Raw genomic sequence first — 454,918 nt, 5'->3', positions numbered from 1 at the left:
GCAATAACCCCAGGCTCACGTAGCGCAAACAGATTGCAGGGGGCATGGCAGTAGTCCTCATGGTGTGTGGCAACGAGCAGGTGCGGTTTCGAAATACACCGTGGGGTCGGCTTTTGCCGGCAGTTGGTAGCGCAATTCACAGCGTTTGCCTTGCGAGGTGGTGATCCACAGCGCTCCTTGGTCCAGCACATTGGGCAGGAACACCTGGCTGGCGTCCTGCACCAAGGTGATGAACTCACCTGTGTTCGTCGTAACGGACGCTCCCACGGGCATGGGGTTTCCATGATCGTCGCTGACGGTGAGCAGCATGCGGCGGGTCAGGCCCACGCCGAACTCGACCCGATCGACAGCGCCACGCCCGGCCGAGATCATGGCCAGGCCATTGTTGATATCGGCGTTGCGCGGTAGAGAGCGGGTCTGCACTTCCACTGGGCTGCGCCCGTAGGCGGCCACCTGCGACACCACGGCCTGGCCTTGCCAGTCGGTCCAGACCGGGCCACTGGGGGTGCTGAGTTTGATGCCGCTCATGTCGCCGACGGAAACCAGAGCGAAGGTGTCGCGCACCGGGTAGGGGGTAAATGTCATACCGTCGCCATGCACGACTACACCGCCGCGGGCGCCGCCCTGGTAGCTCGAACGCTCGGCATCGGAGCGGCTGTAGCTCAAGTCGAGTTGGGTATAGCGTGGCAATGCCGAAATGCCCACGCTGGTTTCCACCTCATGGTCACTGCTGTCGTGTTCGGCGCTGACGCGGTAGCTCAATTGGTCGTCAAGCTGTTCGGTCAGGCCCAGACCGGTACGGTTTTGGCCGCCGGAGTTGCGCACCCAACTGCGCACCCGGCGGCTTTCGCCCAACGGCACGCTGACAGTGAGGTAGACCGCGTTGTCCTGTTGCTGGCGTCCGCCCATCTGCCACTCGGCGCTGGCCGATAACGAGACTGCGCCAATGCTCGTGCCCCACGCTGCGAGCGCGCGGCTGCTGCTGTTGCCCTCGAAGGTACTCGAACGTGAAACGCCGGCGCTGAATGCGCCCAACTGCGGATGTGACCACCCCAGGTTGATACTTTGTTGATCGCGATAGCGTGAGTTGCGCTGGCTGCCGTCGCGCTCGTAGGTGCTTTCCTCCAGTTCGCGGTAGCCGCTGCTGCGCCAGGAGTTGGCGGCGCTGAACGACCATCGCTCGCTCAGGCGCTGTGACCAGGAAAGATCAGTCTGCACGCCCGAGACTTTTTCCCACGACTGGGTGTTGGACAATTGGGCGGACACCTGGATCTGACTGTCCAGCCACGGCAGCCAGCCCAGGCTGGCGCCCGCCGAGCGATACTCGCCGGTCGCCAGCACGCCACTGCCCAGGGTCAGTTGCGGATGCAAGTTCCCGGTCCAACCGGCGCTGACCACCCACGGCGCCTCTGCCTCGGCCCCGCCGACGTTACGTACGCGCCCCGCTGCGACCGAATAGCCGGGTGCAGGCAGGCCGAGACCGAGCATGGCGGCGGGTACGGTGAAACGTCGTTCCCCGCCGACACTTTCCTTGACCGTGACTTCGACGTCCGAGCGCGTATTCAGGCGACGTACATCGTTCAGCACAAACGGCCCGGCAGGCACCACGGTGGAGTGAATCAGCGCGCCGTTCTGGCGCACTTCTACCTGTGCCGGGCTGTTGGCGATCCCCTGGATTTGCGCGCTCTGGCCTTGCTCCTGAAGGGCGTGCTCGGTCAGCACCTGGACGCCGGTGATCTGTGCGCCAGACAACACCGGGTTATAGAGGTTGATCTGCCCGGCCTGCAGCACTGCCTGATGGCTGGCGAAGGTCCGTTGCGCATAGGCCTCCAAGTGGGTGCTGCGCGATAAGCCATCCTGCCAGGTCTGCACTTGGCGGCTGCGCACGATCCAGTCGCCGGCGTTGAAGCCGACTTCGGTGTTGGCTGAACCAAACCGGCTGGCGTCTTCGCCAAAGCGGTTGTAGAACCCGCTCAGGTCGTAGTTGAGCATCCCGGCAAACCCGCCGGTCTGGTAGCCCGAGATGTCCTGTTGCACGGGGCGCAGTGCTTCGGTGGGCACGACCAGTGCCAACGTCAGTGTCGACGGGTCCGGTTCCACCAGGCTTTGCGGATACCGCAGAAGAAAATCCTGACAACCCACGGGGTCAGCGGGTATCACCAGGTTGGCGGCGTCCAGCAACGCACGGTCCAGGCAGGGGTTGCCCTGTTGATCGAAACTGACCTCCAGGCGTCCCCGGCGCAGGCCATTGACCCGCAGGTTGACGTTATGACGGCCGGCGGCAAAGCGCGGTGTTGCCAGCAGCAGGCTGGCCAACTGTGGATCGATGCCGCGCTGATGCAAGGTCTGGGCGTCGAAGCCTGCGGGGCTGGTGTCGTCGGCCCACGCCTTGTCCGGCATAAGCGCATACAGCAGCAACACCAGCGGCAAGGCTGGGCGAATGGGCACGGCTTCGCCGTCACGGTAACTCAATACTGTTTTCACGCAAGGTACTCGCTTAGTGAACGCACAGCCCTCATTGGGTTCGGGGCTTTGGGCGTTCTGGTGACGGTCGATAAGCCGTCACTTCGTTATCCAGGCGGCGGTCTTGGCGACGCCTGTGGTTTTCTGTCAGAGGGTGATGGGGGCGTCGTAGGCCTTGACCGCAAACCCGTACACAGTGGCCGGTTGCAGCCTGACCGTCTTGGCTTGGCCACCGCTGGCAGGCACGCTCAAGGCTTCACCTGGCAGCACGTAGGTGCGCGGCAGCATCGCCTTGCCGTCACCGGGCAACAGCCGCAGCTCCTGGGCCAGGCGCACCACATAGGGCGTGTCATTACGCACCTGCAATTGGCCGTCGCGCAGGGTCCATGTCAGGCCGGTCCAGGGGCTGCGATTGGGTGCCAGGCCCTTGGGATGCACAATCACCGGCAGGTTCTGGCGCACGGTCACGCCCACGCGGGCATGACCGGCGGCAGTGGCTGCGCGGCCCTGGGGCATGCCTTCGAACACGGCGCGTTTGAGCCGCTGGGTGAGCAACGGTTTTTGGTTTTGCAGAATAAAGCGCACCAACTGGGATTTGGACGCTTCGACTCGAGACAGCGGCGGCGTCACCACCAGCAGGGGTTCGGTATCTTCCGGAATATCCTGCAAGGTCACATGCAACAACGAGAGCTGGCTGTCGGAGTTGGTCACCGAAACGGAAGCTTCACCATCGGCCTCGTGGACGATCACCACGGATGTGTCCGGGACCATGCCGTCAGCCTTTGCTTGGTTGCCGAATATCAGCAGCAGGGCAATAAGGCCGAACGCGGTGTTTGAGCATGTCATCGTCATGATGGGTTTTCCATTAGGCGAAATGAGTGGGTCAGAGGTAACGCAAATCCAGAACGATGGAGCCGTCGAGGGGCACTTCCTGATTCAGGGTCAGGTACTGCGAAAAGTTGATGGCGGTGTCCACTTGAAGCTGGACCCTCAACTGGCTGATGAAGTCGGGTTGACGGTCGCCCGTCGGGGCAAAGGCCATATAGGATCGCGGGTAGCCATTGGGCTCGGGCGTCCAGCTTTCGCCGCTGTTGGTGGAGGCCAAGACCTGCATGGCCTGTGAGTCTCCCACCGGGTTGCGGTACGACAACGCCACGGAGCCGAGGCGTTCGTCCGGTGCATGGATGTTTCTGCCCAGCCCATAGAAAAAATCCGGTGCCAGGGAAGACTCCGCACGATTGTCGATACCCACCAGCGCAAACAGCATGGGCCTGGCGCATTGCACCTGCAGCTCGAGTTGCCGGCTGGGCAGCACGGTGAATTCGTCGACAAGGAGGGTGTGTGCGGGGATCTTTCCGTGGTCGACAAAACCTTCATCCGACAGCTCGATATAGCAGGCATCCGGTGTCACACGACCGGTTACCGTAAGCTCGGCAGCGGCGCCCGCACTGACCTTGGCCGCAGCGCCCAGGGATAACCACAACACGGCAAGGAAACGGGTGAACATAGTCATCGATTCATCACTGGCACGGGTGAACACAGCCCACGGCGAAGCCCATGCCCGTCAAGGATGAGGGCATGGGGCGCCATGGGTCAGAGGTACTTCACTTCAAGGGTGGCGGAGCCGTCGATGGTTACTTCGTTGCTCAGGTCCATGCCATCGGCGCGGTTGATAGCGGTGTACACGTTCAGGTCGACGGTCAAATCCTTAACTGCCAGGGGCTGGGTGTGGTCATCCATCGAGGCCACCGACATGTACAGGCCTGCGTCCCACTCAGGCCATCTCATCCAATTCTGAAGGTCAGTGGAGGAAATCGTCTGCACTACCACGCCTTCATCGGCGACCGGGTTGCTCATGCGGATGTAGTAATAACCCAGTTGCTGGGTCTCGTTGATAAAGCCCAGCCCATAATATCCTGAGCCTGGCGGGCTTGAAGTTGCACGGTTATCCACCGAGTGCAGGGCAAACTGAATCGGGGCGTCACAATTGACTGTCATTGCCAGGGTCTGTCTACCGAGAAATGTCTGCCTGTCTGTATTCAAGTCCTTGGCGGAAATCTTGCCATGGTCGATCACGCCACCGCCGGACAAGCTGGGTGTGCAAGCGCTGGGCACGATCAGGCCTTTGACGGCCAGGTCCACGCTGGAGGCAGCGAAGGTGGTGGCCGAGCCGAGCAGCAATACGCCGGCGGCCAGGGTGGTCAATCGGGTTTTCATCGTAGGGACTCCTTAAAGGTAATTGACTTGTACGGTGGCGTGACCGTCGATAGGGACTTCGTCGGTCAACGTCAGGTTGTTGGCAGGTGCGATGTGGGTGATCAGGCGGATCTCGGCGTCCAGTTCCTGAACTGCAATCGGTATCACGTCGTCGCTGTGGGCGATCGCCGTCAGCAAGGTATGGCTGAGCATCACCGAAGGCATCCAGGTCACGCCGCCATCCCTTGAGGTGATGGTGCGCACGGAGACGCCGTCGGCCACGGGCAAATAGAGACCCAGCCCGGCATCGCCGACTTTTTCATCGTTGGGTGTGGTGCCCAGCCCATGCCAGCTGAAGTGGCTGGCGGCGGTGCCTGAACGGTTGTCGATGGTGTTGAGGGTGAAGTACGTCGGCCCGTCGCAGCGCACACTCAACAGCATGGTTTCTCTGGGCAGATCGGTGTAGGTGTCGGTGTTGAGGTCCTTGACCGACACCTTGCCGAAGTCCACAGTCCCGCCGCCGGAGATGACTGGTGAGCAAGCGCTGGGGGTGATGCTGCCGCGCACGAGCAAGTCTGTGTTGCTGGCGGCGAATGCTGTCGGGCTGAGGAGCAAGGCGCCTATCAGGCCGGATGCAAAAACATTCATGTCAGTGAATCTCCTTGGGCATGGGGCAGAGGCGTTATAGGTATTTGACTTCAAGCGTGGCGGACCCGTTGATTGGAACCTCTGTGGTCAGATCCATTCCTGCTGTCGGCGCGATGATGGTTGCCACCATGAGGTCTGCCAACACCTGCTGGACCGGGGTGGGTGCCCACCTGCCGGTGATGTTGTCGCCAAACGAAGCGAGGTAGGAGGCTGGCCACATGTCACCCGGGAAACTTGCCCGCCAGGTGAGGCCGTTATCCGAGGACTCAATCATGGAGATCGCTGCGCCATCGGCGATCGGATTGCTTAAGGTCAGGGAGAAACTGCCTAATTTTTTTCCGCTGACCAAGCCCAGGCCATAGCTGTTCCTCGGGTCGTGGGCGTCACCAACGTTATCAATGCCCTGCAGGGCTAGCAGGGTTGGCGCATCGCACGTGATGCCCAGTTGCAGGTTGTGACTTTTAAGCACGGTCCATCCCTCCGGCCTCAAATCCTTGGCCGAAATTTTTCCGTGGTCGACAATCCCGCCGCTTGAAAGGCTAGGTGCACAGGCGCTGGGTGTGATCAGCCCTTTGACGGCCAGCTCCACGCTGCTGGCTGCGAATACCGATGAACTCATGGCGAGCAGCAGGGCACTGCTCAGTAGGGCTACAGGGCTCTTCATTTTTCTGTTTTTTCCATTGCAGGCTGGCAGATAGAGGTGCGTGCAACGCAACGCCCGCTTCGGTGCCGGCGGGTGGTTGTCGGTGCGACGGTCTCGATATTTTTTGCAGCTGCCGGGGAGTGGCAAGCCGTCCCTCTTTTGGGGTGGGGCACAATTTAGCGAGAGGTGTGCGCGGGGGAAATACAACTAATACGACATTGGCAGGGTGGATCGAATAGGGTGAGTTCGCGTTTTTTCGTAGTTGTTGTATCGGCTTTAAGCCATTCAAAAGGTTATTGGTTTTGTGTCGATAGCATTCAAAGGAATGTGGCGATCGTTGCTGCCTGAGTAGGCCTCTATGGCTATTGCGCCAGTGCCGAAGGTTGCTGCCGTATCAATAGCTACGAAGAGGTACTGATGGGTTCGCTGTCAGGTTCAACCGCAGGCGCGAGCCGCAAATCGAGATCGCCTGTTACTCCCCCGCCTCACTGGCGGCAGTTGCATGTCCTGGTGGCGGAGGATCATTCAGCCCACCGTCTATTGCTGGGTTGCTTGCTGCGAAAACTCGGGTTGGACCATGAACTGGTCGCCGACGGGTATCTCGGGCGAGTGGCTTATGCTCGTCGGCCCTTTGACCTGGTGATCACTGATTGCCAGATGCCCGTCATGGACGGTTACAGCATGGCCCGCGCCATTCGCCAATATGAGCACCACGTCGGCTTGAGGCGAGTGCCGATCATCGCGTTGACCGCCGACCTGCAAAACGACAGCCCCCAGCGCTGCCGCGACGCGGGCATGGATGCCTGGCTGCTCAAGCCTCTGACCCTGGAACAATTAAGTGCCGTTTTGGCGCGATGGCTCCCGGGTGCCGATCACATGCCTATCGGTGCGGAGCCTGTTGCGAAGGTTATGGGGTGGCCCGCCCGCGCGAGCCTGGTCGCGACGTTTGGCAGTGAACAGGTGGTCAATCAACTGTTGGAAAATCTGCTGGTCGAGGCTTGGCAAGATCACGACCTGTTGGGCCGTGCCTGTGCCGCATTGAACGCATCATTGACCGCCGAACGCCTGCATCGATTGACGGGTAGCCTGGTATTTATAGGAGGAACAGGGCTTGAGTCCTGTGCCGTGAGGTTGATCGAGCAGGTTCAGCGCGATGGCGTGTCTGCGCACCAGGCGGAGTTGACATCGTTCCAGGCACGCTTGCGCACCTATCTGGATTATCTGTCCACTCTGTGAAAGGTGTTTACAGAGGGTTTAAGTTATTTGGAAGTCTAGTTTTTGCTGTAGGTGGTTTCCTATTATGTTGTAGTCCAAAAAATAGCCGCTACTAAACATTGGCTTCGGCTGCAAGTGGGTCTTTGTTAGTAGTTGTTGATGAGCGCTGACAGAGGTATTTTGCGCGGATTCAAGTTGCCACCATTCGTAGGTATCTATGCTTCGAGTAATTATTGCTGACGATCACCCTATTGTTCGAGTCGGGCAGAGAGTCGTGATTGAGGCGAATGGCAAGTGCAAGGTGGTCGGCGAAGCCGACGGCCCCGATCAATTGCTCGGGGTGTTGAGTACTACGGCATGTGATGTGCTGGTCACCGATTTTGCCATGCCGGGCGGTCAGCAAGCTGATGGCTACAGCCTGTTGAGCCTGTTGCGTCGTCAGTACCCGAACGTGCCGGTAATCCTGGTGACGATGTTCGCCAATGTTGCCACCTTGCGTGCCTCCTTCGCCCATGGTGCCAAGGCAGTGGTCGCCAAAAGTGCCTCTGCCAAGGAGTTGCCCCTGGCGATCAAAGCCGTGTGCGCGGGCCAGACCTTCGCCAGTGAATGCCTGCGGGTGCAACTGGTGGAGGCGGGGACAGGCAATCAGTCCCATGAGCCGCAGTTGTCCGGCAAGGAGAGCGAGGTGGTGCGTATGTTGGCCAGCGGCATGACGGTCAGCCAGATCGCGGCCAAGGTCCACCGGAGTATTTCCACCATCAGCAAACAGAAAAGTACAGCGATGCAGCGGCTGAGTATCTCTACAGATGTTGAACTGTTCGCCTATGCGCGTGCATCGGGAATGGTGCCTTAGAAAGTTGCAGTTTTATGACAGTGGTTTAACTAAAGGCCAAATTCAGGATTCGTATTAGTTGTATGGGGCTGGTGCGCTAAGTGCTCTAACTTGTTGTTAGCGCCTGCTGGCATTAGTTGAGGGTTGTTTAAATTCCCGGTCAAATTAGTTGAGACGAAATACCCATTGTGCGATGTACTTGCTTGTGCCCGCGTAACCGCTGGTTAATCGACCGTAAGTGATGCGACCCTGACGGAGGTCAGTTGCAACGCGCCTGCATTGATAGCCGTCAAGGCCGCGCGGCTAGTGTTCAAGTCCGCACTGCCGACCGCTGAAGAGATCCAGATCGACGGCAGCGCTATTTTTGTCATGAATGCCCATGGTCTTCGCGGCCTGTGCGGATTATCGTGCAGGCCTGACAATAATTGCTGCGGAACCTGCCCATGAGTGCTGCTCACGATGCTCTGATCCACCGCTTCTATGAGGCCTTTCAGCGCCTTGACGCCGAGGCCATGGCCGCTTGCTACACCGACGATGTGGTCTTCAGCGACCCGGCTTTCGGCGAACTGCGCGGGCGAGACGCCGGTGATATGTGGCGCATGCTTACCACGCGGGCCAAGGATTTTTCCCTGACGTTCGACCATGTGCGCAGCGATGACAGTACCGGCAGTGCCCATTGGGTGGCGACGTATTTGTTCAGCGCCACCGGCAATACCGTGGTCAACGATATCGGTGCGCGGTTCGTGTTCCGTGACGGCAAGATCTGTGAACACCACGACCACTTCGACCTGTGGCGTTGGTCGCGCCAGGCGTTGGGCCTCAAGAGCCTGTTGCTGGGTTGGTCGCCCGCGCTGAAAAGCGCGGTACGTGCCCAGGCGCTCAAAGGCTTGAAGGCATTTCAGGCCGGGCGTTGATAAGCTTGGCGCTCTTCTGGTTTGCCGACATCGACTTGTGACTGATCCCTCTGAACCCAAACCCTGGTTCGTCTATCTGGTGCGGGCCGCCAATGGCTCGCTGTACTGCGGTATCAGCAATGACCCCGTGCGCCGGTTTGCCTCGCACCAAAGCGGCAAGGGCGCACGGTTTTTTCTGTCCAGCCCTGCCGTGGCCTTGGTCTATACCGAGCAATGTGCGAGCAAGGGCGAGGCGCTGCGTCAGGAGCGCTTGATCAAGAAATTGAAGAAGAGTGCCAAGGAGTGCCTGGCCGCGAGTGGCCTCGAGAGCGGCATACACAAAAATAGTTGCGAACCCATGTGAGGTAAACCTGCGCCCCATCCGTGTAGTGCTTGAAACTGCGATCTATTCGCATTAACAGCGTTTTCAACACGGGTTCTCAGAGCATGAAGTCGACGGCGGGCGGTTGGGTAAAACAGTGGCTGGGAGCTTCGGTCTTGGCAGTGTCGGGGCTGGCGTTGCTGCCCTTGAGCGTTGCGCGTGCGCAGGAGCAGCACAGCGCCCAGTTCAATTTTGCCCTGGCAGCCAAACCACTGCCCCAGGCCCTGAGCGAGTTCAGCCGGGTCACCGGCATCAGCGTGATCTATACCGATGAAGCGCCCTACGGCCTCAATGCCCCGGCAGTCAGCGGGCCGATGACGGCTCAGCAGGCGCTGCAACGCCTGCTGAGCCGATCCGGCTTCACGTTCCGCCAGATCGATGCCCGCACCCTGGCGCTGGAGCCGGTGCCAACCGACGGCGCGGTCAACCTCGGCGCTACCACCATCAGCGGCGCCAACCTCACCCAGGACAGCACCAGCTACCAACCGCCGCCGACCAGCTCGGTAATGCGCTCCCATGGGTTGCTGTTGGAAACCCCACAAACCGTCAACGTAGTGCCTGCTCAAGTGCTGCGCGACCAGCAACCGCGCAACCTGGATGACGCGCTGGGCAATATCAGCGGTATCACCCAGACAAACACCCTCGGCAGCACCCAGGACGCGGTGATGTTGCGCGGCTTTGGCGACAACCGTAACGGCTCGATCATGAAGGACGGTATGCCGATGGTGCAGGGCCGTGCCTTGAACGCGACAGCCGAGCGCGTCGAAGTGCTCAAGGGCCCGTCGTCGCTGTTGTATGGCATCCAGGACCCAGGCGGTGTAGTCAATATCGTCAGCAAAAAGCCTGAGCTGGTGCAGTCCACTTCCCTGACCGCACGCGGTTCGACCTTCGGCAGCGGCAAGAACGGCAGCGGCGGTAACCTCGACACCACCGGGCCCCTGGGTGACAGCGGCCTGGCTTATCGCCTGATCGTCGACCATGAAGACGAAGATTACTGGCGCAACTACGGCACCCACCGCGAAACCCTGGTGGCGCCGTCCCTGGCCTGGTATGGCGACACCACCCAAGTGCTGCTGGCTTATGAGCACCGCGAATTTCTCGCGCCGTTCGACCGTGGCACCGCCATCGACCCCAAGACCAACCATCCGTTGAACATCCCCGCCACCCGCCGTCTGGATGAACCGTTCAACAATATGGAAGGCCGCTCCGACCTGTATCGCCTGACTGTCGATCATGATCTGAACGACGACTGGAAAGCCCATTTCGGTTACAGCTGGAACCGCGAGACCTACGACGCCAGCCAGGTGCGCGTGGTCAAGGTCAACACCAACGGCACCCTGACCCGCAGCATGGACGGCACTCAGGGCGCACTGACCACCGACCGCTTCGCCACCGCCAGCCTTGAAGGCAAAGTAGATGTTGCAGGTATGCAGCACGACCTGGTGTTCGGCCTGGACGATGAGTACCGCAAGATCTACCGCGCCGACCTGATCCGCCAGGCACCGCGGGGCACCTTTGATTACACCAACCCGGTGTACGGCAACGAAGTCGCCGGTTCCAAGGTGAGCGCGCCGGACAGCAACCAGACCGACCTTTTGCGCAGCGATTCGCTGTTCTTCCAGGATGCCATCCACCTCAACGATCAATGGATTCTGGTCGGCGGTGCGCGCTACCAGATGTACGACCAATACGCCGGTAAAGGCGTGCCGTTCACCGCCAACACCGACGGCAATGGCCAGAAGTGGGTGCCTCGGGCCGGGTTGGTGTATCGCTACAGTGACGAATTGTCGTTCTACGGCAGCTACACCGAGTCGTTCAAACCCAACTCCACCATCGCGCCATTGGCCAATAAAACCGTGTTGGACGGCAGCTTGCAGCCGGAAGAATCCAAAGCCTGGGAGCTGGGTACCAAATTCGACTTGCCGGGGCGTATCACCGCCAGCGCAGCGTTGTTCACCATCGATAAACGCAACGTGTTGGTGCAGGTAGGCGAAGGCCTGGCCTCGGAGTACAGCATGGCCGGTAAAGTGCGCTCCCGTGGTCTGGAGCTGGATGCCAGCGGCCAGCTGACGGACAAGTGGAGCCTGATCGGCAGCTATGCCTACACCGATGCCGAGGTCACCGAAGACCCCAAGCTCAAAGGCAACCGCCTGCAGAACGTGGCAAAAAGCACCGGCTCGCTGTCAGCGGTGTATGACTTCGGCAGCATCCTGGGCGGTGATCAACTGCGCGTCGGCGCCGGGGCGCGTTATGTCGGCGAGCGGGCAGGGGACGCGGCCAACAGTTTCGAGCTGCCCAGCTACACCGTGGCTGATGTGTTCGCCAGCTACGACACCAAGCTTGAGGGGCAAAAGGTCAAGTTCCAGCTCAACGTGAAAAACCTGTTCGACCGTACCTACTACACGTCCTCGGTGAATACGCAGTTTGTGTCCATGGGCGATGCGCGGCAGGTGTCGGTGTCCAGCACGCTTACCTTCTAACGCCATCCCTTTGTAGGAGCGAGCTTGCTCGCGAAAAACGTCAACGCTCACGCGGGCTGCCTGGTTCAGCGCGGTGACTGCGCGTTCTTCGCGAGCAAGCTCGCTCCTACAGTGTTAGCGTTGCCGTTATTGTTGATTTTGCGGGAACGGCACACTGATGCACTTTGGAAAATGGATACACACCGGCACTCTGCTGGTCGGCTTAAGCTTCTTGCTGGGCGGCTGCGCCAGCGTTTCACCGACTTCCACCCCGGCAACCCTGGATAAGTTGTTAAGCGACCCGGCGCTGCACGGCGCTACCGTCTCGCTGATGGTGCGCGATGCCCGCAGTGGCGCCACGCTCTATCAGCACAACCCTCGTACCCGGCTGGTGCCGGCGTCCAATCTCAAATTGCTGACCACTGCCGCAGCGATGGATGTACTGGGACCGCAATACCGCTTCGCCACCCAACTGCTGAGCAATGGCATACGCCAGGGCGACCGCCTGACCGGCAACCTGTACCTGCGTGGCCTGGGCGACCCGAGCATTCAGTTTGCCGACTACCAGGCGTTGGCCGCGCAATTGGCCAGCCAGGGCGTGCGCCAGGTGCAGGGTGATCTGGTGTTCGATGACACCTGGTTCGATGCCGAGCGATTGGGGGTGGATTGGTCCCATGACGATGAAACCACCTACTACGGCGCGCAGATCTCGGCGCTGACCGTGGCGCCCAATGCGGATTTTGATGCGGGCAGCGTACTGGTTACGGCCAAGGCGCCATTGCGGAACGGCTCGCCGGTGAGTGTCGATATTTTCCCGCCTACTGATTACCTGCAACTGAGCAACCGTGCCATGAGCGGACCGGGCAACAGCTATGGAATCAATCGCCGTCACGGCACCAACCTGTTGCAACTCAGCGGCGCAGTAGCGCCGGGAAAGCAGAGCCAGCAATTGGTCAGCGTCTGGGAGCCAACGCAACTGGTCGCGAATCTGTTTGAACAAGCCCTGGCGCAACAGGGCATTACCGTACTGGGGCGTCGGGTGATGGGCGGGGCAAGCCCGGCGGCGGTAACGGTGCTGGCCGAGCACCAATCGGCGCCGTTACAGGCGTTGATCACACCGCTGCTCAAGCTTTCGAACAACAATATGTCTGAAGCCTTGCTCAAGGCCATGGGGCGCAAGACGGCCAATAGCGGCACGGCAGCGGCGGGTGCTCTGGCGGTGGCCGGGTTCCTCAAGCGCCAGGGGCTGGAAACCGCCACATTCAGTCAGGTCGACGGCTCAGGCCTGTCGCGGCGCAACCTGGTGTCGTCGCAAACCCTCACCGACCTGCTGCTGGCCGCCAGCAAACAGCCGTGGTTCGACGCCTGGTACAACGCGCTGCCGATTGCCGGCAACACCGACCGCATGACCGGCGGCAGCCTACGCTATCGCTTGCGCGACACGCAGGCGCAAAACAACCTGCACGCCAAGACCGGCTCCATGGGCGGCGTGTCGTCATTGAGTGGGTACATCTCCGATGCCGGCGGGCGCAAGCTGGTGTTCTCGATGCTGACCAACAACTACGTGGTGGCCGGCGCGCAGGTCAAGGCGTTGGAGGATCGCGTGGCCGTGGCGCTGGCGCGCAGCGACGAGTGATTCAGGGCTGATAGCCCATCCGCCAACTCACGGCCCGGGTCGCCGCCAGCAAGCGCTGCGCCGCCGGGCCATCTTCATCGGCATGGAACAGCGAGGTTGGGCCGACCACGGTCATCACCGCCGCGACTTGCCCGACCGCATTGAACACCGGCGCCGACAACGCATCCACGCCGGGCATCAGCAGGCCATGTACAAAGTGCAGGCCGCGGCTGCGGATTTGCTCGCACACGCTGGCATAGGCCTGATCGTCCGCCAAGGTGTGAGCGGTGCTGGCTTGAACCTCGCGTTCGCGCAGCTCCACGGTTTCCCGCGACGGCAAGTAGGCGCTGAACACCAACCCGGTGGACGAACTGAGCAGCGGCAACACCGAGCCCAACTGCGTCACCACGGTGACGGCGCGCACGGCCGGCTCAATCTGCACCACGGTCGCGCCCTGGTTGCCCCACACCGCCAGAAAGCAGGTTTCATTCAACTCATCGCGCAGTTCGGCCAAGGGCATGGCGCCGACTTTCAACACATCCATGCTGCCCAGCGCCGCCAGCCCCACGCGCAACGCTTCGCGGCCCAGGCCGTAATGGTTGGTGGCGCTGTTCTGTTCGGCAAAACCCGAGGCGATCAGCGCCTGCAAATAGCGGTGGACCTTGCTCGCTGGCATCTGCACATGCTCGGCCAGGCGTGACAGCGAGGTGGCCGGGGACAGTTCGGCCAGGGCCTTGAGAATATCGGTGCCGACTTCCGCCGAGCGGACTTTCTGTTTACCGGTGTCGCGGGGCTTTTCCATGGAAGGGCGAGAATCCGAGAGATGAATGGGCGTCTTTATAGCTTGACGGTCGACAGTGATCAAATTACGTTATGCGTAACTGGATTACGATAAAAACAACTTCTGTATAGAGGAAGATCCATGGACCTCGAATACCTTTCGGGTTTCGGCAACGAATTCGCCAGCGAAGCCTTGCCTGGCGCGCTGCCGGTCGGCCAGAACTCGCCGCAAAAAGCCCCCTACGGGCTCTACACCGAACTGTTTTCCGGCACTGCCTTCACCATGGCGCGTAGCGAAGCCCGGCGCACCTGGCTGTACCGCATCCAGCCGTCCGCCAATCACCCGGCGTTCGTCAAACTTGCGCGGCAATTGGCCGGTGGCCCGCTGGGGGCGGTGACGCCCAACCGCCTGCGCTGGAACCCGCTGGATATTCCGAGTGAACCCACGGACTTTATCGATGGACTGGTCGGCATGGTTGCCAACTCGGGGTCGGAAAAACCTTCGGGCATCAGCATTTATAACTACCGCGCCAATCGTTCCATGGAGCGCGTGTTCTTCAACGCCGACGGCGAGTTGCTGATCGTGCCGGAGCAGGGCCGCTTGCGCATCGCCACCGAACTGGGCGTGCTGGATGTCGAGCCGCTGGAAATCGTGGTGCTGCCCCGTGGCCTCAAGTTCCGTATCGAACTGCTGGACGCGCAAGCCCGCGGCTACATCGCTGAAAACCATGGCGCCCCGCTGCGCCTGCCTGACCTGGGGCCGATTGGCAGCAACGGCCTGGCTAACCCGCGCGATTTCCTCACGCCCGTCGCCCGTTACGAAGACCTCAAGCAACCGACCACGCTGGTACAGAAATTCCTCGGCGAACTGTGGGCCTGCGAGCTGGATCACTCACCACTCAACGTGGTCGCCTGGCACGGCAACAATGTGCCGTACAAATACGACCTGCGTCGCTTCAACACCATTGGCACGGTGAGTTTCGATCATCCGGACCCGTCGATCTTCACCGTGCTGACCTCGCCCACCAGCGTGCATGGCCTGGCCAACCTCGACTTCGTGATCTTCCCGCCGCGCTGGATGGTGGCCGAGAACACCTTCCGGCCGCCGTGGTTCCATCGCAACCTGATGAACGAATACATGGGCCTTATCCAGGGTGCCTACGATGCCAAGGCCGAAGGCTTTCTGCCGGGCGGCGCATCGCTGCACAGTTGCATGAGCGCCCACGGCCCGGATGGCGAGACCTGCACCAAGGCCATCAACGTGGACCTGGCGCCGCACAAGATCGATAACACCATGGCCTTCATGTTCGAGACCAGCCAAGTGCTGCGTCCGACCCAGTTCGCCCTGGAGTGCCCCCAACTGCAACCTGCTTACGACGCGTGCTGGGCCTCGCTGCCCGCCACCTTCAACCCGAACCGGAGATAACCCATGACTCAACCAACGCAGACCCGCAGCTGGGTGGCCTCGGCCAATGGTCACGCGGATTTCCCTCTGCAGAACTTGCCCCTGGGCGTGTTCAGCATCAACGGCTCGGCACCGCGCAGTGGCGTGGCGATTGGCGACATGATCCTCGACCTGCACGCCGCGCTGGATGAGTTTGACGGTGATGCCCGGCGCGCCGTCGAAGCCACTGCGGGCGGGCAGTTGAACGCGTTTTTCGAACTGGGCCGTGGGCCTCGCGTTGCCCTGCGCCAGCGCCTGCTGGAACTGCTGGCCGAAGGCAGCAAGCTGCAAACCCGCGAGGCGCAAGTGCTGCACCGTGCCGCCGATTGCCAGATGCACCTGCCGGCCAAGATCAATGACTACACCGACTTCTATGTCGGCATCGAGCACGCGCAGAACGTCGGCAAACTGTTCCGTCCCGATAACCCCCTGTTGCCCAACTACAAGTACGTGCCGATTGGTTACCACGGCCGTGCCTCGACCATTCGTCCCTCGGGTACAGAGGTGCGACGCCCTAAGGGCCAGACCTTGCCAGCCGGGCAGTCCGCGCCGACCTTTGGCCCATGCGCGCGCCTGGACTATGAGTTGGAGCTGGGCATCTGGATCGGCCAGGGCAATGCCATGGGCGATGCGATTGCCATTGGTGATGCCGCCGAGCATATCGCCGGTTTCTGCCTGCTCAACGACTGGTCGGCGCGGGATATCCAGGCCTGGGAGTACCAGCCGCTGGGGCCGTTCTTGTCGAAAAGCTTTATCACCAGCGTCTCGCCGTGGGTGGTGACTGCCGAAGCCTTGGAGCCTTTCCGCAAAGCCCAGCCGCCGCGCCCTGAAGGTGATCCGCAACCGCTGCCTTACCTGCTGGATAAGCGCGATCAGAACGCGGGCGCTTTTGATATCGAACTGGAAGTGCTGCTCACCACGGCCTCGATGCGTGAGCAAAACCTGCCCGCCCATCGCCTGACCCTGAGCAACACCGAGCACATGTACTGGACCGTGGCGCAAATGGTGGCGCACCACAGCGTCAATGGCTGCCAGTTGCAGGCGGGTGACCTGTTTGGTTCGGGCACGTTGTCTGGCCCGCAGCCGGGGCAGTTCGGCAGCCTGTTGGAAATTACCGAAGGCGGCAAGAAGCCGATTGAATTGGCCTCCGGCGAGGTACGTAAATTCCTTGAAGACGGCGACGAAATCATTCTGCGTGCCCGTTGCAGCCGAGAGGGCTTTGCCTCCATCGGCTTCGGCGAATGCCGCGGTACCGTGGTTGCGGCGCGCTGAGAGGGCAGGGCCATGGAACTCTATACTTACTACCGTTCTACCGCGTCGTATCGAGTACGTATTGCCCTGGCTCTCAAAGGCCTGGATTTCACCGCGCTGCCGGTCAACCTGCTGGTGCCGACAGGCGGCGCCAACCGCCAGCCTGAATACCTGGCGATCAACCCCCAAGGGCGCGTGCCGGCGTTGCGTACCGATGAAGGGGCGTTGTTGATCCAGTCACAGGCGATCATCGAGTACCTGGAGGAGCGTTATCCACAGGTGCCGATGTTCTCCAGGGATTTGCTCGTCAGGGCTCATGAGCGGGCGGTGGCGTCGATCATCGCCTGTGATATCCACCCGTTGCATAACTCCAGCACCCAGAACTTGCTGCGCAAGTGGGGGCACGATGAGGCGCAATTACTGGAGTGGATCGGGCACTGGATCAGCCAGGGCCTGGGCGCTGTGGAGCAGTTGATTGGCGACACAGGGTTTTGCTTTGGCGAGCAGCCGGGCTTGGCCGATGCGTTTCTGATCCCGCAGTTGTATGCGGCCGAGCGCTTCAAGGTGCCCTTGGCGGCATACCCACGCATTGGGCGGGTGGCGGCGTTGGCGGCCCAACATCCAGCCTTCGTGCAGGCCCACCCCGCCAATCAACCTGACACCCCCTGAACCCCCTGTAATGATCGTTCCTACGCTCAGCGTGGGAACGCCTCATGTGGCGCTCTGCGTCACGGCTCTAAAAACGGACGCGGAGCGTCCAGGGCTGTATTCCCACGCAGAGCGTGGGAACAATCATAAAAAAACAGGTACCTTGCGATGCACAATCAGATTGCCAGCTTTCGTGCGGCACTCGACGCCCGCCCGGTGTCGCGCTACCAATGGTTGATTCTCCTGCTGCTGGCACTGTTACTGGTCACCGATGGCTATGACGCCCAGGTGCTGGGCTATGTAGTGCCGGCGCTGGCCCAGGATTGGGGCCTGGAAAAGTCCGCGTTTGGCCCCGTGTTCAGCGCCAACCTGCTGGGCCTCACCCTGGGCTCGCTGTTGGTGACACCGCTGGCGGATCGGTTCGGCGTGCGACGTATCCTGCTGGCATGCGTGCTGATCTACGCCAGCCTCACGGTATTGATGGTGTTCGCCAATTCGCTGACCACGTTGATGGCGGCGCGGTTTATCTGCGGCATTGGCATGGGCGGCGCGATGCCCAGTGCCATGGCATTGATGTCTGAATACTCGCCGCCGCGGATGCGTACCTTGATGGTGACCCTGGCGGCCTGCGGCTTCTCGTTCGGCGGTGCAGCAGGCGGCTTTGTGGCGGCCGGGTTTATCGATGGTTTTGGTTGGCAGGCGGTGTTCCTGGCGGGTGGTGTGACGCCGCTGCTGCTGTTCCCGTTCCTGGTGTGGCTGTTGCCCGAATCCTTGCCACGCCTGTTGCGCGATGCACCGCCGTATCTGCGTTTGCGCAAAGTCACGGCGCGGATGCTGCCCGATTGGCAACCGCCACCGGCGACCGAAGCTGAAAACTTGCAGGAGCAGGGCAGCAAACTGACGGTGGTGGAGCTGTTTCGCAACGGCTACGCGCGCCCGACGCTGCTGATCTGGGCGACCTTTTTTGTCAGCCTCATCCTGCTGTATTTCATGATCAGTTGGTTGCCGTCGCTATTGCTCGAAAGCGGCCTGGCATTGAACGAAGCCAACCTGGTCACCTCCATGTTCCTGTTCGCCGGCACCTTGGGCGCCATCCTCATGGCCTGGTTTGCCGACCGTCTGAAAAGCAAAGTGCGGTTGCTGTCCGGCGTGCTGGCGGCGGCAGCGCTGTGCACCATTCTGCTGGGCTTGAACCACGACAACCCACGCTACCTGGTGGCCTGCGTGTTTGCAGCAGGGTTCTGCATCATCGGCGGGCAACTGACCCTCAATGCCTTCGCGAGCAACTTCTACCCGGCGCACGTGCGCGCCACCGGCACGGGTTGGGCGTTGGGTGTGGGGCGATTCGGATCGATTCTGGGACCGCTGTTTGGCAGCCTGCTGCTGGCGATGCATATACCGGTCGAGCAGATTTTCTTCTTCTGCGCGATTCCGGCGGTGATTGCAGCGTTGTTGATTATTCAGGTGCGCTCGCCGGGACCCACTACACCGAACACGCCATTGCCTGGCGATATTCTCAATCGCTAACTGTAGGAGCGAGCTTGCTCGCGAAAAACGTTAACGATAACGCGGGCATCATGGTTAAAAGGGGTGGCCTGGGTTTTTTCGCGAGCAAGCTCGCTCCTACAGTTGGGAGTTGGGTCAATGCACCACTGAGTTGGGCGGCAGATGCCCCAGCCGCTCGGTCAGGCGCAGGCGCTGGATCGGGTCGTCGCTGAGCAGCAGGGCGTGTTCCAGGTCGAAGCGTTCGGCGCTGGGGCAGTCCAGGCGTTGATACAGGCTGGCCCGCGCCAGGTAGTCGGAGGCGCTGGCGTTGCCCAGTTCCAGTACCCGCTCGGCGTCCACCAGGGCGGCCAGTGGCTCGTCGTTGGCAAGGTAGAGTTGGCGCAGGTTGCGCGACAGCCGTTGCAGGATGGCCCGTGGCTCGGCGGTCAGCAGGTGATCGGCCTGCAATTTCAGCTTCGCCCCGTACTGGCGCGCCAGCAACTCGCGACAGTCGTTGGGGTACAGGCGCCGGCCGCCGCAAGGGTCCAACAGGTGATCGGCTCCCGGTACCCGAAGCAGGAAGTGCCCAGGGAAGTTCACGCCGACCAGGGGGATATCCAGGCGCCGTGCCATCTCCAGTGCGATCAGGCCCATGGCCAAGGGTTGCCCGCGTTTGCGTTGCAGCACTTTGTCCAGCAGCGCGGCGGCGGGGCGCAACGGCGTGTGGTCATCCTGGGCAAACCCCAGGTCATTCATGCGCCGCAGCAGCGCCTGGCCGAGTTCATCCGCCGGTAGCAGGGGCATGCCCAGGCTGACCTGTTGTCGTAGCGCGCCAAGGTCGTGCAGGATCAACGCCGGCTGCACGCTGGCGTCATGCTCGGCAGCAATCCACAGCGCGGCCTCAAACAGCGCGGGGGGTGAACGGTCCAGGCAGGCGAAAAAGGCGGTGCGGGGATTCATTGAGTTCTCCGGCATATGCCCCCGTTTTAGCCTTGCTGCGAATTTTCGTCCAGCATCTTGAGAGATATCCCACGCTCTTATGTCGTAGATCCCACGAAAACGCGCGGCTTATTCCAGCGCAATCCAGCAGTTTTCTGCCGCAAGCCTATACTTGGCCCACTACCAGAAGTGATTCGGGAGCCCATTGATGTTTGCGCTCATGCACAGCACCCGCCTTGAATCGCTGCACCTGAGCGTTGATCCGGTGACCGGCTTGAAGGCGATCATCGCCATCCACAACAGTCGCCTGGGCCCAGCGTTGGGTGGCTGTCGCTACCTGGCTTACCCTAATGATGAAACCGCCGTGGCCGATGCCGCGCGCCTGGCGCAAGGCATGAGCTACAAAGCCGCGCTGGCCGGACTGCCGGTGGGCGGCGGCACGGCGGTGATCATCCGCCCCGTGCACGTGGAAAGCCGTGCGGCGCTGTTCGAGGCGTTTGGCCGTTGTGTGGAAAAACTCGACGGCCGCTTCATCACCTCGATCGACAGCGGTACCTCGGTCGCCGACATGGACTGCATTGCCCAGAACACTCGCTTTGTCACCAGCACCACCGCCGCCGGAGACCCTGCACCTCATGCTGCCATGGGGGTGTTTGCCGGTATCCGCACTACCGCCATGGCGCGCCTGGGCAGCGACAACCTCGAGGGCCTGCGCGTCGCGGTGCAAGGCCTGGGGAATGTCGGTTATGCCCTGGCCGAACAATTGCACGCCGCCGGTGCCGAGCTGCTGGTCAGCGACATCGACCACGGCAAGGTGCAACTGGCCATGGAGCAACTGGGTGCCCACCCGATTGCCAACGACGCCTTGCTCAGCACGCCCTGCGACATCCTCGCACCGTGCGGCGTGGGCGCCGTATTCAACCGTAACAGCGTCGGCCAGTTGCGTTGCGCCGCCGTGGCGGGTTCGGCCAGCGCTCAACTGACCAACCTGGACATCGCCGACCAATTGGAAGGCCGCGGCATCCTCTACGCACCGGACTATGTGATCAACTCTGGCGGGCTGATCTACGTCGCCCTCAAACACGCCGGTACCGACCTGCCAGGCATCACCGCGCACCTGTCGAACATCGGCAGCCGCCTGACCGAAATCTTTGCCCACGCCCAAGCCGAAAAACGCTCCCCCGCGCGGGTGGCCGATGAACTGGCCGAACGCTTGCTGTACAAATAGGCCAGGCATTAAAAAGGCCCTGAATCCATGATTCAGGGCCTGTTCAATTCGGGCTTTACTCCGCCGCCGGGTTCAGCAACTCGGACAATGCGTCCGGTTGGCTCTTGAACGCCTTGGCAAATACATCACGGTTCTTCGCCATGTAGATCCCGGCTTCTTCCACCTGCTGCTCGCTCAACGACGGCACGGCTTTTTGCAACACCTCTGCCAGCAACTCAGCGAGTTCAAGCATCTTGTCATGACGGTCAGCTTCGGCTTTATCCATGAACAAACGCTCCAGATCTCGGCTGCTGCGGTATACCACTTCGACGGCCATTCACCACCTCACATGCCTTCACGATAGTTGTCTTTTGCGACTACTGTATTTATATACAGCGAAAAGGATAAGCCAAACGTCGGGGTTTGGGTAGTAGGTTTTTAATGTAGCTGGGAAATAGGGGGCTGAACCGGAAATTTCGCACGGCACGCTGAGGTCGATGGTCGATCGTTCCCACGCGGAGCGTGGGAACGATCGGGGGGTAATTTAAGTGCCTCGTGTCACACGGCCACCATCTTATTCCCCAGCCCTGGCCTTTTTTCTGCATGCAGAACAACCGTCACGTCCACCCCGCATTATCCGGTCGAGCCGACCTAAGGAAGCATCATCGTGAAAATCAATTGGGCCGAAAGGCTGCGTCAGCAAGTACACGGGCTGGCCGAGTCGCTGGGTAATCTGTTTGTCGAGTCGTTCCATTACCTGGCGCTGTTCGCCATTGGTGCGGTGACCGCCTGGGCGGCGGTGATGGAATTTCTGGGGATGCTGGAGAACGGCCATATCAAGATCGATGACATCTTGCTGCTGTTCATCTACCTGGAATTGGGTGCCATGGTCGGGATTTACTTCAAGACCAACCACATGCCGGTGCGCTTCCTGATCTACGTGGCGATCACTGCGCTCACGCGTTTGCTGATCTCCAACGTGTCGCACCACAACCCGCCGGACGTGGGCATCATCTACCTGTGCGGCGGCATTTTGCTGTTGGCGTTTGCGATCCTGGTGGTGCGCTACGCATCGTCGGCCTTCCCTTCGGTGAAGGTCGAAAGCCCGCGTCGCAAGGGCGAGGCGAGCCTGGAGACCGAGAAGGGCGAGCTTTAAAGCCCGACGCTGAAGGGCAGGGTACGGGCGGGCGGTCGCTGCAGGAGTTTGTGGCTGTCGCCGTCCGTCATCAGCTCCAGAATTTCCACGGCGCTGTGGCCCTGTTCGATGGCGATGCCGAACTGGATGCTTTGCACCAGGCGCCTGAGGCGCTGCGGGTCGTTGCGTTGTTCGGCGCTGATCATGCGCTTGGCCACCACGCCAGTCTCGTCAGACAGGGTGAGCATGATGCTGCCGTCCAGCCTTTGGATGCTCAGGTTGACGCGGTATTGGGGGCTGAACGTGTCGGTGATGATCTGAAAAGGATTGTCCATGGTGCGTTACCGCCTGATAAGAACATGCAGTCATTGACGGCCGGTGTCGGGATTAGTTCGCATTGCCTGACCACTGGCCAAATTCCGTTTTCCTCAAAAGTTCTACAGCAAAGGGCGTGCCGTACAGCGATTTACCCGACATAGATATTCAAATGTGGGAGCGGGCTTGCCCGCGATTGCGGTGTATCAGCCAACAAGTACTTGGCTGAAGGACCGCAATCGCGAGCAAGCCCGCTCCCACATTTTTTGTGCTGTTTTTGGAGATCAGTGAGCTAATTCAGGGCATCACGGAAAAAACGATCGCAGACAGCGCAATCAGCCCGATCACCACCACAAATACATTGGATGCCTGGCCTGAATACTGGCGCAAAGATGGCACTCGGCGGATGGCGTACATCGGCATCAGGAACAGCAGGCACGCGATGATCGGCCCGCCCATGGTTTCGATCATGCCCAGGATGCTCGGGTTGAAGGTAGCCACGGCCCAGCAGGTCAGCACCATGAACAACGCGGTGCAGCGTTCCAGCCATTTGGACGACATCGAACGGTTGCGCCCACGCAGGGATTTGACGATCAGCCCCTGGAAGCCTTCGCTGGCACCAATGTAGTGACCCAGGAAGGACTTGGTAATCGCCACCAGCGCGATCAACGGTGCGGCGTAGGCAATCACCGGCGTCTGGAAGTGGTTGGCCAGGTACGACAGGATCGAAATGTTCTGCGCCTTGGCAGCGGCCAGGTCAGCCGGTGACAGCGCCAGCACGCAGCTGAAGCAGAAGAACATCACGGTCAGCACCATCATGCCGTGGGCGGTGGCCAGGATGCCGCTGCTTTTGCGCTCGGCCTGGGCGCCGTAGACGCGCTTCTGGTCCACGGCAAAGGCGGAGATGATCGGCGAATGGTTGAACGAGAACACCATCACCGGGATCGCCAACCACAGCGTTTTGAAGAACAGCGGCAGCGGCATGCCTTCGCTGGCCGAGGCGAAGAACGCGCCGTTCCAGTTGGGAATCAGGCTGAATGCCAGCAGCAGCAAGGCGGCAACGAAGGGGTACACCAGCACGCTCATGGCCTTGACGATTACGCGCTGTCCACACCGCACGATGGCCATCAGGCCGAGGATCAGCACCAGCGACAGAATCGCCCGTGGCGGCGGCGCCATGTGCAATTGGTGCTCCATGAAACTGCCCAGGGTGTTGGTCAGCGCCACGCTGTACACCAGCAGGATCGGGAAGATCGCAAAGAAATACAGCAGGGTGATCAGCTTACCGGCGCCGACACCAAAGTGTTCCTCGACCACTTCGGTGATGTCGCCGGATTTGCCCGACAGCACAAAGCGCGTCAGCCCACGGTGGGCGAAGAAGGTCATCGGAAAGGCCAGCAGCGCCAGCACGATCAGCGGCCAGAAACCGCCGACGCCGGCATTGATCGGCAGGAACAGGGTGCCCGCGCCGATGGCAGTGCCGTAGAGGCCGAGCATCCAGGTGGTGTCGTGTTTGGTCCAACCGGTGGTTACTGTGTTTTCTCTGACATCGGGATTTTCGGCAGCAGGTGTACGTACATCAGTCATCGGTATTGCCTCGTTATTATTTTTGCGCGGGCTCACGTTGGGGCGGGTAGCAGTGCTCCGATCAGCACTCCACCCAGCTGACCGCCAGGCCGCCCCGTGAAGTTTCTTTGTATTTGTCATGCATATCGGCGCCGGTATCGCGCATGGTGCGGATGACCCGGTCGAGGGAGATGAAGTGTTTGCCGTCGCCGCGCAGGGCCATCTGCGTGGCGTTGATCGCCTTGACCGCTGCAATGGCATTGCGCTCGATGCACGGCACCTGCACCAGGCCACCGACCGGGTCGCAGGTCAGGCCGAGGTTGTGTTCCAGGCCGATTTCGGCGGCGTTTTCCAGTTGCTCCGGGGTGGCGCCGAGGATATCGGCCAGGCCTGCGGCGGCCATGGCACAGGCCGAGCCCACTTCGCCCTGGCAGCCGACTTCGGCGCCTGAGATGGAGGCGTTTTTCTTGCAGAGGATGCCGACGGCAGCGGCGGCCAGGAAGAAATTGACCACGTCGTCGTCAGACGCGTCGGCGTTGAATTTCATGTAGTAATGCAGCACTGCCGGGATAATTCCGGCCGCGCCATTGGTCGGGGCGGTGACCATGCGCCCGCCAGCGGCGTTTTCTTCGTTGACGGCGAGGGCGAACAGGTTGACCCATTCCATCGCCGACAAGGTCGAGGTGATCACGTTGGGCTTACCGATTTCCAACAGGTTGCGATGCAACTTCGCGGCGCGACGGGGCACATCCAGGCCACCGGGCAGGATGCCTTCATCGCGCAGGCCCTGTTCCACGCACTCGCGCATCACCGACCAGATATGCAGCAGGCCGCTGCGGATCTCTTCGTCGCTGCGCCACGCCCGTTCGTTGGCCATCATCAACTCGGATACCCGCAGGCCGTGCTTGTTGCACAAGGCCAGCAGTTCTACGGCGCTGGAAAAGTCGTAGGGCAATTGCACGTCGCTGGTCGGCGCAATGCCTGATGCAGCTTCGGCGGCTTCGATGATGAAACCACCGCCCACCGAGTAATAGGTTTGTTCGCTCAGCAGGCCGCTGTCGCCATAGGCGTGCAAGGACATGGCGTTGGGGTGGTACGGCAGGCTTTCGTCCAGCAGCAGCAAGTCGGTGTGCCAGTTGAAAGCAATTGCCTGAGAGCCCGCCAGCAGCAATTGGCCGGACTCGCGCAGTTGCTGGATACGCGCATTGATCGATGTGGGGTCGACGCGATCTGGCCATTCACCCATCAAGCCCATGACACAGGCGCGGTCGGTGGCATGGCCGACACCGGTAGCGGACAGCGAGCCATACAGGCGCACTTCGACGCGACGGGTTTGGCTGAGCAAATGCAGGTCGGTCAGGGCTTGGGCGAATGTCGCGGCAGCGCGCATCGGGCCGACGGTGTGGGAACTGGAAGGGCCGATGCCCACCTTGAATAGATCGAAAACACTGATAGCCATGCTAAAGCCTTACAAGCAATGGAGTAGAAATCGCTGCCATGTTTTGTAGAGCAGGCGGAATTGGCGCGATACTGAGCCTCTGGATCAGTACTGACCAACGAATTATCCTAAGACACCCTTTAGCAGGACTAAACGCTATGACTCGCCCCCTCCATGGCCAGACCTATGTCTGGCTGCATGTGTTTTCCTGCGCTGCGCGGCATCTATCGTTCACCCGCTGCGCCGAGGAACTGCACATCACGCCGGGAGCGGTGAGCCAACAAATTCGCCAGTTAGAAGAGCGCCTGGGCTTTCGACTGTTTCATCGGCGTGCGCGAGGCGTTGAACTCAGCGCCGAGGGGCAGCGCCTGGCGGCCGTGGTGGGGGAGGCTTATGGCAGCATTGATGCCGAACTGCAGCGCCTGGACGCCGGGATGATCAGCGGCACCTTGCGCCTGCGTTCTATCCCCTCATTTCTGGGCAAGTGGCTGACCCCGCGTCTGCCACGTTTTCAGCAGCGTTTTCCGGACATTCAACTGCGCATGGTCGCCGAAGACAGCAGCATCGCCCTGCATGAAGGCGACTTCGACCTAGCCATCGACCTCAACGACGGCAGTTACCCTGGCTTGTTATCCACAGCCCTGTTGGATGAACAGATATTCCCGGTGTGCGCCCCCAGCCTGTTGCGTGGCCGCCCACCCTTGCATGGCCCGGCGGACCTGGCCCATTTCCCGCTGCTGCACGACATCACGGCCTGGCGTGGGAGTTATGAATATGCCGAATGGGAGTTTTACCTCAATGCCATCGGCTACCACGGTGCCGACGTACGGCGCGGGCACACCTTCAACCGCAATCACCTGACTATCGAAGCTGCCATCGCTGGCATGGGCGTGGCGATTGCGCGGCGCACCTTGCTGAACGATGAGCTGGAGCGCGGCACTTTGATCGTGCCGTTCGGCCTGGCCGTGCCCAACCATAAACGCTACGTGCTGCTGTATGCGCCGGGCGCGTTGAACCATCCGGGCGTGCGTGCGGTGCATGACTGGCTGGTGGAGGAAGCGGGGGTTTTTCGCAGCTTGCACCCGTTGGGAGAGGGGCAATTGTGAGGAAAACAGAACGTAAGAAGTTGTAACTAACTCCCCACCCTATCAGCGTTTTTGCTCGTCGTCAGGGTTAATTTGTAATGTAGGATTTATCTTTGCAAAGGGGTTGAAATGTTTCAGCAGGTGCTCAATTGTGTAATCAAGAGGTCATGGTTTCACCACCCCGGTGTTGCAGTTTGTGACCTCTGGCGAGCTAGCTGAAATAAGGGAAGAACTATGCAAATCCAAGTCAATAGCGATAACCATATTGAAAGCAGCATCCGACTGGAGGAGTGGGTACGTACTACCATTGAGAGCACGCTCGAACGCTACGAAGAAGACCTGACCCGTGTAGAGGTCTACCTGCGAGACGAGAACGGCGACAAGCCCGGCCCTCACGATTTGAGTTGCCGCCTGGAAGCACGGCCAAAGGGCCATCAACCAGTTTCCGTGTGCCATAAAGCCGATACGCTGGAGCAAGCGATCGATGGCGCCGCAGTCAAGCTCGACCACGCTCTGGAACATCTGTTTGGCAAACTGCAAGGCAAGCCGCGCGCTGCCGGTAAAAACCAGCCAATCAACAAAGTGAACGAAGACGCTTTGGAAGAGGAATTCCTGGAAAACGAAAACGCTGCCATTAACGGCTGATTTTTTTCCATTCCCCCAATGAAAACGGGCCTGCACATGCAGGCCCGTTTTTCGTTCAGCGCTCGCGCCGGAAGAAATGCCGGCTCAGCAGCGCCAGCCCGCAGGCGCCCAACCCCGCAAACAGCATGGCCCAGCCGGCGCCGCTGCGCAGCGCTGTTCGCGCATCTTGAACGGTCAGCCCCGGTGCATCCAACTTGCCGGCGGCAATATGCTGGCTGAGGCTTGCCCATTCCATTGCCGTGCTGTCAGGCAGCACATGGGCCAGGTTGTGGCTGATCCCTAACAACAACACAAGGCCCATCAGCGCGATATTGAGCGCCAGGGTGATCAGCCGTGCGCTGAAGTCGATGCCTGAGGCCATGCCTGCGCGGTCATTCGAGACGGCGCCGGTGGTGGTGTTGGTGGTCGGCGAATTGGTCAACGCCAGTCCGATACCGGCGATCACGCAACTGAGCAGCACCAGCGCCGTGCTGGGTTGTTCGGCGTAATTAACGGCGGCCATTCCCATGAACCCTGCGCCCATTACCCCCAGGCCCAGGGGAATGATGCGTTCGGCGCCAAAGCGTAGGGCCAGGCGTTCGGCCAGCGGCGGTACCAGCAAAGTCGGCAAGGTGTAGGCGAGCAAGGCGGCGCCTGTGGTCAGCGTGTCGTAACCCAGGCCCGCCTGGAAGTACAACGGCAGGTAAATCATGAACGGCCAGAAGCTGAAGTTCATGCCGATCGAGCCCATCAACGCGCCATTGAAACGTTGGATGCGGAACACCGAGAAGTCGAACATCGGATGGGCGCTGCGCCGCTCAATCAAGATAAACAGCAGCAGCCCCAAGACCGCCAGGCCGGCCCAGCCGAGCATCGCCGGGGCGCAAAAGCCGATTTCGCTGCCCTGGGTGATGAAATAAACCAGCGCAAACACCGTGAGTGTCATGGTCAGCATGCCGGCGATGTCGAGGCGATGGTTGGCCGGGTCGCGGGACTCCTGCACGCTGATATGCAACAACGCCAAGGTGAACAGGGTCAGCGGTACATGCACCAGGAACACCCAGCGCCAGTCCGCCACGGCCAGGATCATGGCTCCCACCATCGGTCCGAAACCCAGGCCCACGCCAGCGATCACGCCCCATATCGCAAAGGCCCGCGCACGCGCCGCCGGTTCGCGGAACTGATGGGACAAGATCGCAAATTGGCAAATCATCATGGCCCCGGCGCCAATGCCCTGGACGAAACGCGCCGCGATCAGTGTCGGCGCATCGTTGGCCAAGCCACAGGCCAGCGAGGCCAGGGCGAATACCCACAGACACACCACCAGCACACGCCGACGACCGAAGCGATCCGCCAAGGTCCCCGCCGCCATCAGCACGCTGGTGCAGGCCAGGGTGTAGGCATTCATGATCCATTGGGCGTCTTGAAAGCCCGTGCCCAGTTCCTGTTCCAGCGTCGGCAGGATGACCGGCACGCTGGAGATTTCCAGGCCGAACATCAGGGCCACCAGGCAGACGGCGGTGAGGGCCAGGCCGTTCCTGGCGGTGCGCGGGGGAGTGAGGGCCGAGAGTGCGGCGGCGCGGGGCATACGACATTCCTTTCGAAAGCGGGAGGGGCTGTTCTCTCGGGAATAAGGTTCCTTATTGGTGATAACTTTTCCACAAACAAGGGAATACAGGGCGACAATTAAGCATGGCTACTCCACGTTTTGATGGTGTCGAACTCTTTCTGCAGATTGTTGAAAGCGGCAACCTCACCGAAGCCGCCGAACGCCTGAACCTCACGCGTTCTGCGGTGGGCAAGGGCCTGGCGCGCCTGGAAGCACGCCTGGGCACTTGCCTGTTACAGCGCTCCACCCGGCGCCAGCGGTTGACCGAGGACGGGCAGGCGTACTACGAGCATTGCCTGCGCGCATTGGCAGAGCTGGAGACCGCCGAGTCCGTGCTGGAAAGCGGCCGCCAGCAACCTCGGGGGCGTTTGAGAGTGAGCGTGCCCCTGGCGTTTGGGCATCACTATGCCGCGCCAGCGTTGTGGGCCTTGCTGGATCGTTATCCGGAACTGGAAATCGACCTTTGTTTTTCCGACCGCATGATCGACTTGGTGCAGGAGGGCTTCGATATGGCCGTGCGCATCGGCCCGTTGCCGGACACCGACCGCCTGAGTGCACGGCGCCTGGGCCAGCAGGCCATGGGGCTGGCAGCGTCGCCTGCGTATTTGCAGCGCAAGGGTGCTATTGGCAGTATCGAAGACCTGGCCGCTCATCGTGGCATTGCCTACCGCAGCAACACCGCGCAGCGCTCGCGCCTGGCTTCGCCCTTGATCGTGGACGACCTCCAGGCGGTAGCCGATGCCGCCATCGCGGGCGTAGGCCTGGCCTGGTTGCCGAGTTGGTTGATTGCCCACTATGCGCTGCGCGGGCAGTTGCAGGCCGTGCTGCCCAGCTACCGTGAGCAACCTGCGCCGATCCATGTGATCTGGCCGACGGCGGCGCATATGCCGGCCAAGACGCGGTGTGCCATTGACGCGTTGGTGGCGGCCACCCCGAGTTGCCTGGCGGGCAGTTAGATCCTGAACATACTGAAAACCATCTGTAGGAGCGAGCTTGCTCGCGAAAAACGTCAACGATAACGCGTGTTTGCTGAATGAACGCGGCGCCTGTGAGTTTTTCGCGAGCAAGCTCGCTCCTACAAAATACAGTCAGAACGCGATAGAGGTTTGCACATACACCGTACGCGGCTCACCCACGTACTTGCCCTTGTTGTTGTCATCGAACGAGCGGGTGTAGTACTGCTTGTTGAAGATGTTCTTCACCCCCACCGCCACATTCAAATCCGACAACTGCGGGCCGAAATCGTAGGCTGCGCGGCTGCTGAACAGCATGTAGCCGGGGATGCGCCCATTGGCACCGTCGGCGCTTTCGGCCTGGGTGTTGGCGTTGTCGGCGAACTGGCTGCTCTGGTAGCTGCTGTCCACATTCAGCTTCCATGGGCCTTCGGTGTAACCCACGCCGAGGGTGCCTTTGTGCTTGGAGGAGAAGGGCACACGGTTGCCTTTGTTGGGGCCGTCTTCGCGGATGGTCGCATCCACATAGGCGTAGCTGGCGTACACATCAAACCCTGCCAGCGCCGGGCTCAGGCCGTCGAGCGCATAGTTGATGCTCGACTCGATGCCTTGGTGACGCGTTTCACCGCGGGCGATCACGGTGTCGTTGGTCTGGTTGCTGTCGTACTGGTTGTCGAAGTTGATCAGGAACGCACCGATTTCCGCGCGCAGGTTGCCGTTGTCATAACGCGTGCCGAGTTCCCAGGTGCGGGCTTTTTCCGGTTTCACTTCGCCACTGTTCACACGGTTGGGCATCTGGCTGTACTGCACGCTGCCGAACGAGCCTTCGGTGTTGGCGTAGAGGTTCCAGTCATCGGTGAGGTGATAGAGCACGTTCAGCGCTGGCAGTGCGGTGTTGTAGTCGCCCTTGTATTTGACGTTGCTCAGGTTGTTGGTCTGCTGGGACTCGATCATCTCGTAGCGAATGCCTGGGGTGATGGTCCACTTGCCGATGTCGATGCGGTCGTCGATGAAGAACGCATTGGCTTCGGTGCCGCCGCGCGTGTCGCGGTCGTTGCGGCTGTTGGTGGTGGGGATTTGCTGGTTGACGGCAATCGGCGTGCGGTAGCGCAGTTCGTGGCCGGCTTCATTGATGTAGCGGTAGCCAACACCCACTTCGTGGCTGGTGGGGCCGAGGTCGAAGCCCTGGGCGAAGCGCGTTTCCAGGCCACGTACCCAATATTCCCGTGGCGACAGCGACAAGAAACTGCCCTGGTCGAGGTAACCGCTGCGCAGGGTCTTGGTGAAGAAACTGTTGACCGTGAATTCGCGGCGGTCCTGTTCGTAGCGGTAGCCGACGTTGAACATCGTGCGGCGGCCCCAGAACTTGTCATACGGGCGGGTGGACTGGTACGGATCAGCCTTGTAGTCCTTGACGTTCAAACCGCCCGGCATGTCGGCCTGGCCTTCGTAGTACTGCGCCATGGCGTTGAAGCTATTGGCGTCGTCCAACTGGTATTTGCCCTTGAGGATCAGGTCGTCGATGCGCGTGTTGCTGTTTTCGCGCCAGTCGCCGCCGCGGGTGCCGGAGTACAGCAGCGCGCCACCCAACCCATTGTCGGCGGTGCCGCCAGCCAGCAAGTTGCCGGTGGTCTTGAAGCCGTCGTGGCTGGAGGAGGGGCTGGTCTCGGTCTGCAAACCACCCTTGACCGTCGGCGCATCCGGGATGGCACGGGTGACGAAGTTGACGATGCCACCGACGTTTTGCGGGCCATAGCGCACCGCACCGCCGCCGCGTACCACATCTACCGCGTCCATATTGCCCATGCTGATCGGTGCGAAGGAGAGTTGCGGCTGGCCGTAAGGCGCGAAGGGCACCGGGATGCCATCCATCAGCACGGTGGAGCGCGACGCCAGGCGCGGGTTGAGCCCGCGAATGCCGAAGTTCAGCGCCATGTCGTGGCTACCGGTGCCGTTGTTGTCCGGGGCGTTGACGCCAGGGATGCGGTTGAGCACATCGCGGGCCTGGGTGGCGCCCTGGCGTTCGAATTCTTCACGGCGGATCACATCTCGGGCGCCGGGGTGTTCGAACACGTTGGTTTGCGCCGCGTCACCGAGCCAGTCGCCGACCACGTTGGAGGTCTGCAACTCCAGTGTGGCGGGGGCGCCGGCCGGTTGCAGGCTGTAGGCGTTATCCCCCTCGGCGCGGGCTTGCAGGCCGGTGCCCTCCAGTAGTTTTTGCAGGCCCTCGGCAGTGCTGTAGCTGCCCGATAACCCAGGGCTTTGCATCCCTGCCGTCACGGCGGAGCCGAAGGACACCAGTACGCCGGCGTCACGACCGAATTGATTCAGGGCCGCTTCCAGGGTGGTCGGGGCGATATGGTACGCCTTGGCGTCGGCTGCCATCACCGCCGGCAGTGTGGTCAGGCTGAGGCTGGCACCGAGCAGGAGTTGGCGCAGTGTACGGGCGAGAAGCGTCGGGTGCTGGGGCATGAAGGGCGGTCCTGAGAAGGAAGGATCAAGGTGGCTTTCCTTCTCTGTCACGCCAGGTGCGGAAAACGGCTCACAGCTGCAAAAAATATTTCGAGCTCACCGCCCACTGTAGGAGCGAGCTTGCTCGCGAAGGTCGTCAACGATCACGCGGGTTGTCTGGTTTAACGCGGTGGGTTGAGGTTTTTCGCGAGCAAGCTCGCTCCTACAAAAAGCGCTATGCATCACGCACGTGCCTGCACGGTCACCCAATAACGGGTAAAGCGCCGTACTTTCACCGGCAGGCTGATCTCCAGCAGGTCGAGGATGCGTTCGCTGTCATCCAGTGGGTAACTGCCGGACAGCAGCAGGTTGGCGACTTGTGGATCGCAATGGAGCTGGCCGCGACGGTAGCGTCCCAATTCATTGAGGAAGTCTTCCAGGCGCATGTGTGCGGCCACCAGCATGCCGTCGGCCCAGGCGCCGCTGTTGGCGTCGGTGGGGCGCGGGGTGTCCCAGCCTTTGCGGGTGAAATTGACTTGGTGCGCGGCGTCGACGCTCAGCGGCAGGCCGTTGTAGCGGTTGGGCATCACCTCGACCTGGCCGGCCAGTACCGCCAGTTGGGTGTGGTCGTTGAACTGGCGTACAGTCAAGCGCGCTGCCTGGCTGCTGAGCAGACCCTGGCCGGTCAGCACGTGCAACGGCGCCTGGCCTGCACGGGCGGTGAGCAGGATTTCACCTTCAAGCAGGCGCACCAGGCGCTGTTGGCCGTCGAAATGCACATCCACCGCGCTGCCGGTGTTGAGCTGCAACTGGCTGCCGTCGGCCAGTTGTACTGTGCGGCGCTGGCCCACCGGGCTGCGATAGTCAGCCGTCAGCGGCGGCAAGATATGTTGCTGGCGCAGACTCCAGGCGGCGGCCGAACCGGCACCCAGAATCAACAGCAATTTAAGCGCCTGACGTCGGCTGCTGGAGGTGGGCGCGTTCAACGCTGCGTGGGCCAGGGGCGAGGGCACGCCGCGCAGGCGTTGGTTGACGCGCTGGATCTGCTCCCAGGCGCGTTGGTGTTCGCTGTGGGCATTCAACCATTGCTGCCAGGCCGCCTGCTGGCGTGGGTTGAGCGCGCCTTGCTGCATTTCCAGCAACCAGTGCACGGCTTGTTCGGCGACTTGGCTGGAGACGTTCATAGGGCGAAGTAGCAGCGCATGGCCGCTTTGGTCAGGTGGCGTTTGACCGTGGCGATGGAGATGCCCAGTTGCGCGCCGATTTGCGCGTAGGTCAGGCCGTCGAGTTGGGCCAGCAGGAAGGCGCGTTTGACCTGCTTGGGCAAGCCGTCGAGCAGTTGGTACAGTTCCAGCAGGGTCTGCAGGATGATTGCGCGGTCTTCTTCCGACGGCGCCACATGTTCGGGCATCTGCGCCAAGGCCTCGAGGTAGGCGCGCTCCAGGTCCTGGCGGCGGTAGAAGTTGAACAGCACACGCTTGGCCACGGTGGTGAGGAAGGCGCGCGGCTCGATCAGCGTTGGCGCTTCCCGCGCACTGAGCACGCGGATAAAGGTGTCCTGAGCCAGGTCGGCGGCGTTTTCCGGGCAGCCGAGCTTGCGTCGCAACCAGCCGGTGAGCCAGTGGTGATGGTCGTTGTACAACACTTCGACGGGGTTGGACGGCTGCAACGCGATCACTCCGCAAGCATTCGACATGCTTTAGAGAACAAGAATTGTTCGCATTGTAGGGTGCATGACAGGGTTCGGCAATCGGCCAGGGCAGGTGATTCATCCGTTCTCTTTTGCTTATGAGAATATTTATCATTAATATTGCGCGCTGATGAACCAGGCGCCTGCCGCATGAAAAGCAAAACCTCATTGCCCGTTTCCTACCGCCTCGCCGTCACCTCGCGCGTGCTGGCGGCGGTGATTGGCGGTTATCTGATGGCCTCCCTGGCCGCCATCTGCCTGGCGCTCTGGCTGCCCACCTCCCGTGCCGATGCGGTGGTCACCGGCATGATGAGTTCCTTTGTGTTCTACCTGCTGGCGGTGCTCTGGTGTTTTGCCTGCCGCACGGCATGGCGCGCCTGGGCAGGGGTGATGGTGCCGAGCGCACTGTTGGCTACCCTGGCCGGCATTGGTTTCTGGATGGCTCGCACATGAAAGAGGGCTTTCGCCAGGCCATGGCATGGCTGCACACCTGGGCCGGCTTGATCTTCGGCTGGCTGCTGTTCGCGATTTTCCTGACGGGCACCCTGGCCTATTTCAAAGATGAAATAACCCACTGGATGCAGCCCGAAGTGCAGGCCCATCCCCTGGACGATGGGCGCAGCCTCGCCGTCGCGCAAAACTATCTGCAACAGCAGGCGCCTACCGCCGCACGCTGGTTCATTACCTTGCCGAACCGCCGCGACCCCGGCTTGTCGGTGATGTGGCAAGACAAGGTCGAGCCCGGCAAGCGCGGTACTTTCATCCAGAAAGTCCTCGACCCCGTCACCGGCCAACCGGTGCAGGCCCGGGAAAGCAAGGGCGGCGAGTTCTTCTATCGTTTCCACTTCCAACTGCAAATGCCTTACCCGTGGGGCCGCTGGCTGTCGACCATCGCCGCCATGGTGATGTTCGTCGCGCTGATCACCGGCATCATCACCCACAAGAAAGTCTTCAAGGACTTCTTCACCTTCCGCCCGCGCAAAGGCCAGCGCTCCTGGCTGGACGGGCACAACGCGGTGGGGGTGCTGGTGCTGCCGTTTCACCTGATGATCACCTACAGCAGCCTGGTGATTTTCATGAGCATGGTCATGCCTGCGCCCATCGTGGCGTCCTACGGTGACGACAGCCGGGCGTTTTTCAGTGAGCTGTTCCCCGCTACTGACAATGCGCCGGCCCTCGGCCAGCCGGGCAAACTGCTGCCGTTGATGCCGATGTACCAGCAGGCGCGGGAGCAGTGGGCAGGTGGTCATGTAGGGCGTGTGGCGGTCAACAACCCCGGCGATGTCAACGCCTCGGTCAATGTGTTCCGCGCCGGCTCCGACAGCGTAGTGCATGCGTCGGGCAGTACGTTGTCGTTTAGCGGCACCACTGGCGAGCTGTTGCGGGCCAGTGCCGAGCCATCGTTGCCAGCGGTCGTTGGTGGGAGTTTCTACGGTTTGCACATGGGCCATTTCGCCGGCCCGGTGCTGCGCTGGCTGTACTTTATCTGCGGCCTGGCGGGCACGGCGATGATCGGCACAGGCTTGGTGATCTGGCTGGGCAAACGCCAGCTCAAACACGCCAAGGCCTCGGTGATGCCCTTTGAACTGCGTTTGGTGGAGGTGCTGAATATCGCCAGCATGCCCGGATTGATGATCGCCATTGCAGCGTTTTTCTGGGCCAACCGCCTGCTGCCGGTGAGCTTCACCGAGCGTTCTGACTGGGAAGTGCAGGCGTTCTTTATCGCCTGGGGCCTGAGCCTGTTGCACGCCTTGCTGCGGCCCGGTCGCCAGGGCTGGGTCGAGCAACTGAGCCTCGGCGGGCTATTGTTTGCTGCCATTCCATTGCTTAACGCCATCACCACCTCGCACCACTTGGGCGTCTCCGTGCCAAGTGGCGACTGGGCCATGGCCGGCTTCGACCTCACCTGCCTGGCGAGTGGCGTGTTCCTCGCCTGGGCAGCCTGGACGATGCACCACCGCAGCGCGCCGCTACCCAAGGCCGAGCGTGCCCGCGGGTTAACACTCAAGCAGCAGGCCAACTGATGCTTCTGGCGCTATTGATGTGCTACGCCGGGTTCATGGCACTGTGCTTGTCCACCGACCGTCACCACGGCGAACTGCTGCACAGCAAACCCACGCCCATTCGGCGCTTGGGGTTGCGGGTGGGCGGTTGGTTGCTGCTGGGCGTGTCGATTTGGCCGTCGGTGCTGGGCGCCGGTTGGAGTCAGGGCCTGGTGGAGTGGTGCGCGGTGTTGATGCTCAGCGCCTTGCTACTGGTGTTGCTGTTGCCGTATCGGCCAAGGCTGGCCTTGATCCTCGCGGGGCTCGCTCTTTTGGCCAGCCCTGTTGCGGCGTTCGCCCTCTCTTGAGCCGGCCATGGCCATGAGGACCCAACCACCGCAATCTTCTAAGGACACTCCGCACCCGGATGCAGCGGGTGGACGCGCGCATTTCCTGCAGGTGTTTTTGTCCCAGCGCCCGCAAATGGAGGCGTTGGTCAGCCGCCGTGTGGGTTGCCGCGCCACGGCAGCCGACCTGGTGCAGGACCTGTTCCTGCGCTTCTGGCGTCGCCCGCTGGTGCAGGTCGAAGAGCTGAGCACCTACCTGCTGCGCTGCGCCGGCAACATCGCCATCGACCATCTGCGCAGCGAAGGTGCGCGAGCACGCAGCAGCGAAGGCTGGCTGCCGGAACAATCCGACCACCAAGGCTGCGAACCCCAGGCAGCGCTGGAGGCGGGCAATGATCTGCGCCATGTGGAAGCCGCTTTGCGCAGCTTGCCCGAACGCACCCGCCAGATTTTTCTGCTTAACCGCATCCACGGCCGCAAGTACGCCGAAATTGCCAAGGCCATGAACTTGTCCCAAAGCGCCGTGGAAAAACATATGATGCGCGCCCTCGAAGCCTGCAAGGCCAGCCTTCGCGAACCATCGCCTCCACGCACGCCAGGGAACGCCCCGTGAACGTCACGCCCACGCCCGCCCAGGAACAGGCCGCGCTCGATTGGTTGTGCCTGCTGCATGACCAGCCCAGCAGCGGCGACCAGGCCACGTTCAGCCGCTGGTTACGCGCAGATCCCGCACACGTCGAGGCATACTCCCAAGCCCAGGTGCTCTGGGAATTAAGCGAAGTACCGGCGCGCCAGCTGGCCGACGAGGACGCGCTCGCGTTGCAGGGCTACCTCAACACGATCAACGCCTCCAAACGCTCCCGGGTAGCGCGTTGGTCTGGTGCCTTGGCCGTCGCTGCCTGCCTGCTGCTGATGGTGTCGATGGGCATCGGTTGGCAGCCGTCACGCTGGGTCGATGAGTGGGGCGCCGATTATGTGACGGCGCCGGGGGAGGTGAAGACCTTCACCCTGGCCGATCAATCCAAGGTCACCCTCGACGCCGACAGCGCCATCGCTGTGGATTTCAGCCAGGGCGAGCGGCACATCCAATTGCGCCGTGGTGCAGGTTTTTTCAGCGTGACCCACACCGGCCAACCCTTCGTGGTGGAGGCGAGCGGCGGTGAAACGCGGGTAATGGGCACGCAGTTTGAAGTGCGCCTGCAACCTGACGGCGCCGAGGTCACTGTGCTGTCCGGCCGTGTGGGCGTGACGCCCTCCAAACAGGGCCAGCAACAGGTGCTGACAGCGGGCCAGCAAGTGGCCTACGCCGACGGTATTGCCGACCCTTTGCATGGGGTCGACAGCGCCTCACGCCTGGCCTGGCGCGAGGGTTGGCTCAACTACTACAAGGCACCCCTGGCCGATGTGGTCGAGGACCTGAGGCGTTATTACCCCGGTCGAATTCTTCTGCTTAACGAGGACATGGCCGCCAAACGCGTCAGCGGCAGCTTTCCGAGCCAGGACCCTGTAGCGGTCTTGAACGCCTTGCAAGCGGTGCTGGGTTTTGAACAGCACAGCCTGTTGGGCCGCATGATTGTGCTGCGCTAGGCCTGCGTTGCGGTTTTCGCTGCTGAACCTGTCAGGCAAGAAATACCTCAGCTCGACACGCTCGGCGATGGTGTCGCTGGAGGCCAATTTTCAATCACACCCCAGAGCTCGATGCGCAGAGCAGACTTGTGTGGGAGCTGGCTTGCCTGCGATAGCGGTGTGTCAGTCACAGGTATTGAACCTGTTACACCGCCATCGCAGGCAAGCCAGCTCCTACATTTGATTGGGTGTTACTTCAGGGCGGCCATGATTGCTTCGGGGTTGTAGTCGCGAATCAAGGTGCCGTTCACGTCCACAAACGGAATCCCGCCACCGCCCAGCGCCTCATACGCCTTGAGCGCCTTGGCATCCTTCTCGATATCGACGGCTTGGTACGGGATACCCTTCTGGTCCAGAAAACGCCGGATCTGCTTGCAGTACCCACACCACTCGGTGGCATAGAGCACCACCCGCGCAGAGGCACGTACGTGCTCGGGCGCCACCTGGGACGGGTTGAACAGCCGCTCCACCTTGCCCCAGTTCTGGATCGCAACCACCACCAGCAACACCAGCAGGACTTTCTTGAGCACCCCGCCCAGCATCAGTTACGGCGCTTGAGCTGGTCGGTCAGTTGGGTCGGCAGGCCCTTGATGATCAAGGTGCCGGCGGCTTCGTCGTACTCGATCTTGTCGCCCAGCAGGTGCGCTTCAAAGCTGATGGACAGGCCCTCGGCGCGCCCGGTGAAACGCCGGAACTGGTTGAGGGTGCGTTTGTCGGCCGGAATCTCCGGCGACAGGCCGTAATCCTTGTTGCGGATATGGTCGTAGAAGGCTTTTGGCCGATCCTCATCGATCAGCCCGGAGAGCTCTTCCAGGCCCATGGGTTCGCCGAGCTTGGCCTGGCTGCTGGCGTAGTCCACCAGGGTCTTGGTTTTCTCGCGGGCGGACTCGTCGGGCAGGTCTTCGCTTTCAACGAAATCGCTGAACGCCTTGAGCAGGGTGCGGGTTTCGCCCGGGCCATCCACGCCTTCCTGGCAGCCGATAAAGTCGCGGAAGTACTCCGAGACCTTCTTGCCGTTCTTGCCTTTGATGAAGGAGATGTACTGCTTGGACTGCTTGTTGTTCTGCCACTCGGAGACGTTGATACGCGCCGCCAGGTGCAGTTGGCCCAGGTCCAGGTGACGCGAGGGCGTCACGTCCAGCTCGTCGGTCACTGCCACGCCTTCGCTGTGGTGCAGCAGGGCGATAGCCAGGTAGTCGGTCATGCCTTGCTGGTAATGGGCAAACAGCACATGGCCGCCGGTGGAGAGGTTGGATTCCTCCATCAGCTTTTGCAGGTGCTCTACCGCCGTGCGGCTGAAGGTGGTGAAGTCCTGGCCACCGTCAAAGTATTCCTTCAACCAACCGCTGAACGGGTGCGCGCCGGACTCGGCATGGAAGAAACCCCAGGCCTTGCCTTGTTTGGCGTTGTAGCTCTCGTTGAGGTCGGCAAGCATGTTCTCGATGGCGGCGGACTCGGACAGCTCCGAGTCGCGGGCGTGAAGAACTGCGGGTGTGCCGTCGGGTTTTTTGTCGATCAGGTGGACGATGCAATGACGGATCGGCATAGGCTTCTCGGCTGGTTGAAGGGGAGCGGTTGGCCTCCCCGAAAAGTCGCCCAGTGTACCGCACCCATTGGTCAAGACGTGCCCCGAACGGCATTTTGCACGCCCTCCCACTGGCCATATGCCTTTTTTTCACGGTTTAGAGCGATAAAGCTGACCAAATGGGTATGTTGAGGCGGATATTTCCCCGTCTCTGTGCTAGTTTTGCCCCGTCTTACGCCAAGTCTCGGCGTTAAGCGTGCATTCAGCATTTGTCAGGTCGAACCAATCCCCGTTTCAAGCATCTATAACCCCGATCTCCGTGGTTATGGCCGGGGATGCCAGGCCATGACGGTCGGGCTCGACGGCTGACACTGCACTCTGCAATCCATATGAATTTGATAGGGAAGGAACACCACAATGGCTATTACTAAAGACCAACTGATCGCTGACCTGGCTGAAGCAGTAGACGCACCGAAAACTACCGTGCGCGCTCTGCTGGACCAACTGAGCCAAGTTGTTGCTGATCAGCTGGAAAATGGCGGCGAAATCACTCTGCCAGGCGTTGGCAAACTGAAAGTGACCGAGCGTCCTGCCCGTACTGGCCGTAACCCTTCGACTGGCGCTGCCATCGAAATCGCTGCCAAGAAAGTTATCAAGCTGGTTGTGGCTAAAGGCCTGACCGACGCTGTTAACAAGTAAGACGCAGCAAAAAAACCGTGCTTCGGAGTGATCCGGGCACGGTTTTTTATTGCCTGCGATTTTATTGTAGAGCGCGGTTATTGTGGCGAGGGAGCTTGCTCCCGCTGGAGTGCGCAGCGCTCCCAGGATTTTGGGGCCGCTGCGCTGCCCAGCGGGAGCAAGCTCCCTCGCCACAATGATTCTTATCGAACCCAGCGCTGGCGCCAGATCTGCTGCTCGTTCTTGGTCTGGAATGTCCAGGCCACAAAGCGGCTCTGCTTCTGCCCCTGGGACATCTCCACCACCTGGCTTTCCAGCACGCCGGCTTTTTTCAGCGCGGTTTCGATCGCCGGCAGGTTGGACGCTTTGGACACCAGGGTGCTGAACCACAGCACTTTATGCGCAAAATGCGCGCTCTCGGCGATCAGTTGCGTCACAAATCGCGCTTCGCCACCTTCACACCACAGTTCGGCCGATTGACCACCGAAGTTAAGCACCGGCAACTTGCGTTTCGGGTCGGCCTTGCCCAAGGCGCGCCATTTACGCTCGCTACCTTTGGTGGCTTCGTCCATGGATGCATGGAACGGCGGGTTGCACATCGTAAGGTCAAAGCGCTCACCCGGCTCCAGCAGGCCCAACAGGATCTGCTTGGGGTTGGGTTGCTGGCGCAGCTGGATGACCTTGCTCAGGTCGTTGGACTGCACGATGGCCTTGGCGGCGGACACGGCGATCGGGTCGACCTCCGAGCCCAGGAAGTTCCAGCGGTACTCCATATAGCCAATCAGCGGGTACACGCAGTTGGCGCCCATACCGATGTCCAGCACCTTGACGATCGAGCCCCGCGGGATCTTGCCGTCGTTGACGCTGGCCAGCAGGTCGGCGAGGAAGTGCACGTAGTCGGCACGCCCCGGCACCGGTGGGCACAGGTAGTCGGCAGGGATGTCCCAATGCTGGATGCCGTAGAAAGACTTCAACAGTGCCCGGTTGAACACCCGCACCGCATCCGGGCTGGCGAAGTCGATGCTCTCTTTGCCGTAGGGGTTGATGATCACGAACTGCGCCAGTTCCGGCGTGGTTTTGATCAGCGCCGGGAAGTCGTAACGGCCCGTGTGGCGGTTGCGCGGGTGCAGGGTGGCCTCTTTGCGCGGCGCGACGGGTTTGGCCGTGGCGGCGGTTTTAGGCTTCTTGCGCGGTGGTTTGGGCGTAGTGGGGGCGGTCATGATGATTCTGGTGTTGGCTCAATGTGGTGGGCATTGTCACACATTCCTGAACACAACTCGGTCAAATGTGGGAGCTGGCTTGCCTGCGATAGCATCACCTCGGTCTGCCTGATACACCGAGTCGTCAGTATCGCAGGCAAGCCAGCTCCCACAGGGATAGGGTTTTGATTGGGAAATGGTGTCGTTTTCCTGGACAAAAAAAAGAGGCCCGAAGGCCTCTTTCTCTACACGGTTTCCCCTTACAGGCTGGAAATCCGCGCATGTTGCTCCGCCAGCTTGCCCAAGGCCTGTTCAGCCTCGGCCAACTTGGCGCGTTCTTTCTCGATCACTTCAGCCGGCGCCTTGTCAACGAACGCCGCGTTGGACAGCTTGCCGCCCACTCGCTGCACTTCGCCTTGCAGACGCGCAATTTCCTTGTCGAGGCGGGCCAGTTCCGCGCCCTTGTCGATCAGGCCGGCCATCGGCACCAGCACTTCCATATCACCCACCAACGCGGTGGCAGACAACGGTGCTTCGGCATCGGCAGCCAATACGGTGATCGACTCCAGCTTGGCCAGCTTCTTGAGCAGCGCATCGTTTTCGCTGAGGCGACGCTGGTCTTCGGCACTGGCGTTCTTGACGAACACGGCCAGCGGCTTGCCCGGACCGATGTTCATCTCGGCGCGGATGTTACGTGTGCCGAGCATCAGGGTCTTGAGCCATTCGATATCGCTTTCGGCGGCCTCATCGATGCGCGCTTCGTTGGCCACCGGCCAAGGTTGCAGCATGATGGTCTTGCCTTCGATACCGGCCAGCGGCGCCAGGCGCTGCCAGATTTCTTCGGTGATGAACGGCATGAACGGGTGCGCCAGGCGCAACGCCACTTCCAGCACGCGCACCAGGGTGCGACGGGTGCCGCGCTGGCGTTCGACCGGCGCGTTTTCGTCCCACAGTACCGGCTTGGACAGTTCCAGGTACCAGTCGCAATACTGGTTCCAGATGAACTCGTACAGGGCCTGTGCGGCCAGGTCGAAACGGAACTGGTCGAGCTGGCGGGTCACTTCGGCTTCGGTGCGCTGCAACTGCGAGATGATCCAGCGATCCGCCAGGCTCAGCTCATAGGCTTCGCCGTTCTGGCCGCAGTCTTCGCCTTTGTCCAGCACGTAGCGCGCCGCGTTCCAGATCTTGTTGCAGAAGTTGCGATAGCCTTCGACGCGGCCCATGTCGAACTTGATGTCGCGACCGGTGGAGGCCAGCGAGCAGAAGGTGAAGCGCAGGGCGTCGGTGCCGTAGCTGGCGATGCCGTCGGCGAATTCGTCGCGGGTCTGCTTCTCGATCTTTTTCGCCAGTTTCGGCTGCATCAGGCCCGAGGTGCGTTTCTGCACCAGGGTTTCCAGGTCGATGCCGTCGATGATGTCCAGCGGGTCCAGGACGTTGCCCTTGGACTTGGACATCTTCTGGCCCTGGCCGTCGCGTACCAGGCCGTGTACGTACACGGTCTTGAACGGTACCTGCGGGGTGCCGTCTTCGTTCTTCACCAGATGCATGGTGAGCATGATCATCCGGGCAACCCAGAAGAAAATGATGTCGAAGCCGGTGACCAGCACGTCGGTGGAGTGGAATTTCTTCAGGAACTCGGTCTGCTGCGGCCAGCCCAGGGTGGAGAAGGTCCACAGGCCCGAACTGAACCAGGTGTCCAGTACGTCGTTGTCCTGTTGCAGCGCGATGTCCGCGCCGAGGTTGTGCTTGGCACGCACTTCGGCTTCGTCGCGGCCTACATAGACCTTGCCCGACTCGTCGTACCAGGCAGGAATACGGTGGCCCCACCACAGCTGACGGCTGATGCACCAGTCCTGGATGTCGCGCATCCACGAGAAGTACATGTTTTCGTACTGTTTAGGCACGAACTGGATGCGGCCATCTTCCACGGCGGCAATCGCAGGTTCTGCCAGCGGCTTGGTGGACACGTACCACTGGTCGGTCAGCCACGGTTCGATCACGGTGCCGGAGCGGTCGCCCTTCGGCACTTTCAGGCCGTGGTCGTCAACGCTGACCAGCAAACCGGCAGCGTCGAAGGCGGCAACGATCTGTTTGCGCGCTTCAAAACGGTCCAGGCCTGCGTATTCGGCCGGGATCTTGCCGTCAATGCTGTCGTTGAGCGTGCCGTCCAGGTTGAACACCTGGCAGGCCGGCAATACGGCGGCATTCTTGTCGAAGATGTTCAGCAACGGCAGGTTGTGGCGCTTGCCGACTTCGTAGTCGTTGAAATCGTGGGCCGGGGTGATTTTCACGCAGCCGGTGCCGAACTCAGGGTCGCAGTAGTCATCCGTGATGATCGGGATACGGCGGCCAACCAGTGGCAGTTCGACGAATTTGCCGATCAGCGCCTGGTAGCGCTCGTCGTTCGGGTTAACGGCCACGGCGGCATCGCCGAGCATGGTTTCCGGACGGGTAGTGGCGACGATCAGGTAATCATTGCCTTCAGCGGTCTTGGCGCCGTCGGCCAGCGGGTACTTGAGGTTCCACAGGAAGCCTTTCTCGTCGTGGTTTTCCACTTCAAGGTCGGAAATGGCTGTGTGCAACTTGGTGTCCCAGTTGACCAGGCGCTTGCCGCGGTAGATCAGGCCGTCTTCATGCAAGCGCACGAAGGCTTCCTTAACGGCTTCGGACAGGCCGTCGTCCATGGTGAAGCGCTCGCGGCTCCAGTCTACGGACGAACCCAGGCGACGGATCTGACGGCTGATATTGCCGCCGGACTGGTCTTTCCATTCCCAGACTTTCTCCAGGAATTTTTCGCGACCCAGGTCGTGACGGTTCTGGCCGGTGGCTTCCAGTTGGCGTTCCACCAGCATCTGGGTGGCGATACCGGCGTGGTCGGTGCCCGGTTGCCACAGGGTGTCACGACCCTGCATGCGGCGGAAGCGGATCAACGCATCCATGATCGCATTGTTGAAGCCATGGCCCATGTGCAGGCTGCCAGTGACGTTCGGTGGCGGAATCATGATGGTGTACGAGTCGCCCGCACCTTGTGGGGCGAAATAGTTCTCGGACTCCCAGGTGTTGTACCAGGAAGTTTCGATAGCGTGGGGCTGGTAGGTCTTATCCATGCGCGGCGGGACCCTAGTTGGCATTTATTCAGGAAAGCCGGCAAGTATAACGGGGGATAGGGGCGAGGGCGAGGCGAAGACGGTTAAGACCGATGCAGAATTAATGTGGGAGCTGCCTGCGATGGCGGTGTTTCAGTCAGCATCTTCGGCGACTGATGCGCCGCCATCGCAGGCAAGCCAGCTCCCACAGGGGTCTATGCAAGGTTTAAGACTGGTATTGGCTGAGCAACCGCTCCATCCGCGCATCCATCCGACGCTTGATCTCGGCCTCGATATGCGGCGCAAAGTCATCGATCACATCCTGCATGATCAATTGCGCAGCGGCGCGCAGTTCGTTGTCCAGGTGCAGCAGCAGGGCGTCGGGGGCTTTTTCGGCGGCTGGAGCGGGTTCTGCAATCGCAGGTGCCGGCGCGGCAGGCTTGCCGCCGACCATGTCGAACAACAGCGGAATCTGAACCTCACCCTCGACCGTCTCGGTCAGCAGCGGCGGTTGCAGGTTGTCATCACCCAGCAACTGACGGATCGACTCCAGGTCATCCAGCAGGTGGTCGTCTTTTTTCAGCGGGTTGGGAGTGTCCATCATGTACTCAAAGTCGTTGTAGCCGGTGATCTTGCAGAGGATAGCCCTGTTCACGGTAGAAACGGAAACTCTCCCGCGCAGCCTGACGAATAGCCGGGTCTTCCACTACCACTTCCGCCACACGGGCGAACGCTTGGGCAAAGGCCGGTACCTTCAGGTCGAGGTTGACCAGCAAGTCATGGTGATCGCCGCAATTGTCCCCCAAGCCCAGGACTACCAGGCTTTCAGGTTCGGATTCGGCGGGGCCGTGGGGCACGAAGCTTTCGCCCTTGAAGCGCCACAGACGGGCATCAAGTTCTTCACGTTGGGCGGCATCGCTGCAGTGCAGGTAGATGCGATGGCCCATGCGCCAGGCTTTTTCAGTGAGTTTGCAGGCAAAGTCCAGGCGCGCTAGGGGGTCGGCGCTGGGCAATATATAGAAGTCGACTTGGGGCATTGGAAATCCTGGGGCTGGCCTGGTTGCCCCTCTGTAGGAGCGAGCTTGCTGTGGCGAGCAAGCTTGCTTGCGCTGGGGTGCGGAGTGCCCCTAAAAAGCCGGGGACTGCTACGCAGTCAACGGGAGCAAGCTCCCTCGCCACAGCAAGCTCGCTCCTACAGAGAGGCGCAGGGGCCGCTTAAGCCTTGGCGCGATCCAGCAGGTATTGGGTCAGCAGGGGTACCGGACGGCCAGTGGCGCCCTTGTCCTTGCCGCCGCTGGTCCAGGCCGTGCCGGCGATGTCCAGGTGAGCCCAGTTGAAGTTCTTGGCAAATCGCGACAGGAAGCAGGCTGCGGTGATGGTGCCGGCTTTCGGGCCACCGATGTTGGCGATGTCGGCGAACGGGCTATCGAGCTGTTCCTGGTACTCATCGAACAGCGGCAGTTGCCAGGCGCGGTCGTCGGCGGCCTTGCCGGCGCTGAGCAGTTGCTCGATCAATTCGTCGTTATTGCCCAGCAGGCCCGAGGTGTGGGAGCCCAAGGCAACGATGCACGCGCCGGTCAGGGTAGCGATGTCGATCACGGCCTGGGGCTTGAAGCGTTCGGCGTAGGTCAGGGCATCGCACAGCACCAGGCGGCCTTCGGCGTCGGTGTTGAGGATCTCCACAGTCTGGCCGCTCATGGTGGTGACGATATCGCCTGGGCGAGCCGCGCCGGCGCTCGGCATGTTCTCGGCACAGGCCAAAATGCACACCAGGTTGATCGGCAGCTTGAGTTCCAGCACGGCACGCAGGGTGCCGAACACGCTGGCGGCACCGCCCATGTCGTACTTCATCTCGTCCATGCCGGCACCGGGCTTGAGGCTGATGCCGCCGGTATCGAAGGTGATGCCTTTACCTACCAGGGCGTAAGGCTTCTCGGACTTCTTGCCGCCGTTGTATTGCATCACGATCAGGCGTGGCGGCTGGTCGCTGCCCTGGCCCACGGCATAGAACGAGCCCATGCCCAGGTCCTTGATCTTCTTCTCGTCCAGCACTTCAACCTTCAAGCCCTTGAACTCTTTGCCCAATGCCTTGGCCTGTTCGCCCAGGAACGTCGGGTGGCAGATGTTCGGCGGCAGGTTGCCCAGGTCGCGAGTGAACGACATGCCGTTGGCGATGGCCTGGGCGTGGGTGACGGCGCGCTGGACTTCAGCCTGGGCAGCCTTGATGGTCAGCAGGGTGATTTTCTTCAGGGCGCGGGGTTCGGCTTTCTGGCTCTTGAACTGGTCGAAAATATAGCCGCCGTCCACCAGCGACTCGGCCAGCAGTCGGGTCTTGCCGTAGCTGTCGCGGCCCTTGACCACGATTTCATCGAGCGCTAGCACCGCATCGCTGCCGCCCAGGCCCTTGAGGGTGGTGAGGATGCCGCTGACGATCTTGCGAAACGGACGGTCGCCCAGTTCGGCATCCTTGCCCACGCCCACCAGCAAAACGCGCTCGGCTTTAAGGTTGGGCAGGCTCTGCAGCAACAGGCTCTGACCGACCTTGCCGGCCAGGTCGCCGCGCTTGAGCACTGCGCTGATAGCGCCGCCGCTCAGTTCGTCCAGTTGCTTGGCGGCGACGCCGAGTGTGCGGCCTTCGCCGACAGCGACCACGAGGGTGGCGGTTTTCAACGTTTCGGGGCTAACGCTTTTTACAACCAATTCCATTTTCGGGTCCCTTATCAAGGTCTGTGAGCCGGGAGCTTGTACTCCGGCTTTAAAGCTCGGCAGCGTTGTAAACCGCCAGCGACAAAGGCCGCAGTTTGAACCTCGCCAACGGAGCCTGACAACCCTTGGCGCACGCTTTGTGCGTGCGCATGAGTAAGCTCCGTGACAGGCGAGGTCAATCACAGGATAATGCGCCATCTTTTTAGCCGGCCCGTGGTAAGCGGGTCGACTCGGTATGCTTGCTTGTTTGGCCGCCTTAGCCTGACAACCCTGGAGTGTCTGGTTTGATTGTCTTCCGTTATCTGTCCCGCGAAGTCCTGTTGACCCTGAGTGCCGTGAGTGCGGTGTTGCTGGTCATCATCATGAGTGGTCGTTTCGTCAAGTTCCTGGCCCAAGCCGCCGCTGGCGCCCTGGATCCGGGCTCACTCTTCCTGATCATGGGCTACCGGATGCCCGGCATGCTCCAGTTGATCCTGCCACTTGGCCTGTTTCTCGGCATATTGCTGGCCTATGGCCGGCTGTACTTGGAAAGCGAGATGACCGTGCTGTCGGCCACCGGCATGAGCCAGCAGCGCCTGCTGGCCATGACCATGGTGCCTGCCGCCGGTGTTGCCCTGGTGGTGGCCTGGTTGAGCATGAGCCTGGCGCCCCAGGGGGCCATGCAATTCCAGCTGCTGCTGAACAAGCAGGATGCGATGACTGAGTTCGACACCCTCGAACCCGGTCGCTTCCAGTCGCTCAGCGACGGTTCGCGGGTGACCTACACCGAAACCATGACCGACGACCGCTCCAACCTTGGCGGCGTGTTCATCTCCCAGAAGAACCTCGGTCAGAACCAGAAGGATCGGGGTATTTCGATTCTGGTGGCCGACAGCGGTCGCCAGGAAATCCGTCCCGATGGCAATCGCTACCTGATCCTGGAAAACGGCTACCGCTACGACGGCAGCCCTGGCCTGGCGGATTATCGGGCGATCAAGTACGACACCTATGGCGTCATGCTGCCCAAGGCCGAGATCAGTGACGAGGTCACCGACCGCGACGCACTGCCCACCTCATCGCTGTTCGGCAGCCCGGAGTTGCGCTCCATCGCCGAGTTGCAATGGCGCCTGTCCCTGCCGCTGCTGGTGTTTATCGTGACCCTGATGGCCGTGCCGCTGTCGCGCGTCAACCCGCGCCAAGGGCGTTTCCTCAAGTTGCTGCCAGCGATCCTGCTGTACATGGCCTACCTGACCATCCTGATTTCTGCCCGTGGTTCCCTGGAGAAGGGCAAGTTGCCACCGGCCTTGGGCCTGTGGTGGGTGCACGGGGTTTTCCTGATGATCGGCCTGGGGCTGCTCTACTGGGAACCTATCCGTTTGAAAATGAAGAGCCGTCGTGGCCTGAAGGAGTTGGCCCGTGGCTAAGCTTGATCGCTACATCGGCATTAGCGTACTGATCGCCATCCTGGCGGTACTGGGCATCATTCTCGGCCTGGCCTTGCTGTTCGCCTTCATTGATGAAGTGGGCAACGTTACTGACACTTACACAGTCACGGACGTGCTGAGCTACGTCGCACTGACCGCGCCGCGCCGCCTCTACGACATGATGCCAATGGCCGCGCTGATCGGCTGCCTGATCGGCCTGGGCACCCTGGCCAGCAACAGCGAGCTGACCATCATGCGCGCCGCCGGGGTTTCCATCGGCCGTATCGTCTGGGCGGTGATGAAGCCGATGCTGCTGCTGATGGCCTGCAGCGTGCTGATCGGTGAATACGTCGCGCCACCGGCCGAAGCCACCGCCCAGGCCAATCGCGCCCTGGCCCAGGGTTCGGGCGATGCGCAAAGCGCCAAGCACGGCCTGTGGCACCGCCAGGGTGACGAGTTCATCCACATCAACGCCGTGCAACCGGGTGGCCTGTTGATCGGGGTGACCCGCTACACCTTCGACAAAGAACGGCACATGTTGTCGTCCAGCTTCGCCAAGCGCGCGCAGTACAGTGGCGAGCAATGGCAACTGAGCGACGTCACCACCACGCACTTCCGTAACGTGGGCCAGGGCACCCAGTCCAGCACCGAAGTGGTCAATGTGCCGACCGAACAGTGGGATATCGCCCTCAAGCCGGAGTTGCTCAACACCGTGGTCATGGTGCCGGAAGCCCTGCCGATCTCCGGTTTGTGGAGCTATATCCACTACCTCAAGGAGCAGGGTTTGAACAATGGCCGCTACTGGCTGGCGTTCTGGGTGAAAGTCTTGCAGCCGGTGGTTACCGCCGCCTTGGTGTTGATGGCGATCTCCTTCATTTTCGGGCCATTGCGTTCCGTGACCCTGGGCCAACGGGTATTTACCGGCGTGCTGGTGGGCTTCACCTTCCGCATCGCCCAGGACTTGCTTGGGCCGTCGAGCTTGGTATTCGGCTTCTCGCCGCTGTTTGCGGTGCTGGTGCCAACAGCTATTTGTGCCGTGGCCGGGTTCTGGCTGCTGCGCCGGGCGGGTTGAAGCCGCGCTCGCTAAATGCCACTCACTGTAGGAGCGAGCTTGCTCGCGAAAGTCTGCGAAACGCAGCGTTTATCCAGAATAAGCGCGTTATCGTTGGCGATTTTCGCGAGCGAGCTCGCTCCTACAGTTTTAAGCCCCATTAAAGTGGGGCTTTTTTGTATTGGTCAGCAAAGATGACGTCTGGCCTGAGCATCAGGTACAATTCCCGGCTATTTTTCAGCGGGCAATCTGCCTGCAGCCTTTTTGAGTGTTGATCCGTGAGTGATTTGAGTCATATCCGCAATTTCTCCATCATCGCCCACATTGACCATGGCAAGTCGACGCTGGCCGATCGATTTATCCAAATGTGCGGCGGCCTTGCCGAGCGTGAAATGGAAGCCCAGGTACTGGATTCCATGGACCTCGAACGCGAGCGCGGGATCACCATCAAGGCCCACAGCGTCACGCTGTACTACAAGGCCAAAGACGGCATTACTTACCAACTGAACTTCATTGACACCCCAGGCCACGTTGACTTCACCTACGAAGTCAGCCGTTCGCTGGCGGCCTGCGAAGGCGCGTTGCTGGTGGTCGATGCCGGGCAGGGCGTGGAGGCGCAGTCGGTTGCCAACTGCTACACCGCGATCGAGCAGGGCCTGGAAGTCATGCCCGTGCTCAACAAGATCGACCTGCCCCAGGCCGAGCCTGAGCGCGTCAAGGAAGAGATTGAGAAGATCATCGGCATCGATGCCACCGACGCCGTCACCTGCAGCGCCAAGACCGGCCTGGGTGTCGACGAAGTGCTCGAACGTCTGGTGCACACCATTCCCGCGCCGACCGGCAACTACGAAGATCCGCTGCAAGCGTTGATCATCGACTCCTGGTTCGACAACTACCTGGGCGTTGTTTCCCTGGTACGCGTGCGCCATGGCCGTGTGAAGAAGGGCGACAAGATCCTGGTCAAGTCCACTGGCAAGATCCACCTGGTGGACAGCGTCGGTGTATTCAACCCCAAGCACACCGCTACCGTTGATCTGAAAGCCGGTGAAGTAGGCTTCATCATCGCCGGCATCAAGGACATTCATGGTGCGCCAGTGGGTGACACCCTGACCTTGAGCTCCACGCCAGACGTCGACGTGCTGCCCGGCTTCAAGCGCATCCAGCCACAGGTCTACGCCGGCCTGTTCCCGGTCAGCTCCGATGACTTCGAAGATTTCCGCGAAGCCCTGCAAAAACTGACCCTCAACGACTCGTCGTTGCAGTACACCCCGGAAAGCTCCGACGCCCTGGGCTTCGGCTTCCGTTGCGGGTTCCTGGGCATGCTGCACATGGAGATCATCCAGGAGCGCCTTGAGCGCGAATACGACCTGGACCTGATCACCACCGCGCCAACCGTTATTTTTGAGTTGCTGCTCAAAACCGGTGAAACGATTTACGTCGACAACCCCTCCAAGCTTCCGGACCTGTCGGCCATCGAAGACATGCGCGAGCCGATCGTGCGGGCCAATATCCTGGTACCGCAGGAACACTTGGGCAACGTCATTACCCTGTGTATCGAAAAGCGTGGCGTGCAGCGCGACATGCTGTTCCTCGGTACTCAGGTACAAGTGACCTACGATATGCCGATGAACGAAGTGGTCCTGGACTTCTTCGACCGTCTCAAGTCCACCAGTCGCGGCTATGCTTCGCTGGACTACCATTTCGATCGTTACCAATCGGCTAATCTGGTGAAACTGGATGTGCTGATCAACGGCGACAAGGTAGATGCCTTGGCACTGATCGTGCACAAGGACAACGCGCACTACAAAGGTCGCCAACTGACCGAGAAGATGAAAGAACTGATTCCGCGCCAGATGTTCGACGTCGCGATCCAGGCCGCCATCGGCGGGCAGATCATTGCACGGACTTCCGTCAAGGCTCTCAGAAAGAACGTACTGGCCAAATGCTACGGCGGTGACGTAAGCCGTAAGCGCAAGCTGCTTGAGAAGCAAAAGGCCGGTAAAAAACGCATGAAGCAAGTAGGCAACGTGGAAGTTCCACAAGAAGCCTTCCTTGCGGTGCTCAGGTTGGATAGTTAGGTCCTATGTCACTAAATTTCCCGCTGTTGCTGGTCATTGCCGTTGCCGTCTGTGGTCTCCTGGCGTTGCTCGATCTGGTGTTCTTCGCCCCGCGTCGTCGGGCGGCCATCGCTTCCTATCAGGGCAGCGTCAGCCAGCCCGATGCGGTGGTGGTCGAGAAGCTGAACAAAGAGCCCTTGCTGGTTGAGTACGGCAAGTCGTTCTTCCCGGTGTTGTTCATCGTGCTGGTGCTGCGCTCGTTTCTGGTAGAGCCGTTCCAGATCCCTTCGGGGTCGATGAAACCCACCCTGGACGTGGGCGACTTCATCCTGGTGAACAAGTTTTCCTACGGCATTCGCCTGCCGGTGATCGACAAGAAAGTCATCCCCGTGGGTGACCCGCAGCGCGGCGATGTGATGGTGTTCCGCTACCCAAGCGACCCGAACGTCAACTACATCAAGCGAGTCGTCGGCCTGCCGGGCGACGTGGTGCGCTACACCAGCGACAAACGCCTGTTCATCAATGGTGAGTCGGTGGCCGAGAAGCTGTTGGGCGCCGAGCCGAATACCTTGGGCAGCGCCGAGCTGTACCAGGAGAAACTCGGTGCGGTGGAGCACCAAATCCGCAAGGAAATGAGCCGCTACCGTGCGATGCCGGATGGCCAGTGGAAAGTGCCTGCCGGGCACTACTTCATGATGGGCGACAACCGCGACAACTCCAACGACAGCCGCTACTGGGATGACCCCAACATTCCCAAGGACCTGCTGGGCATGGTGCCCGACGAGAACATTGTCGGCAAAGCCTTCGCGGTCTGGATGAGTTGGCCGGAACCCAAGCTCAGCCACCTGCCGAACTTCTCGCGGGTCGGGCTGATCAAGTAATACAAGCGGCGCTGTGAACACAGCGCCGAATGCTTTTCTGGGGCTTGGACATTTTCCGATGCCCGGTACCCATCAGGATTTGAATTTGAACACTGCGTCAATCGTCGATGGCCGCCGGTGCCATCAACTAGATATGGATAAACCGTGACCGTTTCTCTAAGTCGTCTCGAGCGTCAGCTCGGCTACACCTTCAAGGACCAGGAATTGATGGTCCTTGCCCTCACACACCGCAGTTTTGCAGGGCGTAATAACGAGCGCCTGGAATTTCTCGGTGACGCTATCCTCAATTTCGCCGCCGGCGAGGCGCTGTTCGAGCGCTTCCCCCAAGCGCGAGAAGGCCAGCTTTCGCGCCTGCGCGCACGCCTTGTGAAAGGCGAGACCCTGGCCGTGCTGGCCCGAGGCTTTGGCCTGGGCGAGTACCTGCGGCTGGGTTCCGGTGAGTTGAAAAGCGGCGGTTTCCGTCGCGAGTCAATCCTGGCTGATGCGCTGGAAGCCTTGATCGGTGCGATCTACCTCGATGCAGGCATGGAGACGGCCAAGGAGCGCGTTGTCGCCTGGCTGGCCTCGGAAATCGAAAGCCTGACGCTGGTAGACACCAACAAGGATCCCAAGACCCGCCTGCAAGAGTACCTGCAGTCCCGCGGTTGCGAACTGCCACGCTACGAAGTGGTGGATATCCAGGGCGAACCCCATTGCCGGGTGTTCTTCGTGGAATGTGAAATCACCTTATTGAACGAAAAAAGCCGAGGTCAGGGTGTGAGCCGTCGTATTGCCGAACAGGTAGCGGCCGCTGCAGCACTGATTGCCCTGGGCGTGGAGAATGGCCATGACTGATTCAACCGCAACACGCTGTGGCTATGTTGCCATCGTCGGCCGCCCGAACGTGGGCAAGTCCACGCTGCTCAACCACATCCTCGGCCAGAAGCTCGCGATCACCTCGCGCAAGCCCCAGACCACCCGCCACAACATGCTGGGCATCAAGACCGAAGGCAACGTGCAAGCGGTGTATGTCGATACTCCTGGCATGCACAAAGGCGGCGAGAAAGCCCTGAACCGCTACATGAACAAGACCGCCTCGGCCGCGTTGAAAGACGTCGACGTGGTGATCTTCGTGGTCGACCGCACCAAGTGGACCGACGAAGACCAGATGGTGCTCGAGCGTGTGCAATACGTGACCGGCCCGTTGATCGTCGCGCTGAACAAGACCGACCGTATCGAAGACAAAGCCGAGCTGATGCCGCACCTGACCTGGTTGCAGGAACAACTGCCGAACGCCCAGATCATGCCGATCTCGGCCCAGCACGGCCACAACCTCGAAGCCCTGGAGCGCGTGATCGCCGGTTACCTGCCGGAAAACGAGCACTTCTTCCCGGAAGACCAGATCACCGACCGCAGCAGCCGCTTCCTTGCCGCCGAACTGGTCCGCGAGAAAATCATGCGCCAGATGGGCGCCGAGCTGCCGTACCAGATCACCGTCGAAATCGAAGAGTTCAAGCAGCAGGGCAAGACCTTGCATATCCATGCGCTGATCCTCGTCGAACGTGACGGCCAGAAGAAAATCATCATTGGCGACAAGGGCGAGCGTATCAAGCGCATCGGCACCGAAGCGCGCAAGGATATGGAGTTGCTGTTCGACTCCAAGATCATGCTCAACCTGTGGGTGAAGGTGAAGGGTGGCTGGTCCGATGATGAGCGTGCGTTGCGCTCTCTGGGCTATGGCGACCTGTAACGGGTTGCACAGTGACTGGCGGGCTTGCTGTGGCGAGGGAGCTTGCTCCCGCTGGGCCGCGGAGCGGCCCCAACAAGGTCGACGAGGTTTTTCAGGTATAACTCGGTGGCTGCTAGAGGGGCTGCTTCGCAGCCCAGCGGGAGCAAGCTCCCCTCGCCACACAAGCGCTCTTCTTCTTTAGAGATTCCCCGTCTCATGTCGCAATCCCCACCCCCCAGCCAACCCGCCTACGTCCTGCACAGCCGCGCCTACCGCGAAACCAGTGCGTTGGTGGACTTCCTCACGCCCCAAGGCCGACTGCGCGCAGTCTTGCGCAGCGCACGGGGCAAGGCGGGTACCTTGGCGCGGCCGTTCGTGGCGCTGGACGTGGAGTTTCGCGGCAAGGGCGAGCTGAAAAACGTCGGCCGCCTGGAAAGCGTTGGCACCTCGGCCTGGCTGAATGGCGATGCGCTGTTCAGCGGCCTTTACCTCAATGAGCTGCTGATCCGCCTGCTGCCCGCCGAAGACCCGCACCCGGCAGTCTTTGATCACTACGCTGCCACCTTGCTGGCCCTCGCTGAAGGCCGTCCGCTGGAACCGCTGCTGCGCGCTTTCGAATGGCGTTTGCTCGACGACCTTGGCTACGGCTTCGAACTGGCCAACGACTTGCACGGAGAGCCCATCGCCGCCGATGGTATGTATCGCCTGCAAGTCGATGCGGGGCTTGAGCGCGTGTACCTGCTGCAGCCCGGCCTGTTTCAGGGCACCGAACTGCTGGCCATGAGTGAAGCCGACTGGCACGCTCCCGGTGCGCTGTCCGCCGCCAAGCGCCTGATGCGCCAGGCCCTGGCCGTGCACCTGGGCGGGCGGCCGCTGGTCAGTCGCGAGTTGTTTCGAAAGCCCTGACGTCCCCGTGTATGCTGTGCACCGATTCTTTCCCTTTTCAGGAGCGCTTCCGTGACCACCAGCAATCGCATTCTTCTTGGCGTCAACATCGACCACGTCGCCACCCTGCGCCAGGCCCGGGGCACCCGTTACCCTGACCCGGTCAAGGCCGCGCTGGACGCCGAAGAAGCGGGCGCCGACGGCATCACCGTGCACCTGCGCGAAGACCGCCGTCACATCCAGGAGCGCGATGTGCTGCTGCTCAAGGACGTGCTGCAAACCCGCATGAACTTCGAAATGGGCGTCACCGAAGAAATGATGACGTTCGCCGAGCGCATTCGCCCGGCGCATATCTGCCTGGTACCGGAAACTCGCCAGGAGCTGACCACCGAAGGCGGTCTCGACGTCGCCGGCCAGGAAGCGCGGATCAAGGCCGCGGTGGAGCGCCTGTCGCGGATCGGCAGCGAAGTCTCGCTGTTTATCGACGCCGACGAACGCCAGATCGAAGCCTCCCGCCGCGTCGGCGCCCCGGCGATCGAGTTGCACACAGGTCGTTATGCCGATGCCACCACCCCGACCGAAGTGGCCGATGAGTTGCAACGCATCATTGACGGCGTGAACTGCGGGCTCAACGAAGGCTTGATTGTCAATGCCGGCCATGGCTTGCATTACCACAACGTCGAAGCCGTGGCTGCGATCAAGGGCATCAACGAACTGAATATCGGCCACGCCCTGGTGGCGCACGCGTTGTTTGTCGGTTTCAAAGGCGCAGTGGCCGAGATGAAAGCCCTGATTCTGGCCGCTGCGAAGCCCTGACCGCAAATTAACCTGTAGGAGCGAGCTTGCTCGCGAAGGTCGTTAACGATGACGCGGGGAGTCTGGCTCTCCGAGTTGTTCTCAGGTCTTTCGCGAGCAAGCTCGCTCCTACAGGTTTGAGCCATGTTTCATCTGTGCGGCAATGCGAAGCCTTACTGTTTAGCCGACGCAGGTGTATCGTATCAGCCCTTTGCGGGCCCTTGGCCTGCGGCAGATACGCGAGGTTGTTGTGTCCCGATCCTTTTCCCGTCGACAAATCCTGGGTGGTCTTGCTGGCCTGGCCGTAGTAGGCGTCGGTGCCGGCGGTGGCTACCGCTACTGGCTGGGGAAAGTCGCTGAGTCCGAGGCGGGGCACGATTACGAGCTGATCGCCGCGCCCCTGGACGTAGAGTTGGTACCGGGGCACAAGACCCAGGCCTGGGCGTTCGGCCCATCGGCGCCGGGCACCGAGTTGCGGGTGCGCCAAGGCGAATGGCTGCGGGTGCGCTTTATCAACCATCTGCCGGTCGCCACCACCATCCACTGGCACGGCATCCGCCTGCCGCTGGAAATGGACGGCGTGCCCTACGTCTCGCAATTGCCGGTGCTGCCTGGCGAATACTTCGACTACAAATTCCGCGTGCCCGATGCCGGCAGCTACTGGTATCACCCTCACGTGAGCAGCAGCGAAGAACTCGGCCGTGGCCTGGTCGGCCCGTTGATCGTGGAAGAGCGCGAACCCACCGGTTTCCAGTACGAGCGCACCTTGAGCCTGAAGAACTGGCACATCGACGAAGAGGGCGCATTTGTCGAGTTCAGCATCCCCCGTGAAGCGGCGCGTGGCGGCACGGCCGGGCGCCTCTCGACTATCAACGGCGTGCCCCAGGCGGTGATCGACCTGCCGGCTGGGCAAATCACCCGCGTGCGCCTACTCAACCTCGACAACACCCTGACTTATCGCCTCAATATTCCTGGCGTCGAAGCGCAGATCTATGCCCTGGACGGTAACCCCATCGAGCCGCGCCCGTTGGGCAAGGAATATTGGCTGGGCCCGGGCATGCGTATTTGCCTGGCGATCAAGGCGCCACCGGCGGGCGAAGAACTGTCGCTGCGCAACGGCCCGGTGCGCCTTGGCACCTTCCGCTCTGTCGCCAATACCGACGCGCCTACCGCATGGCCACCGGCATTGCCGGCCAACCCGGTTGCCGAGCCAGACCTGGCCAATGCCGAGAAACTCAACTTCAATTTCGAATGGGTCGGTTCAGTGTCGGTCAATGTCGAAAACGGCAAGCCGCCGAGCCTGTGGCAGATCAACGGCCAGGCCTGGGACATCACCGACAAGACCTGCGCCGACCGCCCCATTGCCAAGCTGGAGAAGGGCAAGAGCTACATTTTCGAATTGAAGAACATGACCCAGTACCAGCACCCGATCCACCTGCACGGCATGAGCTTCAAGGTGCTTGCGTCCAACCGCCACAAGGTGATCCCGTATTTCACCGACACCTACCTGCTGGGCAAGAACGAACGCGCCCGCGTGGCCTTGGTGGCGGATAACCCAGGGGTATGGATGTTCCATTGCCATGTGATCGACCACATGGAAACCGGCCTGATGGCCGCCATCGAGGTGGCGTGATGCGCCAGATTCGCCCCGCCGCGATTATCGACCGCAGCCGCGACCAGGACTTTATGCGCGAAGCCCTGGCGCTCGCCGCCCAAGGCGCTGCATTGGGCGAAGTGCCGGTGGGTGCGGTGCTGGTGCAGGACGGTGAAATCATCGGCCGCGGCTTCAACTGCCCCATCAGTGGCAACGACCCCAGCGCCCATGCCGAAATGGTCGCGATCCGCGCCGCTGCACAAGCGATCAGCAACTATCGGCTGGTGGGCAGCACGCTGTATGTGACGCTGGAGCCGTGCAGCATGTGCGCGGGTTTGATCGTGCATTCGCGGGTTGCGCGGGTGGTGTATGGCGCGCTGGAGCCGAAGGCGGGCATCGTGCAAAGCCAGGGGCAGTTTTTTACCCAGGGTTTTCTTAACCATCGGGTGTTGTTTGAAGGCGGGGTATTGGCCGAGGAGTGTGGGGCTGTACTGAGCGAGTTCTTCAAAGCCCGACGAGCTAAACCGTGATGATCGTTCCCACGCTCTGCGTGGGAACGCAGCACAGGACGCTCTGCGTCCCAAAGCGTGACGTAGAGCGTCACAAGAGGCATTCCCACGCAGAGCGTGGGAACGATCATAGTGGTGTCATTTACGAGCGATGATCACCGCCCGCATCGGCGCCGGCAGCCCTTCAATGGTCTTGCTGTGATCCTCAGGGTCCAGGAAATCACTCAGCGACTGATACTTCATCCACTGCGTTCCACGCTGCTCCTCAACCGTGGTCACGCTCACATCCACGCACCGCACATCACTGAACCCGGCCCGGCGCAGCCACAGCATCAACGCCGGTACCGAAGGCAGGAACCACACGTTGCGCATCTGGGCGTAACGGTCTTCTGGCACCAGCACTTGTTGTTGGTCGCCTTCCACCACCAATGTTTCCAACACCAACTCGCCGCCCTTGACCAGGGTGTCCTTCAACGCCAGCAAATGCTCGATGGGCGAGCGGCGGTGGTAGAACACGCCCATGGAAAATACCGTGTCAAAGCCTTCCAGGTTCGCCGGCAAGTCTTCGAACGGGAACGGCAAGTGCCAGGCCTTGGGCTCGGACAAGTAGCGCTGCACGGCCTGGAACTGGCAGAAGAACAGCCAGTTGGGGTCCACGCCAATCACGCTGTCGGCCCCGGCGCCGAGCATGCGCCACATGTAGTAGCCGTTGCCGCAGCCCACGTCGAGGATGCGCTTGCCCTTCAAGTTCAAGTGCGGCGCGACCCGCGACCACTTCCAGTCCGAACGCCACTCGGTGTCCACATGCACGCCGAACAGGTGGAACGGGCCTTTGCGCCAGGGGCTCAGGCCCATCAGCGCCGTGTGCATCTGTGCGCGGGTGGCGTCGTCGCAATCGGTGTCCAGCGCCAGGCCGTTGAGCAAATCTACGCTGTTGGGCTGGATCTTCGGCAATGCATCCAAGGCGCTCTGCCAGCGCTCCAGGTCGCCATGGCCTTTTTCCATCTTGCTATCGAGTTGCGCTTGCAGGCCCTGGGCCCACACGGCCAAAGGAGTGCCGACCAGGTGGCGGGCGAGGGGGGACAAATCAATCATGGCAAGGCAATCAACGAGGCAAAGTTAAGACACTGGAACCACGGCACGACTTTCGAGAACCCGGCCGCCAGCAGGCGTTCGCGGTGTTCTTCGAGGCTGTCGGGCTTCATGACGTTTTCGATGGCGCTGCGCTTCTGGGCGATTTCCAGCTCGCTGTAGCCGTTGGCGCGCTTGAAGGCGATATGCAGGTCGGTCAGCAGCGCGTGTTCATCAACATCGTTGAAGCGCAGCTTTTCCGAGAGGATCAATGCCCCGCCCGGCAGCAGCGCCTGGCGAATGCGCCCCAGCAACGCCAGGCGCTCCTTTGGGGCGATAAATTGCAGGGTGAAGTTCAGGGCCACCACCGAGGCGGGCTTGAATTGCAGGGCGAGAATATCGCCCTCGATCACCTCCACGGGCAGCAACTCTTGGAACATCGAGTCCTGGCCATTGAGGTATTCGCGACAGCGCTCGACCATCGCGGCGGAGTTATCCACGGCGATCACCCGGCAACCCTCGGTGCGTACATGGCGGCGCAGGGCTTGGGTCACGGCCCCCAGGGAAGAGCCCAGGTCATACAGTACGCTGTGGGGCTGGGCAAATTGCGCGGCCAGCACGCCGAGGTTCTCGACGATGGTGGGGTAACCCGGCACCGAGCGCTTGATCATGTCCGGGAACACCCGCACCACATCCTCGTTAAAGGCGAAGTCCGGCACCTGGGGCAGGGGCTGGGCGAATAGGCGATCGGGTTCTTTGCTCACGGTTGTTCCGGCGACGGTGGGGGAAAGGCCGGCATTTTAGCCAAGTTGGCCCTCGGATGCGCGGGTTGTCTGATGGAAAGCCGAGGCGGTGATGCCCCACTGTCCGAGCCAGTAGGTGGCGATCAGCAAATACGGCGCTGCCTCGAACGCCAGCACAAACCGATTGATGCCGATCAGCGCGTCGGAAACCACAAACGACACCGCACCCGCCGCCGCCAGCCATGCCGAACGTTTGGGCACCTCGCTGCCCAGTCGCGCCAACGCACGCCAGAGCATGGCGCTGATCACCAGTGCGTAAACCACCACCGGTATCAATAGCTCACCGAGGCCGTGGGAGATCAGGATGCTAAGCAAGATTGCGCCCACGCCGAGGGCCAGCACCAGCGGCAGCAGCGCCAAGCGCCGACAGTCACTGAAATAAGCTTTGAGATAGGCCAAATGCGCGAACAGAAACGCGCCCAGGCCAAAGATAAACAGGTCGCCTGGCCAGGCGAGCAACACGTCGCCCACCAGGGAAAAAATCAACCCCAGGCTAATCCAGCGTCGATACTCGGTGGGCGGCGCGTCATGCAGCCAACCCAGCAGCGCCAGCACCGGCAGTGGCTTGACCAGCAGGCACAGCAGCGTCGCATGGGTCGCCAAGCCATAGACAAAGGTGCCGGCGCCCATCAAGGCAAGGATCAGCCATGGCATATCAGTTCACCGTAATGGCGCAGTCAAAGGTTTCGACAGGTTCGGCCTCCGGCTCCCAAGGTTGCTGGGACGTCAGACGCAAACGCCCTTGCCCTGCGGCAAACGCCTGGAAGCGCCAGGTGGACTGGCCGCCACCGCCGATCACGCCGGACTCGGTGCTGCTGTAGACCTCGGGGCTCAAGGCGCGCAACACGCCGCCGGCGGAGTCCTGGATGGCCCAGCGGTAACCGGTGGTGGGGTTGCTGGGCAGGGTGAGGATCAGGTTTTGCCCGTTTTTAAGCTGGAGCGGGCAGGCGCTCTGGTTGTCCACGCTGACGTTTTGCTTGGGGGCACTGGCGCATGCGGCCAGCAAGACAAGGCTCAAGGGAAGAAGCAGGCGGGCAGCGGTCATGAAGGCTCCGTTAATACACGACGAAGGGGGAGCATAACCGAAGATGAGACAAGGTGTGACAAGGTGGGTTTTGCGTTGGCCGATCGTTCCCACGCTCTGCGTGGGAACGTTGCCTTGGACGCTCCACGTCCGCTTTGTGACGCGGAGCGTCACTGGATGTATTCCCACGCAGAGCGTGGGAATGATCAGGTCTGGATATTTATCAGAAGAGCACCTTCGCCACATCCGCAAACCGCTTGGCAAAGTGCACCGTCATCCCTTCCTTCAAATAGTCCGGCAACTCTTCAAAGCTGCCACGGTTGGGCTCCGGCAAGATCAACTCGTGAATCTTCTGGCGCCGCGCCGCAATCACCTTCTCGCGCACCCCGCCAATCGGCAGTACATGCCCGGTCAAGGTCAGTTCGCCGGTCATCGCCACGCCTTTTTTCGGCGGTTGGTTGCGGGCCAGGGACAGCAACGCACTGGCCATGGTCACGCCGGCACTCGGGCCGTCTTTCGGCGTGGCGCCTTCCGGCACGTGCAAGTGCACGAAGGCTTCGTCGAAGAACTTCGCATCGCCGCCAAACGACTTCAGGTTGGAACTAATGTAGCTGTAGGCGATTTCGGCGGACTCTTTCATCACTTCACCCAACTGCCCGGTGAGCTTGAAGCCGCGGTTGAGCGTGTGGATGCGCGTCGCTTCGATCGGCAAGGTGGCGCCGCCCATGCTGGTCCACGCCAGGCCGGTAATCACGCCGGTGCCGGACAGCACTTGCTCATTACGGAATACCGGCATGCCCAGGGAGCTTTCCAGGTCCTTGTTGCCGATCTTGATCACCGAGTCAGGCTCATCCAGCAGTTTTACCACCGCCTTGCGCACCAGCTTGCCCAGTTGTTTCTCCAACTGACGCACGCCGGCCTCTCGCGCATAACCGTCGATCAAGGCGCGCAAGGCGCCGTCGGTGATGGTCAGGCTGTTTTTGGCCACGCCGGCTTTTTCCAACTGCTTGGGCCACAAGTGGCGCTTGGCGATGGCGACTTTTTCTTCGGTGATATAGCCCGACAGGCGAATCACTTCCATGCGGTCCAGCAATGGACCGGGGATTGAGTCCAGGGTGTTGGCGGTGCACACGAACAGCACTTTGGACAGGTCCAGGCGCAGGTCCAGGTAGTGGTCGAGGAATTCGACGTTCTGCTCCGGGTCCAGGGTTTCGAGCAGCGCCGACGCCGGGTCGCCCTGGAAGCTCTGGCCCATCTTGTCGATCTCGTCGAGCATGATCACCGGGTTCATCACTTCCACGTCTTTCAACGCCTGCACCAGCTTGCCAGGCAGGGCGCCGATGTAGGTGCGCCGGTGGCCCTTGATCTCGGCCTCGTCGCGCATGCCGCCGACACTGAAGCGATAGAACGGCCGCCCCAGGGATTCGGCGATGGACTTGCCCACACTCGTCTTGCCCACGCCCGGCGGGCCTACCAGCAATACGATGGAACCGGCGACTTCGCCCTTGTAGGCGCCCACCGCTAGGAATTCGAGGATGCGGCTCTTGATGTCATCCAGGCCCGCATGGTGATTGTCGAGCACTTTGCGCGCGTGCTTGAGGTCGAGTTTGTCTTCTCCGTACACGCCCCACGGCACCGAGGTGGCCCAGTCCAGGTAGTTGCGCGTGACGGCGTATTCCGGCGAACCGGTTTCCAGGATCGACAGTTTGTTCAGTTCTTCATCAATGCGTTTTTTCGCTTGCGCCGGCAGCACTTTGCCTTGCAGGCGCTGTTCGAACTGTTCGACATCGGCGCTGCGATCGTCCTTGGTCAGGCCCAGCTCCTGCTGGATGACCTTGAGTTGTTCCTTGAGGAAGAACTCACGCTGGTGCTCGCCGATCTTGCGGTTTACCTCGGCGGAGAGTTCTTTTTGCAGGCGCGCGACTTCCACCTCTTTGCGCAGCATCGGCAGCACTTTTTCCATGCGTTTGAGCATGGGCACGCAGTCCAGCACTTCCTGCAGTTCATTACCTGTCGCCGAGGTGAGTGCCGCGGCAAAGTCGGTGAGCGGCGACGGATCGTTGGGGCTGAAGCGGTTGAGGTAGTTCTTCAACTCTTCGCTGTACAGCGGGTTGAGGGGCAGCAGTTCCTTGATCGCATTGATCAGCGCCATGCCGTAGGCCTTGACCTCATCGGTCGGCTCGCTGGGCTGGTGCGGGTATTCGACTTCCACCAGGTAAGGTGGGCGGTGGTGCTTGAGCCAGGTCTTGATGCGCACGCGGGTCAGGCCCTGGGCGACGAACTGCAGCTTGCCGTTCTCGCGGCTGGCGTGGTGCACCTTCACCAGGGTGCCGTACAGCGGCAGGGCGGAGGTGTCGAAGTGCCGTGGGTCTTCGGGCGGCGTGTCCATGAAAAACAGCGCAAGGGAATGGTGGTCGGATTTGCTCACCAGCTCCAGGGTTTCGGCCCAGGGTTCTTCATTGACGATCACCGGCAACACTTGTGCCGGAAAAAACGGCCGGTTGTGGATCGGGATGATGTAGACCTTGTCCGGCAGGTTTTGCCCAGGCAGGGCAAGGCCAGTATTGGACGAGGGGGCTTCAGCGTTTTCGGGGTCGGCGTAATCGTTGAGGTCGTAATCTGGAAATTCTTGCTGGTCGCTCATGGGGCACCTGCATCAGTAAGTATGCAGGTTAGATGGGGCGGGGTTGCGGTGGTTTCAATGGGGGGGCGTCGTTAGCAACAATTTGCATGAAATAACGGGAGAGTTGCGGTCAACGTACTTTACCCCTCCGCTTTTCGAACTGATCGTCAATAATGTGACGGCTAGACCCAGCTTTTATTGGGTTTACTTATCCCCAGTCCCAGCTAACCTGCTTTAATAAAATTCCCCATAAAAAAGGATGTTTTTTTGACGCCGGTTAGCAGTCGGCAGGGACGCGTATGACACAAGGAAAGCACGGCCAAGAGCGACGAGCGCGGCCCGAGGGCGCGGCCATGCACTGGCGCCACACGTTTCAGACCCGCATAGCCGGAGTGCTGGCGCTGTTGTTGCTGGTGGTCGTGGCCGCCACCTATTTTGCCGTGCACGCTGCCACCACCCGTGCGGTGGAGAACCAGGCCGACGTACAGTTGAACACCGGGCGTCAGGTGTTCGAGCGCCTGCTGGACTTGCGCGGGCGGCGCTTGCAGTACGGGTTGGACTGGCTCACCGCCGATGGGCCGTTCAAGCAGGCGGTGGCCGGCGGCCGGACGGTGCCGATCCTGGAGGCCCTGGGCACCCATGGCACCGGGGTCAGTTCCAGCGAAGTGGTGGTGCTGGGCCTGGATGACAGGGTCATGGTCAGTACCCTGCTGGTGCAGACGCGGGGCCAGTTGTTCCCGTATGCCGATGCCTTGCGCAAGGCGCGGCGCAGCGGCCAGCAAATGTTGATCGTCGCCATGGCCGGGCGCCCCTATTTGCTGGTGCAAAAAGATGTGCTCGGGCCTGTGCCGATCGCACGCGTGGTCATGGGCTTTCCCATGGACACGCAATTCGCCCATGAACTGCGCTCCATGAGCAACCTGGAGGTGTCGTTCCTCAGTGTGCAGGACGGCCATCTCGGTCAGCTGTTCACCACCCACCCTGGCAATTGGCGCCCAAGCATTATCAACCTCTTGCATGGCACGCAGGTCGATCCTGAGGCGAAGATCCAGCTGTTCCATGGCCAGCGTGTGCTCAGCCAGGTGTTGCCCTTGGCCAACAGCGGCGAAGGCGATGAAGTGCGTGTGTTGCTGCAAAGCCCGCTGGACCATGCGCTGGAATCCTTCGCGCCGCTGGACCGGCAGTTCATGGGGATTGCCCTGGCGGTGCTGCTGGTCTCGCTGGCGGTGGCATTATTCCTGGCGCGGCGAGTGTCACGCCCGCTCAATGCGCTGGTGCAAGCCGCTGAACGGATCGGGGCCGGTGACTACCGCACCCCGGTGCGGGTGCGCAGCCACGACGAGTTCGGCCTGCTGGCGCGGGCGTTCAATGCCATGCAAAGCGGCATCGCCCTGCGCGAACGGCAACTGGCCCACAATGCCTTGCATGACCCGCTCACCGGATTGCCCAACCGTGCCTTGGCCATGGAGCGCCTGGGCAGTGCGATCAGCGCACGGCGGTCGGTGGTGTTGCTGTACGTGGGGATTGAAAACTACCGAGTCATCAACGAAGGGTTTGGCCCCGAAGGTGTCGAGCACATGTTGTGCGAGGCCAGCCGCTGCTTGTCCAGCAGCCTGTTGGCCAGCGACACCGCCGCGCGCATCGCCGGCAGTGAGTTTCTGTTGTTGCTTGAAAACACCGAGATCGACTCTGCCGTGGCCCGCGCCGACCAGTTGCATGGGGCGTTGACCGAACCCCTGCGCATCGGTAATGACGAAGTGCGCCATGAAGTGAGCATCGGCATCGCCGCGTACCCTGCTGATGGGCAGCAGGTGGAAGAGTTGATCAACCGCGCGGCCATCGCCCGGCACGACGCGGCCAACCTGCCGGGGCATTTGCAGATCTACCAACCGGACCGCGACCTCGCCCACCAACGCCAGATCACCCTGATTCGCGACTTGCGCCGCGCCGTGATCGAAGGCGAGTTGTTCCTGTGCTACCAGCCCAAGCTCGACCTGCGGCACGGCCATGTGAGCCAGGCCGAAGCCTTGCTGCGCTGGCAACACGCGACGCTGGGGCAAGTGTCTCCCGGGGAGTTCATTCCTTTGGCCGAACGCACTGGCAGCATGGGTGCCCTGACCCTGTGGGTGATCGAGGAAGCCATCCGCCAGATTGCCGAATGGGCGCAGCGTGGGCTGGTTATCCAGCTGTCGGTGAATATCTCCGTGAACGACTTGGCGGATGATGACTTGGCCATTCGCGTCACTGCGTTATTGGCCCAATACCACGTGGGCGCCGAGCATTTGATTTTCGAGATTACCGAGAGCGCCATCATGCACAACCCGCAGCAGGCCCTCAGCGTGCTGGAGCAGTTGCGCAATTGCGGGATCAGCCTGTCGGTGGATGATTTCGGCACCGGTTACTCGTCCCTCGCCCAATTGCAGCGCCTACCGGTGCAAGAGCTGAAGATCGACCAGTCCTTTGTGCGCAACCTCGACAGCACCAGCGGCGACGGCGTGATCGTGCGCTCCACCATCGAGATGAGCCATAGCCTGGGGCTCAAGGTGGTCGCCGAGGGCGTGGAGTTCGAACACAGCCTCACCTTGCTCAAACGCTGGAACTGCGACACGGCCCAGGGCTACCTGATCAGCCGGCCGCTCAATGCCATGGCGTTCGAGCGGTGGATGCGGCGTGAGCAGGTGCCAACCTAGACAGTTTGACTGTGGCGAGGGAGCTTGCTCCCGCTGGAGTGCGAAGCGCTCCCAGGATTTTCGGGCCGCTGCGCAGCCCTGCGGGAGCAAGCTCCCTCGCCACAGGGGGCTACTTTGGCTGCGTTCAAGCGACCAGGGCTTGCAATCGCACCCACAACCTTTGGACATGCTGATGCTCGGTGCCCAGCGCGCCGATGGACACCCTCACCATCCAGCGCTCATCGAGGATGGCGGGGGTGACGTAGGCATCGCCTGACTGGTTGAGTTTTTCTGCCCAGGCTCGCGTGTGATGGTCCAGTGCCTGGCCTTCCAAACCCGGCGGTTCATGGCGAATGCACAGGGTTTGCAAGGCGGGCGGGGCCACCAGTGTCCAGTGCTCAGTGGCTTCGATCTGCTCTGCCAGCCAGCGCGCATTGGCCAGGTCTCGCCGCAACCGCGCTTGCAGGCCGCTGACGCCTTGCTCGCGTATCAGGAACCACAACTTCAAGGCGCGGAAACGGCTGCCCAGGGAGATCCGCCAGTCACGGTAGTTTCGCACTTGGCCGTCTGCGCTGGACTGCAGGTAACTCGGGTTGGTGGTCATGATGCGAATCAAATGCTCGGGGTCGCGCACGAAGTACACCGAGCAATCGAAGGCCGCGCCCAGCCATTTGTGCGGGTTGAGCACTAGGGAGTCAGCCTTTTCGATGCCATCCCACAAGGCCCGGCATTCTGGCAGGATCATTGCGGCGCCGGCCATGGCCGAGTCCACATGCAGCCACAGGCCGTAGCGTTGGGTGAGGTCGCCAATGGCCTCCAGGGGGTCGATCGCCATGGCGGCTGTGGTGCCGGTGGTGGCAATCACCACGCAGGGCGTGTTGCCGGCGGCCAGGTCCTGTTCGATGGCGTGCGCCAGTGCCTGGGGCGACATTGCATGGTGTGCGTCGGTGGCGATGGTGCGGATATGGTTCTGGCCGAACCCGGCCAGGATCGCCGCCTTGTTGACCGAGCTGTGGGCATGGGCTGAGGTGTAGACGATCAGGGGCGCGCTGCTGTTTTGCAGGCCGTTGTGCATCAGCGCGTAATCGGAGCTGCGTTCCCGGGCGCTGATAAGCGCCACCAGCGTGGAGGTGGACGCAGAGTCCTGGATCACACCGCTCCACGTGTTGCCCAGGCCGAGCATGTCGCGCAGCCAGTCAGTGGTGACTTCCTCTATTTCGGTGAGAGCCGGACTGGATTGCCAGGACAACCCAATCACACCCAGGCCGGTGCTCAGGCAATCGCCCAGCACTGAGGACAGTTCCACATTGGAAGGGAAGAACCCGAAGAAACTGGGATGCTGCCAATGCAGCAAGCCGGGCATGATCAGTTTTTCGACGTCGCCCATGATCTGTTCGAACGGTTCGGCGGTGTCAGGCGGGCTGGCCGGCAGGGCAGCTTTGATCTCGCCAGGTCGGGTGGTGGGCTGCACGCCGCGTTGTTCGATGTTCTGTCGGTAGTCTGCAATCAGGTCGATCATGGCATAGCCATGTTGGCGGAATTCTTCGGGGGTCATAGATAAACGTCCATGTGCACGAGCAATAAAGTATTAGCACCAGAAGTAAAACGGTTCGCCGGGGGTATAGCCGATAAACGACTGCATGCTGACGCGTTTTCCCGAATCGAACCCGCAGATGGCGTGGGGGCGGCGGGTATTGATGAGCACCAGTTCGTTCTTGCGTGGGCGGATGCGCAGCGGTTTTTGTAAACACTGTTCGGGCAGTTGGGCACCCTCGAAGCGCTTGACCTCGTCATAGCTAAAAGCTTGGGTATCCCAGATGATCAGCTCGCCCCCCGAAGGCGGTGTTTGCAGGTAGATATTGGCGCTGAATTGATGCTGCAGTTCAGCGATTGTGCGGGGCAGGCAATCCACATGGGGCACCGTTTCCGAGAGGTGCGCCGTCTCCGGGAACATGACGCGGATGATCCCGCAAAACATCGCTTGGCCCTGGAACGAAGCGGCTGTTGCACCTTGCGGCCAGAGCGCCTGGAACTGTTCCATCAGTTGTTGAATGGGCGGTTTTTGCGGCGCACAGAGGCTGTCGATAAGGCCGCGCATACGGGCCGCGTCTGCATAATATTTTTCTTGGGCGTCACCGCCGGCGGCCTTGCCGTACGTGGAGTTGAACGGGGTGCCCCAGCGATGCACACCATAGAAGTGCTGAACGACGCGCCCCTCTTCGTAGGTTTCATGGCCGTAGTGTTCCAGGGTGGCGGTATCGTCGATGGCCTGAATCAACCGTGCGCTGGTGGTTGCGTTGGCAAATTCAGGTACCCGAATGGCAAGCACTTGGCCACTGATGAGTTTTTTCAAACTTGCAGTATTGAGGTGTTCAAGTTCCAGGATTTTTGTGGGGGTGGAAAGAATCGGTTTTGTAGCGACATGGTCCGTCATGCAGTGAAGCTCCCTTTAAAGTTTTATCCGTACGCCTTTTGTATTACGCAGGGCGTGCGCACTAAATTAGTTTTAAAGGGTTGAGGGGAAACGCTGGGGCATTATCAGCAGGCAAAAAAAAAGCGGCTGCCCGTTCGGGCCGCCGCTTTTTTACCGCCAGCGCTACTTAATCCGGCAGTTTGAACGCCATTACATAATCACCCTGCTTGGTCCCCAGGGAACCGTGACCGCCCGCCATGACCAGCACGTATTGCTTGCCGTCCTTGCCGGTGTAGGTCATCGGGGTGGTTTGCGCGCCTGCAGGCAGGCGGCCTTCCCACAGTTGCTTGCCGTTTTTCACGTCATAGGCACGCAAGTACTGGTCCAGGGTGCCGCTGAGGAACGCGACGCCACCGGCGGTGGTGAACGTACCACCCAGGCTAGGCACGCCCATGGTCAGTGGGATTGGAACCGGCGAGCTGTCACGCACGGTGCCGTTCTTGTGCATCCAGATGGTCTGGTGGGTGGTCAGGTCGACCGCCGCCACGTAGCCCCAGGCCGGTGCCTGGCACGGCAGGCCCATCGGCGACAGCAGTGCTTCAAGGATCACACCATACGGGGCGCCTTTGTTCGGCTGCACGCCTTCGGTTTCGCTGACGCGTGGGCCTTGCTTGGCAATGTCGGCAGCCGGGATCAGCTTCGATTTGAACGCCATGTAGCTTGGGTTCACGAAGGCGATCTGGCGCACCGGGTCAACCGAGATACCGCCCCAGTCGAACACGCCGAAGTTGCCTGGGTACACGATCGAACCTTGCAGGGACGGCGGGGTGAACGGGCCGTCGTAGCGCATGGATTTGAAATCGATCCGGCACAGCATCTGGTCGAACGGTGTCACGCCCCACATGTCGCGTTCTTTCAACGGCGGCGGCATGAAGTTCAGGTCGGACTTGGGTTGGGTAGGGGAGGTGCGGTCGCCCGCCACTGCGCCCTGTGGCACCGGGATTTCATTGACGGGCACCACTGGCTGGCCAGTGGCGCGGTCCAGCACGTAGATGCTGCCTTGCTTGGTCGACGCCATCACGGCTTGCTTCACGCCCGCAGCGGTCTTGATGTCGATCAGCGAAGGCTGGCCGCCCACGTCCATGTCCCACAGGTCGTGGTGGGTGAACTGGAAGGTCCACTTCACATGGCCGGTGTCGATGTCCAGGGCGGTCAGGCCCGCGGCGTACTTCTCGGACTCATCGGTACGGTCGCCGCCGTACTGGTCGGGCATCTGGTTGCCCATCGGCAGGTAGAGCATGCCGAGTTTTTCATCCACGGCGAACATGGACCACATGTTCGGCGAGTTGCGGGTGTAGGTCTTGCCCTCGGCCAACGGGGTGGTGTCGTCCGGGTTGCCGCTGTCCCAGTTCCACACCAGCTTGCCGGTGTGCACGTCGAACGCGCGGATCACGCCGCTTGGCTCGTCGATGGAAACGTTGTCAGTCACGTGACCGCCGATCACGACCAGGTTCTTGGTCACGGCCGGTGGCGACGTGGAGTAGTAACCGCCTGGGGCGAAGCTACCGATGTTGGCACGCAGGTCGACCTGACCTTTGTCACCGAAGTCTTCGCACATCTTGCCGGTGTCGGCGTTCAGGGCGATCAGACGGGTGTCGGCGGTCGGCACGAAGATGCGTTTCGGGCAGGCATTCGGAGCGGCGGCCGGGCTGGCAGTGCCAGTCGGGCTCTGCTCGGAAGCGTAAGCGGCGTCATCGTGGTACGACACGCCACGGCAGGTCATGTGCGCCCAACCTTTGAAGCTCTCAGCACCCTGGGTGGTGATCTTCGGGTCGAAACGCCAGATTTCCTTGCCGGTATCCGGGTCCAGGGCAATCACTTGGCTGTGCGGTGTGCACACGTAGAGCATGCCATTGACTTTCAGCGGGGTATTTTCCGCGGTGGTTTCACCGGGATCGCCTGGGCCAGGGATGTCGCCAGTGCGATAAGTCCACGCCGGCACCAGCTTATGGGCATTCTCCGGGGTGATCTGTGCCAGTGGCGAGTAACGATCACCAAAGGCCGAACGGCCATAGGAGTTCCAGTCGCCATCGGCCTGGGTTGGCGCAGCGCTGGCCATACCCGGCACCGCGTCGCGGTCCAGTTGGCCGGTCTTGACCATTTCACCTGGGTTGGTGAATTGGCTGGCCAGGGCGGTCGCGCCCGCCAGCACCACGGCAACGCTCAGCGCGCCAGTGCCCAGCGGTGCGGCTTGGCCACGCAGCAATGGCCGACGAAACCACGGCAGCAGCATGACGATGCCAAGGGCGAACAGCAGGGCCAGACGCGGCACCAGTTGCCACCAGTCTAGGCCCACTTCCCACAAGGCCCACACGGTGCTGGCAAACAACACCAGTGCATACAGGCCCAGCGCGGCGCGGCGAGTGGCCAGCAGCAATACGCCGGTCACGGCAATGCCGATACCGGCCAGCAGGTAGTACAGCGACCCGCCGAGCATACTCAGCTTGACGCCACCGGCCAGCAAGGCCAGCCCCATGATCAGCAGCAAGACCCCCAGCAGCCTGGGCAACAGGCGGCTTGGGCTTGAGGCACCATCAGTGCTCATAGTGTGTTTCTCCGTTACGTTGGAATTATGTAACCCCGTGCTTCACTCACTGTAGATGACGATTCGGCTCGGGCTTGGTTCATCGTTATTTTTGGTTTTTTCTGTGGATAACTTGGTTATCCACAGGCGGGCAATCAATCCCCTGGCGCAGGTCGATTCAAGACAGCGCTGTCTTTGTGCAGGAAGAAATTCGGCAAAGGGAGTCGACCGGGAGGTGAAGCGTTTCAGATTGTTGCGAAGGATAATGCGGCGGGGCGTTTTGAGAAAGGGTGAATCGCAAGATGCATCATTTCAGTTTTGGTAACAGTGACAGATAGTCGCTGCAAAAATAGCCTGATGGCAGGCTCTATCTCTGTAGGAGCGAGCTTGCTCGCGAAAAACTCACAGGCGCCGCGTTTATTCAGGAAGCGCGCGTTATCGTTGGCGTTTTTCGCGAGCAAGCTCGCTCCTACAGGGGGGGTGAGGTGACGGTTAGAAAGTGGTGCGGATGCCGAACTGCACACTGCGCCCCGGCGCCGGTGCGATGTCGCGCAGGATCGAGCTGGCATAGCGCACGGTCTGGTTGGTCAGGTTCTCGCCATTGACGAACGCCAGCCACTGGCTGCCGCCCACATTGAAGCGATACCCCGCGCTGGCGCCGAGGGTGGTGTAGCCATCGGTGCCGCTTTCGTTATCCGGCACACGCCCTTGGCCTGCGGCATGTTCCACGTCGATACGCGCTTGCCAGCGATCCAGTTCCCACAGCAAGCCACTGTTCAAACGCAATGGCGCAATGCGCGGCAAGGCTTCGCCGGTGTCCAGGTTGGTGGCACGGGTGTAGTCGCCCGACAGTTCCAGCGCAAACTTACCGTAGGCGCCTTCGCCGAGCTTCCAGTGATCCTGGGCTTCGAATCCGGCGAAACGTGCGCGCACGCCAGAATATTCGTACTCGGGAATACCACTCGCGTCCTCTTCGCCTTCATCGTTCAGGGTACGACCCGTGCCCAACAAGCCGATGTAATTGGAGAAGTGGCTATAGAACACGCCAAAGCTGCCCTTGTGGGTGCCGTTGTCAAAGCGCAGGGCCAGGTCGCTGGACACGGCCTTTTCTTTCTTCAGGTTGGCATCGCCCAACTCGTAGGTACCGGTGGCAACGTGGGCGCCGTTGGCGTACAGCTCGTAAAAGGTCGGCGCGCGTTCGGTGTAGCCGAGGGTGGCAGCCAGGGACCAGATCGGCGTGAGGGTGTACACCGCACCTGACGACAGGCTACCGGCGGTGAAGTCACTGCTATTGTCGGCATTGGCAAAACGCTCGTTGCCTTTGGCGTTCGGGTCGACGCTGGTGTGTTCCAGGCGTGCGCCGAGGCTGAGTTTCAGGCGTTCGGTGGCTTGCATTTCTTCGAGGATAAACAGCGCGCCGGCGTTGGTGTCGGTCTGCGGCACGAAGGCTTCTTCGCCCAGGGCCGAGAACTCGTTGCGGGTCACTTGGGCGCCGACCACGCCATCGAATGGGCCAATCGGCTGGTGACGAGCTTCCACCCGCGCTTCATAGCCTTTGTTCTTGAAGGTGGTGCCGGTTTCACCGCCTTCGATTTCGCGGTGTTCGTAGTCGGTGTACCCGGCGTCGATTTTCACCGAGGTAAACGGCCCTTGCAGGTTGCGAATCTCGGAGGCAAAGGCGTAGTGGTCCTGTTTCATGCGGATGCGCACATCCTGCTCGGCGGGTGAGCCGTAGTTACTGTCGTAATTACTGTAGGACAGCCCGGCATAACCATCGTCCCAGGTGTAGGAACCGCCCACCGCGCCGCCGTCCTGGCGCCCATTGCTGTTACCCAGGCGCCCGTTTTTGCCGGGTCCGTTTTCGCTTTCCGGCGCGTGGCGGCTGCGGGCATAGCCTGGGATTTTAAGGTCGTTGAACTCGCGCGCATTGGCATCCAGGTGCAAGGCGAAGGTGCCGTTGCCGGCTTCCAGCTTGCCGGCGCTGCTGCGGGTGGTGTCGGCGCCGCCGTAGCGCAACTCGCCAGCGCCATGGATGCCTTCGATGGCTTCGGTGGGGATGCGATTGTCGAAGGTGTTGACCACCCCACCGATGGCGCTGCCGCCGTACAGCAGGGCTGCCGGGCCCCGCACGATTTCGATGCGGTCAACGTTGATCGGGTCCAGTGGCACCGCGTGGTCGTAGGACAGCGACGAGGCATCCAGCGCCCCCACGCCGTTACGCAGGATGCGAATGCGGTCGCCATCCTGGCCGCGAATGATTGGGCGGCTGGCCCCCGGGCCAAAGTACGAAGACGACACGCCCGGCTGCTTGTTCAGGGTTTCACCGAGGCTGCCTTTTTGTTGCAGGGTCAGATCATCGCCTTCCAGCACGGTGGTGGGCGAGGCGAGTTGTGTGCTGCCCAGCGGGTTGCCGGTGACTACTTGGGGTGGCAGTTCAAGGGCATGGGCCTGGGAGCCAATCAACAGGGCGGCGGCGAGGGGCGACAAGCGCCAGAGAGAAGGCAGCGACATCGGAAATTCCTGGGCAAAATGACTGATAATTTAAGTTACAATATAACATCTCTTTTCTGTGAAAAAGGGGAACTTTTCCTGGCGGGCTATATTCAATGCGATGCTTCCACCTGCTCGCCCCGTCGGCTAAGGTGCGCGGCTGTGTTCCTCTTTTTGCAAAAGGCCCGGCATGACCGCGACAAGCAACGACCCGCTCCACGGTGTGACCCTGCAGCACGTGCTCACCACCCTGGTGGAGCATTACGAGTGGAGCGGCTTGGCCGAGCGCATTGATATCCGCTGCTTCAAGAGTGACCCGAGCATCAAGTCGAGCCTGACTTTCCTGCGCAAAACCCCGTGGGCGCGGGAAAAGGTCGAAGGCTTGTACGTCAAGCTGATGCGTACCAAACGCCCACTGGATTGAGTGCATGAAGCGCTTTGTTGCGGCGGCAGCCTTGGCCGGTTGGGTGGGGTTGGCGATCCAGCAATACCTGATTCTCTATTCGCGCTGGGCTAGTGGCGCGAGCTTGCTGGGCGGCCTGATCAGTTTCTTCAGCTTCTTCACCGTTCTGACCAATACCCTGGTGGTCGTGGTGCTCAGCTACTCACTGGTCAAGCGCGACTCAGCCGCCAAGCGGTTCTTCCTCGCGCCTCGCATCAGTAGCGCGATTGCCGCGAGCATCGTGGTGGTGAGCCTGGCCTACAACCTGCTGCTGCGGCATCTGTGGAGCCCGCAAGGCTTTCAATTTATCGCCGATGAATTGCTGCACGACGTCATGCCGTTGTTGTTTGTGGTGTATTGGTGGCGGTGCGTGCCCAAGGGTACGTTGCGGCTCAAACACATTGCCGGCTGGGTGATCTACCCATTGGTGTACTTCGGTTATGTGCTGCTGCGGGGGCATATGCTCGGGCAGTATCAGTACCCGTTCATGGATGTGGACAGCCTCGGTTATCCACAAGTGTTTGTGAATGCCGGAGGGATTTTGGCAGGGTTTATCGTCATTGGGCTGGTGATCGTTGGCCTGGACAAGCGCCTCAAATCACCCTCGATTTAAAGTGAGCACCATTAAGGTGGGAGCAGGCAAGCCAGCTCCCACCTTATTCATTCTTCTTCGCTGCCCTCAGCACGCCAGTAACCCACGGCCTTGAGGTATTCCTCATTGACCTTGTGCGTATCCAGCAGCACCCGCCGTACCTGGCGTGACAACTTGGTTTCGGTGGCGACAAAGCTGTACAGCGTGCCGCTGGGCAGCGTCAGGTTGCGCACCACGTCGAGCAGGTCATCCTGGCCGCGCATCACCCAAATAATCTCGACGTCCGCCGCGCTTTGCAGCGCTTGTTGCTCCGCCGCATCGGCGATTTCAATCACCGCCAGCACCTTGCGCCCGGCCGGCAGTTCTTCCAGGCGTCGACCGATGGCGGGCAGGGCGGTTTCGTCGCCGATCAGCAGGTAGCTGTCGAAAATGTCCGGCACGATCATCGAACCACGTGGCCCACCGATATACAGGTGCTGACCGACCTGTACCTGCTCGGCCCAGGTGGAGGCAGGGCCATCGCCATGCAGCACGAAGTCGATATCCAGCTCGCCGATTTTCAGGTCGTAGCGTCGCGGCGTGTAGTCGCGCATGGCCGGTTGCGGGCCGTCGCCCTTGATGGCGAACGTCGGGCTTTCCAGCGCCGCTTGCTCGGCGGCGTTCTGTGGGAACAGCAGCTTGATGTGATCGTCGCTGCCCAGGCTGACAAAGCCCGCCAGCTCAGGCCCGCCCAGTGTGATGCGGCGCATGCGCGGGGTGATGTCCACCACCCGCAGCACTTCCAGGCGGCGGCGTTTTATTTCATGGGTTACGCGGTGAATGGCTTGTGTGTTCATTGGTCTGTCCCGTCGGCAATGGCTTGAGCGGTGCGGTTGAGCAGCGCCGCAACACGAACGATTTCCTGTGGGCTCCAGTGCCCGTTGTGCGAATGCAAGGCATGGCGCAGGTTATGCACCGCTTCGTGGATTTCAGGTGGGCGGTCGTGGCCGCGCAGTGAGCGTTTGCTGACGTCGATGCGCATGCGCACGCCGTCCAGAGCAACGGCCTGCTCACTTAGAAAGAGACGACCGGCGTCGGTGATTGTGTAGTGCTTTTTTCCGCCTTCGGCATTGCCGCTGATCAGCTCGCTTTCTTCGAGGAAGGTCAAGGTCGGGTAGATCACGCCGGGGCTGGGGCTGTAGGCGCCGTCGAACAGGCTTTCGATGCGGCGGATCAGGTCGTAGCCGTGGCATGGTTGTTCGGCGATCAGCGCCAGCAGCAGTAATTTCAGATCACCCGGTGCGAAGACGCGAGGACCGCGACCGCCACGTTTTTCGAATTCACCGCGAGGTTCGTTTCTCATGCAGTCTCTCCAGACAGGTTTAGATATAACTTAAGATATATCTTAACGTGACGATAGGGCTTGGCGACCAACGGTCGTCGGCGCCTTTTCCGGCAGAGGACCTTGGAATACGTGGAATACAATTGATTTTAGAGTCATAACTTTAATTAGAGTTTAAACTCAGTTAAGTTTATGTCCGGCAGCTTGTTTGTGGTATTTTTCTGAGCGAAAGTTCTTTTGGTTGGCCCTGTTTTTTGTGTTGTAGTCTTGTTCTTACAGCTACTTTGAAAGTTTTGGCAAAGTGCCATGTTTTTCTCTCAATCCCTGATTAATAGGGCTACGAAGGCGTGAGAGGTTGCCTGCATACCTACTGTTGTTTTGAGTTGATCATTGTTTGGCGTTGCAACTAACGGCGGCGCGTTCGTTGTTAAGGCGGTTACTTGGCGACGAATCACTCAATGTTGATAACTACAGGTATTGACCATGTTCAAGAAGTTCGCGATTGCTGTTCCCCTGGCTGTTATGGCGCTGTCCTCCTCGGTAACAGCTTTTGCTGCCGGTGAAGCCAGCCACACCGTCAACATGAAGGCCACCATCCCGACTACTGTGTTCCACGCCCAGCCGCGTGACCCGAACTGGGGTCGCGATGAAATCATGACCTACAACCTGGTCAGCGGTGAGCTGGCGCCGTTGAGCGCCATCTACGACATCAAGAACACCAATGGTTCGGTTCACGCCTACATCGAAGGCGGCCCGGCCGTGCTGTTCAACGGTGACCCAAGCCAGAACATCCCGCTCACCACCACCCTCAATGGCGTGACCCTGACCGGCACCCCACAGGAAGTGGTCAACGAAGCCGACTCCACCCCAGGCGTAGGTGCGGAGATGCGCATCGTCGCAGCCAAGCCTTCGGCGACTCAGCGCGGTTCGTACACCTCCGTGATGCCAGTGGTCTTCGACGCGGTACTGCCAGTAGCGCCTTGATGCCACTTGATGCCCGCTTGGCGCGGGCATGACTTTTCAGGTCGGCGAATGCCTCCTCCGTTCGCCGGCCTGGTTTTTGATTCTGGTCTCCTGGCATTCAGAGTATCCGTTCATGTTCCCGATGACGCCTATCGCGGCTGCGCTTGCGCTGCTGATATGTACGAGTGCGCTGGCGGCACCTGCTGCTTCCGGTGCAGCCACGCCCGGCAGCCTGATCACTCAGGCCCAAGGCTTGCCCGCAGGCTTTGCCGATCACTTTTTCGATGTACCCCTGGCGGTGCGCGTAGACCTGGACCACCAACTGCTTGGCGAAGCGCTGATCGTGCTGTCCCGGGATGACCGCGTCACCCTGCTCGAATTCACCGACACCGGCGACAGCAAGGTGCCGGCTGCCACCCGCGACACCTGGCAAGGCCTGCTGGAAAAAGGCGTGGCGTTGGGCGCCTGCACCCAGTCTTGCCCGCAAAAGATGATCTCTGCTTACTACAATCTGGAAAGCTCGCAGTTGTCGATCCTCACGCAGGACGTTGAACTGAGTAGCGAAGCCCCGCGCTTTTACGACCAGCCCGACGGCGGCAGCCTGGGGTTGATCATCAACAACCAGCTCAACCTCAATGGCGGTCAGCAAGACAGCCTCGGCGGCCGTTATGGTTTGCAAGCCAGTTCCAGCGTGGGCAACTGGAGCCAGGTGTTCAACCTGCAACTGGCGCGCCAGAGCGGTAATGACCAACCCATGCGCCACGCGATTCATGAGCTGTATACCCAGCGTGAACTGGAAGGGCAATTTTTTCGCCTTGGCCACTTCACCCCCAATTCCGATGGCCTGACCCGTCAACTTCGCAGCTTCGGCGCCAGCCCCGACACTGCCTTGGGCGTCATGTACGGCAGCTCCGACAGCCTGGCGATCAACAACCCCAAGCCCAGCGTGTACCCGATCTACGTCACCGCCAACCGTCAGGCAGCGGTAGAGATCTATCGCAACGGCTTGCTGATCAACACCCAGGCCGTGGCCGCCGGCCTGCAAACCCTGGACACCCGGCCACTGCCCGGCGGTATCTATGAAGTGGAAGTACGCCTGGTGGAAGACGGCCTCACCACCAGCACTACCCAGGAGCTGGTGTACAAGCCCGGTAACTGGCGCAACGCCGAAGACCGCTGGCGCTACAACCTGTTCGCCGGGCGCGAAACCAAGCTGTTCAGCAACTGGGACGAGCAAGCCTCGGGTGCGGTGACGGCCGGCGCGTCGCTCAATTACCTGCTGCATCCACGGGTGATTCTTGGCCTGTCAGCCCGCCAGGTGCGCGAGCAACTGCAATATGGCAGCTCGGTGGACTGGACCGTTGCCGACAACACCAGCCTCTATGCCAATGTTTATCAAACCCGTGAACACGGCACGGGCCTTGACCTGCAAGGGCTCTACAGCTTCGGCGCGACCAACCTGGTGTTCAGTCACAACCGCAGCTGGCTCGACACCCGCGACACCTACGAAACCTTGCCCGACGGCACGCGCCTGCGGCGCAACACCTTTGTCGGCCAGGCCAGCAATTCGGCGTTGTCGGTCAACCATCGCCTTGATGCGAAAAACACTTTGAACATGCGAGTGTCCCACAGCCAAGGCAACGTCGAAGGTGCGGGGCTGGACCTGGGCTGGAGCCGTCACGACAGCTTTTTCGGCAGTGATGCCAACTGGCGTTTCTCGGTGTTCGACCGCCCCGGCAGCGCCGGCACCAATGACCAGCGTAACCGTGGCGTGGATGTGAGCCTGAGCGTGAACCTGGGCAGCGATGGCCGGCAGATTTCCGGCAGCATCGGCACCCGCACCGCCCGTGATGGCGGCCGCGATAACAATGCGTCGATCACGTATCGGCAGAACCTCACCGACCATGTGCTGCAAAGTGTCTCGGCCACGGCGATCACTGATACCTACGGCGTCGGCCTGTCAGGCATGGCCAACTTCAGTACCGACGTGGTCAGCGGCGACGGCTTTGTGCAGCGCAGCTCCTTCAATGGCGATTTCAGTGGTGGCTTGAACCTCAACAGCACCTTCGTCGCGGGCGCCGGGAAAATGCTGCTCAGCAGCCAGTACCAGGGCAACGGCGCGGGGATGATCATCGATGTGGAAACCGACCTCGACGAGATCGCCCTGCGCGCCGACGACCTGGGCGGCGGCAGCTCGGTACTGCGTCCGGGGCGCAACTACGTGCCGGTCTCGGCCTACAAGAGCAGCAGCGTGAGCTTCGACTTCGAAGGCAACCACCCGCCGGCGGCGAACATCCAGCCCGCACGCTCCAGTTACCACCTGAACAAGGGCGGCGTGGACTACCGCAAGATCACCGTGATGAAAACCGTCACCGTACTCGGCCGCCTGCTGGATGAACGCGGCGCGCCGCTTAAAGGCCATCACGTAATCAATCACGCCAGCCGTGGGGTCAGCGAAGTGGACGGGTTCTTCTCCATGGAGATGAGCGCCAGCGCGCCGACCCTGCAGGTGCGCTACCAGAACCAGTTGCTCTGCCAGTTCCGCCTGGACCCGAGCACTGCGCCGGATGAAAACGACGTGCTGATGATCGGTGATCTGCGCTGCACGCCGGACACGCTGGCCGAAGCTAACCACAAGGGCGAAACCGCCGGTTGACGGCGGTTGAAACGGGAGTTCATGACCTTGATTACCGCAATGAAAAAACGCTTGGGGCTCTGTGCATTCGCGCTGGTTTTGGGCGCTACCTACAGCTTGCCGGCACTGGCTATCGTCGAGCAGATCACGGCGGTGTTTCGCCCCGATCCGGCCAACCCAACGAGCAATAAATTCGTCAATACCACGCCGCAAAGTGGCTTGTGTCCCTGGCACGTTCCAGCCAGGTGCGAGGCGGTCAATACCTTCAGTATTCGTAACAGTTCGTTCCGGGCCTATTCCAATGGGCCGATACCGGCGTTTCCGGAGGATCCGCGCCAGAGCGCCTATTTCAAGGTGCCCTCGGCATTTCGCGATCTGCAAGTGACTCACACCGTCACCGGTCGTGCGGAGACGGTACAGATGCGCATTGCCGGTATTGGGGGACGGTGGAATGTCTCTTATCCACCGGGTGTGTCCGGCTGGGCCACGCCAGGCGTGGGCTGGAACGCTTATTGGCGAGGGGCGCCGGCACCGTGCTTGCCGATCAATTACATGGCGGCGGGACAAGCGTATGCGCTTTTTTTCTGGATCGTTCCAGAGAACGCCGGAGCCTGCAGCGTTACAAATGGTATGGAAATCGGGCGGATGAGCTACAGCACGCTTGAGTACGGCTACGAACTCAAGACACCAAACCCTCTGGGTATGGACGCTGGTACTTATGAGGGTTCCATCACTTACACCATGGGCCCGGGCGGCGATATGGATTTCGGCACAACCATGATCCCCGACGAAAACACCCTGACCTTCAACTTCATCTTGTCGGTGGAGCACGTGCTCAAGATTGACCTGCCGGCGGGCGGCAATCGCATCGAGCTGTTACCCGAGGGCGGTTGGCAGGCCTGGCTCAACCAGGGGCGGCGCCCCTCGCGGCTATGGCGTGACCAGACCTTCGCAATCTCCGCCAGCTCACGTTTCAAGATGACCCTGGAGTGCGGGCTGGTGATCGGCAACACCTGTGGCCTGCGTAACAACGACGGTGACGAAGTGCCGCTTCAAGTCGCCGTGAGCCTGCCCTATGGCTTGCGTGATCAGCACGACCAGGGCGTGAACAAACTGCCCCTGCCCCTGCGCCTCGACGGCGTCGGCACCGAACTGTTCCAGCCGTTGCAGTACGTGAACAACCGCGAGGGCAAGTTGCATTTCGAGGTGGGCAAGGATGACGTGGCCGACATGCTCAAGAAACCCGGCAGCACCTATTCCGGCGTGGCCACGGTGATCTGGGATTCGGAAGTCTAGGCGAGCCCGGCTCGCATATCGGCTCCCTGTGGTGGGCCGCGTTCAATCAATAAGGCGTAATCAAACATGAAACAAGCAGTGTTAGGGGCTGGGCTGTTGCTGATGTCATTGGCGGCGCAGGCCGGGCCGGCGATCAATGTCGGCGTGGTGTATGACTACTTGGAGGGCGACCGCAGTTCTTATCTCAAGCGGGTGTTCAACGGCGGCACCAGCACCGCCTTTATCAAGGTCAATGTGCTGGAAATTGTCTATAACGCCGACGGCACGTCCAGGGAAATCCCGGTGGCCTCCCTGACGGATGACAAGGGCGCCGCCACCAGCCGCGACGGCCTGATGGCCAGCCCGGCGCGGTTGATCGTTCCGGCGGGCGGGCGCCAGGGGACGCGCTTGCTGTACATGGGCGAGCGCGACAAGGAGCGTTACTTCCGGGTGCGCTTCATCCCGGTGGTGCCGGAGAAGGAAGACGACTTCGCCGTGACCGACGCCGAGCGCGACGAGTACAAAAAAGATCTCGCCGCCGGCGTCAACGTCATGGCCGGTTACGGCACGGTGTTTTTCGTTCGGCCCAAGGACACCCGCTTCGATACGAAGGTCGTCGAGACCGCCGACCAGTACACACTGCGCAACGCCGGCAACAGCGTGGTGGTACTCGATGAGTTCCGGGACTGTTCAGCGGCGAAAAAAACCGACTGCGAAGCCACCACCAAGCACCACATTCTGCCGGGGCGCCAATGGCAGCTTGAGAAGAAGCCCGGGCGTGAATACCGCTTCCAGATGATCGAAGGCCGCGACAAAACACCGATGAGGGTCAACAGCAACGGGTGATGACAATGTTCAAGCAACTGACGGTATGGGCGGGGCTGGTCGCAACGTTATTCATCGGCGCGCCGGTACAGGCGTTTCAGGAACGCCAGAGTTTTGATGTGTCGGTCACTATTCCGATCCACGAAGCCTATGTGCTGCCCTCCGAACCCGACTGGATGGCGCAGGACCAACTGCTGGCATGGGACCTGGCGACCTCCAGGCTCGGGCGCCTGCGCAAGAACTTCGACGTGAAAAACCTCAATGGCGGCGTAGCCGCGCGGCTGGGGGACGTGCCCTATCTGTTGAGCGGCCGCGACCGTATTGATTTGCGCGTGCTGTTCAACCGGGTGCCCCTGACCCTGGACTCGACCCAGATACTCAGCGCTGACGAGGCGGGCATGGGCCGGCGCGTCGAGCTGGAGATTGCTCCGATCGAGCCGCAGGGTGGATACCAGGGCGGGTCCTACTACGGCACGGTGCACCTGATGTTTGATTTTCTGGCGCCTTGACCGTTTGGGCTCATTTCATCGAGCTGCTGGTACTTCAGGTCGAAGGTGTTGCCGTTGTTCCATTTGGCGGTGGGGTTCTGCTGCTCAAGGTAACGCTCCCAACCTTCTCAACCGGGCTACCAGCGTACTGCGATAGGCCAGATGAATACCGGCCTCGTCGTCCGATGTGAGCCGGTGCTGGTCCAGCTGCGTGCGGGTAGCGGGGCTCGAATAACAGGGTTGGGTTGTCTGTAAGTCAGATGACTTACCCTAATCACGTCCATGAAAGCATGGGTATCTACACAACTTTTTGGTGCGACGCCGGACCTGTGGGAGGGGGCTTGCCCCCGATGGCGGCCTGGCAGCCGGTCAGGATGTTGGATCGGATCGAGTACATATCCGTTGTTTGGGTAACGGCCACTATTGGTTCCGCTTTTACAGCGGGTCACTTTTGAAAGAGCCCAAAAGTAACCAAAAGGCTCTTGCCCCACCACTCGGCACCTCGCTTAGGCTCGGTGTGCCCGTAATCCGCCAGTGATTTGGGGGGCCGCCGCCACGCGCCATCCATGGCGCGGGGCGGCTAAACCGGCATCCCTGCCGGTTTACCCCCCAAATCCCTGTCGAATTCCGGCCAGCGTGGTTTGACGGGGCGCCTAAGATCAAGATCAAAAGCAGAGCAAGAGCAAGAGCAAGAGCAAGAGCAAGAGCGGCTCGCTTCGCATCGTGGTTAGCGTCGGCAGTGGCTACAAAAGTTGTGTAGATACCCATGCCCATGAAAGGCCAATACATAACCATTGCATCGCAGTTTGCGCTGCACGCTTATTTACCGGTGCTGCTCACGCAGGCGTTCTGCTCGTCGCCTTGCAGGTATGGCATCAATAGGGGCGCCATGCCTTTGAGCACCTGCACCGGCAGCGCCGAGGTGAAGGTGAAACCCTGCGCCGAACTGCCGGGCACGAAGGCGGTGAGCGTGCCGAAGTGGCGCTCGCCGATATAAAACACAAAGGTGGCGGTGCGGTTGATCGCTTTGGAGCTGAGAATGCGCCCGCCGGCACCGATGGCTTCGATACGGTTATCGCCAGTGCCGGTCTTGCCGCCCATGGCCAACGGTGTGCCGTCGGCGTGTTTGAAACTGCCGGCGACGCGTTTGGCGGTGCCGGCATCGACCACCTGGGAGAGCGCGCCGCGCAGGGCCGTCGCCACCTCGGAAGGCATCACTCGGCGGGCGCGGTCGGGGGCATTGATCAGGCGGGTGTCATAGGGCGTACCGGCAGCAAAGTGCAGGCTGTCGATGCGCAGCACCGGAATGCGTACGCCGTCATTGAGGATGATGCCCATCAACTCGGCCAGCGCTGCCGGGCGGTCGCCGGAGCTGCCGATGGCGGTCGCCAACGATGGCACCAGATGGTCAAACGGATAACCCACGGCTTTCCAGCGCTGATGAATATCCAGAAACGCTTCGATCTCCAGCATGGTGCGGATACGCCCGTCGCGGGCGCTCTGATGGCGGCTTTTGAATAACCAGCTGTAAACCTCCTGGCGTTCGAACTGACTGGCTTTGACGATCTCGCTGAACGTCGCGTCCGGATGGTTGAGCAGGTAGCCCATCAGCCACAGGTCCAGCGGGTGCACCTTGGCGATATAGCCTTGGTCAGGCAAGTCATAGGCGCCTGGGCCGTAGCTGTCGTACAGCGTGTCGAGGCGTTTGTCGTTCAGCGTCTGCTGGCCTTTGGTTCCCGCCAGGCGCGCACGCAGGAAGCTGTTGAAACTCTCGCGGCTGGCGTCGGGCAGCAGGTATCGGTGCACAGCCGCCAGGCGGATCGGCGTGGGATGCAGACTGTCGAGGAAGGTTTCCAGGCGCGCCTGGGTGTCTTTTTTCTGGTACTTCTTCCAGAACTTGAGCAAAAAAGCGGTGCCTTCGCGGTCGGCGAATTGCGCCAGGTATTCCTGGCGGCGTGGCTCGCTGTCGTCCTTGAGCAACTGCGCGCTGTTGTTGGCGCTGGTGTAGGTGACGTAGCGCACCAGGTCGCGCATCAGGCGGATGAACGGCAGGTTGATCGACTCGCGCAGGGCATCGCGCAGGCTCGGGTTGCGGCCGTTGTCCTGGTTGCGAAAGTTATGGAAGCGGTGCAGGCCGCCACCGGTGAAAAAGCTTTCGCCGGGGCTGGCCGAATAGGTGCGGTCCAAGGCCGCTTCGAGCATGTCTGCCAAGGATTTGCCGGGATTTTGCAGCAGGTAGTCCACGGCCCAACGGCTGAGGCGGTCCTGCTCGGCGACCTCGACTTTTTTCAACGCTGCTGGCGTCAATGCGCCGTAGCGCTCATGTAGCTCGGCGATGATTTGCAGGTAGGTGGTCAGCACGCGCAACTTGGCGGTAGAACCCAATTCAAGCTTGCTGCCCTCGTTGATGTCGAACGGCTGGTCGGTGTTGTCGGTTTGCACCCGCACGCGCGCGCTGTCGGCGGTGCGCTCGAACAAGGTAAAGCTGTAGCGCACCTGCGGCGTGCTGGCGGGGGTGAGCAAGCGCTCGCCCAGCAGCCCGATCTCTTTGGCATAGACCGGGTCGGCCAGTTGCTTGAGGTACGCGGTGATTTGCTCCTGCAGTCGGCCTTGCAAGGTGCTGGTGGCGGACAGGTCCAGGCGGTCGAGGTCGTACAGCGGGCGATCGAGCAGCGCGGCCAGGCGGCTGCGGGCCACGCTGATGCCTTTGTTGGCCTCGATCTTCTGGGTGGTCGGTTGTTGCTGCCAGTCGCGGTAGGTGACCTGGCTGGCCAGCGCTGCCTTCAATAATCCCGGCTCGATCACGCCCTGTTGCGCCAGCAGTCGCAGGTGACTGTCGGTCAACTGCGCCAGCTCATCGCGGCCCTTGGTCAGGTAGTGGGACGGGCGGCGCTGGGCGATCATCAGCGACAGCACTTGGCGCAACGCCAGGCCACGGGCCGCCAGGCTGGGCGCGGTGTTCGTGGTGTCGGCCAGGGCCCGGTTGACCTGGTTGAAGTCGGCGCCATACCACACCCGCAGGCCTTCGGCCATGCCGTGCACTTCGCCGTGGCCGGGCACTGCCGAAAGCGGCACGCTGTTGAGGTAGTCGCGCACCACGTTCTGCCGAGCGAGGAGGGTGTCGGGGCCGTGCTGATAGGCGCGCACACTGGCCGAGAGCATCTGGCGCAGTTTTTCGCTGCCCGACAGGGTCAGGCCGTCCGGCGAATGGCGGTACTTTTCCAACTGCGTGGCCAGGGTGCTGCCGCCCGCCGTTTGCCCCGGCAGGTGCAACTGGCGCGCAACCTGTGACCACGCGGCCTTGGCAAAGCGCGGCCAGTCCACCGCCGGGTTGGCCTGGGCCGGCTGCGGGTCGAGCAACTCGCGGTTTTCGATAAACAGCAGGCTGCGCACCATCAACGGTGGCACGTCGCTGAACTGCGCATACAACTGCGTCGGGTAATTGAATTGATACAGCGGCGCGGCGCGGCAATCGGTGATGCTCAGCCCGGCCTGGATTTTTTCTGCGTAGGGAATAAACAGACCGTGACGGCTGTAGTTCATCAGCGCCGCGGAGAAGCGTGCCTGGGACTCGATCACGTAATTACGCTTGAGCAGGCGCGGCAGGAAGTCGCCCAGGGCGCTGTAGCCCAGGCGCTGATCGAAGGGCCCGGCGCCGGGGTACAGGATCGCATCGCTGGCTCCGGGTTCGACGCGGTAGGTCAACTGCGCGGCCCATTGGCTGAGGGTGCGAGCCTGCCAGCGAGCGCTGTGCATCTCGCGCAACACGGCAAAACCCAGGGCGAGCAGCACCAGCAGCAGGATCAGCCAGAACAGCCGGCGCCATGGCCGGGGCGGTCTGAATTTTTTCGGCAATGGGGCGGGTGACGGGCTGTCGGCTTCAGCCTTGTGCGAGTCGGTTTGCCACAGTGCGCCCATAGTCGACTGATCCATTCCTACAGATTGATCGGACTTGTCTGAAGCGTAGACGCGAATTGCCTTGCCCATGAAGTTTGTCGACGGGGCAGCACACAGCGCGTCATGGCAGGCGTTAATTGTCTAGGCCAGCGGGTCGCTCGGCGGCGGTTAGCGTTTGATTTTAACTGCCCTCAGAGTATCAACATGACCGCTTCCACCCCTCCAGCCGACTCACAGCACCTCATCACGAGCGAGCAAATCGAAACGTTGTTTCGCGAGCCGCCGTCATTGCTGGCGGTAGCGCAAGAAAGCGCCCAGGCCTACCTTGACCAGCATTTTGCTGAACACAAATGGCAGGCCGGTCTGATTTATATCGCTGCGCCCGCCGACACTGACGGTAGCCTCGTTTACCAGGCCTTGTCCGAGTGGCTGCTGCAACGCCTGGCCCTCGCCGGCCCGGTGTTGCTGGTGGCGGACTATCACGTGGTCGCCCAACGGGTGCGCGAGGTGTTTGTGGAAGGTGGCCCGAGCCTGGTTGAACTGGAGCGGCTGATCAACCGCTGCGGCGCGCTGTTGTGGAGGACCTACGTACGACGCCTGCAAGCCTGGTGGTGTGAAGAGTTGCCGGTGAACATGACGCGCTGGGGCTACCTGTCGGATGACCTGCTGACACTGCTGTATGACTCACCCAAGCCGCCGGGATACAGCGAAGAGCAATTCGCCACACTGTTCCCCAAAACCCTGCTGCATCCGATTCGTCCGGATAACGAGTGGAGCGCCCACGGCGATGCATTGCGGGTACAGGCGGTTTACCTGGCGGGGCCGCCCGTCGAGATGCTGCCGGTGCTGGTCCTTATTCACGGACAACAGCGCTTGCTGTTCAGCCCGGCCAGTGGCCTGCACCCGCTGCGCGACGAGGACGAAATCGCTGCATGGTTGCCGGCTTTTGCTGAGGGCGCGCGCGTAGAGCAATGGTTTGCCGAGGACGTTGACAGCGATCCGTTCGACGCCCTGGCGGCGAGCTACCTGGCACGTCAACTGCGCGACATCGACCGGATCGACCGCAACCTGGCACTTGCACCGGGGCAGCATCAGGCGTTGCTCGACTACATCACCGATCCGCGACGCTGGTTCGTCGCCAGCCTGGGCGCGCGTCAGCAAGCGCTGCGCAGCGCCATGCCGCTGTGGCTGGCTCACGCCGACGAGCAAGACAGCATCGCCTATGCGCGCCTGCTCCAGGCGCTGGTGGTGGCCCGCGAGCAAAATGGCGGAAAACAGTATCTCGACGGTATCGACTCGATCCGTCAGTTTGCCGATGACGCGCTCAAAACTTGCCTGCACGCTCAACCTGCGGCGCGCAAAGTGCTGCCTGCCGATGTTCAGCTGACCTTTAAACGGGTGATTGCCGCCGCAGTGCCGGTGCCGGGAGGTTTCATAGCGGGCGAAGTCGACCTGATCACCGTAAGCCTGACCGAACTGGCGCTGGAAAACCTGGCCGGGTTCCCTCACACCGTCACCAGCATCACGTTGAACGACGCCCCGGCGCCCGGTTGGTTGACTTACGACCTGCTGAGCGGGTGTGTGCAAACGGCTGACGTCGGCCAGGCTTACCCGGCTTTGTTGAAAAGAAAGCTGTTGGATGATCCAACCGAAAACGCTCGGCGCTTGCAGTTGTTCAAGCGCCAATTACGCGTGCAGTTGCCGATGCTGGCGTTGGAACTGAAGATCAAGGACGAGCACGGCCTGACGCTGGATGGCTTCAGGCGCGTGCAGGCTGCGCTGCAATCGCGCCTGGCCGATCGTACGGTACAGGGCCAGGCAATGGCGCTGTGGCCGCTGGCGTTCAAGGCTTCGGCGGCTGCTGACGCCGATGAGGTGACCGCGCACTTCATCATTGGCCCAAGGGCCGGGCAGGCGGGCGTGCATCTGCTGTACCGGCCATTGCTCGAACCGATGTTGCAGGAGTACGCGTCGATCCAAGCGTTGTTCGAGGCCATCAAGGCGCCAGGCCCATTACAGGACAGCGTGTTGACCTGGATCGCTCCGGCACGCCAGGCGGTCTACGCCAACGGCGGCTTCAATGAACCGCATATCCGTCGCTTTTTGCCTGGCGATGAGTTCGGCGTGTATGACAAACCGCCGGCGGCGCAACTGCACAAGCAGTTGGGCACGCAAGGCCCCTGCACCCTGGTGTTCAACGGCACGGCAAAGGCTCTGGTTGCCCTGGCTGACCGGCAATCGGTATCGAACGCCGAACAACGCTGGGCCCATATGAAAGAGGTAGGTTGGCTGTTGTTTGCCAGTGTCCTGCCGTTGACCAGCGGGCCGTTGCAATTGGGCGGATGGCTGGTGCAATTGGTCGACAGCCTGCAGCAGGATATTCAGGACCTGGCCAGCGACGATGAACAGGCCAGGAACAAAGCCGTTACGGATGTACTGAGCAACCTGATGGCAATTCTTGCGCACCAGGCCACGCCCCACGCCCCCCATCAGGCGCTGCAACTGGAGCACCCCGTCTTTGCGCCGTTGGCACGCGCCGAGCCCGCCGCGTCGGTGCCCGTTCGTGTCCCCGTGCCTGCAATGTTCCACACCCCGATCCGTTGGAGTAATGCGCGTAAAGACCTGACCACCGCGCAGAATGCTCGGGCACGCCGCCTGAGCCTCAGGGTTTTCTCCGGAGAATGGAGCAACGCCGAGCAAAGCGGCCCGCGCCAGGGTTTGGTCTATGACACTTCCTTTTCACCACCGCAATGGCATGCCTTGGTACGCGGGCACGTGTATCGGGTGGTGGACGAGGCCAATGCGGTGCGGGTCGTCAGCGCCGATGGCCGCGAGAAAGGTCCCTGGTTGAAATCCTTGGGTGACGGGTATTGGGATTTTGATGCGCGATTGCACTTGCCAGGGGGCAATGCCGATTCCGCGCTCGAAGCCGAACTGCAGGCACTTGAAGTGTCCGAGCCGAGCCTTGAACAGCAATATCGTGATGCTGGGCGCGCACGTGACAGGGCCGGTGCAGCCATGATCGTGGCGCGTAAGCTGGCGCGCGAATCAAAGGGCAAGGTTACCGAGGCACAGTTGGCGCAACTTGAGGAACGCTACCGCAAGGAAATGCAGAATAAGGTGACGTCCTCGCAACAAGAGCTGCAATTGCTGATGCGTTTGCGTGCGATCAAGCCACGGCCTCGGTATGAAGAAGAACTTTGTGAAGTGCTGGAATCACTGATTCTGGGCCTGCAATTACTGGATGCCGACACGCGTGAGCAGATGCTGCAGATCAATGCGCGCATCCGCCCTCTGCTCGATGTCCTGCAAGATGAGAGTGAGGACGAAGCCGGCTCCGATCTTAATCGCCAGGCCCATGCTGACCTGGACCGCAACATGCGTGAGCAAGTGGCAGCCGAGGAGGCGGCGATTCGCTGGCGCACGCTGGAAAAAACCTATATTGACCAACTCAGGGCAGTGCCGCGGCTTGGGCGCAACAAGGCCCGCGAGCTGCAAAATGACTTGGCTGCAAGGCCTTCGGTCCTGGATTTGCAAGCGTTGCAAGTGACCACACTGTGGGGCATCACCATTGATATCGAAGGCCCACCGCTGGAGGCGGAGTTTTTTGACAGCTTGAACCAGGTGATCAATCGTGCCCGCTGGGCCAGCCGCTCCCTGGCGGACCTGGAGCATCTTTCCATCGCGCGGGAAGAACGTGTAGAAGTGCTCAAAAGCCTGGGGCGCATCTATGCGCTCACCGACGACCACATTCAGTTCTGGCGCGCCATGGCGCCGGACACCTTTGACTTGGCCAATCTGCAAAAACTCCAGACGTTGCTGTCTGGCCTGCACCGTCAGGTTGAGGAGCAACTGGCTGACCTGCTGGACACCGCCCCCGGCGTGGTGTCGGTCAAGGCAGAGGCAGCAGGCTCGCGGCAAAAAAAGATCATCCGCACGCGCAACCGCGATGTGTATGTGGCCCGGGTCAAAGGCCCGACCGGCACCGCAGAGCTGGTGGACGACAAGGGCAGTGTGATCGCCACCTTCACCGAGGCCGACGACGGCGTATGGGAAGCGGTGGAACCGCCGGCCAAACCCCGTACGGCCAACCCGCAACTGGGAGCGCTGGTGAACAAGGGCCTGCGGCTGTTGGCAGGCGTCGACAACGCGATTGCGAAGGTGCAAGGCATGTCGGACAGGTGTGAGCCCGAATCCCTGCAAGCCCTGTTGGTGGCGCAAGCCAACAGTCGGCGTATGGTGGCGGCGGATATCGACAGAAAATTACGCAGCCTGGACGTGTCACGGCTGGCCGCCACCCAGCAGGCCAACGCCAGGGTGCGGGCCAGCGACTTGCGGGCCGCGGCGACGCGCCTGGAGGCGGCGGGTGTCGAGGCGCGTGTCCGGGCCAGCAAACTCAAGCTGACGCGGGCCGAAGATGTCGATTTCCTGCACGCGCTCAATGAGGTGCGCATCCAGCGACAAGGTGCCCGCGTACGCCTCAAGGGTAAAACCGTGGATTTTCTGCAAGTCTATGTTGTGCAGGATGCGCAAACGGCGCAGCCGCTGTGTTACGCGCACTTTCACTATGGAACCCGCCTGGGCCCGGACGATCACTACACCGCCGCCCACATCAAAAGCCCCGAGCAGCAGCGCCTGGGGCGCCAGGCCCAGGCCGAAGCTGAAGCCCAGGCGTTCGCCCGAATGCGCAGCGGCCAGACCGGGCGCGTGCAGCAAACCCTGGACATCGACCGTGCGAGCATTTCCCGGCTGCTGGCCAGACGTTTGTTTTTCAGTGTGGACTGAACGGCACGCCGGCTCCCACATTTGAACGGCCTCGGGGTGCAGAACCGCGCCATCATGTGCTTGCCCCCAGGTGTCCCGATCCTGACCGGTTATGCAATACTCTGCGCCGTTTCGCGCCGGGAAGGCCGATCTAGACGCTTGGTGCTTGCACCGTCCAAGCGGTTTTTCTCGGGGCTTATCGCCAAATTTCCCTGTTTATTGAGTGAAAAGACCTGACGTTAGCTTTTTATACTGCACGCCCGCTGACCTGTGCGCGTGAGTCGCACCAGGCGGATTTGCCCATGAGGCGAGTCCGGTCCAGCCGGTGTATCAGCCCATCCGCGGATACGCCCAGGCTCGGTGGCTAAATCCAATAACAAAATGAGGTTGTATTCCTATGCCTGTCGGCAAACCACTGCCCCCTGGCGAGACCGCTCAAGGCGGCCCGCTCAAACGCGAACTCGGCGAACGGCATATCCGCCTGATGGCGCTCGGCGCGTGTATCGGTGTGGGGCTGTTCCTGGGGTCGGCCAAGGCCATCGAAATGGCCGGCCCGGCGATCATGCTCTCCTACATCATTGGCGGCCTGGCGATCCTGGTGATCATGCGCGCCCTCGGAGAGATGGCCGTGCACAACCCGGTGGCCGGTTCGTTCAGCCGCTATGCGCAGGATTACCTCGGTCCATTGGCAGGCTTTCTCACCGGTTGGAACTACTGGTTCCTGTGGCTGGTGACCTGCGTCGCAGAAATTACCGCGGTGGCGGTGTACATGGGGGTCTGGTTCCCCGACACGCCACGCTGGATCTGGGCACTGGCGGCGCTGATCAGCATGGGCACCATCAACCTGATCGCGGTCAAGGCGTTCGGTGAGTTCGAGTTCTGGTTCGCGCTGATCAAGATCGTCACCATCATTGCAATGGTGATCGGTGGCGTCGGTATCATCGCCTTCGGTTTCGGCAATGACGGCGTGGCGTTGGGCATTTCCAACCTGTGGACCCATGGTGGCTTCATGCCCAATGGTGTGCAGGGCGTGTTGATGTCCCTGCAAATGGTGATGTTCGCCTACCTGGGCGTCGAGATGATCGGCCTTACCGCCGGTGAAGCGCGTAACCCGCAGAAGACCATTCCCAGCGCCATCGGCTCGGTGTTCTGGCGCATCCTGCTGTTCTACGTGGGCGCGCTGTTCGTGATCCTGTCGATCTACCCGTGGAATGAAATCGGCACCCAGGGCAGCCCGTTCGTGATGACCTTCGAGCGTCTGGGCATCAAGACTGCCGCGGGTATTATCAACTTCGTGGTGATCACCGCCGCGCTGTCGTCCTGCAACGGCGGCATCTTCAGCACCGGGCGTATGCTCTACAGCCTGGCGCAGAACGGCCAGGCGCCGGCGACGTTCGGCACCACCTCCAGTAACGGCGTGCCACGCAAGGCCTTGCTGTTGTCGATCTTTGCCTTGTTATTGGGCGTACTGCTCAACTACCTGGTGCCGGACCAGGTGTTCGTATGGGTGACGTCCATCGCCACCTTCGGCGCGATCTGGACCTGGCTGATGATCCTGCTGGCCCAGCTCAAATTCCGCAAAGGCCTGAGCCCAGCGGAGCAGGCGGCCCTCAAGTACCGCATGTGGCTGTACCCGGTCAGCTCCTACCTGGCGCTGGCGTTCCTGGTGCTGGTGGTGGGCCTGATGGCGTACTTCCCGGAGACCCGTGTGGCGCTGTATGTCGGGCCTGCGTTCCTGGTGCTGTTGACCGTGTTGTACTACGTATTCAAGTTGCAGCCCGCCGTCGCCAATAGCAGCGCGACCCGCTCCGTTTAAATGTGCGGGCTTGCCTGCGATAGCGGTGGTTCAGTTGCAGATTAATTGACTGGCCCGCAGCCTTCGCGAGCAAGCCCGCTCCCACAGGGGGATCTGTGCCGGGCGTTGATCCTGTGGGCAATACCCAACCAATGTGGGAGCTGGCTTGCCTGCGATAGCGGTGGTGCAGTTAAAAAGTCAGTGACTGACACTCCGCTTTCGCGGGCAGGCCCGCTCCCACAGGGGATCTGTGCCGGGCGTTGATCCTGTGGGCAATACACGACCAATGTGGGAGCTGGCTTGCCTGCGAAAGCGGTGGTTCAGTTGCCATCCTGGTGTCCGGCGGCGTCGCTAACTATGTAGTCGTGACGACGGCGCGGCTGGCGTATCGTTGGTCCAGGCGCTTGTTCAGGTCCAGCCATGCCGCCAATAAGCCCATCAACACAGCGCCCGCCAAGGCCGTGGATAACTTGATCGCCAGGCTGTCGCCGGCCATGGCATTGAGCATGTCGGCCAGTGGCGCCAGCACCACGCCCAGGCAAAACACTTCCAGGGAGTAACGCCCCATCCTCGCCAATTGCAGGGCCAGCCACTGCTGCGTCCAGCCGACGTCGGGGAGCAATTTGGCGGTGACGTAGGCCAATGCCAGGAAGTGCAGCAGGCGCACCGGGGACAGGTCGGTCTTGCTGATGGGGTACAGCCATTCGCCAATCACGCGTGGCATCCAGGCGTCATGCACCTCGGGCCAGCGCCAAGACAAGGTGATCACACAGGTCACCAACACGTAGAGCGCAGCGGCCACGAACAAGGGTTGGCGCAGCAACGGCCGCGCTTCGGCGCGGCTGGGTGAGCGCAACGCGGCTGCGCCGCCGAGGATGAACAAGCATTGCCAGGTGATGGGGTTGAAGTACCACACTCCGCCGTTGCTCGCGGGCAAATTCCAGCCCTGCCAGGGCGCCAGCAGGTACACCGCCACCGAGATCGCCACCATCACGTTGGGCACATACACCAGCAGTGGCAGGGTGAGCGGCAGGCTCAGAATCAGCACGATGTACAACGGCAACGGGTCGGTGAGGTTGGGCTTGAAGCGCAGCAGCAACTCATCCATCAAGGCCTGTTGGGTATCGCTGAGAAAATACCCCAGGCCCATTTCCTGCACCAGGTCGCGAGTCTCGATATGGCTGTTGGCGAAAATCACGATGCCCATCAACAGCGCCAACAGGAAAATATGCGCCACGTAGAGTGTCCACACCCGACGCAGGATTTTCAGGCAGGCGAAGAGATAGCCCTCGCGCTGCAGAATCTTGCCGTAGGCCAGCACGGCTGCGTAGCCGGCCAGGAACACGAAGATTTCCGCGGCGTCACTGAACCCGAAGTTCTGCACGGTGATGTTGGCGAGGGGGTTGTGAGGCACGTGATCCCAGAAAATGAAGATCAACGCCAGGCCCCGAAAAAAGTCGATGCGCGGGTCGCGTCCGTTCAGCATGGCAGCGGGCTCTTGAACAAGTTGTTTAATGACGATAGGTGAGCGCGGGCGTCGCCGCACGTCGGGCGGGCGGAGGTTGGCGGTATTTGTAAGCAATTGCAAAGGCTGGGTATTACTGAATGTCTCTAGAGATCAATGATCACCAGGGTGCCCTGGCTGCCGGCGAGCACACCGTGGGCAGTGCCGGCTTCCACCAGGTACATCTGGCCGGCGTCCACCCTGATGGCTTGATCACCGATGCGCAGGTGCAAGTACCCACTGATCACCAACAACCCTTCGTTGTAGTCGTGGGTTTCTTCCCCGTACGTCTGTTCATCCATGCGCAGTACTTTGATCCGCGCCGGGCCAACCTGGCCCAGGCGTGTGGATGTCCAACTGTCGGGCAGTTGCGCGGCGATTGCGGCGAAGTCCAGTAACGGCATGTGAATCTCCTTGTTTTCAACGATGCCGTCGGTGGTCCGGTTCAGCAGGCGGTGGGTCTTGTCAGAAAACGTCCATCAACAAGACCCGGCACGGCTTGGCTTGATGCTCATTGATCTGGGGCACCAACCGGGTGAAGTGCTCGGTCTGGCAGTGCGCATCCAGCGCCGCTTGATCTGGCCATTGCTCGATAAAAATGAAGTGCCCGGGGTCTTTTTGATCGATGAACAAATCGTAGGCGATGCACAGCGGTTCCTGGCGGGTTTTTTCCACCAGTTCAGCGTACCAAGGGCGCACGGTTTCCAGGTGTTCCGGCTTGATGAAGTCTTCAGCGATGACTTTCAGCATGGCAGGCGTCCTTCAGGCTGCTGCGGTTTCATGAGGCTCGAAACTGTCCGCCCGCGCCATCTGCCACATGCGCGAATAGAACTCGCCATTCACTTCACCGGTGAGCAACTCCCCAGGCTTGAGAAACACATGCAACTGAGAGAACAGCTTGATCTCCGTCGCCGACATCCGACGTACCAAATGCTTGGCCGACAACTGCGACGGATGCTCCAGCCCGGCGGCGGCGAGCATTTCTGCCAAAGCGTGCAGCGTGTTGCGGTGGAAGTTGAACACGCGCTGGGCCTTGTCCGGCACCACCAGCGCGCGTTGGCGCAGCGGGTCTTGGGTGGCGACGCCAGTCGGGCATTTGTTGGTGTGGCATGACTGAGACTGAATGCAGCCGATGGCGAACATAAAGCCGCGTGCCGAGTTGGCCCAGTCGGCGCCGATGGCCAGGACGCTGGCGATGTCGAACGCGCTGACAATCTTGCCGCTGGCGCCGAGCTTGATCTTGTCGCGCAGGTTTAGGCCCACCAGGGTGTTATGCACGAACAGCAGGCCTTCGCGCAGCGGTACGCCGATATGGTCGGTGAATTCCACCGGCGCGGCACCGGTACCGCCTTCCTTGCCGTCCACCACGATAAAGTCCGGAAGGATGCCGGTTTCGAGCATGGCCTTGGCGATGCCCATGAATTCCCACGGATGGCCTAAGCAGAACTTGAAGCCCACAGGTTTGCCGCCGGACAGTTCGCGCAACTGAGCGATGAACTGCATCAGCTCGATCGGCGTGGAAAACGCGCTGTGACGCGACGGCGAGATGCAGTCTTCACCCATCATGATGCCGCGGGTGTCGGCGATTTCCTGGGTGACCTTGTGCTTGGGCAAAATCCCTCCATGGCCGGGCTTGGCGCCTTGGCTCATCTTGATTTCGATCATGCGCACTTGGGGGTTCTGAGCCTGCACGGCGAAGCGTTCGGGGTCGAAACGGCCGTCGCTGGTGCGGCAGCCAAAGTAGCCGCTGCCCAGTTCCCAGGTGAGGTCGCCGCCGTTTTCGCGATGGTAGGGGCTGATGCTGCCTTCGCCGGTGTCGTGGGCAAAGTTGCCGAGCTTGGCGCCGTGGTTGAGTGCCCGGATCGCGTTGGCGCTCAATGAGCCGAAACTCATCGCCGAGATATTGAACACCGACGCCGAGTACGGCTGTGTGCACTGCGGTCCGCCGACCATCACGCGAAAACTGCTGGGGTCGCTCAGTGGCGCAGGGCGCATGGAGTGGCCGATAAATTCGAAGCCTGACTGGTACACGTCAATCAGGGTGCCGAAGGGTTTGTCTGCCGTTTCGTTCTTGGCGCGCGAATACACCAGCGAGCGCTGGGCGCGGGAGAAGGGCAGGGCGTCGCTGTCAGACTCCAGCAGGTACTGGCGGATTTCCGGGCGGATGGTTTCTACCAGGTAACGGATATTGCCCAGGATCGGATAGTTGCGACGCACCGCATGGGGGCTTTGCAGCAGGTCGACAATGCCGATCAGGCTGAGTACGCCGGTTACCAGCGTGATCGGCCACAGCCATTCATGTTCGATAAAGGGGAGGCTGGCGAGGGTGAAAATGACGCACACAGCAAAGAAGGCGTAGCGGCTTAACAAGGACAGGCTCATACGGTTTCCTTGGGTTCGGACTCTTCAGGTCGATTAACCATTCTGCACCTGTCGACAAAGCACGGACAAGGATTGATCGTCCAGTCAGCTATTTGAGCCTCTGCGTATTTGTACCGACAAAAAAACTATCAGCTTGATCAGGAACGTATTGCTGCCCCGTCACCATTCATTGAGTGTCTGGTTGTGACCGGGCGCTGTGAAGTAAGGACACTTTATCAAGAGGGAGTTTATAACGACCAAAACGAGTGACTTACCTATGACGACATCGATAGCGGTAGCGAATGTTTTTTCCAATGTCTGGAATTCTGCCCCCTCCAGCCACGATTGGAATAAAAGCCAGTTAACCGGCCCGCTACGGGAGCAAGTCGCCCAAGAACACAAACGCATTGAAGGCATCGAAAAACCTGAGCAGGATGTGAGCCGAAAGCCGGAGATCGCCACAGGCCGCCCACCGGGTGATAACCGCACCGCCGAACAAATCATCAACGATAATCCGATCCTCAAAAAACTGGGTCATCAAAAAGATATCAATCGCTCATTGGCTTACAAACTTCTTGGGGATTGGACGAGCAACAACAAAGACCCGGACGCACGGGCTGATGCAGCCTTCAACGCTGCGCGGGTGCTCAACTATATCGATACGTCCTTATCGGCTGACGGAGAACACCGAGGCAAGGCCCACGGCAATGGCGACCTTGAAGGCATTACCCATAGCGGCGACGCTCGGCACGGTACACCTGCAGGCGTGTGGAAAGACTTTACGGAGCAGGGTTATTTAGCCTTGCGTGAGCATCACCGTCTGGATAGTACTAGCGACACCCATGTCAGGAAGGACGGCACCAACAAAGATAACGTGCAATGGGCTGCCGGCGAGGCTGGAAAGAGAACCCGGTTTATCCCTGGACTCAGCAACATTCTTCTAGGTATTGGCGATTCGGAACCGGGAGTGATCGGAGCTATCAAAGGGGCCAAGGCGGGTTTTGACAAAACTCGGGCTGATGGTTTCGATGAAGCGCTCGCCAGCGCTACGAGAGGAGATCTTGTCGGCGTCGTTAAAGGGTATATCAATGCCGTGAAGAACAACGAAGCCAAGCCGAATGAGGCCCAGTCAGCACTGGATAAGATCAGCAGTTAAGCCAGTTTGGTTTTCAATGGTTGGACGCCCCAGGAAACGGATTTCCAGAAGGCCCCATAGCTCCTCGCGCTCTACCTTTATTGCAAGAGGTTCTCGTTTGGATGTTCGGTGTTGTGTTACTGTATAACAAATCAACCGCACCCAGACGCCCCGGAGGCCTCATGAAAGCTGGTATCCACCCCGACTACCGCACCGTGCTGTTCCACGACACCGCCGCCGATGTGTTCTTCCTCATCGGTTCCACCGCCGACAGTGATCGCACCCAGAAACACAGCGACGGCAACACCTATCCCTACATCCCCCTGGACGTCTCCAGCGCCTCGCACCCGGTCTACACCGGCCAGCAGCGCAAGACCCAGGCCGAAGGCCGGATTGCCGGGTTCAACAAGCGTTTTGCATCGTTTGGGTCGAGCCCGAAAAAAGCTGACGCATGAGCATGATTCGGCGGCGTGCCCTACGCCGCCGTCTGCCGAATCGGCAGCACTACCCGAAACTTCGTACCCTTGCCCACCTCACTGCTGACGCTGATATCGCCACGGTGTTTCTTGACGATCCCGTAGGACAACGACAAACCCAACCCGGTACCTTCGCCCACAGGCTTGGTGGTGAAGAACGGGTCGAAGATCTTCTGCACGGTGTCGGGGGCAATCCCACAGCCGTTGTCTGCGACTTCCAGCCACACGTTCTCGCCGTCCACCCCGTTGCTGATGGTGATGGTGCCGCGCTCAGGGCCCATGGCTTGTGCGGCGTTGATCACCAGGTTCATCACCACCTGGTTGAGTTGCGAAGCCAGGCACTCGATTTCTGGCAGCGGCGTGTAGTGCTTGACCACATCGGCCTTGTACTTGAGTTCGCTGGCGACGATGTTCAGCGTCGAATCGATGCCTTGCTGCAGGTTCGCGAATTGCCAGGTCTGGTCGTTATCCACCCGTGAAAAGTTCTTCAGGTCCTTGACGATCTGCACCACGCGGCCGATGCCTTCCTTGGATTCGCGGATCAGGATCGGAATGTCGTCCTTGAGAAAATCCAGGTCCAGCTCGTTGCGCAATGCCATGAGCGGTTCGCGATGTTCTGGCGCCCCGATGTGCGCTTCGCTGCGCTGGTAGGCATCGAGCATCTGTTGCAGCTGCTTGAAGTAACTGTCGAGGGTGCTGAGGTTGGAGGAAATAAAGCCCACGGGGTTGTTGATCTCATGGGCGACGCCGGCCGCGAGTTGCCCCAGCGAGGCGAGTTTTTCCGACTGCACCAGTTGGCTTTCCAGGTGCTTGCGCTCTTCAATTTCCAGTTGCAGCGCTTGGGTGCGCTCTTCCACCAACCGCTCCAGCTGCGAGGTTTGCAAGGAGGCGCGGCGCGCCATGTCCCATTTGTTGGCCAGGGTGTTGGCCATTTGCTGGACTTCTATGTTGTCGAACGGCTTTTTCAGGATCAGCAGGCGGTCGTGGGCGTGCAGGCGAAACAACAGGTCATCCCAGGAATAGTCCGAGTAGGCGGTGCACACCACCACTTGCAGGTCGGGGGCGACTTTCCACAGTTCTTCAATGGTCTTGGCGCCGTCCCAGCCCTGGGGCATGCGCATGTCAACGAAGGCCAAGGCATAGGGGCGCTGTTGCGCCATGGCGCTGGTCAGCAAGCCCAGGCCTTCCTCGCCGCCATACGCGCCGTGCAGTTCGAATGCCTGGATTTGAGGTTTGGCGGTGTCGCCAAACAGTGCCGACTCCATCTCATCCAGCGCTTCGGTTGAGGCTTCGTCGGGCATCAGGATCTTGCGAAAATCCTCATGAATGGACGGTGTGTCATCGATCAGCAGGATGCGCCGGTTGGGAGGTTGGTTCATGAGCTGCTTCCGGCAAGGGTCATGGGGATGGTCAAGGTGAAGACGGCGCCAAGGCCCGGCCCGTCGCTGTGGGCGCTGAGCTGGCCGTTCATTTCCACGGCGGCCAGGGCGCAGCTGTGCAGGCCGAAACCGTGGCCCTCCTTGCGGGTGGTAAAACCGTGGGTGAAGATGCGTGCCATGTTCTCGGGCGGTATGCCTTCGCCATCGTCCTTCACACTGATCTTCAGGGTCTCGTCGCCTACCGATTCCACCGCCAGGGTGATTTGCCGTGGCCGCTCAGACAGTTTGTCCATGGCGTATTTGGCGTTGCTGATCAGGTTGACCATGATCAGCAATAACCTGTGCTTGTCCGCCAAGATCTCCGGCACCGGGGCGTACGCCTTCACAACAGTGACATGGTGACGGCTCAGCGCGCCGGCGTTCATGCGCAGGGCGTCGTCCATCAAGGCGCTGATATTGACCGGCTCCAGCAAGGTAGACGCACCCGCATAGGATTGCTGGGTCGAGACGATGTCCTTGATGTGGTCCACGCTTTTGCTCAACTGCGCCAGCTCATCGCTCATGCCTTGCTGTTCGATGGCAATCGCTTCGACCAACTGGTTCAGATAGCCCGGCAGCAACTTGCCCTTTTCATCCTCGGTAAGGAAGGTGCCCAGGTCGCCTTGGTGAGCGTTGATCAGTTGCATGGCCTTGCCCAGGCCGAGTGCCTTGCTGCTGCGCAGCTTGCGGCTGACCAGGTCGGCAGAGATGTTCACACTGTTGAGCACGTTGCCGACGTTGTGCAGCACGTTGGTGGCGATCTCCGCCATGCCGGCCTGGCGGGCGCTGTTCATCAGCTCGCTCTGGGCATCCTTGAGCTGTTGCGTGCGCCGCTCCACCCGTTGTTCCAGGGTTTCGTTGGCGGCCTGCAACGCTCGGTTGACGCGGTTGATCTCGGCGAAACTGCGCAACAGGCGCACCGCCAGGTAAAGCAGCAGCACCACCAGCAAGGTCGAGAAGATCAGCAGGTAGCGATGGTACTGATGATCGATGAGGTCCGTAGCCTGCTGGTCCTGATTGAGGTGAGTGGTCAGGTCATCGAGGTGTTCGGCCACCGGCACGGCGGCAATCCGCTCGAGCAGGCTGTTGACCAGTGGCTGTTCGCGCAGGATCAGCGAAATATGATTGCTGAGGATCTCCACCGGTGCCTGGAACTCGCTGGGCAGGCTCTGTTGGTTGATGGCCAGCTTGCCCAGGCCCACCAGGATATCGGCGGCACGTTCGTCGCTGGTGACTTGGGCGAACTCCAGGCTGCTGAGCAGCAGGTCGTAAGTGTCGGTGGCCACGCTTTGCAGTTGCAGGCGGCCTTCGTCGGTCATGCTGTTGAATTGGGCCTGGATGTCGTCTTCGGCCGTCGGCAAAAAAGCCAATGAGTTACGCAGCACTGCGTTGTGGGATTTGAACTGGTCGACGAGCCGGGCTTTTTCCTCGATGGCCGTCAGGTACGCCGCATGGCTGGCTTGCCAACCGGGCAGGTCGGCAGCGCTGTGGTAGGTGTCGCGGCTTTCCAGTTCAGCGCCGATACGGGTCATTTCGGTCAGCGGTGTGACCAGTGGGTCGTAGTTGTGGGTGATCGCGATGCGGGCCTTGAGTACTTCGCTGTCCCACTGAGCATTGAGCTGCTGGAGTTGGCGGATCAAGTCGCGCGACTGGGTATAAGTGGCTGTCTGGTCGCGTGAAGACTTGAGGTACAAAAACACCAGGGTGGAGGCCAGGAACAGGGTGATGAGGCCTAGCAGGATTTGGCTGGTGCGTCGGCGTGACAAGGGTCTCATAACGGCTTGCCCGCCCATTCGCCGGTCAGGGTCTTGAGAAACTGGATAATCAGGTCCTTGTCTTCCTGGGACGGGTTGCGCCCCAACTGGTACTTGAACATCACGTCAACCGCCTCTTCAAGGGTCTTGGCCGAGGCGTCGTGGAAGTACGGCGCCGTGACGGCCACATTGCGCAGGCTGGGCACCTTGAACACATGGCGGTCTTCTTCATCCTGGGTCAGCAGGTAGCGCCCCAGGTCCGATTCCAGCGGGTTGCCGCGGGCCTTGAAGTAATCGCCCATCACGCCGAATTTCTGGAACATATTGCCGCCAATGTTCACGCCCTGGTGACAGGCAATGCAGCCGTAATCCTTGAAGCGTTGGTAGCCGTATTTTTCCTGGCGGGTCAGGATATCGGTGTTGCCCAGCAAGTATTGGTCAAACCGCGAATTGGGTGTCAGCAGCGTACGCTCGTAGGTGGCCAGGGCGTTTTGCACATTGGAAGCGGTGACGCCATCGGGATAGGCCTGTTTGAACGCGTTCTGGTAGGCGGGCAGGGCGGACAGGTTGCGCACCACGGTATTCCAGTCACTGCCCATTTCCACCGGGCTGATCACCACCTGCTCGACCTGGGCCTGCAGCGTGTCCACCCGACCGTTCCAGAACTGTTTGAAGTTCAGGCTGGCATTGAATACGGAAGGGGTATTGATCTGCACCGGTTTGCCGTCAAAGCCAATGGAGAATGGCTTGTTGTCGGCGCCGCCGCTGGTCAGTTGGTGACAGCTCGCGCAGGACAAGGTGTTGTTGACCGACAAGCGCGGCTCATTGAACAACTGGCGACCCAACTCAACCTTGGCCGGGTCCAGTACTGGAACCGCCGGCAAGGGCTTGAGCGCTTCGTCCAGCGGTGCGGCTGACAGCGATGCGGTGCTCAGGCATAACGCGAACATCAGGCCGGAACGGTGGTTTACGACATTGCTCAAGCGAGCACTCCTTGCAGGCCCAGGGCTATTTATTTTATTGATCCGGCATCAGTGTCGCGCTATCCGTTTGCAGCAGCTGCACAAAATCTTTCGAAGGCAGCGCCTTGCTGAACAGAAAGCCCTGGCCCTCCTCACACCGCTGGGCTTTGAGGAAATTCAATTGGTCGACGGTTTCCACACCTTCGGCAATGATGTTCAGCTCCAGGCTCTTGCCCATGCCGATGATAGCGCTGATCAGTTGTTCGTCCTGGCTATTGATGCGCAGGCCGCGCACGAAGGATTGGTCGATCTTCAGCACGTCGATGGGAAAGCGCCGCAGGTAGCTGAGGCTGGAGTAGCCGGTGCCGAAATCGTCCAGGGCCAGGCGGATGCCCATGGCCTTGATCTTTTGCAGGGTTTCCACGGTTTCGTCGACGTTCTGCATCAGCACGCTTTCGGTGATTTCCAGTTCCAGTTGGGTGGGCGGCAGGCCTGTTTCTTTCAGGATGGCGGCCAGGTTGTCGACGAAGTCCCGTTGGCGAAAGTCGATTGCCGAAATGTTCACCGACATGCGCAGGGGCGCCAGGCCCATCTCACGCCAGGCTTGGGCTTGTGCGCAGGCTTGGCGCAGTACCCACTGAGTCAGGCGCACGATCAGGCCGCTGTCTTCGGCGACCGGAATGAACTCCGCCGGGCTGACCCAACCCGACTGCGGTCGAAACCAGCGGGTCAGCGCTTCCGCACCGACGATGCGCCCGGACTCCAGCGCCAGCTTGGGTTGGTAATGCAGCACAAATTCATCGCGGTCCAGCGCCTGGCGGATCGCGCTTTCCAGGTTTTGCTGATGCTGGGCGCGCAGGTTCATGTCTTCGGTGTAAAAGCTGAAATCCCCCGGGCCGCGTTCTTTGCTGGTGCGCATCGCGGTTTCAGCGTGCTTGAGCAAACCCACGGCATTGTCGCTGTCATCGGGGTAAATACTGATGCCCAGGCTGGCGCTCACACTCAGGTCATGCCCCGCGACATGGCGAGTCGCGCTGACAGCATTGAGTACCTTTTGCGCAATGTGCTGGGTTTGCTGGGGATGCTGGATATCGTTAAGCAGCACCACGAACTCGTCAGAGCCATAACGAAACACCGAATCCGACGCCCGCACCGCCGCCACCAGGCTCAGGCTGACCTGTGCAAGCACCTCGTCGCCGGCCGGATAGCCCAGGGCGTTGTTGATGCGCTTGAAGCGGTCGAGCCCCAGAAACATCACCGCCAGTTGCGTGTCGTGCCTGCGGCCCAAGGCGATCGCCTGGGTCAGGCGGTCGCCCAGCAACGTGCTGTTGGGTAACTCCGTCAGGGCGTCGTATTGCAATAAGTGCGAGACCTTGAGCAGCTCCTGCACGCGTTCCTCGATGGTGCGCTCCAGGCTGATCACTTTGAGGGCCGCGTCCTGGGCCAGTTGCCATTTCCAGGTCAGGGCGCTGGCCATCTGGCGGATTTCCAGGTGGTCGAAGGGCTTTTTCAGGATCAGCAGTTGGTCGTTGTATTTCAGGCGCGCTTCGATTGCCTCGAAGGAGTAGTCGGAATAGGCCGTGCAGAGCGCGATTTGCAGGTTGGGGTCCGCCTCCCACAACTGTTCGATGGTGTGCAGGCCGTCCCAGCCTGGGGGCATGCGCATGTCGATAAACACCATGGCGTACGGCGAATGGGCGTCGAGGGCTTTTTTGACCAGCGCCAAGGCTTCCTGGCCCTGATAGGCCGAATCCAGGTCAAACGCCTGGCGCGCCGGCGCGGTGGTGCCGAAGAGGGTGGACTCCAGGGTGTCGAGGGAGGGCTCGCCATGCTCGTCGGCACAGAGGATCTTGCGAAAATCCTGGTGGATCGAAGCCGTGTCATCCACGATCAGGATGCGCCGGTTTACCCTGCCCGATTCCGTCCTCATGGCGCATTCGGCACGTGCAAAAGGCTTGATGGCATGACAATTCCTTCCCTGGTTCTACAACTGAACGGGGCGCGAGCATGCAGTGCAGCATAGTTGAGTTCCCTTGATATCGACGGCCAGTTGGCGTCAAATCAATCGCGCTTTGTATTGCGCGGATTCAATTTAGCCTAACTTCGTTTAATTTGAAGGCAGAGTCGCCATGGATGAACAACTCGCTACGAAGTCCGCTGTTTTGCTGGTCGACGATGAAGAGTCGATCCTTAACAGCCTGCGCCGCCTGTTGCGCGGCCAGCCCTATGACGTGGTATTGGCCACCAGCGGCGCCCAGGCGCTGGAGATCATGGCGACCCGGCCTATCGATCTGGTGATGAGCGATGCGCGCATGCCCGGCATGGACGGCGCCACGCTGCTGGCCGAGGTCCACCGCCTGTACCCCGCCACCAGCCGCATCCTGCTCACCGGTTACGCAGACCTGACCACCATCATCAAGGCGATCAACGACGGGCAGATCCACCGCTACATCAGCAAACCCTGGAACGACGAAGAGTTGCAACTGGTGTTGCAGCAAACCCTCGAGCACCAACGCCTTGAACGCCTGGCCCGAGACCAGACCGAACAGCTCAAGCTACTCAACGCCACCCTGGAAAAACGCGTGGCGGCGCGTACCGCCGAGTTGCAACAAACCGCCGACATGCTCGACCTGGCCTACGATGAGCTCAAGCGCAGCTACGTGACCGGGACCGAAGTGTTTTCGCTGCTGGCCAACCTGCGCTTGCCCAAGGACAAACAGACCAACCGTGCGTTGATCGAGTTGATCCGGGTGTATTGCGCCGCCCAGTCCATGGACGAATCCAGCACCCGTGACCTGACCATGGCCGCCGCGTTGTACAACATCGGCAAGTTGAGCTGGACCGACAGCATGATGGTTGCACCGTCGGACAAACTGCATAGCACCGACCGCGGCTTGTACCGTGAGTATCCGGGGCAGAGCGAGTCGCTGCTGATGACCCTTGAGCCGATGAAGGACGCGGCGCGGATCATTCGTCATCACCAGGAACGTTGGGACGGCACGGGATTTCCCGACCACCTCAAGGGCGATGCGATCCCGCCCGGTTCACGGCTGCTGAAGCTGGCGGTGGACTTTATCGAATTGCAGAAAGGCCTGATCCTGGAGCGGCACCTCAACAGCGACGAGGCGCTGTTGTATATCCGCAAGTACGCCGGGCGCCTGTATGACCCGGCGTTGGTGGAAGATTTCGTGCAAGCCTGCGCGACCTTCCTCAGCGATGTGACCCTGGGTGATCCGACGGTAAAAGTCCTCTCCACCCGTGAGCTGGAAGCCGGCATGGTGCTGGCGCGCAACCTCAATGCCGACAACGGCATGTTATTGCTCAATGCCGGCAAGGTGCTGAACTTGCCACTGGTGGACAAGCTGATCGCGTTCGAGGCGATGGAGGGCGCCAAGTACAGTGTGTTTATCAGGGCGCCGGACGAGGTGCCGCCCCTCCTGTAGTTATACGCCCCAGGCTACGTGCTTGCTGGCGTGGTAATCAAAGATACCCCTGATGATGTAGACATCTTTGCCACCTTCTTTGCCGTTTTGTTCAATTGCCACGCGCCAAAGACCACGGCCTGTGCCGGGCTGCACCTGGGGGAGATCGACATAGGTGAAGTTGCCTATTCGCTTGCGGCTGAGGCGACCGGCTTGGATATCCTGGGTGATCTCCTCAAGTTTGGCGGTGGCGGGGGTGGGCAGGAGTTTTTTCTGGGTTTTCGCCAGTTCATCCAGCTTCACGATGTTGATGTGCGGATCGCGAGTGGGCACGACTTCCGGCCCGACAGGCAGCGCCGGCGCTGGCCTTTCAACTCTATGGGTTTGAACGCGGGCGACTTCGAACTCCAGAGGCGTTGCAAACTTGGGCAGGGCTTTTTCGAATGCTGTGACGTCTCTACTGTCTACCATCGCTACGCCAGTATCTGCCCCATGCTGGCCTCGGGATAGGGCGATATAGGGAATACCGGATTTTTTGAAATCCTCTGAAAAGGAGGTGACTTGAAGCTTGGCGAGTTTGGCCTTGAAGGTCTCCGTCATGAAGGCATCCAGGGTGCTTTTTGTCTCAGGCAGCAATAAGAATCGACGTATCGCTTCCTGGCGTGTAATTCCGAGATCTGAGGCGAGTTGATTAATACGTACGAGGTGTTCGGGCTTGTATGCAAACACTTTCAGTGCAGCATCCCGCCAAGTATAAAGTTCATATTTTGCTGCGAATTTATTCATCGCATGCTGGTGTTTTTGGGTGATGGCGTACCCGACAAATTGTGCGCCAGTATCGGGGTCGGCAACGGCAATCGATGTTCTGATTTGTTTGTCGAGGTTCTCGTTTTTGCCTATGAGCCTTTTGACTTTTTTAAACAGTTCTTCCTTGTCCCGCGCAGACAGGGGTTGCGCAAAATGTTGTGTCGACAGGTGTATATGTTCAACCGTGGCCAGTTCGAGCCGCAGGTTTAACAGGGAACTACGTAATCTCTCTTGATTGACTCGGCTCAAGCTTTTCGAGTTCGACATCCAGCGGCGAAATTCAGCTTCATCCAGGGTGCCAAGCTGTTGTCGGGCGCGAGTGATCAAATCGAGCTTCAGGGAAGCGTCGGTTTGTTCTATGACGCGCACGAAATCCCGCATTTCCCCTTCTGTTGCAAAAAGCCGCATCGCCGCGATCAGGTCCGCATCCACTTGCTGTTCAGGGGTGAGAGGACGCAGGGCACCCAGAACGGAACCTCCGCCCACAGCGTCTCGTTCGAAACGGGGCTTCCAGCTCTTTGCGTCTCCCGGTACGACCATAAAGTCCACGTGGTGACCTGCCGGGTCTTTTACATAGCGTGCGCCGTCTTCTACATAGGACTGATACAGGTGATAGCGGCCTGTTGGGTCGCGCATCGCGATGAACTGGTTATTGTGTTTATCAAAAAAACACGGTGCGCGGCCCGACTGGCGCGACAGTCTGTATCGGTGGGTGTCGGCAAACTCCACTACGTCAAAGAACGGCTCTATTTGCTCAGGCAACCGATATGGCATCACATTGACCCAGGCGGGTTCCAACGGGCGGAGGGAGGCACCCGTCAGTACAATGGCGGTGCTCCTGTCCGTACCGACTTTACTGGCCAGCCCCGGAATGCGCCGCCCCAGCTGCTTGGCCACGCCTAATCCGCGGTTGATAGCTCGGCGCAAAAACGACAGGGCGGTTTTGCCGGGTATCAACCCGAGCAGAAAATCGGCAGTTTCCACCCCGAACATAAAGGCGTTTACCGTCGATTCGCGGAAAATTTGCGCATTGCTCCGTGAACGGTAGTCGGCGTGCGCGAGTTGAAAACCCAGTTGCGCCGAATACAGGTATGCGTGGAAATTGCCGGTTATCGGCGTCAAGGTATAGCGGTACACACTGCGCGTATCGTTGAAGATCCGTGTGATCTCTTTCGTATCCTTAGTGGCCATCTGGGAAGTGAAATAGGTCTGCCATTCCGGTTTTGCTTTCAGCGTGTCCAGCTCCACCAGCCCCTTGGTCAGCTCCCGGAAGGCAACGCCATCTGGTGCATCCGGGGTATACAGCACACTGACCCCGTCAGGCTTGGTGCCTTTTCGATGAATGACCAGGACACGATGCATGACCTGCCCGCCTTGGCCCCTCTCTTGCGCGGCGCCCAATACCAGTAGGTTGACCTCTATCTCGAATTCGCTGACTCGGGGGCGGGTGGTTGAATCAGGGTGTTCAGTGACGGCTTTTATCCAGTCAAACCCACTGCCTGGCGTCTGGAATGTAAACAGTTTGGCTACGTCAGGGTTGAGACGGTTCTCAAGCGCGTCCTTATTCATTTTTGCCGCGTTGGCGCGCTGCCAGACTGTAGCGAAGCTGCTTGTCCCACTGCTCTGCGAGAAGGTTGACCGCAGATACGTATCGTATTTTTGGCCAATGTCAGCTTCTGTTGCGAGTGCGCGCAAATCATCGTTGCCAAGTTTTCCGTGAGGGTTGCCGGCTGTGTCAATAATGTTGGCGGTGGCATTGATCGTTCTATGTATGCCATGCACCGACCATGGGTCGACATTACGTTGGGTATAACTTCCCAGTGTGCGCAGATCCACCACGGTTTGGGTACGCCAGGTGCCCCACGTCAGTTTTTTGCCTGGCAGGCACTGCGGGATATTGATCTTGCGGTCTTCGCTGATGTAGACAATGGTGGCTTCCTCGTTACGATACCCCGTCATTTCGGCCGACCGGGAGGACGTTGTGACGCGCAGATGAACCAGGCTTCTATAAGGGTCAATATCAACGTTGGCATACACAGGTTTCTGTTTTTTCAGCACCTTGTCGGTCTCCTGTTGGGAGAACGCTTCCAGTGTCAAGATTCTCTCAAGATGAGGTGTGAGTTCCTCATTGCTGTCGATCAGTTCTTGTTCCAGTTGCCTGTACCGAGCTTGGTCTTGCTCGCCGGCGGTTTTCAACCATGCGGGTTCGGCCGTCAACAGGCGTAGATTGCGCACCATAAAAGCATTAGCGACATCCCACTGTGGCGTCAGGTCTGCGGCCAGGTCGAGCTCGCCTGTGGAGGGCAACGTCTCCCTGCGCAAGGCTTCGCGAACGGAGAAATGTTGCCTGACTCGCAATGCACGGACACTGTCAGCAATCACGTCAGCGTCTATCTGGGACGGGGCCGTCGTCAGTACGGGCAAGCCGCTCAGCGCGGTACGAGCGGCTGTCGGCAGGCTTGCGATCAACAGCTTGCCTGGCGCTGCGCCGTCTTGTATGCGGGCTGCGACGGTGTCATTCAAACGCGCCAGGTTTTCAAACTCCTCAAACTCCTCGCTTGGGCTATAGAGCATCACTTTGCCCGTCAGAGGCGTCGTGCCCGTGGGTGTCAGAATGAATGCGCCGGCGAATTCACCGCCATTCTCCAGGGCCAGTCGGTACACCGTGGGCCTGTTGTCGACGGTAAACACCTGTTCACGTGCCGCAGCACTTGGGTACTTGAGCACGTTCTGCGCCAGCGTCCGTGCATGCGCCGACAACGTGCCGTCCACCGAGCGCAATGCCAGTTGATGGGCTAGCACTTGTCGTCGCAGTGCGACCAATTGCTCCTCCGTGTTGGCTTGGGAGGGCTCGCCAGCCCCCCAGAATGTATTCAGGCTCAACGTGATGGCTATTTCCAGCCTGGCGGCCAGGGTTGTCGTCGAGGCATTGGCAGAGAGGATTTTATCGGTGTCCAGGGTGTTGCATTCGCGGTAGAAGGCGCCGCTCTCCTGGGTCAGATAAGACTCTGCGCCAGGCGCGCGTAAGGTGGCCAGCAGCGAGCCCAGTGGTTCGCAGGACAGCAGGTGCTTTTGTCCTTCCTGGTCTTCGCGATAGCGGCTATAAAAAATCTGGTTGGGATTGATGGGCAGATGTGCATCGGGAAACATCTCGGCCAATTGCTGCTGGTACACGCGGCCGACACTCGGCTGTCGCCTTACCAGTTCAGAGGTCTGTGCATTGAGTTTGTCGAGTTCACGGGTGAGGTAAGCCAGTTGTTCTTCGGCAGAAAGTGAAGCCGGCGGCACGACCGCAAGCGTCATCGGTTGCACGGTAGGGGTTGACGTGCTGTCGGCCGGCAGCGGTTGTGGTTCGTCAGTGGATGATTGTTTGAGGGTGGGCAATGAATTGTGCATGAGTAAACTCTTATAAAAGAGCGCGGCGCACCGAGGTGCAGCGAGCCCTGCTGAATATGAGTTTGCGAGTTTAGGGTGGCCGAAACTGGACCCTGTGGTGTATGTATGTCGGAAAAAATCGCCCTGCACGCGCGAGTTGCGTGTGCAGAATGCGCGTGGGATCCTTGGCCGCTTTTCAATCCCAGAGAGGGCCTTCCATGTCCAAGACTATCCGCATTGCAGCCGCGCTGTTGGTCCGTGGCGACGGTCAAACCCTGCTTGTGCGCAAGCGCGATACCCTGGCTTTCATGCAACCGGGCGGCAAAATCGACGCCGGCGAGCAACCTGCCGAGGCGCTCGTCCGTGAGTTGCACGAGGAGCTGAACCTGCGCGTTGATCCGAGCCAAGCCGTCTATCTTGGCCAGTTCTCGGCACCCGCGGCCAACGAACCGGGTTTTACCGTAGAGGCGGAGTTGTTCAAGGTGCAGGTCGACGTCGCCGTCACCCCTGCAGCAGAGATTGAAGAGGTGTGCTGGATCGATCCCATGGGCGAAGGCGACTTGCATCTGGCGCCATTGACGCGCGATTTGATCCTGCCGTTCTATCGTGATTCGCTGGCTACCGCATGATGATTCGCCCGCTGGACGCCGACGATGCGCAAGCCTATCGGGCATTGATGCTCGAGGCCTATGGCGCGTATCCGCAAGCGTTCACGTCCAGTGTCGCGGAGCGCGCCTCGATGCCATTGAGCTGGTGGGAAAAGCGTCTCGACAGCCCGCTGGATTGCCTGTTTGGCGGCTTTGATGGGGAGCGACTGGCCGGCATCGTTGGCCTGGCCTACGAGCCTCGCGAAAAGGCGCGGCACAAGGTGACCTTGTTCGGCATGTACGTGACCGAGGCTTATCAACAGCAAGGGCTGGGGCGGCAGCTGGTGCAAGCCGCACTGGAAGAAGCCCGCCGCCACCCGCGCCTCAAACTGATCCAGCTGACCGTCACCGCCGGCAATGACGCGGCCTTTGCGCTCTACCAGCGCTGCGGTTTCATTCAGTACGGCCTGGAGCCACTGGCCGTGCGGGTAGGCGTCGAATACTTCGACAAGATCCACATGTGGCGCGAGCTCCATTGATCGTTCCAACGCTCTGCGTGGGCACGCATCCCGTGACGCTCCGCGTCACCACGTGGACGCAGAGCGTCCTTGGCGGCATTCCCACGCAGAGCGTGGGAACGATCGGCACTCGCCCGCACACTCAGAGCCCGCTCAACGCACCGCGCTTACGCCATCCAAGGTGGAAAACGAGGTGTCCTTGGCCGTCAGCAAGAAGTCGCGCATATAAGGTGCATCCAGCATGTCGGCACGAATGCCCGCATACAAGGTGGCGAACAAACCCTTCTCACCCAACCGCTTGGCCTTCACATACCCGCGTGAGCTGTATTCATGCAGCGCCCAGTGGGGCATACCGCACACCCCACGGCCGCTGGCCACCAGTTGCATCATCATCACGGTCAGCTCCGAAGTCCGCACCTGGGCCGGTTCAACGTCGGCCGGTTCCAGGAAGCGGGTGAAGATGTCCAGGCGGTCACGTTCCACCGGGTAGGTGATCAGGGTTTCTGTCTGCAGGTCTTCCGGCACGATGTAGGACTTGTTCGCCAGCGCGTGCTGGTTGGCCACCGCCAGCATGGCTTCGTAGGTGAACAGCGGCACGTAGGTGATACCCGGCAGTTCCAGCGGGTCGGAGGTCACCACCAGGTCCAGGTCGCCACGGGCCAGGGCCGGCAGCGGCGCGAAGGCAAAGCCCGAGGCCAGGTCCAGCTCGACTTCCGGCCAGGCATCGCGGAACTGGTCGATGGTCGGCATCAGCCACTGGAAACAACTGTGGCATTCGATCGCCATGTGCAAGCGCCCAGCGGTACCCCCGGCCAGCCGCGCAATATCGCGCTCGGCACCGCGCAACAACGGCAGGGTGGCGTCGGCCAATTGCAGCAGGCGCAGGCCGGCGCTGGTGAAGCGCACCGGTTTGGTCTTGCGCACGAACAGCGGCATGCCCAGGCGCTCTTCCAGTTCTTTGAACTGATGGGAGAGGGCGGACTGGGTCAGGTGCAGGCGTTCGGCGGCTTCCACCAGGCTGTCGGCTTCGCGCAAGGCGTGCAGGGTTTTCAAGTGACGGATTTCGAGCACAGGCGCTCCATGAAGAAAATTTGCGACGAAAACGGAATGCTTGATTTTGTCTCATGTTGTGGGGCGTGTCGACCATGACCACTGGGCGCTCTTCATCAAACTGTCATCGAACTGTGGCAGCGCGCTTGAACAAACTTCATCAGACTCGCGCTCTACTGGGGTTCTGCGTTTTGGTGTTTTTCATGCGTGCGTTGTTTTTAGTGGCCGCTCTACTGTTCGGCCTGCCGTCTTTTGCGGCGTCTCGATGTGATGTCAATGTCCCGACCCAAACGGTCGACCTGGCTCAGGTGAGCATCGCCTATCAAAGTATCGGCCGTGCGTCCGACCCTGCGTTGCTGCTGGTAATGGGCCTGGGCGGGCAGTTGATCCACTGGCCGGACGAAGTGGTGGTGGCCCTGTGCGAACAAGGCTTTCGGGTGATTCGCTACGACAACCGCGACGTCGGCCTGTCCACCTGGCGGCAGGCGCCGGCGAGCGCCAACCTGACCTTCGAAGTGCTGCGCTACAAGCTCGGCTTGCCGGTGGCTGCGCCTTATACGTTGACCGACATGGCCGACGACGCCCTGGGCTTGATGGACGCGCTGCAGGTGCAGCAATTTCACGTACTCGGCGCGAGCATGGGCGGCATGATCGCTCAACACCTGGCGGCCATGGCGCCACAGCGCGTGGAAAGCCTGACCCTGATCATGACCAGCTCCGGCGCCGAGGGCTTGCCCGCTCCGAACGCGGCGCTGGTGCAATTGCTCTCGCGGCGCAGCGCGCCCAATCGTGAGGTGGCGCTGGAGCAACAGGCGGATTTGCTCGCGGCGTTGGGCAGCCCGGATATCAAGGACGATCGCCAGGCGTTGCTGCACCAGGCGGCGCTGTCCTATGACCGCGCCTTCAACCCCGAAGGCGTGAAGCGCCAGATCATGGCAATCCTGGCCGAGCCAAGCCGTGTGCCCTTGCTCAACCAACTGCGCGTGCCTGCGTTGGTCGTCCACGGCACCGCCGATCCCTTGCTGCCGGTGATGCACGGCGTGCATCTGGCCGCGCATATCCAGGGCAGCCAGTTGAAATTGATTCCCGGCCTGGCCCACCGTTTTCAGGAAGCGTTCAAGGCGCCCTTGCTGGCGGCGGTGTTGCCCTACCTGCAAGCCCATCGCCAGGATGCCGCGCACTGGGCGCAGATCGATTTGAGCGAGCCTTCGAAGGTGCTGTGAAGGTGGTGTATCGTGCAACCTTATGTATACGCATGACTGCACGCGAGGTTGCCCACCATGAGTACTCCCCTGAAAATCGATTTCGTCAGCGACGTATCCTGCCCCTGGTGCATCATCGGCCTGCGTGGCCTGACCGAAGCCCTCGACCAGCTCGGCAGCGAAGTGCAGGCCGAGATTCATTTCCAGCCGTTCGAACTGAACCCCAACATGCCCGCCATCGGTCAGAACATCGTCGAGCACATCACTGAAAAATACGGCTCCACGGCTGAAGAGTCCCAGGCTAATCGTGCGCGTATCCGCGACATGGGCGCCGCATTGGGCTTTGCGTTCCGCACCGACGGCCAGAGCCGTATCTACAACACCTTCGACGCGCACCGCCTGTTGCATTGGGCCGGGTTGGAAGGTTTGCAATACAACCTCAAGGAAGCGCTGTTCAAGGCGTATTTCAGCGATGGCCAGGACCCTTCCGACCACGCGACCCTGGCGATCATCGCCGAGAGCGTAGGGCTGGACATTGCGCGCGCCGCCGAGATTCTTGCCAGCGATGAATACGCCGCCGAAGTCCGCGAGCAGGAACAGCTGTGGGTTTCTCGTGGAGTGAGTTCGGTGCCGACCATTGTCTTCAATGACCAATATGCGGTGAGCGGTGGGCAACCGGCGGAAGCCTTCGTCGGCGCGATTCGCCAGATCATCAACGAATCGAAATCCTGAGGCCGAGCACGCAGCAAAATGTGGGAGCTGGCTGTCAGTTGCAAATGAGTTGACTGAAACACTGCCATCGCAGCATAGGTATCTACACAGCTTTGGTGTGACGCTGGACCTGTGGCGAGGGAGCTTGCTCCCGTGACGGACTGACAGCCGGCGCTGATCTAACTGACACACCACGATCCAAATGTGGGAGCTGGCTTGCCTGCGAAGACGGCCTACCAGCCAACGCCTATCTACCTGACACCCCGCGATCAAACTGTGGGAGCGGGCTTGCTCGCGAAGGCGGCCTGACAGGCGACACAGTTGGACCGTGTACATATCCATTGCTGCGGTAACGGCCACTTAGGGTTCCGCCCTGACGGCGGGTCACTTTGGAAAAGAGCCGGAATGCCGGCCCAGCCCAAAGTAACCAAAGGGCTCTTGCCCCACCACTCGGCACCTCGCTTGGGCTCGGTGTGCCCGAACACAGGCTTGAATCCGTGGGCCGCCGCCACGCGCCATCCATGGCGCGGGGCGGCTAACCCGGCGTCCTGCCGGGTTACCCACGAATTCAAGCCTGCGTTCGGCCAGCGTGGTTTAACGGGGCGCTTAAGATCAAAAGCAGAGCAAGAGCGACTCGCTTCGCATCGTGGTTAGCGTCTGCTGTTACAACTCACAAAGTTGTGTGAAGACCTATGGCCATCGCAGGCAAGCCAGCTCCCACATTTGATCTGTGTCGGCATTAAGAGAAGCGCTGGCCCATCCCTTGCATTACCCCCCTAAAGCCCAACCGGCCTGCGGTTGGGCACTGCCATTAGGGGTGAAACTTACCTTGAATATTCTTGACCTTGACCACAGCCTCACCGGCCAGGCACCGATTGCCCGGCGGTTGGCCAGCGGTCGGGCCACGCGCCTGGACCTGCTGGACTTGGGCCCGAAATTGCGTTTGTGGTCCACCGAAAAAACCTGGAAGCGTTTCGTCGAGCGCCTGGCCCAACGGACACGGCCCCGTGACGCGCGCCCGGAAATGCTGTTTGTCGGCTCCGGCGATTATCACCACCTTACGCCAGCGTTTTTGGCCGACCTCAAAGAGCCCGTCAGCCTGATTCACTTTGACAACCACCCAGACTGGGTGCGCTTTGCGCCCAAGCGGCACTGTGGTTCGTGGGTCAACCGGGCGCTGAAGATGCCAGCGATCCAACGCATCGTCACCCTCGGCCCGTGCAGCGATGACCTGCATAACCCGCAACTGCGCGGCGGCAACCTTGGCGCCCTCAAGCGCGGGCGTTTGCAGCTGTTTCCCTGGCAGCATCCGCCGTCCAAGGTCTGGGGCCGGGTGGGGGACGGCGCCGGCCACCAGCAACAGGAAAACCACCTGCACTGGCGCAACCTGGCGGACCTGGATTGGGGCGCCTACCTCGACCAGATGATTGCCAGCCTGCCCACCGAGGCGATCTGGATCACCATCGACAAAGATGTGCTCGCCAGTGAAGACGCCGCCACCAACTGGGACCAGGGCGGCATGCGCCTGACCCATTTGCTCCAGGCCCTGCGGGCGTTGGCGGCGGGTAAACGCATCATTGGGATCGACGTCTGCGGTGAGTTCGCTACGCCGGCATTCAGCAACGCGTTCAAGCGCTGGGAAGCCAAGTCCGACCAGCCGCCACCGGAGCGCTGGAGCCCGCAAGACTTGCAGCGTAATGCGGCAACCAATGAAGCCTTGATCGACCTGTTTGAGGAACTGTTCCCGTGACCCTGACCGTGGTGTTGTTACTGGCGTTTTCCATCGTCCTCGATGTGATTGGTCAGCTGTGTTTCAAATTGGGCGTGGACCGTTTGCCGCAACTCGATGGCGGTTTTCGCCTGCGTGCGTTCTGGGGCCAGGTGTTCAATGCGCCGCTGTTGTGGGCCGGCGTCGGCGCCTACGTGATTGAGTTTTTTGTGTGGCTCGAAGCGCTGTCCCGTGCGCCCTTGAGTCTGCTGTTTCCGCTGGCGGCGTTGGCCTATTGCCTGGTGGTACTGGCAGGCAGGGTGGTGCTCAAGGAGACCGTCAGTCGGCGTCGTTGGCTGGGCACGCTGGTGATTACCTTAGGTGTGATGTTGGTAGCGATCGCGGGGAATCAGGCATGACAACGCAAACAATCAATACCGGCTGGCTGCATGGGCGTGTTGGCACCCTGGTGCTATGGGCACTGCTGATCGCCACCGAAAGCGCCGGGCAGTTGTTCACCAAGGTGGCCGGCGATCAGTTGGGGCCGATGGACTTCAGTTGGCAATGGCTGGCGGACGTGGCGCGCAACCCGGGGATTCTGGCGGCGATTGCCAGCTATCTGGGTGCGTTTTTTGTGTGGATGCTGATCCTGCGGCGTAGCAGTTTGTCCCTGGCGTTTCCGCTGAGTTCGCTGGTGTTTGTGGCGGTGCTGCTGGGCTCTTGGCTGGGGTTGGGGGAGCACATCAGCGTGTTGCATTGGGTGGGCGTGGTGGTAATTATCGGTGGTATCGCACTGTTGGCTGAGGGCGAGGAACACTGAAGATAGAGCTATGAAACACAGGCCCATTGTGGGAGCGGGCGTGCTCGCGAATGCGGTGGATCACTGAAGTATCGGGTGACTGACACACTGCTTTCGCGAGCAAGCCCGCTCCCACAATTTTGCTCCCAGGTGATTCAGTCAAAGGTGTAGCTGATCGCCGTCTGCACCTGGCCCTGATTCACATGGCCAGCCTCCTTGACGATGCTGCTCTTGGCCGCCGACCCCACCAGGTGTACCCAGCTGGCGCTGGTCAGCAGCGACCAATGGGGCGCCAGGGGGAAGGCGAAGCTTTGGCTCAGCGTCACGTTCTGGAAGCCCCCGCTCGCTTTATAGGGCCGCAAGCCTGAAGCGACGGCTTCGTTGTTGTCCACGCCGAAGAAGGTATTGGTCTGCCGCGCGTCGGCAAAATGCGCAACCAGGCTATTGCTGCCGATAATCCCGCCACCCACGGGGTAACCCAGTTCGCCGCCGATTTTACCCAGGGCGCCGCTCTGGGAATGCCCGCCGCCCACGGCCTGGCCCAATTGCGCATAGACCCGCCAGAAATCGGCCGGGGCGTATTGGACGAAACCGCCCACCTCGGCCATGTCCGACACGTTGCGCAGGCCCTGCAACTCGCCGTTGGAAGTACGCCCCGGCAGGTAGTTGATATAGGGGCCAGCGGTAAGGCCGTGGGTATCCAGGGCGCTCCAGGTGAGGCCGTCATCGGTACTCAGGCTGACGTCACCCCAATCCAGGTCCAGGTAAGGCACAGGCCGGGTTTCGTAGCGGCTGCCGCTGGGGTCGTGGGGCTGATAGCTGAGGCCCGCGCCCACGTCGCCCGTGATGCCTTCTGCCCACGCGGCACTGCAAAGGCCCCACCCTCCAAGTAAACCGGTGAATACAGCAGCAGCGAGCTTGGACATGGGGACGTTTCCTGAAGGTGGGCAGGCGCGCATGAACGCGCAAACCGACGCGCCTGCGCAAGCACTCATGTTGTTTGTAGCAAGCTACAAAAATTGTAGCTCCCGCGACACCTATCGCCGCGCATTTCGCCCTAACCCCCAGCCCTGCGGGGTTTTCGCCAGTTGGCACAGTCCCTGCTCTATCCCTTGGCAAGCGCATACAGCGCGCTCCTCCAAGGCCCTTTACCTAAAGGAAAGGCAGATGATCAACTGGCATATCGTGTGTGACTTCGACGGGACCATTACCCCCACCGATGTCATCGACAACGTCCTCCAACGCTTCGCCGGCCCCGAGTGGGAAACCATTGAGCAGGAATGGCTGGATGGGCATATCGGTTCACGCGAATGCCTGAGCCGCCAACTGGCGCTGATCAAGGCCACCCCGGCTGAACTGCTGGCGTACTTTGACAGCGTCGAGATCGACCCGGACTTCCCGGATTTTGTCGATCACGTCATGGGCCTGGGTGCTTCCATCGAAGTGGTCAGCGATGGCATCGAGCAGGGCATTGCCCGCATCCTTTCGCGCAACTACGTGACCTTGTTGCCGATCCTCGCCAACCGCCTGCGACAGGTCGACCAGGACAGCTGGCGCATCGACTTCCCGTATGCCAGCGATGCCTGTCGCGCCGCTGCCGGCAACTGCAAGTGCAAATCCACGCCGCGCAACAAGCGCGTGCTGGTGATCGGCGACGGCAAGTCCGACATGTGCGTGGCCTCCACCGCCGACTTCGTGTTCGCCAAGGGCAGCCTCGCCGACTACTGCGCCGCCCACCAGATTCCTCATGCGCGCTTCGACAGCTTTGCGCAAGTGCCGGCGTTGCTGGCCAAGCTGCCACAAGGCCTCGCCGCCAACGCCACCACCTTCAACACCTCTTCTGACAATCAGGAACTCTTCCATCATGTCTGACATCCGTATCGCTACCGCTGAAGACCAGGTGCTTCTGGATAAAGAAGCCAAGTATTGCTCCTACGGCGACACCGTTCACTACATCGAGCCGCCGCGTATTTTCAGCCGCTGCGAAGGCTCCTATGTGTGGGACACCGAAGACCAGGCCTACCTCGACCTGCAGATGTGGTACTCGGCCGTCAACTTCGGCTATGCCAACCCGCGCCTGAACAACGCGCTGAAAAAGCAGATCGACACCTTGCCGCAAATCGCCAGCCAGTACCTGCACAAAGGCAAGATCGAGCTGTCGGAAATGATCGCGGTCGATGCCAAGAACAAGTTCGGCCTCGATGGCCGTGTGCACTTCAACGTCGGCGGTTCGCAGTCCATCGAAGATTCCCTGAAGGTGGTGCGCAACGCCAGCAACGGCAAAAGCTTGATGTTCGCCTTCGAAGGCGGCTACCACGGGCGCACCCTCGGCGCCTCGTCGATCACCTCCAGCTTCCGCTATCGTCGTCGCTACGGCCACTTTGGCGAACGCGCCAATTTCATCCCATTCCCTTACCACTTCCGTGGCCCGAAGGGCATGACCAAGGAAGAGTACGGCAGCCATTGCGTGCAGCAGTTCGCCCGCTTGTTCGAGACCGAATACAACGGCGTGTGGGACCCTAAGACCAACCAGTGCGAATACGCAGCTTTCTATGTCGAGCCGATCCAGGGCACCGGCGGCTACGTGATCCCGCCGATGAATTTCTACCGCGAGCTCAAGCACGTCCTGGACCAGCACGGCATCCTGATGGTGTCCGACGAAATCCAGATGGGCTTCTATCGCACCGGCAAACTCTGGTCGATCGAGCACTTCGATGTACAGCCGGACGTGATCGTGTTCGGCAAGGCGTTGACCAATGGTCTCAACCCATTGGGCGGTATCTGGGCCCGTGAAGAGTTGATCAACCCGAAGGTGTTCCCGCCAGGTTCGACTCACTCCACCTTCGCCTCCAACCCGTTGGGTACCGCGGTGGGCCTGGAAATGTTCAAGATGACCAGCGAAGTCGACTACGGCGCCATGGTCATGGCCAAGGGCAAATACTTCCTGGAAGGCCTGCAAGACTTGCAAAAACGCTTCCCCATCATCGGCGATGTGGACGGCCTGGGCCTGGCGCTGCGCTGCGAAATCTGCGGCCCGGATGGCTTCACCCCGGACAAAGCGACCCTGGACTACATGGTCGAAGAAGGCATGAAAGGCGACATGCTGGTAGACGGCCAGAAACTCGGGCTGATCCTCGACGTAGGCGGTTACTACAAGAACGTGATCACCCTGGCGCCGTCCCTGGAAATCAGCTACCCGGAAATCGACCTGGGCCTGAAGTTGCTCGAGCAACTGCTGGTGCGAGCGACCAAGCGGTGAATGCTCAAGGGATCGACCTCGGTGAAGGCACTGCCGGTTTCGTTCTCGGTGATGGTCCGGTCGGGATCCTGTTGATCCACGGCCTGACCGGCACGCCGACTGAATTGCGCCAGGTCGCCAAGGGCCTGGCCAAGGCAGGCAACTGCACGGTGTATGTGCCCACACTGGCGGGGCACTGCGGCGACAACAGCGACCTGCAGGCCACCGGCTGGCAGGACTGGTACGAAGGCGTGCGCAAGACCTTCGTACAAGTCAAGCAACGCCACGGGCAGGTGTTTGTCGGCGGTTTGTCCATGGGCGCGGTGATGTCGATGTATGTGGCGTCCGAACATCCTGGGCAAGTCGCTGGGTTGCTGATGTATTCCACCACCTTGAAGTACGACGGCTGGAGCATCAACAAGCTGGCGTTCCTCACGCCGTTGCTGATGAAGATTCCGTTCGGCGTGCACATTTGCAGCTTCGAGGAGAAGCCGCCCTACGGCATCAAGAACGAGCGCCTGCGGGCCATCGTCGAGCGGCAGATGAAGGAAGGCGAGAGCAGTGAGGCGGGGTTGCTGACCATGGAAGGCATCACCGTGCGCGAGCTGCACCGCATGAACGCCGTGGTCAAGAAGCGCATGCCCCAGATCAAGGTGCCGGCGCTGGTGCTGCACTCCATTGAGGACGACATCACCAGCCGCTGGAACGCCGATTACGTGGAGCGCCACCTCGGCGGGCCGGTGACCAAGATCCTGTTGGACAACTGCTACCACATGATCACCGTCGATTTGCAGTACCGGCGGGTGATCGAGTTGAGTGCCAGGTTTGTCGAGCAGCACGCAGTGCAACTCAATCGTGTGGCGTGATTAGTTTACTTGTAGGAGCGAGCTTGCTGTGGCGAGCAAGCTTGCTTGCGCTGGGGTGCGAAGCACCCCCAAAAGCCTGCGACTGCTGCGCAGTCGAGCGGGAGCAAGCTCCCTCGCCACAGCAAGCTCGCTCCTACAGTAGAACGGCGTTGATAAGGAAAAACTGTGATAACCACCCAAGCCTTCCCGACCATCCGGGCTATCCAGCGCGATGCCTGGAACGACTGTTTTCCCGGTGCCCTGGAGGATTGGGACTATTACCTGGCCGTGGAAAACGCCGCGATCGATGACTTTCAGTGGCGTTACCTCGCGGTCTTCGAGGATCAAACGCTGGTGGCCGTGGCTGCCGCGTTCGTCACCCATTATCGCCTCGACACCACGGTGTCGGGGGCCGGCAAGCGCTTGACCGAGCGCCTGGAGCAGCTGTGGCCTGGCGTTTTGCAATTGGCGTTGTACGCCATCGGTTCGCCGGTGGCTGAACGCTGTGATGCCGGTGTCGCGAGCCATGTGCCCGAATCCCGGCGCCCGTTGCTGTTGCAGCAGTTACTGGAGGCTGCGCGCAGCGATGCCGACGCGCTCGGTATCGGCTTGCTGGCGGTCAAGGATGCGCCCACCAACGACCCGCATTGGGCCCAGAGCTGCCTTGCCGCAGGCTTTCAAAGCATGCCCAGTTTGCCCACGGGGGTGTTGCCGCTGCCTTATGGCTCGGTGGATGCCTACCTGGGGTCGCTGGGCAAATCCACGCGCAAGGACCTGCGCCGCAAACTGCGCGCACCAGGGCCGCGGGTCGAGTGGCGGCGTAATATCGATGACGTGCTGCCTGAGGTCATGCGCCTGTATGAATCCACGCTCGCGCGCGCAGACTTGCAGTTCGAACGCCTGCCCGCCGGTTACTTCACGGGCGTGCTCGAACACCTGCACGAGCGGGCGGTCTGTGTTCTGTACTGGGTGGACGAGCGCCTGGTGGCGTTCAACCTTATCCTGCTGGATGAGCATCGGCTGGTGGACAAGTTCTTTGGCCATGACCTTGAGTTCAGCCGCGAGTACAACCTGTACTTCCGCAGTTGGTTGACCAATGTCGACTATTGTATTGAACACCGTATTCCGGTGTACGAGTGCGGCCAGGCCGGGTATGCCAGTAAACTGCGCCTGGGGTGCGAGTTCGAGGGCAACAGCCTGTTCTTCCGCCACCGCAACCGGCTGGTCAACGGCCTGCTCAAGCTTGTAAAACTGTTTATTCGACCGGATCGTTCCGACCCTGCCATGGCTGCTGCGATAAGCGAAATCTGATGATTACCAAGACCCGCCAGAAAGCCCGCCCCTTTGCCATCTCGCGTTGGAGCGTCCAGCGCAAGCTGGTGCTGGCGTTCTGGCTGGTCAGCGTGATTCCCACCATGATCGCGGCTGAGCTGGCAGCCACCACGCTGTCGCAGATTTTCGACAGCAACGTGCGTATCTGGCTGCAAGAGTCGACCAAGATCGTCAAGGACGAAATCGGCGACATCCTTCACGACAACGCGCGCATGGCCAAGCTGTTCCTGCGCTATACCAGCCCGCCGTCGTCCAAAAATGCCGAGAAGCATGACCGGCTCACCGCCGACATTGCCGATGCCACCGATATCGACGTGGTCGCGCTGATCCGCACCAGCGACCGTAAAGTGATGTTCAGCACGGCCGCCGATGACATCGTCAGGCAGATCAACCTCACCAGCAACGCGGTGCTGCAAACCGTGCAAGTCGCCGGCGTGAGCACGGGCCTGGTGGTGTCCACCTTCGAAACCAGCCGTGACGGCGTTGATTACCTGTTGCTGGTCGCCACTTACCTGGACAGCAGTTTCCTCACCAGCGTGGCCGATGTGCATTCCCTCGACCTGCGTCTGTATTTGGCCAACCCTGCCGGTTTTTCCGAAATATTTTCCACCCAGCGCTTCGCCAATCACCCCTCGCGCATCCCCAAGAATGTCGAGGCCTACCTGCGGAGCACCAAGCAGCCCAGCGAGCAGTTCACTAACCAGTACAGCGGTTTGTATTGGCCGATTTTCAATGATGCCGGCGAGTTGCAAGGCGTGATCTTCAGCGGCCTGCTACGCCATACCAGCCTGGTGGGGTTGGTGAACCAGAGCAACTTGTTCGTGCTGATCTTCCTGGTCAGCTCGGCGCTGTCACTGGCGGCCGGGTTGTTGGTGTCGCGGCGCCTGACCAAGCCCCTGCGCGATTTGTCCCAGGGCGTGGATGCGGTGATCTCGGGCAGTTATGCGCACCGTGTGGTGGTCAGTGGCGGTGACGAACTGGCGCAATTGAGCAGCACCTTCAACCACATGACCGAACGCCTGGGCGAGTTGCATCATCTGGAAGCCCAACTGCGTCGGCGTGACCGCTTGCATGCCCTGGGTGAAGTCGCCATGGGCCTGGCTCACGAAATTCGCAACCCACTGGGCATCATCAAGACCGCCACCCAACTGTTGCATCGGCGCGCTGACCTGGCGGAAACCGACAAGCGTCACCTGGAATATGTCATCAGCGAAGTCAGCCGCATCAACGAGCTGATTACCGAGTTCCTCGATTTCGCCAAGCCCAACCCGCCGATACGCGTGCAGCAACCGGCACGCGCCCTGGTGGAAGAAATCCTCGGTTTCTGCGGCCCGGAGCTGAGTAGCCATCGCATTGACGGGCAGATCGACGACCAAGCGCCTGGCGCGACGATCTACGCCGATGCCAAGCAGCTCAAACAGGCCTGTCTCAACCTGATTCTCAACGCCGTCGACGCGATGCCCGACGGCGGGCGCCTGACCCTGGGCATTCGCAGCGTGGGCGACAACACTGTGATCAGCATCGCCGATACCGGCGAAGGCATCCCGGCGGACATGGTGGAGCGCATCTTCACGCCATTCGTCACCACCAAGGCCTCGGGCACAGGCCTGGGCCTGGCCAAAGTCTATTCGATCATGGAAAGTCACGACGGCAGCATCGAATGCGCCAGTGAGAAAGATGCCGGCGCGACCTTCAGCCTGTACATTCCGGCTGACGGTGAAGACGACGGTGAAGATGAGGACGGGCATGACGCATAACGTATTGGTGGTCGACGACGAGCCCAAGCTCTGTGATCTGCTGACCCAGGCCTTGAGCCAGAACGGCATCCAGGTGTTCAGCGCGGGCAATGGCCTGCATGCGCTCAAGGTGCTGGGGGAGGAGGACATCGACCTGGTCATCAGCGACTGGCGCATGCCGGGCATGGACGGGCCGGCGTTGCTGGCCGAGATCAAGGTGCGTTATCCGACTTTGCCGGTAATCGTGATGACGGCCTACAGCACGGTGAAAAACGCCGTGCAGTCGATGCGTAACGGTGCCTATGACTACATTGCCAAGCCGTTCGACATCGACGAGCTGGACATCACCGTGGCCAAGGCCCTGCAATTTCGCGACATCATGCGCGACAACGCGCGCATGCGCGCCGAGCTGGACGAGCATGCTCAGTTCGACAGCCTGGTGGGCGACAGTCCGGCGTTTCGCCAAGTGCTCCAGGCGGTGGATTCGGTGCGTGACAGCAACGCTACTATCCTGCTGACCGGCGAAAGCGGCACTGGCAAGGAAATGGTCGCCCGCGCCATCCACAAGCATGGCAGCCGTGCCGACCAACCCTTCGTGGCGGTCAATTGCGCAGCCATTCCTGAAGGCTTGTTGGAAAGCGAAATGTTCGGCCATCGCAAAGGCGCGTTCACCGGCGCCGTGGCTGACCGGGTAGGGCGTTTCATGCAGGCCGACAAGGGCACGCTGTTTCTGGATGAAGTCGGTGATATGCCCTTGGCGTTGCAGGCCAAGATTCTGCGCGCCTTGCAGGAGAGGGTTATCGAGCCGGTAGGCGACCCCCGCGAGCGCAAGGTGGATGTACGAGTAATTGCCGCCACCAACAAGAACCTGCTGGATGCGGTGGCGGCCAAGGAGTTTCGCGAAGACCTGTATTACCGCCTCAATGTCTTTCCGATTCCGTTGCCGTCGTTGCGCGAACGCGTGGAAGACATCGCGCCCCTGGCGCGCCACTTCGCTCACACTTTGAGCGCCACCACTGGCAAACGTATCACCGGTTTCAGCCCCGAGGCGTTGCAGGCCATGGCTGCGTATCACTGGCCGGGCAATATCCGCGAGCTGCAAAACTGCGTGGAGCGCGCAACCATCGTGGCGGCTTCATCGGTGATCGAGGATATTGATTTGCCCGGGTATTTGTTTGCTTCCACACCGAGCGAGGGTGATGTGACCGCGATCCTCAGCGACGGCCCAGGCGTGCCGCGGGATCTGGATGCGGCGCTGGCCGAAGTGGAGAAAGCCTATATTCTTGCGGCGCTGCAGGAGAGCAATGGGGTGCAGGCCGCGGCGGCGCAGCGGATCGGGATTTCCGAAAGGAGCTTCTGGTATCGCCTGAAGAAGCTGGGGATTCAGGTCGACAAGATCGTGCGCTGATCTGAGTGTGGTAACTCATGATCGCTCCCACGCTCCACGTGGGAGTGCCTCTGGTGACGCTCTGCGTCACGCGTGTGGACGCGGAGCGTCCTTGGCTGCATTCCCACGCGGGAGCGTGGGAACAATCTGCCGTGTTGCGTCAGGTGTGCAGGCGTACCCACACGCTGACCAACACCGTCGCGGCCATCAACCAGGCCACGGCGGCGACTGCCAGCGATGCCTCCAACCGCAGCCGATCGACCATCACATACAGCGTCGCCAAATACACAAAGTACGGAATGATCGACCACATCCCGAACAGGATCGTGGTCTTCAAGTCCGCAACCGTTCGGCCTTTGCCGACGATGTAATGGGCGATCAGCGCAAAAGTGGGAAACAGCGGCACCAAGCCTGCGATGTAATAGTTTCTGGTCTTGGCCAGCGCCGCCAGGATCAGCACCACTGCGGCGCCAAGTGCAGCCTTCAGGAACAGATCCATCAGTGACTCAACCCGTATTTCTTGACCTTGTCGAACAGGGTGGTCTTGGCCATCCCCAGTTCCTGGCTGGCCTGGGTCAGGTTCCCGCCGCTGCGTTGCAGGGCATCGTTGAGTAGGTTGCGCTCAAAGGCTTCCACCGCCTCGGTAAAGGCAACCCCTTGGTTGCCGCTGCCGGCGCCGCTTTTCTTGAAGGCGGGCAGGCCGAGGGCGAAACGTTCGGCGACGTTGCGCAGCTCACGCACGTTGCCTGGCCAGTCGTGGCTCATCAGGCTGGATAGGGTCTGGTTGTCCAGCTCCGGCACCGCCCGGTCGAAGCGTAGCGACGATTGCTGCAGGAAGTGTTCGAACAGTTGCAGGATGTCTTCGCGCCGTTCGCGCAAAGGCGGCAGTTCCAGGGTGACGACGTTGAGGCGGTAGTACAGGTCGCTGCGGAACTGGCTGGCGCGGCTCAACTCGTCGAGGTCGGACTTGGTGGCAGCGATTACCCGGCAATCCACCGCCACGCTCTGGTTCGAACCCAGGCGTTCCAACGTACGTTCTTGCAGCACCCGCAGCAATTTGATCTGCAGGTTGATCGGCATGCTCTCTACTTCATCGAGGAACAGCGTGCCTTGATGGGCATGCTCGATCTTGCCGATGCGACGTTTGCCGGCGCCGGTGAAGGCGTTGGCCTCGTGGCCGAAAATCTCGCTTTCAAACAGGTTTTCCGGCAGGCCACCGCAGTTGAGGGCGACGAACTGGTGGGTATGGCGCCGGCTGAAATCATGCAGGCAGCGCGCGACCAGTTCCTTGCCGGTGCCGGTCTCGCCTTCGATCAGCACGTTGGCCGAGGTATCGGCGACATTGGCAATCAGTTCGCGCAGGTTTTGCATGGCCGGCGAGCGGCCGATGATGCGGCCTTCCAGTGAGTCGCGTTCGGCCAGTTGCCGGCGTAGCGACCAGACTTCCCGCGCCAGCCCGCGTTGTTCCAGGGCGCGGCGTGCCACGTCCACCAGGCGTTCGGGCGAGAAGGGTTTCTCCATGAAGTCGTAGGCGCCGTTACGCATGGCGCCCACCGCCATGGAGATATCGCCATGCCCGGTGATCAACACCACCGGCAGGCTTTTATCCAAGGCCTTGAGGCGGGTCAGCAGTTCCAGGCCATCGATGCCCGGCAGGCGGATATCGCTGATGACGATGCCGGCAAAGTTTTCGCCGATGCGCTTGAGCGCTTCTTCGGCGCTGCCCACGCCGACGCTGGTGATGTCTTCGAGCGCCAATGCTTGCTGGCAACCGAGCAGTACATGGGGGTCGTCTTCGACGATCAGGACGGTAAGGTCTTGGGCTTGTGTATTCATGTCGACTCAGCTCGTTGAGCGCCCACCAATGGCAGGTTCAGGACAAAGGCGGTACCACCATTGGCCGGATGTTCCACGGCAAGGCTACCGCCGGTGGCGGCCGCGAGGCTGGCGGAAAGGGTCAGGCCCAGGCCCAGGCCTTGTTCGCCGGGCTTGGTGGTAAAGAAGGGTTCGAACAAATGCTTGCGTGCTTCGGGGTCGATGCCGTGGCCATTATCACGCACCAGCAGGCGGTATTTGCCGTCGCCGCTCTGGCCTTCCAGCCACAGTTGCGGCACTGCTTGGGCCTGCATCGCATCGAGCGCGTTACCGATCAGGTTGACCAGGATCTGCTCCAGGCGGGTCTGGTCGATCTGCAATTGGGCGTTGGCAAAGTCACGGTGCACGGTCAACGGCAGGCTGTCCAGGCGCGCGCCGAGCACCTGGAACGCGGCGTCCACGGCCTTGCCGAGGCTGGCTTCGCCCTGGTCGTCACCGCGCCGGGCAAAGGAGCGCAGGCTGGCGGTGATGCGGCCCATGCGGTCGATCAGTTCGTTGATGGTCTTGAGGTTGGTGCTGGCAGTGTCCAGGGCGCCGCGCTCAAGGAAGCGTACGGTGTTGCCCGACAGCGTGCGCAGCGCTGCCAGCGGCTGGTTCAGTTCGTGGGCGATGCTGGTGGACATCTGGCCAATGGCCGCAAGTTTGCCGGCCTGCACCAGTTCGTCCTGGGCGTGGCGCAGGGTTTCTTCGGCCTGGCGTCGTTCGCGAATCTGGCCCTTGAGCCGTTCGTTGCTGGCGCGCAGGTCGGCGGTGCGTTCGGCAATCCGACGCTCAAGCTGGCTGTTGGCTTCCTGCAAGGCTTCCCGTGCGGCGAGGCGGGTGGCGATGACCTTGCGTCGCTCGTTCCAGGCAATCAGCAGGAAGGCGACCAGGCCAAAGGCGACGGCCACCAGGATGCCCTGGTTGATCGCAGCGCGGCGCAGGTCGTTGAGCGGGGTGAGCAGGGTGAAATTCCACGGTGTGTCGTTCAGCGGGCGGGTCTGCGCCAGGTAGCTGACGGCGTGCTGGTCGTTGACCACTTCGGTGTTGGCCGGGAAGGTCAGTTTCTCGGTGCCTTCGTTCAGGCGCTCACGGGCCAGGGGTTGCAGTTCATTGAGCGTCGCCCAGTAATATTGCAGGCTGTGGGCCAGGCGGTCCTTGGTGTCATCGCTCAGCGGGCGTACAGCCTTGAGGCGACGCGCCGGGTCGCTGGAAAGAATAATGATGCCGTTCTCATCGCTCACGAAAGCTTCGAGGCGCGCACGTTGCCAGCGCTCTTCAAGGGCTTCGAGGCGCACCTTGACCACGGCGACGCCGATGATCTTGCCGTGCTCTTCCAGGCCGTGGGCCAGGTAATAGCCGGGTTCGCCGTTGGTGCTGCCGATGCCGTAGAAACGACCGGGCTGGCCGCGTACAGCGTTCTGGAAATAGGCGCGAAAGGACAGGTCCTCACCTTGGTAACTGTCGGCATCGCGCCAGTTACTGGTGGCCAGCACACGGCCGGTGGTGTCCATTACATAGATGGCGCGGCTGCGACTGCGGCGGTTCAGGCCTTCGAGGTAGTCGTTGACCGTCTTGCGGGTTTCCTGGTTCGGGTCGGCGAGCAGTTGGGAAACACTGGACTCCAGTTCCAGCAGGCTGGGCAGGTAGGTGTACTTGCTCAGTTCGCTTTCGACGGTGCGGGCGTGCAGCTCCAACTGGCGTTCGCCGTTGTCGCTGAGGGTGCGGATGCCGTAGTAGTCACTGACCCAGAAGCCGATATAACCCAGGCCGACCATCAGGGCGATGATCAACGGCGGCAGGAACAGTTGGCGTATCAGACGAGGCTTCACGGCAAGTGATGGCGGCGCGGCGCGATATTGATTGGGGTCGCATTTCATCACAGATGCCTTGGGTCAGCTACTTCTCGCCAGTGTAAGAGCGGGCTTGTGTGGGAGCCGGGCTTGCCCGCGATGCAGGCGCCTCGGTGTAACAGTTGCACCGAGGCGATGCCATCGCAGGCAAGCCAGCTCCCACACAAGCCCGGCTCCTACAGGACGAACGGTGTTGCTTTTAGTGCTGCAGGATTTTCTCGAGGAAGTGCTGCGCACGCTCGGAGCGGGCGCTGATGTCGCCGAAGAACTCTTCTTTCGGGCAGTCTTCGATGATCTTGCCGGCGTCCATGAAGATCACGCGGTCGGCCACTTTGCGCGCAAAGCCCATTTCGTGGGTCACGCACATCATGGTCATGCCTTCGTGGGCCAGTTGCACCATCACGTCGAGCACTTCGTTGACCATTTCCGGGTCCAGCGCCGAGGTCGGTTCGTCGAACAGCATGACGATCGGGTCCATGGCCAGGGCGCGGGCAATCGCCACACGTTGTTGCTGGCCGCCGGAGAGCTGGCCTGGGTGCTTGTGGGCGTGTGCCGACAAGCCCACGCGGTCGAGCAGTTGCAGGCCCTTCTTGGTGGCCTCTTCCTTGCTGCGGCCCAGCACCTTGATCTGCGCGATGGTCAGGTTTTCGGTGATGGTCAGGTGCGGGAACAGCTCGAAGTGCTGGAACACCATGCCTACGCGCGAACGCAGTTTTGGCAGGTTGGTCTTCGGGTCGGCGATGGAGGTGCCGTCGACCACGATGTCGCCCTTCTGGAACGGTTCCAGTGCGTTGACGCACTTGATCAGGGTGGATTTGCCCGAGCCGGATGGCCCGCACACCACGATCACTTCGCCTTTTTTAACCTCGGTGCTGCAATCGGTCAGCACCTGGAAGTCGCCATACCACTTGTTGATGTTCTTGATAGAGATCATACGGCAAACCTTTTTTGCAGACGCTTGACCAGCAGCGAGGCGGAAAAGCTGATGATGAAGTAGACGACACCGGCGAAGATCAGGAACTCATTGGAGCGGCCGATGATGTCGCCGTTGGAGCGGGCGGAGTTGAGGAAGTCCACCAGGCCCACGGTGTAGACCAGGGAGGTGTCCTGGAACAGGATGATCGACTGTTGCAGCAGCAACGGCGTCATCTTGCGGAACGCCTGGGGCAGGATGATCAGGCGCATGGTCTGGCCGTAGGTCATGCCCATGGCTTGTGCCGCCGCCATCTGGCCCTTGGGAATCGACTGCACACCGGCTCGTACGATTTCGCAGAAGTACGCGGCCTCGAACATCATGAACGCCACGACGCAGGAGGTGAACGCGCCGATAGGGGTGTCTTCGCCGGTGATCCAGCGCAGCACGAACGGCACCGCCAGGTAGAACCAGGTGATCACCAGCAGCAAGGGGATCGAGCGGAAGTAGTTCACGTAGGCGCCGGCCACGCGGGACAGCAGTTTGTTGGACGACAAGCGCATCAGGGCCAGGATGGTCCCGATGATGATGCCGCCGACCACGCCCATGACCATCAGCTTCAAGGTCATGACCATGCCGTTCCACAGGCCTGGAATGGCGGGGATGATGCCGCTGAAATCGAAGTCCATTATTTGCCCCCCACGGAGATCAGGCCGGGCACCGCGACTTTCTTCTCGACCACGCGCATCAGCAGCATCAGGCTCATGTTCAGGGTGAAGTAGATCAGCGTGGCCAGGGTGAAGGCTTCAAACAGGTTGGCCGAGAACTCGGCGGTCTGTTTGGTTTGCGCCAGCAGTTCCATCAAGCCGATCAAGGACGCCACGGAGGAGTTCTTGAACACGTTGAGGAATTCCGAGGTAAGCGGCGGAATGATGATGCGGTAAGCCTGGGGCAGCAGCACGTTCCAGTAGATCTGCGGCAGCTTGAAGCCCATGGCGCGCGCCGCGGATTCCTGGCCGCGTGGCAGCGCCTGGATACCGGTACGCACTTGCTCGCACACACGGGCGGCGGTGAACAGGCCCAGGCACACCACGACGCTCAGGTAGGCCGAGGTGGTCGGGTTCAGGTCTTGTTTGTACCAGTCCTGCAGGTTCTGCGGCAGCATGTCCGGTACCAGGAAGTACCAGATGAACAGCTGAACCAGCAGCGGCACGTTACGAAACAGTTCCACGTAGCAGGTCGCGATGCCCGATACGAGGCGGTTTGGCACAGTGCGCATGACCCCCAGAATGGAGCCCAGCAGCAAGGCGATAATCCATGCCACGACAGCGATGGCGATGGTCCAGCCCAGCCCGGAGAGGTACCAGTCGAGATAAGTCTCGCTGCCCACGCCGGTGGACTTGAAGAACACGCCCCAGTCCCAGTTGTAATTCATTAGGGTCTCCCCTCGAGATCGATCGATGTACAAGCACCCGCTTGGGGAAGATCCGTTCCCGCCTGACGTTGAACGCCAGGCACACACGATCGGCTCGAAAACCGCCAGGTCGAGTGTTCCAAGTTAAAACCAGCAGGTAATTACAGACGCCTGAGGGAGGGTTGGCTCCCTCAGGACATAAGCTTAGTCAGGTATCAGATTTTTACTTCTGGCGCTGGTTTGTCGCTAGGGTTAGCGATCAGCTCCTTGACCTTGTCGCTCATCGGGAAGTTAAGGTTCAGGCCTTTCGGTGGGATCGGGCTTTCGAACCATTTGGCGTAGATCTTGTTGATCTCGCCGGACTTGTACAGGGCGACAATGGCGTCATCCACGGCTTTCTTGAAGTCCGGGTCGCCTTTGCGAACCATGCAAGCGTAGGCTTCAAAGGACTGCGGAGTACCGGTAATGACCCAGTCGTCCGGCTTCTTGGCCTTGGCTTCTTCACCGGCCAGCAGGGCGTCGTCCATCATGAATGCAACGGCGCGGCCGCTTTCGAGCATCTGGAAGGATTCGCCGTGGTCTTTGGCGGAGATAACGTTCATGCCCATCTGCTTGTCGGCGTTCATCGCCTTGATGATGCGCTCGGACGTGGTACCGGCGGTGGTCACGACGTTTTTGCCTTTCAGGTCGGCAAAGTCAGCGTAGGACGGCTTGCCTTCCTTGTCTTTCTTGACCAGCAGGCGGGTGCCGATTTCGAAGATGTTGACGGTGAAATCAACTTGCTGGGCGCGTTCGGTGTTGTTGGTGGTGGAGCCGCACTCCAGATCCGCGGTGCCGTTCTGGATCAACGGGATACGGGTTTGCGAGGTCACCAGGTTGTACTTGGCTTTGAGGTCGGGTTTGTTCAGGTCTTTTTTCAGTTGCTCGACAACGGCCAACTGGATGTCGTGGGAGTAGCCCACGGGTTTGCCCGAGCCATCCGCGATGTAGGAAAACGGAATGGAGCTGTCGCGGTGAGCGAGAGTGATGGTGCCGGAGTCGTTGATTTTCTTCAGTGTGCCGGTGAGTTCGGCGGCAAAAACTGGAGTGCTGATCAGAGCAGCAGCGATAGCTGCGCCCAGGATATGGGGAACGATGCGCATCAATACTTCCTCGACATTTGTTTTTTTTATGAAGCCAGCTGAACGGCTCTCTTGTAAAGCGACTGCCCGTGACGGCTCCTAAGGCGCCTCAGGCAATCGTTGAAGAGTGTAGAGCATGAGTCGTGCCATACCGAAAACAAAAGGATAACTTCATGATTTATATGGAAATTAACTTTTTGTGTCGGCAGTATTTTCGGTCGGTAGTCCGGCAAACCGAATAGGGCAGAGGTGTGCGTTCGGAAAACCGAATAGTCCGTAGGAGCGAGCTTGCTCGCGAAAAACGCAAAAACGCCGCGTTTATGCTGAATAAACGCGGCGCTCTCGGGTTTTTCGCGAGCAAGCTCGCTCCTACACTGGGGCGGTCAGGCGGCTTCGATCTTGCTGCGGTTCTGCTCGACCTTGGACAAGTAGCGCTGCAGGTTTTCCTGCTCTTGCGGCGTGGTGAACAGGCCAAGCTTGGTACGGCGCCACAGCACGTCCTGCGGTTGTGTTACCCACTCTTCGGCGCACAGGTAGTCGACTTCGCGGGTATAGAGGCCGCCACCCAAGTGGTCACCCAGATCGGCGAGCGATTGCACGCCTTCCAGCAAGCGCCAAGTGCGGCTGCCGTAAGTGGTGGACCAGCGACGGGCGATCTCGCTCGGTACCCAGTCGAACTTGGCGCGGATGGCATCGGCCAGGGCTTCTGGGGTAGTCATGTGTTCGCCACCGGGCAGGCTGGCTGTGGCAGTCCAGCTTGGGCGCATCTGGGTGAAGTACGGCGCCAGTTGGGCCATGGCCGACTCAGCCAGTTTGCGATAGGTGGTCAGCTTGCCACCGAACACCGACAGGATCGGCGCTTCGCCGGTGCCGCCGGACAGCGACAGGGTGTAGTCACGTGTAATGGCCGACGGGTTGTCCGACTCGTCATTGCACAGTGGGCGCACGCCGGAGTAGGTGTGGACGATATCGTCACGGCTCAGTTGTTTCTTGAAGTGCGCGTTGACCACTTTAAGCATGTAGTCGGTTTCACCTTCGGTGATCGCCACTGCAGCCGGGTCGCCGGTGTATTCGCGGTCGGTGGTGCCGATGATGGTCAAGTGGTTCAGGTACGGAATGGTGAAGACGATGCGTTGGTCCTCGTTTTGCAGAATATGCGCGTGAGCACCCTCGTACAGTCTCGGCACGATCAGGTGGCTGCCCTGGATCAGACGAATGCCGTACGGTGAATCCAGCTTCAGGTCGTCCCGGATGAATTTGGCCACCCATGGGCCGGCGGCATTCACCAAGGCGCGGGCGCGGATCGAGAACAGGCTGCCGTCGGCACGTTCCATGTTCATTTCCCACATGCCGTTGCTGCGCTTGGCGCTGACGCAACGGGTCTGGGTGTGGATGTGCGCGCCTTTCTCGCGGGCAGCCATGGCGTTGAGTACCACCAGACGGGCGTCGTCGACCCAGCAGTCGGAGTATTCAAAGCCTTTGGTGATTTCGCTTTTCAGCGGGCTGTCGGCACCGAACTTGAGGCTTTTGGAACCCGCGAGCTTTTCGCGCTTGCCCAAGTGGTCATAAAGGAACAGACCAGCACGAATCATCCAGGCCGGGCGCAGGTGCGGGCGGTGCGGCAGTACGAAGCGCATTTGCTTGACGATGTGCGGTGCCTTGGCCAGCAGTACTTCGCGTTCGGCCAATGCTTCACGCACCAGACGGAATTCGTAATGCTCCAGGTAACGCAGTCCACCGTGGATCAGCTTGCTGCTGGCCGATGAGGTGTGGCTGGCCAAGTCATCCTTTTCGCAAAGGAATACCGACAAACCGCGACCGGCTGCGTCTGCTGCAATCCCGACGCCATTGATCCCGCCACCAATTACGGCTACGTCATAGACTTCGGCAAGCGGTGGAGCAGGCAAGGTGGAAGGGTTCATCGGCTGGCCTCGCGATCTTTTCGTCTTGGAATTCGAACATGAATGTTCATTTGCGAAAATGGTAGCTGATAATTGCGGGCACAGCCACCCGACTTCGATTGAAAAAACTCATCGAAGGGCGGGGAAAGGAAGAATCATGAACAAAGGTGAATGTATGGGTGTGAGTGAGGCCGTCATCGCGGGCAAGCCCGGCTCCCACATTTGATCGCATTTCAAACTGTGGGAGTCGGGCTTGCCCGCGATGACGCCTGAACAGGCGCTAAACGACTTCCAGCCGCACCTTGTGCTCATTCAGCACTTGCACCAACGCCGGCACCGGCTGCTGGTCAGTCACCAGGCAGTCCACCAGGCTGATCGGCCCCAGGCGAATCATGGCATTGCGCCCGAATTTGCTGGAGTCCGCCGCCAGGATCACCTGCCGCGCATTGGCGATGATTGCCTGGGAAACCCGCACCTCCTGGTAATCGAAGTCCAGCAGGCTGCCGTCCTCGTCGATCCCGCTGATGCCCACCAGGGCAAAGTCGACCTTGAACTGGTTGATGAAGTCGACACTGGCCTGGCCCACCACACCACCGTCACGGCGCACATTGCCGCCGGTGAGCAACACATCGAAGTCGTCCTTGGCACTGAGCATGGTGGCGACGTTGAGGTTGTTGGTGATGATTTTCAGGTGGCTGTGATTGAGCAGCGCACGGGCGATGGATTCGGTGGTGGTGCCGATGTTGATGAACAGCGAGGCATGATCGGGAATCTGCGCGGCGATGGCTTCACCGATGCGTTGCTTCTCGTCGCGCATCTGGTCGGCACGCATGGCGTACGCGGTGTTCTCGACACTGGAGTCATAGGCTGCGCCGCCGTGGTAGCGGCGCAACAGGTTGGCGTCCGCCAGCTGGTTGATATCGCGGCGGATGGTTTGCGGGGTGACAACGAATAGCTGCGCCATTTCCTCGATACTGACGTACCCGCGTTCGCGGACCAGTTCGAGGATTTGTTGTTGGCGGGGAGGCAGATTCATGGGGCGTCCTTTGGGCTGCCATACAAAAGTGGCCCATGATGACGCAGGAATCCGCTCCCTGCCAGTTACAACCTGCCGTAAGCCAGCGCTTGGCTTATTCGGCGCCTTCGTGCGGCTCCCAGTCACGGGTGCGGCTCACAGCTTTTTGCCAGCCGGCGTAGAGTTTCTCTTTGGCCGCCTCGTCCAGCTGTGGCTCGAACTCGCGCTCGATTACCGCCTTGCCGCGCAACTCGTCCAGGCTGCCCCAGAAGCCACACGCCAGGCCCGCCAGGTAGGCCGCGCCGAGGGCGGTGGTCTCGCGCATTTGCGGGCGTTCTACCTGGGTGCCGAGGATGTCGGCCTGGAATTGCATCAGGAAGTTGTTGGCAACCGCGCCGCCGTCCACGCGCAGGGCCTTGAGGCGTTCGCCCGAGTCCTGTTGCATGGCGTCGAGGACGTCGCGGGTCTGGTAGGCAATCGACTCCAGGGCTGCGCGAATGATGTGGTCTACGCGTACGCCACGGGTCAGGCCGAACAGTGCGCCACGGGCATACGGGTCCCAGTAGGGCGCGCCGAGACCGGTGAAAGCGGGTACCAGGTACACGCCGTTGCTGTCCTTGACCTTGCCGGCAAAGTATTCGGTGTCGTGGGCATCGTTGATGATCTTCAGCTCGTCACGTAGCCATTGCACGGTGGAGCCACCGTTGAAGACCGCGCCTTCCAGGGCATAGGCCACCTCACCGCGCGGGCCGCAGGCAATGGTGGTGAGCATGCCGTGCTTGGATTTCACCGCCTTGTCGCCGGTGTTCATCAGCAGGAAGCAGCCGGTGCCGTAGGTGTTCTTGGCCTGGCCCGCTTCCACGCACATCTGGCCAAACAGGGCCGCTTGCTGGTCGCCGGCAATGCCACCGATAGCGATGCCGCTCTTGGTACGGCCATAGATTTCCGACGACGACTTCACTTCAGGGAGCATTTCCCGTGGGATGTCGAGAATCTCCAGCATCTTCGCATCCCACTCCAGGGTGTGGATGTTGAAGAGCATGGTGCGCGACGCGTTGGTGTAGTCGGTGACGTGGGTCTTGCCGCCGGTAAATTTCCAGATCAGCCAGCTGTCGACGGTGCCGAACAGCAGTTCGCCATTGCGCGCACGTTCGCGACTGCCTTCGACGTTGTCGAGGATCCACTTGAGCTTGGTGCCGGAGAAGTATGGGTCGGTCACAAGGCCCGTGGTGTCGCTGATGTATTGCTCATGGCCGTCGCGCTTGAGCTGCTGGCAGATCTCGGTACTGCGGCGGCACTGCCAGACAATAGCGTTATAGATCGGGCGGCCGGTGATCTTGTCCCAGACCACCGTGGTTTCACGCTGGTTGGTGATACCGATGGCGGCCACCTGGTCATGGTGCAGGCCGGCCTGCGCCAGCGCTTCGACCATCACCGCGCTCTGGGTGGCGAAGATTTCCATCGGGTCATGTTCAACCCAGCCAGCCTGCGGGTAGTGCTGGACGAATTCACGCTGGGCGGTACACACCACGTTGGCGTCACGATCGAAGATGATCGCCCGGGAACTGGTGGTGCCCTGATCAAGGGCAATGATGTAGTTCTTATTCTGAAGGTCGGTCATGTCAATTGCCTTGGACGAAATAAGGAAGTCAGAAATCAGCCTGGGCCGCGAAGGGCAGGGGACCAGGCTGGCGCTTTCAGGAAATACGAGTCTTGCCGTTGACAGCCGTGTCAGGTGTTTCTTCAGCGATAGCCGGTGCGGCGCTCGGCAGGTGGCGAGCAATCAGCCCGCGATAGGCCGCAGCGCCCAGGCATGCGCCGACAATCGGAGCGAAAATCGGCACCAGGAAATAAGGAATATCGCGACCGCCAGTAAAGGCCATTTCACCCCAACCGGCGAAAAAGGTCATCAGCTTGGGACCGAAATCCCGTGCCGGGTTCATCGCAAAGCCAGTCAACGGGCCCATGGCGCTGCCGATTACGGCGATCAGCAAACCGATCAGCAGGGGGGCCAGGGGGCCGCGTGGCAGACCGTTGTTATCATCGGTCAGAGCCATGATCACGCCCATCAGGATGGCGGTGATGACCATCTCCACCAGGAATGCCTGGGCCGTGCTCAGCAGCGCATGGGGATAGGTGGAGAACACCGACGCCAATTCCAGGCTGGCTTGGGAGCCGCGGACCATGTGGTGAGTTTGTTCGTAATCGAAAAACAGATTGCTGTAGAGCGTGTACACCAGGGCGGCGGAGCAAAAGGCGCCGGCGACCTGGGCAAGAATATAGAAGGGCAGTTTGCGCTTTTCAAAATCGGCAAAGATGCACAGGGCGATACTGACCGCCGGGTTGAGGTGAGCCCCGGAAATACCGGCACTCAGGTAGATCGCCATGCTCACGCCGACCCCCCAGATGATACTGATTTCCCACAAGCCAAAGCTCGCACCCGCGACCTTGAGCGCGGCGACGCATCCTGTACCGAAGAAGATCAGCAGCGCGGTGCCCAGGAATTCGGCCATGCATTGGCTCGAAAGTGAAGGCTGTTGAAGAGCAGTTGTCATGGAAAACCTCAATTGTTGTTCTTGTCTTGCGCACGGCCTCAACGGGCAGTTGCGCGATATTCACCACGAGAAGGATCCCCATCCTGGATCGCGGCTTACTGCGGAGTACCAGAGGATTATTCCTACGGTATTCGGAAACGAAAAAATATAGACAAGAATGACCGCTGTCAAAGGTCGAAAGTGAACCATTGGTCATTTCCGAACTATTGGTGTGGTGAATGATCATGGCCAAGGCGCGTTGCTTTTGCGGTGATAGGTCTGTGCTAGAGCGTTTTAGGTAGGCTTGGCCTAGAATTGGCCATCAGTTTGCCCGCCCGGAGCCGTTATGACCCCTGCATTGGACCTGTTGAAAAAAGTTCGCGCCGAACATCGTGTGCATAGTTATGAACATGATCCCAAGGCAGCCTCGTATGGGCTGGAGGCCGCGGAAAAATTGAGCCTGGACCCGGCCCAAGTGTTCAAGACGCTGCTGGCGAGCAGTGAGAAGGGTGAATTGTTGGTGGCGGTTGTGCCGGTCGTCGGAAGTCTGGACTTGAAAGCCCTGGCTCATGCTGCGGGTGTGAAGAAAGTCGAAATGGCTGACCCGGCAGCGGCGCAGCGTTCCACGGGTTATCTGTTGGGCGGCATCAGCCCGCTGGGTCAGAAGAAGCGGCTGCGCACGTTTATCGATGAAACGGCGCAACCCTTTGCAACGATTTTTGTCAGCGCGGGCAGAAGAGGATTGGAAGTTGAATTGCCAGCGGCGGTGTTGGCTGAACACACCCAGGCCAAATTCGCACCGATCGGGCGGGCCTGATATGCATTCTTTGAAGTCTATGAGGATCAAATGTGGGAGCTGGCTTGCCTGCGATAGCATCAACGCGGTGTAACAGATAACCCGAGTTGTCTGCATCGCAGGCAAGCCAGCTCCTACATCCCGACCCAGTTTTATCAGTGAGCGACGCTGTGGCGGCGCACGCCTGACTCAACAGCAGGAATTTGCGCCGCTGTGCTGCCGGATGCCTGGAACACCACCAAATGCTCAGCCGCCACACGAATCCCCACCTCCGCGCCCACTTGGTGATCGGCATGGCTGGGGAAAATCGACTCCAGCTGAGCGCCGGTCGGCAGCTGTAACCGGTACAGCGTTGAGGCGCCGAGGAAGGTCTTGCCGACGATCCGGGCTTTCAACGCGCTGTCCGGCGCATACACGATATCGTCCGGGCGCAGCAGCACGTCCACCGCAGCGCCGGTCGGCAAGGTGTAGGCACGGTTGCCGCGCAGGTCGCCCAGTTCAGTGCTGACCGATTCGGGCGAGTTCAGCCGACCACGGATGAAATACCCTTGGCCGATGAAACTGGCGACGTAAGGCGTCTGCGGTTCGTGATAGAGGTTGTACGGCGTGTCCCACTGCTCAAGGCGGCCTTCCTTGAAGACCCCGACGTGATCGCTGACGGCGAAGGCCTCTTCCTGATCATGGGTTACCAGGATCGCGCTGGTGCCGCGAGCCTTGAGGATGTCGCGCACTTCATGGCTGAGCTTGCGGCGCAGTTCGCCATCGAGGTTGGAAAAGGGTTCATCCAGCAACAGCAGTTGCGGCTCCGGCGCCAGGGCCCGGGCGAGAGCGACGCGTTGTTGCTGACCACCGGAAAGCTCATGGGGGAAGCGCTTGCCCAGGTTCTTCAAGTTGACCAGTTCCAGCAACTCGGCAACTACGCGCTCTTTTTGCGGGTGCTTGCGAATGCCAAAGGCGATGTTGTCAGCCACGCTCAGGTGCGGGAACAACGCGTAGTCCTGGAACACCATGCCGATACGACGTTTTTCCGGGGCGAGGGTGAAACCGGCACGGGAGATGACTTCGCCCGCCAGGCTGATTTCGCCTTCATGCACCGGCTCAAAGCCAGCAATCGCGCGCAGGGTAGTGGTTTTGCCACACCCTGAAGAGCCGAGCAGGCAACCGATATCGCCGGCGTTGAGGTGCAGGTTGAGGTTCTGCACGACGCGCTGGTCTTGATAGCCGCAGGCCAGATTGCGCAGGTTCAGCAGTAATGACTGGCTCATGCGTGGTGGTACGACGGTGGTACGAGGAATTCGAGCAAGGCTTTTTGCGCATGCAGGCGGTTCTCGGCCTGATCCCACGCGACTGAGCGCGAATCGTCGAGCAGGTCCTGGCTGATTTCTTCGCCCCGGTGGGCGGGCAGGCAGTGCATGAACAGCACGTCTGGCGCGGCCAGGTCGAGCAACGCACGGGTCACCTGGAACGGCGCGAACTGGGCCAGGCGCTTGGCGGTTTCGTCTTCCTGGCCCATGGAGGTCCAGACGTCGGTGCTGACCAGGTGCGCGCCGACCACTGCGTCTTTCGGATCGCGCAGCAGTTGCACACGGCCATCGGCCTTGGCCATGAACTCGGCGCTGGGCTCGTAGCCTTCAGGGCAGGCGATGCGCAGGTGGAAGTCGAACTGGATCGCCGCTTCTATATAGCTGTTGCACATGTTGTTGCCATCGCCGATCCAGGCCACGGTCTTGCCTTGGATCGAGCCACGGTGCTCGAGGAAGGTTTGCATGTCGGCCAGCAACTGGCAGGGGTGCAGGTCATCGGACAGGCCGTTGATCACGGGCACACGGGAGTTGGCGGCAAATTCGGTCAAGGTGCTGTGGGCGAAGGTACGGATCATCACGGCATCGAGCATGCGCGACATCACGATGGCGCAATCGCTGATCGGCTCACCACGGCCCAATTGGGTGTCGCGCGGTGACAGGAAGATGGCCTGGCCACCCAGCTGGATCATGCCGGCTTCGAACGACAGGCGTGTGCGGGTCGAGGACTTTTCGAAAATCATCCCGAGTACCCGGTTTTTCAACGGCTCAAACAGTACACCGCGGTTACGCAGGTCTTTAAGCTCAATGCCTCGACGGATCACGCTGACCAGCTCTTCGGGCGTGCAATCCATCAGGGAGAGAAAGTGCCTTGCGCTCATCATTAACTACCTTTTGCAACAGACCGCAGATACTCAAAGCCTTGTTTATTGCGACAACGGGCGAGACCTGCGGCGAAAGCCGCACGGGGCGACGAAATAGGGGAAGACGCGATATTGACATTAAATGTCGCGTTTTACCAATAGGGCTACGGCTTTAGGGGTGTTCAAGCAGGGCGCTGGCGCGGTTTGAAGACGAATTCCTGACAGCAGCGAGCCATTTGTACACTGGCGTCCAGGCCTTTTGCAATGCGCGGGGGCGGGCTTGGGCCAGGTCGCGTCGGTTTCAGCGCCTGCTGACAAGGTTTCTGAAACATTTGCTCATGCTTAGCCATGCCCTGGCCTATGCCCGTCGATTCACAACGCGAAGGTTGCTGGCGCGCCAAGTGGTCGCGGCCCATAGTTGAGTCAAAGCCCCTATAAAAGAGACTGGCCATGACCAAGACTCTCCACCACCGTGCCTGCCACCTGTGCGAAGCCATCTGCGGCCTCACCCTGGAAACCACCCAAGCCGAAGATGGTAGCCTGGCGATCACCTCGATCAAGGGCGACCCTCTGGACAGTTTCAGTCGCGGCCACATCTGCCCCAAGGCGGTGGCCCTGCAGGACATCCAGAATGACCCGGACCGCCTGCACCAACCCATGCGGCGGGTGGGCAGCGAATGGCAGCCGATTGGCTGGGATGAAGCCTTTGCCCTGGTGGCCGAGCGGCTTGCGGGTATCCAGGCGCGGCATGGGCAGAACGCGGTGGCGGTGTATCAGGGCAACCCAAGCGTGCATAACTATGGGTTGATGACCCACAGCAACTACTTTCTAGGGCTGTTGAAGACGCGCAATCGTTTTTCCGCGACCTCGGTAGACCAACTGCCTCATCACCTCACCAGTCACCTGATGTACGGCCACGGCCTGTTGTTGCCCATACCCGATATCGACCAGACCGACTTCATGTTGATTCTCGGCGGCAACCCGCTGGCTTCCAATGGCAGCATCATGACCGTGCCCGATGTGGAGAAACGCCTCAAGGCCATCCAGGCGCGGGGCGGAAAAGTGGTGGTGGTCGACCCTCGGCGCAGCGAGACGGCAGCCATCGCGGACCAGCATGTGTTCGTACGCCCCGGCGGCGATGCGGCATTGTTGTTTGGGGTGCTCAACACTTTGTTCTCCGAAGGGCTGACACGCGAAAGCCATTTGCCGGTGCAAGGCCTGGATGATGTACGCAAGGCGATTGCCGGCTTCGATGCCGAGGCCATGAGCCGCCAGTGTGCGGTGCCTGCCGAGCAGATTCGCCAGTTGGCCAGGGACTTCGCCGGCGCTGACAAGGCCGTCTGTTATGGCCGCATGGGGGTCTCGACCCAGGCGTTTGGCACGCTGTGCCATTGGCTGGTGCAACTGATCAACCTGGTGACCGGCAACCTGGACCGTGTCGGCGGCGCGCTCTGCACCAGCCCCGCGGTGGACCTGGTGGCCTCCACCAGCGGCGGCCATTTCAACCGCTGGCAGAGCCGCGTGTCCGGGCGGCCGGAGTACGGCGGAGAACTGCCGGTGTCGGCGCTGGCCGAAGAAATGCTGACCGAGGGTGATGGGCAGATCCGCGCCCTGGTGACGGTGGCCGGCAACCCGGTACTGTCCACGCCTAACGGCCGCCAATTGGAACAAGCCCTGGACGGGTTGGAGTTCATGGTCAGCATCGACCTGTATATCAACGAGACCACGCGTTATGCCGACCTGATCTTGCCTTCCACCTCGGCGCTGGAAAACGATCACTACGACACTACCTTCAATTTGTTCGCGGTACGCAATGTCACACGCTTCAATCGCGCCATCCTGCCCAAGCCTGAGGGTGCATTGCATGACTGGGAGATCTTTGTCGGCTTGGCCAAGGCGTTCGCGGCGCACACTGGCGCGGTGCTCAGGCCCACCCTGCCACCGGCACAGATGATCGACTTTGGCCTGCGTGCGGGTGCCTATGGTGACGCATCCAGTCATAAACTGTCGGTGGCCATGCTGGCGGATCATCCCCATGGCGTCGACCTGGGGCCGCTCAAGCCCAACCTCGCGGCACGTTTGAAAACCGCGGATGGCAAGGTGCAAGCGGCACCGGCCGTGATCCTGGCAGACCTGGCGCGTTTCGCCGCGCAGCCGGTGCCGGTGGCCGACGAACTGCTATTGATTGGCAGGCGGCATGTGCGCAGCAATAATTCCTGGATGCATAACTATCACCGGCTGGTGAAGGGTAAGCCACGCCATCAACTGCTGATGCACCCCGATGATCTGGCTAGCCGTCAGTTGAGCGATGGCCAGCGGGTGCGGGTGAGTTCGCGTATCGGTATGGTCGAGGTGGAAGTAGCGGCCAGCACGGACATGATGCCGGGTGTGGTCAGCCTGCCTCACGGCTGGGGCCACGGTCGTCCGGGCGTGCAGATGAGCATCGCGAGCGGCCAGCCGGGGGCGAGTGCCAATGACTTGACCGACGAGCGGCAATTGGACGAGTTGTCGGGTAATGCGGCGCTCAACGGCGTACCGGTGAAGGTGGCGGCGGCCTGAGCATCCTGCTGGATTTTTGCGTTACAATGCGCCACCGTGCCGACCCGTGAGTCGCAAAGTTCCTGCAGAGGTGTTCCATGGATATCATCGAAACGATCAAAGAGCAGATTGCCAACAACACCATTCTGCTTTACATGAAGGGCGCACCTAACGCGCCTCAATGCGGTTTCTCCGCAAAGGCGTCCCAGGCTGTGATGGCATGTGGCGAGAAGTTCGCTTACGTGGATATCCTGCAAAACCCTGAAATCCGCGCCAACCTGCCAAAGTACGCCAACTGGCCGACTTTCCCGCAGTTGTGGGTAGCCGGTGAGCTGGTTGGCGGTAGCGACATCATCACTGAAATGGCAGCTGATGGTTCGCTGCAAGCGCTGATCAAGGACGCAGCGGAAAAAGCAGCGGCCAAGACTGACGCCTAATTGGCTAGCAATAAAAAGCCCCGCTTCTCACAAGAGAGCGGGGCTTTTTTTGAGCTTTTCTGTAGGAGCGAGCTTGCTCGCGAAGGTCGCCCAGGCAACGCGTTAAATCAGATGCGCTGCGTGATCGTTGACGTTCTTCGCGAGCAAGCTCGCTCCTACAGTGATAACAAACGCAGTTATTCGCCCATCTGCGATTGCAGGTAATTCTCCAGGCTGACCTTGTCGATCAGGCCCAACTGGGTTTCAAGCCAGTCGATATGCTCTTCCTGATCTTCCAGGATATCTTCCAACAGTTCACGGCTGCCGAAATCGCCCTTGGTTTCGCAGTGAGCGATACCAACCTTCAGGTCGCTGTGGCTCTTGCGCTCAAAGCCCAGGTCGCTGCTGATCATTTCCTGGGTGTGCTCGCCGATGTTCAGCTTGCCCAGGTCCTGCACATTCGGCAGGCCTTCCAGGAACAGGATGCGCTTGATCAGCGCGTCGGCGTCCTTCATGGCCTTGATCGATTCTTTGTATTCACGCTTGCCGAGCTTTTCCAGGCCCCAGTCATCGTACATGCGCGCATGCAGGAAGTACTGATTGATCGCGACCAGTTCATTGGCAAGGATTTTGTTGAGTTGCTGGATGACTGAGATGTCGCCTTTCATGACTGGGGTCCTGCCCTGTAATAGCTGTGTATAGGGCGGAGTCTGAGCGGTGAAAATCCTAGTGTCAAACCTAAGTTATTGAATAATAAATGAAAATTAATCGGAATAAGAATGTTTGTGTTCCGCGTCTTGGCGCTAACTAATTGAATTACAGGCATAAAAAAACCGGACACAAGGTCCGGTTCTTTAAAACATGCCTATCAGGCGTGTGTAAATTCTGTCGAGTAGGGGAGTGCGGCCTGGGCTGTTTGCAGCTGCGTCAGGGTTTCCCGTACCACTTGCTTGGCCAGGCAAGCACATTTGCCGCACTGGCTGGCAACGCCGGTGGTTTCACGCACTTCTTTGTAGCTGCAGCAACCTTCATAGATTGCTTCGCGGATTTGTCCGTCGGTGACGCCAGTGCAGAGGCAGACATACATAAGTGAGAACCGTCGCGGGTTTATGGCTTAAGTGCGATGGATCTTAATGTTAACGAGAATGATTGTCAAAATAGTTTCAGCAGCAATCCGGGGGGAATTGCCCGTGCGCTGACGAACGGTTTTTTCGGTGTATGATGGTCGGTCTTCACGAAGCGTGATTGCGTCATATTTCTGTCTGTTTCCACAGGCAGACTCGACCGGTCCTTTTACTTCAATCGTCACCCCTATATCAGGAGATATCCAATGAGCGTACTCGTCGGTAAACAAGCCCCGGATTTCGACGTACCAGCCGTCCTCGGCAATGGCGAAATCGTAGACAGCTTCAAGCTGTCTGAAGCCATCAAAGGCAAATACGGCCTGGTGTTCTTCTACCCGCTGGACTTCACCTTCGTCTGCCCTTCAGAGCTGATCGCCCTGGACCACCGCATGGACGATTTCAAAGCGCGCAATGTTGAAGTGGTCGCGGTTTCCATCGACTCCCATTTCACCCACAACGCCTGGCGCAACACCGCCATCAACGACGGCGGCATCGGCAAAGTCAAATACACCATGGCTGCCGACATGAAGCACGACATCGCCAAGGCCTACGACGTTGAGTCCGAAGGCGGCGTGGCGTTCCGTGGCGCGTTCCTGATCGACGACAAGGGCGTTGTGCGTTCGCAGATCATCAACGACCTGCCGCTGGGCCGTAACATGGAAGAGCTGATCCGCCTGGTCGACGCGCTGCAATTCCACGAAGAGCACGGCGAAGTCTGCCCTGCCAACTGGAAAAAAGGCGACAAAGGCATGAACGCTTCGCCAGAAGGCGTTGCGGCTTACCTGACCGAGAACGCTGGCAAGCTGTAAGCCAACGTCACGGTACAAAAAAACCGGCCTGAAAAGGCCGGTTTTTTTATGCGTGGGATTTGCCTTCAGTCGTTGAAGTCTTCCCAGCCGCCCATCTGTTTCCACCGATTGACGATGCCGCAGAACAGCTCGGCGGTCTTTTCGGTGTCGTAGCGGGCCGAGTGGGCTTCACGCCCGTCAAAGTCGATACCGGCCGCCTGGCAGGCTTTGGCCAGAACGGTCTGACCGTAGGCCAGGCCGGCAAGCGTTGCGGTGTCGAAACTGGAGAACGGATGAAACGGGTTGCGCTTCATGTCCAGCCGCGCCACGGCGGCGTTCAGGAAGCCCAGGTCGAAACTGCTGTTGTGGCCGACCAGGATCGCACGTTTGCAGCCATTGGCCTTCAACGCCTTGCGCACGCCACGGAAGATATCGGTCAGCGCCGCTTCTTCACTTACCGCCATACGCAGTGGGTGGTCGAGCTTGATCCCGGTGAATTCCAGGGCAGCGGCTTCGATATTGGCGCCTTCAAACGGCTCGACGCGAAAGAAATGGGTGTGCTCCGGGTACACAAAGCCCTGTTCGTCCATGCCGATGGTGGTTGCGGCAATTTCCAGCAAGGCATCGGTGGCGCAGTTGAAACCACCGGTTTCTACGTCGATGACGACCGGCAGATAGCCGCGAAAACGCTCGGCCATCGGATGGCGCGAGCCGCCACCGCCGTGCTCTTGTTCGTCGTCGTAATGGTCTTCACTCACTTGCTTTCCTCCAGCAGGCGCCAGCGCAGTGTTTCACCGGCGCGCAGCGGGATAACGGTCAGCTCGCCAAACGGCAGGCTGGCAGGGGCGGTCCAGTCTTCACGGACCAGGGTAATGCGGTCGGTATTCGCCGGCAGGCCGTAGAAACGCGGGCCGTTGAGGCTGGCGAAACCTTCGAGTTTGTCCAGCGCGTTACGCTGTTCGAAAGCTTCGGCGTACAACTCGATGGCGGCAAACGCGGTGTAGCAGCCGGCGCAGCCGCATGCGGCTTCCTTGGCGTGCTGGGCATGTGGCGCAGAGTCGGTGCCGAGGAAGAACTTCGGGCTGCCGCTGGTGGCGGCATCCAGCAGTGCCACCTGGTGGGTATTGCGCTTGAGGATAGGCAGGCAATAGAAATGCGGCCGAATCCCGCCCACCAGCATGTGGTTGCGGTTGTAGAGCAGGTGATGAGCGGTGATGGTCGCGCCAACGTTGGCCGACGCTTCGCTGACGAACTGCACCGCATCGGCGGTGGTGATGTGTTCAAACACCACTTTGAGCGTAGGGAACAACTCGACCACACGACGCATGTGTTCATCGATGAAGATTTTTTCGCGATCGAACACATCCACGTCGCCACGAGTGACTTCCCCGTGGATCAGCAATGGCATGCCGACCTCCGCCATGGCTTCGATCGCCGGCAGGATCTTGTCGATACTGGTTACACCGGAATCGGAGTTGGTGGTCGCACCTGCCGGGTACAGCTTGGCGGCGTGCACATAACCGCTGGCCTTGGCTTCACGAATTTCTTCAGGCTGGGTGCGGTCGGTCAGGTAGAGCACCATCAACGGTTCGAAGCGGCTGCCGGCCGGTCGTGCAGCGAGGATGCGCTGGCGATAGGCGTCGGCTTCTGCGGCATTGCGCACCGGAGCTACCAGGTTAGGCATGATGATGGCACGGCCAAACGTGCGGGCCACATCGGCCACGGTTTGGGGTAACGCAGCACCATCGCGAAGATGAATATGCCAGTCGTCGGGACGCAGCAGGGTCAGGCGGTCGGACATTGGGGATTCCAGGCGGGTCAATCTGGTGGGAATGCTACCGGAAAAGACTCTTGCAGGCACTCGCTATCAAGTTTTGCCGGATGCTACCGATATCTCCGGGTATGCCTTAACGATGTATGACGCTTTGAAGTGTTGTAGAAACCAGTGGAGCCTCCCGTGCGCCAGTATTATCTAGCCCTGCTCAGTGTGTTCGCCAGCCTGCCTGCGGCGGCCCTCACGTTCCAGACACGTCTGGAGAATATTGAGTGGAAGGTAGAGGGCGATCAGTTCGAGTGCCGCCTGACCCAGCCGATCACCGATTTCGGTTCCGGTGAGTTCGTGCGCCGGGCCGGCGAGCAGGCAACGTTTCGTCTGAAAACCTATGGCGGCACCCTCGGCGCCGGCTCGGCAACCTTATTGGCCGCGGCCGCGCCGTGGCAGCCGGGCCGAGGTGATATCAACCTTGGGGCCGTGCGTGTCGGCAGCGGCGACGTCCTGTTCAATAGCTCCCAGGCCCAGGCCGGCCGCCTGTTCACGGGTTTGCTTGAAGGGCGCAGCCCGACCGTGCGGCATTACGGACGTCAAGGCGGCTACTCGGAAATTCGCCTGCTGCCTGTGAAGTTCAACAAGGCGTACAACGATTATCAGGTGTGCACCACCAAGCTGCTGCCCATGAATTACGACCAGGTCAAACAGACTGAAGTGGGCTTCCCCGGTGGTGGTATTGAGCTGGACGCGGCGGCCAAGAAGAAGTTGTCGGTGATCCTGGCATTCATGAAAGCCGATCCCACGGTCAATCATGTCGAGTTGAACGGTCATTCCGACAACAGTGGCAATCGCCTGACCAACCGTGACGTCTCACGGCGCCGCGCCCTGGCGGTGATGGACTACTTCAAGGCCAACGGCATTCAGGAATCGCAAATCACGATGCGCTTCCATGGCGAAAGCTACCCCTTGGCGCCCAACACTAATGCCACCAACCGTGCGCGTAACCGCCGTGTAAATATTCAGCTTGAGCGGGTGGCTACCCCAGAGAAACCGGCGCCTCAGGCCACTGCGCCGAGCAACCCGGCGGCTACCTCATAAGAGGCGACCATCGGTCGCCCACTCGACATAATCTGTCGCTTTATCTTCATTTGCTGTCGCGCCCCTGTAATTTCACGGTTTTGATCGGTAGAATCGTCGCCTTTCCGTACAACCCCGTGGAGTGATGGCATGGCCGACGTAAACAAGGTCGTTCTCGCGTATTCCGGCGGCCTGGACACTTCGGTGATCCTCAAGTGGCTGCAGGATACTTATAACTGTGAAGTGGTGACCTTCACCGCTGACCTGGGTCAGGGTGAAGAGGTCGAACCTGCACGTGCCAAGGCGCAAGCCATGGGCGTGAAAGAGATCTACATTGACGACCTGCGCGAAGAGTTCGTCCGCGATTTCGTTTTCCCGATGTTTCGCGCCAACACTGTCTACGAAGGTGAGTACCTGCTGGGTACCTCCATCGCACGTCCGCTGATCGCCAAGCGCCTGATCGAGATCGCCAACGAAACGGGCGCCGACGCCATTTCTCACGGCGCCACCGGCAAGGGCAACGACCAGGTACGTTTCGAACTGGGTGCCTACGCACTCAAGCCAGGCGTTAAAGTCATTGCGCCGTGGCGTGAATGGGACCTGCTGTCCCGTGAAAAGCTGATGGATTACGCTGAAAAGCACGCTATTCCGATCGAGCGCCATGGCAAGAAGAAGTCGCCGTACTCGATGGACGCCAACCTGCTGCACATTTCCTATGAAGGCGGCGTGCTGGAAGACACCTGGACCGAGCACGAAGAAGATATGTGGAAATGGACGGTCTCCCCGGAGAACGCTCCAGACAAGGCGCAGTACCTGAAACTGACTTACCGCAACGGCGACATCGTTGCGCTGGACGGCGTTGAAATGACCCCGGCCACCGTACTGGCGACCCTGAACCGTATCGGCGGTCAGCATGGTATCGGCCGTCTCGACATCGTCGAGAACCGTTATGTGGGCATGAAGTCTCGCGGTTGCTACGAAACCCCGGGCGGCACCATCATGCTGCGTGCCCACCGCGCCATCGAGTCCATCACCCTGGACCGTGAAGTCGCCCACCTTAAAGACGAGCTGATGCCCAAGTATGCCAGCCTGATCTACACCGGTTACTGGTGGAGCCCTGAGCGTCTGATGCTGCAACAGATGATCGACGCCTCCCAGGCTCACGTGAACGGTGTCGTGCGCCTGAAGCTGTACAAGGGCAACGTGATCGTCACCGGCCGCAAGTCCGATGAGTCGCTGTTCGACTCCAACATCGCCACCTTCGAAGAAGACGGCGGCGCCTACAATCAGGCGGACGCGGCAGGCTTCATCAAGTTGAACGCACTGCGCATGCGCATTGCTGCCAACAAGGGCCGCTCGTTGTTCTGAACCGTGCGCCCGTCGTGAAAAATGGCCCCTTTTGCAAGGGGTCATTTTTTTTGCCTGGATTTTAGATGCGGCGCTGTTTATTAGCGTTTAGCGTGTGTTTAAGGATTTTTTCGTAACTTGCGCAATTATTATCCAGTTTATCTTTATGTTTTTAAGGTTGAATGATTTTTTACATCTGAGGGGGAACTATGTCTGACAGAAAATTCACTCATGTAGCTGCAATGGATATGTGAGTTTTTGAATTTTCTGTAGGAATTATGGAAGTGTCGAAATATGTTAAATGGAACTAATGCGGATAGTTTTTCCGGGGCGGTTTGCTGGCGCCATTGCGACAAACAAGGGGTATTTCCTGAAAGACTTGTGCGGCACGTTTACTTTCACGGGCTGATGGTCATGATCTTTCACTCAAAATATGTACGCGTCGAGAAAGGTCTGAAAGCAACCATAAAGCTCTATGCATCTAAGTTGGCGAATTTTTGTAGGCTAATTCCTATCTTCTTGTGGGTTGGGTCTCTGCCTGCTCTTGCTCGGGGGGGGAATGCTATGCCAACTAGTAATCGACTAGGCTATTGTGTTTGCTCTAAATAATTCGAACAGCGAAATTGGACTTTCTCATGAATAAAGTGCTGATCGTGGATGATCATCCCGTCATTCGTCTTGCTGTGCGCATGCTAATGGAGCGTCATGGTTATGAGGTCGTTGCCGAGACTGATAACGGTGTCGATGCGTTGCAACTTGCACGGGAACATATGCCGGATATTGTGATACTGGATATCGGAATCCCCAAGCTCGACGGCCTGGAAGTTATTTGTCGGCTGGCTTCGACCAAGCAAGCCGTCTCGTTCAAGGTGCTGGTGCTGACGTCCCAGGCGCCTGGCCATTTTTCCATGCGCTGCATGCAGGCGGGTGCCGCCGGCTATGTGTGCAAGCAGCAGGATCTGACAGAGTTGCTCAGTGCCATCAAGGCGGTGCTTTCCGGCTATAGCTATTTCCCGAACCAGGCGCTCAACTCAGTGCGGTCAACCATGGGCAATGCCAGTGAAGCCGACATGGTCGAACGCTTATCGGGACGGGAGATGATGGTGCTGCAGCAACTGGCCCGTGGCAAAACCAACAAGGAAATTGCCGATGGCATGTTCCTCAGCAACAAAACCGTCAGTACCTACAAGACGCGCTTGCTGCTCAAGCTCAATGCCAGGTCCCTCGTGGACCTGATCGAACTGGCCCAGCGCAACGGCTTGGTCTAGGAGGATATTGCCCCCCTTGAATACCCGTGTAACCGGCAGAAAAAAGCCTCCGTCAGGGAGGCTTCCGGCCGTCAACGGCTCGATCAGAGATCGAAGTCGTAATCGGCCAGCTGTTTTTGCAAGCGTCGCTCTTCCAGAAGATTGTCGATAGTGCGGCGTTTGCTTAAATTGGTCTTGGCCACCTCTGCCACAGGTGCCTCTACCACATCGTCATCCGACTCAACGAGGTCGTCTTCCACTTCCAGTTGTTCGTTGCCAGCGCTCATAAGGTTAACTCCAGGCTAAGACTGCCGTTGGGGCTCCTTATAGCGATAATCCGCGAACGGGTAAAAAAGATTTTTTCAATCGTCTGATCACAAAAACCAATGATCGCTCAATCGTCGGAGGTCTTGTCCTTGTATTCGCACAAGTCTTCGATACGGCAGCTGCCGCAGCGCGGCTTGCGGGCCTGGCAAACGTAGCGTCCGTGCAGGATCAGCCAATGGTGGGAGTCGAGCAGATAGGGCTTGGGCACGAACTTCATCAATTGCTTTTCCACCTCAACCACATTCTTGCCCCGTGCAATGCCGGTTCGGTTGCTGACGCGGAAAATGTGCGTGTCCACCGCCATGGTCAACTGCCGAAACGCCGTATTGAGCACCACGTTTGCCGTTTTGCGGCCCACGCCAGGCAAGGCTTCGAGGGCTTCGCGGGTTTGTGGTACCTCGCCTCCATGCAGCTCCAACAGCAGGCGGCACGTTTCGATCACATTCTTGGCCTTGCTGTTATACAGGCCGATGGTCTTGATGTATTCGGACAGGCCTTCCACACCCAGAGCGTAAATCGCGGCGGGTGTATTGGCCACGGGGTACAGCTTCGCCGTGGCCTTGTTAACGCCAACGTCCGTGGATTGAGCCGAAAGGATCACCGCAATCAGTAATTCGAACGGTGAGGAGTAGGCCAGTTCGGTTTTCGGTTCCGGATTGTCTTCGTGAAACCTTCGGAAGATTTCCAGGCGTTTTGCGGCATTCATAGGGACAGACGTTTCCTTGCAGGCGGTCGGCGTGATGTTAGTAATACACAGCGCAGTGGGTCAGCCGTTGGCCTCGGCATCTTGCAGCGTTTGCTCGGCGTCATTCAATGCAGCTTTCAAGGTTGCCAATTGATGCTCGTCAGCATGGTGATCCTGAGCCTTTTTCAACGCTGCACGGCGCATGGCCAGCTGGATTTTTGCGCGCTTGAACTCGGCGCTTTTTGTGGCCGTCTTCGGTGGCTGCGGTGAGGTGTTGGCCTCCAGTGCGGCAAGCGCCTGCTCGGATGCCTCGAACTGTCGCTGCAGCATAATCAATTGCGACTGTTGCTCAAAGGTCGGCGGATGCCCAAACGCTTTCAAGGATTTGTGCAACTGAGCGCGACTCATGGCGACGCTGCTTTTGGCCTGCTTGATCGCAGCGTCCTGAGCGGCCTGAGTGTTATCGACCGGTGCAACCTCCATCGGCGCTGCGCGCTTGGCTCGTGCCAGGCGTTCGGCGAGCTTGCAGGCTTCTTCACGTTGCAGGCGGGCGTTACGTTGTTCGAAGCGTCGCCGCGCCCGGTTGCGTTTGAGGTCGCGTGCACGCCGTTCATCATCGTTGCTGGCCAAGTCACCGACGATAGGCACAACGTCAGCAAGCGGGCGCATCTCGATACAGTCGACAGGGCAGGGCGCAACACACAGGTCGCAACCTGTGCACTCGTCGACAATCACGGTGTGCATCAACTTGGCGGCACCCACAATGGCGTCCACCGGGCAGGCCTGGATGCATTTGGTACAGCCGATGCATTCGCCCTCGCGGATATAGGCGACTTGCGCAGGCGCATCTCCACGGCTGGTGTCCAGCTCCAGTACCGGCAGGCGCAGCAGTTGCGCGAGCCCCTCAATGGTTTCCTGCCCACCGGGCGGGCACTTGTTGATGGCTTCGCCTTTAGCGATGCTTTCTGCGTAAGGCTTGCAACCCGGGTGCCCGCACTTGCCGCATTGAGTCTGCGGCAGCAGCGCGTCGATACGTTGAATGAGGTTCATGCTGTGATCATAGCGTTGACGCCCGGCCCAGGGAGGAGGGCAAGCTGAGAAGCCCCGCCGTTAGCAACAGCGGGGCATTTTGCAGAGGTTACTTGATGCGTTGACCCGGCTTGGCACCGCTGTCCGGGCTCAGCAGGTAGATTTCTTCGCCGCCAGGGCCCGCAGCCATCACCATGCCTTCGGAAATGCCGAACTTCATTTTCCGTGGCTTGAGGTTGGCGATCATCATGGTCAGGCGGCCATCGAGCTTGGACGGGTCCGGGTAAGCGCTCTTGATGCCGGAAAACACGTTGCGCTGCTCGTCACCGATATCCAGCGTCAGGCGCAGCAGCTTGTCGGCACCTTCGACGGCTTCGGCCTTGATGATCAGCGCCACGCGCAGATCCACGGCGGCAAAGGCGTCGAAATCGATTTCCGGGGAAATCGGGTCCTTGGCCAGCTCGCCATTGCCCGCCGGCGTGGATTGGCCGGTATCAGTCTGGCTGGCGACCAGGTCTTCTTTCGAAGCGTCGGTCATTGCCTGGACTTTCACCGGGTCAATTCGGGTCATCAAGGGCTTGAACGCGTTCAACTGATGATTGCCGAGCAAGGTGGTGTGATCGTTCCAGCTCAACGGCGGTACGTTGAGGAACGCCTCGGCATCGGCGGCCAGCAATGGCAGCACCGGCTTGAGGAAGATCACCAACTGACGGAACAGGTTGACTCCGGTGGCGCAGATCGCCTGGACTTCAGCTTCCTTGCCTTCCTGCTTGTTCAGTGACCACGGCGCCTTGTCGGCGATCCAGGCGTTGGCGCGGTCGGCCAGGCCCATGATCTCGCGCATGGCGCGGGCAAAGTCGCGGGCTTCATAAGCGTCGGCGATGCTCGGCGCGGCGGCCAGGAAGGCGTCGGTCAGTTCCGGTGCGGCGTTCTCGGCGACCAGTACACCGGCGTTGCCCTTGTGGATAAACCCGGCGCAACGGCTGGCGATGTTGACGACTTTACCCACCAGGTCCGAGTTGACCTTCTGTACGAAGTCTTCCAGGTTCAGGTCCAGGTCGTCGACGCCACGGCCCAGCTTGGACGCGTAGTAATAGCGCAGGTATTCCGGCGACAGGTGGTCCAGGTAGGTGCGCGCCTTGATAAAGGTGCCACGGGACTTGGACATTTTCTGGCCGTTGACCGTCAGGTAGCCGTGCACGGCAATACCGGTCGGCTTGCGGTAGCCCGAGCCTTCAAGCATTGCTGGCCAGAACAGCGCGTGGAAGTTGACGATGTCCTTGCCGATGAAGTGGTACAGCTCGGCGGTGGAGTCCTTGCCCCAGAACGCGTCGAAGTCCAGCTCCGGGGTGCGGTCGCACAGGTTTTTGAAGCTGGCCATGTAGCCGATCGGCGCGTCCAGCCATACATAGAAGTACTTGCCCGGCTCGCCCGGGATCTCGAAGCCGAAGTACGGCGCGTCGCGGGAGATGTCCCACTGCTGCAGGCCACTGTCGAGCCATTCGGAGAGTTTGTTGGCCACGGCGTCCTGCAAGGTGCCGCTGCGCGTCCAGGTTTGCAGCATTTGCTGGAAATCCGGGAGCTTGAAGAAGAAGTGCTGCGAGTCTTTAAGCACCGGAGTGGCGCCGGAGATCGCTGACTTGGGATCCTTCAAGTCGGTCGGTGCGTAGGTCGCGCCGCATTTTTCGCAGTTGTCGCCGTACTGGTCTTCGGTGCCGCATTTCGGGCAGGTGCCCTTGATGAAACGGTCGGCCAGGAACATCTTCTTTTCCGGGTCGAAATACTGGGTCACCGAACGTTGGTCGATGTGCCCGGCTTCTTTCAGCCGCAGGTAGATCTGGCTCGACAGCTCGCGGTTTTCGTCCGAGTGGGTCGAATGGAAGTTATCGAAGTCCACCAGAAACTCGGCAAAGTCGGCGCTGTGTTCAGCCTGCACATTGGCGATCAGTTGTTCCGGGGTGATGCCTTCCTTTTCGGCGCGCAACATGATGGCCGAACCGTGGGCGTCGTCCGCGCAGACATAAATGCATTGATTGCCGCGATGCTTCTGGAAGCGCACCCACATATCGGTCTGGATGTACTCAAGCATATGGCCAAGATGGATCGAACCATTGGCATAGGGCAGGGCGCTGGTAACGAGGATCTTGCGTGGCTCGGACATGGGGCTCGGCTACTTGATGAAACGGAGGTCGGCCACTATAAAGCGCCGGGAAATTTATTTCACCCCGTGACGCTGTTTCAGTATCTTGCGCACCTTCGAAAGCATGCCGCTCGGCGGCTGGAACGGTTAGGATAGCCGCCTGTTTCAGTCAGTCTTTTTTCGGGAGTAGCCCATGAGCGCCGTCAATCGCGCAGCGGTGGAAGCCGTTCTTCGCCAGTACACCGACCCTTATTTGAACCAGGACCCGGTCAGTGCCGGTTGTGTGCGTGCCATCGAGGTCCAGGGCGACCAAGTGTCGGTGCAGTTGCAACTGGGTTATGCCGCGGGTTTGTTCAAAAGCGGTTGGGCGCAGATGTTGCAAATGGCCATCGAGGGCCTGGACGGCGTGGGTTCGGCCAAGGTCGATATCCAATGTGTGATCGCGCCGCACAAGGCCCAGGCGCAGATCCCGGGCCTGGCCAACGTCAAGAACGTGGTGGCGGTGGCGTCCGGCAAGGGCGGTGTGGGTAAATCGACCACGGCGGCCAACCTGGCCCTGGCCCTGGCGCGGGAAGGTGCGCGCGTGGGCATCCTCGATGCCGACATCTACGGGCCGAGCCAGGGCGTGATGTTCGGCATCGCCGAAGGCACGCGGCCGAAGGTGAAGGATCAAAAATGGTTTGTGCCCATCGAGTCGCTGGGTGTGGAAGTGATGTCCATGGCGTTTCTCACCGATGACAACACGCCGATGGTCTGGCGCGGGCCGATGGTCTCCGGTGCGTTGCTGCAACTGGTCACACAAACGGCTTGGGGCGACCTCGACTACCTGGTGATCGACATGCCGCCAGGCACCGGCGACATTCAGTTGACCCTTGCGCAGAAAGTTCCGGTGGCCGGTGCAGTGATTGTCACCACGCCTCAGGACCTGGCGCTGCTCGACGCCAGGAAAGGTGTGGAGATGTTCCGCAAGGTCAACATCCCGGTGCTGGGTGTTGTGGAAAACATGGCGGTGCACATCTGTTCCAACTGCGGGCATGCCGAGCATCTGTTCGGTGAAGGTGGGGGCGAGAAGCTCGCTACCCAGTATGGCGTTGAACTGTTGGCATCGTTGCCATTGGCGATGGAGATTCGCGAGCAGGCCGATGGTGGCAAACCTACCGTAGCGGCAGAGGCTGATGGGCAGATCGCGATGATCTATCAGGAATTGGCCCGTCACGTCGGTGCGCGGATTGTTTTGCAGGAAGCGACGACGCCGGCGATGCCGACCATTACCGTGAGCGACGATTGATTAGGCTTTAACGGTTACGTGAAAAGCCTGACGATCCGTGGTGCTCTCAGGTTTTTCGCGAGCGAGCTCGCTCCTACAGGTGGGGCGCCAATAGGGCTTGCTGCTACTTTGCGTAATGCGCGTGTAAGCATTCGCTTACTTTTCCGTAAGTGTTTGGTTTTTTTAGCGGTTACGTACGTCTTGAATCGACGAAGCTATTATCTAAGCTTTTGAAAAATAAAGATTATTTTAATTCTGGCGAGCGGAAAAGTTTGTCAGCCCGCCGTGGGGATCGCGTTGAACTTCTCTGGGAACGCTCTAACATCAGCCCTGTGTCCACGGATTGGCACAGCCATCAAGGAACGATGGTTTGAAGGAACGTCGCAGGATGCGATTCATCAGGATGATGAAAAGGAATACAGGGACTAGGGAAAAAATGTGGGCGGGTCATACCGCCCCTTTTTTTTGCCTGTAGAAAAGTGAATGCAGGCACCCGAACGCAAAAAAGGCCCTCAAGGGGCCTTTTTTTGTTGGGCAGCGGCGCTTTAGCGCTCTAGTTGCTCAATTTTGTTGGGCTTGCCATCCCATTCAGCGGCATCCGGCATCGGATCTTTGCGCTCGGTGATGTTTGGCCACACTTCGGCCAGCTCGACGTTCAATTGAATGAATTGCTCCATGCCCGCAGGCACTTCGTCCTCGGAGAAAATCGCGACGGCCGGGCATTCTGGTTCACACAGGGCGCAGTCGATGCACTCATCCGGGTGGATAACCAGGAAATTCGGGCCTTCGTAGAAGCAGTCCACCGGACAGACTTCTACGCAGTCGGTGTACTTGCACTTGATGCAGTTGTCGGTGACGACGAAGGTCATTTCTAATTTTCTCCTCAGGCGGCGGCAGCGAAACCCCTTGTGGTGGGGTTCGCGAGGTTTGAGAGCGATAGTCTGCGGACCAGGCTAAAAGCCCGCAGCATCCCAAACCGCGCGAGATTCTATCAGCTTGCAAGCGTCTGCGTTATATCCGAGTCTTCAGTGCATATAACATTTCGAGCGCTTTACGCGGCGTCAAGTCATCCAAGTCAAGTTTTGCCAACTCATCCAGCACTGGATGGGGCAAGCTGGCGAACATATCGCTCTGGTGCGGCGCGGCAGGTTTCTTGCTGGCCTTGGCAGGGCTGGCGACCACGGTTTCATGGGGCAGCGCTGTTGTTTCCAGGCGGCTGAGGTGTTCGCGGGCACGGGTGATCACCTCGTTCGGCACACCGGCCAACTGCGCCACGGCCAGACCATAACTCTGGCTCGCCGGCCCTGGCAGCACATGGTGCAGGAACACGATGCGCTCGTTGTGCTCGGTGGCATTGAGATGCACGTTGGCCACCAGCGGCTCGCTTTCCGGCAACACCGTCAGCTCGAAGTAGTGCGTGGCGAACAGCGTGTACGCACGCAGATGCGCCAAGCGTTCGGCCGCGGCCCAGGCCAGGGACAGGCCGTCGAAGGTGCTGGTGCCGCGGCCCACTTCGTCCATCAGCACCAGGCTGCGTTCGGTGGCGTTGTGCAGAATGTTGGCGGTTTCGCTCATTTCCACCATAAAGGTCGAACGGCCGCCGGCCAGGTCATCGCTGGAGCCGATCCGCGTGAAAATGCGGTCTATCAGGGACAATTCGCAACTGGCTGCCGGTACGAAGCTGCCGATATGCGCCAACAACACGATAAGCGCGGTCTGGCGCATGTAAGTGGATTTACCACCCATGTTCGGACCGGTGATCACCAACATGCGGGTATCGTCGTCCAGCGACAGGTCATTGGCGACGAACGGCGTGGTCAGCACCTGCTCTACCACCGGGTGACGACCTTGCACGATACGCATGCACGGTTCGCTGACAAACCGTGGGCAATTGAGGTCCAGGTTCAGCGCACGTTCGGCGAGGTTGCTCAATACATCCAGCTCCGCCAGGGCGGCGGCGGTGTCTTGCAACGGCGCCAGGCGGCTGATCAAGTCCTCGAGCAAGGCTTCGTAGAGCATTTTTTCCCGCGCCAGGGCGCGGCTTTTGGCTGACAGCGCCTTGTCTTCGAACTCTTTGAGCTCAGGGGTGATAAAACGCTCGGCGCCTTTGAGGGTCTGGCGACGTTGATAGTCGATAGGCGCCGACTCGGCCTGCTTGCTCGGCAGCTCGATAAAGTAGCCATGCACGCGGTTGTAGCCGACCTTCAGGTTGGCCAGGCCCGTACGGGCTTTTTCGCGGGCTTCCAGGTCGATCAGGAACTGCCCGGCGTTTTCGCTCAGGGATTGCAGCTCATCCAGCTCGCTGTCGTAGCCGGTTTTCAACACGCCGCCGTCACGAATGATCGCCGGCGGGTTGTCGATAATGGCCTTTTCCAGCAGCGCCGCGAGGTCCGGGTAAGTGCCAGCGGTGACGGCAAGCTGTTGCAGGTGCGGCGTGTCCAGTTCGGTCATCGCGACTTGCAGCTGCGGCAGGGCGCTCAAGGCATCGCGCAGGCGCGCCAAGTCGCGGGGCCGCGCATTGCGCAGGCCGATCCGCGCCAGGATGCGCTCGATATCGCCAATCTCTTTCAGTTGCGGCTGCAGTTTTTCAAAGCGATAGCCGTCGAGCAGGCAGGTAATGGAAGACTGGCGCGCTTGCAGCACCGTCAAATCCCGCAGCGGACGGTTCAACCAACGGGTCAGCAAACGGCTGCCCATCGCGGTCTGGCAACGGTCCACCACCGATTGCAGGGTGTTATCACGCCCACCGGCCAGGTTGGTGTCCAGTTCCAGGTTGCGACGGCTGGCGCCATCGAGCACCACGGTATCGTCCAGACGCTCATGGCGCAGGCTGCGCAAGTGAGGCAGAGCAGTGCGCTGGGTTTCCTTGGCGTAGCTGAGCAAGCAGCCTGCGGCACCGATGGCCAGGGTCAGGGTTTCGCAACCGAAGCCTTTAAGGTCCTGCACCGAGAACTGCTGGCACAGACTTTTCAGCGCAGAGTCGCGCTCGAAATCCCACGGTGCACGACGCTTGGTCCCACGACGTTTCTCTGCCGGCAAGTCCTTGGGCCAATCATCCGGAATCAACAACTCCACCGGATTGATACGCTCAAGTTCCGCCAGCAGGTTCTCCCAGCCCTTGATCTCCAGCACGCTGAAGTTGCCGCTGGTGATATCCAGCACCGACAGGCCGAACAAACGCTCATCGCCCAACACCGCCGCAATCAGGTTGTCGCGACGCTCATCCAGCAACGCCTCATCACTCACCGTGCCCGGCGTAATAATGCGTACTACCTGACGCTCCACCGGCCCTTTACTGGTGGCCGGGTCGCCGATCTGCTCACAGATCACCACCGACTCACCCAGCTTCACCAGCTTGACCAGGTAGCCTTCCAACGAGTGGTAAGGAATCCCACACATCGGAATCGACTGCCCCGCCGACTGCCCACGCGCGGTCAGGGTGATGTCCAGCAGCTTGGCGGCCTTCTTCGCGTCTTCATAGAAGATCTCGTAGAAGTCGCCCATGCGATAGAACATCAACTGATCAGGGTGCTGGTTTTTCAGGCGCCAGTACTGCTGCATCATCGGGGTGTGGGAGGACAGATCGGAGGAGTTTTTACTCATTGGGTAATAGGCAAATTCGTTGAAAGTGATGGGGCAAAGGGGGCGCTTGGCCCAGCATTTTTTGCGATGGCGGCAAGGTTAACACGCGAGGTTGGACCTTCGCAGGTCGCAAGCGGCCAGGTAAACCACGAAAGCGGTGCCGCCTCAAGAAACACCAACATAACCGTGGCGAGGGAGCTTGCTCCCGCTGGAGCGCGAAGCGTCCCTGGAAAATGGCTGCTACGCAGCCGAGCGGGAGCAAGCGCCCTCGCCACAGGTTAGCGGTTCAATCAGGCATTGCAGCAGCGTTAGACAATCCGGTCAGAGCCCTGAAAATCAGGGGCTGACCTACGCGCATTCATATCTCAATACGAGATAGAAACGCGGGTCGTGAATACGATCAGACTATTTGGATCTACGCCCACTGGCCGGAAACAACCCTCTGATCACCCCAAGAAACGCCGCAAACAAATTGATTGAAGTCGCCGTAGTGATGGCAATCAATACATTGTCCGAGAACGGCGCTTTATCCGAGTAATACGTCGACCACCCATTCCAAACCAAAAGAACCGCCCAGAAGATCACACCGCAGGCGGCAAACCAGAATGCACGTCCCGCATACTTCTTGCGCAGTTGCCGTTCGGCCTTCTGGTCTTTGAGGTTCTGGTTTCTTTCATCGTCGGTGCCTATGGCTTGCTCGCCACCGGCTTGGGTGTCCTGGTCAGGCCCTGCCGCGGGGGGCAGGGTGAGTTCCAGGTTGTCGAGTTCTTCACTCACGGATGCGGCTCTTTGGGTGAATGAGTGTTGCCATGTCTTCCCAGTCGATGGCGGAACCGTCGGCACCCTTGAGGGCCCAGGCTGTGCCGTCCTCGTGGGACAGGTTGGACAGTTGGGTGCCGGACCATTTGCCGTATTTGTTAATGATCCGGTCAATCAAACGATGGGTGTAGGTATCGCTCTCAGGAACCCTCGGTGTCACGAAGACAATGTCTTCGGCGTCGGGCTTCAGGTTGCTGAGCAGCGCGGTCACCGGGCGATTACCGTAGGATTTCAACTCATGGTAAAGCGACGGGATGACCGGGCCATATTGCCAGCGGGCGAAGTGGTCATCCATCAGGGGCTGGTCCCGTTCGCGCAAATGCCAGGACTGTGTATAGAACAGCAGTTTCTGCAGCTTCATCGGGGTCAGGCCCGAAACCTTGCCTTCCTTCGCGCGTTCAATGAAGGCGTTAGCAACAGCTAGCGCTGAATAAGCCATGAGCACCTCCGTCGTTGCTGGCTACGTTGTCAAAGAGTTTTATACATAGGCCTTGAGTTGTCGACATGCAAGGTGTTGATCGGCAGCAATACCAAGCTGGCAGAATAGTAGAATGCAGATAGCTGGGTGTATATACAGTATTTTGATTCGAATTAATTGAAAGTCGGATGTTTAATGCATAAATATGCAATTTAGCATTTGCCAACCTCAGAAACTCCCGTCACTATCCGCGTTATGCAAAAACGCAACGTTTCTATCGTCTTAAGAGAACTGCTGGATCGCGACCGGATCTCCCCCACGGAGCTCCATCGGCGCACCGGCGTGCCTCAATCCACATTGTCCCGGATCCTCAGCGGCAAGATCGTTGATCCGTCGGATAAACACATCTCGCGCATCGCCGAGTATTTTCGCGTCAGTACTGATTACCTGCGCGGGCGCGCAGCAGTGGGCGTTGTGCGCGACGATGGGCGCGACCCGATGCATTCGGAACTCAAGGACATAAGCCTGTGGGACGACGACACCCCCGTTAATGATGACGAGGTGTCGATCCCCTTTCTGCGCGAGGTTGAATTGGCTGCTGGATCAGGAAGATTCGTCATCGAGGAAAGTGAGAAAGCCAGTCTGCGGTTCGTCAAGCGCAGCCTGCGGCATAATGGTGTGCAGTTCGACCAGGCCAAATGCGTGACGGTACGTGGCAACAGTATGTTGCCGGTATTGCGCGACGGCGCCACGGTAGGGGTGAATGCCGGCAAGAGCGGCATTGGGGATATCGTGGATGGCGACCTGTATGCCATCAATCACAACGGCCAGTTGCGGGTTAAACAGCTCTACCGCCTACCTTCCGGTATTCGCCTGCGCAGCTTCAACCGTGATGAACACCCCGATGAGGACTACAGCTTCCAGGATATCCAGGATGAGCAGATCAGCATCCTCGGTCATGTTTTCTGGTGGGGCATGTACGCCCGCTAACCTCCACGCGTAAGAAGAAACCCGCCCATGTGCGGGTTTTTTTTCGTCCATAGGAAACCGGCAAAACCCAAGCCCGCCAGGCTTCGAATGCATCCGTGCATTCCGGCAGCAAAAATAAATGCATTTGTGCATTGACTGTATATGCATACATGCATATTCTTCATCTCAAGCCAGCCAACAAGGCCTGGTGGAGGCGGCAAGGATGCTGCCAAGGAAGACAAGGAAGGCACGCAACATCGGCAAGGACGCCATCGAAGCGATGGCAGGGATGCCAGGCAACACCGGCAAGGATGCCGACGCTCTTTAGTTTCAACGCTTCAACAACAGGCAGCGATGAACCGGCCTTAACGGTTCAGAGGGTTGGCAACTGACCCGGGTGTGCAGCGTAAAGCACCAAAAGCAGTTATCCGGCAGACAGGGATCGTGGTCGGAAAAACATCGAGGAAAGGACCGTACCGCGCCAGTAGCGCCGAAAGTCCGAGGACATCATTACTGAAAAGCCCGGGCGACCGGGCTTTTTGGAATGCCTACCTACTCAAGCATTTGTAAATGAAATACGGACTATTTATTGCTCAGCCAGGAGGCGTGACATGACAAGTGAACAGCAAGCGTTAGCGGAGATGCCTATCTGGCTGGTCATCGTACTGGCAGTGATCGGCGGTGTATCCGGCGAGATGTGGCGGGCCGACAAGGAGGGCGCCCGCGGTTGGTCGTTGATCCGCCGCCTGGCCCTGCGTTCCGGGGCGTGCATGGTTTGCGGGGTTTCGGCTTTGATGCTGTGCTATGCCGCCGGCATGTCGATCTGGACCGCCGGCGCCATTGGTTGCCTGACCGCCATGGCCGGTGCCGACGTGGCTATCGGCCTTTACGAGCGGTGGGCGGCCAAGCGCATCGGGATCAACCAAGGCTCCCGCCAGGACCCGCAGTAATTGTTGCAAGGACGCTACTAAAATGACGCTTATCGAAAAGCCATCGCAACTGCCGCAGGCCGTTGGCGCGGCGCTGCATGCAGCCCTCCCGGGCCTCAAGGTGGGGAGCCACCAGGACTTCCAGGGCGACGCTGAAAAAAACGGCGTAATGGTTACGGTCGAAGGTAATGGCCCTGGCATTCGCTCTCGAGAGGGGCGCAAAGCCCACGTCTTGGCCATCTCACTCAGGGCCATGGTTGCTCCCGGTGCATTGGCGTTCGATGCCTGCGACCTGGCCAGCCAACTGATGGACCTGGTGCTGGATAACCGATGGAACCTGCCCCCGGCACAGTGCGATTTGCCGGCGAATATCGTCGCTGCGCCCGCTTTGCGCACTTCCGTAGAAACGGACTACGACACCTGGACGGTTTCCTTCACGCAAACTCTCTATCTGGGGCCGACGCTACTCGACGATCCCACAGGCCAACCGCTATTTGCCTGCACCTGGGACGTCTCCAACATCGACGACCCGGCCCAATACAAGCCACTGGCGGAGTAGCCCATGTTCGACGCGCTGTTACGCATGCAATTGGGACCGATCGTCGAACGCCTGGCCGAGATGGAGTCCCAGCTCGAGGACCTCTACCGCCGCGCCGAGAGCTTCTGCCGGATCGGCATCTGCCAGCAGGTCGATGCGGCCAGCAACACCTGCAAGGTCAGCCACGGTGACTTGCTCACCCCGGCGATCCGCTTTTTCAACCCCAGTGCCGGTGCACAAACCGAAACCCGCATCCCCACGGTGGGTGAGCAATGCCTGCTGCTCAACTACGGCGGGGGGGAGGGCGGTGTGCAATCCGTGGCCCTGTTCGGCCTTAACAGTGATCGCTTCCCGCCGGTCTCCAGCGTGGCAACGCTGACTCGGCGCCGGCATCAAGATGGCACCCAAAGCGACTATGACGACGCCAGCCACACCTTCAACTGGGTCAACGGCCCGACCAGCTTCAGCGGTTCCCGCGAACAGGTTGACGTCAAAGTCGGCGCCGCCAGCCTGACCCTCAACGCCCAAGGCATCACCCTGCAAGTCGGCGGCACCAGTCTGTTGCTGGATGCCGGCGGCGCGCACTTCAGCGGCCCGGTGGTGGACCATCAAGGACGCGTCATCAGCCCCCGATAAGGACACCCCATGCTTGGAATCGATAGGAACACCGGGGCGGCCGTCGACGACTGGCTGCAATTTGTGCAGCGCGCCACCCGAGCGCTGACCACCCCTGTGGGCACTCGGCAAAAACGCCCGTTGTACGGCTCGCTGATCCCACAGTTGCTCGGCCAGAACCTCGGCGACGACCTGTTGATCCTCGCCCAGAGCCACGCCGCGCAGGCCTTCTACAACACCCACAACGGCATCGGCGACTTCGACCCTCAGGTCATTGTCGCCACTCGCCAAGGCGCCGGCCTGCTGTTGCGGTTTGCCGGCACCTGGAAAAACCGCCAACAATCCTTCGAGGTCGTGACATGAGCATGCTGATCCCCGGCCAGAACCAACTGGCGGAACCGGCCATCATTAAGGTCGATGAGTTCGAACCGTTGCTGGCCGAATTCAAAGCGTTTGTCATCGACTATGTCGCCACCCGCGCGCCGCAAAGCGCAGCCAAACTCCAGGTCAGCCTCGACAACGAGAGCGAACTGCTGACCCTGGCCCTGGAGGCTTTTTGCGTGCGTCTGCAAACCCACGAACGCAAATACAATGCCCGCATCAAGCAGATGCTGGCGTGGTGGGCAACCGGCAGTAACCTGGATGCACGCCTGGCCGATATGGGCCTTGAACGCCAAATGCTCGACCCTGGCGACCCGGCGGCGTTCCCGCCGGTGCCGCCAACCCTGGAAAGCGACGACGACGCTCGCCTGCGTTACTACTTGGCCCCCCACGCGCCGGCAGCGGGATCACGCATGCAGTATCGCCGCGAAGTGTTCACCCTCGGCGAGCGCCCGGCGGTGAAAGTACAGAGCGCGACGCCGGGTGTGGTGACGGTCACCTACACCTTCGACCCTGACGGCTATGCGGCGCAGATCAAGGACGGCAACGCCCGACGCACCGCACCGGGGGAAGTCATGGTCACCGTGCTTTCCAGGGAGGGTGACGGCACGCCATCTGCCGACTTGCTTGACGGTGTACGTCGACATTTCGCACGGCCGGATGTACGGCCCGAAACCGACCTGGTCAGCGTCCAAGGCGCGCAGATTCAACCCTACAAAATTCGCGTGGTGGCCAAGATCAACGCCGGCCCGGACTCGGGCCTGACCCAAGTGGCGGCGCAGAAACTGCTGCAAGATTACGCAGAGTCCTGCCACCGCCTGGAAGGGCGGGTGGACCCCAGCTGGATCGACTACGCCATCCACAGTGCCGGCGCTGCGCAGCTGCAAATCCTCGAACCGCTGGCGCCGATTGTCAGCACCGCGTTCCAGGCCCCGCATTGCACGGGCGTCGAGGTGGAGGTGCGCACGCTATGAGTGAACCCAAAGCGAGTTTGCTGCCCGCCAACAGCTCACCGCTGGAAAAGGCGTTGGACCTGGGCTTCGGCACATTGCTTGAGCGCGTCACCCCGCCGTTTCCGGCACTGATGAACCCGCTGCACACCCCCAGCGAATTCCTGCCTTACCTGGCCGCAGACCGTGGCGTCAGCGAGTGGGATGCCGAGGCCAGCGAGGCGGAGAAACGCCTGACCGTGGCCTTGTCCTGGCAGATCCAGCGCCAGGCCGGCACACCCAAGGCGCTGAGTCATGCGGTGGAGTCATTGGGCTTCACGCCCAATATCAGCGCCTGGTACCAGCAACGTCCGCTGGGCGTGCCTTACACCTTCGACGTGCAGGCGATCATCGGGCGCAGTTGGTCCAGCGGCGACCACAACCGGCTGATCCGGCGTATCAACGCAGCGAAAAGTGAACGCGACCAGGCGACGATTACCATCGTGCATGAAACCGAAGGCCGGCTCGCGCTCACGCAAGTGCTCGACGCGCCTTTAAGCGACGGCGAGTTCTACCTGAACGGCGCGTTGCCGGACTTGGCGCTGGTTGCCCGGCTAAACAGTGCCGGGGTTGCCCAGCACTACACCATTAACGATTACGACCTCAGGGCGCAGCCATGACAGATGAAATCACGCGCTTGGTGCGCTTCACCTCCAAAGGTTTGGATGAAGTGCTGCAGGCAAAGAACCAGGGCCTCAAAGGCGAAATCACCCACATCGGCGCCGGCACCGGCCGCTACAACCCCGACGGCACGGAAGTGGCCTTGCGTGACGAGCGCCAACGGGTGGCCATCGTCGATTACGAAGACCTGGGCGAGCGCCAACTCAGGATGGCCGCGCTGTTCGATGGCGACGGTGAGTATGAGATTGGCGAGTTCGGGTTTTACCTCGCCAGCGGCACCTTGCTGGCGGTGTATTCCGTGGCGGGGACGTTGCTGACGTATAAAGCGGCGGCGGCGCGGGTGCTGCAGAAGTTTACGCTGGATGTTTCGCCGTTGCCGGCGGATAGCGTGACGATTGTGGTGGGGAGTGACAACTTGAATCTGTTGTTGGCGGAGGAGATCGCGATTATGGCGGCGGCTTCGGTTGGCAATATGTCCCGCCACGTTGATTTGATGTTTCGGGTTATGCATCTCGAGGCGAAGTAGTAGCACTGACAAAAGTGCTGGAAAGATTAACTGACAGGGAGTTGATGATGGGACTTGAAACGACTATCACAAAAGTTGTGGATGCATGTAACAAGCTTACGGAGACGGTTACTAACCAAATTGGGAAGATTGATGCGCGGGTAGAGGCGGCTTCAAATCAGTTTGCTGCTTGGCGTAATAGTGTGCAGGCGAAGGATATTAATGGTCGTGCGCTTTATAAACAGGATATAGACCTCACTGGGTTGTCTACCGACGTGTTTTATCCTGTTTGGTGGACTATGCCCGGTAACGAGGCGGGTGAAACAGAAATTACCGTTTCGCGGGTATATTATCGAGACAGTGACAAAGCACCCTTCGGTGAGGGGGTTTATCACATCGCTGGCTTGAACTTGCAACTCGAGGGTGTCGGGTATATATGGAACGGTGACGCTAACTTCCTGGCTATCAAGCGCATTTCTCAGACTTACCGTGAAACGGTGAGAGGTGTTTCGTTTGGCATGGTTTGTACAGCACGTGCCGTTACTGGGCTCAAACCCATGTACTTGGGTTTGGTCGCTGGACAACTAACGAATGCTCCACAGTTTTCTGGGATGTACCTGAGGGGCGGGCTGAGCTATACCATCACCAAAACATTTGATTATCCTGTTAATTACAGTAAGTTAGACACTGAAGTGATTATGAAAGATGACGTTAACGCCGATTGGGAAGTTCGTTGGGCGGTGAAACCTTATTCCTTGGCTCAGGCAGAGGTTGCGCTCGGTAAAACCCTCGAAGAGAAGCGCTTGGCTTATTCCCACGATAACGACATTCGCTATACCGCCAAGGTTTAAGGACTGATCAAATGACTTTGTTTATCGAAAAGTTGGTAACCCCTGCGGGTGACTCGTTGATCAACGTACCCGCCAGCGTGCAGACACTTAAAGGTCTAGGCTTTAGTGATCAGGCAGCTCAAGCGCTGATCGAGAACGCCACGTCCGCAGCCGCGCTCGCTAGCACTATTGCTGCCCGCCGCTCTGCCTACGTCAGCGAAGCTGACCCGATGTACCTCGAATGGCAATTCGACGGTACGGCTGAAAAGGAAAAAGAATGGCGAGCCAAAGTAGCCGAAATCAAGGCGCGCTTCCCCTTGCCAGAAGATAAGTAAACCCACCGCGAAAGCGGTTTTTTTTCGCCTCCCCAAAGCCCCCCCTCGCAGGGGCTTTTGCATTTCCCACCCGGAGATTTCCACCCATGCCCACCCGCCAAACCTACACCGTCCTCATCCCATTCCCCATCGGCAACGGCCATTGGTCTACCGCCGGTGAGGAGCTGGAACTGCTCGACGTCGAAGCATCCGCCCTGCGCACCGCTGGCCGCCTGGAACTGACCAGCGTCCTCAACTCCACCCCGAAGAAGGCTGAATAACCATGGCAGAAGTCCTGAACTTCGAGCACAACGGCATCACTGTGAATGCCACTGAATCCCCCGAGGCCATGGGTGGCCTTGGCGATAACGTCATTGGCCTGGTCGGCACTGCGCCGAATGCCCATGCCTCGATCCCGAAAAACGCGCCGTTTCGTATCAACAGCTTCACCACCCAGGCGCTGCTGGACCCTACCGGCACCGAGTCGGGCACCCTGTTCCAGGCGGTATACCAGATCCTCAAAGTGGTCAAGGTGCCGGTCTATGTGGTCATCGTCGAGGAAGGCGCCACCCCGGCCGATACGATCAATAATGTGATCGGCGGCAACGACCCGGTCACCGGTCGCAAACTGGGCCTGGCGGCCCTGAGCAGCGTGCCTGAAGACCTGACCATCATCGGCGCTCCAGGCTTTACCGGCACCAAGGCTGTGGCTGGTGAGTTCGCCTCCTTCGGCAAGCGCATCAAGGCCCGTGTGGTACTGGATGGCAAGGACGCGTCCGTTGCCGACCAAGTGACCTACAGCGGCGAACTGGGCGGGGCCGACCTCGGCTTCGACCGTTGCCTGCTGGTGCACAACATGCCGTCGGTGTACTCCAAGGCCGCGAAGAAAAACGTGTTCCTGTCGCCATCCTCGCTGGCCATTGCCGCATTGGCCAAGGTCAAGCAGTGGGAAAGTCCAGGTAACCAGGTGACGTTCGCCGAGGACGTTTCCCGCGTGGTCGAGTACAACATCCTCGACACCTCCACCGAAGGCGACTTGCTCAACCGCTACGGCGTGAGCTACTACGCCCGCACCATCCTCGGCGGCTTCTCGCTGTTGGGCAACCGCTCCATCACCGGCAAGTTCATCAGCTACGTCGGCCTGGAAGATGCCATCAGCCGCAAGCTGGTCAAGGCCGGCCAGAAAGCCATGGCCAAGAACCTCACCAAGTCCTTCATGGATCAGGAGGTCAAGCGCATCAACGACTGGCTGCAAACCCTGGTGGCCGACGAAACCATTCCCGGCGGCAGCGTGTACCTGCACCCGGAGCTGAACAGCGTCGAGAAGTACAAAAACGGCACCTGGTTCATCGTCATCGACTACGGCCGCTACGCACCGAACGAACACATGGTTTATCAACTCAACGCCCGCGATGAAATCATCGAGCAGTTCCTGGAGGACGTTCTCTAATGTTTACCAACCGAGTCAGACAGGCCATTGCGGCCACCCTTCAAGGCCTGCCGTTGTCCGCAACCGTGGAAGAGTTCACCCCGCCGAAGATCGAGTTCGACATGGAGCTTATGTCCGGCGGGCGCTTTATTGCCGAGGAAATGGCCAAGAGCGGCAAGGTGCTCAATGCCAAGCTGGTGCTGCAAGGTGCGGGCCCGGAAATCATGCTGGCCCTGGGCGTGCGCATGGGCGACGACATTTTGCTGAACGTGCGTGAAGCCGGCCAGGATCAGGATGGCAAAACCTACTTCACCTACCACACCGTCGGCGGCAAGCTCAAATCCCTGGAGGAGGCGAAGCTGAAGATGGGAGACAAGGCCACCACCACACTGGAACTGTCCTGCCGTACCTACAACCGTCTGGAAAATGGCGTTTCGGTGATCGACATCGACGTGCGCACCCAGAAGTTCGTACTGAACGGTGTCGACATTCTTGGCGATGCGCGCCGCGCCGTACTGATGCCTTAAAGGCCAGCGCAATCTGAAGCGAGCACGGTCAAGGTGGGAGCTGGCTTGCCTGCGATGTAGGCGACTCGGTATCCCTGGTGTATCGAGTGGATGCCATCGCAGGCAAGCCAGCTCCCACAGGGCCCATGCTCAGGTTTAGATTTTTCGCACTTTTCAACACCGCTCAACAAGGAATTCCCCATGGCCTGGATGCCACCGTTGCACATCCTGCTGTCCCCGATCACCGCCGACACCGGTGCAATGATCGAGCAGGTTCAACTCAAGCCGTTGTTCTACGCCGCGCAGAAAGACGCGCTGGCCCGGGCCGGTGATGACGAGGACGACCAGTTCTTCGAACTGGCGAAACTCGCCACCGGCCTGTCGGAAAAAGAGCTCGACCAACTCAAGCGCCCGGACTACGTGAGCATTGCGCAGTACGTACACGAAATGTCGACACGGCCGGCCTCGTTCTTCCTGAAAGAACAGGACGTGACGACCCACGACCAGCCTGTCCACCTGCTATTACCCCTGGAAGCCGCCGGCCGAAACCTGTCGGAACTGCCCCTGGAAATGCCCGCCCTGCGCGCTACCAAGGTGATGAAAAAGCTAGCCACTAACAAAGAGCGTGCCGAGTTCATCACCGCCCATTGTACCGGCCTGATGATTCCCGATCTTGCCGGCCTGACCGTGCCCGACTGGACCGAGCTGCAGGAGCGCATCGACGATTTTTTAAACAAACCGGCGGACTTCTTTCGGAGCGCGACATCGAAGTGATTCTCGATGTAGTGCCGCTGGTTTACTCGGTGAACGAAGCGGAAATCCTCGATTGGGAAGCCGGCAAAGCATTGCGCCGCTACGACATCGCAATCAGTCGTCTTGGCGTCAAACAGGAGTAGAGCGCAATGGCAGATAGTAATCATGGAGCAGGGTCAGCCATTGCCAAGGACGGCGTGATGACTCAGGGCGCACTTCAGATGACAGGAATGCAGGCCAGTCTCAAACCTATCACCCAAGCGCTGCCGAGCCCGCTTGAGGTGGCACCGGGGAGTGCGGCGAGTTTGGCCCTGGCATTGGCCGATGCCAGCTTGCAGATCAAGCATCTGGCGGACGGGCAGGTACGGTTGGTCGATACGCTGGAGCTTTTCAACGTCTCATTGCTCAAAGTGATGGACGCCCGGCAAGCTCAAACTGCCGGGAGCGCAGAGGGTACGAAGACCGTCGCGGCTACAGACAAGCGCACACCCTCGCAGGCGCTGGACGCCGCGATGACCGATATTGATCAACTGTTGATGTTTGCCCGGCATGAGCGCAAGGCATTGCGTGAAGCCAACCTTGCCATGGCGTCCGAGCCGGTGGTGGCTGCCAGTGGTGCCAGTGCCGTCGACCTCGCGAAGGTCGAGTATGCCGCCGCCCGTTCCGGTATCGGCAGTGATCGCAAGGACGCATCGGGCAATATCGACCCCGTTGGGCGCCGGGCAGACCTGCAGCAGTTCGCTCGCGACGCTGCGATCCTGGCGACGGCGTTCAAGATCGACGTCAAAAATGCCGGCGAAATCATGGGCGGCTGGCGCGAGTCAATGCACCTTGATCGCGCACAAGCCTTGGACCTTGCCGACGCAACAAACGTGCTGGGCACCCAGGTATCGCTCAAGGCCGAATCGGCGGATATCGGCGCTGTTGTGCAACTCCAGGGCGCTGCCGCGAAGGCTGCGGGCATGAGTCCCGAACAGGCTGCAGCGCTTTCGGCGGCGTTGTTGAGCGCAGGTAACAACAAGGTTGTTGCTGGTGCCGGGCTGGAAAAAATCAGCGCCGTCCTGGCTAAAGGCGACAACGCCTCTGCAGGGCAACGCAGTGCCTGGGCAGAGCTCAAGCTTGATCCAAAAGTACTCGCGGCGGGCATGAAACAGGACGCCCCACAGGCCGTGCTTACGGTGCTGGAGGCGCTCAAGTCGCAACCTGCCGAAAGGCAGGCGGTGCTGGCGACGCAGTTGTTCGACGGCAACCAGACGATTCTGAGCCTGGTACCGGTGATCGACAGCGTGAAACAGGCCTTTTCGCTGGTCGCAGAAAAATCCACCTACGCCACTTCGACGCTGGGCGACCAAGGTTCGGTGCTGCGTTCGGCCGCGGTTCGTGCGGACTCTACTTACGCACGTCGGCAAGCCTACGAGGCCAGTACCACACGCTTGAGCACCGCCTCTGATACAGCGCTGGCCCCCGTTGTGGATGCCTCGCTGACCGCAATGAACGGCCTGGTCAGTGCCGTGGCTTGGCTCGCGGAAGGCCTGCCCAAGGCTGCCGCTGCCGTCACTCTGGCGGGGGCGGTGCTGATCCCGGTGGTTTCCGGTGTTTTCGGTGCCGTGAAGGACAAGATTTTCGAAAAGGTCGCAGGGAAAGTGCTCGGAGAGGGGCCGGCAGCAGGGAATAAAACCACACCGCCGGACAGCCAGCGCAAAGCCCCGAGTAATGACGGGCACAACGGTAATCGCCCGTCTGCTTCCGGCCCTGGCATCTCTGGCAAGGCGGCGAAGGTGAGCAAGCTGGCCAAAGGGGTCCCCCTGGGTTTGGTGGTGGCCCAGGCCGGTGTCGAGATGACGCAAGGCGCGATGACCGGAAACCTGGGTCAAACGGTCGGCACTAGCGTGGGCTCCATCGGCGGCGGTGTTGCCGGCGGTGTCGTCGGTGATGTGGCCGGGATGGCGATAGGCCGAGCGGTCGGCACGCTGGCGGGAGCTGTTATCGGTTCGGTTGTTCCGGGTGCCGGCACAGTGTTGGGCGGTGTGATGGGCGGCGTCGCCGGGGGCGCAATCGGTAAGGTAGTCGGTGGCGCCGTGGGCACTTTCGTGGGCAGTGACGTCGGTGCGTGGCTGGCTGAAAAAGTGATGGGGACGGGCGATCGCCTGCCATCCCCCACGGAGGTCAGCAAAAACCTCAACGCCCCTCAGGCCGACAACCGCCAAATCAACTTCGCCCCGCAAATCACCATCACCGCGCCTGAGCAAGCCAGCCATCACCAGCTGGCGGCGCTCGTGGTGCAACAGATCGAAGCGCAATTTACCCCGCTGTCGATGGACAACCTGCTGGCGACCCGACGCGGCGCAGCACTCACCGATGGAGCTGTGTGATGCGACAACAGATGGTCTTGGGTACTTTTATTTTCGGGCTGTCCCGTGGGTTCGCCTACGACACGCTTGATCGTGGTAGCAGCGGGGGCTGGGTCAGTCTCGACATCATTGCCGGCAAACCTAAATCCAGCCAGGTCGGCCAGGGGCTCGAAACGCTGGCATTGGGCGGCAAGGCTGCGCGCGCCGATGGCATGGCGCGCCTGGATGAGTTGCGCACCCTGCAGGCCCTGCGGGCGCCGTTGCCTTTGGTGGACGGGTTGGGGCGTAACTGGGGGCTATGGACCATCCAGTCGATCAGTGAAAAACAAGCCAGCGTGATCGACGACGGGACGGCCATGGTGATCAATTGGACATTGTTACTGGAGGAGTTCGTCAATGCGTAGGGTTCGAAGTATTGCCGGCGACTCGGTGAACCTGTTGCTCTACCGTGAACTGGGACGCAGTGATGATGCCGCAGAAGAAGCGTTGTGGCGCTTGAACCCGGAGTTGGCTGAACAGGGCGCGGTACTGCCAGCGGGCGTCAGCGTGCTGGTGCCCGAATTGGACGCGCAACCGGTTGCGAGCCGGCCGGTTTCCGCCTGGGATTAAGGAGCCATCATGGCACTCGGATTTACACCTGTAGTGGAGCTATACGGAGCCAATGCCGCGTTATTCAACGAGAGGCTCTTGGAGTGGGAGCATACCGACGCAGCGGGGTTTGTATCTGATCAACTGAAGTTGACCCTCGATATCGAGGGGCTTGAAGGGCTGCCCGATCTGGGCGGCAAAATTGGCCTGCGTATTGGCTATCTGGAATCGGGCCTGGTGGATAAGGGTGTGTTCAAGATTACCCAGCGCACGCCGTCGATGTTCCCATTGAGACTGGTGCTGGTGGCCACGGCGGCACCGTTCGACGAGCACGAATTCAAACAGCGCCGCACCGCCAGCCATGGGCCGATAACCCTGGGTGCGCTGTTTCGCCAACTGACCACCCGATACGGTTTTTCACCGCGTGTGGCGCCTGAACTCGACGGTGAGCCGATCGCGCACATCGATCAGACCAATGAAAGCGACATGGCTTTTCTGACGCGCCTGGCCAAGCGCTTCGATGCGGTGGCCAAGCCTGTCGATGAGCTGTATGTACTGGGGCGCAAAGGCCAGATCAAGACGCTGTCGGGCAAGGCATTGCCGGATGTACGGTTGTCGATTACCCATGACAATCGTCCAGGTGACCGCGCGTTCATCAGCGCCAGTTTCACCGAAACCAGCCGTGCCAAATACAACGGCGCGCAAACGTCATGGTGGGACGCGGCAGCCGGAAAACAGCGTGTCGTCAAGGTGGGCATCGCACCCTTCAAAGTGGTGACACAGCGATACCAGAGCGAGGACGAAGCACGCTCGGCGGCGCAGGGAGAGATGCGGCGGGTGGGGCGCGAAGGGTTGCAGATCGATGTGGCCTGCCCGGGTAATCCTTCGCTGGCTGCTGAAGGCCTGTTGCTGCTGGATGAGTCGTGGCCGAGGTTCATGCAAGGGCGCTGGTCGATTAAAACGGTGAAATCCAGGGGCGAGCGAAAAGGTGGCTATCGGAGTACGGTCCAGGCCAGCGGTTTGTCGGTGTAGATCCTTCCTTAGAGTAAAACCCATGGTAATCACACATGCTCAGCTTCTGGGTGTAATGCCTGGAGCCCGCCTTCGCGCGGGCATTTTTTTAACCTTTCTAAATGCGGCCTTTGCGGGGCATCAGATCAATACGGCCCGTCGCGTCGCCGCCTTCCTCGCCCAAATCGGTCACGAGTCTGCCCAGTTACAGTACGTGCGCGAATTGGGTAGCGATCAATACCTGAGCAAGTACGACACCGGCAGCTTGGCCGCGCGGCTGGGCAACACCCCTGAGGCGGACGGTGATGGGCAAATGTATCGGGGCAGGGGGTTGATCCAGATCACCGGGCGCCGTAATTACATGGCGTGTAGCCAAGCTCTGTTTGGTGACGATCGTCTGCTGCGGCAACCAAAATTGCTGGAGCAGCCACAGTGGGCCTGCGAATCTGCCGCCTGGTTCTGGCAAAGCAACGGCCTCAATGAGCTCGCCGACAAAGACCAGTTCACCACCATCACTCGCCGTATCAATGGTGGGCTCAACGGTCTGGACGATCGTTTGCGGTTGTGGGTGCGAGCGAAGGCGGTGCTATGCGTTTCCTAGGTGCGTTTCGCTTGGTCGGTGTGTGCCTGCTCATGGCGCTTGTTTGGCAGGTGCAGGCGTGGCGATACGGGGCGCAGTTGGAGCTGCAATCGGTCCGACATACACAGGCGCTCAGCCAACAAAGCCAGGCAATTCTTCAGCAACAACAGGCTGAACAGGCCAAACGCCTGGCCCTTGAACAGCAAATCTCTACCAGCGATCACCAACACATTCAGGAATTGAACGATGCCCTGCGTAATCAAGCGGCTCTGCGCGATCGTCTGGCCACTGCTGATGTGCGGCTGTCAGTCCTTCTCGCCACCGTCACCACTGGCTGCACAGTGCCTGCCGCCCCCAGCCCCGGCGGCGTGGTTCATGCAACCTCGCGAGCCCGACTTGACCCGGCGCATGCTCAGCGAATTATCCGCATCACCGACGACGGCGATAACGCCCTGATCGCCTTGCGTGCTTGCCAGGCCTACGTGCAGGCCGTCGCGCATTAGCGTCTTGATGCACTCTGTACCTTGCATGGTCGATGGGCTCCTGTAGGGTAGGCAAACCCCCGCCCATTCCTGGAGACGATCGTGAAGGAAATCACTCAACTGGCTGCCGAACTGGGGCGCCGTTTGCAGGTGCTCAGTGCCCACGTCACCACTGCCGAGTCCTGTACCGGCGGCGGCATCGCCGAAGCCATCACGCGGATCCCGGGCAGTTCGGCCTGGTTCGAGGCGGGCTATGTCACTTATTCCAACCGACAGAAGACCCGGCAGTTGAATGTACCGGAAAAACTGTTCGCCAAAGTCGGGGCTGTCAGCCAGGAAGTGGTGGAGGCGATGGCCCGCGGCGCGCAGGAAAAAAGCCTGGCGCGGTTCGCCGTGGCGGTCAGCGGTGTGGCCGGCCCCGATGGCGGTTCGCCGGACAAGCCGGTGGGCACCGTTTGGCTGGCTTTTGCCGTGGGTGAAGAGGTGACGGCTGAGCTTGCACACTTCCCCGGCAACCGCGACGAGGTCCGCCGACAAACGGTAAAAGCCGCGCTGGAGGGCTTGTTGCGACGAGCTGCAGCAGAAATAGACAATCAGGGGTAGGCGATCTCGGATCTTTGTGGAACAATACTGTCTACTTATACAGGTGTTGGCCGTCAGGCCTTATTGATTACGTGAGGACTTTAATGGACGACAACAAGAAGAAAGCCTTGGCTGCGGCCCTGGGTCAGATCGAACGTCAATTCGGCAAGGGTGCCGTAATGCGTATGGGCGATCACGACCGTCAGGCGATCCCGGCTATTTCCACTGGCTCTCTGGGTCTGGACATCGCGCTCGGCATTGGCGGCCTGCCAAAAGGCCGTATCGTTGAAATCTACGGTCCTGAATCTTCCGGTAAAACCACCCTGACCCTGTCGGTGATTGCCCAGGCGCAGAAAATGGGCGCCACCTGTGCGTTCGTCGACGCCGAGCACGCCCTGGATCCTGAATACGCCGGCAAGCTGGGCGTCAACGTTGATGACCTGCTGGTTTCCCAGCCGGACACCGGCGAGCAAGCCCTGGAAATCACCGACATGCTGGTGCGCTCCAACGCCATCGACGTGATCGTGGTCGACTCCGTGGCTGCCCTGGTACCCAAGGCTGAAATCGAAGGCGAAATGGGCGACATGCACGTGGGCCTGCAAGCCCGCCTGATGTCCCAGGCGCTGCGTAAAATCACCGGTAACATCAAGAACGCCAACTGCCTGGTGATCTTCATCAACCAGATCCGTATGAAGATCGGCGTGATGTTCGGCAGCCCGGAAACCACCACCGGTGGTAACGCGCTGAAGTTCTACGCTTCGGTCCGTCTGGATATCCGCCGTACTGGCGCGGTGAAGGAAGGTGACGAGGTTGTTGGTAGCGAAACCCGCGTCAAGGTCGTGAAGAACAAAGTGGCCCCGCCATTCCGTCAGGCTGAGTTCCAGATTCTCTACGGTAAGGGTATCTACCTGAACGGCGAGATGATCGACCTGGGCGTACTGCACGGTTTCGTCGAGAAGTCCGGTGCCTGGTATGCCTACAACGGCAGCAAGATCGGTCAGGGCAAGGCCAACTCGGCCAAGTTCCTGGCGGATAACCCGGATATCGCTGCCACGCTTGAGAAGCAGATCCGCGACAAGCTGTTGACCGCAGCGCCGGACGTGAAGGCGGCTGCCAACCGCGAGCCGGTAGATGAAATGGAAGAAGCCGATACTGACGTCTGAAGCAAGCGATGACTGTTGTACTGGATACACTCGTCGCCGTTCGGCGCACTGCGATGGACCTGCTCGCTCGCCGCGAGCATGGTCGAGTCGAACTGACACGTAAGTTGCGTCAGCGCGGCGCAGAGCCTGAGATGATCGAAACAGCCCTCGACCGGTTGACGGAAGAAGGGCTGTTGTCGGAAGCCCGTTACCTCGAAAGCTTTGTGTCTTACCGCGCACGCTCCGGTTATGGACCTGCGCGGATTCGCGAAGAGTTGAGCCAGCGTGGACTGCAACGTGCCGATATTGACCTTGCGCTACGTGAGTGCGGTATCAGTTGGCAGTCGCAGTTGGAGGAAACCTGGCGTCGCAAGTTTGCTGGGCATCTTCCTATTGATGCCAAGGAGCGTGCGAAGCAAGGTCGCTTCTTGAGTTATCGCGGGTTTTCGATGGACATGATCAGCCGCTTATTGAGCGGTCGGGATATGGACGACTGAGCAAAAAACAAAAGGCCCACTATGAAAATAGTGGGCCTTTTTTTTTGCCTGCAAAAAATCACGCTGTTTCTGGTGTCATCCGTTGCTGTGCCTTGCCCTGGGCCTGTGCCCAGTTCTCCGGCAGGTTGATGTAATCCACCAACTCCCGCAATCGCCCCTGATCGCGACCGTTGAAATTGAACACCAAACGCGTCAAATGGCTGAACCTCGGTTCGTCATGGTCTTCGCCCGTATAGGCGAGTTGCTGGAACTCGCCACTGAGCCGCAGGCTGGCAAACGCTTGCTGCATATGGGCCAGGGCGCGGTCACTCAGTGGATGATTCATGCGCACCACAAACTCACGCTTAAGCCAACGGGTGGAGTGGAAGTTGGCGTAGAACTGGTTGATTTCGTCCACCGCCTCTTCGGCGCTGTAGACCAGGCGGACCAGTTTGAGGTCGGTGGGCAGGATGTAGCGATTGGCTTCCAGCTGGCTGCGGATGAAATCCAGGGCGCCTTGCCAGAATCCACCGCCCGGCGCATCCAGTAGCACTACCGGCACCAGCGGGCTCTTGCCGGTCTGGATCAGGGTCAGCACTTCCAATGCCTCGTCGAGGGTGCCGAAGCCGCCAGGGCACAACACCAGCGCGTCGGCTTCTTTGACGAAGAACAGCTTACGGGTAAAGAAGAAGTGGAATGACAGCAGGTTGTCGGTGCCATCAATGGTTGGGTTGGCATGCTGTTCAAAGGGCAGGGTGATATTGAACCCCAGGCTGTGCTCCAGGCCCGCGCCTTCGTGGGCTGCGGCCATGATCCCGCCACCGCCACCGGTGATGACCATCAGGTCGGAACGTGCCAACGCCGCACCCACCTCTCGGGCCAGCGCATACAGCGGGCTTTCCACTGGCGTACGCGCCGAGCCAAATACCGTGACTTTGCGCCGGCCCTTGAATTGTTCGAGCACCCGAAAAGCATGGTCCAGTTCACGGATGGCACGCAGGGTGATCTTGGCGTTCCAGCGATCACGGTCGTCCTGGGCCATGCGCAGGACGGTGAGGATCATGTCTCGATAAAGAGGGATATTCGGGCTGTTGGGGGCGATCAACTGAATTTGTGCGTCGACCTGCTGAGTGAGGTCGGTCCCGTTTTCTTCAAAATGACGAAGCAGCAAATCATTCGATTCATAAGGCATTCAATTTCTCCTTCTTTACAGGGCCTGGGTAGTCGACGAGAACGTCGCCTGGGCCACGACACTGCTTGTGTCGCGGCATGCCGCAGGAGGGCAGGCCTTTTTTGCCCTGAAATATGACAGAACAGCATTAAAAACTGTGGTGGGCGGGCATCTGGGATGAACTGATCATGGGCCGAAAAACCCTTGGCTGGCAACCGCTTATTGGGAGTTCATTACGCAGTTTAGTCGTTGGTGGCAAACGCAGAGGAAGCGTGCGCGCCGCTGGGAAGCAGCGCGGGAGGGTCAAGCAGAGGTTACTTTTTCTTTTTCGCCGGAGCCGGGCAATCGGCCTCTGCGAACTTGACGGAAGCCACCGGGCGATTGGTCTTGTTCTCGGTAATTTCGTAGCGCATCACTGCGCCCTTGGCCATCAGCTCGCGGTAGCCCGGGTTGGTGCACACACTGCGGCCCAGCTGGAAATACACAGCCTTGGGGTTGGCGCGCATCTGTTCGGCACGGTCAGGCAGCACGCTGAGGTGATCGATCAGTTGCATCCCTTCAACGGTGTAGGCGACTTCCAGGGTTTTTTCATCGATTTCCCGGGGCAGGTCCTTGTTGCTTTCGGCCGCGACGCTTTGCAGCTTCTTGTTCATTTGAGCCTCCAGCAGCGAGGCCGCGTGGGCGCCCATAGGCAAGACCAGCGCAAGGGCGACGGATGGGGCAACAAGGCGCAGCATGGAACGCAGCATGAAACTCTCCTGATTCGGTTACTGGTGCATAGACCAGCCACTGGGCTGTGCGTTCAGTGGCGCGCAATTATAGGTGAGCCCTTGCCACTACAGCCAGGCGTATCGCTGGTAAACTGCTGGACTTCTGTTTTTCACGAGTTTGTTCCGTGTCGATTTCCTTTTCTTCGCCGCGTGCCCGATGAGTCACGCCGTCTCCCGTTTGCGTACCCAGCGTCTGGCGCGTGCCGTCAGGCCGTTTCTCAATCGGGGTTCCCGTGCTGAGCGCTGTCCCGGCTGTCGGGTCATTCCTGAGTACTGCCTGTGTGCCTGGCGGCCTCAGGTAGAAGCCAAGTCCGCCATGTGCCTGTTGATGCATGACGTAGAACCGATGAAGCCCAGTAACACGGGCTGGCTGATCGCCGATGTCATACACGACACCACCGCATTCGCCTGGTCGCGTACCGAAGTCGACCCCGAGTTGCTCAGGCTGCTGGCCGACCCGCAGTGGCAACCCTACATCGTATTTCCCGGTGAATTCGTGGCGCCGCAACGGGTGGTCAGTGAAGTGCGCGTGGAGGAGGGCAAGCGCCCACTGTTCATCCTGCTGGACGGCACCTGGAGCGAAGCGCGCAAGATGTTTCGCAAAAGTCCCTATCTGGAACATTTACCGGTGCTGAGCCTGGCACCCGAGCAACTGTCGCGTTACAAGCTACGGCGCTCCAAGCGTGATGACCACTTCTGCACCGCCGAGGTGGCGGCGCTGTGCCTGGAGCTGGCCGAGGACCTGGCCGCCAGCGAAGTGCTGGATGCCTATCTCGATGTGTTCAGCACCCATTACCTGGCTGCCAAGTTCCAACTGCCACTGGATGCGGCAGACACCGTGCATACGCGCCTTGCACTCTACATCCCGGCGGGATAACCAGACGACGTTTGCATGATGGCACTGTAAGCCCGCAACCCGCTAAAATCCCCACGGGCGTAGTGCTTGACCCTCCAGGCTACGCTGGGCATGCTGTGCGCCGATTGGGCGCAACCCTGAATTATCGACGTCGTTTCATGTGTTTTTGACGTTGAGCGGGCCCTGTGGCGATCGCTGCCCGGCCGTCGCCTCGTGTATTGGTGAACCCTGAACCCATCAGGGCTCCCATAAAAAACAGGATCATTTAACCAATGGCCACATACGAAATCCTGATTGCCGATGACCACCCGCTGTTTCGCAGCGCACTGCATCAGGCCGTAACCCTGGGCCTTGGCCCCGATGTACGTTTGGTCGAAGTAGCCAGCATTGCCGAACTGGAAGCCCGCCTGACTGAAAAATCCGACTGGGACCTGGTGTTGCTCGACCTGAACATGCCGGGCGCCTACGGTTTTTCAGGGCTGGTGCTGCTGCGTGGCCAATACCCGCAGATCCCCGTGGTGATGGTGTCGGCCCAGGAAGAAGCCGACGTGGTGGTGCGCTCCAAGGAGTTTGGCGCCAGCGGTTTCATTCCCAAGTCCAGCGCGATGGAAGATATCCAGAAAGCCGTGCGCACGGTGTTGGACGGCGATGTGTCCTGGCCACCCCAGGCGTTTGAAGAAATCAATGTGTCCGACGAAGCCAAGGCTGCCCGCGATGGACTGGCCAGCTTGACGCCCCAGCAGTTCCGGGTATTGACCATGGTTTGCGAAGGTTTGTTGAACAAGCAGATTGCCTACGAGTTGAGTGTGTCGGAAGCGACCATCAAGGCCCACGTTACGGCGATTTTCCGTAAGTTGGGCGTGCGTACGCGCACTCAGGCGGCGTTGCTTTTGCAGCAACTTGAGTCAATCTCGCAACATTAAGTTACAGCCGCTTCACGCTTTTTTGACTTTGCGTGATCTAGCTTCCCCACTTCTTTGGTTCAGTTGCCTACATCTATGTCGCCTTTCAAGGGTCAAACCGGTATCAAACGTATCTTCAACGCAGGGGGCTATTCCCTGGATGGCCTGCGTGCGGCTTTCACTGGCGAGGCGGCATTCCGCCAGTTGGTGTTGCTGAACGTCATCCTGATCCCCTTGAGCTTTTTCCTGCAGGTCAGCCGGGTTGAACGGGCGCTGCTGATTGCAGTGTGTTTGTTGGCGCTGATCGTCGAATTGCTCAACTCAGCGGTAGAAGCGGCCATTGACCGTATTTCCCTGGACCGCCACCCGCTGTCAAAAAACGCCAAGGACATGGGCAGCGCCGCGCAATTCGTGGCACTGACCATGATCACCCTGGTATGGGCGGTGATCCTGATCTGAGGATCACGCGATACTCGGCAGTACGATCTCGTCGCTGCGCTGCACCCCAGCGGTGAAAGCGCGGCATAGTTCGAGAAACTCGCGCATCGCCGAGGTCTGGTACTTCTGCTTGTGCCAGATGAAGTAGAACTGCCGGGCCAGGTCCAGGTCCGGGGTTTCTACCGGCACCAGGCTGCCACGGCGGAAGGCATCACGCAGCGCCAGCCGCGAAATGCAGCCAATCCCCAAGCCTGACTCCACAGCTCGCTTGATTGCCTCGGTGTGTTCCAACTCCAGGCGGATATTCAGTGCGCTACGGTGGTGACGCATAGCCTGGTCGAAGGTCAGGCGCGTGCCCGAGCCTTGTTCTCGCAGGATCCACGCTTCGTGGGTCAACTCGTCCATGGTGGCCACGCCACGCTTGGCCAAATGATGCTGGGGCGCACAGAACACCACCAGCTCATCTTCTACCCACGTCTGCACCTCGATATCCGGGTGGCTGCAGTCGCCTTCGATTAGACCCAGGTCAATTTCGTAGTGCGCCACCTGATGCACGATATGCGCAGTGTTCTGCACATGCAGTTTCACCTGGCTCTCGGGATGCTGCTGCATAAAGCTGCCAATCAGCAGCGTCGCCAGGTAATTGCCGATGGTCAGCGTGGCGCCGACCGCCAGGGAACCGAAGCCGGACTTGCCGTTGAGCAGGTCTTCGATCTCCTTGGCTTGGTCCAGCAATGCCACGGCCTGGGGTAACAGCTGGTGACCGAGGGCGTTGAGGCTCAGGCGTTTGCCGGCGCGGTCGAATAATTGGCAGCTGGATTGACGCTCCAGCTCGGTAATCGAGGTGCTGGCGGCGGATTGAGATAAGGCCAGAAGGCCAGCAGCGCGCGAGACGCTTTCCTGCTGGGCGACGGCGACGAAAACTTGCAGTTGACGGAGAGTAAATCGCATATCGATATAACCGATAACCCTTATCTTAATAATCCAGTTAACAGATATTGTCGCCGCCATTAGAATGCTGTGCAATTGCGCATCCATACCTTTGGCGCAGACCCATTTCCAGGAGTCCCCCGTACATGAGCAACATGAACCACGAGCGTGTCCTCAGTGTTCATCACTGGAACGACACTCTGTTCAGCTTCAAGTGCACCCGCGATCCGGGCCTGCGCTTCGAGAACGGTCAGTTCGTGATGATCGGCCTGCAACAACCCAACGGCCGCCCGCTCATGCGCGCTTACTCCATTGCCAGCCCGAACTGGGAAGAGCATCTGGAGTTCTTCAGCATCAAGGTGCCCGATGGCCCGCTGACTTCCCAGTTGCAGCATCTGAAGGAAGGCGACGAGATCATCATCAGCAAAAAACCGACAGGTACTCTGGTGCTTGACGATTTGAAGCCGGGCAAGCATCTGTATCTGCTCAGCACCGGTACTGGCCTCGCCCCGTTCATGAGTGTGATCCAGGACCCTGAGACCTACGAGCGCTTCGAAAAAGTCATCCTGTGCCACGGCGTGCGCTACGTCAACGAAGTCGCCTACCGCGAATTCATCACCGAGCACCTGCCGCAGAACGAGTTCTTCGGTGAGGCCCTGCGTGACAAGTTGATCTACTACCCGACCGTGACCCGCGAGCCGTTCGAAAACGAAGGCCGCCTGACCGACCTGATGCGCAGCGGCAAGCTGTTCAGCGACATCGGCCTGCCGCCGATCAACCCCGAAGACGACCGCGCCATGCTGTGTGGCAGCCCAAGTATGTTGGATGAGACCAGCGAAGTGTTGAACAGCTTCGGCCTCAAGGTTTCGCCACGGATGCGTGAGCCGGGTGACTACCTGATCGAGCGTGCGTTCGTCGAAAAGTGACCTCGGGTTACTTGTAGGAGCGAGCTTGCTCGCGAAGAACGCCAACGATAACGCTGGCATCTTGACTGAACGCGGTGCCTGCTCGTTTTTCGCGAGCAAGCTCGCTCCTACAGTCGAATGCGTTGCAAAGAAAAGCCCGCGTTGCCTGTGAAGGCAGCGCGGGCTTTTGCGTTTCTGCGATTTACTGCGCCGAAACCACTTCCAGCACACAAATCATCCCCGGCTCCGGGTAGTGCCAGCGCACATCCACATCCCAGAACCGCACACCGTATTCGCGTTCCGACGTCGGAACCTGATACGCCGGCCGCGGGTCCTGTGCCAGGCACTGTTCAATCAGCTCCACCAACGGTTCACCAAGGCGCTGTGCATGGCCTTGCGCCTGTTGCAGTGCAGCCTTGAGCCATTGCACGCCGATCAGCGCGGGCGCATCGCTGGCGATGTCGTTGGTGGCGGCATCCACGATATCGGCATAAGGCACATACGGCTTGATATCCAACACCGGCGTGCCATCGAGCAAATCTATGCCGGAAATCCACAGGCGCCCCGGTTCCACCTTGTCCAGCTTCACCACCGACTGGCCGATGCCATTGGGGCGATGGGTTGCGCGGGTGGCAAACACGCCCATGGACGTATTGCCGCCCAGGCGTGGCGGGCGCACTTTCAGGCGTGGCTTGTCTTCCAGGGCCTGATGAAACAGAAACAGCAGCCACACATGGCTGACCTGCTCCAGCCCCTGCACCGCCTCACCCTGGTCGAACGGCGCTACCAGCTCCAGCACGCCACGGGCAGCCGGTGCCAGTTGCGGTTGGCGCGGGATGGCGAACTTCTCCTTGAAACAGGAGCGTACGAAGCCGACGGGCGAGATCTGGTAACTCATGGCTTAGGCACGGACCCGCAAGGTCAGGCCCTTGAGGAAGTTACGCAGCAACTGATCGCCACAGGTGCGGTAGTTGGTATGACCAAACTTGCGAAACAGCGCGCTCAGCTCTGGCTTGGACACCGGGAACTCCGCCGCCTTGAGGATTGCATGCATGTCGTCTTCCTTCAGTTCGAAGGCCACGCGCAGCTTTTTCAGAATGATGTTGTTGGTCACCGGGGTTTCGATCGGTTGCGGCGGGCGGCTTTCGTCCTTGCCGCGCTTGAAAATCACCAAGCCATCGAGGAAGTGAGCCATGACTTCATCCGGGCAGAACACGAAGCCTTCTTCCTCATCTTTCTTGAGGTAGGTCAGTAGGTCTTCCTTGGTCACGTCCATGCCGCCGAGCTTGATGATCTCGACCATCTTGTTGTCGCTGATGTCGAGCATGTAGCGCACGCTGCGCAGTACGTCGTTGTGAATCATGGTGGGCAATCCTGGTATTCAACTGATGACACCGCCGGAATCAGGCGGTGTCGGGAAAAGGGAACGGCTTAAAACTTTTCTTTGCCGGACAGGTAACGCCATTGGCCCACTGGCACCTTGCCGATGGACACGCCGCCGATGCGGATGCGGCGGATGGCGATGACTTTCAGGCCAACGGCTTCGCAGAACAGCGCGATCACGCCGGGTTGCGGATTTTTCATCGCAAAGCGCAGGCGGTTCTCGTTCTGCCAGCTGGCTTTGACGGCAGGCAGCTCTTTGCCTTTGTAGGTCAGGCCGTGGTTCAAGCGGTTAAGGCCGTGGGCAACCATGTCGCCTTCGACTTCCACCACGTATTCCTGCTCGATCTTGGCGGCATCGGCGGTCAACTTGCGCAGAATCTTCCAGTCTTGGGTGAACACTAGCAGGCCACTGGCCTTGGCTTGCAGGTCGGCGCTGGCGCTCAGGCGCAGAAAGTGCCCCTTGAGCGGGCGCTTGCCGAAACGGTGCTCTTCAGACAGGGTTTCGGCGCTGATCGAGGCCATGGCGGTTTCAGCATCCACGCCTGCGGGAGCGTGCAGCAGGATAGTCACCGGCTCTGGCGCGGTGGCTTTAGCTTCCGGGTCCAGCTCGACCTTCTCGTCAGTGACCTTGAACTGCGGCTCGTCGATCACTTCGCCGTCCACCGAGACCCAGCCGCCTTCGATAAACAACTCAGCCTCCCGACGGGAGCAACCGACCAGTTCGATAAGGCGTTTGGAGAGGCGTATGGGGTCAGTCATGACAAGGGCCGTAACAAAAGGGGGCCACTATTGTACCTGCCTGGCGCCGGTTAATCCCGGCCCCATTTCAGCACATGGGCCATAACAATTACTTAACTGACACAACACGGGTCAAATGTGGGAGCTGGCTTGCCTGCGATGGCGGTATACCAGCACCGGATGGGTAGACTGACCCGACGCCTTCGCAGGCAAGCCAGCTCCCACAGTTCAGGCATTACGGGCCCGTTGCTGCTGGTGTAGACGCAGGTGCAGCAATGGATAAGGCTGCCCAAGCCCATCATGTTCTGTTCGCCCGATCACCTCGAAGCCTTGCTTGAGGTAAAAACCCAGGGCCTGGGGGTTCTGTTCGTTGACGTCCAGTTCATCGGCATTCATGTGTTCGATCGCGTAACCCAGCAATTGCCGGCCCAGTCCCTGGCCACGGTGGTGCGGGTCGATAAACAGCATCTCCACCTTGCCCGCGGACACTCCGGCGAACCCGGTGATGCGTTGGCATGAGTCCTTGGTGCAGATCAGCATGACCGCATCGAGGTACCGGGTCAGCACCAGGTTTTTCAACATGTCGATATAGCTGTCCGGGAGGAAGTCGTGGGTAGCGCGTACCGAGTCCTCCCAGATCTGCACCAGGCGCGTGTAGTCGCTGGTTTTAGGTGTGTGAATCACCGAATGCTGACGCATACCCGCTGTCCCTTGCTGTATTCGGGGTTGATGGACAATACGATAGACCTAAAAAAGCCCCGCATCTTCTCAGAGGCGAGGCTTTTTTATCACCGTGCGATCAGTCGCGCTTTTCAGCCCACAAGTCGTACTCGTCGGCGTCGGTCACGGTGCACCAGACTTTGTCACCCGGCTTCAGGCCGCTGGCATCGTCGATAAATACGTTACCGTCGATTTCTGGGGCGTCGAAGAAGCAACGACCTACCGCGCCTTGCTCGTCGACTTCATCGATCAGCACTTCGATTTCCTTGCCGATGCGCAGTTGCAGGCGTGCCGAGCTGATGGCCTGCTGGTGCGCCATGAAGCGCTCCCAACGGTCTTGCTTGACGTCGTCCGGTACCACGGCCAAGTCCAGCAGGTTGGCCGGTGCACCTTCCACCGGCGAGTACTGGAAGCAACCGACGCGGTCTAGCTGCGCTTCGGTCAGCCAGTCCAACAGGTACTGGAAGTCTTCCTCGGTCTCGCCGGGGAAACCGACGATGAAGGTGGAGCGGATGATCAGCTCCGGGCAGATCTCGCGCCAGTTCTTGATGCGTGCCAGGGTCTTGTCTTCGAACGCCGGGCGTTTCATCGCCTTGAGCACTTTCGGGCTGGCGTGCTGGAACGGGATGTCCAGGTACGGCAGGATCTTGCCGGCGGCCATCAACGGGATCAACTCGTCCACGTGCGGGTAAGGGTAAACATAGTGCAGGCGCACCCACACGCCCAGGCTGCTGAGGGCTTCGCACAGCTCGGTCATGCGGGTTTTCACCGGCGCGCCGTTCCAGAAGCCGGTGCGGTATTTCACATCGACGCCGTAAGCGCTGGTGTCCTGGGAGATCACCAGCAGCTCCTTGACGCCAGACTTGACCAGGCGCTGGGCCTCATCAAGCACATCACCGACCGGACGGCTCACCAGCTTGCCGCGCATCGACGGGATGATGCAGAAGCTGCAGCTGTGGTTGCAGCCTTCAGAAATCTTCAGGTACGCGTAGTGACGCGGGGTCAGTTTGATGCCCTGGGGCGGCACCAGGTCGATCAGCGGGTTGTGGTCCTGACGTGGCGGCACCACTTCGTGCACGGCGTTGACCACCTGCTCGTACTGCTGCGGGCCGGTCACGGCCAGCACGCTCGGGTGCACGTTGCGGATATTGCCTTCTTCCACCCCCATGCAACCGGTCACGATGACCTTGCCGTTTTCCTTGATGGCTTCGCCGATCACTTCCAGCGATTCGGCCTTGGCCGAGTCGATGAAGCCGCAGGTGTTGACCACCACCACATCGGCGTCCTGGTAAGTGGACACGACGTCGTAGCCTTCCATACGCAATTGCGTGAGGATGCGCTCGGAGTCGACAAGCGCCTTCGGGCAACCCAGGGAAACAAAGCCAACCTTAGGGTTGGCTTTTGCGATGGTGGTGGACATGTCTAACCTCGGTATTGAATGACGCTGCCGGTCGTGCACGACAAGGCAACGGATGGGCGCTTGGTGCGCCTCTGATCAAAAAGTGCGCAATTCTATCGACGGGCAGCGCACTTGACCAGCTTTATGCAGGGAAATACGACGAGTGCTGCGCCGGGTAATCCCCATAGCTACTGGCGCGCGCTTAAGCCTGGACGTCTTGTTCTGTTCGGTGCGATACCACTTTAGACATGCCCACACCTAACGCCTGGAGGACTTTAAGCAAAGTGGAGAGCTTAGGATCACCGCCGACGCCGATGGACCTGTAGAGGTTTGCTCGATTGAGTCCTGTGTTCTGCGACAAGCTGAGCATCCCACCACGAGCTTCCGCCACTCGACGGATAGCGACAAGGAAAGCGTCCTCGCCACCGGCTTCATCTATTTCCTCAAGCGCGACAGATAAATATTCGAGGGCGAATGCTTCGTCGTTGCGAAGCATTTCCAGAACGCTATCTTCGTGCGGGCGGGTACGAATGGTCATTTTTGCTGCACCTTGTAAGATTTCCAGAGAGCCTTGGCCTGATCGATATCGTTCTGCTGTCTGGCCTTCGAACCACCGCCCAATAGGAAAATGATTTTTCGATCCTGGACTGCGTAATACACGCGAAACCCTGGGCCGAAGTCGAGCTTCATCTCAAAGACCCCATCACCCACTGGCTCGGTAACGCCAAAGTGACCAAGGGACGCCCGATCCACTCTGGTGGTGATTCTTGCTTTCGAACGCGTGTCCTGCACTGTATCCAGCCAAGCCTGGTAGATATCCACGCCGTTGATTGACAGTACGTGTTTCACTTCGTACATGAGGAGTGTATCTTAAAAGAGACAGTCCGATAGTTGAGTTTTTATATCGACTGCGCGCCATGCGAATGCACGAATGACTGATCAGGTAATCCGGCCAAGGCGCTCCTGCTCACACCACCCACGCAGCACGACTGAGCCGGGCCAGGAATATACGGTTGGCCGTAAATGTGATCAATGCAGGCAAAAAGGCGCCAAAGTGCTGCTGTGGCCGCTATGACTGATTGCCTAAAACGACACCCCGTTCACTTGAACGGGGAAATACGACGAGTGCTGCGCTATGCTTCGCGCCGTTGCGCACGGGTAAAGCCCTTGGGTCAATAAAACGTCTGTTACGAGAAGTAAAACGGCGCATGCTAGGGTCAGCTTAGAAGCGCTGTTTATAAAAGACCTCAGGTCAAAGGGCAGGAGTGGTTGATGGGTCAGGCAAGTAGTCAGGCAGCAGGTGCCGAGCATTCAAAAGCCAAGCCGATTGGCATGCTGGTAGCGGCGGTCGGCGTGGTTTATGGCGATATCGGGACCAGCCCGCTCTACACCCTTAAAGAGGTGTTCAACGGTGGTTATGGGGTGCAGGTCAACCATGACGGCGTCCTGGGGATCCTGGCGCTGATCTTCTGGTCGCTGATCTGGGTGGTGTCGATCAAGTACGTATTGTTCGTGCTGCGTGCCGACAACCAGGGCGAGGGCGGCATCATGGCCCTCACCGCGTTGGCCCGGCGAGCTGCCGGGAAGCACACGAAATTGCGCAGTTTCCTGGTGGTGTGTGGCCTGTGTGGCGCGGCGTTGTTCTACGGCGACAGTATGATCACCCCGGCAATTTCGGTGTTGTCGGCCATCGAAGGCTTGGAACTGGCGTTCGACGGCCTGGAAAAATGGGTAGTGCCCATTGCCCTGGTGGTGCTGGTGGCGCTGTTCCTGATCCAGAAACACGGCACCGACCGCATCGGCAAGCTGTTTGGCCCGGTGATGGTTACCTGGTTCCTGGTATTGGGCGGCCTGGGGGGGTACGGCATTCTGCAGCAACCCGAAGTGCTCAATGCGCTGAACCCGGCATGGGGCGTGCGCTTCTTCATGGTTCACCCCGGTATTGGCGTGGCGATCCTCGGCGCGGTGGTGCTGGCATTGACCGGCGCTGAAGCGTTGTACGCCGACATGGGCCACTTCGGCCGCAAACCCATCGCCCGCGCCTGGTTCCTGCTGGTGCTGCCGGCGCTGGTGCTGAACTATTTTGGCCAGGGCGCGATGCTGCTGGGCGATCCGGAGGCGGCGCGCAACCCGTTCTACCTGCTGGCGCCGAGCTGGGCACTGGTCCCGTTGGTGGGCTTGTCCACCATGGCCACGGTGATTGCTTCCCAGGCGGTGATTTCCGGCGCGTTCTCGTTGACCCGCCAGGCAATCCAGCTGGGTTACATCCCGCGCATGCATATCCAGCACACCTCCAGTGCCGAACAGGGCCAGATCTACATTGGTGCAGTGAACTGGTCGTTGATGGTCGGCGTGATCCTGCTGGTGCTGGGTTTCGAATCTTCCGGCGCTCTGGCCTCGGCCTACGGTGTGGCGGTGACCGGCACCATGCTGATGACCACCATCCTGGTATCAGCGGTGATGCTGCTGCTGTGGAAATGGCCACCGGTGCTGGCCGTGCCGCTGTTGCTCTGCTGCCTGTTGGTGGATGGCCTGTTCTTCGCCGCCAACGCGCCGAAGATCCTCCAGGGCGGCGCCTTCCCGGTACTGGCGGGGATCGTGCTGTTCGTGCTGATGACCACCTGGAAGCGCGGCAAGCAATTGCTGGTCGGCCGTCTCGACGAGGGTGGCCTGCCGTTGCCGATCTTTATCAGCAGTATCCGCGTACAGCCGCCCCATCGCGTTCAGGGCACGGCGGTGTTCCTCACCGCGCGGCCCGACGCCGTGCCCCATGCGCTGTTGCACAACCTGCTGCATAACCAGGTGCTGCATGAGCAGGTGGTGCTGTTGACCGTGGTTTACGAAGACATTCCACGGGTGCCAGCGGCGCGACGCTTCGAGGTGGATGCCTATGGCGAAGGCTTCTTCCGCGTGATCCTGCACTTCGGGTTCACCGATGAACCGGACGTGCCTGAAGCGCTGAAACTGTGCCATCTGGATGACCTGGACTTCAGCCCGATGCGCACCACCTACTTCCTCAGCCGTGAAACGGTAATTGCCTCGCGCATCAAAGGCATGGCCCGTTGGCGTGAAGTGTTGTTTGCCTTCATGTTGAAAAACGCCAACGGCAACCTGCGGTTCTTCAAACTGCCGGTCAACCGTGTGATCGAGTTGGGCACCCAGGTCGAGATGTAAGGCGCTGCCTACCGGGAGCCGGCAATCGGCTCCCGCTTTCCTTTCTGAACCCTGTGCAAACGATGGTTGTCGACTAGGCTCTATGCACTGTTGAACAGTGCCCACAGAACCCAGAAGAGGTGCGCCATGAGTCAGCTGCTCGAACCTTATACCCTGCGCCAATTGACCCTGCTAAACCGCATCGCGGTTTCACCCATGTGCCAATACTCCAGCGACGATGGCCTGGCCAATGACTGGCACCTGGTGCACCTCGGCAGCCGGGCCGTGGGTGGCGCCGGGCTGATTTTTACCGAGGCCACGGCGGTGACCGCCGATGGCCGTATCACCGCCCAGGACCTGGGCCTGTGGAACGACACCCAGATCGAACCATTGCGGCGCATCACCCGTTTTATCGCGGCCCAGGGCGCGGTGGCGGGTATTCAATTGGCCCACGCCGGGCGCAAGGCCAGCACCCACCGGCCATGGATCGGCAAACACGGCAGCGTCAAGCCGGAGGAGGGCGGCTGGGTGCCGGTGGGGCCCTCGCCGATTGCCTTCGACCCCAATCACACCCAGCCCAAGCCACTGGACGAAGCACAGATCCAGCAAGTAATCGCCGACTTTGTCGCCGCCGCCAGGCGCGCCTTGACCGCAGGCTTTGAGGTGGTGGAAATCCATGCCGCCCACGGGTACCTGCTGCACCAGTTTCTCTCGCCGATCAGCAACCAGCGTCAGGACCACTACGGCGGCTCCTTCGAAAACCGCATTCGCCTTGTGCTGGAAGTCACCAAGGCCGTGCGCGCCGTGTGGCCTGAGGAGTTGCCGCTGTTTGTGCGCGTGTCGGCCACCGATTGGGTGGAAGACGGTTGGAACCCGGATGAAACCGTGGAGTTGGCGCGCCGCCTGAAAGACCTCGGGGTGGATCTGATCGACGTGTCGTCCGGTGGTACCGCCGCCAATGCCGAGATTCCCACCGGCCCCGGCTACCAGACGCGCTTCGCCGAGCGCGTGCGAAAGGAATCGGGCATCGCCACCGGCACGGTCGGCATGATTACCGAACCGGCCCAGGCCGAGCACATCCTGCGTACCTGCCAGGCTGACATTATTTTTCTGGCCCGTGAACTGCTGCGCGACCCGTACTGGCCGTTGCATGCCGACGATGACCTGGGCGGACGCAAAGCCATCTGGCCGGCGCAGTACCAGCGGGCAACCCATCGGGACCAGCCGATCCATGAGTCGGATCTGCGGGATTGACCCTACTTACCTCTGTGCCAAACCCACCCTGATACGGTGGGTTTTTTCTTGCTCGCGTTTATAGGAAGGCTGATCCTTGGCGGTTGTTAAGCAGGAGAAGCTTATGCTGGTGGAACGCGCGTTAACCGAAGACGATATCCCTTTGCTGGCAACCATCGATCGTACGGAGCTGATCCCGGAGTGCTATCGCATGGACTGCGGCGAACTGGTGTTGTATGCCACACATCATGACATGCACGGCTGGCCCGAAGGCGAGGCTGAACAGGATGCGGTGGCGCTGCGTGCCTGCCTCCAGCGCGGCGGGTGGTTATGGGGCGTATTCGACGGCCAGGTGCTGGTTGCCGCAGTGGTGGTGGACAATCGGCCGTTCCATCACCAGGGCCTGCTGATGCGGCAGCTGAAATTCCTGCATGTCAGCCACAGTGCCCGCGGTTCTGGCCTGGGCGGGCGGTTGTTGGCGCTGGCTTGCGAGCACGGCCGGCAAGTGGGGGCCCAAGCGCTCTATATCTCGGCGACGGAGTCGCGTAACACTGTGGACTTTTACCTGCGCCATGGTTGCCGTCTGTTGCAGCAACCCCACGCTGAGCTTTATGCGCAAGAACCGCTAGACATTCACCTGTATCGACCCCTGCGTGAGTAATGGCTGTAGGTTTTTATTACCGCCGTTATTTTTTAAGTTAATACTCTAAAAAAATCCCACGAATGATGAGATAGTTTCTACGCTAAGGGTAAGCCCGACTCCTGGCCCAGGGAGACAGGCGGTTGGTCCGCGAAGCCGTTGCGCTTCCCGGGAGTTTGGAAATGGGCACCAGGAGTGTTTGACTGATATCAGGAGTAGCGGTCCATGGCCAAGTCCTATGGCGTAGCGGGTGCGGTGGCGTCTTTTCTGAGCCGTCGGATGTCCTTGCGGGGTCGAAGGTTGAGTTCAGATGAGATGGAGTTGCTGGTGCAATACCGGGCGCTGACCGAGAGCGATCAGGTGGCGATGCGGTATCTGATTGGTGCGATGAAAAGCGTGTCGCGGTTCTAAGCCAACTGTGATCATTCCCACGCTGCGGCGTGGGAATGATCAGGCGGTTAGTTTCAGGTGTACTTGCGCTGCTCCGGTGCTGGCGGGAAGTACTGATACAGCCAGGTTTCACTCAGGGTGCGGTCCTGGGTTCGTATAAACAGGCGCAATTCGACGGGGTCCACGCTGTCGCTGGTGGGGTACCAGTCGAACAGGATGCGATAGCCCTTGATGTTATCCAGCACCAGCACGCTGAAATCCTTCACCTCACCATGGGAACAAGTCACCACCGGCTCGATGCCGGTGCCCGCTGGCAAGCGATCCAGGCCGCCGCCCTTGAAGTCTACGGCGAAACGCCGCGCCCATACCTTCGGATAATGCTCGCCGGGTGCCCAGCCTTCGGTAAAGCCGCCCATGCCCGAACGGGTCGCGTCGACCTGTGCCAGCGGCGTGCTCACCGGCGGCAGTGCGCTCCAGTACAGCTTGTAGCCGTAGTTGAGCGAATCACCCGCGGCCACGGGCTTTTTCGGGGTCCAGAAGGCCACGATATTGTCCAGGGTTTCGCCAGTGGTGGGGATTTCCAGCAAGTCGATGGAGCCTTCGCCCCAGGCCGTGGTCGGTTCAACCCACAGGCTTGGGCGTTTGCTGTACCAGTCGACGGTGTCCTGGTAGCTGGCGAACTCATGGTCGGTCTGCACCAGGCCGAAGCCTTTGGGGTTGGTGTCGGCGAACGCGTTGAATTGCAGCTTGGCCGGGTTGTTCAGGGGCCGGCAGATCCACTCGCCGTTGCCGCGCCACATGGCCAGGCGGTCCGAGTCGTGGATTTGCGGGTGAATGGTGTCGCACATGCGGCGCTCATGGGTGCCGCAGCTGAACATACTAGTCATGGGCGCGATGCCCAGTTGCTCGATGGCGGTGCGCGCATTGATGTGCGCGTCGATCGCCATCACCACTTGGTTGGCCTGGCAGTCGATATCGAAGCGGTAGGCGCCGGTGGCGCTTGGCGAGTCGAGCAGGGCGTAGACCACAAAGCGCGTGGCGTTCTTGTCCGGGGTTTCGAACCAGAACTGCGTGAAATCGGGGAATTCCTCGCGTTTTTTCGCGTAGGTATCAATCGCCAGGCCACGCGCCGAGAGGCCGTACTGGCCGGTGGAATCCACCGCACGGAAGTAGCTGGCGCCGAGAAACGACAGCACGTCATGGCGGTCCAACTCCGGCGCCTTGAACAGCTTGAAGCCGGAGAAACCCAGGTCCCCGGTCAGTTGCTGGGTGTCCACCGTGGTTTTTTCATAGTTGAACAGTGAAGGGCGAAAATGCACTTCGCGGGCTTCACGGGTCTTTGGGTCGACGCTGTGCATACGCACCGGCGTCTTGAAGCCCATGCCGACGTGGAAGAACTGCACGTCCAGTTGGCCGTTCAACTCCTTCCACAGCGAATGGTTACGGTCATAGCCGATGGCGTTGAAATTCTGCGGGGTCATGGTGGCCAGGGTCGGCGGCAGCACCTGCTTAGTGTCCTGGTAGCCACGGGTGGCCAATTGCTTGGCCTGGGCCTTGAGCGATTCGAAATCGAACGCCACGGCCTTGCCATCGGCAGCCCGATTCCCGGCCCAGGCCTGCGCGGCCAGCAGGCCACTGGCCGACAACCCGGTGTAAGCCGCAATGGCCATGGATGCTTTGAGCAAATTCCTGCGGTGCATAGAGACAACCTGTCGTGAGCAAATCCCGCGCCGTTCCTGGCACGTATCGGATCAGAAATAACGGTTCGGACATGCCTTCGGCCAAACGCAACGGACAATAAACAGACGCCGGATAGCTTAAGCGGTTCGATGAACAAGGCAAATTGATTGATGGCGGGATGATGGCGTTGCATGTGCAACAAGACATTTCCAGCATCGCAGGATGACGTTACATCTGGAAGCACTCTAGATCGCGGCTTTTTGGCACTTAATTTTACGCTGGAGGCCTATTGGTCCTACGAACCCAAGTGTCTGGAGGCTACGAATGAATACCCGTGGATTGCTCGATCAGTTGCTCAAGTCTGGCCAGGACATGTTGCAAAACAAGGCCGGCGGCCAACGCAAATCCAATGACAAGGGCGCCCTCGGCGGCTTGCTCAGCGGTGGCGGGCTCGGCAGCATGCTCGGCGGTGCCGGCGGCGGCGCCCTGGCGGCGGGGGCCATGGGCTTGCTGCTGGGCAATAAGAAAGCCCGCAAATTCGGCGGCAAGGCGCTCACCTACGGCGGCTTGGCCGCACTGGGTGTGATTGCCTACAAGGCTTACGGCAACTGGCAAGCCCAGCAGGCCAGCGCGCCCCAAGGCGAGCCGCAAACCATCGACCGCCTGCCGGCTGACCAGGTGGAGCAACACAGCCAGGGCATTCTCAAGGCACTGGTGGCCGCGGCCAAGGCTGATGGGCATGTGGATGAGCGCGAGCGCGCCTTGATCGAAGGCGAATTTACCAAGCTGGACAACGACCAGGAGCTGCAACACTGGCTGCACGCCGAACTCAACAAGCCCCTGGACCCAACCGACGTTGCCCGCGCCGCCAGCACCCCGGAAATGGCCGCCGAAATGTACATCGCCAGCGTGATGCTGGTGGACGAAGAAAACTTCATGGAAAAAGCCTACCTGGACGAACTGGCACGCCAACTGAAACTTGAACCAGGCTTGAAGCTTGAGCTGGAAAAACAAGTACGGCTAAACGCATAAATAGGGCCACACGCCAGTCAAACCTGTGGGAGCAGGCTTGCCCGCGAATGCGGTGGGCCAGTCACTCTATTTCTGACTGACTGACTGACTGACTGACTGACTGACTGACTGACTCACGCCATCGCGGCATAGGCACCAACACCGTAACCACGATGCGAAGCGAGCCGCTCTTGATCTTGCTTTTGATCTGCTTGTGATCTTGATCTCAGGCGCCCCGTTAAACCACGCTGGCCGGAATTCGACAGGGATTTGGGGGGTAAACCGGCAGGGATGCCGGTTTAGCCGCCCCGCGCCATGGATGGCGCGTGGCGGCGGCCCCCCAAATCACTGGCGGATTACGGGCACACCGAGCCTGGGCGAGGTGCCGAGTGGTGGGGCAAGAGCGTTTTGCTTACTTTTGCGCTTTTCAAAAGTGAGCCGCCGTCAGGGCGGAACCCTAAGCGGCCATTGCCGCAGGAATGGATATGTACACAATCCAGCTGTGTTGACTGTCAGGCCGCCATCGCAGGCAACCAGCTCCCACATTCAGATCGTGGGGGGGCAGGTGGGTAGGCGTCGGCTGTCAGGCCGTCACGGGAGCAAGCTCCCTCGCCACAGGTCCAGCGCCGTACCAAAATTGTGTAGATAGCTGTGGCCAACGCGAGCACATCTGCATTCTGTGCACTGCACATCAAAAGCCTTGATAAAAGCGCGCAGCCGCTCAGCTATACTCCCCTCCATTTGAATGGCCCTGCGAGGAATTACTGTGAAGAACTGGACCCTGCGCCAAAGGATTTTGGCGAGCTTTGCGGTAATTATCGCGATCATGCTGCTGATGGTCGTGGTCTCGTATTCGCGCCTGCTGAAAATCGAAATCAGCGAAAACTCAGTGCGGGACGATGCGGTGCCCGGGGTGTTTTTCAGCTCCATGATTCGCAGCGCCTGGGTCGACAGCTACCTGCAGACCCAGGAGTTGGTCGGGATCCACGAGAACCAGGGCATTTCCGAAGCCGACAAACAGGACTACAAGTCTTTTGAGGCTCGGCTTGAGCAACATATGGCCAGCTACGCAGGGACGATCAATATCACCCAGGATCGCACCGAATTCGATGCCTTCGAAAAACTGCACCAGAGCTACAACCAGATTCTCGCCCAGGTTTTGGCGGCCCATCAGAGCAATAACGCCGCCGAAGCACTGAGGTTGTTCAACGAGCAACTGACCCCCGCCTGGACAGCAGGCCGCATGAAGCTCAATGACATTATCAATGAGAACAAGCAGGTCGCCGACAACGCCACCGCCGCCATCGATGATGCGGTAGCGGCCGCGAAGATCAGCATGGGCGTCTCGCTGTTGCTGGCGATTCTCGCCGCCGCGCTGTGTGGCCTGTTGCTGATGCGCGCGATCATGGCGCCGATGCAGCGCATCGTTCAAATCCTCGAAGTCATGCGCACCGGTGACCTGAGCAAGCGCCTGAACCTGGAGCGCAAGGACGAATTCAACGCGGTTGAAACCGGCTTCAACGACATGATGACCGAGCTGACTGCCCTGGTGTCCCAGGCGCAGCGTTCATCGGTGCAGGTCACCACCTCGGTCACCGAGATTGCCGCGACCTCCAAGCAGCAACAGGCGACCGCGACAGAAACCGCAGCCACCACCACCGAAATCGGCGCCACTTCCCGCGAGATTGCCGCCACGTCCAAGGACTTGGTCCGCACCATGACCGAAGTGTCCACCGCCGCCGACCAGGCCTCGGTGGCTGCCGGTTCCGGCCAGCAGGGCCTGGCCCGCATGGAAGAAACCATGCACTCGGTGATGGGCGCCGCCGACCTGGTCAACGCCAAGCTGGCGATCCTCAATGAGAAGGCCGGCAACATCAACCAGGTGGTAGTCACCATCGTCAAGGTGGCCGACCAGACCAACCTGTTGTCCCTCAATGCTGCGATCGAGGCCGAGAAAGCCGGCGAGTACGGCCGCGGCTTTGCCGTGGTTGCCACCGAAGTGCGCCGCCTGGCCGACCAGACCGCTGTGGCGACCTACGACATTGAGCAAATGGTGCGTGAGATCCAGTCGGCGGTGTCGGCAGGGGTGATGGGCATGGACAAATTCTCCGAGGAGGTGCGCCGCGGCATGTCTGAGGTGCAGCAAGTGGGCGAGCAACTGTCGCAGATCATCCATCAGGTACAGGCCCTGGCGCCGCGGGTGTTGATGGTCAACGAAGGCATGCAGGCCCAGGCCACCGGTGCCGAGCAGATCAACCACGCGCTGGTGCAATTGGGCGATGCCAGCAGCCAGACCGTCGAATCCCTGCGCCAGGCCAGCTTTGCCATTGATGAACTGAGCCAGGTTGCGGTCGGTCTGCGCAGCGGCGTCTCGCGTTTCAAAGTCTGATGAGCGAGCTCGCGGCTAAACGCGGTGCCGTCCCGGCAGCGAAAAAGGCGTTGTTTCTGGTGTTTCGCATCGGCAACGAACGCTTTGCCCTCAAGGCTACGGAAGTGGCCGAGGTACTGCCGCGCCTGGCGCTCAAACCTATCGCCCAAGCGCCCTTGTGGGTGGCGGGTATCTTCGCCCATCGTGGGGTGCTGGTGCCGGTCATCGACTTGAGCGCCCTGACGTTCGGCACTTCGGCTCAGGCGCGTACCAGCACGCGCCTGGTGCTGGTCAATTACCAGCCGCAGCCCTGGAGTGAGGCGCGTTGGCTGGGGCTGATTTTGGAACAGGCCACCGACACCCTGCGTTGCGATCCCGCCGAATTCCAGCCCTATGGCCTGGACAACCGGCAGGCGCCGTACCTGGGGCCGGTGCGTGAAGATGCCCAGGGCTTGATGCAGTGGATTGGCGTTGCGGATCTGTTGACCGCTCCAGTGCGCGCCTTGCTGTTTTCCGCCGAGTTGAGCCTATGAGCAATGACCCGCGGTTTTTCGCGTTTTTGAAAGAACGCATCGGCCTGGACGTCGCTTCGGTGGGCGAGGCGATTATCGAACGCGCGGTGCGCCAGCGCTGCCAGTCGTCCCAGTCGCAGTCGGCGGAGGCTTACTGGCAACACCTGCAAACCTCCCATGACGAGCAGCAGGCGCTGATCGAAGCGGTGATCGTCCCCGAGACCTGGTTTTTCCGCTATCCCGAATCCTTTGCAACCCTGGCCCGCCTGGCCCAGGTGCGTCTGGCCGAGATCAATCAGCTGCGCGCCCTGCGTATTCTCAGCCTGCCGTGTTCGACGGGCGAAGAACCCTATTCGATTGCCATGGCCTTGCTCGATGCGGGCCTGGCGCCCCACCAGTTCAAAGTGCAGGGCATGGATGTCAGCCCGCTGTCGGTGGAGCGCGCGCGGCGGGGCGTGTACGGCAAGAACTCGTTTCGCGGCGCCGACCTTGAGTTTCGTGACCGTCACTTCACTGAAGACGCAGGTAATTACCGCATCGCCGACCGGGTGCGCGAACAAGTGCGCCTGCAAGTCGGCAACTTGCTGGACCCGGCACTGCTGGCGAATGAGCCAACCTACGATTTTGTGTTCTGCCGCAACTTGCTGATCTACTTCGACCAGCCGACCCAGAAACAGGTCTTTGATGTGCTCAAGGAATTGACTCACGTAGACGGTGTGCTGTTTATCGGCCCGGCCGAGGGCAGCCTCCTGGGGCGTCACGGCATGCGCTCCATCGGTGTGCCGCAGTCCTTTGCCTTCAGTCGGCATGTAGAACCGGCCCCGCCGGTTGCACCTGTGGTCAAACCGACGCCCGCGCCGCTACCGCAGCGTAGGGCGGCGCCGATACCGCTCAAGCCGCGGCCGTTCAGCACCGTCAGCCCCAACGTGCCACCGGTCAAAGTGGTGACTACCGATGCCGGGGATTTGCTCAGCCAGATCGCAACCCTGGCCAACGAGGGCAAAAGTGCCGAGGCCCGAGCGGCCTGCGAACGGTATTTGAGCAATCACCCGCCGGCCGCCCAGGTGTTTTACTGGTTGGGGCTGCTCAGCGATGTGGCTGGCAGTGCCCTGGAGGCCCAAGGGTATTACCGAAAAGCCCTGTATCTGGAACCGCAGCATCCCCAGGCCCTGATGCACCTGGCCGCGTTGCTCGAGTCCCAGGGTGACAGTGCCGGCGCGCGCCGTCTTCAGGCACGCGCCGCCCGTAGCGAGCGAGCTGACAGTGAGTCCAAACGATGAGTAGCCCTGACGCGCTCGACACCGCAGGCCTGGACCTGACGCTGACCGATACCCAAGCCATTGACGACTGTTGGAACCGCATCGGTATTCATGGCGACAAGTCCTGCCCGTTGTTGGCCGAGCATATCCACTGCCGCAATTGCTCGGTGTATTCCGCCGCCGCCACACGCCTGCTCGACCGCTACGCACTGCAACAGGACGACCATCATGCGCAGGCAACTGCCGAAGCGGATAACGAGGTGGTCACCCGTTCGCTGTTGATGTTCCGCCTCGGCGAAGAATGGCTCGGTATCGCCACCCGTTGCCTGGTGGAAGTGGCGCCGTTGCAGCCGATCCACTCGCTGCCGCACCAGCGTTCCCGAGCGCTGCTGGGCGTGGCCAACGTACGCGGGGCGCTGGTGGCGTGCCTGTCACTGGTGGAACTGTTGGGCCTGGACAGCACCAGTGCCGGCGCCAGCGGCGGGCGGATCATGCCGCGCATGCTGATCATCGCTGCCCAGGACGGCCCGGTCGTGGTGCCGGTGGATGAAGTAGACGGCATCCATGCCATCGATGAGCGCACCTTGAAGGCCGCATCGGTGTCCGGCACCCAGGCCAGCGCACGCTACACCCAAGGCGTGTTGCAGTGGAAAGGCCGCAGCCTGCGTTGGCTGGACGAAGCGCAATTGTTGTCCGCCGTGACCCGGAGCCTCGCATGACCCCCGACCAGATGCGCGATGCCTCGCTGTTGGAACTGTTCAGCCTGGAGGCTGATGCGCAGACCCAAGTGTTGAGCGCGGGCCTGCTGGCGCTGGAACGCAACCCGACCCAGGCCGACCAGCTCGAAGCCTGCATGCGCGCCGCGCATTCACTTAAAGGGGCGGCGCGGATTGTCGGTGTGGATGCCGGCGTCAGCGTGGCCCACGTCATGGAAGATTGCCTGGTCAGCGCCCAGGAAGGCCGCCTGTACCTGCAACCTGAACATATCGACGCATTACTGCAAGGTACTGATCTGCTGATGCGTATCGCCACCCCGGGCAACGATGTGGGGCCGGCGGATATCGAGGCGTACGTAGCGCTGATGGAGCGCTTGCTCGATCCCTCGCAGCCGATTGTCACGCCCGTGCCAAAACCCGAGCCCATCCCCGCGCCGCGGTTTGACGCGCTGCTGCTGGAGCCCGAGCTGGAGCCTGCGCCACCGCTCGGCAGTGACGCGCCGCGCCAGAACAAGCGCATGACCGAAGGCGGCGAGCGTGTGCTGCGGGTGACGGCTGAGCGCTTGAACAGTCTGTTGGACTTGTCCAGCAAATCCCTGGTGGAAACCCAGCGGCTCAAGCCGTACCTGGCCAGCCTGCAACGCCTCAAGCGCATTCAAAGTAACAGCTTGCGTGCGCTGGATGCCCTGGACGGCCAGCTCAAGTCGCTGGATCTGAACCTGGAAGCCCAGGAGGCCCTGGCCGATACCCGTCGCCTGCTGAGTGAAGCCCAGGCCCTGCTGGCGGAAAAAAACGCCGAGCTGGATGAGTTCGGCTGGCAGGCCGGCCAGCGCGCCCAGGTGCTCTACGACACCGCATTGGCCTGCCGCATGCGGCCGTTTGCCGATGTGCTGGCCGGGCAGGTGCGCATGGTGCGTGACTTAGGTCGCAGCCTGGGCAAGCAAGTGCGCCTGGAGATTGAGGGCGAAAAGACCCAGGTCGACCGGGACGTGCTGGAAAAACTCGAAGCGCCGCTCACCCATCTATTACGCAATGCGGTCGATCACGGCATCGAAACCCCTGAGCAACGCGTGCTGGCGGGCAAGCCGGCGGAAGGCTTGATTCGCCTGCGTGCGTCCCATCAGGCCGGGTTGTTGGTGCTGGAATTGAGCGATGACGGCAACGGTGTCGACCTCGAGCGCCTGCGCGGCACCATCGTCGACCGCCATCTGTCGCCGGTTGAAACGGCCCTGCGTCTGAGTGAAGAGGAACTGCTCACGTTCCTCTTCTTGCCAGGGTTCAGCCTGCGCGACAAAGTCACCGAAGTGTCCGGGCGCGGGGTCGGCCTGGACGCGGTGCAACATATGGTTCGTCAACTGCGCGGCGCGGTGGTGCTGGAGCAGACGGCGGGGCAGGGCAGCCGCTTCCATCTTGAGGTGCCGTTGACCCTGTCGGTGGTGCGCAGCCTGGTGGTGGAAGTCGGCGAAGAAGCCTATGCCTTTCCCCTGGCGCATATCGAACGCATGTGCGACCTGGCGCCCGACGACATCGTGCAGTTGGAAGGCCGCCAGCACTTCTGGCATGAGGGCCGGCACGTCGGCCTGGTTGCCGCCAGCCAGTTGCTGCAGCGCCCGCCGGGGCAGAACCCGTCAGATACCTTGAAGGTGGTGGTGATCCGCGAGCGCGATGCCGTGTACGGGATTGCCGTGGAGCGCTTTATCGGCGAGCGCACCCTGGTGGTGTTGCCGCTGGATGATCGCCTGGGCAAAGTCCAGGACATTTCTGCCGGGGCCTTGCTCGATGACGGCTCGGTGGTGTTGATCGTCGATGTCGAAGACATGCTGCGTTCGGTGGATAAATTGCTCAACGCCGGTCGCCTGGAGCGCATTGCCCGGCGCAGCCAGCAGGCCACCGAAGCGCCGCGCAAGCGTGTGCTGGTGGTGGACGACTCACTGACGGTGCGCGAGCTGCAACGCAAATTATTACTCAATCGTGGTTATGAAGTCGCTGTTGCGGTCGATGGCATGGATGGCTGGAACGCATTGCGCTCCGAGGACTTCGACCTGCTTATCACTGATATTGATATGCCTCGCATGGACGGTATTGAATTGGTCACACTTTTGCGCCGTGACAGTCGCCTGCAATCGTTGCCGGTGATGGTGGTTTCCTACAAGGATCGTGAAGAAGACCGCCGCCGTGGCCTCGACGCCGGGGCCGACTATTATCTAGCCAAAGCCAGTTTCCATGACGACGCCTTGCTCGACGCCGTGGTTGAACTGATTGGAGGCGCCCGGGCATGAGGATTGCGATCGTCAATGACATGCCCCTGGCGGTGGAGGCCTTGCGCCGCGCCCTGAGTTACGAGCCCGCCCACGAGGTGGTATGGGTGGCCAGCAATGGCCTGGAAGCGGTACAGCGTTGCGCCGAGCTGACCCCGGACCTGATCCTGATGGACCTGATCATGCCGGTGATGGATGGGGTGGAGGCCACCCGGCAGATCATGGCCGACACGCCTTGCCCGATTGTGATCGTCACTGTCGACCGCCAGGCCAACGTCAGCCGCGTATTCGAAGCCATGGGTCACGGCGCCCTGGATGTGGTGGACACCCCGGCACTGGGCGTTGGCAACCCCAAGGATGCGGCCGCGCCCCTGCTGCGCAAGATCCTCAATATTGGTTGGCTGATCGGCCAGCGCGGCACGCGGGTGCGTGCCGAAACCCCGCCGCAGCGGGTCACCGGCAAGCGTCAACGGCTGGTGGCCATTGGTTCTTCGGCTGGTGGGCCGGCGGCACTGGAAGTTCTGCTCAAGGGTTTGCCCCGGGATTTTCCCGCCGCCATCGTGCTGGTACAGCATGTGGACCAGGTCTTCGCCGCCGGCATGGCCGAGTGGCTGAGCAGCGCTTCCGGCCTGCCGGTGCGCCTGGCCTGTGAGGGCGAGCCGCCTCAACCCGGCGTGGTATTGCTGGCCGGAACCAACCACCATATTCGCTTGTTGAAAAATGGCACGCTAGCCTATACCGCAGAGCCGGTGAACGAGATTTACCGGCCCTCCATCGACGTGTTTTTCGAAAGCGTCGCCAGTTACTGGAACGGTGACGCCGTTGGCGTCTTGCTCACCGGCATGGGGCGCGACGGCGCCCAGGGCCTCAAGCTGATGCGTGAACAAGGATATTTGACCATCGCCCAGGACCAACAGAGCTCGGCGGTGTATGGCATGCCCAAAGCGGCGGCGGCGATTGATGCTGCTGTTGAAATTCGCCCACTGGATAGAATTGCGCCCCGATTGCTGGAGGTCTTTGCAAAATGAACAAAAATCTCCCGCCGTGCTGGCTTGCAGGTAGTAATTCAGGTGATTGCACATGAATGATTTACAGCTCGACGACTTCAAGACCGACGAAAACGCCGCCATGGTGCTGCTGGTCGACGACCAGGCCATGATCGGTGAAGCCGTGCGGCGTGGCCTGGCCCATGAAGAGAACATCGACTTCCATTTTTGCGCCGACCCGCACCAGGCGATAGCCCAGGCGATCCGCATCAAGCCCACGGTGATCCTGCAAGACCTGGTGATGCCGGGCCTGGACGGCCTGACCCTGGTGCGTGAGTACCGCAATCACCCGGCCACCGCGAATATCCCGATCATCGTGCTGTCCACCAAAGAGGACCCACTGATCAAAAGCGCGGCCTTTGCGGCCGGGGCCAACGATTATCTGGTCAAGCTGCCCGACAACATCGAACTGGTGGCGCGCATCCGCTATCACTCGCGCTCCTACATGACGCTGTTGCAGCGCGACGCGGCCTACCGCGCGTTGCGGGTCAGCCAGCAACAGTTGCTAGACACCAACCTGGTGCTGCAACGCCTGATGAACTCCGATGGCCTGACCGGGCTGTCCAACCGCCGCCACTTCGACGAATACCTGGAGCTGGAATGGCGCCGCGCCATGCGCGACCAGACCCAACTCTCGTTGCTGATGATCGATGTGGACTTCTTCAAGACCTACAACGACAGCTTCGGCCACGTCGAGGGCGACGAAGCCTTGCGCAAAGTCGCCGCCACCATTCGCGATGCCAGCAGCCGCCCTTCGGACTTGCCGGCGCGCTACGGTGGCGAAGAGTTCGCACTGGTCCTGCCCAACACCTCGCCGGGCGGCGCACGCCTGGTCGCGGAAAAACTGCGCATGGCGGTGGCGGCGTTGAAAATCCCGCACATCGCCCCGGCTGAAGGTGCCAGCCTGACCATCAGTATCGGGCTGTCGACGTTGACGCCTGTCCAGGGTACGGACTGCCGGCAGCTGATCATGGCGGCGGACAAGGGGTTGTACACGGCCAAGAACAATGGGCGTAATCAGGTTGGTATCGAGTAATTAGAGGCCAACTTCAATGTGCGAGGGGGACTTCCCCCTTGCACTCCTGAGTTTCGTACTCATCCGAATTGATTACATATGAAAGTTTTTGAGCTAAGAAATCTGCCATCGTTGTAGAGCCGATGGCAGGGGGCAGGACGGCGTTATTCTATTCTGAATCCAGGCTTGCCATTATTCGCGCGCCACTCTTTGACCTCTTTTACAATGCCTTCTGGACTGTCTTCTCTACCCTTTCTTGGATAATAGACGAGATCTGACCCATCAGGATGCTCCGTAAGTCGCTTGAATTCTAATAGCATTTCGTCATCTTCTTCCTCAGAGCGAGCACTCGCATCACAAAGAGAAATTACAAATTTTAAAAATTCGCTTTCTGTGTACTCGGAAATTGAGCTTTTCATCTTAATTACCTTTGCCGTGAATACGCTTATGAAGTTTTGGAGTGACTATGTGGATATTGTCGATGTCGAAAATTTCTCCGCCTTGGGAAATGAATATTTTATGGTGAAGTTCGAATTTACTAGATTTTCCAGCATGTTCTAGTTCGCTAGTATAGGGCGCCTTGCCGTTTAGTATTCTTCTTAGGTTTTGACGGTTTAACTGACTAGCCAGTTCCGAGTCGCTAGCAACCGTTTTCCAGAATGCTTCACGAAATGCCTTGAAGTTTTTAAATTCTTGACCTCTCAGTTTTGCGGCAATTTGCGATGGTATAGGGACTCCTTCACCCTGGGAGGCCGCTCCCAGCCAAGAGCCGGTTATAGATTGCCCATTGCCTGTCACGATTCCGGGATCTTCACGCCGATCCCTGAACATGACATAGATTGGAGGCAGGCCAGAATCGACCGGGAAAACGATGATGAAGTCGTCAAATCCAGCTTCAACAACGGCTGGAAAACTGTCAACCCTACCCTCGACTGGAATTGTGTCGGCGCCTGCATAGACGGGCGTTTCAGGCGGGGCCGGTGGCAGCGTTGTTGAGCTATCTCCAGGAGCGGAAATAGGTGTCCAAATCAACGTTCTTGGTGGAATGTCACTTGTCGTGACGGTGTATACCTTCTGCCCAGGATCATAGGTCGCAGTAACCACTTTGACCCTGGAAGGCACGCTTGCACCATCGGTGTTGACCACAAAAACTTCTGACCGCCCATCTGCGGCCGTCCTCGAACTCATTCGAACCGGCAGGTCGATTGTGCCGTTGACTGCCGAACTTATCGTCGACTCGTCGAGGCCTGGTACCAAGGTTGAGATCGGTGTGCCAAGCGCATAACGCTCTGGAAGTTCTCCGTTCGCGAGTTTGGGAGAATAGATCAGCGCTGAAACACCGACCATCAAGCCACTCGCGGTACTGGCGGCCAATTCCGTCAATGCGGCCACTGCTGCCCCAATAGCGGCTCGCAGCGTGACGGTAACCCCCTCTGCTGTAGCGATAGTTCCGACTGAGGTCATGACTATCGCTTGAGTCGCAGCAGCAGTGCCCGACAGTCGATAGGTATTGGCTACTCTTACCGCTTCAATACGCGCTTGGGCCGTTGCGACCTGCTGCGCACGTTCTGCGAGGTCGCTGATTGCATTGGAGGCGTTGGCAAGAAACCGCGCGGACTCTGACTTCAGCACAAAATCATGGTGGCTGAGCCATCTCACCCCAAGCGCGGTGTTCTGCTGCAGATAAATAAGCTGTTTGAGTCCCTCAAGCTCGGGTTTGCTGAGTGGCGGTGTAACCTGTGGGTTGGCTGCGGGATAGTAAATCATCAACCCGTTCCGGTTTATGGCTAACGGTGGGTCAATAGGTTTGATCGCAGCCATCGTTTTTTCGATCATTTTGTCCAGCGTGTTTTTGTAACGCATGAGGGTCTGGTCGGGTGTCAATCCAACGACCGAACCGGCAAGAGAGGCGAGTTCCACCTGCAGGTATTCCGGCAGCAACTGCACCTGAATTTCCAACTCATCTGCAATGGCCTTCAGATACTCATTGTGTAAATTTTCCCAGCCAGGATCCTGTTCGGCTAAATTGGCCTCCAGCGTTTGCCGGGCCTTTGCCAACCCTGAAAGTTTTTTAGTCAGAATGTCTATGGAGAGCGAGAGAGCCTTGAGTTCTTGTGCGGCCCTCCAGACGTTGTCGTAAAGTGTGTAGGCATCGCGCAGATTTTTTATCGGGTCAGAAGAGGCAAGCGTTTCACGTAGCTTTGTATAAGTTAAGTTTTCCATCAGGTAAAAAGGGCTTTGATCATAGAGCCCATAGATGAGTGGCGCAGTACTGGCGTATTTGGATTTTTTCGCGTCGATGATTTCAAATGCGATTTTTTGATCGAGAATGGCTGAGGCTGTCTCTGTGAGTGCCTGTGAAGCTTTCGCGGCTTGCTGTTTCTCTGCGAGTTCGCGTTCAGTGTCAGTCGTGAGCGTTGCGAACCGTGCGCTGTACTCCGCGTCAATCAAGGATTGATTGTACTTTTGCTCTCCAATGAAATCGGCGGTGGTGCTAGGGAAGTCAAACTGCCTGAAGCGGCTACGGTCTCCTTCACCCCGACGTGGCCCTTCTTGAAGGCCCCAGCCATCTCCACTTCCTACGTAGCCTCCGCCTTCACCACCCCAATAAGTGTTTCGTCTCCCTGCGGTAATTATCGTCGGCTTGAGTTCTAAAGGTTGTCCTGGCTGCCACCCTTGTTGTGCCATAGGGCCTCTCCATTTTTATGAGAGTGATCGTTAGAGTTTGTGCGTCCTGAAGAAAAAAACTCAGGCGCTTTGATCAAACTTATTTGAGAGGGAAGAAAGAAAAAACTGATGGCGTTTTGATTTGATTTTATGCGTGTAGGAGACTCTGTAAGACGGTTCTGAAACTGATGTATTTATATTCTTGTATGTTTATCACTTGAGTCTTGGGATGATTTGGCTAGAAACCTAATTGTTTGTTTTTATTGGAGTGGGTTGGTTTGTGGTCTTTTAGGCAGGCTCTGATTTGGATTTTCAAATTATTTGTATAAACAGATGAACGGTCTGGTTTTAGCGAGTAGTAGGTCGGGTTTTCTAACGCGCGGCATCGTCAACCTATAGGAAATGCTCTGAGGGTCACGTGTCTGTCACCGAAGCAAGCGTGACGAGAGGCAAGCGCTGTCTTGGCAGAATCGACCAAGCGGGCTGCCGTTTCCAGCCGTTTGCCGTTATACTCGCCGGCTTTCAAAAGTTCGCCAACGAGTGCTGCCCGCCATGGAAATCAACCCGATCCTTAACACCATCAAGGACCTGTCCGAGCGCTCCGAAACTATTCGGGGGTATCTTTGACTACGATCAAAAGCATGAGCGTCTGACCGAGGTCAATCGCGAGCTTGAAGATCCGAGTGTCTGGAACAAACCTGAATACGCCCAGGAACTGGGGCGCGAGCGCGCTGCGCTGGCACAGATTGTCGATACCCTCGACGAACTGAACACCGGCCTGGGTGATTGCCGCGACCTGCTGGACATGGCCGTCGAAGAAAACGACGAAGGCGCAGTGGGCGATGTTGTCGCCGAGCTGGCCCGTCTCGAGGAAAACCTCGCCAAGCTTGAATTCCGCCGCATGTTCAGCCACGAAATGGACCCGAACAACGCCTACCTGGATATCCAGGCCGGTTCCGGTGGCACCGAAGCCCAGGACTGGGCCAACATCCTGCTGCGCATGTACCTGCGCTGGGCCGACAAGCGCGGTTTCGACGCGACCATCATGGAACTGTCCGCCGGTGAAGTGGCCGGTATCAAGGGTGCGACCGTACACATCAAGGGCGAATACGCCTTTGGCTGGCTGCGCACCGAGATCGGCGTGCACCGCCTGGTGCGCAAGAGCCCGTTCGACTCCGGCAACCGTCGCCACACCTCATTCTCTGCGGTGTTCGTCTCGCCAGAGATCGACGACAAAGTGGAAATCGAGATCAACCCGGCCGACCTGCGGATCGACACCTACCGTTCCTCCGGCGCTGGTGGTCAGCACGTAAACACCACTGACTCGGCCGTACGTATCACCCACGTACCGACCAACACCGTGGTCAGCTGCCAGAACGAACGTTCCCAGCACGCCAACAAGGACACCGCCATGAAAATGCTGCGGGCCAAGTTGTACGAGCAGGAAATGCAGAAGCGCAACGCCGCTTCCCAGGCGCTGGAAGACACCAAGTCGGATATCGGCTGGGGGCACCAGATCCGTTCGTACGTGCTCGATGCCTCGCGGATCAAGGATCTGCGCACTAACATCGAACGCAGCGACTGCGACAAGGTACTCGACGGCGATATCGACGAATACCTGGAAGCCAGCCTGAAATCCGGCCTCTAATACCCTCTGTGGGAGCGGGCTTGCCCGCGATCCCCCGCCGAAGGCTGGGGGCAACGAACCTGATGGAATATTTAAAGACATGAGCGACCAACAACTCGACCCGCAAGCCCTGCAACAGGAAGAAAACTCCCTGATCGCCCTGCGCAAGGAAAAGCTTGCTGCCGAGCGCGCCAAGGGTAACGCCTTCCCCAATGACTTCCGTCGCGACAACTACTGCGATGCCTTGCAGAAGCAATACGCGGACAAGACCAAGGAAGAACTGGCAGAGGCTGCGATCCCGGTCAAGGTGGCAGGTCGCATCATGCTCAACCGTGGCTCGTTCATGGTGATCCAGGACATGACCGGTCGCATCCAGGTCTACGTCAACCGCAAGACCCTGTCCGAAGAAACCCTGGCCTCGGTGAAAACCTGGGACATGGGCGACATCATCGCCGCCGAAGGCACCCTGGCCCGTTCCGGCAAGGGCGACCTGTACGTCGAGATGACCAATGTACGCCTGCTGACCAAGTCCCTGCGCCCGCTGCCAGACAAGCACCACGGCCTGACCGACACCGAACAGCGCTATCGCCAGCGCTACGTTGACCTGATCGTCAACGAAGACGTGCGCCAGACCTTCCGCGTACGCTCGCAAGTCATTGCTCACATCCGCAGCTTCCTGATGCAGCGTGACTTCCTGGAAGTGGAAACCCCGATGCTGCAGACCATCCCGGGTGGTGCCGCAGCCAAGCCGTTCGAGACCCACCACAACGCGCTGGACATGGAAATGTTCCTGCGTATTGCGCCTGAGCTGTACCTCAAGCGGCTTGTTGTTGGCGGCTTTGAAAAGGTGTTCGAGATCAACCGCAACTTCCGTAACGAAGGCGTCTCGACCCGTCACAACCCTGAATTCACCATGTTGGAGTTCTACCAGGCCTACGCCGACTACGAAGACAACATGGACCTGACCGAAGAGCTGTTCCGCGAGCTGGCACAGCTGGTGCTGGGCAGCACAGACGTGCCGTACGGCGACAAGGTGTTCCACTTCGGCGAGCCATTCGTGCGCTTGTCGGTGTTCGACTCGATCCTCAAGTACAACCCCGAGCTGACCGCTGACGACCTCAACGACATCGACAAGGCCCGTGCCATTGCCAAGAAAGCCGGCGCCAAGGTGCTGGGCTTCGAAGGCCTGGGCAAGCTGCAGGTGATGATTTTCGAAGAACTGGTGGAGCACAAGCTGGAACAGCCGCACTTCATTACCCAATACCCGTTCGAAGTGTCGCCGCTGGCCCGTCGCAACGACGACAACCCGAACGTCACCGACCGTTTCGAGCTGTTCATCGGTGGCCGCGAAATCGCCAACGCCTATTCCGAGCTTAACGATGCGGAAGACCAGGCCGAGCGCTTCATGGCCCAGGTGGCCGACAAGGACGCCGGTGACGACGAAGCCATGCACTACGATGCCGACTTCGTTCGGGCCCTGGAGTACGGCATGCCGCCGACTGCCGGTGAAGGTATCGGCATTGACCGTCTGGTGATGTTGTTGACCAACTCGCCGTCGATCCGCGACGTGATCCTGTTCCCGCACATGCGGCCACAAGCGTAACCGTAGCGAAATCCGAAGCCGCCTTTTATAAGGCGGCTTTTTTATGTGGCCTGTTCAAGTGGTGCTCGTCATTGATCGTTCCCACGCTCCGCGTGGGAGTGCACTCTGTGACGCTCCGCGTCACCTCTAAAGGAAGAAGTGTGGTGAACCGCATAATGGCTCAAGAAGGTGCCGCCGGCATTGCTGCTGCCGTGGCTGAAAGTGTTCAGTACCAGGGCCGCAAGGCCAGTCGGCGGGGCAGCGAGCAGCGCCGGCAAGACATTCTCGATGCGGCCATGCGTATCGTCGTGCGCGATGGCGTGCGGGCCGTACGTCATCGGGCAGTGGCGGCAGAGGCGGGGGTGCCGCTGTCGGCCACCACCTATTACTTCAAAGACATCGACGACCTGCTCACCGACACCTTCGCCCAATACGTGGAGCGCAGCGCCGCTTTCATGGGCAAGCTGTGGGTGCGCAACGAAGGCCTGTTGCGCGAGATGGTCGCCTATGGTGACGGCAGCCCGCAGTCGCGCTCGCAACTGGCCGATGATATCGCCCGCCTGACCGCCGACTATGTGCTGCGCCAGCTGACCAACCGCCGCGAATACCTGATGGCCGAGCAGGCTTTTCGCCAGGAAGCCCTGCTCAACCCGCGCCTGGCCGAACTGGTACGCTCCCACCAACAGATCCTGTTGCAGGGCACCGGGCAGTTTTTCCAGGTATTGGGTTCCCGTGAGCCACAGCAGGATGCCAAGGTGTTGACGGCTATCATCAGTCGGATGGAATATCAGGGCCTGTTGGGCGGCGCAGAGCCTTTGACGGGTGACGAGATGCTTGAAATCCTCAAGCGTCACATGCACCTGGTATTGGCCTCGGCCTAGCCCTGTGCGCAATCTGCTTTGGGTGGGGGCAGGCAAGCCAGCTCCTACCTCTGATGGGTCTGCTGCTCAGATGTGAAGCCGTGCGCTAACTGCGCGTGGGCCAATAACGTTTAAAGAGGAAGCACCGGGTGGACGATTACCAGCAGACGATACGCACCTTGTCCGATCGCATTGTGCTGGCGCAAACACCGATCCGCGTCCTTGATGCGGTGAAATGGGACGAGAACATTCGTCAGGGATTTCTCAAGGCCAAGGGCAAGGCGATGCCTGCCGTAGACCGTGATTACTACCTGAACCGGCCGCTGTCGTTCGATTCCAGTGCGGTGAAGCTGGAGTTTCAGAACATCGAGCGCGACATCACCCGTCGCCTTGGGCAATTCAGTCCGGTGGGGCAGATCATGCGGCGCATGTGCCGTGAATACCGCATGGTGGTGCGCATGCTTGAAGCGCGCGGCACCGAGGACTTCGGTCTGATTTCCCAAGAGCTTTACGGCGCCGCCTCCGATGCGTTCCACGCCGGCGACCCGACCCTGGCCGACCTTGGCCTGATGCTCTCCGACTACCTGAACAACATCGATGGCCGGGGTGACCTCAAGGACGAAGCCAAGACCCTCACCGCCAAGGACGCGGTCAGCCTGCTGCAAACGCGCCTGAACAAGGTGTTTGGCGAAGCCGAAGAGACCATCCGCGTGTTCGAGTCCGACGGCATCGTCGCCGATGCGGCAGCGGGCGCCGACTACATCAAGATCCGCGCCGATGCGATGTTCAATGACCGCGACGTGCGCGCCCTCGAAGTGCATGAAGGGTTGGTGCATGTGGGCACCACCCTTAACGGCCAGAACCAGCCGATCTGCACGTTTCTGTCCAAGGGCCCGCCGTCGTCCACCGTCACCCAGGAAGGCCTGGCGATCCTGATGGAAATCATCACGTTTGCCTCCTACCCCAGCCGCCTGCGCAAACTCACCAACCGGACCCGCGCCATCCATATGGTGGAGGAGGGCGCTGACTTCCTGCAGGTGTTCGAGTTCTTCCGCGAGCAAGGCTTTGAAATGGCCGAAAGCTATGGGAATGCCAGCCGGGTATTTCGTGGCTCGGTGCCCACCGGCCTGCCATTTACCAAGGATTTGTCCTACCTCAAGGGCTTTATCATGGTCTACAACTACATCCAGCTCGCCGTGCGCAAAGGCAAGCTGGAGCAAGTGCCGCTGCTGTTCTGCGGCAAGACCACCCTTGAAGACATGCGTACCCTGCGCCAGTTGGTCGACGAAGGCCTGGTGGTGCCGCCCAAGTACCTGCCGGAGCAGTTTCGTGACATGAACGCGCTGGCGGCCTGGATGTGCTTCTCCAACTTCCTCAACCACTTGAGCCTGGACCGGATCGAGGCGGATTACTCCAATATCCTGTAACTGACGAAACCGAATCAAAAAATGTGGGAGCTGGCTTGCCTGCGATAGCGCTGGGTCAGCCAGCACTCAGTCACTGATAGACCGCTATCGCAGGCAAGCCAGCTCCCACATTTGATCTTTACTGGTCTTCAGAACTTTCGCGAGGTTTCAACGGATGAGAATCCTCGGCATTTTATGCCTGCTACTCACATTGAACGGCTGCAGCTCCTTGCTGTTCTACCCCGAGCCCGGCCTACCCTTCACCCCGGAAAAAGCCCACCTGCAATACCGCGACGTCACGCTCACCACCGCAGATGGCGTGAAACTGCATGCCTGGTGGCTGCCGGCAAAACCCGGTGTCCCGCTCAAGGGCACAGTCCTGCATTTGCACGGCAACGGCGGCAACCTCGCCTGGCACCTGGGGGGCAGTTGGTGGTTGCCGGAGCAGGGTTATCAAGTGCTGTTGCTGGACTATCGCGGCTATGGGCTGTCGGAAGGCAAGCCGTCGTTGCCGGCGATCTACCAGGATATCGACGCCGCCTTCGGCTGGATCGACAAGGCGCCTGAAACCCAGGGGCAACCGTTGGTTATTCTCGGCCAAAGCCTGGGCGGTGCACTGGCGGTGCATTACCTGGCAGCCCACCCGGAGCGTCAAGCCCAGCTAAAAGCCTTGGTACTGGACGGCGTGCCAGCCAGTTATCGTGACGTAGGACAATTCGCCCTGAGCACTTCCTGGTTAACCTGGCCGTTGCAGGTGCCGCTGTCGTGGCTGGTGCCCGACGCCGACAGTGCGATCAATGCCATTCCCCGGTTGACCGGTGTGCCCAAGCTGCTGTTCCACAGCCTGGATGACCCGATCGTGCCGGTGGCCAATGGGATCCGCCTGTATCAAGCGGCGCCACCGCCCAGGGTGTTGCAACTGACCCGTGGCGGCCATGTGCAGACCTTTGCCGACAAAACCTGGCAGACCGTCATGCTGCGTTATCTGGACGACCCTCAGCACTTCAACGGCTTGCGTCGCCTGGGGGAAATTCCGAATTACCCTATTCCTAAAGTTGACTCATCAGAGAGCCCGCAATGAGCGAAGAACGCAACATGATCCCGCTGATCCTCACCGGCATCGGTACCATCCTCGGCACCGTTGGCTGCCTGTGGTACTACGGCTATCTGCACTTCGCCAAGCCGGAAGATGCGTTGCTGCTCAGCGATTTCACCATGCTCAAGACCATACCGGGCGAAGATTACAAAGTCTCCCTGACCCCGGCCGCGCAAGTGGCGCAGTGTGTTGACGGCGTATTGGTGATGTTTGATACCGAGCAGAAAGGCTTGAGCGGCGTGCTGGTGAACAACAAGAAGCAGGCCGTACGTTGTATAGGTCAAGAAACGCCGAAACTGGAGCAGTAGGACAGGCAGTGTGGGGAAAGCTGGAACCATTTTGAGTGAGTTGCCACTGATTTGGGACCGAGCAGCAACGCTGATTCGGTTAACTCTTTAACTTGATTTGGAGTCACATATGTCTATAAGTGGAGTTGGTCCTTCCCAAGGTGGTTTTGGCGCTCAAGATGCAGGTCAACAATCCGGTGACGTAGGCAGCCTCAAGAAAGAGATTGAGGATCTGAAGAAGCAAATAGGTCAGATGCAATCTCAAGGTGCCGGTGGTTCAGAGGGCGGCGGCGGTTCGGGAGGCGCTATGGATGACCTTAAAAAACTGCTGAAAGAACTCGAGGAAAAGCTTAAAGCAATGGAAGGCCAAGAGGGTAAAGGCGCCGATGGCGAAGGCAGCAAGCCTGGTGGCGAAGGTAGCGCAAAGATTTCCATTGATTTCCAGCAGTAACATGAATAACGGGAACCGTCTTGCGTCAGAAGCCACAAAAGCGTCATGACTCATAAAGATTGGGGCCGAGACAGTGGCGATTACTATTGCTGCGATACGCAATATGTTGAACATGGCGAGAGGGCATGAAGAACTGGAGCGCAAAGTTGCCCAGACGCATGAGCTTAGCCAACTGATGGACAAGCTATCGAGCGCGAAGATAGAAATGCCGCTCGAAGATACACATCGTCCAGTCGGGTTCGACGAACCCAAAAAAAACCCACCGTAAGGTGGGTTTTTTATCCAGCATCAATCAGTTAGCAACGGAAGACCGTGGCTTGACCGGCTGGTTGTCGTTGGAAATGGTCACTTCCACGCGACGGTTCATGGCGCGGCCGGAGACGCTGCCGTTATCGGCAACCGGGTATTCCTTGCCATAACCCTGGGTCACGATACGCGAGATATCCACGCCTTGTTGAGCCAGTGCACGCTGAACAGAAGCGGCACGACGCTCAGACAGGCTCTGGTTGTACGAGTCGGAACCGGTGCTGTCGGTATAGCCTTCGACGATCACTTTACGGTCTGGGTTATCGCGAAGGAACTGAGCCAGCTTGGTGATGTTCACCAGGCCGCTGGATTTCAGATCGGACTTGTTGGTGGCGAACAGCACGTCACCGAAAGTCACCAGGGTGCCGCGATCGGTTTGTTTGGCGTTCAAGCTGTTTTGCAGTTGCTTGATTTGTGCGTCACGAGCGTCCAGCAGGGCGCGGGCACGTTCGTCACCAGCGTTTTTCAGCTTGGCCTCGGATTCGCGCAGGACGATGGTGTCCTTGGCCACTTCAACGCGCTGGTTGGTCAGGTAGGCCAACTGGTCGACTTTCTTCTCGTCTTCCTTGTCGCGGTAGGCCTTGTCAGCCTTGTCCAGCCATTCGCTGGCGTCTTTGGTTTCCAGCGCCGCCAGCTTGGTGGCTTGCGGGTTGGTTTGCAGGGACGAGAAATTGGTCCGCGCATTTTCCAGGTTCGCGTTCGGCGGGGTGGAGCAGGCCGCCAAGGCAACGCTCATCGCCAGCAGGGCAGGGATCATCAATTGTTTACGCATAGTCGTGTCGTCCTTTCAATTCGATATCAGGTGCGATGCAGTCAAGGGGCTGCGGCTTACTTCTGCATGATTGCAGCTGGGCGCATGCCTTCCTTACGCAGTTCTTCAACAGCCTTCTGGGAATCCTTCACAGCCTGTTGAGCCTTGGCAGCCTGGGCTTTACGCTCAGCGACGCGAGCATCCCACTCGGCTTGTTCAGCCAATTGGCGAGCCTTGTCGTAGTTCTTGTCGTGCATGGCAATCTCAGCTTCTTTGAGCTTGTCCTGGGCCGACTTCATTTCCACCGCCGCATACTCGGTACCGCCGGCGCTGACTGCGCTGTTGACGGCCGATTGGGTTACGGCGTACTGCTCGGTTGGAGGGTTGCCGGCGCAGCCAGCCAGAACGAAGCTGGTGCCGATTGCCAGCGCGGCCAATTTGAGCCCGCGCAGGTGGTTAAACGAGGATTTGGCAGTGCTGGTGTTCATCGTCTTCAACTCCATTGGATAACTCCTGAAAAACATCAAAATCCATCTGGGCGTATCGATTTCGGGCCCGTCGGTAAAGCACATGGCGTCCGTTCAAACGACCGTTCCACAAGTGATGGCTACTGGCTGTGACCGGAGGCTTTTTTCAAAAGTTCAGCGGATATGGCGATTTGCCTAAAAAAATATCTGACTGATTGGTCAGTGTTTGAAAAATGGAACTTTCGCGGTGCGCAGCGGTACCTCCGGGCCTGTAAAAGGCCCGAAATACGTGGGTTTAATTGACGTCAATAAATGTTTATCAGTGTTTTTGTTCGTCAGCGCCGGCCGACAAATCATGTAAGTGGCGACGGGATAAAGTAAGAAAGCGTGGCGTGGGGCCGACGTCTTCATACAGCGGGTCACCCTCTTCGTCAGTGGCAATTACCTGCTGGCCCTGGATGTAGGGAAAGCTGGCTTCCAGCTCTTCTAGGGCGGCACCGATCAACTCGCCGAGCAGTTCTTCGACATGGCGCTTGGGGTACATCTCGGCAATGGCCGCCAGCCGTGCAGCGGCTTCTACATCCAGATGAATGGCGTATTCAGTCTTGGTCAAGCGACCCTTGGCGGTTTCTTCCCAATGCTGGGCCAGTTCTCGAATTTTCATGGCTACCTCAATAAAGCCTGCGATGGCAGGCGGTGATGAGCGACCAGCCGCCTGCGCGGATGACGCGGCGACTCACCGTTGAGACTAGCTGCAAGCGCCAAGGTTTAAAGTCGTTTGCGTTCGGCCTTGTCAGAAACCGACGTCGGCGGCACTCTGAAGCACCTGCGCGTCCCGGATTTCTGGCTGGAGATTGGCTGATGAGTGATATCGATGCACGCTTGCGTGAGGATGTTCACCTGCTGGGTGAGCTGTTGGGCAACACCATTCGAGAGCAGTACGGCGAGGCTTTCCTCGAGAAGATCGAGCAGATCCGCAAAGGCGCCAAGGCCGACCGTCGCGGAGCCGTTTCAGAGAAAGCCGCTGGCGATGAGTTGAGCGCCAGCCTCAACCAGTTGCAGGAGGACGAACTGCTGCCGGTGGCCCGAGCCTTCAACCAGTTCCTCAACCTGGCCAACATTGCCGAACAATATCAATTGATTCATCGGCGCGATGAATCGCAACCCGCGCCGTTCGAATCCCGGGTGTTGCCGGAGTTGCTGGCCCGTCTGCAAAGTGAAGGTCACAGCAATGAATCCCTGGCCCGGCAGTTGGCGCGGCTGGACATCGAGCTGGTGCTCACCGCCCACCCCACCGAAGTGGCCCGCCGCACGCTGATCCAGAAATACGATGCCATTGCTGCGCAACTGGCCTTGCAGGATCACCGCGACCTCACCACCGCCGAGCGCGAGCAGATTCGCGAGCGCTTGCAACGCTTGATCGCCGAAGCCTGGCACACCGAAGAAATCCGTCGGGTGCGGCCCACCCCGGTGGACGAAGCCAAATGGGGCTTTGCGGTGATCGAGCATTCGCTGTGGCACGCCATCCCCAATTACCTGCGCAAGGCCGACCAGGCCCTGCACGCCGCCACCGGCCTGCGCCTGCCCCTGGAGGCTGCGCCGATTCGCTTTGCTTCGTGGATGGGTGGCGATCGTGACGGCAACCCGAACGTCACCGCGCCGGTCACGCGCGAAGTGCTGTTGCTGGCGCGTTGGATGGCGGCGGATTTGTATCTGCGTGACATTGATCAATTGGCCTCCGAGCTGTCGATGCAACAGGCCAGCCCGGCGTTGCAAGCCAAAGTCGGCGACAGCGTCGAACCTTATCGTGCCTTGCTAAAGCAACTGCGTGAACGCCTGCGCGCCACGCGCCAGTGGGCCCACACCTCGTTGACCAGCACCACCCCGGCGCCGGCCGAGGTGTTGCAGAACAACCGCGACCTGCTGGACCCGCTACAACTGTGCTACCAATCGCTGCACGAATGCGGCATGGGCGTGATCGCCGATGGCCCGCTGCTCGACTGCCTGCGCCGTGCCGTGACGTTCGGCCTGTTCCTGGTGCGCCTGGATGTGCGCCAGGACTCCAGCCGTCACTCGGCGGCCATGACCGAAATCACCGATTACCTGGGCCTGGGGCGTTATGAGGACTGGGATGAGGATGCGCGTATCAGCTTCCTCACCCAGGAACTGACCAATCGGCGGCCATTGCTGCCGGGTTACTTCAAACCCTCGGCGGACACTGCCGAGGTGCTCAATACCTGCAAGGAAATCGCCGCCGCACCAGCCGCATCATTAGGTTCGTATGTCATCTCCATGGCCGGCGCCGCGTCGGATGTGCTGGCGGTGCAACTGCTGTTGAAGGAATCCGGTGTACAGCGGCCAATGCGCGTAGTGCCATTGTTCGAGACCCTGGCCGACCTGGACAACGCCGGGCCGGTGATGGAGCGCCTGTTGCAACTACCGGGTTACCGCGCGCGCTTGCAGGGCCCGCAGGAAGTGATGATTGGCTACTCGGACTCGGCCAAGGACGCCGGCACCACGGCCGCCGCCTGGGCACAGTACCGCGCCCAGGAGCGCCTGGTGGACATCTGCCGCGAGCAACAGGTGGAGCTGTTGTTGTTCCACGGTCGCGGCGGCACTGTTGGTCGTGGCGGTGGCCCGGCGCACGCTGCCATCCTGTCGCAGCCACCGGGCTCGGTAGCGGGGCGGTTCCGCACCACTGAGCAGGGAGAGATGATTCGCTTCAAATTCGGCCTGCCGGATATCGCTGAGCAGAACCTCAATCTCTACCTGGCCGCGGTACTGGAAGCGACCCTGTTACCGCCGCCGCCTCCCGAGCCTGCCTGGCGTCATCTGATGGACGAACTGGCGGCAGACGGTGTCAGCGCTTACCGGGCCGTGGTGCGGGAAAATCCGCAGTTCGTCGAGTACTTCCGCCAGTCCACGCCGGAGCAGGAGTTGGGCCGTTTGCCTTTGGGCAGTCGCCCGGCCAAGCGTCGTGCGGGCGGGATTGAGAGCTTGCGCGCCATCCCATGGATCTTTGGCTGGACCCAGACGCGCCTGATGCTGCCCGCCTGGCTCGGCTGGGAAGCGGCACTGAGCAAGGCGCTGGAGCGCGGTGAAGGTCAATTGCTGGGGCAGATGCGCGAGCAGTGGCCGTTCTTTCGCACGCGCATCGACATGCTGGAAATGGTCCTGGCCAAGGCCGATGCCGATATCGCCCGTCTTTATGATGAGCGCCTGGTGCAGCCGGACCTGCTGGCATTGGGTGCGCACTTACGCGACCTATTGTCGCAGGCGTGTGACGTGGTCCTTGGCCTGACCGGCCAGTCGCAGCTGCTGGCCCATAGCCCCGACACCCTGGAGTTCATCCGCCTGCGCAACACCTACCTCGACCCCTTGCACCTGTTGCAGGCCGAGTTGCTGGCACGTTCCCGTCAGCAGGAGGCTGCCCAAGACAGCCCTCTGGAACAGGCGCTGCTGGTGTCCGTGGCCGGTATCGCGGCCGGTTTGCGCAACACCGGCTGAGGTTTTTTGCGTGTACTCAATGGCTTGCGGATAAACCGCGACGACCGCCCGGAAACGGGCGGTCGTCGTTTGAGAGGGTGGGTTGCGCTCAGGCACACCCTGGCGCTGACGCATGTGCGGCGCGGGTTTCTCCGACTTTTGGCGGCTTGTATGGTGAGGGCCCGCTGTGTATCTTGATCAGCCTTTGGCCGTTTGATCGGCCTAGAACCACATTTTTACGAGATTGGCCCCACGCGGCGAATCCGAGCGTCATCTCTATAAAAAATTGAGGAGCACATCGATGCGCGTCATTCTGCTGGGAGCTCCCGGGGCCGGTAAAGGTACTCAGGCAAAGTTCATCACTGAAAAATTCGGCATTCCACAAATCTCCACCGGCGACATGCTGCGTGCGGCCGTCAAGGCTGGCACCGAACTGGGCCTGATCGCCAAGAGCGTGATGGACAGCGGCGGCCTGGTCTCCGATGACCTGATCATCAACCTGGTCAAGGAACGCATCAGCCAGGAAGACTGCAAGAACGGTTTCCTGTTCGACGGCTTCCCACGCACCATTCCCCAGGCTGAAGCCTTGGTGAAGGCGGGCGTGGAGTTGGACGCCGTGGTCGAAATCGCGGTTGAAGACGAAGAGATCGTCCAGCGTATCGCTGGCCGTCGTGTTCACGAAGGCTCTGGCCGCGTGTACCACATCGTCTACAACCCGCCGAAAGTGGAAGGCAAGGACGATGTCACCGGCGAAGACCTGGTGCAGCGTAAAGACGACACCGAAGAAACCGTGCGTCATCGCCTGTCGGTCTACCATTCCCAGACCAAGCCCCTGGTGGACTTCTACCAGAAGCTGTCCGCAGCCCAGGGCAAGCCGAAATACAGCCACATCCCTGGTGTGGGCTCGGTAGAGGCCATCACCGCCAAGGTGCTGCAAGCACTGAGCTGATCCCTTGATCAGCGGCACAGACAACGGCCCGCTTGCGGGTCGTTGTTGTTTATACTGGCGCACTTTTTTCCGACTTGGACACCCACACCGATGAGTACCCTGCTGGCCCTGGACACCGCGACTGAAGCTTGCTCCGTTGCCTTGCTGCACGATGGCAAGGTCACGAGCCACTACGAGGTGATCCCGCGCCTGCACGCGCAGAAATTGTTGCCGATGATTAAGCAACTGCTTGAAGACGCCGGTACCACCCTGGCTGCCGTGGATGCCATCGCGTTTGGCCGTGGCCCAGGTGCGTTCACTGGCGTGCGCATCGCCATCGGCGTGGTGCAGGGCCTGGCCTTTGCGCTGGAGCGCCCGGTGTTGCCGGTGTCCAACCTGGCGGTACTGGCCCAGCGCGCGTTGCGTGAGCACGGGGCGTCGCAAGTGGCAGCGGCAATTGATGCGCGCATGGATGAAGTTTACTGGGGTTGCTACCGTGAGACTGCAGGCGAAATGCGCCTGGTCGGTGCGGAAGCGGTGCTGGCCCCCGAAGCGGCGCAGTTGCCCGCTGACGCCAGCGGCGATTGGTTCGGTGCCGGCACGGGTTGGGGTTATGGCGAACGCATCAAGGTGACCTGTGCCGAGCAGGACGCGGCGATGTTGCCACACGCCGAAGACCTGCTGGCGTTGGCACGTTTCGCATTCGAGCGCGGCGAGGCGATTGCGGCGGACCAGGCAGCACCGGTGTACCTGCGCGATAAAGTCGCGCAGACCAAGGCCGAACGCGGGATTATTTGACGCCAAAAAGGTGGGTGTTACGCGGCAAATTTCGCCAATCGTCAGAATTTGCCTGGGTTTTTAAACCTTTTACAAATTATGTGTTCTAGTTATCACCAGAGCATTTGCGCGCCATGGAAAGTGCCGCTAAATTGCCATCATTGATACCGAGTCTGCATGTATGCGTATAGACGGTTTTTCCTCACAGTCGTACCCCCTCAAGCGTAAGCCGCGCAAGGCGAGCGTGACGGTAGACGAGTCCGTCGAGGATTCACCGGACTTCATCGAAGTACACACCGATACGCCTTCCAAAGCTCAAGGCGCCTCGAGCGCCCGCATCAGCGGCGTTCCTGCCCGTCAGCAAGACATGGTCTTTCCCCGTTCCATGAGCAAAAGCGTTGCCACCGCCTTGGCCAGCTACCTGACCACTGCCGGCTTTGTCGAATGGGATATGGAAGTGCTGGGTCTCGATATCCATATCTGATGCGTTTGCCTTATTACATCGGCTGCCCGTCCTGGAGTGAAAACGCCTGGCGCGAGTACCTGTATCCCGTTGAGGCACGTTCCAGCGATTACCTCGGGCTCTATTCCCAGGTCTTCAACGCCGTTGAGGGCAATACCACTTTTTATGCTCGCCCCTCGGCCGCCACTGTGCAGCGCTGGGCCGAAATCATGCCTGATGATTTTCGCTTCACCGCCAAATTTCCCGGCGATATCAGCCATGCTGGCGATTTGCGTGAACAGTTGCCGGCGGCAGAAAGTTTTGTCGGCTTGATGAGCCCTTTGGGTGAGCGCGTTTCACCGCTGTGGCTGCAGCTCTCGAAGAGCTTTACGCCGCCACGCCTGGCGGAGCTGGCTGGATTTCTCGATGGCATTGATCGGCCGCTGGCCGTGGAGGTGCGTCATGAACTGTTCTTCGCCAAGGGTGATGCTGAGCGCATGCTCAACCGCCTGTTGCGCGATCGCGGTGTCGAGCGCATCTGCCTCGATCCACGTGCCCTGTTCAGTTGTACCTCTACCTCGGAAGCGGTGCTGCATGCCCAGTCCAAAAAGCCCCGGGTGCCACCGCGCCCAGCGGCCCTGACGCAGTTTCCCCAGGTGCGCTTCATCGGGCATCCGGACCTTGAGGCCAATGACCCGTTCCTGATCCCATGGGTGGAAAAGATCGCCAGTTGGATCGAAGAGGGCCGCACGCCCTATATGTTCCTGCACACCTCGGACAATCGTCTCGCGGCACAACTGGCGCTGCGCTTCCACGCCAAGCTGATGGTGCGCCTGCCAGGGCTACCGCCGCTGCCTGCCTTGCATCGAGAACCCGTGGCGGAGCAGCTCGGGCTACTTTGAGGGTCGAGCCGTGGGTGTGGTCAAGACATTGAGTGTGTTGCTGGTGCTGGTGGGCGCATTTGCGTTGGCCGTCTGGCGGGGTTGGGTGCCGATGCCGGCCGAGTGGAACCCCTGGGCGCCCTTGGATGTGCGGGCCAGCCCCAACCTGTTGACGCGCTACAAGCTCAGTCGTTTGCAGGACGATCCGGCGCTGTGTGACCAGGTGTTGAACACCTCTGGTCTGCGCGTGAGCCGCCAGGCCGATACACCGGCTGATGCGGCGTGCCCCTTGCGCAATATTCTGCGTGTGCAGGGCGCTGACGTGGCCTTGAGCAGCAGCTTTCTCGCCAGTTGCCCGCTGGCGGTGGCGTTCGCCTTGTTCGAGCGCCATAGCCTGCAACCGGCGGCCCAGGCCGTGTTTGGCCAGGCGGTGAGCCGCGTCGAGCATTTGGGCAGTTTTGCCTGCCGTAATATCTACAACCGCGCCGACGGTCGACTCAGCCAGCATGCCTCGGCCAATGCGCTGGATATCGCCGGTTTTCGCCTGGCGGATGGGCGCAGCATCAGCGTGCTCAAGGATTGGCCGGGGCAGAGCGACAGTGCGCGTTTCCTGCGTTTGGTACGCGATGGCGCCTGTGATGATTTCAACGTGGTGTTGAGCCCGGACTACAACGCGGCTCATCGCAACCATTTCCATCTCGACATGGGGCGTTGGTGGGTGTGTCGCTAGGGTTCAGGCGGCCAGGCGCAGGTTGTGGGTCACCAGCGGGCGTGCCCAGTAGTAATCGAAATCCAGTGCCTTTTGCTGCGCCAGCAGCTCTTCTTCAGGGTACGGCGTGGCGGCCGGTGGCAGCAGGTCCAGCTCGAATTCGGCAATCGGCAGGTGCAGTGGGCGTGGTTGTGGCGCGGGGCCTGGCCCGGGTAGCGGTTGGCCGGCGTTCAGCACGATGGGGCGCACCCACTCGCTCTCAAACGCTTGTTGGCGTTGCTGGGCGATGACTTCTTCTTCCGGGAACGGCGTGGCGGCCGGTGGCAGCAGCTCGGTTTCGAACTCGGCAATCGGCAGGAAGAGCGGTTCCGGCGGGGCGATCTCGGTGTCTTTCACATCGCACTCACGCTGGGTGAGGATCTGCGCCAGCAGGTCGGCGCCTTCGCGGGGTTCAACTGCCGGGTCTGCCGGGGCGGGCGCCTTGGCGGCGAGCGCGTCCGGCGTTTCACCGAGCTGCTCGGCCAACGCGCGGGCGAAGAAGTCCTGCCACACATGACTCACCCCGGCCAGCGCTTGGGTATTGCGCAGGCCGTAATGGTTGTGGGTCGGCAGTACACCGATGGAAAGGGGAAGAATGTCTGACATTTTTCTCGGTCGACGCTCAGCTCTGGCAAAATACCTGACTGTGATTTTTATCGGCCGTTGTTTGCCGATCCTTAATATTTTTGAGCGTGGCGATTGATGAACGAACAACCAGCGGCCAGCCGCATCCAGGTCCAAGCCTTGGCTGACAGCTTCCAGGCCCGCGCTGAACAGTGGGCTTCGCTGCTGGGGTTGCCTCTGCAGGTGGCCGATGCGGATTTTTCCCTGCAAGTGGGGGAGCACGGCTTGCAGTTGCAACAGCTTGGGCCTGATGCGCCAGGGCCGGTGCGGGTCGACTTTGTCGAAGGCGGCGCGGCGCATCGGCGATTGTATGGTGGTGGCAGCGGGCAGATGATCGCCAAGGCGGTGGGCATCGCCCAGGGCGTGCGCCCGCGAGTGCTGGATGCCACGGCTGGCTTGGGCAAGGACGCGTTCGTGCTGGCCAGCCTCGGGTGTGAGATGAGCCTGATCGAGCGCCAGCCGTTGATCGGCGCCTTGCTCGAAGATGGCCTGGCACGCGCTGCCGAAGATTTTGACGTGGCGCCGATTGTGGCGCGCATGAAGCTGCTCAAGGGCAACTCCATCGACGTGATGCTCAATTGGCAGGGCGAGCCGCCTCAGGTGATCTACCTGGACCCAATGTTTCCGCACCGTGAGAAAACTGCCCTGGTGAAGAAGGAAATGCGCCTGTTCCGGCCGTTGGTGGGCGATGACCCGGATGCACCGGCGTTGCTTGCGGCCGCTCTGGCTTTGGCCAGCCATCGGGTGGTGGTCAAGCGGCCGCGCAAGGCACCCTGTATTGAGGGGCCGAAGCCAAGCCATGCGCTGGATGGCAAGTCCAGCCGCTACGACATTTATCCCAAGAAAGCGCTCAAGCCGTAAGCTGCAAACAGCAGCACTTATCTCCCAGGTGCGCCGCAATCCAGATGTGGGAGATTCTATGGTTGGGGGGAAGCCCCCAAACCCGCTTTTGATTGGTACTCGCTCTGGTTTTTCATGAGCGAAAAGGCGATACGCGCTAACTTGCGGGCGATGATGACCAGGGCTTGAGTTGTTTTCAGGCCCCTGGCCAGATAGCCCTCGTATAAAGGCTTCCAGGCTTCTGACCTAATACCGGCTGACGCCGCGTTATGCAGCAACCTGCGGATCTCTGAGTCTCCTTTCTTGCTTAACGAACGACGTCCGTTCATTTGCCCTGAGTCGGACACCCTCAAGTCCATTCCCAGAAAAGCAATATAAGCGTCAGCACTTTCAAACTCTCCTCGTTGAAAGGCCATAGTCAGGGCAACTGCCGTAAGAAAACCAATGCCCTCTACGGCTTGGCAGCGCCTGACTTGATGCAAGACACCCGCTTCAGTGACAGCAGCTAATATCCGTTTTTCAATGAGCGCTTCATGTCTATCAAGACAAGCTGAAATGCTCTTGGACGAGGCTTTGAGCAACGGCTCACCTGCCCAGCTCTGGTTCAGAGCAACACGCATCTTCACCAGTGCGGCACGTCGGCGAAGCGTATCCGTCCGGCCAACACACCTTCCTGACGCAACCACCGAAGGACCAGCCCGTTTTGCGAAACCTCGGCTGTAGTTTACGACTTCAGCCTCAGCCGGGCCGGCGAGCATGCGCGTAACTTCCTACAAGACTGGAAGGGCAAGCTGGCCTGCGATGATTTCGGCGATTACAAGGCCAGCTTCGAACTCGGCGTGACTGAAATCGGCTGCATGGCTCATGCCCGGCGCAAGTTCTTCGAACTGCATGCGACTCACAAGAGCGCGCTGGCTGAGCAAGCCTTGCGTTACATGCAGGCGCTGTACGAGATCGAGGGGGAAATCGAGGATCTAGAACCGGACATACGCCGCCGAATACGGCAGGAAAAGGCGGTACCCGTGATGGATGCGTTGCATGCCTGGATGGTTGCCCAGCGCGACATCGTGCATAACGGTTCGGCCATTGGCAAAGCCTTGGATTACAGCTTGAAACGCTGGACGGCGCTGTCGCGCTACCTCGATGACGGGGCCGTGCCTATTGATAATAATTGGTGTGAGAACCAGATACGGCCTTGGGCGCTGGGGCGCAAGAACTGGCTCTTTGCTGGGTCGCTACGCAGCGGCAAACGCGCCGCTGCGATCATGAGTTTGATTCAGTCGGCCCGGAACAATGGGCACGATCCCTATGCCTACCTGAAGGATGTGCTGACGCGCCTGCCTACGCAGCGGGCAAGTGAGATTGCAGAGTTGCTGCCGCATAGGTGGCGTCCGGCTTAGTCGTGCAAGACGGTTTGCCCGTACGCTTACAAAGAAAGCCCAGCTTGAGCTGGGCTTTCTTTTGCAGACCTACATATCACTCAAGCGTATACTTATTCTCAGCCATAAAGGCTGGCTCTTTCCAATTAGGACCTTTTTTAATTCCCCCATCAGAATTATCAATCAGCCCTTCCAGTCTCATGTTATGAACAAGCTTTAATAGCTCAAGATTATTACCAATATTTACCCAGCCATTCCTGTTATATAGTCGATCCAGCATCGGATATGAAATTGACTTATTTCTTACTATAAAAAGAACGACATCTCTTGGGGATTCAGAGTTTACGATATCATTGATGTTGCTCATGTTATTCTCCGTATATTTGTTTGTTTTCTGCGACTATAGCTTCTGGCGTATAGAGTAATTCGTCAGCATCTTTAAGCTTGAAATCCTCTAAAGTCGCGGCATGAGTATTATTCCAAGTGGCGCCATCGTCGTTCGGTTTCACTCCATCCGCTATACCTAGAGCCCTATACCGCTCTAGCTCACGAATCTCATGGGTGTAAAATCGCTTATCGACATCGGTAATGGCCAATTCGCCAGTTAGGATTTTTTCCAGACGGTCAATCATCACAACATTTGCGTCTGATGGGTCGAATCTGCTCGTATGCAGCTTAACGAGGTCAATACCTTCCTGAGTCACCGCTGCGGTTGTCCAGTCTAGACTCTGAATGGGGCCGCCCGCCTTATCAGGATTGTACATCCGACCGCTGTGCTCACCTTTGGTGGTAGCCCCTTCGTACGGACTACTAAATACCGCATAAATCGGCGGTAAACCCGAATCTGCGGGGTAAACGTAAATAGCGTCCCGAATCTCCAACTGGCCGACTACCGGAAACGGCTCAGCTTTGACCTCAATCGGTGTCAGTGTAATCCCGGTATACGCCGGGGTTTCGACAGGCTGCGCAGGCGTCGCCGTCGAGCTATTACCTGGTACTGCGATTGGGAACGTCAGGGTGATCGGTGGTGAGTCAGTTGTAGTGAACGTATAGGCATTGGCCACAGGATCAAGCACTAGCGCTCTTACCGGGACGGTAGGTGCTAACCCTCCAGTGGGCTGGGTGGCCACTACCGAGTATTTGGACTGATCGCCATAAATTCGGTAGGGCACATCCACAGTTCCTCCCGCCGCGGCGATCTCGGCAAGATTTTCGGGAAGATTAGGCGCTAAATCCTTGGCCGGCGTGTTAAGCATGGTCGAAGGTAGCTCACCATTACCCAGTGATGGTGAATAGACCAGCGCGCCAATGCCCACTGCCGTGGCAGCACTTACAACAGTGCCTAAGGCTACCTTTGCAGCCTGAATAGCCGCATCCAGCGTAAGACCTGAACCGGCAGTAATGGCGATAGAGCCAGCCGCAGTACTTAACTGACTCGCACCGTCAGCGGGCAGCCTATACGTATTAGCGGCTTTAAGTGCTGCAGCTTCAGCAGCAATTCTTGCTGCCTCTGCAGCGGCCGCTTCATCAGCAATGCGCTTGGCTTCAGCTTCGGCGGCTAACCTGGCAGCTTCTGCTGCAGCGGCCTCATCAGCGATACGCTTAGCTTCTGCCTCTGCCGCTACTCGCGCCGCTTCAGCAGCGGCTGCCTCATCAGCCACGCGTTTGGCTTCAGCCTCATCTGCAACCCTTGCGGCTTCCGCAGCTGCCGCCTCATCGGCAATACGTTTAGCCTCGGCGTCTGCACGTGCTTGATTAGCCTGTGCCTGAAGGTTCTGCTTCAGGGCATTCAAATAGTCGATCTCGCGGTTGCTATATTTTGCAGCATACGAAGCCTCAAGTGAGGCGTACCATTCTTTATAATTTTTATCCGGAGGGTAATTTGTCTTGCTTCCGCTGATTGCATCTTTAATAAACTGCATCGTCGGATAATAAAAGAAGTCTCCATAGTAGTACTTGTCAGCAATCACTTTTTGAGCAGCAGCAGCCTGTGCTTTTTGAGCAATTAGCGTATCTACCGAACGAATATGCTGTTCGATTTTCTCGACTTCGCTCGCGGGACTGCCTTCATTTTGTTCTATTGCAGTAATGCTTTGTGCAATAGATTCAGGCATCGACTGAAGATTCGCTGCAAAGCTTGCCTCCTGGTCCTTAACATTCTGGGAAATGATGGGAGGGTATGTGTTAAGCACATAAGTACGCGTTGCAACGTTAATGAGCTGTCCGGTGTGACTATGTGAAAAATCACTGTCACCACCACCCCCTCCGAATGTCTGAGGTTCATATTTATTAATAGCATTGATTTCAATTTCTGGCAGATGAATCGTATCGCCATTAGCCATAGTGAATTCTCCTTTTCGCTAGGTACAGCATAAGAGCTTTGTACATCTCAGTAGGATGGACGGATGGTTCTCTCGTTGCCTTACTACTCTCTGATGAACGGCTTCGCCTCTTGGGTTGTCAGTTTTTGAGAAGCTCAACGAACGAGAATCCCCGCCTTCTCCACTTTTCACCATATCGCATTAATACTGTATGGGTATCCAGTATAGAGAGGCAACAAAAATGCACTTATGCATATCGCGACCGACAAACGGTAGTGGTCACTATTCCTTACGATACGGCTCTGAGCTTGACGGTGGGGGGAGCACACCTCTGTGACCGCAACCACTGCCGGTCATTTGCAGATAATGTGAGCCCGTCACAATGGAACGCGAGTCTACGGCGTCGAATGCAAGCCCATTTGCAATTAATGTGAGCCGGAGCCTTTGGCTGGTTGCAGTTAATGTGAGCCAGAAATGCCGCTGAATGCGAGCCCGCGTGTTTTCAAACGCGAGCCGCTACACTTAGGGTTCCGCCCTGACGGCGGCTCACTTTGCAAAAGCCGGGATGCCGGCCCAGGCCAAAGTAAGCAAAACGCTCTTGCCCCACCACTCGGCACCTCGCTTAGGCTCGGTGTGCCCGTAATCCGCCAGTGATTTGGGGGGCCGCCGCCACGCGCCATCCATGGCGCGGGGCGGCTAAACCGGCATCCCTGCCGGTTTATCCCCCAAATCCCTGTCGAATTCCGGCCAGCGTGGTTTGACGGGGCGCTTAAGATCAAAATCAAAAGCAGATCAAAAGCAGATCAAGAGCGACTCGCTTCGCATCGTGGTTACCGTCGGTTGCTACCGCCTATGCAGTGCTGTCGAGCCCCGTGCTGCGATAGGCCCGCATAAACAACTTCACCACGTCCTGCACATGCTCTTCGGCTTCTTGCGCGCTCAATTGTCCGCCGCAGCCATACAACAAGCGGAAGTTCGCCGTGCCCTTGAGCAGGCAAAAGAAGTGCTCCGCGGCTTTGAACGGTGTGTCGATGCTCAGGGCGCCGCCCTGGTGAATCTTGCCGAGCAGGCGCTCCATGCCTTGCAGCATGCGCATGGGGCCGGCGTTGAAGAAGATCTGGGAGAGTTTCACGTCCTGATTGCCGGTGGTCATCATCAGGCGATGCAGGTTTACCGACTCCTCGCTGTTGATCAGCCGATGAAAGCCGCGTGCGATGTTGAGCAACACCGTCTCGACGGGCATGCCTTCGGGAAGCTCGAAGTACATCACCGGCAACTGCTCTTCACATTTGGCCACCACCGCAGCGGTGAACAGCGTCTCCTTGTCGGTGAAGTGGCTGTAAACCGTGAGCTTCGATACGCCGGCCGCCAGGGCAACGGCGTCCATGCTGGTGTTCGCATAACCCTTGTCCAGAAACAGCGATTTCGCCGATTCGAGGATTGCCTGGCGTTTTGCCATGTCCTTGGGACGCCCGGGGCTTGCGGTGTTCAGAGGATTGTCGGACATTTTCACCTTTAATACTGGACTGGTGAGTTTGGTATTAATAACATACCGGCCAGTATAATTATTCCAAGCTCTATTTGCGAAAGGTCCTTCAGCATGCGCAGCGCTTTCCTGCCCCTTGCTTTGCCTGTCAGCCTGGTCTTCCTGTTGGCCGCGTGCGGCCATGAAGAAGCGGCCCAGACCACCGTACGTCCGGCCATGGTGGTGCAACCGCAGCCTTCGGCACAGGCTATGGACAGCTACCCCGGTGAGGTGCGTGCCCGTTATGAGCCGGACCTCGCCTTTCGCATCGGCGGTAAAGTCAGCAAGCGCCTGGTGGAGGAGGGCGAGTGGGTCAAGGCCAACCAGCCGCTGGCCGAACTCGACCCCCAGGACGTGCGCCTGCAACTGGAAGCGACCCGCGCTCAAGTAGCCGCTGCAGAGGCCAATCTCAGCCTGGTGCGTGCGGAACGAGATCGCTACAAGACCTTGATGGACCGGCAGATGGTCAGTCGGTCGCAGTACGACAATTCCGAAAACCTCTACCGAGCCGGTGAAGCGCGCCTCAAGCAGATCAAGGCCGAGTTCGATGTGTCCAGCAACCAGGCCGGCTACGCCGTGCTGCGTGCGCCCCAGGATGGTGTGGTCGCCAAGCGTGCCGTCGAAGTGGGGCAAGTGGTTTCCGCTGGCCAGACCGTGTTCACCGTGGCCACCGATGGCGAGCGTGAAGTGTTGATCAGCCTGCCTGAACAGGGCTTTGGCCGCTTCAAGGTCGGCCAGCCAGTGTCGGTGGAGTTATGGAGCCAGCCAGAGCAACGTTTTGCCGGGCGCATTCGTGAGCTGTCTCCCGCGGCCGACCCCAAATCCCGCACTTTCGCCGCGCGTGTGGCCTTCACCGGCGGCAAAGTGCCCGCCGAACTGGGCCAAAGTGCGCGGGTTTTCATCCAGGCCGACGGTGTCATTGCGCTGTCGGTACCCTTGTCTGCCCTGAGTGCCGAAAACGGCGCGTCCTACGTCTGGCGCGTACAACCGGACAACACCCTTGAACGCACTCCCGTGCGCATGGGTGCCTTTGGCGAAAACACGGTACCGATACTGGAAGGATTGGCCGCCACCGATTGGGTGGTTGCCGCAGGCGTGCATGTACTCCATGAGGGCCAATTAGTGCGCCCGGTGGATCGCTCCAACCGTGTGGTTAATCTGGCGGCCAAGGAGTAGTCCCCATGGGTTTCAATCTTTCCGAATGGGCGTTGCGTAATCGCCAGATCGTACTGTTCCTGATGATCCTGCTGGCCGTGGTTGGCACCTTGTCCTACACCAAGCTGGGGCAAAGCGAAGACCCGCCCTTTACCTTCAAGGCCATGGTGATCAAGACCAACTGGCCCGGGGCCACGGCCCAGGAGGTATCGCGCCAGGTCACCGAGCGAATCGAGAAAAAACTCATGGAGACCGGTGAGTACGAACGCATCGTGTCGTTCTCCCGCCCCGGTGAATCCCAGGTCACCTTTATTGCCCGTGATTCGATGCGTTCGGCGCAGATTCCCGAGTTGTGGTATCAGGTGCGCAAGAAAATCAGCGACATCCGCCACACCTTGCCGCCGGATATCCAGGGGCCGTTTTTCAACGATGAGTTCGGCACCACGTTCGGCAATATCTACGCCCTGACCGGCGACGGATTCGACTATGCCGTGCTCAAGGACTACGCCGATCGCATCCAGATCCAGCTGCAACGTGTCCCGGATGTGGGCAAGGTCGAGTTGCTCGGCTTGCAGGACGAGAAGATCTGGATCGAGCTGTCCAACCTCAAGCTCGCTACCCTCGGCTTGCCTTTGGCTGCGGTACAGCAGGCGTTGCAGGAACAAAATGCGGTGTCCACCGCCGGCTTCTTTGAAACCCCTACCGAGCGCGTGCAATTGCGCGTTTCTGGCAACTTCAAGACGGTGGAAGAGATCCGCAACTTTCCGATACGCGTGGGGGATCGCACTTTCCGCATCGGTGACGTGGCTGACATCCATCGAGGTTTCAACGACCCACCGGCACCGCGCATGCGCTACATGGGCGCAGATGCCATCGGCCTGGCCGTGGCCATGCGCGACGGTGGCGACATCCTCGTATTGGGCAAGGCCCTTGAAGCGCAATTCGCACGCCTGCAAAAGAACCTTCCGGCAGGGATGGAGCTGCGCAAAGTGTCGGACCAACCAGCAGCGGTAAAGACTAGCGTCGGCGAGTTTGTCCAGGTACTGGCTGAAGCGTTGGCGATTGTTTTGCTGGTGAGCTTTTTCTCCCTCGGTGTGCGCACCGGCATGGTCGTTGCCCTGACGATTCCGCTGGTACTGGCGATGACCTTTGCCAGCATGTATTACCTGGGCATCGGCCTGCACAAGATTTCCCTTGGCGCCTTGGTCCTGGCACTGGGCTTGTTGGTAGATGACGCGATCATCGCCGTGGAAATGATGGCGATCAAAATGGAGCAGGGCTACGACCGGCTCAAGGCTGCGAGTTTCGCCTGGACCAGTACCGCGTTCCCTATGCTCACCGGCACCCTGATCACGGCGGCGGGCTTCTTGCCGATTGCCACCGCGCAATCGAGCACCGGGGAATACACCCGCTCGATCTTCCAGGTGGTGACCATCGCACTGCTGGCCTCCTGGGTGGCAGCCGTGGTGTTTGTGCCGTACCTGGGGGAAAAACTCCTGCCCGACCTGGCGAAGATTCACGCTGCCAAACACGGTACCGACGGCCCGGACCCTTACGGCACACCCTTCTATCAGCGTGTAAGACGTCTGGTGGAGTGGTGCGTGCAACGGCGTAAAACCGTGATCGTGCTGACCTTGCTGCTGTTTATCGGCTCGGTTGCACTGTTCCGCTTCGTGCCGCAACAGTTCTTCCCGGCTTCCGGTCGCCTGGAGTTGATGGTCGACCTGAAACTGGCCGAGGGCGCTTCGCTCAGCAACACCGCCGAACAGGTCAAACGCCTGGAGGCGTTGCTCAAGGAGCATGCCGGCATCAACAACTATGTCGCCTACGCGGGCACCGGTTCGCCGCGGTTTTACCTGCCACTGGACCAGCAATTGCCCGCTGCCAGCTTCGCCCAGTTTGTGGTGCTGGCTAACACCATCGAGGAGCGAGAAAGCCTGCGCACCTGGCTGATCGAAACCCTCAACGAGCAATTTCCCGAACTGCGTTCGCGTGTCACACGGCTGGAGAACGGCCCGCCCGTAGGCTACCCGGTGCAGTTTCGCGTGACCGGCGAGCACATCGAAGAGGTGCGCGCGCTGGCGCGCAAAGTGGCGGCGAAGGTTCGCGAAAATACCCATGTGGTCAATGTGCACTTGGACTGGGAAGAGCCAAGCAAAATCGTGTACCTGAATATCGACCAGGACCGTGCCCGCGCCCTCGGCGTGAGCACCGCCAACCTGGCGAAATTCCTGCAGAGTTCCCTGACCGGCTCCAGCGTCAGCCAGTACCGTGAGGACAACGAATTGATCGAGATCCTCCTGCGCGGCACGGTGCATGAGCGTAGCGAACTGTCGCGCCTGCCGAGCCTTGCCGTGCCCACCGACAATGGTAAAAGCGTGGCGCTGTCGCAAATTGCCACCCTCGAATATGGCTTCGAAGAGGGCATCATCTGGCATCGCAACCGCTTGCCCACGGTGACTGTGCGGGCCGATATCTATGGCAAGGAACAGCCGGCGACCCTCGTGCAGCAGATCTTGCCGACGCTCGCCGATGTACGTGCCGAACTGCCGGACGGTTACTTGCTGGAAGTGGGCGGCACGGTTGAAGATTCAGCGCGTGGGCAAAACTCGGTGAAGGCCGGCGTACCGCTGTTTATCGTGGTGGTGCTGACCTTGCTGATGCTGCAACTGCGCAGCTTTTCGCGCACGGCGATGGTCTTTCTCACCGCACCGTTGGGGCTGATCGGCGTGACCCTGTTCCTGCTGGTATTCCACCAACCCTTCGGCTTCGTCGCCATGCTTGGCACCATCGCGCTGTCGGGAATGATCATGCGTAACTCGGTGATTTTGGTGGACCAGATCGAGCAAGACATCAAGGCCGGCCTGGCACCTTGGCAGGCGATTATCGAAGCTACGGTCCGACGCTTTCGCCCGATTGTTCTGACGGCACTGGCGGCGGTGCTGGCGATGATTCCACTGTCGCGCAGTGTGTTCTTCGGGCCGATGGCCGTGGCGATCATGGGAGGGTTGATCGTGGCTACGGCATTGACCTTGCTCTTTCTCCCGGCGCTTTATGCCGCGTGGTTTCGCGTCAAAAAGGACGCTGGATAATCAGGCTGTCATCTCGGTTGTCGGGGCGTAGAGAGTACGCGCCCCGTCACCGTGGGCATGCGGCAGAATGAGCAATTTTCCTATGTGAGAGATAGGAAGCTCACTACACGGGCCTAGGAACCTTTCCTTATTGATTGCCACTCAATGTTACCTGGTTGGCAGGTACCTACTGCTCTTGCTCGTCGGCAGAAACAGTAGTGATTGGAATGAATTTAAGGAGTTCGCCATGTGTATAGCTAGTTTGAAGGCTTTTCTGCGTCCGCCCAGCAGGCCAAAACCTCCTGAAAAGTGTAAACCCAGCCCTCCTGAACGTTGTAAGCCCAAGCGCCCTGGGTATTGCAAACCCAAGCCCCTTGAGAGTTTCAGACCCAAACCTCCTGAGGAATGCAGACCCAAGCCTCCTGAGGAATGCAAACCCAAACCTCCTGAAGAGTGCAATCCCGAGCCCCCTCCGAAGTGTTGCTACATAAAAACCGTTGAGCTGACGATTGTCATGAAGGCGGCCATAAATTACTGACTTTGAGGCTCTTTTTTGCGCAAACGCCTCGAGAATACGAGGCGCTTGTGGGGGGGCAGGGCAGATCGGCAGGTTTTACAGCGCGCCAAACACCTTCTTGGCCAAGCTGGTAGCCGCAGCCGCTGGATTCTTGCGAATCGTTTCTTCCTGCTGCGCAATCATCTTGAACAAACCATCCAGGGCCTGCTCGGTCACGTAGTTCTCAACGTTGGCGCTCTTGGCGTCCACCGCGCCAAAGGCCGCGGCCTTGCCGGCGAGGGCGTTGTACTGCTGGGCCACGCCGACTTTGTCGGTGGCGGCCTTGACGATAGGCAGGAACTTGGCGCGAATCTCTTCACGGCTGCTTTTGTTCAGGTACTGGGTGGCGGAGTCCTGGCCACCGCTGAGAATGCCCTTGGCGTCGGTCACGCTCATGTTCTTCACAGCGTTGACCAGGATCGGCTGGGCCTGGGTCACGGCGGTTTCCGCCGCCTTGTTCATGCTGGTTTCCAGCTGCGTGACCTGGTCACCCATGCCGAACATTTTCAACTTGTCGGCGACTTTGCCGAGTTTGCCCGGCAGGCCGATCTTCACGTCCGGGTTGTTGCTGAAACCACCGGGCGTCCCGAGCTGTTTCACAGCAATCTGTGCACCTTGGGTCAAGGCATCCTTGAGGCCGCCGCTGGCGTCACCCTGGGACAGGCTGCCGAGATCCAGGGCCATGGCGTTGGCGCCGAATAGCAAGCCAGCACACAGGGCGGTGAGGCGAAGAGATTTGCGGAGCATGGGCGCTTCCTTATGAAGTGGGAATGATCAGTGTGCAGCCGCATCCACGCGCAGGCGCAGCGGTTGTGGGTCCTGGCCGTTGAGCTGCACGGTGTGCCGCTCGGTGGTGATAAACAGTAGCTTGCCGTCCAGCTCGATGCGAGCGCTGACCGAGTATGTGTGGCCTGGCTTAACCTGGGCCGGGTCATAGCTCAGGTGAAACGGCAGCGGCACCTGGCCTTTGACCGGGCCTTTCTGTTCGGCGAGGGTCACGGCCGGGGCGTCCATCAAGGACACGTCCTGCAGGCTGACACTCAAGGTGGCGGCTGGCGGCAGGGCGATACGTTGCAGGTAGAACACTTCGCCGTCGAGGCTGGCCTTCGGGGTTGGGGTCATCGAGTGGCAGGCTCCGAGCAGGGCGGTCAGGCCCAGGAGGATGAGTTTTTTCAAGGTGCGGCTCCTTTTCAACGGCGCCGGAATCCGCCCGGCGCCTCATTCAGTCTAGCGCTGTGCTTCAGGGTTGACGGCAACCGGTTCGGCCGCAGCCTCGGCTGCGCCGTCCACGCGGTGCAAGGCAACCTGGCGGATCGACAGGCGAATATCCGCCGGCAGTACGCGTTTGGCGGCGCCTTCGGCCAGTTCGCCGAGCAGGTCGTGATAGCCCAGCTTGCCGGCTTCATCGCGGCGCAGCACATCTTGCTCCAGCAACGTCTGGATAAAATGTCGGAAAAGACTCTTGTCGAAGAATTCCGGGGCATTGAGGCCGTGCAGGATCGACAGGCGCTGGGCCATGATCGTGCACAGGTCTTCCAGCTCTTCGGCGCTGATGCTGTTCTGGCCGCTGTTGAGCAGTAACGAGATCGCCATGTAGAAACGTTGCAGGGTCTGGGCGATGCTCTTGGACAGCAGCGTCAGCAGCACAAAGTGCCGCGAACTCGGCGCCGGGCGCAGGTATACGGCGTTTTCGAAACGCAGCAGGCCTTGTTCGACAAACGCGTCCAGCCACTGGTCGACCACGCTGTCCAGGTCCTCCAGCGACCAACGGATAAACAGCTCTGATTGCAGGTACGGGTAGAGCGCGTGGGTGTAGCGCAGGATCTGTTCGCGGGTCATGCGCGAACTGCTCTGGAAGAAGCTCGCCAGCAACGCTGGCAGGGCGAAGATGTGCAGCACATTGTTGCGGTAGTAGGTCATCAGGACGGCATTCTGCTCATCCAGATAAACGATTTTGCCCAGGGCGTCGCTCTGTTCGGACAACAGGTTCATGTCCTTGACGTGCTTGATCAGCGCCAGGCCATCGCCCTCCGGCAAAGTGGTATGGGGCGAGTAGGGCACACGACGCAACAACGCCAGGTACAGGTCCAGTTGGCGGGCCATGGCCTGTTCATCCAGGGCCAGGCGGGTGGTGGACAGCAGGGCCAGCGCCACCAGGTTCACCGGGTTCACCGCAGCGGCTTCGTTCAAATGACGCGCCACCTGTTCGCCGAGGCGATTGGTGGTTTCGTTGAGCCAGGCCGGTTTGTAGTTCGGCCCCAGTTCCTGGGCGCGCCAGTCCGGTTGCTCGGCGTCGAGGAACTCCGCCAGCTTGATCGGCTCGCCGAAGTTGACCGCCACTTGGCCGAAGCGCTGCTTGAGCGCGCCGACCACTTTGAAAATATCGAAGATCGACTCTTTCTTCTTGCTCGCGCCACGCAGTTCGCCCAGGTAAGTGCGGCCTTCGAGCACGCGCTCATAGCCGATATACACCGGCACGAACACGATGGGCATGCGCGAGGAACGCAGGAAGCTGCGCAAGGTGATCGCCAGCATGCCGGTTTTCGGTTGCAGCATGCGCCCGGTGCGCGAGCGGCCGCCTTCGACGAAGTATTCCACCGGGAAACCCTTGGTAAACAGGGTGTGCAGGTATTCGTTGAACACCGAGGTGTACAAAGGGTTGCCCTTGAAGGTGCGGCGCATGAAAAACGCACCGCCACGGCGCAGCAGGCTGCCGATCACCGGCATGTTGAGGTTGATGCCGGCGGCGATGTGCGGTGGGGTCAGGCCGTTCTTGAACAGCAGGTAGGACAGCAGCAGATAGTCGATGTGGCTGCGGTGGCAAGGCACGTAGATCACCTCGTAGCCTTGGGCCACCTTTTGCACGCCCTCGATGTTATTGACCTTGATACCGTCGTAGATCTTGTTCCAGAACCAGCTCAATACCACTTCCAGGAAGCGGATCGCGGTGTAGGTGTAATCCGAGGCAATCTCGTTGCCATAGCGCAGGGCCAGGGCCTTGGCTTTTTCCGGGGCGATCTTTTCGCGTTCGGCTTCATCCGCAATGGCTTGGCGTACCAGCGGCATATTGACCAGGCCCTTGACCAGATTACGGCGGTGGGACAGGTCGGGGCCGATCACTGCCGTCTTCAGGTTACGGAAGTGCACACGCAGGATGCGCTGGGCCATGCGTACGGTGCGTTCGTGACCTTTATTGTGCTCGATCAATTCACGCAGGTTGATAGGCGCGGAGAATTGCACGCGAGTCTTGCGCCCCAGGATCAGGATGCTCAACAACCGGCGTAGACGCCCGGTGACCGCCCAGCTGTCGGCGAACAACAGCTTCCACGGGCTGGACTCGCTTTCGGGGGATTGGCCCCAGAACACACTGACCGGAATGATTTGTGCATTCTCTTCGGCGTGGTCGGTGAGGGTGTTGACCAAGCGCGTCAGGGTGGGCGGCGCACCGCGCTTGTCCTGGCGGCCGAGCCAATCCGGATCCGGCGTGAGGTAGAAGAACGCCGCAGGCTCCATCAACGGCCCCACCGACACCGGCAGCACCGGACGTGGCAGGCCAGCCTTGGTGCACTCGGCATCGACCACCGCCAACTCGGTCAGGGAGGGTGATTGCAGGACGTAGAAAACCGGCCGGCTGCGGTCCAGGTTGAGGGTTAGGGACGACTGGTTGATCGTCTCTGAGCGAACCCAGAGGTACAACAGTCGGCGCAAGGTGCCAAACACCAGACGGCGGAACGGGGAGCGGGTCATAGGCGAGCTGCTTCAAGTGGAAAAAACCGAGCAGGCGCTCGGGCGGGTAGTGTGCCGTATTCGCCGAAAATCGGCAAAAAAGCAGCGATGTAAAGTTGAGTTGATGGTTTTTGAGCCTGTCTTATACTCGGCAGTTCAATGCGAGCGACTCAACAATAAAAAACCAGTGGGAGTGAACAGATGTCAACGCGCGAAACCGGCAATGTGAAGTGGTTCAACGATGCAAAGGGCTACGGCTTTATCCAGCGTGAAGATGGCAAGGATGTGTTTGTGCACTACCGCGCCATTCGCGGTGAAGGCCACCGCTCGTTGGCAGAAGGCCAGCAGGTGGAATACGCCGTGGTGACGGGCGAGAAGGGCTTGCAGGCGGAGGATGTGGTGGGCCTGTAGCAACGTTGTTTGATCGTTCCCACGCTCTGCGTGGGAACGCCTCTTGTGACGCTCCGCGTCACGCTTTGGGACGCAGAGCGTCCCAGGCTACTTTCCCACGCAGAGCGTGGGAACGATCTTCAGGCGGTCTTCCAGGTGATCTGTTCTTCACCGTCTTCGCTGATGCGAATCCAGGTGTCGGCACTTTCCTCACCTTCTTCCTCAACCCAGGTGCCCGGCGCGCAACGCACTTCGACGTTCAGCGCGGCAAACGCGGCGCGGGCGCAGGCAATGTCGTCGTCCCATGGGGTCTGGTCGCTTTCCAGGTACAGGCTGTTCCATTTGCCCACCGCCTTGGGCAGCCAGGTCACCGGCACGCTGCCGGCCTTGCACTTGTAGGTCTGGCCTTTCTGGACCCAGTCGGTACACGGGCCGAGTGCGGCGCCCAGCCAGGCAGCGATGGCCTTGTGATCGACGTCGGCGTCCTTCAGGTAAATCTCAATATCGGGTTGGCGCATGGATGTTCCTCGTTGCGGGATTCGAAAATCCATTCGCGGATGGGTGAACGTCAGTCATTGAAGCACGAAATAATCGTAACGCATCGACACCGTGACCTGCAGCGGCTCGGCCGCCTCGATCACCTCGTGGCGGCGCTCGGCACTGGCCCGCCAGCCGTGGGGCGTCATCGCCAGCAGGTTGGCGCGGTCCTGGGCTTCGGCCAGGCTCAGGGTGAATTCCAGGGTTTCACTGTGAGCAAGGCTCATACCGTCCGGCACCAGGGCCAGGTGTTTGTCGTCGGTGTACTCGCGTACCTCGTCGTAAAGACGCTCGCGCAGTTCCATCAAGTGGCCGCTGGTCGGGCCGACCTTCATCAAACCGCCGCCGGGACTGAGCAGGCGCTTGGCCTCTTGCCAGTCCAACGGGCTGAACACGCTGGCGAGGAACTGGCAGCTGGCATCGGCCAATGGCACGCGGGCCATGCTGGCGATCAACCAGGTCAGCGCCGGGTTGCGTTTGCACGCGCGCTTGACCGCTTCCTTGGAGATATCCAGGGCATAGCCATCGGCGTGGGGTAGGGCCTGGGCAATTTGCGCGGTGTAGTAACCCTCGCCACACCCAATGTCGACCCAGCGCTGCGGTGCACGCTCGACGGCCAGTTCGGCCAGGCGCTTGGCCACTGGCGCATAGTGGCCAGCGTTGAGGAAGTCGCGGCGCGCCTCGACCATGGCCAGGTTGTCGCCTGGGTCGCGGCTGTTCTTGTGCTGCACCGGCAACAGGTTCAAATAACCCTGGCGCGCGCGGTCGAAGCGGTGCCCGGCCGGGCACGCCACGCCATTGTCCACGGTATTGAGCGGTGCACTGCAAATGGGGCAGGCAAGCATCAGGCGAGCAACTTGATCAGGGTCTGGTAATAGATTTCGGTCAGCACGTCGAGGTCGCTGGCCAGGATGCGTTCGTTGACCTGGTGGATCGTCGCGTTCACCGGGCCCAGTTCGACCACCTGGGTGCCCAACGTTGCAATGAAGCGCCCATCGGAGGTGCCGCCACTGGTGGACGCCTGGGTCTCGCGCCCGGTGATCGCCAGGATGCTGGCCGACACTGCATCCAACAGAGCGCCTGGCTCGGTGAGGAACGGCAGGCCCGACAGCGCCCACTCCACGTGCCAGTCCAGGCCATGTTTGTCGAGAATGGCCGCGACGCGTTGTTGCAGGCCCTCGACGGTGGATTCGGTGGAAAAACGGAAGTTGAACACCGCCGTCAGGTCACCCGGGATCACATTGGTGGCGCCAGTACCGGAGTTGAGGTTGGAAATCTGGAAACTGGTTGGCGGGAAGAACGCGTTGCCGTCATCCCAATGCTCGGCAGCGAGTTCGGCCAGGGCCGGTGCGGACAGGTGGATCGGGTTCTTTGCCAGATGCGGGTAAGCCACATGGCCCTGTACACCGCGCACGGTCAAGGTGGCGCCAAGGGAGCCTCGGCGGCCGTTCTTGACCACGTCGCCCACCAGGCTGGTGCTCGACGGTTCGCCGACGATGCACCAGTCCAGGCGCTCGTTGCGTGCGGCCAGGCGTTCGATCACGGCCTTGGTGCCGTGGTGCGCCGGGCCTTCTTCGTCGCTGGTGATCAGGAAGGCGACCGAACCCTTGTGGTCCGGGTAGTCGCTGACGAAACGTTCCGCCGCCACCAGCATCGCCGCCAGGCTGCCTTTCATGTCCGCCGCCCCACGGCCGCAGAGCATGCCGTTGTCATCGATCAACGCGTCGAACGGGTCGTTCTGCCAGGCCTTTACCGGGCCGGTCGGCACCACGTCGGTGTGACCGGCAAAACACAGCACCGGGCCTTCGTGCTTGCCGTGGGTGGCCCAGAAGTTGTCCACATCTTCGATGCGCATCGGTTCAAGCGCAAAACCGGCGTCGCCCAGGCGCTGCATCATCAGCTTCTGGCAATCGGCATCGATCGGCGTGACCGACGGGCGACGGATCAGGTCGATGGCAAGTTGAAGGGTCGGCGAAAGGTCGGCATGGGCCGTCATGGGGGGAACTCCGGAAATCGAGGCGGCGACGTTCTAACTGTAGGAGCGAGCTCGCTCGCGAAAAACTCAAGGGCACCGCGTGCATTCAGGATGCCCGCGTTATCGTTAACGATTTTCGCGAGCAAGCTCGCTCCTACAGTGATGGGTGTAAGGCATGCAAAAGGGCCGTTATCTTATAGCAAAACGGCGGCCAAGGGCCGCCGTTTAGTGCATCGCGTGACTTTTTACGCCGCCGGCGCAGCCTCAGGCGCCGTAGAAGGTTTGGGCAGCGACGACAAGAACGCCATGATCAGCGCCGCCACGTACGGCAGCGACTGTACCAGCAACATCACCACCCAGAAGCGAATGTCATTGCTCGGCAGGCCTTGCACCAGGTAGATCCCCAGCGCCGCGCCCCATAGCAGCAGCATGATGAACATTTCTTCGCGGGCTTCGGAAATCGCCACCCAGAAGCCGTGGTTATCCGCGTTTTTCGGTGTACGAAAGAACGGAATGCTGCTGGTGAAGAAGCCGTACAACACCGCCTTGGCGATGGTATGAGACAGCGCCAACCCGGCCAGCGCCGCGCAGAACGCATCTTTCAAGTTCACACCTACCGCACGACGATAGAGGAAGATGATCTTGCCGACTTTGAACACAAACAACGCCAACGGCGGGATTGCGAAAATCAGCAATGGCGGGTCGACCCGAGTCGGCACGATGATCATCGCCGCAGACCACAACAGGGCGCCGACGGTAAAGAAGATGTTCATGCCATCGGCCACCCACGGCAACCAGCCCGCAAGGAAGTGGTAGCGCTGGCCACGGGTCAGTTCGGTGTCTTTGCCGCGCAACAGGCTGGCGGTGTGGCGCTTGATGATCTGGATCGCGCCATAGGCCCAGCGGAAACGCTGTTTCTTGAAGTCGATAAAGGTATCCGGCATCAAACCCTTGCCGTAGCTGTCGTGGTAGTACGCCGCGGACAGGCCTTTTTCGAATACGCGAAGGCCCAGTTCGGCGTCTTCACAGATGCACCAGTCGGCCCAGCCCAGCTCTTCAAGCACCGAGCGGCGGGTCATGGTCATGGTGCCGTGTTGGATGATCGCGTCACGGTCGTTACGGGTGACCATGCCGATATGGAAGAAGCCCTTGTATTCGGCGTAGCAGAGCTTCTTGAAGGTGCTTTCGTTCTGGTCGCGGTAATCCTGGGGCGACTGCACCACGGCGATTTTCGGGTCGGCGAAGTGCGGCACCATGTGCTTGAGCCAGTTCGGCGATACGCAGTAGTCCGAGTCGATCACTGCGATCACTTCGGCATCCTTGGCGGTGTGCGGGATCAGGTAGTTCAGCGCGCCGCCCTTGAAACCGGCCAGGGGCGCGACGTGGAAGAACTTGAAGCGCGGGCCGAGGGTTTCGCAGTAGTCGCGCACCGGCTCCCACACCGCCGGGTCCTTGGTGTTGTTGTCGATGATCAGGACTTCATAGTCCGGATAATCGAGGGCGGCCAGGGCGTCGAGGGTCTGCTTGACCATTTCCGGTGGCTCGTTGTAGCACGGCACGTGGATCGACACTTTCGGGCGGTAGTCCGAGTCGCCTTCCACGGGCAGGAATTCACGCCGGCGCTTGTGGGTCCACACCGCTTCTGCCAGCTCATGGGCTTCGGTCAGCAACACAATGAACACGCCCAGGGCGCCGAGTGCCAGCAACACCCCGACCGTCACGCTGAACCACGTGCTGTATTGCTGGCTGTAGTCGTAGCCGATCCAGACCAGCACCGACCCGCACAGGAACGCAATGAAGGTCAGGAAGGTACGGCCCCGCTGGCGCAGGGCCGAGCCATCGATCATCAACAGGGTCAGGGACAGCAGCGCAAGCACCACCGAACCGATGGCCAGTACCCGCCATTGCGGAATCGCCACCACCGGGCCGTCAAAATTGAATTTTTGCTGGCGCGCGGCATTGAATACACCCCAATACGCACCCGCCGACCCTTCGTCGCTGACCTTCCACGGCTGGTCGAAGGCCTCGATCACAAAGTAGTTGTAACCCTGGCGGTTGAGCTTGTTGACCAGCGTACGCAGGTAAATCGCCTGGTCGGCCGGCGACGACTCATTGCCACCGCGCATACGGCCGTTGCTCGGCCAGCCCACTTCCGATAGCAGCAGTGGCTTTTTCGGGAAGGCTTTCTTCAGGTCCTTGGCGCGGTCGAGAACGTACTGGCCGGCCTTGTCCATTGGGATGTATTCCCAGAACGGCAGGATGTGCGCGGCGATCAGGTCGACGTGCTTGGCCAGTTGCGGGTTCTTTTCCCAGATGTGCCATTGCTCGGAGGTGGTCACCGGGACTTTCACGGCGGCGCGCACGCGGTCGAGCAGCACGATCAGGGCTTCGGGGGTGATTTCTTCACGGAACAACGCTTCGTTGCCCACCACTACGCGCACGACGCTGCGCGAGGTGTTGGCGATCTCGATAGCGCGCTGGATCTCCCGCTCGTTACGCTCAAGGTCCGGGCTGATCCAGATCCCCAGGGTCACGCGCAGGCCAAACTCTTCGGCCAGCTTGGGTATATCCCCCAGGGGGCCGTCCACCGAGTAGGTACGGATGTTGTCCGTCAGCTTGCTCATGATCGCAAGGTCCTGACGCATCTGTTCGTCGGTAGGGTACTGGCCTTTCTGCGGGTACTGGCCTTGCTGGAACGGCGAGTAGGAAAAACCGGAGATCTGATCGGGCCAGTTGGGAGCGGTGACCGGGCGGTTGATCAGCGCCCAGAAACCGGTGAACAGCGCGGCAATTGCCAGCACCACCACCAGGTTGAGTCCAAATTTACGCGATGCCATGGTTATGTCGGGTTCCAAAGGGTGCGGAACGAAAGAGGTGTCGGCCTGCGCCGAACGGCGCGCATCCTACACTGGCGCTTCCCTGAGCGTACAGCAGACAGAGAAAAGCCGGACGTTAGTCTGCGAAACTCCATCTAAGTTCTTCACTTGTAACTTGTAGCTTAAAACTTGCCGCTCCGTAGCCCTATAATGCGCGCCGGTTTTTGGGGTAATGATGATGAGTACAGAAGATCCGCGGTTTGCAGGCGTCGCCCGCTTGTACGGGCTTGAGGGCCTGGAGCGCTTGAAAGCGGCCCATGTGGCGATTGTCGGCGTCGGCGGCGTGGGTTCCTGGGCGGCGGAAGCGATTGCCCGCTGCGGGGTGGGCGAGATTTCGCTGTTTGACCTGGACGATGTCTGCGTCAGCAACAGCAACCGTCAGTTGCATGCCTTGGACAGCACCGTGGGCAAGCCCAAGGTCGAAGTGATGGCCGAGCGTTTGCGCGGTATTAATCCTGAGTGCACCGTGCACGCGGTGGCAGACTTCGTCACCCGCGACACCATGGCCGAGTACATCACCCCGACTATCGACTGCGTGATCGACTGCATCGACGCGGTCAACGCCAAGGCGGCGCTGATTGCCTGGTGCAAGCGTCGCAAGATCCAGATCATCACTACTGGCGGTGCCGGCGGGCAGATTGACCCCACGCTGATCCAGGTGTGCGACCTGAACCGCACCTTCAATGATCCGCTGGCGTCGAAAGTACGCTCTACCTTGCGCCGCGATTATGGCTTCTCGCGCACGGTGACCCGCCATTACAGCGTGCCCTGCGTGTTTTCCACCGAGCAACTGCGCTATCCCAAGCCCGATGGCAGCATCTGTTTGCAGAAGAGTTTTGTCGGTGATGGCGTGAAGCTGGACTGCGCCGGAGGGTTTGGCGCAGTGATGATGGTCACGGCCACGTTCGGCATGGTGGCGGCGACCAAGGCGGTGGACAAGATTGTGGCGGGAGTGCGCAGGCCGTCGGAGCGCATCAAACCCAGCTAAATCTCATTGCCGAATATAGATCCAAATTGTGGGAGCTGGCTTGCCTGCGATAGCGGTGTGTCAGCCACTGAAAATACTGACTGATTCGCCGCTATCGCAGGCAAGCCAGCTCCCACATTATTTCTGTGTACGCGTCAGGTCTCGCATGCGTTGCAGTACGGCATTCAAGCCATTGCTGCGCGACGGCGATAGTTGGCGCGACAGGCCCAGTTGATTGAACCAGCCAGGCAGGTCGACCGCTTGCAATTGATCAGCCGACAAGCCGTTGACCCGCGCCAGCAGCAACGCCACCAACCCGCGAATCATCCGTGCCTCGCTGCTCGCAGCAAACTGCCAATGGCCGTCCTGCAAGCGGCCCACCAACCACACTAGGCTTTCACAACCTTGCACCAGGTTAGCGTCGACCTTTTCGTCATCAGCCAGGGCGGGCAAGCGTTCACCCCATTGCATCAGCATCCGTGCGCGCTGCTCCCAGCTGCCCACAGCCTGGAAGGCCTCCAGCGCGGCCATGGCGTCCACTGGCAAGCTCATCGCAACATATCCAGCGCCTGGTCCAACGCTTCAAAAAAGCGTTCCAGGTCGTCGGAATCGTTGTAGAGCGCCAGGGAAACGCGGATTGCGCCTGACAGATGCATTGCCTTCAACAATGGCATCGCGCAGTGATGACCGGCGCGCACAGCAATGCCTTGCTCGGTCAGCAGGTGGGCGAGGTCGGCGTTGTGCACGCCCTCCACCACAAAACTCACCAGCGCCACCTGCGGCGATCCCAGCACGCGCACGCCATTGCGTGCCTTAAGCCCGCGCAGCAGGTAGTCATGCAGGGCGGCTTCGTGGGCGATCACCGCCGAGGCATCCAGCGAGCTCAGGTAATCCAGGCTCGCGCCCAGGCCGATCACACTGGCAATCGGTGGGGTGCCGGCTTCAAAGCCCAGCGGCGCGGGGCGAAAGCTGGCGCTGTGGTAGTCGGCCTGTTGCACCATCTCGCCGCCGAACTGCCAGTGGCGCAGGTGGTGCAGGGCCTCATTACGGCCATACAGTACGCCGACGCCGTCCGGGCCGTAGAGTTTGTGGCTGGAGAACACGTAGAAGTCGCAGCCGAGGGCCTGTACGTCGTGGCGGCCATGGACGATGCCTTGGGCGCCGTCCACCACCGTGAGGGCGCCGTGTGCCTGGGCCAGCGCCAGCAAGGCTTGCAGCGGCTGCCAGGCCCCGAGCACGTTGGACAACTGGCTCACCGCCAGCAGGCGCGTGCGTGGGCCAATCAAGCGGGCTGCGGCGTCCAGGTCGATTACGCCTTCATCGTCCAAGGGTAATACCACCAGCGTGAGCGCGCGGCGTTTGGCCAATTGCTGCCAGGGCAACAGGTTGGCGTGGTGTTCCAGGGCGCTGATAGCAATCTCATCGCCCGCATTGAATAAGTGTTCCAGGCCATAGGCCAGGAGGTTCAGCGCAGACGTTGCGCCGTGGGTAAACACAACCTGCCCGCTGTCACCTGCGTTCAACCACTGCGCGACCTTGCTGCGGCTGTCTTCAAAGGCCTGGGTAGCATGGGCCCCGGGCAAATGCTGGGCACGGTGCACATTCGCTGCGCCATTGGCGTAGTAATGATTGATGGCATCCAGCAGGGCTTGGGGTTTTTGCGTGGTGGCGGCGCTGTCCAGATAGGTCTGGTCTTGCCGTTGCAGGGTGGCGATGGCCGGGAAGTCGGCGCGCCAGGGGGAGGGCACAAGCATGGTGATCAAGACTCGTATAAGCGGGCCGCCCCCGAGGGTGCGGCCCGCTAGTGGCATCGAGTGGCTGCTTAGTTGTGAGCGTGCAGCGCTTCGTTCAGTTCGATGGCCGATTTGTGGGTTTTGCACTCCACGGCACCGGTCTCGGAGTTACGACGGAACAGCAGGTCCGGCTGGCCAGCCAACTCGCGTGCCTTGACCACCTTGACCAGTTGGTTCTGCTCGTCCAGCAGGGCAACCTTGGTGCCGGCGGTGATGTAGAGGCCCGACTCCACGGTGTTGCGGTCGCCCAATGGGATACCGGTACCGGCGTTGGCGCCGATCAGGCAGCCTTCGCCCACCTTGATCACGATATTGCCGCCGCCCGACAGGGTGCCCATGGTGGAGCAACCGCCGCCCAGGTCCGAGCCCTTGCCGACGAATACGCCCGCCGATACGCGACCTTCGATCATGCCCGGGCCTTCGGTGCCCGCGTTGAAGTTGACGAAGCCTTCGTGCATCACGGTGGTGCCTTCGCCCACGTACGCGCCCAGACGGATACGTGCAGCGTCAGCGATACGCACGCCAGCCGGTACGACGTAGTCGGTCATTTTCGGGAACTTGTCCACCGAGAACACTTCCAGCAGGTCGCCACGCAGGCGCGCTTCCAGTTGGCGCTCGGCCAGTTCATTGATGTCGATAGCGCCCTGGCTGGTCCAGGCCACGTTCGGCAACTGCGGGAACACACCGGCCAGGCTCAGGCCGTGGGGCTTGACCAGGCGATGGGACAGCAGGTGCAGCTTGAGGTAGGCCTCGGGCGTGGAGGTCAGTGCGGCGTCTTCGGCCAGCAAGGTCGCGACCAGCGGCGTGTGGCTTTCAGCCAGACGGCTGAGCAGGGCGGCCTGGGCAGCATCGACGCCTTTGAGCGCGTCGGCCAGTTGCAGGGCCTGGCTCACGGTGAAGGTGATCGCCTGGTTGCCTTCGGTGTAACCGAGGATCGGTGCGATGGCGGCAACGATTTCAGCCGATGGATTGAGCAAGGGTTGTGCGTAAAACACTTCCAGCCAAGCACCTTGGCGGTTCTGAGTGCCGACGCCGAAGCCCAGGCTGAACAGGGAATTGGACATGCTGTTACCTCTACAAAAATGGAAGGCTGGCCTACTTGAGGGCCGCCGAATAACTATCTGGCTTGAAGCCAATCAGGGTTCTGTCACCGAGATCGAGCACCGGGCGCTTGATCATCGAGGGTTGTGCGAGCATCAATTCAATGGCTTTCGACTGATCGAGATCGGCTTTGCGTTCGTCTTCGAGTTTGCGAAAGGTGGTGCCCGCACGGTTCAAAACCACCTGCCAACCGTGCTCGTTGCACCATTGGGTCAAGTGTTCGCGGTCGATACCGGCCGTTTTGTAGTCATGGAACTCATAGCTCACCCCGTGCTCATCGAGCCACGTGCGCGCCTTTTTCATGGTGTCGCAGGCTTTGATGCCGAAAAGGTGCAAGGTTTTGCTTGAAGCACTCAAGGAATTGCCCCCCTTTGGACGTATGAAAATGAAAGATCGCCGATTATGCCACGACCAGCGGGTTTCGGCGCCGCTCGTCAACAGCGTGCGACTTTTGTGCAAAGTGCCAGTGCGCAGCATAGGCGAGTAACATAGCCAGGTAACATAGCCGGGTAATATGGCACTTCAACGGCCAGTTGTTGCCTGATGTGTCGTTGCAAGCCGATTGTCCGGGAAACCCGCGTTATGCAAACCGCCTACACCGTTCTTATCCTGCTGATGCTGGTCAGCTTTTCGCGCCTGATCGGGCGCATCATCCCACTGCCCTTGCCCCTGGTGCAGATCGCCGCCGGCGCCTTGCTGGCCTGGCCCACGTTGGGGCTGCATGTGGCGCTGGACCCTGAGCTGTTCCTGTTTCTGTTCCTGCCGCCACTGTTGTTTTCCGATGGTTGGCGCATGCCCAAGCGTGAGTTGTGGCACCTGCGTGGCCCGATCCTGACATTGGCGGTGGGGCTGGTGCTGTTCACCGTGGTGGGCGCCGGTTACTTCATTCATTGGTTGCTGCCCTCGATCCCCTTGCCGGTGGCCTTTGCCCTGGCAGCGGTGCTCTCGCCGACGGACGCTGTGGCGGTGTCGGCCATTTCCCAGAACCGTTTGCCCAAGCCGCTGATGCACATGCTCCAGGGCGAGGCCTTGATGAATGACGCGTCGGGCCTCGTGACTTTCAAGTTCGCCCTGGCCGCTGCGTTGACCGGGGTCTTTTCCCTGGCGGATGCCAGCCTGACGTTTGTGTTAGTGGCGGTGGGCGGGCTGGCGATCGGTGTGGCGTTGAGCTGGCTGGTCGGCCGCCTGCGCGCCTGGATGATCGCGCGCGGTTGGGACGACCCGGCGACCCATGTGGTGTTCATGTTGTTGCTGCCCTTTGCTGCGTACGTACTGGCTGAACGCCTGGGCGCGTCCGGCATCCTCTCGGCGGTGGCAGCGGGCATGATGCAAAGCTGGCTCGACCTGCTGCCGCGCCAGACCAGCACGCGCCTGCTCAACCGCAGCGTGTGGTCGTTGCTGGAGTTTGCCTTTAACGGCCTGATCTTCCTGCTGCTCGGTCTGCAACTGCCAGACATCATCAAGGCCGTGGTCAGCCATGAAACCACGCTGTGGCCCACCTTGATGTATCGCTGCCTGGATGTGGTGGCGATCTTTCTGGTGCTGGTGGTATTGCGCTTCATCTGGGTGCAAAGCATCTGGCGGCTGTCAGGGTTGCTGCGCAGGCTACGTGGCAAAAGCGCGCTGACCCTGGTGCCGACGGCCCGTTCCTGCTGGTTGTTGACCGTCGGCGGTGTACGCGGTGCGGTGACCCTGGCAGGCGTCATGTCGGTGCCCTTGCTGTTGGCGCCTGGCCAGGATTTCCCTGAGCGTGACCTGCTGATCTTTATCGCTGCCGGTGTGATCCTGTTATCACTGGTCGCTGCCTGTATCGCGCTGCCGCTGCTGTTACGCGGCGTCGAGAATAGCCCGGATGAAAAACGCCACAAAGAAGTGCGCGAAGCCTGGAAAAAGACCGCCGTGGCCGCGATTCATGCACTGGAGGCCGACGAGCCAGTCGAGGCCGACACGCCGGACGCCGCCCAGGCGGCATTGGCTACCGAACTGAAGGCACGGCTGATGTCGGAATATCGCCATCAATTGGAAGTCTTCAACGATTCGGCTGAAGCTCAGGCGCTGGCGCAGCAAATGGACCTGCTTGAGCGCAAGCTGCGGCTCAAGGCTCTGCGCGCCCAACGGTTGGAGTTGTACAGCTTGAGCCGTCACCACCAGATTGGTGATGACGTATTGAGGGAGGTGCTGGCGGAATTGGATATGAGCGAGGCGAATTTGGGTCACATGAAGTGACCCGCAAGCCCTTAACGGCGACGCTGGATAAAGTCCCGAATCCGCTCAGCCGCTTCCACGCATTCGGCCAACGGCGCAACCAATGCCAGGCGCACACGCCCCGCACCTGGGTTAAAGCCGTCCACTTCCCGCGACAGGTAAGAGCCCGGCACCACCGTCACATGTTCTTCCACGAACAAATCGCGGCAGAAGGCGGCGTCATCGCCTTGTACATTCGGCCACAAGTAAAAGCCGCCGTCCGGGCTTTGCACGTCCAGCACCGGCTTGAGGATCGCCAGCACTGCGTCGAACTTCTCGCGGTACAGGTCACGGTTGGCCAGTACATGGGCCTCGTCCTGCCAGGCGGCGATGCTGGCCAACTGGGTTTGCACCGGCATCGCGCAGCCATGGTAGGTGCGGTACAGCAAAAAGGCCTTGAGGATCTCGGCGTCGCCGGCCACGAAGCCTGAACGCAGGCCTGGCAGGTTGGAGCGCTTGGATAGGCTGTGGAATACCACGCAACGCTTGAAGTCCTGACGGCCCAGTTCGACGCAGGCGCTGAGCAGGCCCGGGGGTGGGGTTTGTTCGTCGAAGTACAGTTCGCTGTAGCATTCGTCGGCGGCGATGACGAAATCGTATTTATCGGCCAGGGCGATGAGTTTTTTCAGCGTGGCGACTGGAATCAGCGCACCGGTCGGGTTACCGGGGGAGCACAGGAACAGGATCTGGCAACGTTTCCAGATATCCGCAGAGACAGCATCGAAGTCTGGATTGAAGCCGTTGCTATCCAGGCACGGCAGGTAATGCGGCTTGGCCCCGGCCAGGAACGCGGCGCCTTCGTAGATCTGGTAGAACGGGTTGGGGCTCACAACCAGTGCATCGTCGCCACGGTTGACCACGGTCTGGGTGAAGGCAAACAACGCCTCGCGCGTACCGTTGACCGGCAGGATGTTGCGCGCCGGGTCCAGCCAGCCCTTGGGCACGTTGAAGCGGCGTTCGCACCAGGCGCCGATGGCTTCACGCAGTGCCGGGATACCCAACGTGGTGGGGTACACCGCCATTTGATCGAGGTTATTGCTCAAGGCCTCGGCAACGAAGGCCGGTGACGTGTGCTTGGGCTCGCCGATGGACAGTGCGATCGGGCGTTTGTCCGGGTTCGGCGTCACGCTGCCGAGCAGGGCGCGCAGCTTCTCGAAGGGGTAGGGCTGCAACTGGTTAAGGGCGTTGTTCATATAAGCCTCTATCACGGTGAGCGCGGATCTGTGGGAGCTGGCCTGCCTGCGATCTGCGGTCGATCGGACGGGCCGAGGTGTCTGCATCGCAGGCAAGCCGGCTCCCACATGACTCGTGTTCACAAAGTTAAGAATTCAAATAGTCAGTCTGGTCAGCTCGACACCGGGTTCCTGGGTCACGCTCAACTGCTCCACGATTGCCGCCTGTAAACGCAGGCACAGCTCCGGGTCGGACAGTGGCTGGTTGTCGGCATCGGTGATAAAGAACACGTCTTCCACCCGCTCGCCCAGGGTCGCAATCTTGGCATTTTGCAATGACAGGTCGAACTCCAGGAAAATCCCGCCGATACGCGCCAGCAGGCCTGGGCGATCCGGTGCGCTGAGCTCCAGCACCGTCACCGGGCGCTGTGCGTCGTTGGAAATGGTCACCTGAGGCGCAAAGGCAAAATGCTTGAGCTGGCGCGGCACCCGGCGCTGGATGATGGTGGGGTAGTCGTCGGGGTTGCGCAGGGCTTCGGTGAGGCCCTCGCGGATCTTTTTCACGCGCGCCGGGTTGTCGCCAATCGAGTCGCCGTCGGCGTCGAGCACGATGTAGGTGTCGAGGGTGAACTGGCTGCTGGAGGTGATGACCCGGGCGTCATGGATGTTCAGGTTGAGCTGGTCCATGGCCGCCACGGTCACGGCGAAGAAGTCGTGCTGGTCGGGCGCGTAGATGAAGATCTGCGTGCCGCCTTCGAATTCGCGCTGGGTGGTTTCCTTGATCAAGACCAACGGGCCGCCATCGGCGGGTTGCTGCAGGATTGCGTCACTGTGCCAGGCCACGTCGCCGGCGGTGTGGCGCAGGAAGTAATCATCACCCAGTTGCGACCAGAGTTGCTCGACGTCGTCCGGGTCGTTACCGCCGCGCACCAGGATATCCAGGGCTGCGCTTTGGGTGCGGCGGATCTGCTCTTCGCGGTCCACCGGGTTCTCCAGGCCACGGCGCAGGGCGCGCTTGGTTTCGGTGTACAGCTGGCGCAACAGGCTGGCACGCCAGGAGTTCCACAGCGTGGGGTTAGTGGCGTTGATATCGGAGACGGTCAGCACATAGAGGTAGTCGAGACGGGTCTCATCGCCGACGATGCCGGCAAAGTCGTGAATCACCTGTGGGTCGGACAAGTCCTTGCGCTGGGCCGTGGTCGACATCACCAGGTGGTTCTGCACCAGCCAGACAATCAGGCGGCTGTCCCACAACGGCAACTGGTGGCGCTGGCAGAAGGCTTCGGCATCCACCGCGCCGATCTCCGAGTGGTCGCCATGCCGGCCCTTGCCGATGTCGTGGTACAAGCCGGCCAGGTAAATCAACTCGGGCTTGGGCAGCTTGGCCATCAGCTTACTGGCCAGCGGGAATTTCTCTGACACCTGCGTGTACTGCAACTTACGCAGGTGCTTGATCAGGTTCAGGGTGTGGGCATCGACGGTATAGATATGGAACAGGTCGTGCTGCATCTGCCCGACGATAAAGCCGAACTCCGGCAGGTAGCGCCCCAGAATGCCGTAGCGGTTCATGCGCCGCAGGTTGCGATGGATGCCGATGCGGCACTTGAACAGCTCGATAAACAGGCTGGTATTGCGAATGTCGTTGCGAAAATCGTCGTCGATCAGGTGACGGTTTTCCCGCAGCAAGCGGATGGTATCGGCGCGCACGCCTTTGATCTCCGGCTGCTGGGCCATCAACACGAAGATTTCCAGCATGGCGAACGGGGTGCGGCGGAACACGTTGTCGTTGCGTGCTTCGATATATCCGTCGTGCAACTGGAAACGCGCATTGATCGGCTGCGGTGGCGCTTCGTCTTCGGGGGCCAGGATCACTTCTTCGAAGTGCTGGATGATCAAGTCGCTGAGCTGGGCAATGCTCATGACTACCCGGTAATACTGCTGCATGAAGCTCTCGATGCTGGTCTTCGCATCTTCGCCTTCAAAGCCCAGAAGGGTAGCGATAGAGCGCTGGTGATCGAAGAGCAGGCGGTCTTCGGAACGACCGGCCAGCATGTGCAGGGCGTAGCGCACCTTCCACAGGAATTCCTGGGACGAGGCCAGCAGGGAATTTTCACTCTCCACCAGAAAGCCTTCGCCGGCCAGGGCGCGCAGGTTCAGCGTGCCGTATTGACGGCGCGCCACCCACAAGATTGTCTGGATATCCCGCAGCCCACCGGGTGAGCCTTTGACGTTGGGTTCCAGGTTGTATTCGGTGTCGTTGTACTTGTGGTGCCGGGCTTTTTGCTCGGCGCGCTTGGCCAGGAAAAAGTCTTTGCTTGGCCACATGTGTGCGGTACTGGTGACTTCAAGCATGCGCTGGCGCAGGCGCTCGGGGCCACAGATGGTGCGGCTTTCCATCAGATTGGTGACCACCGTCAGATCGGCACGGGCCTCTTCGGCGCATTCGTCCACCGAGCGTACGCTCTGGCCGACTTCCAGGCCGATGTCCCACAGCAACGTCAGAAAGCGCTCGATGGAATCGCGAAAGATCTCGTGATCGGCCTGGTCCAGCAGGATCAGCAGGTCGATGTCGGAGTAGGGGTGCAGTTCGCCGCGACCGTAGCCGCCGACCGCCACCAGGGCGATATCGGCGTCGAAACTCCAATTGAACTGCTCCCAGGCCTTTTGCAGGATGTTATCGACGAACCAGGCGCGGTCTTCGATCAGGCGGCGAATATCCCGGCCGCTGCGAAAGCGCGCATCGAGCACCTCGCGGGCTTGGCGGATGGCCTTCTTGAAGGCGGCGATGGGGCTTGCCTTCAGTGCCAGCTCGGCCTGGAATTGGCCACGGTCGAAGAGTTCGGGATCCACCTGGGGCATCGTTCGGCTTTCCTTTCTATCTATCAGTCAGTCACAACACGTTGCGGGAAAACCTGGGCGACCTTCAGGCAGAAACGCGTGGGATGGTGTCGTCAGCGCGCAGGGTGAAGATCTCGTAGCCGGTGTCGGTGACCAGCAGGGTGTGCTCCCACTGGGCCGAGAGCTTGCGGTCCTTGGTGATGGCGGTCCAGCCGTCGCCCAGCACCTTGGTGTCGGCCTTGCCTTGGTTGATCATCGGTTCGATGGTGAACGTCATGCCGGCCTTGAGTTCCATGCCGGTGCCGGCGCGGCCGTAATGCAGAATCTGCGGCTCTTCGTGGAACACCTTGCCGATACCGTGGCCGCAGAACTCGCGCACCACCGAGAAGCCGTTCTTTTCCGCGTGCTTCTGGATCACTTCACCGATGTCACCCAGGCGGCAGCCGGGCTTGACGATCTCGATGGCCTTGTACATGCATTCCTGGGTGACCTGGGACAGACGCTCGGCCCATACCGGCACATTACCGACGTGGAACATGCGGCTGGTGTCGCCGTGGTAACCATCCTTGATCACCGTGACGTCGATGTTCAGGGTGTCGCCGTCTTTCAGTGGCTTGTCACCGGGAATGCCGTGGCAGACCACGTGGTTGATCGAGGTGCAGATCGACTTGGGGAAGCCTTTGTAATTCAGCGGGGCAGGGATGGCTTTTTGCACGTCGACTATATAGTCGTGGCAAATGCGGTCCAGCGCTTCGGTGGTGACGCCGGGCTTGACGTGTTCGGCGATCATTTCCAGCACGTCGGCAGCCAGTTTGCCGGCAACGCGCATGCCTGCGATGTCTTCGGCGGTTTTCAAGGTAACGGTCATACAGGCTCTCTCTAGCGCGACGCGCTGAAATCAATACGGTTCACGGGGAGCGCGACAAAGGGGTACAGCATTCGCGCAAGTCCCAAAAAACGCGATTCTAACAGACGATGCTGGCAAATCATGCGCGTCTGGTGATCGCTTCTCTCTATGAGGTAGAGGCATGTTGGCTGTATTCAAGGGCTTACGCAAAGACGACGACCGGCAAGTGTGATTGCGGGTTTCGTTTTTGCCGATGCTGTGGTATAAAATGCGCCGCTTTCCGGGGATACCCCGCAAAGCTTAAATCCACACACGTGTCGACACGATGACCTGGGTGCCGGAGGCCTTGATGCCGCTGGTTGGTCATTGGGATACGTGGAGGCCAAACCCGACTTATTAAGGAACTATCATGTCCCAAGTCAACATGCGCGATATGCTGAAGGCCGGTGTGCACTTCGGTCACCAGACCCGTTACTGGAACCCGAAAATGGGTAAGTACATTTTCGGCGCGCGTAACAAGATTCACATTATCAACCTTGAAAAAACCCTGCCAATGTTCAACGAAGCGCTGACTTTCGTAGAGCGTCTGGCCCAGGGCAAAAACAAGATCCTGTTCGTCGGCACCAAGCGTTCCGCTGGCAAGATCGTTGCTGAAGAAGCAGCACGTTGCGGTTCGCCGTACGTCGATCACCGCTGGTTGGGCGGCATGCTGACCAACTTCAAAACCATCCGTGCTTCCATCAAGCGTCTGCGTGACCTTGAAGTGCAAGCCGAAGACGGTACTTTCGCCAAGCTGACCAAGAAAGAAGCGCTGATGCGCTCCCGTGACCTGGAAAAGCTCGATCGTTCCCTGGGTGGTATCAAGGACATGGGCGGTCTGCCTGACGCACTGTTCGTTATCGACGTTGATCACGAGCGCATCGCGATCACCGAAGCCAACAAGCTGGGCATCCCGGTTATCGGCGTAGTCGATACCAACAGCAGCCCGGAAGGCGTTGACTACATCATCCCAGGCAACGATGACGCAATCCGCGCTATCCAGTTGTACATGGGTTCGATGGCTGACGCTGTAATCCGTGGTCGCAACCACGTTGCTGGTGGTACCGAGCAGTTCGTTGAAGAAGCTCCGGTAGCTGCCGCTGAGTAATTGACGCCCTGGCGTTGACTCAGTAAGCAAAAAGGGGGCTTGGCCCCCTTTTTGCCACCTCGAAAACCATTTGTCGGCAGCGCAGCTACATTATTTGTAACGTGCAGCGGCCTACAACGGAGATTCGGGAAGAATTGATCGCCCGTTTGATCGGGTGGAATGGTTGAAAACCTATCCAAGAGGATTTTGAAATGGCAGAGATTACTGCAGCGTTGGTTAAAGAACTGCGTGAGCGTACCGGCGAAGGCATGATGGATTGCAAAAAGGCCTTGACCAAGGCCGGCGGCGACATCGAAAAAGCCATTGATGACATGCGTGCTTCCGGCGCCATCAAGGCTGCCAAGAAAGCAGGCAACGTGGCTGCTGAAGGCGCTATCGCTCTGAAAGAAGACGGCAAATCCGCCGTTCTGCTGGAAGTGAACTCCCAGACCGACTTCCTGGCTCTGCAGGATGACTTCAAGGCATTCGTTGCTGCCAGCGTCGAAAAAGCTTTCGCTGACAAGCTGACCACTGTTGAGCCTCTGATCGAAGCTCAAGAAGCAGCTCGCCTGGTACTGGTCGGCAAGGTTGGCGAAAACGTCAACATCCGTCGCCTGGTTCGCGTTGAAGGTGATGTAGTTGGTGGCTACCTGCACGGCAACAAAATCGGTGTTGCAGTTGTTCTGAAAGGCGGCGACGTTGAGCTGGCCAAAGACATCGCGATGCACGTTGCTGCAAGCAACCCTGAGTTCCTGCTGCCTTCGGAAGTTTCGGCCGAAGCGATCGAGCGTGAAAAAGCTGTGTTCCTGCAGCTGAACGAAGAAAAAATCAAAGGCAAGCCAGAAAACATTGTTGAGAACATGGTCAAAGGCCGTATCAGCAAGTTCCTGGCCGAAGCAAGCCTGGTTGAGCAGGCGTTCGTCAAGAACCCTGAAATCAAGGTTGGCGAACTGGCCAAGAAAGCCGGTGCTGAAATCGTTTCCTTCACTTACTTCAAAGTAGGCGAAGGCATCGAGAAGCCGGTCGACAACTTCGCTGAAGAAGTTGCTGCCCAGCTGGCTGCCGCCAAGCAATAAGACAGTTCCAAACTGTCGCCGAAAGAGGCTGCCCGCTCACGCGCGCAGCCTCTTTTCAAATGGGAAGGCCAATTTTATTTGGTTTCCTCTCGGAACTGGCTTACAAAGCCGTGTTCCGATGGCGCTGTGACAGCGTCCAGCTAGAGTGAACGCAAGCCGTAAACGGCTCGCCAAGAATTTTTAAAAAATACGCCGCAGGAGAGATTCGCAATGGCTCAGCAGGGCAGTGGTTATCAGGCTCGCTATAAACGCATTCTACTCAAGCTCAGCGGCGAGGCCCTGATGGGCTCGGAAGAGTTCGGGATCGACCCCAAGGTGCTTGACCGCATGGCGCTGGAAGTCGGCCAGTTGGTCGGTATCGGCGTGCAGGTCGGCCTGGTGATTGGTGGTGGCAACCTGTTCCGCGGTGCGGCACTGAGTGCGGCCGGTATGGATCGGGTTACCGGCGACCACATGGGCATGCTGGCCACTGTGATGAACGCCCTCGCCATGCGCGACGCCCTGGAGCGCGCCAACATCTCGGCCATCGTGATGTCGGCAATTTCCATGGTTGGCGTGACCGATCACTATGATCGCCGCAAAGCCATGCGCCACCTGAACTCCAAGGAAGTGGTGATCTTTGCTGCTGGCACAGGTAACCCGTTCTTCACTACCGACTCGGCCGCATGCCTGCGTGCTATCGAAATCGATGCCGACGTGGTGTTGAAGGCGACCAAGGTGGATGGCGTATACACTGCAGACCCATTCAAAGACCCGCATGCCGAGAAGTTCGATCATCTGACCTACGATGAAGTACTGGATCGCAAGCTGGGTGTCATGGACCTGACCGCTATCTGCCTGTGCCGCGACCACAAGATGCCGCTGCGCGTATTTAACATGAACAAGCCCGGCGCCCTGCTGAATATCGTACACGGCGGCGCAGAAGGGACTCTGATCGAGGAAGGCCAACAATGATCAACGAAATCAAGAAAGACGCCCAGGCGCGTATGCAGAAATCCCTGGAATCCTTGAGCCACGCCTTTGGCCAGATCCGTACTGGCAAGGCGCACCCAAGCATCCTGGGCAGCGTGATGGTGCCTTACTACGGTTCCGACACCCCGCTGAGCGGTGTGGCCAACGTGACCGTGAAGGATTCGCGTACCCTGCAAGTTGTTGCCTTCGAGCGCAACATGCTCGCCGCCGTCGACAAGGCTATCCAGAGTGCCGGCCTGAACCTCAACCCGACCAACCTGGGCGAGTTGCTGCTGATCTCCATGCCAGCCCTGACCGAAGAAACCCGCAAGGGCTTCACCAAGCAGGCGCGCAGTGCTGCTGAAGATGCGCGCGTTGCCGTGCGTAACATCCGCCGCGATGCACTGGGCGATCTGAAGAAGCTGGTCAAGGACAAGGAAATCAGCGAAGACGAAGAGCGCCGTGCCGTCGCTGATATCGACAAGCTGACCAAGGACGCCGAAGCCCAGATCACCAAGGCGACTGAAGAAAAAGAAAAGGACCTGATGGCCGTATAAGGGGTCAGGACGCCTTCATGGAAAAGACCAAGCAGACTGTGCCCTCCGTGGTGCCGCGCCATGTCGCGATCATCATGGATGGGAATAATCGCTGGGCGAAAAAACGCTTTATGCCGGGTGTTGCCGGGCATAAAGCGGGTGTTGACGCGGTAAGGGCGGTGATTGAGGTGTGTGCCGAGGCCAAGGTCGAAGTATTGACCTTGTTCGCGTTCTCAAGTGAGAACTGGCAGCGACCCGCCGATGAAGTCAGTGCCTTGATGGACCTGTTCTTCAAGGCTCTGCGTCGTGAGGCCAAGCGCCTCAACGACAACAACATCAGTCTGCGCATCATTGGTGATCGCTCGCGGTTCCATCCGGAGCTGCAAGCGGCCATGCGCGAAGCCGAGGCCATCACTGCCGGTAGTAACCGTTTTGTGTTGCAGATCGCAGCCAACTACGGTGGCCAGTGGGATATTGCCCAGGCTGCGCAGCGGCTGGCCCGCGAAGTGCAGGCCGGCCATCTGCGCCCGGACGACATCACGCCCCAACTGTTGCAAACCTGCCTGGTGACCGGCGACCTGCCGTTGCCGGACTTGTGCATTCGCACCGGTGGCGAGCATCGCATCAGCAATTTCCTGCTGTGGCAGCTGGCCTACACCGAGCTGTACTTCTCCGACCTGTTCTGGCCGGACTTCAAACACGAAGCCATGCGTAATGCACTGGCTGATTTCGCTTCCCGTCAGCGTCGCTTCGGTAAAACGAGCGAGCAGATCGAAGCTGGAGCCCGGGTTTAAATGCTTAAACAACGAATCATCACGGCGCTGATCCTGCTGCCGATTGCCTTGTGCGGTTTTTTCCTGCTCGACGGTTCCGGCTTTGCGCTGTTCATCGGCCTGGTTGTGACCCTTGGTGCGTGGGAGTGGGCGCGCCTGGCAGGCTTTGTCAACCAGTTGCCGCGTATGGCCTATGCCGCCTTGGTCGCGCTGTTGTTGTTCTTCATGTACATCCTGCCGGACATCGCGCCCTGGGTGCTGGGGGCTGCAGTGTTGTGGTGGGCGTTGGCGACTTTCCTGGTGCTCACCTATCCGCGCACCAGTAGCCAGTGGTCCAGCGTGGCCTGCAAGCTGGTGATTGGCCTGGCGATCCTCTTGCCGGCCTGGCAAGGGCTGGTGGAGATCAAGCGTTACCCGCTGGGCAACGAATTGATCCTGGCTGTGATGGTGTTGGTATGGGGCGCCGACATTGGTGCCTACTTCTCGGGTAGAGCTTTTGGCAAACGCAAGCTGGCCCCGGCCGTAAGCCCTGGCAAGAGCTGGGAAGGCGTATACGGCGGCTTGGCCTTGACGCTGCTGATCACCCTGGTGGTCGGTGTGGTGCGTGACTGGTCAGTAAAGGAAGTGCTTCTGGCCTTGCTGGGGACGGCTATTGTCGTCTTCATCTCGGTGGTGGGCGACCTTACCGAGAGCATGTTCAAACGCCAGGCGGGCATCAAGGACAGCAGTAACCTGCTGCCAGGCCATGGCGGTGTGCTTGACCGTATCGACAGCCTCACCGCCGCGCTGCCTATTTTTGCCGTGCTGTTGTGGATGATCGCTTCGTGAGCCGCCTGCAGCAGGTTACGGTGCTGGGTGCGACCGGCTCGGTCGGGCTCAGTACCCTGGATGTCATCGCGCGTCACCCCGATCGCTATCAGGTTTTCGCCCTGACCGGCTTCACGCGTTTGCGCGAGTTGCTGGCCTTGTGCGTGCGTCACTCGCCGCGCTTTGCCGTGGTGCCGGAAGCTGCTGCGGCTCGCAGTCTGCAGGATGATCTGCGGGCTGCCGGGCTGGCTACTCAGGTATTGGTTGGCGAGGCAGGCTTATGCCAGGTCTCGGCCGATGCGGACGTGGATGCGGTGGTGGCGGCGATTGTCGGTGCGGCAGGTTTGCGCCCGACCTTGGCGGCAGTCGATGCTGGCAAGAAAATCCTGCTGGCCAACAAAGAAGCCTTGGTCATGTCCGGCGCACTCTTTATGCAAGCGGTGCGTAAGAGCGGAGCGGTGCTGCTGCCTCTGGACAGCGAGCACAACGCCATCTTCCAGTGCATGCCCGGTGATTTTGCCCGCGGCTTGAGCCAGGTCGGCGTGCGCCGGATTCTGCTGACGGCATCGGGTGGCCCATTCCGCCAGACTCCGTCGGCCGAGCTGGACCATGTGTCTCCCGATCAGGCATGCGCTCACCCGAACTGGTCCATGGGGCGCAAAATCTCCGTGGATTCGGCGAGCATGATGAACAAGGGCCTGGAGTTGATCGAGGCATGCTGGCTGTTCGATGCGCGGCCTGACCAGGTTGAGGTGGTCATTCACCCACAAAGTGTGATCCATTCCCTGGTCGATTACGTGGATGGTTCGGTGTTGGCGCAATTGGGTAACCCGGACATGCGCACACCGATCGCCAACGCCTTGGCGTGGCCTGAGCGGATTGATTCCGGCGTAGCACCGTTGGACTTGTTTGCAATCGCGCGCCTGGACTTCGAAGCCCCGGACGAGCAGCGTTTCCCTTGTTTGCGCCTGGCGCGGCAAGCGGCCGAGGCGGGTAACAGTGCCCCGGCGATGCTTAACGCGGCCAACGAAGTTGCCGTGGCGGCGTTTCTTGAGCGGCGCATCCGCTTTCCGCAGATCGCGAGTATCATCGAGGACGTCCTGGCGCTTGAGCCGGTAGTGGCAGTGAATGACCTGGAGGCGGTGTTCGAGGCCGACAACAAGGCCCGAGTCCTGGCCGGGCAATGGTTGGATCGCAATGCGGGTTAGGCCGCGGGCAGATTTGAGTCTTCAGGCATTGGATTGAAATGCGGAGAAATTAGATGAGTGCGCTCTACATGATTGTCGGCACCCTGGTTGCTCTGGGTGTGTTGGTGACCTTCCACGAATTCGGCCACTTCTGGGTGGCGCGTCGTTGCGGCGTCAAGGTATTGCGCTTTTCCGTCGGTTTCGGCATGCCGTTGTTGCGCTGGCATGATCGCCGCGGCACTGAGTTTGTCATTGCTGCTATCCCTTTGGGCGGCTACGTCAAGATGCTCGATGAGCGCGAAGGCGAAGTGCCTGCAGACCAGCTGGACCAATCCTTCAATCGCAAGACCGTTCGTCAGCGTATTGCGATTGTCGCGGCGGGACCGATCGCCAACTTCCTGTTGGCGATGGTGTTCTTCTGGGTCTTGGCCATGCTGGGCAGCCAGCAGGTGCGCCCGGTCATTGGCGCGGTCGAAGCCGACAGCATCGCGGCCAAGGCGGGCCTGACGGCAGGGCAGGAAATTGTATCGATTGATGGCGAACCCACCACAGGGTGGGGCGCGGTCAATTTGCAGTTGGTGCGTCGCCTGGGTGAAAGCGGCACCGTCAATGTGGTAGTGCGTGACCAGGGCTCCAGCGCCGAAACCCCGCGGGCATTGGCGCTGGACCATTGGCTCAAGGGCGCCGATGAGCCCGATCCGATCAAATCCCTCGGGATCCGCCCTTGGCGTCCGGCCTTGCCGCCGGTGCTGGCCGAGCTGGATCCAAAGGGGCCGGCCCAGGCTGCTGGCCTGAAAACCGGTGATCGCCTGTTGGCCCTTGATGGCCAGGCGCTGGATGACTGGCAGCAGGTGGTCGACCTGGTGCGTGTGCGCCCTGATACCAAAATTGTGCTGAAAGTTGAGCGCGACGGTGCTCAAATCGACGTCCCCGTGACCCTGTCGGTGCGAGGCGAAGCCAAGGCGGCCGGGGGCTACCTGGGGGCAGGGGTCAAAGGTGTCGAATGGCCGCCATCGATGGTGCGAGAGGTCAGTTACGGGCCTTTGGCAGCGATTGCAGAGGGCGCGAAACGCACCTGGACCATGAGCGTGCTGACCCTCGAATCCCTCAAGAAAATGTTGTTCGGTGAGCTCTCGGTAAAAAACTTGAGTGGACCGATAACCATTGCTAAAGTGGCGGGCGCTTCTGCCCAGTCGGGTGTCGCGGATTTCCTGAATTTCCTGGCTTATCTGAGTATTAGCCTTGGGGTTCTGAATTTGCTGCCCATTCCAGTATTGGATGGGGGGCATCTGCTGTTTTATCTGGTCGAGTGGGTGCGTGGTCGCCCCTTGTCGGATCGGGTGCAGGGTTGGGGGATACAGATTGGTATCAGTTTGGTGGTCGGGGTGATGTTGTTAGCCCTGGTCAACGATCTGGGACGTCTGTAACGCTTCGCTGAATTGCGAATCTGCCGCATTTTGCGGCAGTTTGTTTATTGCCAGTTGGAATAAGAAAGGACTTCATGAAACGTCTGCTGCTAACTGCGGTTCTCACCGTATTGATGATCGCCGAAGTTCACGCCGAGTCCTTCACCATCTCCGATATTCGCGTCAATGGCCTCCAGCGGGTCTCCGCGGGTAGCGTCTTTGGTGCCTTGCCGTTGAACGTCGGGGAACAGGCGGATGATCGTCGCCTGGTGGAATCCACTCGTGCGCTGTTCAAAACCGGGTTCTTTCAAGATATCCAACTGGGTCGCGAAGGCAACGTCCTGGTCATCACGGTCGTCGAGCGACCTTCCGTCGCCAGTATCGCGATCGAAGGTAACAAGGCCATCTCCACTGAAGACCTGATGAAGGGCCTGAAGCAATCGGGCCTGGCCGAGGGCGAGATCTTCCAGCGCGCAACCCTTGAGGGTGTGCGTAACGAGTTGCAACGCCAGTACGTTGCCCAGGGCCGCTACTCCGCGACCGTGGAAACCGAAGTGATCCCCCAGCCTCGTAACCGTGTGGGCCTGAAGGTCAACATCAACGAAGGCACCGTGGCCGCCATCCAGCACATCAACGTCGTGGGCAACACCAAGTTCCCTGATGAAGACCTGGTCGACCTGTTCGAACTCAAGACCACCAACTGGTTGTCGTTCTTCAAGAACGATGACAAGTACGCCCGTGAAAAACTCTCCGGTGACCTGGAACGCCTGCGCTCCTACTACCTGGACCGTGGCTACATCAACATGGACATCGCTTCGACCCAGGTGTCCATCACCCCGGACAAGAAGCACGTCTATATCACCGTCAACGTCAACGAAGGCGAGAAGTACAAGGTTCGTGACGTCAAGCTCAGCGGCGACCTGAAAGTGCCTGAAGACCAGGTCAAGTCCCTGCTGCTCGTGCAGAAGGACCAGGTGTTCTCGCGCAAGCTGATGACCACCACCTCAGAACTGATCACCCGCCGCCTGGGTAACGAAGGCTATACCTTCGCCAACGTCAACGGCGTGCCGACCCCGAATGATGAAGACCACACCGTGGACATCACCTTCGTCGTCGATCCGGGCAAGCGTGCCTACGTCAACCGTATCAACTTCCGTGGCAACACCAAGTCCGCGGACGAAGTGCTGCGTCGTGAAATGCGTCAGATGGAAGGTGGCTGGGCTTCGACCTACCTGATCGACCAGTCCAAGACCCGTCTTGAGCGCCTGGGCTTCTTCAAGGAAGTCAACGTCGAAACCCCGGCCGTACCGGGTGTGGATGACCAGGTTGATGTGAACTACGCCGTTGAAGAACAAGCCTCGGGTTCGATCACCGCCAGCGTCGGTTTCGCCCAGAGTGCCGGTTTGATCCTGGGTGGTTCCATCACGCAGAACAACTTCCTGGGTACCGGTAACCGTGTGTCCATCGGCCTGACCCGCAGCGAATACCAGAGCCGATACAACTTCGGCTACACCGACCCCTACTGGACTGCAGACGGTGTGAGCCTGGGCTACAACGCCTTCTATCGCACCACCGACTACAAAGACCTCGATGTTGACGTTGCAAGCTATGCGATCGACAGCCTGGGCGCCGGTGTCAACGTGGGTTACCCGATCAGCGAGACCTCGCGCCTGACCTTCGGCCTTACAGCCCAGCAGGATGAGATCAAGACCGGTGTGTACACCGTGGACGAAATCTTCGACTTCACCCGTCGTGAAGGCGACAAGTTCCTGAACTTCAAGGCGTCTGCCGGCTGGTCCGAGTCGACCCTGAACAAAGGCGTACTGGCAACCCGCGGCCACTCCCAGAGCCTGACCGCGGAAGTCACTACGCCGGGCAGCGACCTGTCGTTCTTCAAGCTCGACTACCGCGGCCAGTTGTTCCAGCCGTTGAGCGATAACTACACCATGCGCCTGCACACAGAGTTGGGCTATGGTGACGGCTATGGTTCGACCAATGGCTTGCCGTTCTATGAAAACTACTATGCAGGTGGCTTCAACTCGGTACGTGGCTTCAAGGACAGTACCTTGGGTCCGCGTGGCACGCCGAGCCGTGGCCAGGCCTTTACAGGTAACCAGGGTACGCAAGTGGACTCCGACAACGACCCGCTTCCTTTCGGTGGTAACGTGCTGATCCAGGGTGGTGCCGAAATTCTGTTCCCGCTGCCATTCGTAAAAGATCAGCGTTCCCTGCGTACTTCGGTCTTCTGGGACGTGGGTAACGTGTTTGACTCCAAGTGCGATCAGATCACCAACCCAAGTGGCGTGAAGTCCAACACTCAGTGCAACGACGTGAGCCTCAGCAACCTGGCGAGCTCCGTGGGCGTGGGTGTGACCTGGGTGACTGCGCTGGGCCCGTTGAGCTTTGCTCTGGCCATGCCGATCAAGAAACCGGATAACGCTGAAACCCAGATTTTCCAATTCTCCCTCGGCCAGACGTTCTAAGCGTCTGACCTAAGATAACGACAACGGATTCTGTAGGAGTACATCGTGCGTAAGTTGACTCAATTGGTCTTGCTGGCCACTGTGCTGGTCACCACCCCGGCCTTCGCCGAAATGAAAATCGCGGTCCTGAACTATCAGATGGCCCTGCTGGAGTCCGATGCGGCCAAGCGATACGCCGTGGATGCCGAGAAGAAATTCGGTCCGCAGCTGACCAAGCTCAAGACGCTGGAAAGCAGCGCCAAGGGCATCCAGGACCGCCTGGTAGCCGGTGGCGACAAGATGCAGCAAGGCGAGCGCGAGCGTCTGGAGCTTGAATTCAAGCAAAAGGCCCGTGACTACCAGTTCCAATCCAAGGAGCTGAACGAAGCCAAGGCTGTGGCCGACCGCGAAATGCTCAAGCAGCTCAAGCCGAAATTGGACAGCGCTGTGGAAGAAGTCATCAAGAAGGGTGCCTTTGACCTGGTGTTCGAGCGTGGCGCCGTGATCGACGTCAAGCCTCAATACGACATCACCCGCCAGGTGATCGAGCGCATGAACCAGCTGAAGTAAACCATGACAGCGACTATCAAGCTCGGCGAGTTGGCCGAGTTCCTGGGAGCCACCTTGCGTGGCTCCAAGGAGAAAGAAATCACTGGGCTAGCCACCTTGCAGGAGGCTGGCCCAGCTCAGTTGAGCTTCCTCGCAAATCCTCAATACCGTAAATACCTGGTCGACTGCCAGGCCGCAGCCGTGTTGCTGAAGGCCGCCGACGCCGAAGGGTTTACCGGGGATGCGCTGGTGGTGGCCGATCCGTACCTGTCGTACGCCAAGGCGTCGCACCTGTTCGATCCCAAGCCGAAGGCGGCCGGTGGTATTCACCCGTCTGCCGTGATCGCCGATGATGCCCAGGTTGATCCTGCCGCCAGCATCGGTGCATTCGCCGTGATCGAAAGCGGGGCGCGTATTGGTGCTGGTGTCACCGTGGGTGCCCACTGCTTTATCGGTGCACGCTGTGAAATTGGTGCCGATGGTTGGCTGGCCCCCCGCGTGACCCTCTACCACGATGTGCGTATTGGTCAGCGTGTGGTCATTCAGTCCGGTGCTGTTATCGGCGGCGAAGGCTTTGGCTTTGCCAACTCCAAAGGTGTCTGGCACAAGATCGCCCAGGTCGGTGGCGTATTGATCGGCGATGATGTGGAGATCGGTGTAAACACTGCGGTGGATCGCGGGGCTCTGGCCGATACCGTGATCGGTAACGGTGTGAAGCTCGATAACCAGATCCAGATCGCCCACAACGTGCAGATTGGCGATCACACCGCCATGGCTGCCTGCGTGGGCATCTCCGGCAGCACCAAGATCGGCAAGCATTGCATGCTCGCCGGTGGCGTTGGGCTGGTGGGGCATATCGATATTTGCGACAACGTCTTCATCACCGGCATGACCATGGTGACCCACTCGATCACAGAGCCAGGGGCCTACTCGTCCGGTACCGCGATGCAACCTGCGGCCGAATGGCGCAAGAGTGCCGCGCGTTTGAGGAAGATCGACGACATGGCACGACGTATCAAACAGCTTGAAAAGCGTGTCGGGGACGTGACCCCTGGCGGTAATGCTTCATCAGAAGGCTGATACCATTTCCATATCAAGTGTGCGCAGCCGCTAGACGGCCTCCTTGATTTGCTAGCGGGGCGTGCGCCTGGTGCGCCCGCCCCCAATCTTTATTACAGGCTTCCCCCCGAAATGATGGACATCAACGAGATTCGCGAATACCTGCCTCACCGTTACCCGTTCCTGCTGGTGGACCGCGTAGTGGACCTCAATGTCGAGGAAAAGCGCATTCGTGCCTACAAGAATGTCAGCATCAACGAACCATTCTTCAATGGTCACTTTCCTGCGCATCCAATCATGCCAGGTGTGTTGATCATCGAAGCCATGGCCCAGGCTGCCGGTATCCTTGGTTTCAAAATGCTCGACCTCAAGCCTGCTGACGGCACGCTTTACTATTTCGTGGGTTCGGACAAGCTGCGTTTTCGCAACCCGGTCACCCCGGGTGACCAGTTGATCCTGGAAGCCAAGTTCATCAGTTGCAAACGCCAGATCTGGAAGTTCGAATGCCAGGCCTCGGTAGATGGCAAGCCGGTGTGCTCTGCCGAGATCATCTGTGCGGAACGCAAACTATGAGTTTGATTGACCCTCGCGCAATCATCGATCCGTCGGCCGTACTGGCCGCCGACGTTGAGGTCGGCCCTTGGTCGATCGTCGGCGCAGGTGTGGAAATCGGCGAGGGGACTGTCATCGGGCCGCACGTGATCCTCAAGGGTCCGACCCGTATTGGCAAACACAATCGCATCTACCAGTTTTCCTCGGTAGGCGAAGACACCCCGGACATGAAGTACAAGGGTGAAGAAACACGCCTGGTAATCGGTGACCACAATATTATCCGTGAAGGCGTCACCATTCACCGTGGCACCGTGCAAGATCGCGCCGAAACCACCTTGGGTGATCACAACCTGGTCATGGCCTATGCGCACATCGGCCATGACAGCGTGATCGGCAATCATTGCATCCTGGTCAACAACACTGCGTTGGCAGGCCATGTGCACGTTGATGACTGGGCGATCCTTTCCGGCTTCACCCTGGTACATCAATACTGCCATATCGGCGCCCACAGCTTTTCCGGTATGGGCACCGCCATCGGCAAGGATGTCCCGGCATTCGTGACGGTGTTCGGCAATCCTGCCGAAGCCCGCAGCATGAATTTTGAAGGCATGCGTCGTCGTGGTTTCAGCGAAGAAGCCATCCACGCCCTGCGCCGTGCCTACAAGACGGTTTACCGCCAAGGGTTGACCGTGGAGCAGGCCCTGGCCGAGTTGGCCGAGCCTGCCACGCAGTTCCCGGAAGTCGCTGTATTCCGTGATTCTATCCAGACCTCGACTCGCGGCATCACCCGCTGATCATGGCCACTCTGCGTATTGCGCTCGTGGCCGGTGAAGCTTCCGGCGATATCCTGGGTGCTGGCTTGATGCGCGCGCTCAAGGCCCAGCATCCGGCGGTGGAATTTATCGGGGTCGGCGGCCCGTTGATGCAGGCTGAAGGCCTGACCTCCTATTTCCCCATGGAGCGCCTGTCGGTCATGGGACTGGTGGAAGTCTTGGGGCGCCTTCGTGAGCTGCTGGCTCGTCGCAAGCTGCTGATCAAGACGCTGATCGAAGAAAAACCTGACGTCTTTATCGGCATCGATGCGCCGGACTTCACGCTCAATATCGAACTCAAGTTGCGCCAGGCCGGGATCAAGACCGTGCACTACGTTAGCCCATCCGTGTGGGCGTGGCGCCAGAAGCGTGTATTGAAAATTCGCGAAGGCTGCGACCTGATGTTGACCTTGCTTCCATTCGAAGCCCGGTTCTACGAGGAGAAGGGCGTGCCGGTGCGGTTTGTCGGCCACACCCTGGCTGACGCCATTCCCTTGCAGGCTGATCGTGCGGCTGCGCGCGCCGAGCTGGGCCTGCCCGATGGCCCGTTGGTGGCGTTGATGCCAGGCAGTCGTGGCGGTGAGGTGGGGCGTTTGGGGGCGTTGTTTTTTGATGCTGCCGAACGTCTTCAGGCGCAAAAGCCGGGAATCCGCTTTGTGCTGCCTTGCGCCAGTCCACAACGTCGTGCACAGATCGAAACCCTGCTGGAAGGCCGCAACCTGCCGTTGACCCTGCTCGATGGCCAGTCCCACCTGGCCCTGGCAGCCTGCGATGCGGTGTTGATCGCCTCGGGCACTGCCACACTTGAGGCCCTGCTGTACAAGCGGCCGATGGTCGTGGCCTATCGCCTGGCGCCACTGACCTTCTGGATCCTCAAGCGCATGGTCAAGAGCCCTTACATTTCCTTGCCCAACCTGCTGGCCCAGCGCCTGCTAGTGCCGGAGTTGTTGCAGGACGATGCAACGCCCGAAGCGCTTGCGCAAACCCTACTACCCTTGATTGACGGCGGCGAAGAGCAGACCCGTGGTTTCGACGATATTCACCGCACGTTACGCCGTGATGCCTCGAACCAGGCGGCCGACGCTGTGTTGACCCTGATCGGCCATAAACAGGAAGCCTTATGACCATGCAAATGGGCCTGGATTTCAGTCTCGTCGCCCAAGCCCACGAACTGGTGGCGGGTGTTGACGAAGTCGGGCGCGGCCCGCTGTGTGGCGCAGTGGTCACGGCGGCGGTGATCCTTGATCCGAACCGCCCGATCCTGGGGCTCAACGATTCGAAGAAGCTCACCGAAGCCCGTCGCGAAAAGCTCTATGACGAGATCTGTGAGAAAGCCCTGAGCTGGCATATCGCCCGGGCTGAAGTCGAAGAAATCGACGAGCTGAATATCCTGCACGCCACCATGCTGGCGATGCAGCGCGCTGTGGAAGGGCTGCACATCACCCCGAAAATGGCGATGATCGACGGTAACCGCTGCCCCAAACTGACAATGCCGTCCGAAGCGGTGGTCAAGGGCGATAGCAAGGTTCCCGCCATTGCCGCCGCCTCGATCCTGGCCAAGGTCAGCCGCGACCGTGAAATGGCCGCGTTCGAATTGATCTATCCCGGCTACGGCATTGGTGGCCATAAAGGCTACCCGACCCCCGTTCATCTGGAAGCCCTGGCTCGGCTCGGCCCCACCCCGATCCATCGCCGCTCGTTTGCCCCGGTGCGCCAGGCTTATGAGGCCCGTGAAAGTCTGATCGAGGTATAGCAGCAAGGCTGATGTTTTTACCCAGGCCCGGTACAATCCGGGCCTTGTTGTTTTCATGTATCAAGACAGGATCACTATGCCGGCTTCATTCGTTCATCTACGCCTGCACACTGAGTACTCCCTGGTCGACGGCCTGGTACGGATCAAACCGCTGGTCAAAACCCTGGTGGGCATGAACATGCCTGCGGTTGCGGTTACCGACCAGAACAACATGTGTTCCCTGGTCAAGTTCTACAAGAACGCCATGGGCGCCGGCATCAAGCCGATCTGCGGCGCCGATCTGTGGCTGTCCAACAAAGACCCGGATAACCCCCTGAGCCGCATCAGCCTGCTGGCGATGAACGGCGTGGGTTATCGCAACCTCACCGAACTGATCTCCCGTGGCTTTATCGATGGTCAGCGCAACGGCTCGATCATCATCGAGCGCGAGTGGGTGGCCGAAGCCAGCGAAGGACTGATCATGCTCTCGGCGGCCAAAGAGGGCGAAATCGGTATCGCGCTGCTGGGCGGCAACCCTCAGGAAGCCGAAGTGCTGGCGCGTGAGTGGATGCAGGTGTTCCCAGGCCGGTTCTACCTGGAAGTCCAGCGCACCAACCGCCCCAACGATGAAGAGCATCTGCACGCTGCCGTAGCCCTGGCCGATAAGTTGGGTGCGCCGCTGGTGGCGACCAATGATGTGCGCTTTATCAAGAAAGAAGATTTCGAAGCCCACGAGACCCGCGTGTGCATCGGCGAAGGCCGTGCCTTGGATGACCCGCGCCGCTCGAAGAACTACAGCGAAGAGCAGTACCTCAAAAGCGCCGAGGAAATGGCGGAGCTGTTCAGCGACTTGCCCGAGGCCCTGGAAAACTCCGTCGAGATCGCCAAGCGCTGCAACATCGAAGTGAAGCTGGGCAAACACTTCCTGCCCAACTTCCCGATTCCCGATGGCATGACCATCGACGAATACTTTCGCAAAGTGTCGTTCGATGGCCTGGAGGAACGCCTCAGCGTCCTGCTGCCCAAGGACACCACCGAGGACTACGAAGCCAAGCGCCAGGTGTATGTCGATCGGTTGAATTTCGAGCTGGATATCATTATCCAGATGGGGTTCCCCGGTTACTTCCTGATCGTAATGGACTTTATCCAGTGGGCCAAAAACAACGGTGTGCCGGTAGGCCCTGGCCGGGGGTCAGGTGCTGGCTCGCTGGTGGCCTACGTACAGAAGATCACCGACCTTGACCCGCTTGAATATGACCTGCTGTTCGAACGGTTCCTGAACCCGGAACGGGTTTCCATGCCCGACTTCGACGTCGACTTCTGCATGGATGGCCGTGACCGCGTGATTGAGTACGTGGCCGAAAAATACGGTCGCAACGCGGTAAGTCAGATCATCACCTTCGGCTCCATGGCCGCCAAAGCGGTAATCCGCGACGTGGCGCGGGTGCAGGGCAAGTCCTACGGTTTGGCGGACCGCCTGTCGAAGATGATCCCGTTCGAAGTCGGCATGACCCTGGAAAAAGCCTACGAGCAGGAAGAAATCCTGCGCGACTTCATCAAGGTCGATGAAGAAGCCGCCGAAATCTGGGACATGGCGCGCAAGCTCGAGGGCGTGGTGCGTAACGTCGGTAAACACGCCGGTGGTGTGGTTATTGCGCCGACCAAGCTCACCGACTTTTCGCCGATCTATTGCGATGAAGAAGGCGACGGCCTGGTCACCCAGTTCGACAAGGACGACGTGGAGGCCGCCGGCCTGGTGAAGTTCGACTTCCTCGGCCTGCGGACTCTGACGATCATCGACTGGGCACTCAAGACCATCAACCGCGACCGTGCCAAGGTCGGCGAAGAACCGCTGGATATCGCGTTTATCCCGCTGGACGACAAGCCGACGTACAGCCTGCTGCAAAAAGCCGAAACCACCGCAGTGTTCCAGCTTGAATCCCGGGGCATGAAGGAGCTGATCAAAAAGCTCAAGCCCGACTGCCTGGAAGACTTGATCGCACTGGTGGCCCTGTTCCGTCCGGGCCCGCTGCAATCGGGCATGGTGGATGACTTCATCAACCGTAAACACGGCCGGGCCGAGCTGGCTTACCCGCATTCCGACTATCAGTATGAAGGCCTCAAGCCCGTACTGGCGCCGACCTACGGCATCATCCTGTACCAGGAACAGGTGATGCAGATCGCCCAGGTGATGGCCGGCTACACCCTCGGCGGTGCGGACATGCTACGTCGCGCCATGGGTAAGAAAAAGCCCGAGGAAATGGCCAAGCAGCGCGGCGGTTTCATTGAAGGTTGCGCCACCAACAACATCGATGCCGACCTGGCCGGTAACATCTTCGACCTGGTAGAAAAGTTCGCCGGTTATGGCTTCAACAAATCCCACTCCGCCGCCTATGGCCTGGTGTCGTACCAGACCGCCTGGCTGAAAGCCCACTACCCGGCACCGTTCATGGCGGCGGTACTTTCGGCGGATATGCACAACACCGACAAGGTCGTGACCTTGATCGAGGAAGTGCGCACCATGAAGCTGCGCCTCGACGCCCCGGACGTGAACGCTTCGGAGTTCAAGTTCACGGTGAACGACGAAGGCCGCATCATCTATGGCCTCGGCGCGATCAAAGGCGTGGGCGAAGGCCCGGTCGAGGCCATTACCGAAGCGCGTCAGGACGGGCCGTTCAAGGACCTGTTCGACTTTTGCGCACGCGTTGACCTCAAGCGCATCAACAAGCGTACCCTCGATGGCCTGATCCGCAGCGGCGCACTCGACCGTCTTGGCCCGTATTTTCATGATGAGCCGAAGGCTTACCAGGCCAATATCGACCGCAACCGTGCGGTGCTGCTGACCGCCATGGAAGAGGCGATCAAGGCCGCCGAACAGACCGCCCGTACCCATGACAGCGGCCACGCCGACCTGTTTGGCGGGCTGTTCGTCGAAGAAGATGCGGATGTCTACGCGAATCACCGCAAGGCCAAGGAGCTGACTCTGAAGGAGCGCCTCAAGGGTGAAAAAGACACCTTGGGCCTGTACCTCACTGGCCACCCGATTGACGAGTACGAAGGCGAAATCCGCCGTTTTGCCCGCCAGCGCATCATCGACCTGAAACCGGCGCGGGATACCCAGACGGTTGCCGGTATGATCATCGCCCTGCGGGTGATGAAAAATAAGAAGGGCGACAAGATGGGCTTCATCACCCTCGATGACCGCTCGGGCCGCATCGAAGCGTCATTGTTTGCCGACGCGTTTCACTCCGCCCAATCGCTGTTGCAGACCGACGCCATGGTGGTGGTGGAAGGGGAGGTCAGCAATGATGACTTCTCCGGTGGCCTGCGCCTGCGCATCAAGCGCGTGATGAGCATGGAAGACGCCCGCACCAACCTGGCCGAAAGCCTGCGCCTGAAGGTCAAGACCGAAGCGCTTAAAGGTGATCAGCTACGCTGGTTGGGTGACCTGCTTAAACGCCATCGTGGCGCATGCCCGGTGACCATGGAGTACACCGGCAGCGATGCCAAGGCCATGTTGCAGTTTGGTGAGACGTGGCGAATTGATCCCGCTGATGGCTTGATTCAAGCTTTGCGTGACCAGTTCGGGCGAGACAACGTCTTCCTCCAATACCGTTGACGGTCATATAGATCTGATCTCGACTAAACATTTAATCTCGACCTAAACGCGCCTCTCCCTTAAGGTAGGGCGCGAATAGACAACCGGCTGGCCAGGCACCCCTTGGCCGTCGACCCAAGACGGACGCTTATGAACCCGAATTTTCTTGATTTCGAACAGCCGATCGCTGACCTGCAAGCCAAGATCGAAGAGCTGCGCCTGGTCGGCAATGACAATTCGCTGAACATCGGTGATGAAATCGCTCGCCTGCAAGACAAGAGCAGCACGCTCACCGAAGACATCTTCGGCAAGCTGACCAGCTGGCAGATCGCGCGCCTGGCTCGCCATCCGCGCCGTCCCTACACCCTGGACTACATCGAACACATCTTCACCGAGTTCGACGAGTTGCACGGCGACCGTCACTTCTCCGACGACGCAGCCATCGTGGGCGGCATCGCTCGCCTGGACGACCAGCCGGTGATGGTCATCGGTCACCAGAAGGGCCGTGAAGTGCGCGAGAAAGTACGCCGCAACTTCGGTATGCCGCGCCCGGAAGGCTATCGCAAGGCGTGCCGCCTGATGGAAATGGCCGAGCGCTTCAAGATGCCGATCCTGACCTTCATCGACACGCCGGGTGCCTACCCGGGTATCGACGCCGAAGAGCGCAACCAGAGCGAAGCGATTGCCTGGAACCTGCGCGTCATGGCCCGCCTGAAAACTCCGATCATCGCCACCGTGATCGGTGAAGGTGGTTCCGGCGGTGCGTTGGCCATTGGTGTCTGCGACCAACTGAACATGTTGCAGTACTCGACCTACGCGGTGATCTCGCCGGAAGGTTGTGCCTCGATCCTGTGGAAAACCGCCGAAAAGGCGCCGGACGCTGCCGAAGCCATGGGCATCACCGCCGATCGCCTCAAAGGCCTGGGTATCGTGGACAAGGTCATCGCCGAGCCACTGGGCGGCGCCCACCGTGACCCGGCTGCCGCTGCTGCGACCATCCGTGCCGAGTTGGGGTCGCAACTGGCGATGCTCAAGAAGCTAGATAACGAAGCGCTGCTGGCTCGTCGTTATGAGCGCCTGATGAGCTACGGCCTCTAAGCCGACGCTGTACCCAATGCGGGAGCCGGCTTGTGTGGGAGCTGGCTTGCCGGCGATAGCATCACCTTGGTATCACTGATACCTCGAGGTGCCTGCATCGCGGGCAAGCCCGGCTCCCACATTTGTTTTGTGTATGCTGACGGACGTATTCAAGCTTTGCGGCGGTGACGTGTGATGAAACCAACCCTGCCGGCCACACTCCTGCACACCCTGGCCGACTGGCGCAGCGCGCCGGCCTGGCATATCGCATTCTCCGGCGGTCTCGACTCCACCGTTCTGCTGCACCTCCTGGCCTCATTGGCCAAAATCGAAAATCTGCCTCCTGTCAGCGCCGTCCATGTCCACCATGGCCTGCAAGCTGCTGCCGATGCTTGGCCCTCTCATTGCCAATCGGTCTGCGACAGCCTGGGCGTACCTTTGCGCGTCATGCGCGTGCAGGTCAGTGAGGGGGCGAGTCTTGAACGTGCGGCCCGCGAGGCGCGCTACCAAGCGTTCATGCAGGTCCTAGGGGTGGGGGAGGTGCTTTTCACTGGCCAGCATCGCGACGATCAAGCCGAAACCCTGCTGTTTCGCCTGCTGCGTGGCGCCGGTGTAAGAGGGCTGGCGGCTATGCCTGAGCATCGCCCCTTGGCGCAGGGGGGCTTGGTGCGGCCGTTGCTGGCATTTTCCCGTAGCGACCTGGAAGCCTACGCCCATCAGCATCAGTTGCAGTGGATCGACGACCCCTCCAACGTTGATCCACGGTTTTCCCGCAATTACCTGCGTCACCACGTACTTCCCGCGCTGACGAAACGCTGGCCACAGGCGATCACCCACCTGGCTCGCACGGCTGAACACATGGCTGAGGCTCAAGGGCTGCTCGACGAATTGGCGATGATGGACCTGCAGCGCGCCGATCAGCCTTCTGCGTTTCCCTGGTTGCCTCTGCCGTCCCTAGCGCTTGAACCATTGCGCGAGCTATCCGATGCCCGCCAGCGTAACGCCCTGCGGCATTGGCTCACGCCACTGACCCGTTTACCCGATAGCGACCACTGGGCCGGTTGGCATGCCCTGCGCGATGCCAAGAGCGACGCACAGCCTCTGTGGCGCCTGGCCGACGGCCAAATGCAGCGTAGTGGTGAACGCATCTGGTGGTTGCCCTCGACCTGGTCGGAGTTTTCCGACGCATCGGTGAGCTGGCCCGATCCGCAAGATCCACTAGAGTTAACGGGCAATGGTCAATTGAGGTTTATCGGCAAGGCCCCCGAAGGCCCGCTGGAGGTGCGTTATCGCCAGGGTGGCGAAATCATCGACGTAGCGGGCCGAGGCCGGCGGGATCTCAAGCGTCTGCTGAATGAAAGCGGCATGCCGGGCTTCGCCCGTGGCAGATTGCCGCTGGTCTATCGGGGCGAGCAATTGCTGGCTGTGCCAAGTGTTGCGGGGGCATGGTCCAGGTCGGTGGGTGAGGTGCAATTGGATTGGTTGCCACAGACCTGCGATCAAGGTTTGAGCTGATAGCGCCTTTCCGGTAGACTACGCTCCCTTCTTGATACAACTTCTGTGGATTCGCCTGAATCGCAGTCGTTGCCGATTACCAAGCAGTCTTTGCTGGGCGATTCCAAAAAATGTGTAGCGATCAACGTACCGGTGCTTCATTGCTGGTCTGTCACAACGCGGCGGTTTTTTTGAAAGGTGCACTGTGATTAATGCAGGTGATCGGGGGCTTCGGCCTTCCTTCGCTTTCCCCGGCGGCTCGGACCGCTTTAACGCAGACTTCTAGGGTTTTTCATGACGCGCTACATATTCGTCACGGGCGGTGTTGTTTCTTCATTGGGGAAAGGCATTGCCTCCGCTTCATTGGCGGCCATCCTGGAGGCGCGGGGACTTAAGGTCACCATGCTCAAGCTGGACCCGTACATCAACGTTGACCCGGGCACCATGAGCCCGTTCCAGCACGGTGAAGTGTTCGTCACCCACGACGGCGCCGAGACCGACCTGGACCTGGGCCACTACGAGCGGTTCATCCGCACGACCATGACCCAGAACAACAACTTCACCACCGGCCGTGTCTACGAGCACGTGCTGCGCAAAGAGCGCCGTGGTGACTACCTGGGTGCAACCATCCAGGTGATCCCGCACATCACCGACGAAATCAAGCGCCGCATTATCAAGGGTGCAGGCGATGCCGACGTGGCGATGGTCGAGATCGGTGGCACCGTGGGTGACATCGAGTCCCAACCGTTCCTCGAAGCCATCCGCCAGTTGCGTTTCGAAGTCGGCGCCAAGCGCGCGATGCTGATGCACCTGACACTCGTGCCGTACATCGCCACTGCCGGCGAAACCAAAACCAAGCCTACCCAGCATTCGGTCAAGGAACTGCGTTCCATCGGCCTGCAGCCGGATGTGCTGGTATGCCGCTCCGATCACCCGATCGACATTTCCTCGCGCCGCAAGATCGCGCAGTTCACCAACGTTGAAGAACGTGCGGTGATTGCCCTGGAAGACGCCGACACCATCTACAAGATCCCGGGCATCCTGCATTCTCAGGGGCTGGATGATTTTGTGGTCGAGCGTTTCGGCCTGCAGTGCGGCGGCGCCGACCTGTCCGAGTGGGAAGCGGTTGTCGACGCCAAGCTCAACCCTGAGCATGAAGTCACCATCGCCATGGTCGGCAAGTACATGGAACTGCTGGACGCGTACAAGTCGCTGATCGAAGCGATGAGCCACGCCGGTATCAGCAACCGTACCAAGGTCAACCTGCGCTACATCGATTCCGAAGACATCGAGAACCAGGGCACCGCGCTGCTCGAAGGTGTTGACGCTATCCTCGTCCCCGGCGGTTTCGGCCTGCGTGGCGTGGAAGGCAAGATCACCGCAGTGCAGTACGCTCGTGAAAACAAGGTGCCGTACCTGGGTATCTGCCTGGGCATGCAAGTGGCTGTTATCGAGTTCGCCCGTAACGTGCTGGGCTGGAAAGACGCCAACTCCACCGAGTTCGATCACACCAGCGGCCATCCGGTCGTGGGCCTGATCACCGAGTGGGAAGACGCCACCGGCGCCGTTGAAACCCGTACCGAAACGTCCGACCTGGGCGGCACCATGCGCCTGGGTGCACAGGATTGCCTGCTGGAAGCCGGCTCGCTGGTACACGACTGCTACGGCAAGGATGTGATCGTCGAGCGTCACCGCCACCGTTACGAAGTGAACAACAACCTGCTGCCGCAGATCAAAGAAGCTGGCCTGAAAATCTCCGGCCGCTCCGGTGATGGCAAGCTGGTTGAAGTGGTCGAGGCACCGGATCATCCGTGGTTCGTGGCTTGCCAGTTCCACCCGGAGTTCACCTCGACACCGCGTGACGGTCACCCGTTGTTCAGTGGTTTCGTCAAAGCAGCACTGACGCAACATCAGAAGAAGGCGTAAACCTGATGGCCCAGAAGATCATTCGCGTAGGCGACATCGAGATTGCCAACGACAAGCCCATGGTGCTGTTCGGCGGCATGAACGTGCTGGAAAGCCGCGACATGGCGATGCAGGTGTGTGAAGAGTACGTGCGGGTCACCCAGAAGCTGGGTATTCCTTACGTCTTCAAGGCCAGCTTCGACAAGGCCAACCGTTCGTCCGTGACCTCCTATCGCGGCCCGGGCCTTGAAGAAGGCATGCGGATCTTCCAGGACATCAAGCAAGCCTTCGGCGTGCCGATCATCACCGACGTCCACGAGCCTGAGCAGGCTGCCGTGGTCGCCGAGGTGTGCGACATCATCCAGTTGCCGGCTTTCCTTTCGCGCCAGACCGACCTCGTGGTCGCCATGGCCAAGACCGGCGCGGTGATCAACATCAAGAAAGCCCAATTCCTCGCTCCTCAGGAGATGAAACACATCCTGAGCAAATGCGTGGAAGCGGGTAACGACCAGTTGATCCTTTGCGAGCGGGGTTCGAGCTTCGGCTATAACAACCTCGTGGTGGACATGCTCGGTTTCGGCATCATGAAACAGTTCGAATACCCAGTGTTCTTCGACGTGACCCACGCGCTGCAAATGCCCGGTGGTCGCTCGGACTCCGCTGGCGGGCGACGTGCCCAGGTGACGGACCTGGCCAAGGCGGGCATGAGCCAGTCCCTGGCGGGCCTGTTCCTTGAAGCTCACCCGGACCCGGACAACGCCAAATGTGATGGCCCATGCGCCCTGCGCCTGGACAAGCTGGAGCCATTCCTGGCCCAACTCAAGCAGTTGGACGAGCTGGTCAAGAGTTTTCCGACGGTAGAGACCGCGTAACTGGCATTTCTCCGGTAGAATTTCCCACGCTTTACGCTCAGGCCCCCGGGCCTGAGCCTTGTCGTCTGCAAGCCTGCCCCGTTGTTCCACCCTTGCGGTCGGTCAAAAGATTTCCTTCAGCTGCGTCGTTTTCGTCAACTTTGGAGTGTTTACAACAATGGCAAAAATCGTCGACATCAAAGGTCGTGAAGTTCTCGACTCCCGTGGCAACCCCACCGTCGAAGCCGACGTGCTTCTCGATAACGGCATCATCGGCAGCGCCTGCGCGCCGTCCGGTGCTTCCACCGGTTCGCGCGAAGCGCTGGAACTGCGTGATGGCGACAAGAGCCGTTACCTGGGCAAGGGTGTACTCAAGGCTGTAGCCAACATCAACGGTCCGATTCGTGACCTGTTGCTGGGCAAGGACCCGCTGGACCAGAAAGCCCTGGACCACGCGATGATCAAGCTCGACGGCACTGAAAACAAAGGCAGCCTCGGCGCCAACGCCATCCTCGCGGTATCCCTGGCCGCCGCCAAGGCAGCAGCCCAGGACCAGGACCTGCCGTTGTACGCACACATTGCCAACCTGAATGGCACTCCGGGCGTCTACTCGATGCCGGTGCCGATGATGAACATCATCAACGGTGGCGAGCACGCGGATAACAACGTCGACATCCAGGAATTCATGGTGCAGCCAGTGGGCGCCAAGTCCTTCTCCGAAGGCCTGCGCATGGGCACCGAGATTTTCCATCACCTCAAGGCTGTACTGAAGGCCCGTGGCCTGAGCACTGCCGTGGGTGACGAAGGTGGTTTCGCGCCGAACCTGGCCTCCAACGAAGATGCACTGAAAGTCATCTCCGAAGCAGTGGCCAACGCTGGCTACACGCTGGGCACCGACGTGACCCTGGCCCTGGACTGCGCCGCCAGCGAATTCTATGAAGACGGTAAGTACAACCTGTCCGGCGAAGGCCAGGTGTTCGACTCCGAAGGCTTCGCTGAATACCTCAAAGGCTTGACCCAGCGCTACCCGATCATCTCGATCGAAGACGGCCTGGACGAGTCCGACTGGGATGGCTGGAAAATCCTCACCGACAAGATCGGCGAAAAAATCCAGCTGGTGGGTGACGACCTGTTCGTGACCAACACCAAGATCCTGAAAGAAGGCATCGACAAGAAGATCGCCAACTCGATCCTGATCAAGTTCAACCAGATCGGCACCCTGACCGAAACCCTGGAAGCCATCCAGATGGCCAAGGCCGCGGGCTACACCGCCGTGATCTCCCATCGCTCCGGCGAAACCGAAGATTCCACCATTGCCGACCTGGCCGTGGGTACTTCGGCGGGCCAGATCAAGACCGGTTCCCTGTGCCGTTCCGATCGCGTTTCCAAGTACAACCAATTGCTGCGCATCGAAGAGCAATTGGCAGGTAAAGCCAAGTACAACGGTCGCGCCGAGTTTCGCGGCTGAACAGTAAATGGTAAAAAGTCGGCGGATTGCGTCGGAAATCTCACGAAAATGTGAATTTCGGCGCTAATCTGCTGACTGACAAGCGCAAGCCTGGGTTTTCCAGGCTTTGTGCTATCAGTTGCTGCAAAAGGTTTGCATGACTGTCTTTATTCAATGGATACCCGGATTTCGATGCGCAGTCCCAATTGGTTGTTCCTCGTCTTGCTCTTGTTGCTGGCTGGCCTGCAGTACCGCCTATGGGTCGGTAATGGCAGCTTTGCGCAGGTGGAAGAGTTGACCCAGCAAATTGCCGACCAGCGTGCCGAAAACGAACGCCTGCTGGAGCGCAACCGTGTCCTCGACGCTGAAGTGCTTGAGCTGAAAAAAGGCACGGAGACCGTTGAAGAGCGGGCTCGTCATGAGTTGGGCATGGTCAAGGAGGGCGAGACCCTCTACCAGTTGGCCCAATGAGCTACGATTTACCGGCCTTCTGGGCCGTGATTCCTGCCGCGGGCGTCGGTGCCCGTATGGCTGCGGACCGTCCCAAGCAGTACCTGCAATTGGGCGGGCGCACTATTCTCGAACACAGCCTCGGCTGTTTTCTCGACCATCCATGCCTCAAGGGCCTGGTGGTCAGTCTTGCAATTGACGATCCTTATTGGCCCACCTTGGCATGCGCCAATGACCCGCGTATCCAGCGTGCCGACGGGGGCTCGGAACGTTCCGGCTCGGTACTCAATGCGCTGCTGCAACTCAACGCCCTGGGCGCAAGTGATGACGACTGGGTGTTGGTGCATGACGCTGCGCGGCCTAACCTGAGCCGTGATGACCTCGACAACTTGTTGGCGGAACTGGCTGACGATCCGGTAGGCGGCCTGCTGGCGGTGCCGGCGCGCGACACCCTCAAGCGTGTCGACAAGCACGGCCGTGTGGTGGACACCATTGATCGCAGCCTGATCTGGCAGGCTTACACGCCGCAGATGTTCCGCCTGGGCGCCTTGCATCGCGCCTTGGCCGACAGCCTGGTGGCCGATGCGGTGATCACCGATGAAGCGTCGGCCATGGAATGGTCTGGGCAGGCACCGCGCCTGATCGAAGGGCGTTCGGACAATATCAAGGTGACTCGGCCGGAAGACCTGGAGTGGTTGAAGTTGCGCTGGGCTAACCGGCGGTAACCCGTCAGACCGAGTCTGCTGCATCGCAGGCAAGCCAGCTCCCACATTTGATCGCTGCCACATCAGACAACGCGGTCAACTGTGAGAGCCGGGCTTGCCCGCGATGAGGCCGATGCAGGCCCCCTCAGTTCAATGCTTGTACTCCGGCCTCTGCGCCAACCCCACCTTCAAGAAGTCCACCAGCTTCCTCACCTTCGGCGACAAATGCCGCTGCTGCGGATACAGCGCCCACACGGCGGTATTCGGCGGTTGATGAGCCTGCAGCAGCGACACCAACGCCCCGCTGTGCAGATGCTCCAGCACGTAGTAATCCGGCAACTGGCACAAGCCCATGCCTTGCAACGCCGCATCCAGCACCGCTTGCCCACTGTTGCAGCGCCAATTGCCTTGCACACGCTGGGAAAATTCCCGCCCATCCTGGGCCATTTGCCAGATATCCGAGCTGCCAATCAGACAGTTATGCCGGCTCAACTCCGACAAGCTGTGTGGTCGACCGTACCGTTCGAGGTAGGAGGGGGAGGCGCACAGGTACATGCGCCGAGGCGCCAGGCGGCTGGCGACCATGCGCGAGTCTTGCAGGCGTCCCAGGCGGATGGCCAGGTCGAGGCCTTCATGGACCAGGTCCAGCGAGCGGTTGGTCAACTCGATGTCCACGCGCAGTTGCGGATAGTGCGCCATGAACCGCGTCACCAGCGGCACGATAAAACGTTCGCCATAGGCCACGGCGCAGGTCATGCGCAACATGCCCTTGGGTTCGCTGGTCAGGTCGCCCACCGCCCGCAACGCTTCCTCGCGACCGTCCTGTAGGCGTTGGCAGTGCTGCAGGAAGGTCTGACCGGCTTCGGTCAAGGTCACCTTGCGCGTACTGCGGTACAGCAATCGGGTTTGCAGGCGTTCTTCAAGACGCGCCACTTGCCGGCTGACATGGGATGAAGACACCCCCAACCGTTCGGCCGCCGCCGTGAACTGGCTGCATTCGGCCACCGCGACAAACTCGTCAATGCCTTCCCAGCGGTTCTCCAGCATGGTGATTGTCCCTGTACAGCAATAATGTTTTGCTTTGGTCCGGATTATTCATCAATGGGTCATGATTTACACTCACCGTCTCAGTTTTTAACCCGATGGAGAAACCTGGATGATCAAGTCCCGTGCCGCCGTAGCCTTCGAAGCCAAGAAGCCCCTTGAGATTGTTGAAGTGGATGTCGCCATGCCCAAGGCTGGCGAGGTGCTGCTGCGGGTAGTTGCGTCCGGCGTGTGCCACACCGACGCCTACACCTTGTCGGGCGCCGACCCGGAAGGCATTTTTCCGTCGATCCTCGGCCATGAAGGCGGCGCAGTGGTGGAAGCCATTGGCGAGGGCGTGACTTCGGTCGCTGTGGGCGATCACGTGATCCCGCTGTACACCCCGGAATGCGGCAAGTGCAAGTTCTGCCTGAGTGGCAAGACCAACCTGTGCCAGGCCATCCGCGCCACGCAGGGCAAGGGCTTGATGCCGGATGGCACCACGCGTTTCTCCTACAAGGGCCAGCCGATTTTCCACTATATGGGCACCTCGACGTTCTCCGAGTACACCGTGCTGCCGGAAATCTCCGTGGCCAAGATTCCTAAAGAAGCGCCGTTGGAAAAAGTCTGCCTGCTCGGTTGTGGCGTCACCACTGGCATCGGTGCGGTGATCAACACCGCCAAGGTCAAGCCGGGCGACACGGTGGCCGTCTTCGGTCTGGGCGGTATTGGCCTGTCGGCGATTATCGGTGCAGTCAAGGCCAAGGCCGGGCGCATCATCGCCATCGATATCAACCCGGCCAAGTTCGAAATCGCCAAGCAACTGGGCGCTACCGATTGCATCAACCCTAAGGACTACGATCGCCCGATCCAGGACGTGATTGTCGACCTGACTGACGGCGGCGTGGATTTCTCCTTCGAGTGCATCGGCAACGTACAACTGATGCGTGCGGCCCTTGAGTGCTGCCACAAAGGCTGGGGCGAGTCGGTGATCATCGGTGTGGCCGGTGCTGGCCAGGAAATTGCCACTCGCCCATTCCAACTGGTCACCGGGCGCGTCTGGCGTGGTTCGGCGTTTGGTGGCGTGCGCGGTCGTACCGAATTGCCAAGCTACGTGGAAATGGCCCAGACCGGCGAAATCCCGCTGGATACCTTCATCACCCACACCATGGGCCTGGAAGATATCAACAAAGCGTTTGACCTGATGCATGAAGGCAAGAGCATTCGTACCGTCATTCATTTTTGAAGCAGCGGCAAGCTACAAGTGACAAGCTGCAAGTAGGTGTACGCCTTACTTGCAGCTTGAGGCTTGCAACTTGCAGCTGGGAGCATTCCCATGACCCTGGAAAATATCTCCTGCCAAAAGAGTTCTGGCGGCTGGCATAAACGCTACAAACACAGCTCCCACGTGCTCGGTTGCGACATGACCTTCGCGGTCTATCTGCCGCCGCAAGCAGAGCAGGGCGGTAAATTACCGGTGCTGTATTGGCTGTCCGGTCTGACCTGCACCGATGAGAACTTCATGCAGAAAGCCGGCGCCCAGCGCATGGCCGCCGAGTTGGGCTTGATCATCGTTGCACCGGACACCAGCCCCCGTGGCCCCGGTGTGCCGGACGATCCGGACAACGCCTGGGATTTTGGCCTCGGCGCCGGTTTCTACCTCAATGCCACCCAGGAACCCTGGGCCAAGCACTATCGGATGCATGACTACGTGGTACAGGAGTTACCGGCCTTGGTGGAAGCGCATTTCCCTGCGTCGGATAAGCGCGGCATCAGCGGCCACTCCATGGGCGGTCACGGTGCGCTGGTCTGCGCGCTGCGCAACCCTGGACGTTACCTGTCGGTGTCGGCGTTTTCGCCGATCAACAACCCGATGGACTGCCCATGGGGTCAGAAAGCCTTTTCCCGTTATTTGGGTGAAGAGCGCTCTAAGTGGCGTGAATGGGATGCGTGCGTGCTGATCAGCGAAGCCTCGGAAAAGCTGCCGCTGTTGGTGGACCAGGGCGATCGCGACGATTTCCTCGCCGTTCAGCTCAAGCCCGAAGCCCTGCTGCAGGCGGCCAAGGCAGCCAACCATCCGCTGGAACTGCGCCTGCAGCCTGGCTACGACCACAGCTACTTTTTCATCGCCAGCTTCATTGAAGACCATTTGCGTCATCATGGGCGTGCTTTGCTCGGTTAATCTGAGGCAAAAGTAGGTAGAATCACGCCCTGAATTAAATCGGGGCGTTTTTTTATGCGTATTGGCCACGGCTACGATGTGCACCGTTTCGCTGAAGGCGATTTCATCACCCTGGGCGGCGTGCGCATTGCACACCACCATGGGTTGCTGGCTCATTCCGACGGCGACGTGGTCCTGCACGCCTTGAGCGATGCCTTGCTCGGCGCGGCTGCATTAGGCGATATCGGCAAGCACTTTCCGGACACCGACCCCACCTTCAAGGGGGCGGACAGTCGTGTGTTGCTGCGCCATGTGGTCGGCCTGATCCATGCCAAGGGCTGGAAGGTCGGCAACGTCGATAACACCATCGTCGCCCAGGCGCCGAAAATGGCCCCCCATATTGAAGCGATGCGCGCAGTGATCGCCGCAGACCTGCAAATTGAATTGGATCAAGTCAACGTGAAAGCCACCACCACCGAAAAGCTCGGGTTTACCGGTCGTGAAGAGGGCATTGCGGTGCACTCCGTCGCCTTGTTGCTGCGCGCATGAACGACCTGCAACTGCTGGGCCCGCGGGCCTATGGCGAGGCCCTGGGCAGCGCGGTACTGAAGGCCACGGCCGAAGACTTCCAGGTTGATGAGGTGCTGGACATCCCGCTGACCGGCGATGGCGAGCACCTGTGGCTGTGGGTGGAAAAGCGCGGCTTGAACACTGAGGAAGCGGCACGGCGTATCGCCAAAGCCGCTGGGGTGCCATTGCGCACCGTCAGCTATGCCGGGCTCAAGGATCGTCAGGCCCTGACCCGCCAGTGGTTCAGCGTGCAATTGCCCGGCAAGGCCGACCCGGACATGAGCGGCGCAGAAAACGACACCCTCAAGATCCTGAAAACCGCCCGTCACAAGCGCAAGTTGCAGCGTGGGGCCCATTCGGCCAATGGTTTCACCTTGCGCCTGACCCAATTGGCCGGCGACACCGCTGCCATCGACGCACGTCTGCAGTTGATTGCCCGGCACGGCATCCCCAATTATTTCGGCACCCAGCGTTTTGGCCACAACGGCGGCAATGTGGTGGATGCTCGCGAGTGGGCTGCCCGCAAGGCCCTGCCCGAGCAGCGCAACGTGCGCTCGCGCTTGCTGTCCACGGCTCGCAGTTACCTGTTCAACCAAGTGTTGGCGGCTCGCGTCGCCGACGGTTCATGGCAGCGTGCCCAAGTTGGCGATCTGCTGGCGTTTACCGACAGTCGCAGTTTTTTTCCGGCCGGGGAAGCTGAATGCAGTGACCCGCGCCTGGCGATCCTGGACCTGCATCCCACCGGCCCGCAGTGGGGCGAAGGCGACTCGCCGGCGAAAGGTCTTACGTACGAGCTGGAACAATCTGTCGCCGCTGGCGAAGCAGACCTACGTGATTGGCTGGTGAAGGCGGGAATGAGCCAGGAACGTCGCATTCTGCGACTGCCCATTGGCGGGTTGACGTGGCATTATCCCGGGCCTGACATTCTGCAATTGGAATTCGTCCTGCCGGCCGGATGCTTCGCCACTGTCTTGGTGCGCGAGCTTGTTGATCTGGTGCCGGTGGGGCAGACGGACAGCCCATGCGTATTCTGATATCAAACGATGACGGTGCCACCGCACCCGGTCTTGCCGCGCTCCATGCTGCGCTGCAGGATTACGCCGAGTGCGTGGTGGTTGCCCCCGACCAGGACAAGAGCGGCGCCAGCAGTTCGCTGACGCTCGACCGTCCGCTGCATCCGCGGGTCCTGGCCAATGGCTTTATCAGCGTTAACGGCACCCCCACCGACTGCGTGCACCTGGCGATCAACAGTCTGCTGGAGCACCAGCCAGACCTGGTGGTCTCGGGGATCAACCTGGGCGCCAACCTGGGTGATGACGTGCTGTATTCCGGCACCGTGGCGGCCGCCCTTGAAGGGCGCTTCCTGGGCCGCACCGGCTTTGCCTTTTCCTTTGCTTCGCGGCAACTGGATAACCTGGCGACGGCAGCCTACTACGCGCGCAAGTTGGTGGAGGCCCATGCTTCCCTGGACCTGCCGCCGCGTACGGTGCTCAACGTCAATATCCCCAACTTGCCCCTCGACCATATTCGCGGTATCCAACTCACGCGCCTGGGTCATCGCGCCCGTGCGGCGGCGCCCTTGAAGGTGGTCGACCCTCGCGGCAAGGAAGGGTATTGGATCGCCGCCGCCGGCGACGCCGAGGATGGCGGCGAAGGCACCGACTTTCATGCGGTGATGCAAGGCTATGTCTCCGTTACCCCTCTGCTGTTTGATCGCACCTTCAGTGATGCCTTCAGTGGCCTTGATGGCTGGCTGGAGGGACTGCGTTGATGGCTCGTGAACAAGACGACCTGTTGCGCCGTGGCATCGGGATGACCTCCCAGCGCACCCGGGAGCGGTTGATCCAGCGTCTGTATGAAGAAGGCTTGTCCAACGCGCAGGTGCTGGAAGTGATCCGGCGCACGCCGCGGCACCTGTTTGTCGATGAGGCGCTGGCGCATCGCGCCTATGAAGACACAGCGTTGCCCATCGGCCACAACCAGACCATTTCTCAGCCCTATATGGTTGCGCGTATGAGCGAGCTATTGCTGGCGGCGGGGCCGTTGGACAAGGTGCTGGAGATTGGTACCGGCTCCGGCTACCAGACGGCCGTGCTGTCGCAATTGGTAGAGCGGGTGTTTTCGGTCGAGCGCATCAAGGTGCTACAGGACCGGGCCAAAGAGCGTCTGGTGGAGCTGAACCTGCGCAACGTGGTATTCCGCTGGGGCGATGGTTGGGAGGGCTGGCCGGCGCTGGCGCCCTACAACGGTATCATCGTCACCGCCGTGGCCACCGATGTGCCGCAAGCCTTGCTGGATCAATTGGCGCCTGGCGGGCGGCTGGTCATCCCGGTGGGCTCCGGCGAAGTGCAACAGTTGATGCTTATTATCCGTGAGGACGAAGGTTTTTCCCGGCATGTACTCGGCGCCGTGCGGTTCGTACCCTTGCTCAACGGCCCGCTGGCCTGATCATTTATTCGCAGGCAGTGAATTCTGTAAGCGCGGATGTGTCTTACGGCGGGGTCCATTGAATCAACATGTCTGGCAGCCACGATTAAACATGATGAATTTTTCCTTTCAGTCAGGTGCCAGTAAAAAGCCAATGCCCAGTTATACTTGCGTCATATTTCAAGCCTGATACAGGCGTTAACGTTCAGCCACCACAAAGGGAGCGGCGGGTGAGTCTCACAGGTCCTGCGCAGCGAATGAGTAAAACAAGCTTTCAGCGACTGGTGCTTGGCCTTGTCTTGAGTTCCTTATTGGCAGCCTGCTCGAGCACGCCATCCGGCGGTGCGCGGGTCGTTGACCGTACCAACGCAACCCCCCAGAGACCTACGGTCACCACTGGCCAATACGTGGTGCGCAAAGGCGACACCCTGTTCTCGATTGCCTTTCGTTATGGCTGGGACTACAAGGCGCTGGCCGCCCGTAACAACATTCCTGTGCCGTATACGATCCATCCGGGGCAGACCATTCGTTTCGATGGTCGCTCAGGTTCTGCACCTACGGCAGTTGTGACAAAGTCGGGATCTTCGCCATCGTCCTCGAGCAAGACCACCATCATCACTCGGCCTGCAGGCAGCGCCACGCCGACGGTTGCGAGCAAGCCGCCACCCGCGCCGTTGCCACCTGCCGGGCCTGCGCCGACCGGATGGGGATGGCCTTCAAACGGAGTGTTGATTGGAAAATTCTCTTCAAACGGTAGTTTGAATAAAGGCATTGATATCGCCGGGGATTTGGGACAGCCTGTTTTAGCTGCGTCTGATGGGACGGTGGTGTACGCCGGGAGTGGTTTGCGGGGCTACGGCGAGCTGGTCATCATCAAACACAGCGATACCTACGTCAGTGCCTACGGTCATAACCGCAGGTTGTTGGTTCGGGAGGGGCAGCAGGTCAAGGTCGGACAGACGATTGCCGAAATGGGGTCAACGGGCACAGACCGGGTGAAACTGCACTTTGAGATTCGCCGCCAAGGGAAGCCTGTAGATCCGCTGCAATTCCTGCCCCGTCGTTGATGTGTTGCACAGCCTGTTCCCTCACGTAGAAGGAACAGGCTCCAGCGTTGCCAAGGATAGAGGCGTCGCTTGAGCTTGAGGTCGAACTCACCAAAGGACTATAACAATGGCTCTCAGTAAAGAAGTGCCGGAGTTTGACATCGACGATGAGGTTCTCCTTATGGAGACCGGCATCGATTTGGAAACGATGTCAGATAATGAAGGGGTATCACCACCTTCAGTTCGCACCAAATCCAAAAATGCTGCCGCGTTGAAGCAGCACAAGTACGTTGATTACACGCGGGCGCTCGATGCGACCCAGCTGTACCTCAATGAAATCGGCTTTTCCCCTCTGTTGACCCCCGAAGAAGAAGTCCATTTTGCGCGTCTGTCGCAGAAGGGCGATCCGGCTGGGCGTAAGCGCATGATTGAAAGCAACCTGCGCCTGGTGGTGAAGATCGCCCGACGCTACGTCAATCGTGGGCTTTCCCTGTTGGACCTGATCGAGGAGGGTAACCTGGGCTTGATCCGGGCTGTGGAGAAGTTCGACCCTGAGCGGGGCTTCCGTTTCTCCACCTATGCCACCTGGTGGATTCGCCAGACCATCGAACGGGCGATCATGAATCAGACCCGCACGATCCGGTTGCCGATCCATGTGGTCAAGGAGCTCAACGTCTACCTGCGGGCGGCGCGTGAGCTGACGCAAAAACTCGATCATGAACCTTCGCCTGAAGAGATTGCCAACCTCCTGGAAAAACCGGTAGGGGAGGTCAAGCGCATGCTGGGCCTTAACGAGCGTGTCTCTTCGGTCGATGTCTCGCTGGGGCCGGATTCGGATAAGACCCTGCTGGACACCCTGACCGATGATCGTCCGACAGACCCTTGCGAGCTGCTGCAAGACGATGATCTTTCCCAAAGTATTGACCAGTGGCTCTCAGAGCTCACGGACAAGCAGCGTGAAGTGGTGATTCGCCGCTTCGGCCTGCGCGGCCATGAGAGCAGCACCCTGGAGGATGTAGGCCTGGAGATCGGCCTGACCCGTGAGCGGGTGCGGCAGATCCAGGTAGAGGGCCTCAAGCGCTTGCGCGAGATCCTGGAGAAGAATGGCTTGTCGAGTGAGTCGTTGTTCCAATAAGCGACACAAGACAAAAATGTGGGAGCCGGCTTGTGTGGGAGCTGGCTTGCCTGCGATAGCATCAACTCGGTATAGCTAGTGCACCGAGTCGATAGCATCGAAGGCAAGCCAGCTCCCACATACAGCTGCGCTCCCACATTTTTTTGTGTCCGTCATTACATCGGTGTGCTGATCGTTCCACGCTTTGCGTGGGCATGCAGGGGTGACGCAGAGCGTCACAAAAAGCATTACCACACGGAGCGTGGGAACGAGCAGCCAAAATTCAGGCATAAAAAAACCCCGCTTTTAAGGGCGGGGTTTTTTCGACTAAATCAGTACAAGTTAGATAACTTGAACTTCTTCAGCTTGCATGCCTTTCTGACCGCGGGTAGCGATGAAAGAAACCTGTTGGCCTTCTTTCAGGCTTTTGAAGCCGTCGGATTGGATAGCTTTGAAGTGAACGAACAGGTCGTCACCGGATTGTGGAGTGATGAAGCCGAAGCCTTTTTCATCGTTGAACCACTTAACGGTACCAGTTTGGCGATTAGACATGGTGTATCTCCTTGGACAAAGTTAACTGCGACTCAGGAAAAGCCCTGGCCGAGACTGAGTGCAAAGAGCAGGAAAAATTCTTGGAGATGGTTGGATCGAAATTCAACATATCGTGTAGAGATTCTCAGTGACACAAGCAGCACAGTGGCGCCACCTTAACCCTTTTTCAGGAACGTGCCAATGGTATTTCCGAAGGTTTCTCTAATTTCGTGACTGGCGGTGGTATTTACAGTCATTGGCGCCGGGCACCCGGGCCCCGGCCACGCTGGCTGCGGCTTATAGCTGGCAGTGCATTGATCAAGAAAACCGGTGCGGCCTTTGAACCCCAACGCCGGCCCCGGTAAGATGGCCCACAGATTTTTTTCGCCTCGCTATTCAGGACACCGCCATGAGCATCAAATCGGACAAGTGGATTCGCCGCATGGCGCAGGAACACGGCATGATCGAGCCGTTCGTCGAACGCCAGATTCGTGGCGAAGGCGACGAGCGCGTGATTTCGTACGGCGTTTCCAGCTATGGCTACGACGTGCGTTGCGCCGATGAATTCAAGGTGTTCACCAACATCAATTCGGCGATCGTCGATCCGAAAAACTTCGACGAAAAGAGCTTCGTCGACGTCAAGAGCGACGTGTGCATCATCCCGCCCAACTCCTTCGCCCTGGCGCGCACCGTGGAGTTCTTCCGTATTCCTCGCGACGTGCTGACCATCTGCCTGGGTAAAAGCACCTATGCCCGCTGCGGGATTATCGTCAATGTCACGCCGCTTGAGCCTGAGTGGGAAGGCCACGTCACCCTGGAATTCTCCAACACCACGACCTTGCCGGCGAAAATCTACGCCAACGAAGGCGTGGCACAGATGCTGTTCCTGCAGTCCGATGAGGCCTGTGAAGTGTCCTACAAGGACCGTGCGGGCAAGTATCAGGGCCAGCGCGGCGTCACTCTCCCACGCGCTTGATCGAAAGCGCCTACGGGTAAAGGGAATTTGTCTGCAGAAAGTGACTCTATCTAGGTGTACTGCTTCGGCGCGTGTGAAACGCGTCGGGCCATACTTGAGGAGTACCCTATGAAGATCGACCCGCGAATCAGCGCAGAACTCGCCCGGCTTGAACCCAACCAGATTGGTGTTCTGGCCTGGTCCTTGATGGCCAATCCCGCGCACGCGGGGGGCATCCCTGGTCAACCCGAACCTGATTACCCGCAGCCTACCGAGCCGGGTGAGCCGACCTTACCGGACGAGCCGCCACCCGCGCCCGTTGCCTGATACCTGAGTAGGCTTGTCTCGATTCATTGAATCGGCCAGACCTGGTGATCGCCAATCACAAAGATTCGCTGGTCTTGGGCCTGCTCCACGGCATAACCCCCTGTGAACGCGCCGAAGGCTGGCAGCAGGCTAACCTGAGTGCCGATCTGGAAGCACGGCAGGCGTAGCCGCTGGCGCCCTTTGCCGCGCAGGTGGTACACCGGATGCACATGCCCCGCCAGTACATGATGGCTGGCGTGGGCGTCTGGCTCATGTTGCAAGGCGAAAGGGCCCATCAGCAGGGGCTCGGGGATCACCTCGATGCCCAGATCCAACGGTGGGTCGCCGGCGCTTTTGTCGTGATTGCCGCGAATCAAGGTCAAGGCCAATGTGCGATTGCGCTCACGCCAGGCCCTGATTGCGTTCAGGGTGCCGCTGGCGTGAGAGCCGGGACCGTGAAGGAAATCCCCGAGAAAGATCAACTGCCCGCACGGTAGGGCCGATACGAGCCTGTCCAGGCGTTCCAGGTTGGCCGTAGTCGTGCCCTGTGGCACCGGTTGTCCCAGGCTGCGATAGGCCGAGGCCTTGCCAAAATGCGCATCGGCAATCAGCAGGCATCGGCGTGCGGGCCAATACACGGCCTTGTCCGGCAATAGCCAGAGTTCTTCGCCTTCAACCGTCAGTGGGTAATGCATCAGCCTTGCCCTTTGTCGGCGACTTTTTCCAGGTCCTTGACCATCCGCGCGATGCGCTCCGAGAGTTTTTCCGAGCTCATGCTTTCGCGCATCCGTTCTACCAGCAGCGGAAAGGCCAGGGGCGTGGGCCGCTGGATCCTGTGCAGGTCTAGCTTCAATGTCGACAGATGATTCAGCGTCTGTTCCAGTCGGCGAATATCCAGCTCGTCCCGCAGCACTTCTTCCCCGGCCTGGGCCAGCAGCAGATTTTGTGGGTCATATTGCTTGAACACTTCAAAGAACAAACCACTGGAAGCCTGCACTTGTCGCGTACTTTTTGGCGCGCCGGGATACCCGGCAAATACCAGCCCGGCGATTCGCGCAATCTCGCGAAAGCGGCGCAGGGCCAGTTCCCCGGCATTGAGGCTGGCAATTACGTCAGCCAGCAGGCCTTGGGGGCTCAGCAACCGAGTATTCAACAATTGGGGCCACTGCACCTCGGTGGCGCTCAACAGTTCCAGGCCATAATCATTCACCGCAATCGAAAAGGTCAGCGGCTGCTGCTGGCTGACCCGCCACGCCAGCAAACTGGCTAGGCCCAGGTGTACCTGGCGGCCAGCGAATGGGTACAGAAACAGGTGCCAGCCCTCCCGCGACCGCAGGTTCTCGGCCAGCAGATGTTCGCGTGTCGGCAGGCCGGACCAGCGCAATTGGGTGTGCAGCAACGGTTGCACCGCCTTCATCTCTGGGCCGTCGAAGTGCCCATGCGCGGCGGCATCAAAACGCTCGACCACCGCCTGGGCCAGTTCGTTGGAAAGGGGCATGCGCCCGCCATTCCAGCGTGGCACGGCGGCTTTTTTCGCGTTGCTGCGGCGCACATAGGCGGTCATGTTTTCCACACGCACCAGTTCCAGCAAGCGCCCGGCAAACAGAAACCCATCCCCCGGCTTGAGCCTTGCAATAAAGCCTTCCTCGACACTGCCCAGGTTCTTGCCGCCGCCGCCCTTGCTCCAGAACTTGAGCTGGATACTGGCATCACTGACGATGGTGCCCACGCTCATGCGATGGCGGCGTGCCAGGCGGGCATCCGGAACACGCCAGATGCCGTGCTCATCGGGCTCCACCCGGCGGTAATCCGGATAAGCGGTGAGTGACAGGCCACCATGGCGCACAAACCCCAGGGCCCAGGCCCAATCCGCTTCGGTGAGGTCGCGATAGGCCCAGGCGCCGCGCACTTCGTCCAACAGTGCCGCCGGAGTAAACCCGCCACCCAAGGCCATGCTGACCAAGTGTTGGACCAGCACATCCAGCGGCTTGTACGGTGATTCCCGCGCTTCGATGCGCCGTTGGGCGATCGCATCCTGGGCGGCTGCGGCTTCCACCAGCTCCAGGCTGTGGGTGGGCACCAGCGTTACCCGTGAGGGCCGCCCTGGTGCGTGGCCGGAGCGCCCGGCGCGTTGCATCAGCCGCGCTACGCCCTTGGCGGAGCCGATTTGCAGCACCCGTTCCACCGGCAAGAAGTCCACGCCCAGGTCCAGGCTGGACGTGCACACCACCGCTTTGAGTTGCCCGTCTTTCAACGCTCGCTCCACCCAGTCCCGGGTCTCCCGCGATAGCGAGCCGTGGTGCAGTGCAATTAATCCGGCCCAGTCCGGTCGGGCGTCGAGAATCGCCTGGTACCAGATTTCCGATTGGGCCCGGGTGTTGGTAAATACCAGGCAACTGCTGCTGGCCTCTACCTCGGCGACCACTTGCGGCAACATCTTCAAGCCGATATGCCCTGCCCAGGGAAAGCGCTCGGTGACGGGCGGCAGCAAGGTGTCGACCTTCAGTGCCTTGGCCGTTTGCCCCTGTACATTGATGCCGCCGCCCTGTGGGACCAGTACCTCCAAAGCGTGGGCCTGATTACCCAGCGTCGCGGAAATACCCCACACCATCAATTCAGGATGCCAGCGCCGCAAGCGTGCCAGTGCCAGTTGCAACTGCACGCCGCGCTTATTGCCGATCAGTTCGTGCCATTCATCCACGATGACCATGCGCAGGTGCGCCAGGCTGGTTTCACTGTCGGCACGGGCCAGCATCAGGGTCAGGCTTTCCGGAGTGGTGACCAGAGCGGTGGGCTGGCGGCGGATCTGGCGTGCGCGTTCACTGCTGCTGGTGTCACCGGTGCGCAGACCTACACTCCAGGGAATCTGCAGGGCCTCCAGCGGGGCTTGCAGGGCACGTGCGGAGTCGGCGGCCAGGGCGCGCATCGGCGTGATCCACAGGACGGTCAGCGGCTCGGCAGGCGGTTTGCGCTTGCTTGTAGCGGGCGGGCGGGTAATGGCGAAACGGTTGAGTGCGGCAAACCACAAGGCATAGGTTTTACCCGCCCCGGTGCTGGCATGCAGTAACCCCGACTGGCCGGCCTTGACCGCGGCCCATACCTCTTTCTGAAAGGCGAATGGCTTCCAGCCTTGGGTGGCAAACCATTGCTTGGCGAAATCATGGGGTTTTGCCATGCGGCAGCGGACGCTCTGGAGGGGTTAGTTTAAAGACCCCTGAGGCAGCGCCGACGTTCAACTGCCTAATGCCATTCAGTCAAGCAGAAGCGCTGCCCTGTGGCGAGGGAGCTTGCTCCCGCTGGACTGCGTAGCAGTCCCCGTCTTTTTGAACAAAGAGCGGGGGCCGCTTCGCGCCCCAGCGGGAGCAAGCTCCCTCGCCACAGCAAGCTCGCGCCTACTTCAAATTGCCACTCAGAAACTGTTGCAGGCGTTCGCTTTTCGGATTGCCCAGCACATCCTCCGGCAAGCCCTGCTCCTCGACCAGGCCCTGGTGCAGGAACAGCACCTGGCTTGAAACCTTGCGCGCAAAGCTCATCTCGTGGGTCACCATAATCATGGTTCGGCCTTCCTCGGCCAGGCCCTGGATCACCTTCAACACTTCGCCCACCAGCTCCGGGTCCAGCGCCGACGTGGGTTCATCGAACAGCATCACCTCCGGCTCCATGGCCAGGGCGCGGGCGATGGCGACACGCTGCTGCTGGCCGCCGGAGAGGAACGCCGGGTATTGATCAGCCACGCGCGCCGGCAGCCCGACTTTGTCCAGGTAGCGGCGGGCACGGTCTTCGGCGTCCTTTTTACTGCAACCCAGCACGCGGCGCGGGGCCATGGTGATGTTTTCCAGCACGCTCATGTGGCTCCACAAGTTGAAGTGCTGGAACACCATCGCCAGCCGTGTGCGAAAGCGTTGCAACTCGGCGTCGTCGGCCACGCGCATGCCATGGCGGTCGCTGACCATGCGGATCGCCTGGCCGTCCAGGGTCATGGCGCCATCGTTGGGGGTTTCCAAAAAGTTGATACAGCGCAGGAAGGTACTCTTGCCTGAGCCACTGGCGCCGATCAGGCTGATCACATCACCGGTCTTGGCCTTGAGCGACACACCTTTGAGCACTTGATTGTCGCCATAGCTTTTGTGCAGGCCTTCAACGGTCAGTTTGTACATGTGGCATGCATCCTCAAGGCGAAAGTAGATAACCGCTGCGGTAGGCCTGTGTGCCGGCGACATGGCAGATCACCATGCCGGCCGTGGCCATGCGGCGTAGCGAACGGGCGTAAAGCAGCCCGGCGTGCTGGCAGTGCACAGGCGTCACGCGGTCTGTAATGGGATCGATGATTTCAGCGACCAATTGCCCCGCCTCCAGGTATTCCCCCGGCAGGGCGCTGAACACGAGCAAGCCACCCACTGCAGTGGTCACGGGCTCCACCGCCGCCAACGGCGTAGCCGGGTAGGCCAGGGCAGGCAAGGGGGCTGCATCGCCGCGAATGGTGCCGAAGTGGATCAAATAATCAATGATGGCCTGGCAGTCCAGCGCGGCGAGGCCGTGGTTGACATCGCCCTGGCCACGCAGCTCGACGGTCACCGACAAGCTGCCCATGGGGATCGGGTAGCGTTCGCCGAAGCGTTGCTGCAACTGCCACCACACCAGGGTGAAACACTCGTCAAAAGACTGCCCACCGGAATCGGTGGCCAACAAGTTGGCCTCCGAGCCCAGGTAGCGCGCCAACGGTTCTACCTGTGGCCAGGCTTCGGGCGTGGTGTACAGGTGCGCCACGGCTTCGAAGTCGCAATGCAGGTCCAGCACCACGTCGGCATCACAGGCCAGGCGTTGCAGCACCAGGCGTTGGGAGTGCAACTGGGTCTGGGCGGTGTGCGCGGCCAGGGCGCGGGACAGTGCGCTGCGGATCAATTGGGCATTGCGCTGCGGATCATCGCCCAGCAGGTCTTCGACCTGGTTACCGACGTCTTCGCTGAGGTCGACAAACAGGCGATTGAAGTTCTGCCCGCTTTCCAGTTCGTAGCGGCCCAAGGGGATATCCATCAATACCTGTTCCAGGCCCACCGGGTTGGCGACGGGCACCAGCACGATTTCGCTGCGCAAGCGCCCGGTCGCTTCAAGTTCTGCCAGGCGCGCCTTTAAATGCCAGGCCACCAGCATGCCTGGCAATTCATCGGCATGCAGGGAGGACTGGATGTACACCTTGCCTTCGGGCTGCTGCGGGCCGAAGTGAAAACTGTGGATCTGCCGCGCCGTGCCGGGCACCGGTGCGATCAGGTCATGTAGCTGATGGTGCATGCAAGCTCCTTAGTGGCTAGGCCCGAGAAAGGCCAGCCAACGACGTTCCGCCAGGCGAAACAGGCCCACCAGGGCAAAGGTCACCGTCAGATAGATCAGTGCGGCAATGCCAAATGACTGGAAGGTCATGAAGGTGGCAGAGTTGGCATCCCGCGCCACTTTGAGGATGTCCGGGATCGTCGCGGTAAAGGCCACGGTGGTCGAATGCAGCATCAGGATCACTTCGTTGCTGTAGTAGGGCAACGAGCGTCGCAACGCGGAAGGCATGATCACGTAGGCGTACAGCTTCCAGCCACTGAGGCCGTAAGCCTTGGCCGCCTCGACTTCGCCGTGGGCCATGCTGCGGATTGCCCCGGCGAAAATCTCCGTGGTGTAGGCGCAAGTGTTGAGGGCGAAGGCGAGCAGGGTGCAGTTCATCGCGTCGCGAAAGAACGCATCCAGCACCGGTTGTGCTCGTACGGCGGCAAGGCTGTAGATGCCGGTGTAGCAGATCAGCAATTGGATATAGAGCGGAGTGCCACGAAACAGGTAGGTGTAGAACTGCACGGGCCAACGCACCAGGCGCTTGCGCGAAACGCGGGCGATGGACAGTGGAATCGACACCAGAAAACCGATGACCAATGAGGCGCTGAGCAGCCACAAGGTCATGGCCAGGCCGGTGATGTGCTGGCCGTCGCTGTAAAGAAAAGGGCGCCAGTATTCCTGCAATAGCTCGATCATCGCACTGCCTCCCGGGCGCCTGCGGAGTAGCGACGTTCAAGTCGGCGCAAGACAAAGTTGGAGGCGCTGGTGATCAACAGGTAGATCAGCGCCGCCAGCACCAGGAAATAAAACAGTTGATAGGTGCTCTTGCCAGCGTCCTGGGCGGCTTTTACCAAGTCTGCGAGGCCGATGATCGACACCAGTGCGGTGGCCTTGAGCATCACCATCCAGTTATTGCCGATGCCCGGCAGCGCAAAGCGCATCATCTGCGGGAAGGTCACGTAGCGAAACCGCTGCCCGCGCTTGAGCCCGTAAGCGGTGGCGGCTTCGAGTTGGCCGCGGGGCACGGCGAGGATCGCACCGCGAAAGGTTTCGGTGAAATACGCACCGTAGATAAAGCCCAGGGTGATCACCCCGGCGCTGAACGGGTCGATCTCGATGTATTCCCATTCCATAAAGTCGGTAAAGCCACTGAGCCAGGTTTGCAGGCTGTAGAAAATCAACAGCATCAGCACCAGGTCCGGCACACCGCGAATCAGAGTGGTATAGAGCTGGGCGGGGATACGCACAATGGCCAGGCTGGACAGTTTGGCGCTGGCGCCGAGCAGGCCCAGCAATACGCTGACGGCCAGGGACAGCACCGACAACTTGATGGTCATCCAGGTGCCTTGCAGCAACAGCGGGCCGAAACCCTTCAAGCTGAATGCGCTCAGCCCGAGGGTTTGCAACAGATCTTCGAACATAAATCAGGACCTATGGCGATAAAAAAGCGCCCCACCCGAAGCAGGGCGCCCCAGGCATTATTTGCCGCTGTACATGTTCAGATCGCCAAAGTGTTTCTTCTGGATAGTGGCGTAGGTGCCATCATCGTGTAACGCTTTGATACCTTTATCCAAAAGCGCCTTGAGTTCAGTGTTACCTTTTTTGATACCGACGGCGGTTTTCGACGGCAGCAGCGGGTCGTCGATAGCGGCGCTCACTTCATAGCCAGCACCGGCTGGCGACTTGAGGAAGCCCAGTTCGGCTTGGAGCATGTCCTGCACGGAAGCGTCGAGGCGCCCGGAGGTCAGGTCGGCGTACACCTGGTCCTGGTTGGCGTAAGCCTTGGTGGTCACCCCGGCTTTATCCAGTACGGCCTTGGCGTAGGCTTCCTGGATGGTGCCTTGCTCGTAACCCACGGATTTGCCCTTGAGAGATTCTGGCGTCGAATAGCCAGCGCCTTTCTTGAACACCAGCGAAGTCGGGCCGGAGAACAGCTCAGAGGAGAAGTCGATCGCCTTCTCGCGCACGGGGGTCACGGTCATCGACGAAATCACGCCATCGAATTTATTGGCTTTCAGGCCCGGGATCATGCCGTCGAAGTCACTTTCGACCCACTTGCACTTGACCTTCAGCTCCGCGCAGATCGCATTGCCCAGGTCGATATCGAAGCCCACCAGGCTACCGTCGGCGGCCTTGGATTCGAACGGTGCGTAGGAAGGGTCGACACCAAAACGCAATTCCTTGTATTCCTTGGCTGTAGCAACACCAGCAGCCATGCACAGAGCTAGTGCAGAAAGGGTCAGCAATGCTTTTTTCATTATGTAATCCCTGGAAACCAAGATAAGCGCTTGTGGCGCGATTAGGACTGTTACTGAACGGTGTCAGACCCATCACAAGTAGCAATTTCTGCACCATAGTTCCGGATGGGCTTTTTAAACGGTGGGATAAGGCAGTTCCAAGTGTAGGCGGCGCCCAAAAATGGGCGTCAGCAAATGAGCGCACTATTTCGGGTCAAAGGTAGACCAGGCATGTGGGAGCGGGCTATGTCAAGTCAGCAAGTCTTGTAGCGTGGCCAGGTTGTCCGCTTCATCCACCGCCTTGTCCTGGCGCCAGCGCAGCATCCGCGGAAACCGCACCGCAATCCCGCTCTTGTGCCGCTTGGACAGGGCAATCCCTTCAAAACCCAACTCAAACACCATGCTGGGCGTCACGCTGCTGACCGGGCCGAACTTCTCCACCGTGGTTTTGCGCACAATGGCGTCAACCTTGCGCATTTCCTCGTCGGTCAGCCCGGAATACGCCTTGGCGAACGGCACCAGTGTGCGCTCGCTTCCCGGTGGGCCGTCCCATACCGCGAAGGTGTAGTCGCTGTAGAGGCTGGCGCGCCGGCCATGGCCGCGCTGGGCGTAGATCAACACGGCGTCGACGCTGAAGGGGTCGACCTTCCACTTCCACCACAGGCCCATGTCTTTGGTGCGGCCCACGCCGTAGAGGCCGTTGCGATCCTTGAGCATCATGCCTTCCACGCCCAGGCTGCGAGAGGCTTCGCGCTGCTCGGCCAAGGCTGCCCAGGTTTTGCCTTCCAGCAAGGGCGAAGGCAATAACACCGGTTGGTTGCACGTAGCGATCACCTGTTCCAATTGGGTGCGACGTTCGGCCTGGATGTGGTTGCGCCAGTCGTCGCCCTGATACTCCAGCAAGTCGTAGGCGAGCACCGCCACTGGCGCATCCTCAAGGACTTTTTTACTCAGGGTCTTGCGGCCAATGCGCTGTTGCAGCAGCGCGAAGGGTTGCACCGAGTCTTTCCACACCACGATTTCGCCATCGATCACCGTACCGTCGGGCAGGCCACTGACCAGGCTATGGAGTTCGGGGAAGCGTTCAGTCAGCAACTCTTCACCGCGAGACCAGACCCACAGGCGTCCCTCGCGCTTGACCAGTTGTGCGCGAATGCCATCAAACTTCCATTCCACCTGCCAATCGGCGGGTGAACCGAGCAGCGTGTCGAATTGCTCCACCGGTTGCGCCAGCCCGTGAGCCAGAAAAAACGGATAGGGTTGCCCGCCACGTTGCGCGTGTTCGTCGGACGATTCGGCGGCGATCAGCTTGAGATAGCCCTCGGCTGTGGGACGGTTCGACAAATCGGTGTAGCCCACTAGCCGCTGCGCCACGCGTTTGCTGTCGAGATCGGCCATGGCGGCGAGGGCGCGGGTCACCAGCAGTTTGGATACCCCGACCCGGAAGCTGCCGGTGATCAATTTGATGCACACCATCAGGCTCGGTTGGTCCAGTTGCGCCCACAGCGCCGGCAGCCGGTCTGTAAGGTCCAAGGGGGGCAGACCGCGCAGGGGCAGCAGTTTTTCTTCCAGCCACACGGCCAGGCCGTCTTCGGATGTGTAGGTGGATTCTGGCAGGAGCAGTGAGATCGTCTCGGCCAGGTCACCTACGGACTGGTAGCTCTCTTCGAACAGCCAGGGTTCGATGCCGGCCGCTTCGGTGGCCATGTCCCGTAGCAGGCGCGTCGGCACCAGCTGTCGTGGCCTCCCGCCGCTAAGAAAGTAAACGGCCCAAGCGGCATCTGCTGGCGGCGCCTGCAGAAAGTAGGCCTGCAGGGCGGCGAGCTTGGCATTGCTGGAAGTGGTGGCGTCGAGGTTAGCGTACAGCTCAGCGAAGGCTTTCATGCCGTGGCCTCTTCTTCGTCGTCACCGTATTCGGTGCTGAAGCCTTGGGCATCCAAGCCCTTTTCCCGCAGGTGGCGTACCAACACACCGACCGAACCATGGGTGACCATCACCCGTTGCGCGCCGGTTTGTTCGATGGCCCATAACAGGCCCGGCCAGTCGGCGTGGTCCGAGAGCACGAAGCCACGGTCCACGCCGCGCCGCCGTCTGGTACCGCGCAGGCGCATCCAGCCGCTGGCGAAGGCGTCGCTGTAGTCGCCAAAGCGGCGCATCCAGGTACTGCCTCCAGCGGAGGGCGGGGCGATGATCAGGGCTTGGCGCAGCAGTGGGTCGGTCTTTTTGAAGTCGCCGGCATACAGCGTCTCGGGGATGTAGATGCCCGCTTCGCGGTACACCCGGTTCAACGGTTCGACCGTGCCGTGGCTGAGGATCGGGCCGATGCTGGCGTCCAGCCCATGGAGGATGCGTTGGGCCTTGCCGAAGGAGTAGCAGAACAACACGCTGGCTTTGCCGCTGGCGATATTGGCCTGCCACCAGTCATTGATCCCGGCAAAAATCTGCGCCTGGGGCTGCCAGCGGTAAATCGGCAGGCCGAAGGTGGATTCGGTGATAAAGGTGTGGCAACGCACCGGTTCGAAGGGCGCGCAGGTACCATCGGGTTCGACCTTGTAGTCGCCGGACGCCACCCAGACCTCGCCCTGGTATTCCAGGCGTACCTGGGCCGAGCCCAGTACATGCCCGGCGGGATGGAAACTCAAAGTCACGCCGTGATGCACCAACCGTTCACCGTAGGCCAGGGTTTGCAGGTTAATGTCCTGGCCCAGGCGCCAGCGCAGGATACCTTCGCCGGGGGCGGCGGCCAGGTAGTGTTGATTCCCGGTGCGGGCGTGGTCGCCGTGGGCGTGGGTGATGACCGCACGTTCCACTGGGCGCCAGGGGTCGATATAAAAATCACCGGCAGGGCAGTAGAGGCCTTCGGGGCGGGCGATGACAAGATCCATGGGGGTGCCGGGGCGGTGGGCTTGTTAGTTATGAGGCGGGGCTGGGTGCAGAAGTTCTATCTGAATGCAGGTAGTACAAAGGTGGGAGTTGGCTTGCCTGCGATGACGGTCTGAAAGCCGACACCTATCTACCTGACACCCGACGATCCAACTGTGGGAGCTGGCTTGCCTGCGATGGCGGCCTGACAGCCGAAGCTGTTATCTGTGTACATATCCATTTCTGCGGTAACGGCCACTTAGGGTTCCGCTTTTACAGCGGGTCACTTTTGGAAAAGAGCCCGGAATGCCGGCCCAGCCAAAAGTAACCAAAAAGGCTCTTGCCCCACCACTCGGCACCTCGCTTGGGCTCGGTGTGCCCGTAATCCGCCAGTGATTTGGGGGGCCGCCGCCACGCGCCATCCATGGCGCGGGGCGGCTAAACCGGCATCCCTGCCGGTTTACCCCCCAAATCCCTGTCGAATTCCGGCCAGCGTGGTTTGACGGGGCGCCTAAGATCAAGATCAAAAGCAGATCAAGAGCAAGATCAAGAGCGGCTCGCTTCGCATCGTGGTTACCGTCGGCTGCTATCGCAGGCAAACCACAATGCCAGTCAGTCAAGCGGCCATCGCCGACTGTAGGAGCGAGCTTGCTCGCGAAAATCGTCAACGATAACGCGTGCTTGCTGAATGAAAGCGGCGCCTGTGAGTTTTTCGCGAGCAAGCTCGCTCCTACAAAAAGCCCTTAACTGACTGGCATTGAGGCAAGCCAGCTCCCACAGCGTTATCCGGTTTCGTCAAGGAAGCCCGGTTACTTACCAGGCGTCAGGGTCAACCTTGTCTTGCCATACACCTTTTCAAAGTTCTGCGGCTGCATCGGAAAGCTCAGGTATTGCGCCTTCAGCGACGGGTCGATGCCATTGACATAGTTGGGGCTGGCCGGGTTGCCGGATTGGCCGATGCCGCCCTGGCCCATCATCGGTTCCACTTGGCCGAAGTCGATGATCATGCGCAGCGCCGACACCTGGGTCGCGTTGAAATCCTGGCCCCAGCTATACGGCGCCGGGTTCAAGGTATTGTGGTCGCCACCGCTGGCAAAGGGACCGCGGATGACCTGGCCGCTGGTATTTTTCCAGGTGGTGCTGTGCAGCTTGCCCCACTGCCAAGCCTTGTGGTCGGCGCCCAGTTGGCTGTCGCCAGTAGTGATGGCGGCGGCCAGGGTGCGAGCCAGGATCGCGGGTTTGTCTTCTTTTTGCGGTGTACGCGTGTCATCCCAGAATGGGCTGTCTTCACGGCCCAGCAGGTGGTCGGCGATGGCCGAGTAGGACAGGCTGGCGTTGCTGACGAAGGCTTTCCAACTGGCGCTGTTTTCCGGGCCGAGTTTGTCGAGGAAGATTTGCCGGGCGCTTTCTTGCAGGAATAATTCATAGATCGCCGCGTCAGCCGAGGTGGTTGCCAGCCGACCATCGAAGGCCATCAGGCGCTCCAGTGCTTCGCGGGCCTTGGCACGTTCCGCTGTCGGCAGGGCCTCGATGGCCTGCTTGAGCGGCTGGGCCATGCCGGGTGCCTGGAACATGTTCTTGAGTTTGGCGGCGAAGAGGGTGGTCTGGTCGTATTGCATGGCGATCAGGCTGCGGCTGTCATGCTTGCCGGCGTTGGCCAGTTGCGCCAGGCGCTCGCTGCGCTCCGGTGCATCCCAGGCGTTGGACAGTTGCATGCCGTAGCCACGCGGCGCGGTACGCTGGTTGGCGGTGCCGATCCAGCCTTGGGCCGGGTCCTGGTCGTACGGGTGCAGCATCGCGTCGGCGTAGCCGTCCCAGTCAAAGCGCGTGTCCCAGCCCGGCGATGGCAACAGGCCTTCGCCTTCGCGGCGGTTGGGGAAACGGCCGGTGACCTGCCAGCCGATGTTGCTGGCGTCGGCGAAGATCATGTTCAGGGCGATGGCGCGAATCTCGCGGGTAGCATCCGAGGCCTTGCCGGCGTTTTGTGCGCGGGACAGGTCGAAGAACGCATCCAGGCTCTTGTCGTCCTTGAAGTCGGCGGTTTGCAAGGCCAGGCCAAGACCGCTGGTGAGCGCCTGGCTGCTGTTGAGCAGAGCGCCGTGGCGGGTTTCGTACACCACTTCGCGAATCGAGCGCTGGCCCTTGATGAAGAAGGTTTCGTTGCGCACGCCGGCCGGCAGCCATTTGCCGTTGTTCTCGTAGTACAGCGCACTGCCCTGGCGTTTGACCTTCTCCAGGAACAGGTCCTGGGTGTCGCCCTTGACCGCGCTCATGCTCCACGCCACTTTGCCGTTGAAACCAGCCAGCAGGGTCGGCAGGCCGGCAATCGAAGCACCGACGGCCTGGTATTTGGGCGCACGAATCTGCACGTAGTTCCACGGCGACGGTGCTTGTGGCTGCGTGGCGATATCGTTGGCCAACAGGCTTTTGCCGCTGCGGCTGCGTTGTGGGCCAATGGCCCAGTTGCTTGAGGTGGTGACGCCCAGGGCATTGAGGCCGCGCAATTGCTGGCCCACCGTCTCCAGCCCGGCGAGGCCGGTGATCTGGTTCAGGTTGACGCCTTTGAGCTTGTCGGCTTCGGCCAGCGGGACGGGTTCGTCCGGTGCGCTTGGGGTGAGCCAGGCGAGTTTGTCGACGCCGACCTTTTGCGCCAGCACCAGGGACGAAAGCTCCTCCTGCAGATTGCTCGACTGGCTGAAGTTGAGCAGGCAGAACAGCAGCGCCGAATCTTCCGGCTTCCAGTACTCGGGCTTGTAGCCGCTCTGGGCCAGGTCCGTCGGCAACTTGTCGCGATAACGGAACAGGTAGGCGTTGACGCCTCGGGCATACACTTCAAAGAAGCGTTTGAGGCGCGGCGATGAAGCGTTGTACAACTCGCCAGCGCTTTTCTTGAGGTTGACCGCCCGCATAAAACGGTCGACGTCCAGCACTTGCGGCCCCGACATTTCCGCCAGACGGCCCTGGGCTAGCAGGCGCAGGGTGACCATCTGGGTGATGCGGTCGCTGGCGTGTACGTAACCGAGGCTGAACAAAGCGTCGTGGAAGGTGTTGCTTTCGATCAGCGGCATGCCTTGGGTATTGCGGCGCACCGACACATTCTGTGCCAGGCCCTTGATTGGCTGCACGCCGGCAACGGGCGGCAGGGTGTCCTGGGTGTTCTGGAGCTGGCAACCGGCCAGGCCCAAGGCACTGACCACTGCCGCGGCAACGCCGAACCGGGGAAGAAAATGTAAGAGGGCTGGCGAGGCCATGGCAAAGCTCCTGCGGGGGGTAGCGTCAGTAAAGGCGCTACGTTAGTGAGCGCGGCGAAACGACGCAAGCGGGAGTTTTGGCAATTGCGTGAGAACTTGAAACAGCCACCAATCGAGGTGGCTTAAGGTTTTGTAGGAGCGAGCTTGCTCGCGAGAAACCCATAGGCGCCGCGTTTACTCAGAAAACGCGCGCTATCGTTGACGTTTTTCGCGAGCAAGCTCGCTCCTACCCGTGCGGTTTAAGCGCCGTGGCACTTCTTGAATTTCTTCTCGCTGCCGCACGGGCAAGGATCGTTGCGGCCTACGTCCTTCAACGCATTGCGCACCGGCTCCTGGTGAGCGTGGCCGCAGTTCGGGCCGTGGACATGGCCGTGGTCGTGATCATGATGATCATGATCGTGGTTGCAGTCAGGACCATGGACATGAGGTTGCTGTGTCATCGATGTTGCTCCGGAATAAAATCGCCGGGGATTATCTCGCCATTGTGTGCCACCTGCACGTCATTACCGATGAATAATCCGGTTTTCAGTTCGCCTTCTAAACGATAAGGCACGGGCCGGTCGGGATTTTTCAGCATCTGCACCACCTCACGCACCTGTGGCCAGAGGTTGGTGCGCACCGAGACCTTGAAGAATTTATGACCGCGTGGCGGTACGGTCAGCCACTCGTTGGACTCGCCTTCGGTCAACACCAGATTGCCCAGGCTGACCTTGTAGACCAGGCCGCGCACGGTCAGGTCGGCGTCGTCGCGGTTGTCCACGCGAAAGTACAGCTTGAATTTCTGTTCCAGCATCTTGGCCCGCACCACTTCGACCTTGACCAGGGAAACGTGGGGGGGCGGCGCGTCGTCTTCGAACCAGGACGCGCAGCCGGTCAGGCCCAGGGTCAACGCCAGCATCAAGCTATACATTCGAAGCATGGCGCTATCCCCGTCGAGTGATTAGAAGTAGCTGGAACAGCACTTCTTGAATTTCTGCCCGCTGCCACACAAACAGGCATCGTTACGTCCGGCCTTCACTTCTACCGTAGGATCGATGAAGTACCAGCGCCCTTCATTCTGTACGAAAGAAGACTGCTCGCGGTGACTATGTTCACCGGCAGCGTCATGCCAGCGCGCGGTAAAGGTGACAAAGGCGTGCTCAGGCTGGCCGCCGAATACCTCGGAGCTTTCCACCTCCAGGCCCAGCCAGGTGCTCTGGGCACTCCAGGCGGCAATGGCGTCGCGGTCCAGGCCAGCCTGTTGCGCAGGCAGCGTAGTGGCGACCAGGTAATCGACTAGGCCCAGCACATAGGCGCTGTAGCGCGAGCGCATCAACGCGCTGGCGCAGGGGGCCGGGTGGCCGGCGTGGTAATGGCCGCAGCAGGCATCCAGCAGATTGCCGCTGCCGCACGGGCAAATGGATGTACTCATCGGGTTACCACCAATACTTTCCGAAGTTTTCCGGGTTGGCCCAGAAGCGGGCGTTGAGCCAGTCCGGCACCTGTTTATAGTCAAGCAGATCATAGGTAAACAGCGTCAGCACCTGATCATCGCGTTGGAAGCGTTCGCCGGCTTGCAGGGCCAGGGAGAAAAAGTCGGTGTCCTTCCAGTCGCAGGCACCCAGGTCGACCAGCACGGCAATGCGGCTGGCGTTGAGGTTACGGATGCCTCCGAGCAGGGTCAGGCCTTGGGGTTTGGACAGGTGCTCCAGGCAGTCGACCACCAGCGCGAGGTCAAAGCGCTGCACCGCGAGGTCTTCCGGCAACGGCCCTGGCGCGGCATAGAACACCTCGGTATCCGCGTGCGCAGCCCGGAAGGCATCCAGCGCCGGAAATTGGCTGGCGCCCACTAACAACAGGCGTTTTGGCCTGTGAAGGTCCAGCAGGGCCGCCAAGGCTTGTTGGGGCGTACGGGCAGAAATTCCAGCGGTCATTGCAGATCCTCGCATCAAGACCGTAGAGACTAGCGCGGCTGGGCGCGTGGGCCTAGAGCGCGGCGGTCGATACCCACCGAGGTGGAATTGAAGTTTTTTGATCCTTCACTGGCAAATCGCCGGTAGAAGTCGTTACTGTGCGCTCAAAGAAAAATTTGAAAACACTCAGGAGCCCCATGATGCGTAAGGTTTTTCTGTTGGCCCTGTTGGTCAGCCCCGTTGCCCTGGCCCAGAGCGTCAGTGTCGAAACCAATTCGTTGATGCGCTTGCCCAGCAGTACCAGCGTGTTGCAGCTCGAGCGCCTGGACGTGGCGGACTACGGCACCTTGCTGATTCCGGCCACCATCAGCCAGGTCACGGTGGATGAGCTGCACTTGGGGCGCGACGCACGCATCACCATTGTGCCTGGCAATACCGCCTTGCAAATGCAGGTACGCGAGGCGCAGTTGGAGCACGGTAGCCAGATCACCTCACGGGGCGCCCCCGGCACCCACGAAAAACCCGCCAAGGCTGGACGTGATCTGACCTTGCGCATTAACTCGCTGACTGCCGAAGCGCTGTCGGTGGATGCCCGTGGTGGCGCTGGAGCCCAAGGATATGCGGGCCTGGACGGTGCCAACGGCGTGGACCCGGGTTGCACCTGGGGTTCAGCCGGGCGCGGCTTTAATGGCGATAACGGCGGCGATGGCCGGCCAGGGGCAGCGGGCGCCCAGGTACGCCTGGAGTTGCCACAGGAATTCCCGGCTGAACAGATCAAGGTCTGGGTCGATGGCGGGGCTGGAGGCCTGGCGGGTGTGGCAGGTAAACCCGGCAAGGGCGGGCAGTCCAAGGGCTGCCTGGTGTACCGCGCGGACGGCGGCGAAAAGGGCCGACCAGGGTTGGAGGGGCAACCGGGGCCGGCTGGGCCTGCGGGGTCTGTGACCATCCAGCGGCTGTAAGAGCCAGCTTGCTCGCGAAAAACGTCAACGATAACGCGTGCTTCCTGAATAAACGCGGCGTCTGTGAGTTTTTCGCGAGCAAGCTCGCTCCTACACGCGTTAGGGCAAGCCAACAGCTCAGAACATCGGCCGAGCCGAAGCCACCGCCACCACCACCAACCCCACGATCAAATTAATCCCCACCAACCTCCGAATCTGCCCCAGCGCAGCCGCGCCCGCCGGCCAATCCTCAGCCGCCACCGCCGCCTTCAGCTCCGGGAACTTCAAGGCCTGGATGCGGATAAACAACGCCGTCATCACCAGATACAACCCCATCATCACCTGTACATAACGCGGCGCGGTCTCAAAACCACTGAAGCGCAGTTGCAGCAAACCAATGCCGCTGATCGGCAAAAGCACCACCGCCACCCATACCCAAACAAAAAAACGTTGAAACACATTTGCCCACAGCTTGAGCCGGGCAGGGCCCTCAAGTGCCGCCACGGCGGCGGGGCGCAGGATCATCCAGGCGAAAAACATGCCGCCTACCCAGATTAAGGCGGCCAGTACATGCAGGGTATAGGCGAGGCTAAACGCGGTCATTGTGGTACTCCGTTCTGCGCGGGATTAATTAGCGGGGTATGATAGCGGCCGATCCGAACCACTGAAAATTTATCCAGCGTTTTTTGCGCCCGACTATCCATGATCAGCACTGAACTCAAAACCACGATCCAGGGCGCCTATTCGCGTTTTCTCGAAGCCAAGAGCTTGAAACCGCGCTACGGCCAACGCCTGATGATCGCCGAAGTGGCAAAAGTCCTCGGGGATATCGACACCGACGACGAAGGCCGCCGCGAGGGTGAGCCTGCGGTAGTGGCCGTCGAGGCCGGTACCGGTACCGGCAAGACCGTGGCCTACAGCCTGGCCGCGATCCCTACGGCCAAGGCTGCTGGCAAGCGATTGGTGATTGCCACCGCTACCGTCGCGCTGCAAGAGCAGATTGTCTACAAAGACTTGCCCGACCTGATGCGCAACAGCGGCTTGAGCTTTACCTTCGCCCTGGCCAAGGGCCGTGGCCGCTATATGTGCCTGTCCAAGCTCGACGTATTGCTGCAGGAAGGCCACGCCCAAACCGCCACTGCCTCCTTGTTCGAAGAAGAAGGCTTCAAGATCGAGGTGGATGAGGCCAGCCAGAAGCTGTTTACCAGCATGATCGAGAAGCTGGCCGGCAACAAATGGGACGGCGACCGCGACAGTTGGCCCACCGCCCTGGAAGATTCAGACTGGGCGCGCCTGACCACCGACCACAGCCAATGCACCAACCGCCATTGCCCCAACTTCGGCCAGTGCGCCTTCTACAAGGCGCGCGAAGGCATGGGCAAGGTAGATGTCATCGTCACCAACCACGATATGGTATTGGCTGACCTTGCCCTGGGTGGCGGTGCGGTACTGCCCGACCCACGCGACACCCTCTATGTGTTCGACGAAGGCCACCACCTGCCAGACAAGGCCATTGGCCATTTCGCCCATTACACCCGCTTGCGCTCCACGGCCGACTGGCTGGAAACCACTGCCAAGAACCTCACCAAGTTACTGGCCCAGCACCCGTTGCCCGGCGACCTGGGCAAGTTGATCGAGCAAGTGCCGGAGCTGGCGCGCGAGATCAAGACCCAGCAGCAGTTCATGTTCAGCGCCTGCGAGCAGGTGGCGGACTTCAAGCCCGGTGAAGACGTCGAAGGCCGAGAGCGCCCGCGTCACCGTTTTGTCGGCGGGATGATTCCCGAGCACATGCGCGAAATGGGCATCGAGCTGAAGAAAGGCTTTTCACGCCTGACCGACCTGTTCACCCGCCTGACGGATTTGCTCAAGGAAGGCATGGATGGCGAGGTCAATATCGGCATCGCCAGCAACCAGGCCGAAGAGTGGTATCCCTTGTTCGGCAGTTTGCTGTCTCGTTCCCAAGGCAATTGGGAGCTGTGGACCGCCTTTACCGTCGAAGACCCGGAAGACAACCCGCCCATGGCCCGCTGGCTGACGTTGTCGGAAAGCGGTGCGCTGTTCGATATCGAGGTCAACGCCAGTCCGATCCTCGCCGCTGAAATGCTGCGCCGCAACCTGTGGAACGTCGCCTACGGCTGCCTGGTAACCTCGGCCACGCTGACGGCCCTGGGCACCTTTGACCGCTTCCGCATGCGCGCCGGCCTGCCGAAAAAGGCCGTCACCGCCGTGGTGCCCAGCCCGTTTCATCACGCTGACGCCGGCGTGCTTCGGGTGCCGGACCTCAAGGCCGACCCACGGGACGCGGCCGCGCACACGGCGGCGATCATTCGCGATCTGCCGTCGTTGGTGGAAGGCTCCCGCGGCACCTTGGTGCTGTTCTCGTCGCGCAAACAGATGCAGGACGTGTTCGACGGCCTCGACCGCGACTGGCGCAAGCAGGTGTTTATCCAGGGCAACCTGTCCAAGCAGGAAACCCTGAACAAGCACAAAGCGCGGGTCGACGGTGGGGATTCCAGTGTGTTGTTCGGCCTGGCCAGCTTTGCCGAAGGCGTGGACTTGCCCGGTGCCTACTGCGAACACGTGGTGATCGCCAAAATCCCGTTCTCGGTGCCGGATGACCCGGTCGAGGCCGCACTGGCCGAATGGATCGAAGCCCGGGGCGGCAACCCGTTCATGGAAATCTCGGTGCCGGATGCTTCACTGAAGCTGGTGCAGGCCTGCGGGCGTCTGCTGCGTACCGAAGAAGACCGCGGCACCATCACCTTGCTCGACCGTCGCCTGGTTACCCAGCGCTATGGCAAGGCGATCCTCAATGCATTGCCGCCGTTCAGGCGCGAAATTTCTTAAGCCACCGTGGGCGGATTCGCCCACTCTGTGGTCTATCTCATCACTATCATCAGGCCAGTCATCGGCCGTTTGGGAGAACCTTGTTCGTATGATTCGCACGCTGCCCGCTCTTTTTGCCCTGCTGTTCGCTGCGCCGTTGATGGCGGCGCCCGAGGGGCAACAAACGCTGTTCAACTTCGTCCGGCCTGCCGATGTGGTCAAGGTGGCGACCCAGGACGCCAGCCTGCCGCAATACAACGCCGAACAAACCCCCGAAGGCGAGGTGCTGCGCCGCATCACCTTCAACCCAGCGGCCGAGCCGAGCCTGGTGCTCAGCCCGCAGACGGGGACGTGGGATTGGTCGCAATCGAGCGCCATGAGCCTGCGTATCCAGAGCGCGATGAACTGGGCGCTGACCCTTTACGTCAAGGTGCAGAGCGCCGACGGCAAGACGCTCGTCAGCCGCATCGACCTGCCGGCCGGCCCGGCCCAGACGCTGCTCGTCCCGCTGCAAGCCAACTCACCGCTGAGCCAAGGCATGAAGGCCGGCCCGCCGATGCCGATGACCGTGGATGGCCAGCGGGTGTTGCTGGCCGCCAGCGCCGGAGAAATCGACCGCAGCCAGGTCGTCTCGGTGACCCTGTCAATGCTCAAGCCCATTGCCGCTCAAAGTATCCTGCTTGAGCGCTTTGGCGTGCAGGACAGCGAGCCAGTATTGAAGGCTGCCTACACTGAACTAGTGGATGCCTATGGCCAATCCAACCGCGCGCGCTGGCCGGAGAAGGTCAGCAACGACGAGCAACTCAAGGCATCGGCCGCCAAGGAACAACAGCAGCTCAAGACCTGGCTGGCCGAGCGGGACAAGTCCTCCCTGGATCAATACGGTGGCTGGAAGAAGGGCCCGGCCTTCGACGCCAGCGGCTTTTTCCGCACCCAGAAGCGCGACGGCCGCTGGTACCTGGTGACGCCGGACGGGCATCCGTTCTACTCGCTGGGGGTGAACACCGTGGCGCCGGACAACAGCCAGACCTACGTGGCGGGGCGCGAGTGGATGTTCGCGGCGCTGCCCAAGGCCGGCGAACCCTTTGACAAGTACTACGGCAGCGACGACAGCCGCACCGGCAACGGCGCCGGTGAAGGCCGCGGTTTTGGCTCGGGGCGTTGGTACGATTTCTATGGCGCCAACCTGCAACGCACTTACGGCGGGGACGCGTTGGACCAGCCACGCTGGGTGACCCATACCCTCGATCGCCTGCAAGCCTGGGGCTTCAACACCGTCGGCAACTGGAGCGATCCGGACCTGGCCACTGCCGACCGCGTGCCGTACACCTTGCCGCTGTCGATTGTCGGTGACTATGCCAGCATCAGCACCGGCACCGACTGGTGGGGCGGCATGCCCGACCCCTTTGACCCGCGCTTTGCCATGGCCACCGAGCGCGCAGTGGCTATTGCCGCACGCGATCACCGTGACGATCCTTGGCTGATCGGTTTCTTTGCCGACAACGAACTGGCCTGGGCCGGTCCTGGCGAGGATGCAAAATCCCGCTACGCCCTGGCGTACGGCACCCTGCGCATGACCACCGACGTGCCGGCCAAGCGCGCCTTCCTCAAGCAACTGCGCGATAAATATCGCAATGAAGAGGGCCTTTCCAAAGCCTGGGGTATTCAACTGGCTGGTTGGGAACTGATGGAAGACCCAGGCTTCGAGCCGCCGATGCCCAGCCCTGAACACCCGGAAATCGAAGCCGACTTCAAGTATTTCCAGAAGACCTTCGCCGATGCTTACTTCAAGACCATTTCCGACTCGCTGAAGTGGCACGCACCCAACCAGCTGTTGCTAGGCGGCCGTTTTGCGGTGAGCACGCCCGAGGCCGTCGCTTCGTGCGCGCAGTATTGCGACGTGCTGAGCTTCAACATGTACACCTTGAAACCCCAGGACGGTTACGACTTCGCCGCCCTGCGTGCGCTGGACAAACCGGTACTGATCACCGAATTCAACTTTGGCTCCGCCGACCGCGGCCCGTTCTGGGGCGGCGTGACGCAACTGGCCCGCGAAGAGGACCGCGGCGCGGCGTACTCCGCGTTCCTCAAGCAGGCGGTGGCCGAGCCGTCGATTGTCGGGGTGCACTGGTTCCAGTACCTGGACCAGCCGGTAACCGGGCGTCTGCTGGATGGTGAAAACGGCCATTTCGGCCTGGTCGGCATCACCGATGTACCCTTCCAGGGCTTTGTCGAGACGGTGCGCAAGAGCAACCTGGCCGCGCTCGACCAGTTGGGCCGTGAGGCGCAAAAAGCCAAGGCCACCCAAGCGATGCGTGAAAGTGAAGCCGGCAAGCCGGGGCGCGACGGCAAAGGCGCGGGGCAGGGCGCTGGGCATGCCGGTGGACACGCTGGAAACGGTCATTGATTCATCGTTGACGGGTTCACAAAACCTACAATGGCTGAAAGAATGGCGACCACTTTTCATGGTGTTTTCCGAGGGGACTTAGGTGCAGATTCAGGGTCATTACGAGCTGCAGTTCGAAGCGGTGCGCGAAGCCTTCGCCGCCCTGTTCGATGATCCTCAGGAGCGTGGTGCCGGGCTGTGCATCCAGATCGGCGGGCAAACCGTCGTCGACCTGTGGGCCGGTACTGCCGACAAGGACGGTGCCGAGGCCTGGCACAGCGATACCATCGTCAACCTGTTCTCCTGCACCAAGACCTTCACGGCAGTGACTGCCCTGCAACTGGTGGCCGAAGGCAAGCTCAAGCTCGATGCGCCGGTAGCCGAGTACTGGCCGGAGTTTGCCGCTGCTGGCAAGGACGCGATCACGCTGCGCCAGTTGCTCTGCCACCAGGCCGGGCTGCCCGCCATCCGCGAAATGCTGCCTACCGAAGCGTTGTACGACTGGCAATTGATGGTCGATACCCTGGCGGCAGAATCCCCGTGGTGGACACCGGGCCAGGGCCACGGCTATGAGGCGATCACCTACGGCTGGCTGGTTGGCGAACTGTTGCGCCGCGCCGACGGGCGCGGGCCGGGGGAGTCGATTGTGGCGCGGGTGGCACGCCCATTGGGGCTGGACTTCCATGTAGGCCTGGCGGATGAAGAGTTTTATCGCGTCGCTCATATAGCGCGCAGCAAAGGCACTGTGGGGGATGAAGCCGCGCAACGGTTACTTCAAGTAATGATGCGCGAGCCGGCGGCGATGACTACCCGTGCATTTGCCAATCCACCGTCTATTCTGACCAGCACTAATAAGCCTGAATGGCGACGCATGCAGCAGCCTGCGGCGAATGGCCACGGTAATGCACGCAGCCTGGCCGGGTTTTATAGTGGTTTGTTGGACGGTAGTTTGCTGGAAAGCGACATGCTCGAACAATTGACCCGCGAGCACAGTATCGGGCTGGATAAAACCTTATTGACCCAAACCCGCTTCGGCCTGGGCTGCATGTTGGATCAACCGCAGTTGCCCAATGCCACGTTCGGCCTTGGGCCACGTGCATTCGGGCATCCCGGGGCAGGGGGCTCAGTCGGGTTTGCCGACCCTGAACATGATGTAGCCTTCGGTTTTGTGACTAATACCCTGGGTCCCTACGTACTTATGGACCCGCGGGCCCAGAAGTTGGTCGGAATATTGGCCGGTTGTCTATAAACCCCTTGCTGTTTCACAATTTTTTGTTACAAAGGCAAGTATAAAAAAGATGCTGAACGACATGTTGTAACTTGAATGTTCTTTTAGCGTCTGTTTAACGGGTCCTGCGACCCTCTGGTTTTTTCTCATTTTGTGGATATCTCATGTTATCGAACAAGTCTTTGGCACTGGCGCTGTGCCTCACTATTACGGGTTGTGCACAAACTCCACAAAATGATGCCGAAGGTGGGCATTGGTGGTCATTTGGATCTGACAAAACGGCGACCAAGGATCCAGTGGCCCAGACCGACGCCAAGTCGGATGCCAAACCCGACGCCAAGCCGGCCGCCGGTGCCAAGCCTGTTGAGCCTGTCACCGCTGCTGCCGCTGCCCCGGCTGCCAAAGCCGACACCGGTTACAGCTGGTGGCCGTTTTCCACCAAGAGTGCCGAAGACAAAGCCGCCGACGCCAAGGCCGACCTGAAAGCCGACCTCAAGGCGGCAACCCCGGCCTCGGACGCCGCACCTGTCGTCGCCAAGACCGACAGCGAGCCGCGCTGGTGGTGGCCGTTCGAAAGCAAGCCAAAGCCATTGGCCAAGGTCGATGTGACCAATGTACAAATGCCTGACCCGAAGATCACCCAAGCCTGGCTGGACGAATACGAACCACGCCTGCGTGCCGCCATCAAGGACAGCAACCTGCAACTGGAGCGCCGTGACAACACCCTGGTGGTGATTGCCCCGGTAGACGGCTCCTACAACCCGAAGCGTCCGGCCATGTTGCTGCCGGTGACCCTGGGCCCGTTCACGCGGGTGGCCAAGGCCGTCGAAGCTGACCCGAAGACCGCCGTACTGGTGCTGGGCCACGTTGATGCCACGGGCAGCGCCCCGGCCAGCCAGGCGTTGAGCAAGGAACGTGCGCAGTCCATTGCCTCGATTTTCAGCCTGAGTGGTCTGAAACAGGATCGCTTGATGCTGCGTGGCATGGGCGACCTTATGCCGCGTGCCGCCAACGACAGCAATCAGGGGCGTGCGCTGAACCGTCGCATGGAAATCATGTTCACTCAGCGTACAACGATGTTGGCACTGCTGAGCAAGTACAACTCCGGCAAGACCCCGCCCGTAGCCGAAATGGTCGCGGTGCAGAATGTGCCTGCGCCAGCACCGGCGGCCAAAGCGCCTGCCAAAAAGGCCACGGCCAAGAAAGCGGCGGCCAAGCCAGCGGCTAAAAAGGCTGCGGCCAAGCCGGCTGCGAAGAAACCTGCCACGGCAAAAGCCAAGGCGGCGCCCGCTTCGAACGACCAGGCGAAGAACTGAGCTGTTGAACCACAAGGATAAAGCCGCATGACCCAGGCACTGGCCGATATGCGCCGTGACTACACACGGGACGGTTTGAGCGAGGCCCAGGCCCCGGACGAGCCGTTTGCGTTGTTCCACCATTGGTTTGCTGATGCGGTGAAAACCGAACAGCCGCCAGTGGAGGCCAATGCCATGACGCTGGCGACGGTGGATCAGGACGGCCGCCCGCACTGCCGCATCCTGCTGCTCAAGGGCCTGGATGCACAGGGCTTTACCTTCTTCACCAACTATCAGAGCGCCAAGGGTGAACAACTCGCGGCGCGGCCGTTTGCGGCCATGACCTTCTTCTGGCCAACCCTGGAGCGCCAGGTACGCATTGAAGGGCGCGTGGCCAAGGTCACGCCTGCAGAGTCGGATGCTTATTATCAGGTGCGCCCGTTGGGCAGCCGCCTGGGCGCCTGGGCCTCTCCGCAGAGCAAAGTCATTCGTGATCGCGAAGAGCTGCAGGCGCTGCTCAAGGCCACTGAAGAGCGTTTCAGCGATACCCAGCCCGATTGCCCCGAGCATTGGGGTGGGTACCGTTTACTGCCTGAGCGCATCGAGTTCTGGCAAGGCCGCGCCAGCCGCCTGCATGATCGCCTCAACTACCGCTTGCAAGACGGCCAATGGTGCCGCGAGCGCCTGGCGCCCTGAGCGTCACCTTTCGTCATTCCACCTGAATCAACACCGTTGCGTCGAAGTCTCTGTTCAAGAGACTTCGGACGCTTTCGGCTGTGCGGCTACACTGATCGAGCCGGTTATGGCATGGTTCCGTACCCTGGCTTGGTTACCGTTCGTCGAGTTCTCTGGTGCTGGCAGTCTGTACTCAGGCTGAATGAAAGCAAGTTTCTGCCTGGTGCGCCGTGACACGCGCCAAGCCACAGCGTTTAATGAATACCTGTCCTTTGGAGTTGATGCTATGCGTAAGTCCGTTTTACTAGTTGCCTGCTTTACCACCCTGTCGTTGCTGTTGGGTGGCTGCGCCTCGAGTCTGACCGGCGACTCGTACTCTCGTGATGAGGCGCGTCGTGTACAGACCGTTCGCATGGGCACCATCGAATCCCTGCGTCCGGTGAAAATCGAAGGGACCAAGACCCCAATCGGCGGCGCCGCGGGCGCAGTCATCGGCGGCGTTGGCGGCAGCGCCATCGGTGGCGGCCGTGGCAGCATCGTGACTGCTGTGATCGGCGCAGTTGCGGGCGGCCTGCTGGGCTCGGCCACCGAAGAAGGCCTGACCCGTACCCAAGGTGTGGAAATCACCGTGCGCGAAGACGACGGCAGCATGCGTGCCTACGTACAAGCCGTGCAGGAAAATGAAATCTTCCGCATTGGTGACCGCGTACGCATCATGACCGTCGACGGTACCAGCCGCGTTACTCGCTAAGCCTTGAGCTACAGGCGAAGAAAAACCCCCAACCGGGTGACCGGTTGGGGGTTTTTTTGTAGGAGCGAGCTTGCTCGCGAAAAACGTTAACGATAACGCGTGCTCAATGAATGAACGCGGCGCCTCTAAGTTTTTCGCAAGCAAGCTCGCTCCTACAACTGACTGACTTCAATCATGCAACGACGACTTTCTTGCGACTTGCCATCGCCGTCACGGCATACCCGATAAAGGCCGCCAGGATCGACCCGGTCAGAATCCCCATGCGATCTTCACCGGCAAACTCACTGGCGCCCGGCACAAACGCCAGGGAGCCGACAAACAGGCTCATGGTGAAGCCGATCCCGCACAGGATCGCCACGCCCAGTACCTGGCCCCAATTGGCGCCGCTGGGCAGTGAGGCGATGCCGGTCTTGATCGCCAGCCAGGTGAGGCCGAACACACCGACTGTCTTGCCGATCAACAGGCCCGCGGCGATGCCCATGGGCACGGAGTGGGTGAAGCTCTCCAGGCTGACACCGGTGAGTGACACACCGGCATTGGCGAACGCGAACAGCGGCAGGATGGCGTAGGCCACCCAGGGGTGCAGGGCGTGTTCCAGGCTCAGCAGCGGTGAGGTTTCGGCATTCTTGGTGCGCAGTGGAATGCAGAACGCCAGGGTTACACCCGCCAAGGTCGCATGCACACCGCTCTTGAGCACGCACACCCACAGGATCAGGCCGATGATCATATACGGCCCCAGCTTGATCACGCCCAGGCGGTTCATCGCAATCAGCGCAATCAAGCACGCCCCCGCGCCCGCCAGGGATGCCGTGGACAAGTCAGCGGAATAGAACAAGGCAATGACGATGATGGCGCCAAGGTCATCAATGATCGCCAGGGTCATCAGGAACAGCTTCAGCGACACTGGTACGCGCTTGCCCAGCAGGGCCAGAACGCCCAGCGCAAAGGCGATGTCGGTGGCCATGGGGATCGCCCAGCCGGCCAGGGCGGCCGGGTTGTCCTTGTTAAGCGCCCAGTAGATCAGCGCCGGCACCACCATGCCGCCGATGGCCGCTGCGCCAGGCAGCACCACTTGCGAAGGCTTGGACAGGTGACCATCCAGCAGCTCACGCTTGACCTCCAGGCCGATCAGCAGGAAAAACAGGGCCATCAGGCCATCGTTGATCCAAAGCAGCGCCGGCTTGGCGATTTTCAACGCGCCAACCTGAGCCACCACCGGCGTGTCGAGAAAGGCGTTGTACAGGTGCGACAACGGTGAGTTGTTGATAATCAGCGCCAAAGCGGCAGCGGCGATCAACAACAGACCACTGGCGGCTTCCAGCTGGAAGAAACGGGTGAAAGTGCTACGCAGAGGCAAGGGATGCTCTCCAATCCAGGTTCAATAGGTGGGTACCCTAACCCGTACCGTTAGTTGTTAAAACAAAAGTTATATTCTTATTTGTTATAAGTGGTTGGCCGGAACATCGGTGGGTTAAAGACTAGCAATTGTGTGTCCAATTGCGTCGTCACTGTATCTGTGTGAAGCGTGGGAAACATCCTAAGATCACCGCTGAAAACCTTTAGAGAAGCCACCATGAGCGACCACCGTACCTGGGCCCGCGAAGCCATTCGTATCATTGAAGCGGACTTCCAGCGGAGCGCCGACACCCACCTGATCCCGCTGCCATTACCGGGTTTGCCAGGCATCGAGTTGTACTTCAAGGATGAGTCCAGCCACCCCACCGGCAGCCTGAAACACCGGCTGGCGCGCTCGTTGTTCCTGTATGCGCTGTGCAATGGTTGGCTCAAGCCTGGCGCCCCCGTTATTGAAGCGTCCAGCGGCTCCACCGCGATCTCGGAAGCCTACTTCGCGCGCTTGCTCGGCTTGCCGTTCATTGCCGTCATGCCCGCTACCACGTCCCAAGAGAAGATCGCCCAGATTGCCTTCTATGGTGGGAAGAGCCATCTGGTCCAGGACCCGACGCAGATCTACGCCGAATCCGAACGCCTGGCCCAGGAAAGCGGTGGTCACTTCATGGACCAGTTCACTTACGCCGAACGTGCCACCGACTGGCGGGCGAACAACAACATCGCCGAATCGATCTTCCAGCAGATGCGCTTTGAACAGCACCCGGAGCCGAGTTGGTTGATTTCCAGCCCTGGCACCGGCGGCACCACCGCGACCCTGGGCCGCTATGTGCGTTATCGTCAACATTGCACGCGTGTCCTATGTGCCGACGCCGAACGCTCGGTGTTCTTCGACTTCTACCAGAGTGGTGACGCCAGCCTGCGCCTGGACTGTGGCTCACGGATTGAAGGGATTGGTCGCCCACGTGTGGAGGCCTCGTTTCTGCCGGCGGTGATTGACGCCATGGTCAAGGTACCGGATGCATTGTCCCTGGCGGCCATGCATTACCTGGCTGAGCATTTGGGACGACGGGTTGGCGGGTCCAGCGGGACCAACCTGATCGGTGCGCTGATGGCGGCGCAACAGATGAAAGCGGCGGGGGAGTCGGGGTCGATCGTTGCGATCTTGTGCGATGGTGGTGAGCGCTATGCCACGACCTATTACGATCAAGCTTGGCTGGCGGGGCAGGGCTATGAGCTGGAAGGGTTGATCGCGGCGGTTGCGGCGAGTGTCGAGCGCGGTGAGGCGCTACCCGCTAACATCCTGCGCGCTAATATCTGACAAGCAGCGCCAAGTTGTAAGCTCCAAGCTACAAGAAAAGCAGGATGCATACCTGTTTTTAGCTTGTGGCTTGAAGCTTACAACTCGAAGCTTCAACCGTGGATGCCGAGCATATCCCGCGCCAACGCCTCGGCGATCCGAATCCCGTCGACACCCGCCGACAGAATCCCACCGGCATACCCCGCGCCTTCTCCGGCCGGGAACAAGCCTTTGACGTTCAGGCTCTGCATTGACTCGTTGCGGGTAATGCGCAAGGGCGATGAGGTGCGGGTCTCGATGCCGGTCAGCACCGCATCGTGCAGCGAGTAACCTTTGATCTGTTTCTCAAACGCCGGCAAGGCTTCGCGGATGGCTTCGATGGCGAAGTCCGGCAGGGCCAGGGCCAGGTCACCCAGCGACACGCCGGGTTTGTAGGACGGCTCCACACTGCCCAGCGCGGTGGAGGGTTTGCCGGCGATGAAGTCGCCCACCAGTTGCGCCGGGGCCTCGTAGTTGCTGCCGCCGAGGATGTAGGCGTGGGACTCCAGGCGCTCCTGCAACTCGATACCGGCCAGCGGGCCACCCGGGTAATCCACCTCGGGGGTAATGCCTACCACGATGCCAGAGTTGGCATTGCGCTCGTTACGCGAGTATTGGCTCATGCCGTTGGTCACGACGCGATGGGGCTCCGAGGTCGCAGCCACGACGGTGCCGCCGGGGCACATGCAGAAGCTGTAGACCGAACGGCCGTTCTTGGCGTGGTGCACCAGCTTGTAGTCCGCAGCACCCAGCTTCGGGTGGCCGGCGTATTTACCCAGGCGTGCGGCGTCGATCAGCGACTGTGGGTGTTCGATACGGAAACCCACCGAGAACGGCTTGGCTTCCATGTACACGCCACGGTCGTGGAGCATGCGGAAGGTGTCACGGGCGCTGTGGCCCAGGGCAAGAATCACGTGCTTGGAGAGGATCTGCTCGCCGCCGTCGATGACCACGCCGTTCAACTGGCCGTCTTCGATCAACACGTCGGTGACCCGCTGCTCGAAGCGCACTTCACCGCCCAGGGCGATGATCTGCTCGCGCATGTTTTCCACCACGCCGGTCAGGCGGAAGGTGCCGATGTGGGGCTTGCTGACGTAGAGAATTTCTTCCGGCGCGCCGGCCTTGACGAACTCGTGCAGCACTTTGCGACCGTGGAATTTCGGGTCCTTGATCTGGCTGTACAGCTTGCCGTCGGAGAAGGTGCCTGCGCCGCCTTCACCGAATTGCACGTTGGACTCGGGGTTGAGCACGCTTTTGCGCCACAGGCCCCAGGTGTCCTTGGTGCGTTGGCGCACTTCCTTGCCGCGCTCGAGGATGATCGGCTTGAAGCCCATCTGTGCCAGCAGCAGCCCGGCGAAAATCCCGCAGGGACCGAAGCCCACCACGATTGGCCGCTCAGCCAGGCCTTCCGGCGCCTGGCCCACCACCTTGTAGCTGACATCCGGTGCCGGATTGACATTGCGGTCGTCGGCAAACTTGAGCAGCAGGGCGGCTTCACCCTTCACGTTCAGGTCGACGGTGTAGATGAAGCACAGCTCGGAGGTCTTTTTACGCGCATCGTAGCTGCGCTTGAACAGGGTGAAATCGAGCAGGTCATCACTGGCGATGCCCAGGCGCTGCACGATGGCAGTGCGCAGGTCTTCTTCGGGATGGTCGATGGGCAGCTTGAGTTCGGTGATTCGTAACATGACAGGATCCGGTAGGCGGCGGGCAAGGAGGCCGGCTGTTTTGCAAACCGGCGATTATAAGCCCCAATGGCAAGTTTCCGTCAGGTTAAAACAGCACAGGGCCTAATCAGTCGTCCCGCGAGCCGCCGAATGCTGCGCAACCACGCTGCACCTGGCCGTTCACGCGCAACTCGGCGCTCATGTGTTGCAGGCTGCCGCTCACACTGTCGACGCAGCGCTGGGGCGCCACCCACAGTTCGATGTGCTGGTTGTTGGCTTCGGTCATCAGATTGAAGCGGCCGTCGCCCAGTTGTTCCTCGACGTAGGGTACTGCCAAAGGTGGATGGCCTTCGCGTTCCAGCACCATGCCCTTGGCCGTGACATTCATTGCCCAGGCGGGTTTATGGCCGTTGGCCCGCAGGATCATGCGCTTGAAGTCCGGGTCGGAGCACGCTGAAGTCGAGCGTTCGACGCGATACAGCTGTTGCAGGTCCACTGAACCCTGGGTGCCGCTGGCGACCCCGGAAAACTTGCCGCGCAGGTCGGCAAACAGCTTGCCCTGCTGGCCGGCCAGCGAGGCGGCTTCCTGCAGGACGCTGGTGCCGCCGGTGTCGTTGACCACGTAGCTACGCTGGTCGCCGCACGGCTGGAACAGCAGTTTGCCGTCCACCGCGGTCAACTCACCCTGCATACGGGTCAGCCCGACAGTCGATGGCTTGGCCGGCTCGCTTTCGAACAATTGGCAGGCGGCGAATACAGGAAGCAAGGCAAACAGGACGAGGGTACGGGCGGCGCGCATTATCGGGTCTCCAGGCAAGTGCCGCCACGTTACGCAGGCTGGCCGTGCATCACAAGCCCGCTTGCCAGCTTCAGGCGTTTCTTACAGTACTCACCCTCATCCCACGATAAAGGTCTGACCAGTTTGTAGGCCCTCGACGCTTTTTGCGTAAGCCAGCGCCACATCGGCGGCGGGGGCAGGTTTGTAGCCACGGAAATAAGGGGCATAGCTGCCCATGGCTTCCAGTAGCACAGTCGGGCTGACCGAGTTGATACGCAGGCCGCGAGGCAATTCAATGGCCGCCGCTTTGACGAAGGCGTCCAGCGCACCGTTGACCAAGGCCGCCGAAGCGCCGGTACGGATCGGATCACGGTTCAGGATGCCGCTGGTGAACGTGAACGAAGCACCGTCGTTGGCGTACTCACGGCCGATCAACAGCAGGTTGACCTGGCCCATCAGCTTGTCACGCAGGCCCAGTTCGAAATCGCTGTCGTTCATGTCTGCCAGGGGCACGAAGTTGACGCTGCCTGCCGCGCAGATCAGGGCGTCGAACTTGCCGGTCTGTTCGAACAGCTTACGGATCGAGGCGCTATCGCTGATATCCACCTGGAAGTCACCGCTGGTGCGGCCGATGCTGATCACTTCGTGGCGCTGGGCCAGTTCCGCCTTGACCGCTGAACCGATGGTGCCGCTGGCACCGATCAATAGGATTTTCATCGTACTGTTCCTCTGGGCTGATGCCCTGTAGGAGTGAGCTTGCTCGCGAAGAACGTCAACGATCACGCGGTAAAACTGACTACACGGCGGCGATCTTGAGTTTTTCGCGAGCAAGCTCGCTCCTACAGGGGTTGGGATTTGCGTTCAGTCTAGTGTGGCTTTTTAATTGGATAAACGTGCTAATAGGCAACCTTTGGTTTTCAAATGGAAACAGTCCATGAGCGAAATGGATGACTTGGCGGCGTTCGCCGTGCTGATCGAAGCCGGCAGTTTCACCGTGGCGGCCGCACAATTGGGCTGCAGCAAAGGGCAGTTGTCCAAGCGCATCAGCCAGTTGGAAGCGCAGTTTGCCGTGGTTTTGCTGCACCGCACCACGCGCAAGCTGAGCCTGACTGCTGCCGGCGCGGCGTTGCTGCCCCAGGCACAAGCATTGGTGGTGCAGGTGGAACGCGCCCGCCAGGCATTGGCGCGGCTCAAAGATGATTTGGCTGGCCCTGTGCGTATGACCGTTCCAGTGTCGTTGGGTGAAACCTTCTTCGATGGCTTGCTGCTGGAGTTCTCCAAGCAATACCCGCAGGTGCAGATCGAGCTGGAGCTCAATAACAACTACCGAGACTTGGCACGGGATGGTTTTGACTTGGGGGTACGGTCGGGCGCCATCGAACATGAACGCTTGGTGGCTAAACCTTTGCTGGCCTGGCATGAGATGACCTGCGCCAGCCCGGCTTATCTGGAACAGCATGGCGAGCCGCAGACCCCAGCGGACCTGGCGGCGCACAGCTGTTTGCTCAACAGTCATTACAGTGGCCGCGAGGAATGGTTGTACCACCAGCAACACGAATTGCTGCGGGTAAAGGTGAGCGGCACCTTCGCCTCCAACCACTACAACCTGTTGAAAAAAGCAGCGTTGGTCGGCGCCGGTATTGCCCGCCTGCCGTCCTACGTTCTACCCACGGAGCTGGCTGACGGCCGATTGCGCTGGCTGCTGCGCGATTATCAGACACGCAGCATGCCGATGTACTTGGTGCATCCCTACCAGGGCGGTTTGCCTCGGCGTACCCAGGTGTTGGCCGACTACCTGGTGGACTGGTTCAAGCGCAGCGGCGAAGCGCTGGATCGGCTTCAGCGATAACGACGGGCAATCAGGTGGTCGATGGACAGGCACCCGGGGCCTTTGGCAAGCAACAACAATAACAGCGCAAGCCAGGTGCCGTGAGTGGGGTAGGCGTCAGGGTAGACGAACAGCTGGATGGTCAAGGTCATGCCTATCAAGGCCAGGGCCGAGAAGCGCGTGGCGAACCCCAGCAGAATCAATACCGGAAAAAAGTGCTCGGCAAAGGTTGCCAGGTGCGCGGCCACCTCTGGCGACAGCAGAGGTAATTGGTATTCGCTGCGAAACAAAAAGAGCGTCGAGGCGGCGAGTTTGGGCTCACCCCATTGGAAGGTGCCGCTGATCAGGTCAATGGCAAAGCCTTCGACCTTGGTCTGGCCAGACTTCCAGAACACCGCAGCAATGGAGAAGCGCGCGATAAAGGCGATCAGGCTGTAGGGGATTTTTTCAAACAGTGCGACGGTTCGTTTTACCAGGCAGGGAGCGGGAAAGTTCATGGCGATACCTCTGGTTGCAGATGCAAATGGGTGATGGCGTCGTGGCTGATCAACAGCGTGAGACATAGGTGCAAGTCGAATTCGTCAGAGGCTTTCAGGGCATCAGCTATGGCCATTTCCAGCCCTGCGCCTTGGTTGAGTCGGTTGATAAAGGTCACAGACCCGCGGTCGATGGCGAATACCTTGACCACCAACCCTTGGCGCAAGACCAGCCCGCCTTGGGCATGCCATGGGTTCAAGCTGGCGATGGCCCCGTCGGCCTGGTGCGCCGCCCAAACCGATACCACCGCGTAGGACGATTCCAGCGTGGCAAGTGATGGATGCAGTCGTACACGCAGTTGCCCCAGTTGCGCGCAACCTTGCAGTTGCCGAAGTACGCTGTGCTGATCCAAAACCTGGCAATCCGCCGCGTGATAAGCGCGGACCCTCAAGCGTTCCAGCCGGGCGACATCGGCCAGGTAGGGCACGCTCCAGGCTGGTTCGAAACCCTGGATAAAGTCAGCGAACGTGCCGCCGTACTCATTGATCAAGGGGCTGGTGGGCGGGTGGGCCTGGGCATACAGGCCGGCCATGGCGCGGAAAAACTCATCGCCGACCAGTTGCCGCGCCACCGGGTAGGCGGCTGCCAAAGCATTGATCAAAGCGCTATGGACATTGTTTCGATACACCGCAAAGCGGCTCGCCGGTTCAGCACCGTTGCTGCTGAACACGCCCTCGGGGCAGGTTGCTTGCGGGGCCAGTAAAGCCTCGGCGAATGTTTGCTGAATGCTCATCGGGCCACCTGCGACAAATACCATTCGGCCTGCCGGGCCTCTTTTTGCAACACGCTGAACGCGGGCACCTGGTTATCCCGCTCGATCAGCGTCGCCACCGCTCCGGTCCGCGCCAGTACCTGTGCGTAAAGCTGCCACACGGCGTTATCGATCGGCGCGCCGTGGTCATCAATCAGCAGGCGGTCGCCCAGGCTGTCGGTGTCTTCGGCAAAACCGGCCAGATGAATCTCACCCACTGCGTGCAATGGCAAGGCATCGATGTAGGTCAGCGGGTCGCGCTGATGATTGATGCAGGACACGTAGACGTTGTTGACGTCGAGCAGCAGGCCGCAACCGGTACGGCGGACTATCTGGCTGATGAAGTCGGTTTCGTCCAGGGTAGAGCGCTGGAACTGCAGGTAAGTGGAGGGGTTTTCCAACAGCATCGGCCGCTTGAGCGCGCTCTGTACCTGATCCACGTGTTCGCATACCCGCTCCAGGGTGCAGGCGTCGTAGGCCAGGGGCAGCAAGTCGTTGAGAAACACCGGGCCGTGGCTGGACCAGGCCAGGTGTTCGGAAAAAGACTGGGGTTGATAGCGTTCGATCAGCGTGGCCAGGCGTGCCAGGTGCTCGCGATCCAAGGGGGCTTCGCCGCCGATGGACAGGCCGACGCCGTGCAGAGACAGGGGGTACTGCGCACGAATCAACCCCAAGTAGTGATGAAACGGGCCGCCGGCCACCATGTAGTTTTCGGCGTGTACTTCGAAAAAACCAATGTCGGGGCGGGTCTCGAGCACCTCGGTGAAGTGCTCGGTCTTGAGCCCCAGCCCGGCCCGATAGGGGAGGCCGGGCACCTGAGCCGGTGAGACCGCGTGTTGGGCTGTAGGCGTCATCATCAGTACTCAGGCTGCGCGGGGTTCAGGATTTGGCGGTGAAGGCCGCTTCCTGGCCAAAACCGGTCGGCGAGGTGGTGCTTGGGGTCTTGGTGCAAGTGCCGGCGGGGACCAGCTTCCAGGCATTGGCCTGGTCTTTGGTTTTGGAGGTGCCAGCGCAGGACGTACCGGCGCCCGCGGCGCAGTCATTCTTGCCGGCTTCAGCCACGCCGAAGCATTTCTGCATGTCGTCGGCCGCGTGGGCGGTGGTGGTCAGGGCGGACAGGCTCAGGGCAGAACCAAGGGCCAGGACGAGGGTGGCGGCGGACAGTTTGGTGGTCATGGTGTGTCTCCAGCAGTGGTTGAATGCGCAGGCTTGATTGCCTGCATGCACCACTAGAGAAAGGGGGAGGGAATTCGTTACAAAGCCATCGAAAAAAACTGCAAACAACACCTGTTTAATGACTTATACAACGCAAATGTGGGAGTCGGGCTTGCCCGCGATGCAAACGCCTCGGTTTTTCAGATACACCGGGGTGATGCTATCGCAGGCAAGCCAGCTCCCACACAAGCCAGCTCCCACTCTGAACTCACTCTTTCTTAGCCGCCGAGGTACGCCTCCCGCACCTTCGGATCGGTCAGCAATTGCTCACCCGTACCCTGCATCACCACCCGGCCATTCTCCAGCACATAGGCACGGTCAGCGATTTTCAGCGCCTGGTTGGCGTTCTGCTCCACCAAAAACACCGTCACACCGTCCTTGCGCAGCTGTTCGATGATGTCGAAGATCTGCTGGATGATGATCGGTGCCAGGCCCAGGGAAGGCTCGTCCAGCAACAACAGCTTGGGCTTGCTCATCAGCGCCCGGCCGATGGCGAGCATTTGCTGCTCGCCGCCGGACATGGTGCCGCCGCGCTGGCTGAAGCGTTCCTTGAGGCGGGGGAACAGGTGCAGCACCTTGTCCATTTGTTCCTGGTAATCGCCCTTGTCGGTAAAGAACCCACCCATGGCCAGGTTCTCTTCCACGGTCAGGCGCGAAAACACTCGACGGCCTTCCGGTACCACCGCAATGCTCTTGCGCATGATCTCGGCGGAGTGCTTGCCCACCAGTTCTTCACCCATGTAGCGGATGCTGCCACTGTAGGCTTGCGGCGAACCGCACAAGGTCATCAGCAAGGTCGATTTGCCGGCACCGTTGGCGCCGATCAGGGTGACAATCTCACCCTGGCGCACTTCCACATTGACGCTGTGCAGGGCCTGGATCTTGCCGTAGAAAGTGGAAACGTTTTCGAATTGCAGCATTTTACGCTTCCCCCAAGTAGGCTTTGATCACTTCAGGATTGTCGCGGATCTGCTCCGGCGTCCCGTTGGCCAGCGGCGTGCCCTGGTTGATCACCACGATATGGTCGGAGATGCTCATGACCAGTTTCATGTCGTGTTCGATCAACAGCACCGTGGCGTTGTTTTCCTCGCGCAGCACGCTGATCAGCGCCTTGAGGTCTTCGGTTTCCTTGGGGTTCAGGCCGGCGGCGGGTTCGTCGAGCATCAGAATCCGCGGGCGGGTCATCATGCAACGGGCGATTTCCAGGCGACGCTGCTGGCCGTAGGCGAGGGTGCCTGCCGGGCGGTTGGCAAACTCGGTCAGGTTGACCTTGTCCAGCCAGTACGCCGCGTACTCCATGGCCTCGCGCTCGCTCTTGCGGAACGCCGGGGTCTTGAACAGGCCCGCAAAGAAGTTGGTGTTCAAATGACGGTGCTGGGCGATCAGCAGGTTCTCGACCGCCGTCATGTCCTTGAACAACCGCACGTTCTGGAAGGTACGCACCACGCCTTTGCGGGCGATTTCGTGGCCGGCCAGGCCCTGTATGGGTTGGCCGTCCAGCAGGATGCTGCCGCCGCTCGGCTTGTAGAAGCCGGTGAGGCAGTTGAACACCGTGGTCTTGCCGGCGCCGTTGGGGCCGATCAGCGCTACCACTTGTTTCTCTTTGACGGACAGGGCCACGCCATTGACCGCCAGCAAACCACCGAAGCGCATGCTCAGGTTTTCGACTTTCAGGATCTCGCGGCTCATTTGCGCAGCTCCATGTGTGGACGTTGCATGGGCAGCAGGCCTTGAGGGCGCCAGATCATCATCAGCACCATCATGGCGCCGAACATCAACATGCGGTATTCGCTGAACTCACGCATCATTTCCGGCAGCAGGATCATCACGATGGCCGCCAGGATCACGCCCAGTTGCGAGCCCATGCCACCCAGTACCACGATGGCGAGAATGATCGCCGACTCGATAAAGGTGAACGATTCCGGCGTCACCAGGCCTTGGCGAGCGGCGAAGAAGCTGCCGGCAAAACCGGCGAATGCAGCGCCCAGGGTGAATGCGGAAAGCTTGATGATGGTCGGGTTCAGGCCCAGGGCACGGCAGGCGATTTCATCTTCGCGCAGCGCTTCCCACGCACGGCCGATGGGCATGCGCAGCAGGCGGTTGATCACGAACAGTGCCGCCAACGCCAAAAGCAGCGCCACCAGGTACAGGAACACCACTTTGCTCACCGGGTTGTAGGCAATCCCGAAGTACTCGTGGAAGGTCTGCATGCCTTCGGCGGCGGTGCGGTCGAACGACAGCCCGAAGAACGTCGGCTTGGGAATGCTGCTGATACCGTTGGGGCCACCGGTGATATCGGTGAGGTTACGCAGGAACAGGCGAATGATTTCGCCGAAGCCCAGGGTCACGATGGCCAGGTAGTCACCGCGCAGGCGCAGCACCGGGAAGCCCAGCAGGAAGCCGAACGTGGCCGCCGCCATACCCGCCAATGGCAGGCAGATCCAGAAGCTCCAGCCCAGGTAATGCGAGAGCAGCGCGTAGGTATAGGCACCCACGGCGTAGAAGCCCACATAACCCAGGTCGAGCAAGCCTGCCAGGCCCACCACGATGTTCAGGCCCAGGCCCAGCAACACGTAGATCAGGATCAGCGTGGCAATGTCGACCGCGCCGCGCGAGCCGAAGAACGGCCAGATCAGCGCCGCGATGATCAACCCGATGATGATGTAGCGCTGGGTGCGCGGCAGGGTCAGAAATTGGCTGACCTTGGGCGACACCAACGGGCCACGGTTGCCCTTGAACAAGGCACCGACCTGCTGGGTGAACAGTACGCGCAGGAACATCAGCACCGAACACAGGGCGATGACGGTCAGGGTCACAGGCCCGGTGCCGTGCACTTCCAGGTTGATGCCGACAATGCTCAGCTTGAGGCCGAGTACCGGGAAGGCCACGGCCCACACCAGCAAGGCGCTGAAAAACGCCGATTTAAGATATCTGCTCATACTTTCTCAACCTCCGGACGGCCCAGGATGCCGGTCGGACGGAACAACAACACCAGAACCAACAGGCCGAACGCGACGACGTCCTTGTACTGGTCACCGAAGATATCGGCGCCAAAGGCTTCGGCCACACCCAGCACCAGCCCGCCGAGCATGGCGCCCGGAATGCTGCCGATGCCGCCCAATACCGCTGCGGTAAAGGCCTTGAGGCCCACTAGGAAACCGGCGTTGGGGTTGATCACGCCGTATTGCATGCTCAGCAACACGGCCGCCACGGCCGCCAGCGCAGCACCAATGACGAAGGTCAGGGCGATGATGTTGTTGGTGTTGATGCCCAGCAGGTTGGCCATCTTGATGTCTTCGGCGCAGGCCCGGCAGGCGCGCCCCAGACGGGAGCGGGAGATGAACAGCGTCAGGCCCAGCATGGCCACCAGGGTGACCACGAAAACCAGAATCTGCATGTACGAAATCAGCACTTCTTGTGCGCCACCCGGGCCGAAGGAGATGCTCCCCGGAATCAGGTTGGGAATGGACTTGTCCTTGGAGTCCTGGGACAGCAATACGGTGTTCTGCAGGAAAATCGACATGCCGATCGCGGAAATCAGCGGGATCAAACGGTTGCTGCCCCGCAGGGGACGGTAGGCAACCCGCTCGATGCTGTAGCCATAGGCACTGGTTACGATGATCGACGCCAGGAACGCAGCGGTCATCAATAGCGGCAGGGAGTGGATCCCCATCATGGCCAGCCCGGCAAGGGCGATAAAGGCCACGTAGGAACCAATCATGTACACCTCGCCATGGGCGAAGTTGATCATTCCAATGATGCCGTAAACCATTGTGTAGCCAATGGCTATCAAGGCATAGGTGCTGCCAATGGTCAGGCCATTAACCAGCTGTTGGAAAAAATGATAGATCTCAGGCATTACAGCGCTCCTAAAAACCCGATACGCATTTCACTGGTGGAGTCATTTCCGGCTCGGTGCCCTGTTCTGTGACCAGGTTGCACGAAGCGTTTGCCAGCGAACCGCTGGTGACGGTTTTAAGATTTTCAGGTGAGCCAGCGCCCGGATCGCGGGTGACATGGCCCATAAACCTCGTAAAACAAAGCCCACTGCTTGCACAGTGGGCTTGTTGACCAGTAACGCCTGGCTTACTGAGGGGAGACTTCGGTTTTTGGTTTACCGAAGTGCCATTCGTAGACCACGAACTTGAAGTCCTTCAGGTCGCCCTTGGCGTCGAAGCTCAGATCGCCGGTAGGGGTCTTGAAGGTACCCGCGTGGATGGCCTCGGCCACTTTGGCGGTGTCTTCGCTCTTCGCGGCAGCGATACCGCCGGCGATGACTTCAACTGCCGAGTACGCCGGGAATACGAACGGACCGGTTGGGTCCTGTTTGTTCTTCGCGAACTCTTCAACGATGGCTTTGTTGGCAGGGTCGGTGTCGAAGGATTTCGGCAGGGTCACCAGCAGGCCTTCGGAAGCGCCCTGGGCGATTTGCGAGATGGAGTCGTTACCCACGCCCTCTGGGCCCATGAACTTGGCGTTCAGGCCTTTTTCCTTGGCTTGGCGCAGGATCAGGCCCAGCTCAGGGTGGTAGCCGCCGTAGTAGACGAAGTCGACGTTGGCTTGCTTGAGCTTCTGGATGATCGAGGAGAAGTCTTTGTCACCGGCGTTCAGGCCTTCGAAGACGGCAACCTTGGTGCCTTTTTCTTCAAGGGTCTTCTTCACGGCGCTGGCGATACCTTCACCGTATTGCTGCTTGTCGTGCAGCACGGCAACGATTTTCGGTTTCACGTGGTCGGCGATGTAGTTGCCGGCCGCTGGGCCTTGCGCGCTGTCCAGGCCGATGGTGCGGAAAATCAGCTTGTAGCCACGGGAAGTGATTTCAGGGCTGGTGGCAGCGGGGGTGATCATGATGACGCCTTCGTCTTCATAGATATCCGATGCTGGCTGAGTGGAGCTGGAGCAGAGGTGGCCGACGACGAACTTGACGCCATCATTGACCACTTTGTTGGCAACGGCCACGGCTTGTTTTGGATCGCAAGCGTCGTCGTATTCCTTGGCCTCAAGCATCTTGCCGTCTACGCCGCCCTTGGCGTTGATGTCTTTGATGGCTTGCTTGGCACCCATGAATTGCATGTCGCCGTATTGCGTCACCGGACCGGTCTTGGGACCGGCGATGCCGATCTTGATGGTGTCGGCTGCGAACGAATGGCCGGCAACCCCAGCCAGGACCATAGCGGCAAACAGTTTGGAAATCTGCTTAGTAGCCTTATTCATAGTGCTCCACTCTTACTGTTGTATTTTTTATAGTTCTAGCGGCCTTGTGAGCTGCAGAACCGGATCAGATATCGCGGATATCCCCCCGGCATTGCCCTGGCAACTGTACCGGTACAGTGTAGAGCGCCGGCTGATCGCTTGAAAAGCTGGCAGCTGGGGGCAAAACCTGGGTATGTCGCTTAAGTGAAAGAAAAAGACAGAATTGCGCCGGGCTGCTAACAGCTTTCAAGGCATTCCTTGGCTTTCCTGGCAGTTTCAATCGCTACTTCATTTGCTACTGGGTTTTTCTGCCTGAGCGACGGGGCTATGATTGCGCCGATTTTCTACTCAGGTGAATTCCCATGACGCAAGAACCAAGCACCCTCTATGCCAAGCTGCTCGGTGAAACCGCCGAAATTTCCTGGAAGGAGCTTGAACCGTTCTTTGCCAAGGGTGCCCTATTGTGGGTCGATGCCGGCCTGGATTTGATCGAGGCCGCCGAAGGAATGGCCGAAGACAACCGTGACAAAGTCGCCGCCTGGCTGGCTGCAGGCACCCTTGGCGAGGTGTCTGCGACGCGGGCATTGGACCTGGTCGAACGGGATCCAAGCTTATGGGCAGTGGTGGTCTCGCCATGGATCCTGATCCAGGAAAGGGCAGCATAAGAATGGCGCGCACGAAAAAGGTGCGTATTTTTCACGCGCTGAAGTGTGTAGCCGAGTAACCGCTGAACGCGTGATGGCACCTTGCCGTAGAGAAAGGTCACAGCCGAGGGTGACGTAAGCGTCACGGGAACAGTTGAGGTCCGAAGGAATGAGTGGCGCAATTGTTTCCAGGTATGACCCGGCGTGAAGAGAAGCAGCGATTACACCACCACTCCCCGTGCCTGGGTCTCAGCGAATCGGCCTGACAATAGACGGCGGGCCGATACGCCCTGGCGCCGGGTCTTTTGGCTGTGGAGCGTCGTTGTTCTCTACGCTGAGCGGGTATAGCGGGTTGCGCATGGCGATCCCCTGCATCACGCCGATGATGTCATTGAAAGGCACCGCCGGGCTGAGCAGGTAGCCTTGGATGTAGTCACAGCCATGCTTGAGCAGCAACTCGAACTGTGCCTGGGTTTCCACGCCTTCGGTAACCACCTGCAAGTGCAGGGTGTGGGCCATGCCGATAACCGCCTGGACGATTTCACTGTCTGCGGTGGATTTGGGAATGTCCTGGATAAACGAGCGGTCGATCTTCAAGGTGTTGAGCGGCAAGCGCTTGAGATAAGCCAGCGACGAATAGCCAGTGCCGAAGTCATCGATGGCCAGTGACACACCCAGGGCGCGAATTTGCCGCAACAGTGCCAGGGTGCTGCTGATGTTGCCCATCAGCGCATTTTCAGTGACTTCCAGTTCAAGTCGGTTGGTGCCTATTCCGGCGAAGCGCAGGGCGTCTTCGATTTCATCGGCCAGTTCGTCACGCGCCAGGTTCAACGCCGAGCAGTTTACCGCCATGATCAACTCGGTGTAGCCCCGGTCAGACAACAGGCTCAGGTCGTGACAGGCCTGGCGCAATACCCAGTGGTCCAGCTCGGCGATCAGCCCGTTGTTCTCGGCAATGCCGATAAAGCGGTCCGGAGCCAGCAGCCCGTGTTGGGGGTGTTGCCAGCGCACCAGGGCTTCCAGGCGCGTGACCTTGCCCAGCTTCATGTCGAAGATCGGCTGATAAAACAGCACCAGCTGGTTGCGCGTACGCAAGGCGGCGCGCAGTTCCTCCTCCAGTTGCAGCTCAAGGAACGCGCGTGTTTTCAGGTTGGAGCTGAAGAAGTGCAAGCTGTTGCGCCCCGCGTCCTTGGATTGGTACAGCGCCAGGTCGGCAGTTTTCAGCAGCTCTTCGCAGGTGTGGCCGTCCTCGGGAAACAGGCTGATGCCGATGCTGGTGGTCATCACCATGCGCCGGCCAGCCAGCTCGATGGGCTCTTTCATCTTCTGCATGATGCGCTGGGCCATCTGCCGGGCTTCGTCGCGGTGATGAATAGTGATCAGAATGCAGAATTCATCGCCGCCAAAGCGTGCCACTACATCTTCATGGCTGCGTATCGAGCCCTTGATATGCCCGGCCAGCACCGTGAGCAACTGGTCGCCCGCATCGTGGCCAAGGCTGTCATTGATGCGCTTGAAGTGATCAATGTCGAGAAAGATTACCGCCAGCATGCCTTGGCTTCGGGTTTTTTCCGCAACCTTTTCCGCGAAGATCTGATTGAAACCACGGCGGTTGAGCAGGCTGGTCAGCGCATCGAAGTGGGCCACTTGTTGCAGTGAAGCGCGGGCCTGGTCGAGTTCGCTGAGCAGCGCATTGACCCGGCGCAGGTCCCGCTCTTTGTGCTGCAGCTTTTTATCTGCCAGGGCTGCGCTGACACTACTGCCGATCACCAGCAAGGTAATTACCGCCACCGACAACCCCAGTTGAATCGGACTGCCATCCACCGGCAATGAAAGATCCGCGCCAGCGGGCACCAGCATTTGCATGGCCGCCATGCCGGTGAAATGCATGCTCAGGATCCCGGCCCCCAGCACCAGGCTGGCGGCGTATTTGAGCAGTTGGTGAAACATGCCGGTTCCGTTGCGCAGGTAGCTGGACAGCAACAATGCCGCCAGGCTGGCGCCGATGGCAATCGCCACCGAGGCCAGGAACAGCCGTGTTTCGAAGTACACCTGGGCCTGGGAGCGCATGGCCGACATGCCCACGTAGTGCATCAGCGCGATACCCAGTCCCATCCACACCGAAGCCACCAGGTACTGATGAAAGCGCAGGTGAGTATGACTGAGGGTCTGCATGGCGAGCAGCGAGGCGATCAGGGCGATCAGCAGCGAGGCGAACGTCATGATCAATTCGTAGTGAATGGCGATGGGGGCCTGGAACGCCAGCATGCTGATGAAATGGGTCGACCAGATTCCGCCTGCCAGGCAACCCGCGCCCAGCCAGCGCCAATGGCGGCGGGCGGTGGGGTCTTCGACATGGCCCACACGTTCGGCCATGTCCAGCGTACCGAAGCCCGCCGCGCAGGCGACCAGGTACGCCAGTAGCACCAGAAAGGGGTTATGACTGCAATTGAGTAATAAATGCCCACTGTCTGGAAGGTCGGTAAAAAAGTGCTGCCCCAGCCATTCCATAGCGTATCCCGTCATAGAGCCATGTCACTGCCAGAGGCGATGACCGATGAGATCGAGTATAGAAGTCTCCGAAGATTTGCCATGAGTAATGGCGTTTTGATCTCAAATTATTTTGACATGCCTTCCATAGCGTTTGGTGCTAAGCGCTGATGGGCAGGTCGAGTTCGAAGTGTGGGGCTTCCAGCGGCGCCAGGCCGAATGCGGCACGGGCGGCGTCGCAATCGACATTTTGCTCGCCCTGGCTCCAGGACGAGTCGAACTCACGGCATACGCTGGAGCGTTGCTCATAAATAGAGCAGCTGGTGGCCTGTCCGACTTCACCTTCAAGGCTGCAGCACCGTGCAGGTTTCTGATCGGTGCCGATCATCGCCACGCGGCTGGGGTTGATCTGCACCACCAGGTCATCGGGCACCGTGCCCCCGGACGAGGCGCACTCACCCCAGAAGAAAGACACGCGAAAGTGTGAACAGCAGGCACCGCAATTCAGACACGGACTGGCTTCGGACATGGGCGTCATCAATAAGAAAAGTAGGAGGAGGGTGCTACGAAAGGCTCGCCATTCTATCCGTGCCATCGCCATTGGGAAGAGGGGCACGCACTTATATTTTCGTGGGCAAAATCCGCTGTTGCCTGGGTGAAATCATGTCCTATCAGCTTTACGAATCATTACAGACAATCACTGACAGCCTGACTATGTTGCAGTGACCTGAGCAGGATGCATCGGGCATCGCAGCTCTCATAACAATAAAAGAGACGGACCCATGCAGAACTCGACCCAAGCGGCGAATGCCTGGCGCATTCTGTTCCTGCTGTTCCTCGCTAACCTGTTCAACTTTTTTGACCGCACCATTCCCGCGATCATCATTGAGCCCATCCGCATGGAATGGCACCTGAGCGACTTCCAGCTCGGTATCATCGGCACCGCTTTTACCATCGTCTACGCCATTGCCGGGCTGCCGCTCGGGCGCCTGGCCGACACCGGTTCACGCAGCAAGTTGATGGGTTGGGGCCTGTTCGCCTGGAGTGGGCTGACGGCGGTCAACGGCATGGTCGGCAGTTTCTGGACCTTCCTGCTGGTGCGCATGGGCATTGGCATCGGCGAAGCCAGCTATGCACCCGCGGCCAATTCGCTGATTGGCGACCTCTTTCCCGCCCACCGCCGTGCCCGAGCCATGGGGATTTTCATGCTTGGCCTGCCGTTGGGCCTGTTGCTGGCGTTCTTTACGATCGGTGCGATGGTCAAGGCGTTCGACAGCTGGCGCGCGCCCTTCTTTATCGCGGCGGTGCCGGGTCTTATCCTTGCGGTGTTTATGTTCTACATAAAAGAACCCAAGCGTGGTGCGGCGGAAACCGTGCAAGTCTCCCAAGAGCGCGTCGACCGCCCGATCCGTCGCGTGCTGGCTGTGCCGACCTTTCTGTGGCTGGTGCTGGCCGGGTTGTGCTTTAACTTTGCCACCTATGCGTGCAACTCGTTCCTGGTGCCGATGCTGCAGCGCTATTTCCTCATGCCGTTGCAGGACGCGGCCGTCGCGACGGGTGTCATCGTCGGCCTGACCGGTTTGGTGGGCCTGACGCTGGGGGGCTGGATTGCCGACAAGATTCATCAGCGGGTCGCCAATGGCCGACTGTTGTTTGCCGCCTTCAGCTTGATCATCTCCACGGTCACCACTGCCTGGGCATTGCATGCCGGGCGTGTCGAAATCGGGGTGTTTGTCGCGCTGTTCAGTGTGGGCTGGCTGTTTGCCTACAACTTCTATACCTGCGTGTATACCGCGATCCAGGACGTGGTCGAACCACGCTTGCGCGCAACGGCGATGGCGCTGTTCTTTGCCGGGCTGTATCTGCTCGGCGGTGGCATGGGGCCGGTGGTGGTCGGGGCGTTATCCGATCACTTTGCCCATTCAGCGATGTATGCGGCTGGGGCGCAGCAGATGACAGAGGCTTATAAAGCGGTAGGCTTGCATGACGCCATGTACCTGATTCCAGTGGCGTTGTTCTTGACCATGCTGTTTCTGTTCCAGGCCTCGCGCAGTTTTGTGCGCGATGCCAAGCGGATGAAGGAAGGGTTGAGTGCGGTCGAGGTGCCGGCAGCGGCGGCAACGGCGTGAGACCGAGTGATCGTTCCCATGCTCTGCGTGGGAACGCCGCTCTGGACGCTCTGGGTCCGCTTTAAAGTCGTGACGCAGAGCGTCACATGATGCATTCCCACGCCGAGCGTGGGAACGATCTCTAAGGCTAATAAAAAGGCCCGCATTGCGCGGGCCTTTTACGTTCAGCGGATTATCAACCCGCCACCAACACCCGAATCGCTTCCAGTCGCAGTGCCGCTTTATCGAGCATGGCCAGGCCTTGCTCGCGCTGGTTGCGCAAGGCGACCAACTCGCTGTCACGCACGGTCGGGTTGACCGCTTGCAGTGCGGTCAGGCGCGCCAGCTCTTCGTCGGTGTCTGCCGCCAGGCGACGCTTGGCTTCGGCTACACGCTCGGCGTGACGCGGGGCGATCTTCTCTTCACCGGCGTTGATGCGCGGTGTGAGTTGGTCGCGCTGCGCCTGTACGAATTTGTTCGCGCTGGCCCGTGGCACGCTTTCCAGCTGGTCATTCAAGGTCACGAACGACACGCGGCCCGACAGGTCATTGCCGTTGGCATCCAGCAGGCAGCGCAAGGCGGCCGGTGGCAGGTAGCGACCCAGTTGCAGGGAGCGCGGGGCGACCACTTCGCTGACATACAGCAGTTCAAGCAATACGGTGCCTGGCTTGAGCGCCTTGTTCTTGATCAGTGCCACGGCGGTGTTGCCCATGGAACCGGACAGCACCAGGTCCATGCCGCCTTGCACCATCGGGTGTTCCCAGGTGATGAACTGCATGTCTTCGCGCGACAGCGCCTGGTTACGGTCGTAGGTGATGGTCACGCCTTCGTCGTCGCCCAGGGGGAAGCTGGCGTCGAGCATTTTTTCGCTGGGCTTGAGGATCAGCGCGTTTTCCGAATGGTCTTCGCTGTCGATGCCGAATGCGTCGAACAGGGTTTCCATATAGATCGGCAGGGCGAACTGGTCGTCTTGTTCGAGGATGTCCTCGACCAGTGCATCGCCTTCGCCAGCGCCGCCTGAATTGAGTTCGAGCAAGCGGTCGCGACCGGTGTGCAGCTCCTGCTCCAGACGCTCGCGCTCGGCACGGGCTTCGTCGATCAGGGCTTGCCACTCGCCGTCGTCGGCGGCTTCCAGCAAGGGCAGCAGGCGTGGGCCGAACTGATGCTGCAAGGCGTTGCCGGTCGGGCAGGTGTTGAGGAAGGCATTGAGCGCCTCGTGGTACCACTGGAACAGGCGCTCTTGCGGGCTGGTTTCCAGGTAGGGCACGTGCAGTTCGATCACGTGTTTCTGGCCGATCCGGTCCAGGCGCCCGATGCGCTGTTCCAGCAGGTCGGGGTGGGACGGCAGGTCGAACAGCACCAGGTGATGGGAGAACTGGAAGTTGCGGCCTTCACTGCCGATTTCCGAGCAGATCAGCACCTGGGCACCGAACTCTTCATCGGCAAAATAGGCAGCGGCGCGGTCACGCTCCAGAATATTCATGCCTTCGTGGAACACCGTGGCCGGGATGCCGGAGCGCACACGCAGGGCGTCTTCCAGGTCCATGGCGGTTTCGGCGTGGGCGCAGATCACCAGGACCTTGGTGCGCTTGAGCATTTTCAACTGGTCGATCAGCCACTCGACCCGAGGGTCGAAACGCCACCAGCGGTTCTCTTCCTCGATGTCCGGTTGCGCCTGGAAGCTGACTTCCGGGTACAGCTCGGCGTGTTCGCCCAGGGGCAGTTCGAGGTATTCGTCCGGGTTCGGTAGCGGGTAGGCGTGCAGCTTGCGCTCGGGGAAGCCTTGCACCGCAGCACGGGTGTTGCGAAACAGCACGCGGCCGGTGCCGTGGCGGTCCAGCAGTTCACGCACCAGGCGCGCGCTGGCCTCGGTGTCGCCATCGTTGACGGCGGTGAGCAGGGCTTCACCTTCGTCACCGAGGAAGCCTTGAATGGTCTTGTGCGCGGTCGGCGACAGGCGGCCCTTGTCCAGCAGCTCCTGCACGGCTTCGGCCACCGGGCGATAGTTTTCGCTCTCGGCGCGGAAGGCTTGCAGGTCGTGGAAGCGGTTCGGGTCCAGCAGGCGCAGGCGTGCAAAATGGCTGTCCTGGCCAAGTTGTTCCGGAGTGGCGGTCAGCAGCAGCACGCCAGGAATCACTTCGGCCAGTTGTTCGACCAGCGAGTATTCGGCGCTGGCCTTGTCTTCGTGCCACACCAGGTGGTGGGCTTCGTCGACTACCAGCAAGTCCCAGCCGGCGGCGAACAGCGCGTCCTGGGCCTTCTCGTCGTCCACCAGCCATTCCAGCGCAACGAGTGCAAGCTGGGTGTCTTCGAACGGGTTGGTGGCATCGCTTTCGATAAAGCGCTCTTCATCGAACAGCGCAACCTGCAGGTTGAAGCGGCGGCGCATTTCCACCAGCCATTGGTGCTGCAGGTTTTCCGGGACCAGGATCAGTACGCGGTTGGCACGGCCCGAGAGCAGTTGGCGATGGATCACCAGGCCTGCTTCGATGGTCTTGCCCAAACCCACTTCGTCTGCCAGCAACACCCGTGGCGCGATACGGTCAGCGACTTCGCGGGCGATGTGCAATTGGTGGGCAATCGGTTGGGCGCGTACGCCACCCAGGCCCCACAGCGAGGACTGCAACTGGCGGCTGGTGTGTTCCAGGGTGTGGTAGCGCAGCGAGAACCACGCCAGCGGGTCAATCTGCCCGGCGAACAGGCGATCACTGGCCAGGCGGAACTGGATGAAGTTGGACAGTTGGGTTTCTGGCAGGGTGACCTGCTCGTTCTGCCCATTGAGGCCGTGGTAGACCAGCAGGCCATCGACGTCGTCGACTTCCTGTACGGTCATTTTCCAGCCTTCGAAATGGGTGATGGTGTCACCCGGCGAAAACCTCACGCGAGTGAGGGGCGCATTCCGTAGCGCATACTGGCGAGTGTCGCCAGTGGCCGGATAGAGCACGGTCAACAAGCGGCCGTCCTGTGCCAGAACGGTGCCTAACCCCAGCTCTGCTTCGCTGTCACTAATCCAGCGTTGCCCCGGTTGATACTGCTGCGCCATGCTGCCTGACTCCCGCCGTGAAAAAGCCGACTATGTTAACGGAACACGGCCCGGCGCCCAAGAACTCTGACAAAAACTACGCTGTTTGTACGGGCAGGCGGAAATTGAATCGACGGGTGGCGGGCACTTGAGAGTGTCGACTGAGTCACAGCTTGGCACGCGGGTGCTCAAGTCGCCCTGCCACCCGCCGACAGCCTGTTGATCAGGAGAATAATTATCATGCTGCCACCCATGCTGCCCGTCAGTGTTGTGCCGGTCACGTCGCAACTCGACCCGGCACGCCAGAAACCGGATATTCCGCCGGTAGTGCCCGTTCAGCCGGGCTCCAACGAGAGCACGATCGACCTGAAAAAAGGCGATGCCGAGCAATCGACCTTTCTGCTGCGCGAAGAGCAGCGTCGCCAGCAGGAGCAGCAGAAACGCCGGCGCGAAGCCGACGACGACGCGGAGCAGCATTTGCCGATTCCCGGCGACTTGCTCAACGCTGACAACACCGTGCCCGTGGCGCCGCTGATCGAAGACGCGCCGCGCCAGGGCCTGTGGGTGGATATCGAGGTTTAATCGTTCAGTTCGCGCAGCGCCTTCACCAGTAACTCAATCTCGTCATCGGTGTTGAGCGGGCTGACGGAGATGCGCGCAATGCTGTTCAACCCACGTGCTTGCATATCCAGCGGGGTGTAGGCCACGCCATTGGCGCCGATGTTGATGCGCTTGCAGGCCAGGCGTTGCTTGAGTTCAAAGCTGTCCCAGCCGGCCAGGTTGAACGCGATCAAGCCTGAATGCGTTCTGCCTAAGTCATGCAAGGTAATTCCCGGTATCTGACGCAGTGCTTCGCGGATTCGCGCGCTGGTCTTCGAGACCCTTTGCCATACTTGCTCAATCCCCAAGTGATTGATTTCTTGCAACGCATTGCCCAGGCCGGCCAGCAGGGCGAAAGAGACTTCGCTGGTTTCAAAGCGCCGGGCGTCGTTGCGCAGGTGGAAGCCTTCGGCGGTCCAGGGCGCTGAAAACACGTCGCGTTGGGCCGGGTTCAGATGCGGCAGAAAATCCGGCCTGATATACAGCAGCGCGGTACCGCGAGGCCCGCGCAGGTGTTTGCGGCCGGCGGACTTGAGCACATCGCACTGCAACGCTTGCACATCCACCGGCACCTGGCCGACGGCTTGGCCCGCGTCGATGAAGTAGGGAATGGTATGCCGCCTGGCCACATCGCCGATGGCCTGGGCCGGGTTGATCAAGCCACCGTTGGCCGGCAGCCAGGTGAGGTCGATCAGCTTCACCTTGGCATCCAGCATCGCCTCCAACGCCACCGGGCAGGCCGCGCCGCTGGCATCGCACGGGATGACCTCCACCCGCGCCCCGGCTTGAACGGCCAGTTCCATGCTCGCCAGGTTACCGCCCCATTCGTGGCGCCCCACTAGAATACGATCGCACGGCTGCCATGGCCCCAGCGCCTGGAAGGCCATGCTCCAGGCCGTCGAGCCACTGCTGGCGAAGGCAATCGATGAGGCGGGCGCATTGAGCAGTTTGCCGGCGGCTCGGCGGGCCTTTTCCACTAAGACGGCACCCTGTTCTCCGGCCTCCATCGGGCCGTCGCGGGCTTCGCGTTGCAGCTGTTCGATGATGGCGTCGAGCGTCGCCTGGCTGGGCAAGGACGCCCCGGCGTGGTTGAAGTGCACGATGCCGGACTGGCAACCGGGCGTGGCTTCTCGCAAGTGCTGGACTTGCAGCGGGGTCATGGCTGCAGCTCGAAAATGGCGTCCACTTCCACGGCGACACCAGCCGGCAGACTGCAGACCCCTACAGCGGTGCGCACGTGCCGGCCCTTGTCGCCGAGGGCATTGACCAGCAGGTTCGAAGCGCCATTGGCGACCAGGCTTTGGCGCTGGAAGTCGGCGCTGCTGGCAATGAACACGCCCAGGCGCATGATGCGCACCACCCGCGACAGGTCATCGCCCAACGCGTCGCTCAATTGCCCCAGCAGGCCCAGCGCCGCCAATTCCGCCGCTTGGGCGCCATCTTCATCGCTGAGAGAATCGCCCAGCCGGCCAATGTAGGCGGGTTTGCCATCGGTCATGGGAATTTGTCCCGAGATGAACAGCTGGTGTTGGCTGATCACATGATTGACGTAGTTGGCAGCGGGTTGGCTGGGCGTGGGCAGTGTCAGGCCGAGGGCGTGTACACGCTGGCGGATTGAATCGGTCATGGTGAAATCCTCTGGTGTCAGAAGGTTCCAGCATGTTGGCGGTGGCGAGGGGCGACAAACGGATAGATCTCAACCGACGTATCGAAAAACCTCACGCGTCGGCACACGCCTGCTTCAACCACTGGCTGAAGCATTCAGCCGCCTCACTGAGCGGGCGCTGAGGTGCGATCAGCCAATAGCCGATATCGCTGTGATAGGGCGGCCAGTCAAAGGCCTCTACCAGGCTGCCGTCATGGAGCCTGCGTTCGATCAGGCGATGGCGGCCCATGGCGATCCCCTGGCCGGCCACGGTCGCTTCGACCACGATGTTGTAGTCATGCAGCATCACGCGGGGGTGGTGATCAAGGTTGACCTGGTAATGGGCCGACCAATCGGTCCACTCGAAAGGGCGGTGGGAGGTCGCCATCAACAGCGCGCCCCTGGCGATCTGCCTGGCTTTGAACCCAGGGCTGCATACCGGTGACAGGGTTTCGGCCATCAGGCGTGTGGCGCGCACGTCGGGCCAGTCGCCCTTGCCGTAGCGGATGGCCAGGTCAACCTCTGCCGTGGCGACGTTGGCCAGTTGAATGGCGGGCAGCAACTCCACTTGGATATGCGGGTAGCACCGTAGAAACTCGGCCAGGCGCGGCGCCAGCCATAACGTGGCAAAGGATGCCAGCAAGCCGATACGCAACACACTGGCGCTGGGCGCACCCCGTTGGTTGCGCGTCGCAGCGGCGATGGCGTCCAGGGCAGGGCGGATTTGCGCGTAGTAATCTTGCCCGGCCAACGTCAGGTCAATCGCACGAGTGCGCCGGATAAACAACGGTTTGCCCAAGTGGTGTTCGAGCTTATGTACCTGGTGGCTCAGCGCGCTTTGGGTCACCGACAACTCGTTGGCCGCCTTGATAAAACTCAAGTGCCGCGCCACGGCCTCGAAGGCGCGCAGGGCCAGCAGCGGTGGAAGGTCGTTGTGCAAGGCCACCTGGATGCGCCTCCTGGGCAGGGTAGAAAGTGCCGATTTTGGTCGATGGCCTGCATTTTGTCGCCCGCTTAATTGCCGTCGGGCGGGGCAGGCCGCATTATTGAGGCATTCCCGCCACGACGTAAGCCAAGCCATGAGTGATGACGACAAGCTGATCGACCTGAACGCCGAACGTGCCAAGCGCGTGCACGACCTCAATGACAAACGCTTGAATGAAGTGCGCCAAGCCTTTGAACAAGCCATGCCCTTGGGCAAGCCCAAGAAAAAGTCCAAGAACAAGCCGAAAAAGCGTTGAAACGCCCTGCATCCATTGATGCAGGTCAGTTATTCCCCTTCTTTACGCCCCGTTGTGGGCGACATTGATCCTGGTCAATTTCCCACTGCGCCTTCTCCATTAACTTAGCCCTATCGCAACAGGGCAAGTGCAGGAGGCCGGTCATGTTTTTCGATAATGTGGTTTTCGCCGGAGTGCTGACTGTTAGCCTCATGGTGCTGTTTTTTGTAGGGTTTGGATTTTTTATCTGGAAAGACGCGAACAAGCGTAAAAAACCTTAAGTCTTTCCGGGTTACATGAGCACGCAAGGCATTTTGGGCGACTTCGGTCGCCCTTTTTTTTGGCTTGATCGTTCCCACGCTCCGCGTGGGAATGCATCCCGTGACGCTACGCGTCACCCGTGCGCGAGTGGGACGCGGAGCGTCCGTGGCGGCATTCCCACGCAGAGCGTGGGAACGAGCATAAAAAAAGGTGCGATCCTCGCGGATCGCACCTTTTTTATTGCCGGCTGGCTATCAGTTGCCCAAAGCCTTGGACGCCAACCAGAACAACCCGGCCGAAAGGCCTACGGTCGCTGGCAAGGTCAATACCCAGGCCATCAGGATGGTCTTGACGGTGCCACCTTGCAGGCCGCTTTTGTTGGCAACCATGGTGCCCGCCACGCCAGAAGACAGGACGTGGGTGGTGGACACTGGCAGGGCGAAGATATTGGCAAAGCCGATCATGGTGGCCGTGGTGATTTGCGCCGACATGCCCTGGGCATAGGTCATGCCTTGCTTGCCGATCTTCTCACCGATGGTCAGTACCACGCGCTTCCAGCCCACCATGGTGCCCAGGCCCAGGGCCAGTGCGACCGCGAGAATCACCCAGAACGGAGCATACTCGGTGGTGGCGGTCAGGTCTTTGCGCAGCTTGTCCAGGTCTGACTTCTCACGGGAGTCCAGGCCTGGCAGCTTGCCGACCTTTTTCGCGGTGTCATCCAGGCAAAGCAGGTAGCGACGCACTTCGATGCGGTGGTCGGCCGTCAGCGAGTGGTAGTCCGAAACGCCCTTGAGGGTGCCCAGCAGCGCGTTGATCGTCGGTTCGGTCTGCTGCGGGTTGCAGCGGAACTTGCCCGGCAGGTCATCCTTCACGCTTTTGCCCAGGGCCAGGAACTCACCGAGGGTCTCGTGGTTGCGCTGGTAGAACTGGTTCAGGTGCAGGGTGGCGTCGCGGGTACGTTCGATCTGGTAAGTGGTGCTGCCCAGGTCCAATACGAACTGCGCCGGCACGATACCGATCAGTACCAGCATGATCAGGCCGATGCCTTTCTGGCCATCGTTGGAGCCGTGCACGAAGCTTACAGCCATGGCCGAAATCACCAGGACCAGGCGGTTCCAGAACGGCGGGTGCTTCTTGTCGTCGAGTTTGCGGCGCTGGTCCGGGGTCTTGTGCATCTTAGACAGCGGGCGCCACCACTTCAGGCCGATCAGCACCAGGGCGGCGACCAGGAAGCCCGCCATCGGCGAGAACACCAGGGAGGCGCCGATATCCACGGCCTTCTGCCAGTTCACACCGTCAGCCAGGGGGATGTCGTTGATCAACGCGTTGGCCAGGCCGACACCAAGGATCGAGCCGATCAGGGTGTGGGAGCTGGAGGCGGGGATACCGAAGTACCAGGTGCCCAGGTTCCAGGTGATCGCCGCCGCCAACAACGAGAAGACCATTGCCAAGCCGTGGCCGGTGTTCACATTGATCAGTAACTCCACCGGCAGCAAGTGCACGATGGCGTAGGCGACACCGACACCGCCGAGCAATACGCCGAGGAAATTGAACACCCCGGAGAAGAACACGGCCAGGTGTGGCGGCATGGCTTTGGTATAGATGACTGTGGCCACCGCGTTAGCGGTGTCATGAAAGCCATTGATGAACTCGAAGGCGAGGACAAAGGCCAGGGCGAGCAACAGGCTCACGAGAACCCAAGCATCCAGTCCGCTGAATAAATCGATCATGAAGGTTTTCTGACCCGGTCGTAAGGGGGCGCGATTATGCCAGAAAACATCAGTAATCGATGCATTAGCTGCTCATCGGTAACAATCTTCCTGGAAAAAAAACCGGCAAGACACACGTATCCCAGGGTTTTCGGGGCTTTGGCAAGTCTTTGATTTATAAAGCGCGGGCCGCGGAAGGCGGGCTTTTGTCATGAAAATGCCATGCCTGAAACATTTGTATGAAATTTCGTGGGTGGCTGTAGGTTACTGACCAGCGGCCGCTGAACCAGTGGTTGACCGGCAGCGACTGCAAGGCGCTGAACTCGACCAAAGTGCTCAGGGCTCCTCGGTCTTGAGTTCCTGCTCGATTTTTTGGATTTCCTGGGCAAATGCCTGATCCAGCAGGCTGGCTCGTTTGCGCCATGGTTTGCGTTCCGGCTCAGGTTGCGCGGCGTAGGTGGTGACTTCCCCGCCGTAGACGTCCTTGTAACGTTGCTCCTGGCGCTCAAGTTCCGCGCGCAGTTCATCTTTCGTCACAGTATTACCTAATTGAGTTGAGTTATTGATTGCGCAGTGTCATGCCTGAAAGTCGTGCTCGGGGCGATTCCAAATAGAACAGTAGAACCGTTCAAGTTGGTATACGGGCCTGAGGGCCGTTCTTTTAAGCGAGTACTTGTGGCCGGCGTTGCCTGCAGCCTGCAATACCTGGTGAGCTCCCCTCCCGATAGTGATACCGGGCTGACCTCTGCACAGGTTGCATTATAGCGACGCATTTGAATAACACTATCATCATGAAGTTAAAAAGCGTCAACGGCGTGCTTGGGTTTTGTTACATATCGCCGACGTATTTGTGAACAGCGTCATCTTCATATCTGTATTCATACTGATAGAAGGGTGAATGCCTACACTTTTCGGCGACATCAGCTAAATCTCAAACGTTATCTGCAGGATCTGCACCCCTGCCGGCCAAATTGCGATAATCGCATGGTTGTCCGATAATCGCCCAATGTTACCGGCGTTGACTTGTGCAGGGCGACCGGCACGGCTTGTAATAGCCGCCAACCCTCCCGTGGTGATAACAAGAGAAGGCCCGTTGAAATGAACGATCAATTGCGCAACTCCTTTGCATCAGTGGCGCCGCCGATCGTGGCTTCACCGGCCAAGCGCATCCAGGCATTCACCGGTGATCCGGATTTCATGACGTCCCTGGCCCGTGGCCTGGCCGTGGTGCAGGCGTTCCAGGAGCGCAAGCGTCACCTGACCATCGCCCAGATCAGCCACCGCACCGAAATTCCCCGCGCCGCCGTGCGCCGTTGCCTGCACACCTTGATCAAGCTCGGCTACGCCACCACGGATGGGCGCACCTACTCGCTGTTGCCCAAGGTGCTGACCCTCGGTCACGCCTATCTGTCGTCCACACCGCTGGCCGTTTCGGCACAGCCTTACCTGGACCGCATGAGCGAGCAGCTCCATGAAGCCTGCAACATGGCTACCCTTGAAGGCGATGACATCCTCTATATCGCTCGTTCCGCTACCACCCAGCGCCTGATCTCGGTTGACCTGTCGGTGGGCGGGCGCCTGCCTGCGTATTGCACGTCCATGGGTCGCATTCTGCTGGCCGCCCTCGACGATGCCTCGCTGCAGGATTATCTCGACCATGCCGACCTGCAAACCAAGACCAGCCGCACACTGACAACACCGCAAGCGTTATTCGAATGCCTGCAACAGGTGCGTCAGCAGGGCTGGTGCATTGTCGACCAGGAACTGGAGCAGGGCCTGCGCTCCATCGCGGTGCCGGTGTATGACGCGTCCGGCCAGGTATTGGCCGCGCTGAATGTCAGCACCCACGCCGGTCGGGTCAGCCGCAGTGAGTTGGAGCAGCGCTTTCTACCGAGCATGCTCAGCGCCAGCCGTGAGCTGAGTGCGCAGCTGTTTGCCTAAGCTGTTCGGTGACCGCACAGATCCCGGCTGGCTCGATTGACGGTGTTTCCCTTGGCTTATTAATGTGCGGCAGCGCTCTGAGGAGCCGCCCAATAAGAATGACGGCCCCAGGTCGTCAGCCCGCCATCGGTGTGGAATAAAAATAATGAATCAGCCTTCTGTCGGTACCACCCTGGACGTACAGTCCTTTATCAACACCCAGCCACTTTCGCGCTATCAGTGGCGCGTGGTGATCCTGTGTTTCCTGATTGTCTTTCTCGACGGCCTCGATACAGCCGCCATGGGCTTTATCGCGCCGGCACTGTCCCAGGACTGGGGCATCGACCGCGCCAGCCTCGGCCCGGTGATGAGCGCCGCGTTGATCGGCATGGTGTTTGGCGCACTCGGTTCCGGCCCGCTGGCCGACCGCTTTGGCCGCAAAGTCGTGCTGGTCGGCGCGGTGTTGGTGTTTGGTGCGTTCAGCCTGGCGTCGGCCTACAGCACCAATGTCGACCAGTTGCTGGTGCTGCGCTTTCTCACCGGTCTGGGCCTGGGCGCCGGCATGCCGAATGCCACCACCTTGCTGTCTGAATACACCCCCGAGCGGCATAAATCCTTGTTGGTGACCAGCATGTTCTGTGGTTTCAACCTCGGCATGGCCGGTGGTGGGTTTATTTCGGCCAAGCTGATTCCCGCGTTCGGCTGGCACAGCCTGTTGCTGATAGGCGGCATCCTGCCGTTGATCCTGGCGGTGGTGCTGTTGGTGTGGCTGCCGGAGTCTGCCCGCTACCTGGTGGTACGCAATCGCGGCACCGACAAGGTACGCAAGACCCTTGCCCCCATCGAGCCAAACATCGTTGCCCAGGCCACTCACTTCAGCGTACCGGAGCAAAAAACCGTCAAGGCCCGCAATGTGTTCGCAGTGATTTTCTCGGGCACCTACAGCGCTGGCACGTTGCTGTTGTGGCTCACGTACTTCATGGGCCTGGTGATTGTTTACCTGCTGACCAGTTGGCTCCCCACTTTGATGCGTGACAGCGGCGCGAGCATGGAACAGGCCGCGTTTATCGGCGCGCTGTTCCAGTTTGGTGGGGTATTGAGCGCGGTGGGCGTGGGCTGGGCGATGGACCGGTTCAACCCGCACAAAGTGATCGGCACTTTTTATCTGCTGGCCGGGGTGTTTGCCTACGCGGTGGGGCAGAGCCTGGGCAACATCACGCTGTTGGCCACCCTGGTGCTGGTCGCCGGGATGTGCGTCAACGGTGCGCAATCGGCAATGCCATCCCTGGCAGCACGTTTCTACCCCACCCAAGGCCGTGCCACCGGGGTGTCATGGATGCTCGGCATCGGCCGCTTCGGCGCGATTCTGGGGGCGTGGATGGGCGCTACTTTGCTGGGCCTGGGCTGGAACTTCGAGCAGGTGCTTACGGCACTGGTGATTCCGGCGGCATTGGCCACGGCAGCGGTGGTGATCAAGGGCATGGTCAGCCATGCCGATGCCACCTGAAACCAATCGCTACCCCTGTGGGAGCTGGCTTGCCTGCGATATCGGTGCTGAATCCACTCGCGCCATCGCAGGCAAGCCAGCTCCCACATTGACCCTGTTCCTTACAATGGTTAGTTAAGTAACAATCGGTTCGATAATCGAACGCTCAGTCGATTATCGGATTGTTCGGTCCATTTCCCCGGCTTAATCTTCAAGCACTTCGGCGCCACCTCAGCGCCTTTTTCGATCAACACCGGGAGCCCAACCCCATGGCTGAAATCCTCACCCTGCGTGATGCGGTCAAGCGCTTCGTGAATGACGGCGATACCGTCGCCCTCGAAGGCTTCACCCACCTGATCCCTACGGCTGCAGGCCATGAAATCATTCGTCAGGGCAAGAAAGACCTGACGCTGGTGCGCATGACGCCTGACCTGATCTACGACCAGTTGATCGGTGCCGGCTGTGCGCGCAAGTTGATTTTCTCCTGGGGCGGCAACCCGGGCGTGGGTTCCCTGCATCGGCTGCGCGACGCGGTAGAGAAACAATGGCCGCAAGCGCTGGAGATCGAAGAGCACAGCCACGCCGACCTGGCCAATGCCTACGTCGCCGGTGCCTCCGGCCTGCCGTTCGCGGTGTTGCGTGCCTACGCCGGTTCCGACTTGCCCAAGGTCAACCCGCTGATCAAGACCGTCACCTGCCCCTTCACCGGCGAAGTGCTGGCGGCGGTGCCGTCGGTGCGTCCGGACATTACCGTGATTCATGCGCAGAAAGCCGACCGCAAAGGCAACGTGCTGCTCTGGGGCATTCTCGGGGTGCAGAAGGAAGCGGCCCTGGCGGCCAAGCGCTGCATCGTCACCGTCGAGGAAATCGTCGACGACCTGAATGCGCCGATGAACAGCTGCGTGCTGCCGACCTGGGCGCTGACGGCGGTGTGTCACGTACCCGGTGGTGCCCATCCGTCCTACGCGCACGGCTACAACGAGCGGGATAACCGTTTCTACCAGGCGTGGGACCCGATTGCCCGCGACCGTGGCACCTTTACCGCCTGGATCGACGAATACATCCACGGCACTGCCGACTTCAGTGAATTCCAGGCCAAGCTGGCCGCCGCGCAGGAGGCTAAGTAATGGCTTATTCCACCAATGAAATGATGACCGTCGCCGCCGCACGACGCCTCAAGAACGGCTCGGTGTGCTTCGTCGGCATCGGCCTGCCATCGAAAGCGGCCAACCTGGCGCGCCTGACGTCCTCGCCGGATGTGGTGCTGATCTACGAGTCGGGCCCGATTGGGGCCAAGCCCAGTGTGTTGCCGCTGTCCATCGGTGATGGCGAGTTGGCGGAGACCGCCGACACCGTGGTGCCCACCGGTGAGATCTTTCGCTACTGGCTGCAGGGCGGGCGCATTGATGTCGGCTTTCTCGGTGCGGCCCAGGTCGACCGTTTCGGCAATATCAACACCACCGTGGTCGGTGATTATCACCAGCCCAAAGTGCGTTTGCCGGGTGCCGGTGGCGCGCCGGAAATCGCAGGTTCAGCCAAGAGCGTGTTGATCATCCTTAAGCAATCGTCCCGTTCGTTTGTGGACAAACTGGACTTCATCACCTCCGTCGGTCACGGCGAAGGTGGCGACTCACGCAAGCGTCTGGGCCTGCCCGGCGCCGGCCCGGTGGGCATCATTACCGACCTGTGCATCATGGAGCCGGAGGAGGGCAGCCATGAGTTCGTGGTCACTGCGCTGCATCCGGGCGTGACCCGCGAGCAAGTGATCGCCGCCACCGGCTGGGCGATTCGCTTTGCCGACCAGGTGAGCACCACCGCTGAACCCACCGAGACCGAACTGACCGCCCTGCGTGACCTCGAAGCGCGCACTGCGGCTGCCCACGGCCAAGCACCGGGAGAAGCCTGATGCGCGAGGTTTTTATCTGTGATGCCATTCGCACACCTATCGGCCGTTTCGGCGGTGGCCTGTCCACGGTGCGTGCCGACGACCTGGCGGCGCTGCCGATCAAGGCGCTGATCGAGCGCAACCCGTCGGTGGACTGGAGCGCCGTAGACGAAGTCTTCCTCGGCTGCGCCAACCAGGCCGGTGAAGATAACCGCAACGTGGCACGCATGGCGTTGCTGCTGGCGGGGCTGCCGGAAAGTATTCCTGGAGTGACCCTCAACCGCCTGTGCGCCTCGGGCATGGATGCCATCGGCACCGCTTTTCGTGCGATTGCCAGTGGTGAAATGGAGCTGGCGATTGCCGGTGGCGTCGAGTCGATGTCCCGCGCTCCGTTTGTGATGGGCAAGGCCGACGCGGCGTTCTCGCGCAACATGAAGTTGGAAGACACCACCATTGGCTGGCGCTTTATCAACCCGCTGATGAAGGCCCAGTACGGCGTGGATGCCATGCCGCAGACGGCCGATAACGTGGCCGATGACTATCAGGTTTCCCGCGCCGACCAGGACGCTTTCGCCCTGCGCAGCCAGCAACGCACCGCCGCTGCCCAGGCCGCCGGGTTCTTTGCCGAGGAAATCGTTCCGGTGCGGGTCGCCCATAAAAAAGGCGAAACCCTGGCGGAACACGATGAACACCCACGGGACACCACGTTGGAAGCCCTGGCCAAGCTCAAGCCGGTCAACGGCGCGGACAAGACCGTCACTGCTGGCAATGCCTCGGGCGTCAACGATGGCGCCGCCGCGCTGATCCTCGCCAGCGCCGAGGCCGTCAAGCAACACGGCCTCACCGCCCGCGCCCGTGTGCTGGGCATGGCCAGTGCTGGTGTCGCCCCGCGCGTGATGGGCATCGGCCCGGTGCCGGCGGTGCGCAAACTGGTGGAGCGCCTTGGGTTGGCTGTCACCGACTTTGATGTGATCGAACTCAACGAAGCCTTCGCCAGCCAAGGCCTGGCGGTGCTGCGCGAGCTGGGTATTGCGGACGATGCGCCCCAGGTCAACCCCAATGGCGGCGCCATTGCCCTCGGCCATCCCTTGGGGATGAGTGGTGCGCGGTTGGTACTGACGGCCCTGCACCAATTGGAAAAAACCGGCGGCAGCAAAGGCCTGGCGACCATGTGCGTGGGCGTCGGCCAAGGCTTGGCCCTGGCGATTGAACGCGTCTGATCAATAAAAGAGGATTGCTCCATGAGTGACAAGCCCGGTTACCGGCGCCCGCAAGCGGGCACTCAACCTGATTACCTGCACCCGGCGTATCAGTCGACGAACCTGCGTTCGCCGTCCCAGCCTTTGGTGTTCCTGCCCCATTCCTTGTCGGAAATCACCGGCCCGACCATCGGCGCCGAACGTATCAATGAGAAGGACAACGACCTGACAGCCCAGCATGAGGGCGAGCCGCAAGGCGAGCGCATCATCATTCATGGCCGTGTGCTGGACGAAAACGGCCTGCCAGTGCCGGGCATCCTCGTGGAGATCTGGCAGGCCAATGCCGCCGGCCGCTACAACCACAAGCGCGACCTGCACGATGCACCCCTGGACCCGAACTTCACCGGCACCGGGCGCACCGTCACCGACGCCGATGGCTGGTACCAGTTCCAGACCATCAAGCCCGGCGCCTACCCGTGGGGCAACCACCACAACGCCTGGCGCCCGGCGCATATCCACTTTTCGCTGTTCGGCCCCAGCGTGCTGACGCGCCTGGTGACGCAAATGTATTTCCCGGGTGACCCGTTGCTGGAGTACGACCCGATCTACAACTGCGTGCCGGATACCAGCGCCAAGCAACGCTTGATCGCTAGCTTCGACCTGGAAAAAACCATTCCTTCCTATGCCCTCGGCTACCGCTGGGACATCGTCCTGCGCGGCCGCGACGCCACGCCGATGGAGAAATGAGATGACACTCAACGCGACCACGTCCCACACCGTCGGGCCGTATTACCACATTGGCCTGACCTGGCTGAACCGTGAAGACCTGACCGTCACCGCCACCCTTGGCGAACGCGTGGCGATCAGCGGGCAGGTGGTGGACGGCAACGGTGATGTCGTCAACGACGCCATGCTGGAAGTCTGGCAGGCCAACGCCGTCGGCAAATATGCTCACCCCGAAGACGAGCAGGACAAAGCGCTCGACCCGAACTTCGAAGGTTTCGGCCGCGTGCCGGTGGATGCCGAAGGGCGTTTTCGTTTTACCACCATCAAGCCGGGCAGTGTGCCGGGGCTCAAGGGCACCACCCAAGCGCCGCATTTGGTGGTGCTGGTGTTTGCCCGTGGGTTGGTGAAGCACTTGCTGACGCGGATTTATTTTGACGGTGAGGCCTTGAACGGCGATGACCCGTTGCTGGCGTGTGTGCCGGCAGGACGTCGTGGCACCTTGATTGCCCAGGCGGATGCGGCAGGGGTATATCAGTGGAATGTGATTTTGCAGGGCACAGATAAGGAAACGGTGTTCTTCGACTATTGAGTTGGCTGTTGACGATCGTTCCCACGCTCTGCGTGGTAATGCATCCCGTGACGCTGCGCGTCACCCGCGAACGGCAGGACGCGGAGCGTCCCATGCGGCATTCCCACGCAGAGCGTGGGAACGATCATCCAGGCTCCACCTATCCAAAAGTCTGCTTGCGGAACAGGGTTGTTGCAAAGTATGTCTAGGCTATAACCGTTCCCACTGAGTAAAAAAACATGACAACAAAAACCAGCCACTACACCGGAGAAGAACGCAGCAAACGGATCTTTGCGATTGTCGGTGCGTCCTCCGGCAACCTGGTCGAATGGTTCGACTTCTACGTCTATGCCTTCTGCGCGATTTATTTTGCCCCGGCGTTTTTCCCCTCGGACGACCCCACGGTGCAGTTGCTCAACACCGCCGGTGTGTTTGCCGCCGGGTTCCTGATGCGACCGATCGGTGGTTGGTTGTTTGGCCGGGTGGCCGACAAGCACGGGCGCAAGAACTCGATGATGATCTCGGTGCTGATGATGTGCGGCGGCTCCCTGGTCATCGCCTTCCTGCCCACTTACAACGACATCGGTGCCTGGGCCCCGGCGCTGCTGTTGGTGGCACGACTGTTCCAGGGCTTGTCGGTGGGCGGCGAATACGGCACCACGGCCACCTACATGAGTGAAGTCGCGCTCAAGGGCCAGCGTGGCTTCTTTGCTTCGTTCCAGTACGTGACCCTGATCGGCGGCCAGTTGCTGGCGGTGCTGGTGGTGGTGATCCTGCAACAGATCCTCAGCGAAGAAGAACTGCGTGCCTGGGGCTGGCGCATCCCGTTTGTGATCGGCGCCATAGCCGCCGTGATCTCCCTGCTGCTGCGTCGCACCCTGAAAGAAACCACCAGCAAGGAAATGCGCGAAGACAAGGACGCCGGCAGTATCGTCGCGCTGTTTCGCGACCACGGCAAAGCCTTCATTACGGTGCTGGGCTACACCGCCGGCGGCTCGCTGATTTTCTATACCTTCACCACCTACATGCAGAAGTACCTGGTGAACACCGTCGGCATGCACGCCAAGACGTCGAGCTACATCATGACCGGCGCGCTGTTCCTGTACATGTGCATGCAGCCGTTGTTCGGCATGTTGGCCGACAAGATCGGCCGGCGTAATTCGATGCTCTGGTTTGCCGGCCTTGGCACGCTGTTTACCGTGCCGATCCTGCTGACCTTGAAAACCGTGACCAGCCCGTTTTTGGCATTTGTGCTGATCACCCTGGCCTTGGCGATTGTCAGCTTCTACACCTCCATCAGCGGCCTGGTCAAAGCGGAGATGTTTCCGCCGCAGGTGCGTGCCTTGGGCGTGGGCCTGGCCTATGCGGTGGCTAACGCGGTGTTTGGCGGTTCGGCAGAAGTGGTTGCGCTGAGCCTCAAATCCATCGGCATGGAAAACACATTTTATTGGTACGTCACCGCGATGATGGCGGTGGCCTTCCTGTTCAGCTTGCGCCTGCCGAAACAGGCGGCGTACCTGCATCACGATCTGTAAGGGATGAGTTATGACGTTGCGCACGAGCAATCAACTGTTCGACGCTTATTTGACCGCTGACAGCATGGCCGAGGTGTTCTGTGACCAGGGGCGCTTGCAGGGCATGCTGGATTTCGAGGCGGCGCTGGCTCGGGCGCAGGCCCGGGTTGGGTTGATTCCCCAGTCCGCCGTCGCACCGATTGCCCAGGCGTGCCTGGCGTCGCTGTATGACGTGGACGCCCTTGGCAGCGCGATTGCCACGGCGGGCAACTCTGCGATTCCATTGGTGAAGGCGTTGGGCAAGTTGATCGCCAGTGAGGATGCCGACGCCGAGCGTTATGTCCACCTGGGCGCAACCAGTCAGGATGTGATGGACACCGGCTTGGTGCTGCAACTGCGCCGTGGGGTGGAATTGATCGAGGCCGACCTGGCTCGCCTGGGGGAGGTGTTGGCCGCCCAGGCCCAGCGTTACGCCAGCGTGCCGTTGGCCGGACGCACCTGGTTGCAGCACGCGACGCCGGTCACCCTGGGGATGAAAATCGCCGGTTGGCTGGGCGCGGTGACGCGCAGTCGCCAGCGCCTGGCCGAGTTGAAGCCGCGCCTGCTGGTGCTGCAATTTGGCGGCGCCTCGGGCACCTTGGCCGCGCTCGGCGAACACGCCATGCCTGTGGCCGAGGCCTTGGCCGCCGAGTTGCAACTGGGCTTGCCGGAGCAACCCTGGCACACCCAGCGTGACCGCCTGGTGGAGTTTGCCAGCCTGCTCGGTCTGATCGCCGGTAGCCTCGGCAAGTTGGGCCGCGATATCAGCCTGTTGATGCAGACCGAAGCGGCGGAGGTGTTCGAGCCTTCGGCGCCGGGCAAGGGCGGTTCGTCCACCATGCCGCACAAGCGTAACCCGGTGGGCGCCGCGGTGCTGATCAGCGCAGCCACCCGCGTACCCGGCCTGGTGGCGACAATGTTCAGCGCCATGCCCCAGGAGCACGAACGCAGCCTGGGCTTGTGGCACGCCGAATGGGAAACCTTGCCAGAGATTTGCCGCTTGGTGTCCGGTGCCTTGCATCAGGCAATTCTGGTCAGTGAAGGGCTGGAGGTGAATGCCGAACGCATGGCACAGAACCTCGACCTGACCCAAGGCCTGGTACTGGCCGAAGCGGTGAGTATCGTGCTCGCCCAACGCTTGGGCCGTGACACCGCGCACCATCTGCTGGAACAGTGCTGCAAACGTGCGGTCGCCGAGCAGCGCCATTTGCGCGCGGTACTGGCGGATGAGCCGCACGTCACCGCCGAGCTGTCGGCGGCTGAACTGGATCGCCTGCTCGACCCTGCCCACTACCTGGGCCAGGCGTCTACCTGGGTCACGCGTGCGGTGACCGAACATTTTGCTTTGACTGCCTGAGGAGACCGCTGTGGCTTTTGTACAACTCGCCGAGGGCGAACTGCATTACCAACTCGAGGGGCCCGCCGACGCACCGGTATTGGTGCTGTCCAATTCCCTGGGTACCGACCTGCATATGTGGGACCTCCAGATACCGGCCTTCACCGAGCATTTTCGTGTGCTGCGATTCGACACCCGTGGCCACGGCCAATCCCTGGTGACCGAGGGGCCTTACAGCATCGAGCAACTGGGCCGAGACGTGATCGCGCTGCTGGATGCGCTGGATATCCAGAAGGCGCATTTTTGCGGACTGTCCATGGGTGGCTTGATCGGCCAGTGGCTGGGTATTCATGCCGGCGAGCGCCTGCAACGCCTGGTGGTGTGTAATACCGCGGCCAAGATCGGCACGCCCGAGGTGTGGAACCCGCGTATCGAAATGGTCCTGCGTGATGGCGCAGCCGCGATGGTGGCGCTGCGCGATGCGTCGATTGCGCGCTGGTTCACCGCGGATTTCGCCGCTGCCAACCCGCATCAGGCCAAGCAGATCACCGACATGCTCGCGGCCACGTCACCCGAGGGGTATGCCGCCAACTGCGGCGCCGTGCGCGATGCGGATTTTCGTGAGCAATTGTCCTCGATCAAGGTGCCGACCCTGGTGATTGCCGGCACCGAAGACGCGGTGACGCCTCCAGCCGGCGGCCACTTTATCCAGAGCCATGTGCAGGGTGCCGAGTATGCCGAGTTCTATGCGGCGCACCTGTCCAACGTGCAGGCCGGTGCTGCGTTCAGCGACCGGGTGATCGAATTTCTGCTGGCCCGCTGAGGAGCTATTTGTGGACGAAAAACAACGTTACGCCGAGGGCCTGCAGGTGCGCCGTGAAGTACTGGGCGATGCCCATGTCGACCGCAGCCTCAATGCCCTGACTGAGTTCAACAGCGAGTTCCAGGAAATGATCACCCGCCATGCCTGGGGTGACATCTGGACCCGCCCCGGCCTGCCTCGGCATACCCGCAGCCTGATCACCATCGCGATGCTGATCGGCATGAACCGCAGTGAAGAACTGAAACTGCACCTGCGTGCCGCCGCCAGCAACGGCGTGACCCGCGCCGAGATCAAGGAGGTGTTGATGCAGAGTGCGATTTACTGTGGGATCCCGGCGGCGAATGCGACGTTTCATTTGGCTGAGTCAGTGTGGGATGAGTTGGGCGTGGAGTCCCGAGGTTCGGCCTGATAGACGCTGGCCCTGTTTCTAATAATCCTCTCTGAGTGGCAGTTGGAATTCTTCTCTGAGTGTGTTTTCAGTGAACGGCTTCGGGTTGGTTGTGGTGGGTTTCGCAAATGGACTGTTGATGAAGTTGAACGGCCGTGCGTCGGTGGGTAATCCAACCGCTTGGTGTTCTTCATCGCGTTCCCCGCGGGGCTTATGCTCCCGATTTGTTCTCCCGGGTAGCACGGTGCCGTTGGCTCCGTTATACGCATGAGCCATCTCATGGTACAGAGCCACAATGGGACCACTTCCATCAAACATGGAAAAGGAGGGGTTGTAATGTATTTCGCCTGCGTTCGCGACGTCCCCGGGTTGGTTGGAAATAATTTTTCCGTAGTCGGATGGTGTTAATCCTACTAAGTCGTCTGTTATTGAAATGCCCCCGAAGTCTTGCCCTCTCGAATGGTCTTTAGATTCTAAGTCCTTAGGCCTGTTTGTGGAAAAGTGTTTTTTTAGTTTTGAATTGTTGTAGTAGTAGTAAGCGTTTTCGTCGGCGGTTTCTTTAATTAGCGTAGGGGCATCATTACGTTTTGCTGCCGAGTCACCCTCAGCTAACATCTGCTTGCCTACCGGCGAGAGGCGTAATAGGTCAATATCATCGTTTACGTTTTGTACGAAATCTTGAGAGCCGTCAACAAGATACCCGCTGTGTCCCAGTTCCTTGTAGGCGGTGTGAGTCAATGTCGAGCCCGAGGTACGATGAATTTCATCCGTTGGTTTGGCGTAGATTACGGTGTCGTCACTGTGCGTGCGAACGATGTTTTTATCGCGACCGGTATATACGGTCGCCTTGCCGTGAGTGACGATGAGGTTTTCGCCTTTACCTCCGTGCAAAATAGTCGGGTTATCAAGAGTGTTTTTTGTGACAATCATAAAGTCGTGACCCTCCCCCCCGTCCATGTACAAAACTCGTCCTTCAACGCCCTCGCCAGCTTGCATGCGGTCATTGCCATTATTGCCTCTGAGCATGCCATGACCGGTACCGGCGATCATCAGATCGTCGCCGTCCCCTCCGAATGCTTTACCATCGCCTCTGCCGAGTTTGAGCGTGTCGTTGCCTGACCCTCCGCGCATGAGGGTGTATCCTGAACCCGCCTGGGCGTAATCATTGCCTTCCCCTAAGTCGATATCGACAGGGAATTCAACATCCGAGTCGACAAGCACACAGTCGTCGCCCCCGTTTGTTTTGATCCGCAAGCAGAAGATTGGGGTATTTATGAACGCCATGTTATTTAGTTGGTAGGGTATTTCATTGATGAGTACAGTTAAACTTTCGCCGGGTCCTTTTTTTATTCTGATGCGGTCATGGGTGTTACCTGTTTCAATTACCAAGTGGCTGTCTGCGATAGTGGCAGGCTTTCGATCCGGGCTATTGATGGTTACCTCATGAGTTATTTTTACATTCTTGTCGTGTCGTAATGTTTCAGAGTTGATGTATTTTTCTTTGCCTGCGAGTTGGTCTGGTGTAAAACGTGAGAATGCGTTTAACCTGTGGCGACGGTACTTGTCGTAGCGAGGGTCGCTGAAACCGGGGATTTCAATAATAGTCGCCGTTGCAATGCTGGAAGGCCCAGAGGCAAGTGAGGGCGATGAAAGTATCGGGGCAGCGTTTGGTATTTGGGTGAAGGAAGACTGAGTGATCATTGGTTACCTGTAGATGAAGGATTGCGTGCCTCTTTATTGGCGAACTTTGAGGGTTGGTTCCTTATGTCTGTATCTACCGGTAAGTCCAATTGTTGCGGAACGCTTAGTTTGCGTCGGCGCCCCACAGCCAGTGCCATAGCCCCCGGCAGAAGTACCGCTTCGTTTGCAATTTTCACCGAGCGGGCGAGGGTTGCGCGTTGTAGTTGGGTGTGACCCGTAGCGAGATCAAGGAGGTGCTCGAGCCGTGTTGGCGGCGTTCAATGCCTGCTGACGACAACGATCGTCGACAACTCTATGCGCTCGGTATTGGCGGGGGGCGCTGTTATAAATGACAGTTTTATAGTGTTTTTAGAATGATCATTTTTGCAAATAGATATATAGGTCGGTACGACTTTCCCTCTTAGTGAGTATCTGCATCCCACACCCAATTCCACACCCCCGGCAGATTCACAGGCTCGTTCACTTCCTTGATCGTACGTGCCATCGCCGCGCGTTGCAGCTGGGCCGTGTCGGTGTAGAACGGCTCGGCAGCGGTCGTCAACCCGTTGACCCGAGCGCTGTCCATCAGGATCTGCAAGTACTCCTTCATATGCCGCGCGGTGTAGCGATTGATGTCATGGAAGGTCACCACCACCGGGATCACCCCCTCCACCTTTGGCAGCTCACCCAAGGCGATGCGTTCGCGTACCACCGACAGTTGCCGATACAGGTTGGCCCGCCGACGCGGGCTGGCGTTGAAGCCCCAGATCTTGCCGTCATTGGCACTCAAGTCCGTCAGCAGTACGTGCATGCCGTGGCGTTGGTAGGCGGCGAAGGTGCGCTTGTCGTAGTTCCAGAAGGGGGGGCGTACCAGCACGGGGCGCGCCCCCGTGATGGCGGCAATGTCTGCGGCCCCTTCGGTAAGGGTGTGTTCCAGGGTGGCGTCGTTCAGCCAGCGATGATTGGTGTGAAACGCCGTGGCGGTGTGAAAGGCCAGGACATGGCCAGCGGCGAATTCACGTTCCATGGTCTTGCGCCCCCGGGCACTGCCGCCGGAGCGAGCGGCTTCGGTCTGCAGGAAGAACACCGCCTTGATCCCCGGCAGCACCGGGTTGTTGGCCAGGTCCGCCACTACCGAACGGCTCGGATTGTTGTAGCCCGAGGCGCTTGGGCCGTCATCGAAAGTCAGCAAAAAGCGGATCGGCGCCTGGGCCAGCAGGCGCTGTTCGGTCTGTGGCGTCAGGGCGATGGGGGCGCTGATGCAGCCCCCCAGGCTCAAGGCCAGGGCAAACAGTGCGATTGCTGTAGCGAAGGATTTCATGCCGTGCGGCGCCCGAGTAAAGGCCGCTGCTGGGGGGATCAGCAGCGGCAGGCGCGCACCATACAGTAAGTGCTATGCCGGTTTACAGCAGACTGATCGGATAGCTGACGATCAACCGGTTCTCATCGAACTCGTTGTTGCTGTAGTCCCTGCGCATGCTCGAATTGCGCCAGCGCACGTTGAGGTTTTTCAGCGTGCCGCTTTGCACCGTATAGCCTACTTCGGTCTCGCGGCCCCATTCCTTGCCGTCGGTGATGGTGCCGGTGTGCACGTTGCTGCCGCTGATATAGCGGTTCATCAGGGTCAGGCCCGGTACACCGAGGGCGGCGAAGTTGTAGTCGTGGCGAACCTGCCAGGATTTTTCCTGTGCGTTGTCATAGCTGGAGTTGTAGCTGTCGTTGGCCAGGGTGCCGCCGCTGGTGCCGTTGACGCGCATCCAGGCACTGTCGCCGGTGAGTTTTTGCAGGCCGACGTAGAAGGTGTTGCCGCCGTACCTGGCCGAGAACAAACCGGACCAGGTTTTGTTGTCCAGGTCGCCGGCGCGGGCGCTGCCGTCGTCCTTGCCGTAGAAGAAGCCCAGGTTGGCGCCCAGGGTCCAGTCGCCCACAGGCTGGCTGTGGATCAGATTGACGAACTGCTGGCTGTAGATGTCCTTGAGCTGGGCATTCCACACGCCGACTTGGGTGCGTTTGTCGTTGAACGCGTATTCGGCGCCCTGGAAATTGAAACGGTCGGAGGTGAAGGCGGTTTTGCCGAACATCGACATGTCGCTCATGCTGCCGTCGTCCCGCGGGCTGTTGGCGCGGAATTGGCCGCCATAGAGGGTCAGGCCGTCGATTTCCTTCGAGGTGATCTGCCCACCACGCAGGGTCTGTGGCAGGGAGCGGCCATCGTCGGAACGCAGGATCGGCAGCACCGGCATCCATTCGCCCACCTTCAGCTCGGTCTTGGAAAAGCGCGCCTTGAATGCCACGCCCAGCCGACCAAATTCATCGGCTGGCCGACCGTCATGGTCCAGCGGCAGCAACTGCGTGCCGCCCGTGCCACGCCCGCCATCAAGCTTGAGCGAGTACAAGCCCAGCACATCCACACCAAAACCGACTGTGCCTTGGGTGAACCCGGACTTGGCGTCGAGAATGAAACTTTGCGTCCACTCCTGCGCGCCACCCTGAGCCTTCGTAGGATTGGTGTAGTTGCGGTTGAAGAAGAAATTACGCAGGTTGAGGTTGGCGCTGGCGTCTTCGAGAAAGCCGTGATCCTGGGCGAGAACGGGCAGGGCAGAACTGGCGACAGCAGCCGCCAGCAACAGCTGGCGCGGTTGGAAAGTGCTCATGGTGTGGACCTGTTGTTATTGGGTTTATGCAGGTGGCGGCCATGGTGCGCGGCGGTGCGGGGGCGATGAAAGTAGGGGAAGGTGGGTTGTGGGCGATGATCGAACGCAAGTTGTAAGGGCAACAATGCAGGCATAAAAAAACCGCTTCCGGTGAGGGAAGCGGTTTTTCACACCTGCGCTATCAGAACAACTTCAACGGCGGTGCTTGTTCTTTCAACGGCTCGTTCTTCGCAGTCTGCTCGTTCCAGCCACCGCCGAGGGCCTTGTACAGGTTGACCTCGCTGGTGAGCTGCGCCAGGCGATCGGTGATCAGCGATTGCTGGGCACTGAACAGTTGGCGCTGGGCGTCGAGGAAGGTCAGGTTGCTGTCGACACCAATGCGGTAGCGACGCTCGGCCAGGCGGTAGTAATCCTGGTTAGCCTCGACGAAGCCGCGTTGGGCATCCAGTTGCTGCTTGTAGGTCGCACGCGCGGCCAAGCCGTCGGAGACTTCCTGGAAGCCGGTCTGGATGGCCTTCTCATAGTTGGCCACGTTGATCTCTTTCTGGATCTTCGAGTAGTCCAGGCTTGCGCGCAGGCTACCGGCGTTGAAGATCGGGATGTTGATCTGCGGGGCAAACGCCCAGGTACCCGAACCGCCTTTGAACAGGCCACCCAGGGTAGGGCTGGCAGTACCGGCGCTGGCGGTCAGGCTGATGCTCGGGAAGAACGCCGCACGGGCCGCGCCAATGTTGGCGTTGGCGGCCTTGAGGTTGTACTCGGCTTGCACGATGTCTGGGCGACGTTGCAGCAGGTCCGAGGGCAACCCGGCAGGCACTTCGCTGAGCAGGTCATCGGACAGCGGTTTGCTGGCGATATTCGCCGGCAGGCCGGTGCCCAGCAGCAGGGTCAGGCTGTTTTCGTCCTGGGCCACCTGGCGGGTGTAACGGGCCAGTTGCACACGAGCGTTTTCCACCGAGGTGCGTGCCTGGCTGAGGTCGAGGGCCGAGGCCACGCCGACTTCATTGCTGCGCGAGGTGAGCTTGTAGCTCTGCTCGAAGGCCGCCAGGGTGTCCTGGGTCAGCTTGAGCAGCTCCTTGTCGGCCTGCCAGGTCAGGTAGGCATTCGCCACGCTGGCCACCAGGCTGATTTGGGTGCTGCGGCGCGCTTCTTCAGTGGCGAAGTACTTTTGCAGCGCTTCTTCACTGAGGCTGCGCACGCGGCCGAACAGGTCCAGCTCATACGAACTGATACCAAGGCCCGCCGAGTACTGGCTGGCGATGGTCGATTCGCCGGTCTGCGACAGCTTGGCCGGGGTGCGCGAACGGCTGCCGTTACCGGTGGCCGATACCGCCGGGAACAGGTCGGCACGCTGGATCTGGTATTGCGCTGCATAGGCGTCGATGTTCAGCGCCGCGACACGCAGGTCACGGTTGTTCACCAACGCGGTCTGGATCAATTGTTGCAGGGCAGGGTCATGGAAAAACTGCTTCCAGCCTTGCTCGGCAGCGGCCTGGCTCGGCGCCTGGGCCGACGAATACGCCGGCCCCTGCGGGAACTGCGCGGCCACCGGCGCTTCGGGACGCTGATAGTCAGGTATCAGCGAGCAGCCACTGAGCACGAATGCGGTGACGGCTAGGGAAAGTAGCGACTTGCTCATTGGCCAGCCTCTTTAGGAGTTTCAGTAGTGTCTTTCTTTTTGCGTTCGCCAGCGGCGGACACGGTTGCGTAGAACAGTGGCACCCAGAAGATCGCCAGCACAGTGGCCGTGATCATACCGCCGATAACGCCGGTACCGATTGCGTGCTGGCTGCCTGAACCGGCGCCGGTGGAGATTGCCAGCGGCAATACGCCGAGCATGAACGCCAACGAGGTCATGATGATCGGGCGCAGACGCATGCGGGATGCTTCGATAGCCGCCTCGACGATGCCTTTGCCTTGCTCATGCAGTTCCTTGGCGAATTCCACGATGAGGATGGCGTTTTTCGCCGCCAGGCCCACCGTCACCAACAGGCCCACCTGGAAGAACACGTCGTTGGACAAACCGCGCATGCTGGTGGCGATCAGTGCACCGATCACACCCAGAGGTACAACCAGAATCACCGCGATCGGGATCGACCAGCTTTCGTACAGTGCCGCCAGGCACAAGAACACGACCAGCAGCGACAGTGCGTACAGTGCTGGCGCCTGGGAACCGGAAAGGCGTTCTTCGTACGACAGGCCTGTCCAGGCGTAACCGACACCGGCCGGCAGTTCTTTGGCGATGCGTTCGACTTCGGCCATCGCATCACCGGTACTGTAGCCCGGTGCCGGGGTACCGAGGATTTCCATCGCCGCTACACCGTTGTATCGCGAAAGCTTGGGCGAACCGTAGATCCACTTGCCCGACGAGATGGCCGACAGCGGCACCATTTTCCCGTCGTTGCTGCGCACGTACCATTTGTCCAGGTCTTCGGGCGACATGCGGCTGGCGGCGTCGCCTTGTACATACACCTTCTTCACGCGACCACGGTCGATGAAGTCGTTGATGTAGCTACCACCCAAGGCAATGGCCAGGGTCTGCTGGATATCCGCCAGGCTGATGCCTTGGGCACTGGCTTTCTCGTCGTCAACGGTCAGCTCGTACTGCGGCTCGTCGTTCACGCCGTTAGGACGCACGCCGGCCAGCACCTTGCTTTGTGCCGCCGCACCCAGGAACTGGTTACGTGCAGCCATCAGCTTGTCGTGGCCGACGCCACCCTGGTCTTGCAGGAACACGTCGAAACCCGTGGCGTTACCCAACTCCAGCACCGAAGGCGGCACGATGGCGAAAACCATGGCGTCCTTGAAGGCCCCGAAGAAGTAACCCTGGGCACGCTTGGCCACTTCGAACACCGACTGGCTCGAATCACGCTCATCCCACGGCTTGAGCATCACGAACGCAAGCCCGGAGCTCTGGCCACGACCGGCGAAGTTGAAGCCGTTCACGGTAAACACCGACTTCACGGCCTTGCCTTCGCCTGGCTCGCCTTCCTTGTCGTTCAGCAGGAAGGCGCGCATGTCGTCGACGACTTTCTGCGTGCGCTCAGCCGAAGCACCGACCGGTGTCTGCACCTGGGCGAAGATCACACCCTGGTCTTCCTCAGGCAGGAACGCGCTTGGAATACGGGTGAACATCCAGATCATGCCGGCCAGGATCAGCGCATACACCAGGAATGCCGGGATCTTGTGCTTGATCATGCCGCCCACGCCGCGCTCGTACTTGAGTACGCCACGGTCGAAGGTGCGGTTGAACCAGCCGAAGAAGCCGCGCTTGGGCTGGCCGTGTTTTTCCGGATCAATCGGCTTGAGCATGGTGGCGCACAAAGCCGGGGTGAAGATCAGGGCAACCAGCACCGACAACGCCATCGCCGAAACGATGGTGATGGAGAACTGCCGGTAGATCACACCGGTGGAACCACCGAAGAACGCCATCGGCAGCAGTACCGCCGACAGTACCAGGGCAATACCCACCAGGGCACCCTGGATCTGGCCCATGGACTTGATCGTTGCTTCCTTGGGCGACAGGTGCTCCTCGGCCATTACCCGTTCGACGTTTTCCACCACGACGATGGCATCGTCCACCAGCAAGCCGATGGCCAGGATCATGCCGAACATGGTCAAGGTGTTGATGGTGAAGCCGCACGCCGCCAGGATCCCGAAGGTACCCAGCAATACCACCGGTACGGTCATGGTGGTGATGATGGTGGCACGGAAGTTCTGCAGGAACAGGAACATCACCAGGAACACCAGCACGATCGCTTCGACCAGAGTGTGAACCACACCGGAGATCGATTCGGTCACGACCGGGGTGGTGTCATAGGGCACCACCGCCTTCATGCCAGGCGGGAAGAACGGCTCCAGGGACTTCACTGTTTCGCGGATGGCCTTGCCGGTGTCCAGTGCGTTGGCACCGGCCGCCAGCTTGATCGCCATACCCGAGGCCGGCTTGCCGTTGAACTGTGCACTGATGCTGTAGTTCTGGCCGCCCAGTTCGATGCGCGCGACGTCACCCAGGCGAACCTGGGAGCCGTCGGTGTTCACCTTCATCAGAATCTTGGCGAATTCTTCGGTGCTTTGCAGGCGCGTCTTGCCGATGATCGTGGCGTTCAGCTGGGTGCCGGGCAGGGCAGGCAGACCGCCCAGTTGACCGGTGGCCACCTGCACGTTCTGGGCCTTGATGGCATTGCTGACGTCCACTGGCGTGAGCTGGTAATTGTTCAGTTTGGCCGGGTCGAGCCAGATACGCATGGCGTACTGCGAACCGAACACCTGGAAGTCACCCACCCCCGCGGTACGGGAGATCGGGTCCTGGATGTTGGACACGATGTAGTTGGAGAGGTCGTCCTTGGTCATGCTGCCGTCTTCCGACACCAGACCGATCACCATCAGGAAGTTCTTCACCGACTTGGTCACGCGGATACCCTGTTGCTGCACTTCTTGCGGCAGCAGTGGGGTGGCCAGGTTGAGCTTGTTCTGTACCTGGACCTGAGCGATATCCGGGTTGGTACCCTGGTTGAAGGTCACGGTGATGGTCATGCTGCCGTCGGAGTTACTGTCCGAGGAGACATAACGCAGGTTGTCGATACCGTTGAGCTGTTGCTCGATGACCTGCACCACGGTGTCCTGCACGGTTTGTGCGGAAGCGCCTGGGTAGGTCACCTGGATATCAATGGCCGTTGGCGCAATGGCCGGGTATTGGTTGATGGGCAACTTCAGGATCGAGAGTGCCCCGACCAGCATGATCACCAGGGCAATTACCCAGGCGAAAATGGGACGGTCGATAAAAAATTTCGACATGGATTACTCCCCTTGACCAGCAGCGGCAGCAGGCGCTGCGGCAGTACCGGCGGGTTTAGCGTTGGAGGCTTCCGTGACCTTCACCTCGGCGCCTGGCTTGACGTACTGCAAGCCTTCGGTGATGACGCGATCACCGGCATTGAGGCCTTTTTCCACCAGCCAGTAGGCACCGGCGGTACGGTTGGCAACCAGTTCGCGTTGCTCGACCTTGTTGTCCTTGTTCACAATCAGCGCGGTCGGAATGCCGCGCAGGTCACGGGTCACGCCTTGTTGCGGAGCCAGGATGGCTTTGCTGTTCACACCGGCCAGCAACTGGGCGTGTACGAACATGCCCGGCAGCAGCACGTGGTCAGGGTTGGGGAACACGGCGCGCAGGGTCACGGAACCGGTGGTCTGGTCGACCGACACTTCGGAGAACTCCAGCTTGCCGTCCTGGGCGTAGGCCGTGCCGTCTTCCAGGGTCAGCTTGACCTTGGCAGCGTTGTCGCCGGCTTTTTCCAGTTGGCCGCTGGCCAGGTCGCGACGCAGCTTGAGCATTTCAGCTGAAGATTGCGTGACGTCGACGTAGATCGGGTCCAGTTGCTGGATCACCGCCATGGCGTCGGCCTGGCCATTGCTGACCAGTGCGCCTTCGGTTACCGAAGAACGGCCAATACGCCCGGAGATCGGCGCGTACACCTTGGTGTAGCGCACGTTGATCTGGGCGGTTTGAACGTTTGCCTCGGCAGTCATGCGGTTGGCAACGGCGGTGTCGTATTCCTGACGGCTGACGGCTTGTTCATCGACCAGTTGCTTGTAGCGATCGGTGATGGACTTGGTCTGGGTCAGGCTCGCTTGTGCGCTTTTGAGCGTGGCTTCATACACCGACGGGTCGATCTGGTAGAGCTGTTGCCCTTCCTTCACGTCGGCGCCTTCCTTGAACAGGCGCTTGAGAATGATGCCGTTGACCTGCGGCCGAACTTCCGCAATGCGGAAGGCCGTGGTGCGGCCTGGCAGCTCGGTGGTCAGGGTATAGGCTTGCGGTTGAATGGTGACCACGCCGACCTGAGGGGTTTGAGCGGGCGGTGCCGCTTCTTCCTTTTTACATCCGCTGAGCAGCGATGCCAGGGCGACGGCAGTGACCAGAGCGGTAACAGCTGGCTTAAGTTGCATGAAGATCCTCGGGTCAGGCGCGCAGAGTGCGCACAAGAAGTGTGGAAGGGTAAAAAACAAGCCGTGAGTGGATAAGTAGCTTGCTACGCAATATACTTACGTTCATGGTTGTTTGTAAACTCTTGACAGGCTTCGCGCAATGTTGACAAAGCACCGCCGCAAGCCTCGATTCTAGTACGTTCGGCGCCCATGACGGCGTCGTCCCACAATTATTCAGATGACGGTCAAGTACCGTCCACAGTGTCCCGATTGAGGTTTTACTGCCATGGTTCGTCGCACCAAAGAGGAAGCTCAGGAAACGCGCAGCCAGATTCTCCAAGCCGCCGAGCAAGCCTTTTATGAGCGTGGCGTAGCGCGTACCACCCTGGCGGACATCGCCGCGTTGGCGGGCGTGACGCGTGGGGCTATCTATTGGCATTTCAGCAATAAGTCCGATTTGCTCCAGGCCTTGCTCGATACGCTGCACGAACCCCTGGACGAATTGGCCCGGGCGAGTGAAAGCGAGGATGAAGTCGACCCGCTGGGCTGTATGCGCAAGCTGCTGATTCATCTCTACCATGAAGTGGCCCTGGACCCGAAAACCCGGCGCATCAACGAGATTCTGTTTCATAAGTGCGAGTTCACCGATGAAATGTGTGACATGCGCCGCCAACGCCAGACCCACAGCCTGGAATGCAACCTGCGTATCAGCCTGACGTTGCGTAACGCGGTTCATCGCGGGCAACTGCCTGAAAATCTCGACACCACCCGTGGGGCTGTCTGCATACATGCCTTCATCCACGGTTTGATCGGCCAGTGGCTGCTGGTCCCCGATAGCTTTGAACTGCACCAGGACGCCGAGCGCTGGGCTGATATAGGGCTGGACATGCTGCGCCTGAGCCCCAGCCTGCGCAATTGAAACAAAATGCGTAATTGCAACCCGTTGTGTCAACAGTAAAGCCTAAGGACGGTCAATCGTCCTTCTGGCTGATTTGTGGGGTGACTTTATATACGGCCTGGCGGGCGGTTGATAGGTAGCCGGCTAAGTATTTTGTAGCGATATTGTTGCCGTTCTGTGAAGCGATGTTTCCAGGGGGGCTACAGACAGGCACAAATGTGGGAGGGGACTTGCTCCTGACACTGTAGGAGCGAGCTTGCTCGCGAAAAACTTCAACGATAACGCGTGCTTCCTGAGTGAACGCGGCGCCTGTTAGTTTCTCGCGAGCAAGCTCGCTCCTACCGCATTGGGTTTGCGGGTTAGGTTAGATCGGCAGCGTCGGGTAGTCGATGTAACCCACCGGGCCTTTGCCATAGAAAGTTTCGGGGTGCGGCTCGTTCAACGGCGCATCGGCCTTCAGTCGCGCCGGCAGGTCCGGGTTGGCGATAAAAGGAATACCAAAGGCCACTGCATCCGCCTTGCCCGCCGCCAGCCAGGCGTTGGCGCTGTCTTTGGTGAAACGTTCGTTGGCGATGTATACGCCGCCGAAGGCTTTTTTCAGCTGTGGACCAAGGCTGTCTGCGCCTTCTTTTTCGCGGGAGCAGATGAAGGCGATGCCGCGCTTGCCCAGTTCGCTGGCGACGTAGGTGAAGGTCTCGGCGAGGTTGTCGTCACCCATGTCATGCGCGTCAGCACGCGGTGCCAGGTGCACGCCCACGCGGCCGGCGCCCCAGACTTCGATGGCGGCGTCGGTGACTTCCAGCAACAGGCGCGCACGGTTTTCCAGGGAACCACCGTACTGGTCGGTGCGCTGGTTGGTGCTGCTCTGCAGGAACTGGTCAAGCAGGTAGCCGTTGGCGCCGTGGATTTCCACGCCGTCGAAACCGGCGGCCTTGGCGTTCTCGGCGCCGGTGCGATAAGCGTCGACGATGTCGGCGATTTCAGCGGTTTCCAGGGCGCGCGGGGTTGGGTAGTCGGCCAATGGGCGAACCAGGCTGACGTGGCCTTTAGCCTGGACCGCACTCGGAGCCACCGGGGTTTCGCCGTTCAGGTAGGACTCGTGGGAGATGCGGCCAACGTGCCACAACTGCAGGAAGATCTTGCCGCCCGCGCCATGCACGGCCTTGGTGATGTTGGCCCAGCCGCGCACCTGATCGTTGGACCAGATGCCGGGGGTGTCCGGGTAGCCCACGCCCATCGGTGCCACGGAAGTGGCTTCGCTGAGGATCAGCCCCGCGGACGCGCGTTGCACGTAGTACTCGGCCATCAGCGCGTTGGGCACGCGCCCGGCGTCTGCGCGGCAGCGGGTCAGCGGCGCCATGATGATGCGGTTCGACAGTTGCACGTCGCCCAGTGTGATCGGATCGAAAATAGTCGTCATGGAAAAAACACCTTCTCTTTCAAGTTGATCAGTTGGTCGCGGGGGCCAGGTCGGCGTTGCCGCCCTGACGGAAAGTGATAAGGGTCACCAGCAGCGCGAGAATCGCCAGTGCTGCAGCGGCCAGGGGCACGCTGGTCAGGCCGAAACCGTGGGCAATCACGCTGCCGCCGACCCAGGCGCCGAGGGCGTTGCCGATGTTGAAGGCACCGATATTCAGGGTGGATACTAGGTTCGGCGCGGCCTTGCCGAAGGTCACCACGTTGATTTGCAGCGCCGGCACGGCGGCGAACGAGGCGGTGGCCCACAGGAACAGGGTGATTTCAGTCGGTATCACCGCAACGCTGGTCCAGCTCAACACCGTGGAAACCACCGCCATGCTGATGAACACGCCGATCAAGGTGGCCGCCAGGCGCTTGTCCGCCAGTTTGCCGCCGATGATGTTGCCCACGGTGAGCCCCAGGCCGATCAGCAGCAGGGTCCAGGTCACGCCCTTGGGCGACACGCCGGTGACATCGCCGAGCAGCGGTGCGACGTAGGTAAAGAGGGTAAACATAGACGCGGCAAACAGCGCGGTCATGCTCAGCGACAGCCAGATACCGGCACCCTTGAGGGCGGCCAGTTCGGCGCGCATGTCGAGTTTTTCTTCGTCACGCTTGGCGGGCAGGAAGCGAATAAGGCCGATCAAGGCGATTACGCCAATCACGGTCACGGCCCAGAAGGTCGAGCGCCAGCCGGCTTCCTGGCCCAGCGCCGTACCCAGGGGCACGCCCAGCACGTTCGCCAGGGTCAACCCAGTGAACATCAACGCGACGGCCGACGCACGTTTGTTGGCCGGCACCAGGTTGGCCGCCACCACCGAGCCAATGCCGAAGAACGCACCGTGGCACAACGCTGTGACCACACGGGCAAACATCAGCACGTTGTAGTCGCTTGCCAGGGCACAGAGCAGATTGCCGATAATGAAAATACCCATCAGCGCTACCAGCGCCGCCTTGCGTGGCAGCCTGGCGGTGGCCAGTGCCATGAACGGCGCGCCGATGGCCACGCCCAGGGCGTAGCCGGTGACCAGCCAGCCGGCGCCGGGAATCGACACACCCAGGTCCGTCGCCACATCGGGCAGCAAGCCCATGATGACGAACTCGGTGGTGCCGATGGCGAAGGCGCTCAGGGCCAGTATGAGTAGCGAGAGGGGCATGGGCGTGTCCTTGATGATTACGGTGCGCTGAGTTCGGTAATGAGCGCAGCGAGAAAGGCTTGGATCACTTCCTCGTTGCGCTTGAAAAAGTGCCACTGCCCGGCCTTCTGGCTGGTGATCAACCCCGCCCGTTGCAAGGTGGCCAGGTGCGCCGACACGGTCGACTGGGACAAGCCGCAGCGCTGGTCGATCTGCCCGGCGCAGATGCCGTATTCGTGGTTGTGCAATTGCTCGGGGAACTGCACTTTCGGGTCTTTGAGCCAGGTGAGGATGTCTCGTCGTACTGGGTGCGCCAGGGCTTTTATTATTTCGTCGAGGTCGATGGACATGGCAGGGTGCTCGGTGTCGTAAAGCGTTATATCGCGATGAGGCGAACTTTAAATCGCAATATCCCGATATACCAATATGATTTTGATATGAGACCAAAGCGAATCGGTATATCGGGTTATAACGATATGTGGGTGGCAGTGGTAGACTGCGCGGCATGAATTATCTCGCACATCTGCACCTGGGCGGCCAACTTCCGGCGCAATTGCTGGGCAGCCTCTATGGCGACTTCGTCAAAGGCCGCCTGCAGGGCCAGTTCAGCCCGCAAATCGAAGCGGCGATCCAGCTGCATCGCTCCATCGACCGGTTCACCGACAGCCACCCCTTGGTGGGGGAGGCGTTGTCGCGTTTCAGCCAGACCCGCAGGCGCTATGCCGGCATCGTGCTCGATGTGTTTTTTGACCATTGTCTGGCGCGGGATTGGGCGCTGTATGCCGACCAGCCTCTGGAGCGTTTCACGTCGCAGGTGTATCGGGTGTTGGCGGCTGAACCCGCACTACCGGGGCGGCTGGCGCAGATTGCGCCGTATATGGCCGCGGATGATTGGTTGGGCTCGTACCGCGAGTTTGCGGTGATGGAGCAGGTGCTGCGCGGGATTTCGCGGCGGCTGACACAACCTGAGGAACTGGGGTATGCGATGCAGGAGTTGCGGGTTTTGTATGAGCCGTTGAGTGAGGACTTTCGACTGTTCTACCCAGAGTTGCAGAAATTTGCGCAATCTCAACTGACTATTGAGATCTGAATGTGGGAGCTGACTTGCCGGCGATAGCGGCCTACCGGTTGAGAATGTTATGGCTGACCCACCGCCATCGCAGGCAAGCCAGCTCCCACATTTGGATTGAGTTCACATTGCTTCAGGCTGCGAATGCAGGCCGAGCGGCCACTTGCTCGGTTTCCGGCACCGGGCCGAACAATGCCTTCTGCACCGCCTGCTGCGCCTGATACGCCAATGCCGCACGTTCCTGCCCGGCGCAGGCAATCGGCTTGAGCACATGAATCTCCACATCGCCGCGGTCATTGGAAAACAAGCGCATCAGGTGCGAGAGCAAATCATCATCGCCAATAAAGGGTGCCAGCGGGTCGACTTGGCCGTCGCGCAGATACCGAATCGCTACCGGCTGCAGTGATACATCCGCATCGATCGCGCTGGCCAGCAAGCGCCCGTGGAACGTGCGCAGGCCGCGCCCGTCGGTGGTGGTGCCCTCGGGGAACATCAGCAAGGGGTGCTGTTGCTCCAGATGACGGGTCATTTGCTTGCGGATCAGTTGGCTGTCACCTGATCCGCGGCGAATAAACAGGCTGCCAGCCTTGGCCGCTAGCCAGCCGGCCACCGGCCAGGTGCGCACCTCGGCCTTGGACAAAAACGACATCGGCGCCACCATGCCCAGCAACGGGATATCCGTCCAGGACACGTGATTGCTCACCCACAGCATCGGCGTTTGCGGCAACTCGCCATGCACCGTTACGCGAAAGGGCAGGGCGTTGGTCAGTCGCGCCATAAAGAAGCGCGACCAACGCTGGCGCCGCACCATCGAGTTAGCCACGCCCAGGCGCTCGAACAAGCCAAACACACTGGCCATGCTCAGCCCCAGCCCCACCACCAACAACACGCGGGCGATGCGCCCGTAGATGCGCAGGCGGTTCATCACATGGCCGCCTTGAAGTGGCGCGCGTAGCGCGGGCACAACTCGTCGCGCTTGAGCAGGATAAACACGTCTGCTACCTGGAAGTCTTCATCCCAGCACGGCTCGCCGCAGATCTTCGCGCCCAGGCGCATGTAGGCCTTGAGCAGCGGCGGCATTTCGGCGATGACGTTGGACGGCAAGTCCAGGGCCGGCAGTGGTTTTTTCGGTTCGGCGCGCAGGTGTTCGTTGCACAGGTAGCGCTCGCGCAAGCGCTGCATGATCGCGTGGGCCTGGATGCCGCCATCGTGCATCGGGATGCTCGCGCAGCCCATCAGGTAGCTGTAGCCGCCCTGGTTGAGCACTTCGGCCAACTCGCCCCACAACACCGCGATGGTGCCGCCATTGCGATAGGCCGGGTCGACGCAGGTGCGGCCAATCTCCAGGATCGGGCCCTGCAAGTGCAGCAGGCCATGCAGGCTGAATTCTTCTTCACTGTAGAACCGGCCCAGGGTGCTGGCGGCCTGGTGGTCGAGCAGACGGGTAGTCGCGACGAGTCGACCGCTGTTCAAATCCCGCACGCCGATATGGCTGCAGTGAACATCATAGTCATCCATGTCCAGACCCAGTTCCGCGCCTTTCAGCTTGGCGTTGAACTCGCCGCTGAACACGTTGAACCGCAGGGCCTGGGCTTCCTGCAATGCCTGTGCGCCTACCAGGCGTTCGGCTTGCAGACGGCGTTCATTGCCTTTGTCGCTGATGCGGGCGATCTGAGTCATAGCGAGTCTCCGGGTGCCGGCCAGGTTGCGGCCAGTCGACTTTGTTGTCCAAAGTCAGGCTATGTAGCCTCGGTGTCAGCTCCATGAAGTTACGGTGACGGTTGGATGACAGCCCCCTTGTCGCAAATCTGTCACTGGCGTGAGCTAGGCTCGCGGGCTTGAATGCCCCCTTGAGTTTGCGTCCATGGTCCGAGGCCTGTTGTGCGTTGCCCTGCTGTTTGTCACCGTGAATGCCCGCGCTGAAATCTGGCCTGATAAGGAGTGGGCCGTGGGCACATCTCTCGCCGGCCCCGCTGTCGATGCCCTGGACGCCTACGCTTTCCCACCCCGCGACGATGCCACCCGCAACGGTATTCGCACCGACGCGTTGCTGGTCATTCGTGACGGCGAAATCATTTATGAACGCTACGCCGCGCCCACCACTGCCAGCACGCCGCACCTGACCTGGTCTGTCAGCAAAAGCCTGATGGCTACCGTGCTGGGCGTGGCCTATGGGCAAGGCCGCTTCAAACTCAACGACCCCGCCGCACGTTTCTACCCGCCGATGAAGCAGCACCCCAAGGTGAGCATGGCCGACCTGCTGCACTGGGCCTCCGGGTTGGACTGGCAGGAAGACTACGAGTACGCCCCGTTGAAATCTTCGGTGGTGGCGATGCTCTACACCCGTGGCCACACCGACATGGCGCAATTCGCAGCGGATGCCGAGGCGGTCGCCGCCCCTGGCCAGGCTTTCCGTTATTCCAGTGGCGACAGCACTATCCTGTCCGCCGCGCTCAAGGGCATGCTCGGCCACAAGGCCTACATCACCTACCCGTGGGACGCGCTGTTCCAGCCCTTGGGCATTCGCGACGCAACCTGGGAAACCGACGCCGATGAGACGTTTGTCTCGTCGTCCTATGCCTACCTCACGGCCCGGGATCTGGCACGAGTAGGGTTACTGATGGCCCGGGATGGGCGCTGGGGCGTGCGGCAACTGCTGCCCAAGGACTGGGTCGCCTTCAACCGCCGGCCCTTCGACCGCTACAAAGCCGGCCAGGATGAAGCTGTGCCGGGCGGCCATTGGTGGCTCAATACCGGCGCCCCCCAACCCTGGCCCGACGCACCGGCCACTACCTTCGCCGCTCTGGGGCACTGGGGCCAGGCGCTGTTTGTGCTGCCCGACGAACACCTGGTGATCGTGCGTTACGGCGATGATCGGGATGGCAGTTACCGGCATAACGAACTGCTCAAACGCGTGCTGGCGGCGGTGCGCTCATGATCCGTCGTCATCCGTTCATCAGCGTTTTACTGGTGTTGCTTTTCGCATTGTTCGGCTGGGTTTGGCACGAGCGCGTCAACCTGCAAGCCTTCCCCGACATCATCGCGGCGTACACCGCCAAGGAGTACTGCTCGTGCCGGTACGTGGCCAACAACCCGGCGCAGTATTGCCTGGGGTATGTGAAGCAGTACGTGCCCATCAGTGCGTTTATCGACACGCCTGAGCGCAGTGAAGTGACAGCGAGCGGGTTGGGGCGTACGCATACAGCGCGATGGATGGGCAACCGCCAAGGCTGCCGCCTGACTCCCTGACACACCCCATCACCTCCTGTGGGAGCGGGCTTGCTCGCGAATGCGGTGGGTCAGTCAACACATGTATTGGCTGGTATTGCGCATTCGCGAGCAAGCCCGCTCCCACAGGGGATATGCGCTGGCGGACGCAACGGCGCTGGTTTTTTGCTGATGTCGGACCTCGGCTGAGGCCCGTTTGAGCTACCTGAACTTCACAAGCATGGCGGCAACTACCCCCCATGTGAATGACGTGAACATCAGCGTCATATTGACGATCAGACGCCGTTTCAGACGAGCTGGAAATGTTTCGATATCAGCAGGATTTACATCACCGGTAAGAACATAAGCCCTCGGCCACACGACCATCCCCGCGATTTTTGATATTTCCAAGAGTGACCAAATCAAGCCCCGTTTTCCTAGGCTATCTCCCCATAGGTAGATATACCGACTGTTTTTCAAAGCCTCCTTTAATGCGTCCAGATGACGGTGGCTCAGGTGCAAACTATGAGCAATCCCGGCAACTGCGAGCAGACCTGGGGCCCCCAAAACAAAGATTGCAGCCCAGGGAGGCCAAGTGTCGATACCGGTCATGGTTGAGTCATTTCGTAAATTTTTTCTCCGATAGCTTCGCCAGTCATACTACCAACAGTCGTCCCCATCCATGCGCCTGTCCCTACTATAGCTGCGATGCATACAACGCCTCCGATACCTCCAGTGGCTACGCCAATCGCCAGGCAGATCGGACCACTGGCAGAACTAGCCATCGCGCCACCTGCAACGCCGAGGGCAGTAGAAAGCCCAAATTTTCCGCCTTCAGTAAACTTGACCTTCTCACAAGCTGGCCCAGATTCGCCGTTACATACCTGCTCAATAGCCATCAGCGAAGACACTCCGCCAATCCCAATCCCGATGTAACCGCCCGCCTTCATGTATTGGGTAGCACGACTCGTTGCTTCCACGTGAGCGGCATATCCCGGAATCTGCCCCGGCGCACCGGCCTTGTCCCAATGGTGCACCAAGCTACGACTGGAAATGCCGAGGGCTGTTTTCAACTTGGGGTGATCGCCCAGGGTGGTGTGGCCACGCAGCCGAGTGGAATTCAACAGATGAGCATCCAGCTGGCTCATAAGACGCTGGCGATCCGTGAAGAACTGCGACGACTTAAGGTGGCCGTGCTGACGATAAGTTTGTTGGTGTAGACGCTCGATGGCCTGGAGGGTGTTGCGCAAGTTATTCAGGTGCGTTTCCATCACCACCGCACTCACGCCGAGCCAGGTTGAGGTATGGGCTATGAAGCTGGCGATTTCGGCACCGTGTCGATACAGAAAGTCGGCCTCGTCCGGCGTAAGGGAATCCAGGGAGGCATCGACTTGTTGAGCGGCCTGCATCAACTGCGCTTCCTGATAAGTGCAGGAGGTGTTGTTCGGATCGCTGAGCACGACCATTGAGCCGGCTTTGAAGTGACCTGTATTGGGATTCAGCGTTTGAAACTTGCGCATTACAGCCGGGTCAAGAACTGGAAAAAGCGTGGCCTCCAAAGCCTCGCGCGTAGTGCTTTTGGGCACGATATAAAAACCTGGTTCCTGGCCCGATAGACCGTTAAATGCAGACGGGACTGAATGGCTTGGCGGTTTGTAAGCGCTTTGAGAAGGCGCCGCCCAACTGGTAGTGGCTCGGACCGGTTCGGCTGCTCGTCTGGCGGAGTTCGTAGCGCCGCTATCTTTACCATATTGAGCTGAAAACACTGAAGGAATCAGCTCGGCTTTACAGGGACAGTCGCTGTAACTATCCAACGTACCGGCCATAAGCCGGCCATGACTGTTCATGTAAGAAATGCCACCGACGATCTTATATGTTTGCCCATCCTTGCCACAGGTAACTCGATCACCTTCGCAGGCATGAAGAAGGCCATGGATGTTGACTCTTTTATCTCCGTCCAGCACTTCCCCGCCGCAGGTGGTCTTGTCACCCAGGCCAATGAAATAACCTACGCTCATTGTTTTTCCCTTTATCCATTAAGTTTTTTGGCCGTACTTTCCTCCTCGTCTCGACAAGAAAACTAACGCGTGACGCATTTCAATCGAGGTAAACGAGCAAGGGAGAGTCAGTGGCAAGCCAGACTTTGGAGAGGGATTTACTTAAGGTAAAGTCAGACGATTCCGTGAGTTTCGTCGTATTAATCTGATGGGATTGCGGCGCCCGATGCCGTGCACCGGGCGCGTATTACTTATTGCACAGGTGGAGTGCCGGGCTGCATCGCCAGCAGCAGGTCGTCGATGATGGCTTTGCCCATTTCGCCCAAGTAATGCGAGGCGAACGCAAACCTCTCGGCCCTGCGGTCCATGGCAGCTTCAAGGGAGAGCATTTTGGCGTAGTAGAGCACGTGGGAGGCGTGTTCGAGGGCTTCCACAAGCGGAACCCCGGCGTTGACGCGGAACAGTTTCAGGTGGCTTTTGTTTTCTCCGCAGTCTGCGAAGGTGGCGGAGCCGATGGTTTCGGCTGAGGGTGTTTCGTACGGCATAAGCTTGCTCCTTTGGTACAACCAAAATGAGCTTCTTTCTCGGGATTCCACGCCCGGTCGTTGATGAGCAGCGACGGTGGGGAGATTAACGCTATGTACGTGGCCTCGCAACCGGTGGCATTTCGCTGTTGATCCCGGCAGCGGTGGGTCAGTTGGAAATGTTTTGGCTGACAGTCCGTCATCGGGGGCAAGCCCCCTCCCACATTTTGATCTCCAGAGATTTTAAGAAAATGGTTGGCCTCAGGTTCCACAGGGTGGAACCACCTTTGATTGTCCTCGCGCCCACATCGCGGTTAGCTGGCGGTGTGTCGCCAACAAGAACGGGAACACCCGCCTGTGAGGAGAATCACCATGCGCCCACACCAGCACATCCTGGATTGGCTCAGCGACGTTGCCAGCGACTTGCACGCTGTGCGTCACGATATCCATGCCCATCCTGAGCTTGGCTTTGAAGAGAACCGCACCTCAGCGCTGGTCGCGCACTCCCTGCGGGAATGGGGTTATGAGGTGCATACCGGCATCGGCAAGACCGGTGTGGTCGGCGTGCTGCGCAATGGCAGCAGTTCGCGCACGCTGGGCATTCGTGCCGACATGGATGCGTTGCCCATCATCGAAAACACCGGTGCGGCCTACACCAGCCAGCACGCCGGTTGCATGCACGCCTGCGGGCATGACGGCCACACCACCATGCTGCTCGGCGCTGCCCGCTACCTGGCGGCGACCCGGCAATTCGACGGCACCTTGAACCTGATTTTCCAACCCGCCGAAGAAGGCCAGGGCGGTGCCGAGGCGATGTTGGCGGATGGTTTGCTGGAGCGCTTCCCGTGTGACGGCCTGTTCGGCATGCACAATATGCCGGGCTTGCCGGCGGGGCATTTGGGATTAAGAGTTGGCCCGATGATGGCGTCCCAGGACTTGCTCACTGTCACCCTTGAAGGCGTCGGCGGCCATGGTTCCATGCCGCACCTCACGGTCGATCCACTGGTGGCTGCAGCGAGTATGGTCATGGCCTTGCAGACGGTAGTAGCGCGCAATATCGATACCCAGGAAGCCGCCGTGGTTACGGTCGGTGCGCTGCAAGCCGGCCAGGCCGCCAACGTGATTCCCCAGCAAGCGCTGCTGCGCCTGAGCTTGCGCGCACTTAACCCCAAGGTACGCGAACAGATGCTGGAACGGGTCAACGCGATCATCCAGACCCAGGCCGCCAGCTTCGGCTGCACCGTGCAGATCGAACACCGGCCGGCCTACCCGGTGCTGGTCAACCACGCCGAAGAAACCGAATTCGCCCGCCAGGTCGGTGTGGCCTTGCTCGGTGCCGACGCTGTGGATGGCAACACCCGCACGCTGATGGGCAGCGAAGACTTCGCCTGGATGCTGCAACGCTGCCCCGGCAGTTACCTGTTTATCGGCAACGGTGTGTCGCGACCGATGGTGCACAACCCCGCCTATGACTTCAACGACGACATCCTGCTGACCGGCGCAGCCTACTGGGGTGCGCTAGCCGAGAGCTGGCTCAAGCCAGCCGGATAACCCAATCCTTTGTAGGAGCGAGCTTGCTCGCGAAAAACCCACAAGCGACACGGGCTCCCGGAAAGCGCTGCGTCAGCGTTAACGACCTTCGCGAGCAAGCTCGCTCCTACTGCAACGCCTTTTTCTGCCGCTGGACCCTTTCCCTGTATCGGTTGAATGGAGTGTTCCTCATGCAGACTGCAAAACTCGGCGTTTCCCGCACCCGCCAAGTGGTGGCGGCGGTGATCGGCAACGCGCTGGAATGGTATGACTTTATCGTCTACGGCTTTCTCGCCAGCATCATCGCCCGGCAGTTCTTCCCCTCCGAAGACGAATACGCGTCGCTGCTGATGGCCCTGGCCACCTTTGGCGTGGGGTTTTTCATGCGTCCGGTGGGCGGCATCCTGTTGGGCATCTATGCCGACCGCAAAGGCCGCAAGGCGGCGATGCAGTTGATTATCCGGCTGATGACCGTGTCCATCGCGCTGATCGCCTTCGCGCCGAGCTACGCCGCCATTGGCATGGGTGCGCCGTTGCTGATTGTGGTGGCGCGGATGCTTCAGGGGTTTGCCACCGGCGGTGAATATGCCAGCGCCACGGCATTTCTGGTGGAGAGCGCACCTGCCCATCGCAAGGGCTTGTATGGCTCCTGGCAATTGGTAGGGCAATGCCTGGCGGTGTTCGGCGGGGCGGCGATGGTGGCGTTGGTCACGCATTTCTTTTCGCCCGAAACCCTCGACCTGTGGGGCTGGCGCCTGCCGTTTGTGCTGGGCTTGTTGATCGGCCCGGTGGGGTTGTGGATTCGTCGGCACATGGAAGACCCGGAAGAGTTTATCCAGGCGCGTAAAAACGCCACCGGCCCGGCGCCGAGCCTCATGCAAGTGCTGCGTGACCATCGGCGCAGCATCCTGGTGTCCATGGGCCTGGCCTGCGGGGCGACGGTGTCGTTCTACGTGGTGCTGGTGAACATGCCGACCTTCGCCCACAAGAACCTCGGCCTGCCGCTGGACCAGGTGCTGATGGTGCAGATGTTTGCGGTGGCGCTGATGACCGTGGTGATCCCCTTGTCCGGCCTGCTCTCGGATCGGTTGGGACGGCGACCGGTGTTGATGGCCTTCACCCTGGCGTTCTTCGTAATGGTCTACCCGTTGTATGTGTGGGTAGCCGCTGCGCCGTCCATCGAGCGCCTGCTGGTGATGCAGGTGATGTTGTGCACGGCGATTGGCGGGTTCTTCGGGCCAGCGCCGACGGCATTGGCCGAGCAGTTCCCTATCGAGGTGCGCTCGACCGGCGTGTCGGTGGCCTATAACGTGGCGGTAATGGTGTTCGGTGGTTTCGCGCCGTTGATCGTGACCTGGCTGAGCAAGGTGCTGGGCACGCCGGTGGCGCCGTCGTTCTATGTATTGTTTGCGTGTGTGCTGACGCTGCTGGGCACTTACTGCATGCGCGAGGCGCCCCGGGCGAGCAAGCCGCTGCCGTTTTCCAGAGAGGTGAAGCCTTGAGTATTGTTGATTGGGATGCCACTGAGCTGTCGCGGGCCATTCATGGACGGCAGGTGTCGTGCGAAGAGGTGATGCAGGCGTACCTGGTGCAGATCCAGCGCTTTAACCCTGGGGTGAATGCGCTGGTGTCGTTGCGCGAAAGCGAGGCGGTGCTGGCCGAGGCGAGGGCGTGTGATCGTGAGTTGGACCGGGGCCATTCCCGTGGCTGGATGCATGGCATGCCCCAGGCCATCAAGGACCTGGCGGCCACCCAGGGTTTGCGCACCACCCTGGGCTCACCGCTGTTCGCCGAGCATGTACCGAACGAAGACGCCATCAGCGTGGCGCGGGTGCGGGCCAGTGGTGCGATCATCATTGGCAAGACCAACGTGCCGGAGTTCGGCCTGGGCTCTCACACCTACAACACGCTGTTCGGCACCACCGGCAATGCCTATGACCCGCGCCTGGCGGCCGGCGGTAGCAGTGGCGGGGCGGCGGTGGCCCTGGCGCTACGCATGCTGCCGGTGGCCGACGGCAGCGACATGATGGGCTCGTTGCGCAACCCGGCGGCGTTCAACAACGTGTTCGGCTTGCGCCCCTCCCAGGGGCGGGTGCCTCACGGGCCGATGCCGGAGTTGTTCGTGCAGCAACTGGGCACCGAAGGCCCGATGGGGCGCAGCGTGACGGATGTGGCGCGGTTGCTGAGCATCCAGGCCGGTTACGACCCCCGCACGCCGCTGTCATCCCAGGCCGATCCGGCGGTGCTGGGCCAGCCGTTGCTGCGCGACTTCAAGGGCGTGCGCCTCGGTTGGCTGGGGGACTACAACGGTTATCTGCCGATGGATGATGGCGTGATGAGCCTGTGCGAAGCGGCGCTGGATGATTTCGCCAGGTTGGGCTGTGAAGTGCACAGCTGCCAACCGGACTTTTCCATGGCGCGCCTGTGGCGCTGCTGGTTGGTACACCGCCATTGGCTGGTGCACGGCAACCTCGGCGCGGCCTACGCCAACCCACAAAAACGCGCGTTGCTCAAGCCCGAAGCGCAATGGGAAGTGGAGGGCGGCCAGGGCTTGAGTGCCCAGCAGGTTTACCAGGCGTCGGTGGACCGCAGTGAGTGGTACCGCGCTTTGGGCAAGCTGTTCGAACGTTACGATTTCCTGCTGTTGCCCACCGCCCAGGTGTTCCCTTTCGATGCACAACAGCCTTGGCCGCGCCTCGTCGGCGGGCGTGAAATGGACACTTATCACCGCTGGATGGAAGTGGTGATCGGCCCGACCCTCGCCGGTTTGCCGAGCATGAGCATCCCGGCGGGCTTCAACCCACAGGGCTTGCCCATGGGCCTGCAAATCATTGGCCCGGCCCAGGCCGACAGGGCCGTACTGCAATTGGCCTATGCCCATGAACAACTGACCCAATGGGTACAACGCCGGCCACCGGCGTGCCTTGCAACGACCCGTTGAGCGCTGACCGGGCCTGTATCTTGCTGTGAAAAAAGATCATCCACCGGCAACAGGGAGATCGAATATGGAGACAGGCACCGTACGCTCGGTTGAGCGCGCTCTGGCAATCGTCGAGTTGCTGGGCGAGCACCAGGCCCTGGGGCTGGAAGAACTGCACTACCTCACGCAGCTGCCCAAGGCCACGGTGTCGCGCATGTTGCTGACCTTGCAGGAACAGGGGTGGGTCTACCGCGGCCTGAGCGATCGGCGTTACCGCCTGCGTGCCCGGCGCTTGTTTGGCGATACCCAGCAACGCTTCAAGCGCCAGGTGGTGGAGAGCGCCGCCCCTTGGTTGCTGGAGCTCAGCGAGCGCACTGGGCTGGTGGTGGACTTGTCGTGCTTCGATGGCGAGCGCCTGGAGGTCATGGAAAGCGCGATCCCCAGCGTGTTGCGCAAGCTGTACCCGAACAACTGCCAGATCGTTGGCCAGTACGCCAGCCTGTTCCACTCGGCGATGGGCAAAGCTTGCCTGACGCAATTGCCGGCTGATGAAGTACTGCGCCTGGCAGGCCGCAATCATGTGGCGGCAGACGAGCACTATCGCGCATGCGAGCAAACCCAGCACCAGGGCTTCGGACAGCGTACCGAGGGCTATTGGGAATACCCGGTGCGTTTGCCGTTCCTGATCCGGGCGGTGGCCTTGCCGGTGCGCGCCAACGGCCGATTGGTGGGGAGCATGGCGCTGCATTGGCCGATGCATCAGGCGCCGGTGGAGCGGGTGTTGAATTTGCACATGGGCAGCCTTGAAGAAACGATCTGCGAAGTGCAGCGAACGCTGGTTTGAAAACACAGCAAAAACCCTGCGGCAGCTGGCTTTTGTGGCGAGGGAGCTTGCTCCCGCTGGGGTGCGTAGCGCCCCCAAAAAGCCGGCTCCAGCTGCGCTGTCGAACGGGAGCAAGCTCCCTCGCCACAGCAAGCCAGCTCCCACATTGAATTTGCGCCGGTTGTGAGATTGCGCTTAAGGTTCGCCCAGGTTTTTTGCCCCATGAGTCTATATGTTCAATGTCAAACCTCTGGTCTTAGCGCTGCTGGCCTTTGCTGCTGTGCCCGCCCACGCCGATTGGTACCTGGATAACGAATCCTCGCGCCTGTCTTTCGTCACCACCAAAAACACCGAGATTGCCGAAGTCCAGCGCTTCCTGGTGCTGCACGGCAAAGTCGACGCCAAAGGCGCGGCTCGGCTGGAGGTGGAGCTGGACTCAATCAACAGCGGTATTCCGTTGCGCGACGAGCGCATGCGTAAAGAGCTGTTCGAGATCAAGACCTTCCCCGAAGCGCAGATCAGCGCACAGATCAATCTGCAGCCCATCAATGACCTGGCGTCCGGCGCGCAGTTGGAATTGCGCCTGCCCTTGAGCGTCACGCTGCACGGCAAGACCCAGACCTACAGCGCCGAACTGCTGGCCACGCGCCTGGATGAGCGGCGTTTCCAGGTGGTAACTCTGGAGCCCGTGGTGCTGCATGCCGAAGATTTCGACCTGGCGCCCGGTGTGGCTACCTTGCGTAAGGCGGCAGGGCTCAAGTCGATCAGTTTGTCGGTGCCGGTGGGTGCGGTGCTGATTTTCACGGCGCGCTGACATGAGCGGCGCGGTGTTCCCGTGGCGCAGCGCCAATCAGTTCGAATTGCTGATCGACGGGCCGAATTTCTTCCCGCAGATGCTGGTGGGCATCGCCCGGGCCGAGCAGCAGGTTGACCTTGAGTTGTACCTGGTCGAAGCCGGGGCCTGCGCCGAGGCCATGGTGCAGGCGCTGGTACTGGCCGCCGAACGCGGCGTGCAGGTGCGTTGCCTGTTTGACGATTACGGCAGCCTGGCGTTTACCCTGGGGCTGCGCAAGCGCTTGACCGATGCCGGCGTGGCGCTGCGCTTTTACAACCGCCTGAATTGGCGGCGCTGGATGCGCAACCTGTACCGCGACCATCGAAAGCTACTGCTGATCGACCAGCGCATTGCGGTGGTCGGCGGCACCGGTGTCACCGACGAGTTCTGGACGCCGGGGCAAGACACCGCCGACTGGCATGAAGTGATGGTGCAGATCAGCGGCCCGCTGGTGCTGGACTGGCAGGCCCTGTTCGACCGGCAATGGCACGCTAACGCCGCGCGCCGTGAATGGAAACCGGCTACCCACTTTGGTTTGCCTCGCTTGCCCAAGGTGCCCGCGACCGGGCCGGGGCTGGGCCGCGTGGCGTATGCCGATGCGCGTCAGCACCGTGACATCCTGCAATCGTTGATTCGTGCTTTGAACAGCAGCAAGGGGCGTATCTGGCTGGCGACCCCGTACTTCCTGCCAACCTGGAGCGTGCGCCGTGCCTTGCGCCGGGCGGCAGGGCGCGGTGTGGACGTACGTTTGCTGCTCACCGGCCCGCGCACCGATCACCCGTCGGTGCGTTACGCCGGGCACCGTTATTACCCGCGCCTGCTGCGCTCAGGCGTGCAGATCTTCGAATACCAGCCGTGTTTCCTGCACCTGAAGATGGTGCTGGTGGATGATTGGGTGAGCATTGGCTCGTGCAATTTCGACCACTGGAATCTGCGCTTCAACCTGGAAGCCAACCTCGAAGCGCTGGACCCGCAGTTGACGGCAGCGGTGGTGGGCAGTTTCGAAGCGGACTTTGCCCAAAGCCAGGCGGTGAGCCTGGAGGCATGGAAGGCGCGGCCATTGTGGCGGCGGGTGAAGCAGCGGGTGTGGGGCTGGATTGATCGGTTGGTGGTGAACCTGCTGGATCGACGCGGTTAGCCGGGTCACCTCAATCAACTGTGGGAGCTGGCTTGCCTGCGATAGCATCACCTCGGTACACCTGACAAACCGAGGTGCCTGTATCGCAGGCAAGCCAGCTCCCACAAAAGCCAGCTCCCACAGCGACCGTGTTTACAGCTTCAGATCAGAGCAGTTCGAAGGTTTGCTGCTGCACATCCTGGGAATCCAAGCCGATCTGCACATTGAACTCACCCGGTTCCGCCGCGAACTTGAGTTGGGCGTTGTAGAACTTCAAGTCGTCCTCGGTGATGGTGAAGTGCAGCGTGCGCGCTTCGCCGGCCTTGAGCATGATCTTCTGGAAGTTCTTCAACTCCTTGATCGGGCGGATCATCGAACCGGCCACGTCCTGGATATACAACTGCACAACCGTTTCGCCATCGACCTTGCCAGTGTTCTTCACGGTGACGCTGGCATCGAGCTTGCCGGTCTTGTTCAGCGTGGTGGACGACAGTGCCATGTCCGACAGGCTGAACGTGGTGTAGCTCAGGCCATAGCCAAACGGAAACAGGGGGCCGGTGGTGTCATCGAAGTACTGCGAGGTGTAGTTGCCCGGCTTGCCTGGGGTGAATGGCCGGCCGATGGTCAGGTGGTTGTAGTAGGTCGGAATCTGCCCGACCGAACGAGGGAAGGTGATCGGCAGCTTGCCCGATGGGTTGTAGTCACCGAACAGCACGTCGGCGATGGCGTTGCCGCCTTCGGTACCTGCGAACCAGGTTTCCAGGATCGCGTCGGCCTGTTGGTTCTCTTCGAGAATCGACAGCGGACGGCCGTTCATCAACACCAGCACCAGCGGTTTGCCGGTGGCTTTGAGGGCCTTGATCAAGTCGCGCTGGCTTTGCGGGATGTTCAGATCGGTACGGCTCGACGATTCGTGGGACATGCCACGGGACTCGCCCACCGCGGCGACGATAACGTCGGCGTTGTTCGCCGCCTTCACCGCTTCATCAATCAGCACCTGGGCAGGGCGCGGGTCGTCCACCACTTCCGGGGCATCGAAGTTGAGGAAGTTGAGGTAGTCGAGCACCGCTTTGTCGCCGGTGATGTTGGCGCCACGGGCATAGATCACTTTGCCTTTTTCACCGATCACGGCGTTCATGCCGTCGAGCAGGGTCACCGATTGTGCAGGCCGGCCGGCAGCAGCCCAACTGCCCATCATGTCGATGGGTGCCTTGGCCAGCGGGCCGACAAGGGCAATGGTCGCGGATTTTTTCAGCGGCAGGGTGTCGTTGTGGTTTTTCAGCAACACCAGGCTGCGGCGCGCAATGTCGCGGGCCTCGGCACGGTGCAGGCGGCTGTCGGCGTAGGTGTCGGCCGGGTCATCCTCGGCCTTGCCGATGCGCAGGTACGGGTCCTTGAACAGGCCCATGTCGTACTTGGCACCGAGCACTTCGCGCACGGCGTTGTCGATGTCGCTCTGCTGGATCTCGCCGGACTTGAGCAGCCCCGGCAATTCCTTCCCGTACAGCGAGTCGTTCATGCTCATGTCGATGCCGGCCTTGATCGCCAGCTTGGCGGCTTCACGCCCGTCCTTGGCCACGCCGTGCTTGATCAGCTCGACGATCGCACCGTGGTCGCTGACGGTCAGGCCCTTGAAGCCCCAGTCCTTGCGCAGCAGGTCGTTCATCAGCCAGGTGTTGGCGGTGGCAGGCACGCCGTTGATTGAGTTGAGCGCGACCATCACGCCGCCGGAGCCAGCCTTGATCGCCGCGTGGTAGGGCGGGAGGTAGTCCTGGTACATCTTGACCGGGCTCATGTCGACCACGTTGTAGTCGCGCCCGCCTTCCACCGCGCCGTAGAGGGCGAAGTGCTTGACGCTGGCCATGAGGCTGTCGGCATTCGCGGGGCTGGTGCCCTGGAACGCCTTGACCATCACTTCGGCAATGCGTGACACCAGGTAGGTGTCTTCACCGAAACCTTCGGAAGTGCGGCCCCAGCGCGGGTCGCGCGAGATATCCACCATCGGTGCGAAGGTGATGTCGAGGCTGTCGGCGGCGGCTTCCTGGGCGGCGATGCGCCCGGAGCGGCCAATGGCGTCCATGTCCCAGCTGGAGGCCAGGGCCAGGCTGATCGGGAAAATGGTGCGGTGGCCGTGGATCACGTCGTAGGCGAAGAACATGGGGATCTTCAAGCGGCTGCGCATGGCCGCGTCCTGCATCGGACGGTTTTCCGGGCGGGTGATGGAGTTGAACGTGCCACCGATGCGGCCGGCGGCGATTTCCTTGCGGATCAGCTCGCGGGGCATTTCCGGGCCGATGCTGATCAGGCGCAATTGGCCGATCTTCTCATCCAGGGTCATTTGCTTGAGCAGGTCGCTGACGAAGGCGTCCTTGTCGTTAAGCGCAGCAGGCTTTGTTTCTGCCCATACGGGGTGGCTGGCCAGAGTGGCAACAAGGCCGAGCAAACACAGCTTTTTCATGAATATCCTTTTTCGGCGACTGCGCAGCATTCAGAGAGATGCTGTCGGCCAAAATGTGGGGAACGTCTATTGTTGTTCGGGTGTTGTTCAGATAAATGCAGCACACTCTGAACTCTTTTTCGCGCTGGGCATCTTTGTAGCTGATTGGCTCGAAGCATTCCAGTGGTGGCGGATTATGCCCCAAGCGCGTGGTTTATAGGGTTAGTCGTCACATTCCATCAGATCGGGCAGGAGAAACACTATGCAAGCAGCACACACTTATCGCTGGGGCTTCAAGGCTGCGGCGCTGTTACTGATCAGCAGCGTGCTGAGCGGTTGCGGCATCAACAACATCCCGACCCTGGACGAACAGGCCAAGGCCGCCTGGGGCCAGGTGCAGAACCAGTACCAGCGCCGTGCTGACCTGATCCCCAACCTGGTGGAAACGGTGAAGGCGTATGCCGCCCACGAACAGGAAACCCTTACCGCGGTGATTGAAGCGCGGGCCAAGGCCACCTCGATCCAGGTGGATGCCAGCACCCTGGACAACCCCGAAAAACTCAAGCAGTTCCAGCAAGCCCAGGATGGCCTGAGCGGCGCACTCAGCCGTTTGATGGTGGTGTCCGAGCGTTACCCGGACCTGAAGGCCAACCAGAACTTCCTGGCCTTGCAATCGCAACTTGAAGGCACCGAGAACCGTATCGCTGTGTCTCGCCGTGACTTTATCCAGGCCGTACAGGCTTACAACACTGAGATCCGCACCTTCCCGGGCCGCCTGTGGCACAGCGTGATGTACAGCGACTTGCCGATCCGCGCCACGTTTGAAGCCACCAGCGCCGATGCCGATAAAGCGCCGCAAGTGAAGTTCAAATAAGGCTGCACTGAGGTGTCGATGCGTTTATTACGGATAGGCCTGGCGCTGTGGCTGTTGGCCTGCGTGGGCGTGGCCCAGGCGGCACCGAGCTTCCCGGCGCTGACCGGGCGGGTGGTGGACAGCGCGCAGATGATCGACCCGGCGGTGCGCGAGCAACTGACCCAGCAACTGCAGGCGCTGGAGCAGACCTCGGGCGACCAGTTGGTGGTGGTCACCGTGCCCGACCTGCAAGGCGTGCCTATTGAGGACTACGGTTATCAATTGGGCCGCCAGTGGGGCATTGGCCAGAAGGGCAAGGACAACGGCGCGCTGTTGATCGTCTCCCGTGATGACCGCCAATTGCGCATCGAAGTCGGGTATGGCCTGGAAGGCGTGCTGACGGATGCGCAATCCTGGGTGATCATCAACCAGGTGATCCTGCCCAAGTTCAAGGCCGGCAATTTCAGCCAGGGCATCAGCGACGGCGTGGCCGCGATGATCCAGGTGGTGGGCGGTGAGCCCTTGGCGGTGCCGGCCCATGTGGCGGATGCGAACTTCGCCATGGATAATCCCGGGTTTTCCATCGGCCTGTTTATTCTGCTGATCGGCGTGCTGTGGCTGTGCAATCGCATGGGCTTGCCAGTGGGCGCTATCCTGCTGGCGATTCTCAACAGCAGCGGGCGCGGCGGCGGTGGGGGCGGCGGTGGCGGTGGTTTCCGCGGCGGCGGCGGTGGTTTTGGCGGTGGCGGGGCTTCGGGCAGCTGGTAATGACAATAACGAGAATAGAGCATCTACAACCATGGCATTACTGACTGAACACGAGCAGCGCCAAGTCGCCGAAGCGATCGCCCGGGTCGAGAAAACCACCGACGCGGAGTTGGTCACCGTGCTGGCGGCGCGCGCCGACGACTACGCCTACATTCCGTTGCTGTGGGCGAGCTTGATCGCGTTGGTGGTGCCGGGTGTGGTGCATTACCTGTCGGGCTACCTGACCATGTACACCTTGCTGGTGGCGCAGTGGGCGACGTTCATTGTGCTGTGCCTGGTGTTCCGCTTGCCCAAGGTCACTACTCGGCTGATCCCGCGTTCGGTACGCCACTGGCGTGCGTCCAACCTGGCGCGGCGGCAGTTTCTGGAGCAGAACCTGCACCACACGGTGGGCAGCACCGGGGTGCTGATTTTTGTCAGCGAGGCCGAGCGTTATGTGGAGATCCTGGTGGATGACGGGATTTCCAAGCGCCTGGATGACAGCAATTGGGACGCTATTGTCCAGGCGTTTACCCAGCAAGTTAAACAGGGGCAGACGCTGGCCGGGTTCATCGCCTGCGTTGAAGCCTGTGGCGAGTTGCTCAAGGTGCATGTGCCCGTTACCCAAACCCGCAACGAACTGCCCAATCGCCTGGTCGTACTCGAATAACTGCTTTTTTGTAGGAGCGAGCTTGCTCGCGAAAAACTCATCGACGCCGCGTTCATTCAGGACACCCGCGTTATCGTTGACGTTTTTCGCGAGCAAGCTCGCTCCTACACAAGGCAGCATCCTTATTCGGGTTGATTGACCGTTGATCAAATAACCCCGTGCCCTGAACCCCCATCCCGCCTAAAATGCCCGGCATTCTTTACCCGAGGCGTTTTTGTTCATGTCCGTCACCGCTCAACCTGCCCGCCCTGCGCCGGATCATCATGCCCAGTTCATCGAACTGTTGAGCGCAAGCTTGGCCCAGAACGCTTTTATCAAGCTGGTGCTGGCCAAGTACGTCGGTGAGGAAGCCGAGTTGCAGCGGCTGATCATCAAACCGGTGGTGGTCAAGGAGCAGCCTTGCCTGTCGTTCGTCTATCGCTACAAGACCCGCGACATCACCAAGAACTTCCCCTTGGCCGACGGCGTGGCGGCGATCGCCGAGCTGTTGCCCAGCTCGTTCAAGAACGCGCACTTGCTGGCGCTGACCGACGAAGCCCAGTTGGAATACAGCAAGAAGAACAAAAGCTCGCTGTTCAAAAGCAAACCGCAGCAACTGCGCGAAGCGCCTTCAGCCGAGCATAACCGTGAAAAAAATCGCTTCCTCGACCTGAGCCGGCCGTTTCTCTCCGACCTGGGCGTGACCGACGCCAAGCAGGCGCTGATCCCCTCGATGTCGCGCAAGTGGAAGCAGATCAACAAGTTCATCGAAGTGTTCAGCCATGCGCTGACGTCGTCGCCGTTGCAGCTCGACCGCCCGGTGCGTGTCGCCGATTTCGGCTCGGGCAAGGGCTACCTGACCTTCGCCATTCACGATTACCTGCGCAATACCCTCAAGGCCGAGGGCGAGGTCACCGGTGTCGAGTTGCGTGAAGACATGGTCACCCTCTGCAACAGCGCCGCTGCGCGCCTGGAGCATCCGGGGCTGGTGTTCAAATGCGGCGATGTACGCAGCGTGGCGCCCAGTGAGCTGGACGTGATGATTGCCTTGCATGCCTGCGACATCGCCACCGACTACGCGATCCACACCGGCATCCGTTCCGGTGCGTCGATCATCATGTGCTCGCCGTGCTGCCACAAACAGATCCGCCTGCAGATCCAGAGCCCGGCGTTGCTCAAGCCGATGCTGCAATACGGCCTGCACCTGGGCCAGCAGGCGGAAATGGTCACCGACAGCCTGCGCGCATTGTTCCTTGAAGCCTGTGGCTATGAGACCAAGGTGTTCGAGTTCATCTCGCTGGAACACACCAACAAGAACAAGATGATCCTGGCGGTCAAACGTGCCGAGCCTGTGGACAACGCGCAGCTATTGGCAAAAATCCAGGAGCTCAAAGCGTTTTATCACATCACCGAACACTGCCTGGAAACCCTGTTGCGCGGGGATGGCTACCTGGCCTGAAATGGGCGCGGTTCCCTGTGGGAGCTGGCTTGCCTGCGATGACCATGGTGGCTGCACCACCGCTATCGCAGGCAAGCCAGCTCCCACAGTTGGAATGCGTGTGTGGTTAGAAGAAGCGTGTGACGCTGATCTTCGCATCACGCCCCTTGGTATAGGCACGGTCGCCGCTCAAGGCCGGGCGGAAGTTTTTGTTGAACAGGTTGTCCACCGTGAAGTTCACCTCGGTGCCTTTGAGATATGCCTGCTGCGGCGCCCATTTGGCGAACAGGCCCTGGGTGTTGTAGCGCTTGTTGCCGTACTGGTCGTAGAACACATCGCCGATGCTGGAGCCCGGGCCGCCAGAGTATTTGTCGCTGGGCAGGCGGTCGGTGGCGCCGATGAATTGGCTCATCCAGCCCACCTGGGCATCCCAGGCCGGGATGTGAGTGCCCAGTACCAGCACCCATTTGGTCGGCGGAATATCCCGCGCGGCCACGTCCGGGCCCCAGGGATTGGTGTAGGCGCCTTGGTGCTGGCCCTTGGCATAGGCGAACGACACCGAGCCAAACAGGTAGGTGGAGTTGTAGATCGATTCGAGCTCAACGCCCTTGATGGTCAGGCTGCCGATATTGCGGTAGTTGGACATCGGCCCAGGCGGGCAAGCTGAAGCGATGCTGCCGCCATTGACAGCCTGGTTCTGGCAACCCACGCCGGTGGCCTTGAAGATCTCGTCTTCGACTTTGTTGTGAAACAGGGTGGTGCGCAGTTGCAGGTTGTCGTCCTGGGCGAGCAGGTTATCGAAGCTGGTGATGTTGCCAACGGTGATCGAGGTGATGCGCTCCGGGTCCAGGTCGACGCTGGTGGCGGTGCGACTGCCCACGCCCTGCACTTCGTATTGTTCGTCGATCACCGGGGCGCGCCAGGTCTGGCTCCAGTTGGCGAACAGCCCCACATTCGGCGTCACGGTCCAGAATAGCGCCAGGCGTGGCGACCAGCCGGTGTAGGTGCGGTCGCTGTAGTCGTGACCCACTGCCGGGTTGGGGTTGTTGTAGTAGGGCGCATCGTTGCCTTCGCCGCGGTTGCGCACATGGTCGTAGCGCAGCGACGGCGTGATCGTCACGTCGCCCAACGTCACCGCGTCCTGGATAAAGAAGCTGTTGGTATCGACTTTGCCGTGGGGCATGAAGCCCGGCTGAAAGTGCCCGTAGTTGTAGCGCGGCGTGTTGTAGGTGGCGCCAGGCATCCACATCTCGGTTTCGCGGGTGTGCTTGCGGATTTGCCCGCCGACCGTCACGGCATGCTGCAAGGGGCCGGTGTCAAACAGGCTGACGTTACGGATATCCAGGAGCTTGTCGGTGTAGGCGGTGTCCATCTTGCGCCCGCCGGTGGCCAACTGGAAAAACGCCGTGGCGTCACGCTCATCGGTCTGCTCGGTGTTGGACTGGGAGTACTTGATGGTCAAGTCCACCAGCGGGTTGTCCAGCGGCTGGTATTCATACTTGCCCGACCAGGTGGTGTCGACCGTGTCACGGTGGGCGAGGAAGCGCTTCAACGCGCCTTCGTAGCCGTAGCGGTCGATGTTGAACTGGGTCGGTGGCGTGGGGTAACTGGCGGCGGAAAACGGGGTCCAGCGGTTGCTGTGGGAGCGCGAGTACGACAGCCCGACACTGTGCTCATCGGTAAAGTGTGCGTTGACCTTGAACAGCTTGCCGTCCACATCCTGGGCGCTGTTGGGCAGGCGCTGAGGGTTGATCGGGTACTCATTGTTGTCGTTGGGCAACTTGGCGGCCACTTTCATATCGCCGCCGTCGCGTTGGGTCAGGTAGGCCAGCGCATCGAAACGGCCGTCGTCGGTACGGCCATACACGGCACTGCTGTAGACCTGCTCATGGTCGTTGCTGGAGTAGCCATATTTGAGCATCGCACCGCTGTTGCGGCCGTCCTTAAGCAGGTCCGGAGCGTCCTTGGTGACCATGTTGACCGTGCCGCCGAAGCCGCCATTGCCGGTGAACGGCGAGTTGGGGCCTTTTTCCACTTCGATGCGCTTGATCAGCTCGGGCTCGATAAACACCGTGCCTTGCTGGTAACGCTCAAAGCCTGTCTTGGTGGCACCGTCAACGGTCAGCGGCACGTCTTCGGCATCGCCGAAACCACGGATGTTGATGGTCTGGCCGCCGGGCTTCAGCGAGCCGCCCTGGCTGACACCGGGCAAGGTCTGCAACAGGCTGGGAATGTTATTGGACTGGTAACGGTCGATGTCGGCCTGGGTCAGGGTGGAGCGGTTGACGGTGCTGGCGTTTACCTCATTGCCAGTACCGATCACGCTCAGGGTGTCCAACTGGATCGCGCCACCGGTGGTGGTTTTGCCCTCGTCGGGGCGCACCACATAGGTACTGCCGACCTTGATCAGGTTGAGCTCACCGTTTTTGAGCAGGGAACGGATGGCCACTTCCGGGGTGTAGTTACCGTCAAGCGCTGGGGCCTGCACGTTCTTGAGCAGGGTTTCATCGAACAGCAGCTGGATTTTCGCTTGCTGGGCCACCTGGCTCAGGGACGTGGCCAGCGACTGGGCCGGCAGGTGCAGCTTGAGCGACTCGGCTTCGGCGCTGAGGCTCAAGGCCAGGCACGTAGCCATGAGTGTCGGTCGAAGAAACAGGTGCGAAGCGTGGCAAGGCGCGCGAAACATGAAATCCCCCGGAGCGGCTAAATAGCCAAAAAGGTGTGCGTATCAAACACAGACAGGAGGAAGACGGGGCAGGCAAAAAAAACCACACATGCGAATGCAAAATATTCTCATGTGTGGTTTCTGCCGTTTATTTGCTCGGCTCGATTCTCATGATGCCATCCGCCGAGAGCACGGTTTTCACTGGCAACAGCGCGGGCAAGGCGTTGAGCAGGGCGTCCGGGTCGCTCACATCAAGGTTGCCCGACACCTTGAGCTGCGCGACGGCCTTGCTGACCTGCAACGGCGTCTGTGGACGGTAGAGGCTAAGTTCGTCGATCAGGCTGGCCAGCTCTCGATTGCGAAACGACAAATGCCCGCTGCGCCAATCGGCGATCTCTTCGGCGCTGAGGCTACGCGATTGCACGGTGCCTTTGGCGTAGTTGTATGAGGCCCGTTGCTGGGCGTCGAGCAGGGTGACGGGGCTTTCGCCATTTGGCGCGAAAGCGACCTGGCCATGGGCAACGCTGACCACCAATTGCTGCTGCCCACGGCGCACATCGAAAGCCGTGCCCACCACCCGTACGCTCGACTCGCCGGCCTGCACGTAGAGGGGGCGTTCCTTGTCGGCGGCCACTTCGATGTACAGCTGGCCTTTGTCCAGATGCAGCACCCGTTGATGGGCGCTGAAGTCCACGCGGATATGGGTGTTGGCATTCACATACAAGGTACTGCCATCTGGCAGATTCAAAGTGCGCACGCCCTTGGCATGGGTGGCAACCTGGTTGTGATACAGCTCGCGCGGTGCGCCGATAGAGGTCGCCAGCACGGCGCAGAGCAGAGCGGCCGCCATCGCCAGGGCAGGGCGCCAAAGGCTGGGCTTGCGCTTGGGCAGTGCCAACGGTTTGTTCAGTTGTTGCAACTGGGCGAGGTCGGCCCACAGCTGTTCGAATTCGGCATAGGCGCGCGCATGCGCGGGCACCGCCTGCCAGTCGGCAAAGGCTTTACGGTCGGCGCGGCTTGCTTCGTTGCGGTTGCGTGCAAACCAACTGGCGGCTTGGGCGTCGATGCAATCGCTCGCTTGGCTGTCCAGCGCGTCTGTGTCGCTCGGGCGGTTCATTCTGGCTGCTCCGTGCCGGGGGCGGGTTGAAGGCGGCGCTTGCAGTGCAGCAGGGCAAAGGCGATGTGCTTTTCCACCATGCTGGTGGAGATGCCCATGCGCGTTGCTATCTGCGCCTGGCTCAAGCCTTCGAAGCGGTGCAGCATAAGGGCTTCTCGTCGGCGCGGCGAGAGTTCGGCAAGGACTTCTTTCAACTGTTCCAGGCGTTGCAGGCGAAGGGCGGCGGCCATGGGGTCGTTGTGCTCGTCGGTGACCGGCTCGGCATCCATTTCGGCGTGATCAGGGTGGACGGTTTGCCGTACCTTCTGTTTGCGCCAGTGATCGCGCAGCAGGTTGCGCGCCATCTGGAACAGAAACGCCCGTGGCTGCTCGACCTTGGCACGGTCGCGGTAGCCCAGCCATTGGGTAAACACATCCTGGGCCATGTCCGCCGCGTCGCTGGCGTTGTCCGTGCGTTTACGCAGGAAATACAGAATGTCTGCATAAAACCCGCGACAGGCATCGGCCGCCGACGGGTCGGGCTGGGGACGAGACATGGATACCCTTCTTGACGAAGTACGACGTGGAAAAGTCGCGAATGATATCGAGAATTATTGTCATTTGTCTCCAGCTAAATAGATCTCCCGTGTTTGGCTGGAAAAAATTGGGGCATGGCCTTTAATCCTACAAGTTTGGGAGCGATATCCCACTCAAAGGAGAAAGTCATGGCTGGATGGTATGAGTTGAGTAAAAGCAGTAACGGGCAGTTTCGTTTCGTGCTTAAGGCGGCGAATGCAGAAACCATATTGACCAGCGAGCTTTACACCACCCGCGGTGCTACTGAAGCCGGCATTGCTTCAGTGCAGACAAACAGCCCACATGATGAACGTTATGAGAAAAAAGTGGCCAGCAACGGCCAACCGTTCTTCAACCTCAAGGCGGCCAATCATCAAGTGATCGGCAGCAGTGAGCAGTACACCTCTACAGCCGCACGAGACAATGGCATTGCGAGCGTCAAGACCAATGGTCCCAGTGTCACTATCAAGGACAAGACCTGACAGTTGTGCAAGAAGACCTGCACCCGGCTCGCGAGAGCCGGGCGTTTTTTATACCGATGACAGCAACGCTTTGAGCTGTCCGATCCCTGCCTCACCCAACGGGAACACCGGCAAGCGCGGATTACCCACCTCCAACCCGGTCAAGCGCAACCCGGCCTTGATCGTCGCCGGCAGCCCGCCTTTGAGGATGAATTGCAGCAAGGGCAACTGTCGGTAGAACAGCTCCCGCGCCTTGTTCAAATCATCGGCCAGTACGGCCTGATACAAGCTCAGGTTCAGTTGCGGGATCAGGTTCGGCGCCGCGGTGCACCAGCCTTTGGCGCCAGCCGCGAAGGCTTCCAGCGCCAGCGGGTTGCAACCGTTGTAGAACGGCACGTCACTTTGCAGTTTCAACTGGTGCATGCGCTGGATGTCGCCAGTGCTCTCCTTGACCATGGTCACGTTCTCGACCTGCTTGAGGATACGCAGGATCAGCTCCACCGACATGTCGGTGCCGCTGGTGGCCGGGTTGTTGTAGAGCATGATCGGCACGCCGATGCTGTCGCCGATGGCGGCGTAGTGAGCGAGGATTTCCGCGTCACTGAGTTTCCAGTACGAGGCCGGCAGCACCATGACCACATCGGCGCCGTGCTCTTCGGCGTAGCGGGCGCGGCGCACGGCCTTGGCGGTGGTCAGGTCGGACACGCTGACAATGGTCGGCACGCGCTTGGCGACTTTCTTGATGCTGTAGGCACTGACTTCATCCCACTCGGCATCGCTCAGGTAAGCGCCTTCGCCCGTGCTGCCCAAGGGCGCAATGGCGTGGACGCCGCTGTTGATCAAGCGGTCGATGGAGCGCCCGAGGGCGTCGAGGTCAACGCGCTGGCCGTCGGCGCTGAAGGGCGTGATGGTGTAGCCGATGATGCCGTGAATGGTTGGGTTGGACATGGGGGAAACTCCGGTCGAAAAGGGGGGCAATCAGTTCAGGCAATCGGCGTGCTTGCGCAGGTTTTGCCGGGCGTAATAGTTGAACGCGGCGCCGTGGCGTTTGGGTTTGGAGATCCAGTCGTGGGCCTCGCGTCCCAGCTCCGGCAGGATCGGTTTGACGGTACCAGCAGACATCGCCAGCAACTGCAACTTGGCAGCCCGTTCGATCAACTGCGCAATCACGCAGGCTTCTTCGATGCTGGCCCCGGTGGACAACTGGCCGTGGTGCGAGAGCAGAATGGCGCGCTTGTCGCCCAGGGCCGCGGTGATGATTTCCCCTTCTTCATTGCCCACCGGTACGCCGGGCCAGGCCTCCAGGAACGCGCAGTCTTCGTACAGCGGGCAAAGGTCCATGTGCGACACCTGCAACGGCACTTCCAGCATCGACAGCGCGGCAATGTGCGTGGGGTGTGTGTGGATGATGCAGTTTACATCCGGGCGGCCGCGGTACACCCAGGTGTGAAAACGGTTGGCGGGGTTGGGAATGCCATGGCCTTCCAGTACTTCGAGGTCTTCGTTGACCAGCAACAGGTTGCTGGCCGTGATTTCGTCAAAACCCAGGCCCAGTTGCTGGGTGTAGTAGGTGCCGGGCGTCGGCCCACGTGCGGTGATCTGCCCGGCCAGGCCGGAGTCGTGGCCGTACTCGAACAGGATTCGGCAGGTCAGCGCCAGCTTTTGCCGGTCGGTCCACGTATTATCTGCCAGGCTGTTTTGCATCTGGCTCAGTGCTTGCTTGACCAGTTGGTCTTTTGGGAGTGCTAATGTCTTGGCCATATCGGTGTCCTTTGGGTGGTTCAATGGACGTCGGATTTGCTGGTCGCCCGCTGCTCGCAAGGTCGGTGGGTGAATGCAAATGACACTAAAGATGCTATATGACACTTTGTGTCATTGGCAAGCCTGTCTCATCGCTTTCTGCAGGGATTAACCGCAGCACATGTCTATCCGCTTGAAAATATTAAGAAAAAAACTTGGCGTGACCCTGGAGGCCTTGGCCGAAAAATCCGGGATGACCAAGAGTTACCTGTCGAAAGTCGAACGCGGGCTTAATACGCCATCCATCGCTGCGGCGTTGAAACTCGCCAAGGCGTTGAACGTGAAGGTCGAAGAACTGTTCAGCGAAGACAACGTCAGCCTCGACAGCTACAGCCTGGTGCGTAGCCATGAGCGGCCCGACACCTCGCCGGGTTATGCGGTGCTGGCCCATCAAGTCAGCGAGCGCAGCTTGTTGCCGTTCATCATCTACCCGCCGGCGGAGTTCACCGACAAGACCTTCAAGGAGCACCTGGGGGAGGAGTTTTTATTCGTGCATGAAGGCCAGGTTGAGGTGGATTTCATGAGTGAGCGCGTGCTGTTGGCGCGCGGTGATGCGCTGCATTTCAACGCGCAGAAACCCCACCGGATTCGCTCGGTGGGAGAGGTGCAGGCGCAGTTGCTGGTGGTGGTGCACAGCGCTGAGGAGTGAGACTGAGCCCGACTTGAAATGCATTCAATGTGGGAGCTGGCTTGCCTGCGATAGCGGTTTATCGGTGCCCAATCTGTCGCTGACCCACCGCCATCGCAGGCAAGCCAGCTCCCACATTTTGCTCAGCGTTCTACAGGGACGGACAATGCCGGATTGCCCAGTGGGTGCGTACGCGCGGTAAAGAACCTCAGTTCCACATTAGAGCCCTCGAACAGCTCCATATACCGCCGCTTCTGCTGACGAACAAACCCATCACTGCGCCCCGACACCGAGATCGCCAGGGTGCTGATGCTGGCCTGGCCGATAGCATCCACCAAGTGTTTATCCTGCGGCCCCAAGTCATGCCCGAAGATGCACAGCGCGCCTTCATGGCTCAACAGCTGTTCATAACAGAACGACAGATAATCCGAACTGCGGATACTTTTGAGTTTCTCCTCCACCTTGCCTTCACTGACAAACAGCGGCACATCGTCGAGGGTCTTGATCGTGTTGTTGATGGCAAAACTGCTGAGCAGGGTGCTGTCGGTGGACGGCAATTTGCGCGCCGTGCCGTCGAGGTTGCGCACCAGGTGCAGGCCTCCGTGCAGGTACAGGATGCGGGTGATGTCGGTGCGCGTATTGCGCAGGTCGAAGCTTGAGTCGGCGCTGCGAAACAGGTCGTCGATACCCGGTGCGTGCAGGGTCGCCCAGTAGTTGAGCAAATCGTAGTTACTGGTGAATACGGTGGCGTAGGTGGCCAGCTCCGCGTTGATCGTCGCCAGCGTCGACGGTTGCACCAGGCGCCAGGGAATGTGCACGGCATGGATGGTGTTGATCAGTGCTTCCTTGATCGCGTAGTAACGGTTACGCGGCGCCGCCGAGCTGACCGCCAGGGCCTTGTTGACCCGGCTGGTGGTTTTCAAGGCGCCCAGGGCTTGCTCGAAACTGCGGGTTTGCAAGGCGTCGAACACGCTGAGTTCGGAGGCGCTCAGGGGTTTTTCTTCGACGGTACGGGCGTTTTCGAACAGCGAGTCGTAGGCAAAGTCTTCCCAGATCGTGCGGCTGGCGCCGTTGCCGATCAGAATCCCGCTGAAGTCGACGGCAGCGCGCAGGGCACTCCAGTCTTCAAGGTGGGCGTCAATATCCTGGAAATCCTTCATTGCGGCGGGTCTACTCGAAATCGGCTGGGGGGTGACTTTATCACGAGCCGGCATTGATCCTGATCAAGATGCGCCACGCGGTACAGGTTGATTCTGTCGGCATAAAGCCTTTGAGGATTGATCATGAGCAGCACGTTCTTCATCCCCGCCGTCAACATCATGGGCATCGATTGCCTCGACGAAGCGATGACCGCCATCCGCAACTACGGCTTCGGCAAAGCGTTGATCGTCACCGACGTCGGCCTGGCCAAAGCCGGTGTGGCCGGCATGATCGCCGAGAAGCTGGCGATGCAGGATATCGACTCGGTGATCTACGACGGCGCCAAGCCCAACCCCAGCGTGGAAAACGTCGAAAAAGGCCTGGCGTTACTGCAACAGAGCGCCTGTGATTTCGTCGTGTCCCTGGGCGGCGGTTCGCCCCATGACTGCGCCAAGGGCATTGCCCTGTGCGCCACCAACGGTGGGCGTATCGGCGACTATGAAGGCGTGGACCGATCGAGCAAGCCGCAACTGCCGCTGGTAGCCATCAATACCACCGCTGGCACGGCCAGCGAGATGACGCGTTTTTGTATCATCACCGACGAAAGCCGCCACGTAAAAATGGCCATCGTCGACCGCAATGTCACGCCGTTGCTGTCGGTCAACGACCCGGCCCTGATGGTCGGCATGCCCCAGGGCCTCACCGCCGCCACGGGCATGGATGCGCTGACCCACGCCATCGAAGCCTACGTGTCCACCGCTGCGACACCGATCACCGACGCCTGCGCGATCAAGGCCATCGAATTGATCAGCGCCAACCTGCGCCTGGCGGTGCGCGACGGCACTGACAAGGCCGCACGGGAAAACATGGCCTACGCGCAATTCCTCGCTGGCATGGCCTTCAACAATGCGTCCCTGGGTTTCGTGCATGCCATGGCCCACCAATTGGGCGGCTTGTACGACCTGCCCCACGGCGTGTGCAACGCGGTGCTATTGCCCCATGTACAAAGCTTCAATGCCAGTGTCTGCGCCAAACGCCTGAGCGACGTGGGCCGGGCCCTTGGTGCAGATATCAAGGGCATCACCGCCGAGGAGGGCGCCCAGGCTGCCATCGCGGCGATTCGTCGGTTGTCACAGGACGTGGAAATCCCTGCGGGCTTGCGTGAGCTTGGCGCTAAGTTGCAGGACATTCCGTTGCTGGCCAGCAATGCGTTGAAAGATGCCTGCGGGCTGACCAACCCGCGGCGGGCGGACCAGCGTCAGATTGAGGAGATCTTTCGTAGCGCGTTTTGATAGGGGCAGCCTTTGGCAGCACGCGGTAAGCTACACGCTCAATGCATTCAAGCATCACGCGTGCGGCGTGCCGCTGAGGTCCCTTCATGAGAGTTCTGTTATTCGGCGCCACCGGCATGGTGGGCCAGGGTGTGCTGCGCGAGTGCCTGCTGGCGGCCGATGTGCAGGAAGTGGTGGCCGTCGGCCGCACGCCCTTGACCCAAGAGCACGACAAGTTGCATCAGGTGTTGCACAACGACATGCTGGATTTTCAGCCCCTGGAAAACCTGTTGCAGGGTTTTGATGCATGTTTCTTCTGCCTGGGTGTTTCGTCGGCGGGCATGAAGGAGGCGCGCTATACCCACCTCACCTATGACCTGACCCTCGTGGCGGCCAGCACCCTGGCGCGGCTCAATCCGCAGATGACCTTTATCTATGTGTCCGGCGCCGGCACGGACAGTTCTGAAGCCGGCAAGTCGATGTGGGCGCGGGTCAAGGGCAAAACCGAAAATGCCTTGCTGCGCTTGCCGTTCAAGGCGGTGTATCTGTTCCGCCCCGGGATCATCCAGCCGTTGCACGGTGTGCGTTCGAAGACGCCGTTGTACCAATCCTTCTACAGCGTGCTTGGGCCGGTGCTTTCGTTTGTGCGGCGACTGAAACCGGATTGGGTGGTGAGCACCGAGACCGTCGGCCGTGCGATGTTGCAGGCGGCCAGCCAAGGCGCGCCGCAGCCCGTGGTGGAGCAGGCCCAGATCAATCGCCTGGCGGCTGAGCGCCGCTGAGCTGAATCAGCGCAACGCCGCTGATCAGCAGTAACGCGCCCAACGCCCGGGAGGTTGTCAACTGACGTTCCACCAGGCCGAACAGGCCGAAATGGTCCAGCAGCAACGACGCGAGAATCTGCCCGGCCATGGCCAGCGCAATGAAGCCCGATGCGCCGAGCTTGGGCAGCAGCATCAACGCCAATGAAATAAAACACACGCCAAAGGCACCACCGGCCCACATCCACAACGGTGCCTTGCTGATAAAGGCCAGGCTCGGCAGGGGTAAACGCATCGCCACAATCACCGGCAGCAGCACGATGATGCTCACCAGTAACGACGCCAGGGTGGCCCACAACGGATGGCCGAGCCCGCGCCCGAGATTGGCGTTGATCGCACTCTGAAACGGCACTACCGCGCCGGCGAACACCGCCAGCGCTAACAAACCTACCCAATGCAACACAGTCATCTCGACGCTCCCAAAGGTTTTGCTGGACTCTAGGGTATTCGTCGCGCAAATTTAAATTCCAAATTCTTATGCTGGACATGCAGTTGATGAATGATCTGCGCCGCGTCGACCTTAACCTGCTGGTGATCCTCGACGCCTTGCTCAGCGAGCAACACGTCACCCGCGCCGCCGAGCGCCTGCACCTGAGCCAGCCGGCGGTCAGCCATGCGTTGGCACGGCTGCGCGATATGCTGGGCGACTCGCTGTTGATGCGTCAGGGCGGCACACTGGTGCCAACCGCCCGCGCCCTGGAATTGGCGGCGCCATTGACCGAAGCTCTGGCCCAGGTGCAGGCATTACTGGCGCCGAATCGTTTTGATCCCGCCTCGGCCAAGCGCCGCTTTCGCGTGGCGATGTCGGACTACAGCGCGGCGATATTCCTGCCCGGCCTGGTTCGCGTCCTACGCCATGAAGCGCCCGGTATCGACTTGCAGATCATCCAGGCCAGCCGCGAAGGCATGGTTGAGGGTGTGCTCAATGGCGATCTCGATCTGGCTGCGGGCGTATTCCCCGACATGCCCGCCGAACTGCGGACTACGCCGCTGTTCGAAGAGCATTACACCTGCCTGGTCGACCCCACCAGCCTTGCGCCCAACGGAGTGCTGGACCTGCCGACATATCTGTCACGCCCCCATGTGCTGCTGGAGATGCGCGGCAGCGGCACGCCAGAAATCGAACGGGCGCTGACGGCCATTCGTGAACGCCGCCATGTAGCTATAAGCCTACCGCACTGGGGTGTGGCGCCGCAGTTGATCCAGGGCACGGACCTGATTTTGACGGTGTCGTCCCGGGGTTTGATGAATATTGACGCTCGGCAATTGCTGGCCGTGCCACCGCCGTTTCATATTCCGTCGTTTGCCTTTGAGCTGGCCTGGCATACGCGGCGGGGTGGGGATGTGGGTTTGCAGTGGTTGATTGGCAGGGTGGTGGGTGTATTGTCCGCAGACCCACGATAACGCGAGAACACCTAGATGCTCAGCGGTTTCAACCACCTGACCCTGGCCGTCACCGATGTGCCGCGCAGCGTCAGTTTCTATCACGACCTGCTGCGCCTGCAGCTCGACGCAACCTGGGATAACGGTGCCTACCTCTCACTGCCTGGGCTTTGGCTGTGCCTGTCGCTGGACCCGTTGCGCTCGACTGCTCCGGCGGTGGATTACACCCACTATGCCCTTACTGTCGATGCTGCTGATTTCACTGCCTTGGTCGAACGCCTGCGCGCCGCCGGCGTACAGGAGTGGCGAGACAACCGCAGTGAAGGCGCATCGTTTTATTTTCTCGATCCCGACGGCCATAAGCTGGAGGCTCATGTCGGCGATCTGGCCTCGCGGCTGCAAGCCTGTCGCGCCCGGCCCTATGCTGGAATGAAGTTTTACCCACCGCGCTGAAACATGCAGAATCGTTCACCTTCAAGCGTCTGTCGGAGCGTCTACCATGACCCCATCCTTGCTGTTCGCCGTACTGGCTTCGGGTTTTATCTACGGCATTACCCCTGGCCCCGGTGTCCTGGCCGTATTCGGCATCGGTGCGGCCCGTGGCCGGCGTGCCGGGGCAGGATTCTTGTGCGGTCATTTGCTCGGCGATGTGGTGTGGTGCAGCACGGCGCTGATTGCCATCGTCGGTGCGCGAGAAGTCGGCAGCAGTGCCTTTGATGTGCTCGGCGTACTCAGCGGGGTGTATTTATTCTGGCTCGGCTGGCGTGCGATCCGCACCCAGCGCCGCAATAGCGATGCCCCTCAGGGCGCGGCGCGCCATCCGTTCTGGCACGGTATTCTGTTTGGCTTGACCAACCCCAAGGCCTACCCGGTTGCCGTGGCGACGTTCACCGCGTTGCTGTCCAGCCGGGCCGAGTTGTTGACTTGGTCGATGCTGCCGACCTTGATTCTGTTGAGCTTTATCGGTGGCTTGCTGGCCTACGCGATCCTGATTGGCGTGGTGGGTGCCCAACGGGTGCGCACGCTGTATCAACGCCATGAAATCCTGATCACCAAGCTCTGCGGCGTGATGTTTATCGGCTTCGCCCTCAATGCCCTGGCGCACGCATTGCCGGGCCTGTTCGGCAGCAAAGCGGCCTGAGGCGACGACGACCGTTCGTCGCACAGGTAAGTTTTTTCTAAACCTTTACCGTCCTGAAAATTCGAATTCAGGGCGGGTTGTATGCTCCCGCGCCTATTTTTGCCCTGGAGGAACCCATCATGAGCCGCATGGCTATCCGGTTACGCACCGCCAGTTTCGCGATGCTGCTGGGCCTCGGCGCCAGCAATGCTTTCGCCCAGTCGCCTGCAGAATTCATCGAGCAGGCTTCGGCCAAAGGTATGGCCGATATCGAAACCAGCCGCATGGCCCACGCCAAGACCTCGTCCCAGGAAATCAAGGACTACACCATTGAGGTCATCAACGAGCGCACGCTGGCCAACCAGCACTTGGCGGCGATCGCCAAGAAGCTTGATTTGCCAGTGGCCCCACGGGAGAAGATCGTTGATAAGGCCGAAACCCTGATGCCTGAACTCAAGGACGGCGATTCCTTTGACGCTGCCTATACCGCGCAGCAGGTCAAGGAAAACGAAGACGCCATCGCCCTGTTCCAGAAAGAAGGCGCGGCGTCGGATGTGCCAGAGATAAAGGCACTGGTGGATGAGACGCTACCCAAGCTTGAAGAGCGCTTGCAAAAAGCCCGGGCCCTGGCGTCGACCTACGGTAAGGGCCATCAAGGCGACGGTTGAGGCCGCTGCCCGATCTGAAAAACGGCGGTGGGAGGGGACTCCCACCGCCGTTTTTATGCAGGGTTTCAGACGGGGTATGGGTCAATGCCGCCTATAACGCCAGTTCCGTCTGACCTGTGCCTTCAAGTGCAAGTAAATACTGCTTGGCTGCCAACCCGCCCGCGAACCCGGTCAGTCCGCCGGAGGCGCCGATCACCCGGTGACATGGCGCAATGATTGAAATGGGGTTGCGCCCATTCGCGGCGCCGACGGCGCGCACGGCTTTGGGGTTGCCGATCTGCTGTGCGATCTGGCTATAGCTGCGGGTTTCGCCGAAGGGAATGGTCAGCAGTGCTTGCCAGACTTGCTTCTGGAAGTCAGTGCCGGTGAAGTCCAGTTCCAGTTCGAAGTGGTTACGCTTTCCGGTGAAGTATTCCTGCAATTGGCGCTCGGTTTCCAAGAGCACTGGGCTGTCGTCGGCTTCGATCAATTCACCCAGGCGCACGCGATTGGCACGTTCTACTTCCCAGAGGATGGCGTTGAGTTTGCCATCCCGTGCCACCAGGGTGAGTTCACCGACAGGGGAAGGCATGAGCTTGTACTGGTAGTCCATGAGCAGTTTCCTTGAAGGGCGTTGATGGGGGCCACGCCACTGTAGTTCCACCAAGGGGGTTGGGAACTACGTTTCTTGCGGTCAAATTCTTGCCCAACTAGACATTCCAGTAAACCCAGCTGGAATAATGGGGGTACCAGTAGAGCCAGGCGATAATGTAAAGGGCCTTGAGTACTGACGCGGTACTTAACATGACCATAGAAATGACGTTGAGCAGGGTGACAAACAAAGCGAACACAGCCACGCGTGGGGTTGCGTGACGCCAGGCAAACCTCACGCCATACGCTGAGGCGGCAATCACTCCTGACTCCAGCAATAATCCGAGGGGGAAGGGCAGCCGTACAAACGAGACCAGCAGCGGCAAAACCAACACCCAGCCGGCTACTTGGCACAGGATGATTTTGGGTGTGGCTTTTTTGGTGTCCAGCATTGCCATGTTTCCAAGCTCTGGGCCGATGAGCCTACATTATCGTGAGGTGTTGCCGGTCTTCCTGTAAGACTTTGTTTAGGCGTACCTATCGCTCCTGCTGTAATACTTTTCGCGCTGCGAATGCCAGAAACCCCGAGCAGCTTTTTCCTGTGGATGATTCAACAGGTATTCAACGATGCGATTCAACAGATAGCCGAGCAGCAGATGAGTGCTGGAGACTAAATTTTAGGCATAAAAAAACCGGTCACCAAGGACCGGTTTTTTGTGCAGCCTCCGCCAGAAACCCCCTGACGCAAGTGCAAATCTGAGTGGAGCGGGTAGAGGGAATCGAACCCTCAACTAAAGCTTGGGAAGCTTTCGTTTTGCCACTAAACTATACCCGCTCAGAGCGGCTGACTTTGTACCAGATGTTCAGCTGGATTTGAAGTTTTTCTTTGAAAAATGTGAGAGTTGCGTGTGGCGACAGAGCTTGCTCGCCACAGTGTCAGGCCTGATTTCAAAGCGCCCACGCATGCTGCGCCTGGCCCTGGCTATACCGTAACGGGCTTGCGGGCCGCTGCCCTTTCAAGAAGCCCACCACGGCCTCACGGCTGTCGCGGCACGCGGCTTTATGTTCCATGTCCAGGAAGTGTCCCGTTGCCTGAATGGTGCTGAAGCTGCTCTTGGCCACATGCTGGCCAAACAGTTTGGCGTCGTCTGCACTGGTGTATTCGTCCCATTCGCCGTTCAAGAATAGCACTGGAATATCGATCTGCCTGGCTGCCTTGAGGTAGCACTGCCGGTCGCTGTTGAGCACGTGGCTGATGTGAAAGTGCATCTGCCCGTATTCGTGTGCGGCCAGGTTGCTGACATGGCGGTAGTTGAAGCGTTTGAACAGCGAAGGCAGGTGCTTGCCGATGGTGCTGTTAACCAGATGGCCGACGCGGTCGCGGTCGAGGTTGCCCAGGTAGTCGACGCCACGTTCGAGGTAGTCACGCATGGGCGCATTGATCACCGGCGAGAATGAGCTGATCACGGCTTTTTCTACCCGATGGGGTCGCTGTGCGAGGGCAACCAACGTGGCGGCCCCGCCCCAGGAGAAGGACAACACGTGTTCAGCGGCGAAGTGGTCGAGCAGTTCAAGGAGGATCTGGCCTTCGACTTCCTTGGTCAGCATCTGCTCATGACGGTTATGGATTTTGGAACGGCCAGCGTAGGGCTGGTCGTACAACACCACATTGAATTGCGGGTACAGGCTTTTCACGGTTTGAGCGAAGGACGCTGTGGTCGCCATTGAGCCGTTGACCAGGACGATGGTCTTTGCCGCCGCGTCCGCGCGATAGAACTCCGTGTACACCCGATACTGACCCTGTATATCCAACACAGCGATTTCTGGCCTCATGTCGTAAGACTCCTGGCAAGCGGGTAGTGCGCGCAGATCACTCTGCACGAGCTTTATGACAGGTAGGCATACGCCTGGAAAATGAGGGCCCATGTCGGTCCGATGACGGCTGGCCGGCGGGTGTTGTTATGGCGGGCGGTTTGCCGGGAAGGCCCGAGGATCAAGCGCGGGCGAGGCAAGGTGTTTCTTGGAGGTTATAGGCGACTCATCAGTCATTATCTGGCTGAAGCCCTGATTCAAGCAGTACGGAACGCATGTCGCAAGGCGATGGGCTGGTTTTTTGCCATCATCGGCTGAACGGTCGTCAGACTTTTAGGATCTCTTCGTCAGTCAGTGGCCGATACTGACCCGGCGCAAGCGACGCATCGAGCACTAAGGGCCCCATTCGCTCGCGGTGCAGGCCGATCACCTTGTTATCAAAATGACCGAACATGCGTTTGACCTGGTGATATCGGCCTTCGATGATGCTCAACCGCGCTGTCCTGGGACCCAGCAGTTCAAGTTCGGCAGGTTGGGTGGTGAGATCTTCGAAAGCGAAATACACGCCCGCCGCGAACGTCACCGCGTACTGCGGGCCGATGTCCTGTTCGGTTTGCACGTGGTACACCTTGGGCAACTTGGTCTGCGGTTGCGTGAGGCGCCGCGACCATTGGCCGTCGTTGGTGATCAGGATAAGGCCGGTGGTGTTGAAATCCAGGCGCCCGGCGATATGCAGTTCGGCTTTGTCCGGTTCGTCCAGCAGGTCAAGGACCGTGGAGTGTTGCGGGTCCGACGTGGCGCTGACGCAACCCTGGGGTTTGTGCAGCATGAAATAGCGCGCCGGCTTGCCCGCTTGCAGGATTTCACCGTCAACGCAGACCTGGCTGAATTCACGTACGTCATGGTGAGGATCGCTGACCGCAACCCCTTCAACGGTCACCCGGCGTTCCACCAGCAACAGGCGCACTTGCTTGCGATTGAACTGTGGCAGGTTGCTGAGGAAACGATCAACGCGCATTGCGGTTACGCAACTGTTCGTCCACCTGGGCGCAGCGTGGGCACAGGCAGGCTTTATCACGCAACTCATCCGGCAGGGCTTCAAGCACCGCCGGGTCGATGATGACGCCGTAGCACCAGCAGGCTTGATCGGCAGTGCGCGGATCGGCCAGGGAGCAGTCGTTGCGGGCACCACAGGCGGGGCAAAGGGTCGGTGTGATCATGGGTCGGTTCAGAAGGGAATCGGGTAGGGCGCGTTAGTTGTTGCACGATACAGCGCGGCTGCGCGGCATTCCATCATCATGGCGTTTTGGCGGGCTTTCACTTCGTCTGAAACAGGTGTTTCCAGTTGTGTCGCGAACGCACCAGATTCGGTTTTTGATGTCAGATGTTTCGTCATTCAGTGAAAGCTGAATGCCGCTCGCCAGCGTCGCTGGAGGAGCTCTTCCGCGGTCCAGGAGGCCGCCATGTATCGACGACTGCTGCTCATCGCTTTGCTCGGCCTGACCCTTTCAGCCTGCGTGCCCTATTACGATGGAGGCGCTACCTACTATCGCTCCGAGGTCTACACCGTGCCGGCGCCAGCCTATTACTACGGCGGCCCGCGTTATTACCCTTCTGGGCGCAGCTATTACGCGCCAGCGCCTCGCTACTATGCGCCACAGCCTCGCTACTATTCGGCGCCGCGCTACTACCAACCGGCCCCGCGCTATTACCCTCGCGCCGGGTACCGGCCCTACCCAAACCAGGGGTGGGGCGACCGCTGGGGCAATGGCGGGCGTGGACGCGGTTCCGACCACGGAAGTGGTCGCGGCGGTCACCGTTAAATATCTTGAAAAACAAGCGGCGCATCATGCGCCGTTTTTATGGGTACCGTACGTCCGTACTGTCAGATTTAACAGCTATCTTTGAATTGATAGCTGTACTTCACTAGCGCAAAGCCTGTGCTTTTGCGTGGTGAGACTGAACAGATGGAATCCCTATGTTCAAACAATTGATTTGCGTGCTGCTGCTGTTGAGCTACGTCATTGCGCCGGCAAGAGCGGAGCAAGGCTGTCCTTATCCGTCGCAGGTCGCGTACGCCGACGGCCATTATCGCGTCAAGGACAATGGCCTGGGCTGGCAAAGCCCGAAGGTTGCGTCTCGTGGTGTTATTGACGGATTCATTGGTGCAGTCTTTATGCCGGGCGAGGGCGAGGAGAGAGGAAACGGCTACATGGACAAGTGCATCTACCGCACCAGTTGGAACGGGGTGGTAGCGTTGAGGCCAAGCAGCGGCAATGAGGTTATCAACATGTCGTTGACCAGCACCTTGTATTGGAGGCTGCAGCCCGATGCGTTCGAGTTGCCGGTGTATACGTGCATGGACAGCCAGCCGGACAACTGCGCTTTCAAGGTCAACGACAAGCGTACAGACCTGTCAGTAGTCAGATAAATCTGCCAGAGGATTCCTACCTTCCCAGGCCTTGTCAAAGTGCGCCTGCACCACCGTTTCCGGGAGTGTGTTGATATCCGGCCAGTGCCAACGAGGCGCCTGGTCTTTGTCGATCAGGCGCGCCCGAACCCCTTCGGCGAATTCCGGATGACGGCAGCAGTTGAGGCTCAGGGTGTATTCCATCTCGAACACCTGGGCCAATGAGAGGTGACGGGCACGCTGGAGCTGTTCCCACACCAGATGCGCCGTCAGTGGGCAGCCCTCACTGAGGGTTTTGCCGGCCCGGCTCAATAGCGGGTCGCTGTGGTCGCGCAGCAGGCTCAAGGCGCGCCAGGCACACCGCACATCTCCTACATCAAGCCATTCGTCGATCTGTGCGCGGCGCGGTAGCCATTGCGCTTCGGGTTGATCACTGTATGCCTCCTGCGCCAGGGCCTTGAGCAAGCTGTTGAGTTGCATCGCGCTCTGTTCCTGCCAGTTCAGCTGCAGCAGGCCATCGAGCAGATCGTCTTGCTGGTCATCACGCAGGAAACGGTCGGCCAGGCCCAAGTCCAGCGCGTCGCGACCGTTGATATGGGCGCCGGTGAGGCCCAGGAACAGGCCGAGCTTGCCCGGCAAGCGGGACAAGAACCAACTGGCACCCACATCCGGGTACAAGCCAATGCTGATCTCGGGCATGGCCAAACGACTGCTTGGCGTAACGATACGCACGGCGGCGCTTTGCAACAGGCCCATGCCGCCGCCCAATACATAACCGTGGCCCCAGCAGATCAACGGCTTCGGGTAGGTGTGCAGGCGGTAGTCAAGACGATATTCGGCGGCAAAAAACTGCGCGGCCAGGGTCGGAACTTCGCCCGGCTGTTCACGGCAAGCCTGAGCCAGGCTGCGCACTTCGCCACCGGCGCAAAAAGCTTTGGGGCCGTTGCCGCGCAGCAGCACGCAGACGATCTGCGGGTCTTTGGCCCAGGCCTCCATGCGCTCATCCAGGGCCAGAATCATCGGCAGGGAGAGGGCGTTAAGGGACTTTGGCGCGTCCAGGCTGGCGATACCGATGCGAGCGCCGCCACTGCCGGTCAGTTCTTCGAAATGCAGGTTCATCGTGGCCTCAATCGAGAAGGTGAAGGATGAGTATGATCCCTTCGTGGGAAAGTGCCGGTGCTGTGTCAGATCAATTGACAAGCGGGGTCGGCTTTCCTAGGGTTCGCCTCATTCTTTTTTACAAGACAATTCAACTATGACCGATGGCGACCGTATCAAACTCGAACCCAGCTGGAAACACGCCCTGCGGGAGGAGTTCGAGAAGCCCTACATGGCGCAATTGCGCGAGTTTCTGCGCCAGGAACATGCTGCTGGCAAAGAGATCTACCCCCCCGGCCCATTGATTTTCAACGCGCTTAATTCAACGCCGCTGGACAAGGTCAAGGTCGTGATTCTCGGACAAGACCCGTACCACGGCCCTGGCCAGGCCCACGGCTTGTGCTTCTCGGTACAACCGGGCGTGCCGGCGCCGCCGTCGCTGGTCAATATCTATAAAGAGCTCAAGCGCGACCTGAACATCGACATCCCCAACCACGGCTACCTGCAAAGCTGGGCCGACCAGGGCGTGCTGATGCTCAACACCACCATGACCGTGGAGCGCGCCAACGCCAACGCCCATGCCGGCAAGGGCTGGCAGTTCTTCACCGATCGGATTATCGAGGTAGTCAGCGAGCATCAGCCTCACCTGGTGTTCCTGCTGTGGGGCGCCCATGCTCAGAGCAAGCAGAAGCTCATTGACGCCACCAAGCATCTGGTGCTGACCTCGGTGCATCCGTCGCCGTTGTCGGCGTATCGCGGGTTTCTGGGCTGCGGGCATTTCAGCCGGGCCAACAAGTTTCTCGAGCAGAATGGCGAGGCCCCCATCGAGTGGCGTTTGCCACCGGTGTGAGGCCTGGCACATTCAACATGTGGGAGGTTTTAGAGGGGGGCTGGCTGACGGTTCCAGTGCCGAAACAAAGGCTCGGCCAAAAACAGCACGAACAACAAGCGCATCACCTGCATCGCCGTCACCAAGGGCACCGACAGCTGCAGGGTTTCAGCTGTCAGACTCATTTCAGCGATACCGCCTGGCATCATGCCCAGGGTCAGTGATCGCAGGTCGAGGTGAGTGAGGGCGCTCAAGCCCACCGCCGCTAACGTCGCCAGCAGCATGGTCAATGCCGTGCCAATCAAGGTGCGGCCCATGAACGATGGCGCGCGACGGAAGAACTGCCGATTGAAGTGGCAGCCCAAACCGCTGCCGATCAACCATTGGCCGATCTGACTGCCGCCGTCTGGCAGGCCGATGTGTAAATCCCAGGTCACACTGGCGATCGCGCTCACCAGCAATGGCCCGAACAGCCAAGGGTTGGGTTGGCGCAAGCGTTGCCAGCCCCAGGCAACCAGCGCACCCACCGGAAACAGCACGGCCAGCCACGCCCAGTCCACGGGCGCCGGATGGAACTGCGGCGCGCCGCCTCCGAGCAAATATTTGAAGATCGCTGGCACGCACAGCACCACCACCAGCACACGCAGGCTTTGCCCGGCCGCAACCCGGCTGAGCACCGCGCCATTGCGGGCGCCGAGGTTGACCATCTCCCCGGAACCGCCCGGCATGCTGGAGAAAAACGCCGTGGCGCGGTCTTCACCGCTGCGGCGCATCAACCACACGCCCACCACGCTCGACAAGCTGGTGACCAGTGCACCGAAGAAAATCAGGCCGAAGTGGCTCATCACCTGCTCGATCACCACCGGGGTGAAGTGCAGGCCGATGCCGATGCCCACCACCCATTGGCCGCATTTGCGCCCGCCGGGAATCTCTGCCAACTGCCAGGGCGTGAGGCAACGCACCAGGATGATCGCCAGCAACGAGCCGACCATGTACGGCAAAGGCCAGCCGACCAGGCTGGCCAGGTAACCGCCGCTCAGGCCGACCAGCGGTGTTCCCCACCAATGTTTAAAGGTGACCTCAGACATCGGCCAGGGCACGACGCTGTTGCACGCGTTTACGCCAGATACGCAGCAGCGGTACAAGCAGCATGATTGCGGTCAGCACCCAGACGCCAAAGGTGATCGGGCTCGACCACAGGATTTCCAGCGCACCGTTGGAGATCGACAGCGCACGGCGCAGGTTCTGCTCCATCAGGCCGCCGAGGATAAAGCCCAGCAGCAGCGGTGACAGCGGGAAGTCCAGCTTGCGCAGGATGTAGCCGAAGATGCCGATGGCGATCATCAGGAACAGATCGAAGGTGGTGGCATGCACGGCGTACACGCCAATCGCGGTAATGATGGCGATCACCGGCACCAGCGCCCAGTTCGGCACGGCGAGGATACGGGTGAAGATGCGGATCATCGGGATGTTGAGCACGACCAGCATGATGTTGGCAATGAACAACGAGGCGATCAGGCCCCAGACAATGTCCGGTTGCTGTTGGAACAGCAGTGGGCCGGGGGTGATGTTGTACAGCGACAGGGCGCCGATCATCACCGCCGTGGTGCCCGAGCCAGGAACGCCGAGGGTCAGCATGGGTACCATGGCGCCGCAGACCGATGCGCCGATCGCGGTTTCTGGGGCGGCCAGGCCGCGCATGTCGCCCTGACCGAATTTGCCGCTGGCGCCTGCGATGCGTTTCTCGGTCATGTAGGCAACGGCCGAGGCCATGGTTGCACCAGCGCCCGGCAACACGCCGATGATAAAGCCCGACACGCCGCAACGAAGATTCACAGTGAGCACCGACAAGGCTTCCTTGGCGTTGAACATCATGCGCCCGGTGGCTTTCACTGCTTCCTGGCCACGGTGGGTTTTTTCCAGCAGCAGCAGGATCTCGCTGATGGAGAACAGGCCGAGTACCAGCACCACGAACTGGATGCCGTCGGTCAGGTGAATATTATCGCCGGTAAAGCGGTACACACCGCTGTTGGCGTCGATGCCCACGCAAGAGAGGAACAAGCCGATCAGCGCGGCAACAAACGTCTTCAGCGGTTTGTCACCGGCCATGCCGCCCAGGCAGACAATCGCAAACACCATCAGGACGAAATATTCCGCCGGGCCGAACGCAATCGCCCACTTGGCCAGCAGCGGGGCGAACAGCACCATGCCGCAGGTGGCGATAAACGCGCCGATGAACGAACTCCAGGCCGACAATGACAGTGCCACGCCAGCCAGGCCTTTGCGGGCCATCGGGTAGCCGTCGAGGGTGGTCATGACGGTGGAGGCTTCGCCCGGGATGTTCAGCAGAATCGAACTGATGCGGCCGCCGTATTCGCAGCCCAGGTACACGGCTGCCAGCAGGATCAGCGCCGACTCCGGCGGCAAGCCCAGGGCGAAGGCGATGGGGATCAGCAGTGCCACGCCGTTGATCGGGCCCAGGCCCGGCAACAGGCCGACCACGGTGCCAATCAGGGTGCCGCACAACGCGGTCACCAGGTTATAGGGGCTCAGCGCAACGCCGAAACCCTGGCCCAAATAGCCAAAAGTATCCATATCAGTTCTCCAGAACGTCGAGCAGGCCGAGGGGCAACGGTACGTCCATGGTTTTATCGAACAGCAGATAAAGACCGACGCTCATCAAGGTGATGATCACCACGCTGGGCAACCAGCGGCCGCCGTACAGCCGTGCCATCGGAATACCGATCAGCATGCTGCTGAGAATGAAACCCAAGGATTCGAATGTGCCGGCAAACACCAGCAGCAGGGCCACACAGATGCCGATCTTGATCAACGTGGGTTGATCCAGCGCGGGTTCATCGTCAGTGTGTTTGGTCGCCTGCGGGCGAATCATCATGTAGATGAGCGCCAGGCCCATCAGCCCGAGCAACAGCAGGGGGAAGGCTCTTGGCCCTACGGGTTCGTAGGAAAAAGCCGCCTGATACGGCCAGGCCATCAGCGCGAGGCCGATACAGGCCAGCAATAGCACGGCAGCGAAAATGCGTTGTAAGAGCATAGAAAACTCCAAGGCCCCTCTTGTAGGAGCGAGCTTGCTCGCGAAAAACGTCAACGATAACGCGTGCTCTCTGGACGCACGTGGATGTCCTTGGGTTCTTCGCGAGTACGCTCGCTCCTACAGGGGCATTACACAAAAGAGGGGCGATTACTGGATCAGGCCGAACTCTTTGGCCAGCACTTTGTAGTCAGCCACCTGTTTCTTCACGTAGGTGTCCAGCTCCTGGCCCGTCATGGCGAACGGGAACAGCTCGCGCTGGTCACGCAGCTTGGCGAACTCCTCGGAAGCCAGCAGTTTGTCGAAGGCGTCTTTCCACCAGGCGTAGTCGGCATCGCTGACCTTTGGCCCCAGGTAGAAGCCACGCACCACCGGCCAGACGATGTCGTAGCCTTGCTCTTTGGCGGTCGGGATATCCTTCATTTCCGGCTCATCCAGGCGTTGCTCGGAGAACACCGCCAGCAGGCGCATATCGCCGCTCTGGATATGCGGCATGGAGTCGGAGATGTCGGTACTGCCCACCTGGATATGCCCCCCCAGCAGAGCCGTAGCGATTTCACCGCCACCCTCAAGTGCGACGTAACGCAGTTCGCGCGGGTTGATCCCGGCGGCCTTGGCGATCAGTGCGGTTTGCATCCAGTCCTGGCTGCCGACGGTGCCGCCGGAGCCGATCACCACGCTGCCCGGGTCTTTCTTCAGGGCTTTGACCAGGTCGTCGAGGGTCTTGTAGGGCGAGTCGCTTTTCACCGCGATGGCGCCATAGCTGGTGCCCACTGCCGCCAACCAGCGCACGGCGCTTTCATCAAAACGGCCGAACTTGCCCTGGGCCAGGTTCAGCAGCGAACCGCTCGACCAGGCGACCAACGTGCCCGCATCCGCAGGGCGCTGGGCGACGACCGCGTTGTAGGCTACCGCGCCCACGCCGCCTGGCATGTAGGTCACACGCATCGGCTTGGTCAGCAGCTTTTGGTTCACCAGCGCGCTTTGCGCCAGTTTGCAAGTCAGGTCAAAACCGCCGCCTGGGGAGGCCGGGGCGATGCATTCCGGACGCTTGGGTTCGTCGGCGGCCAGCAGTTGGCCGGCGAACAGCATGCAGCCAGCGGCGAGGGCAAATTTACGCAGTGAAAGGGTCATGGTGATCTCCATCGTTTTTGTTATGAGGGGGTTACTACCAAAGTGCGACGCTGTAGCTGACCAGCAAGCGCATTTCATCTGCGTCACGGGCCGAATAGTTGGAACGATAGGTGGCGTTACGCAGGCGCACGGCCACATCTTTGAACGTGCCGCTTTGCACCACGTACTTGATCTCGCTGTTGCGTTCCCACTCCTTGCCGGTCTCGCCGTTCTTGAGCTTGATGTTGTCACCCGAGAGGTAACGGCTCATGAAACTCAAGCCAGGAATGCCCAGCTTGGCAAAGTCGTAGTCGTAGCGTGCCTGCCAGGAGCGTTCTTCGGCGCCGGCAAAATCGTTGATCTGCACGAAGTTGACCAGGTACGGGTCGCTGCCATCCACATACGGGAAGGCGCTGTCGCCGGACATGTGCTGGTAGCCGGCGCTGAGCTTATGGCCATTGAGGGCATAGCTGAACAGGCCGTTGAGGGACGTGTTGTCGATATTGCCGCCGCGGGCCGAGCCGGTGTCATCGCTGATTGCCAGTCGCAGGTCGGCGGCGAAAGTGCCAGGGCCCATCGGGCGTGAGGCGACCATGCCGAGGAAGTGTTGGCGATACACGTCGTCGAGTTGGGCGAAGTGATAGCTGCCGGTGATCTTGTCGGCGAACTTGTAGTCGACGCCACCGAAGTTGAAGTGCTTGCCGGTGGCACCGCTGAGGAAGCGGCTGTTCTTGTTATTGAGGGCAATGTCTTCGTAGTTGGTGTCGTCGCGGTCCTTGGCTTTGTCCAGGCGACCACCAATGAATACCAGGTTCTTGAGTTCCTTGGAGGTGATCAAGCCACCGTTGAAGGTCTGCGGCAGGATGCGCCCGTCGTTGGGCTTGAGGATCGGCAGTTCGGGGATCAGCGAGCCGATCTTCAGCTCGGTGGCGGAGATTTTCACTTTACCGGTCAGGCCCAGCTTGGAGTACTCGTTGGCGGCGCGGCCGTCATCGTGGGTCGGCAGCAGGCCGGTGCCGGTGCGGTCGGGGCTGGAGTCGAGCTTGACGCCGAGCATGCCCAGCGCATCCACGCCAAAGCCGACGGTGCCGTCGGTGTAGCCCGATTGCACGTTGAGCATGAAGCCCTGGGCCCATTCGTCGCGCTTGGATTGCTGGGCACTGGTACCGTCGCGAAAGTCGCGGTTGAAGTACATGTTGCGGGTTTCCAGGGTCGCGCTACTGTCTTCGAAGAAGGCAGCCTGGCTGAGCGGCGAAAAGCCGGCAAGGGCAGCGGCACTGGCGAGGGCGGTGTGGGCCAGGCGGGAAGAACGAACAGGCGGGCAAGCCTGTGGCTGGGTCGACAGCATCGTGGTGTACTCCGTTATTGTTCTTATTCTGGCGAAAACGCTTCGAGGCGTTTTTCGGGCGCTACGGGTCAGGCAACTCGGCGGGCATAGACCACCGTGGTTGGATGCTAAAGGGCGAAGCTTTCACTAACCTTTCAATCGCCTTTCAATGTTTTCGGGCTTCACAGGCCAGGTTGCGGCTGTAAACTGCCGGGCAAAGCGTGGCGTCGACCACCCCTGAACGAGGTAGAAATCCATGCGTGTCCTCCTGGTTGAAGACCATTTGCAGCTCGCCGAAAGCGTGGCCCAAGCGCTCAAGAGCATGGGTTTGACCGTTGATGTGTTGCATGACGGCGTGGCGGCGGACCTGGCCTTGAGCAGCGAGGAATACGCCGCGGTGATCCTGGACGTAGGGTTGCCGCGCCTGGATGGTTTCGAGGTGCTCGCACGTTTGCGGGCACGTGGAAAAAACCTGCCGGTGCTGATGCTGACTGCTCGCAGTGATGTAAAAGACCGCGTGCACGGCCTGAACCTGGGCGCCGATGACTACCTGGCCAAACCGTTTGAACTCACGGAACTCGAAGCACGGGTCAAGGCACTGTTGCGGCGCAGCGTGCTGGGCGGCGAGCGTCAGCAAACCTGCGGTGTGCTGGTGTACGACCTCGACACCCGGCGCTTCACGGTCGCAGGCGAGCTGATGACCTTGACCTCCCGAGAACAAGCGGTGCTCGAAGCGTTGATCGCCCGGCCGGGGCGCGTGATGAGCAAGGAACAATTGGCGTCCCAGGTATTCGGCCTGGACGAGGAGGCCAGTCCCGACGCCATCGAAATCTACGTGCATCGCCTGCGCAAGAAGCTCGATGGCCAACCCATCGCCATCGTCACCTTCCGCGGCCTTGGCTATCTGCTGGAAGCCCGTGATGCATAAGCCCAGCAGCCTGCGCTGGCGCTTGCTGTGCAACCTTGCGTTATTGCTGGTGTTGTTGATGCTCGCCAGCGGCATGAGCGCTTATTGGAACGGTCGCGAAGCCGCCGACACCGCTTATGACCGCACGCTGCTGGCCTCGGCACGCACCATTGCCGCCGGCTTGACCCAGGTGGACGGCACCCTCAGCGCCAATGTGCCCTATGTGGCCTTGGACACTTTTGCCTACGACAGTGCCGGGCGCATTTATTACCAGGTCAATGATATTGATCAGAAACTGATTTCCGGTTACGAAAACCTGCCTGGCCCGCCGCCCGGCACGCCCCGCACCGACGATTATCCAGCCTTGGCGCGGTTCTATAACGCCATGTACCTGGGCCAGCATGTGCGCGTGGTGAGCCTGCTCAAGGCCGTCTCGGAACCGGACATGAACGGCATGGCCGAAATTCGTGTTGCGGAGACCGACGAAGCCCGGGTGGCCATGGCCCGCAGCCTGATGGCCGATACACTGCTGCGTCTGGGCATGCTCGCCATCGGTGCGTTATTGCTGGTGTGGTTCGCGGTGAGCGCCGCACTGCGCCCGCTGGAACGCCTGCGTACGGCGGTGGAAGAGCGCCAGCCTGATGACCTGCGGCCTCTGCCATTAGTGGAGGTTCAGGATGAGTTCGGCCCACTGGTGCGCTCGCTCAACCATTTCACCGAACGTTTGCGCGGGCAGTTCGAGCGCCAGGCGCAGTTTATTGCCGACGCTGCCCACGAGCTGCGCACGCCCCTGGCGGCGCTCAAGGCCAGGCTGGAACTGGGCCTGCGTGCCGAAGAACCGGCCACCTGGCGCAGCACCCTGGAAACGGCCGCCCAGGGCACCGACCGCCTGACGCACCTGGCGAATCAATTGTTGTCCCTGGCCCGCATCGAAAACGGTGCCCGCGCCATTGCCGAAGGCGGTGCGCAACTGCTCGATTTAAGCCAATTGGCCCGTGAGCTCGGTATGGCCATGGCGCCGCTGGCCCACGCGCGGGGCGTGGCCCTGGCACTGGAGGCCGACGAGCCGGTATGGCTGCGCGGCGAACCAACGCTGTTGAATGAGCTGCTCAGCAACCTGGTGGATAACGCCTTGGCCCATACCCCGCCTGGCGGCAATGTGATTTTGCGAGTGACGGCCCCGGCGGTGCTGGAAGTCGAGGATGACGGCCCTGGCATCCCACTGGATGAGCGGGACCGGGTGTTCGAACGCTTTTATCGACGCAGCCAGCAGGGCATGGGGTCGGGCTTGGGGCTGGCGATTGTCGGGGAGATTTGCCGTGCGCACCTGGCGCAGATCAGCTTGCATGATGGCGAGCTGGCGGGGCTTAAGGTGCGCGTGAGTTTTATCGCGGGTTGATCAGTAAAACATCGACCGCGCTTCGTCCAGTTCGCTGCGCAGGGCGTCGCTGTGCAGGTCTATGCGCAGCTTCATGAGGGCCGGCAAGGCGGTAATCGGCACGGTTCCCAGGGGGTGGTCGGTGCCGCGGTGGCAGTACAGCGCGGCGACCTGCACCAGGTCGACGTAGTCCAGGCTTGCAGAGTCGCGTGTCAGGTCCAGGTATTGGCCCGGCACGTTCACCAGCATCTCAGGGAAGTCCCAGACCCGCAGCAGCTTGTCCCCCAGCACCGGGTGGATGCTGTCGATGACGTGGTTGAGGCTGACGGGGTCGGCCAGCAGCTCATAGTGATCCTCGGCATACGTGAGGATCGGCAGCACGCCTATCTGATGCACCAAGCCACCCAGGGCCGCCTGGTCTGGCTTGAGCTGGCTGTGGCGACGGCACAAGGCGTAGCTCACGCCCGCCACCTCCAGGCTGCGGCGCCACACGTCGCGCATTTTCTGTTCGACCACCTCTGAGCGGGCGTGGAAGATCTGCTCCATCACCAGGCCGATAGCCAGGTTGCTGCTGTAGTTGGTACCGAGCCGGGTGATGGCGGTGTGCAGGTCGGTGACTTCCTGGCTGGCCCGTAGCAGCGGGCTGTTGACCACTTTGATCAGGCGCGCCGACAGGGCCGTGTCACGACTGATCACTTTGCTCAGGTGGCTGATGCTGATGTCCGGGTCTTCGGCGGCCTGGCGAATTTTCAGGGCCACCTCCGGCAATGTCGGCAGAACCAGGTCATCGTTGTCGATGGCCGTTACCAACGCTTGTTGGACTTTTTCCGCCAGCTTGTTCATTCATGCTCTCTAGGGTGCTGCAAAAAGTACGGCGATTAACGCTGGATCTCGCGGTCACGGTCCAGTTGGTAGGGTAGGTCAAGCAGATTCAAGCCCGGGCCCTCCAGGGCGCCCAAGCGCACGTCGCCACTGTCGGCAGCTTCGGCTTGCAGCACGGCGAGAAGTTCAATCGACTGGTCGGCTTTTGCTGCGATGACCACTTCGCCGATCGCGCTGTTATGGCTCGGGGAAAATAACGGAGTGCCTGGCTCGGGAAGCTCGTTGGCCTCCAGGCTCAGGCGATACAGGCGCCGCTTGAGTTTGCCCAGGTACTGCATGCGCGCGACGATTTCCTGGCCGGTGTAGCAGCCTTTCTTGAAGCTGACGCCGCCCACAGCCTGCAGGTTGAGCATCTGCGGAATGAACAGCTCGCGCGTCTGGGGCATCACCTGGCCGATACCGGCACGGATCTGACCAAGCAACCAGGCATTCAAGTCAGCCTGTTGCAACTGCGCGGCCAATTGGCTGCGCACGGCGTCGGCGTGTTCGGCAGGTACCCAGAGTTCGGCCCGGCCCGGGGAAACGCGGACGGCAATCGATGCCTCGTTGCGCGCCACGCTATCGGTCTCGACCGGCAGCGCGAGGCCCAGGGCGCTCAGGGCCGCGTCTGCGTTCGCCAGGCCGAAGCGCGCCCAGGCAGCGCTTTCGTCGGTGAGCTTGGATTTGGAGAACACCGCGTACTTTTTCAAATCCGCCAACTGCGGGTCAAGCAACTCGGTGGCCATGGCCAGGAGCACGCCATCACCCTGCAGCAGGATGCGGAAGCTCGACTGCATCCGGCCTTTTTGCGTGCAGCGCGCGCCCAGGCTGGCCTGGGTATCACTCAGGTAATTGAGGTTGCAGGTCAGTTGGCCCTGCAGGAACTTGGCAGCATCAGAGCCGCGGACGGCGAGAACGCCTTCGTGGGACAGGGAGCAGAAAAAAGCGGAGTCAGCCATGGGTCATCGCAGGTCAAAAAGTCATGGGTGCATCATAGAGGGGCGTCCGGCAAATGCATAGTTTCCATATAGGGCGACCAAAGCCGACTGTTCCAGTGTCGTCGGGGCTGTATACTTGCGCTCTATTTTAGGAGGGCTCCATGGTCGAAGATGTAGAAATCAATCGCCTCTACTGGCACAGCCGTCGCGGCATGCTGGAGCTGGATGTGTTGCTGGTGCCTTTCACCAAAGAGGTGTACGCGACGCTCAATCAGGTGGACCGCGACCTCTACGTCAGGTTGCTCGAGTGCGAAGACCAGGACATGTTTGGCTGGTTCATGGAGCGCGCCGAATCCGAAGACCCGGAGCTGCAGCGCATGGTTCGGATGATCCTGGATCGTGTCCAGCCCAAGTAATCGTTTCGAATGCCGCTGGCAGGCCTCGCGGCTGTTGCTGGCGGCCTATGTGCTTGCCCAGCTGGTCGCACTGGGCAGCCTGCTGGCTCTCGACCTGCCTTATTCAAGCCTTGGCATCCTGCTATGCCTGGCTCATTGTGCCTGGGTATTGCCGCGGCAAATCCTACTCACTCACCGTTCGTCGATTCGTGGCCTGCGCCGTGACGACGATGGTTGGCAATTATGGAGCGCCGCACGCGGGTGGCACCCAGTGCAGCTGCGGCCCGACAGCCTGGCGTTGCCGCTGATCGTGGTGTTGCGTTACCGAGTGCAGGGTGAACGGCGAGTGCGGTCCATCTGCGTGGCAAAGGATGCGCAGGCCGCCGATGTGCACCGGCGCCTGCGGGTACGCCTGAAGTTCAGCCGCCGTAGGTGGTTGGCACCAGGATAGTGTCCCGGGCTTCGGGCAGCATCTGTGGGTAGTCGAGGGTGTAATGCAGGCCGCGGCTTTCCTTGCGCTCCATGGCCGACCGGATCATCAGCTCGGCCACTTGGGCCAGGTTGCGCAACTCGATCAAGTCGCGGCTGACCTTATAATTGCTGTAGAACTCGTCGATCTCATCCAGCAGCAAGCGCACCCGATGTTGCGCCCGTTGCAGGCGTTTGTTGGTGCGCACGATGCCCACATAGTCCCACATGAAGCGCCGCAGCTCGTCCCAGTTGTGGGCGATGATCACATCCTCGTCCGAATCGGTGACCTGGCTCGCGTCCCAGCGGGGCAGGGCGGCCGGTACCGGGATGCGCGCCAGTTGCTCAAGAATGTCCGCTGCCGCCGAGCGCGCATACACGAAGCATTCAAGCAATGAATTGCTGGCCATGCGGTTAGCGCCGTGCAGGCCGGTGAAGCTGGTTTCGCCGATGGCATACAGGCCCGGCACGTCGGTGCGGCCATGCTGATCGACCATCACGCCACCGCAGGTGTAGTGCGCGGCCGGTACCACGGGGATCGGGCCCTTGGTGATGTCGATATTGAAGGTCAGGCAGCGTTCGTAGACGGTCGGGAAGTGGGTCTTGATGAAGGCTTCGGGCTTGTGGCTGATGTCCAGGTACACGCAGTCGATACCCAGGCGCTTCATTTCGTGGTCGATGGCGCGGGCGACGATATCGCGTGGTGCCAGTTCGGCGCGTGGGTCGAAGCGCTGCATGAAGCGTTCGCCATTGGGCAGCTTCAAATGTGCGCCTTCGCCGCGCAGGGCTTCGGTGATCAGGAAGCTCTTGGCCTGCGGGTGATACAGGCACGTGGGGTGGAATTGGTTGAACTCCAGGTTGGCGACCCGGCAGCCCGAGCGCCAGGCCATCGCAATGCCGTCGCCGCAGGCACCGTCGGGGTTGCTGGTATAGAGGTAGACCTTGGCGGCGCCGCCCGAGGCGAGAATGGTGAAGCGTGCGCCGTAGGTATCGACTTCACCGCTGGTGCGGTTGAGTACGTAGGCGCCCAGGCAGCGTTCGCCCGGCAGGCCCAAGCGTTTTTCGGTGATCAGGTCGACGGCGACGCGCTGCTCCAGCAATTGGATATTTGGACGTTGGCGGGCCTGGTCGAGCAGGGTCTTGAAAATCGCGGCCCCGGTGGCATCGGCAGCGTGAATGATTCGGCGATGGCTGTGGCCGCCTTCGCGGGTCAGGTGGAACTCAAAGCCACCGTCGTCGCTGCCGGCATGTTCATCGCGGGTGAAGGGTACACCTTGGTCGATCAACCATTGGATGGCTTCCCGGCTGTGCTCGACGGTGAAGCGCACGGCGTCTTCGTTGCACAGGCCACCGCCGGCGTTAAGGGTGTCTTCGACGTGGGATTGCACGGTGTCTGTGTCGTCCAGCACCGCAGCAACGCCGCCCTGAGCCCAGAAGGTCGAGCCGTTGGCCAGGTCGCCTTTGCTCAAAACCGCTATACGCAAATGGCTGGGCAGGGTCAGGGCCAGGCTCAAGCCGGCGGCGCCGCTGCCGATTACGAGGACATCGTGTTGAAACTGTTGGCTCATTTGACGGATTCCGCAAAAAGCGATCCAAAGGGGGGCGCAAACAGGACGCCTGGATCGGCGAATCAAAGGGTCACACGGGCCACTAGTATATAGAGGGGTGGAGCGGCACAATAGCCACGCCTTCGTGGCATTGTGAGATTATGCTGCGCAGCTTTGGGAAACGGCCGGTTGGCGGGACGGGAACTTTTTGCATAAGCCCCGACTCAATAGCAGGTTGCCCGAAAGCTGGAAAAACGTTGAGTTTATTGGCCCGTCGGGAGCATTGGACGCGTCACGAAACCGGCGACAAGATTATTCGCGCAGCCGGCACCGACCGTGCTGCGTTTTTCGTGTGTGCCAAATCAGTGCATGCCGGAAACTTGCTTGAAGGGGGAGAACTTTTGCGAAAAGCCCGAGTCTATGTTTGCAAGCCTGATCGTTTAGTTATGCAAGCCTCCTTCAAGTACAACGAGGAGTGTTCATGCTAACCCAGGAAGAGGATCAGCAGCTGGTCGAGCGCGTACAGCGCGGTGATAAGCGAGCATTTGATCTGCTAGTGCTGAAATACCAGCACAAAATTCTCGGGTTGATCGTGCGGTTTGTGCACGACACCCATGAAGCGCAGGACGTTGCGCAGGAAGCCTTTATCAAGGCTTACCGTGCACTTGGAAATTTCCGCGGTGACAGTGCGTTTTACACGTGGCTATACCGCATCGCCATCAACACGGCGAAAAACTATCTGGTGTCACGCGGTCGCCGCCCACCAGACAGTGATGTCAGTTCAGAAGATGCTGAATTCTACGATGGTGATCACGGCCTCAAAGATCTCGAGTCGCCGGAGCGTGCATTGCTGCGCGACGAGATCGAAGGCACCGTCCATCGCACTATTCAGCAACTGCCAGAAGATTTGCGTACGGCGTTAACTTTACGTGAATTCGATGGTCTGAGTTACGAAGACATTGCGAGCGTCATGCAATGTCCGGTGGGGACTGTGAGGTCGCGGATTTTCCGGGCCCGGGAAGCCATCGACAAAGCCTTGCAACCGTTGTTGCAGGAAAACTAAAGACAGCGGCGACAGCCAAGAGAGGAACCGCCATGAGTCGTGATGCCCTGCAGGAATCGCTGTCCGCAGTGATGGATAACGAAGCGGATGAACTGGAACTTCGTCGAGTGCTCAACGCATTTGATGACGCCGAAACCCGTGATACCTGGTCTCGTTACCAAGTCGCTCGGGCGGTGATGCACAAGGATCTCCTAATCCCTCGTCTGGATATTGCTGCGGCCGTTTCTGCTGCACTGGCTGATGAAGCCGTTCCGGCAAAAGCCTCGCGTGGTCCGTGGCGCAGCCTGGGTCGTCTGGCAGTGGCCGCTTCGGTGACCGTTGCTGTGTTGGCAGGTGTTCGCCTGTACAACCAGGACGAGATCGCAGGCAACGAGCTGGCCCAACAGACTCAGCAACCGGTCATGGCCGGTCCGCAAGTCAAAGGTCCGGCCGTGCTGGCTGGCTACAAGGAAAGCACTGATACCACCGGCCCTATGGCTAATGGTGTACTTCAGGGGCAATCCGGCTGGCAGGATCAGCGCCTTCCAGGCTACCTGCGTCAACATGCGCAGGAATCGGCTGCCAAAGGCACTGACAGCGCTCTGCCATACGCTCGTGCAGCAAGCCAGGAAAACCGCTGATTCGCTAAGGAGCCCTATGCGCGCCATACTGCTCCTTACGCTTTTGCTCAGTAGTTGGTTTGCACTATCCGCCCATGCCGATGAAGCCCAAGACTGGCTGACTCGACTTGGGCGTGCAGAGCAGCAGCAAAGTTTTGAAGGTACGTTTGTCTACGAACGTAACGGCAGTTTTTCTACCCATGACATCTGGCACCGTGTCCAGAATGGTCATGTCCGTGAACGCTTGTTGCAACTTGACGGCTCCGCCCAGGAAGCGGTCAGGGTTGATGGTCGGGCACAATGTGTCAGTGGCACGTTGGCGGCTGGTCTCGGTCAGTCACCGGAGGCACCCTCGCGTATTCTTGATCCAAAAAAACTCACTTCATTATATGACCTGGCCGTTATTGGCAAATCGCGGGTGGCCGGTCGTCATGCGGTGATTGTGTCGATCAGCCCGCGTGATCCCTACCGTTATGGGTTTGAATTACACCTGGACCGTGAAACTGCGCTGCCGCTTAAATCCTTGCTGCTGAATGACCAAGGGCAGTTGTTGGAGCGTTTTCAGTTCACACGTCTGGATGCTTCGGCCATTCCTTCTGACCAGGACTTGCAGCCCAGCGGCGACTGTTCGCCGGTAACGATGTCCGCCGCTAAAGCACCTGAGCTGTCTGCCACGCAAAAGTGGCATCTGGACTGGCTACCGCCTGGTTTCCAACAGATCAGCAGCGCTACGCGCAAAGATGCCCAAACGAAATCTACCGTCGACAGCCTGATGTATGACGATGGGCTCGCGCGTTTTTCGGTGTTTCTTGAGTCAGCCAACGGCGCTGATGTGAATGAAACCCGCGCTCAGCTTGGGCCGACCGTGGCAGTATCCCGGCGTTTGAATACGGTAGATGGCGAAATGATGGTCACGGTGGTGGGCGAAATTCCCATCGGCACAGCTGAACGTATCGCGTTGTCGGTGCGTGGTGAAAAGGCCGCCGCCAAGCCCTGAGGTTGTTAATCTTATGTTCATCCTGGTCTATCAATCTGGGCCCGAATTTCGTTGGGTGCTGGGCGTATGAAATCTCTGGATCAGCATTTTCACTTGCAAAAACTTCCCATGTTTTTTATAGGTCAGGGTTTGATGGCTCTGGCCTTGTTTGTTCGCGGAACAAAAATGCCGCTCGCAGTATTCGGCGTTTATTGAACCCTGTCGCTTAACCCTGCTCGTCGTAACGGGAGCTGTATGTCGATACCACGTTTGAAGTCTTACTTATCCATAGTCGCCACAGTGCTGGTGCTGGGCCAGGCCTTACCTGCGCAAGCGGTCGAGCTGCCTGACTTCACCCAACTGGTGGAGCAGGCCTCGCCTGCCGTGGTGAACATCAGTACCACGCAGAAGCTGCCGGATCGCAAAGTCTCGAACCAGCAGATGCCCGACCTGGAAGGCTTGCCACCCATGTTGCGCGAGTTCTTCGAACGCGGGATGCCGCAACCTCGCTCTCCTCGTGGCGGCGGTGGTCAGCGCGAAGCCCAGTCCCTGGGCTCCGGCTTCATCATTTCGCCTGACGGCTACATCCTCACCAACAACCACGTGATTGCCGATGCCGACGAGATTCTCGTGCGCCTGGCCGACCGCAGTGAACTCAAGGCCAAGTTGATTGGTACCGATCCACGTTCCGACGTGGCTTTGCTCAAAATCGATGGCAAGGACTTGCCGGTGCTTAAACTGGGCAAGTCCCAAGATCTGAAGGCCGGTCAGTGGGTGGTCGCGATCGGTTCGCCGTTCGGCTTTGACCACACCGTTACCCAAGGCATTGTCAGCGCCATCGGTCGCAGCCTGCCAAACGAAAACTACGTGCCGTTCATCCAGACCGACGTGCCGATCAACCCGGGCAACTCCGGTGGCCCGCTGTTCAACCTGGCCGGCGAAGTGGTGGGGATCAACTCGCAGATCTACACCCGCTCCGGTGGCTTCATGGGCGTGTCCTTCGCGATCCCGATCGATGTGGCCATGGACGTCTCCAATCAGCTCAAAAGCGGCGGCAAGGTCAGTCGCGGCTGGTTGGGCGTGGTAATCCAGGAAGTGAACAAGGACCTGGCTGAGTCCTTCGGTCTCGACAAGCCGGCCGGTGCCCTGGTTGCGCAGATTCAGGACAATGGCCCTGCGGCCAAAGGCGGCCTGAAAGTCGGTGACGTAATTCTGAGCATGAACGGCCAGCCGATCATCATGTCGGCGGACTTGCCACACTTGGTCGGCGCGCTCAAGGCCGGCGGCAAAGCCAAGCTGGAAGTGATTCGTGACGGCAAGCGCCAGAACGTCGAACTGACCGTTGGGGCAATTCCGGAAGAAGGCGCGACCCTGGACGCCCTGGGCAACGCCAAGCCAGGTGCCGAGCGCAGCAGTAACCGCCTGGGTATCGCCGTCGTTGAACTGACCGCCGAGCAGAAGAAAACCTTCGACCTGCAAAGCGGTGTCGTGATCAAGGAAGTTCAGGACGGCCCAGCCGCCTTGATCGGCCTTCAACCGGGTGACGTGATCACCCACTTGAACAATCAGGCAATCGATACCACCAAGGAATTCGCCGACATCGCCAAGGCGTTGCCGAAGAATCGCTCGGTGTCGATGCGCGTCCTGCGTCAAGGCCGTGCCAGCTTCATCACCTTCAAACTGGCCGAGTAATCCGCTAGACCTATAAAAAAGCCCCGCTGCCAGTTAACGGCAGCGGGGCTTTTTTGTGGGTGGCGGGTTCAGCTCATCATGCCTTTCACCAAACGCTCTTGTTCGATCAGTTCGCGCTGACGGGCGTCGATGCGTGAGGACAACGGGAAGTTATTGCCGGCGCGCCGCTTGGCAAAGTCCAATTGCTGGATGGCTTGCTGGAAATCCCCCACCAATGCGAAATATTCGGCGCGAGCCTGATGCAGGCCAATGATATTGCCGGACAAGCCGCGAGTCTCGGCGACCTGATACCACACGTCCGGATCGTCCGGCCGCGACTTGAGCAGCCCATCCAGCGCCTTTTCTGCATCGGCGGTACGGTTCTGCTTAAGCAGCAGGTCTACCCGCACCTGGTTCAGCGGATAGTTGCTGGGATACTGGGTGAGCATGCGGTCGGTACGTTGCTGCGCATCCGGCATGCGGTTGCTGGTGATGTCCAGTTCGATTTGGGCCAGGTTGTAGGTAATGTCGTTGGGCGCCTTGGCCAACAGCGGCGCCAGGCTTTCCCGCGCTTCCTTGAGTTGAGTACCTTTGATCTGAGCGATGGCCAGGCCATAACGCGCTACGTCATTTTTAGGGTTCTCATCCAGCTGCGCCTGGAAGCGCTTGGCGGCCAGACCAGGTGTGTCTTCGTACTTGAGCTGCACCCGTGCGCGAATCAGTTGATAGCGCAAGCTGTCTTCCTTGCCGCCAGGTTTGGCTTGTTCGGCGCGGTTGCGGGTGTCGGCGATACGCGATTCGGTTACCGGGTGAGTCAGCAGGAACTCCGGTGGCTTGGCGTCGAAGCGGTATTGGCGCATCAGCCGTTCGAACATCGTGGGCATGGAGCGCGGGTCGTAGCCGGCTTTCTCCAGGTTGAGGATGCCGATGCGGTCGGCCTCTTGCTCGTTCTGGCGAGAGAAGCGGCGCTGTTCCTGGATCGCGGCGGCTTGTGAGCCGGCAATCGCGGCGATACCGGCATCGCCGGCACCCGCAGCGGCGGCGATAATGCCGCCAAGCAGGGCGGCCATCATCGGCAGTTGCATGCGTGATTGCGCTTCCACGCCTCGGGCGAAGTGACGCTGGGACAAGTGCGCCAGTTCGTGGGCCAGTACCGACGCGTATTCACCTTCGGTCTGTGCATTGAGAAACAGGCCGCCGTTGACCCCGACGATCCCACCGGGAGCCGCAAAGGCGTTGAGCTGTGGGCTGTTGATCAGGATGAATTCCAGGCGCCGGTCATTGACCTGGCTGGTCTCCACCAACTTGTACACGCTGGTTTCAACGTAATCCTTGAGTTGCGGATCATTGAGTTGCGAAACCTGGCCGCGCAGGTAGGCCAGCCAGGCGCGGCCCAATTGGTATTCCTGTTGCGGCGAGACTATGGCAGAGCTGGCGTCACCAAGTGACGGCAGGTCGTCAGCAAAGGCCGGGGAGGCCAGCAGGCAGGCCAGCGTCAGCAGGGTAGGGCGCAAAAAAGTCATGCACAAAGCCTTTCGACAAAGAGCTTACTGTAGCCGGACACTGAGCTTGGGACCAGATATTCTAAGCGGCCCGAATGTTTGCCTGGAGTAGCACCATGACCGACGCTGTAGCCTGTGACGCCGAACTCGACGCCAGCGGTCTTAACTGCCCTTTGCCGTTGCTCAAGGCCAAGCTGGAGCTCAATAAAATGGCCAGCGGTGCCGTGCTCAAGGTGACTGCCACCGACGCCGGCTCCCAGCGTGATTTTCGCACCTTTGCCAAGCTGGCTGGCCACACCCTGGAGCATGAAGACGCCGCCGAGGGTGTGTACCGTTATTGGTTGCGCAAGGCCTGACGGCCTTATCGACGCAGGATCAGACCTTATTCAGCGCCTGCGCTGCCGCCAACACGGCATCAACATGCCCCGGCACTTTCACGCCGCGCCATTCCTGACGCAGCACGCCTTGGCTGTCGATCAGGAATGTGCTGCGATCCACACCCAGGTATTCCTTGCCATACAGCTTCTTCAACTTGATCACATCAAACAGCTGGCAGACCGCTTCGTCCTTATCGCTGATCAGCTCGAAAGGAAATGCCTGTTTGCCCTTGAAGTTCTCGTGGGACTTCACGCTGTCACGCGACACGCCGAACACTTCGGTATTGGCGGCCTTGAATGCGGCGTACTGGTCACGAAAGCCTTGGCCTTCGGTAGTGCAGCCTGGGGTGCTGTCCTTCGGGTAAAAGTAGATCACCACTTGCTTGCCCTTGAGGGCCGCGAGGCTGAAGGTCTGGCCGCTGGTGGCCTGGGCCTCGAAATCGGCCACGGGTGTGTCGATGGCTACCGGCATAGAGAGGTACTTCCTTACATGGGGTTCTGTGGGCGCCATGGTTCGATCAAGGCGTCGAGGTTCAGGGCATCGGCGAAATCGAGGAACTGGTCGCGCAGCCAACTGATCTGTACGCCGGCCGGCAAGGTCACGGTAAAGGTGGCATTGAGCATGGTGCCGCCGGTTTGTGGCGCCTGGTAGGTGTCACAGGTCAGGTTTTCCAGCTCGACGTTATGGTCGATAAAGAACTGGCACAGCTCGTTGACGATGTCCGAACGGTAGGCCGAGCTGACATAGGCCACGTAAGGCAAAGCCTGTGGGCGATTTTCCAGGGCGGCGCTGCGTACCACGTTGACGGTAAAGTCGTGCTTTTTGGCCAGGCCCGGCAGGCCGGTTTCAAGGCGTGCCAAGGCATCCCAGGAGCCAGAAATCTGCAGGACCAGCGCACTGCACTCGCCGTGGCGGGTCAGGCGGGAGGTCACGACGGCGCAGCGGTTCTCATGGCTGGCGCGGCACAGGACGTTGGTCAGCTCCATGGGGTTGGCGCCGAGGGCACTGATAACAAGGAATTGTTCGCGAACTGTGGGGGTGGACATGCAGCCTTCCTAAAGCGATGAGCGGTCGATACCGTGTGGGCTGTATCGATCAAAGGATCAAGGGTAGCGAAAAGCGTCGCCAAGGGCTAGGAGGTGGCGTTTTCATTGCGTGATCAGCCGGCTTCGGGCGGTGCTTTGGCCCGATGATGTCATTGCCCGACGTTTAGTTGCGCCAGAACGCATCCTCACGCGGTACTTCGCTTGTACAAGCATCTTGGCGCCAGTACCATTACGGCTCTCTTTTTCCGGCAGGAGCGGTTGCATGATTGCGGGCAGTATGGTGGCACTGGTCACACCCATGGATGCACAAGGTCGTCTCGACTGGGACAGCCTGGGCAAACTGGTGGACTTCCACCTGCAAGAGGGCACCAACGCCATTGTGGCGGTCGGCACCACAGGTGAATCGGCCACCCTCGATGTGGAAGAGCACATCCAGGTGATCGAGTTCGTGGTCAAGCGCGTTGCGGGCCGCATTGCCGTGATCGCCGGTACGGGCGCCAACTCGACGCGTGAAGCGATCGAGCTGACCAAGAACGCCAAGAAGGCTGGCGCCGACGCTTGCCTGCTGGTAACCCCGTACTACAACAAGCCGACGCAGGAAGGCTTGTACCAGCACTTCAAAGCCATCGCCGAAGCCGTGCAGATCCCGCAGATCCTCTACAACGTACCGGGTCGCACCGCGTGCGACATGAAGGCCGAGACGGTGATCCGCCTGTCCACCGTGCCGAACATCATCGGCATCAAGGAAGCCACTGGCGACCTGCAGCGCGCCAAGGACATCCTGGCCGGCGTGAGCAGCGCCTTCCTGGTGTATTCCGGTGACGACGCCACCGCTGTCGAGCTGATCCTGCTGGGTGGCAAGGGCAATATCTCCGTGACCGCCAACGTGGCCCCGCGCGCCATGAGCGATATGTGTGCCGCCGCCATCGCGGGCGATGCAGCCACCGCTCGCGCCATCCACGAAAAGCTGATGCCGCTCAACAAGACACTGTTTATCGAATCCAATCCTATTCCCGTGAAGTGGGCGCTGTTTGAGATGGGTCTGATGCCGGACGGTATCCGTCTGCCGCTCACCCCCCTCAGCGAAGCCTGTCACGAACCGCTGCGACAGGCCCTGCGCCAGTCCGGCGTCCTGGTTTAATTGAGGAAGCACTACGCATGAAGCGATTGGCCGGACTTTCCGCACTTGCCTTGATTATCTCCAGCACCAGTGGCTGCGGTTGGGTATGGGGCCCGGAAGGCTACTTCCGTGACCGCGGCAGCGATTACCTGGAAGCGCAAGCAACCAAACCGATGCAACTGCCGCCTGATGTCAATGTCGCCAAGCGCCTTGACCCATTGTTGCCGATTCCACGCAACGTCGCCGACGACACGGTCAAGGGTGAGTACGTAGTGCCACGCCCACAGCCGATCATGGCCGTGGCCGATGCCAGCGACTACAGCCTGCAGAAAAGCGGCGACAACCGCTGGATCGTGGCTCAGCGTCCGCCTGCCGAAGTCTGGCCGGTGGCGGTGCAGTTCTTCCAGGACAACGGTTTCCGCCTCGACCAGCAACGCCCGCAGACTGGTGAGTTCACCACCGCATGGCAGCAAGGTCGCGAGCTGTCCGCCAACATGGCCCAGCGCCTGCTGGCGGGCGGTGTAGCCGCCGACAGCGAAGCCCGTGTGCGTGTGCGCATCGAGCCCGGCGTGCAGCGCAATACCAGCGAAGTCTATGTAGTCAGCGCCGAGCGGCCTGCCGGCAGCACGGCTGACGTCGACTTCACGCCGCGCTCGGTTAACACCGGCGTCGACGCCGCGCTGGTCGACGAGATGCTGGCCAGCATGAGCCGTATCTCCGAGAAGGGCGGTTCCGTTTCCCTGCTCGCCGCCCGTGATTACGACACCCCTAGCCGCGTCAGCCTCACCGAAGACGGCAGCGGTAACGTCGTGCTGAACCTGGGTGAAGACCTCGACCGTGCCTGGGCCAGTGTTGGCCGTGCGTTGGAGCAGGGCCCTTGGCGCGTTGAAGACATCAACCGCAGCCTGGGCCTGTACTACATCAACGTGGCTGAAAAGGCCGAGAAGAAAGACGATGAGCCAGGTTTCTTCGGCAAATTGTTCGGCAGCGCGCCGACCAAGGAAGAGATCGAAACCCGTGCCGAGCGTTATCAGGTTCGTTTGAGCAAGGTGGGCGACAGCGTGCAAGTCACCGTCGAGAAAAACATCAACACCGTCGCGCCAGCTGAAACAGCGCGCAAAGTGTTGGGCGTGATTCAAGACAACCTGGGCTGATCCGATGCGTTTTGCCGTTCTCGGCAGCGGTAGCCAAGGGAACGGTACGCTGGTCGCCCATGATGACACGTACGTGCTGGTCGATTGTGGTTTCTCCCTGCGGGAAACCGAGCGGCGCCTGTTGCGCCTGGGGGTTCACCCCACGCAACTGAGCGCGATTCTGGTAACCCACGAGCATGCCGACCATGTGCATGGCGTGGGTTTGCTGTCTCGGCGCTACAATCTGCCGGTGTACTTGAGTCGTGGCACGTTGCGCGGGATGCGCAAACCCATTGAGCCGGCAGGTTTTCTGGCCGGTGGCGAGCAACTGCAAATCGGTGCCCTGAGCATCAATGTCGTCGCGGTTGCCCACGATGCCCAGGAGCCCACGCAATACGTATTCAGTGACGGCCAGCGGCGTTTCGGCGTGCTGACCGACCTGGGTTCCTACTGCGCCAGGGTGCTGGACAGTTACCGGGACCTCGATGCCTTGATGATCGAGTCCAACCACTGCAGGGATCTACTGGCACGCGGTCACTACCCTTACTTTCTCAAGCAACGGGTGGGCGGCGAGCTGGGACATTTGAACAACCACCAGGCCGCATACCTGGTGTATGAGTTGGGCTGGCAAGACCTGCAACACCTGGTCCTGGCTCACCTCAGCAGCAAGAACAACCTGCCGACGCTTGCCCGGCAATGTTTTGTCGACACCTTAGGGTGCGACCCGGACTGGCTGCAACTGGCCGATCAAGATTCAGGGCTCGACTGGCGACACATCGCCTAGCCCACCTTACTCAAAGCGGAGCCCATCATGGAAAAACGTGAAGAACTCTACCGCGGCAAAGCCAAGTCGGTGTACAAGACCGACGACGCCAACCGCCTGATCCTGCTGTTTCGCAACGACACCTCGGCGTTCGACGGCAAGCGCATCGAACAGCTGGATCGCAAAGGCATGGTGAACAACAAGTTCAACGCCTTCATCATGCAGAAACTCGAAGCGGCCGGTATCCCGACCCAATTCGACAAACTGCTGGGCGACAACGAGTGCCTGGTCAAGAAGCTCGACATGATCCCGGTGGAATGCGTCGTGCGTAACTACGCCGCCGGCAGCCTGGTCAAGCGTTTGGGCGTGGAAGAGGGTCTCAAGCTCAACCCTTACACCTTCGAACTGTTCCTGAAGGACGACGCCAAGGGCGACCCGTTCATCAACGAATCCCACGTCGTGGCGTTCGGCTGGGGCACCGCTGAGCAACTGGCGCGCATGAAGGAGTTGTCCCTCAAGGTCAACGACGTGCTGAGCAAGCTGTTCGACGACGCCGGCCTGTTGCTGGTGGACTTCAAGCTCGAATTCGGCGTGTTCCACGACGGCTCCATCGTCCTGGGCGACGAGTTCAGCCCGGATGGCTGCCGCCTGTGGGACAAGGACACCAAGAAGAAGATGGACAAAGACCGCTTCCGTCAGGGCCTCGGTGACGTGATCGAAGCCTACGAAGAAGTCGCCAAGCGCCTCGGCGTACCGCTGTAATCGACGCAAGCATCTGATAGCACGGAAAAAAATCGCTTCGGCGCTTTGCATCCATCAATCATGCTGTTATGATGCGCGCCGTTGGAGAGATGCCAGAGTGGCCGAATGGGACGGATTCGAAATCCGTTGTACCTTCACCGGTACCTAGGGTTCGAATCCCTATCTCTCCGCCATTACATAGAAAAAGCCCCGTAGCTGAATAAGCTGCGGGGCTTTTTCGTTTTCAGCCTTTATTAACGGCTGCTTCAGGGAATTGTTGTAGTCCTGCCTAACGCTGAACAAGGCGCTCAGACGCTTTGCGATAAGCCTGATCTCGTTCACGCTTATCGACGGCGACCACGAACACCGTAACTTCCTGATCTATCACTTGATACACCAGCCTGTATCCGCTGCTATGCAGTTTGATCTTGTAGCAGTCAGGCAGCCCATGTAGGCGGTTAGCCTCAATACGTGGGTTGTTCAGGACTTCGACCAGCTTCTTCTTGAGTTGCTGACGGAGGGTGTCGCCGAGTTTCTGCCATTCCTTCAATGCACGCGCATCAAAATCAAGGCTATAGGTCATCCAAAGAAACCCTTACGCGTTGAGGCGATGCAAGACGCTCACGTACGGTCGCCATCAAGGCTTCATCCTCTTCAGTCATCAGCACAGGCTTAAATGGCAACTGGCCGCGTTCGGCAACATATTGCAACGCCTGACGTATCAGTTCAGAAGGTGTGACACCGAGTTTCTCCAGCTCTAGGTAGGCACGAGCTTTCAGGTCGTCATCGATACGGATGTTGATAGATGCCAAGGGATAGCTCCTTGTGTAATGACGTTGGTCATTACATTGGAGCAATCGGGTTTCATTGGCAAGTCTGTCTGGACATACGGCAGTCGCTCTCATCTGTTAATCCTACTTCTTGGCCGTCGGCTTTGCCGGGCGCTTTTTATCGGTTTCCTTCACCGTTTCCCTTGGTCTTCTCTTCGCCTCTTGCTCTGTTACGTATTCACCAGTGACCGCATCGCGATATCTCGTTGGCATATCAGCACCCTTGACAGTATGTCGCCACGGCGACGACCTTTTGAGGCTAGCTTGCAGGCTTATGCACACAAGGTTCCTGGTGGGGATTCTGGTTACCAAGCTTTTCCGAGACAGGTGCTTACGTTGTGCAGGTTCGGCAGTTTTCGTGCAGGGTTGCGTTGGCTGGGGTTACATCATGAATAAGATCACCGCTGATTCTACCGAAGGGCATGCACGCAAAATCTTTTGCGTAGCCGATGATGTCGGCACCGAAGAAACCCTTATAAACGCCACCGAAACCCTCTCATCCGCCCTTCAATCCGCCTACCAATGCGCCGAAGATCCAGTCAGCACGAAGTCGCCCGTGATCATGGCCCTGGCTCAATTGATCGAGAACGCGCAAGCCTTGGTGGACGCTGTCTTGGAGCGTGATTTCCCCACGGCCAAATAAATACCTGCTCCCGAAACGAAAAAAGCCTGCTGAACTCAACGCTCAGCAGGCTTTTTTGCGCCTACAACCCGGTCAGGCAGGCTGCGCCACCAGGCTATTACTCACCTTGCGCCCCAACACCAGCACGGTCGCAAACCCCAACCCCACCAACACAGTGGCCAGGCTCAACAACACCGCGCTGCCCATTTGGTCGACGATCCGCCCGCCAAAGAATGAACCCAGGGCGATGATCACCTGAAACAGCGCCACGAACAGCGGCATGCCTCGTTCCACATCCTTGGGCGCCACCACGAACATCCAGATGCTGGCGCAGGCCGGGAAAGCGCCAAAGGCAAAGCCCCAGAGCGCGATCAGCACCACGGCGCCTGTCATACCGGTGGCGAAGTAGGGGAACAGTGCAGTGCTGGTACCGATCATCAGCGCGACCAGCAGCAGGGTGTTGCGTACGCTGCGGTTGGCGGCGAAGCCGGCGAACACATTGCCCAGCACGCCTGCCACGCCATACAGCAGCAACAATGAGCCAATCGTTGGCCCGTCGAAGCCGGAGCTGTGTTTAAAGAACGGCGCGACATAGGTATACGCAGCAAAGTGCGCCAGGCCGATCAGCAGTACGGCGATCAACCCGACCCGCGCTTGTGGGTTGATAAACAAAGCTGGCAGGTCACGGATCTGAATGGCTTTCTCAGGGGTGAGTCGCGGCAGCAGGAAGATTTGCGCCAACAGCACCGGAATGCCCACCAACGCCGTGACCAGGAAGGTCATCCGCCAGCCCATCAGGCCGCTGAGCCAGGTACCCACAGGCACGCCCAGAACGGTGGCCAGGGTCACGCCCATCATGATGATCGAGGTGGCCTTTGCTACGCCCACGCCCTTGGGCGCCAGCCGCCCGCTGAGGGCAATGGCCGTGGCCCAGAAGCCGCCGATGCTGATGCCGAGCAATACGCGGCCGAACAGCAGCAGGCTGAAATCATTAGCGAAGGCCACCACCAAGTTGGCGATGATCATCACCAATGTCAGGCCGATCAGCAAGTAACGACGGTCCATGGCGCCAATGCTGACCGACAGAAACGGCGCGGCGAGGGCAGCCATGATGCCGGGCAATGTCACCATCAATCCGGCGTGACCGGCACTGATGCCCAGATCGCTGGCGACGTCGTTGAGTACGCCCACCGGTAGGAATTCACTGGTCACCAGGGCAAAGGCACCCACGGCGACCGAAAGAATCGCCAACCACTGCTGTTTGACGCTTTGTTGATTATGTTCAGGATGCCCGCTAGGGGCCTGGCTCGCGCTTGGCATGGGATTGGGGTCCGGGAGGAATGTCGCCTGAAGCCAGGCGAGGAGGGAATGTGGGGCGATTATAGGAATCAGTATCGGCAATCGTTCAGGCGCTCGTTTCGATAGTAATCATCAGTGCTATCGATGTGAGCAATCATTTTTCGGCCAACCGTTCCAGAAGGCACTCAATAAACACCCCCTCCGCCCGACTCAACTTCTGCTCCCGGTTCCACAGCAGATGAATATCCACATCCGCAATCCCCTCATCCGGCGGCAACCGCCACAGCAGCCCGCGCTCCACATCGTCCGCCACCACATGAGTGGGTAAGCAGCCCAAGCCAAACCCGGCAATGACCAATCGCCGCACTTCTTCCAGGCTGGAGGATGACGCCACGATCCGCCCACCGAACCCTTGCTGATCACGGAAAATAGTCAGCGGCGACAACATGCCGCCAATCTGGTCGCTGGTAAAACTCACGAAATTCTCCGATTGCAGATCCCCTTCGACCAACCCTGTGCGTCCGAACAATGGGTGGTGTTTTCCACAAAAGAACGCATAACGCTGACGCAGAAACAGATGCTGTTCCAGGCGCGGTTGTGGCCGGCGATTGAGGCTGAGCCCCAGGGTCGCGGTTTTTTCCAGCAGCGCGGCGACAATGTCGGAGCTGCGCATCACTTCGACTTCCAGATCGACCCGTGGATGTTCGCGATGAAAACCCGCGAGAAAGTCATCGAAAGTGTCGGAATTAATCCGGCTGATCATCAGCAAGCGCACTTTGCCGATCACTTCATCACCCGGCTTTTGCAGGGCGTTGCTCATCTGCGAGACCTGGCCGTACATCTCTCCAGCAATGGCAAAGATCTGCTCACCGGCTTCGGTGAGCACGAAGCGCGGGCCTCGGCGCAGGATGAGCTGGCAATCCAGCTGTTCTTCCAGGCGCTTGAGCGCCTGGCTGATGGCCGGTTGCGTCAGATGCAGGCGGGCGGCGGCGCGGCTGATGCTCAGTTCCTGGCCGATCACGCGGAAGGTGCGCAGCAGGTTCCAGTCCAGGCGGTCATTGAGCAGAGGGTGAATATCGCGGCGGAATTCGGGCATGGCGGCGCTCGATAATAAGCAGTTCTTATAATCAAGATAATAAATAGAAAATTGACTAATCATAGCCCCTGGCCGAAAAATCGGGTTTAACGAGCGCCACCAGAGCGCACCGGTTTGACTTTCTCCTGCCAAAAAAATAAACAAAGGAGCCAGCCCCATGAAGCCTTCCGCTTCGCCGCAGCCTCGCCGTGCTGCGGCCGCCGCCTTTATCGGCACCATGATCGAGTGGTACGACTTTTACATCTATGCCACCGCTGCAGCGCTGGTGTTCGGTCAACTGTTCTTCCCCTCCGACGATAAATTGTTCAGCACCATGGCCGCGTTCGGCACCTTCGCCGTCGGCTTTTTTGCGCGGCCGTTGGGCGGCATCGTGTTCGGTCATATCGGCGACCGCATCGGCCGCAAGAAATCCCTGGTGATTACCCTCGTGATGATGGGCGTGGTCACGGTGTGCATCGGCCTGTTACCGACCTATGCCCAGATCGGCGCTGCCGCACCGGTGCTGTTGATCCTGTTGCGGGTGGTGCAGGGTATTGCGGTTGGCGGCGAGTGGGGTGGGGCGGTGTTGATGGCTGGCGAGCACGCGCCGAAAGGGCGGCGTAATTTCTTTGCATCCTTCGCGCAGTTGGGCAGCCCGGCCGGTTTGATTCTTTCCTTGCTAGCGTTCAGTGCCGTCACTCGTTTACCTGAAGAGGACCTGCTTAGTTGGGGCTGGCGCCTGCCGTTCCTGGCCAGTGCCTTGCTGTTGATCGTCGGCCTCGCGATTCGCCTGGGTGTGAACGAGTCGCCGGAGTTCCTCGAAGACAAGGCCCAGGCGGAAAAAGCGCGAGCGATCAAGCAGGACCAAGCCCCCGTGCTGGAAGTGATGAAGACCGCTTGGCGTCCACTGTTGTTGTGCATTGGCGCCAATACGTTGGGGATTGCCGGCGTGTATTTCACCAACACCTTCATGATTGCCTACAGCACTCAGCAACTTAATCTGCCGCGCTCGTTGATTCTGGAATGCCTGTTCTTCGTCGCCATTATTCAGTTCTGCGTCCAGCCGCTGGCCGCCTGGGTGGCGGAGAAGGTCGGCGCTACACGGTTTCTGTGCGCCATGTGCGTGCTGGCAATGGCCTCGCCGTACCCGATGTTCGTCCTGGTCAGCAGCGCTGAGGCGCCGTTGATCATCCTCGGCATTGCCCTGGCGGTGGTGTGCATGGCGTCGTTCTACGCCGTCATCGCAGGTTTTGTCAGCGGCCTGTTTGAAACCCGTGTGCGCTACACCGCGATCTCCCTGGCTTACCAGGTATGCGGCGCGCTGGCCGGCGGCCTGACACCGTTGATCGGCACCTGGCTGGCCCATCAATACCTGGGCCAATGGTGGCCGATGGCAGTGTTTTACAGCGTGATCGCGGCGGTTTCGTTGGTGTGCGTACTGGCCTTGTCCCGCCGCCATGCCACGGCCCACCGCCTGGAAATGGCACACAGTTGAGGGAGTCAGCAATGTTGAAGATTAATGGCGAGCGCCTGTGGCGTAGCCTGATGGACATGGCCGAGATCGGCGCGACCGCACGCGGTGGCAGCTGCCGCCTGGCGTTGAGCGCCGAAGACAAGGCCGGTCGTGAGCTGTTCAGCCACTGGTGTAAAGCAGCCGGCCTGACGTTGAGCGTGGATGCCATCGGCAACCTGTTCGCCCGCCGCGCGGGCACCGACAATGACGCCGCCCCGGTGATGATGGGCAGCCACCTGGATACCCAGCCCGAAGGCGGACGCTTCGATGGGGTGTACGGCGTGTTGGCTGGCCTGGAGGTCATCCGCAGCCTCGACGACCACGGCATCCAGACGCGCAAGCCGTTGGAAATTGCAGTGTGGACCAACGAGGAGGGCGCCCGTTTCACCCCGGCGATGCTGGGCTCGGCGGTATTCACCGGCACGCTCGCCCTGGACAAGGCACTGGCCACCGCCGATGTCGACGGTATCAGCGTGGCCGAGGCATTGCGCGCCACCGGCTACAACGGTGAGCGCCCGTTGGGTGGCGCGGTGGATGCGTATTTCGAAGCGCATATCGAGCAAGGCCCGATCCTGGAGGACAACGCCAACAGCATCGGCGTAGTCACCGGTGGTCAAGCGATTCGCTGGCTCGATGTACGGGTCGAAGGCATGGCCGCGCACGCTGGCACCACGCCGATGCCGTTGCGTAAAGATGCGCTGTACGGCGCGGCAAAAATGATCCAGGCCCTGGAAAACCTCGCTGCCGATTTTGCCCCGCAGGGCCTTACCACTGTGGGTGAACTGAGCATCGCCAAGTCGTCGCGCAACACCATCCCCGGCTTGCTCAACTTTACCGTCGACCTGCGCCATCACCGCGACGCCGACATCGACGCCATGGAGCAGCAAGTGCGTGCACGCCTGCAGGCTATCGCGGACAACCGTGGCCTGAGCGTCACCATCACGCCTCACTGGATCAGCCCGGCTACGCCGTTCGACGCCGAGTGCGTGGCTTGCGTGCAGGCTGCGGTGGACGGCTTGGGCTACAGCCAGCAGACCATCGTCAGCGGCGCCGGCCACGATGCGATTCACCTGGCGCGCTATTGCCCCACCGCGATGATCTTCATCCCCTGCGTCGGCGGCCTCAGCCACAACGAAGCCGAGGATGTCTTGCCCGACGATGTGCGCCAGGGTACCGATGTCTTGCTCAACGCCGTCTTGAAACGCGCCGGGCATGTTCATTTCTAAAGGCCGACGCCGCACCCCTGTGGGAGCTGGCTTGCCTGCGATAGCGGACTGTCAGAGAACAATGTACTGCCTGATTCACCGCTATCGCAGGCAAGCCAGCTCCCACAGGTTCTGTGTTTATCCAGGAGCAACTCATGAAGACGTTTTTTCACCCCGAACAACTCCTGCATCACCCGCGTAGCTACTACTCCCGCGGCCAGATGCGCACGCCCCAGGAGGTTCCCGAGCGTGCGCGCAACCTGCTGCTGGCTGCGCAAACCCTGGGCTTCGATATCCAGCAACCGACCGATTACGGTATGGGGCCGTTGCTCGCGGTGCACGGCGGCGACTACCTGGCTTTTCTTCAAGAAGCTCACCAGCGCTGGAAAGAAATCCCCGAAGACTGGGGCGACGAAGTCATGTCCAACATCTTCGTGCGTGAACCCAATGCCTTGCGCGGCATCCTGGCTCAGGCGGCACGCTACCTGGCCGATGGCAGTTGCCCCATCGGTGAGTTGACCTGGCGCTCGGCTTATTGGTCAGCCCAAAGCGCCATCGCCGCAGCGGGAGAAATCCTCGATGGCGCCCCTGCCGCCTACGCCTTGTGCCGGCCGCCGGGCCATCACGCCCGCTTCGACGCGGCCGGTGGCTTCTGTTACATCAACAATGCGGCCGTGGCTGCGCAGGCACTGCGCCAAGGTTTCCAGCGTGTCGCCGTGCTCGATACCGATATGCATCACGGCCAAGGCATCCAGGAAATTTTCTACGACCGCGACGACGTGCTGTATGTGTCGATCCACGGCGACCCGACCAACTTCTATCCTGGCGTCGCAGGCTTTGCCGAGGAAAAAGGCAACGGCGCCGGCGAGGGGTACAACCTCAACCTGCCGATGCCCCATGGTGCCAGCGAAGCGGTGTTCTTTGAAAAACTGGAGCAGGCCCTGGCAGCGGTGAAGGACTTCTCGGCGGATGTGCTGGTGTTGTCACTGGGCTTCGATATCTATGAGCTGGACCCACAAAGCAAAGTCGCGGTGACGCGGGAAGGCTTTGCGCGGTTGGGAGCCCGCATCCGTGCGCTGGGGTTGCCCTGCGTGATCGTGCAGGAAGGCGGGTATCACTTGGAAACGTTGGACAGTAATGCCCAGGCGTTTTTCGGTGCACCAGCGGCTTGGAACGCGCTATCAGACCCTTTATTAAAGGGTGTTTGAACGCTAAAAGCCTGCTGATCAGTTTTCAGCAGGCTTTTCAGCCCTTGTCGGGTGCTCGTTCTGATCTGCGTGCAACAACGCCGTGTAATCTTGCCCGCCGTAAAACACCCCCACTATTGATACCGTTTTGAAGTCAGGCTTCACCCTGAAAGCAATAATGGTGCTGCGACGATAGTGAGTGATGCGCAAGTCTTTCAGCAGGTCGTCACGGCGCATGCCACGCAAGGGAAACAGGGCAAGGCTTTCACAGTAGCTGACAAGATTGTCGATAAAACGCGCCGCTACAGGAGGGGAGCCGACATCGCTGATGTAGTCTTCAAGGGCATCGAGTTGCGCCAAGACCTCGGGCGAAAAAACTACCGAGTAGCTCACGCTTCCCCTGTGCCTTTGCGCTGACGTCTGGCGGCCATATGTTCGCGGACCTGTTCTGGCGATAACCCAAGCTCAGGCTTCGCCTCAAGGGCGGTCGCTGCGGGGATGACTTCGGCTCTGAGCCAATCCTCCATGGCACGATCACGCGCCAGCAACGCCCGCAGGCCGTCGCGAATCACTTCACTTTCGCTGGCATATTCGCCAGCAGCCACCTTGGCTTTGACCAGAGCCGCCATTTCAAGGGGCAAGGTGATGCTCATTTGCTGGGTTGAGCGCATGGGTGTATCCGCCTGAGGTGAGTGGGATTCAATCCTACTCGACCATTGGCGCGATGCAAGAAGCAACTGATCGATGCCGATGCCCGGCGCCTCGTCGTCCATCCAGAAGGGGTAGGTTTCCATGAGTTGCTACGTCTCCAGTTGTGTAGGTCAGGCCGAAAGTATTGACCCGTTTTGGCGATCGCGTTGCCGTAGGTGGCTGATAACCTGCTGATATGTATGACTTCATATGTGTAACAGGATGATCTCGGCAAACCATCTAGGCACACATGGCGTCCCACCGGCTCCCATACGATAATGCTCGCCACCTCGACCACCTTTGGCCTGCCTCCCGTGATCATCAACTTCGACCTCAACGACCTCCAAGCTTTCCGCGCCGTGGTGGACAAGGGCAGTTTTCGTGGCGCTGCCGAGGCCATCCGTATCTCGCAACCGGCCCTCAGTCGGCGTATCGAAAAGCTCGAATCCGCGCTGGATGTAAAGCTGTTCGAACGCACCACGCGACGGGTCAGCCTGACCATGGTCGGGCGTGCATTTTTGCCCCAGGTTGAGCGCATGCTCGACGATCTCGACATCGCGCTGATGGGTATCAGCAACGTCGCCTCGACGCGCATGGGGAATGTCACCATCGCCTGCGTGCCGTCTACCGCGTACTACTTCATGCCCCATGTGATCTCCGAGTTCCACAAGCTATATCCGAAGATTCGCCTGCGGGTGCTGGATGCCAGTGCCGGCGAGGTGTGCAATGCGGTAGCCAGCGGCGAGGCGGACTTTGGCGTGAGTTTCAGCGGTAGCCTGGCCGATGAGGTGGAATTCGAGTTGCTGCTGCAGGAGCGCTACGTGCTGGCCTGTCGGCGTGATCACCCTCTGGCAGGGCGTGACAGCGTGAGCTGGACCGAGGCTTATGAGCATGACTACATTGAGGTGGACAAGACGTCGGGCAATCGCTTCCTGCTCGACCAGGCGCTGCGTGGCGTGCGGGTGAAAAAGCCGAGTATCTGCGAGACGCACCATGTGACCACCATGATCGGGCTGGTGGAGGCGGGGCTGGGCGTAGCGATGGTGCCGTCGATTGCGATGCCGGCGCACACTCACCCGATTCTGGTCAGTGTGCCGCTGGTGGAGCCCCAGGTACTGCGCAATGTGGGCTTGATCAAGCGCCGCGGGCGGACGTTGCCACCGGCGGCGCTGGAGTTGGAGCGACTGGTACGGGAGATGCCGTTCCGATCAGCGTGACACCGAGTCCAGGCCGGTGGATTGCACCTCCTGCTGGGCCTCGGGCGATGCCATGAACTGCAACAGTGCCTTGGCCTGCTCAGGGTGTTTGGCGTTCACTGGAATACCGGCGGCGAAACGGGTAACGGACTGCACGTCTTCCGGGATCTTGCCTACGAACGTCACGCCCTTGACTGGCAACAATTCCGCCACTTGTTGCAAGCCGACCTCGTAATCACCCTTGGCCACCTGTTCGCCCACCGGCACGCGTTGGATCATGGTTCCCTTGGCCGGCATGCCGAGTTTCTTGAACAATTCCTTCTCGACATAAACGCCGCTGGCGCTATCCGAATAGGCCACCGATTTGGCTTTGCTCAGCACGGCCTTCAACTCGGCGTCTGTATTGATCACAGGTTTGGCCGCACCTTCCTTCACCACCAGGCCAATCCGCGAGTCGGCCAGCTCCACGCGGGATGCGGGGTCGACTTTGCCTTGTTTGATCAACTCATCCAGGGCATAGCCGACCATGATCACCACATCTGCCTGTTCGCCACGGGCCAGGCGGTTGGGAATCGCTTCCGGCGCCTTGCCCATGGACGGGCCAAGGATGGTGTCGAGGGTGTCACCGCTTTGCTCGGCGTATTGCGGGCCGAGCAATTTATACGCGGCGGTGAAGCCGCCCGAGGTCATGACCTTGAGTTGTTCGGCCTGGGCTGATAGCGCCAGGGTGCCGAGGACGACAGCAGCGAGGGTCTTGAACAGGGGCTTCATTGCGCAGCCTCCTGCATGACTTGGCCGCGGGTATTGGCGCGGCGATACAACGCCAGGGTCGAACACAATGCACACAGCGCGGCGAAGATCATCCAATACGCAGGTGAAGCCTTGTCTTCGGTGATGTGAATGAACCAGGTGGAGATCGCTGGCGTGAAGCCACCGAACACTGCTGTCGCCAGGCTGTAGGCCAGGGAGAAACCCGCCACACGCACTTCCACCGGCATGATTTCAGTCAACGCTGGGATCATCGCGCCGTTATACATGCCATACAGGAACGAGAACCACAGCAGGGTTTCCAGCATGTGCGCAAAGCTTGGTGCGTTGACCACGTAGGACAATGCCGGATAAGCCGTAAGGACAGTCAGCACCGTCATGGCAATCAGCACGGGTTTACGGCCGAAGCGATCGCTTAACGTGCCGCCGATCGGCAGCCAGAAAAAGTTCGAGATCGCGACCAGCAAGGTCACCAGCAAGGCGTCCGAGGTGCTCAGGTGCAACACGGTTTTACCGAAAGTCGGCGCGTACACGGTGATCAGGTAGAACGCGGTGGTGGTCATGGCCACCATCAGCATGCCGCCGATGACCACGGTCCAGTTCTTCACCAGGGTCGCCATCACTTCACGCATGGTCGGGCGATGCTTGCGGTTGGCGAACTCTTCGGTTTCCTGCAGGTTGCGACGCAGCACGAAGATGAACGGAATGATCACGCAGCCGACGGCGAACGGAATACGCCAGCCCCAATCGGCCACCACCGCAGGTTCCATCCACACGTTCAGGCCATAACCCAGGGCCGCGGCGACGACGATGGAGATCTGTTGGCTGCCCGACTGCCAACTGGTGTAGAAGCCTTTACGGCCCGGCGTGGCCATTTCGGACAGGTACACCGACACGCCACCCAGCTCCGCACCGGCCGAGAAACCTTGCAGCAGGCGCCCCAACAGCACCAGAAACGGCGCCCACAGGCCGATGGTCTGATAACTCGGCACCAGTACGATCAGTAGCGTACCGCTGGCCATGATCGACAAGGTCACGATCAAGCCTTTGCGACGGCCCACGTCATCGATGTAGGCACCCAGAATAATCGCGCCCAATGGACGCATCAGGAAGCCAGCGCCGAACACGGCGAAGGTCATCATTAATGACGCAAACTCATTAGCGGCCGGGAAGAACGCGGCAGCGATATAGGTGGCGTAGAAACCGAACAGAAAGAAGTCGAACTGTTCGAGAAAATTGCCCGAAGTAACGCGCAATACCGCGCCTATTTTCGAGGGGGCAGCCGCAGGCCGGGAAGGGGTCGTCATGGTTTTGTGTCTCCAGCGTTCTTTTTAAAGTGCTTGTTTCGCTTAAGACTTGGGATAGTGGCTGACACATTTAGAAATGATAAGTGACTAATTTGGATGAATTGATGCGTGTTGGCTATCAATCCGTCCCGGCTTCAAAACAACCCGTCGTGTCCTATGCTTGAAGCTGTTTCCAATTCTTATGGGCGGAGGCCGTTATGGGCAACGAACACAAGCAGCACAACGAGCCGGAGCGTGAAGAACCCCGGCGGCAGCGCGAAGACGAAAAGCCGCAAACCTGGAAGCATCCGGACGATGGCACCGAGCTTTCCGAGCGTGACCAGGAGTTCCCGCTCAAGCCTTGAGTCAGGTAACCGCGGTCTAATTGCGGGCTTGCTCGCGAAGGCGGTGTGTCAGTCAACGGAGTCGTCGGCTGATCCACCGCCTTCGCGAGCAAGCCCGCTCCCACATTTTTAAGCGCAGCGGCAACCTTCAAACGCAGATTTACCGTCCCCAACCCGTTTATTGAGCAGTACGCACATAGACGCAGCCCCGCAGCCTTCCTAAACTGCCGCTTGTCTTGGGGAAAGGGGCGGGCGCCGATGAATCGCAATGAATTACGCAAGGCTGACATCAATCTGATGGTGGTCTTTGAAGCACTGATGCTTGAGCGCAATGTGACGCGGGTGGCGGAGAAGCTGTTTCTCGGCCAACCGACCATCAGTTCGGCCCTCAACCGCCTGCGTACCCTGTTCAACGACCCACTGTTTATTCGTGTCGGCCATCGCATGGAGCCTACGGCGCGCGCCGAGGAGATCATCCAGCACCTGTCGCCGGCCCTGGACTCGCTGTCTTCGGCCCTGAGCCTGACCCATGATTTCGACCCGTCCATCAGCACCATGACTTTCCGCATCGGCCTGTCCGATGACGTTGAGTTCGGCCTGCTGCCACCCTTGCTACGGGCCTTGCGTCAGGAAGCGCCGCAGGTGGTGTTCGTGGTGCAGCATGTGGATTATTGGCGCATTCCCGACCTGCTGGCTTCTGGCGATATTACCGTCGGCATCACCCAGACCCGCGGGTTGCCGGCCAATGCCAAGCGCAAGCTATTGCGGCACATCCGCCCGTGCCTGCTGCGCGCCGATGCCTCGGACACCCCGCTGACCCTTGACGAATATTGCGCACGGCCCCACGTGCTGGTGTCCCACACCGCCAATGTGGCCGGGTTTGCCGATGAGTGGCTGGCAGAGGTGGGCCGCAAACGCCATGTAGTGCTCTCGGTGCCGCAATACAGTTCGTTGCCGGCCTTGCTTGCCGGCACCGACATGATCGCCAGCCTGCCGGATTACACCGCCCAGGCTATGGCCGCCAGCGGGAATCTGTTCTGCGAGCCGTTCCCGTTCGAAACCCCGACCCTGGATTTGTCCATGGTGTGGCTCAGCCACGTTGACACAGACCCGGCGGAACGCTGGATGCGCTCGCGGCTGGAGGCATTCATGAGTGATCGCGGGTTGGTAGCGAATAAAGCCTGAGGTTTATACCCGTGCTAGGGGAAGGAGGGGGGCGCCTCAAGAACGGCTAATCCTGAACGTGCTCTTCTTGAACGGGGTTGCCAATCAGCGACGCACGCAAAATACGGATGCGTTGTTCGGAGTGATAGGCGCCTGCTTCCGTAAACCTGAGGAATGCTCGCGCGCAACACTTACAGCCCCAGACGCTTGAAATATTATAAGGAAAGAAATCAAAGCAGATAGGCGCGTCTTCAGACCAGAAATGGGTACCGTTCGGGTGGTATTCCTCAAGGCTGAGTTCTTGTGCCCTATCGGTCGGGATTTCGCCTATGAAGCGCAACAGGCTGCTCGCCTCGAGTGTTTTGGGTAAGGTTTCCCACCCCTGCGACAAGCCCCGAATACAAGAGCAGGCAGTAGTCTCCAGCGAAGAGCGTTCGGCAATCAGCCTGATATTTTCTGGCGTGAGTATCATTTTTATGCAGTTCCAGGCAGTAATAGCTCAGATTCGATTTTTGCTTAAAACCAGTTTGTTCAAATAGCTTTCAACTTTGGGTAAAACAAACTGCAGTATCTTCGGCATGGTGTGAATAGGCAGTTGGCAGCATGCAAAATACAACGCCATTGTGGGAGATAAGCTGACACCAAGAGCAGACCATAATAGCCCAACATTTCTATTGCCACCGTTGAGTGCCATGGTGAACTTGGCGATCAATGACCCGGGATATAAACAGCCCATGAGAAGCTGCAGGCAGACGTTGATGCAATAGGCGATGGCGATCATTGAGATGGCCAACGAAGGGGTCTCCAGAATTACCTGCTGCATGCCCGCCATCGTGCCTACTGCAAAGAGGAAAAGCGCGATGACGACAATACCGTCAATAGCCAGGCCGTGCGTGGCGACAAAGGTGTGCGAAAAACGACGTATCAAAATAGCAGCGCCTTCGGCGCCTCCTATCAATACGGCCAGTCGGATCGCCAGATCAACGGGGTTCAAGGAGAGTGAAAGGCCATCAGCGAATAGGTGGAGTATCAGCGGAGCGGTGACAGGGATGATTGCCATTGAGCAGAGCGCAGTCACCAGTGACATGGAAGGATCAAGCCCGAGCATTCTCGCGACGGCTGCATTTCCGCTGGCGGGCGGGGCGGCGACAGCGATGGCTATCGCAAGGGAAAGTTCTTGATTGCCGGTGAGGTAAAGCGAAAGCATTCCAAAAATATAAGGGCAAGCCACCACCATCAGGGCTGGAAATATCAGGGATATTTTCAAGTTTCTGGCTGCAGTGATGACTTCAGCGTTGTTAATACGCAGGAGAGTGCCCAGAACAAATATGAAAACCATGACGGGGAGCAATGGCCTCGCCAAGTCTGCAAGATAGGGAATAGCCAATCCAATTGCGCAACCGCATGCGAGTACGGTAGGCCCTCTGCGCGTAATTTCGGGCAGAATTCTATGCATATGAGTGCTCTCGAGGCGACGTCCCTTTCGGGACGCTGCTATTAGGTACGCAGAGTTATTTCAGGTGTGACAGATGGCGGTGGCGAGTTCCTGGATTGCCTCACGACCAGGCGCCCATCGATCAGAATCGAGGTAATACTTGGAAGGTCACCACTGCTGAAACTTCCAAGTACGCTGGGTTGCGCTCCTCCCAAAGGCCCACAGGCGATCAGTATGTCGGCTTCTCTTCCGACGCCCAGGATCCCGCGATTCAGCTTTCTCACCTTGGCGGTGTTACCCGTTGCGAAGCAGACGGCCTTTTCCGGTGGAACGTCGCCAAAACTACTGAGCAAGGCAATTGCCCTGAGCATGCCAAGCGCGGGAACCCCACATCCGGCAGGGGAATCCGTGCCAATGACGATACGGTCCAGTTGGTTCATTTCTCGTGCGTAATTCAGGGTGGTGACCGCCGCGAACTCGTTGCCGTTATGTACGATTTCCAGGGCACCCAGACAGCCTTCACACAGGCATCTGATTTGGCTTGGTGCCAGTGCGGTATAGCCGCCATTGATGTGCCCGATGATATCGGGCGCAATTTCAAGGATCTCTTCTGCACCCATGCTCTGGGAGGTAGAAATTGAAGGACCGCCCGTGTGGGTAATGGAGGTCATGCCGTGTTTGCGAGCCATCTTGACCAATTCAGCTGCACGACTGACTGACTTGACCGGGCCTATCCCGACCTCTCCCAGTTGGGTGATGCCTTGAGCAACCATTGCGGCGAAATCCTCATCCGAAAATTCATCGTTGAGCAGTGGCGCGCCGGCTTCCATTTTTATTCCGCTAGGGCGCGCATTGGAGAAAGAGCGCTGCGCTGCGATTGCCATGGCGATAGTACCGACCCTGTCGGTCGGTAGCCCCGGAACGTGCACTTCCCCGGCAGAGATCATGGTCGTCACGCCGCCCTGCAAGGAGTGCCAGATCCAATTGTGGTTGCCAGAGCGCGGGCTGTACTCACCCAGGGTCGGGTGAGTGTGGTTGTCGATCAAACCTGGCATGACCGTGCTCTGTTTGGCGTCAATCAGCAGGTCTGCGTGTGAAAAATCCACATCTGCTGCCTGACCCACGTAGGTGATCATGCCATCAACACTGACGAGGGTATCTGCTGTAATGAGTGGAGACGCGAGATCACCCGTGAGGAAAGTGCCTATATTATGAATAATTGACGTATATGGCTTATGGTTCGACATTTAATTTATCTCTTTATATCATCGAGTAACAGGTTCGAAGATCCGCGCGCCACACTTGTTGAATGAACGGAAGTTCCACAAGTTGTTCGTGATGAACAAACGCTGGATCCAACGATACGCATGCCCCTCTGGATCGAAACTGGGGGTGAACTTGTCACGCGAATGGAGCATGAAACGATTGTTGATGTACACCAACTTGCCAGGTTGAATGTCCAGCGGCCGCGCTACGCTTTTAAGCGCGTTGTAAAACCTCAACAGGGTATTTTGTGCTTCGTGATCAGCGGCAATTACCATGTCCGGGTAAAACGCAGCAGTGACTCTAGGGTGAGTCAGCGGGCCGCTCAGAATTGGGTACACATGAGTTTCTTTCGCGCCTGCGGCACTGTTCCTCCAGCGGTAGGGCTGACGAATGATGAAATGTTTGCCATATAGGATTTCAATATCGGCCTGTTCCAGAACCTGAAGGGCTTCCCTCGCATCGGCCACCCAGGTTTTCGGGCCCACCCCGGCAGGGTCACCGCGAACGCCGAGAAGCAGAAGAGCCAGCGGCGAGGTGTCTCCACGGGAGTCATAAGCCTGAAAGGCATTTTCGGTGTGCAGGTCCAACTCCAGGTCCGAACCGTTGCCGGTATACTCGCCTACGGCCTCCGGATGCGGTACCAAGTCATTGACCAGTTTTGGCCCCTCATGCTTGATGGAGTAGGGCTCCGCTATCAAACTGCCCAGGGCAACCAGCACATTTTCAGAAAGATAACCACTTTTGAAGTTCAAGCTATTAGCGTCGCCTTGCGGGCTGCCAAATGTGTCATCAATCGGAAGGTTCTCAAATACACAATAAGAAGCATCATCATCTTTAAGTGATTCAAGCTTTTTTAGAAGCCGCGCGGGGAACTTTTGGTAAGCGGTCATGCGAATGAGGTGGATGTAGTCTCGCCCTCCCGTTGGCTCGTAACAAATGTCTATGAGCGCGTCCCGAATACTCTCTTTTTCAACAGCCGTCAGCCAGAAGCTGTTGGCGTCTGCACATGAATCGTCCACACGCACTCCTTTATAGATCTGATTGATTTGTCATGAGTTGAGTTATAAGTAAGTTACGACTTTCAAGCGCTGAGGTGGGGGTCTCCGTATCCACGACCTGACAGTGTCCATGCTTTGATAAAGCCCGACCTGAGTGGGTGACTCAACCTAAGAGCTTATCTGTGTACGCACCGGTGAAATGATGGGTGTTAAATTGGCCATCAGCATCATAGGGTTGTCCTTCATCGGTGCTGATGATTCTTGATAACCGCCCACGATGATAGGCAGTCATGAAGTTGAAGAGTGGCGTGCTTTCTTCTCTTGTTTCCGTTATTTCGTAAAGCCTCAACTGTTTGGTTATGGCAGCTTCCAGTTGTGGCAACATATACCAAGGGCATGTTGGAAAGCAGTGGTGGGCCGCGTGGTAACCAAAATTCAAAATAATCAGATTAAGGAAGGTAAACTTTCTTGCCACCGGTACGGAGAAGGTATTCTGGATTTCGTAGTGTTTTCCATGGGTTAGCTTTTCTCCCGCCGTATACACCTGCTGGAAAGAATGCTGGAAACAGTCGACGAATCGTACGATGTGTATCCTAAGGAAGGAGGAGGCTTGCCATACCACCACAAGTATCAGGGAGAACCGGGCAAACGTAGCGAAGGCTACAACGTAAATGCACAGGCTTCCAATACCCCTTGCAACTTCGCGCCTGCTGCCACTGAATATCACGGAGTAAATATTGGTAAGCTTGATCACATAGTAGAGGGCGGGAAGGTATATTTTTTCTGCAACAATGATTGCACTGAATAGCCTCGGATGAGCGACAGCAAAGTGACCACTATCGAACCCACCAATATCAATTTTTTCGGCATGATGGCGAACATGATCTTTTCTATAGGCTTCAAATGAAAAGAAAGAGAGGCCGTTAAGGAAAGACAGCAACTCTCCGATGACAGAATTGACTTTCTTCGACTTGAAAACAGAATTGTGCGCGCAATCGTGGCTCAGGTACCAGGACCAGATTTTGGCAAGGGCAATCAAGATAATCGCACAGAGTATCGCAACGATCTGTTGAGTATACGCCAGGAATATGCCCCCTGCAGTGAAGGATGCTATTGCACTTAGTATCATCACCGATGGCAACAGTCTTCGCTCTTTAGCTATTGAAATAAGCAGGGTTTTCACGTTGGCGTCTTTGATGGCGCGCAGATAATTATCAGCATACAGTAAAGACATCTCATCACCTTCAAGAGCAAAATCACTGAAACGCTTATTGAGCTGGTAACCGATCATGCCTGGACAGGTGTAATCACTTCCGTGCGCATGTGGAACTAACGGCGGGGTTTGAATATGTGTGCATACACAATGCCAAAGATGTATTGCAGGTGTACGGCTGGCTAGGGTTCTTTTGCTGTTGCATCTGGCACCAGTGAAGGTGGTACTAGCGAGACCGTAGCGTGCGTATCCGCGTCCACGGGTTGTTCGCTGCTACTGGATTTGTAGCCGATCAGTATCACGCCGACGATGCACAATAAAACACCGGCAATATTTAAATAAGAGAGTCCTTCTTTAAGCAGAAATACCCCGATGAAGCCGAGCGCAATATTGATAATGGCGCCGGTAACGATATTGCCCGTACTGAGGTCCCATCCACTGCGATACATCATCAAAAAGCCGATTTCCATCATCAAGATGCAAAACGCGATGCCTCCCTGAAGCCAGGTCATTTGCTTCAAGCCCGCGAGTAACGTTCCACTGCCCAAAAAAAACGGCAACATCAAGGTGGACAGGATAACGATCGCCACATAAATACTGACAATTGAAACCAAGGGGTTGATCGTAGACGGTATTTTCTTCATGAGCATGTGATAGCCCACGGTGCCCAGTATCGCTACGATCGCTGATAGATAGAATGTGTATTCTTTACCTAGCACGTTCAATACTCCTACTAGTTGGGTTCAAGTTCACGAAATGTGGTGGTTTCCAAGAACCTCTGGTCCATGTACTCACCCGCGATGATCGCTCCGTATTTCGCAGGACTGCCGTCTGCGCAACAGCTGGGCAGGCACTCCACTTTGGCGGTGTAGTCTGGGTCCATAAAGAACGCCGCCGAATGGCGTAATTTGCCGGAGGTATTTATCACTCGATGCAGCGTTGCCTTGTAACGGTCATTCGTCCAGCGAGACATTAGATCCCCGACATTGACGACAAAGGCATTTGGGATGGGTTTGACTTTGATCCAGGTGCCGTTGGCACTCTGTACCTCCAACCCCCCGGTGGCACTTTCCGAGATCATCGTGATCCAGCCGAAGTCTGTA

The 454,918-nt window shown here is 60.1% G+C and carries 428 protein-coding genes, 2 tRNA genes and 5 pseudogenes (2 of these 435 cut by a window edge); 232 read left to right on the top strand and 203 right to left on the bottom strand.

From position 1 onward, the window contains the following. From HBO10_RS04335 to HBO10_RS04305, 7 genes are all read right to left on the bottom strand, one after another. Positions 1–46 carry the beginning of a DUF1120 domain-containing protein gene (locus tag HBO10_RS04335; protein ID WP_052199999.1) on the bottom strand. It extends 1,094 nt beyond the left edge of the window, so the window shows 46 of its 1,140 coding nt (coding positions 1–46); it begins with the start codon at positions 44–46; the stop codon falls past the left edge of the window. A gap of 11 nt (positions 47–57) precedes the next feature. Then, on the bottom strand, positions 58–2,484 hold the full coding sequence (locus HBO10_RS04330) for a fimbria/pilus outer membrane usher protein (RefSeq protein WP_230633877.1): 2,427 nt from the start codon (positions 2,482–2,484) through the stop codon (positions 58–60). Between the two features lie 126 nt (positions 2,485–2,610). Then, on the bottom strand, positions 2,611–3,315 hold the full coding sequence (locus HBO10_RS04325; protein ID WP_034128691.1) for a fimbria/pilus chaperone family protein: 705 nt from the start codon (positions 3,313–3,315) through the stop codon (positions 2,611–2,613). Between the two features lie 31 nt (positions 3,316–3,346). Further along, on the bottom strand, positions 3,347–3,970 hold the full coding sequence (locus HBO10_RS04320) for a DUF1120 domain-containing protein (RefSeq protein ID WP_230633879.1): 624 nt from the start codon (positions 3,968–3,970) through the stop codon (positions 3,347–3,349). A gap of 86 nt (positions 3,971–4,056) precedes the next feature. Further along, entirely contained in the window at positions 4,057–4,680 is a 624-nt protein-coding gene (locus HBO10_RS04315; protein WP_034128690.1) for a DUF1120 domain-containing protein, read from the bottom strand. Between the two features lie 12 nt (positions 4,681–4,692). Next, positions 4,693–5,307 carry a DUF1120 domain-containing protein gene (locus HBO10_RS04310; protein WP_034128689.1) on the bottom strand — a complete coding sequence of 205 codons (615 nt, stop codon included), beginning with the start codon at positions 5,305–5,307 and terminating at the stop codon, positions 4,693–4,695. A gap of 34 nt (positions 5,308–5,341) precedes the next feature. Next, a complete protein-coding gene (locus HBO10_RS04305; protein WP_034128688.1) occupies positions 5,342–5,971 on the bottom strand; it encodes a DUF1120 domain-containing protein in 630 nt (209 codons plus the stop codon). Between the two features lie 396 nt (positions 5,972–6,367). On the opposite strand from HBO10_RS04305, the gene HBO10_RS04300 reads away from it, so the two are divergent. The 6 genes from HBO10_RS04300 (at position 6,368) to dacB (ending at position 13,367) form a co-directional block, all read left to right on the top strand. After that, complete coding sequence (locus HBO10_RS04300) at positions 6,368–7,186, top strand: response regulator (RefSeq protein WP_034128687.1); 819 nt, start codon at positions 6,368–6,370, stop codon at positions 7,184–7,186. A 196-nt stretch (positions 7,187–7,382) separates the two neighbouring features. Continuing rightward, positions 7,383–8,018, top strand: a complete 636-nt coding sequence (locus tag HBO10_RS04295; RefSeq protein WP_034128686.1) for a response regulator transcription factor — start codon at positions 7,383–7,385, stop codon at positions 8,016–8,018. 422 nt (positions 8,019–8,440) lie between these two features. Beyond that, positions 8,441–8,911 (top strand): nuclear transport factor 2 family protein, encoded by a 471-nt coding sequence (locus tag HBO10_RS04290; protein WP_169921932.1) that lies wholly within the window; start codon positions 8,441–8,443, stop codon positions 8,909–8,911. Positions 8,912–8,948: 37 nt separating this feature from the next. Further along, positions 8,949–9,254, top strand: coding sequence for a GIY-YIG nuclease family protein (locus HBO10_RS04285; protein WP_034128684.1), 306 nt, complete (start codon positions 8,949–8,951; stop codon positions 9,252–9,254). 83 nt (positions 9,255–9,337) lie between these two features. Beyond that, positions 9,338–11,752: a TonB-dependent receptor gene (locus tag HBO10_RS04280; protein ID WP_034128683.1), complete on the top strand. Its 2,415-nt coding sequence runs from the start codon at positions 9,338–9,340 to the stop codon at positions 11,750–11,752. A 157-nt stretch (positions 11,753–11,909) separates the two neighbouring features. Next, positions 11,910–13,367: a D-alanyl-D-alanine carboxypeptidase/D-alanyl-D-alanine-endopeptidase gene (dacB, locus tag HBO10_RS04275; protein WP_034128682.1), complete on the top strand. Its 1,458-nt coding sequence runs from the start codon at positions 11,910–11,912 to the stop codon at positions 13,365–13,367. Position 13,368: 1 nt separating this feature from the next. On the opposite strand, the gene HBO10_RS04270 is transcribed toward dacB, so the two are convergent. After that, a complete protein-coding gene (locus HBO10_RS04270; RefSeq protein ID WP_034128681.1) occupies positions 13,369–14,148 on the bottom strand; it encodes an IclR family transcriptional regulator in 780 nt (259 codons plus the stop codon). 120 nt (positions 14,149–14,268) lie between these two features. Here HBO10_RS04270 and hmgA point away from each other — a divergent pair, with 120 nt between their 5' ends. The 4 genes from hmgA (at position 14,269) to HBO10_RS04250 (ending at position 18,996) form a co-directional block, all read left to right on the top strand. After that, positions 14,269–15,552, top strand: coding sequence for a homogentisate 1,2-dioxygenase (hmgA, locus tag HBO10_RS04265; protein ID WP_034128680.1), 1,284 nt, complete (start codon positions 14,269–14,271; stop codon positions 15,550–15,552). Positions 15,553–15,555: 3 nt separating this feature from the next. Continuing rightward, complete coding sequence (gene fahA, locus HBO10_RS04260) at positions 15,556–16,842, top strand: fumarylacetoacetase (protein WP_034128679.1); 1,287 nt, start codon at positions 15,556–15,558, stop codon at positions 16,840–16,842. A gap of 12 nt (positions 16,843–16,854) precedes the next feature. Further along, the gene (gene maiA / locus HBO10_RS04255; protein ID WP_034128678.1) at positions 16,855–17,490 is read left to right on the top strand and encodes a maleylacetoacetate isomerase; all 636 of its coding nucleotides are present in this window, start codon (positions 16,855–16,857) and stop codon (positions 17,488–17,490) included. A gap of 147 nt (positions 17,491–17,637) precedes the next feature. Beyond that, a complete protein-coding gene (locus HBO10_RS04250) occupies positions 17,638–18,996 on the top strand; it encodes an aromatic acid/H+ symport family MFS transporter (RefSeq protein WP_034128677.1) in 1,359 nt (452 codons plus the stop codon). A 114-nt stretch (positions 18,997–19,110) separates the two neighbouring features. Here HBO10_RS04250 and HBO10_RS04245 read toward each other — a convergent pair whose 3' ends face one another. Then, the gene (locus HBO10_RS04245; RefSeq protein ID WP_034128676.1) at positions 19,111–19,914 is read right to left on the bottom strand and encodes a transglutaminase family protein; all 804 of its coding nucleotides are present in this window, start codon (positions 19,912–19,914) and stop codon (positions 19,111–19,113) included. Between the two features lie 187 nt (positions 19,915–20,101). Between HBO10_RS04245 and HBO10_RS04240 the strand changes: the two genes are divergently transcribed. After that, positions 20,102–21,121 (top strand): Glu/Leu/Phe/Val dehydrogenase dimerization domain-containing protein, encoded by a 1,020-nt coding sequence (locus HBO10_RS04240; protein ID WP_034128675.1) that lies wholly within the window; start codon positions 20,102–20,104, stop codon positions 21,119–21,121. Between the two features lie 55 nt (positions 21,122–21,176). On the opposite strand, the gene HBO10_RS04235 is transcribed toward HBO10_RS04240, so the two are convergent. After that, positions 21,177–21,437 (bottom strand): YebG family protein, encoded by a 261-nt coding sequence (locus HBO10_RS04235; RefSeq protein WP_003188807.1) that lies wholly within the window; start codon positions 21,435–21,437, stop codon positions 21,177–21,179. Between the two features lie 330 nt (positions 21,438–21,767). On the opposite strand from HBO10_RS04235, the gene HBO10_RS04230 reads away from it, so the two are divergent. Next, entirely contained in the window at positions 21,768–22,256 is a 489-nt protein-coding gene (locus HBO10_RS04230; RefSeq protein WP_003188808.1) for a phosphate-starvation-inducible PsiE family protein, read from the top strand. Here the strand turns inward: HBO10_RS04230 and HBO10_RS04225 are convergent. The 3 genes from HBO10_RS04225 to HBO10_RS04215 form a co-directional block, all read right to left on the bottom strand. Next, positions 22,253–22,570 carry a DUF3509 domain-containing protein gene (locus HBO10_RS04225; RefSeq protein ID WP_034128674.1) on the bottom strand — a complete coding sequence of 106 codons (318 nt, stop codon included), beginning with the start codon at positions 22,568–22,570 and terminating at the stop codon, positions 22,253–22,255. The two genes, HBO10_RS04230 and HBO10_RS04225, sit on opposite strands and share 4 nt — an antisense overlap. Positions 22,571–22,847: 277 nt before the next feature. Next, a complete protein-coding gene (locus HBO10_RS04220; RefSeq protein WP_034128673.1) occupies positions 22,848–24,137 on the bottom strand; it encodes an HAAAP family serine/threonine permease in 1,290 nt (429 codons plus the stop codon). A 61-nt stretch (positions 24,138–24,198) separates the two neighbouring features. Further along, complete coding sequence (locus tag HBO10_RS04215) at positions 24,199–25,575, bottom strand: L-serine ammonia-lyase (RefSeq protein WP_034128672.1); 1,377 nt, start codon at positions 25,573–25,575, stop codon at positions 24,199–24,201. 137 nt (positions 25,576–25,712) lie between these two features. Between HBO10_RS04215 and HBO10_RS04210 the strand changes: the two genes are divergently transcribed. After that, positions 25,713–26,660 carry a LysR substrate-binding domain-containing protein gene (locus HBO10_RS04210; protein ID WP_034128671.1) on the top strand — a complete coding sequence of 316 codons (948 nt, stop codon included), beginning with the start codon at positions 25,713–25,715 and terminating at the stop codon, positions 26,658–26,660. A gap of 213 nt (positions 26,661–26,873) precedes the next feature. After that, positions 26,874–27,284 (top strand): HPF/RaiA family ribosome-associated protein, encoded by a 411-nt coding sequence (locus HBO10_RS04205; RefSeq protein WP_003188815.1) that lies wholly within the window; start codon positions 26,874–26,876, stop codon positions 27,282–27,284. A gap of 55 nt (positions 27,285–27,339) precedes the next feature. Here the strand turns inward: HBO10_RS04205 and HBO10_RS04200 are convergent, their stop codons facing one another. Then, a complete protein-coding gene (locus HBO10_RS04200; RefSeq protein WP_034128670.1) occupies positions 27,340–28,851 on the bottom strand; it encodes an MFS transporter in 1,512 nt (503 codons plus the stop codon). Positions 28,852–28,955: 104 nt separating this feature from the next. On the opposite strand from HBO10_RS04200, the gene HBO10_RS04195 reads away from it, so the two are divergent. Further along, a complete protein-coding gene (locus HBO10_RS04195) occupies positions 28,956–29,828 on the top strand; it encodes a LysR family transcriptional regulator (protein WP_034128669.1) in 873 nt (290 codons plus the stop codon). A gap of 132 nt (positions 29,829–29,960) precedes the next feature. On the opposite strand, the gene fecA is transcribed toward HBO10_RS04195, so the two are convergent. The 3 genes from fecA to HBO10_RS04180 all read right to left on the bottom strand — a co-directional run bounded on the left by fecA (position 29,961) and on the right by HBO10_RS04180 (position 33,945). Then, positions 29,961–32,297: a TonB-dependent Fe(3+) dicitrate receptor FecA gene (fecA, locus tag HBO10_RS04190; RefSeq protein ID WP_034128668.1), complete on the bottom strand. Its 2,337-nt coding sequence runs from the start codon at positions 32,295–32,297 to the stop codon at positions 29,961–29,963. Between the two features lie 221 nt (positions 32,298–32,518). Then, on the bottom strand, positions 32,519–33,460 hold the full coding sequence (locus HBO10_RS04185; RefSeq protein ID WP_034128667.1) for a FecR domain-containing protein: 942 nt from the start codon (positions 33,458–33,460) through the stop codon (positions 32,519–32,521). Continuing rightward, positions 33,457–33,945 (bottom strand): sigma-70 family RNA polymerase sigma factor, encoded by a 489-nt coding sequence (locus HBO10_RS04180; protein WP_034128715.1) that lies wholly within the window; start codon positions 33,943–33,945, stop codon positions 33,457–33,459. Before HBO10_RS04180 ends, HBO10_RS04185 begins: the two co-directional genes overlap by 4 nt. A 171-nt stretch (positions 33,946–34,116) precedes the next feature. On the opposite strand from HBO10_RS04180, the gene HBO10_RS04175 reads away from it, so the two are divergent. From HBO10_RS04175 to HBO10_RS04155, 5 genes are read left to right on the top strand one after another with little or no spacing between them, the layout of a single operon-like run. Beyond that, positions 34,117–34,419 (top strand): DUF3649 domain-containing protein, encoded by a 303-nt coding sequence (locus HBO10_RS04175; protein ID WP_014717062.1) that lies wholly within the window; start codon positions 34,117–34,119, stop codon positions 34,417–34,419. Next, a complete protein-coding gene (locus HBO10_RS04170) occupies positions 34,416–35,990 on the top strand; it encodes a PepSY-associated TM helix domain-containing protein (protein ID WP_034128666.1) in 1,575 nt (524 codons plus the stop codon). Before HBO10_RS04175 ends, HBO10_RS04170 begins: the two co-directional genes overlap by 4 nt. Then, positions 35,990–36,316, top strand: a complete 327-nt coding sequence (locus HBO10_RS04165) for a DUF3325 domain-containing protein (protein ID WP_034128665.1) — start codon at positions 35,990–35,992, stop codon at positions 36,314–36,316. The genes HBO10_RS04170 and HBO10_RS04165 overlap by 1 nt, the downstream gene beginning before the upstream one ends. A 13-nt stretch (positions 36,317–36,329) precedes the next feature. Beyond that, positions 36,330–36,908 (top strand): RNA polymerase sigma factor, encoded by a 579-nt coding sequence (locus HBO10_RS04160; protein ID WP_034128714.1) that lies wholly within the window; start codon positions 36,330–36,332, stop codon positions 36,906–36,908. Continuing rightward, the gene (locus HBO10_RS04155) at positions 36,905–37,882 is read left to right on the top strand and encodes a FecR family protein (RefSeq protein ID WP_034128664.1); all 978 of its coding nucleotides are present in this window, start codon (positions 36,905–36,907) and stop codon (positions 37,880–37,882) included. Before HBO10_RS04160 ends, HBO10_RS04155 begins: the two co-directional genes overlap by 4 nt. A gap of 230 nt (positions 37,883–38,112) precedes the next feature. On the opposite strand, the gene HBO10_RS04150 is transcribed toward HBO10_RS04155, so the two are convergent. Together HBO10_RS04150 and yejK are read right to left on the bottom strand one after the other, a co-directional pair. Further along, positions 38,113–38,463, bottom strand: coding sequence for a glutaredoxin family protein (locus HBO10_RS04150; protein ID WP_034128663.1), 351 nt, complete (start codon positions 38,461–38,463; stop codon positions 38,113–38,115). Beyond that, entirely contained in the window at positions 38,463–39,467 is a 1,005-nt protein-coding gene (gene yejK / locus HBO10_RS04145) for a nucleoid-associated protein YejK (RefSeq protein WP_003171997.1), read from the bottom strand. The genes HBO10_RS04150 and yejK overlap by 1 nt, the downstream gene beginning before the upstream one ends. Positions 39,468–39,863: 396 nt before the next feature. Between yejK and HBO10_RS04140 the strand changes: the two genes are divergently transcribed. Further along, positions 39,864–40,145, top strand: a complete 282-nt coding sequence (locus tag HBO10_RS04140; protein ID WP_003188840.1) for an HU family DNA-binding protein — start codon at positions 39,864–39,866, stop codon at positions 40,143–40,145. A gap of 182 nt (positions 40,146–40,327) precedes the next feature. Here HBO10_RS04140 and rlmF read toward each other — a convergent pair whose 3' ends face one another. The 5 genes from rlmF to HBO10_RS04115 form a co-directional block, all read right to left on the bottom strand. After that, a complete protein-coding gene (gene rlmF, locus HBO10_RS04135) occupies positions 40,328–41,344 on the bottom strand; it encodes a 23S rRNA (adenine(1618)-N(6))-methyltransferase RlmF (protein ID WP_034128662.1) in 1,017 nt (338 codons plus the stop codon). A 239-nt stretch (positions 41,345–41,583) separates the two neighbouring features. Next, positions 41,584–44,430, bottom strand: a complete 2,847-nt coding sequence (locus HBO10_RS04130) for a valine--tRNA ligase (protein WP_034128661.1) — start codon at positions 44,428–44,430, stop codon at positions 41,584–41,586. 205 nt (positions 44,431–44,635) lie between these two features. Beyond that, positions 44,636–45,010, bottom strand: coding sequence for a hypothetical protein (locus HBO10_RS04125; RefSeq protein WP_034128660.1), 375 nt, complete (start codon positions 45,008–45,010; stop codon positions 44,636–44,638). 7 nt (positions 45,011–45,017) lie between these two features. Continuing rightward, positions 45,018–45,446: a DNA polymerase III subunit chi gene (locus tag HBO10_RS04120; protein WP_034128659.1), complete on the bottom strand. Its 429-nt coding sequence runs from the start codon at positions 45,444–45,446 to the stop codon at positions 45,018–45,020. A gap of 178 nt (positions 45,447–45,624) precedes the next feature. Continuing rightward, positions 45,625–47,115, bottom strand: a complete 1,491-nt coding sequence (locus HBO10_RS04115) for a leucyl aminopeptidase (protein ID WP_169921931.1) — start codon at positions 47,113–47,115, stop codon at positions 45,625–45,627. Between the two features lie 284 nt (positions 47,116–47,399). On the opposite strand from HBO10_RS04115, the gene lptF reads away from it, so the two are divergent. The 11 genes and pseudogenes from lptF (at position 47,400) to tadA (ending at position 58,019) form a co-directional block, all read left to right on the top strand. After that, positions 47,400–48,518 carry an LPS export ABC transporter permease LptF gene (lptF, locus tag HBO10_RS04110; RefSeq protein WP_034128657.1) on the top strand — a complete coding sequence of 373 codons (1,119 nt, stop codon included), beginning with the start codon at positions 47,400–47,402 and terminating at the stop codon, positions 48,516–48,518. After that, complete coding sequence (gene lptG, locus HBO10_RS04105; RefSeq protein ID WP_003188851.1) at positions 48,511–49,590, top strand: LPS export ABC transporter permease LptG; 1,080 nt, start codon at positions 48,511–48,513, stop codon at positions 49,588–49,590. The genes lptF and lptG overlap by 8 nt, the downstream gene beginning before the upstream one ends. A gap of 257 nt (positions 49,591–49,847) precedes the next feature. Then, complete coding sequence (gene lepA / locus HBO10_RS04100; protein ID WP_003188853.1) at positions 49,848–51,647, top strand: translation elongation factor 4; 1,800 nt, start codon at positions 49,848–49,850, stop codon at positions 51,645–51,647. 5 nt (positions 51,648–51,652) lie between these two features. Next, positions 51,653–52,507 carry a signal peptidase I gene (lepB, locus tag HBO10_RS04095; RefSeq protein WP_003188855.1) on the top strand — a complete coding sequence of 285 codons (855 nt, stop codon included), beginning with the start codon at positions 51,653–51,655 and terminating at the stop codon, positions 52,505–52,507. Positions 52,508–52,651: 144 nt separating this feature from the next. Further along, the gene (gene rnc / locus HBO10_RS04090) at positions 52,652–53,341 is read left to right on the top strand and encodes a ribonuclease III (RefSeq protein WP_003188856.1); all 690 of its coding nucleotides are present in this window, start codon (positions 52,652–52,654) and stop codon (positions 53,339–53,341) included. After that, positions 53,334–54,236 (top strand): GTPase Era, encoded by a 903-nt coding sequence (gene era / locus HBO10_RS04085; protein WP_005785147.1) that lies wholly within the window; start codon positions 53,334–53,336, stop codon positions 54,234–54,236. Before rnc ends, era begins: the two co-directional genes overlap by 8 nt. Positions 54,237–54,431: 195 nt before the next feature. Beyond that, positions 54,432–55,121, top strand: coding sequence for a DNA repair protein RecO (recO, locus tag HBO10_RS04080; RefSeq protein ID WP_034128656.1), 690 nt, complete (start codon positions 54,432–54,434; stop codon positions 55,119–55,121). Between the two features lie 51 nt (positions 55,122–55,172). Next, entirely contained in the window at positions 55,173–55,916 is a 744-nt protein-coding gene (pdxJ, locus tag HBO10_RS04075) for a pyridoxine 5'-phosphate synthase (protein ID WP_034128655.1), read from the top strand. A gap of 26 nt (positions 55,917–55,942) precedes the next feature. Beyond that, positions 55,943–56,029 (top strand): annotated as a pseudogene (locus tag HBO10_RS31210) (outer membrane lipoprotein carrier protein LolA); the annotation flags it as partial. Between the two features lie 116 nt (positions 56,030–56,145). Beyond that, the gene (locus HBO10_RS04070) at positions 56,146–57,528 is read left to right on the top strand and encodes a multicopper oxidase family protein (RefSeq protein ID WP_034128713.1); all 1,383 of its coding nucleotides are present in this window, start codon (positions 56,146–56,148) and stop codon (positions 57,526–57,528) included. Further along, positions 57,528–58,019, top strand: a complete 492-nt coding sequence (gene tadA, locus HBO10_RS04065) for a tRNA adenosine(34) deaminase TadA (RefSeq protein ID WP_034128654.1) — start codon at positions 57,528–57,530, stop codon at positions 58,017–58,019. The genes HBO10_RS04070 and tadA overlap by 1 nt, the downstream gene beginning before the upstream one ends. Before the next feature lie 117 nt (positions 58,020–58,136). Here the strand turns inward: tadA and cmoB are convergent, their stop codons facing one another. The 5 genes from cmoB to lon form a co-directional block, all read right to left on the bottom strand. Next, the gene (cmoB, locus tag HBO10_RS04060) at positions 58,137–59,093 is read right to left on the bottom strand and encodes a tRNA 5-methoxyuridine(34)/uridine 5-oxyacetic acid(34) synthase CmoB (protein ID WP_034128653.1); all 957 of its coding nucleotides are present in this window, start codon (positions 59,091–59,093) and stop codon (positions 58,137–58,139) included. Further along, positions 59,090–59,833: a carboxy-S-adenosyl-L-methionine synthase CmoA gene (gene cmoA, locus HBO10_RS04055; RefSeq protein ID WP_034128652.1), complete on the bottom strand. Its 744-nt coding sequence runs from the start codon at positions 59,831–59,833 to the stop codon at positions 59,090–59,092. Before cmoA ends, cmoB begins: the two co-directional genes overlap by 4 nt. A gap of 36 nt (positions 59,834–59,869) precedes the next feature. Continuing rightward, on the bottom strand, positions 59,870–60,526 hold the full coding sequence (locus HBO10_RS04050; RefSeq protein WP_034128651.1) for a lysoplasmalogenase: 657 nt from the start codon (positions 60,524–60,526) through the stop codon (positions 59,870–59,872). Between the two features lies 1 nt (position 60,527). Continuing rightward, positions 60,528–60,917 (bottom strand): protease inhibitor I42 family protein, encoded by a 390-nt coding sequence (locus HBO10_RS04045; protein ID WP_019817667.1) that lies wholly within the window; start codon positions 60,915–60,917, stop codon positions 60,528–60,530. A gap of 202 nt (positions 60,918–61,119) precedes the next feature. Then, positions 61,120–63,540 (bottom strand): endopeptidase La, encoded by a 2,421-nt coding sequence (gene lon, locus HBO10_RS04040; protein WP_034128650.1) that lies wholly within the window; start codon positions 63,538–63,540, stop codon positions 61,120–61,122. Positions 63,541–63,872: 332 nt separating this feature from the next. On the opposite strand from lon, the gene HBO10_RS04035 reads away from it, so the two are divergent. After that, entirely contained in the window at positions 63,873–66,209 is a 2,337-nt protein-coding gene (locus tag HBO10_RS04035; protein WP_034128649.1) for a bifunctional diguanylate cyclase/phosphodiesterase, read from the top strand. 124 nt (positions 66,210–66,333) lie between these two features. Here HBO10_RS04035 and HBO10_RS04030 read toward each other — a convergent pair whose 3' ends face one another. From HBO10_RS04030 to HBO10_RS04010, 5 genes are all read right to left on the bottom strand, one after another. Further along, positions 66,334–67,743, bottom strand: a complete 1,410-nt coding sequence (locus tag HBO10_RS04030) for a pyridoxal-dependent decarboxylase (protein ID WP_034128001.1) — start codon at positions 67,741–67,743, stop codon at positions 66,334–66,336. A gap of 33 nt (positions 67,744–67,776) precedes the next feature. Then, complete coding sequence (locus HBO10_RS04025) at positions 67,777–68,622, bottom strand: 2OG-Fe(II) oxygenase (RefSeq protein WP_034128000.1); 846 nt, start codon at positions 68,620–68,622, stop codon at positions 67,777–67,779. Between the two features lie 166 nt (positions 68,623–68,788). Continuing rightward, positions 68,789–71,206, bottom strand: coding sequence for a glucose/quinate/shikimate family membrane-bound PQQ-dependent dehydrogenase (locus HBO10_RS04020; protein WP_034127999.1), 2,418 nt, complete (start codon positions 71,204–71,206; stop codon positions 68,789–68,791). A 224-nt stretch (positions 71,207–71,430) separates the two neighbouring features. Then, positions 71,431–71,646 (bottom strand): hypothetical protein, encoded by a 216-nt coding sequence (locus tag HBO10_RS04015; protein ID WP_034127998.1) that lies wholly within the window; start codon positions 71,644–71,646, stop codon positions 71,431–71,433. A gap of 31 nt (positions 71,647–71,677) precedes the next feature. Then, a complete protein-coding gene (locus HBO10_RS04010) occupies positions 71,678–73,696 on the bottom strand; it encodes a TonB-dependent receptor (protein WP_034127997.1) in 2,019 nt (672 codons plus the stop codon). A 169-nt stretch (positions 73,697–73,865) separates the two neighbouring features. Here HBO10_RS04010 and HBO10_RS04005 point away from each other — a divergent pair, with 169 nt between their 5' ends. Further along, on the top strand, positions 73,866–74,099 hold the full coding sequence (locus HBO10_RS04005; RefSeq protein ID WP_003188882.1) for a VF530 family protein: 234 nt from the start codon (positions 73,866–73,868) through the stop codon (positions 74,097–74,099). A gap of 4 nt (positions 74,100–74,103) precedes the next feature. Next, positions 74,104–74,730 (top strand): Pr6Pr family membrane protein, encoded by a 627-nt coding sequence (locus HBO10_RS04000; protein WP_034127996.1) that lies wholly within the window; start codon positions 74,104–74,106, stop codon positions 74,728–74,730. Between the two features lie 47 nt (positions 74,731–74,777). Here the strand turns inward: HBO10_RS04000 and HBO10_RS03995 are convergent, their stop codons facing one another. Beyond that, entirely contained in the window at positions 74,778–75,545 is a 768-nt protein-coding gene (locus HBO10_RS03995; RefSeq protein WP_034127995.1) for a siderophore-interacting protein, read from the bottom strand. Then, positions 75,542–76,051 carry a PadR family transcriptional regulator gene (locus HBO10_RS03990; protein ID WP_034127994.1) on the bottom strand — a complete coding sequence of 170 codons (510 nt, stop codon included), beginning with the start codon at positions 76,049–76,051 and terminating at the stop codon, positions 75,542–75,544. The genes HBO10_RS03995 and HBO10_RS03990 overlap by 4 nt, the downstream gene beginning before the upstream one ends. A gap of 462 nt (positions 76,052–76,513) precedes the next feature. Between HBO10_RS03990 and HBO10_RS03985 the strand changes: the two genes are divergently transcribed. The 5 genes from HBO10_RS03985 (at position 76,514) to HBO10_RS03965 (ending at position 82,237) form a co-directional block, all read left to right on the top strand. Continuing rightward, complete coding sequence (locus HBO10_RS03985) at positions 76,514–77,014, top strand: CS1 type fimbrial major subunit (protein WP_034127993.1); 501 nt, start codon at positions 76,514–76,516, stop codon at positions 77,012–77,014. A 112-nt stretch (positions 77,015–77,126) separates the two neighbouring features. Beyond that, positions 77,127–79,649: a CS1-pili formation C-terminal domain-containing protein gene (locus HBO10_RS03980; protein ID WP_034128157.1), complete on the top strand. Its 2,523-nt coding sequence runs from the start codon at positions 77,127–77,129 to the stop codon at positions 79,647–79,649. 21 nt (positions 79,650–79,670) lie between these two features. Further along, positions 79,671–80,924 (top strand): hypothetical protein, encoded by a 1,254-nt coding sequence (locus tag HBO10_RS03975; protein ID WP_034127992.1) that lies wholly within the window; start codon positions 79,671–79,673, stop codon positions 80,922–80,924. Between the two features lie 66 nt (positions 80,925–80,990). Next, positions 80,991–81,749: a pilus assembly protein gene (locus HBO10_RS03970; RefSeq protein WP_034127991.1), complete on the top strand. Its 759-nt coding sequence runs from the start codon at positions 80,991–80,993 to the stop codon at positions 81,747–81,749. 5 nt (positions 81,750–81,754) lie between these two features. Next, entirely contained in the window at positions 81,755–82,237 is a 483-nt protein-coding gene (locus HBO10_RS03965) for a CS1 type fimbrial major subunit (RefSeq protein ID WP_034127990.1), read from the top strand. A gap of 798 nt (positions 82,238–83,035) precedes the next feature. Here HBO10_RS03965 and HBO10_RS03960 read toward each other — a convergent pair. Further along, positions 83,036–86,134: a transglycosylase domain-containing protein gene (locus HBO10_RS03960; protein ID WP_034126433.1), complete on the bottom strand. Its 3,099-nt coding sequence runs from the start codon at positions 86,132–86,134 to the stop codon at positions 83,036–83,038. A gap of 183 nt (positions 86,135–86,317) precedes the next feature. On the opposite strand from HBO10_RS03960, the gene HBO10_RS03955 reads away from it, so the two are divergent. Then, the gene (locus tag HBO10_RS03955; protein ID WP_034126434.1) at positions 86,318–90,898 is read left to right on the top strand and encodes a hypothetical protein; all 4,581 of its coding nucleotides are present in this window, start codon (positions 86,318–86,320) and stop codon (positions 90,896–90,898) included. 376 nt (positions 90,899–91,274) lie between these two features. Continuing rightward, positions 91,275–92,693: an amino acid permease gene (locus tag HBO10_RS03950; protein ID WP_034126435.1), complete on the top strand. Its 1,419-nt coding sequence runs from the start codon at positions 91,275–91,277 to the stop codon at positions 92,691–92,693. Positions 92,694–93,027: 334 nt separating this feature from the next. On the opposite strand, the gene HBO10_RS03945 is transcribed toward HBO10_RS03950, so the two are convergent. From HBO10_RS03945 to HBO10_RS03930, 4 genes are all read right to left on the bottom strand, one after another. Beyond that, positions 93,028–94,158, bottom strand: a complete 1,131-nt coding sequence (locus tag HBO10_RS03945) for an OpgC domain-containing protein (protein WP_034126436.1) — start codon at positions 94,156–94,158, stop codon at positions 93,028–93,030. 125 nt (positions 94,159–94,283) lie between these two features. Then, on the bottom strand, positions 94,284–94,580 hold the full coding sequence (locus tag HBO10_RS03940; RefSeq protein WP_034126437.1) for a cupin domain-containing protein: 297 nt from the start codon (positions 94,578–94,580) through the stop codon (positions 94,284–94,286). A gap of 61 nt (positions 94,581–94,641) precedes the next feature. Next, positions 94,642–94,926 (bottom strand): putative quinol monooxygenase, encoded by a 285-nt coding sequence (locus HBO10_RS03935; protein WP_034126438.1) that lies wholly within the window; start codon positions 94,924–94,926, stop codon positions 94,642–94,644. Positions 94,927–94,938: 12 nt separating this feature from the next. Next, positions 94,939–96,558 (bottom strand): FMN-binding glutamate synthase family protein, encoded by a 1,620-nt coding sequence (locus HBO10_RS03930; RefSeq protein ID WP_034126439.1) that lies wholly within the window; start codon positions 96,556–96,558, stop codon positions 94,939–94,941. Between the two features lie 256 nt (positions 96,559–96,814). On the opposite strand from HBO10_RS03930, the gene HBO10_RS03925 reads away from it, so the two are divergent. Then, positions 96,815–97,693: a hypothetical protein gene (locus tag HBO10_RS03925; RefSeq protein ID WP_052199946.1), complete on the top strand. Its 879-nt coding sequence runs from the start codon at positions 96,815–96,817 to the stop codon at positions 97,691–97,693. A gap of 161 nt (positions 97,694–97,854) precedes the next feature. Further along, on the top strand, positions 97,855–98,127 hold the full coding sequence (locus HBO10_RS03920) for a type B 50S ribosomal protein L31 (protein WP_034126440.1): 273 nt from the start codon (positions 97,855–97,857) through the stop codon (positions 98,125–98,127). 20 nt (positions 98,128–98,147) lie between these two features. Here HBO10_RS03920 and HBO10_RS03915 read toward each other — a convergent pair whose 3' ends face one another. From HBO10_RS03915 to HBO10_RS03900, 4 genes are read right to left on the bottom strand one after another with little or no spacing between them, the layout of a single operon-like run. Then, entirely contained in the window at positions 98,148–99,527 is a 1,380-nt protein-coding gene (locus HBO10_RS03915; protein ID WP_034126441.1) for an ATP-binding protein, read from the bottom strand. Beyond that, positions 99,524–101,341: a DAHL domain-containing protein gene (locus HBO10_RS03910; RefSeq protein WP_034126442.1), complete on the bottom strand. Its 1,818-nt coding sequence runs from the start codon at positions 101,339–101,341 to the stop codon at positions 99,524–99,526. Before HBO10_RS03910 ends, HBO10_RS03915 begins: the two co-directional genes overlap by 4 nt. Beyond that, positions 101,338–102,303, bottom strand: a complete 966-nt coding sequence (locus tag HBO10_RS03905) for a cytochrome c peroxidase (protein ID WP_034126443.1) — start codon at positions 102,301–102,303, stop codon at positions 101,338–101,340. The genes HBO10_RS03910 and HBO10_RS03905 overlap by 4 nt, the downstream gene beginning before the upstream one ends. Positions 102,304–102,337: 34 nt before the next feature. After that, positions 102,338–104,212, bottom strand: coding sequence for a GGDEF and EAL domain-containing protein (locus HBO10_RS03900; RefSeq protein ID WP_034126444.1), 1,875 nt, complete (start codon positions 104,210–104,212; stop codon positions 102,338–102,340). A 199-nt stretch (positions 104,213–104,411) separates the two neighbouring features. On the opposite strand from HBO10_RS03900, the gene HBO10_RS03895 reads away from it, so the two are divergent. Further along, positions 104,412–105,725 carry an HD domain-containing phosphohydrolase gene (locus HBO10_RS03895; protein ID WP_034126445.1) on the top strand — a complete coding sequence of 438 codons (1,314 nt, stop codon included), beginning with the start codon at positions 104,412–104,414 and terminating at the stop codon, positions 105,723–105,725. Here the strand turns inward: HBO10_RS03895 and HBO10_RS03890 are convergent, their stop codons facing one another. After that, on the bottom strand, positions 105,726–109,907 hold the full coding sequence (locus HBO10_RS03890) for a hypothetical protein (RefSeq protein WP_034126446.1): 4,182 nt from the start codon (positions 109,905–109,907) through the stop codon (positions 105,726–105,728). A gap of 197 nt (positions 109,908–110,104) precedes the next feature. On the opposite strand from HBO10_RS03890, the gene HBO10_RS03885 reads away from it, so the two are divergent. Next, positions 110,105–110,515: an NUDIX domain-containing protein gene (locus HBO10_RS03885; RefSeq protein ID WP_034126447.1), complete on the top strand. Its 411-nt coding sequence runs from the start codon at positions 110,105–110,107 to the stop codon at positions 110,513–110,515. Beyond that, positions 110,512–111,012, top strand: a complete 501-nt coding sequence (locus HBO10_RS03880) for a GNAT family N-acetyltransferase (protein ID WP_034126448.1) — start codon at positions 110,512–110,514, stop codon at positions 111,010–111,012. Before HBO10_RS03885 ends, HBO10_RS03880 begins: the two co-directional genes overlap by 4 nt. A 132-nt stretch (positions 111,013–111,144) precedes the next feature. Here the strand turns inward: HBO10_RS03880 and metR are convergent, their stop codons facing one another. Beyond that, positions 111,145–112,062: a transcriptional regulator MetR gene (metR, locus tag HBO10_RS03875; RefSeq protein WP_034126449.1), complete on the bottom strand. Its 918-nt coding sequence runs from the start codon at positions 112,060–112,062 to the stop codon at positions 111,145–111,147. Positions 112,063–112,244: 182 nt separating this feature from the next. Between metR and HBO10_RS03870 the strand changes: the two genes are divergently transcribed. The 5 genes from HBO10_RS03870 (at position 112,245) to HBO10_RS03850 (ending at position 116,482) form a co-directional block, all read left to right on the top strand. Then, entirely contained in the window at positions 112,245–113,264 is a 1,020-nt protein-coding gene (locus tag HBO10_RS03870; protein WP_034126527.1) for an alpha/beta hydrolase, read from the top strand. Positions 113,265–113,321: 57 nt separating this feature from the next. Beyond that, entirely contained in the window at positions 113,322–113,975 is a 654-nt protein-coding gene (locus HBO10_RS03865) for a DsbA family oxidoreductase (protein ID WP_034126450.1), read from the top strand. An 808-nt stretch (positions 113,976–114,783) separates the two neighbouring features. Beyond that, positions 114,784–115,704, top strand: coding sequence for an arginase (locus HBO10_RS03860; protein ID WP_034126451.1), 921 nt, complete (start codon positions 114,784–114,786; stop codon positions 115,702–115,704). Beyond that, positions 115,701–116,081: an EamA family transporter gene (locus HBO10_RS03855; RefSeq protein WP_003188930.1), complete on the top strand. Its 381-nt coding sequence runs from the start codon at positions 115,701–115,703 to the stop codon at positions 116,079–116,081. The genes HBO10_RS03860 and HBO10_RS03855 overlap by 4 nt, the downstream gene beginning before the upstream one ends. After that, positions 116,078–116,482: an EamA family transporter gene (locus tag HBO10_RS03850; protein ID WP_034126452.1), complete on the top strand. Its 405-nt coding sequence runs from the start codon at positions 116,078–116,080 to the stop codon at positions 116,480–116,482. The genes HBO10_RS03855 and HBO10_RS03850 overlap by 4 nt, the downstream gene beginning before the upstream one ends. 134 nt (positions 116,483–116,616) lie before the next feature. Here HBO10_RS03850 and HBO10_RS03845 read toward each other — a convergent pair whose 3' ends face one another. After that, a complete protein-coding gene (locus HBO10_RS03845; RefSeq protein WP_034126453.1) occupies positions 116,617–117,387 on the bottom strand; it encodes a MipA/OmpV family protein in 771 nt (256 codons plus the stop codon). 241 nt (positions 117,388–117,628) lie between these two features. Here HBO10_RS03845 and HBO10_RS03840 point away from each other — a divergent pair, with 241 nt between their 5' ends. From HBO10_RS03840 to HBO10_RS03815, 6 genes are all read left to right on the top strand, one after another. Continuing rightward, positions 117,629–118,333, top strand: coding sequence for an MtnX-like HAD-IB family phosphatase (locus tag HBO10_RS03840; RefSeq protein WP_034126454.1), 705 nt, complete (start codon positions 117,629–117,631; stop codon positions 118,331–118,333). After that, on the top strand, positions 118,326–119,720 hold the full coding sequence (locus HBO10_RS03835) for an aminotransferase class III-fold pyridoxal phosphate-dependent enzyme (RefSeq protein WP_034126455.1): 1,395 nt from the start codon (positions 118,326–118,328) through the stop codon (positions 119,718–119,720). Before HBO10_RS03840 ends, HBO10_RS03835 begins: the two co-directional genes overlap by 8 nt. Continuing rightward, positions 119,717–120,565, top strand: coding sequence for an alpha/beta fold hydrolase (locus HBO10_RS03830; RefSeq protein ID WP_020301177.1), 849 nt, complete (start codon positions 119,717–119,719; stop codon positions 120,563–120,565). Before HBO10_RS03835 ends, HBO10_RS03830 begins: the two co-directional genes overlap by 4 nt. Before the next feature lie 165 nt (positions 120,566–120,730). Beyond that, entirely contained in the window at positions 120,731–121,855 is a 1,125-nt protein-coding gene (locus tag HBO10_RS03825) for a GNAT family N-acetyltransferase (protein WP_169921930.1), read from the top strand. Then, positions 121,855–123,633: a HAMP domain-containing sensor histidine kinase gene (locus tag HBO10_RS03820; RefSeq protein WP_034126457.1), complete on the top strand. Its 1,779-nt coding sequence runs from the start codon at positions 121,855–121,857 to the stop codon at positions 123,631–123,633. The genes HBO10_RS03825 and HBO10_RS03820 overlap by 1 nt, the downstream gene beginning before the upstream one ends. Continuing rightward, entirely contained in the window at positions 123,623–125,020 is a 1,398-nt protein-coding gene (locus HBO10_RS03815; protein ID WP_034126458.1) for a sigma-54 dependent transcriptional regulator, read from the top strand. The genes HBO10_RS03820 and HBO10_RS03815 overlap by 11 nt, the downstream gene beginning before the upstream one ends. A gap of 139 nt (positions 125,021–125,159) precedes the next feature. On the opposite strand, the gene HBO10_RS03810 is transcribed toward HBO10_RS03815, so the two are convergent. The 11 genes from HBO10_RS03810 to HBO10_RS03760 form a co-directional block, all read right to left on the bottom strand. Then, complete coding sequence (locus HBO10_RS03810; protein WP_014717129.1) at positions 125,160–125,498, bottom strand: GlpM family protein; 339 nt, start codon at positions 125,496–125,498, stop codon at positions 125,160–125,162. Continuing rightward, positions 125,498–126,835, bottom strand: coding sequence for a sigma-54 dependent transcriptional regulator (locus HBO10_RS03805; protein ID WP_034126459.1), 1,338 nt, complete (start codon positions 126,833–126,835; stop codon positions 125,498–125,500). Before HBO10_RS03805 ends, HBO10_RS03810 begins: the two co-directional genes overlap by 1 nt. After that, entirely contained in the window at positions 126,832–128,733 is a 1,902-nt protein-coding gene (locus HBO10_RS03800) for a sensor histidine kinase (protein WP_034126460.1), read from the bottom strand. The genes HBO10_RS03805 and HBO10_RS03800 overlap by 4 nt, the downstream gene beginning before the upstream one ends. A gap of 172 nt (positions 128,734–128,905) precedes the next feature. Continuing rightward, complete coding sequence (locus tag HBO10_RS03795; protein ID WP_003188952.1) at positions 128,906–129,640, bottom strand: amino acid ABC transporter ATP-binding protein; 735 nt, start codon at positions 129,638–129,640, stop codon at positions 128,906–128,908. Then, positions 129,637–130,308, bottom strand: coding sequence for an ABC transporter permease subunit (locus HBO10_RS03790; RefSeq protein WP_003188954.1), 672 nt, complete (start codon positions 130,306–130,308; stop codon positions 129,637–129,639). Before HBO10_RS03790 ends, HBO10_RS03795 begins: the two co-directional genes overlap by 4 nt. After that, the gene (locus HBO10_RS03785) at positions 130,308–131,054 is read right to left on the bottom strand and encodes an amino acid ABC transporter permease (protein ID WP_014717132.1); all 747 of its coding nucleotides are present in this window, start codon (positions 131,052–131,054) and stop codon (positions 130,308–130,310) included. The genes HBO10_RS03790 and HBO10_RS03785 overlap by 1 nt, the downstream gene beginning before the upstream one ends. Positions 131,055–131,248: 194 nt before the next feature. Beyond that, entirely contained in the window at positions 131,249–132,175 is a 927-nt protein-coding gene (locus HBO10_RS03780; RefSeq protein ID WP_003188957.1) for a glutamate/aspartate ABC transporter substrate-binding protein, read from the bottom strand. Positions 132,176–132,537: 362 nt separating this feature from the next. Beyond that, positions 132,538–134,076, bottom strand: coding sequence for a glycerol-3-phosphate dehydrogenase (glpD, locus tag HBO10_RS03775; RefSeq protein ID WP_034126461.1), 1,539 nt, complete (start codon positions 134,074–134,076; stop codon positions 132,538–132,540). 259 nt (positions 134,077–134,335) lie between these two features. Further along, a complete protein-coding gene (locus tag HBO10_RS03770; protein WP_003188962.1) occupies positions 134,336–135,091 on the bottom strand; it encodes a DeoR/GlpR family transcriptional regulator in 756 nt (251 codons plus the stop codon). A gap of 94 nt (positions 135,092–135,185) precedes the next feature. Then, a complete protein-coding gene (gene glpK, locus HBO10_RS03765; protein ID WP_032893327.1) occupies positions 135,186–136,691 on the bottom strand; it encodes a glycerol kinase GlpK in 1,506 nt (501 codons plus the stop codon). A gap of 76 nt (positions 136,692–136,767) precedes the next feature. Continuing rightward, the gene (locus HBO10_RS03760; RefSeq protein WP_014717136.1) at positions 136,768–137,625 is read right to left on the bottom strand and encodes an MIP/aquaporin family protein; all 858 of its coding nucleotides are present in this window, start codon (positions 137,623–137,625) and stop codon (positions 136,768–136,770) included. A gap of 325 nt (positions 137,626–137,950) precedes the next feature. Between HBO10_RS03760 and ybaK the strand changes: the two genes are divergently transcribed. Further along, entirely contained in the window at positions 137,951–138,421 is a 471-nt protein-coding gene (ybaK, locus tag HBO10_RS03755; protein ID WP_014717137.1) for a Cys-tRNA(Pro) deacylase, read from the top strand. Positions 138,422–138,555: 134 nt separating this feature from the next. Here ybaK and HBO10_RS03750 read toward each other — a convergent pair whose 3' ends face one another. Together HBO10_RS03750 and argF are read right to left on the bottom strand one after the other, a co-directional pair. After that, entirely contained in the window at positions 138,556–139,665 is a 1,110-nt protein-coding gene (locus tag HBO10_RS03750) for an ABC transporter ATP-binding protein (RefSeq protein ID WP_034126462.1), read from the bottom strand. Next, a complete protein-coding gene (gene argF / locus HBO10_RS03745; RefSeq protein WP_034126463.1) occupies positions 139,662–140,582 on the bottom strand; it encodes an ornithine carbamoyltransferase in 921 nt (306 codons plus the stop codon). Before argF ends, HBO10_RS03750 begins: the two co-directional genes overlap by 4 nt. 432 nt (positions 140,583–141,014) lie before the next feature. On the opposite strand from argF, the gene HBO10_RS03740 reads away from it, so the two are divergent. Beyond that, the gene (locus HBO10_RS03740) at positions 141,015–143,123 is read left to right on the top strand and encodes a molybdopterin oxidoreductase family protein (RefSeq protein ID WP_034126464.1); all 2,109 of its coding nucleotides are present in this window, start codon (positions 141,015–141,017) and stop codon (positions 143,121–143,123) included. Positions 143,124–143,200: 77 nt separating this feature from the next. After that, complete coding sequence (gene grxD, locus HBO10_RS03735) at positions 143,201–143,539, top strand: Grx4 family monothiol glutaredoxin (protein ID WP_034126465.1); 339 nt, start codon at positions 143,201–143,203, stop codon at positions 143,537–143,539. Between the two features lie 176 nt (positions 143,540–143,715). On the opposite strand, the gene bfr is transcribed toward grxD, so the two are convergent. Then, complete coding sequence (gene bfr / locus HBO10_RS03730) at positions 143,716–144,186, bottom strand: bacterioferritin (protein WP_034126466.1); 471 nt, start codon at positions 144,184–144,186, stop codon at positions 143,716–143,718. Between the two features lie 200 nt (positions 144,187–144,386). Further along, the gene (locus HBO10_RS03725; RefSeq protein ID WP_017526354.1) at positions 144,387–144,605 is read right to left on the bottom strand and encodes a bacterioferritin-associated ferredoxin; all 219 of its coding nucleotides are present in this window, start codon (positions 144,603–144,605) and stop codon (positions 144,387–144,389) included. Positions 144,606–144,848: 243 nt separating this feature from the next. On the opposite strand from HBO10_RS03725, the gene HBO10_RS03720 reads away from it, so the two are divergent. Beyond that, a complete protein-coding gene (locus HBO10_RS03720) occupies positions 144,849–145,451 on the top strand; it encodes a peroxiredoxin (protein ID WP_003172097.1) in 603 nt (200 codons plus the stop codon). A 65-nt stretch (positions 145,452–145,516) separates the two neighbouring features. Here HBO10_RS03720 and rnt read toward each other — a convergent pair whose 3' ends face one another. Both rnt and pyrC read right to left on the bottom strand, forming a co-directional pair. After that, positions 145,517–146,188 (bottom strand): ribonuclease T, encoded by a 672-nt coding sequence (gene rnt, locus HBO10_RS03715; RefSeq protein ID WP_003188980.1) that lies wholly within the window; start codon positions 146,186–146,188, stop codon positions 145,517–145,519. Next, positions 146,185–147,231: a dihydroorotase gene (gene pyrC / locus HBO10_RS03710; protein ID WP_169921929.1), complete on the bottom strand. Its 1,047-nt coding sequence runs from the start codon at positions 147,229–147,231 to the stop codon at positions 146,185–146,187. Before pyrC ends, rnt begins: the two co-directional genes overlap by 4 nt. A gap of 156 nt (positions 147,232–147,387) precedes the next feature. Between pyrC and HBO10_RS03705 the strand changes: the two genes are divergently transcribed. From HBO10_RS03705 to HBO10_RS03695, 3 genes are all read left to right on the top strand, one after another. Beyond that, a complete protein-coding gene (locus HBO10_RS03705; RefSeq protein ID WP_034126467.1) occupies positions 147,388–148,296 on the top strand; it encodes an OmpA family protein in 909 nt (302 codons plus the stop codon). Between the two features lie 129 nt (positions 148,297–148,425). Further along, on the top strand, positions 148,426–149,643 hold the full coding sequence (locus HBO10_RS03700; protein WP_169921928.1) for an argininosuccinate synthase: 1,218 nt from the start codon (positions 148,426–148,428) through the stop codon (positions 149,641–149,643). A gap of 614 nt (positions 149,644–150,257) precedes the next feature. Then, positions 150,258–150,890, top strand: coding sequence for a response regulator transcription factor (locus HBO10_RS03695; protein WP_003188986.1), 633 nt, complete (start codon positions 150,258–150,260; stop codon positions 150,888–150,890). A gap of 83 nt (positions 150,891–150,973) precedes the next feature. Here HBO10_RS03695 and HBO10_RS03690 read toward each other — a convergent pair whose 3' ends face one another. From HBO10_RS03690 to metG, 4 genes are all read right to left on the bottom strand, one after another. Further along, a complete protein-coding gene (locus tag HBO10_RS03690) occupies positions 150,974–151,156 on the bottom strand; it encodes a hypothetical protein (RefSeq protein ID WP_014717144.1) in 183 nt (60 codons plus the stop codon). Between the two features lie 107 nt (positions 151,157–151,263). Further along, on the bottom strand, positions 151,264–151,902 hold the full coding sequence (nth, locus tag HBO10_RS03685) for an endonuclease III (RefSeq protein WP_003188989.1): 639 nt from the start codon (positions 151,900–151,902) through the stop codon (positions 151,264–151,266). Positions 151,903–151,962: 60 nt separating this feature from the next. Continuing rightward, a complete protein-coding gene (rsxB, locus tag HBO10_RS03680; protein WP_034126468.1) occupies positions 151,963–152,931 on the bottom strand; it encodes an electron transport complex subunit RsxB in 969 nt (322 codons plus the stop codon). 88 nt (positions 152,932–153,019) lie between these two features. Then, on the bottom strand, positions 153,020–155,071 hold the full coding sequence (gene metG, locus HBO10_RS03675; RefSeq protein ID WP_034126469.1) for a methionine--tRNA ligase: 2,052 nt from the start codon (positions 155,069–155,071) through the stop codon (positions 153,020–153,022). Between the two features lie 172 nt (positions 155,072–155,243). On the opposite strand from metG, the gene apbC reads away from it, so the two are divergent. Then, positions 155,244–156,338: an iron-sulfur cluster carrier protein ApbC gene (gene apbC, locus HBO10_RS03670; protein WP_034126470.1), complete on the top strand. Its 1,095-nt coding sequence runs from the start codon at positions 155,244–155,246 to the stop codon at positions 156,336–156,338. Between the two features lie 524 nt (positions 156,339–156,862). Here apbC and fdxA read toward each other — a convergent pair. The 4 genes from fdxA to HBO10_RS03650 all read right to left on the bottom strand — a co-directional run bounded on the left by fdxA (position 156,863) and on the right by HBO10_RS03650 (position 161,157). After that, positions 156,863–157,186 carry a ferredoxin FdxA gene (fdxA, locus tag HBO10_RS03665; RefSeq protein WP_003172109.1) on the bottom strand — a complete coding sequence of 108 codons (324 nt, stop codon included), beginning with the start codon at positions 157,184–157,186 and terminating at the stop codon, positions 156,863–156,865. A gap of 142 nt (positions 157,187–157,328) precedes the next feature. Beyond that, positions 157,329–159,920, bottom strand: a complete 2,592-nt coding sequence (mutS, locus tag HBO10_RS03660; RefSeq protein WP_034126471.1) for a DNA mismatch repair protein MutS — start codon at positions 159,918–159,920, stop codon at positions 157,329–157,331. Positions 159,921–160,304: 384 nt separating this feature from the next. Beyond that, positions 160,305–160,676, bottom strand: a complete 372-nt coding sequence (locus HBO10_RS03655) for a hypothetical protein (protein WP_034126472.1) — start codon at positions 160,674–160,676, stop codon at positions 160,305–160,307. Beyond that, a complete protein-coding gene (locus tag HBO10_RS03650; protein WP_034126473.1) occupies positions 160,669–161,157 on the bottom strand; it encodes a type II toxin-antitoxin system antitoxin SocA domain-containing protein in 489 nt (162 codons plus the stop codon). Before HBO10_RS03650 ends, HBO10_RS03655 begins: the two co-directional genes overlap by 8 nt. 225 nt (positions 161,158–161,382) lie before the next feature. Here HBO10_RS03650 and HBO10_RS03645 point away from each other — a divergent pair, with 225 nt between their 5' ends. The 24 genes from HBO10_RS03645 to recX all read left to right on the top strand — a co-directional run bounded on the left by HBO10_RS03645 (position 161,383) and on the right by recX (position 177,748). Then, a complete protein-coding gene (locus HBO10_RS03645; protein ID WP_169921951.1) occupies positions 161,383–162,126 on the top strand; it encodes an XRE family transcriptional regulator in 744 nt (247 codons plus the stop codon). 590 nt (positions 162,127–162,716) lie between these two features. Next, on the top strand, positions 162,717–163,055 hold the full coding sequence (locus HBO10_RS03640) for a phage holin family protein (protein ID WP_034126475.1): 339 nt from the start codon (positions 162,717–162,719) through the stop codon (positions 163,053–163,055). Positions 163,056–163,077: 22 nt separating this feature from the next. Further along, positions 163,078–163,593 carry a hypothetical protein gene (locus tag HBO10_RS03635; protein WP_034126476.1) on the top strand — a complete coding sequence of 172 codons (516 nt, stop codon included), beginning with the start codon at positions 163,078–163,080 and terminating at the stop codon, positions 163,591–163,593. Between the two features lie 3 nt (positions 163,594–163,596). Then, on the top strand, positions 163,597–164,208 hold the full coding sequence (locus HBO10_RS03630; RefSeq protein ID WP_034126477.1) for a phage baseplate assembly protein V: 612 nt from the start codon (positions 163,597–163,599) through the stop codon (positions 164,206–164,208). Between the two features lie 9 nt (positions 164,209–164,217). Further along, positions 164,218–164,550, top strand: a complete 333-nt coding sequence (locus HBO10_RS03625; protein ID WP_032893295.1) for a phage baseplate protein — start codon at positions 164,218–164,220, stop codon at positions 164,548–164,550. Next, entirely contained in the window at positions 164,547–165,542 is a 996-nt protein-coding gene (locus tag HBO10_RS03620) for a baseplate J/gp47 family protein (protein ID WP_034126478.1), read from the top strand. The genes HBO10_RS03625 and HBO10_RS03620 overlap by 4 nt, the downstream gene beginning before the upstream one ends. Then, positions 165,539–166,177, top strand: a complete 639-nt coding sequence (locus HBO10_RS03615; RefSeq protein WP_034126479.1) for a phage tail protein I — start codon at positions 165,539–165,541, stop codon at positions 166,175–166,177. Before HBO10_RS03620 ends, HBO10_RS03615 begins: the two co-directional genes overlap by 4 nt. Continuing rightward, the gene (locus tag HBO10_RS03610; protein WP_034126480.1) at positions 166,174–166,704 is read left to right on the top strand and encodes a tail fiber protein; all 531 of its coding nucleotides are present in this window, start codon (positions 166,174–166,176) and stop codon (positions 166,702–166,704) included. Before HBO10_RS03615 ends, HBO10_RS03610 begins: the two co-directional genes overlap by 4 nt. Positions 166,705–166,751: 47 nt before the next feature. Next, positions 166,752–167,534: a hypothetical protein gene (locus HBO10_RS03605; protein ID WP_034126481.1), complete on the top strand. Its 783-nt coding sequence runs from the start codon at positions 166,752–166,754 to the stop codon at positions 167,532–167,534. Positions 167,535–167,545: 11 nt separating this feature from the next. Beyond that, positions 167,546–167,848, top strand: coding sequence for a hypothetical protein (locus HBO10_RS03600; protein ID WP_052199947.1), 303 nt, complete (start codon positions 167,546–167,548; stop codon positions 167,846–167,848). A gap of 86 nt (positions 167,849–167,934) precedes the next feature. Further along, positions 167,935–168,108, top strand: a complete 174-nt coding sequence (locus HBO10_RS03595; protein ID WP_003189022.1) for a hypothetical protein — start codon at positions 167,935–167,937, stop codon at positions 168,106–168,108. 2 nt (positions 168,109–168,110) lie between these two features. Further along, positions 168,111–169,277, top strand: coding sequence for a tail protein (locus tag HBO10_RS03590; protein WP_032877508.1), 1,167 nt, complete (start codon positions 168,111–168,113; stop codon positions 169,275–169,277). Then, a complete protein-coding gene (locus HBO10_RS03585; RefSeq protein WP_034126482.1) occupies positions 169,277–169,783 on the top strand; it encodes a phage major tail tube protein in 507 nt (168 codons plus the stop codon). Before HBO10_RS03590 ends, HBO10_RS03585 begins: the two co-directional genes overlap by 1 nt. A gap of 180 nt (positions 169,784–169,963) precedes the next feature. Beyond that, the gene (locus HBO10_RS03580) at positions 169,964–170,536 is read left to right on the top strand and encodes a phage tail assembly protein (RefSeq protein ID WP_014717168.1); all 573 of its coding nucleotides are present in this window, start codon (positions 169,964–169,966) and stop codon (positions 170,534–170,536) included. Continuing rightward, the gene (locus tag HBO10_RS31205; protein WP_014717169.1) at positions 170,533–170,658 is read left to right on the top strand and encodes a hypothetical protein; all 126 of its coding nucleotides are present in this window, start codon (positions 170,533–170,535) and stop codon (positions 170,656–170,658) included. Before HBO10_RS03580 ends, HBO10_RS31205 begins: the two co-directional genes overlap by 4 nt. Before the next feature lie 6 nt (positions 170,659–170,664). After that, entirely contained in the window at positions 170,665–172,887 is a 2,223-nt protein-coding gene (locus HBO10_RS03575) for a phage tail tape measure protein (RefSeq protein ID WP_034126483.1), read from the top strand. Beyond that, complete coding sequence (locus tag HBO10_RS03570) at positions 172,887–173,270, top strand: phage tail protein (protein WP_034126484.1); 384 nt, start codon at positions 172,887–172,889, stop codon at positions 173,268–173,270. The genes HBO10_RS03575 and HBO10_RS03570 overlap by 1 nt, the downstream gene beginning before the upstream one ends. Continuing rightward, positions 173,263–173,475 carry a tail protein X gene (locus HBO10_RS03565; RefSeq protein WP_014717172.1) on the top strand — a complete coding sequence of 71 codons (213 nt, stop codon included), beginning with the start codon at positions 173,263–173,265 and terminating at the stop codon, positions 173,473–173,475. Before HBO10_RS03570 ends, HBO10_RS03565 begins: the two co-directional genes overlap by 8 nt. A 9-nt stretch (positions 173,476–173,484) precedes the next feature. Beyond that, positions 173,485–174,486, top strand: a complete 1,002-nt coding sequence (locus HBO10_RS03560; protein ID WP_034126485.1) for a contractile injection system protein, VgrG/Pvc8 family — start codon at positions 173,485–173,487, stop codon at positions 174,484–174,486. Between the two features lie 22 nt (positions 174,487–174,508). After that, entirely contained in the window at positions 174,509–175,066 is a 558-nt protein-coding gene (locus tag HBO10_RS03555; RefSeq protein ID WP_034126486.1) for a glycoside hydrolase family 19 protein, read from the top strand. Next, complete coding sequence (locus HBO10_RS03550) at positions 175,054–175,548, top strand: lysis system i-spanin subunit Rz (protein WP_034126487.1); 495 nt, start codon at positions 175,054–175,056, stop codon at positions 175,546–175,548. The genes HBO10_RS03555 and HBO10_RS03550 overlap by 13 nt, the downstream gene beginning before the upstream one ends. A gap of 81 nt (positions 175,549–175,629) precedes the next feature. Next, positions 175,630–176,130 (top strand): CinA family protein, encoded by a 501-nt coding sequence (locus tag HBO10_RS03545; RefSeq protein ID WP_034126488.1) that lies wholly within the window; start codon positions 175,630–175,632, stop codon positions 176,128–176,130. An 83-nt stretch (positions 176,131–176,213) separates the two neighbouring features. Further along, positions 176,214–177,272 (top strand): recombinase RecA, encoded by a 1,059-nt coding sequence (gene recA / locus HBO10_RS03540; RefSeq protein ID WP_014717176.1) that lies wholly within the window; start codon positions 176,214–176,216, stop codon positions 177,270–177,272. A gap of 8 nt (positions 177,273–177,280) precedes the next feature. Beyond that, the gene (gene recX, locus HBO10_RS03535) at positions 177,281–177,748 is read left to right on the top strand and encodes a recombination regulator RecX (RefSeq protein ID WP_034126489.1); all 468 of its coding nucleotides are present in this window, start codon (positions 177,281–177,283) and stop codon (positions 177,746–177,748) included. A 58-nt stretch (positions 177,749–177,806) separates the two neighbouring features. Here recX and HBO10_RS03530 read toward each other — a convergent pair whose 3' ends face one another. Both HBO10_RS03530 and HBO10_RS03525 read right to left on the bottom strand, forming a co-directional pair. Further along, complete coding sequence (locus HBO10_RS03530; protein ID WP_034126490.1) at positions 177,807–178,919, bottom strand: TIGR00730 family Rossman fold protein; 1,113 nt, start codon at positions 178,917–178,919, stop codon at positions 177,807–177,809. Positions 178,920–179,212: 293 nt separating this feature from the next. Beyond that, the gene (locus tag HBO10_RS03525; protein WP_034126491.1) at positions 179,213–179,647 is read right to left on the bottom strand and encodes a PA3611 family quorum-sensing-regulated virulence factor; all 435 of its coding nucleotides are present in this window, start codon (positions 179,645–179,647) and stop codon (positions 179,213–179,215) included. A gap of 178 nt (positions 179,648–179,825) precedes the next feature. On the opposite strand from HBO10_RS03525, the gene HBO10_RS03520 reads away from it, so the two are divergent. From HBO10_RS03520 to HBO10_RS03510, 3 genes are all read left to right on the top strand, one after another. Next, positions 179,826–180,545, top strand: a complete 720-nt coding sequence (locus HBO10_RS03520; protein WP_034126492.1) for a tRNA-uridine aminocarboxypropyltransferase — start codon at positions 179,826–179,828, stop codon at positions 180,543–180,545. A gap of 251 nt (positions 180,546–180,796) precedes the next feature. Beyond that, positions 180,797–181,447 (top strand): response regulator transcription factor ErdR, encoded by a 651-nt coding sequence (gene erdR, locus HBO10_RS03515; RefSeq protein WP_003189050.1) that lies wholly within the window; start codon positions 180,797–180,799, stop codon positions 181,445–181,447. A 75-nt stretch (positions 181,448–181,522) separates the two neighbouring features. Then, positions 181,523–181,885, top strand: a complete 363-nt coding sequence (locus tag HBO10_RS03510; RefSeq protein ID WP_003189051.1) for a diacylglycerol kinase — start codon at positions 181,523–181,525, stop codon at positions 181,883–181,885. 3 nt (positions 181,886–181,888) lie between these two features. On the opposite strand, the gene HBO10_RS03505 is transcribed toward HBO10_RS03510, so the two are convergent. Further along, complete coding sequence (locus HBO10_RS03505; protein WP_003189054.1) at positions 181,889–182,815, bottom strand: LysR family transcriptional regulator; 927 nt, start codon at positions 182,813–182,815, stop codon at positions 181,889–181,891. Between the two features lie 125 nt (positions 182,816–182,940). Between HBO10_RS03505 and fpr the strand changes: the two genes are divergently transcribed. After that, a complete protein-coding gene (gene fpr / locus HBO10_RS03500; RefSeq protein WP_003189055.1) occupies positions 182,941–183,720 on the top strand; it encodes a ferredoxin-NADP reductase in 780 nt (259 codons plus the stop codon). Positions 183,721–183,745: 25 nt separating this feature from the next. Beyond that, positions 183,746–183,844: pseudogene (locus HBO10_RS31200) on the top strand (outer membrane lipoprotein carrier protein LolA); the annotation flags it as partial. A gap of 57 nt (positions 183,845–183,901) precedes the next feature. On the opposite strand, the gene tsaA reads toward HBO10_RS31200, so the two are convergent. The 7 genes from tsaA to HBO10_RS03465 form a co-directional block, all read right to left on the bottom strand. Continuing rightward, a complete protein-coding gene (gene tsaA / locus HBO10_RS03495) occupies positions 183,902–184,597 on the bottom strand; it encodes a tRNA (N6-threonylcarbamoyladenosine(37)-N6)-methyltransferase TrmO (RefSeq protein WP_034126493.1) in 696 nt (231 codons plus the stop codon). A 3-nt stretch (positions 184,598–184,600) separates the two neighbouring features. Continuing rightward, positions 184,601–185,062 carry a DUF1456 family protein gene (locus tag HBO10_RS03490; RefSeq protein WP_005785469.1) on the bottom strand — a complete coding sequence of 154 codons (462 nt, stop codon included), beginning with the start codon at positions 185,060–185,062 and terminating at the stop codon, positions 184,601–184,603. Between the two features lie 68 nt (positions 185,063–185,130). Continuing rightward, the gene (locus HBO10_RS03485) at positions 185,131–185,841 is read right to left on the bottom strand and encodes an rRNA pseudouridine synthase (RefSeq protein ID WP_034126494.1); all 711 of its coding nucleotides are present in this window, start codon (positions 185,839–185,841) and stop codon (positions 185,131–185,133) included. A 207-nt stretch (positions 185,842–186,048) separates the two neighbouring features. Continuing rightward, entirely contained in the window at positions 186,049–186,519 is a 471-nt protein-coding gene (locus HBO10_RS03480) for a GNAT family N-acetyltransferase (protein WP_034126495.1), read from the bottom strand. Between the two features lie 100 nt (positions 186,520–186,619). Next, the gene (gene rimO, locus HBO10_RS03475) at positions 186,620–187,948 is read right to left on the bottom strand and encodes a 30S ribosomal protein S12 methylthiotransferase RimO (protein ID WP_169855583.1); all 1,329 of its coding nucleotides are present in this window, start codon (positions 187,946–187,948) and stop codon (positions 186,620–186,622) included. Between the two features lie 193 nt (positions 187,949–188,141). Next, entirely contained in the window at positions 188,142–188,477 is a 336-nt protein-coding gene (locus HBO10_RS03470) for an addiction module antidote protein (RefSeq protein WP_034126496.1), read from the bottom strand. Then, positions 188,474–188,797: a type II toxin-antitoxin system RelE/ParE family toxin gene (locus HBO10_RS03465; protein WP_034126497.1), complete on the bottom strand. Its 324-nt coding sequence runs from the start codon at positions 188,795–188,797 to the stop codon at positions 188,474–188,476. Before HBO10_RS03465 ends, HBO10_RS03470 begins: the two co-directional genes overlap by 4 nt. A gap of 414 nt (positions 188,798–189,211) precedes the next feature. On the opposite strand from HBO10_RS03465, the gene HBO10_RS03460 reads away from it, so the two are divergent. The 4 genes from HBO10_RS03460 (at position 189,212) to HBO10_RS03445 (ending at position 193,376) form a co-directional block, all read left to right on the top strand. Continuing rightward, positions 189,212–191,113 (top strand): potassium transporter Kup, encoded by a 1,902-nt coding sequence (locus HBO10_RS03460; RefSeq protein ID WP_034126498.1) that lies wholly within the window; start codon positions 189,212–189,214, stop codon positions 191,111–191,113. 126 nt (positions 191,114–191,239) lie between these two features. Then, the gene (locus tag HBO10_RS03455; RefSeq protein WP_034126499.1) at positions 191,240–192,346 is read left to right on the top strand and encodes an NADH:flavin oxidoreductase/NADH oxidase; all 1,107 of its coding nucleotides are present in this window, start codon (positions 191,240–191,242) and stop codon (positions 192,344–192,346) included. Between the two features lie 103 nt (positions 192,347–192,449). After that, the gene (locus HBO10_RS03450; protein ID WP_034126500.1) at positions 192,450–192,986 is read left to right on the top strand and encodes a GNAT family N-acetyltransferase; all 537 of its coding nucleotides are present in this window, start codon (positions 192,450–192,452) and stop codon (positions 192,984–192,986) included. 204 nt (positions 192,987–193,190) lie between these two features. Further along, a complete protein-coding gene (locus HBO10_RS03445) occupies positions 193,191–193,376 on the top strand; it encodes a hypothetical protein (RefSeq protein WP_014717190.1) in 186 nt (61 codons plus the stop codon). A 53-nt stretch (positions 193,377–193,429) separates the two neighbouring features. On the opposite strand, the gene HBO10_RS03440 is transcribed toward HBO10_RS03445, so the two are convergent. Next, on the bottom strand, positions 193,430–195,055 hold the full coding sequence (locus tag HBO10_RS03440; RefSeq protein WP_034126501.1) for a glucan biosynthesis protein D: 1,626 nt from the start codon (positions 195,053–195,055) through the stop codon (positions 193,430–193,432). 304 nt (positions 195,056–195,359) lie between these two features. Here HBO10_RS03440 and HBO10_RS03435 point away from each other — a divergent pair, with 304 nt between their 5' ends. The 8 genes from HBO10_RS03435 (at position 195,360) to HBO10_RS03400 (ending at position 205,241) form a co-directional block, all read left to right on the top strand. Then, positions 195,360–196,067, top strand: a complete 708-nt coding sequence (locus HBO10_RS03435) for a tellurite resistance TerB family protein (RefSeq protein ID WP_034126502.1) — start codon at positions 195,360–195,362, stop codon at positions 196,065–196,067. A gap of 745 nt (positions 196,068–196,812) precedes the next feature. Beyond that, entirely contained in the window at positions 196,813–198,435 is a 1,623-nt protein-coding gene (locus HBO10_RS03430) for a methyl-accepting chemotaxis protein (protein ID WP_127882177.1), read from the top strand. Then, positions 198,435–198,947 carry a chemotaxis protein CheW gene (locus HBO10_RS03425; protein ID WP_034126504.1) on the top strand — a complete coding sequence of 171 codons (513 nt, stop codon included), beginning with the start codon at positions 198,435–198,437 and terminating at the stop codon, positions 198,945–198,947. The genes HBO10_RS03430 and HBO10_RS03425 overlap by 1 nt, the downstream gene beginning before the upstream one ends. Next, positions 198,944–200,206: a protein-glutamate O-methyltransferase CheR gene (locus HBO10_RS03420; protein WP_034126505.1), complete on the top strand. Its 1,263-nt coding sequence runs from the start codon at positions 198,944–198,946 to the stop codon at positions 200,204–200,206. Before HBO10_RS03425 ends, HBO10_RS03420 begins: the two co-directional genes overlap by 4 nt. Further along, on the top strand, positions 200,203–200,904 hold the full coding sequence (locus tag HBO10_RS03415) for a chemotaxis protein CheW (RefSeq protein ID WP_034126506.1): 702 nt from the start codon (positions 200,203–200,205) through the stop codon (positions 200,902–200,904). Before HBO10_RS03420 ends, HBO10_RS03415 begins: the two co-directional genes overlap by 4 nt. After that, positions 200,901–203,180, top strand: coding sequence for a hybrid sensor histidine kinase/response regulator (locus HBO10_RS03410; protein WP_169921927.1), 2,280 nt, complete (start codon positions 200,901–200,903; stop codon positions 203,178–203,180). Before HBO10_RS03415 ends, HBO10_RS03410 begins: the two co-directional genes overlap by 4 nt. Beyond that, on the top strand, positions 203,177–204,187 hold the full coding sequence (locus HBO10_RS03405) for a chemotaxis response regulator protein-glutamate methylesterase (protein ID WP_034126508.1): 1,011 nt from the start codon (positions 203,177–203,179) through the stop codon (positions 204,185–204,187). Before HBO10_RS03410 ends, HBO10_RS03405 begins: the two co-directional genes overlap by 4 nt. A 52-nt stretch (positions 204,188–204,239) precedes the next feature. Beyond that, on the top strand, positions 204,240–205,241 hold the full coding sequence (locus HBO10_RS03400) for a PleD family two-component system response regulator (protein ID WP_034126509.1): 1,002 nt from the start codon (positions 204,240–204,242) through the stop codon (positions 205,239–205,241). Between the two features lie 143 nt (positions 205,242–205,384). Here the strand turns inward: HBO10_RS03400 and HBO10_RS03395 are convergent, their stop codons facing one another. Both HBO10_RS03395 and HBO10_RS03390 read right to left on the bottom strand, forming a co-directional pair. Next, positions 205,385–205,639, bottom strand: coding sequence for a bacteriocin immunity protein (locus HBO10_RS03395; protein ID WP_034129682.1), 255 nt, complete (start codon positions 205,637–205,639; stop codon positions 205,385–205,387). A 1-nt stretch (position 205,640) separates the two neighbouring features. Beyond that, a complete protein-coding gene (locus HBO10_RS03390) occupies positions 205,641–207,908 on the bottom strand; it encodes an S-type pyocin domain-containing protein (protein ID WP_034126510.1) in 2,268 nt (755 codons plus the stop codon). Between the two features lie 531 nt (positions 207,909–208,439). On the opposite strand from HBO10_RS03390, the gene prfB reads away from it, so the two are divergent. From prfB to HBO10_RS31100, 8 genes are all read left to right on the top strand, one after another. Then, positions 208,440–209,535, top strand: a protein-coding gene (prfB, locus tag HBO10_RS03385) for a peptide chain release factor 2 (protein ID WP_096001736.1) whose coding sequence is annotated in 2 segments (ribosomal slippage) — positions 208,440–208,511 and positions 208,513–209,535 — 1,095 coding nt in all. Because the reading frame shifts where the segments join, the coding sequence is not laid out codon by codon here. A 79-nt stretch (positions 209,536–209,614) separates the two neighbouring features. Continuing rightward, a complete protein-coding gene (gene lysS, locus HBO10_RS03380; protein WP_003189082.1) occupies positions 209,615–211,117 on the top strand; it encodes a lysine--tRNA ligase in 1,503 nt (500 codons plus the stop codon). A gap of 143 nt (positions 211,118–211,260) precedes the next feature. Then, positions 211,261–211,977 carry a TetR family transcriptional regulator gene (locus HBO10_RS03375; protein WP_106117928.1) on the top strand — a complete coding sequence of 239 codons (717 nt, stop codon included), beginning with the start codon at positions 211,261–211,263 and terminating at the stop codon, positions 211,975–211,977. A gap of 128 nt (positions 211,978–212,105) precedes the next feature. Further along, positions 212,106–213,383, top strand: a complete 1,278-nt coding sequence (locus HBO10_RS03370) for a flavohemoglobin expression-modulating QEGLA motif protein (protein WP_014717201.1) — start codon at positions 212,106–212,108, stop codon at positions 213,381–213,383. A gap of 154 nt (positions 213,384–213,537) precedes the next feature. Continuing rightward, the gene (locus tag HBO10_RS03365; protein WP_034126512.1) at positions 213,538–214,443 is read left to right on the top strand and encodes an alpha/beta hydrolase; all 906 of its coding nucleotides are present in this window, start codon (positions 213,538–213,540) and stop codon (positions 214,441–214,443) included. After that, positions 214,440–214,766, top strand: a complete 327-nt coding sequence (locus HBO10_RS03360; RefSeq protein ID WP_034126513.1) for a hypothetical protein — start codon at positions 214,440–214,442, stop codon at positions 214,764–214,766. The genes HBO10_RS03365 and HBO10_RS03360 overlap by 4 nt, the downstream gene beginning before the upstream one ends. Before the next feature lie 109 nt (positions 214,767–214,875). Next, on the top strand, positions 214,876–215,196 hold the full coding sequence (locus tag HBO10_RS03355) for a hypothetical protein (RefSeq protein WP_034126514.1): 321 nt from the start codon (positions 214,876–214,878) through the stop codon (positions 215,194–215,196). A gap of 73 nt (positions 215,197–215,269) precedes the next feature. After that, the gene (locus HBO10_RS31100) at positions 215,270–215,464 is read left to right on the top strand and encodes a hypothetical protein (protein ID WP_034126515.1); all 195 of its coding nucleotides are present in this window, start codon (positions 215,270–215,272) and stop codon (positions 215,462–215,464) included. A 24-nt stretch (positions 215,465–215,488) separates the two neighbouring features. On the opposite strand, the gene HBO10_RS03350 is transcribed toward HBO10_RS31100, so the two are convergent. The 3 genes from HBO10_RS03350 to HBO10_RS03340 form a co-directional block, all read right to left on the bottom strand. After that, on the bottom strand, positions 215,489–216,274 hold the full coding sequence (locus HBO10_RS03350; protein ID WP_034126516.1) for an OmpA family protein: 786 nt from the start codon (positions 216,272–216,274) through the stop codon (positions 215,489–215,491). A 56-nt stretch (positions 216,275–216,330) separates the two neighbouring features. Continuing rightward, the gene (locus HBO10_RS03345) at positions 216,331–216,756 is read right to left on the bottom strand and encodes a DUF4398 domain-containing protein (RefSeq protein ID WP_034126517.1); all 426 of its coding nucleotides are present in this window, start codon (positions 216,754–216,756) and stop codon (positions 216,331–216,333) included. A gap of 283 nt (positions 216,757–217,039) precedes the next feature. Next, entirely contained in the window at positions 217,040–217,384 is a 345-nt protein-coding gene (locus tag HBO10_RS03340) for a hypothetical protein (protein WP_034126518.1), read from the bottom strand. Positions 217,385–217,581: 197 nt separating this feature from the next. On the opposite strand from HBO10_RS03340, the gene ppc reads away from it, so the two are divergent. From ppc to HBO10_RS03310, 6 genes are all read left to right on the top strand, one after another. Then, complete coding sequence (gene ppc / locus HBO10_RS03335) at positions 217,582–220,227, top strand: phosphoenolpyruvate carboxylase (protein WP_034126519.1); 2,646 nt, start codon at positions 217,582–217,584, stop codon at positions 220,225–220,227. 280 nt (positions 220,228–220,507) lie between these two features. Further along, positions 220,508–221,155 (top strand): adenylate kinase, encoded by a 648-nt coding sequence (gene adk / locus HBO10_RS03330; protein WP_003189104.1) that lies wholly within the window; start codon positions 220,508–220,510, stop codon positions 221,153–221,155. Between the two features lie 90 nt (positions 221,156–221,245). Further along, entirely contained in the window at positions 221,246–221,932 is a 687-nt protein-coding gene (tsaB, locus tag HBO10_RS03325) for a tRNA (adenosine(37)-N6)-threonylcarbamoyltransferase complex dimerization subunit type 1 TsaB (RefSeq protein ID WP_034126520.1), read from the top strand. Positions 221,933–222,092: 160 nt separating this feature from the next. After that, positions 222,093–222,395, top strand: a complete 303-nt coding sequence (locus HBO10_RS03320) for a hypothetical protein (protein ID WP_034126521.1) — start codon at positions 222,093–222,095, stop codon at positions 222,393–222,395. Then, the gene (locus HBO10_RS03315) at positions 222,395–223,255 is read left to right on the top strand and encodes a DUF72 domain-containing protein (protein WP_096144493.1); all 861 of its coding nucleotides are present in this window, start codon (positions 222,395–222,397) and stop codon (positions 223,253–223,255) included. Before HBO10_RS03320 ends, HBO10_RS03315 begins: the two co-directional genes overlap by 1 nt. A 10-nt stretch (positions 223,256–223,265) precedes the next feature. After that, on the top strand, positions 223,266–223,964 hold the full coding sequence (locus tag HBO10_RS03310) for an extensin family protein (protein ID WP_034126523.1): 699 nt from the start codon (positions 223,266–223,268) through the stop codon (positions 223,962–223,964). A gap of 3 nt (positions 223,965–223,967) precedes the next feature. Here the strand turns inward: HBO10_RS03310 and HBO10_RS03305 are convergent, their stop codons facing one another. Beyond that, positions 223,968–224,588, bottom strand: coding sequence for a hypothetical protein (locus HBO10_RS03305; RefSeq protein ID WP_034126524.1), 621 nt, complete (start codon positions 224,586–224,588; stop codon positions 223,968–223,970). Positions 224,589–224,684: 96 nt separating this feature from the next. Here HBO10_RS03305 and HBO10_RS03300 point away from each other — a divergent pair, with 96 nt between their 5' ends. After that, the gene (locus tag HBO10_RS03300; RefSeq protein WP_014717213.1) at positions 224,685–225,467 is read left to right on the top strand and encodes a class I SAM-dependent methyltransferase; all 783 of its coding nucleotides are present in this window, start codon (positions 224,685–224,687) and stop codon (positions 225,465–225,467) included. Between the two features lie 56 nt (positions 225,468–225,523). Here HBO10_RS03300 and HBO10_RS03295 read toward each other — a convergent pair. Then, positions 225,524–226,093: pseudogene (locus HBO10_RS03295) on the bottom strand (transposase); the annotation flags it as partial. 45 nt (positions 226,094–226,138) lie between these two features. Between HBO10_RS03295 and HBO10_RS03290 the strand changes: the two are divergent. Beyond that, positions 226,139–226,846, top strand: a pseudogene (locus HBO10_RS03290) (IS66 family transposase); the annotation flags it as partial. Between the two features lie 76 nt (positions 226,847–226,922). Here the strand turns inward: HBO10_RS03290 and HBO10_RS03285 are convergent. The 3 genes from HBO10_RS03285 to HBO10_RS03275 all read right to left on the bottom strand — a co-directional run bounded on the left by HBO10_RS03285 (position 226,923) and on the right by HBO10_RS03275 (position 230,653). Then, on the bottom strand, positions 226,923–227,192 hold the full coding sequence (locus tag HBO10_RS03285) for a hypothetical protein (RefSeq protein WP_034126525.1): 270 nt from the start codon (positions 227,190–227,192) through the stop codon (positions 226,923–226,925). A 1-nt stretch (position 227,193) separates the two neighbouring features. Beyond that, positions 227,194–229,167 carry an S-type pyocin domain-containing protein gene (locus HBO10_RS03280; protein ID WP_169921926.1) on the bottom strand — a complete coding sequence of 658 codons (1,974 nt, stop codon included), beginning with the start codon at positions 229,165–229,167 and terminating at the stop codon, positions 227,194–227,196. Positions 229,168–229,996: 829 nt separating this feature from the next. Continuing rightward, entirely contained in the window at positions 229,997–230,653 is a 657-nt protein-coding gene (locus HBO10_RS03275; protein WP_034126815.1) for a TetR/AcrR family transcriptional regulator, read from the bottom strand. 93 nt (positions 230,654–230,746) lie between these two features. Here HBO10_RS03275 and HBO10_RS03270 point away from each other — a divergent pair, with 93 nt between their 5' ends. Further along, complete coding sequence (locus HBO10_RS03270; protein WP_034126816.1) at positions 230,747–231,847, top strand: efflux RND transporter periplasmic adaptor subunit; 1,101 nt, start codon at positions 230,747–230,749, stop codon at positions 231,845–231,847. A gap of 5 nt (positions 231,848–231,852) precedes the next feature. Next, positions 231,853–234,918 carry an efflux RND transporter permease subunit gene (locus tag HBO10_RS03265; RefSeq protein WP_034126817.1) on the top strand — a complete coding sequence of 1,022 codons (3,066 nt, stop codon included), beginning with the start codon at positions 231,853–231,855 and terminating at the stop codon, positions 234,916–234,918. Positions 234,919–235,510: 592 nt separating this feature from the next. On the opposite strand, the gene HBO10_RS03260 is transcribed toward HBO10_RS03265, so the two are convergent. The 3 genes from HBO10_RS03260 to plsB are packed head-to-tail and all read right to left on the bottom strand — an operon-like array spanning position 235,511 to position 239,200. Further along, a complete protein-coding gene (locus HBO10_RS03260) occupies positions 235,511–236,200 on the bottom strand; it encodes a DUF4197 domain-containing protein (protein ID WP_003189124.1) in 690 nt (229 codons plus the stop codon). Between the two features lie 27 nt (positions 236,201–236,227). Then, positions 236,228–236,629 (bottom strand): YbaY family lipoprotein, encoded by a 402-nt coding sequence (locus HBO10_RS03255; RefSeq protein ID WP_014717218.1) that lies wholly within the window; start codon positions 236,627–236,629, stop codon positions 236,228–236,230. Positions 236,630–236,680: 51 nt separating this feature from the next. Beyond that, positions 236,681–239,200 carry a glycerol-3-phosphate 1-O-acyltransferase PlsB gene (gene plsB, locus HBO10_RS03250; protein WP_034126818.1) on the bottom strand — a complete coding sequence of 840 codons (2,520 nt, stop codon included), beginning with the start codon at positions 239,198–239,200 and terminating at the stop codon, positions 236,681–236,683. 180 nt (positions 239,201–239,380) lie between these two features. On the opposite strand from plsB, the gene HBO10_RS03245 reads away from it, so the two are divergent. Next, positions 239,381–239,590: a cold-shock protein gene (locus tag HBO10_RS03245; protein WP_034126819.1), complete on the top strand. Its 210-nt coding sequence runs from the start codon at positions 239,381–239,383 to the stop codon at positions 239,588–239,590. A gap of 119 nt (positions 239,591–239,709) precedes the next feature. Here the strand turns inward: HBO10_RS03245 and HBO10_RS03240 are convergent, their stop codons facing one another. The 4 genes from HBO10_RS03240 to HBO10_RS03225 form a co-directional block, all read right to left on the bottom strand. Next, entirely contained in the window at positions 239,710–240,087 is a 378-nt protein-coding gene (locus tag HBO10_RS03240; protein WP_034126820.1) for a hypothetical protein, read from the bottom strand. A 54-nt stretch (positions 240,088–240,141) separates the two neighbouring features. Continuing rightward, complete coding sequence (locus tag HBO10_RS03235; protein ID WP_034126821.1) at positions 240,142–240,951, bottom strand: putative RNA methyltransferase; 810 nt, start codon at positions 240,949–240,951, stop codon at positions 240,142–240,144. Continuing rightward, positions 240,951–242,102, bottom strand: coding sequence for a succinyl-diaminopimelate desuccinylase (gene dapE, locus HBO10_RS03230; protein WP_034126822.1), 1,152 nt, complete (start codon positions 242,100–242,102; stop codon positions 240,951–240,953). Before dapE ends, HBO10_RS03235 begins: the two co-directional genes overlap by 1 nt. 224 nt (positions 242,103–242,326) lie before the next feature. Next, positions 242,327–244,918, bottom strand: coding sequence for a glycosyltransferase (locus HBO10_RS03225; RefSeq protein ID WP_034126823.1), 2,592 nt, complete (start codon positions 244,916–244,918; stop codon positions 242,327–242,329). Between the two features lie 211 nt (positions 244,919–245,129). On the opposite strand from HBO10_RS03225, the gene tcdA reads away from it, so the two are divergent. Next, on the top strand, positions 245,130–245,945 hold the full coding sequence (gene tcdA, locus HBO10_RS03220; RefSeq protein WP_034126824.1) for a tRNA cyclic N6-threonylcarbamoyladenosine(37) synthase TcdA: 816 nt from the start codon (positions 245,130–245,132) through the stop codon (positions 245,943–245,945). 117 nt (positions 245,946–246,062) lie between these two features. Here tcdA and HBO10_RS03215 read toward each other — a convergent pair whose 3' ends face one another. From HBO10_RS03215 to HBO10_RS03200, 4 genes are all read right to left on the bottom strand, one after another. Continuing rightward, a complete protein-coding gene (locus tag HBO10_RS03215; RefSeq protein WP_034126825.1) occupies positions 246,063–246,476 on the bottom strand; it encodes a SufE family protein in 414 nt (137 codons plus the stop codon). Further along, positions 246,473–247,678: a cysteine desulfurase gene (locus HBO10_RS03210; protein WP_034126826.1), complete on the bottom strand. Its 1,206-nt coding sequence runs from the start codon at positions 247,676–247,678 to the stop codon at positions 246,473–246,475. Before HBO10_RS03210 ends, HBO10_RS03215 begins: the two co-directional genes overlap by 4 nt. Positions 247,679–247,746: 68 nt before the next feature. Then, positions 247,747–248,781: a 2,3,4,5-tetrahydropyridine-2,6-dicarboxylate N-succinyltransferase gene (dapD, locus tag HBO10_RS03205; protein ID WP_034126827.1), complete on the bottom strand. Its 1,035-nt coding sequence runs from the start codon at positions 248,779–248,781 to the stop codon at positions 247,747–247,749. Between the two features lie 31 nt (positions 248,782–248,812). Continuing rightward, entirely contained in the window at positions 248,813–249,175 is a 363-nt protein-coding gene (locus tag HBO10_RS03200; RefSeq protein ID WP_014717227.1) for an ArsC family reductase, read from the bottom strand. A gap of 225 nt (positions 249,176–249,400) precedes the next feature. Between HBO10_RS03200 and HBO10_RS03195 the strand changes: the two genes are divergently transcribed. Then, on the top strand, positions 249,401–251,044 hold the full coding sequence (locus HBO10_RS03195) for a Na+/H+ antiporter (protein WP_034126828.1): 1,644 nt from the start codon (positions 249,401–249,403) through the stop codon (positions 251,042–251,044). A gap of 11 nt (positions 251,045–251,055) precedes the next feature. On the opposite strand, the gene dapC is transcribed toward HBO10_RS03195, so the two are convergent. The 3 genes from dapC to map all read right to left on the bottom strand — a co-directional run bounded on the left by dapC (position 251,056) and on the right by map (position 255,940). Continuing rightward, complete coding sequence (gene dapC / locus HBO10_RS03190; protein WP_034126829.1) at positions 251,056–252,255, bottom strand: succinyldiaminopimelate transaminase; 1,200 nt, start codon at positions 252,253–252,255, stop codon at positions 251,056–251,058. 135 nt (positions 252,256–252,390) lie between these two features. Next, positions 252,391–255,093, bottom strand: coding sequence for a [protein-PII] uridylyltransferase (locus HBO10_RS03185; protein ID WP_034126830.1), 2,703 nt, complete (start codon positions 255,091–255,093; stop codon positions 252,391–252,393). A 64-nt stretch (positions 255,094–255,157) separates the two neighbouring features. Next, entirely contained in the window at positions 255,158–255,940 is a 783-nt protein-coding gene (gene map / locus HBO10_RS03180) for a type I methionyl aminopeptidase (protein ID WP_003189156.1), read from the bottom strand. A 388-nt stretch (positions 255,941–256,328) separates the two neighbouring features. Between map and rpsB the strand changes: the two genes are divergently transcribed. From rpsB to ispD, 23 genes are all read left to right on the top strand, one after another. After that, positions 256,329–257,066, top strand: a complete 738-nt coding sequence (rpsB, locus tag HBO10_RS03175; protein WP_003189158.1) for a 30S ribosomal protein S2 — start codon at positions 256,329–256,331, stop codon at positions 257,064–257,066. Between the two features lie 191 nt (positions 257,067–257,257). Further along, complete coding sequence (tsf, locus tag HBO10_RS03170; RefSeq protein ID WP_005785711.1) at positions 257,258–258,121, top strand: translation elongation factor Ts; 864 nt, start codon at positions 257,258–257,260, stop codon at positions 258,119–258,121. A gap of 210 nt (positions 258,122–258,331) precedes the next feature. Beyond that, entirely contained in the window at positions 258,332–259,075 is a 744-nt protein-coding gene (gene pyrH / locus HBO10_RS03165) for a UMP kinase (protein ID WP_003189161.1), read from the top strand. Beyond that, positions 259,072–259,629, top strand: a complete 558-nt coding sequence (gene frr, locus HBO10_RS03160) for a ribosome recycling factor (protein ID WP_003189163.1) — start codon at positions 259,072–259,074, stop codon at positions 259,627–259,629. The genes pyrH and frr overlap by 4 nt, the downstream gene beginning before the upstream one ends. Positions 259,630–259,646: 17 nt before the next feature. After that, on the top strand, positions 259,647–260,402 hold the full coding sequence (gene uppS / locus HBO10_RS03155) for a polyprenyl diphosphate synthase (RefSeq protein ID WP_054899097.1): 756 nt from the start codon (positions 259,647–259,649) through the stop codon (positions 260,400–260,402). Continuing rightward, positions 260,403–261,209 (top strand): phosphatidate cytidylyltransferase, encoded by an 807-nt coding sequence (locus HBO10_RS03150; RefSeq protein ID WP_034126832.1) that lies wholly within the window; start codon positions 260,403–260,405, stop codon positions 261,207–261,209. Further along, positions 261,206–262,396 (top strand): 1-deoxy-D-xylulose-5-phosphate reductoisomerase, encoded by a 1,191-nt coding sequence (gene ispC / locus HBO10_RS03145; protein ID WP_034126833.1) that lies wholly within the window; start codon positions 261,206–261,208, stop codon positions 262,394–262,396. The genes HBO10_RS03150 and ispC overlap by 4 nt, the downstream gene beginning before the upstream one ends. 53 nt (positions 262,397–262,449) lie before the next feature. After that, positions 262,450–263,802 carry a sigma E protease regulator RseP gene (gene rseP, locus HBO10_RS03140; protein ID WP_034126834.1) on the top strand — a complete coding sequence of 451 codons (1,353 nt, stop codon included), beginning with the start codon at positions 262,450–262,452 and terminating at the stop codon, positions 263,800–263,802. 74 nt (positions 263,803–263,876) lie between these two features. After that, positions 263,877–266,264, top strand: coding sequence for an outer membrane protein assembly factor BamA (gene bamA / locus HBO10_RS03135; RefSeq protein ID WP_020300966.1), 2,388 nt, complete (start codon positions 263,877–263,879; stop codon positions 266,262–266,264). 45 nt (positions 266,265–266,309) lie between these two features. Beyond that, a complete protein-coding gene (locus HBO10_RS03130) occupies positions 266,310–266,813 on the top strand; it encodes an OmpH family outer membrane protein (protein WP_003189173.1) in 504 nt (167 codons plus the stop codon). Positions 266,814–266,816: 3 nt separating this feature from the next. Next, positions 266,817–267,872, top strand: coding sequence for a UDP-3-O-(3-hydroxymyristoyl)glucosamine N-acyltransferase (gene lpxD / locus HBO10_RS03125; RefSeq protein WP_034126835.1), 1,056 nt, complete (start codon positions 266,817–266,819; stop codon positions 267,870–267,872). A gap of 111 nt (positions 267,873–267,983) precedes the next feature. Further along, the gene (gene fabZ / locus HBO10_RS03120) at positions 267,984–268,424 is read left to right on the top strand and encodes a 3-hydroxyacyl-ACP dehydratase FabZ (RefSeq protein ID WP_003172281.1); all 441 of its coding nucleotides are present in this window, start codon (positions 267,984–267,986) and stop codon (positions 268,422–268,424) included. Continuing rightward, positions 268,421–269,197 carry an acyl-ACP--UDP-N-acetylglucosamine O-acyltransferase gene (gene lpxA, locus HBO10_RS03115; RefSeq protein WP_032893181.1) on the top strand — a complete coding sequence of 259 codons (777 nt, stop codon included), beginning with the start codon at positions 268,421–268,423 and terminating at the stop codon, positions 269,195–269,197. The genes fabZ and lpxA overlap by 4 nt, the downstream gene beginning before the upstream one ends. A gap of 2 nt (positions 269,198–269,199) precedes the next feature. Further along, a complete protein-coding gene (gene lpxB / locus HBO10_RS03110; protein ID WP_034126836.1) occupies positions 269,200–270,339 on the top strand; it encodes a lipid-A-disaccharide synthase in 1,140 nt (379 codons plus the stop codon). Between the two features lie 2 nt (positions 270,340–270,341). Then, complete coding sequence (gene rnhB / locus HBO10_RS03105; protein ID WP_161793220.1) at positions 270,342–270,968, top strand: ribonuclease HII; 627 nt, start codon at positions 270,342–270,344, stop codon at positions 270,966–270,968. A gap of 76 nt (positions 270,969–271,044) precedes the next feature. Further along, a complete protein-coding gene (gene dnaE, locus HBO10_RS03100) occupies positions 271,045–274,566 on the top strand; it encodes a DNA polymerase III subunit alpha (protein WP_003189180.1) in 3,522 nt (1,173 codons plus the stop codon). A 129-nt stretch (positions 274,567–274,695) separates the two neighbouring features. Next, positions 274,696–275,643, top strand: a complete 948-nt coding sequence (locus HBO10_RS03095; RefSeq protein WP_003189182.1) for an acetyl-CoA carboxylase carboxyltransferase subunit alpha — start codon at positions 274,696–274,698, stop codon at positions 275,641–275,643. Positions 275,644–275,817: 174 nt separating this feature from the next. Next, on the top strand, positions 275,818–277,137 hold the full coding sequence (gene tilS / locus HBO10_RS03090; protein ID WP_034126837.1) for a tRNA lysidine(34) synthetase TilS: 1,320 nt from the start codon (positions 275,818–275,820) through the stop codon (positions 277,135–277,137). Between the two features lie 273 nt (positions 277,138–277,410). Further along, positions 277,411–279,042 carry a CTP synthase gene (locus tag HBO10_RS03085; protein ID WP_034126838.1) on the top strand — a complete coding sequence of 544 codons (1,632 nt, stop codon included), beginning with the start codon at positions 277,411–277,413 and terminating at the stop codon, positions 279,040–279,042. 5 nt (positions 279,043–279,047) lie between these two features. After that, a complete protein-coding gene (gene kdsA, locus HBO10_RS03080; protein WP_003189190.1) occupies positions 279,048–279,893 on the top strand; it encodes a 3-deoxy-8-phosphooctulonate synthase in 846 nt (281 codons plus the stop codon). A 157-nt stretch (positions 279,894–280,050) separates the two neighbouring features. After that, on the top strand, positions 280,051–281,340 hold the full coding sequence (eno, locus tag HBO10_RS03075) for a phosphopyruvate hydratase (protein ID WP_034126839.1): 1,290 nt from the start codon (positions 280,051–280,053) through the stop codon (positions 281,338–281,340). 171 nt (positions 281,341–281,511) lie between these two features. Beyond that, positions 281,512–281,790: a cell division protein FtsB gene (gene ftsB, locus HBO10_RS03070; RefSeq protein ID WP_003189195.1), complete on the top strand. Its 279-nt coding sequence runs from the start codon at positions 281,512–281,514 to the stop codon at positions 281,788–281,790. Further along, positions 281,787–282,494 carry a 2-C-methyl-D-erythritol 4-phosphate cytidylyltransferase gene (gene ispD, locus HBO10_RS03065; RefSeq protein WP_034126840.1) on the top strand — a complete coding sequence of 236 codons (708 nt, stop codon included), beginning with the start codon at positions 281,787–281,789 and terminating at the stop codon, positions 282,492–282,494. Before ftsB ends, ispD begins: the two co-directional genes overlap by 4 nt. Positions 282,495–282,623: 129 nt before the next feature. Here the strand turns inward: ispD and HBO10_RS03060 are convergent, their stop codons facing one another. Beyond that, entirely contained in the window at positions 282,624–283,520 is an 897-nt protein-coding gene (locus HBO10_RS03060) for a LysR substrate-binding domain-containing protein (RefSeq protein WP_034126841.1), read from the bottom strand. A gap of 109 nt (positions 283,521–283,629) precedes the next feature. Between HBO10_RS03060 and HBO10_RS03055 the strand changes: the two genes are divergently transcribed. The 8 genes from HBO10_RS03055 (at position 283,630) to rpoS (ending at position 290,835) form a co-directional block, all read left to right on the top strand. Beyond that, complete coding sequence (locus tag HBO10_RS03055) at positions 283,630–284,742, top strand: S-(hydroxymethyl)glutathione dehydrogenase/class III alcohol dehydrogenase (protein ID WP_003189203.1); 1,113 nt, start codon at positions 283,630–283,632, stop codon at positions 284,740–284,742. Between the two features lie 84 nt (positions 284,743–284,826). Next, on the top strand, positions 284,827–285,678 hold the full coding sequence (gene fghA, locus HBO10_RS03050) for an S-formylglutathione hydrolase (protein ID WP_169921950.1): 852 nt from the start codon (positions 284,827–284,829) through the stop codon (positions 285,676–285,678). Between the two features lie 54 nt (positions 285,679–285,732). Beyond that, positions 285,733–286,206 carry a 2-C-methyl-D-erythritol 2,4-cyclodiphosphate synthase gene (ispF, locus tag HBO10_RS03045; RefSeq protein ID WP_034126843.1) on the top strand — a complete coding sequence of 158 codons (474 nt, stop codon included), beginning with the start codon at positions 285,733–285,735 and terminating at the stop codon, positions 286,204–286,206. Continuing rightward, entirely contained in the window at positions 286,203–287,261 is a 1,059-nt protein-coding gene (truD, locus tag HBO10_RS03040) for a tRNA pseudouridine(13) synthase TruD (RefSeq protein WP_034126844.1), read from the top strand. Before ispF ends, truD begins: the two co-directional genes overlap by 4 nt. Beyond that, positions 287,249–287,998, top strand: a complete 750-nt coding sequence (surE, locus tag HBO10_RS03035; RefSeq protein ID WP_003189210.1) for a 5'/3'-nucleotidase SurE — start codon at positions 287,249–287,251, stop codon at positions 287,996–287,998. Before truD ends, surE begins: the two co-directional genes overlap by 13 nt. 41 nt (positions 287,999–288,039) lie before the next feature. Next, positions 288,040–288,675 (top strand): protein-L-isoaspartate(D-aspartate) O-methyltransferase, encoded by a 636-nt coding sequence (locus HBO10_RS03030; RefSeq protein ID WP_169850588.1) that lies wholly within the window; start codon positions 288,040–288,042, stop codon positions 288,673–288,675. A 209-nt stretch (positions 288,676–288,884) separates the two neighbouring features. After that, a complete protein-coding gene (locus tag HBO10_RS03025; protein ID WP_034126845.1) occupies positions 288,885–289,721 on the top strand; it encodes a peptidoglycan DD-metalloendopeptidase family protein in 837 nt (278 codons plus the stop codon). Between the two features lie 106 nt (positions 289,722–289,827). Further along, on the top strand, positions 289,828–290,835 hold the full coding sequence (gene rpoS, locus HBO10_RS03020; RefSeq protein ID WP_034126846.1) for an RNA polymerase sigma factor RpoS: 1,008 nt from the start codon (positions 289,828–289,830) through the stop codon (positions 290,833–290,835). Positions 290,836–291,156: 321 nt separating this feature from the next. Here the strand turns inward: rpoS and HBO10_RS03015 are convergent, their stop codons facing one another. Next, entirely contained in the window at positions 291,157–291,366 is a 210-nt protein-coding gene (locus HBO10_RS03015; protein ID WP_002554837.1) for a cold-shock protein, read from the bottom strand. Positions 291,367–291,754: 388 nt separating this feature from the next. Here HBO10_RS03015 and dcd point away from each other — a divergent pair, with 388 nt between their 5' ends. Together dcd and HBO10_RS03005 are read left to right on the top strand one after the other, a co-directional pair. Next, positions 291,755–292,321 carry a dCTP deaminase gene (dcd, locus tag HBO10_RS03010; RefSeq protein WP_003189215.1) on the top strand — a complete coding sequence of 189 codons (567 nt, stop codon included), beginning with the start codon at positions 291,755–291,757 and terminating at the stop codon, positions 292,319–292,321. Positions 292,322–292,429: 108 nt separating this feature from the next. Further along, positions 292,430–292,627 carry a hypothetical protein gene (locus tag HBO10_RS03005; RefSeq protein ID WP_005785769.1) on the top strand — a complete coding sequence of 66 codons (198 nt, stop codon included), beginning with the start codon at positions 292,430–292,432 and terminating at the stop codon, positions 292,625–292,627. A 23-nt stretch (positions 292,628–292,650) separates the two neighbouring features. On the opposite strand, the gene pdeM is transcribed toward HBO10_RS03005, so the two are convergent. From pdeM to HBO10_RS02935, 14 genes are all read right to left on the bottom strand, one after another. After that, positions 292,651–293,301, bottom strand: a complete 651-nt coding sequence (gene pdeM / locus HBO10_RS03000; RefSeq protein ID WP_034126847.1) for a ligase-associated DNA damage response endonuclease PdeM — start codon at positions 293,299–293,301, stop codon at positions 292,651–292,653. Next, the gene (locus tag HBO10_RS02995; RefSeq protein ID WP_034126848.1) at positions 293,301–295,781 is read right to left on the bottom strand and encodes a ligase-associated DNA damage response DEXH box helicase; all 2,481 of its coding nucleotides are present in this window, start codon (positions 295,779–295,781) and stop codon (positions 293,301–293,303) included. The genes pdeM and HBO10_RS02995 overlap by 1 nt, the downstream gene beginning before the upstream one ends. Before the next feature lie 217 nt (positions 295,782–295,998). Then, positions 295,999–296,763, bottom strand: a complete 765-nt coding sequence (locus tag HBO10_RS02990; RefSeq protein WP_169921925.1) for an ATP-binding cassette domain-containing protein — start codon at positions 296,761–296,763, stop codon at positions 295,999–296,001. A gap of 13 nt (positions 296,764–296,776) precedes the next feature. Further along, on the bottom strand, positions 296,777–297,895 hold the full coding sequence (locus HBO10_RS02985) for a succinylglutamate desuccinylase/aspartoacylase family protein (RefSeq protein WP_034126850.1): 1,119 nt from the start codon (positions 297,893–297,895) through the stop codon (positions 296,777–296,779). 9 nt (positions 297,896–297,904) lie between these two features. Next, a complete protein-coding gene (locus tag HBO10_RS02980) occupies positions 297,905–298,615 on the bottom strand; it encodes an ABC transporter permease (RefSeq protein ID WP_003189226.1) in 711 nt (236 codons plus the stop codon). Next, on the bottom strand, positions 298,612–299,340 hold the full coding sequence (locus HBO10_RS02975) for an ABC transporter permease (RefSeq protein WP_003189227.1): 729 nt from the start codon (positions 299,338–299,340) through the stop codon (positions 298,612–298,614). The genes HBO10_RS02980 and HBO10_RS02975 overlap by 4 nt, the downstream gene beginning before the upstream one ends. Positions 299,341–299,397: 57 nt before the next feature. After that, positions 299,398–300,177, bottom strand: a complete 780-nt coding sequence (locus HBO10_RS02970) for a transporter substrate-binding domain-containing protein (protein WP_034126851.1) — start codon at positions 300,175–300,177, stop codon at positions 299,398–299,400. Positions 300,178–300,405: 228 nt separating this feature from the next. Further along, positions 300,406–302,040, bottom strand: a complete 1,635-nt coding sequence (locus HBO10_RS02965; RefSeq protein ID WP_034126852.1) for an ATP-dependent DNA ligase — start codon at positions 302,038–302,040, stop codon at positions 300,406–300,408. Next, a complete protein-coding gene (locus HBO10_RS02960; protein ID WP_034126853.1) occupies positions 302,037–303,041 on the bottom strand; it encodes a ligase-associated DNA damage response exonuclease in 1,005 nt (334 codons plus the stop codon). The genes HBO10_RS02965 and HBO10_RS02960 overlap by 4 nt, the downstream gene beginning before the upstream one ends. Before the next feature lie 786 nt (positions 303,042–303,827). Then, the gene (locus HBO10_RS02955) at positions 303,828–306,269 is read right to left on the bottom strand and encodes a penicillin acylase family protein (RefSeq protein ID WP_034125934.1); all 2,442 of its coding nucleotides are present in this window, start codon (positions 306,267–306,269) and stop codon (positions 303,828–303,830) included. A 239-nt stretch (positions 306,270–306,508) separates the two neighbouring features. Continuing rightward, on the bottom strand, positions 306,509–306,709 hold the full coding sequence (locus tag HBO10_RS02950; RefSeq protein ID WP_003189235.1) for an SEC-C metal-binding domain-containing protein: 201 nt from the start codon (positions 306,707–306,709) through the stop codon (positions 306,509–306,511). Beyond that, on the bottom strand, positions 306,706–307,188 hold the full coding sequence (locus HBO10_RS02945) for an LEA type 2 family protein (RefSeq protein ID WP_034125935.1): 483 nt from the start codon (positions 307,186–307,188) through the stop codon (positions 306,706–306,708). Before HBO10_RS02945 ends, HBO10_RS02950 begins: the two co-directional genes overlap by 4 nt. Positions 307,189–307,209: 21 nt before the next feature. After that, on the bottom strand, positions 307,210–307,680 hold the full coding sequence (locus HBO10_RS02940) for a YchJ family protein (protein ID WP_034125936.1): 471 nt from the start codon (positions 307,678–307,680) through the stop codon (positions 307,210–307,212). Positions 307,681–307,684: 4 nt separating this feature from the next. Next, positions 307,685–308,182, bottom strand: a complete 498-nt coding sequence (locus HBO10_RS02935) for a DUF6231 family protein (protein WP_034125937.1) — start codon at positions 308,180–308,182, stop codon at positions 307,685–307,687. A gap of 179 nt (positions 308,183–308,361) precedes the next feature. Between HBO10_RS02935 and HBO10_RS02930 the strand changes: the two genes are divergently transcribed. Next, on the top strand, positions 308,362–309,120 hold the full coding sequence (locus tag HBO10_RS02930; protein ID WP_034125938.1) for a hypothetical protein: 759 nt from the start codon (positions 308,362–308,364) through the stop codon (positions 309,118–309,120). A gap of 117 nt (positions 309,121–309,237) precedes the next feature. Here HBO10_RS02930 and HBO10_RS02925 read toward each other — a convergent pair whose 3' ends face one another. After that, positions 309,238–309,702, bottom strand: coding sequence for a CopD family protein (locus tag HBO10_RS02925; RefSeq protein ID WP_034125939.1), 465 nt, complete (start codon positions 309,700–309,702; stop codon positions 309,238–309,240). A gap of 99 nt (positions 309,703–309,801) precedes the next feature. On the opposite strand from HBO10_RS02925, the gene dinG reads away from it, so the two are divergent. The 6 genes from dinG (at position 309,802) to HBO10_RS02895 (ending at position 318,260) form a co-directional block, all read left to right on the top strand. Continuing rightward, positions 309,802–311,946, top strand: a complete 2,145-nt coding sequence (dinG, locus tag HBO10_RS02920; RefSeq protein WP_014717263.1) for an ATP-dependent DNA helicase DinG — start codon at positions 309,802–309,804, stop codon at positions 311,944–311,946. Between the two features lie 88 nt (positions 311,947–312,034). Further along, positions 312,035–314,332, top strand: coding sequence for a beta-galactosidase (locus HBO10_RS02915; protein WP_034125940.1), 2,298 nt, complete (start codon positions 312,035–312,037; stop codon positions 314,330–314,332). 82 nt (positions 314,333–314,414) lie between these two features. Next, entirely contained in the window at positions 314,415–315,560 is a 1,146-nt protein-coding gene (locus HBO10_RS02910; protein WP_034125941.1) for an EstA family serine hydrolase, read from the top strand. A gap of 143 nt (positions 315,561–315,703) precedes the next feature. Next, entirely contained in the window at positions 315,704–316,855 is a 1,152-nt protein-coding gene (locus tag HBO10_RS02905; RefSeq protein WP_080757662.1) for an OmpA family protein, read from the top strand. A gap of 27 nt (positions 316,856–316,882) precedes the next feature. Beyond that, complete coding sequence (gene pdxH / locus HBO10_RS02900; protein ID WP_034125943.1) at positions 316,883–317,530, top strand: pyridoxamine 5'-phosphate oxidase; 648 nt, start codon at positions 316,883–316,885, stop codon at positions 317,528–317,530. Positions 317,531–317,795: 265 nt separating this feature from the next. Further along, the gene (locus tag HBO10_RS02895) at positions 317,796–318,260 is read left to right on the top strand and encodes a glycine zipper 2TM domain-containing protein (RefSeq protein WP_003189251.1); all 465 of its coding nucleotides are present in this window, start codon (positions 317,796–317,798) and stop codon (positions 318,258–318,260) included. A gap of 172 nt (positions 318,261–318,432) precedes the next feature. Here the strand turns inward: HBO10_RS02895 and nhaA are convergent, their stop codons facing one another. Continuing rightward, a complete protein-coding gene (gene nhaA / locus HBO10_RS02890; RefSeq protein ID WP_034125944.1) occupies positions 318,433–319,617 on the bottom strand; it encodes a Na+/H+ antiporter NhaA in 1,185 nt (394 codons plus the stop codon). 216 nt (positions 319,618–319,833) lie between these two features. Between nhaA and HBO10_RS02885 the strand changes: the two genes are divergently transcribed. Continuing rightward, positions 319,834–320,928: a PLP-dependent cysteine synthase family protein gene (locus tag HBO10_RS02885; protein WP_034125945.1), complete on the top strand. Its 1,095-nt coding sequence runs from the start codon at positions 319,834–319,836 to the stop codon at positions 320,926–320,928. Between the two features lie 92 nt (positions 320,929–321,020). Here the strand turns inward: HBO10_RS02885 and HBO10_RS02880 are convergent, their stop codons facing one another. From HBO10_RS02880 to HBO10_RS02870, 3 genes are all read right to left on the bottom strand, one after another. Further along, positions 321,021–322,634 carry an NAD(P)/FAD-dependent oxidoreductase gene (locus HBO10_RS02880; RefSeq protein WP_034125946.1) on the bottom strand — a complete coding sequence of 538 codons (1,614 nt, stop codon included), beginning with the start codon at positions 322,632–322,634 and terminating at the stop codon, positions 321,021–321,023. A 106-nt stretch (positions 322,635–322,740) separates the two neighbouring features. Continuing rightward, on the bottom strand, positions 322,741–323,412 hold the full coding sequence (locus HBO10_RS02875; RefSeq protein WP_034125947.1) for a membrane protein: 672 nt from the start codon (positions 323,410–323,412) through the stop codon (positions 322,741–322,743). A 96-nt stretch (positions 323,413–323,508) separates the two neighbouring features. Beyond that, positions 323,509–324,108: a short chain dehydrogenase gene (locus HBO10_RS02870; RefSeq protein WP_034125948.1), complete on the bottom strand. Its 600-nt coding sequence runs from the start codon at positions 324,106–324,108 to the stop codon at positions 323,509–323,511. A gap of 217 nt (positions 324,109–324,325) precedes the next feature. Here HBO10_RS02870 and HBO10_RS02865 point away from each other — a divergent pair, with 217 nt between their 5' ends. Next, complete coding sequence (locus HBO10_RS02865; protein WP_034125949.1) at positions 324,326–325,240, top strand: LysR family transcriptional regulator; 915 nt, start codon at positions 324,326–324,328, stop codon at positions 325,238–325,240. Here the strand turns inward: HBO10_RS02865 and HBO10_RS02860 are convergent. From HBO10_RS02860 to HBO10_RS02820, 9 genes are all read right to left on the bottom strand, one after another. Next, positions 325,231–325,716 (bottom strand): DoxX family protein, encoded by a 486-nt coding sequence (locus HBO10_RS02860; protein WP_034125950.1) that lies wholly within the window; start codon positions 325,714–325,716, stop codon positions 325,231–325,233. The genes HBO10_RS02865 and HBO10_RS02860 overlap by 10 nt on opposite strands. Then, entirely contained in the window at positions 325,713–326,489 is a 777-nt protein-coding gene (locus HBO10_RS02855) for a DNA-binding domain-containing protein (RefSeq protein WP_034125951.1), read from the bottom strand. The genes HBO10_RS02860 and HBO10_RS02855 overlap by 4 nt, the downstream gene beginning before the upstream one ends. Then, positions 326,486–327,364: a DUF692 domain-containing protein gene (locus HBO10_RS02850; protein ID WP_034125952.1), complete on the bottom strand. Its 879-nt coding sequence runs from the start codon at positions 327,362–327,364 to the stop codon at positions 326,486–326,488. The genes HBO10_RS02855 and HBO10_RS02850 overlap by 4 nt, the downstream gene beginning before the upstream one ends. A 22-nt stretch (positions 327,365–327,386) precedes the next feature. Further along, a complete protein-coding gene (locus HBO10_RS02845; RefSeq protein WP_034125953.1) occupies positions 327,387–327,683 on the bottom strand; it encodes a DUF2282 domain-containing protein in 297 nt (98 codons plus the stop codon). 257 nt (positions 327,684–327,940) lie between these two features. Beyond that, positions 327,941–328,642, bottom strand: coding sequence for an ABC transporter ATP-binding protein (locus tag HBO10_RS02840; RefSeq protein ID WP_003193540.1), 702 nt, complete (start codon positions 328,640–328,642; stop codon positions 327,941–327,943). Position 328,643: 1 nt separating this feature from the next. After that, a complete protein-coding gene (gene livG / locus HBO10_RS02835; RefSeq protein WP_034125954.1) occupies positions 328,644–329,411 on the bottom strand; it encodes a high-affinity branched-chain amino acid ABC transporter ATP-binding protein LivG in 768 nt (255 codons plus the stop codon). Beyond that, positions 329,408–330,661, bottom strand: coding sequence for a high-affinity branched-chain amino acid ABC transporter permease LivM (locus tag HBO10_RS02830; RefSeq protein ID WP_034125955.1), 1,254 nt, complete (start codon positions 330,659–330,661; stop codon positions 329,408–329,410). The genes livG and HBO10_RS02830 overlap by 4 nt, the downstream gene beginning before the upstream one ends. Continuing rightward, entirely contained in the window at positions 330,658–331,581 is a 924-nt protein-coding gene (gene livH / locus HBO10_RS02825) for a high-affinity branched-chain amino acid ABC transporter permease LivH (protein WP_003193535.1), read from the bottom strand. The genes HBO10_RS02830 and livH overlap by 4 nt, the downstream gene beginning before the upstream one ends. A 227-nt stretch (positions 331,582–331,808) precedes the next feature. After that, positions 331,809–332,936, bottom strand: a complete 1,128-nt coding sequence (locus HBO10_RS02820; RefSeq protein ID WP_003193533.1) for a branched-chain amino acid ABC transporter substrate-binding protein — start codon at positions 332,934–332,936, stop codon at positions 331,809–331,811. A 341-nt stretch (positions 332,937–333,277) separates the two neighbouring features. Here HBO10_RS02820 and HBO10_RS02815 point away from each other — a divergent pair, with 341 nt between their 5' ends. Continuing rightward, complete coding sequence (locus tag HBO10_RS02815; protein WP_034125956.1) at positions 333,278–333,580, top strand: DUF2288 domain-containing protein; 303 nt, start codon at positions 333,278–333,280, stop codon at positions 333,578–333,580. Between the two features lie 228 nt (positions 333,581–333,808). Here the strand turns inward: HBO10_RS02815 and HBO10_RS02810 are convergent, their stop codons facing one another. After that, a complete protein-coding gene (locus HBO10_RS02810; RefSeq protein ID WP_034125957.1) occupies positions 333,809–336,070 on the bottom strand; it encodes an EAL domain-containing protein in 2,262 nt (753 codons plus the stop codon). Between the two features lie 139 nt (positions 336,071–336,209). Then, positions 336,210–336,578 carry a YkgJ family cysteine cluster protein gene (locus tag HBO10_RS02805; protein WP_034125958.1) on the bottom strand — a complete coding sequence of 123 codons (369 nt, stop codon included), beginning with the start codon at positions 336,576–336,578 and terminating at the stop codon, positions 336,210–336,212. A gap of 253 nt (positions 336,579–336,831) precedes the next feature. Here HBO10_RS02805 and HBO10_RS02800 point away from each other — a divergent pair, with 253 nt between their 5' ends. Further along, positions 336,832–338,178, top strand: a complete 1,347-nt coding sequence (locus HBO10_RS02800; protein WP_034125959.1) for an MFS transporter — start codon at positions 336,832–336,834, stop codon at positions 338,176–338,178. A gap of 175 nt (positions 338,179–338,353) precedes the next feature. Here HBO10_RS02800 and rapA read toward each other — a convergent pair whose 3' ends face one another. Continuing rightward, positions 338,354–341,200, bottom strand: coding sequence for an RNA polymerase-associated protein RapA (gene rapA / locus HBO10_RS02795; RefSeq protein WP_034125960.1), 2,847 nt, complete (start codon positions 341,198–341,200; stop codon positions 338,354–338,356). 219 nt (positions 341,201–341,419) lie between these two features. On the opposite strand from rapA, the gene HBO10_RS02790 reads away from it, so the two are divergent. Then, on the top strand, positions 341,420–341,761 hold the full coding sequence (locus tag HBO10_RS02790) for a hypothetical protein (protein WP_014717286.1): 342 nt from the start codon (positions 341,420–341,422) through the stop codon (positions 341,759–341,761). Here the strand turns inward: HBO10_RS02790 and HBO10_RS02785 are convergent. The 3 genes from HBO10_RS02785 to HBO10_RS02775 form a co-directional block, all read right to left on the bottom strand. Further along, positions 341,758–342,939: an aminotransferase class V-fold PLP-dependent enzyme gene (locus tag HBO10_RS02785; RefSeq protein ID WP_034125961.1), complete on the bottom strand. Its 1,182-nt coding sequence runs from the start codon at positions 342,937–342,939 to the stop codon at positions 341,758–341,760. The two genes, HBO10_RS02790 and HBO10_RS02785, sit on opposite strands and share 4 nt — an antisense overlap. Then, on the bottom strand, positions 342,936–343,406 hold the full coding sequence (locus HBO10_RS02780; RefSeq protein ID WP_034125962.1) for a RidA family protein: 471 nt from the start codon (positions 343,404–343,406) through the stop codon (positions 342,936–342,938). The genes HBO10_RS02785 and HBO10_RS02780 overlap by 4 nt, the downstream gene beginning before the upstream one ends. Before the next feature lie 91 nt (positions 343,407–343,497). Beyond that, positions 343,498–344,370, bottom strand: coding sequence for a LysR substrate-binding domain-containing protein (locus HBO10_RS02775; RefSeq protein ID WP_034125963.1), 873 nt, complete (start codon positions 344,368–344,370; stop codon positions 343,498–343,500). Between the two features lie 133 nt (positions 344,371–344,503). On the opposite strand from HBO10_RS02775, the gene HBO10_RS02770 reads away from it, so the two are divergent. Further along, on the top strand, positions 344,504–344,665 hold the full coding sequence (locus HBO10_RS02770) for a hypothetical protein (RefSeq protein ID WP_005785860.1): 162 nt from the start codon (positions 344,504–344,506) through the stop codon (positions 344,663–344,665). Positions 344,666–344,808: 143 nt separating this feature from the next. Beyond that, positions 344,809–344,925 (top strand): cytochrome c oxidase subunit CcoM, encoded by a 117-nt coding sequence (gene ccoM / locus HBO10_RS31620; RefSeq protein ID WP_019817835.1) that lies wholly within the window; start codon positions 344,809–344,811, stop codon positions 344,923–344,925. A gap of 234 nt (positions 344,926–345,159) precedes the next feature. Here ccoM and HBO10_RS02765 read toward each other — a convergent pair whose 3' ends face one another. Both HBO10_RS02765 and HBO10_RS02760 read right to left on the bottom strand, forming a co-directional pair. Continuing rightward, on the bottom strand, positions 345,160–346,635 hold the full coding sequence (locus HBO10_RS02765) for an inorganic phosphate transporter (RefSeq protein ID WP_003189291.1): 1,476 nt from the start codon (positions 346,633–346,635) through the stop codon (positions 345,160–345,162). A 315-nt stretch (positions 346,636–346,950) separates the two neighbouring features. Continuing rightward, a complete protein-coding gene (locus tag HBO10_RS02760; protein WP_003189295.1) occupies positions 346,951–347,151 on the bottom strand; it encodes a hypothetical protein in 201 nt (66 codons plus the stop codon). A 561-nt stretch (positions 347,152–347,712) separates the two neighbouring features. Here HBO10_RS02760 and pcaR point away from each other — a divergent pair. From pcaR to pcaC, 11 genes are all read left to right on the top strand, one after another. Next, positions 347,713–348,555 carry a pca regulon transcriptional regulator PcaR gene (gene pcaR / locus HBO10_RS02755; RefSeq protein WP_003189296.1) on the top strand — a complete coding sequence of 281 codons (843 nt, stop codon included), beginning with the start codon at positions 347,713–347,715 and terminating at the stop codon, positions 348,553–348,555. A 145-nt stretch (positions 348,556–348,700) separates the two neighbouring features. Beyond that, on the top strand, positions 348,701–350,041 hold the full coding sequence (locus tag HBO10_RS02750; protein ID WP_034125964.1) for an MFS transporter: 1,341 nt from the start codon (positions 348,701–348,703) through the stop codon (positions 350,039–350,041). Between the two features lie 248 nt (positions 350,042–350,289). Beyond that, positions 350,290–351,147, top strand: coding sequence for a CoA transferase subunit A (locus HBO10_RS02745; RefSeq protein ID WP_014717292.1), 858 nt, complete (start codon positions 350,290–350,292; stop codon positions 351,145–351,147). Next, a complete protein-coding gene (locus tag HBO10_RS02740) occupies positions 351,147–351,926 on the top strand; it encodes a CoA-transferase subunit beta (protein ID WP_034125965.1) in 780 nt (259 codons plus the stop codon). Before HBO10_RS02745 ends, HBO10_RS02740 begins: the two co-directional genes overlap by 1 nt. Further along, a complete protein-coding gene (pcaF, locus tag HBO10_RS02735) occupies positions 351,923–353,125 on the top strand; it encodes a 3-oxoadipyl-CoA thiolase (RefSeq protein WP_169921949.1) in 1,203 nt (400 codons plus the stop codon). Before HBO10_RS02740 ends, pcaF begins: the two co-directional genes overlap by 4 nt. Before the next feature lie 21 nt (positions 353,126–353,146). Beyond that, entirely contained in the window at positions 353,147–353,851 is a 705-nt protein-coding gene (pcaH, locus tag HBO10_RS02730) for a protocatechuate 3,4-dioxygenase subunit beta (protein ID WP_019817832.1), read from the top strand. A 1-nt stretch (position 353,852) separates the two neighbouring features. Next, entirely contained in the window at positions 353,853–354,419 is a 567-nt protein-coding gene (gene pcaG, locus HBO10_RS02725) for a protocatechuate 3,4-dioxygenase subunit alpha (RefSeq protein ID WP_034125967.1), read from the top strand. 218 nt (positions 354,420–354,637) lie between these two features. Further along, positions 354,638–355,933 (top strand): MFS family transporter, encoded by a 1,296-nt coding sequence (locus tag HBO10_RS02720; RefSeq protein WP_034125968.1) that lies wholly within the window; start codon positions 354,638–354,640, stop codon positions 355,931–355,933. A gap of 10 nt (positions 355,934–355,943) precedes the next feature. After that, positions 355,944–357,308 carry a 3-carboxy-cis,cis-muconate cycloisomerase gene (locus HBO10_RS02715; protein ID WP_034125969.1) on the top strand — a complete coding sequence of 455 codons (1,365 nt, stop codon included), beginning with the start codon at positions 355,944–355,946 and terminating at the stop codon, positions 357,306–357,308. A 10-nt stretch (positions 357,309–357,318) separates the two neighbouring features. Continuing rightward, positions 357,319–358,110 (top strand): 3-oxoadipate enol-lactonase, encoded by a 792-nt coding sequence (gene pcaD, locus HBO10_RS02710; RefSeq protein ID WP_034125970.1) that lies wholly within the window; start codon positions 357,319–357,321, stop codon positions 358,108–358,110. A 10-nt stretch (positions 358,111–358,120) separates the two neighbouring features. Beyond that, positions 358,121–358,519, top strand: a complete 399-nt coding sequence (gene pcaC / locus HBO10_RS02705) for a 4-carboxymuconolactone decarboxylase (protein WP_034125971.1) — start codon at positions 358,121–358,123, stop codon at positions 358,517–358,519. A gap of 18 nt (positions 358,520–358,537) precedes the next feature. Here the strand turns inward: pcaC and HBO10_RS02700 are convergent, their stop codons facing one another. The 6 genes from HBO10_RS02700 to HBO10_RS02675 form a co-directional block, all read right to left on the bottom strand. Continuing rightward, complete coding sequence (locus tag HBO10_RS02700) at positions 358,538–360,199, bottom strand: M91 family zinc metallopeptidase (protein ID WP_080757664.1); 1,662 nt, start codon at positions 360,197–360,199, stop codon at positions 358,538–358,540. 400 nt (positions 360,200–360,599) lie between these two features. Further along, the gene (locus HBO10_RS02695; RefSeq protein ID WP_034125972.1) at positions 360,600–361,499 is read right to left on the bottom strand and encodes a polysaccharide deacetylase family protein; all 900 of its coding nucleotides are present in this window, start codon (positions 361,497–361,499) and stop codon (positions 360,600–360,602) included. An 82-nt stretch (positions 361,500–361,581) separates the two neighbouring features. Next, on the bottom strand, positions 361,582–362,832 hold the full coding sequence (locus HBO10_RS02690; RefSeq protein ID WP_019817827.1) for an OprD family porin: 1,251 nt from the start codon (positions 362,830–362,832) through the stop codon (positions 361,582–361,584). Positions 362,833–363,013: 181 nt separating this feature from the next. Further along, the gene (gene adeC / locus HBO10_RS02685) at positions 363,014–364,471 is read right to left on the bottom strand and encodes an AdeC/AdeK/OprM family multidrug efflux complex outer membrane factor (protein ID WP_003189337.1); all 1,458 of its coding nucleotides are present in this window, start codon (positions 364,469–364,471) and stop codon (positions 363,014–363,016) included. Then, the gene (locus HBO10_RS02680) at positions 364,468–367,629 is read right to left on the bottom strand and encodes an efflux RND transporter permease subunit (protein WP_034125973.1); all 3,162 of its coding nucleotides are present in this window, start codon (positions 367,627–367,629) and stop codon (positions 364,468–364,470) included. The genes adeC and HBO10_RS02680 overlap by 4 nt, the downstream gene beginning before the upstream one ends. A 3-nt stretch (positions 367,630–367,632) precedes the next feature. Continuing rightward, complete coding sequence (locus tag HBO10_RS02675) at positions 367,633–368,781, bottom strand: efflux RND transporter periplasmic adaptor subunit (protein ID WP_034125974.1); 1,149 nt, start codon at positions 368,779–368,781, stop codon at positions 367,633–367,635. A gap of 265 nt (positions 368,782–369,046) precedes the next feature. On the opposite strand from HBO10_RS02675, the gene HBO10_RS02670 reads away from it, so the two are divergent. Next, positions 369,047–369,679 (top strand): TetR family transcriptional regulator, encoded by a 633-nt coding sequence (locus HBO10_RS02670; protein WP_034125975.1) that lies wholly within the window; start codon positions 369,047–369,049, stop codon positions 369,677–369,679. A 343-nt stretch (positions 369,680–370,022) separates the two neighbouring features. Here HBO10_RS02670 and HBO10_RS02665 read toward each other — a convergent pair whose 3' ends face one another. Genes HBO10_RS02665 through HBO10_RS02655 form a run of 3 tightly spaced genes read right to left on the bottom strand, consistent with a single transcriptional unit; the run spans position 370,023 to position 372,602 of the window. Next, positions 370,023–371,078: an alkene reductase gene (locus HBO10_RS02665; RefSeq protein WP_034125976.1), complete on the bottom strand. Its 1,056-nt coding sequence runs from the start codon at positions 371,076–371,078 to the stop codon at positions 370,023–370,025. Between the two features lie 28 nt (positions 371,079–371,106). Then, positions 371,107–372,273 (bottom strand): MFS transporter, encoded by a 1,167-nt coding sequence (locus HBO10_RS02660; RefSeq protein ID WP_034125977.1) that lies wholly within the window; start codon positions 372,271–372,273, stop codon positions 371,107–371,109. 17 nt (positions 372,274–372,290) lie between these two features. Continuing rightward, positions 372,291–372,602: a helix-turn-helix transcriptional regulator gene (locus HBO10_RS02655; protein ID WP_034125978.1), complete on the bottom strand. Its 312-nt coding sequence runs from the start codon at positions 372,600–372,602 to the stop codon at positions 372,291–372,293. A gap of 155 nt (positions 372,603–372,757) precedes the next feature. Between HBO10_RS02655 and HBO10_RS02650 the strand changes: the two genes are divergently transcribed. Beyond that, positions 372,758–373,342, top strand: coding sequence for an ACP phosphodiesterase (locus HBO10_RS02650; protein WP_034125979.1), 585 nt, complete (start codon positions 372,758–372,760; stop codon positions 373,340–373,342). Between the two features lie 112 nt (positions 373,343–373,454). Here HBO10_RS02650 and HBO10_RS02645 read toward each other — a convergent pair whose 3' ends face one another. Beyond that, positions 373,455–374,246: a lysophospholipid acyltransferase family protein gene (locus HBO10_RS02645; protein WP_032893104.1), complete on the bottom strand. Its 792-nt coding sequence runs from the start codon at positions 374,244–374,246 to the stop codon at positions 373,455–373,457. Further along, entirely contained in the window at positions 374,246–375,001 is a 756-nt protein-coding gene (olsB, locus tag HBO10_RS02640) for an L-ornithine N(alpha)-acyltransferase (protein WP_003189352.1), read from the bottom strand. Before olsB ends, HBO10_RS02645 begins: the two co-directional genes overlap by 1 nt. A gap of 184 nt (positions 375,002–375,185) precedes the next feature. Here olsB and HBO10_RS02635 point away from each other — a divergent pair, with 184 nt between their 5' ends. Continuing rightward, positions 375,186–376,259, top strand: a complete 1,074-nt coding sequence (locus tag HBO10_RS02635) for a serine hydrolase (RefSeq protein ID WP_034125980.1) — start codon at positions 375,186–375,188, stop codon at positions 376,257–376,259. Further along, on the top strand, positions 376,256–376,570 hold the full coding sequence (locus HBO10_RS02630) for a hypothetical protein (RefSeq protein WP_034125981.1): 315 nt from the start codon (positions 376,256–376,258) through the stop codon (positions 376,568–376,570). Before HBO10_RS02635 ends, HBO10_RS02630 begins: the two co-directional genes overlap by 4 nt. Before the next feature lie 180 nt (positions 376,571–376,750). Here the strand turns inward: HBO10_RS02630 and HBO10_RS02625 are convergent, their stop codons facing one another. From HBO10_RS02625 to HBO10_RS02615, 3 genes are all read right to left on the bottom strand, one after another. Then, complete coding sequence (locus tag HBO10_RS02625) at positions 376,751–377,140, bottom strand: hypothetical protein (RefSeq protein ID WP_034125982.1); 390 nt, start codon at positions 377,138–377,140, stop codon at positions 376,751–376,753. Then, positions 377,137–378,546 (bottom strand): PAAR domain-containing protein, encoded by a 1,410-nt coding sequence (locus HBO10_RS02620; RefSeq protein WP_034125983.1) that lies wholly within the window; start codon positions 378,544–378,546, stop codon positions 377,137–377,139. Before HBO10_RS02620 ends, HBO10_RS02625 begins: the two co-directional genes overlap by 4 nt. A gap of 230 nt (positions 378,547–378,776) precedes the next feature. Continuing rightward, entirely contained in the window at positions 378,777–379,070 is a 294-nt protein-coding gene (locus HBO10_RS02615) for a DUF3077 domain-containing protein (protein ID WP_034125984.1), read from the bottom strand. 351 nt (positions 379,071–379,421) lie between these two features. Between HBO10_RS02615 and HBO10_RS02610 the strand changes: the two genes are divergently transcribed. The 6 genes from HBO10_RS02610 to HBO10_RS02585 all read left to right on the top strand — a co-directional run bounded on the left by HBO10_RS02610 (position 379,422) and on the right by HBO10_RS02585 (position 386,295). Next, complete coding sequence (locus HBO10_RS02610; protein WP_034125985.1) at positions 379,422–380,600, top strand: M20 aminoacylase family protein; 1,179 nt, start codon at positions 379,422–379,424, stop codon at positions 380,598–380,600. 170 nt (positions 380,601–380,770) lie between these two features. After that, complete coding sequence (locus tag HBO10_RS02605) at positions 380,771–382,081, top strand: citrate-proton symporter (RefSeq protein WP_034125986.1); 1,311 nt, start codon at positions 380,771–380,773, stop codon at positions 382,079–382,081. Next, on the top strand, positions 382,078–383,520 hold the full coding sequence (locus HBO10_RS02600; RefSeq protein ID WP_034125987.1) for an amidase: 1,443 nt from the start codon (positions 382,078–382,080) through the stop codon (positions 383,518–383,520). The genes HBO10_RS02605 and HBO10_RS02600 overlap by 4 nt, the downstream gene beginning before the upstream one ends. Before the next feature lie 64 nt (positions 383,521–383,584). Further along, the gene (locus HBO10_RS02595; protein WP_034125988.1) at positions 383,585–384,343 is read left to right on the top strand and encodes a helix-turn-helix domain-containing protein; all 759 of its coding nucleotides are present in this window, start codon (positions 383,585–383,587) and stop codon (positions 384,341–384,343) included. A gap of 211 nt (positions 384,344–384,554) precedes the next feature. Next, entirely contained in the window at positions 384,555–385,136 is a 582-nt protein-coding gene (locus HBO10_RS02590; protein ID WP_034126533.1) for a YceI family protein, read from the top strand. 1 nt (position 385,137) lies between these two features. Beyond that, a complete protein-coding gene (locus tag HBO10_RS02585) occupies positions 385,138–386,295 on the top strand; it encodes a phosphatidylserine/phosphatidylglycerophosphate/cardiolipin synthase family protein (RefSeq protein WP_034126534.1) in 1,158 nt (385 codons plus the stop codon). A 145-nt stretch (positions 386,296–386,440) separates the two neighbouring features. On the opposite strand, the gene bglX is transcribed toward HBO10_RS02585, so the two are convergent. Further along, a complete protein-coding gene (gene bglX / locus HBO10_RS02580) occupies positions 386,441–388,732 on the bottom strand; it encodes a beta-glucosidase BglX (RefSeq protein ID WP_034126535.1) in 2,292 nt (763 codons plus the stop codon). Between the two features lie 241 nt (positions 388,733–388,973). On the opposite strand from bglX, the gene HBO10_RS02575 reads away from it, so the two are divergent. The 4 genes from HBO10_RS02575 (at position 388,974) to HBO10_RS02560 (ending at position 392,419) form a co-directional block, all read left to right on the top strand. After that, positions 388,974–389,585, top strand: a complete 612-nt coding sequence (locus HBO10_RS02575) for a LemA family protein (RefSeq protein ID WP_014717327.1) — start codon at positions 388,974–388,976, stop codon at positions 389,583–389,585. 18 nt (positions 389,586–389,603) lie between these two features. After that, a complete protein-coding gene (locus HBO10_RS02570; protein WP_034126536.1) occupies positions 389,604–390,332 on the top strand; it encodes a TPM domain-containing protein in 729 nt (242 codons plus the stop codon). Between the two features lie 31 nt (positions 390,333–390,363). Further along, positions 390,364–390,981 carry a TPM domain-containing protein gene (locus tag HBO10_RS02565; protein ID WP_034126537.1) on the top strand — a complete coding sequence of 206 codons (618 nt, stop codon included), beginning with the start codon at positions 390,364–390,366 and terminating at the stop codon, positions 390,979–390,981. A gap of 220 nt (positions 390,982–391,201) precedes the next feature. After that, a complete protein-coding gene (locus HBO10_RS02560) occupies positions 391,202–392,419 on the top strand; it encodes an SAM-dependent methyltransferase (RefSeq protein WP_034126538.1) in 1,218 nt (405 codons plus the stop codon). Positions 392,420–392,525: 106 nt separating this feature from the next. On the opposite strand, the gene HBO10_RS02555 is transcribed toward HBO10_RS02560, so the two are convergent. The 3 genes from HBO10_RS02555 to HBO10_RS02545 form a co-directional block, all read right to left on the bottom strand. Next, positions 392,526–395,084 (bottom strand): TonB-dependent receptor, encoded by a 2,559-nt coding sequence (locus HBO10_RS02555; protein WP_034126539.1) that lies wholly within the window; start codon positions 395,082–395,084, stop codon positions 392,526–392,528. A gap of 127 nt (positions 395,085–395,211) precedes the next feature. Beyond that, positions 395,212–396,180, bottom strand: a complete 969-nt coding sequence (locus HBO10_RS02550; RefSeq protein ID WP_034126540.1) for a FecR domain-containing protein — start codon at positions 396,178–396,180, stop codon at positions 395,212–395,214. Beyond that, complete coding sequence (locus HBO10_RS02545) at positions 396,177–396,716, bottom strand: RNA polymerase sigma factor (protein ID WP_034126541.1); 540 nt, start codon at positions 396,714–396,716, stop codon at positions 396,177–396,179. The genes HBO10_RS02550 and HBO10_RS02545 overlap by 4 nt, the downstream gene beginning before the upstream one ends. 168 nt (positions 396,717–396,884) lie before the next feature. Between HBO10_RS02545 and HBO10_RS02540 the strand changes: the two genes are divergently transcribed. Continuing rightward, a complete protein-coding gene (locus HBO10_RS02540) occupies positions 396,885–397,217 on the top strand; it encodes a YegP family protein (RefSeq protein WP_034126542.1) in 333 nt (110 codons plus the stop codon). A 48-nt stretch (positions 397,218–397,265) separates the two neighbouring features. Here HBO10_RS02540 and HBO10_RS02535 read toward each other — a convergent pair whose 3' ends face one another. Together HBO10_RS02535 and HBO10_RS02530 are read right to left on the bottom strand one after the other, a co-directional pair. Continuing rightward, positions 397,266–398,144, bottom strand: coding sequence for a dihydrodipicolinate synthase family protein (locus HBO10_RS02535; protein ID WP_034126543.1), 879 nt, complete (start codon positions 398,142–398,144; stop codon positions 397,266–397,268). 30 nt (positions 398,145–398,174) lie between these two features. Beyond that, entirely contained in the window at positions 398,175–398,957 is a 783-nt protein-coding gene (locus tag HBO10_RS02530) for an aldolase (RefSeq protein ID WP_034126544.1), read from the bottom strand. Between the two features lie 160 nt (positions 398,958–399,117). On the opposite strand from HBO10_RS02530, the gene HBO10_RS02525 reads away from it, so the two are divergent. Further along, positions 399,118–399,645 (top strand): XRE family transcriptional regulator, encoded by a 528-nt coding sequence (locus tag HBO10_RS02525; protein WP_014717336.1) that lies wholly within the window; start codon positions 399,118–399,120, stop codon positions 399,643–399,645. Between the two features lie 122 nt (positions 399,646–399,767). Here HBO10_RS02525 and HBO10_RS02520 read toward each other — a convergent pair whose 3' ends face one another. Further along, positions 399,768–400,784, bottom strand: a complete 1,017-nt coding sequence (locus HBO10_RS02520) for a DUF4917 family protein (RefSeq protein ID WP_034126545.1) — start codon at positions 400,782–400,784, stop codon at positions 399,768–399,770. 123 nt (positions 400,785–400,907) lie between these two features. Here HBO10_RS02520 and yiaY point away from each other — a divergent pair, with 123 nt between their 5' ends. Then, positions 400,908–402,056 carry an L-threonine dehydrogenase gene (gene yiaY / locus HBO10_RS02515; protein WP_034126546.1) on the top strand — a complete coding sequence of 383 codons (1,149 nt, stop codon included), beginning with the start codon at positions 400,908–400,910 and terminating at the stop codon, positions 402,054–402,056. Between the two features lie 86 nt (positions 402,057–402,142). Next, positions 402,143–402,817 carry an NAD(P)H-binding protein gene (locus tag HBO10_RS02510; RefSeq protein ID WP_034126547.1) on the top strand — a complete coding sequence of 225 codons (675 nt, stop codon included), beginning with the start codon at positions 402,143–402,145 and terminating at the stop codon, positions 402,815–402,817. On the opposite strand, the gene HBO10_RS02505 is transcribed toward HBO10_RS02510, so the two are convergent. Next, complete coding sequence (locus HBO10_RS02505) at positions 402,789–403,265, bottom strand: DMT family transporter (RefSeq protein ID WP_034126548.1); 477 nt, start codon at positions 403,263–403,265, stop codon at positions 402,789–402,791. The genes HBO10_RS02510 and HBO10_RS02505 overlap by 29 nt on opposite strands. Before the next feature lie 68 nt (positions 403,266–403,333). Here HBO10_RS02505 and HBO10_RS02500 point away from each other — a divergent pair, with 68 nt between their 5' ends. The 4 genes from HBO10_RS02500 to HBO10_RS02485 all read left to right on the top strand — a co-directional run bounded on the left by HBO10_RS02500 (position 403,334) and on the right by HBO10_RS02485 (position 406,027). Next, positions 403,334–404,260: a LysR family transcriptional regulator gene (locus HBO10_RS02500; RefSeq protein WP_034126549.1), complete on the top strand. Its 927-nt coding sequence runs from the start codon at positions 403,334–403,336 to the stop codon at positions 404,258–404,260. A gap of 15 nt (positions 404,261–404,275) precedes the next feature. Next, positions 404,276–404,692 (top strand): fosfomycin resistance glutathione transferase, encoded by a 417-nt coding sequence (fos, locus tag HBO10_RS02495; protein WP_034126550.1) that lies wholly within the window; start codon positions 404,276–404,278, stop codon positions 404,690–404,692. A gap of 46 nt (positions 404,693–404,738) precedes the next feature. Beyond that, the gene (locus HBO10_RS02490; protein WP_034126551.1) at positions 404,739–405,380 is read left to right on the top strand and encodes a LysE family translocator; all 642 of its coding nucleotides are present in this window, start codon (positions 404,739–404,741) and stop codon (positions 405,378–405,380) included. Between the two features lie 119 nt (positions 405,381–405,499). After that, a complete protein-coding gene (locus HBO10_RS02485; RefSeq protein ID WP_003189402.1) occupies positions 405,500–406,027 on the top strand; it encodes a DUF4142 domain-containing protein in 528 nt (175 codons plus the stop codon). A gap of 91 nt (positions 406,028–406,118) precedes the next feature. Here HBO10_RS02485 and HBO10_RS02480 read toward each other — a convergent pair whose 3' ends face one another. The 8 genes and pseudogenes from HBO10_RS02480 to HBO10_RS02450 form a co-directional block, all read right to left on the bottom strand. Then, entirely contained in the window at positions 406,119–406,619 is a 501-nt protein-coding gene (locus HBO10_RS02480) for a methylated-DNA--[protein]-cysteine S-methyltransferase (RefSeq protein ID WP_034126552.1), read from the bottom strand. 97 nt (positions 406,620–406,716) lie between these two features. Continuing rightward, positions 406,717–407,049, bottom strand: coding sequence for a hypothetical protein (locus HBO10_RS02475; RefSeq protein ID WP_034126553.1), 333 nt, complete (start codon positions 407,047–407,049; stop codon positions 406,717–406,719). A gap of 85 nt (positions 407,050–407,134) precedes the next feature. Then, positions 407,135–407,250, bottom strand: a pseudogene (locus HBO10_RS31195) (type II toxin-antitoxin system HicB family antitoxin); the annotation flags it as partial. A gap of 108 nt (positions 407,251–407,358) precedes the next feature. Beyond that, positions 407,359–407,432: transfer RNA gene (locus tag HBO10_RS02470), tRNA-Gly, on the bottom strand. 113 nt (positions 407,433–407,545) lie between these two features. Next, complete coding sequence (locus HBO10_RS02465) at positions 407,546–408,430, bottom strand: alpha/beta hydrolase (protein WP_034126554.1); 885 nt, start codon at positions 408,428–408,430, stop codon at positions 407,546–407,548. Positions 408,431–408,734: 304 nt separating this feature from the next. After that, on the bottom strand, positions 408,735–409,427 hold the full coding sequence (locus HBO10_RS02460) for a pseudouridine synthase (protein ID WP_034126555.1): 693 nt from the start codon (positions 409,425–409,427) through the stop codon (positions 408,735–408,737). Then, on the bottom strand, positions 409,417–409,629 hold the full coding sequence (locus HBO10_RS02455; protein WP_034126556.1) for a cysteine-rich CWC family protein: 213 nt from the start codon (positions 409,627–409,629) through the stop codon (positions 409,417–409,419). Before HBO10_RS02455 ends, HBO10_RS02460 begins: the two co-directional genes overlap by 11 nt. An 8-nt stretch (positions 409,630–409,637) precedes the next feature. Then, positions 409,638–409,805 carry a hypothetical protein gene (locus tag HBO10_RS02450; protein WP_155290838.1) on the bottom strand — a complete coding sequence of 56 codons (168 nt, stop codon included), beginning with the start codon at positions 409,803–409,805 and terminating at the stop codon, positions 409,638–409,640. Between the two features lie 67 nt (positions 409,806–409,872). Between HBO10_RS02450 and HBO10_RS02445 the strand changes: the two genes are divergently transcribed. After that, complete coding sequence (locus HBO10_RS02445; RefSeq protein ID WP_034126557.1) at positions 409,873–410,232, top strand: hypothetical protein; 360 nt, start codon at positions 409,873–409,875, stop codon at positions 410,230–410,232. Positions 410,233–410,387: 155 nt separating this feature from the next. Continuing rightward, the gene (locus HBO10_RS02440) at positions 410,388–410,840 is read left to right on the top strand and encodes a DUF3757 domain-containing protein (RefSeq protein ID WP_034126558.1); all 453 of its coding nucleotides are present in this window, start codon (positions 410,388–410,390) and stop codon (positions 410,838–410,840) included. Here HBO10_RS02440 and HBO10_RS02435 read toward each other — a convergent pair. Further along, complete coding sequence (locus HBO10_RS02435; RefSeq protein ID WP_034126559.1) at positions 410,826–411,938, bottom strand: enoyl-CoA hydratase/isomerase family protein; 1,113 nt, start codon at positions 411,936–411,938, stop codon at positions 410,826–410,828. The genes HBO10_RS02440 and HBO10_RS02435 overlap by 15 nt on opposite strands. A gap of 136 nt (positions 411,939–412,074) precedes the next feature. Here HBO10_RS02435 and ung point away from each other — a divergent pair, with 136 nt between their 5' ends. Next, positions 412,075–412,767: a uracil-DNA glycosylase gene (gene ung, locus HBO10_RS02430; RefSeq protein WP_020301023.1), complete on the top strand. Its 693-nt coding sequence runs from the start codon at positions 412,075–412,077 to the stop codon at positions 412,765–412,767. Between the two features lie 29 nt (positions 412,768–412,796). On the opposite strand, the gene HBO10_RS02425 is transcribed toward ung, so the two are convergent. The 5 genes from HBO10_RS02425 to HBO10_RS02405 all read right to left on the bottom strand — a co-directional run bounded on the left by HBO10_RS02425 (position 412,797) and on the right by HBO10_RS02405 (position 418,259). Then, positions 412,797–413,834, bottom strand: coding sequence for an AbrB family transcriptional regulator (locus HBO10_RS02425; RefSeq protein ID WP_034126560.1), 1,038 nt, complete (start codon positions 413,832–413,834; stop codon positions 412,797–412,799). Continuing rightward, positions 413,827–415,341: a tripartite tricarboxylate transporter permease gene (locus tag HBO10_RS02420; protein WP_003189428.1), complete on the bottom strand. Its 1,515-nt coding sequence runs from the start codon at positions 415,339–415,341 to the stop codon at positions 413,827–413,829. The genes HBO10_RS02425 and HBO10_RS02420 overlap by 8 nt, the downstream gene beginning before the upstream one ends. Before the next feature lies 1 nt (position 415,342). After that, complete coding sequence (locus tag HBO10_RS02415; protein WP_003189430.1) at positions 415,343–415,801, bottom strand: tripartite tricarboxylate transporter TctB family protein; 459 nt, start codon at positions 415,799–415,801, stop codon at positions 415,343–415,345. A 147-nt stretch (positions 415,802–415,948) separates the two neighbouring features. Then, a complete protein-coding gene (locus tag HBO10_RS02410; protein WP_161793218.1) occupies positions 415,949–416,938 on the bottom strand; it encodes a tripartite tricarboxylate transporter substrate binding protein in 990 nt (329 codons plus the stop codon). Positions 416,939–416,966: 28 nt separating this feature from the next. Then, the gene (locus HBO10_RS02405; RefSeq protein WP_034126562.1) at positions 416,967–418,259 is read right to left on the bottom strand and encodes an OprD family porin; all 1,293 of its coding nucleotides are present in this window, start codon (positions 418,257–418,259) and stop codon (positions 416,967–416,969) included. Positions 418,260–418,494: 235 nt separating this feature from the next. Between HBO10_RS02405 and HBO10_RS02400 the strand changes: the two genes are divergently transcribed. Next, positions 418,495–419,166 (top strand): response regulator, encoded by a 672-nt coding sequence (locus HBO10_RS02400; protein WP_014717358.1) that lies wholly within the window; start codon positions 418,495–418,497, stop codon positions 419,164–419,166. Then, positions 419,159–420,544: a sensor histidine kinase gene (locus HBO10_RS02395; protein WP_034126563.1), complete on the top strand. Its 1,386-nt coding sequence runs from the start codon at positions 419,159–419,161 to the stop codon at positions 420,542–420,544. Before HBO10_RS02400 ends, HBO10_RS02395 begins: the two co-directional genes overlap by 8 nt. Here the strand turns inward: HBO10_RS02395 and HBO10_RS02390 are convergent, their stop codons facing one another. Both HBO10_RS02390 and HBO10_RS02385 read right to left on the bottom strand, forming a co-directional pair. Next, complete coding sequence (locus HBO10_RS02390; protein ID WP_034126564.1) at positions 420,545–421,366, bottom strand: HDOD domain-containing protein; 822 nt, start codon at positions 421,364–421,366, stop codon at positions 420,545–420,547. Positions 421,367–421,401: 35 nt separating this feature from the next. Beyond that, complete coding sequence (locus HBO10_RS02385) at positions 421,402–422,343, bottom strand: folate-binding protein YgfZ (RefSeq protein ID WP_034126565.1); 942 nt, start codon at positions 422,341–422,343, stop codon at positions 421,402–421,404. 140 nt (positions 422,344–422,483) lie between these two features. Here HBO10_RS02385 and HBO10_RS02380 point away from each other — a divergent pair, with 140 nt between their 5' ends. Then, the gene (locus HBO10_RS02380) at positions 422,484–422,738 is read left to right on the top strand and encodes a succinate dehydrogenase assembly factor 2 (RefSeq protein WP_003189444.1); all 255 of its coding nucleotides are present in this window, start codon (positions 422,484–422,486) and stop codon (positions 422,736–422,738) included. Continuing rightward, positions 422,722–423,168, top strand: coding sequence for a protein YgfX (locus HBO10_RS02375; RefSeq protein ID WP_034126566.1), 447 nt, complete (start codon positions 422,722–422,724; stop codon positions 423,166–423,168). Before HBO10_RS02380 ends, HBO10_RS02375 begins: the two co-directional genes overlap by 17 nt. On the opposite strand, the gene nadB is transcribed toward HBO10_RS02375, so the two are convergent. Further along, complete coding sequence (gene nadB / locus HBO10_RS02370; RefSeq protein ID WP_057975663.1) at positions 423,137–424,753, bottom strand: L-aspartate oxidase; 1,617 nt, start codon at positions 424,751–424,753, stop codon at positions 423,137–423,139. The genes HBO10_RS02375 and nadB overlap by 32 nt on opposite strands. A 460-nt stretch (positions 424,754–425,213) precedes the next feature. Between nadB and rpoE the strand changes: the two genes are divergently transcribed. The 4 genes from rpoE (at position 425,214) to HBO10_RS02350 (ending at position 429,062) form a co-directional block, all read left to right on the top strand. Continuing rightward, positions 425,214–425,795: an RNA polymerase sigma factor RpoE gene (gene rpoE / locus HBO10_RS02365; RefSeq protein WP_003172477.1), complete on the top strand. Its 582-nt coding sequence runs from the start codon at positions 425,214–425,216 to the stop codon at positions 425,793–425,795. 32 nt (positions 425,796–425,827) lie between these two features. Further along, entirely contained in the window at positions 425,828–426,415 is a 588-nt protein-coding gene (locus tag HBO10_RS02360) for an RseA family anti-sigma factor (protein ID WP_034126575.1), read from the top strand. Between the two features lie 16 nt (positions 426,416–426,431). After that, complete coding sequence (locus HBO10_RS02355) at positions 426,432–427,391, top strand: MucB/RseB C-terminal domain-containing protein (RefSeq protein ID WP_034126576.1); 960 nt, start codon at positions 426,432–426,434, stop codon at positions 427,389–427,391. A 234-nt stretch (positions 427,392–427,625) separates the two neighbouring features. Next, positions 427,626–429,062, top strand: a complete 1,437-nt coding sequence (locus HBO10_RS02350; protein WP_014717365.1) for a DegQ family serine endoprotease — start codon at positions 427,626–427,628, stop codon at positions 429,060–429,062. A 68-nt stretch (positions 429,063–429,130) separates the two neighbouring features. Here HBO10_RS02350 and HBO10_RS02345 read toward each other — a convergent pair whose 3' ends face one another. After that, entirely contained in the window at positions 429,131–430,564 is a 1,434-nt protein-coding gene (locus HBO10_RS02345) for a M48 family metalloprotease (protein ID WP_003189458.1), read from the bottom strand. A 95-nt stretch (positions 430,565–430,659) separates the two neighbouring features. Here HBO10_RS02345 and HBO10_RS02340 point away from each other — a divergent pair, with 95 nt between their 5' ends. Further along, positions 430,660–430,899 carry a sulfurtransferase TusA family protein gene (locus tag HBO10_RS02340; protein WP_014717366.1) on the top strand — a complete coding sequence of 80 codons (240 nt, stop codon included), beginning with the start codon at positions 430,660–430,662 and terminating at the stop codon, positions 430,897–430,899. Between the two features lie 19 nt (positions 430,900–430,918). Here the strand turns inward: HBO10_RS02340 and HBO10_RS02335 are convergent, their stop codons facing one another. Together HBO10_RS02335 and HBO10_RS02330 are read right to left on the bottom strand one after the other, a co-directional pair. Beyond that, positions 430,919–431,392, bottom strand: a complete 474-nt coding sequence (locus HBO10_RS02335; protein ID WP_034126577.1) for a peroxiredoxin — start codon at positions 431,390–431,392, stop codon at positions 430,919–430,921. A 14-nt stretch (positions 431,393–431,406) separates the two neighbouring features. Continuing rightward, positions 431,407–431,967 (bottom strand): glycine cleavage system protein R, encoded by a 561-nt coding sequence (locus HBO10_RS02330; RefSeq protein WP_003189463.1) that lies wholly within the window; start codon positions 431,965–431,967, stop codon positions 431,407–431,409. A 262-nt stretch (positions 431,968–432,229) separates the two neighbouring features. On the opposite strand from HBO10_RS02330, the gene dapA reads away from it, so the two are divergent. From dapA to HBO10_RS02305, 5 genes are all read left to right on the top strand, one after another. Next, the gene (gene dapA / locus HBO10_RS02325; RefSeq protein WP_034126578.1) at positions 432,230–433,108 is read left to right on the top strand and encodes a 4-hydroxy-tetrahydrodipicolinate synthase; all 879 of its coding nucleotides are present in this window, start codon (positions 432,230–432,232) and stop codon (positions 433,106–433,108) included. Between the two features lie 17 nt (positions 433,109–433,125). Further along, positions 433,126–434,241 carry an outer membrane protein assembly factor BamC gene (gene bamC / locus HBO10_RS02320; RefSeq protein WP_034126579.1) on the top strand — a complete coding sequence of 372 codons (1,116 nt, stop codon included), beginning with the start codon at positions 433,126–433,128 and terminating at the stop codon, positions 434,239–434,241. A 4-nt stretch (positions 434,242–434,245) separates the two neighbouring features. After that, entirely contained in the window at positions 434,246–435,004 is a 759-nt protein-coding gene (locus HBO10_RS02315) for an MBL fold metallo-hydrolase (RefSeq protein WP_034126580.1), read from the top strand. A 27-nt stretch (positions 435,005–435,031) separates the two neighbouring features. Then, on the top strand, positions 435,032–435,745 hold the full coding sequence (gene purC / locus HBO10_RS02310) for a phosphoribosylaminoimidazolesuccinocarboxamide synthase (RefSeq protein WP_027604309.1): 714 nt from the start codon (positions 435,032–435,034) through the stop codon (positions 435,743–435,745). A gap of 83 nt (positions 435,746–435,828) precedes the next feature. Continuing rightward, positions 435,829–435,918, top strand: a tRNA-Ser gene (locus HBO10_RS02305). Between the two features lie 95 nt (positions 435,919–436,013). Here HBO10_RS02305 and HBO10_RS02300 read toward each other — a convergent pair. Both HBO10_RS02300 and HBO10_RS02295 read right to left on the bottom strand, forming a co-directional pair. After that, a complete protein-coding gene (locus tag HBO10_RS02300; protein WP_034126587.1) occupies positions 436,014–436,307 on the bottom strand; it encodes a type II toxin-antitoxin system RelE/ParE family toxin in 294 nt (97 codons plus the stop codon). Continuing rightward, positions 436,297–436,536 (bottom strand): type II toxin-antitoxin system RelB/DinJ family antitoxin, encoded by a 240-nt coding sequence (locus tag HBO10_RS02295; protein ID WP_014717442.1) that lies wholly within the window; start codon positions 436,534–436,536, stop codon positions 436,297–436,299. The genes HBO10_RS02300 and HBO10_RS02295 overlap by 11 nt, the downstream gene beginning before the upstream one ends. A gap of 406 nt (positions 436,537–436,942) precedes the next feature. Between HBO10_RS02295 and HBO10_RS02290 the strand changes: the two genes are divergently transcribed. Next, positions 436,943–437,197 carry a hypothetical protein gene (locus HBO10_RS02290; RefSeq protein WP_034126588.1) on the top strand — a complete coding sequence of 85 codons (255 nt, stop codon included), beginning with the start codon at positions 436,943–436,945 and terminating at the stop codon, positions 437,195–437,197. Between the two features lie 72 nt (positions 437,198–437,269). Here HBO10_RS02290 and HBO10_RS02285 read toward each other — a convergent pair whose 3' ends face one another. Beyond that, positions 437,270–438,496: an MFS transporter gene (locus HBO10_RS02285; RefSeq protein WP_034126589.1), complete on the bottom strand. Its 1,227-nt coding sequence runs from the start codon at positions 438,494–438,496 to the stop codon at positions 437,270–437,272. Between the two features lie 133 nt (positions 438,497–438,629). After that, the gene (locus HBO10_RS02280; protein ID WP_034126590.1) at positions 438,630–439,571 is read right to left on the bottom strand and encodes a LysR family transcriptional regulator; all 942 of its coding nucleotides are present in this window, start codon (positions 439,569–439,571) and stop codon (positions 438,630–438,632) included. Between the two features lie 157 nt (positions 439,572–439,728). On the opposite strand from HBO10_RS02280, the gene HBO10_RS02275 reads away from it, so the two are divergent. The 3 genes from HBO10_RS02275 (at position 439,729) to HBO10_RS02265 (ending at position 443,476) form a co-directional block, all read left to right on the top strand. Further along, complete coding sequence (locus HBO10_RS02275) at positions 439,729–441,045, top strand: MFS transporter (RefSeq protein WP_034126591.1); 1,317 nt, start codon at positions 439,729–439,731, stop codon at positions 441,043–441,045. 11 nt (positions 441,046–441,056) lie between these two features. Continuing rightward, entirely contained in the window at positions 441,057–442,289 is a 1,233-nt protein-coding gene (locus tag HBO10_RS02270; RefSeq protein ID WP_034126592.1) for a Zn-dependent hydrolase, read from the top strand. Between the two features lie 134 nt (positions 442,290–442,423). Next, a complete protein-coding gene (locus HBO10_RS02265; RefSeq protein WP_034126593.1) occupies positions 442,424–443,476 on the top strand; it encodes a histone deacetylase family protein in 1,053 nt (350 codons plus the stop codon). 18 nt (positions 443,477–443,494) lie between these two features. On the opposite strand, the gene HBO10_RS02260 is transcribed toward HBO10_RS02265, so the two are convergent. Together HBO10_RS02260 and HBO10_RS02255 are read right to left on the bottom strand one after the other, a co-directional pair. Then, complete coding sequence (locus tag HBO10_RS02260) at positions 443,495–443,848, bottom strand: type II toxin-antitoxin system RelE/ParE family toxin (protein ID WP_034126594.1); 354 nt, start codon at positions 443,846–443,848, stop codon at positions 443,495–443,497. Further along, entirely contained in the window at positions 443,845–444,126 is a 282-nt protein-coding gene (locus tag HBO10_RS02255; protein ID WP_034127030.1) for a type II toxin-antitoxin system ParD family antitoxin, read from the bottom strand. Before HBO10_RS02255 ends, HBO10_RS02260 begins: the two co-directional genes overlap by 4 nt. 333 nt (positions 444,127–444,459) lie before the next feature. On the opposite strand from HBO10_RS02255, the gene HBO10_RS02250 reads away from it, so the two are divergent. After that, the gene (locus HBO10_RS02250; RefSeq protein ID WP_034127031.1) at positions 444,460–445,362 is read left to right on the top strand and encodes a LysR family transcriptional regulator; all 903 of its coding nucleotides are present in this window, start codon (positions 444,460–444,462) and stop codon (positions 445,360–445,362) included. Here the strand turns inward: HBO10_RS02250 and HBO10_RS02245 are convergent. Both HBO10_RS02245 and HBO10_RS02240 read right to left on the bottom strand, forming a co-directional pair. Then, on the bottom strand, positions 445,354–446,112 hold the full coding sequence (locus tag HBO10_RS02245) for a substrate-binding domain-containing protein (RefSeq protein WP_034126595.1): 759 nt from the start codon (positions 446,110–446,112) through the stop codon (positions 445,354–445,356). The two genes, HBO10_RS02250 and HBO10_RS02245, sit on opposite strands and share 9 nt — an antisense overlap. Further along, a complete protein-coding gene (locus tag HBO10_RS02240; protein ID WP_034126596.1) occupies positions 446,109–447,416 on the bottom strand; it encodes an MFS transporter in 1,308 nt (435 codons plus the stop codon). The genes HBO10_RS02245 and HBO10_RS02240 overlap by 4 nt, the downstream gene beginning before the upstream one ends. Before the next feature lie 197 nt (positions 447,417–447,613). Here HBO10_RS02240 and HBO10_RS02235 point away from each other — a divergent pair, with 197 nt between their 5' ends. Both HBO10_RS02235 and HBO10_RS02230 read left to right on the top strand, forming a co-directional pair. Beyond that, positions 447,614–447,760 (top strand): hypothetical protein, encoded by a 147-nt coding sequence (locus HBO10_RS02235; protein ID WP_164919346.1) that lies wholly within the window; start codon positions 447,614–447,616, stop codon positions 447,758–447,760. 237 nt (positions 447,761–447,997) lie between these two features. Beyond that, positions 447,998–448,924 (top strand): LysR substrate-binding domain-containing protein, encoded by a 927-nt coding sequence (locus tag HBO10_RS02230; RefSeq protein ID WP_003189553.1) that lies wholly within the window; start codon positions 447,998–448,000, stop codon positions 448,922–448,924. 46 nt (positions 448,925–448,970) lie between these two features. On the opposite strand, the gene HBO10_RS02225 is transcribed toward HBO10_RS02230, so the two are convergent. The 7 genes from HBO10_RS02225 to HBO10_RS02195 form a co-directional block, all read right to left on the bottom strand. After that, positions 448,971–449,375 (bottom strand): hypothetical protein, encoded by a 405-nt coding sequence (locus HBO10_RS02225; RefSeq protein ID WP_034126597.1) that lies wholly within the window; start codon positions 449,373–449,375, stop codon positions 448,971–448,973. Positions 449,376–449,402: 27 nt separating this feature from the next. Beyond that, positions 449,403–450,359: a hypothetical protein gene (locus tag HBO10_RS02220; RefSeq protein WP_034126598.1), complete on the bottom strand. Its 957-nt coding sequence runs from the start codon at positions 450,357–450,359 to the stop codon at positions 449,403–449,405. A 41-nt stretch (positions 450,360–450,400) separates the two neighbouring features. Then, positions 450,401–451,585 carry an amidohydrolase family protein gene (locus tag HBO10_RS02215; protein WP_034126599.1) on the bottom strand — a complete coding sequence of 395 codons (1,185 nt, stop codon included), beginning with the start codon at positions 451,583–451,585 and terminating at the stop codon, positions 450,401–450,403. An 18-nt stretch (positions 451,586–451,603) separates the two neighbouring features. Then, positions 451,604–452,623, bottom strand: coding sequence for a TauD/TfdA family dioxygenase (locus tag HBO10_RS02210; RefSeq protein WP_034126600.1), 1,020 nt, complete (start codon positions 452,621–452,623; stop codon positions 451,604–451,606). A gap of 142 nt (positions 452,624–452,765) precedes the next feature. Next, entirely contained in the window at positions 452,766–453,893 is a 1,128-nt protein-coding gene (locus tag HBO10_RS02205; RefSeq protein ID WP_034126601.1) for a fatty acid desaturase, read from the bottom strand. Positions 453,894–453,997: 104 nt separating this feature from the next. Next, the gene (locus HBO10_RS02200) at positions 453,998–454,534 is read right to left on the bottom strand and encodes a hypothetical protein (RefSeq protein ID WP_052199952.1); all 537 of its coding nucleotides are present in this window, start codon (positions 454,532–454,534) and stop codon (positions 453,998–454,000) included. 14 nt (positions 454,535–454,548) lie between these two features. Continuing rightward, positions 454,549–454,918, bottom strand: partial view of a 2-oxoglutarate and iron-dependent oxygenase domain-containing protein gene (locus HBO10_RS02195; protein ID WP_034126602.1) — the 3' portion only. 590 nt of this gene lie beyond the right edge of the window; the window shows 370 of its 960 coding nt (coding positions 591–960); its start codon lies beyond the right edge, outside the window; the stop codon is at positions 454,549–454,551.

The organism is Pseudomonas sp. WS 5503, from assembly GCF_012985385.1.
GTDB lineage: Bacteria > Pseudomonadota > Gammaproteobacteria > Pseudomonadales > Pseudomonadaceae > Aquipseudomonas > Aquipseudomonas paracarnis.
This window is presented reverse-complemented; position numbering and strand designations above follow the sequence as displayed.

Excerpts from the sequence above, each read along its gene's own strand:
- HBO10_RS03650 (WP_034126473.1), bottom strand. The coding sequence starts at position 161,157 with ATGGCTTATTCAGCGCTAGCTGTTGCTAACGCCTTCATTGAACGCGCG.
- pyrC (WP_169921929.1), bottom strand. The coding sequence starts at position 147,231 with ATGTCCGACCGCCTGACCCTGCTGCGTCCCGACGACTGGCATATTCAT.
- HBO10_RS02625 (WP_034125982.1), bottom strand. The coding sequence starts at position 377,140 with ATGACCGGTATCGACACTTGGCCTCCCTGGGCTGCAATCTTTGTTTTG.
- HBO10_RS02650 (WP_034125979.1), top strand. The coding sequence starts at position 372,758 with ATGAATTATCTCGCACATCTGCACCTGGGCGGCCAACTTCCGGCGCAA.
- HBO10_RS03485 (WP_034126494.1), bottom strand. The coding sequence starts at position 185,841 with ATGACTGACCCCATACGCCTCTCCAAACGCCTTATCGAACTGGTCGGT.
- HBO10_RS03865 (WP_034126450.1), top strand. The coding sequence starts at position 113,322 with ATGAGTACTCCCCTGAAAATCGATTTCGTCAGCGACGTATCCTGCCCC.
- HBO10_RS04270 (WP_034128681.1), bottom strand. The coding sequence starts at position 14,148 with ATGGAAAAGCCCCGCGACACCGGTAAACAGAAAGTCCGCTCGGCGGAA.
- HBO10_RS03590 (WP_032877508.1), top strand. The coding sequence starts at position 168,111 with ATGGCAGAAGTCCTGAACTTCGAGCACAACGGCATCACTGTGAATGCC.
- HBO10_RS02350 (WP_014717365.1), top strand. The coding sequence starts at position 427,626 with ATGTCGATACCACGTTTGAAGTCTTACTTATCCATAGTCGCCACAGTG.
- HBO10_RS02385 (WP_034126565.1), bottom strand. The coding sequence starts at position 422,343 with ATGGCTGACTCCGCTTTTTTCTGCTCCCTGTCCCACGAAGGCGTTCTC.
- HBO10_RS02865 (WP_034125949.1), top strand. The coding sequence starts at position 324,326 with ATGAGCGAAATGGATGACTTGGCGGCGTTCGCCGTGCTGATCGAAGCC.
- HBO10_RS02550 (WP_034126540.1), bottom strand. The coding sequence starts at position 396,180 with ATGAACCGCCCGAGCGACACAGACGCGCTGGACAGCCAAGCGAGCGAT.
- HBO10_RS02265 (WP_034126593.1), top strand. The coding sequence starts at position 442,424 with ATGAAGACGTTTTTTCACCCCGAACAACTCCTGCATCACCCGCGTAGC.
- HBO10_RS03275 (WP_034126815.1), bottom strand. The coding sequence starts at position 230,653 with ATGTCCGACAATCCTCTGAACACCGCAAGCCCCGGGCGTCCCAAGGAC.
- dnaE (WP_003189180.1), top strand. The coding sequence starts at position 271,045 with ATGCCGGCTTCATTCGTTCATCTACGCCTGCACACTGAGTACTCCCTG.
- HBO10_RS04160 (WP_034128714.1), top strand. The coding sequence starts at position 36,330 with ATGAGGACCCAACCACCGCAATCTTCTAAGGACACTCCGCACCCGGAT.
- HBO10_RS04000 (WP_034127996.1), top strand. The coding sequence starts at position 74,104 with ATGAAGCGCTTTGTTGCGGCGGCAGCCTTGGCCGGTTGGGTGGGGTTG.
- HBO10_RS02575 (WP_014717327.1), top strand. The coding sequence starts at position 388,974 with ATGCAAGCAGCACACACTTATCGCTGGGGCTTCAAGGCTGCGGCGCTG.
- HBO10_RS04150 (WP_034128663.1), bottom strand. The coding sequence starts at position 38,463 with ATGCTGGGCGGGGTGCTCAAGAAAGTCCTGCTGGTGTTGCTGGTGGTG.
- HBO10_RS02415 (WP_003189430.1), bottom strand. The coding sequence starts at position 415,801 with ATGCTCTTACAACGCATTTTCGCTGCCGTGCTATTGCTGGCCTGTATC.
- HBO10_RS03835 (WP_034126455.1), top strand. The coding sequence starts at position 118,326 with ATGTCTGACATCCGTATCGCTACCGCTGAAGACCAGGTGCTTCTGGAT.
- fpr (WP_003189055.1), top strand. The coding sequence starts at position 182,941 with ATGAGCAACATGAACCACGAGCGTGTCCTCAGTGTTCATCACTGGAAC.
- tilS (WP_034126837.1), top strand. The coding sequence starts at position 275,818 with ATGAAACCAACCCTGCCGGCCACACTCCTGCACACCCTGGCCGACTGG.
- HBO10_RS02670 (WP_034125975.1), top strand. The coding sequence starts at position 369,047 with ATGGTTCGTCGCACCAAAGAGGAAGCTCAGGAAACGCGCAGCCAGATT.
- hmgA (WP_034128680.1), top strand. The coding sequence starts at position 14,269 with ATGGACCTCGAATACCTTTCGGGTTTCGGCAACGAATTCGCCAGCGAA.
- HBO10_RS03530 (WP_034126490.1), bottom strand. The coding sequence starts at position 178,919 with ATGCCTTATGAATCGAATGATTTGCTGCTTCGTCATTTTGAAGAAAAC.
- HBO10_RS03215 (WP_034126825.1), bottom strand. The coding sequence starts at position 246,476 with ATGAGCTTGCCAGTGGACGCCATGGCCGCGCTGGAGGCCTTCCAGGCT.
- HBO10_RS03625 (WP_032893295.1), top strand. The coding sequence starts at position 164,218 with ATGCTTGGAATCGATAGGAACACCGGGGCGGCCGTCGACGACTGGCTG.
- HBO10_RS03570 (WP_034126484.1), top strand. The coding sequence starts at position 172,887 with ATGCGACAACAGATGGTCTTGGGTACTTTTATTTTCGGGCTGTCCCGT.
- HBO10_RS02360 (WP_034126575.1), top strand. The coding sequence starts at position 425,828 with ATGAGTCGTGATGCCCTGCAGGAATCGCTGTCCGCAGTGATGGATAAC.
- HBO10_RS03410 (WP_169921927.1), top strand. The coding sequence starts at position 200,901 with ATGACCCCCGACCAGATGCGCGATGCCTCGCTGTTGGAACTGTTCAGC.
- HBO10_RS02465 (WP_034126554.1), bottom strand. The coding sequence starts at position 408,430 with ATGAGGCCAGAAATCGCTGTGTTGGATATACAGGGTCAGTATCGGGTG.
- HBO10_RS02750 (WP_034125964.1), top strand. The coding sequence starts at position 348,701 with ATGAATCAGCCTTCTGTCGGTACCACCCTGGACGTACAGTCCTTTATC.
- HBO10_RS03985 (WP_034127993.1), top strand. The coding sequence starts at position 76,514 with ATGTTCAAGAAGTTCGCGATTGCTGTTCCCCTGGCTGTTATGGCGCTG.
- fos (WP_034126550.1), top strand. The coding sequence starts at position 404,276 with ATGCTCAGCGGTTTCAACCACCTGACCCTGGCCGTCACCGATGTGCCG.
- HBO10_RS03450 (WP_034126500.1), top strand. The coding sequence starts at position 192,450 with ATGCTGGTGGAACGCGCGTTAACCGAAGACGATATCCCTTTGCTGGCA.
- HBO10_RS02715 (WP_034125969.1), top strand. The coding sequence starts at position 355,944 with ATGACGTTGCGCACGAGCAATCAACTGTTCGACGCTTATTTGACCGCT.
- HBO10_RS03055 (WP_003189203.1), top strand. The coding sequence starts at position 283,630 with ATGATCAAGTCCCGTGCCGCCGTAGCCTTCGAAGCCAAGAAGCCCCTT.
- bfr (WP_034126466.1), bottom strand. The coding sequence starts at position 144,186 with ATGAAAGGCGACATCTCAGTCATCCAGCAACTCAACAAAATCCTTGCC.
- HBO10_RS02505 (WP_034126548.1), bottom strand. The coding sequence starts at position 403,265 with ATGACTGTGTTGCATTGGGTAGGTTTGTTAGCGCTGGCGGTGTTCGCC.
- HBO10_RS04215 (WP_034128672.1), bottom strand. The coding sequence starts at position 25,575 with ATGGCTATCAGTGTTTTCGATCTATTCAAGGTGGGCATCGGCCCTTCC.
- HBO10_RS04130 (WP_034128661.1), bottom strand. The coding sequence starts at position 44,430 with ATGGATAAGACCTACCAGCCCCACGCTATCGAAACTTCCTGGTACAAC.
- HBO10_RS02530 (WP_034126544.1), bottom strand. The coding sequence starts at position 398,957 with ATGGCCAAGACATTAGCACTCCCAAAAGACCAACTGGTCAAGCAAGCA.
- HBO10_RS02700 (WP_080757664.1), bottom strand. The coding sequence starts at position 360,199 with ATGATCACTCAGTCTTCCTTCACCCAAATACCAAACGCTGCCCCGATA.
- HBO10_RS03945 (WP_034126436.1), bottom strand. The coding sequence starts at position 94,158 with ATGCTGAACGGACGCGACCCGCGCATCGACTTTTTTCGGGGCCTGGCG.
- HBO10_RS02270 (WP_034126592.1), top strand. The coding sequence starts at position 441,057 with ATGTTGAAGATTAATGGCGAGCGCCTGTGGCGTAGCCTGATGGACATG.
- HBO10_RS02740 (WP_034125965.1), top strand. The coding sequence starts at position 351,147 with ATGGCTTATTCCACCAATGAAATGATGACCGTCGCCGCCGCACGACGC.
- HBO10_RS03840 (WP_034126454.1), top strand. The coding sequence starts at position 117,629 with ATGATCAACTGGCATATCGTGTGTGACTTCGACGGGACCATTACCCCC.
- HBO10_RS02340 (WP_014717366.1), top strand. The coding sequence starts at position 430,660 with ATGACCGACGCTGTAGCCTGTGACGCCGAACTCGACGCCAGCGGTCTT.
- HBO10_RS02485 (WP_003189402.1), top strand. The coding sequence starts at position 405,500 with ATGAGCCGCATGGCTATCCGGTTACGCACCGCCAGTTTCGCGATGCTG.
- HBO10_RS02240 (WP_034126596.1), bottom strand. The coding sequence starts at position 447,416 with ATGACGACCCCTTCCCGGCCTGCGGCTGCCCCCTCGAAAATAGGCGCG.
- HBO10_RS03405 (WP_034126508.1), top strand. The coding sequence starts at position 203,177 with ATGAGGATTGCGATCGTCAATGACATGCCCCTGGCGGTGGAGGCCTTG.
- HBO10_RS02845 (WP_034125953.1), bottom strand. The coding sequence starts at position 327,683 with ATGACCACCAAACTGTCCGCCGCCACCCTCGTCCTGGCCCTTGGTTCT.
- HBO10_RS03085 (WP_034126838.1), top strand. The coding sequence starts at position 277,411 with ATGACGCGCTACATATTCGTCACGGGCGGTGTTGTTTCTTCATTGGGG.
- HBO10_RS03480 (WP_034126495.1), bottom strand. The coding sequence starts at position 186,519 with ATGCGTCAGCATTCGGTGATTCACACACCTAAAACCAGCGACTACACG.
- HBO10_RS02545 (WP_034126541.1), bottom strand. The coding sequence starts at position 396,716 with ATGTCTCGTCCCCAGCCCGACCCGTCGGCGGCCGATGCCTGTCGCGGG.
- livG (WP_034125954.1), bottom strand. The coding sequence starts at position 329,411 with ATGAGCCGCGAGATCCTGAAAGTCGAAAACCTGAGCATGCGCTTCGGT.
- HBO10_RS02610 (WP_034125985.1), top strand. The coding sequence starts at position 379,422 with ATGCGCCCACACCAGCACATCCTGGATTGGCTCAGCGACGTTGCCAGC.
- HBO10_RS03620 (WP_034126478.1), top strand. The coding sequence starts at position 164,547 with ATGAGCATGCTGATCCCCGGCCAGAACCAACTGGCGGAACCGGCCATC.
- rpsB (WP_003189158.1), top strand. The coding sequence starts at position 256,329 with ATGTCCCAAGTCAACATGCGCGATATGCTGAAGGCCGGTGTGCACTTC.
- HBO10_RS02290 (WP_034126588.1), top strand. The coding sequence starts at position 436,943 with ATGAATAAGATCACCGCTGATTCTACCGAAGGGCATGCACGCAAAATC.
- nth (WP_003188989.1), bottom strand. The coding sequence starts at position 151,902 with ATGAATGCCGCAAAACGCCTGGAAATCTTCCGAAGGTTTCACGAAGAC.
- HBO10_RS03280 (WP_169921926.1), bottom strand. The coding sequence starts at position 229,167 with ATGGCTAATGGCGATACGATTCATCTGCCAGAAATTGAAATCAATGCT.
- bamA (WP_020300966.1), top strand. The coding sequence starts at position 263,877 with ATGAAACGTCTGCTGCTAACTGCGGTTCTCACCGTATTGATGATCGCC.
- dapD (WP_034126827.1), bottom strand. The coding sequence starts at position 248,781 with ATGTCCAATTCCCTGTTCAGCCTGGGCTTCGGCGTCGGCACTCAGAAC.
- lepB (WP_003188855.1), top strand. The coding sequence starts at position 51,653 with ATGTCACTAAATTTCCCGCTGTTGCTGGTCATTGCCGTTGCCGTCTGT.
- dapA (WP_034126578.1), top strand. The coding sequence starts at position 432,230 with ATGATTGCGGGCAGTATGGTGGCACTGGTCACACCCATGGATGCACAA.
- HBO10_RS03395 (WP_034129682.1), bottom strand. The coding sequence starts at position 205,639 with ATGAAAAGCTCAATTTCCGAGTACACAGAAAGCGAATTTTTAAAATTT.
- HBO10_RS02860 (WP_034125950.1), bottom strand. The coding sequence starts at position 325,716 with ATGAACTTTCCCGCTCCCTGCCTGGTAAAACGAACCGTCGCACTGTTT.
- pdeM (WP_034126847.1), bottom strand. The coding sequence starts at position 293,301 with ATGCATTACCCACTGACGGTTGAAGGCGAAGAACTCTGGCTATTGCCG.
- HBO10_RS03240 (WP_034126820.1), bottom strand. The coding sequence starts at position 240,087 with ATGCGCCAACCCGATATTGAGATTTACCTGAAGGACGCCGACGTCGAT.
- HBO10_RS03725 (WP_017526354.1), bottom strand. The coding sequence starts at position 144,605 with ATGTATGTCTGCCTCTGCACTGGCGTCACCGACGGACAAATCCGCGAA.
- HBO10_RS02480 (WP_034126552.1), bottom strand. The coding sequence starts at position 406,619 with ATGGACTACCAGTACAAGCTCATGCCTTCCCCTGTCGGTGAACTCACC.
- HBO10_RS02975 (WP_003189227.1), bottom strand. The coding sequence starts at position 299,340 with ATGTTCGAAGATCTGTTGCAAACCCTCGGGCTGAGCGCATTCAGCTTG.
- apbC (WP_034126470.1), top strand. The coding sequence starts at position 155,244 with ATGAGCGCCGTCAATCGCGCAGCGGTGGAAGCCGTTCTTCGCCAGTAC.
- HBO10_RS03030 (WP_169850588.1), top strand. The coding sequence starts at position 288,040 with ATGACCTCCCAGCGCACCCGGGAGCGGTTGATCCAGCGTCTGTATGAA.
- lpxD (WP_034126835.1), top strand. The coding sequence starts at position 266,817 with ATGACAGCGACTATCAAGCTCGGCGAGTTGGCCGAGTTCCTGGGAGCC.
- HBO10_RS02420 (WP_003189428.1), bottom strand. The coding sequence starts at position 415,341 with ATGGATACTTTTGGCTATTTGGGCCAGGGTTTCGGCGTTGCGCTGAGC.
- HBO10_RS02235 (WP_164919346.1), top strand. The coding sequence starts at position 447,614 with ATGGGCAACGAACACAAGCAGCACAACGAGCCGGAGCGTGAAGAACCC.
- HBO10_RS04025 (WP_034128000.1), bottom strand. The coding sequence starts at position 68,622 with ATGACGGACCATGTCGCTACAAAACCGATTCTTTCCACCCCCACAAAA.
- HBO10_RS03850 (WP_034126452.1), top strand. The coding sequence starts at position 116,078 with ATGACAACGCAAACAATCAATACCGGCTGGCTGCATGGGCGTGTTGGC.
- HBO10_RS02255 (WP_034127030.1), bottom strand. The coding sequence starts at position 444,126 with ATGCGCTCAACCCAGCAAATGAGCATCACCTTGCCCCTTGAAATGGCG.
- HBO10_RS03820 (WP_034126457.1), top strand. The coding sequence starts at position 121,855 with ATGATTACCAAGACCCGCCAGAAAGCCCGCCCCTTTGCCATCTCGCGT.
- HBO10_RS03270 (WP_034126816.1), top strand. The coding sequence starts at position 230,747 with ATGCGCAGCGCTTTCCTGCCCCTTGCTTTGCCTGTCAGCCTGGTCTTC.
- HBO10_RS02635 (WP_034125980.1), top strand. The coding sequence starts at position 375,186 with ATGGTCCGAGGCCTGTTGTGCGTTGCCCTGCTGTTTGTCACCGTGAAT.
- HBO10_RS03285 (WP_034126525.1), bottom strand. The coding sequence starts at position 227,192 with ATGAGCAACATCAATGATATCGTAAACTCTGAATCCCCAAGAGATGTC.
- HBO10_RS02785 (WP_034125961.1), bottom strand. The coding sequence starts at position 342,939 with ATGACCCCGCTGCAAGTCCAGCACTTGCGAGAAGCCACGCCCGGTTGC.
- HBO10_RS03365 (WP_034126512.1), top strand. The coding sequence starts at position 213,538 with ATGAGAATCCTCGGCATTTTATGCCTGCTACTCACATTGAACGGCTGC.
- HBO10_RS03005 (WP_005785769.1), top strand. The coding sequence starts at position 292,430 with ATGAAGATCGACCCGCGAATCAGCGCAGAACTCGCCCGGCTTGAACCC.
- HBO10_RS04125 (WP_034128660.1), bottom strand. The coding sequence starts at position 45,010 with ATGGACACTCCCAACCCGCTGAAAAAAGACGACCACCTGCTGGATGAC.
- HBO10_RS02500 (WP_034126549.1), top strand. The coding sequence starts at position 403,334 with ATGCTGGACATGCAGTTGATGAATGATCTGCGCCGCGTCGACCTTAAC.
- HBO10_RS02345 (WP_003189458.1), bottom strand. The coding sequence starts at position 430,564 with ATGACTTTTTTGCGCCCTACCCTGCTGACGCTGGCCTGCCTGCTGGCC.
- HBO10_RS03770 (WP_003188962.1), bottom strand. The coding sequence starts at position 135,091 with ATGAATCTGCCTCCCCGCCAACAACAAATCCTCGAACTGGTCCGCGAA.
- HBO10_RS02745 (WP_014717292.1), top strand. The coding sequence starts at position 350,290 with ATGGCTGAAATCCTCACCCTGCGTGATGCGGTCAAGCGCTTCGTGAAT.
- HBO10_RS02970 (WP_034126851.1), bottom strand. The coding sequence starts at position 300,177 with ATGAAAAAAGCATTGCTGACCCTTTCTGCACTAGCTCTGTGCATGGCT.
- HBO10_RS03490 (WP_005785469.1), bottom strand. The coding sequence starts at position 185,062 with ATGATTCACAACGACGTACTGCGCAGCGTGCGCTACATGCTCGACATC.
- HBO10_RS02335 (WP_034126577.1), bottom strand. The coding sequence starts at position 431,392 with ATGCCGGTAGCCATCGACACACCCGTGGCCGATTTCGAGGCCCAGGCC.
- HBO10_RS02855 (WP_034125951.1), bottom strand. The coding sequence starts at position 326,489 with ATGAGCATTCAGCAAACATTCGCCGAGGCTTTACTGGCCCCGCAAGCA.
- HBO10_RS02820 (WP_003193533.1), bottom strand. The coding sequence starts at position 332,936 with ATGAATAAGGCTACTAAGCAGATTTCCAAACTGTTTGCCGCTATGGTC.
- HBO10_RS02990 (WP_169921925.1), bottom strand. The coding sequence starts at position 296,763 with ATGTACAAACTGACCGTTGAAGGCCTGCACAAAAGCTATGGCGACAAT.
- HBO10_RS02390 (WP_034126564.1), bottom strand. The coding sequence starts at position 421,366 with ATGAACAAGCTGGCGGAAAAAGTCCAACAAGCGTTGGTAACGGCCATC.
- HBO10_RS02805 (WP_034125958.1), bottom strand. The coding sequence starts at position 336,578 with ATGTCCGAAGCCAGTCCGTGTCTGAATTGCGGTGCCTGCTGTTCACAC.
- HBO10_RS02285 (WP_034126589.1), bottom strand. The coding sequence starts at position 438,496 with ATGCCAAGCGCGAGCCAGGCCCCTAGCGGGCATCCTGAACATAATCAA.
- HBO10_RS02450 (WP_155290838.1), bottom strand. The coding sequence starts at position 409,805 with ATGACGAAACATCTGACATCAAAAACCGAATCTGGTGCGTTCGCGACA.
- HBO10_RS03910 (WP_034126442.1), bottom strand. The coding sequence starts at position 101,341 with ATGAGACCCTTGTCACGCCGACGCACCAGCCAAATCCTGCTAGGCCTC.
- HBO10_RS04170 (WP_034128666.1), top strand. The coding sequence starts at position 34,416 with ATGAAAGAGGGCTTTCGCCAGGCCATGGCATGGCTGCACACCTGGGCC.
- ybaK (WP_014717137.1), top strand. The coding sequence starts at position 137,951 with ATGACCCCTGCATTGGACCTGTTGAAAAAAGTTCGCGCCGAACATCGT.
- HBO10_RS02675 (WP_034125974.1), bottom strand. The coding sequence starts at position 368,781 with ATGCAACTTAAGCCAGCTGTTACCGCTCTGGTCACTGCCGTCGCCCTG.
- HBO10_RS03355 (WP_034126514.1), top strand. The coding sequence starts at position 214,876 with ATGTCTATAAGTGGAGTTGGTCCTTCCCAAGGTGGTTTTGGCGCTCAA.
- HBO10_RS02435 (WP_034126559.1), bottom strand. The coding sequence starts at position 411,938 with ATGAACCTGCATTTCGAAGAACTGACCGGCAGTGGCGGCGCTCGCATC.
- HBO10_RS03600 (WP_052199947.1), top strand. The coding sequence starts at position 167,546 with ATGACTTTGTTTATCGAAAAGTTGGTAACCCCTGCGGGTGACTCGTTG.
- rapA (WP_034125960.1), bottom strand. The coding sequence starts at position 341,200 with ATGGCGCAGCAGTATCAACCGGGGCAACGCTGGATTAGTGACAGCGAA.
- nadB (WP_057975663.1), bottom strand. The coding sequence starts at position 424,753 with ATGAGCCAACAGTTTCAACACGATGTCCTCGTAATCGGCAGCGGCGCC.
- HBO10_RS03605 (WP_034126481.1), top strand. The coding sequence starts at position 166,752 with ATGGGACTTGAAACGACTATCACAAAAGTTGTGGATGCATGTAACAAG.
- HBO10_RS02790 (WP_014717286.1), top strand. The coding sequence starts at position 341,420 with ATGCTGCCACCCATGCTGCCCGTCAGTGTTGTGCCGGTCACGTCGCAA.
- HBO10_RS03525 (WP_034126491.1), bottom strand. The coding sequence starts at position 179,647 with ATGCTGCGTTCCATGCTGCGCCTTGTTGCCCCATCCGTCGCCCTTGCG.
- HBO10_RS02395 (WP_034126563.1), top strand. The coding sequence starts at position 419,159 with ATGCATAAGCCCAGCAGCCTGCGCTGGCGCTTGCTGTGCAACCTTGCG.
- HBO10_RS02815 (WP_034125956.1), top strand. The coding sequence starts at position 333,278 with ATGACGCAAGAACCAAGCACCCTCTATGCCAAGCTGCTCGGTGAAACC.
- HBO10_RS02985 (WP_034126850.1), bottom strand. The coding sequence starts at position 297,895 with ATGCACCATCAGCTACATGACCTGATCGCACCGGTGCCCGGCACGGCG.
- HBO10_RS03915 (WP_034126441.1), bottom strand. The coding sequence starts at position 99,527 with ATGAACCAACCTCCCAACCGGCGCATCCTGCTGATCGATGACACACCG.
- dacB (WP_034128682.1), top strand. The coding sequence starts at position 11,910 with ATGCACTTTGGAAAATGGATACACACCGGCACTCTGCTGGTCGGCTTA.
- ispF (WP_034126843.1), top strand. The coding sequence starts at position 285,733 with ATGCGTATTGGCCACGGCTACGATGTGCACCGTTTCGCTGAAGGCGAT.
- ccoM (WP_019817835.1), top strand. The coding sequence starts at position 344,809 with ATGTTTTTCGATAATGTGGTTTTCGCCGGAGTGCTGACTGTTAGCCTC.
- HBO10_RS02645 (WP_032893104.1), bottom strand. The coding sequence starts at position 374,246 with ATGAACCGCCTGCGCATCTACGGGCGCATCGCCCGCGTGTTGTTGGTG.
- HBO10_RS03425 (WP_034126504.1), top strand. The coding sequence starts at position 198,435 with ATGAGCGAGCTCGCGGCTAAACGCGGTGCCGTCCCGGCAGCGAAAAAG.
- erdR (WP_003189050.1), top strand. The coding sequence starts at position 180,797 with ATGGCCACATACGAAATCCTGATTGCCGATGACCACCCGCTGTTTCGC.
- adk (WP_003189104.1), top strand. The coding sequence starts at position 220,508 with ATGCGCGTCATTCTGCTGGGAGCTCCCGGGGCCGGTAAAGGTACTCAG.
- tadA (WP_034128654.1), top strand. The coding sequence starts at position 57,528 with ATGCGCCAGATTCGCCCCGCCGCGATTATCGACCGCAGCCGCGACCAG.
- HBO10_RS02460 (WP_034126555.1), bottom strand. The coding sequence starts at position 409,427 with ATGCGCGTTGATCGTTTCCTCAGCAACCTGCCACAGTTCAATCGCAAG.
- HBO10_RS02690 (WP_019817827.1), bottom strand. The coding sequence starts at position 362,832 with ATGAGCACTTTCCAACCGCGCCAGCTGTTGCTGGCGGCTGCTGTCGCC.
- HBO10_RS03955 (WP_034126434.1), top strand. The coding sequence starts at position 86,318 with ATGACCGCTTCCACCCCTCCAGCCGACTCACAGCACCTCATCACGAGC.
- HBO10_RS03790 (WP_003188954.1), bottom strand. The coding sequence starts at position 130,308 with ATGGACTTCGATTTCAGCGGCATCATCCCCGCCATTCCAGGCCTGTGG.
- HBO10_RS03585 (WP_034126482.1), top strand. The coding sequence starts at position 169,277 with ATGTTTACCAACCGAGTCAGACAGGCCATTGCGGCCACCCTTCAAGGC.
- HBO10_RS03630 (WP_034126477.1), top strand. The coding sequence starts at position 163,597 with ATGTTCGACGCGCTGTTACGCATGCAATTGGGACCGATCGTCGAACGC.
- HBO10_RS03780 (WP_003188957.1), bottom strand. The coding sequence starts at position 132,175 with ATGCGCATCGTTCCCCATATCCTGGGCGCAGCTATCGCTGCTGCTCTG.
- rpoE (WP_003172477.1), top strand. The coding sequence starts at position 425,214 with ATGCTAACCCAGGAAGAGGATCAGCAGCTGGTCGAGCGCGTACAGCGC.
- HBO10_RS03300 (WP_014717213.1), top strand. The coding sequence starts at position 224,685 with ATGAACGAACAACCAGCGGCCAGCCGCATCCAGGTCCAAGCCTTGGCT.
- HBO10_RS02315 (WP_034126580.1), top strand. The coding sequence starts at position 434,246 with ATGCGTTTTGCCGTTCTCGGCAGCGGTAGCCAAGGGAACGGTACGCTG.
- HBO10_RS03415 (WP_034126506.1), top strand. The coding sequence starts at position 200,203 with ATGAGTAGCCCTGACGCGCTCGACACCGCAGGCCTGGACCTGACGCTG.
- HBO10_RS03970 (WP_034127991.1), top strand. The coding sequence starts at position 80,991 with ATGAAACAAGCAGTGTTAGGGGCTGGGCTGTTGCTGATGTCATTGGCG.
- HBO10_RS04120 (WP_034128659.1), bottom strand. The coding sequence starts at position 45,446 with ATGCCCCAAGTCGACTTCTATATATTGCCCAGCGCCGACCCCCTAGCG.
- HBO10_RS03440 (WP_034126501.1), bottom strand. The coding sequence starts at position 195,055 with ATGCACCGCAGGAATTTGCTCAAAGCATCCATGGCCATTGCGGCTTAC.
- HBO10_RS03340 (WP_034126518.1), bottom strand. The coding sequence starts at position 217,384 with ATGAAAATTCGAGAACTGGCCCAGCATTGGGAAGAAACCGCCAAGGGT.
- HBO10_RS02405 (WP_034126562.1), bottom strand. The coding sequence starts at position 418,259 with ATGCTGTCGACCCAGCCACAGGCTTGCCCGCCTGTTCGTTCTTCCCGC.
- HBO10_RS03800 (WP_034126460.1), bottom strand. The coding sequence starts at position 128,733 with ATGAAATGCGACCCCAATCAATATCGCGCCGCGCCGCCATCACTTGCC.
- HBO10_RS03580 (WP_014717168.1), top strand. The coding sequence starts at position 169,964 with ATGGCCTGGATGCCACCGTTGCACATCCTGCTGTCCCCGATCACCGCC.
- HBO10_RS03635 (WP_034126476.1), top strand. The coding sequence starts at position 163,078 with ATGACGCTTATCGAAAAGCCATCGCAACTGCCGCAGGCCGTTGGCGCG.
- tsaA (WP_034126493.1), bottom strand. The coding sequence starts at position 184,597 with ATGAGTTACCAGATCTCGCCCGTCGGCTTCGTACGCTCCTGTTTCAAG.
- HBO10_RS03015 (WP_002554837.1), bottom strand. The coding sequence starts at position 291,366 with ATGTCTAATCGCCAAACTGGTACCGTTAAGTGGTTCAACGATGAAAAA.
- HBO10_RS02925 (WP_034125939.1), bottom strand. The coding sequence starts at position 309,702 with ATGACCGCGTTTAGCCTCGCCTATACCCTGCATGTACTGGCCGCCTTA.
- HBO10_RS02280 (WP_034126590.1), bottom strand. The coding sequence starts at position 439,571 with ATGCCCGAATTCCGCCGCGATATTCACCCTCTGCTCAATGACCGCCTG.
- HBO10_RS02915 (WP_034125940.1), top strand. The coding sequence starts at position 312,035 with ATGATTCGCACGCTGCCCGCTCTTTTTGCCCTGCTGTTCGCTGCGCCG.
- HBO10_RS02570 (WP_034126536.1), top strand. The coding sequence starts at position 389,604 with ATGCGTTTATTACGGATAGGCCTGGCGCTGTGGCTGTTGGCCTGCGTG.
- HBO10_RS03575 (WP_034126483.1), top strand. The coding sequence starts at position 170,665 with ATGGCAGATAGTAATCATGGAGCAGGGTCAGCCATTGCCAAGGACGGC.
- HBO10_RS02660 (WP_034125977.1), bottom strand. The coding sequence starts at position 372,273 with ATGCCCCTCTCGCTACTCATACTGGCCCTGAGCGCCTTCGCCATCGGC.
- HBO10_RS02425 (WP_034126560.1), bottom strand. The coding sequence starts at position 413,834 with ATGTCTGAGGTCACCTTTAAACATTGGTGGGGAACACCGCTGGTCGGC.
- HBO10_RS03930 (WP_034126439.1), bottom strand. The coding sequence starts at position 96,558 with ATGAGCCTGTCCTTGTTAAGCCGCTACGCCTTCTTTGCTGTGTGCGTC.
- HBO10_RS03505 (WP_003189054.1), bottom strand. The coding sequence starts at position 182,815 with ATGCGATTTACTCTCCGTCAACTGCAAGTTTTCGTCGCCGTCGCCCAG.
- HBO10_RS02870 (WP_034125948.1), bottom strand. The coding sequence starts at position 324,108 with ATGAAAATCCTATTGATCGGTGCCAGCGGCACCATCGGTTCAGCGGTC.
- uppS (WP_054899097.1), top strand. The coding sequence starts at position 259,647 with ATGGAAAAGACCAAGCAGACTGTGCCCTCCGTGGTGCCGCGCCATGTC.
- mutS (WP_034126471.1), bottom strand. The coding sequence starts at position 159,920 with ATGAGTAAAAACTCCTCCGATCTGTCCTCCCACACCCCGATGATGCAG.
- HBO10_RS03950 (WP_034126435.1), top strand. The coding sequence starts at position 91,275 with ATGCCTGTCGGCAAACCACTGCCCCCTGGCGAGACCGCTCAAGGCGGC.
- olsB (WP_003189352.1), bottom strand. The coding sequence starts at position 375,001 with ATGACTCAGATCGCCCGCATCAGCGACAAAGGCAATGAACGCCGTCTG.
- surE (WP_003189210.1), top strand. The coding sequence starts at position 287,249 with ATGCGTATTCTGATATCAAACGATGACGGTGCCACCGCACCCGGTCTT.
- HBO10_RS03550 (WP_034126487.1), top strand. The coding sequence starts at position 175,054 with ATGCGTTTCCTAGGTGCGTTTCGCTTGGTCGGTGTGTGCCTGCTCATG.
- fabZ (WP_003172281.1), top strand. The coding sequence starts at position 267,984 with ATGATGGACATCAACGAGATTCGCGAATACCTGCCTCACCGTTACCCG.
- ftsB (WP_003189195.1), top strand. The coding sequence starts at position 281,512 with ATGCGCAGTCCCAATTGGTTGTTCCTCGTCTTGCTCTTGTTGCTGGCT.
- plsB (WP_034126818.1), bottom strand. The coding sequence starts at position 239,200 with ATGACCCGCTCCCCGTTCCGCCGTCTGGTGTTTGGCACCTTGCGCCGA.
- HBO10_RS04005 (WP_003188882.1), top strand. The coding sequence starts at position 73,866 with ATGACCGCGACAAGCAACGACCCGCTCCACGGTGTGACCCTGCAGCAC.
- HBO10_RS03345 (WP_034126517.1), bottom strand. The coding sequence starts at position 216,756 with ATGGAGTTGAAGACGATGAACACCAGCACTGCCAAATCCTCGTTTAAC.
- HBO10_RS03695 (WP_003188986.1), top strand. The coding sequence starts at position 150,258 with ATGAATAAAGTGCTGATCGTGGATGATCATCCCGTCATTCGTCTTGCT.
- HBO10_RS02955 (WP_034125934.1), bottom strand. The coding sequence starts at position 306,269 with ATGGCCTCGCCAGCCCTCTTACATTTTCTTCCCCGGTTCGGCGTTGCC.
- HBO10_RS02535 (WP_034126543.1), bottom strand. The coding sequence starts at position 398,144 with ATGTCCAACCCAACCATTCACGGCATCATCGGCTACACCATCACGCCC.
- purC (WP_027604309.1), top strand. The coding sequence starts at position 435,032 with ATGGAAAAACGTGAAGAACTCTACCGCGGCAAAGCCAAGTCGGTGTAC.
- HBO10_RS02810 (WP_034125957.1), bottom strand. The coding sequence starts at position 336,070 with ATGGAATGGCTGGGGCAGCACTTTTTTACCGACCTTCCAGACAGTGGG.
- glpK (WP_032893327.1), bottom strand. The coding sequence starts at position 136,691 with ATGACCGACCTTCAGAATAAGAACTACATCATTGCCCTTGATCAGGGC.
- HBO10_RS03195 (WP_034126828.1), top strand. The coding sequence starts at position 249,401 with ATGCAAACCGCCTACACCGTTCTTATCCTGCTGATGCTGGTCAGCTTT.
- HBO10_RS02245 (WP_034126595.1), bottom strand. The coding sequence starts at position 446,112 with ATGAAGCCCCTGTTCAAGACCCTCGCTGCTGTCGTCCTCGGCACCCTG.
- glpD (WP_034126461.1), bottom strand. The coding sequence starts at position 134,076 with ATGAACCCTTCCACCTTGCCTGCTCCACCGCTTGCCGAAGTCTATGAC.
- HBO10_RS04235 (WP_003188807.1), bottom strand. The coding sequence starts at position 21,437 with ATGGCCGTCGAAGTGGTATACCGCAGCAGCCGAGATCTGGAGCGTTTG.
- HBO10_RS03785 (WP_014717132.1), bottom strand. The coding sequence starts at position 131,054 with ATGAATTACAACTGGGACTGGGGCGTGTTCTTCAAGTCCACCGGCGTG.
- HBO10_RS02220 (WP_034126598.1), bottom strand. The coding sequence starts at position 450,359 with ATGCATAGAATTCTGCCCGAAATTACGCGCAGAGGGCCTACCGTACTC.
- HBO10_RS03640 (WP_034126475.1), top strand. The coding sequence starts at position 162,717 with ATGACAAGTGAACAGCAAGCGTTAGCGGAGATGCCTATCTGGCTGGTC.
- rsxB (WP_034126468.1), bottom strand. The coding sequence starts at position 152,931 with ATGAACCTCATTCAACGTATCGACGCGCTGCTGCCGCAGACTCAATGC.
- HBO10_RS03235 (WP_034126821.1), bottom strand. The coding sequence starts at position 240,951 with ATGCTTGCCTGCCCCATTTGCAGTGCACCGCTCAATACCGTGGACAAT.
- recA (WP_014717176.1), top strand. The coding sequence starts at position 176,214 with ATGGACGACAACAAGAAGAAAGCCTTGGCTGCGGCCCTGGGTCAGATC.
- HBO10_RS04035 (WP_034128649.1), top strand. The coding sequence starts at position 63,873 with ATGCACTGGCGCCACACGTTTCAGACCCGCATAGCCGGAGTGCTGGCG.
- tsf (WP_005785711.1), top strand. The coding sequence starts at position 257,258 with ATGGCAGAGATTACTGCAGCGTTGGTTAAAGAACTGCGTGAGCGTACC.
- HBO10_RS03555 (WP_034126486.1), top strand. The coding sequence starts at position 174,509 with ATGGTAATCACACATGCTCAGCTTCTGGGTGTAATGCCTGGAGCCCGC.
- HBO10_RS03750 (WP_034126462.1), bottom strand. The coding sequence starts at position 139,665 with ATGAGCCAGTCATTACTGCTGAACCTGCGCAATCTGGCCTGCGGCTAT.
- lpxB (WP_034126836.1), top strand. The coding sequence starts at position 269,200 with ATGGCCACTCTGCGTATTGCGCTCGTGGCCGGTGAAGCTTCCGGCGAT.
- HBO10_RS03900 (WP_034126444.1), bottom strand. The coding sequence starts at position 104,212 with ATGAGGACGGAATCGGGCAGGGTAAACCGGCGCATCCTGATCGTGGAT.
- pdxH (WP_034125943.1), top strand. The coding sequence starts at position 316,883 with ATGACCCAGGCACTGGCCGATATGCGCCGTGACTACACACGGGACGGT.
- tsaB (WP_034126520.1), top strand. The coding sequence starts at position 221,246 with ATGAGTACCCTGCTGGCCCTGGACACCGCGACTGAAGCTTGCTCCGTT.
- HBO10_RS03390 (WP_034126510.1), bottom strand. The coding sequence starts at position 207,908 with ATGGCACAACAAGGGTGGCAGCCAGGACAACCTTTAGAACTCAAGCCG.
- HBO10_RS02455 (WP_034126556.1), bottom strand. The coding sequence starts at position 409,629 with ATGATCACACCGACCCTTTGCCCCGCCTGTGGTGCCCGCAACGACTGC.
- HBO10_RS03260 (WP_003189124.1), bottom strand. The coding sequence starts at position 236,200 with ATGCTCCGCAAATCTCTTCGCCTCACCGCCCTGTGTGCTGGCTTGCTA.
- HBO10_RS03315 (WP_096144493.1), top strand. The coding sequence starts at position 222,395 with ATGCGTTTGCCTTATTACATCGGCTGCCCGTCCTGGAGTGAAAACGCC.
- HBO10_RS02875 (WP_034125947.1), bottom strand. The coding sequence starts at position 323,412 with ATGCGCGCCGCCCGTACCCTCGTCCTGTTTGCCTTGCTTCCTGTATTC.
- HBO10_RS02605 (WP_034125986.1), top strand. The coding sequence starts at position 380,771 with ATGCAGACTGCAAAACTCGGCGTTTCCCGCACCCGCCAAGTGGTGGCG.
- HBO10_RS04250 (WP_034128677.1), top strand. The coding sequence starts at position 17,638 with ATGCACAATCAGATTGCCAGCTTTCGTGCGGCACTCGACGCCCGCCCG.
- HBO10_RS03565 (WP_014717172.1), top strand. The coding sequence starts at position 173,263 with ATGCGTAGGGTTCGAAGTATTGCCGGCGACTCGGTGAACCTGTTGCTC.
- ung (WP_020301023.1), top strand. The coding sequence starts at position 412,075 with ATGACCGATGGCGACCGTATCAAACTCGAACCCAGCTGGAAACACGCC.
- HBO10_RS02560 (WP_034126538.1), top strand. The coding sequence starts at position 391,202 with ATGTCCGTCACCGCTCAACCTGCCCGCCCTGCGCCGGATCATCATGCC.
- HBO10_RS03465 (WP_034126497.1), bottom strand. The coding sequence starts at position 188,797 with ATGTACGAAGTGAAACACGTACTGTCAATCAACGGCGTGGATATCTAC.
- HBO10_RS03510 (WP_003189051.1), top strand. The coding sequence starts at position 181,523 with ATGTCGCCTTTCAAGGGTCAAACCGGTATCAAACGTATCTTCAACGCA.
- HBO10_RS02380 (WP_003189444.1), top strand. The coding sequence starts at position 422,484 with ATGGTCGAAGATGTAGAAATCAATCGCCTCTACTGGCACAGCCGTCGC.
- maiA (WP_034128678.1), top strand. The coding sequence starts at position 16,855 with ATGGAACTCTATACTTACTACCGTTCTACCGCGTCGTATCGAGTACGT.
- HBO10_RS04045 (WP_019817667.1), bottom strand. The coding sequence starts at position 60,917 with ATGACCGCTGCCCGCCTGCTTCTTCCCTTGAGCCTTGTCTTGCTGGCC.
- HBO10_RS02895 (WP_003189251.1), top strand. The coding sequence starts at position 317,796 with ATGCGTAAGTCCGTTTTACTAGTTGCCTGCTTTACCACCCTGTCGTTG.
- recO (WP_034128656.1), top strand. The coding sequence starts at position 54,432 with ATGTCGCAATCCCCACCCCCCAGCCAACCCGCCTACGTCCTGCACAGC.
- HBO10_RS02885 (WP_034125945.1), top strand. The coding sequence starts at position 319,834 with ATGAGCGACCACCGTACCTGGGCCCGCGAAGCCATTCGTATCATTGAA.
- HBO10_RS04050 (WP_034128651.1), bottom strand. The coding sequence starts at position 60,526 with ATGCCATGGCTGATCCTTGCCTTGATGGGCGCCGGCACCTTTGTCTAT.
- HBO10_RS03700 (WP_169921928.1), top strand. The coding sequence starts at position 148,426 with ATGGCCGACGTAAACAAGGTCGTTCTCGCGTATTCCGGCGGCCTGGAC.
- dapE (WP_034126822.1), bottom strand. The coding sequence starts at position 242,102 with ATGACGGCCCATGCCGACCTTTCGCCGACCCTTCAACTTGCCATCGAC.
- HBO10_RS02615 (WP_034125984.1), bottom strand. The coding sequence starts at position 379,070 with ATGCCGTACGAAACACCCTCAGCCGAAACCATCGGCTCCGCCACCTTC.
- HBO10_RS02965 (WP_034126852.1), bottom strand. The coding sequence starts at position 302,040 with ATGAAAGCCTTCGCTGAGCTGTACGCTAACCTCGACGCCACCACTTCC.
- rlmF (WP_034128662.1), bottom strand. The coding sequence starts at position 41,344 with ATGACCGCCCCCACTACGCCCAAACCACCGCGCAAGAAGCCTAAAACC.
- HBO10_RS04115 (WP_169921931.1), bottom strand. The coding sequence starts at position 47,115 with ATGGAATTGGTTGTAAAAAGCGTTAGCCCCGAAACGTTGAAAACCGCC.
- dapC (WP_034126829.1), bottom strand. The coding sequence starts at position 252,255 with ATGAACAACGCCCTTAACCAGTTGCAGCCCTACCCCTTCGAGAAGCTG.
- HBO10_RS03520 (WP_034126492.1), top strand. The coding sequence starts at position 179,826 with ATGAGTCACGCCGTCTCCCGTTTGCGTACCCAGCGTCTGGCGCGTGCC.
- HBO10_RS03400 (WP_034126509.1), top strand. The coding sequence starts at position 204,240 with ATGAATGATTTACAGCTCGACGACTTCAAGACCGACGAAAACGCCGCC.
- HBO10_RS02720 (WP_034125968.1), top strand. The coding sequence starts at position 354,638 with ATGACAACAAAAACCAGCCACTACACCGGAGAAGAACGCAGCAAACGG.
- HBO10_RS02510 (WP_034126547.1), top strand. The coding sequence starts at position 402,143 with ATGAGAGTTCTGTTATTCGGCGCCACCGGCATGGTGGGCCAGGGTGTG.
- HBO10_RS03815 (WP_034126458.1), top strand. The coding sequence starts at position 123,623 with ATGACGCATAACGTATTGGTGGTCGACGACGAGCCCAAGCTCTGTGAT.
- HBO10_RS02620 (WP_034125983.1), bottom strand. The coding sequence starts at position 378,546 with ATGAGCGTAGGTTATTTCATTGGCCTGGGTGACAAGACCACCTGCGGC.
- HBO10_RS02770 (WP_005785860.1), top strand. The coding sequence starts at position 344,504 with ATGAGTGATGACGACAAGCTGATCGACCTGAACGCCGAACGTGCCAAG.
- HBO10_RS04280 (WP_034128683.1), top strand. The coding sequence starts at position 9,338 with ATGAAGTCGACGGCGGGCGGTTGGGTAAAACAGTGGCTGGGAGCTTCG.
- pyrH (WP_003189161.1), top strand. The coding sequence starts at position 258,332 with ATGGCTCAGCAGGGCAGTGGTTATCAGGCTCGCTATAAACGCATTCTA.
- HBO10_RS03265 (WP_034126817.1), top strand. The coding sequence starts at position 231,853 with ATGGGTTTCAATCTTTCCGAATGGGCGTTGCGTAATCGCCAGATCGTA.
- pcaR (WP_003189296.1), top strand. The coding sequence starts at position 347,713 with ATGAACGATCAATTGCGCAACTCCTTTGCATCAGTGGCGCCGCCGATC.
- HBO10_RS03975 (WP_034127992.1), top strand. The coding sequence starts at position 79,671 with ATGACCTTGATTACCGCAATGAAAAAACGCTTGGGGCTCTGTGCATTC.
- HBO10_RS04225 (WP_034128674.1), bottom strand. The coding sequence starts at position 22,570 with ATGGACAATCCTTTTCAGATCATCACCGACACGTTCAGCCCCCAATAC.
- grxD (WP_034126465.1), top strand. The coding sequence starts at position 143,201 with ATGGATATCATCGAAACGATCAAAGAGCAGATTGCCAACAACACCATT.
- HBO10_RS02880 (WP_034125946.1), bottom strand. The coding sequence starts at position 322,634 with ATGTTACGAATCACCGAACTCAAGCTGCCCATCGACCATCCCGAAGAA.
- HBO10_RS02905 (WP_080757662.1), top strand. The coding sequence starts at position 315,704 with ATGTTATCGAACAAGTCTTTGGCACTGGCGCTGTGCCTCACTATTACG.
- HBO10_RS03965 (WP_034127990.1), top strand. The coding sequence starts at position 81,755 with ATGTTCAAGCAACTGACGGTATGGGCGGGGCTGGTCGCAACGTTATTC.
- HBO10_RS04240 (WP_034128675.1), top strand. The coding sequence starts at position 20,102 with ATGTTTGCGCTCATGCACAGCACCCGCCTTGAATCGCTGCACCTGAGC.
- HBO10_RS03305 (WP_034126524.1), bottom strand. The coding sequence starts at position 224,588 with ATGTCAGACATTCTTCCCCTTTCCATCGGTGTACTGCCGACCCACAAC.
- map (WP_003189156.1), bottom strand. The coding sequence starts at position 255,940 with ATGACCGTTACCTTGAAAACCGCCGAAGACATCGCAGGCATGCGCGTT.
- HBO10_RS02850 (WP_034125952.1), bottom strand. The coding sequence starts at position 327,364 with ATGATGACGCCTACAGCCCAACACGCGGTCTCACCGGCTCAGGTGCCC.
- era (WP_005785147.1), top strand. The coding sequence starts at position 53,334 with ATGACTGATTCAACCGCAACACGCTGTGGCTATGTTGCCATCGTCGGC.
- HBO10_RS03245 (WP_034126819.1), top strand. The coding sequence starts at position 239,381 with ATGTCAACGCGCGAAACCGGCAATGTGAAGTGGTTCAACGATGCAAAG.
- ispD (WP_034126840.1), top strand. The coding sequence starts at position 281,787 with ATGAGCTACGATTTACCGGCCTTCTGGGCCGTGATTCCTGCCGCGGGC.
- HBO10_RS03890 (WP_034126446.1), bottom strand. The coding sequence starts at position 109,907 with ATGCACAATTCATTGCCCACCCTCAAACAATCATCCACTGACGAACCA.
- yejK (WP_003171997.1), bottom strand. The coding sequence starts at position 39,467 with ATGCCGATCCGTCATTGCATCGTCCACCTGATCGACAAAAAACCCGAC.
- HBO10_RS04305 (WP_034128688.1), bottom strand. The coding sequence starts at position 5,971 with ATGAAGAGCCCTGTAGCCCTACTGAGCAGTGCCCTGCTGCTCGCCATG.
- HBO10_RS02440 (WP_034126558.1), top strand. The coding sequence starts at position 410,388 with ATGTTCAAACAATTGATTTGCGTGCTGCTGCTGTTGAGCTACGTCATT.
- HBO10_RS04290 (WP_169921932.1), top strand. The coding sequence starts at position 8,441 with ATGAGTGCTGCTCACGATGCTCTGATCCACCGCTTCTATGAGGCCTTT.
- HBO10_RS03445 (WP_014717190.1), top strand. The coding sequence starts at position 193,191 with ATGGCCAAGTCCTATGGCGTAGCGGGTGCGGTGGCGTCTTTTCTGAGC.
- HBO10_RS04245 (WP_034128676.1), bottom strand. The coding sequence starts at position 19,914 with ATGAATCCCCGCACCGCCTTTTTCGCCTGCCTGGACCGTTCACCCCCC.
- bglX (WP_034126535.1), bottom strand. The coding sequence starts at position 388,732 with ATGAAAAAGCTGTGTTTGCTCGGCCTTGTTGCCACTCTGGCCAGCCAC.
- HBO10_RS03995 (WP_034127995.1), bottom strand. The coding sequence starts at position 75,545 with ATGAACACACAAGCCATTCACCGCGTAACCCATGAAATAAAACGCCGC.
- HBO10_RS03690 (WP_014717144.1), bottom strand. The coding sequence starts at position 151,156 with ATGAGCGCTGGCAACGAACAACTGGAAGTGGAAGACGACCTCGTTGAG.
- HBO10_RS03760 (WP_014717136.1), bottom strand. The coding sequence starts at position 137,625 with ATGACAACTGCTCTTCAACAGCCTTCACTTTCGAGCCAATGCATGGCC.
- HBO10_RS03350 (WP_034126516.1), bottom strand. The coding sequence starts at position 216,274 with ATGCGTAAACAATTGATGATCCCTGCCCTGCTGGCGATGAGCGTTGCC.
- HBO10_RS02950 (WP_003189235.1), bottom strand. The coding sequence starts at position 306,709 with ATGACACAGCAACCTCATGTCCATGGTCCTGACTGCAACCACGATCAT.
- HBO10_RS03560 (WP_034126485.1), top strand. The coding sequence starts at position 173,485 with ATGGCACTCGGATTTACACCTGTAGTGGAGCTATACGGAGCCAATGCC.
- truD (WP_034126844.1), top strand. The coding sequence starts at position 286,203 with ATGAACGACCTGCAACTGCTGGGCCCGCGGGCCTATGGCGAGGCCCTG.
- HBO10_RS04320 (WP_230633879.1), bottom strand. The coding sequence starts at position 3,970 with ATGTTCACCCGTTTCCTTGCCGTGTTGTGGTTATCCCTGGGCGCTGCG.
- HBO10_RS04210 (WP_034128671.1), top strand. The coding sequence starts at position 25,713 with ATGACTCGCCCCCTCCATGGCCAGACCTATGTCTGGCTGCATGTGTTT.
- kdsA (WP_003189190.1), top strand. The coding sequence starts at position 279,048 with ATGGCCCAGAAGATCATTCGCGTAGGCGACATCGAGATTGCCAACGAC.
- yiaY (WP_034126546.1), top strand. The coding sequence starts at position 400,908 with ATGAGCAGCACGTTCTTCATCCCCGCCGTCAACATCATGGGCATCGAT.
- HBO10_RS04010 (WP_034127997.1), bottom strand. The coding sequence starts at position 73,696 with ATGTCGCTGCCTTCTCTCTGGCGCTTGTCGCCCCTCGCCGCCGCCCTG.
- fecA (WP_034128668.1), bottom strand. The coding sequence starts at position 32,297 with ATGCCCCAGCACCCGACGCTTCTCGCCCGTACACTGCGCCAACTCCTG.
- HBO10_RS03880 (WP_034126448.1), top strand. The coding sequence starts at position 110,512 with ATGATGATTCGCCCGCTGGACGCCGACGATGCGCAAGCCTATCGGGCA.
- HBO10_RS02980 (WP_003189226.1), bottom strand. The coding sequence starts at position 298,615 with ATGATCGAGCTATTGCAGGAATACTGGCGCCCTTTTCTTTACAGCGAC.
- cmoB (WP_034128653.1), bottom strand. The coding sequence starts at position 59,093 with ATGATTGATTTGTCCCCCCTCGCCCGCCACCTGGTCGGCACTCCTTTG.
- rseP (WP_034126834.1), top strand. The coding sequence starts at position 262,450 with ATGAGTGCGCTCTACATGATTGTCGGCACCCTGGTTGCTCTGGGTGTG.
- HBO10_RS03895 (WP_034126445.1), top strand. The coding sequence starts at position 104,412 with ATGGATGAACAACTCGCTACGAAGTCCGCTGTTTTGCTGGTCGACGAT.
- HBO10_RS02780 (WP_034125962.1), bottom strand. The coding sequence starts at position 343,406 with ATGACCGATTCAATCCGCCAGCGTGTACACGCCCTCGGCCTGACACTG.
- HBO10_RS03225 (WP_034126823.1), bottom strand. The coding sequence starts at position 244,918 with ATGGCATCGCGTAAATTTGGACTCAACCTGGTGGTGGTGCTGGCAATT.
- HBO10_RS02590 (WP_034126533.1), top strand. The coding sequence starts at position 384,555 with ATGTTCAATGTCAAACCTCTGGTCTTAGCGCTGCTGGCCTTTGCTGCT.
- HBO10_RS04325 (WP_034128691.1), bottom strand. The coding sequence starts at position 3,315 with ATGACGATGACATGCTCAAACACCGCGTTCGGCCTTATTGCCCTGCTG.
- HBO10_RS04140 (WP_003188840.1), top strand. The coding sequence starts at position 39,864 with ATGGCTATTACTAAAGACCAACTGATCGCTGACCTGGCTGAAGCAGTA.
- HBO10_RS03935 (WP_034126438.1), bottom strand. The coding sequence starts at position 94,926 with ATGCTGAAAGTCATCGCTGAAGACTTCATCAAGCCGGAACACCTGGAA.
- HBO10_RS03210 (WP_034126826.1), bottom strand. The coding sequence starts at position 247,678 with ATGCTTGTGCCCTCCCCCTGGCGCGCCGACTTCCCGGCCATCGCCACC.
- HBO10_RS02630 (WP_034125981.1), top strand. The coding sequence starts at position 376,256 with ATGATCCGTCGTCATCCGTTCATCAGCGTTTTACTGGTGTTGCTTTTC.
- HBO10_RS03595 (WP_003189022.1), top strand. The coding sequence starts at position 167,935 with ATGCCCACCCGCCAAACCTACACCGTCCTCATCCCATTCCCCATCGGC.
- HBO10_RS04315 (WP_034128690.1), bottom strand. The coding sequence starts at position 4,680 with ATGAAAACCCGATTGACCACCCTGGCCGCCGGCGTATTGCTGCTCGGC.
- HBO10_RS03460 (WP_034126498.1), top strand. The coding sequence starts at position 189,212 with ATGGGTCAGGCAAGTAGTCAGGCAGCAGGTGCCGAGCATTCAAAAGCC.
- lon (WP_034128650.1), bottom strand. The coding sequence starts at position 63,540 with ATGAGCGACCAGCAAGAATTTCCAGATTACGACCTCAACGATTACGCC.
- HBO10_RS02445 (WP_034126557.1), top strand. The coding sequence starts at position 409,873 with ATGTATCGACGACTGCTGCTCATCGCTTTGCTCGGCCTGACCCTTTCA.
- dinG (WP_014717263.1), top strand. The coding sequence starts at position 309,802 with ATGATCAGCACTGAACTCAAAACCACGATCCAGGGCGCCTATTCGCGT.
- argF (WP_034126463.1), bottom strand. The coding sequence starts at position 140,582 with ATGAGCGCAAGGCACTTTCTCTCCCTGATGGATTGCACGCCCGAAGAG.
- HBO10_RS04165 (WP_034128665.1), top strand. The coding sequence starts at position 35,990 with ATGCTTCTGGCGCTATTGATGTGCTACGCCGGGTTCATGGCACTGTGC.
- HBO10_RS02800 (WP_034125959.1), top strand. The coding sequence starts at position 336,832 with ATGCAGAACTCGACCCAAGCGGCGAATGCCTGGCGCATTCTGTTCCTG.
- HBO10_RS03360 (WP_034126513.1), top strand. The coding sequence starts at position 214,440 with ATGAGCGAAGAACGCAACATGATCCCGCTGATCCTCACCGGCATCGGT.
- HBO10_RS02400 (WP_014717358.1), top strand. The coding sequence starts at position 418,495 with ATGCGTGTCCTCCTGGTTGAAGACCATTTGCAGCTCGCCGAAAGCGTG.
- HBO10_RS02945 (WP_034125935.1), bottom strand. The coding sequence starts at position 307,188 with ATGCTTCGAATGTATAGCTTGATGCTGGCGTTGACCCTGGGCCTGACC.
- recX (WP_034126489.1), top strand. The coding sequence starts at position 177,281 with ATGACTGTTGTACTGGATACACTCGTCGCCGTTCGGCGCACTGCGATG.
- HBO10_RS03720 (WP_003172097.1), top strand. The coding sequence starts at position 144,849 with ATGAGCGTACTCGTCGGTAAACAAGCCCCGGATTTCGACGTACCAGCC.
- HBO10_RS03845 (WP_034126453.1), bottom strand. The coding sequence starts at position 117,387 with ATGTCCAAGCTCGCTGCTGCTGTATTCACCGGTTTACTTGGAGGGTGG.
- HBO10_RS02665 (WP_034125976.1), bottom strand. The coding sequence starts at position 371,078 with ATGACGACTATTTTCGATCCGATCACACTGGGCGACGTGCAACTGTCG.
- HBO10_RS02225 (WP_034126597.1), bottom strand. The coding sequence starts at position 449,375 with ATGATACTCACGCCAGAAAATATCAGGCTGATTGCCGAACGCTCTTCG.
- HBO10_RS02695 (WP_034125972.1), bottom strand. The coding sequence starts at position 361,499 with ATGAAATCCTTCGCTACAGCAATCGCACTGTTTGCCCTGGCCTTGAGC.
- HBO10_RS02960 (WP_034126853.1), bottom strand. The coding sequence starts at position 303,041 with ATGGATCTTGTCATCGCCCGCCCCGAAGGCCTCTACTGCCCTGCCGGT.
- HBO10_RS03320 (WP_034126521.1), top strand. The coding sequence starts at position 222,093 with ATGCGTATAGACGGTTTTTCCTCACAGTCGTACCCCCTCAAGCGTAAG.
- HBO10_RS02330 (WP_003189463.1), bottom strand. The coding sequence starts at position 431,967 with ATGTCCACCCCCACAGTTCGCGAACAATTCCTTGTTATCAGTGCCCTC.
- tcdA (WP_034126824.1), top strand. The coding sequence starts at position 245,130 with ATGATGATGAGTACAGAAGATCCGCGGTTTGCAGGCGTCGCCCGCTTG.
- frr (WP_003189163.1), top strand. The coding sequence starts at position 259,072 with ATGATCAACGAAATCAAGAAAGACGCCCAGGCGCGTATGCAGAAATCC.
- fahA (WP_034128679.1), top strand. The coding sequence starts at position 15,556 with ATGACTCAACCAACGCAGACCCGCAGCTGGGTGGCCTCGGCCAATGGT.
- HBO10_RS03960 (WP_034126433.1), bottom strand. The coding sequence starts at position 86,134 with ATGGGCGCACTGTGGCAAACCGACTCGCACAAGGCTGAAGCCGACAGC.
- eno (WP_034126839.1), top strand. The coding sequence starts at position 280,051 with ATGGCAAAAATCGTCGACATCAAAGGTCGTGAAGTTCTCGACTCCCGT.
- HBO10_RS02540 (WP_034126542.1), top strand. The coding sequence starts at position 396,885 with ATGGCTGGATGGTATGAGTTGAGTAAAAGCAGTAACGGGCAGTTTCGT.
- HBO10_RS02275 (WP_034126591.1), top strand. The coding sequence starts at position 439,729 with ATGAAGCCTTCCGCTTCGCCGCAGCCTCGCCGTGCTGCGGCCGCCGCC.
- HBO10_RS03455 (WP_034126499.1), top strand. The coding sequence starts at position 191,240 with ATGAGTCAGCTGCTCGAACCTTATACCCTGCGCCAATTGACCCTGCTA.
- HBO10_RS03420 (WP_034126505.1), top strand. The coding sequence starts at position 198,944 with ATGAGCAATGACCCGCGGTTTTTCGCGTTTTTGAAAGAACGCATCGGC.
- HBO10_RS04030 (WP_034128001.1), bottom strand. The coding sequence starts at position 67,743 with ATGACCCCCGAAGAATTCCGCCAACATGGCTATGCCATGATCGACCTG.
- HBO10_RS03990 (WP_034127994.1), bottom strand. The coding sequence starts at position 76,051 with ATGAGAAACGAACCTCGCGGTGAATTCGAAAAACGTGGCGGTCGCGGT.
- HBO10_RS03805 (WP_034126459.1), bottom strand. The coding sequence starts at position 126,835 with ATGAATACACAAGCCCAAGACCTTACCGTCCTGATCGTCGAAGACGAC.
- HBO10_RS02215 (WP_034126599.1), bottom strand. The coding sequence starts at position 451,585 with ATGTCGAACCATAAGCCATATACGTCAATTATTCATAATATAGGCACT.
- metG (WP_034126469.1), bottom strand. The coding sequence starts at position 155,071 with ATGTCCGAGCCACGCAAGATCCTCGTTACCAGCGCCCTGCCCTATGCC.
- HBO10_RS03435 (WP_034126502.1), top strand. The coding sequence starts at position 195,360 with ATGAATACCCGTGGATTGCTCGATCAGTTGCTCAAGTCTGGCCAGGAC.
- HBO10_RS02840 (WP_003193540.1), bottom strand. The coding sequence starts at position 328,642 with ATGCTGCAATTCGAAAACGTTTCCACTTTCTACGGCAAGATCCAGGCC.
- lysS (WP_003189082.1), top strand. The coding sequence starts at position 209,615 with ATGAGCGACCAACAACTCGACCCGCAAGCCCTGCAACAGGAAGAAAAC.
- HBO10_RS02300 (WP_034126587.1), bottom strand. The coding sequence starts at position 436,307 with ATGACCTATAGCCTTGATTTTGATGCGCGTGCATTGAAGGAATGGCAG.
- HBO10_RS02940 (WP_034125936.1), bottom strand. The coding sequence starts at position 307,680 with ATGAGTACATCCATTTGCCCGTGCGGCAGCGGCAATCTGCTGGATGCC.
- rpoS (WP_034126846.1), top strand. The coding sequence starts at position 289,828 with ATGGCTCTCAGTAAAGAAGTGCCGGAGTTTGACATCGACGATGAGGTT.
- HBO10_RS02520 (WP_034126545.1), bottom strand. The coding sequence starts at position 400,784 with ATGAAGGATTTCCAGGATATTGACGCCCACCTTGAAGACTGGAGTGCC.
- HBO10_RS03920 (WP_034126440.1), top strand. The coding sequence starts at position 97,855 with ATGAAAGCTGGTATCCACCCCGACTACCGCACCGTGCTGTTCCACGAC.
- HBO10_RS03060 (WP_034126841.1), bottom strand. The coding sequence starts at position 283,520 with ATGCTGGAGAACCGCTGGGAAGGCATTGACGAGTTTGTCGCGGTGGCC.
- HBO10_RS02475 (WP_034126553.1), bottom strand. The coding sequence starts at position 407,049 with ATGCTGGACACCAAAAAAGCCACACCCAAAATCATCCTGTGCCAAGTA.
- HBO10_RS03885 (WP_034126447.1), top strand. The coding sequence starts at position 110,105 with ATGTCCAAGACTATCCGCATTGCAGCCGCGCTGTTGGTCCGTGGCGAC.
- HBO10_RS04195 (WP_034128669.1), top strand. The coding sequence starts at position 28,956 with ATGGCTACTCCACGTTTTGATGGTGTCGAACTCTTTCTGCAGATTGTT.
- HBO10_RS02555 (WP_034126539.1), bottom strand. The coding sequence starts at position 395,084 with ATGTTTCGCGCGCCTTGCCACGCTTCGCACCTGTTTCTTCGACCGACA.
- HBO10_RS02930 (WP_034125938.1), top strand. The coding sequence starts at position 308,362 with ATGCGTAAGGTTTTTCTGTTGGCCCTGTTGGTCAGCCCCGTTGCCCTG.
- HBO10_RS02525 (WP_014717336.1), top strand. The coding sequence starts at position 399,118 with ATGTCTATCCGCTTGAAAATATTAAGAAAAAAACTTGGCGTGACCCTG.
- HBO10_RS03810 (WP_014717129.1), bottom strand. The coding sequence starts at position 125,498 with ATGGATCTGTTCCTGAAGGCTGCACTTGGCGCCGCAGTGGTGCTGATC.
- HBO10_RS04220 (WP_034128673.1), bottom strand. The coding sequence starts at position 24,137 with ATGACTGATGTACGTACACCTGCTGCCGAAAATCCCGATGTCAGAGAA.
- HBO10_RS03870 (WP_034126527.1), top strand. The coding sequence starts at position 112,245 with ATGCGTGCGTTGTTTTTAGTGGCCGCTCTACTGTTCGGCCTGCCGTCT.
- HBO10_RS02205 (WP_034126601.1), bottom strand. The coding sequence starts at position 453,893 with ATGATCGGTTACCAGCTCAATAAGCGTTTCAGTGATTTTGCTCTTGAA.
- dcd (WP_003189215.1), top strand. The coding sequence starts at position 291,755 with ATGAGCATCAAATCGGACAAGTGGATTCGCCGCATGGCGCAGGAACAC.
- rnhB (WP_161793220.1), top strand. The coding sequence starts at position 270,342 with ATGCAAATGGGCCTGGATTTCAGTCTCGTCGCCCAAGCCCACGAACTG.
- HBO10_RS02490 (WP_034126551.1), top strand. The coding sequence starts at position 404,739 with ATGACCCCATCCTTGCTGTTCGCCGTACTGGCTTCGGGTTTTATCTAC.
- HBO10_RS02680 (WP_034125973.1), bottom strand. The coding sequence starts at position 367,629 with ATGTCGAAATTTTTTATCGACCGTCCCATTTTCGCCTGGGTAATTGCC.
- HBO10_RS04205 (WP_003188815.1), top strand. The coding sequence starts at position 26,874 with ATGCAAATCCAAGTCAATAGCGATAACCATATTGAAAGCAGCATCCGA.
- HBO10_RS04185 (WP_034128667.1), bottom strand. The coding sequence starts at position 33,460 with ATGAACGTCTCCAGCCAAGTCGCCGAACAAGCCGTGCACTGGTTGCTG.
- adeC (WP_003189337.1), bottom strand. The coding sequence starts at position 364,471 with ATGAGCAAGTCGCTACTTTCCCTAGCCGTCACCGCATTCGTGCTCAGT.
- HBO10_RS03940 (WP_034126437.1), bottom strand. The coding sequence starts at position 94,580 with ATGCCGTTACTGGACTTCGCCGCAATCGCCGCGCAACTGCCCGACAGT.
- HBO10_RS04310 (WP_034128689.1), bottom strand. The coding sequence starts at position 5,307 with ATGAATGTTTTTGCATCCGGCCTGATAGGCGCCTTGCTCCTCAGCCCG.
- lpxA (WP_032893181.1), top strand. The coding sequence starts at position 268,421 with ATGAGTTTGATTGACCCTCGCGCAATCATCGATCCGTCGGCCGTACTG.
- HBO10_RS02355 (WP_034126576.1), top strand. The coding sequence starts at position 426,432 with ATGCGCGCCATACTGCTCCTTACGCTTTTGCTCAGTAGTTGGTTTGCA.
- HBO10_RS03740 (WP_034126464.1), top strand. The coding sequence starts at position 141,015 with ATGACCAAGACTCTCCACCACCGTGCCTGCCACCTGTGCGAAGCCATC.
- HBO10_RS03615 (WP_034126479.1), top strand. The coding sequence starts at position 165,539 with ATGAGTGAACCCAAAGCGAGTTTGCTGCCCGCCAACAGCTCACCGCTG.
- HBO10_RS03095 (WP_003189182.1), top strand. The coding sequence starts at position 274,696 with ATGAACCCGAATTTTCTTGATTTCGAACAGCCGATCGCTGACCTGCAA.
- ppc (WP_034126519.1), top strand. The coding sequence starts at position 217,582 with ATGAGTGATATCGATGCACGCTTGCGTGAGGATGTTCACCTGCTGGGT.
- HBO10_RS02655 (WP_034125978.1), bottom strand. The coding sequence starts at position 372,602 with ATGTCCATCGACCTCGACGAAATAATAAAAGCCCTGGCGCACCCAGTA.
- HBO10_RS02230 (WP_003189553.1), top strand. The coding sequence starts at position 447,998 with ATGAATCGCAATGAATTACGCAAGGCTGACATCAATCTGATGGTGGTC.
- HBO10_RS03470 (WP_034126496.1), bottom strand. The coding sequence starts at position 188,477 with ATGACCATTCGTACCCGCCCGCACGAAGATAGCGTTCTGGAAATGCTT.
- HBO10_RS02565 (WP_034126537.1), top strand. The coding sequence starts at position 390,364 with ATGGCATTACTGACTGAACACGAGCAGCGCCAAGTCGCCGAAGCGATC.
- HBO10_RS02765 (WP_003189291.1), bottom strand. The coding sequence starts at position 346,635 with ATGATCGATTTATTCAGCGGACTGGATGCTTGGGTTCTCGTGAGCCTG.
- HBO10_RS02995 (WP_034126848.1), bottom strand. The coding sequence starts at position 295,781 with ATGGCAAAACCCCATGATTTCGCCAAGCAATGGTTTGCCACCCAAGGC.
- HBO10_RS04300 (WP_034128687.1), top strand. The coding sequence starts at position 6,368 with ATGGGTTCGCTGTCAGGTTCAACCGCAGGCGCGAGCCGCAAATCGAGA.
- bamC (WP_034126579.1), top strand. The coding sequence starts at position 433,126 with ATGAAGCGATTGGCCGGACTTTCCGCACTTGCCTTGATTATCTCCAGC.
- HBO10_RS04020 (WP_034127999.1), bottom strand. The coding sequence starts at position 71,206 with ATGAGCACTGATGGTGCCTCAAGCCCAAGCCGCCTGTTGCCCAGGCTG.
- HBO10_RS03185 (WP_034126830.1), bottom strand. The coding sequence starts at position 255,093 with ATGCCCCAGGTGGATCCCGAACTCTTCGACCGTGGCCAATTCCAGGCC.
- pcaG (WP_034125967.1), top strand. The coding sequence starts at position 353,853 with ATGACACTCAACGCGACCACGTCCCACACCGTCGGGCCGTATTACCAC.
- HBO10_RS03795 (WP_003188952.1), bottom strand. The coding sequence starts at position 129,640 with ATGATCTCTATCAAGAACATCAACAAGTGGTATGGCGACTTCCAGGTG.
- HBO10_RS03980 (WP_034128157.1), top strand. The coding sequence starts at position 77,127 with ATGTTCCCGATGACGCCTATCGCGGCTGCGCTTGCGCTGCTGATATGT.
- pcaH (WP_019817832.1), top strand. The coding sequence starts at position 353,147 with ATGAGTGACAAGCCCGGTTACCGGCGCCCGCAAGCGGGCACTCAACCT.
- HBO10_RS04200 (WP_034128670.1), bottom strand. The coding sequence starts at position 28,851 with ATGCCCCGCGCCGCCGCACTCTCGGCCCTCACTCCCCCGCGCACCGCC.
- HBO10_RS02585 (WP_034126534.1), top strand. The coding sequence starts at position 385,138 with ATGAGCGGCGCGGTGTTCCCGTGGCGCAGCGCCAATCAGTTCGAATTG.
- fdxA (WP_003172109.1), bottom strand. The coding sequence starts at position 157,186 with ATGACCTTCGTCGTCACCGACAACTGCATCAAGTGCAAGTACACCGAC.
- HBO10_RS02830 (WP_034125955.1), bottom strand. The coding sequence starts at position 330,661 with ATGAGCAGATATCTTAAATCGGCGTTTTTCAGCGCCTTGCTGGTGTGG.
- HBO10_RS03150 (WP_034126832.1), top strand. The coding sequence starts at position 260,403 with ATGCTTAAACAACGAATCATCACGGCGCTGATCCTGCTGCCGATTGCC.
- HBO10_RS02595 (WP_034125988.1), top strand. The coding sequence starts at position 383,585 with ATGGAGACAGGCACCGTACGCTCGGTTGAGCGCGCTCTGGCAATCGTC.
- HBO10_RS04175 (WP_014717062.1), top strand. The coding sequence starts at position 34,117 with ATGAAAAGCAAAACCTCATTGCCCGTTTCCTACCGCCTCGCCGTCACC.
- HBO10_RS04295 (WP_034128686.1), top strand. The coding sequence starts at position 7,383 with ATGCTTCGAGTAATTATTGCTGACGATCACCCTATTGTTCGAGTCGGG.
- HBO10_RS03610 (WP_034126480.1), top strand. The coding sequence starts at position 166,174 with ATGACAGATGAAATCACGCGCTTGGTGCGCTTCACCTCCAAAGGTTTG.
- HBO10_RS03925 (WP_052199946.1), top strand. The coding sequence starts at position 96,815 with ATGACGACATCGATAGCGGTAGCGAATGTTTTTTCCAATGTCTGGAAT.
- livH (WP_003193535.1), bottom strand. The coding sequence starts at position 331,581 with ATGCCTGAGATCTATCATTTTTTCCAACAGCTGGTTAATGGCCTGACC.
- HBO10_RS02935 (WP_034125937.1), bottom strand. The coding sequence starts at position 308,182 with ATGACCGCTGGAATTTCTGCCCGTACGCCCCAACAAGCCTTGGCGGCC.